Below are 459,555 nucleotides of genomic sequence, written 5' to 3' on the forward strand. Positions count from 1 at the left end.
CCATATTTCTTCCGTCTTCTGGCCAGCTCATGGAGCAGAGCTAACGTGATTCTTCCGCCGGAAGCTGCCATGGGATGCCCTAATGCAACGGCGCCGCCGTTGACATTTCCTATCTCCGGGTTAAAATCAAGCTCTTTCTGGCACGCTAAATATTGCGCGGAAAAAGCTTCGTTAATTTCTATCAAATCCAAATCCTGCAATTTCATACCGGCCTTTTTAAGTGCATTTCGGATTGCGGGTACCGGCCCGATTCCCATGATCGTCGGTTCCACCCCGATGACTTCCCAGGATACGATGCGCGCCATTGGCTCTAATCCTCTTGCTTCGGCATGTTTGGCGGATGTCAAAATAAACGCGGCCGCGCCGTCATTTACTCCGCTGGCATTACCGGCGGTCACTACGCCGTCATCTTTAAACCTCGCTTTTAAGCCGCTCAACTTTTCCATCGTTGTCTCTCTCGGCTGCTCATCCTTATCTACGATCCGGGCCGTCTTCTTTTCATGGACGGTTACCGGAACAATTTCCTGCTGCATGTATCCCTTTTGCATGGCCGCAAGCGCCTTTTCATGGCTTAATAAGGCATGCTTATCAATCTCTTCCCTGGTCAGACCGTATTTGGCGGCTAAATTCTCGGCCGTTATCGCCATATTGCATCCCGCGTACGTATCCGTCAGTCCCTCCCATAAAACATCTTCAACCGGCTTGGAACCATAAGGGACACCCCATCTGGCGCCGCGGATGACGAAAGGAATTTGACTCATATTTTCCGTTCCGCCGGCAAGCGCCATTGTCGATTCGCCCGTTTGTATCAGCCTCGCCGCCGAAATAATCGACTCCAAACCGGAGCCGCACAGCCGGTTTATCGTCAGTGCCGGCGCAGGTATGGGAATGCCTGCTTTAAGACCGACATGACGCGCCAATATGTGAGCATCATTGCTCGATTGATAGGCGTTTCCGATGACTACCTGGTCGACTTCTTCAGGATTTACATCAGCCCGGCATATAGCTTCTTTTGCTGCGACCGCTCCCAGATCAATCGCAGATATTTCCCGGAACGAACCGCAAAATTTCGTAAACGCTGTTCGCGCCCCGTTCACCAGCACCACATCTGTGTCACGCATTCCCGTTCATCTCCCTGCGAAATTCGGTTTTCGTTTTTCCGCAAAAGCGGCCATTCCCTCTTTCCGGTCCTCACTTGTAAAAGCGATGCTGGAACGTGCGCTCTCAATTTCCAGCGCACTCTCTAAATCCACATTGCTCCCGGTATTCATGGCTATTTTTGCACTTTGCATGGCCACCGGCGGCTTCTCCGCCAATTTCATCGCCCATTCCATTGCCGAATTGCCGAGCTCTTCTAATGAAACGACTTTATTCACTAACCCGTAGCCATAAGCTTGCTGCGCATTGATCATTTCTCCGAAAAATATCATCTCTTTAGCGCGGGCCTGACCGATAATCCTCTGCAGCCGCTGTGTACCGCCGGCTCCGGGGATAATACCCAGGTTAAGCTCAGGCAGTGCAAACTTCGCATTCTCCGAGCAGATACGCAGATCGCATGCCAAGGCCAGCTCGCACCCGCCTCCTAAGGCGAGCCCGTTAACCGCACCGATAATCGGTTGAGACAGCTGTTCCATCATCTGGAAAGCTTTGCGCGAGAGCCTTGCCATCCTGGCGATTCCCTTCTGGTCAAGTCCCGTCATTTCATGAATATCCGCTCCGGCGGCGAACGCCTTTTCCCCTTTACCGGTCAAGATAACGGCCCGGACATTGCTGTCCTCATCAAGGGCCTCCAACAAATTGTACAGTTCGATAAAAATGGTGCTATTGAGCGGATTATAGGGCGGCCTGTTCAGAGTAATCACGGCTACTCTGTCTTCAACACGGTACTCCAACGTTTCAAACTCCACGAAAACAGCTCCTTTTTCAGATCATAATCATAGCAGGAGTTATTGGGGTTGATTGTAATCGTACCAACCGGCACCCGTTTTTCTGCCCAACCTTCCGGCTCTAACTAAACGTCTTAGCGTAAGAGGGGCCGCGAAGCGGGCATCCTTAAACTCCTCGTAAAAATAGTCCATTACCCGCAAACCGAGGTCCACTCCACCAAAATCCTGCAGCTTAAATGGCCCCATGGGATAATTTAGCCCGAGCGTCACCGCTTTATCGATATCCTCAACGGTTGCGACGCCTTCTTCTACGAGCCGGATCGCTTCGATGAATTGGGCGGTCATGATTCGATTGACGATAAATCCCGGCGAATCCTTCTTCACTTCAATGGGTTCCTTTCCCAATTCCCGTGCGATATGCATTAAAGCGTCAATGGTTTGATCACTGGTCTTATACCCTCTTATTACTTCGACGAGCTTCATAATGGGTGCGGGATTGAAAAAATGCATGCCTGCTACCTGATGAGGCCGGGTGGTAGCTTCCGCAATTGCGGTGATAGAAATACCGGAAGTGTTCGTGACGATTAGCGCCTCAGGCTTAAGAATCGCATCCAGCTTTCTAAAGATTTCTTGTTTGGCAGTTAAATCTTCGACGATCGCTTCAATGACTAAATCACAGGCTTTGAACTGAACCAAATCCGTTGTAGTTTCTAATCGCTTCACGGCTTCCTCTCTTTGCTCTTCAGTCATCTTGCCCTTCTCTATGCTTTTGCCCATCGCAGCATACATGCGTTCCTTTGCTTGATGGAGCAGGGAATCATTCAGATCCCAAAGCAGTACGTTAAAGCCTTTCGATGATGCCAATTGTGCGATTCCTGCCCCCATAGCTCCAGATCCGGCAACGCCAATCATCATTTTCTCCACCTTGTCTCCCTCTCCTTTTTTATATCCGCTTACAATATTGATTTTATCTTATTGGCTGAGCATGAATATACGTCCACCATCCACAAAAATTTGCACTTTCTTTGTCACTGATAACCAATGACTTACTGTGAGCGCGTAAACATACATACAAAAATAGACGTGACTGAAACTTTCGCCTATTCAGACCAAATTTCATATTCACGTCTTATTTGTTTGAACGGTCAAAAAACGATTACTGCAGCAATCCATGAGGATCAATCACAAATTTCCGCGCCACCCCTTTATCAAAAGCTGCATAAGCTTCGGGCGCTTCATCCAACGAGATTACCGTTGCGTTTACGGCCTTGGCAATCTGCGCTTTCCCCCTCAGAATAGACATCATCAATTCACGATGGTATTTCATGACCGGTGTTTGCCCGGTAACAAAGGTATGAGCTTTTGCCCAACCCAAACCAAACCTGATTTTAAGTGTGCCAATCTTGGCATCTTCGTCAACGGCGCCCGGATCTCCCGTAACGTAAAGACCCGGGATCCCCAATTTCCCCGCTACCCTGGTTACATCCATAATGGAATTAAGTACCGTGGCAGGTGCTTCTCCGTGTTGTCGTCCATGTCCATGAGCTTCAAATCCTACGCAATCAATGGCGCAATCAACCTCCGGGACCCCGAGGATTTGCTCGATTTGTTCACCCAAATTGTCATGTTCTCTCAGATTGACCGTCTCGCATCCAAAGCTTTTGGCCTGCTGCAGCCGATCGGCATTTAAATCCCCCACGATGACAACGGCGGCTCCTAGAAGCTGAGCGGAATGTGCTGCCGCCAATCCTACCGGCCCTGCGCCTGCCACATAAACCGTAGAACCCGGACGAACGCCGGCAGATACCGCTCCGTGAAATCCGGTCGGGAATATATCCGAAAGCATCGTTAAATCTCTAATTTTCTCCATCGCCTGGTCTTTATCCGGAAACTTAAGCAATTGAAAATCGGCATAAGGGACCATCACATATTCCGATTGTCCGCCAACCCAGCCGCCCATGTCCACATATCCGTATGCGGATCCGGGCCGATCGGGATTTACGTTCAGGCAAACGTGGGTATGTTGTTCTTTGCACGAACGGCAGCGTCCGCAGGCGATATTGAATGGAACGGATACCAGATCTCCCTTTTTGAGAAATTCTACATCTCGCCCTATTTCAATAATTTCTCCTGTTATTTCATGTCCGAGCACAAGTCCGGACGGTGCTGTTGTTCTGCCGCGGACCATGTGCTGATCGCTTCCGCAAATGTTAGTTGTCACCACTTTAAGGATAACGCCATGCTCACACTTCCGGCCCACGTTTTTCGGATTAACCCCTGGTCCGTCCCTTAACACCAGATCGGGATAATCGATATCCTCAACAGCTACTGCACCCGGCCCTTTGTACACAACAGCTCTGTTATTTGCCATTATATAATGCCTCCTCTGCCCCCACTTGATCTTCGTCCTCATAATAATGGACATTTTCCCGCTTCAAAACTTCCCGCAGCTGATAAAAATCGAGGCTAAGCTCTCCTCTTGCAATTTTTTCTTTCGTGCCTTCCTCTTTCCGCATTCTCTGTTTAGACGCTTCCAGCGTAGATTGTATGTCATCACGCTTCACAACCACGATACCGTCATCATCCGCCATCATAAGATCCCCCGGATTCACCGCGGCGCCGCCACATACCGCCGGAGCATTTACCCATCCGCCCCGGGTTTTCACCGCGCCCTGTGAGTGAATCGCTTTCGTCCAGATCGGAAACCCGAGCTCCCTGATTTGAGCCGCATCCCGAATTCCGGATTCTGTGATGACGCCTTTTACGCCGCGTTTCATTAACGCCATGACGATCAGCTCACCGATCATTCCGATGGCATTTTCACCAATGGTGCTGATGACAAGAATATCGCCGGGCCTGCACACTTCAATGGCGGCGTGGATCATCAAGTTGTCCCCAGCATAGCAAACAGCCGTTACCGCCGGGCCGCAAATTGCGGCCCCGCTTGATATCGACTTGATCTCCCGGCTCAAAAGACCCATCTTCCCCTGAGCTTCGTGAACGGTAGAAACATCCAGCTTCGAATATTCTGCTATGATTTGCTCATCCGGCCGCTTGATATTTTTGACGACGTACTTGTTCATCACACAAATTCTCCTCCCACATAAGGAAAGAACCGGCTGAAAGCCTCCGCATATTTATACTGGTTGTTTCCCGATACCCGGCGTGCATGGTTGCCTCTCAGCCTGGCTTTTGCATCATAGTAATCATGCAAATGTTTTTGCGCTTTAAAAGCTTCCATCGCAGCTAATTTTTGTTCATAGGTTTCCGTAATATCAAGGATAAGTTCAGGTTTAAAGTCGCTAATTTCCGATTGATGCGGCTCGAAGCCGAATATACGTGATTGTTTAGCCGTTGCCGTTCCGTCGATTCTAACGCCGTTTGAGGTTGACAATACGCTCGCATCAAAAACGAATTTACCCACCGTTTCATGATCCGGATTGAAGGCGTCTTTGAATCCGTGCGTCAGAATGTCGTGCGGCCTCACTTCCCTAATCTTGCGTACGAGCCGCTCCATCCGCTCTTCGCCCAATTGCATATGGTAATCCTGATAGTCCCAGTACTCCATATCGGTTATTCCCAAAGCCTGTGCGGCTTCCTCAATCTCGCTTCTGCGTATTTTCTTCACATTGTCATAGGTTTGCCCTTCGATGTTCCAAAGATCGTTGGATTCCCCCCGGATCCCATAACTCAAAATGACGAGGGATACATGGGCGCCATGCTTGACGTACTTCGCAATGGTGCCGCCTCCCCGCCATACGAAGTCGGCGGCGTGAGCGCTTACAACTAATAAATTCGTATTGCTGTCAATCATAGTCTATCCCTCCTTGGCTGATTACATGGTTGGGTCCGTACTATTTGTCCACTACCGGTGTGCCGTATGTATGGAATGTGGAGATCGTAGGCGTCAGCCAAGCCTGCCCTCTGGCGCGTTCTGCCTGGCTCCAGGTGATGGTCTCCGCATCCGGCGCATAAATGAAATAGCCTCCGGTACAGACCTCAATTCGGTTTCCGCCCGGCTCATAGCAGTACAGGAAGAAGGTTTGCTGAATCGCATGCTTTGCGGGTCCGCCTTCGATATAGATGTCATTGTCGATATAAATGTCTGCGGCCCGTAAGATTTCTTCCCGCGTATCGACGAGAAAGGCAAGATGGTGGAGTCTTCCCCGGCTGTTCGTGGAATCAACCGTGTAAACCAGCTCATAAGATTTCTGCCCCGAATACAGCCATGAACCGGCATGCTCCCCGCTGTCGAGCACAATCTGCTCGCTTACTTTCATACCCAAATGATCCTGCAGGAACTTGCTCGTCGGCTCGACTTTCTGTGCCAGATAATTGATGTGATCCAGCTGGCGGACGCCTACCCCGTTGCCGGTATATTTTTGCGGCTGGTTTTTCAGGATCGGACGTAAATGTTCAGGCGCTTTATACTTTTCCGTTTCAAAGTAGAGCTCCATAGCATGCCCGTCGGGATCGCGAAATTGGTAGGACTTCCCATGACCGAAGTCGCCCTCACTCCAACCGATGCCATAACCGCTTTTGTCGATGGCCGCCGCACGCCGTTCCAGCGCTTGCGGCGATGTCGTGCGTATCGCGGTATGTCCGATCCCCGGTTCCTTGGACTCGGTTAATTTCATACAATAAGACTCATAATTCCCGAATCCGCGAAGAAATACAGATTGCCCCTCACGTGCCACTTCCTGCATACCCAGAATATTCGTGAAAAAGGCAACGCTTTCATTTGGCTTCGGCGTCAGCAGTTCAACATGCCCCAGATGCGCAATATCTCTGACCTGTTCGTTAAAAGTATCCATTAGATTTCTCCTCCCAAAAATGAATGCAAGATTGTTTTACAATTATGTATACAAGTTTAGTTTGTTTTTCATCCTGTGTCAACATGAATGTTTAAAGTAACCGGTCAATAACAGGAAAAAAAGACGAGTATTGACATCATACCCGCCTTTTCATCTACTTCCTTAACCATTTAAGGCTTTGTGCACGTATAGCTTTCCGCTGCATTTACGTCTCCGGATCCGTTGTATTTCGGCCATTCAGGATAACGGCATGCGGGCCTTGTGCGTCCTACCGTGTTCTTATTGGCATCTGTCGCAACCAATTGATCGGGAGCTTCATTTGTTACGACCCACTTATCCAAAGCACCTAGCGTATCCATTGTTGCAGTGAACGGACCGGTGCCGTGACCGTAACCGGGAATTGCGTAGAAACGAACAAATGGATCCAGGCTGGTTTTTCCGAATTCCTTCTCAAGCCCTTCGTAATAGTTGATCGTATTGAAAGGACTGACACCTCCATCGGCAAGGGCCCCTACAAGAATAATCTTACCGCCCTGCTCTTTGAAGCTTTCGATCTTCGGGCTGTTAGAGTTTAGAAGCTCGGATAACTCCATAATCCGCTCTTTATATGTATTCGGATCAAATGTCAACGAATCAAAAGACGGATCTTGTGTGACAAGGTATCTGACATTCGTATCACCGGAAGCTGCGTGAAAAGCATCCCCTCCGACAGGAGTCCACATAGGCGGCTTTGCCGGTACCGGTCTTGTACCCAAATGGAATGCAGATTTATCACCGCCCAGCAGAATTGTGGATTGAGGGAATGAATCAACACCGTTATTAAAGGTGAAATCATAAGGCATTGGCGAACTCATTACCCTTACGGTATGAATCTGGGCATCCGACAGACAGTCATTCCCGGTATCGGCGCCGTCCGGACAACGCAGGGTATTTTCCACCGTTTTTATGGTAAACGTTTCGCTGCATGTTTTCACATCACCGATGATACCGTCCACCACACCGTCCAGACCGTCGCAGGCCTGATATACAGCATCGTTCAGAAGCTTATACTTTTCCGGATTCAACCATCCGGCGCCATCATTTGCATAAAGGGCTTGTGCATATTGGTTGTCCGTGAGATGCAACAGCATCAAATGAACAACTGGATAGAAGGCAATGACACCATCATAATCACCCGGCCACCTCTGGACAACCGTCAATGCTTCCCGGCCGCCTTCCGAACTTCCCGCAAAGTATTTTTGCTCCGGAGCTTTTCCGTAGTGGTTTTTGACTAAAGTTATAGCCACATCATAAGTCTTTTTCAGCTGATCGCCGGCGAAATTATTCAAAGCTTCCTTATTAAGGCCGAAGGAAGCATCGAAAGCAACCGTGCTCTGATGTCCGGAATCACTTCCGAATGTGACATAACCCTGCTTTAGAGGCATCGGAACGCTCGACATTTGACCGGGAGTACCGCCCAAACCTGTAATCAGCGTGCCGTTGAAACCGCCTCCGCCCAGCTGCAAGGTTTTGTGGTTCCATTGGGTCGGCAGGTTGATTTCAAAAAGGATATCCGGCGCGTTCTGATCCACCGGGTGAATGGCGCCGAGCACCTTGCAAAACTCGCCGTTCACATTGCTCTCTTCATTTTCCAGCACCAGAGAGGCCGATTGAATCGTGGCCCCGCTTGTCGGCAAACGAATGTCGGATGCCGGGAGTATCCTTCCATCCAGTTTTGAACAGGCGTTCCGCGCAACCGTGAAACCGTATATACGCTCAGCCAGATCATTTGCCTCTTGAAGATTCAGCTTCTCATAAGGATTAACTTTTTCCGATGAATCCGCCTTCAAAACTCCCAGTGTATGTAGATAGCGGACCGGAAGCTCCGCCCAGCCGGCAATTTCTTCTTTATCCGCGAATATTCCTTGATTCGCTTGGTCACCATTGAATCCATCAATCGCGTTCTCCATAACGCGATACAGCATCGTTGAAAGTTCCTGCTTGCTGATGACTGCGTCGGGCCAGAATTTTCCGTCTTCGATCCCCATAACAATCCCCGCAGAGTGAGCCTTATTAATTTCAACGTCATCCGTATCGGTAAAAGGGTTGTGATCCGGATGGATTGTTTTTCCGCTTATGCGTTCATATAACCGTACCGCCAACTTGGCCGCTTCTCCCCTTTGGACAGGAGCGCCATCACTCTCAAGCTTAACCGTCGATGCTGGGTCGTCTCCTGCAGGTGCCTCGGCAAAACCGACAGAGGAAAACATAGGAGATACGGACGAGACCAGGAGTGCCATGGTTAAAAGCAAGGTACATCGTTTCTTTGTTTTCAAGCTAAAAGCTCCTCTCCATACTATATAAATCATCCATCTTCAGCACAGTTACTGCAACTGCTTTCATGTCTGGTGAAAGGTTAAGGCCGTTGAATACTTAACAAGGAAAGCCGGAACCTCTTAGCGTGCAGGAATCCGGCTTTCTTGTTAACGAATCAGAGATACAGCTGCTTGTTGATCGGGATGTTGTGCTCCCGGCAGTAGCTTTCATAGTGGTTGATGTACCACCAGACATCGAGTGTCTCGAGGAAATTGGCATTCTCGTCGTAAAACTCGATCGGTCCTTGAAGCCAGCCGAACAGCTTGACACCATCCGGGTGGTCAGTCACGAGCGTATGCGTCTCTCCCGGTGTTTCGTAGATGAAGTCTCCGGGACCCGCTACCCAGTCATATTCGAGATAGCGGACGCTGCCTTCCAGGCAGAGCATGACCACCGTCCCCCTGTGCCTGTGCGTGCCGATCACGCCCGGTGACTTGATCCAAAGAATGTTGCTGTAGATGTTGTTGCGGACATCGAAGGCTAGATGGCGAATTGCAGCGTTATCGCCGAACGGCACCCATGGGCTCTCCTCCCCCTCTACGAACTTACCCTCGACGCCATGGCGCTTGATCACATCGGCATAGGGCTCGGGGATATCGACAATCTTGTAAGCGGACGGGGGCGCCGTCATCTTCTTATCGGCCGTTTCAGACATATTTATTTTCCTCCTTGGTTTTCGTTATAATCCTATTGTGAATCAGCAGCAGCATGATGTAATCCAGGCACCTCTGAAAAAATAGGCTGCTTCATTTGACAGCTGTCCCTTCATGATATACCCAGTAATTTTCGCCCTTTTCTTTCTCTAATTGGTCAAGGATCTCTAAATGAATTTCTTTTACTTGTTGTGGAGTAATTAATTCCTCTGGATCCACTTTTTCTATTTGTACGCTGGTTTTGTCTTCATATAGATGCTCACCCTTCAGCCTTCCTTGCTCATCATAGGGCCATAAGAACACTTGTCGGCTGCTTAAATGGTAATAAGCTTCCAAATCATCGACCTGAAAGCCCATATTGGCCAGGTCTTTTCCCTTGGTTATCTGATGAAAGGTCAGCTCATCTGCAATCCCCCAGTCAGCAACAGCAATTCGATCGTCTGAATTCCAGAGTACGGCTTCTTTTACGCTGTTGTAAAAGTCAATCACCCCTTCCTTCTCTTCGATAACAACAGGATTATCACCCCATGTCACTCGATAAACAGGATGGTCTGCCATCATATCGTCCGCGACAATCTTTTCAAATTGACCGGATGCCTCAAGATGTACGTGTCTTCGGTAATTATTAAGAATGGCTCTATGCAGTGGATTTTCCGTCTTTGTCAACAGCTCCTCCACCGCATCCATACAGTGACGTATTTGATATTCAAATCTGTTCATTCAAGATTCCTCCCATTATTTTTGTTTTACAGCCGTATGTTCTGGTTGAAATGTATGATGAATATCGTACAAGCTGCCGAATCCAATAAATTTCTATTGGGCACAATACCCGCCATCAATCACTAATTGACTGCCTGTTGTAAACTTGGATTCATCCGATGCCAAGTATAGAATTCCATTTGCGACATCGATTGGCTCACCAAAATGACCCATTGGAAGTAACGACTTGACGTAGTCCACATCTTCAATATTGGACATCATCGGTGTTTGAATATATGCCGGATGAACCGTATTTACTCTGATTCCTGTGCCTGACTTCGCGCAATACAGAGCTGCAGATTTAGATAATAGATCTACGCCTCCCTTGCTTGCGCTGTAAGCCACTAGTCCAGGGTCACCAACGATTGAAACGATGGATGAAACGTTAATGATGGATCCTCCGCCCGTCCGTTTCATCGCTTCTATACCATATTTGGTACCTAAAAAAGGGCCGTCGAGATTGACGCTCAGAATTTGATGCCATAGTTCAAATGTTGTATCTTCGATCGCAGCAAATTTTCCAATCCCGGCGGAGTTTACGACGACATCAAGCCGTTCATAGGTTTGCAGGACCGTTTGGATGACAGACTTCCACTCATCCTCCATGGAAACATCATGCTTTATAAAAGTAGCGTGACCGCCGGCTGAATGGATCCATTCAACCGCTTTTAAGCCATTCTCTTGATGAATATCCGTTAATACAACCTTTGCCCCTTCTTTAGCAAATAATAGGGCTGTCTCCTTCCCGATACCCGATGCTGCACCTGTAATCAAGGCAACCTTTTCCAGCAATCTCATTCTTTATTCCCTCATTTCAGTGTAAGCTCCATTTAATTAAAGATTTATCTTTTTAGGCGTAACCAGAATCTTTGAATGAGATTTATCGGTCAAAAGGGTCGTAAAACCTTCTTCTACGATTTGATCTAATGAAATTTTTTTGGAAATCAATCCCTTTGCATTTATTTTTCCGTTAGCTATTAACGAAATCACCTCCGGGAAAACATGCCGATAAGCACAGGAAGATCGGATCCTCCGTTCGTTTAACACAAGTAGATTAGGATTAAATGTTACCGCCTTTTCCCATAAACTTACGATCACCATTTCCCCATCCGGCTTAACGCTGTCAAGCGCTTCCAAAAAAGAGGTTTCTACGCCTGCAGCTTCATAACTAACGTCCACACCCTTGGTGCCGGTGATTGTATGAATAGCCTCCACCGTTTTCTCTTTTAGAGGGTTAATGAAATCGGTGGCACCCAATTCTTGAGCTTTAGCCAAACGGCTCTCGGATACTTCCACGGCAATAATTTTACTGGCACCCGCGGCTTTGGCAGCTTGGATCAGAAGCAGCCCAATGGGGCCGGCTCCAAATACGGCACATGCATCCCCCACCTTTAATCCGCTTGAACGAACGGCATAAACAGCCACCGCTGCCGGTTCAATGACCGCACCTTCTTCAAATGAGATGGTATCGGGCAGTTTATGTACCAAGTGAGCCTGAACCGTTGTATATTCCGAAAATCCTCCCCCATTTGACGTAAGTCCATGAAATCCGCGTTTGGGACACAGGTTATAACGACCGCTTTGGCAATGAATACAAGTACCACAAGTTAAAATCGGTTCCACCGTTACACGGTCACCCATCGTCACATTTGTCACGCGATCTCCTATTTCAACCACTCTGCCGGCAAACTCATGACCCAGAATCACCGGAGCTACCTGCCCTGTCAATGGATGAGGCTCCGAAACGGGGATTGTCATAGGTCCCGATACGTATTCATGAAGATCGCTGCCACAAATACCGCACCACTCGACCTCTATTTTAACCATTCCTTCCCCGGTGACGGGTTCTTCCACCTCAACGACCCGGACATCTTCTAATCCGTACCAGATTGCAGCTTTCAACCTTATCCCCTCCTCCGCAGGCAGAACATCAATGTATAGATGAGCCGGGTCAAATGTTTGATACCGTAGAAGATCGCAGCTCTGCTTCTCTTTTCGCCTTAACCTTAATCGGTGACGTTTCGATTAAAAACAACGAGACCAAAGCACTGATAAGGGCAAATGCCGCTGACATCAACAGCGGAACCATGATCCCGTAATGGTCGGCAGCGACACCGCTTAATGTTACGATTCCAACGCCGCCTATCAATTCACCGACGCCCATTGTCAAGCCTACGGCGGCTCCAATATATTTGCGGGGAATGGTTTCAGCCGGAATGATCGACATGAAGAGAGCCATGGGTCCCGGCCCTGCGCATCCGATAATAACAAGTATCATTAACATCCAGAATGGTCCGTTGAAAAACAGGATCGATAAGGGACCTAACATGGAAATGAAGGAGAATGTAATCATTGCCGGCTTTCTTCCCCAGCGATCAGACAGCGCCGGTACAACAAATCCCCATACGGCCGCGCTTATACCGACTGCTGACATGACATAACTCATGATATCGGGCGAAACTCCTTTAGCTTGAACCAGATAAAGAGGAGCAAAAGTAAAAACCAGCGTATACCAAGGGATGAAGAAAATACCGATAATGATGCATAATACGATATTTCTGTATTTAAACAGATCCCGCACACGGACGTTTTCGTCTTTTTTATTACCATCAGCTGAAATCGATTCGGATTCATTAGAAGTTTTCGGTTCCCGGACATATCTCCATATCAAGAAGGCTACAATCAGACCGGGAATTAATGTGAGTAAGAACGTGTTTCTCCAACCGATGGCTATGGCAACCGCTACAAGAACGATCGGTCCTAAAACTCCACCCAGGAAATTAGATGAAAAGTTTTGTAGAAATCCCAGATTGAAGCCACGCCGTGATTCTGATGATTCCACAGCTAGAATGGATGCACCTGTAGGAAAGAACGGCCCTTCAACCAATCCCATGAGCATGCGTATAAAGAGCAAGAAGAGGAAACCTGTTACCACGCCTGTCATAAACGAACAAAGAGAAAAAAACAAAACCGAAATGGCTAAAAAAACTTTTCTCTTTCCTAAACGATCCGCGAAATAGCCTCCAAAATAGCCTCCGAGTGCCCAAGTTAAAGAAAATCCTGCAACGATCAAACTGATTTGGGTATTGCTCATTGGAACATCCTTAATAATAAACGGCATCAAAAAATTAACTGCCAGTCGATCGAAAAATAAAAATCCCCAGCCCAATGATAGAATAAGTAGTAGCTTATTTTCATAAACCCAAAACTTCCTGTTTGCCATGCGCTTCACCCTCTCAAATAGGTAATAGCAAATCGGATGGAAAAGCTCTCATGATAGCGGGGCTGATTCCTCACCTCCTTATTTTAGTCTAAGCATCAACTTGGTTTTTTTGTTCCCTTGATTAGCGATTGGCTTTGGTTTGTCTTGTTCGTAAATGTAAACGGATACAAAATTACGCAACATGTACACTTCGCTCAATTTCAATTCCATTTATTACCTCATCGTTGTAATTGATTTTATCAGGAACAACAAAAAACTCAATATTCATAAAATTCAAAATCAACAGATGGATTTATCAATTTTGTTTAACATTTTTGTATAAAATGATGCTATATTATTTGTACAATTAGTTTATTGTTACTTAGGAGTGATGATCATTCATGTTCAATAAATCTGACTTACATTCGTATATTACGTTCGATGCGGCTACCGGAAAAATTCACCTTAAAGATCAGCGGATGATTTTGGTTGGAACGGATGCAATCGGCCTACTGCGTCGGGATCTGATCAGGTCGGTAGGCATGGATCAAGCCAAAAAGATTTTGTTGCGGTACGGCAGAAATTACGGTGTAGAGTTCGCCAGAAATTTGAAAGCGCTTTTTTCGCTTGAATCACCGTTTGAATGGTTCCATGCAGGCCCGCAAATGTCTAAAATTACGGGCGCTTTTTTTTCTCAAAATGCTAAGATTATATACAATCACACTACCGGGGAATATTTTGCCGAGGGGTACTGGCATTACTCTTACGAGGCCGAACAGCATTTGAAGCATTTTGGCGTACATAATGAACCTGTTTGTCACACATTAACCGGGTTTATTGGGGGGTATGCGTCTGAACATTATGGCAGGGATATTATCGTTAAAGAGATAAAATGCGTTGGGAAGGGCGACGAACATTGCCTTATGATCGCCAAGCCTGCAAAGGAATGGGATGAGAAGGATTTGCTTGATCAACTGGATCAGGATAGTCAGGAAATGATAGAAATAAACAGCCCCTTTCTTAAAATAGAAAAACAACGGGATGCTTATAAAAAATTGCTGAAATTTAATGAAAAATTATCCGAAATTTTAATTCAAGGGCAGGAGCTGTCCTCCATCATAAAATTTTTAGGCGAAACCCTTAATCTTGGCGTCACCCTGGAAGATAAAGATTTCAGACTCATAGAATCATTTGGCTTATTTAAATACAGCATGCTGGATATTATTAAATTTAAAAATCATATTCTTTTTTCCAATCTATTAAAAGATATCAAGCAGCCGGTCCATTATACGTTCGCAGAAGGAAGCGGTTGGACGCATGAACGTCTAATATGCCCCATTCATACCAAAAATGGCCTGTTTGGTTATATTTCCTTAATTAAAGATTCCGGAGAGTTTGATGAAACGGAGTTTTCTGCTTTGGAAGCAGCTTCGAAATTTTGTTCCATCCAATTGCTGCATACCATCACTAGAATTGAAGTGGAGCATCGTTTAAAAAACGAGTTGTTCATTGAGCTTTTAAAGAAGAATTGCAATGCAGATGAATTAACCTACAGATCAAAATTAATGGGATATAATTTAGAGCTGCCGCATTATCTCTTTATCGTTCATTTCGCTTCCCTTGATCCGAACGCGGACCCGGCTAAAGATTTACAAGTTCAGATCATCGACACTCTTCATACTCAAATAAAAAGCTTAGGCTCACATACGCAATGCCTGTTGACAAGTAAATCCGATCATATTATCGCTATAATCCCGCTGGAGTTACTTGAGAAGACAGGCATCGGAGTAAAACCGTTGGCTCAATTGCTATTGAAAACGCTCGAAAGTAAATATAAAGATATGATAATAACGTTTGGAATCAGTTCGATTTGTAAAAAAATAGAAGATTACCGCAGGGGATACGAAGAAGCGCAAAAAGCCGTCCAATTGCTGACGGTTCGGAAGAAACATTCAAGCATTGTTTCTTCTGAGGATCTCAGCACCTTTTCCAAAATTATTAACCCCGAAAATATGGATCAATTAAAAAAATTTGCCGAACTTTTACTTCAAGGCATTAGGCTATATGACGAAAAAAATAACAACGAATTGTTAAAAACGTTGTTTTATTATTTAGAGAACCAGGGCAACATCCAAAACACATCGCAGGATCTGCATATTTCTATTGGCGCAACAAGGTATAGACTAAAAAGGATTCAAGAAATAAGTCATCTGGACCTGACGAGTTCCAAAGATTTCTATGAAGCGCATCTCGCCTTGCAAATTCTTATCTTTTTGGATGACATCGATATTTACTGACGGTAGTTCCGTCAAGGGAAAGACCATCCCTCCGAAAGAAGGATGGCCTGTTTCTTTATGACCGCTAATTGCGGAATAAAGTCACTCTTTTTTAGTGCTGCTCACTAATATTCATTTTAATACACATCACGTTGGTAACGCCCTTGCTCTTGCATATCATTTAAATACGCTTCGGCTGCTTCACGGGTCATCGAACCTTCTTTTTCAATAACGCTAATTAGAGTATTGTGGACGTCTTTCGCCATATATTGCTTATCTCCACAAACGTAGAAGTATGCTCCATTATTTAGCCACTCAAACAATTCCTTACTGTTTTCAAGCATTTTATGCTGTACATATACTTTTTCCGCCGAATCACGGGAGAACGCAACCTCTAATCTTGTCAATACCCCATCTTTTTGATATTTTTCCAGCTCGTTTTGATACAGGAAATCCGATGCTGAATGCTGATCTCCAAAAAATAGCCATGATCTACCTGATGCTGCATTCACTGCACGTTCCTGGATAAACGAACGGAATGGTGCAATACCTGTCCCAGGACCAACCATAATAATATCTTTATCCGGGGACTCTGGTAGATTAAAGTGTTTGTTTTGTTGAATAAATACTGGAAGCGTATCCCCCTCTTGAAGACGTTCAGCACATAAAACAGAACAAACTCCTTTGCGCTTCCGTCCGTGAGCTGTGTAGCGCACAGCACCGATGGTTAGATGCACTTCCTCGGGATTAGCGGTAATGCTGCTAGCAATTGAATATAGCCGTGGCGGCATTTTTCTTAATAAAGAGACAATCTCTTGGGCAGAAGCTTTCCATGGACCAAAATCTCGTAACAAATCGAGCAAATCACGTCCGTCGATATATTCTTTCAGTTGATTTAGATTTTCATCGGATACCAGCTTTTGTAGCTCTTCATTTTCTGATAATTCCGCTGCCTGCTGGATAATTTTTTTCGTCAATAACGTAATTTCAAAGTGTCTTGCTAACGCTTCTTTTAAGGGAAGTGTATCCCCTTGCTTATTAACTGAAACAGACAGTTCTGCATCCCATTTCATTTCCTCAAGAAGGGAAGCCACTAGTTCCGGATCATTCTCAGGGATAATACCAAGGCAATCACCTGGGACATAGGAGAGGTCAGATCCTTTTAACGATAGCTCGAGATGCCTCGTTTCTTTATTAGAACCTGCTCCATTTAAATTTACATTTTTGAGAACTTTCGCTTGAAATGGATTTGTTCTTGAATATGTTGTTGGCACTACAGTAGAAGATTGCATAAATTCACCTCAAAAAGTTGTTTATTATGTAGGATAGCACAAGAAGAGAAAATCAGAAATGTTTTTCTAGTACATTTTTTATTATTGACATTTATTAAGTTAATCGACCAATGTACCCAAAACTATTTTAGTATTTCTTTTAAATGATATCTTATCTCTGTTCATTTTACCATATTCGAATTTCATTAAGCTCTTCCAATTTTTTATTCCCTCAGCTCTCCGTTAGTGTATTTACATACTCAAGTCGATCATTGTTAAGGAACCAGCAGCTACGAAACGCCTTCCTTCGTCATTTCCTAAACAAAGATTCCCCCCTATCGCTTCCATAATAGACGAGCTGAAATTCATGTCGAGCTCACAGAAGGGAAACGACATTACCTGTCGAATGACATGGGTATACGGTACTATATGAAAAACCATGAAACAGGAGGGTTCCCGTGATCAAGACTATTTACAAAATTTTTACTGCGATGCTGTGCATCGCAATGCTGCCGCTTACCGTATATCCGGGCAGTTCTGCGTCGGCAGCCGCCGCCGACAACTGCCAGACCGAGATTTCAAAAGCAAGGAAGCCGCGCCCCAGCGGTGCTCTGAATCAAGACGGCACGTATACGAAATTCGACTACTCCAATATGCCTGACCCAAAAGAGACGATCTTCGCTTGTGTGAACAATCAATTTCTCGCAACCGATGTTCCAGTACAGACGGAGAACGGCTTCTCCCTCATTCCGATGAGAGCGCTGCTGGAAGCGCTAGGTGCGGACATTGCGTGGGACGGTGACAGCCGTACTGTGACGGTAAAGCTGCAAGGGAAGACGATTGTGCTGCAGGTTGACCGTCCCGATGCATCGGTGAACGGGCGAACCGTGGAGCTAGATGTACCCGCTCGTATGAAGGACGGACGGGTTCTCATTCCGACACGCTTCGTTTCCGAGCAGCTGGGAAGTGCGGTGGTGTGGCAACCGAAGAACAAAGCCATTATGATTTACAAGCCTCTTCAAGCTGAGGTCACCGCACAAGCGGTCCAGACGAAGACACTCGGAACTGACGACTATAAATACGGAAATTATTTTTCTACGGCCAAGAGGTTCTTACTCCATAAGAAGAATCGCGTGGTGCTGGTCGAGGACATGGGGGACAAAGGACTTCGCGTGCAGGAATTTACACCGGCCTTCGATAAGATTGAAGAGAAGATGATTTCCAAAGAGCTGCCCCTATTAGGCGGCATTCATCTTGGGGAAGACGGCTGCTACTATGTCGTGTACGGACAGCCAAATATGGAAGAATCGCCAACGAAGACCGTCTATTTCATTGTAAAATACGACGATTCTTGGACGAAAGCCGGCCAAATAGACATCAGCGATGTGTATGTCACCGATCCGTTCCATGCAGGCAATGTGACGATGGATAGTCATAACGGGAAGCTGGCTGTTTACTCCACACGGCAGCGTTACCTGACACCGAAGGACGGGCTCCGCCACCAATCGAACATTACGTTCTTGGCTGATATGAAGAGCATGACTCTGCTGTACAAAGGTGCTGAATGGCCGCGGAATCACGTAAGCCACTCGTTTGCGGCTTATGTTCGCTTCGATGGCGACAAGATCATATATGCCGACCATGGGGACGCCTATCCGCGCTCGGTCGTGCTCCAAGTCGAGCAGCGGGATCGCATTGTCTCTGAACTTGACATCCTCAAGTTCCCCGGAAAGATCGGCGATAACTACACAGGTGCGCATGTGGGCGGTCTTGAGGTAGCCAAAGACAACTATCTGGTAGCAGGCTCCAGCGTCTCCCTTACGGAGCAGTACGGCGCCTCCAAGACGAAGAATGTGTATCTTGGCGTTGTCCCGAAGGGGGCCAAGGATGCCAAGGAAGTCAACGTCGTCTGGCTGACCGATCATGCCGTCGATTCCGGGGTCGACATCGAGGAGACGCATCTGGTCAAGCTTAACGACGATAAATTCGTCCTGCTGTGGAAGGAATCCGGGAACAACGAAGGTCTCTTCTATGCCGTAGTCGATGGGTCTGGCAAGCAGCTTTACCGGCCGTCAGCCCTGCAAGGCGTACCGTCACCGGGCCATATCGATCCGTTGGTTAGCGGAGACAGCATCATTTGGTATCAATCCGATAGCCGCAGCTCCAATGAGCAGGATACGACCATGCTCTACAAGCTTCAGATCGACTAACGGAAAGTAAGGCAGCTCCCCTGGTCCGTAAAAGTGAACCATCGAAGCTGCCTATTTTATTTTAGCTTCATCCCTCATTCCGGATACTGCCATCAATCCTAAAAGTTCATAATTGCTGAAAAAAAACTTTTCTAAATTATTAATGATTTTGTTTATTATCCGATTACATTTGTTTTAGGTTTACTGTCATCAGTTCATTCAGATACGCTCGAATATCGAACTGCCAAAGGACCCCGAACTGTTCTGATTTCAGAACCTTTTCCAACGTGGTACCGCATCATGAACGTTAAGTTTCGTTTCCACCGTATAGTGAACCATCGAAAGCCTCCAGTAAGGAATTTTACTTAGCTTTCCTCTCCTTTAGCAGAAACCATTACTTTACTTTTTCGTTGGACCATCCCAGGCCATGATGCCGCCCGTTAGATGGGCGATTTGACCGTGGCCGTTATTGCTGAGTATTTTGCCGGCCTGTTTACTCCGCATACCGCTTTGGCAATACAAATAGACTGGTTTATCTTTGGGAATCTCCCCGAGCCTTTGTTTCAGCTGACTCAGAGGTATATTTACGGCTCCTGGGATATACCCTCTAGTGTATTCACGGCTCTCTCTTACATCGATCAATTTATTACCCTTGTACTCCTCCTTAAATTCCCGGAGCTGTAAATTCCGCAAACCTTGTACAGGGGTGAATTGCTTGTAAAACATCCATACAACGAATACGGCTAACAGTACATAGAGAGCGTAATCCATACGTCATCACCTACCTGCTTTTAATTAGTTGCTCCTGAAAAAGTCCAATTTTAAAAATGGTCTCGGGGAGCCGAGTGGTTTTGTGGATGTCGGTTCCCCCGGATTTCTATTTCTACCTTAGTTTTGAAGCATTTTTGCTGCTCTTTGCAGATTGTGGGTCAGGATTCCGAAGCCGACCCAGCATTTTGAGCCAGCAAAGCCCCGGTACCTGCTGCGGTTCAAACCGTACTTGCGCTTGAGAAGACTAATCTTCGCTTCTCCGGCTGCACGGTAACGCTGCAAGTCCTTAAACCATTTTTCGTTTTCGTACTCCGTGCGGGCAATGCCTTTCTTGCCCTTTCGCGGCAAGCTGGCTCGCTTTACACCAAGTTCAGTAATGGCTGCTTCATTCTTCTTGCTTGAGAAGCCGCGGTCGGTGGCTACGGCCTGCGGTGCTTTGCCGAACTGCTTGATATGTGCTTCTATGGCGGGAACAAGCAATTCGTCATCAGAGGGATTTCCCTCATAGACGGCGTAACCGGTGACGAAGCCGCTTTCCGTCTCGTCGATTCGCACCTTGTATCCGAACTCCGTGCCTTTGGCTAGCTTGCCCTTCTTGATCGGCCTGGCTTCGGGGTCAAAGAAGCTGACGATACGATCGGCGATGATACGATTGCCGGAGACGACCTGTCTGGCTTGTTCCAGCAGTTTCCCGGTAAGCTCGACCGCCGCCGACAGTTTTGCTTTGCTTTGCTGAACGGCCGTTTTGCCCTTGTCTTGCAGTTTTTCTACGACGCTTTGTGCACCCTTTACGACGCTGTCGGTTACTTCGATTACGCTTTGCGTAATCTTGTCAACTTCTTCCCACGATTCCCGTGTGCGACGCCGCAGTACTTTGGCGATGGACAGAATCTTTTCTTTAACTTCAGCCGTACGATCTTCAAAGCCTTGAACGGCGTGGGAAGCGACCTTGCGGATTTTCTGAATCATTCGCGTGATGACCTTCACACCATCCTGCAATAGCGTAGCATCTGTCGGGTGATGAATGTCGGATTCCACGACAGTCGTGTCTGTACGGAATTTACGGGTTTTCAGAATCGCTTTTTCTTCACACTGTTTGATAAGCGCAGCGTTGATGTCCTGGGCGATTTTATCGCCGTAGCGTTTGCGGGCATAGATGAGCGTGGACGGATCCGGCATCTTCTCATCGATGGCAATACGGCAGAACATTCGCCAGGTGATGCTGTCGCCAACTTCCTTCACGAGCGACTCGTAGCCCAAATTATATTTGTGTTTCAAGACCATAAGACGGATGTACTTCTCGATCGCCAGCGTAGGGCGACCGCTCTTCTTGCCTTTCGGATGCAGCTTCGCGAATGGTTGAAGAAATTTTTCGTCGTCCAGCAAGCGATCGATGATGGCAAGTTCGGCCGGCAGCGTTCTAACAGCTTCCGGAAGAATCGCATCCCACATCGTTATTTGCTCGTCACGAAGTTTCAACATTTTCATCACCTCAAGGAAGGATTCCCGAGGCTCTGCGTTGAACTCCTTAAACAAAGGAATTCTTCCCTCGGGGATGGATGGATTGTTATCTGGACAATAACAATTTCCATTTTGAGGTGCCGAATTCCTTTTTATTTTGTCAAAATAGCCCGACTTTTTCAGGGGTAACTAATTAGTAACTCGACAGCCTCATGAACAACTTTCTTTGTATCGTTTCCTGCTTCATTTTCTTCCCGGATACATTGTTCAAGATTAACGGCGACAATAATCGCCATCGCTTTATCTACCGCACTGCGTACAGCTGAAAGTTGACTGACGACTTCTTTACATTCCTTTCCTGCTTCTATCATGTTCAGAACACCGCGAATTTGTCCCTCGACCCTGCGTAAACGCCGTTTTATATCATCATCATAAACCATTGTTATTCCCCCTTTACGTGTACAGGTAGATGATACCCAGACCTGGGGGCTGCTATTAAATAAATAAATTCACTTTAGCTTCGGCTGCATCCCCCAGATAAGCTGCAACACCTGCATACTCGATATCGTCGATTAACTCTTCCTTCTGTAAACCTAGCAAGTCCATTGTCATTGTACATGCAACAAGCTTAACTCCTTGCTCCTGTGCCAACTCAATAAGCTGCGGTAAAGTCAAGGCGTTATGCTTCTTCATGACATGCTTGATCATCTTAGGACCCATTCCTGCAAAGTTCATCTTGGATAGACCTAGCTTATTTGCGCCGCGCGGCATCATACCGCCGAACATCTTCTCCAAAAACCCTTTCTTGACCGGTACCAGTTCTTCTTTACGAAGCGTATTTAAACCCCAAAATGTAAAGAAAATCGTCACATCATGATCATATGCCGCGGCTCCATTCGCAATAATAAACGCCGCTATCGCTTTGTCCAACTCCCCGCTAAATAATACAATCGTTGATTTTTCTCTCTCTGCCATGAAAGCTCAACCTTTCTTTTAACTGCATATTATTCTTTTGTTAATTTTCGGATCATTTATATTCTGATAGAAAGCAGCATAAATGCTCTTAATACCCGCTTTCTTATTCAAAATTCTAGCGGATTTATTAATTGATCTATGGTCCGTGCCGAGCAGGACGATCGTATCTCCATCACGAATATGATTGCTCCAGACGAACGGCAATCTCCCGACATAAATGTTAATCGCATCCGTGCAATGATCTTCATAAAAATCGGAAGCGTCACGCACGTCAATGATTTTTAACGTAGTTGAATTTTTCATTTTACGTAGTTCTATTGCGCTTATATACTGAAGACCTTTCACAGGCCACTGATTTCGAAGTTGAGATAGAAATATAGCAGCAAGAATGATCATCCAGATAAACATAACGGGTCTCTCCTTTTTCCTGAAAAGGTTAAGCGGCGGCCGGCGCCACCGCCCCTACTCCAGCGTAACCTTTAACCCTTTTTCACCAAGAACGTAAATACTCCATTTTCTTCTCTTGCTTCAATTAATTCATGTTTCGTTTGGTTTACCCAAGCTTGAAAATCATTCATAGAACCTTTATCTGTTGTTTGAAGTTCCATCACTTGTCCGGATTGAATCGAGTCAATCCCTTTTTTTGCCTTCACAATCGGCATTGGGCAAGCAAGCCCTTTCGCATCAATAACAATATCCGCCATCATATAACCTCTCCCCTGATATTTAAATTTTTTTAGAAATTCAATGTAACTTGTGCGTCGAAGGCGAAATCAAGATATGCTGCCGCCGTTGCGATGTTCAACACCTTATATGCGGTTTCGAGTCCTGCAGATGATGCGATAATCGCCACTCTCTTGTTTGCCATGTTATTTTCCTCCTAAAGGTTCATGTTTTTCATATCGTTAATCTTGCTCGGTGCGACCATCCCAGCCCGACATGCCGGGAACTACATTCTTCACCTTTGAGAAGCCTCGTTCGGCCAGCGTTTGACACGCCATGTCGCTCCGGGTTCCCGTTCTGCATACGACATAGTATTCTTCGTCCGGATTCAGGCCGGCAATTTTTTGTTCAAGTTCGCCGAGCGGTACGGAAATGGCCCCTGGGATTCGCTGAAACACATATTCCGCAGGTTCACGCACATCCAGCACCTTTATTTTTTCCCCTGATTCTAATTTTTTGCTGAGTTCTTCATTGCTTACGGTGTGGGGATACTTCACTTCTGGTTTCGTCTCATTCTCCGACGATTTTCGAATAAAATGGCGGAACACGCCAGACTCTTCCCGTAAACCTAAATACTGGTGCCCCGTCCGCTTTGCCCAGCTTTGAAGGTCGGCAACAGATCCTTTATCTGTGGCGCGCACTTCAACGACTTCGCCGGAATTCATGTCCTCAATCGTTTTTTTGGTTTTTACTACAGGCAATGGGCACGCTAATCCTTCACACTCTAACACTTGATTCGTTTGAATTACTGCCGCCATATCCGTTACCTCCTAAATTTCTTATTTCCCGTACTTCATTTCTCCGTCCCATTGATTCATTCCGCCCGGCATATTCACCACTTTGTAGCCTAAGGCTTCAAGATGCTCGCATGCGAGCCCGCTTCGGTTTCCGCTTCGACATACGACAATCGTCTCTTGCTTCGGATCGAGTTCCTTATGCCGCTCGCTTAAAGATCCCAAAGGAATGTGCTTTGCTCCCGGAATATGACCGGATTCCCATTCATCCAGCTCACGTACGTCCAGGATGCTCAGCGTTTCTCCCTTGGCGAGCCGCTCCTTCACCTCGCCTGGAAGCATGTCTTTCGAGTATTTTCCTGCCATGAACGAGTCCTCCTCTTTATGCCAAAATGTCGTACCAAATTTTAATCACCGTTGCTGTAACAAGAGTGGCAAGTATCCATTGCAGCACTTTCACGTTCATTCTCTTGCCAACTTTGGCTCCAACCGGCGATCCCAGGATGCTTGCCACAACCATCACAATGGATGGGACGAGAAGCATATGTCCACCCATCATTTTTCCGACTGTAGAACCGATTGAAGAAATAAAGGTAATCGCAAGTGATGATGCAATGGCAACCCGCGTCGGAATTTTTAAAATGACGAGCATAATCGGGACGGTAATAAAAGCGCCTGCGGCTCCTACGATACCTGATGATACCCCGACAATCGCCGCTGTCACGGATGCGATGACTTTATTAAAGGTAATGCCGGAATAATCTTCACGCTCGACGCCTCTTTTCGGGAGGAACATCATGACCGCTGCGATCAAGGCCATCACCGCGTACGTCAGATTAATTGCGGAATCCGGGAGAAATTTAGAACCGAACCCCCCGATAAAGCTGCCAATTACGATGGGTACTCCCATGTAAAGAACCAGTTTTTTATTGATCAAACTGCCTTTGCGATATGCGAACATACCCGCGAGTGTAGCAAAAAACACTTGAATCGCGCTTACCGCGGACACTTCCTGAGCGGTAAAAGCTACAAATCCCATCATCGGAGGTATATACAGCAGCATCGGATATTTGATGATGGAGCCTCCGATGCCGACCATCCCAGATATGAAGGAACCTGTAAAACCGACGCCAAATAGGATAAGAAGCCATCCAATATCTAATTCCATAGCTTCCCCCTTACACCCGTATTAGTTGTATTGAGTACCGCCGTTATATACTATAGGGGGTATATTTTTGCTCAAAAAAAATTTGTTCTCCTCTCAACAATCGATGGTCGAAATAAACCAATACCCGTATAGGTATATACAGATGATAATAAAATAATAGTGGGTTGTCAATGGTGCATATTCAGAGTGCGATTACTGAACACTATGAAGGGGTTATCCACCCGTAGATCATAGTCTTATTTATCATGAATAGCACAGCGATTTGGTCCCATCTCCATTTCGCGCTGCTCCTCTTCCGTAGGCTTCACTCTACCCATATTCGTTTGCCGGATTTCCTGATAAGAATTGGGATGCGGCGGTAAGTTAACCGTCACCGCAGAACGAAACACTTCTTCGCTTTCAATATTCAGTCCCGGATTGGAGGCATACAGATCACCTAAACGCGCAGCAACTTTACCGCCTTCTCCAAGCTCTGTATGCTGGCCGAAATGTGCCGGCAATACAATTAAGTCCTCAGACAGGCTCTTGTATGTTTTATACAAGCTCGTTCGCAAATCTCCGACCCAATCTTCCGCTTTGCCTGCAAGGTCAGGGCGTCCGATGGATTGTACAAACAAGATGTCTCCACTTAACAAATACTGATCATCAACGATTAGCGACGTACTGCCGATCGTGTGGCCTGGAGAATAAATCGGTTGAATTTTGATTTGCGTATTGCCGACGATAATCGCGTTATCGCCTTCCAATGGCGTGTACTCGAATACAACTTCTGTTGCATCCTTAGGCGGCAACCAATATTTCGCATTCGTCTTGTCCGCCAGCAATTTACCGCCGGAGATGTGGTCGGCATGCAAGTGAGTATCGATCGTGTGCTTAATGACCGCGCCTTTATCTTTAGCGAACTGCTCAAATACGTTTGTCATGCGCAGTGTATCTACAGTCGCCGCTTCTCCGCCGGAGATGACCATATAAGACAAGCAGCCTTTGCCGATCCGCACAAATTGATACAGCTCCCCCCCGTCTTTCAGATCCCCGACTTTAATCGGCTCAAGATACTCACTCCACGACTTCATTCCGCCTTCTAGGTAATAAACATTATTTCTGCCTGCTTCAACGATTTGCTCTCCTACAAATTTGGAAGAACCCTCTTTTGCGCAAACGACCAAAATCTTCTTTCCATCAGGAATTTTATCCAGCGCAGGATCAACCCCGTCAAGTAAATCGAAATAAGGAACATTCACGATTTCGATTTTTCCACCTTCAATTTTCCAGTTATCAAAATCATCCGTGTTACGCACATCTAAAATAAAAAGCTCCTCATTGTTCAGCAACATTTGAGTTACTTCTTTTGCCGTCATGGCCTGCAGTGTTCGTGCTCCCATGGTTCGTTTCCTCCTAATGTACTGTTTTTGTTTTTCCCTTTAACCCGACTTTAAAATCCCCTTATCATACCCCGGTGGGTATAATAATAGTTAAAAAATATATACCCATAGGGGTATATATGCATGATAATCTTTTGTTTTTATAATGTCAATATGTTCCCAAATAAAAATCTATAAGCAATTAAAGATTTCATCCTGAAATAAGCCACTATACCAAATACCAAAAAAGCAGTATAATTAAAACAAAGTAAACTAGTTGGAAAAAGGTGATTTAATATGCTGCTATGGATAAAAAAGATGTTTTCAAATAAGTGTCCTGAATGTCAGTATAATTTTACAACTTATAGCGACGCGCAAGGTTATATATAATCCTGTCCTCGATGTGGCTATAAAGAAGAGACTTACTCCTCCCTTGGACTTAAATTCATCTTTAATTCATCAAAATAATATGAGCACATTCATATTGTCGAATTTTGGTTTGGTCGAAGAAATACTTTCCAAATCCAATGGATAATCTCATATTCCTCAATCATTTACGAGAGCATCTATTTGCTTTTCGAGGGTCGTATCCCCGCAATACGATTTCTTCATTACGCGATACTCATCGCCTTCAATCTCCTTTCATCGACCGTAATTATTTTTTGAAGCTAAGATAACCATCGTCTACAGGAATCGTCTGACCATTAATGGCAGTGGCGCCTTCGCTGAATAGGAACGCAACGACGCTGGCAACTTTCTTCGGTTGGATGAGCTTACCGCGCATATGCTGTGCAGCTAGCCTGTTTTTTCGTTCTTCATTGCCGCCGAGTATCGGCGTATCGATGAATCCCGGTGCAACTCCTGCAACCCGGATGCCGTGTTCCGCCAATTCCAATGCCCCGGATTTCGTCATCATCACCACTGCCGCTTTAGCCGCATTATAGTTAAAGCTTCCTACAGCAGCCATGGTACCGTAGATCGATGCCGTATTTACGATAGTGCCTTCCACTTGCAATTCGACCATTTTTTTAGCGGCATAATACATTCCGTAATAAACACCGTGTTGGTTAACGTTAATTACTCGGTGATACGATTCCGGATCCATTTCCAAGAATGGTTTGACAAGACCTATTCCAGCATTGTTAAAAATTCCGTTCAAAGTACCGAATCTTTCTACTGTCCAATCAATAAGACCTTTCACTTCATCACCCTTCGATACATCCGCTTTATAGAAATCCGCTGTTCCGGAAGCAGCTTCAATCAGGGACACTGCTTCCTTCGCAGCAATTTCATTAAAATCTGCGGCTACTATGAATGCACCTTGAACTGCTAAAAGCAACGCCGTCTCTCTTCCTATACCGCTGCCGGCACCTGTCACGATAATTACTTTTCCGTGCAATTCGGACATGGGTCATAGTCTCCTTTAGCCTTTTAGCGATAATATCAATTGTTGAAAATAGGAAGCCGCATCGATCATTCGCACCCCATACCAGCTAAAATACTCCCCGTCAACCAGTACGGTTCGAGCTTCCAGCTGTTGTCGGGCAAGCTCATCCCTGTGCTTCTCTTGAAAGGGATAAGGTTCGGAAGATAGTAAAATCAAATCAGGTTCGGAGTTTCGCAGATCCTCGACCGTAATGACCGGGTATCTTTCCGGCCTTTGCTTAAATACGTTATGGAATCCGCAAAGTTCAAGATTGGAATTGATAAAGGTAGTACGGCCGGCAGCCATATAGGGGTTATTCCATATGACATAAGCCACCTTGATCGGTTTGTCGGCTGATGGAATGATTTGAAAACTCTCCGAAATATGTTTCACCATGATTTCGGCTTCAGCTCCCCTTGCGCATAAGATCCCCAAGTCAGCGATCATCTTCAAAGCATCCTCGAAATTCTCCACATTGGTCACATATACCGGGTAACGGGAGGCTAACTGTTCGATCATCTCTTTCGGATTTTCTTCCTTCTCGGCTATGATCAAGTCGGGCTTAAGCAGATCAACCGCATCCATGTTGATCTGCTTGGTTCCGCCTACAACGGCGGCCCGGCTGACTTCTTCCGCCGGATGGATACAATACCTGGTACGGCCGACGATTCGATCCAAAAGCTGCAAGGCATACAAGGTTTCGGTAATGGAGGGACATAACGAAATGATTCTTGTTGGAGGATCATGGATCGTTACGGTCCGCTGCAGATGATCCTGCAACATCTTTTCCGACATCAATATCACCTCGAATGAAGCGTAAGCTCGGGGCGGCCTGTGTCAAGATTGACATACCGCGCAGCTACAAAAAGAAAGTCCGACAGGCGGTTCACATAAGAAATCACGACCGGATTGACCTCTTCCTCCGCTTGAATTCTCACTGCATATCTTTCGGCGCGGCGAACGACGGTTCTGGCTACATGAAGCGCGGCTCCAGCGGAGTTTCCTCCGGGCAGGACAAAATTGGCAAGCGCCGGCAAGACGGATTCCATCTTGTCGATCTGCTCTTCCAAGTCATGCACATCCTCCTCGGCAATTGGCCATTCCACCTTTTTCCCCGGCGGAGTCGATAATTCCGCCCCGACATGAAAAAGCTTCGTCTGGACGATATGAAAAACCTCTAACAGCTCAGACCACCGCTCCTCGTTCGGGAGAAATGACAATGCCATCCCGATCATGGTATTTGCCTCGTCGCAGGTTCCATAGGCCTCAACTCGAACGGAACTTTTGGAAACCCTTTGTCCGTATACGAGACTGGTTTCTCCTTTATCTCCTGTTTTCGAATAGATTTTCACACCGTCGCCCCCAATTTTTAGAGTGCCTCGATTATCATGGCAGAAGCCGGTCCGCCTCCTGCACACAGGGAAGCGCAGCCATATCGGACGCCGCGGCGCTTCATTTCGCCAAGCAGTGTCACCAAAATCCGCGCCCCTGTACAACCGACAGGATGACCTAGTGAAATTCCCGAACCGTTGGCGTTGACTTTATCCATATCCAATTGCAGCTCCCGGTTGACAGCCAGCAATTGAGCTGCAAACGCTTCGTTAATTTCCCAATAACCGATATCATCCGCTTCCAGCCGGGCGAATTGCAATGCGCGCTTTACCGCCGGAACAACGCCGATCCCCATAATCTTCGGGTCAACGGCGGCGGAGGCTGACGATACAATGCGTGCCAGAGGTTTATTTCCAAGCTCGCTCGCTTTATCCGCGCTCATCAGGATCGCGGCGGCTCCGCCATCGTTGATGCTGGAAGCGTTGCCGGCTGTAACCGTGCCGTCCGTTTTGAAAGCGGGGCGAAGCTTTGTAAGCGCATGCAGATCTGTATTCGGATTTGGATGCTCGTCTTGATTCACAATGAGGGTACCTTTCTTTGTCTTGATTTCAATAGGTACGATCTCTTCCAGAAACTTTCCTTCCTGGATCGCCTTACAAGCCCTTTGGTGGCTGAGCAGCGCATATTCATCCTGTTCCCCGCGAGTAATGCCGTACTTCTCGGCCAAGTTCTCTGCGGTTATTCCCATATGACAGTCGTTGAAGGCGTCGACCAAAGCGTCATGCAATAAGGTATCCACAAGTTCCGCATGCCCCAATTTATAACCGCTGCGCGCTTTAGGCAGCAAATAAGGAGTATTGGTCATGCTTTCATATCCTACGGCCGCTCCGATGTCGATCTTGCCCAGCATAATCTCCTGAGACACGATTTCTGCAGCCCGTAACGAAGAGGGACATTGCTGGTTAACCGTCACAGCTGCAGTCTCTATCGAACAGCCGGCCGCTAGTGCAACCTGCCTGGCGGTATTGCCCTTGCACCCGGCTTGATAAATGTGACCGCCGACTACTTCTTCAATCAGGCTGCGGTCAATACCGGCCTTATCAATAGCCGCTTTTAACGCATGGACACCTAATTCCACTGCCGTTACATCTTTTAATGCACCCATAAAATCTCCAATCGGTGTCCTCATGCCGCTGACTATGACTACATCGCGCATCATGTTCTCTCCTTCGCAACAACATTATCGGAATGCATTTGCTATCTGTTCTTCATCAACCTCGTCAAGAGCAGACGGATTAAGGGCAAGATAGCGTCCGGCGTGTCCCGGTATGGCATTCATGAAATAATTTGCCCCGACATCGGGGCAAATTGAATATTCACGCCACAACCCTCTTCCATTCATTCACAGCGATCTCTCCAAAATTTCAGCAATATCCAGCGTACTGACCCGCTCTTCCTCTTCCTTCGATTTCACTCCATCGCTGAGCATGGTCAGACAGTATGGACAGTTGCTTCCTATTAAGGTAGGATTCAGCCGCAATGCCTGTTCCGTACGTTCTATGTTTACACGCTTGCCCTGTGTTTTCTTCCATCCACATCATGCCGCCCCCGGCTCTGCAGCACATGGAATCTTGACGGTTTCGCTCCATCTCCAGCACTTGCACGCCGGGAATCGACGTAAGAATCTTTCTGGGAATATCAAAAATATTGTTATATCGTCCAAGGTAGCAGGAATCATGATAGGCAATCGATTCATGGACTTCCTTGCTCGGTTTAATTCGACCTTCTTCTAATAGCTTCCAGATCAATTCGGTATGATGATACACTTCCGCCTTCAGCCCGAATTCCGGATATTCGTTTTTGAACGTATTGTAGGTATGCGGACAGATCGTGACGATTTTCTTGACTTGATACGATTCAAAAACAGCGATATTTTCCGTGCATAGCTGCTGGAATAAATACTCGTTGCCCATTCGCCGTGCCGTTTCACCGGAACTTCTTTCTTCATTGCCCAAAACGGCAAACTTCACACCGGCAGCATTCATAATTTTGGCAAACGCTTGAGCCACTTTTTGGCTTCGATTATCGAAGGAACCCATGGAACCTACAAAAAATAAATATTCAAAATCGTCGATTTCGTCTACGGTCGGAACCTCGATGTCCTCCCGAGCTTCCCGCCACTTGACCCTTTCATTGCGGTTAATGCCCCAAGGATTGCTTTGTCTCTCGAGGTTTTGGAAGTAACGTCCGGCCTCATGGGGCATATTCCCTTCCGTCAATACGAGGTATCTGCGCATATCCACGATTTTCTCGACATGTTCGTTGGCAACAGGGCATTGATCCTCGCAATTCCGGCACGTCGTACACGCCCAGAGTTCCTCTTCGGTAATCACATCCCCGATTAACTGAGGAGACTGCACGGCTGCGGCTGTCTCCGAATCTGCCCGGGAAGGAAAAGCAAAGGTTGGGACCCAAGGCGTTCTCGAGGTGATCGCCGCCCCTTTTTCCGTCAAGTGATCCCTCATTTTTACGATCAAGTCCATCGGGGACAATGTCTTTCCGGTGCCTGAAGCCGGACACATATTGGTGCAGCGGCCGCATTCCACACAGGCAGCTGCTGTCGGCCAGCACTTCGGCAGCCACGACCCCAAACCCGAGACCATGTTCTCCTGCTCTTGCCGCTTCGATAGCTGCATTGAGCGACAGCAGTTTTGTCTGTGCAGCGATTTCTTGCAGCAAACCGGTTATTTTCAATATGTCTTTTGAAAAATCGGCAAGCGTATCCATCCGTTCCATTATTGCTTGTGCCCGGGTGTTAATTTCTGCCATTTGTTTGCATACACCCGAAATACGGTCTTCCCCATCATCCGTAAGTTGGATGGCACGCCCCGAAAACTATTCCTCCATGAGTGTGTCCCCCTCCTAGTTTTACTATAGGACATCACCGAAGGCTGCTCTGTAATGTGGATTACAAACCCAACTGAAGCAAAAAAAACAACGTTCGGGTTTGTACCGAACGCTGTCGCGGTTACGTTATCACGATCATCATCACGATCAAACTCATCAGTTCGAACATCTGATTCCGGAAAATCCAACTCCCGGATGAGCTCCATCCCATCCATGAGCGAACTCCACGGGCACTTCGCAGGCTGATCGGGGTAGAGACTGACAACCAACATTTGTTTAGCCCTCGTCGCCGCGACATAAAGAAGCCGATCCGGCTCCGCATGCATGAATGCAAGCTCCTGCACGCTCCTGCTCGCTCATTACTTCCCAGCCGACCGACTGTCCAATCGTTTCTTTCTGAAATCCTTTAGATTGCTGCGTAAGTGCATATACACCATGGCTCGTCTTCTTGCTTGCTTTGGGATTCGGTATATTTGTTTCCATCCGGACACACCTTGTACATCGGTTTCCCGGGCGGGAAGCTTGCCGACAAATTGCCCGTTCACAAAAGCGCCGATCACATCGACGGATCGGAAATTGCTAGTCAAGTGCAGCACATCCCCACAAGTCTGAATCCGCGACTTCACCTCGTTATAGATGGATTGCTTCGGGTCGCCCACGACGAACAAGGAGCCAGGCTTTGGCTTAAGCTTCCGCCAATTCCGTTCATTCGGATCATGGCCAGCACCAGTTAAGAGAAACATCATTTCCGCTTGGACCGGGTCGGTGTCCTGAAACTCATCGACCATGAGTCGTTGATAGCGCCCAGCGAAATAACAGCGAGCTTCCGGGTAATCACGCAGCAGGCAGCACGCGTACATTCCCGCCATGATTGAAGAAAGGGGGGACAGGCTCCGTTTTTAAAGTTTTACTTATTTGTGCAGGAGCCGTTTCTTAATCGCAGGCCAAAATAGTGAAACGATGATCAACAGCAATCCGATCGTTCCCACGCTATAGGCAGGAAAGCCGTGCAGTTGAAGGCTTGGCCCCTCCGGCCAAAAGCGCCGTTCGGCGAATGCCAATCCGATAAAAATCATGAATGTGAAAAAGGAGAGGCTAAGAATCATCCAATAGAAACCTTTATAAGGTTTAAACGAAGCTTTTCGCAGCACCAATAAAAATATGAATATGATGATCAGAGATACGATGATAAATCCGCCTGTATCAAACAGCGAAAGACGAAGAGTGCCGTCAACTCCTTCAACCAGCTTCCATTGCAGCAAGAGGACAGGGGTTAGAATCAGCAGTTTAGAACGCTCCAACAGCGATGGCTTAGGAATCTCTTTCATCAGCTCATCGCAAAACGCTTTCGGATCTTTGCCAAACACATCCTCGAACGTTTTTCCGTCCTGCTGGGCTAAAAGCAAATGATCTTCCAGTTCTTCTAATACCCTTCTAGCCTTAGATTCCGAGGTTGGGCCGGTCAACAAATAAAACTTCATTTCATCCAAAAGCTCTTTATTATTGGCGCTTAATTCCGCCGTTCTGTTCTTATGCTTCATAAGCGATCCCTGCCTTCCAAGAGATGGTTTACCGCCGCGCTCAATTCCTTCCAATTTTGCTGAAATTGAACCAATGCTTGCATCCCGTCGGGAGTTAAACGGTAATATTTCCGGCTTGGTCCCGACGCGGACGGACGAATCGTACTTTCCAATAGATGATCCTTTTCAAGCCGAAGCAGCAGTGGATAAATACTTCCTTCTTTCACAAAGGTAAATCCCTTTGCGATGAGTTTTTCCATAATCTCATACCCATAGGTTTCTTCCTCATGGATCACCGCTAAAATACAACCTTCAAGAACCCCTTTTACCATTTGGCTGAACACAAGTTGAAGACCTCCATTCCCGACCGTCCACTACCTTACTTTACAAGTTAGTAATCGATATGAAAAGCTAGCTTGCAACACAAGTTAGCTTGATGACAATAACGCCAATAGTAAAAATACAAAAATGATTTTGGCGGTCATTTTCATGCAAACATTTTCCAGTGCCAGATCTACGAAATAGACGGCGAAGAGTGCGAACGAAAACTCCAGCAGGAAAATGGAGAGCGGCTGTTCCATTTTCCTGCCTTTGATAAAGCCCTTGATGACGTTTAAAACGATGAATAAGATAACATCTACTGCGGATAAAAAGTATAAAAAACGTAACCACGTCCATCCACGATCCATAATGAACGCGCAGCAATTCAAAAATGCCAATCGCTCCAAAAAATAATAAAAAAACATACGGCTGTCATCGCAAATAAAATAATGGCGATCAAACCTGTCGAAATGAGAATGTTCCTCCTCATATCAAAAGAAAATCGCTTTAATTGCTTGGTATGCCGCAATACCAAATGCAATACCCAAAACTGAAATTAACCCTTTTTTCAATTGGATCGGCTCCTTCTGTTGTGGTTCATTCGTGATTTCTTCCTCGTTTTCTTCAAATCTTGTCATTCGAGCAAATCAGCTCGCCCGTGATGGCGTCGATACAACGAATTTCCCGTTCCTTATCCCGGTGGACCGGTGTATAAATGAGCTGATAAGGCAACTTCACATCCCTGCGGTTTCTTTTCCAGCTTAGCTTGAGGTCCAGCTTCTCTAAGTAAATTTGCTTCGCCCGATTTTCGTCAATCATAGGGGTTACAGGGACGCCGGCGAGAAGAGCGGGGTTAAAGTCAAGGCCGGAATACTGCACGACTCTTCCCGTCGTACGGTTCACATCAAGAGTTAGCAATTGAAGGTAAACCGGAATATCCTTAATCCGTATACGGAATTGGAATCGTTCAGTGGAACTTGTTTCCGGAGAGCGGCCCTCTGTAACTTTTAATTGCAAATATTTCGTATAATCGGGAAGCGCCTGCTTTAAAAAACGTAACGCGACAGTGAGGCATTGCTGCCGACCCAACCAATGCGGGCCTTGCTGCTTTAAAAATGACATGAACGATAAAACCCGGCCGTCGCTTTTGTTGACAATCGCTTTGATGGTTTGTGCGGATCTTTTATAAAAAAAGCCGTCTAGCGAGGTATCATGTGAGCCTCCATCCCTATCTCGGCTGCCCCATACGACGCCGACGATTTCGCCCAAACCTTTTTCCCGCAGCTTGATGAAATCGTTGCCGGCAACGCCAACGATCTCCTCTGTCGTCCGTGACGATTCAATTTCACCATGTATTTCGGGCACAGAAATATAGGCGGTTTCCGCTGCGTCATCACCGTCGCTTATCATCAGTTCTCCTGTTTCCGCATTGATGCTGTGTACTTGCTGCACCGGAACGTATACGAGCCTCAGCTCCTCTTTCTCAAGGTCGAGGATTTGCGGATTTAGCGCGACTACGGCGAGACGGATATGAAGAGCGTCCGTGACACCGGGCAAAAGCGTATCTTTCGGAATAGGCGAAGAGATCTCCGGAAAAAATGATGATCGTCCGTAGTATCGGAATTGAATGACTTGGCCCGAGAGGCTTATCTCGGCAAACCAACCGGTCACCGGCAACGGCATGCCTGAACACATCTCGGCATATGCAAAGCGAATCGACCTTTGTCCATGAATCGCTTTCGTTAAGGAAAAAACCGCTGACTCATTCGGATAATGCAGTTCCAAAAAATGTTCGGCACGTTGTTGAAGCGACCACACAAGCAGTTCGCTCTCCGGTGATTCAAGCTCTTCCCGAGAATAGCTTATAAGGTTTCCGTTTCCTTGAAGAGTAAGATGGATGCTTGCTCCCGTTTCTATATCGGACCATACAAACAACGCTCGCTCGCTTCCGCTTTCTGAATCCCCAGAGAAATCTTCTATTTCCAGCCGGTGACATTCTGAGATATGGGCTATTCTTATTGCTTGCTGACGCAAAGCATGTGTGTCCATCGGCGTATTCCCCCTGTTTGAGTCACATGAGTAACACTGCCCCAAGCATAATGCTTCAATATGAACATTGTGTAAACAATTGATGAATGGGACTGAAACATACAACATAAAATACAGGACGGTTTATTTATCATTTGTTCATACTCATCCTGTACGCTTTATCGCGGCGATCCTCATGCTGGCGATCGTGCCATGCGGCACAGCGGCGGAAACGTCCTGCTTTAAACCGCTGGACTAAGACGAGAAAGCCAATTATTTTACAACGAGTAAGCATTCAATATGCTGTAAAAGCAACGGAGACGATAGATGTGTCAGTTACCATACTTCTTGCTGACTTGGCGAAGCTCCACCGCAGGATTGTGACCAGGGCCGGGTGCTATTGCTGGGGTTGATCCACTTTTTGCGTTAACATCCATTGCCCTTTCTCCTCCATTCTCGTTCCCATAACGCCGCTTCCGAAGCCGTAAATTCGTCCCTCGCCTTCCCCCTTCGTCGGGAAGCGCTTGGCAAGAGCAAGTACATCGTCCCAAGTCATTGCATTCGTAGGATAGGGAACCCCATACCGATCGAATAAATCTTTATTATAAAAGAGCGCTCTGGTGCTGATGCTGGGGGCCAATCCGACCAACCGCCCGTTTCGAAGTAATTTGGTTTCTTAACTTTTGGAAGAGATTGTCCATAAACAATTCACTATTAGAATATGCTGCTTTTTGAAAAATTGGATCTTTAGTCTTTAAAAAAGCCCGGATTGATTCAAGGTAATTAGCAAAGGTTTCTTCACTCGACAACTTATCAATATAACGGTCCAATACAGCGATAAGAAAGCGACTTTTTCGGAATCATTTAGCAAAGTCATTTTTTTCACCCGCTTCTTTCGTTTCTTGCATCATAACCAATTATAACAAAACAAGCGATCAATCGAGATAAGGTTTAAACCGCCTTCTCGATAATCGCTTGTTTATGTGACCACGCTTAGTCACATTGCCAGTTTTGCCATCATTTGTAGCCACTTTCGCAGCTTCAATGATTCATCACAAAATCTGAAGAGGCCTCACGGCCTCTTTCCTTACGAACATCTGCTGTATCCGCAGTTGGAGCAGTTTTTGCAGCCTTCGCTGTTGATCAGCGAGGCGGAGCCGCAGGACGGGCACAGGTCAAGGGATGTGGCCGCGTTGCGGGTAACCGCGTATTGGGCGGTAGTTTCCATCACGACTTCTTGCGTGGCCGTGATGTAGTCTTCGGCGGTATCGGTGAAATCGCCATGCATTTCAAGCGCTTTGGCCACTGCGTCAGCGATCGATTCAACGCGGTTGGCGCCGAATCCGATGGCGCCGGAACCGCCGATGCCCTTCAGGTGCTTCACGAGCAGCTGTACTTTGTTGCCGTGATCGCCGTAGCGGAGGAACAAGGAGCAGACGCGGCCGAGTGCTTCGGACATCGCGAACACGTCGGAGCCGGCCTTGCCTACGTTCAAGAAAATTTCGCTCGGCGTGCCGTTCATATCATTGATCGTAATGTACGCCATGCCGAAAGGCGTATTGAATTTATAAGTCGCACCGCGCAGCGCTTGCGGACGGCGCTTATACTGCTTGTCGAACACTTCCTCCGTCTTCGCGTCGATGTTCACGGACAGCGATTGCGACAAGCTGGACAACGAGGAATGGTCGTTGGCATTCTCTGCAGACGCGGCCGGAGCCTGCTCGACCTTCTTCTCTTCCTTCTTCTCCGTGCTGAGCACCTGTACGTCGCGGCTGCCGTCACGGTAAATCGTTACGCCTTTGCAGCCGAGATCGAAAGCAAGCTCGTACAAGCGTTTCGTTTCTTCGACCGTGAAATCGGACGGGCAGTTCGCTGTTTTCGAAATGGAACTGTCCACCCACTTCTGGATGGCCGCCTGCACACGGATATGATCCTCCGCAGACAAATCCATCGATGTAACGAAATAATCCGGGAGCTCTTCGTTCGGATGCTGATCCTTCCACTGCTGAGCGATCGGAACGTACTGCTTGTCGAATCCGAGTCGGCTTTGGCGGTAATATTCGAAGGCAAAGTACGGTTCGATTCCCGTCGATGTGCCGACCATCGTCCCCGTGCTGCCCGTAGGCGCTTGAGTAATGACCGTCACATTGCGCATGCCCTTCTTCTTCACGGCGGCGCCGACTTCCGGATATACGGAGGTCATCGATTTCATAAAGCCGCTTTGCAGGAATTTATCGGCCTCGAATTGGGTAAACGAGCCCTTCTCCTCGGCGATATCCGCAGAAGCGAGGTAAGCCTCCCGCGCCATAAAGCCATAAATTTTATCCAAAAACTGCAGCGATTCCGGACTGCCGTAACGAATGCCGAGCTTTATCATCAATTCCGCCAGCCCCATCGATCCTAGGCCGATACGGCGTTCATTCTGCTGGTTAAGACGGTTTTCTTCGAAATGGTAAGGCGTCTTGTCGATGACGTTGTCCAAGAACCGTGTCGAGTAACGAACGACTTTGGCCAGTTCATCCCAGTCGACGTCGTGATTCGCCTCATCGTAAAACTTCGACAGATTTACGGCCGACAAGTTGCAGACGCCCCAAGCGGGAAGCCCTTGTTCGCCGCACGGATTCGTGCAAATGATCGGGTTGAAGTACCAGCTGTTGGACATCTGGTTGTAATATTCCATAAAAACGACGCCGGGCTCCGCCGATCTCCAAGCGGACTCGATGATCGTATGCCAAACGTCGCGCGCTTTGACCGTACGGTAGGTAATAACGGCTTTGCCGGTCTTCCGCCACTTCTCCAGATCGCCGTCCCAAATGTCGTTGTACTCGGGGTCGGTCGTATCCGGGTATACGAGCTCCCAGTCCAAATCTTCCTTAACGGCTTTCATGAAGCTGTTGCTCACGCAAACCGACAGGTTGGCGTTCGTAATTTGCCCCATCGTCTGTTTGACGGTGATGAAATCGACCACGTCCGGATGCCAGTCGTTGATCATCAGCATCAGCGCGCCGCGGCGGCTTCCGCCCTGTTCGATCAAGCCGGTCGTATAGCTGAACAGCCCTCCCCATGAAACGGCGCCGCTGGAGGAACCGTTCACGCCTCTGACAACGGAACGCCGCGGACGGAGCGAGGACAGATTGATCCCTACACCTCCGCCGCGCGCCATAATTTCCGTCATCTCCGACAGCGTCGCCATAATGCCGCCGCGGCTGTCATGCGGAGACGGAATGACGTAACAGTTAAACAGCGTAAGCTCGTCGCTGGCGTCCGCTCCTGCGGCGATGCGCCCGCCGGGAACCAGCTTCCAGTCGTCCAATATATAACGGAACTTGTCCGTCCATTCTTCGCGCTTCTCCGGTGTTCCCTCTACTGATGCCATGGCAGCGGCCAAGCGATCCCACATTTGCTGCGGTGTTTTCTCAAGCGTTAAGGTCAGCTTCTCGACCGACGACTCTACGACGTCGCCGCTGCGCAGCTTCACTTTAACTTGTCTGCCCTGACGTTCAATCACTTCACCGACTTCCTTCGCGGGAAATTTCGGATCATCTTTGGTCAATACCAGAACCGTATCGCCCACCTTCGTATGGCTCGTATCGGCGTCCTTCATAGCGTAACGGTCCAGAAATATTTTCTCGCTTAAACCTTCCAATTTGGTCTGCTGCGTAGTTTTCAAAACAACAACCTCCCGGAATAAATGATCAGCCAATTCGTCAAATCACAATATCTGGTATGCGAAATTCATTATACAATACAATATATAGTGTATCGAATGAGATATCCTTGAAATTGCCGAGTTAGTCCGAGCCTCTCCCGAATTCTCTTCAATTTTCTTCGTTTTGCTCTCTGTTTCGTTCACCATAACTATAGTTTATTCGACAAAATCCGTTTCTTCTAACGCGTGGGAAGAGGACTTTCGACACGTTGACGAGCCCTTCACTTCGTCTCGAACCGTCCCTCACTGCGATCTGGACGGGCCTTTTGTACCTGAGCCTATAATCGGCCTTTCAAACTTTTGACAACTCCGTACAACGTTGTTAGTCTAAAATTATCATAACACAAGCATCCGCAGAAACGCAAACACACGTTCCCGTTTCCGCGCAACCTGTATAACTTAAGGAGGATCATGCGATGCCGCAGCAAATATGGTTCCAGCAAGGGCTGCTTTCCAAAGAAGAGGTTCGAATTTCACCCGATGACCGCGGGTATTATTTTGGGGACGGCATTTATGAAGTGTTTCGCGTGTATCACGGCCGTCTCTTCGAAGCAGACGCCCATTTCGACCGGTTGGAGCGGACGGCTGCCGCCCTGCGGATCCCGCTTCCGCTCCCCCGCGAAGCGATGGCTGCGAAGCTCCGGGAACTGATTGCGGCGAACGAGCTGCAAACGGGCACCGTTTACATGCAAATCACACGCGGAGAAGCCCCGCGCTCCCACCCGTTCCCGGCCGACGCCGCACCGGTGCTGTTCGCTTCCGCGTCGGAATACGGACGGCCCCTTGCCTCCATGCAGCAAGGGATTAGCGCCGTAACGGCGGAAGATATCCGCTGGCTGCGCTGCGACTTGAAGACGCTCAACTTATTGCCGAACGTGCTTGCGAAGCAGGAGGCGCTTGATCGCGGCGCGGACGAGGTGATCCTGCACCGCAGCGGCACGGTAACCGAGTGCAGCGCGTCCAACGTCATGATCGTCCGGGACGGGGCCGTCTGCACGCACCCGGCCAACCATCTCATTTTGCACGGGATCACAAGGCTGGTGGTACTTCGGCTCGCCCGGGAGCTCGGCATTCCCGTCATCGAAGAGCCGTTCACGATCGACATGCTCCGGGAAGCCGACGAAGCGTTCATTACCGGTACAACGGTGGAGGTGACGCCGATCGTCCGCATCGATGACGCCCCTGTGGCTCAAGGCATCCCCGGTCCGGTCACACGAAGGCTGCAGGCAGCCTTTGAGCTATTAATCGGCCTTTAAATCCGCTTTGCGCTCTGCGCGGTCCCCACAACAAAAACTGTACCGCCGTCCAACGTATCGCGCATGCGCCGTCAGGGGCGGTACAGGGTTTTCCCATTCAAGATCCGTTATCTCCGCAAATTCCATTCGCGGTTATCGTACTTCTCCTTCACCAGCTGCTGCGCCAGCTCGCGCTCGTACAAGGTCAGCTCGCCTTCCACGAGCCGGATGCCAAGCCCTTCGGCGATGCCGGCGGCGAACGCCTCGTCCACAGCCTCAAGCCCGACGGCGTCTCGTCCGGCATCCCGCATCAAATCATTGATGGCCACCGCTTTGCGGAGGAATTGCTGTTTCATCCGATCCTTCACCTTATCGCTGGAGAACAGCAGCAAATCGAACAGCGCATCCGCGTCCAGATCGAGCAGGATCGAGCCGTGCTGCAGCACGACGCCTTTCGCCCGCGTTTGCGCGCTGCCCGCCACTTTCCGGCCCTCCACGACCAGCTCGTACCACGAAGGAGAATCGAAACAAGCCGCCGAGCCCATGGACGCGTACTTCTGCTGGTCGTCCTCGCTTGCCAGCTGCACCATATCGGCTTCCAGCCCCAAACGGCGGAACCCGAGCAGCAGCCCGTGGCTGAGCACCCTGTACGCCTCCGTCACGCTGCCCGGAATGCCCGGATAGTCCTCGGAGACGATGATACTGTAGGTCAGCTCCTGATCATGAAGTACCGCCCGTCCCCCGGTCGCCCGCCGGACGAAGCCGAGCCCCGCACGTTCCACCGCTGCGAAATCGACTTCATCCTTCGCCTTCTGAAAGTATCCGATCGACAGCGTCGCCGGCGACCAGCCGTAGAACCGCACCGTCGGCGGCACCTTCCCTTCGCTGTGCGCCGTCAAAATCGCCTCGTCGACCGCCATATTGTAGGCCGGAGCCCCATGCCCCGACCGAATGAACCGCCACTCTTCAACCATTCCCCATCACCAGCTTATATATAGGATCTGCGCCCCGAAAGTGCGCTTCCCTTCATCATAATGCATTCGAACGCCGTTTGAAAGCCCGCCCTTTCGTGCATACTAAAAATTAACTCTGGCTTGCCTGGTTAAAAAGCTCGGCTACCAGAACCGATGCAGCTTTTTAACCGATCTCTAGCATCGTGCCGATGAAAAAGGAGCGAAAAACCCTCATGCAACCTACCGAACGAAAAGAACACGTGCGGCCGTTGAACGAGCATGTCGAGCTGCATTTTGAACGGGATTGGTTCGAGGAGCTGCATGCCCGGGCGCAGCGTAACGGCCCATGGGACGATTGGACGATGTTCCGGCTGGCAATCGAAGCCGAGCGCTCCGGCTTAATCCGGTCGTTCGACGAGCTTCTGTGCCTGACGCATCTGCCCAATCTCGTGCCGATGGAGCATCAGATCGATACGGCCAGGAAGGTGCTCACCGAAATGCGCGGTCGCGCCATTCTCGCCGACGAGGTCGGTCTCGGGAAGACGATCGAGGCCGGTCTTATTTTGAAGGAATACTTGATTCGGGGTTTGATCAAAAAGGTGCTCATTCTCGTCCCCGCTTCCCTCGTGCTGCAGTGGGTCCGCGAGCTGAATCAGAAGTTCGGCATCCCCGCCGTCGCGCAGAAGAAGGAATATATGTGGGCGCAGAACGACATTATCGTCGCCTCGATGGATACCGCGAAACGCGACCCGCACCGCAGTATCGTGATGGAGCAAGAATACGACATGCTGATCATCGACGAGGCGCATAAGCTGAAAAACAAAAAAACGACCAATTACCAGTTCGTCATCGAGCTGCGCAAAAAATATTGCCTGCTGCTGACCGCCACCCCGGTGCAGAACGATCTCAAGGAGCTGTACAACCTGATCACGCTGCTGAAGCCGGGGCAGCTCGGCGGACAATCGAGCTTTCAAGCGAACTTTGTCGTCGACAAGCGGGTGCCGAAGAACGAAGGTCAGCTGCAGCAGGAGCTTAGTAAAGTGATGATCCGCAACCGGCGCAGCGACGGCAACGTCTCGTTCACGAAGCGCGTGGTGCGCAACATCCCGCTTCAGCTCTCCGCGGAGGAACAGGCGCTGTACGACGGCGTCACCGACTTCGTCAAAGGACGTTATGAGGAGTCCGGCGGCGATCTCAGCAGCATCCTCTCGCTCGTTACGCTGCAGCGCGAAGTGTGTTCGAGCCGCGACGCCGTGTTTATTACACTGGTCAATATGTTTAAGAAGACGGAAGAAGACTCGCCGATCCGCCCACGAATCTGGGCGCTGGTCGAGCTCATTCGCAGCATCAAAGCAAACACGAAGGCGGAGAAAGTGCTCGAGCTGATCGAGTCGATTCAGGACAAGGTCATTATTTTCACCGAATACCGCGCTTCGCAGGAGTATCTGCTGCAATATTTGAAGGACCGCAAAATTACCGCCGTCCCGTATCGCGGTGGAATGAACCGGGGCAAGAAGGATTGGATGATGGATCTGTTCCGCAACCGCGCGCAAGTGCTGATTGCGACCGAAGCCGGGGGCGAAGGCATCAACCTGCAGTTTTGCCACCATATGATCAACTTCGATTTGCCGTGGAACCCGATGCGCGTCGAGCAGCGGATCGGCCGGGTACACCGGTTAGGACAGGAGCAGGACGTGAAAATATATAACCTGTCGACAACAGGTACGATCGAGGAGCACATCCTTTCGCTGCTGCACGAGAAGATCAACATGTTCGAGCTCGTCATCGGCGGGCTGGATACGATTCTGGAGCGACTGGAGAAGACCACTTCCCTGGAATCGCATCTGGCGAAAATGATCCTGTCTTCACGCAGCCAAGACGACATCCGCCGGCAAATCGACGACCTCGGCCAATCGTTCACACAGCTGCGCAGCGAAGTGCAGGCCGAGGCGCAGGACGGCGAACGGCTGTCGTCGCTGCTGAACGCAGTCGGCCAAACCATTTCTCCGCATTCCGCCGCAGGCGGCGAGGAGGTGCAGGGATGACGATGAACGCGCAGCAAATTCAATCGTTCGTCCTCCGCTACCTCGAAGCCGAGCAGTGCGAAATTATGGAGAAGCATCCCGCTTACGTCACGGTGAAGCTGTCGCCGTCGGCCGATCGGGATTTAAGCCACCGGCCGTATTATTGGAGCTTCGTCGAACGCACCGGGGTCACGCCGGAGACGATGACATGCACCTTTATTTTCGACCCTGACGCATACCGCGAGCTCCATCCTCAGGTGCAGCAGCCCGGCATCAGCACCGCCGCGCCGCCGGGGATGGCCGGGGCGGGCGCGCCTGCGGGCGGCACAACCGGCGCAGCCGCAGGCAGCCCAAGCTCTGCCGCCGCGAACGGCCAGGCTGCGCCGCCGCTTCCGCAGCCGCAGGGCGACAGCATTCTCGGCCGTTACTTCGGCTTCGTGCCAACGGCGTTCACCGCACGAGTGCCGCGCGACGAGGTGACGTACGGCAGCCGCCGGCTGGAGCAAATTTTCGCCGCGGTGCGCGCCAAAGGGAAGTTCGTACGGCTGTTCGAGGCCTACGTGCCTCCGGAGCCGCGGCATACGCAAACGATCCCGTACGAAACGTGGCTCGCCGTCAACTACAAGGTCGAGCTGACGAGCGACATGAAGCGCAGCGAAATTCATTCGATCGGCATCCAGCTGCAAACGGGCGAAATCCGCGAGCAGTTCCAGGAATGGATCGCCGCCCGCAAGCTGACGCCGCGTCTCCCCGCTCATGTGTACGTGACGCCGGACAAGATTACGCTGCCGCGCGCCGTCCTGTTCCTGGAGCAGTACATGGAAGCGAAGCTGGCCGCCTACGATCACCGCTGGGCCGAGGAGGCCCGCCTCCGTCTCGCCGAAGAACACGCGCGCGTTCGCGATTACTACGAGCCGATGCTGCGGACGGCGGAGCCCGAAGCGCGCCCGGAGATCGAGGCGCAGTATGCGAATCGCACGCAAGAAGTGGAATGGCAGTATCGGCCGCGCGTCCAAATATCCGCCATCAATTGCGGATTGTTCCACGTCCCCGCTGCGAACGGGAGACTCTCCTGACGAACGCGCGCGAAAGCTAGCGTTTTTGCAGGAAAAGTATTTTCTAAGTATCTACAGGTTCTAACAAACTTTTCCCGGCATAACTTGTACAATAAGAGCATATTCGCTCTTGCGGCGCACAGGAACGATGCACCGACTCCACGCGAAGCAGGTGAATGATATGAAGAAGCTAACGATTCTGCTCTCGGCCTTGCTGATCGGGACAAGCCTGCTGGCCTTCGGGCCGGCGCCCGAAACCGTTTCCGTTCATGCCCGGCAGGACGAATTGCCCGCTGCCGCACTCAAGCAGGCTGTCGGCGCGCGGACCTTGCCGACCGGCGTCCCCGCTCCCGAACTGCGGGAAGCGGTCAACCGCTTTATCTCGCAGCTTGCCGAACAGCCCGGCTTCGATACCTGGCCGCAGGCCGAGTGGACAAGCCAGCCGCTCGGGCCCGGAACGCACGGATGGATCATCCTGGTCCGTTCCGGAGGACAAGAAATCGGCTATCTGGTCGTGCATGCCGACGAATCCGGCCAATACCTTCTGACCGAGTACGGTAAAGGCAGCTTCCCGCTTTTCAGCGCAAACACGCTGTACCAAAGTCTGGTACGGCTTGAACTTATCGAATATCCTTATCATGCCGAGCGTTTATATTGGAATCCGCTGCAGGCCGTTTGGAAGGTGTCCGTCGAGAACGCGGACCGGATTTGGTACCTCGACGCCAAGACGGGCGAGGAGCTGCCAATAGCCGAATCGGATCTGCCCTCCCCCGGAGAAAACATGTCTTCTTCCACCATGAAAACGTTCACGAAACTTGATTCGTCGCATACAATAATAGAAGCCGGAGAAACAACGCCTCACGATCCTTACGGCACCTTGCCTTGGGTGCGCGGCGAACAGGCTGCAGACGGCAGTTTCCCCCGGGTCCGCGAGCGGGTCGAGGCCGGGCAGCCGCCGGTTTTTGCGGCCGAGCTGTATAACGGCTCCGTCACTGTGCCGCTCGCCGTAGCCGGCTACCAGCTTTGGTCCGGCGGCGATTCGTTCGTACAGGTCGCGCAGGACGGCGACCGGTTCATTCCACTGGATGCGTTAGCGCGTCTGGGCCGTTTTTACCCTTAACCTACGGTTTTTCTCCTCTCTTCCCTATATATCGAAAAGCTTCCTGCGTTGCCGTCGGCAGCAGCCGTTCTTCCAGAACGCGCCCATGCTTTCGGGAACAAGAAGCTTTTCCTTTTTTTTTGCGGATCAAAGCGGCTCACCGTTCCTTTTCTTTACGCCGCCCCCAACGCCCCGACCACATCCGCAGCGCGAGCGGCAGCATGCCGAACCATCGAACCTCCCAATGCTCTTTTAATTCTTTCCGCCCGGCGCGCGCCTGCTTACGCACTTCCTTCGGCGTTTCCATGTACCTCACGACCCGTTCGATCACATATTTCGCGAGCTCGTCGCCCTTGACCATGCGCACCTCTCTCCTTTCCTCATCAGTATGCGCACCGGGGGGGTGCCGCAAACCCGAAAACCGACTTATAATAACGCCAGAAGCGTAAAAACACGGTCCGGTCGGTAGTCCGGATGCACGGAACCCCCGCCCGTCCCGGCCCCGGGAAGCGGCTGTTTCCGTGTCGTAGCCTTCCCCCTCGGGATGTCCCTCGCTCCTGTATTCCAAAGGAGGGGAACGTCATGCAGCTTACGGTTTATCGGGATGGCGAATTTTGGGTAGGTGTAGCGGAGGAAGAAGCGGACGGTCGATACAAAGCGTGCCGACACGTCTTCGGCGCGGAACCGCACGAAGCGGAGGTGCTTGAGTTTATTAACGCCACGCTGCCGCGGCTCTTCCGCAGAACCGCCTCCAGTGTGGAGGCGCCAATATTTACGGAGCGCGGACGCATCAATCCGAAACGGCTCGCGCGCGAGGCGGCGAAAGAGATGGAGCGTCAAGGCATTCGCGATTTGGCCAAAGCAGCGTTAATGGCTGAGCTGGAGCACCGCAAGAAGACACGCAAAGTCGCCTCCCGCGAGCAGAAGGAAGCCGACAAGGCACGCAAGCGCGAGATCGCCGTTCAGAAAGCCAAGGCGAAACACCGCGGCCGCTAAATCTTTGACGTCCTGCATGAAACGATGCATGCGGGCAAACACCCGTTCCCGTTCGCCGCACCTTATCGTGAAGGCACCCGGTGGACGGGTGTTTGCCGTTTCGTTGACACGGAAGCGCTCCAACAAAAAAAAGCGGAGCTGCGATGCGCCTCCACTCACGCGCACTAGCCCCGCTTTTCCACTCTCACGACGGTCTTTACATTTTCACAATCCTTACATTTTCTCCGGCGCGTCCAAGCCGATCAAAGCGAGCCCGTTCGTCAGAGCCACGGTCGTCGCTTTCGTCAGCGCCAGACGCGCCGCCTGCACGTCCGCGTTCACATCCGCTTTCAGAATCGGACACTCCTTATAGAAACGGTTGAAAACCTGCGCCAGATCGATTAAATACCGGCTGATGATCGAAGGCTCCAGCTTGTCCATCGCCTGAACGACCCGTTCCTTGAACAGGTGCAGCTCGCGAACGAGACCCTGCTCCGCCGGTTCCGTCAACAGCTCCAGCTTCGCCGACGCCGTATCGACCGCACCCGCTCTGCGCAGGATGCTGCAGGCACGGGCATGGGCGTACTGCACGTAGGGCCCGGTTTCGCCTTCAAAGTTAAGCGCCTCGTCCCACGAGAAGACGATGTCCTTGATCCGGTTGTTCGACAAATCGTTGAACACAACCGCGCCGACCCCGACTTGACGCGCAACTTCTTCCTTGTTCTCGAGCTCCGGATTTTTCTCTTCGATGATTTCGCGCGTTTTCTCGATCGCCTTGGTCAACAGCTCTTCCAGGTTGATGACATTGCCCTTGCGCGTCGACAGCTTCGCGCCTTCCAGGCTGACTTTGCCGAACGGCACGTGGACGAGCTGCTTCGCCCAGTCATAACCCATCAGCTCGATCACCTTGAACCATTGCTGGAAGTGCAGGCTTTGCCCGGCATCCGTCACGTATACGGCCTTCTCGAAATCGTACGTGTGCTTGCGATAAATCGCCGCCGTAACGTCGCGCGTATGGTACAGTGTTCCGCCGTCCTTCTTCACCATCAACGCCGGAGGCATATTGTAATCTTCCAGCTTCACGAGCAGCGCGCCATCGTCTTCCTCGAGCAGCTGTTTCGTCTTGAGCTCCTCGAGCACAGCCGCCATCTTGTCGTTATAGAAGCTCTCGCCCGCGTACGAATCGAACTTGACGCCGAGCAGATCGTACATCTTGTGGAATTCCTTCAAGCTGATTTCCACGAACCAGCGCCACAGCTTGTGCGCTTCTTCGTCGCCCTGCTCCAGCTTCACGAACCAGGCGCGCGCTTCGTCCTCCAGCTCCGGCTTCACGTCCGCTTCGTCGTGGAACTTGACGTAGAGGCGCTGCAGCTCGTCGATGCCGCCGGCTTCCACCGCTGCCTCGTCTCCCCACAGCTTGTAAGCCACGATCAGCTTGCCGAACTGCGTCCCCCAGTCGCCCAAGTGGTTGACGCCGACGCTGTTGTAGCCGAGAAATTTGAAAATATTGTACAACGCCCGCCCGATCACCGTCGAACGCAGGTGTCCGATATGAAACGACTTGGCGATATTCGGAGACGAGAAGTCGATGACGACGCTTCGCCCTTCCCCGATATTTTGCGAGCCAAAGCGTTCGCCCTGCGCCAACACCTCGCTCACCACATCCGCTGCGAACGACGCTTTATTCAAGAACACGTTCAAATAACCGGCAACGGCTTCCACCCGTTCTACTGCCGGATGCTCGCCCCAGCCTTGCTGCAGCTCCTCGGCGATCGCCTGCGGCGCTTTGCGCAGCTGCTTGCTCAGCTTGAAGCACGGCAGCGACAAATCCCCCATCTGCGGATTCGGCGGATATTCGATCCATTCCGCCAGCGCCTCCACGCTCACGCCTTCCAGCTTGGAAGCCGTCTGCTCGGCCAGCCATAGTTTGTAATTCATCCGTATAAGCCCCTTTCCCGATTGCGGCACGCTGCCGACAAACGCCCGCATACGACAAAGCACCCCGAGCGGGGTGCCTCCGTACGGGGCGCTGCTTTGTTGCTGTCGTCAAACTTCACATACTTTCCATTATATCGACCCGTGAAAATCGAGTCAAGCCGCTTTCACCGCTACTTTCCCAACCGTTCCAAGGCTCTGGCCGAACAAACATTCACAGCATCTTCTGCATCAGCACGACATTCAGCAGCCGTCCGAATTTCACACCGACCTCGCGCATCGTCCCCACCGTGTCGAAGCCGAACAACCGGTGGAGATGCAGGCTCGACGCGTTGCCTTCCTCGATGCGGGAGAGCACGGTATGCAGTCCCGCCTGCTTGCCTTGGGCGAGAACCGCTTCCAGCAGCGCTTTGCCGATCCCTTGCCCGCGGTACCCGTCCCGGATGTATAAAGACAGCTCGCTCGTTCGCGCATAAGCCAGCCGGTCCGAATACCGGTTCAGCGAGCTCCAGCCCGCCACGATACCGTCCAGCTCCGCCACCAGCACCGGGAATGCGTCCCCGTGCTGCTCGAACCATTGCTCCTGCTGCTCCAGCGTGCGCGGCACCGTATCGAACGTGGCCACGGTGTTCGCGATCGCTTCATTATAGATATCAAGGATTTGCGGTACATCCCTTAGATGGGCTTGCCGTATGCGCATGAATTTCCCAACCTCGCTCTGCCGTAGAATCTCTTCCTTCAACTTCTATCGTAACAAAAATAGCAGGCAAGCGCACACTGATGCAAGATTAGTATTGCTTTGATCAATTTAAGGATCTATATAAAGAACTACATGCGATCGCGTATGTGCTTTTTTATTGAACGAACGGGCAGAATTAGCTCAAAATAGAATGTGATATAATGTGTACCAGTTCGTGAAGGGAGATGATGATGTGAAGCAATCCATCCAAATCTGGCCCGGAACAAAAAAAGATGGTGATAACTCATTTGGTTGATCGCTTTCGAAAATGCTCCGATGAGAAGAATTATACATTGATTCGGTACGATATCATTGTAGGCTTAAAGAAAATGTACGACGAATTAAAAGATGAAGAAATTAAGCAAACAGCTTTGCAATGGATAGAATCTGAAGAAGATATCAAATATCGTAAGAAGTATGCTGCTATATGATCAAATAAATAAACACTAATCGCACGGAGGTTGCACTAAACATTCCTGTAAGGACTAAGAAATGACCTTTGTCAAAAAAGGAGCGCCTCGGTATGATGGGTTTGTCGACGGGTTCGAAACCCAACACCATCAAGGAGGCGCTCTTACTATGAAGTTTAAGCAATCAGACGGACAAAATCAACGAATTGAACGAATCACCACATCTCATCTTGTTGTCGGTATCGACATGGCAAAGGAGACGCATGTGGCACAAGCTACGAATTATCGAGGGATTGTGCTGGCAAGCCGTCATCTATCGTTTAGTAACACCATAGAAGGGTTTGAAAAGCTAGAGCGATGGATGAAGGGATTACAACAAAAGCACCGATTAAACAGCATGATCATAGGCATGGAGAACGATAGTTCAACGAGCAACATTTATTACTTTAGAGAAAGTGCGAATATATATTCGTATCAGTTAACCCCTGAGTCTAATGTGGATCATAAGATTGATGCTAGGATCATGGCCTATATGGGATAGCCCAAGCCTTATACTCATGCCTTAAAAACAATGAAGCGTACGATCCGTTTAAGCATGCGCAGCGGCGGACTAGGACGCGAAAACAAAGTCCCAGACTGCCGCTGTTTTTATTGCGCCATCGTGTCCCGTTAGAATTCCTGTGAAACGAAAAATTTGGACTTTGAATAAAAAAGAGTGCCTCTGTAAGATAGGATTGCGCACGGGGTCATTGCCCCAAAAACCTATCATCATGGAGGTCACTCTACAATGAAGTCTGGAGTGCTACTATAAAAATGCAGTCGAAAAACACCCTCGTATGAAATAAAATGAAAGCTGACGAGGGGACGAGATACAATGAATCGGTACGACAAAGCATTCAAAGAAGAAGCAGTACGATTGAGCGATGAGATTGGACCAAAGAAGGCTGCCGAGCAGTTAGGCGTATCCTACTATACCTTGCAGGAATGGAGAAAGCGAAGAACCCTGCACGGCGACGGAGCGCATATCGGGAGCGGACGCGCTTATGCATCTGCCGATAAGACTGCGCGTGAAATCGAATTAGAAAGAGAAATTGGCGAGTTGCGCCGCGCGAATGAAATTCTCAAGGACGCACTCGGTTTTTTCGCAAAAGACCGGAAGCGGTAAAGGCATGCCAGCTCTATGTTTACATCCGTAAACGACGGGATCGATGGACCGTCAAGGAGATGTGCGAAGTACTTGCTGTCAGCGAATCGGGCTATTACCGTAGCTTGAAGCCCACACCGAAACAGGAGCGGCAGCAACGCCTTCTGGTCAAAATCAAAGAAATCATCGGTGAACATGAAGACAATAGTAATTACGGTGTCCAGCGTATTCTACTGGCGCTGTCACAAATAGAGATCACGACCAGCTACAGCACCGTCTATCGAATTATGAAAAGGCACGGCCTGCTGAAGAAAGCCAAGCGTCATCCAAACGGCGTTACACGCGAGGATGCCGAAGCTCAAAAGAGCGAGAACCTGATCCAGAGAGACTTCAGATCCTCAGCACCCAACCAAAAGTGGCTATCGGATATCACCGAAGTTCCTTGTTCAGACGGCAAGCTATATCTGTCCGCTGTACTGGATTGTTACAACGGAGAGATCGTGGGCCTCGCCATGGACGACAACATGCGCAAGGAGCTTTGCATCCAAGCCTTTGAGAACGCCTGTAAAGCGAGAAACGCTCGCGGAATGATTTACCATAGCGATAGAGGCAGCCAGTTCACGAGCCATGCTTTCCGGGAGAGCCTGGCTAAACGTGACGCCATTCAAAGCATGAGTGGCACAGGGCGTTGCTATGATAACGCAAGGATGGAAAGCTTTTTTGCTACGCTTAAGAAAGAGAAGCTATACAAGATCAACACGGAGCGCTATCCGATGGCCTATATTAAATCGATCATCTTCAGATACATCATGGTCTACTACAACAGACGGCGGATCTACACCTCTAATCCAGGGGGCTGGCCGCCAGTTATTTATCGCGAAAGAATGCTGTCACAAGCAGCTGCGTAACTGGATTTCTACATGAGTGTGTTTTCAAACTGCACTTTTATTGACAACTCCAGTTTAAGGCACAAGATAAACAAAATCAACTCATTGAAAACATTACCGCTACCCATATGGTTGTGGGTGTGGATATTGCCCAAGAGACTCATGTTGCCCGAGCAGTCAGCTATCGCGGCATCGCATTGGGATCACCAATCGACTTTGGGAATCATCACGAAGGTTTCCGTCTATTCGGCCGCTGGATTCAAGACTTGCTCAAGTCATACAAGTTAGACAAAGTCATCGTTGGCATGGAGCCTACGGGTCATTACTGGCTGTGTCTAGCCCAGTGGCTTCAAGGACAAGGGATTGAAGCCGTACTCGTCAATCCCCACCTGGTCAAAAAGAACAAGGAAAACCGCGACAACACTCCATCTAAAAGCGACCGCAAGGATGCCCTTGTCATTGCAGACATGATTAAGAATGGGTATTATTCTCCTGTTCGTTTCTCTAAAGCCCCATATTTACCTTTGAGTCTTTTCTCCTTATCCACTACAATATGAATTAACAAAAGTGGAGGGATCAAAGATGCAGCGCAAGAGTTACAGCATTGAATTTAAACAACAGCTCATCCAAGAAGCCTTAGAAGCAGGCAATGCAAGTCAAGTTGCAAGACGACATGGAATAGACGGGAAAATGCTCGCTCGTTGGATTCGTCAATCGAAGCATGCAAACTGGAAAAACGCATCACCAGAATCCAAAAAAGTTGCAGCCTACACTCCATCATCCAAAGAGTTTCAAGCGTTAGAGCAGGAAAACGACAAATTGAAAAAGCTGTTGGGCGAGAAGGATTTGGAGATTGCGATTCTTCGTGATCTCGTAAAAAAGGTGAACCCCGCCTATCGGACAAAATAGAGATCGCCGACAAATGGATTGCGCGGGGGTATAAAGCTGCAGTGGTGCTGCGAATCGTCGGCGTCAGTGAAGCGACGTACTATTACCGGAAGAAACACTTCAAGCAAGAGCGAGTGTATAACGGCGGACGGCCGATTCCCGGCTTTTCCTTGGATCATAAGCGGCGTCCCGTCAGCGATGAGCAGATCAAGGAATGGCTGATGGAGCTTATTGCCGGGGAAGAAGCGACTTACGGTTACCGTAAATTAACCGTATGCCTGAAACGACAGTATGGGCTGATCATTAACAAGAAAAAAGTATACCGGCTGTGTCAGGAACTGGGCATCCTGCAGCCACAACGCCGGAAGCGAATCCAATATCCCCGAAAGCTGGCGAACAACCGTGAGATTTGCGCTTCGAATCAGCTTTGGGAGATGGACGTGAAATACGGCTATATTGCAGCAGAGCAGCGTTTCTTTTTCTTGCTCAGCCTGATTGACGTCTACGACCGATCGATTATCGACTACCACATGGGCCTCTCTTGTGAAGGGAAGCATGCTGCGCAAATCCTGCAGAGAGCGTTATGGAAACGGCGGCTCTTTGAGAAAGATCAGTTGCCCGTGGTTCGTACCGATAACGGCCCGCAATTTATCAGCCATGCTTTTGAAGAAGCATGCCTGGAGTATTGTGTAGAACATGAACGTATTCCTCCGAAAACGCCGAATAAAAATGCGCATATCGAAGCATTTCATGCCATTTTAGAACAAGAGTGTCTCTCCAGGCATGAATTTGAGAGTTATCAGGATGCATACCGTATCGTATCTGACTATCTCTTGTTTTATAATCAGCGGCGGATCCATGGAAGTTTGTATGATCTATCCCCGCAGGAATTTCATCAAGCTATGCATCAGCAAGCCGTAAAACCGCTTGTGATTAAGGTATGATGGATAAAGCCCTTTACATGGAGGGGCGGGCATGATAGGCTTGTTAGCCTCGCGATGCATGTGTTATCCGCATCGCCCTATCGCGAAAAATCATGCCCGCTGGAGGCTCCATGTCAAGGGCGACAACGAGCGACAACGACGTAAATCAATGAGAAATTACGCAATCGTGTGAATAAGGGTGTAAGACTCTAAAGTTACGGGTTTAAACCGGTTTTCAAAAAAAAACAAATAAAAATTGGAACGAGGGCACAATAAAGATGTGCCCGTCGAGTTCCGCTGTCCATACTTACATCAATTAAACCACAGTAGTCCTAAGTTTGACAAATCTCATCATGGAGATTTTCTATGAAGGAGTAGTAATTCTTATATGTACCTCCAACCTTCGAATTGTGCAATAAAACCTTGGACGTTCATAATAAACTCCATTTTAATTGTGCCCAGGGGAAAAGACCTTTATTGCCGTTAGATACGATGCAGGTAACAAGTTTGACGATCATTAATTTCAGACCTACTTTCAATGTGGAGATTAAGCAAGAATATCTTCAAGTGCAAGGGTCGGAACAAGAACTGTTCTTCTGTAGAGAGTAGTCTATAATTTGTCCACTATGATCGAATTTAAAGTCGCAACAAGCAAGCATAAGTTGCCTTAATTTTTCTCTACCACGTTGGACTCTTGATTTAGCGCCGGAGAGCGAAATGCCTAATCGATCGCTAAGTTCTTTTTGCGTAAAACCCTCGAGATCTGAAAACTCAATCGCTTCCCTGTATTTATGTGGCAAACGTTGAACCATGGGTCTCATGCATTGGGACAATTCCTCCACTACACGGTCTTCTTCTTCTCTTAACTCTTCCCGCAATTGATCCGACAGTTCGTCCTGTGGTCTGCGAGCACGGTAATAATCAATGATCTCATTACGCGAAATTTGGTAGATCCAGGAATTAATTTTTTGCCCGTCCATAAGGGTATCCAAACGTGTGTATATTTTAAGAAAAACATTCTGTAAAATATCCTCCGCAGCGGCATGGTCTGTTACTTTCATTGAAATGAATCTTTTTAATGGTTTATGGAATTCCTTCCAAAGTTCTTCAGTTGTCAAAGATTACTCCTCCTTTCGTCCTTTTCGATTCGTTGTCGGTTATATTAAGAGCTTAGCAAATATATATGCAATTTAACAGTAGAAAGGGCGAGAGGAAGATGAGTTATGACAATGAGCTGACCAAGGATCACGTGGGGTTCCTTACCGGGGGCGGCAGGAAAAAAGGAAATACCTGAACCAACTAGCTGACGCAAAATATAATCTAAGGGACCCATTCCTCAAAAAAAAACTTTTGAAAATTTTCAATAAAAAATGCGTCCTTTTGCGAGATCCTCCGTCTACCGTGTTGAAAGGACAATAACAAAGGAAGGGTGACCTAATATGCATGAGCCATTTCTTTAACGTGAAAACATTGGAATCTGATATCCAGGTAGTGGTCGTAGCAGCCGTAACCGCTGTCTGTTTATTGGGGGACTCATTGCTCTACGTTGTTTTACCGTTAAGTATGAATGAGTTCGGGTTGGACAATTGGTGGGAGGTTGGAGTGCTCCTTTCAATTAATCGACTTATCAGAATTCCTTTACACCCGGTAATTGGTTGGTTTTACAAGACGAATTCGATCTTCACCGGTCTCCTAATAGCGCTTGTTTTAACTGGATTTTCAACTTTTTCTTATGGAGCATTTGAGGGCTTCTGGGTATTAGCCCTAATGAGATCAATGTGGGGGGCTGCATTCGCATTATTAAAACAAGGCGGACAACTTATCGTCATTAAGAGCTTAGACCATAATGGTTTTCAGGCGGGGAAGATGGCTGGCTTATATAATGGAATATCTAGGATCGGGAGTTTAGCCGGCATTGTCGCCGGTGTCATACTTACTCCGTTAATCGGTTTGATAACTGTGTTTTACGTTTTTTCTTTATGCATCCTCGTAGCTGTGCCGTTATTGGTAATCCTTTTTGAACGACCAGTTGAATCGAAAGCAGAGTTTAGTGTATTCGGAGATAATCGCCTGTTCAATTCGATGCCGGTGATAGTAAAAAGAGCTCTTTTCACTGGGGGCCTTTCAGCCCTGTCTTATCAAGGAATCATGAATTCCTCACTGAGCCTGTGGCTTAAAAATCAAGACTTTGAACCCAATATGGTGTTTCATGGTATGGGGGCAATTACAGGAGCAGTTTTATTACAGGCAGCTAGATGGTCATGGGAACCATTCGTGGCTCCGTGGTTAGGGGTCTGGACAGATCGCAACCAACATCGGGTTCCTACGTTAAAGTATACCTTGTTATTGGCTATGATTCTTTTTATCCTTATTCCGTTGCCGATACCCACCCCATTCTGGTTCTTGATTGCGGTCGGGTTGTTACTAAGTGCGACGGTGGTCACCACTTTACTAGATGCTGAAATATCGGCTGTCGCTTCCATGATCAACCAGAGACAGGCTATAGTTGCAGCATATACAACAACAGTAGACATAGGTGCAGGTTTTGGTCCGTTAATTGGTTACTTTACTTTGCAATGGTTCGATAGTTCGATAGTTTGCTGGATAGCAGCTCTTTTCTTGGCTATATCTGTCGTTGTTTGGTCGCAGAAGAATCAATTTCATGACAATAACCTTAGGGAAAAGGGTATCTCGCTATGAGGCGTTAAGTCAGAAGTAGGTAATTTATTCATAAGCGTGGCAATGAATTTATCAATCGGAGGTATGTACTATGAACTCGTGTTGCACGTCAAAAAAACAACCATCTTCGTGTGGGTGCAGTCCTAGTATTTCAGGAAAAAAAGAAAATCAACAACTGCCTGTGGCGATCATAGGCGGCGGACCAGTAGGTCTTGCTGCAGCGGCCCACTTAATGAAGAAAGGCGAACGTTTCGTCTTGTTCGAGTCGGGCCAACAGGTCGGAGCGAACATCAAGAAGTGGGGACATGTCAGACTGTTTTCCCCTTGGCGCTACAATATTGATAAGGTGGCAAAGGAGTTACTGACCTCTCAAGGATGGGAAGTGCCGGATGAAGAAGGCTTGCCGACGGGAAACGAGTTGGTCGAAAAATACCTTTATCCACTGTCCAAACTTCCGGCAATTCGGGATCACATACATGTTGGGGCGAAAGTGGTCTCCGTCACTCGTAAAGGATTGAGTAAAATAAAAACGAAAGGCCGTGAATCGCTCCCTTTTGTCCTTCAAGTGGAAATCGGGGGGGAAACCAATCGGTTTGAGGCCAAAGCTGTCATCGATGCTTCTGGGACGTGGTCCAACCCGAATCCTTCTGTCTCGGATGGAGTCTGGGGTAAAGGGGAGTTGGATGCAAAGAGTCGTATTTTCTACGGCATTCCCAATATTCTAGGTGCCGAGAAAAATCGCTATATTGGAAAAAATGTAGTTGTCGTCGGCGGAGGACATTCCGCAATAAATGTGCTTCTTGAGTTACGGTCCTTAAAACAAGAGAATCCGGAAACGAACATCTTTTGGGTGTTGCGGAAAAACCATGTGAGGGAGGTGTACGGTGGGCAGGAAAACGATAATCTTCCTGCTCGCGGTGAATTGGGGATACAAATTCAAGGCATGGTGGATGCCCAGGAGGTCAGTGTGTTGACCCCGTTTTTCATAGAGGATTTTAGGATGGAAAACGGTAGACTTACCGTAACTGGGGAACTTAACGGAGAATCTATGGAAATAAGTAATATCGATCAGGTCATCAGTAATACAGGGACACGCCCTGAGCTTTCCTTCCTGCACGAGGTACGGATAAATATGGATTCAGTGATCGAAAGCGTCGCTGAGATTGCACCGCTGATCGATCCGAACATTCACAGTTGCGGAACCGTTCGACCGCATGGGGAGAAGGAGTTAAGGCAACCCGAAAAAAACTTCTATATTGTTGGAATGAAGAGTTATGGCCGTGCCCCTACATTCCTTTTAGCAACTGGTTATGAACAAGTTCGTTCAATAGTTGCCGGTCTAACAGGGGACTGGGATGCGGCTGCTAAGGTCGAACTGGAGTTGCCAGAGACAGGGGTTTGCAGTATTGGACTAACGAACTGTTGTGAAGGCGACGATCAAACAAGCCAGGAGAAGAGTTCATGCTCCACAGGAAGTTGCAGTACTTCAGACTCTACAGAGGAAGTCATTGCGTGTTGCGGGTAAAGGTAGAAAAGCTACGCTGCCCCACACAATGCGTTCTAATGTGTAAGATGGAAAGACGTAACACACGACAAGAGGAGGAATCATAATTGCACGAATAGGGGTATGAACTCTAAAGCCCCATATTTACCTTTGAGTCTTTTCTCCTTATCCACTACAATATGAATTAACAAAAGTGGAGGGATCAAAGATGCAGCGCAAGAGTTACAGCATTGAATTTAAACAACAGCTCATCCAAGAAGCCTTAGAAGCAGGCAATGCAAGTCAAGTTGCAAGACGACATGGAATAGACGGGAAAATGCTCGCTCGTTGGATTCGTCAATCGAAGCATGCAAACTGGAAAAACGCATCACCAGAATCCAAAAAAGTTGCAGCCTACACTCCATCATCCAAAGAGTTTCAAGCGTTAGAGCAGGAAAACGACAAATTGAAAAAGCTGTTGGGCGAGAAGGATTTGGAGATTGCGATTCTTCGTGATCTCGTAAAAAAGGTGAACCCCGCCTATCGGACAAAATAGAGATCGCCGACAAATGGATTGCGCGGGGGTATAAAGCTGCAGTGGTGCTGCGAATCGTCGGCGTCAGTGAAGCGACGTACTATTACCGGAAGAAACACTTCAAGCAAGAGCGAGTGTATAACGGCGGACGGCCGATTCCCGGCTTTTCCTTGGATCATAAGCGGCGTCCCGTCAGCGATGAGCAGATCAAGGAATGGCTGATGGAGCTTATTGCCGGGGAAGAGGCGACTTACGGTTACCGTAAATTAACCGTATGCCTGAAACGACAGTATGGGCTGATCATTAACAAGAAAAAAGTATACCGGCTGTGTCAGGAACTGGGCATCCTGCAGCCACAACGCCGGAAGCGAATCCAATATCCCCGAAAGCTGGCGAACAACCGTGAGATTTGCGCTTCGAATCAGCTTTGGGAGATGGACGTGAAATACGGCTATATTGCAGCAGAGCAGCGTTTCTTTTTCTTGCTCAGCCTGATTGACGTCTACGACCGATCGATTATCGACTACCACATGGGCCTCTCTTGTGAAGGGAAGCATGCTGCGCAAATCCTGCAGAGAGCGTTATGGAAACGGCGGCTCTTTGAGAAAGATCAGCTGCCCGTGGTTCGTACCGATAACGGCCCGCAATTTATCAGCCATGCTTTTGAAGAAGCATGCCTGGAGTATTGTGTAGAACATGAACGTATTCCTCCGAAAACGCCGAATAAAAATGCGCATATCGAAGCATTTCATGCCATTTTAGAACAAGAGTGTCTCTCCAGGCATGAATTTGAGAGTTATCAGGATGCATACCGTATCGTATCTGACTATCTCTTGTTTTATAATCAGCGGCGGATCCATGGAAGTTTGTATGATCTATCCCCGCAGGAATTTCATCAAGCTATGCATCAGCAAGCCGTAAAACCGCTTGTGATTAAGGTATGATGGATAAAGCCCTTTACATGGAGGGGCGGGCATGATAGGCTTGTTAGCCTCGCGATGCATGTGTTATCCGCATCGCCCTATCGCGAAAAATCATGCCCGCTGGAGGCTCCATGTCAAGGGCGACAACGAGCGACAACGACGTAAATCAATGAGAAATTACGCAATCGTGTGAATAAGGGTGTAAGACTCTAAAGTTACGGGTTTAAACCGTGAACGTGGATGGACAAAGTTAATGGAAGTAGATGGGGAGGGCGGCCAAAGGGTAATAAATTCATTGAAAGATATCGCCCCGGACTGGATATGAAGCAACGTCAGTTGGTGACAATTGCTTCGCTAACCACTAAAGGTGGCTGTGAGCCACAACTGAATGTGCATATCAATGCAGCTCCGAATGTCGGGTTAGAACTGCATTAGATCATCGAAGCAATTATGCATTGCGTGCCGTATACCGGGTTTCACGTGTAATAAATTTCAATATTTGTAGCCAATGTTTTCGATGAGCGAAATATTCTGTTGAAATAAAGAGTATATACCTCAAATGTACTAAATGGAGCTTACGCCTAAGATCTAATAGGATTTATTACAAGTGCCAACATTGATCGCATGGTTTTTAATTGAGCCTCCATACCCATACGATTAGCTCCATTTATCAAGCTTTCAAAAAATACTATCCAGGAAAGACATAATGGTAAGTGTCGCGGATTCAAGCGGTTCGGTCGGTTGAAACTCATCGCTTTCAATGCCTTTCATTAGAAATGAGAAAATGCTGTCCGACACCGCTTGATGCCTTTGTTTTATGAAAATTTTTACGTTTGGGGTCATGGCGTCCAATAACAAAAACACTCAAACATAAAGGCACTTTTCTGCGTTGTATGCCAATTGCAACTGGTTATCTAAAAAATTTCTCTAACGCCATCCACGCTGTTTTGGTTTCGTTTGCATAATAGTGTGCGCCCCAGTGCCGAGTGTCGCCTCATACCCTTTCTGTTTGAAAACCTGCACCGCGGCAAGCAAAATCTCATTTCGTCTCTCCTATCTTTATGCTTTAATGACACTTTTGGCATCTTCTCACTCCTGTTGTGCATTTTGAAACCGATATTGTAATTGTTATTTTTTCATTTTACTCATTATCGTCTTGTTATATTAATTCTAATGAAAGGAGAATTTGCTATGCTAGTAATCATGTCGGAAGCAACCTACTCGAGCTTGAATGATGACGTAGTTCTAACACAAGCCTGCGTTCTTCCCCTAATCAATATGTACAAGGAGGTAAACAGCAAAGATGGCGATTTGCGACTTTTTTATAGGCAATTGACAGCCAGACAGCAGATACTGTTCATGTTCCATACTTATTATTCACACGTGCATAAATCCGTTGAAGAACTTTATTGGTGGAGCGCATTTTGTATGGCTCAGGAAACAAGGTGGCGGGCATTGAAGGAAAAGATCAATGAGCTAGAGGATAGGCAATTTACGGAACTTTTAAAGGACATAGAGCAAATTTTGCATGCCCATAATCATCCAGTACATATAGAGGATTTATTGAAGATATCGCGTGAGGACCTAGAAAAAGATACGAATCTGGGCAGCGAGTTTAAATTTGCATATGAGCGGTTTCTAACCATATCACAACAAACCATCGCCAATATAGCTGCATTGATTCGAAATTCACCGGATCAATTTATTCAATTTAGCACTAGCCATTAGGGAGGGTGTATGGATCAATTACCTTGTCAAGGATGCAAAGGTTTATGCTGCGGGCCAGTACCCGTAACAGATGAAGAATTAAAACGGCTTAAGAAGAGGATCCGCTTGATGTCACCGACCAGTCGATCTAAATTGCAGAATCAAAAAAGGCATTGGGGCACCTGTATATTTTATGATCTTGATCGAGATTCCTGTGGGGTCCATTCGATACGCCCATCTACATGTAAAGCCTTCGGATACCACTCCAATTTGGTATGTTTTCGAAAACCCAAGGCAGCTACAAAATCTGAATGGACAGTAAAGGAAAATGTCGTAGGATTATTGAGTGCCGACATCACATGGAAAGATTTTGATTAGCACCAATGCTTCAAGATAGTACCCGCTATAACAAGTGTGTAATTCAATCAGGATTAGGAGGAATTTGCTTGAGTACAAGCGCTGTACTATCAATCTTCAAAACCGAGATGGGGAAGAGGGAATTCCAGGCGGCATATGCGGATTGCCTTGATCTCTGGGATATTCCCTATGAAATTAAGGTAATCAATACATCGTTTGGCGATACCCATATTATCGTTTCAGGAGGAGAGGATGCACTGCCACTTGTGATGCTGCATGGCATGACCTTCAATTCTACGATGTGGTATAAGAATGTTCCTTCATTTATCGGAACGCATCGGGTCTTTTGTGTGGATTCAATTGGAGACTACGGTAAAAGCGTAGTCTCCCGGCCCTTAAAATCCAGACAGGATTGTGCGCAGTGGCTAGAAGAGGTGTTAAATGCTCTCTCTAAAGCCCCATATTTACCTTTGAGTCTTTTCTCCTTATCCACTACAATATGAATTAACAAAAGTGGAGGGATCAAAGATGCAGCGCAAGAGTTACAGCATTGAATTTAAACAACAGCTCATCCAAGAAGCCTTAGAAGCAGGCAATGCAAGTCAAGTTGCAAGACGACATGGAATAGACGGGAAAATGCTCGCTCGTTGGATTCGTCAATCGAAGCATGCAAACTGGAAAAACGCATCACCAGAATCCAAAAAAAGTTGCAGCCTACACTCCATCATCCAAAGAGTTTCAAGCGTTAGAGCAGGAAAACGACAAATTGAAAAAGCTGTTGGGCGAGAAGGATTTGGAGATTGCGATTCTTCGTGATCTCGTAAAAAAGGTGAACCCCGCCTATCGGACAAAATAGAGATCGCCGACAAATGGATTGCGCGGGGGTATAAAGCTGCAGTGGTGCTGCGAATCGTCGGCGTCAGTGAAGCGACGTACTATTACCGGAAGAAACACTTCAAGCAAGAGCGAGTGTATAACGGCGGACGGCCGATTCCCGGCTTTTCCTTGGATCATAAGCGGCGTCCCGTCAGCGATGAGCAGATCAAGGAATGGCTGATGGAGCTTATTGCCGGGGAAGAAGCGACTTACGGTTACCGTAAATTAACCGTATGCCTGAAACGACAGTATGGGCTGATCATTAACAAGAAAAAAGTATACCGGCTGTGTCAGGAACTGGGCATCCTGCAGCCACAACGCCGGAAGCGAATCCAATATCCCCGAAAGCTGGCGAACAACCGTGAGATTTGCGCTTCGAATCAGCTTTGGGAGATGGACGTGAAATACGGCTATATTGCAGCAGAGCAGCGTTTCTTTTTCTTGCTCAGCCTGATTGACGTCTACGACCGATCGATTATCGACTACCACATGGGCCTCTCTTGTGAAGGGAAGCATGCTGCGCAAATCCTGCAGAGAGCGTTATGGAAACGGCGGCTCTTTGAGAAAGATCAGCTGCCCGTGGTTCGTACCGATAACGGCCCGCAATTTATCAGCCATGCTTTTGAAGAAGCATGCCTGGAGTATTGTGTAGAACATGAACGTATTCCTCCGAAAACGCCGAATAAAAATGCGCATATCGAAGCATTTCATGCCATTTTAGAACAAGAGTGTCTCTCCAGGCATGAATTTGAGAGTTATCAGGATGCATACCGTATCGTATCTGACTATCTCTTGTTTTATAATCAGCGGCGGATCCATGGAAGTTTGTATGATCTATCCCCGCAGGAATTTCATCAAGCTATGCATCAGCAAGCCGTAAAACCGCTTGTGATTAAGGTATGATGGATAAAGCCCTTTACATGGAGGGACGGGCATGATAGGCTTGTTAGCCTCGCGATGCATGTGTTATCCGCATCGCCCTATCGCGAAAAATCATGCCCGCTGGAGGCTCCATGTCAAGGGCGACAACGAGCGACAACGACGTAAATCAATGAGAAATTACGCAATCGTGTGAATAAGGGTGTAAGACTCTAAAGTTACGGGTTTAAACCGGTTTTCATTCGGAAGCCTACGAGGAACTGCGAATTCTCATGGCTAATCGGGACACCGTTACCAAACGGCTCAACAGCGCTGTTAACCAGATTCATCGCTGGGTAGATATCGTGTTTCCGGAGCTGCGACAGGTCTTTAAGATCCTTACTTGTACCAGTGCCATTGCTACGCTCAGGCTCTTCCCGTTGCCTAAGGAAATAAGTCAGTTAACAACTGAACAGGTCCTTGCCGGTTGGAAGCAGTATGTGAAGCGTCATTCCGGAGTGAAGCGGGCAGAGCAGCTCATTGCACTAGCAAAGTGCAGTGTTGGCGCCACACAGGCACTACACGCATACAAACTTCATTTAGGTCATCTGCTTGAGGAATATGACTTGGCGCAGCGCCAGCTTGAACAGATCGAGCATGAACTCAATCTCATCCTAAAGCGTATTCCCTATGCCCAGAAGCTACTTGAAATTCAGGGGCTGAATGCAACCAGCTTGGCTGGTGTACTTGGAGAAACCGGTGACCTATGTGGGTATGTACATGGAAATGCCTTGTTACGACATGCCGGGCTTAATTTGACTGAGGCGAGTTCCGGTAAGTGGCGTGGTAAAATGGCGCTTAGTAAGCGAGGCCGCCCACGTCTCCGGCGGTTTCTCTATCTAATGACGATGTGTATGGTCATGACCAATCCAGATGTTCGTGCCCTACACCATTTTAATGTTGAAGTAAAGAAGCTAAAAAAGATGAAATCGATCATGAAATTGTGTGGTAAAGTAGCCCGCATGCTTGTTGGGCTAGCTAAGAGCAGTGAATCTTACGACTCGACCAAAGTATTCCCGCAAGCAGCCTAAGTTTAATCCACCTCACCGACTCATGCATTCGCAGGATATCAAGAAGCACGGAGTATCGGAAGACATTAAGCAAAAGGGCTCTGACCCGTTCCGTTAGAAAGACCGACCTCCACCCCTTAGTAAGATGTGACGAAGGAATGAAAGGGCTTAGACCCGTTGAGACATGGGAGTGAAAATCGCTAGGGATACGTGGAGACGTGCACATATTGGAACGATATGGTGTTGGTTCCGACACCTTTGTTCCCGCATGTCTTTCTACTGTCCCCGGCTACCGGCTCCTCTGTATATTCTTTGACCTCACACTTAATACAGGGTGAAATCCTGCGAATTCATGAGTCTGAGTGAGGAAACTGAATCATTTCGAGGGAGCTTAGCTTTGTTCACCATCTTTGACTTGTAACAATCGTAAACTATTGAGTGTAACAATTAAGGTTGCCCCCATATCGGCGAAAATCGCCATCCATAGCGTAAGCCATCCCGGAACGATTAATAGCAGTGCCACCACTTTAATTAACAGTGAGAACGCTATGTTCTGCTTGATGATCGCGAGCGTTTTTCTGCTTAGACTCATGGTGTACGGCAGCTTGCTTAAATCATCGCCCATTAAGGCAATATCCGCTGTTTCAAGGGCTGTATCGGTTCCGGCTCCACCCATCGCAATACCGACAGTAGACGCAGCAAGAGCAGGAGCATCGTTTACCCCATCGCCAACCATAGCGACATTAACGTACTGCGAACGAAGCGTTTTAATATACTCTAATTTATCTTGCGGCAAGAGTTCCGCTTTGACTTCGGCAATGCCCAAACGCTTGCCGACAGCATCAGCGGTTGCTTTGTTATCGCCGGTGAGCATGATGGTTTTCTTGATGCCAAGCTCATGCAGCTTTTGAATGACGTTTTTGCTTGATTCCCGTACTTCATCGGCAACCGCGATAAGTGCCAGGATTTTTGCTTCTGTTCCAAGGACCATGACCGTTTTCCCTTGGTTTTGCAGCTCTTCGATTTGGCGTTTTGCTTCTGTTTCCATTGATGTGTGCAGTTCAGCGAAAAGCTTTGGACTGCCCATGTAATAACGCTGTCCATTGATCCTTCCTTTTACCCCTTTACCGGTAATGGAGCTGAATTCTTCCGCATCGGCTTTAAAGTCAACTTGTGCCGCTTCTGCTTTTCTTAAAATCGCGGAAGCTAGAGGATGCTGCGAGCCTTTTTCAAGGATGGCTGAAATTTTTAACATTTCATGTTCATGTTCGCCAAAGGTGATAAATTCCGTTACTTGCGGCACGCCTATTGTCAGCGTTCCTGTTTTATCAAAGGCAACAGCGGAGATCCGTCCTGCTTCCTCCAGGTGAATACCACCTTTGATAAGCACGCCGCGTTTTGCCGCATTACCGATTGCCGTTACAATCGATACTGGAGTGGAGATAACAAGAGCACACGGGCAGCCAACAACAAGAAGTGCTAACGCTCTATAAATCCATTCGCCCCAGCTGCCGCCAAGCAGCGGCGGAACAACTGCGATCACAAGCGCCACCATCATTATTGCTGGCGTGTAGTATTTCGCGAACCGGTCCACGAACGCTTGTGAAGGAGCTCGCTCGGCTTGTGCCTCTTCCACCAGGTGAATGATTTTCGAAATCGTAGTATCTTCAACGGTTTTGGTTACTTTTACTTCCAGTAATCCTTCTTCATTAAGCGTCCCTGCAAACACTTCATCATCGATGGTCTTGGTAACCGGAATCGATTCGCCGGTGATGGCTGCTTGATTGACGCTAGACGAGCCCTTAATGACAATCCCGTCCATGGCAAGCTTTTGCCCAGGTTTTACAATCAGGATATCTCCAACCTGGATATCATCCACGTTTACCATCAGCTCGGTGCCGCCGCGACGAATGAATGCTTCCTTTGGTGCAATGTCCATCAAAGAGCGAATCGATTGACGAGCTTTCTCCATCGAATACCGCTCTAATACTTCGCTGATGGCGAAAAGAATGACTACAGTCGCCCCTTCGCTCCACTGTCCAATGGCTGCAGCACCTAAAATCGCAATGGTCATTAACACGTTCATATCAAACTGAAACCGGAAGAGATTTTGGACACCCTTAATAAATAATTCATAGCCACCAATGACAATCGACGTCGTATAGAAAATAAACGAAAGCGAATGATCTTCTCCCAGAATGTAACCGGCAGCAAGCAGCAGAGCAGAGACAATCACGTTCCAGTTTTCTTTCCAAAACGGCCCTTTCTTTTCGACGACATGCTCTTTTTCAGGTGTCACTTTCAGGCTTTCAAATGCCCCTGCCTTCTCTAATTCCGCTACTGTCGTGTTACCAACAACGGTTATTTTGGATGCTCCGAAATTGACTTGTGCATCCTGAACTCCAGGGAGATTTTTTACGTTCTTTTCAAAAATACCGGCACAGTTTGTGCATGTAAACCCTTGAACGCGATACACGTTTTTAGCTTCTGCATGATTTTGCGTATTATTGTCCAACTGGCATCAACTCCTGATTATGCGTCGAGGCAAGCTTGATGAGCTGCCGCACATGTTCATCTTCCAGAGAGTAAAACGCGAGCTTTCCTTCTTTCCGGTATTTGACCAGGTTCAATTTTTTTAACGTTCGCAGATGATGCGATGCCGTTGCAAGCGAGGATCCGATGATATTTGCAACATCACAAACGCACAGCTCATCTTCCTGGCACAGAGCAAATGCTACTTTCATTCTCGTTTCATCGGCGAGCACCTTAAACATGTTCGCCATGCCCGAAATATCTTGCTTCTGCAGTGAGTTTTGTACCCTTTGCACCGTTGCTTCATCAAAACAATACCGTTCACATGTATCATTTTCAGTCATGTAAGCACCTCCATCAATCAAACAATAGTTTGAGTATAGTGTTATGATAATCCCGATTTTATATTCCGTCAAACGTTGATTTGAATGAAATTAAAAACAGCGTGCGAATTAGATGAGACTAAATCACACGCTGTTATTCGCACTTCCACTTTAGTGAACGCAAAAAAAAGCAAGACCCCCAACCATCGGTTAAGGGCCTTGCTTTGCTTAATGCGCTCGAGAGGACTCGAACCTCCACGGCTGTTACCCCACTAGAACCTGAATCTAGCGCGTCTGCCAATTCCGCCACGAACGCTCAATCATTACTGTCCCCTTGGGGACAAGAAGTATAATAACATCTTCAGACATAGAAGTCAACAGGTTTATCTATATTTTTTGTGATGCCGTCCACACCCATTCAAGAAACCCAAAGTTTTCGAACCAGCCAGAAAATGAACGCCCATATCGGAAGTGTAAACAAGATGCCGAATACGATTCCGCGGATTGCCGAGCCTTGTTTCATCGTACAGCCCCTCCCTACCGTTCGTTTCCTTAGATCCTGTAGGTACTAGATGTATTCGCTTTATTCGGAAATCATGACTCGTCCGCCGATAGAAGGCATCTTTTTCGTGTACGTCCATATAATGGCTTCAAAGGAGGGATCTCCATGCTCATACTGCTGCAACTGGCGGGCGGGGTCTTGCTGGCGGTTCTGCTGTGGACCGTCTTGAAGTGGACGCTGCAAGCGTTGCTCTGGGGTCTCGGTACAGTCCTGGCGATTACGCTTATTTTCCCGGGCGTGTTGATCATGATCGGCAGTCTGCTGTTTGTCGCTATAGGTCTTCTGGCGGCGTTAGGGCTGCTGCTGCTGGCTTCCGCTTTCCGTTCCTGACGCTCGCTTCAGGGAGAATTATCCTTCCCGGTAAGCCTGCAGCGCCTTGTGCGACCAAGCCACCAGCTCCTGCACGTCCCCTTGCTCCGGAGTATTGAATACATGCGTTCCCCGATGCGGGTTCGAACGGTCCACCAGCACCACTTCCCCCTGTACCCCTTGCTCCTTCTTCTGCACGCGCAGTACATAGTTGTTATCCAATTGAATGAGAGACGCATTCCGTTCCATGCTATCGCCGCCCCCTTTCCGCATGAGCTTTGCTCATTTCCCCTAAGTTACCCGGAAAAGAAGACGCTCATACGAACGAATCGCGCAACCGCTGCGATCCGGGTTTAGGCTGCGTCCTCCCATGAGGACGGTTCGTGCGATACGCATAACGTGCCCGCCTCGCAGCTTCTGCGAACCAGGTCATCGCGTCTCTTCTTCCTCGTCTCCGAACAGCTTCGTTCTCGGTTCGCTGTAAGGCTCGTAATGATACGCCCGATCCAGCTTGACGACGCGCCGGGTGCGCTTTCGAATCATGACGGTCGAATCGTCCCAGGCTACGACGAAGCCTCTCACATCGTTGGCTGGGTCGGCATCTCTAACGATCCTCAGCAACGTTCCTTCGATGCGGTAGCGGTCCAACTGCTCATCGGAAATCAAAGCAACCCCTCCTTCCGTATCTGCATAGTCCGTATAATTGAATGGTTCGAAACATAATAAATATACACCAATCGGGGGATACAATAAAAGTAAGAATCGATTGCCCTTGTAAAAAGAAAGAACCTGTCTGCGCTCCAAGAAGCGGCATACAGGTTCTATATTAGCGAATGTCCTACTTTAGCCGACATGCTCCCGAGAATCGTTCGTTTCGAACCAATAATCAAGCACTTTACTCGACATCACACGCTTGTTAATATAATCGACTTGCTGCTCGGTGAATTGCTCTTCCCAAGCCATATTGAGCTCCTTGCAAAGCTTAACGACCGTCAACAGTTCAGACCAAGCTACGTAACGTTTGTACCAAAAAAATTGAGGATGCTCTATCATATAGGGATACAGATCATCAAAATCCGTATGTTTACAATCAAGGGCACGTTCGAAATGCACCTTCGCCTCATTCAATTTGGTCTCGAAAAAATCATTCGGAATTTCTTTCCCCATGCAAGTAGCACCTCCCCAAGTAGTCAGTCAGATACAACTGCCATTCGCGTTACTCATGGTCGCTTACCCTCATTATAAAGGAAAAACTACCGGGATGGAAGGCTTTTAGTTCGAAACAGGCGATGCAAATGTTACTATTCGAACTCGATCTTCCCGTCTGCGAGCGAGGCAATGCGGACGAGCGAATCGACCCGGACGCCGGATTCGCGAATCGTCCGGCCCCCCGCCTGGAACGATTTCTCAACCGCGATACCGACGCCGACAAGCGTCGCACCCGACCGGCGAATGATGCGAATGAGTCCGCGCGCCGCATCGCCGTTAGCGATGAAGTCGTCGATCAGCAGCACACGGTCGTTCTCGTTCAAAAATTCTTTGGAAACCATAATGTCCGTGACAAAGCCTTTCGTGAAAGAAGGCACCCGTTCGCAGTACGTTTCCGTATCGGTGTTCAATGTCTTCTTGCGGCGTGCGAAGACCAAGGGCACGTTCAGCTCCTGCGCAGCCGCGAAGGCGATCGGAATACCCGAGGACTCGATCGTCAGCACTTTCGAAACTTGCTCTTCCCGGAACAATCGGGCGAATTCCTTGCCCATCGCCGTTGTCAGCACCGGATCCACCGCATGATTCAAGATCGCGTCCAGCTTAATGACTTCATCGGAGAGGACGATGCCGACCTCCCGAATTTTTTGCTTCAATAACTCCATGCGCTCCACGCCCTTCGAATATACAATCTTTTTTCGTAAACTTATCATAACGGCAAAGCAGGTTTCAAGTGCCACTTGATGAGCAAATGAAAATTTCTTGCAACTTTCTGCTTCTTAATTCGTCTAAATGAGTAATAAGAGGAAGAAATAACGTTCCTTAGCACGAGAATATCCATATGAAAATGATAATTGTTCGTTTTCAAAATTTTTAGCGTTTATTTGAACGAATTTCGTCTTTGTTAACGGAGGCGCGAAAGAGTATGATTAGTAAGGTTATTAACCGATACGTTACACGGAAAGGGAGTTCATGATGAAACGAAAGAAAGCCTTCATCGGGTTCTTGTCCGTTGTTATATGTTTGGCCGCCTTGGCAGCCGGATGTCAGTCCAAACCGGTCGCGGTCGAACCCCAGAAGCAGCCGTCCGTGCAGGAACAGCCGCCGGTTTCCCCTGCGCCCGCGCCGGAAGCCGAGTCAGGCACACCGGATAACGCCGTCCCCGCCCCGGCAACGCCGCTGCCATCCAATGAGAAAGTATCTTTGGCCAGCGCGGAAGACAAGACGGAACAACCTTCGGCAAACCCCGGCAGCGGGAATAACGGCGCCGCCGGCACGAAGCCGAAAATTGAAATTGAACGCCCCTATACGCAAGCGAAACCGACGCTGCTCGGTTTGACGCTCAAAACGAACGCTTCGGCCATTGTGAACAAATTCGGCAAGCCGAAAAACGAATTCGTGATGGATGAAGACTCGGACCCGATGACGGTGTACGATTACGGCGATTTCCTGATCGGCTTTAACGCCAAGCAGGAATTGCATTTCATCGACGTCCGCAGCAGCGATGTTGATCCAGGCTTGAACGGGCTGAAGCTTGGCGATCCGGCGGCCGACATCAGCAAAGCGCTCGGCAAACCGACGGCCAGCTCCAACTATGTCATGACGTATAAAGCGAGCGGCGCGACCTTGAAGCTCGATATCGATCCGAAGACGCAAAAGATCAATTCTATCAAACTGTTTGCCGAATAAAGCAGCGGCAAGGCCCAAAAAAGCCTTCGAGACCGGGATTACCGGGTCGAAGGCTTTTTCATTTAGCTTTGGAGCTGACCGGCGAACGCTTGCGGTATCTCCGGTAAACGAAATAACCGGAGAGCGCGATGACGACAACAACAGCCGCCGTAACCCCCATATAATGGTGCGTCGCATGCAGCAACCGGGGCGCGTTCCTTCCAATCACATGCCCCAGCGTAAGAAACGATGTGCACCAGACGAGCGCTCCGGAACCGGCGAACAGCAAATACCGCCAAATGTTCACGTTGCTGACCCCGGATAAATAACAAGTGAAATGCCGAATGCCCGGTATGTAATAACCGAAGGCGACCGCCCACAGCCCATACCTGGAAAACCAACGCTCGGCGACCGCCAATCGTTCCGGCGTAAGCTTCACCCATTTGCCGTAGCGGTACAGAAACGGCTTGCCGACTTTCTTGCCGAGCGCATAACTGACAAGCATGCCCGTCATGGCTCCGCCGAAGCTTACGATAAGCGACGGTCCGAACGATAGCAGCGGGTCACTGCCAATTGTAAGCGTCCCCACAGTCGTCATGAGGATTTCGTCCGGAACCGGAATTCCAACAATCCCCAACGCCAATAACCCGTACAGAGCGATATACCCGTATTGTTCAATTAATTGCAGCAGATGCTCCAAGATGACACGCTCCAGCGTCGAATTTCGGCGGCGATCCTTTTTCAAAGGAGTCAAGCCATTAAATATTGTATCAGAAACTTGTCCAATTCCCAATAGATAATTCAGTCATCAGGACCCATCTGTTTTCATAAGTTATAGTAAACAAGCCTTACCTAAGGAGGTTATGCGTACCCTATGAAAAAATGGGGAAGCATCTTGCAGGTCAGCTTCACCTATATCGGCACCGTCGTCGGTGCCGGATTCGCCTCCGGCCAAGAAATCTTACAGTTTTTCACCCGATACGGTTGGATGGCAACGATCACGATCGGGATTGCCACCCTGCTGTTCACATGGCTCGGCATCAAGCTGATGCTGATGGCCGGCGCGATGAACGCCAAATCGTACGAAGATTTGAATCGCGTGCTCTTCGGCAAACGGATCGGCAACGCCGTCAGCTTGTTGACGATGGTGTCGTTATTGGGAGTCAGTACGGTCATGCTGGCCGGCGCGGGCTCCGTATTCTCGGAGCAGCTCGACCTGCCTTATCAGTTCGGACTCATCTTCACGCTGACCGCCGCCTACGTGCTGCTGGTCCGGGGAATGGACGCCATTATGGCGGTCAATTCCGTTGTCGTGCCCCTGATGGCCGTATTCAGCATCCTGGTCGTATGGAATGCCCTGGATACCCCCGGTGCCGCCAACTGGCTGCGGCTCGAATCGGATTATTCGACGCTGCGCATCTGGATGGCGCCGTTTCTGTACGCGGCCTTTAACTTGACCATGTCTCAGGCGGTGCTCGTTCCGCTCGGGGTGAAAGTAAAGGATCGTCAGGCGCTCATTTGGGGCGGCGTGCTCGGAGGCGTGACGATCGGGTTCATGCTGATGGCGGCGCATTTCGCATTGTCTTCGCAAATGCCGGGCATTCTGCAGTTCGACATTCCGATGGGACAACTTATTCAACGTGTAGGAGGACTCCTTCAGTGGCTGTTTTTGTTCGTCATTTACGGAGAAATATTCACGACCTTATTAGCCGATGTATACGGCCTTTGTCTGCAGATCGAGCAGCGCTTCCGCTGGTCCTACCAAATTGTGCTGCCCGGCGTGCTTGTCTTCAGCTATGCCATTAGCCAAATCGGCTTCAAAACGCTGATCTCGTCGCTTTATCCGTTATTTGGCATGCTCAGCATGGTTTGGCTCGTGCTGATGATGATCCGCCCCAGCGAGCCGCTGCGCCCCCCGAGCTAGCGCCAGGACGAGCGCCAGCCGAAGCAGCAGCATCAAGGCGGCGGCGAACGTAAAGACGAAGCCGCACAGCAAATAGCCGTAATGATACGGCGGGTATGATGCCGAATCGCGCAGCACGGCAACCAAATCCGTGAATAGAAACAAGCTGCCGATCAGGAACAGCGCAAGCAGCACATAATCGAAAAACGTCCATTGCAGCAGCTGCGGCGCCGCCTGTCTGAACAGCGAAGCAGCGGTACGAGGCTTCGCGTCTCCAACCGCCTCCGGGGATAGCGCCCCTTCGGCTTGAACAGCAGCCTCGGGCTGAGGGTCAAGGCCGGCCCCCGACTTGTCGGCCGGCTTGCTGTAAATCATCCAAATGAAAAGAAACGCCGAACCGGTCGCGGCAAGCCCTAGCACGCCGCCGATTACGGCAAGTAACGTCATCATGCGTTCCACCCCCTATGCGGATCATTTATGAATATCGGGCAAGCTCATAAACCGCCCATACAAATAAAGCAAACAAAGCGGCCGGCAGCGCGAACAAACCGCCAAGCAGCAGCCCGCTGCCGCCCGGTACACGGGCTTTGCGCCATAAGACGGCCTGGTTCCAGCGCTGAAGGGGGGGACCGGGGACGAGCGGCGCGTCCGACGTTCCGCATTCCGGCGAATGCTTGATTTTTCCGCGCTTCCAGCCGACCTGATAGGTCATTTCACGCGGGGTTCGGTTCTCCGTCTCCATATGAGGAAGCACCTCCGGTTCATTTGTGCTATTGTAATAGTAGTCGATATGTTGGGAAAAATGCAATGGTATGCGAACTGGAGGGAATGATCATGTCGAAAAAAGCCGCAATAACCGGGGGTGCGCAAGGTATCGGGAAAGCGATCGCGCTGGCGTTCGCAGACAAGGGTTATGAAGTGTGCATCGCCGATGTCGACCCGGAGGCCGGCGCGGAAGCGATTCAGGAGCTGCGCGAGCGAGGACATGAAGGCTACTTCATGCAGGTCGACGTGGGTAAAGAAAGCGATGTCGAGCGATGGTTTTTATGGATAGAGTCGGAGCTGGGCCATATCGACGTACTGATCAACAATGCGGGCATTGCACGGAACGCGCCTATGCTGGAGCTGCCGCTCGCCTCGTTCGACGAGGTGCTCGGCGTTAATTTGCGCGGCGCTTTCGCCTGCTCGCAGCTTGCCGCAAAGCTGATGAAACGCCAGGGCTCGGGCGCGATCATCCATATGGCTTCGACGCGCGGCTTGATGTCCGAGCCGAACACCGAGGCTTACGCCGCTTCCAAGGGCGGCTTGCTCGCGCTCACTCACGCGATGGCGGTCAGCTTGGGCCCTTACGGCATTCGCGTCAACGCGATCAGCCCCGGCTGGATCGAAACGGCCGACTGGCAGAAGACGTCCGAGCGCCGTACGCCGGTTCATTCCGAGCGGGACCGCTTGCAGCACCCGGTCGGGCGTGTCGGCAAGCCCGAGGACGTCGCCGCTGCATGCTTGTATTTGGCGGGCGACAGCGCAGGCTTCATTACCGGGCAAAACCTCGTGATCGACGGCGGCATGACCGTAAAGATGATCTACGAGGAAGAGTAGGGACTCAAGGTTCCCGAGCAGAGACAATTTCGGAGGAGATTGGAGCATCATGTGGTTTGTACTAGCGGCGGCTGCGGCCGCCTGCTTCGGTTTAAGAGGCATTTTATATCAATGGACGTCCAAGCGTCCGCTCGACCGCAACCTGATGTTGTTCGGAGTGTATTTATCGGGCACATGGATTACGCTCGCAGCGGCGCTTGCGCTGCGGGCGCCCTGGACCCCGGCCGTAGGGCTGGGAGCGTTAATGGGGCTGTTCTCGTTCATCTCGAACGCGGCCATGTATAAAGGGTTTGCCGTCGGCAAAATGTCGCTCATGGCCATGTTTACCGGCCTTCCGCCGGTTGTCGTCGCGCTGTTGGCGTTCGCCGTCTGGGGAGAACGCCTGAGTGTATGGCAGCTCCTGGCCTTTGTCGTTATTATGTCGGGCCTCCTGATGGTCCGTTACTCGAATGACCTGTCGCTGCGCAACCTGCAGGGCGCGCAATGGGGTGTGCTGACGATGCTCTTCTTCGGCTTGACGGATTTTTTCACCAAGCAGGCGACGCTGCTGGGCGCTGCGACCTTCCCGACCCTGGTCGTCATGTATGCCACCGGCGGCATTCTGTTCTGCTTCATCTGGCTGCGGCAGCGGGGCCAAGCGTTACATGCAGCGGATATGGTCCGGCAGGCGCGGAACGAGACAGCGGCAGCAAGCGCTGGCGCGAGCGGACGCGGAGCGGCGGATGCGCAGGGGAATGCGTCTACGGACGCGAAGGACGGCGGCGAGCCGGTCAACCGGACCGATGGGTCCGCCGCTTCAAGCGGATCCGGCCCGGCTGCGGCCAAGCCGTGGACTTGGCGCCGGACGCTGCTCTGGGGCATGACTGTCGGCATCACGAACGCCAGCGGCATGATGCTCGCCATGCCTGCCTTCAAGCTCGGGACGACCGGGCTCGTGTCGGCCGTGATGGCCGCCAATGTCGTGCTGGTCATGCTGTACGCGCGCTTTGTGCTGAAGGAAAAATTCACCCGGCTCGAATCGGCCGGTTTGATGATCGGGTTAACGGGGATTGTGCTCCTTAAACTTCTTTCCTAGCTTCAAACCGAACTCATTCAGAGCTTCAAACCGAATCCATTCAGAAGCTTCTAACCGAGCCAACGAACCGTAGCGGAACTTTGATCTTCCTTGCCGCCTCCCCGTCACGGACGGCTAGCCGCAATCGTTCATCATCGTTCCGCTATTTCTATAGGATCGCCTTACAGCTTGCGTTATCGGTTTAGTCGGACGACCGAATCGGCCGTAAAGCGCGCGGTATAAGCGTCAACCACATGCCGATGGCACGTGAACAGCAGAAGCTGCCCCCGTTCCGAGACGCGCTGCAGCAGGTCCAAGCTTCGCGCGAGCCGGTCGTCGTCGAAATTGACGAACAAATCGTCCATAACGAGCGGCATGCGTACGCCATTCGCCGCATATTCGTCGGCGAGCGCGAAGCGAATGCACACGTACATTTGCTCGGCCGTCCCCCGGCTGAGGCGCGACGTCTCGACGAGCTGTCCGTCCTGCCGCTGGGCTATGACACGCTGCTCGCCGATCGGAGCAAGCATGCGTTCAAACCGGCCTTCGGTTATAAAAGCAAAATCCTGCGAAGCCCTTTGCATCACGAAGGGCTGTTTGTCGTGCTCGAACAAACGTTTCGTCTGCACGATCAATTGGCTGCACAGCGCATGGACCGCCCAGCGCTTGGTCAGCTGCGCCAGTTCGGCGCGGCGCTCCTCCGCAAGCTGAAGCATGTCCGCATGCGCGCGGCCGTCGGCCAGCCGCTCCTGCTCGAAGCGTGCGCGGCTCCGCGCTTCGCGCGTTTCCTCCAGGCGACGGCGGAGGTCGCCGATCGCTTCCCCGAGCGCGGCCGCCTCCGCCTCGAGCTCGTGCTCGCTGCGGTTCCGCAGCGGCTCCAGCGCCGGCTCCCACGCCTCGCCGAGCAGCGTGCGCAGCGCGGTCGCCTCCTGCCGCCGCTCGCCCAGCAGCTCACGGCGGCGCAGCGCCTGACGCACCAGCCGGCGCAGCGCTTCGCCGCTATCGGCGCCGGCGGCGCGGTACAGCTCGCGGCGGCGCTCCCTGACGCGCGCCTGCTGCTGCTCGAGCAGCGTGCGCGCGCGCCGCAGCTCCTCGAGCTGCCGGCGGCCCGCCTCCGCCTCCCGCTCGCGCTCCAGGGCGCGGCCCGCTTCAGCCTGCCGCGCCTTCAACGCTGCGCCCGGCTCGCGCGCGGCGTCCGGGCTCCCGAGCAGCGCGGCCGCCTCCGCGGCGAAGCTGTCCGCCGCGCGGCCCAGCGCGTCGCGCCGGGCGCATACGCGCCGCAGCCGCTGCAGCTCGCCGAGCGCCGTCTCGGCCAGCTGCAGCAGCTCCAGCGCGGCCTCGGCGCTCGCGGCCTCCGGCAGCGCCTGCTCGCGCAGCCAGGCGCGCCAGCGCGCAGCGAGCGGCTCGCCCGCACGGGCGTGGCGCTCGCGCTGCGCGCGCAGGGCCGCGAGCCGCTCGCCGGCGGCCTGGCGGCCGGCCAGCCGCGCTTCGCGGGCGCGGAGCTGCCTCTCGAGGGCATCGAGCCAAGGCTCGATGTCCTCCGGCGGCAGCGGCAGCCCGCCCGCTGCGCCGGCGCCGCTTGCGCCCGCACCGGCCGCGGCCGTTTCCGCCTCGCCCAGCGCGAGGCCCAGCCGCGCGAGGCGGCCGAGCTCCGCGGCCAGCTTCGCCGCAAGCGCAGCGGCATGCGCCTCAAGCGGCGCGAGGCCCGTCTCCGCGGCGTACTCCGCCGGGGCATACGGGCGGCCCCGCCGGCCGGAAAGCCGCTCCGGCTTACGCGATCCGCGGCGCCCGAGCGTCAACCAGACGCTTGCGCCGAGCAGCAGGACGAAAGCGACGCCCGCTGCCGTCGTCTCGCGGAACAGCAGCAGCGCGGCAGGCAGCGCCAGCGTCAGCGCGTAAACGCCGATCACGGGGACCCCGGACGCGCCCGAGCCGGCAGCCTCGCCGTCAGGAGCCGCCCCTTGTCCGAGCCGCTCCAAATCGCGCAACCGCTGCTCCGCGTAACGAATCTCCCGCTGGGCGTCTTTCCACTCGCCGAACAAGCGTCGTGCCGTTTTCACCCGCTCCAGCGCTGATGCTGCCGTCTCCCCGCCCGCGAACGGGTTCGGCGGCTCAACGCCATCCCGGGCCGAAGCCTCATTCGAAACCGCCGTCTCTCCTTCCAAGCGCCGAATCTCCGCCGCAAGCAGCGCGTCTTCGTGCTGCCACGCGCGCCACTCGTCGCGAAAGCCCGCTGCCTGCTCGCGAAGCATCACCGTCGAAGGCAGACGATCCAGCGTTTCGATCGACCAACCCGGCCCGATCCGCCGCAATAACCGCTCCAGGCCGAGGCCCAGCTGTTCTTCCTCCGCCTCCGCTTCGGCCAGCTGGCGCTTGCCTTCCTCGTAGGCGGCGAGCCGATCGAGCAGCGACTCCAGCTCCGCTTGCCGGGCGAGTATCGCTTCACGCCGCTCCCGCCCGCTCTCCAGCGAGGCCAGCTTCGCTTCCGCTTCGTTCGCAGCCAAAGTCACCGCATCCAGCTCGGTCGTCAACCGCTCGAGCTCCGCTTCGAACGCTTCCTCCCGCAGAACGGCGTCCTCCGGCACCTCGTCGAGCGACCCCGGCAGCGCCGCAAGCTCACGCTCCACTTCCTCCAGACGGCGCGCGAATTGCAGCGCCTGGCGGCTGCGGTCGAGTTCCCCCGCTTCCCGCTGCAGGCGCTCCAGCTCCGCCTCCAAGACGCCGCACCGTTCCGTTAACCGTGCCCCTTCTTCCACCAGCAGCCGGTATGATTCGGCTTCCGACCGGCTCGCCCGCAGCCGCTCTTCCACCGCCGCAAGCTCCCGCAGCGCTTGATTCACGAGCGGCGTCCGGCCGCGCGGCCGGTAAAGCTGCTCCAGCTCCTGCGTCAGCTTCTTCTGCGCGGCTTGAATCGCCGTGCCGCTGAGGCCGAGACCCGCGCTGTACAGAAAGCCGCTCACTTCATCGGACTGCAAAGTGCCCAGCTCCTGCAGCTCCGATAACCCGAAGGCGAATAACTGGCGGAACAGCTCCGGAGTCAGGCCTCCGACCAACGCCGCCAATTCCGTTTCCCCGCCGGTCGTCCCGTCCGGGAAAACGACCTTGACTGCGCCGGCGGCCGGCGTTTTGCCGCGCCCGTCCGCCGAACGGTCCCAGCGTTCCACCCGAATGCGGCGCCCGGCGGCGTCCCGCACCGTCAACGCCCCGCCCTGGATGACGGCCGGATCCGGCGCATAGCGGGTCGTGCCGCCGCGGGTCGTAAATCCGAACAGCACCGTGCGAATAAATTCCAGCACCGTGCTTTTGCCCGCTTCGTTCGGACCGTAGACGAGCGTCACCGGCCGGTCGGTGTGAAGCGTTACTTCACGCAAGGAGCCGTATGCCTGAATGTCTATCCGTTCGAGGATCATCCGTTCCACCCCGTTTCCGCCCCGGATGCCAGCAGATCGATCGCCAGCTCTTCCGCTTCTTTCATCATCGCCTGGCGTTCTTCTTCCGTACAATCGGTCCACATCGACGCAAGCGCCGGATGTGCGGCGAGCGGACCAAGCGCTTCCTTCGCGAAGACGTCGAAACGTTCGCGGTCGCCGGCCGTCTCGCGCGAAAGCCGAAGCAGCTCGCCCAGAAAGCCGGACTGCGCCGCAAGCTTCTCGGGATCTACCGGAGCTCCCGTTCGATCCGTCAAGCTTTCGAGCCAGCTGTCTCCCGCCTGCTCGCGCAGCATCGAGGCGAGCTCCGCCAAGGCGCCTGCTCTTCTCAGCACCGCGTGCATCGGACCCCGGCCGGTCAGCGTCAACCGAACGATCGCCGAACGTCCCTCGCTCCGTTCGCGCGCAGCAAACAAAGCGTCCTCCAACGCTTCCTTCAGCTGTTGTTCCGAATCCAAGCCCTCGATCGGCACCTCGCCTTCCTCCCATCGCCATACGTCAAGCGCATGGAACGTCGGCTCCGCCTCCCCCTGCTCGGACACGCGCACGACATAACAGCCGCGCGCCCCGGTTTCCCGGATATGACGGCCCTGCACGTTGCCCGGGTAAACGACCCAAGGCCGCTCGTGAAGAATACGCCGCGTATGGATATGGCCAAGCGCCCAATAATCGACGCCCCGCCCAAGCAGATCGGCCAAACGGCAGGGCGCGTAATTGCCGTGCTCCCCGTCGCCGTCCACATTCGTATGTAACAGTCCGATATGAAACAGTCCGTCCCCCCAGTTGGCATAGCCGGGGGTCAAATTATCGGTCACCGCCGCCCGGTCGAACGAAATGCCGGAGATTCGCGCCAGCGGCTGCCCGTCCTCCGCATAAACCAAAGCGCTTTCCACCGCTTCGCAGCCGAATACGCGGACGCCACCCGGCAGCCTCAGCTTAGCCGTATACCCTTCCAGCAGCGGATCGTGGTTGCCGTGAATAATGAAGGCCGGTATGCCTGCGGCCGCCAAAGCTTCCAGCGCCTGTTGAAAGCGAAGCTGGGCGCGCAGCGAACGATCTTTGGCCTCATAGATATCGCCGGCAAACAAAACAAAGTGGACCCGCTCTCGAAGCGCAAGCTCGACCAGCCGGTCCAAGGCGGCGAATGTCGAGTCCCGAATATCGCTGCGCAGCCGCTCCGGTAAACCGGTCAACCCTTTAAAAGGACAATCCAAATGCAAATCCGCGGCATGTATAAATCGGAAGGACCGCATGTCCATCCCTTCCTTTCTTTTATCCCTGCTTGTAAAAGCCAAAAAAGCGGAAGCCGCTTCTCCCAAAGCACGGGCTCCCGCTTCCTTTTCACTTATTCATTCTTATAAGACCGGTACACAGCTCGCAGCTGCTGCACGACACGCGTCATGGAATACGCTTTAAGCGCCTTCTCCAGCGCGATCCGCGAAAGCTGGTATCGATACATCGGATCGCCGATGACCTTCTCCAGCGCGGCCGCCAGCGCCGGTACGTCATCAACGGGCACAAGCAGTCCGTTGGTGCCGTGTTCGATCTGTTCGCCGATCCCTCCGACATCCGTGCCGACGACGGCCAATCCGCACAGCGCGGCTTCCGCAAATACGGAACCGAACGATTCGGCGCGTGACGGAAGCACAAACACGTCAAAGAACGGCATGAAATCTTCCGGATGTAAAATATACCCGTAAAAAATCGTTTCCTCGTATATATCCAGCTTAACCGCCAATTCCTCCAGCTCTTGACGAATCGGCCCGTCACCGATCAGATGAAGCACGAACTTGTGACCCTTTTGCTTCAGCTCGGCACAAGCGTACAGCAGCGTATCGAGCCCTTTGGCAGGCACGAGACGGCAGACCGAGATCAGCTGCGGCACCTTGTTCTCGTGCTGTACGGGACGAAACCGCTTCTCGTCGAAACCGTTCGGAATGACCCCGACACGCTCCGGTTCCTGGAGGTAATCGGCCATATAATGTTTAAACGAATTGGACACCGTGATCAATTGGTCCGCACGTTCCTCGAGCTCCCGGTAAATCGAAGTCAGGAAGGCGTGCTCCGGTCCATTTTCCGCAATTTTCCCGTTCAGGATCAGCTCTTTCTCGTAACTGGAATGCACCGTCATGATGAGCGGCGTTTCCGGGAACACTTGTTTCATGACGAGGCCGGCGATCGGATGATGCGCGTGAATCAAGTCGAACGACTTCTGAATCCGCAGCTTCGTCCACCAGACGTAATCTTTATAGGTTTGAATATACTTGTCAACAATGGGATTACCCGCGTAAACCGTCCAATCGAAGGTCGAGAAACGAACTTCCTCCGTGCCTTTACCGCGGATGCGCTTAGGCAGCGAGAACAGTTCCATCTCCCATCCCCGCTTATTGAACCGGTCCAGCATGAACGGAACCATGGAAGAAACCCCGCCCGGCTGCTCCGGCGGAAAAAACAAAGCTTGAAGCACTCGCATGAAAAATAAACCCCCGGTCTCCCCAAAGTTGTAGGCTTGTTCCCTACCTACCATCCTAACAGGTATGAAAACATACGACAAGACTTCCCTAATCGAATGTACGTTTGGTATAATGGGAGTCACCTTAAGGTTGAGACGGAGGCATATACACGAATTTATGGACAGTATTACGTTATCCGACGTATTATTCGGACCGACCGGCACGGTCTGGCTTTACTCTATGCTGACGGTCATCATCGCAATGACCCTGCTCGTCTCGATCCGCCTGCTGCTCTCCCGCCGGAAGATCGGCTACTTCTCGATGATTGTCGCGCTCGGCATTGTGCTGATTCAATACGGACAATTGATCGCCAAAGCCTTCAGTCCGCAAATGAGCGACGTGGAAGCCTTCGCGGCGCTTCTTCTGAAGGTGCTCGCCTTCGTGATGATCAATATCGGAATCTACCAATTATACAATCCGACGCGCAAGAGGGACATCGTCACGTTTATGTTTTTTGTGCTGGCGACCGCGGCCGTTTCCCTTACGTATTGGCTTGCGCCCAATTGGCTCCAGAGCGGCGACGATAACTCCCGGCTGCTGCGTCCGCTCGGTTTGGAGCTGTACTTGTTTGTGCTGTTGTTCTTAAGCTTCCTGCTCGTGAATCCGCGCATCGGACAGAACGGCAAATACCAGGCGATACTGACCGTTTATTTCGTCACGCATACAGTGCATATGGCAAACCTGTACCTTTTCGACGCCAATCAGCCCGCCCTGCGGTTGCTGGAGCAAACGCTTCCGTTCGTGCTGCATTCGATCTTGTTCTTGTTTATATTCGAGCGGGTTATCGAGCTGATGCAGGCGATTTATATGTCTTCGATTACAGACGGGCTAACCCGGCTGTATAATCGCAAATATTTCCAAAACCGGGTCCACCAAGCGGTTCAACAGCGGATGCCTGTATCGGTCATTTTCAGCGATATCGATAATTTCAAGAAGCTGAACGATACGAAGGGGCACCATATGGGCGATCAAGTGCTGAAGCAAGTTGCGCAGATCGTTCGGGAGGAAACCGACGAAGCCGGGATTTGCGGCCGGTACGGCGGCGAGGAGATGGTTGTGCTGATCACCGATCCCGACGCCAGCGCCGGCGCATTAGCCGAACAAATCCGCTCGCGCGTCGAGGCGGAAACGATCGTGACGGTCAGCATGGGCTACAGCCGGTTGAAAAAGGGTGTCGGCCCGGACGAGCTCGTCAAGCAGGCCGACGAAGCCATGTACAAAGCAAAAACAAGCGGCAAAAACAAAGTGGTCGGGTGGGAGTAACCGAACCGTAGGAGGAACTTAGATATGGCTCACAATCGTCGTTTAACGACCGATCAGGATTTCAAAGAGGCGCAGGAACGCCAGGTGCCCATACGCGTGTTTCAAGACGACCATATCGTCGATTCGGGCGGGATTGTCGTTCGTTTCACCGAGGAGACCGTCGTTCTGCAATCCGGAGTCAGCGACGTCGCTTATCACCAGCGAGCGCTATGCGAGTTTTTTGAAATGAGAAAACGATAGCCGGACGAGTCCGGCAGCGAATACATGAGCGGCGGCAGCGAGAATACGATCCGATCGCACCCGGCGACGGGCGCGCCAGCCCGATCCCGGCATCGCTCAGCTTGCCGCCGTATCGACATGACGCTCATTCGATCTGAAACAGCTCCTCCATCGGCCGCTCCAGCACCTCGCTCAACTTCTTCGCCGTACCGGGACCTACCGTCTTCATCGATCGCTCCAACAAACTGACATAGGCATAGCTTAATCCGGAACGCTCCGCCAGCTGGCGCTGAGTCAAGCCTTTCACGATCCGCGCTTTCACAACCGCATTCGTTCTCGCAATGATCCGCATTTCCATCTCCCCCAAGATCTTCCTGTTTATTTTCCATTATACCACCATTATTCACTTGTGCAACAAAATATTTTTACATTTGTTAACATGCGGGCGAGCGGGGAGCACCGAGTATTTTTTGAATAAAAGCTGCCGCTGCATCGGTCAGAGGATTGACAACCTCGTTTCTTGTGATTAAAATCACAAAGATAGGACATATCGCTGCAACCGCCTATACCATACGAAATGAAGGGATTAAAATGCCGTATTTACGCTTCAAAGGTTTCCCTGCCCCGTTCGTCGAACAAATAGCCCCTGCAGTTGTCGATCAATTTGCCTCGATCGTAGACATTCCGAAAGAAAAGGTAAAACTCGAGCTGCTTCAAGTGCTGCAAATTACGAATACGCCATTGTCCGTTGAAATTATGATGTTTCCCCGGGCGCAGCGCCTTCACGACGAGCTTGCGGCCGCCATCCACGATTTGCTGTTCGCCCATGACTATCGCAACGTGCATATTTTTTTCATTCTATTATCGCCGGAGCTTTATTATAAAGAAGGCAAGCCGCTGCAAGTCTTCCCCGGTCCGCGGTGACAGAGCGCTTGCAGCGCTCTTTTTTTTAGCCGCCTGCTCCTCCTCTCCGTTCCCCTGTTGTCCCGCCCCTTAACGATACCTGCCATTGTGCTGCCGAAAGTTTACTGTTAATATGAGAATGTTAACCAACATTTACCTTCCGTTTCATCCTATTTATTCTACCCGTACTGTAGGTGTCCTTCATGCCTTTTTATGAACAATTGAAAGATATGCGCAAATTAAAAGGGTTTACAATCCGCGAGTTGGCCGATCGCTCAGGGGTGTCCGCCGCCTATATTTCGCAGATGGAGAACGGCAATCGGGGCGTCCCTTCCCCCGACGTGCTGATGAAGCTGTCCGAAGGGTTAAATACGCCCTACACCGAGCTCATGAAAATCGCCGGTTACTTGGATAAGCCCGAGCCGACGGCACCGGATGGACAACCCGCTGCCATCGGCCGACCGCGCGTTAATCTGCGGCGCTTTTTGCAGGAGAACGATCTGATCTTTGACGGCATTGAATTAACCGAGCTCGATAAAGATTGGATTGAGCGAATGCTGACCGTCATGTTCTGGCGGGACAAGCGGCTTCAAGAGCCGGAGACGGACTCGAACGGCTGACCGTCCCGAAACGGGCGGCTGGCACGGCAACCAAACAAGTCCGACGGACGACCGGGATTTCCGGCGCCGTCGGACTTGTCGCATTTAGAAGGAAAAGGCTCCCTTTCTTCTGAAAAATAGAAAATTGCCTCATTATAAGATAATGCCGTTCCGCTATGCATAGCGGCGCATGGCTTACGCTCCTGTCGCCTCCGGCTCCTCGCCCGGCTTCGCGCGGGTCAGGAAGGCGCCGCCGATCAGAAACGCGCCGCTCACATAAAAAACCGACAGCAGGCCGACCGAATTGCCGACAAGCCCGAAGAACATCGGCGCCAGCAGCTGCGACAACCGGTTGGAGGCCAGACGCAGTCCGAGCACTTCGCCGGTTCTCGTCTTCGGCGAAGCATTGTAAGTCGTCGTCATCGACAGCGGCTGTCCGCAGCCAAGGCCGAGGCCCATCATCGCGCTGAGCACGCCGAATAAGTATACATGACCGGCGAACGGAACAAGTATAAACGACAGCCCCGCCACAAAAATAGACGACAGCAGCACGCGGTCGCGGCCGAATTTGCCCGTCATTCTTCCCAGCAGCATGCGTACGAATACCATGGCCAATCCTTGTACGGCAATGATCCAGCCGATGCTCGATTCGGAAACGCCTGCCCCCGCCGCAAATAACGGAAAATAGGCGATGAAGATGTCTTTCGAATACAAGACGAGCGCGCTGGAAGCCAGCGCCTTGCGCAGTACCGGAATTTTCAGCAGCTGAAGCGAGCTTGCGCTTTCGGCGGGCTCCGCCTCTGTAGCCGGCGCTTTCCTGCCAACGATGACCGGGATCAGGAATGACAGGCTGAGCGGCAGCAAACCGACGAAGCCTGCGGTCATAAAGGCGACCCCGTAAGAGAAGTGCTCGGCCAAGTAACCGCCGATAACCGGCCCGACGAAAGATCCCATCGCCACGAACATGCTGAAAATGCCGAAGACCTGGTCGCGCGTTTCCTTGGTCGCCGCATTGCCGAGCACGTTCTGCAGCGACACCGTAATGAAGACGTGCGAAATGCCGACCAAGGCTTGCGACGCATACAACGCCGCCATCGAAGGAAACAAATACGGCAGCGCCACGCCGATCGTCGCTCCGAGCGACCCGAGCACAATCGGCAGCCTGTCGCCGACGAGATCCGCCACCTTGCCCGCGCGAATCGCGAACGCCAGCGGCAAAATCGCATAAGCGGCGGTCAGCAGGCCGATATCCATCGTCCCGGCGCCCAATTCGGACGCATAGAGCGTAATAAGCGGCCTCGTCAAGTAGATCATCGTGTGAAAGCAAAGCGCAATCAGCAATATCACTCGTAACGTCATGTCCAATCATCCGTTCTTCTAGGAGTATGCCCCTATTGTAATCTACCAATGGGTCCAGTGAAAATACGGATTGCGTATCGTCAGCCATAGCCAAAACGAATAGCTGCCGCCTCGGGGTCAGGCTCAGGCTAAAGCCCTTCCTTCAGATCCAGCGCTTTCACGAACTCGACGAACGTGCGGACCAGGTTCAGCTCCAACGTCTCTTCGTGATAATACATCCATGTGCGCCGCACGATCGGCTGCCCTTCGGCGTCAAGCAGGTCCTGCTTGAACAAGCCTTCCGCATCGCCGAGGACGGAGTGCGGCAGGATTGCGTAGCCGAGTCCGTTCAGCAGCATTTCGCGGCATGTTTCGGATTTGTCGACCTCCATGCCTATATAGGGCGGCTGTGTATAATGCTCGGTCCACCACTTGTCGATCAGCGACTTGAACAGCGGGTCCGTCTGGTAATCGATGCGCGACAAATACGGAAGACGCTCGAGCTGCAGCTCCTCCTTGGAGGCGATGCAGATCGCCTCTTCCGACAGCAAATACTTCTGACCGGGCCATGCGTATTCGCCGCGTACGAAGCCCACGTGCACCTCCTGGTTGTATATGAGGTGAAACACGTCTTTGCTCCAGCCGGTCATTACCTTGAACTCTACGCTCGGATACCGGTCCTTAAAAAGCTTCAGCAGCCTCGGCAGCGTCTTGCGCGTGATCAGATTCGTGACCGCCAGCCGCAGCGTGCCGACGACCTGATTCTCCATGTTCAGCACATGATCTTTGATCTTGCGTAGACGGGTGATCATCTCGTCGGCACACTTGGCCAAATATTCGCCTTCCGGAGTAAAATGCACCCCGCGCCGGCCCCGGTGCACAATCAGCACGCCGAATTCCTTCTCGATTTGCCGCAGGCGATTCGTCAGCGACGGCTGGGATATGAATAAGCTTTCGGCCGTTTTCGTAATGTTTTTTTGCCTGTACAGTTCCTTCAGAATGATCCAGTTCAAATCTTCCATCCGTAGGCCTCCATGGACGATCTTAAGCGGCAAACCGGTTAAGCTCCTGAATCCGCAACGGCTCCCGGCGGGTGAAGCGGCAGATGAATGCGGAATGACGTCCCCTCGCCTTCGACGCTCTCGACCTCAATGGTTCCCCCGTGCAGGTCGACGATCGACTTCGTGATCGACAAGCCGAGTCCGGCTCCGCCCTGCGCGCGGGAACGCGCCGAATCGACCCGGTAAAACCGGTCGAACACATGAGGCAGCTGTTCCTCCGGTATGCCCGCGCCGTTATCGCTGACGTGCAGCACGCAGCCGCTGCGCTCAAGCGTCAGCTCGACTGCAATCCGCCCCTGCTCGGGATCCGTATGCTGCACCGCATTGTGAAACAAATTAAGCAGCACCTGTTTGATTTTATCGCGATCGAACACGGCCTTCACTTCCGGTGTAATCGACAAGCGAAGCGTCCGTTCGCCGGCTAACAGCCGAAGCTGCGGCTCCATTTCCAAAACGGTCCGGTCCAGCAGCCCCTCGGTCCATTCTACCTCGGGCGTCCGGTCAAGTCTAGCAAGCAGCAGCAAGTCGGCGACCAGCTTGTTGATGCGCTCCGACTCGCTGAGCATGCTGCGCAGCGCCCGGTCAAGCTGCTGCGGATGCTGCGCAGCGCCGCGGATCAAGACTTCGAGGAAGCCGTGAATCGACGTCAGCGGCGTACGCAGCTCATGAGACGCGTCCGCGACGAAACGGCGCATCTTCTCCTTCGCCTCCTGCTCGGCAAGGAAAGACGTCTCCAGCCGCTGCAGCATCCCGTTGAACGAATAGGACAGCCGGTCGATCTCGGCCTGCCCTTGTCCGGTCGGCAGCCGCTGGGCCAGCTGGCCGGCGTCGATTTGCTCCACCGTACGCATGATATTGTTCAGCGGCACAAGCGTTCGTTTCAGTACGGGCAAGTAGGTCACGAGCCCGAACAATAAGGCGATCGCGGCGAGCCCGAGGAAAGTCAGCAGCTGGCTGAACAGCACTTCGTCCAGGAACCGCGTCCCGATGCTTGCCTGCACGACGCCCTGCAGGCGGCCGCGGGCGTTCACCGGCTGCAGGACGACCATCTGCTTCTCCCCGTTCGCACCGCGAACGATCCGGTAGTCGACTTCACTCTTATTGTCTAACGCATCGCTATAGTCCTGGGGGGCCAGGCGCGGGATGCTCTCGGCGGCGGTTTCTCGCCTGCCGGTCGTGCCGTCGTCTCCCTCCGTGTCCGATGCAGACGTTTCGTCTCCTTTAATCACCGTAAAGCCGCCGTTTGCGTCGATGAAAGCAAGCTTCACCCCGGCAATCGTCCCGTTCGACATCGGTCGGCCGGGCAGCGCAACCTCGTCCTTCCGCGGCATCCGTCCGCCACCGCCGGGCATCCACATATCGTGAGGCATCGTCAGGATTTGGCTTTGAATGGTCATCGCTTGATTGCGGTACAGAAACTGCTGCATCAGCAAGTATTGCAGACCGCCGATCAGCAGCAAAATCGCGGCGAGAATCATAAGCGACCGCGAAAGCAGCTGGAAGCGCAGCGAATGGGGATGCAGCGCTCCCTTCAGGCTTCGCGCGGCGCTCATGACAAGTCAACCCGGTAGCCCGCACCGCGCAGCGTTCGAATTAAACGATGCTCCTTGTCGTTCAACTTATCCCGCAGCGAACGGATATACACTTCCACGATGTTCTCTTCCCCGCCGAAATCGTAGCCCCATACTTTGTCCAGGATGACGGCTTTACTCAGCACGATCCCTTTGTTGATGACCAGAAAGTGAAGCAGATCGTATTCCGTCGGCGAGAGCTCGAGCACCCGCTCCCGATAGCTGATTTCCTTGCGGCGGTCATCGATTTTGAAGGGTCCGATCCGGACCTCTCCCAACAGATGCGGAAACTGGTTGCGGACGCGGGCTTGAATGCGGGCCAGCAGCTCGTCAAAGCTGAACGGCTTGCTCATGTAGTCATCCGCGCCGAGCGTCAGCCCTTTGACCCGATCGTTCACTTCTTCTTTTGCGGTCAGCATGATGACGGCTATCTGTTCCTCCTGCTTCAGCAGACGGCATACCTCGAACCCATCCATGCCCGGCATCATCACATCGAGAACGGCGACATGCGGCCGAACCTTTTCGGCGAGCGTCAAGGCCGTCAAACCGTCCTGCGCCGTAAACACCTCGAACCCTTCATTAACGAGCCCCAGCTCGAGAAACTGTAAAATATTCGGTTCATCGTCCACCAGTAAAATCTTGATTCCTTTCAGAGCGCGCATCGCAGTCGCTTTCCCTTCCTCAACCGCCGCCTTGGACGGCTTTTGTCTTATTGTACGCCTTGGACGCCTTGTACGCCGGGTCCCGGCTCGTAACGCTATCGTACGCCCCTCATCTGAATGCAGCCTGAAGACTGCCTGAAATTCCGCTGAATGCGGTAAGGCGCGCCGCTGCAAGCCAAATACGACAAAAAGTCCGAAGAACCGCAAGCCGGGGGCATCGCCGGAGCCTTGCATTTCTTCGGACTGGATCGGTTTCTCGCCGATTTCGTTAGGGTTTACAAGCTCCGGTAAGCGATCGGATCGGACGATTGCGCGTCGGCAAAGCCTTTCAACCGCAGACGGCAGCTGTCGCATTCCCCGCACGCTTCTTCTTGTCCGTTGTAACAAGAAGTCGTCAAGTGATAAGGCACGCCGAGCCGCTCGCCCTGGCGAATAATTTCCGCCTTCGTCCAATCGATCAACGGCGTTTCGATCTTGATCGGCACCCCTTCCACGCCGACGCGCGTCGCCAGCGCCATAACTTCCTCCACCTTGCGGATAAATTCGGGACGGCAGTCGGGATACCCGCTGTAATCCAATGCATTGACCCCGATGTAGATCGCCTCCGCCCCCGTTACCTCCGCATACGAAGTGGCAATGGACAAGAACAGCAGGTTGCGTCCCGGCACGTACGTGACGGGGATGTCCGATTCGACCGGACCGCTCTCCCCGGCAGGCGGCACATCGATCGAATCGTCCGTCAAAGCGCTGCCGCCGAACTCCTTCAGAAATCCGAGCGAGATCACCTTATGCCGATCCGCCACTCCGTAAAATTCCGCAACGAGCCTTGCGTTCTCGATTTCGCGGCGCTGCCGCTGGCCGTAATCGAACGTAATCGGATATACGTCATACCCGGCTTCGCGCGCGATTCCCATGCACGTCGTGCTGTCGAGACCTCCGCTTAAAATAACTACCGCCTTTTTCATCAAGCCGTACCTTCTTCCTTCAGAAATCATGCCTGTTCCCTTACACGCCCCGGGCCGCCGGGTCCCAAATGATCTTATGCAGCTGCATATTCAGCTTGACATGCGACAGGCCGTGCTCCAGCATAAGCCCGACGAGCTTGGCCGGCGGCATCGTTTCCCAAACCGGGCTGAACAACGGCAGCGCAGCGGTTGGATAACGCTCCAGCACCGCCTTGGCCGCTTCGAAATCGCGGTCGCTGCCGATGACGAATTTCAGCTCGTCCTGCTTGCGAAGCAGTGCGAAATTCGCCGTCGCCATCTTATCCTCTTCGCCCGAATCGGGCAGCTTGTAGTCCATAATATACCGCACGTTCGGCGAGGTGATGCGACGAATGAACGGCTCCAGCTCAATCGCCCCGTTCGTCTCAATATGAATGTCCTCGTAACGTCCCGTCCCGGCCAGCGCCTCAATCAACGCGGCGGACTTGTCGCCGTAGAGCAGCGGCTCGCCGCCGGTCAAGCATAGATGCTTCGCGCCGAAGCACGTCGCTTTGCTCACGATCTCGTCGACCGACATGACGAACTCCGCTTCTGCCGGCGGATAGCTGTACTTCGTATCACACCACGTGCAGCGCAAATTACAGCCGAACAGACGCACAAAAACGGTCGGGAATCCGGCACGCGTGCCCTCTCCCTCAACCGTTTCGAAAATTTCCACCATCGGCAGCTTGATTACGGGTGAAGACATCAAGACTCCTCCCCCATCAGCCTGGCCGTCACCGCAGCGAAACTGGTCGGCGTCTCCCATAAGCGAACTTCTTCGAGACGTACCGCCGGATACAAGCCTTCCGCCTTCAAGGCGCCGGACAGCTCCTCGTACATCCAGACGACCATGTTCTCGGCCGTCGTGTTCATCGGCGGCAGCACGTCGTTCAAATACCGGTGATCCAATTTATCAATAACGCGTTCTTTCGCGATCCGCTTTATATCGGCAAAATCGATGGTAATGCCGCGCTCGTCCACTTTGCCCCGCATGATGACCTGCAGCTTGTACGTGTGGCCGTGCAAGCTCTTGCATTTCCCTTCGTAGCAATGCAAATGGTGGGCGCTGTCGAACGTGAACTCCTTGGAAACGAGCACCTCTCGGTCGTGATACTTGAGCTCGCTCTTCTGGATGTCCTCGCCTAAGATTTGCACTTTTCTAGGAAAATCGTATTCCATCGGCGCATTCCCCCCTTTTCCGAAAAACATCAAACTATTATACCATGCACGCCTCGCTTCTCACAATATAGGGAAAGCTGTATAATGAAGGCTAATGTGTTCGCGACGAATGGAAAGGAGTTAAGGAAACGAATATGGTCGATTTACCCCGAGCTTACATCGAACAAATGCGGCGGCTGCTGTCCGGCGAAGCGGAGGCGTTCTTGCAATCTTACGGCGAACCAAGGACGCAGGGCCTGCGTTTGAACACCTATAAAATCGGAGCCGCGCGTGAAGAAACGGTACGCAGCCTGACGGAGGCCTTCGGCCTGGAACCCGTACCGTGGTGCGAAAGCGGCTACTATTATCCGGAGGACCGCCGTCCGGGCAAGCATCCGCTGCATGCGGCCGGCTTGTATTACATTCAGGAGCCGTCGGCCATGTCCGCCGTCGAGCTGCTCGCCCCCGCACCCGGCGATGTCGTCCTGGACCTTGCGGCCGCGCCCGGCGGCAAATCGACGCACATCGCGGACAAGCTGCAGGGCAAAGGGCTGCTCGTGTCTAACGAGATCCACCCGGTCCGGGCGAAGAGCCTTTCTGAAAATGTGGAGCGTATGGGCATCGCCAACGCCGTCGTCGTCAGCGCGACGCCGCAGCAGCTCGCGGCGAAATTCCCGCGCTTTTTCGATAAAATGATGGTGGACGCTCCCTGTTCGGGCGAAGGCATGTTCCGGAAAGATCCGGATGCGATCGGCGAGTGGTCGCCCCAGCATGTGGACATGTGCGCCGCCAGACAGCTCGATATTTTGCAAGCGGCGGTCACAATGCTGAAGCCGGGCGGGCGGCTCGCTTACTCCACGTGCACGTTTAACAAGCAGGAGAACGAGCAAACCGTCGCAGCGCTGCTGACCCGGTTCCCCGCGCTGCGGCTTCTTCGCATGGAGCGCATCTGGCCGCACCGGCAGCGTGGGGAAGGACACTTCGTCGCGCTGCTGGAACTTGCGGAGCCGAGCGCCGAGGCCGCAGCGTCAACGTACAGCGCTGCCCAGGGGATCACCCGGCGCAAGGAGCGTTCGGCCCGAGGCAAGCGCGCAACCGGGCGACCGGAAGAAGACGCGCTTCGCTCGTTCCGCCGGCTCGCCGAAAGCATCGGGGGCGCAGCGTGGGCCGACGAGCTGCAAGCCTGGCTCGGCCCCGGCGAGCCGCTGCTGTTTGGCAACCAGCTTTATTGGTTTCCCGCCGCAGAGGGCAGCCCGCTCTCCGGCGACGGGCTGCACGGCCTGAAGACACTGCGGCCCGGGCTTCACCTTGCCGAGCTGAAGAAGGACCGCGCCGAGCCTTCGCACGCGCTCGCCTTGGCGCTGCCTTCCAGGCTGGCGTCGGGAATCCCGGCCGTCAGCCTGGAAGCGGACGGCGGCTCCGCAGCCGAGCGCTATTTGCGGGGGGAAACGCTGGATGCGGCTGCCCCGGGCAGCGGCTGGACGCTTGTCACCTTCGAAGGCTTCGCGCTCGGTTGGGGCAAGCAATCCGGCACGCAGATCAAGAATCATTACCCGAAAGGGCTGCGCAGGCCCTAGTCCTGCGGACGTACCCGGGTATACGAAAAATGACGTGCAAAATGGTCCCCCATTTGCACGTCATTTTTACGGTCTGCGGTCTTTTCACATTAAAAAGACGGACCCGTTCGTTGGAGAGCCCCGCAAAGCCTCTCTTTAGTGAATGGTCTCGGTTTCGAACAGCACTTCTTCGATCAACCGGTTTCTATGCATCATGGACAAGTTGAGGGCTTCATAATCCTTTTCCTTATCAAGCTCCTCCATCAGCAGCGTGGCGATCAGCTCCCGGTCCCCTTCGCTGCCCGGCTCGCGAAAGTCGATAAAACCGGTAAGCTGGCGCTGGCTGATATCGATCGTAGCGGTTCCGATGGGCAGCCCGCCCCGCGACTGCTGATAAATTTCGTAGCTCAGCACGTCGCCGTCGTCCCGGGCCAGGACAATCGAGTAGTCGCTTTTCTTCCCGTATTCGGTAAGCTCGTTCGACTCCTGCTCGCTTTCCTCCAATAGATCCTCATGCGTCAGCTCGATCGTCTCGATCACTTCATTATCGTAAAGCATATGGATGACGAACGTATCGATTTCATCCTCATCAAAATCCAGCACCAGCAAATCGGCCACGACGTCAAGCTCTTTCTCTTCGGGCTCGATCATCCAATTTACCGTGCCGGTAATATCGGCCCCATCGGTGTGCATAAACGCTTCGGCGATCCAATTCTCGTCTTTATCGTAAACGTGGTATTCGATTGTGTCTTCATCCTCGCCGACGACAACCAGCTCGTAATCGGCCAGCGTATAAACCTCGCGGTCGAACGTATCCTCATCCTCCAGCCGCGAGTCGCTGTCCGCCCAATCCGTATCGTAATCGAAGTCTTCTTCCGCTTCGTCCCACCCGTTATTGTGCGCAGCCGCCGCGCGTTCCGTCGCGATGACATGATCGTAGCTGCTGTACGTCACCATGATTTCGCACGCGGTCGCTTCGATCGCATCCATAAACGCCTGCACATACTCGTGAACGCGCTCGAACACCTCTTCTTTATCGGGTTCCGACAAAACTTCCTTCTCCAACTGCAGAGAGCCGGCTATACGGGCAGACTCCCGATAAACGACCGTCAGCGTGCCAACAAACCGATTTTTAAACACAATGTCACATACTTCTCCGCCTGCCGTCCTCAAGTCCGGCCTCAGCATCACGCTGCTCATTCGGGTTCCCTCCCTGAGATGAATTAGGTTAAGCGACTAGCACGTTGCGTTCTTAGCATGTCCTTCCTGCTGCGAAAAGTATGCGCCGGCCCAAGCCGTCAACCAATGCAGACGGGACATGCCAAGGAACCCGTTGCGTGATTCCACTGGAAAACAGCCGCCCAACAAAAATAGCGGAACCCGATGCATGATTCGAGCTGCAAATCGGCTTCCGCCGAATAAGCTGCGAATAAGACATCTGAGTTCCGCTACAGGCAGCGAATGCCCGGGCGATTCTTCCATTCACAAGTCACTTCAACCGCCGAGCCCGATTCCTAGCGGCTCAAGCACATGCTTCATCAGTGCCGCATGCACCCCGTCTTCGTTGTTGGATAACGTCACCTCATCGGCCGCTTCCTTGACGCCGTCCGGGGAATTGTCCATCGCGATGCCGAGTCCGGCAAAGCGCAGCATGTCGACGTCGTTGAAATAGTTGCCGATCGCGATAATCTCCTCACGCCGGATGCCCCACGAGTCGGCCAAATGCTTCAACGCATTGCCCTTGGAGGCGGAAACCGCCATCACGTCGACGAACTCGACGCCGCTGCGGATGGCGTGGAATGTCTCCGGCAGCTGAAACTCCCGGCCGAAGGCGGCCTCCACGCGATCCATCTGGTCTCCGTCGCCGAACATCGTGAATTTGACGATGCCTTCTTCCATGGCGAGTACGTCGTCCACTTGTTTCGTGACGATCAGAAACTGCTCGTACATCGCGGCCGCGGCGGCCTCCGCTTTCTCCAAGTACAGATCAAGCGGCGTATTTACGTCAAAGTGAACGCCGTTCTCGCGGCAATAAGCGACCAGCGGCGCAAGCTCCTGCATTTGAAAGCTGAACTGATGAAGCACCTGCGCCCCCGGCGTTTGCACGGTAGAAGCGCCGTTGTGGGTAATCAGCACCCCTTCCAGGCCAAGCTCCTCGAACACCGGGATCGCATTCGCGGGTCCCCGTCCGGTGCACAGCACGATGCGAAGTCCGGCTTCATGCGCCAGCCGCAGCGTGCGAATCGTCCTTTCGGTCAGTTCGTGGTTATCGTTTAACAACGTACCGTCCACATCAAGCGCAATCAAGCGGTAATTCATCGGTTCTCCACTCCTCATCGGGCAACCCTTTATTGGTCCGCCTCCGGCTGTGCCGCATGCGCCTGCAGCGACTCCAGTTCGGCGGTCGTCAGCTCGCGGTACGTTCCCGTGTTCAGGTCCGGATCGAGTGCGAGGGGGCCCATGGTCATTCTTTTCAAAAAAACAACCCGTTTGTTCACGGCGAGAAACATGCGTTTCACTTGATGAAACTTCCCTTCCCTGATCGTCAGCTCGATCTCGGACAGCTGTCCTGCGTCCGGCTCGCCCTTGCTCAGTATGCGAAGCTCGGCCGGCATCGTCACGTAGCCGTCGTCCAGCGTCACGCCCCGGCGAAAAGCTTCCCGGTCGCTTTCGTCGACCGCGCCCTCGACCCGGGCGTAATACGTTTTGGGGACGTGTTTGCGCGGCGACAGCAAATTGTGCGCGAGCTTGCCGTCGTTGGTCAACAGCAGCAAGCCCTCCGTATCTTTATCGAGCCGGCCGACCGGGAACAGCTCGAAGTGCGCATAGCCGTCGTCCAGCAAATCGAGCACCGTCCGGTCGCGCGTATCTTCCGTCGCCGACACGACGCCCTGCGGTTTATTGAGCATGATGTACACAAACTCCCGGTAACGGACCGGCTCGCCGTCAACCGCAATGGCGTCCCGTTCGGCATTGACCTGCAGGCCGCTGTCTTTGACGGTTTTGCCGTTCACCTGAACGGCGCCGCGCTTGACGAGTATTTTGATTTCGCTGCGTGTGCCGAAGCCCGAGTGGGCCAGCAGCTTGTCCAGGCGTATTGTCGTTTTCATCGATCTTAGGTCCACCTCCAACCGGGCGGATATTCGTTCTTGAGCATGCCGTCCTGCCATTTGCCCCACCCGACGGGAAAGCCGTCGATGCAGACGAGGCAGAAGCCTTTGGGCTGCACGCCGTCCCCTTCGGCGTGCAGCTCATCCGGGGCGAGCTCCAGCGTCTCGCCCTTCAAATACCGCACGGCCCGGCTGTCGCCGGCCGTCAGCATCACGCGGCGCCGCGCCTCCGCCGCGCGCAGACCCAAAGCCAGCGCTTGCGAGGGCGCAAAGCGCTGCTTGGCCGCGCCGCCGAGGTACCATCCGGGTCGAATGACCCGGATGCCGTCGAGCGGCGGCAGCCCTTGCGGCGCCGCGTATGCGTGCTCGCTGCGCCACACGAGCTCGGCGCCGGCCCACGGCGGCGCCGTCAGCTGCTCCGCCGCGAAGCGGGCGAGCGCTTCGCGCGGGTCGGGCTGGGCGCCCTTCGGCGGCTTGCCGCCGGAGGGCGCGCCCGCTCCCGCGCGGCGCGGCGGCCGCCCGTGCCGCGGCGCAGGGGCCGGCGCCGCCTGCTGCGGCGGCGCGTCGGTGTCCCGCCGCCGCAGCACGGCGGCGTAGTGGCCTTCGCCGCCCACGAGGTGCGGCCACAGCCTGACCGTGCCGGCGACTGCCGCGGCAGCGGGCTCCCCTGCGCCGCGGACCCAGTCCGGCCGGCCTGCCGACCACGCGGCGCGGCCGTCCGCCCGTTCCACCGGCTCCACCTCGAACGCCGGGTGCTCCGCGAGGAACGCGGCGATGATGTCTTCGTTCTCCTCCGGCGAGAACGTGCAGGTCGAATACACAAGCCGTCCGCCGGGGCGAAGCATACGCGCCGCTTGAGCGATGAGCGTATGCTGCATGGCGGCGTACTTGGCCGTCCAGGCCGGCTCCCACGCCTTGGCCATCTCCTCTTCCTTACGGAACATCCCCTCGCCGGAACAAGGCGCATCGACCAAGATTTTATCGAAATAGCCGGCAAACGCATCAACCAGCTTCGCCGGATCGTCATTCAGCACGACTGCATTGCGGACCCCGTTTAACTCGATATTTTTCACCAGCGCCTTTACCCGGTCCGGATGGATGTCGTTGGTCACGACAACCCCTTCACCCTGCAGCTTGGCGGCGATTTGCGTCGTCTTGCCGCCGGGAGCGGCGCATAAGTCGAGCACCCGGTCGCCCGGCTTCGGATCGAGCAGCTCGACCGGCGCCATCGCGCTCGGCTCCTGAATGTAGTACAGCCCTGCGTGATAATGCGGGTGCTTCCCCGGCCGGACTTCATCCGCAGATCCTTCCGTCTCCGAGCCGCCGCGAGGAGCAGCGCCTTGATAATAAAACCCCGTTTCCGCCCAAGGAATCGGACGCAGCCCGATCGGCGACAGCCTCTCGAACGCCGCGGGGGACAGCTTCAAGGTGTTCACGCGTAAGCCGTATAACCGCGCTTCGTCGTATGAAGCCAAAAAAGCCGGAAAATCCGCTTCCAGCAACCGTTCCATATGCTGCAAAAATACCGCAGGCAGATCGCGCCCTGTCATGTTTCGTTCAACCCGTTTCCGTCAATGTGGACATCCAGACCGGCCGTCGGGAGCCGCCTATCGGCTCTGGTCCCGACCCGGATGCCGGATGATTCCCATTGTACTTCGAATCCGATAGTCCCCGCAACCCGGGATGGTTCCGATTGGGGGCAGGGGTCTGGTCAAGAAATTCGAAATTACACCCCATTTCAGGTATGATAGAAAGAGGTAGCTATTTGAACACATCGACAAGAAAGAGGGGGAACCATGAAAAAGCTTGCCATTTATTTATCCATCATCGTCGTTTTGTTCGGCGCGTTATTCGTGTTGAACCAGCAGTCCAATAAAGCCAAATTCGGCAAACACGCCGACAACGTGTACAAGATCGCGCCGGACAAGCTGCATCCGGAAACGGTGAAGCTGCTTGACGATCCAAACTATCAAAATATCATTCTGCCGGAGGACCTGGATAAAAAAATTGCGAATAAAGAAAGCTTCTATATTTATTACTTCGCTTCCACCTGCCCGCATTGCAAGGTGACGACGCCGATCCTGATGCCCGTGGCCAAAGAGCTGGGCGCCGACATCAAACAATTCAACCTCGAGGAGTTCAAAGACGGCTGGAAGCGATACGGCATCGAGTTCACACCGACCTTGATTTATTATAAAGAAGGCACAGAAGTCGAGCGGCTCGTCGGCGAGCAAACGAAGGAAGCGCTGCAATCGTTCATCAGCAAGCACAAATCTTAAACCGGCCGGGAGCACGATGAAGCCCGGGTAGACGAATTATTCATACTAACGCTCTGCCGGGCGCACCCGAATAAGGCTGCACCGACGTCAAACGTCGGGTGCAGCCTTTCGTATGAGCAGGTCTAGCTGCTCGCGCTCGTATAATGCGCGACCGCATACCGCCAAAACATTCGCGAAAGCGCCAGGGCGATCAGCGCGACCAGCCCGCTGGCGATCACCTCCGTCCAGCCGATGCGTCCGACGATGGCGGCGGCGGGGAACGTCGTAATGAACGCCACCGGGAACACGTAGGTTAGGATGAACCGCAGCGCGCCCGGGTACACCGAAACGGGAAAACGCGCCGTCTCGAACGACGTCGTGAACAGGAACGATAAATTGTCGACCTTCACCGCCCAGAACGATACCGTCATCATCGCAATCCACAGCGAATACACGACCGCCAGCGCCGCAACGAATACCGCCGCGAACATCAGCAGCTCCCGCCAGCCGGGGGTATAGCCGATGCGCAGGAGCGCGAAGGCCACCATCCCGAAACCGAGCAAGACGTCGGCCAGACGCCAAAATACAAGATGCCGAAAGCTTACGTAAAATTGGCTGTCGATCGGCTTCGTCAAGACGTAATCCAGCGTGCCTTTGCGAATATGGTCCACGAGCCGGCTCATGTTCGGCTGCAGGAAGAAATCGATAAAGCCGTGTACGGCGGTGAATACGCCGAGCAGCGCCAGCACCTCGTCGAACGACCAGCCGCCGATCTGCTGCGTCCGGTAAAAATAGAGCTGCACCGTCAGCACCGCCATCGCCAGACCGAACAGCGTATGCAGCACGTTGGCGGCGAAATTGGCCCGATACTCGAATTCTTCGACCAGACACGCCCGGAAAAACGATTGCAGCGTACGCCCGTATTTGCGCATCTCTCCTAACCTCCCGCCGCGGAGTATTTGGCCAGCCCCCGCTTCCACTGGATGCGGAAAATCACGATCAGCACCGCGATCCAGACCAGCTGCTGGACGAAGCCCTGCCCGATTAAATCCGGTCGTCCCGCCAGCTTGCCCGTCAGCAAATCGACGGGAAATCCGACCGTCGAATAGAACGGGAACCAGGAGGCGACCCAAACCAGCCCCTCCGGAAACATGGACAAGGGCGCGATGCGTCCCGCCAAGAACAAATGCAAGCCTTCATACAGCGCAAAGATCGACGTAGCCTTGTTCGTCCAGAACGCCAGCAAACCGAATTCGTAGCCGATCAAATAACGCAGCACGTTGGACCCGAGCAGCGCCAGTACGGCGAGCCCGATCATCCCCCCGTCCGCCGCAGGCCGCAGCACCGGCCATATCCACGCAAGCACGAGCCAGGACGGAACGAGCAGCGCCGCGAAAAACAGCTTGTAGACGATGTTTTGCGCAATGCTCCAATGCATCGGATGAAACGGGCGAAGCAGCTTGGCCGAGAACGTGCCCTGCCGGATTTCGCTGTCCAGCTCCCACACGTCCCACGACCGCGACAGCCTCTCGACAACGAGCACGCCGATAAAGTACACGATATAATCGTTCGCGCCATAACCGCGGACGGTGCCGCCGCCGGCAATCGACAGCCATACCGAGAGGCTGACGATCGGCTGGACGAACGACCCGATCATCCAGATCAGGCTTTCGCTGCGATACGCCAGCATGACGGCCCATTCAACGCTCAGCAGCGCCGCATACTTCTGCCGGAACCGCAGCCAGGCTTCCCCGGCTGTGCGGGCGTCCGCCGCTTGCCCGAGACCCTTCTCCCGGCCGCTCATTCGCGCCCCACCTCCGACGTCTCGCGTTCCTCCTGCCGGTTTTCCTTGCGTAACGCGCCTGCCGAACCGCCTGCCCCATCCGTCTGCGCGAACGCTTGCCCGATCACCGTCTCCATCGACGGATCCTCGATCGTCAGATCGAGTACCGGAAAATCGGCCAGCAGCTTCGCGGACACGGCGGATACTTGCTCGCGCGGCACCTCGAACAGGGCGACCGGATAGTCGTCCAGCATCACGTTCGTCACCGCCGGCTCCCGGGCCAGCCTTGCCCGAATCGCTTCCGCCGAGCCGCCTTCGGCCAGCTGCAGCTTGATTCGCTTGCGGGGCGAATGCCGGTCGACCAGCTCGGCGATGCCGCCGTCGTACAAGAGCCGCCCGCCTCCGATGACCATGACGCGCTCGCACAGCGCCGTCACATCGCCCATATAGTGGCTCGTAAGCAGTACCGTCGCGCCGACGCTCCGGTTGTATTCCAAAATAAACCGGCGCACAACCTCCTGCATTTGTACATCGAGGCCAATCGTCGGTTCGTCCAAAAATAAAATGTCCGGCCGGTGCAGCAGCGACGCCGCGAGCTCGCACTTCATCCGTTCGCCGAGCGACAGCTGCCGCACCGGTTTATGCAGGACGCGCTCGAGCTCCAGCAGCTCGGCCAGCTCGCCGAGGCTTTTCCGGTACGTCTCGTCATCGATCTCGTAGATCGCTTTATTGACCAGGAAGCTGTCCGATGCCGGCACGTCCCAAATCAGCTGGCTTTTTTGCCCCATCACCAGGCTGATTCGGCGTTTGAACGCGTTCCGGTGCTCCTGCGGCTTGAACCCCGCCACCTCGACGCGTCCGGCCGTCGGATGCAGCAGCCCGGTCAGCACCTTCATCGTCGTCGTTTTCCCGGCGCCGTTCGGACCGAGAAAGCCCACAATTTGGCCCGCGGGAATATGGAAGCTGATGTCGTCGACCGCTTTCACCACCCGGTAGCTGCGGCTCACTAAACTGCGCAAAGACGCCAGTAGTCCAGGCTCCCTCTCGTGCACGCGATAATGCTTGGACAGGTGCTCCACATGAATCAACCGTCTCGTCCTCCTTCGAGCTTCGCTCTATACGCGCGCTGATTAGTCTTCCTCGTGTTCTTGCGGCGGATGCAGGCGGTATTCCTCTACGAGCGCATTCAGCTCCGGATCGATAACGCGGATGTCCAGGTCATAGAAGGCGAATGGCTCCTCCGCGATCCGATGAAGCTTGCCCAGGTAGGCCCGGCTGTCCTGCCGCAGCGCCTCCAGATCGATGCCAAGCACCTCTTCCGGCTGCTGCTCAAGCTTCTCCAACGCCGCGGCGAACAGCTTCACCGCGCCCCCGTTATTGCCGTTCCGGTAATGATAAAGGCCTACCGCTACCTGCAGCAGGCCCTGATACAACGTGTCGCGTCCTTCCTCGAGCCAGAGCTCCTCCATCACCTCATGGCATTCGAAGTAATCCCTTGCGATGTTGAAATAGTACACGAACAGCACATACAACCGATCGTACTTCGCGGTCAAGATGAACCCTCCCCGGTTTCGAGCCGATGCTAAGACAACGAGCTCTTTTTCGCCCGGCTGATCGCCTCTTCGATTTGATCGGACAATTCTTTCAATAACCACGTGTCGTTCGTATCCCACAGTTCATTGAAACGCAGCTGGAATTGAGCGGCCTCCCGCACCCGATGGTAAAAATACAACACCTGAATGTTGTTCAGCACCCGGTTGACGATATTGGAGTTGTCCTCGAACAGCTGCTGCGACTCCATGATCTCGTCGCGGATGCTGCTCATTTCCTGATCGAGCTTGTACGCCGCTTCCGCCGCTTTGCTGAGCCGGCTGACGACTTCCTCCGGCAAGCTTTCGCGGTATTTGTAGTTGAGCGAATGCTCAATCGTCGCCCAGAAGTTCATCGCCAGCGTACGCAGCTGAATTTCCGCCAGCACCCGCTTCATGCCGAGCGACGTCTGCACCGGATACTCCACAATCATGTGATAGCTGCGGTAGCCGCTTGGCTTTTTGTTCGTGATATAGTCTTTTTCATACACTAACGTCATATCCTGACGGGCGCGGATCAGCTCCGCCAATTGCCCGATATCTTCGACGAATTGACACATGATGCGGATCCCGGCAATATCCTCGATGCCGGTCTCGATTTGTTCCATCGGCACGTTAAGCCGCTTCGCTTTTTCCAATATGCTGGAAACCCGCTTCACGCGGCCGGTCACAAATTCAATCGGGGAATACTCTTCGCGGCTTTTCAATTCGCTTCGCAGCGTCTTGAATTTGACCTTCAATTCTTCGACCGTCTGCTCGTATGGCAGAAGGAATTTTTTCCAATCGCGACCATCCATCCGTAATCCTCCCTATCTTCCCGTATGCGCCGAGCCGACCGCCTCCGAAATATGCTTGAAGCCGTCCTGCCGCAGCAGCTGCCGCAAGCCGCGGTTGATTCGTTTCACCAATGCAGGCCCTTCATAAATGAGCGCCGTATACACTTCGACCAGGCTGGCTCCCGCGCGAATTTTCGCATAGGCGTCTTCCGCTGTAAATATGCCCCCCGACCCGATAATCGGCAGCTTGCCTTCCGTTAAGCGGTACACGGTCCCGATCAGCTCCGTCGACTTGCCCGTCAACGGCCTGCCGCTCAGTCCGCCGGTTTCGCCGCGGTTCGCATTCGCCAGGCCGTCGCGCGAGATCGTCGTGTTGGACACGATGATGCCCGATACGTTGCTGCGCAAAATCGTCGCCGCCGTATACTCGACTTCCTCCGGCGTCAAGTCCGGCGCAATCTTGACGAGCACCGGCTTCTCCCGGCCGCCGAACTTCGCATGCATGGCGTCCATCTCGTCCTTGACGGCGGCGAGCAGACGCGACAAGTCGTCGCCGTGCTGCAGATTGCGCAGATCCGGCGTGTTCGGCGAGCTGATATTCACCACGAAAAAATCGCCGTAGCCATACAGGGCCTGAATGCATGCGCGGTAATCCTCGTGGGCTTGTTCGTTCGGCGTCGCTTTGTTCTTGCCTATATTAATCGCCAGCGGAATCGTCCGCTTTCCTTGATTCCGCAAATTGCGCTTCATGCCCTCGATGCCGACGTTGTTGAAGCCCATCCGGTTGATCAGCGCCCCGTCCTCGGGCAGCCGGAACAGCCGCGGCAGCGGATTGCCCTCCTGGGGCTTCGGGGTCACTGTCCCGACCTCCATGAAGCCGAAGCCGATGCTGGAAAAGCCCGGAACCGCCTTGCCGTTCTTGTCCAAGCCTGCGGCAAGGCCCACCGGGTTCGTAAACTTGATGTTCCAAAGCTCCGTCTCCAGCTCCGGGTAAACGCCGACGCCCCATACAGCCTGCAGCAGCCGCCGTCCTCCCGGTATTTTACCGAACGTATGCAGCCCGTCGATCGTGAGATGGTGCGCCTTCTCCGGGTCCATTCGGAACAGCACCGGTTTGGCTATCGATTTGTACAACATGCTTCTCGCCCTCTTCCCGTCCGTCTCTTGCTGACGATAACTCTCTCTAGATGACAGTTTATCGTTTTACGGCGGAAAAATAAAGAGGACAACCCAACAAAACCCTGACGCTGCAGCGGTTACAATATGGTAGAATATGCTTAAACCTATCGGAAGGCAGGGCTGATGTCGATGTCCAAAAAGAAAATTACTCCGTACGCAAAGCGCAAAGCGAAAGAAGAGCCGAACAAAAAGCTGATCATCTGGGTCGCCTCCGTCCTTGGCCTCATTATTGTCGGCATGTCGGTCCTTCTCATTGTAAACAGTTGAAGCGCTCGATAGTAATCATTTTTCCATGAGCGCCGAATAAAGTCAGCCCGAAGGAGAAAGCATCCTTCGGGCCTTTTCGGGCTATTTATTTTTGGTCTCCTGCAGGATCGCAACCAGCCTCCTCACCTATTTCTCAATCCTGCCGCCGACTCTCATAGCCGCGGCGGGAAAAATTAAGTTTGCGTTCTCCCGGCTTACCGCCATCATATGACACCTAAGAAAAAAGGCCAACCAAATTTGGCTGACCTAATAATACGAAATAAAGTATTTTCTTAGCGCTTAGAATAATTTAGTGGTTTGTCTGAAGAACTACATGCTACACGCGTATGTGCTTTAATTTATAATCGGGAATAAAATTGGAGGACGTAGCCCAAGCGAAGGCGCGGGAGATGTTTTCCTTTTTTGAGCTCTAACGGGAGTCATACCTGAGTTGTTCTCAGGGTTATTTATAATACACTCTTATGTTCTATCTCGCAGGAGTTTTTGTCAAACTACTTTCTAACATATCTATAATGAGAAGGAATCGCTCCGCTTCCCGAAATACATGGTCTGCCAGCAGGGGATGAATAATACTCTTTATACGACAAGACTCGATTAATTCTTTAGCCGTCTTTTTAAAATCGCGAAGAGATTTTACGGAAATTCGATTCTGGTCAAGGAATTGGTCTAGTAAAGGAACTGTCTGGGATTGAGGTCGCATGGATTCTAAATCTCTTGCTTGAAAGAGCAATTGGTCGAAATCTTGACTAAAGTTACGTGATTGTTCAACTAACTGCCGTTCAGAGGGGTCCAGTAAATGTCCAATAAATTTTGCATGGTCAGCCATTATCCTTAAGAAAAATACATTTTCATTAATGATTGCATCGGGTAAAGGATCTAATCTTCCAGTATTAAGTTCTTCCAATCTGTTTCTAAAGTAAAATGCTTCTCTACTCGTGTGGTCGACCAACAATGGAAAGTTATTGGCTCCTGGAAGTTGGCAACTTAAAATTAATCCTAACACTTTTCTTTTAAAAGCCCATATATGGGAAGCCGCATTGTGCACTTCTACATTGAATCTTTTGATTACTTCAGGGTCTGTTTCAGGTGTAAATGTGTTTGACCTTCTTTCAATTTCCTCAAACACCGCGTAAAAGTGATTCGCCTCATTTATTAACTGGGTGTCATCGCAACGAAACCCTAATTTCAGAAAAAGTGAATGTTCCTTCATTATACGTGACCAAAACCGAACTTCGTCTAAAGAACGCATAACGAATCCATTGGACATAGCTGCACCTCCATTTCACTCCATGATTAAATATTATGGACTTTGAAAGGAAGTATGCTCAAATAATGGATGCATGCGGTCTGTTTCAGCATTGACTTCCTTGACAGATGCATTCGTGAAAAAATGCGCCGCTTCCTGAATATGAATTCCGTTACGATGAGTGTTACATCGCTTGAGTAAAGGGGTGATGATGTACCGCTTTAATCTGCGCTGCTTGCGCAGGTACGGCGTCAGGCTCCCGCATCAGTTCGTGAATATAGGCATGAATGGATCTGAAAGCTTCAGTGGCATCCTCGCCTTCTACGTTCACGCTCAAGGTTTGGTCGCATTTCATCGTTAAGAATAAGGAGACGACCTGGGAAGACACCTTCCCGTTAATATACATCTGCTTTTTACCAAACAAGATGCTGCTTTTATAACCGTTCGCTATGTCCGCAAGCCTGATTAAAGATTCTATGGCAACCGGAATGGCTGCATCCCACTTCCATTCAATGTTCATCGTCAAATCCCTTCCTTTCTTCGTGAGAAAAATAAAGAGACATGCCCCCTCATCAGGTGAACATGTCTCCAGTTGACCGGAAGAATCGTTCCTTTTTGCTGCCTAAGCCTAAGGCTTATAGATCCAATCGTTAAGATTAAAGTCTTTCTTGATGATGCCGTTATCGAACAAATATTTTTTGGTTCCTTCCAGAAGTTTCAGACTGTCCGCTGAAAAATCCTCGACTTGCCACTGGCTAATATCGAAGGATGCTTTAACTACATCCAGCGGGAATTCGGAGGACTCGGCATACAGCTTATAGAATTCATCGGCATTGGACTGAATTTCTTTTGCTGCCTTTTGCCGCACTCCGTTCCATACTTGCACGAAGCCAGGGTTCCTGGAAAGGTAGTCTTCACTCGCCACCGTCACGCTCGAGCCCCGAAGATCCGGATGACTCTTTGCTTCATCTATCGCTTTATAGCCTTTGCTGATAATCAAAGGGCCGAACCCTGTCGGGTAAGCATAAGCTTCAATATCCCCTCGCGCCAAAGCCGCTTCGCCGTCAGCAGGGAGCAGGTGAACGACCTTTATGTCTTTATCCAAGCCTTTTTCCTGCAGCAATCCTTTCAGGTAACGGCTCATGTAGGAGCCATCGGCTGTAGCGATTTTTTTGCCTTTCAAATCCTCCACCTTTTGAGGTCCATCCGCTTTAGCCACAAGCCAGGCATTCATACCGGACTGGGTAATGTTAATCAGTTTCGTCTTCAAGCCGACCGCTCTGGCATTAATTGCCGGCGTATCGCCGTAAATTCCGACATCCAGAGCACCCGAGGCGAGAGCTTCATTCAAGTTCGGTCCGTTAGGAAAAGATTTCACCGAAACATCGGTGACGCCGTATTTTTTGAGTTCGGATTCCAGGTAGCCTTTTTTCTGCGCCCAGCCTTCTACCCCCGTGATGGTACCTTTGTTGTTAGGGGAAATATACCCGATACGAAGCTTCGGTTCAAGCGTCGTCTTCGCTTCGGATGTCTGGCCTGCTCCCTGCGCCGGGGCGGCTGCATCGCCTGCTGCCGGTTGCTTGGAGCCTGAAGTCCCGCATCCGGAGAGAGCCCAGGCAAATACAGATGTAAGGAGTAATGCAGTTAAAGTCCAATGCTTGCGGGATGAATTCATAGTAATGCCCCCTGTCTGTCTAGTTTAATAAGGTTGTGCCTGGTTTAGTGCCTGTGCATGCGTCGAAATATAAGATAAGAACCGTCATCCGCCGCCGTTGATTTGGCGCCCCGGGTCCAGCCCAAGTTGGTACGGTAGCTGCCCAGCTGTCCGCTTTCGATCAGTGCGGACTCGTTGAACTCCGCTTCCTGCTCGGCAAATGGCGATACGAACAAAGCATCCGTAGGGCAGTACAATTCGCACATAAAGCAGCTTTGGCAGTCGGATTTTCTGGCGATAGCAGGAACGCCGCCGTCTTCGGTTGCCGGATCGAATACATTCGTCGGGCAGACGGACACGCACTGGTTGCAGTTGACGCAGCGGTCTTGGCTTAAGATTTCAATCATTAGATGACAGCCTCCTTCTTGGTGAATGTGGAATGGATACCGGAGTGGGCGGCACCGGCATCCTGATCGGATAACGGTCGAACCCAGAGCTGATCCAAACCGCCGCTTAGCAGGCGATAATGCTGCTTGGTATCGGACCCGGGAAAATCTTCGCGACGGTGCATCCCTCTCGTCTCCTGACGCGCTGATGCGCTTGTAAACATCCAACGGGCCGTCGCAGTCATTGCCGCCGCTTCCCGGACCCGAACGGTATTGCCGTCCCCGGCCTGAAGTCCGCTTTTCACTTCATTCCAGACGCGCTCGAGCCGCTGAAGCCCTCCTTCAAGCCCTGCTCCTGTGCGGAACCAGTTCCGGTCGTAAGGGAACACCTCGTCCTGTACGGCCTTCACGATCTCACTCGTATCCGGTCCTCCCTTGCGCTCCGCCGGTTGTGTCGGGATGCCGGTTCGTTCCGAGAGCCCTTGCGCACTGCGGCTGGCGGCATGCGCTCCCAATTTCAAGGCATAGCGTGCCGCTCCCTCACCGGACCAATAGCCGGAGGACATCGCCCAAGCCGCATTATGGCTGCCTCCGCCGGTAAACCCGCCGCAGATGAGCTCACGTGTCGCCGCATCCCCGGCAGCATACAATCCAGGTACCTTGGTCGCGCAGCTTTCATCGATAATATGGATGCCGCCCGTTCCGCGAACCGTTCCTTCAAAGCGAAGCGTAACCGGAAATTTTTGCGTGAACGGATCGATTCCGAGTCGGTCGAAAGAAAGGAAAAAGTTCGGCTGTGCCTTGCGCATCGCCTCTTTCAGCTCATCGTCGGCCTTATCCAATCGGGCGTACACGGGCTGGGTGAGCAGCGTCCGCGCGATCACCGAGCGGCCTCGCTGCGACCCTGCGCCTTCGATCACCCGGCCGTCTTCGTAATAGAAGGTAGCCCAGGTGTAGAAGGCCGACTTCGTCACCGGAGAGAATGCAGGACACAGAGAGTACGCGGTAGAGAATTCCATGCCCGAGAAATCGGCCCCCGCTTCAGCGGCCAACAAATAGCCGTCCCCGGTTAATACATTCGTCCCTAAGGCTTTGCTTAAAAATGCGCAGCCGCCGGTCGCGATCACGACGGCTGAAGCATCGACCCGCCACGTTTCCTTCGTTTGAATGTTCGTTCCCGTCGCTCCGGCCACACCATGCTCATCCGCGAGGAGCTCCAAAGCCGGACTGTGATCGAGGATCTTCACTCCCGCCTTCTGCACCTGTCTGCGCATCAGCTTCATATATTCCGGCCCTTGCAGACTCTGGCGCTGAGACAACCCCGCTTCGTCGACAGGAAATGGGTAGCCCCAATCCGCAATCTGGTTCGTATTGGCAAAGGTACGGTCAAGCACCCGCTGCATCCAGCCGCGATCGGCCAAATAGCCCCCCAGCGCTTCACGGCTTTTCATTGCGCTTTCCCGCTCCTCAGGATTCGGATTCACATACCAAACACCTGTGCCGGATGGAGCCGTAGCGCCGCTCGTTCCGCAATAGCCTTTATCGACTAATACAACCTTCGCACCTTCTCTAGCTGCTGTTACCGCCGCCCAGGTCCCCGATGGACCTCCGCCGATTACCAACACATCTGCGTTCAGATTCACATCATATCGACTCATTGTTTTCCCCGCCTTTATAGAGTATGGATTTATCAAATCGAAAACGAAAGCTCCCGTTGGGCTTCTATTGCGCCTGGCTCCTTCAAGAGCAAGCGATCCAAAATCACCTTCTCAAAATAGGCAAATCCACTGTCGCGTTCTCTCGGACGCGGGAGTGTAATTTTCACATCCATCGCGATCTTCCCGCTCTCAATGAGCACTACGCGGTCCGCCAATGCTACCGCTTCGCTCACATCATGCGTGACGAGCAAAACGGTAAATCTTTGCTCGCTCCACAACCGTTCAATCAACTGCTGCATTTCGATTCGCGTCAACGCATCCAGGGCGCCTAGCGGCTCATCGAGCAGGAGCAATCTCGGGCTTCCGGCCAAAGCACGTGCCAACGCTACGCGCTGCCGCTGACCGCCTGACAGGACCGCTGGCCATGCACCGGCTCTTTCCTCCAAGCCCACTTGCTTCAGCGCTTCATGCGCCAGCTTCTTGTCGCCGGACTTCACGCCGATGCGGACGTTATCGACCGCCTTCCTCCAGGGAAGAAGCCGGGAATCCTGAAACAGTACCCGGATATCGGGATGGATGCCCTTCGTTGCGTTGCCTTCGATCATAATCAGACCGTCCGACGGCTTCTCCAAGCCGGCTACCAAGCGAAGCAGCGTGCTTTTGCCGCATCCGCTCCTGCCAACGATCGCGACGAATTCACCGGGTTCCGCCTGAAAGTTAATATCTGTAAGCACCTCTGTTGTACCAAATGTTATGCCCAAATTACGAGTATGCAGCTTAACGCCGCCTTCTTTGACCGTCATGTCCATGACCTCCCCTTCACGCTTTTTTCACGTAGTTATGATGCCATTGAAGCCACCGCCGCTCGAGGAATTTCGCCGCAAGATCGGATAACTTGCCGAGCAGCGCGTACAAGATCACGCACAGCACGACGACGTCCATTCGCATATACTCCCTGGCGTGGGAAGCCATATAGCCGATCCCGGAATCGGCAGCAATCGTCTCCGCGACAATCAGCGTGATCCACATGATGCCTAGCGAGAACCGGACACCGAGCAAAATATTGGATAGCGCACCGGGCAATATCACTTGGGTGAATAAGGAAACTCCGTTTAACCCGTAAACCCGTCCCATCTCGATGAGTCCCGGATCTACCGAGCGTATGCCATGAAATGTATTCAGATAAATCGGAAATGCCACCCCGAGAGCTACCAGAAACAATTTGGACGTTTCGCCAATACCGAACCACATAATAACCAAGGGAATAAGCGCCAGATGAGGAATCGTGCGCAGCATCTGGACCGAAGTATCAATAAACCGTTCGGCTACAGGGAAAATGCCGTTTAATAATCCAATGAAGAAAGCAACGCTTCCTCCGATCAGAAAGCCTAAGAACGCCCTCTGCGTGCTGGCACCTACATATTCCAGCAGCGTGCCGTCCTTGACCACCTCGACAAGCGCTTGCACGACTTCCAGAGTCGTTGGCAGTATGCGTTGAGATAAAACGCCTGCAGCGCCGAACGCCTGCCAAGCTGCCAGCATCGGTACAGGCAAAACCCAAGGCTGCCAGAATGTTGCGAATTTTCGTTTGGACATGGGGAATCCCTCTCTTTTTGTGAAGTGGAGTTGGTTGACGGATGATTCGAATGATGAAACAAAAACAAAAGAGACCCCCTACCTTCTTCAAAAATGAAAAAGGTGGAAGTCTCCTCTTTGCCGGGTAGACTGGCCATACCATCCTATTTGTAAACAATTCATATATATTTACTCGGATTAATGTTGTTGATTTACTATAGCACCTCATTCCAAGGATCGTCAATACGCTGCTTTCATTTTATCAAAATGATAACAACCGGCTCCAACTGGATTTCAATACATGAAGCCCGCAGGAAGAAATGTTTCCGTCGGGCTTCTGCATGGTTTATATTTGTTGCTCATCCGGTCTTCCCGCGCTATACATGTTTGTTACAAGACTGTCGGCGTATCGTCCAATCCTCACACTTATTTCAGCACGCATGTAGTCTCTGGTGATTGTAAAACTATCTTCATGCTCACGGCAGATATATCGGTAGCGAATCATCCGATCATCTTTTTCCTCTTCAAACACACGGATGTTTTTTTCCAACAAGTATTTTTTTACTTTCGACAAGTCTACATGAATGTTTTTCGCCAGAACCTGAGCCGCTTTAGAATAGAGCAATCTCAAGGTTTCGGAGGAGCGTTCCACTTCCCGAGCCTTTCTTATAATAATCGAATGCATGATGGGCAATAACACATAATCTCTCATCATGTTGATTTCTTCCGTTGTCGGACGACTATGTTGAACTGATTTATCGTTGAGTCTGTTCTGAAATGCCTCTTTATGTTGCGGAAGCATCATCCGGCTGGATTCCCACAGCCCGTTCTTTTCAAGCTTTTTGCTCATTTATAATGCCCTCCGATTTTCATCGACCTATCCGCCGCTTGCCCGGCAGCGGTAAGCGATGAAGCTCTTACGATTGCGGCGCTGCCATATCGATTTTTTATACTATCCGTAGCTTTCTCCAAGGCTCTGGACTTTACCTGATCCTCAAAGAGGGTAAGCTGGTAATCCTGATCGTCCATTAACTGGCTTAATGTCACACCGACACGACGCACGGGCATTTTATTCCAGAATTTATAAAAAAGCATTTTTACGGTTTCAAATACGGTATTGGTGTGGTTAGTAGGGTCCTGCATCTTCATTTGGCGCGAGAATCCGGTCGGTGCTTCGTAGGGACTGCACATGCAGCTGACCGTGACTACAGAGCCCATATATCCTTTACGACGGCAGTCGCGGCATACCTCCTCTGTGAGCTCCAGTAAAATGGTGTTCACTTCCCACGTCTCCACATAGTCTCGAGGTAAAGTCATCATATGGCCGACTGATTTTGGCGGCGTGTTGAATGTTCCGGGTGTAACCGGGCTATCATCCAGACCGTTCGCCGTCCGCCACATCACCTCTGCATGAATATCCGATTGCTTGCCAAAGCGAGCACGAAATTTATCTTTAAGACGCGGCAGCGGCGTTCTGGCAATATCGCCGATGGTGTGCATTCCAAGACGAGCAAAATGTGCCGTCATACGTGAACCGACACCGAACATCTTATTTACGGGTTGTGGCCATAGCAAAGTCTCGACTTCTGCTTTTGACAAGGTAAAGATGCCACTTTCATTCTTCTTTGCCCATATATCCGTCGCGATTTTAGCAAGTATTTTATTAGAACTGATGCCTACTCTAACCCATACTCCGGTTTGACTAAGAACCTTTTGCTGAATAGATTTAGCGATCGTTTCAGGATCTCCAAAGATAGGCAAGCTTGCAGAAACATCCAAAAACTGCTCATCAATACTGAATATCTCAACAAGATCCGTAAACTCCTCATAAATCTTCGTAATCATCAGTGAGACATCAATGTAATGCTGCATCCGGGGACGCATGACAACGAGCTCCGGACACTTGATAAGGGCTTCGCCCAACCGTTCCGCCGTAGTCACCCCGAAGCTTTTCGCGATGGGACAGGCAGCCAGAATAATACCTGAGCGGCGTGCCGGATCACCGGCAACAGCAACGGGTTTATTTTTACATTCAGGATGATCCGCCTTCTCTACGCTGGCGTAAAAGCTCTGGCAATCCGCTAGAAAAATAGTCCTTTCGCTGTTCCCGCTCATCTTATCTGCCTCCGTAAGTTCATAAGCATGGTCATGAGCTCAGCCTTTATCAAACTCCTCAGCATGTTGAAATGATGAACGTAGCCGCGGACTTTGTATTCTACCTGAATACCCTGCGCATTCATTTCTGTACTCAAAACTTTAATATTTTGTTGGATCATCTTACTTTTAATGCTCTGCAATTTTGAATAAATGGAATCTTCAACTTCCCTAAGATAAAAAATGACATGACGGAAAACAATTTTGTCCTGATACATTTTTAACGTATCCATATCTCTGGCTAACATATCCAGCAAAATGGGCAGCAAGGTGTAGTCCTTGATGATTTGAATATCTTCTTCGGTTTCAATACTTGGATTAACACTCATACATCCACCACCATCATGCGAACATATATTCTCGTTTCACATTATACACCGAACACTTGTTCTTTATGCAAGTGAATTTTTTGGAAATCGATTCTTCCCTCAGCCATGCAAAAAAAACAGGTTACCGGCAGGCACCTGTCCTTTGCAATATTTTCGTACTCCATCTCTGCGGCTCAAATTTACGATCACGCCATCATCGTTGAACGGAACGCCAAAAGCGAGGGGAACGTCGTCTAATCGAGCCATTTATACACCTTGTTCGGGTTCGTATCGTCGGCTTGAGCGGGCAGCTTCAACGGGGTCGCGCTGACGGACGTGGCGGCAGGCAGCAAGCCGCGGCCGATCGTCACCTTCGTACCGAGCGGCGCCATGTCGAACAGCTCCTCCACGTCTGTCTGGCGCATCCGGACGCAGCCGAGCGACTGATCCTTGCCGATGCTCTTCGGCTTGTTCGTCCCGTGAATCGCGTATAACGTATCGGACAGCGTCATCCCTCGGCTGCCGAAATCGCCGTCTGATTGGCCGTTCGGATTGCGCACCTTCTCCGAAATAACGAAGCTCCCTTCCGGCGTCCGCGAACCGCCGAGACCGACCGGGTATTCGCGCACGACAATGCTGCCGCTCACGACCGCCAGCCGGTGAGCCGTTTTGTCTATCTTAATTTCAAGCGGCTCGGCGAGCGGTTGAATCAATCCCTCGGGAAGCTCACCGGGTGGCGTCTGACCTTGCGAAGATCCGCCCGCCTGCGCGGCTGAGCGCTCGTTCCAGCCCTGCATCTCTTGCGCTATAGCCGCCGAGTCGCGTGCGAACAGCTCCGACATATAAGGCGTCAACCCGGGCAGCACGTTGTCCGGATACGACGCCGTCAATTGCGAAGCTTCCGTAGGCGCTTGTCCGGTGCGCCGGATGTAGGCTGCCACCGCCGAGCGAAGCACGGCCTGCTGCTCCTGATGAGACATCCATGCCGCTACGACGCCGTCCGCCCGCTGAGCGTCGCTCGGCTCGCATTGACAGCTTTCCGCGTCGTGGTACAAAATTTGCTGCCGCGAAGCGTCAGACTCCGCCTCCACCGACAAGAGCGTCTCCGGCTTTCGCAGCCATTCGATCCAGGTCGAATCGCTGAGCGGGATGCCGCGCACCAGGATGCCGAAGCTTCTCACCCGTTCGAGCAGCAGCATGTGCTGCAGCGCTTGGCCGATCGTCTCCGGCGTTTTGGTCCCGGCCAAATAGTACACCCGGGTCGCCTGAATTTGCGCCGGCGTGACGTCCGCAGGGACGACGGCCGCAGGCTGCGCCAGCTCCTCCACCGTTCGCGTCTGCAGGCCGGGCGCCGAGAGCAGCGCAGCTCCGAGCGCAAGCATCGCTACGGCGAGACGCATGAACCGAATCCCCCAGCGGCGAGACGCCCGAGGCGGCTTCGACGGCCCGGGCGAAGCCGCCTCCTCCGCGGGCAGCACGACCTTCTGCTCTTCATAGGCCTCGTACACCTCGCCGGCTTGCGCATAGCAGTACAGCGCCTTGCCCTGCTTGCCTTGCTCCTCATACTCCCGGCCGAGCAAGTACCAGGCCATTTTATTATCGGGATGCTCCCGGACGTATTTTTTCAAATATTGCGGATCCTGTTTAAAAAACTGCTGCAGTTGTTCGTCGGAATCTTTCGTTCTCACGAACTCCCCCTCGCTTTCCACCCTTCTCCCCTATAATATCGGCCGGCGGCTTTTAATTGTGAAGGTGAAGGGGAGCCGCGGAAGCAGCGCCAAAAACCGCTCTGCAGCGGTTTCAGCTTCTTCTTGCCTTATTCATGAAGCGCTCCCTCTTACCTCTCCTCGAGGCTTGACGATGAACGCAGTACCGTTCCCGTGCGAAGCTTCTCTCGCATGACCGCCTCAAAGGCATCGACGATCTCGGGGTCGAAATGGGTCCCCTTGCAGCGTATAATTTCCGACATGCCTTCCTCGTAGCTGCGCCCTCGCGCGTAAGGACGGTCCGTCGTCATCGCGTCGAAAGCGTCGGCCACGGCGACGATTCGCGCGAAGAACGGAATTTGATCCCCGCGCAAGCCGTCGGGGTACCCCGAGCCGTTCATCTTCTCATGATGATATTTGGCAACCTGAGTCGCCTGAAGCATACGTTCTTCCGGCTCCATCTTGGACAAGATGCGGGCGCCGATCGTCGTATGCGCGATCATCTCCTGAAACTCCTCGTCGTTCAAGCTTTCCGCTTTCAGCAGAATACGATCGGGTACGCCGATCTTGCCGATGTCGTGCATCAACGCGGCGCGGTGGAAATGCTTGCATTCTTCCTCGGATATTCCAAGCTTCCGTGCGATCCACAACGAGTACAACGCAACGCGGGACGAATGCCCGGCCGTATAAGGATCGCGTGAATCCAGCGCCAATACGAGCGAATGAATCAAATTCATCGAGAACGGATGGTCCGGTTCCGCACCGCCGCGATTTAATTCGGATGCCGATTCCAGCAGCAGCTCCAAGTCACGGTTTCTTTTTTCCAATTGTTCGATACGCTTCAGCAACCGCTCTCGTTCGTCCGGCAAGCCGTTCACCTCTGTTCTTTGACGTCTGAATGTACATGTAATCTTAATCGAAAAGACCTATTCTGTGAAGAAAGTAAAGTCGCTCTCTCTACAGAATAAGCCTTGTTCCGTTCAGCGGCAATTATTTGCCAGTTGTCCGCAAGATGGCGGTGCGTGTCTTAGAATCCCATTCAACATCCAAGCCAATTTCTTCGGCGAAGAAACGAACCGGCACATAAGTGCGGTCTTGTTTGATATAAGGGGCGGCATCCGTGCTTTTCTCGACGCCCGCTTGGCCCTGCTCGATTCGTTTCACGCCGGTGCGGTCGATGTAAAGCTCAATCGTTACGCCGTCTTTACTCAGCTGGACGGCTCTCGCCGCATCGTCGAACGTTACGTTGTAACCGAGCGCTTCCGTGATCGCCCGAACAGGAACCATCGTCCGTCCGTTCCCGATTTCGGGCAGCGCATCAAACTCGATCCACTTGTCATCGAGAACGACCTTCACGTTCGTATCGTCCGGCAGGTTGGCGGGAAGCCGGAAAGGACGGATTTGACGAATTTTATTGTTGTAAGCGTCCGAAACAAGCAGACTGCCGTCTTCCAGCACGGCGACGTCCGTCGGACGATGCAGCTGCGCATAGCCTTCGATGCCGTCGGCCTCGCCCGTCGTTTGATCCGGCGCGCCGGCAAGCGTCGATACTTGACCGTCGAGCAAATAACGGATCGAATGGTTTTGGCTGTCGGCGATGACCACGCCGCCTTCTTCCGTAACCGACAAGCCCAGCGGGAAGTTAAACGCCGCGTTCAACGCCTCCCCGTCGGCAAAGCCGCCCGGGACATACAGATCCTTGAGCGCTTCCGCTTTGCCGCTGCCGGCTGCCGTTGTGACGGTGCCTTGCTGCAGATCGATATAACGGATACGCTGATTGCCCGCGTCGCTGACGTACAGGTTGCCCTTGCCATCCAAAGCCAGCCCGCTCGGCTCGTTAAACTTGGCCTGAGCCAAAGCTCCGTCGGCGAAATCTCCCGCCGGCGCCGCTTGCCCTGGAGAAACCTCGACCGCCCGTCCGGATGCCGCATTTAACGTCGTCACTTGACCGCTTGGCGAAATGCTGCGAATCGCATGATTCAGCGTATCGGCTACATAAACGGTACCGTCAGCCGCGACGGCGACATCCAGCGGACTGTTGAAACGCGCCTTGGATCCCGGCCCGTCTTCCTTGCCCAGAACGCCGTCCCCGGCAATCGTGCTGACGTTGCCGGACGGATCGATTTTGCGGATCGAGTGATTGCCGGTATCCGCGACGTATACATTGCCTTGCGCGTCGGTCGCGATTCCCTGCGGGCCGGAGAACAGCGACAAGTCGCTTGCGCCGTCCAATCGCCCGCCGATCGGGAACCCTTTAGCGTCCATTTCGTAATAAATGCCGGCGTACGGGGTAACCAGCCCGCTGTAGATTTTGCGAATTTGATGATTGCGCGAATCGCTGAAAAGAACCGCTCCGTCCGGCTTGACGGCAATACCTGCCGGAAGCCGGAATTGCGCCGCATTCGTCCTGCCGTTGACGTTGCCCATATCCCCCGTTCCGGCGTATGTCGTCACTTGGAGCAATAGTTGATGATCCGCTCCCCGGAGACCGTCCGCGTACAAGCCCGCTGCAGACGCTCCGGTACCTCCGGCGATAACGGATGCGAGGATGGACAAGGCGATGATTTTCATGGCTTTATTCATGAGGTGCTCCTTTCTGGCCGCTGAAGCTTTAATTTAACGTCACAGCGGCCGATGCTGCCGCGCTGACCGGCAATTCGTATACGGTGCGGCCGTCTTTGTCAAGGACCTTTACATACATCAGCTTGACTTGTGTCGAAGCAGCCGACGTCGTTACGGTTAACGGCGCGAAGAGCAGCGTTGCCGTTTCGCCCTTCAAGTTGATTGGCGGCACCGGGCTGGAGCCGGGCGTCTCATAACGGGTGCCGGCGAAAATCAGCTGCTTCTCCGTCGTTCCGACCTCTTGCATTAACGTTTCCGCCGAGTTTGCCCCGTCGAATATCGTTCCGTCATCACTAGGCAAGCCTGCGCCCGGAGCCTCGTAGTTCAAATCGGCCTTGTTGTAAGCGACATGCGCCTGAACCGCATAGAACGGAAGAGCTTCCAGGAAGTTCTCCATCTCCAGCTTCAGCATGATTTGATTGTTTTCCTTGACGCCGACCTGGCTCAGGGTCACTTTCGGTTCAACCACTTCGATCGCAATCTCTTTGTCTGCGCTTGTTCCGGCAGAATTGATCGTAACCGCATGCAGCCGGTAAACCCCAAGGGTGCTTGGTACGGTAACCGTAAACGCAGCTTCTCCGTTCACAACGTCTTTCGTTTCGTTGTTCAGCTTAATTTTCGAACCGGCCTCTGCGGTAAGCACGACGGTTACGCTTTGGTTTTTCAACGCCTTCCGGGGGGCGCTCTTCACGACGGGAGCGCCCGGAGGCGTATTCCCGGAATCCCCGCTAGAATTAGATGGAGCTGGCGCGGGGGTTGGCGCCGGATTCGGATTGTTCTGTTGCGTTTGTTCGAAATTTTTTCTGGCCTCATCCGTCATACGGCTTAACAGCGCATCCTCGGCTTGTTTATTAGCCGCCGCCTTCGCTGCATCGTTCGCTTCCTTGATCCGCTTCTTGTCTTCTTCCAGCCGATTCAGCAGAGAGCTCAGCTTATCCTTGTTGGCCTGAAGCAGATTGTCTTCACCGGTTTTCGGCGGCGCAGGGGGCTGCTCCCGCTTCGCCTTCTCGACCTCCGGGTCGATCCCCGCGTTCTTGTCCAGCAACGGGATCTTGTTCAAATCAATCTTTTTGAGCGGGTCTTCGATGTTTTGATTCGCCTGATCCACCATCTTCTGATCAATTTTCTTCTCATCGATGGCAGCTTTCACCAGGTTCGGGATAGCGGCATCGAAGTTGTTCATCACTTTCGCCAAATCGTCCTCCGACAGAAATTTGAGGATCGCAAACTCATCCGGCTTCTGCAAGCCTTGCTCGAACTGCTGCTGCAATTTTTGTTTCATCTCATCGAGCTCCCGCTGGATGTCGGGAATGTTTTTCACGAAAGCTTCCATTACCTTGGGCGAAGCCTGGTTTACGATTTGATTCATATCCGCATATTCAACCCTCGTACGCAAATCAGGCGCTTGCGTTCGCGTGTCCAGATTGATCTGCTGGGCCGGATACACCGCTGCGGTATTTGTAAGCTGTAAACTGGATTCGCCGGGCCCTGAAGTACCGGAAGTTACGGTCGTCGCCCTGACGACCCCCGCGGCAACCAGCATGGTCGTTCTACCCGTTAACGGATTGGTATATATGAAGAACTGCGTTCCGCGTACACCCATGACCGCCGTCGGCGTCTCCACCTCGAACTCGTCTTCCGAGCTGACGAGCGATTTCACTTTCGACCACATGGAGCCGGCCCAGGCTTTCACCTTCGATTTCTTCGCGCCCCCGTCTTCCATCAGCTCGGAGATGTACACCTCGGCGTTCTCCCCGATCGTCAGCTCATCGTTCCGGTCGACGATCCGCAGCACGGCCGACGCTCCGGGACCGGTGGAGATCGTATCCCCCTGATTCAGCGTCAAGTCTTGATAAACCGTATTGGAACGGGATCCGCCCGATTTCGTGTAGGTGACGTCGCCGCTCACTTCAACAACGACGGCGGAACGAACGGACTTGGCGGAAGCCGGTTCGGCGAATGCCGAAGACAGCAGCGACAAAACCATCGTCCCCGTTACGGCCCAAGACACCGTCCTCCGGCCTTTCCGTTGATGTGCTTCAGTTTCGTGTCTCACTGCAAAACTCCTCTCTTTACGATGTATAAGAACCATCGAAATCGAAATCGAACCCATTCTCGTCTAGGATACGCCGGTTTTCCTTTCCGCAGCTGACGCCGGAGCTCCCCGTATACCTAACACCTCGTACAGCTTCAGCGGCACGCTCTTCCCTTTCATCAGCTTCTCGCCGGCAAAGTTGTATTCGAAGTACGCCTTCGTCAGCTCATACGTCGCTTCGGAAACAAGCACTTGATTCGGCTGCGTGTTCGATTCGATCCGCGCCGCCGTATTGACGTTATCGCCGATCGCCGTGTAGTCGACCCGCAGGTAGGAGCCGATGTTGCCGACGACCATTTTCCCCGTGTTGATGCCGATCCCTACCGCAATCGTTACGCCATACTTCTCCAGCACGTCGGCGCGAACCTTCTCCATGCCCTTCTGGATCTCGAATGCCGTCTTCACCGCGTAGTACGGATGGTCCGGAACGTCAAGCGGAGCGTTGTACAGAATCATCGCTGCGTCGCCGATAAATTTGTCGATCGTGCCGTGGTTGGCCAGCGCCCGTTCGGTAATCAGGTTGAACATCATGTTGAGGAAATCGACGACCTCCTCCGGCTCGAGCCTCTCGGATAGCGGAGTGAATCCCCGGACGTCCAGGAACAGCACGGTTAGCTCTTTACTGATGCCGCCGAGCTTGATTTCTTGCTCGCTCGTAGCTATTTCTTTAACCAGATCGGGGGAGATATAACGGCCGAATTGTTTCGTTATGTAGTTTTTCTGCTTCGTCTCGAAGTACGTCTTCATGGAGATATTCCCGAGGTAGGCAAGCAATCCGCACGCCAGCGCGCCTACGACATCCATATATTGCAGCGAGGAGGAGAACAGGAAATATTGGCCCGCAAGGAGCGCAATCATGAGGCCGAGCAGGAGAAGCGCTCCCGAAGTCGCCCGGAGCCGCCAGGTCGCGATGACGGCGAATAGCGCCACGACGACGGCAAGCGCCAGCTCCAGCAGCCCGTTCACCCGCGCAATGACTTGATCTTTCAAAATTTGGTTCAAGATGTTCGCATGCGCGTAAACCATGTGCATATGGTTCTCGATCGGGGTAATGCCTTCATCCGAGCCCGGCGCCACATAACCGACCAGAATAAGCCGGTCCTTGAATGTCGCCGGAGGCACTTTGCCTTGCAGCACGTTATTGAAAGGAATCGTTTCAAAGTCAAACTCCTTGGCGTCCCATCGAATCAGCATCTCCGATTTCGGACGGTCTTTCAGCACCGGCAAATTCAAGTAGCGATCCACATTGGCGCCCGCCAGTTGGGCCATCGCCAAGCCCATCGACGGAAATAGGCCTTCGGGCGTATGGATTTGCAGCCAGTTCGAGCGGACGACGCCGTCAGTGTCGAACGTTGCGTTGATGTGCGCCCGGTGCACGGAGTCTTTAAATATCGGAATCGGCTGCTGCACCCCGCGGGCCTCCATCCATTCGCCGGCCCTGACCGTCGTGCTGCGGTTGAATTCGCCTTCCACCAGCGCGTGCGAAGGAAGAATAATGTTCTTATGCTTGGCCAGCTCCTCGGCAAGCGCCTGGTCGCTCTCCGGCTTGTCGCTTTCGGTGTACAGCTCGATATCGAAGGCAATGACTTTAGCCCCGCCCTGTTCCAACTTTTGAATCAGCTGCGCGTAAACCTTCCGGTCCCACGGATAAGGTCCCACTTCCTTAATCGACTGCTCGTCGATGCCGATGACGACGATATCCTCATGCGGCTGCTGGGACATCGTACCTTTCAAATTCCACATATATATCTCATTCGACAGCACCTTCAACCAACCGGACGCCAGTATGACGATACCTAACAATATGATGATAGCATTGCCAATAAAAAGGACGGTTGACTTGCTCATTTCCTTCTTCTTCATGAATAGCCCCCAGCGATCAGTATACGCCACTATATTTTAACATACAAAAACATTTAAAGAATCAAGGAATTGTAAAAACATATGAAAAAAAGCCTACCCCCGATGGCCGGGAATAGGCTTTAAGTTGCAGGTCGAATCGATTAGTTAAAAGGCGTATCCGCCACTTTAATAGAGTCAGTCGGGCAACCGTCTTGCGCGTCTTGCAGATCATCGTACAGGTCTTCCGGAATTTCCGTAACGCCTTTGTTGCCGTCGCCTTCGAAAATAACTTCGGCAAGGCCCTCATCATCGTAATCGTAAATATCAGGTGCCGTGGCGCCGCATGCGCCGCACGCGATACAGGTGTCTTTTTCAACCCAAGTATATTTTGCCATGTCTAAGTTCCTCCCTTGATTGTGTAACCTTATCCTAAAATATAATATTATAAAAAACAAGAAAGTTCAAATAGAAAGTATGAAACAAATCGTTCACGGAACGAGAACGGTAGCCTCTCTATACGTTATATTAACCCGAACGGCCCAACCTTAAAACAAAACGAACGCAAATGGTTCAGGAATCGTCTTCCACCTCGAGCCCCTTGAGCCGCAAGTGATCCATCTGCAGCGACGTGCCGCGCACTTTGGCGTTACGGATCAGCGTCGACGGATCGTCGCCCAGCATCCCGGCCGTCAACACCGCGCTTTCCCCGTACTTGTCGCGCAGCTTGTCGAGCGTCCGGTTGAGCTTTTCTTTCACCGGCTGCTTCTGATAGCTGAATAAATCGAGCTGCACGGCGGATTCCTGCCGCGAGGTCAAATTTTGCAGCGTAAGGCCGACCAGGCGCACCGGGTCCCCTTCCTTCCAATAAGCATCGAACAGCTTGCACGCCATCCGGTAAAAGTCGTCGGCGCTCTCCGACGGCTCCGTAAGCTTAGCCGCTCTCGTAATCGTCTTCATATCCGGATCGCGAATCGTCACCTGCACGGTGTGCGCGAGCAGCTCCTGCTTGCGCAGTCTGCGCCCCACTTGATCCGCCAAATTCAGAAAAACGCGGTGAAGATCAGCACGCTGCGTATAGTTCACGGGCAGCGTCGTCGTATGGCCGATCGATTTGCTCTGTTCGCGCTCCGGGTTGACGGGGGCGTCGTCCTCGCCGTTCGCCGCCCGTTTCAGCCAGGCGCCCATCACCCCGAAGTGGTTCGTCAGCAGCCTCTCATCGGCATGCGCCAGCTGACCCAGCGTATGAATTTGCAGCCGTTTCAGCTTATCCGCGGTCTTCTTCCCGATCCCGAACAGCAAGGCGCACGGATGCGGCCATAGCACCCCGGGGACGTCCCGCTTCCGCAGCACGGAGATGCCATTTGGCTTCTTCATATCGGAAGCCATTTTGGCCAGCAGCTTATTCGGGGCGACGCCGATGGAGCAAGGCAAGCCAAGCTCCTCGCGAATGCGGCTCTGTATCGTTTGCGCAATGTGCAGGGGCGTGCCGAACGACTTCGAGCCGGTAATATCAACGTAACATTCATCAATCGACATCGTTTCCACGAGCGGCGAATAGTCATAAGCGATTTTCATAAAGCGGCGGGAGAACTGGCGGTATAAATCGAAATCGGGTCGGATCAAAATCAAATTCGGGCATAACTTCAACGCCTCGCGAACGAGCATTCCGGTCTTCACGCCGCGGGCCCGGGCGACGTACGAACACGTCACGATGATGCCTTTGCGCAGCTCCACGCTTCCCGCCACAGCCAGCGCCTTGCCGCCGTACTTCTCCGGCTCGACGGCTTCATGCACGGAGCAATAAAACGCGTTCATATCGATATGCAGAATCACTCTGCCGTTCAGCGGATAACCGTTCGCCGGCATCCGCGTCTCCTGGGTTCCGTCCGACATCGCCCGGGTCACCTCCTCACTTCGCTATCTCTAGCATAAATCGGCTCGCGGCGTCGGTCAACTGCCGCCCTGACGGCATGATTTTATATTCTATAATATCCCTAACAAGAAACAATGTGCTATAATTATGAATTATACTTTGCCATCGATAGGCTTTCACGAAACAGGAGGATTCCCATGACAGGCACCGTTAAAATTTTCGATACTACGCTCCGCGACGGAACGCAAGGAGAAGGCGTCAGCCTTTCCGTGGAAGACAAGCTGAAAATCGCCCAGAGGCTCGACGCATTGGGAGTTACTTATATTGAAGGCGGCTGGCCGGGAAGCAACAACAAAGACATCGAGTTTTTCATTCGCGTCAAAGATTTGAAGCTCAAGCACGCCAAGGTGACCGCCTTCGGCAGCACGCGCCGCAAAGAAACGCTCGCGGATCAAGATCCGAACCTGAACCGAATTATCGAAGTCGGGGTTTCGGTTGCCACCATCTTCGGGAAGTCGTGGGATTTCCAGGTTCATACGGCGATCCAAACGACCTTGGAAGAAAACCTGGCGATGATTTTCGATTCCGTCCGTTACTTGAAGCAGAACGGGCTCGAGGTTATCTACGACGCCGAGCACTTCTTCGACGGTTACAAAAGCAACCCCGACTACGCCTTGGCTACCATCCGCAAAGCGGAGGAAGCAGGCGCGGATTGGATCGTGCTGTGCGATACGAACGGCGGCACGCTGCCGCACGAAATTACGGAAATCGTGAAGGTCGTCCGTCAATCGGTCGCGACGCCGGTCGGTATCCACGCCCATAACGACTGTGAGCTCGGCGTCGCCAACAGCCTCGCGGCTGTCATGGCCGGCGCTACGCAAGTGCAGGGCACCATTAACGGGTACGGCGAACGCTGCGGCAACGCCAACCTCGTGTCCATTATTCCGAATCTTCAATTAAAGCTGAACTACAGCGTCATCAGCGAAGAACAGCTGGCCAGCTTAACCGGCGTCGCCAGATACGTCAGCGAAATCGCAAATATGCATATGCCGGTGAACCAGCCGTATGTAGGAGCGGCCGCTTTCGCTCACAAGGGCGGCATTCACGTCTCGGCCATCCTGCGCAACTCCAGCACATACGAGCATATCAAGCCCGAGCTTGTCGGCAACAAACAGCGTGTCCTCGTCTCCGAGCTGGCCGGTCAAAGCAATCTCGTATTCAAAGCGCAGGAAATGGGTCTTGATTTCGATACGAACAACCAGCAAACCAAGCAGTTGATCGAGCAGATCAAAGAAATGGAGCATCAAGGCTACCAATTCGAAGGTGCAGACGCTACGCTGGAGCTGCTCATTCGCAACGCATACGGCAAGCTGGAGGAAGTATTCTCGCTCGAATCGTTCAAAATTATGGTCGCCAAAACGATGAACCAGCCGGTATTAACCGAAGCGATCGTGAAAGTGAGAGTCCACGGCGAAACCTGTTATAACGCGGCCGAAGGCAACGGCCCGGTTAATGCGCTCGACAACGCCCTGCGCAAATGCTTGCTGCAGTACTACCCCGGCCTCCAGAACATGCATTTGTCCGACTATAAGGTGCGTGTGCTTGACGAGAAAGACGCAACGGCCGCGAAGGTTCGCGTACTGATCGAATCGTCCGACTTCCAGAATACGTGGAGCACGGTCGGCGTCTCCGAGAACATTATCGAAGCCAGCTGGCAAGCGCTTGTCGACAGCATCCGTTATGCCTTGCTGAACCAAACAAGAGCCGCGAGCAAGCAAGCAGAGTCTAAAGAACGCTTAGGCCTTGTCAACCACTAGAACGAGTGAAGCTGCAGTCCGCGCTCCGATGCGCAGGCTGCAGCTTTTTTACGTTCAGGAAGCCGGCGAAGCGTCAATAAGCTTCTTAATTTTAGCCTCCAGCTCATCGGGAGCAAGCACATGGACGATTTCCACCAAGCGTCCATGCTTGTCAACGAGAAAGCTTGTCGGGACGAACAAAATACGGAAATCGTTCGCCGCCTCGCCGCTCGTGTCGAGCAGGACCGGAAAAGGCAGATCGTGTCCTTGAACGAACGCGTTGACATCTTTTATCGAATCACCCTTCGTAACGTTCACCGCATACAGATCGAAATGATCCTTGTAACGCTTGTACACATGTTTCAGCGCCGGCACCTCCTCATGACAAGGCCCGCACCAAGACGCCCAAAAATTAATCAGCAGCGGCTTGTCGCGCGTGCCTCCGATCACGTATTCTTTACCGTCCAAGCCTTTTATTACATGGTGAGGAACCGGCAAATCGACCGCAACCGACGGTTTAGCCGCCGCCGCTGCCGCGACCTTCGTCTGGCGATCCATGCGCTGCCATTGCCAGCCGGCGGTAACCGCCAAAACCAAAGCCGCAACCGCCAATGCTATTGTTTTTTTCATCGTATGTTCTCCTCCATCTTGCGATCCTGCTTTTCCTCCGGCGCGCCAACAAGGGATGCCTACTATTATTTCCAGCTGCAGCGAAATGAATCCCATGGAAAACGTTCCAGCCTGCTTCCAAGGATGGCTTCCAGAGCGCAGGATACATTAATCTTATTATCGGCGCATATGGAGGTCCCGTCAGCAATGGAAAAAACGAAAAAGAAGAAACTGTCCATCCTCTTCGAAAGCGATATAACAGCGGATAACTACACAATGAATCGCCAATCCGAAGCCGGCGACCAAACCGAATCCAAGCCGACCGCGAAGCAGCAAGCGAACGCCGGCTCCAAAGGTTTGATCTGGGAGTTCATCGCCATTGCAACGGTACCGCTCGTCCTGGTGCTCGGCAATTCGATGCTCGTACCGATCTTGCCGGAACTTCAAGAGAAGCTCGGGATCAGCCAATTTCAGAGCAGCCTTGTGATTACGCTGTTTTCCGTCACAGCCGGCCTTGTGATCCCGATATCCGGTTATTTGTCGGACCGGTTCTCACGCAAAGCGATTATTATCCCTTCGCTCATCATTTACGGAGCAGCCGGCATTTTGGCTGGTCTGGGGGCCGTTTGGAACTCCTACACCGTGCTTATCGTCGCCAGAGCGATTCAAGGCCTGGGCGCCGCCGGCACGGCGCCGATCGCGATGGCACTGGCGGGCGACTTGTATAACGATGGAACGGAAAGCAAAGCGCTAGGCTTGACGGAAGCGTCCAACGGCACCGGGAAAGTGGTCAGCCCGATACTCGGCTCGCTGCTGGCGTTAATTGTTTGGTATGCCGCCTTTTTCGCATTTCCGGTGTTTTGCCTGCTTTCCCTGCTCGCCGTTGTTTTTTTGCTGAAGGAACCGGAGCGCAAGAACGAACCCCCGAAGCTGTCCGAATATATCCGGCAGATCTGCACGGTCATGAAGAAAAAAGGCCGCTGGCTGGTCACTTCGTTTGTCGCCGGTTCGGTAGCGCTGTTCGTCCTGTTCGGCGTTCTCTTCTATTTATCGGACATTCTAGAAGCGGCGCCGTACCATATCGACGGCGTCATGAAAGGTCTTGTGCTGGCAATCCCCTTGCTGGGACTCGTGATCACGTCGTATACGACAGGCTCCATGATTAAGAAGAACGGCAGCTTGATGCGAGTGCTGATGACGATCGGATTAGCTGTCATGACGGTCTCGCTCGGCTTATGCATCCTCTTTTATAACAAAAACATCTATCTGTTCATCAGTCTTCTAACGCTCAGCAGCATTGGAACCGGGCTCCTTCTGCCGTGCCTCAACACCATGATTACGGGCTCGGTCGAACGCGACCAGCGGGGAATGATTACGTCGCTTTACAGCAGCCTGCGCTTCCTGGGTGTGGCGTTCGGTCCGCCCTTGTTCGGCTGGATGATGGACAAGTCGCATCAAATCGTATTTATTACCGTTACATCGCTTACCGCGATCACGCTCGTTCTCGTCTTTTTCTTCATCAAACCGCCTGCCAAGCTTGGAGGCAGCTAGCCATCCGGAGCGGTTGCTCTTATAATGGAAGGTAAAAATGAGATGAGGCGAACAGCGCCCGATGCCACCCGAATCGATTACACTGACGTCCGCCGTTTGGCAAAAGATGATAGACTATTGCCGGGAAGCCTACCCGCTGGAAGCCTGCGGCTTGCTATTCGGCGGCGATTCAACGCAAAGCGAATCCCTGGTTTCGCCCATCATCGACGAATTTCTGCCGATCGCTAACGTTGCCTCCGACCCCGGGCACCGGTTTCGGATGCATCCGCAGCAGCTGATTCGGGCGTTGACGCGGGGCTCGGGAGAACACCCGGCGGGAACACGTCGAGCATTGCTGGGCATCGTTCATTCGCACCCGAAAGCGCCGCCGGTTCCATCTTCGCTCGATCTCGACCCGTTGTGGAACGGTATTGCGAGTTATTGGATCGTATCGTTATCCGACCTGGAGTCGCCGGCTGTGCGAGCTTACACCATCACCTGCGGCGGGGACAAGAAACCGGTCAGCCTTCCTCTGGTTTTCCGCGTTGGCGACAACGGTCCATAAGCGCAAAAAAACCTTCGGATTCGACTTCGTTCCGAAGGTTTTTTAATGTCTGCTGAGCTGCATGTACAAATCGCCAAGCGTCTGAACGTCTCGTTCGCGCGCTTGCTCGAGCAGCCTCGACCACAAGCGGGCTGTCATTCTCGCATCCTCCAGCGCATGATGCCGCTGCGTCACTTTAACGCCGTAATGATCCAGCAGCGTATCCAGATCATACGCTTTCAATTTCGGATTCAACCATTTGGCGACCATCATCGTATCGAGCAGCCGGTGCGTCAAATTCACCTTGGAGGTGCGCCATAAAGCGGCGTTCAAGAAGTGCTTGTCATGCCCGGTGCCGTGCGCAACGAGCACCTTCTGCTGAACGAACTCCAAGAAACCGCGCAAAGCATGCAGCAGCTCGGGCGCGGCGGACGCTTCCTTGTTCGTGATGCCCGTCAGCTCTTCGATTTCCTCCGGAATATTGCGTTTCGGATTGACCAAGCTGTAGTACGTTTGTTGATCTTCCACTTCCGAGCCGTTGACGGCTACCGCGCCGACCGAAATGATTTCGTCTCCGTTATACGGCGAAAAACCGGTCGTTTCCAAATCGAATACGACCAGTTCCAGCGTATGGAGCGGAATTTCATATAACGAATTTTTTCGCTGTTCCTTCATGATGGACCGAATAAAAGCCATCTGCTGTGCACTTTGCATATCAAACATCGATGTGATCGCCGGCGTAAGCCCGCCCATTTTGTACAAACTCCACATTCTTCCCGGCGGCCTCCTATCCATCACCAGCATTCACCCGCTTTCTTCCGATTTTCTATCTCCGAATGTACGACCTTTTTGACGTATTTCTGCAGCTCGTTTCCGATCCGCAAACACAATTTCAATTCGGTCGTTCTCTCTCTGGTCAATAAATCCGCCGTCAGCTTGCCTCTTGACGTATAATGGCCTTCCTCCAGCTGGAACGGGGTCATCGAGCGCAGCTTTAGCGCAGCCGCCAACGCATCGAGCCAGTCGTGACCGATTTCGTCGGGCACATGCCCTCGGGCAAGAAGCAGCCTGATCCGCCCTTCCGTTGAAGTAACCCGAATGCCTGCTTCCAGCGCGAGCAGCCGGACTCCGTTGACGATCGGGATATAGGCGCCGTATTTGACATCCACACCGCCGGCATCCTCACCATACCGCTCCTTGATGAGCTGGCCGAATATGCCGATCGACACTTTGTGGTGCAGCGTATTCTGCAGCATATACCCGTACATCACCGGATGCGCTTGATTGTAGGAAACGAAGGAGTCGATGAGCGACTCTCCCAGGCTGCGGTCGCCGTAAATCGTGCGCAAATCGGCAGCGATGAGCAAATACCGGACGTTCTCCCAATTCGGCTCCGCCAACCATTCGTTCGTCATCGCCAAATAACCGGATAGCGGCTGCCGCCACTTGTCGTTCGTGCACAACACCCCGCCGCTGCATGGCGGATAGCCCGCCGTCTCCAGATTGGCCGATATACGTTCGGACAGCACGCTGAAAAACGCCTTCGCTTGTTCCGCTTCCTTCTCATCCCCCGGATCGGCGTAAATCAGACCGTTGTCCTGGTCGCTCCACAATGTTTGTTCTACTCGTCCGCCGCTGCCGAATAGCAAAAAAGCATAGGGAAGAGGAACCTGTTCGTTCCTCTCCTCACAGAGGATTCGCTCCGTCATCTCGATCGTCCGGTAAATAATCGTATCGTGAAGCCGATTCACCCCTCCGTTCCATTCGAACGGTTCTTCCGAAGGAAGATGCAGGAGAAATACATCGTGAGCGCGATCGCGTAAAGCTCTAAGCTGGCTGAAGTCCCGGGCCTCTTTGACCTCTTGGATGATGCTGTCCCACGCATGACGCTCCATGCCTGCATCTCCTTCCCGTGAGAGAATTATAGCTGATTTTTCTTGTACAGATTCCGAGGCTTTTCTTACAGGCTGTGCGTTTGGCCGCCGGCTGCCGCTTTTTTCATTTGCTCGGGATAGCCGTACGTGCCGTGTTCGGAAAGGTCCAAACCGATGATTTCTTCTTCTTCGGTTACGCGCAGACCGATCGTCACTTTAATCAAGTACAAGATAATGAAGGAAAGCACGAGCACGAAGAGGAACGCCCCGACAACGCCGAGCGCTTGAACGCCCAATTGCTCGAACCCGCCGCCGTACAGTAAACCGGCTTTACCGATCCCTACCGTTTCAACCAATTGCGGCGTTGCGAAAATACCTGTAGACAACGTACCCCAAACCCCTGCGATCCCGTGTACGGAGAAAGCGTAAACCGGATCGTCAATACCCGCTTTTTCAAACCATTGCGCGGTGAAGAAGGTAACAATACCGGCAATCGCGCCGATGATGATGGCATCGCGGGGCGTTACGAAAGCGCACGCGGCTGTAATGGCGACGAGCGCGGCAAGTACGCCGTTCAGCATGCTGGGAATGTCGGCTTTGCCGAAGTAAATCCAGGAGACGATCAGTGCCGCTACCGCACCTGCTGCAGCAGCCAGGTTCGTGGTCAGCGCAACGTGACCGAAGAAGCCGTCGCCGGTTGCGCTAAGCGTGGAACCCGCGTTAAATCCGAACCAACCGATCCACAAAATAATGACGCCAAGAACGGAAAGCACTTGGTTATGACCTGGAATCAGGTTAGGCGTTTTGTCTTTATTATATTTACCGATACGAGGTTTCAGCAAGATGGTCGCCACGAGAGCGGCCGTCGCGCCCTGCAGGTGAACGACTGTCGAGCCTGCGAAATCCTGCATGCCGATAGCGCCGAGCCAACCGCCGCCCCATACCCAGTGGGCAACGATAGGATAGATGATGATCGTATATAAAATACCGAAGATGAAGTAAACCGGAAGCTTGCCGCGCTCTGCGAAACCGCCCCATGCGATCGCGAGCGATACGCCGGCAAAGGCGAGCTGAAACAAGAACAGAATGCCGATCGGAATCGGAGATTCCGCAAACAAGCTGATGCTCGCTTTCACCTGATCAGCCGTACCGTCCAGGAAAAAACCGCCGGTACCGATAAAACTGTTGCCGTCGCCGAACGCCAAACCGAAACCTACAGCCCAGAAAGCGATGGCGCACAGCCCGAACGTCAAGATGGTTTTACCGGCAACGTGACCTGCATTTTTCATCCGCGTCGAGCCCGCTTCCAATAAGGCAAAGCCGGCTTGCATGAAGATGACGAGAATGGCTGCAAGCATAACCCAAACCGAATCGATAGCCGCAGCCAATTGAGCCGGCGTTTTGTCGTCAGCCGCAAGTGCCATTCCGGCAGGAGCGAACAGGGACAACAGACCTAAAGAAACCATCATTTTCTTTAACACATCGACCACTTCCTTAGTTTGTGTTATTTTATATAACATAATATGAAATTAATAATGTCATTATATGCAGATATTCATTTTTTTGCAATAGATCTTTCATTAATTTTATGGTTTTCCGAAAAATAACCTGACATCGAGAGATGATCATTCGTTTTTTATATGAATAATTTGTACTACTCCTAATATGCGTGTCATATATTATTACAATTCATTTGGATGTCTACCGATTTCCGGCAGCCATATCGGTTCTATGCCCATTTACGCAACGCAAAGCATAACGTTTGACTGTATGGTTTGGAATGAGTATCATTATAGGTGAAAAGAGGTGACGAATCATGGGGATATGAAGCTTTATAAAATTGGCGAGCTAGCTCGCTTATCGGAAGTAAGCCCCAGAACGATCGATTATTATACGAAGCTCGGCTTAATCGATCCGGAAACGAGGTCGAATACAAATTATCGATTGTACAGTGATGAAACCTTGACTCGGCTTAAACGTATTGAATCGATGAAGAGGGAGAAATATACCTTAGAAGAGATCAAGGACAGCCTTCGTCAATGGAACAAAGTAAGCCAAGACGAGATTGTGACAGATAAACTTACATCCTTGCAGGTTCTATTGAAGCAGCTGGAACGGGAAGCGAAGGAGGTCGGCCCGCTTGTCGAGAAGCTGAAGCCGACGCAGCTGAAGAATCTGCACCAGAAGCTGACGCCATCCGCTGCTGCTTGTATCGAAGCACTCTTGCTGCTGCTGGGTAAAGGCCCTCTTTCCTGATATAACCTCAAACAAACAAAGAATGGAGTGTAGTCGAATATGTTATTCACGCCATGGACCATCCTCATTCTGGCCGCATTCGGACTGAGCGTTTGGGCAAGCTTCCGGGTTAAAGGAACCTTCAACAAATTCTCAGACGTACCGGTCGAGTCGGGATTGACCGGTTACGATGTAGCGCGGCGCATCCTGGACGACAACGGACTGTATGACGTACCGGTCGAAGCGGTTCGCGGTGCATTGACCGACCATTACGACCCGGTGGCGAGAGTCGTCAGATTGTCTGAACCCGTATACTACGAGCGTTCGATCTCCGCCGTATCGGTGGCGGCGCACGAAGTCGGTCATGCGATCCAGCATAAGGTTCATTATCCGATGCTGGTAGCCAGACATAAGATTTTCCCGATTGTAAACTTTTCTTCTGGCATCGCACCGTTCCTTCTGTTAGGAGGATTTTTCTTCAAAATTTCCGGGCTCATCCTGATCGGGATTCTCTTATTCAGCGCCGCTGTCGCTTTTCAGTTGATTACGCTGCCGGTGGAGTTTAACGCTTCCTCCCGCGCCCGCGACCTGATGATCTCCTCGGGATTCATTCGTAATCATGAGGAGAAGGGCGTCTCCAAAGTATTAGGCGCCGCCGCACTAACTTATGTCGCCGCCGCCCTCATCTCGGTGCTGCAGCTGTTAGAATACATTTGGATCTTCAACCGCAGCGACGATTAATTCAACTCAACCAAGAAGCCCCGGCCATCGGCCGGGGCTTCTTGGTTGCTATGTGATGCAGCCGTTGATGGGCTGGCTATGATCAAGAACGATGAATGAAAAACTCGAGTAAAAATTTACGAAACCCTTCGGCAACAAGCGGCAGCTTGTCCCCCGAGCGTTGAATCAACCCGACGCTGCGCGTTACGCGCGGTTCGATGACCCGCACCTTGGACGGCTGCAGCTGGCTAATCTCCGTTAATGCCATCTCCGGCAGCATACTTACCCCCATACCGGCCGCCACCAATCCGCGGATCGTATCCGTCTCCTCGCCTTCAAAGCCGATTTTCGGGGTAAATCCGGCCTTAGTGCAAGCTTCAAGCACGATGCTCCGCAGCGAATACTCCTCGCTGAACATAACGAACGAATCGTTCTTTAACTGTTCCAATCGAATTTGTTCATTGCGGGCCAGCGGGTGCTCCTGCGGGACGATGGCGTACAGCTCTTCCAGCAGCAGCAAATCGCCCGTGACTTGGTTATGTTTCTCGGGAAAAGGTGAAATGAAGGACAGATCGATTTCACCTTTCACCACATCGCGGATGAGACTATTGTAGGTGCCTTGACGAAGGCGGAATTTGACTCGCGGATGTGTTTCCCGAAAACGCGCCACGACGGTGGGCAGCAAATAAATGCCGAGGCTGTGCGGGAAGCCGATGCGAATTTCTCCCTGCTCCGGATCCATGAACTCATGAACTTCGTTTATCGCCCGCTCCAAATCCGTCATTATGGCTTCTACGCGACACAAAAACAACTTTCCGACCGAGGTAAGCTGGAGATTGCGCCCCTTCTGCACGAATAATTGGACACCCAGTTCTTCCTCCAGCTGGTGGATTTGCCGGCTGACCGCCGATTGCGCCACATGCAGCTCTTCCGCCGCTTGAGTCACGTGCTGCTTGCGGGCCACTTTCACAAAATACTGCAACTGTCTGAATTCCACGGGATTCCTTCCCCCTGTTTCTTGGTTGAGGCACACTCTATTGGACAAGTTCTCATATAAAAGTTTATAATAATAATTGGTGAAATACCAATCATTCTCAAAGAGAATTAAAGGAGGCCCATGTACACATGGCACAAGCGACACTGAAAGGCAATCCGATCACGCTTGTCGGACCGGAGCTTAAAGCCGGAGACAAAGCACCTGACTTCACAGTTAACAAAAATCTGCTCGAAACCGCATCGCTTTCCGATTACGCGGGCAAAGTGAAGCTCATCAGCGTGGTGCCTTCCTTGGATACCGGCGTGTGCGACGCACAAACCCGCCGTTTCAACGAAGAAGCGGCTAAATTGGGCGACAACGTGGTCATCCTTACCATCAGTAACGACTTGCCGTTCGCGCAATCCCGCTGGTGCGGCGCAGCAGGTATCGACAAAGTCATCACCTTGTCCGACTACAAACATCATTCCTTCGGTAAAGCTTACGGTGTGTTGATCCAAGAACTGCACTTGTTGATGCGCTCTATCTTTGTTATCGACGCGAACGACACCATCCAATACGTGGAGTACCTCGGTGAAATGACCGATCACCCGAACTATGAAGCAGCTGTCGACGCTGTGAAAAAACTCGTGTAATCCATATGAAGTCATAAAAAAAACAGCGAAGCTACCCTCGCTGTTTTTTTATTCCCCCCTGGAAAAACACCGGATTCAATCATGTATTTTATAAGCGGCGAGCCGCTTGTCGATATGTTTGAAGATGTCCAGTATGGTGCGGTAATTGGAGCCCAAGTCCCCCAGCGAACCGCGCGAGGCGGAATATACATCGATGGCCGTTTTGACCGGGTTGATCCCGAATAACGTCACCGTAATATCCTGCGTCCTGCCGGTAATCGTCCGCCGTTCCAATACGATCTCGCCGACGCTGCGCACCTCATGGAGCAGCTTGTAACCGTTCAATTTTTTGAACATGTTGACCACTTCATCCATGGCCTGGTCTTTGGAGAGTTTATAATTGCGGGTCTTCAGCAGCGGATCCCTGGCTTTCTCTCCGGTCGTTTCATGGCTGCGAATCAGACCGATTAAGGTTCGCTTTAGCAAAGCATTCCCTCCTATGCGAAGTGCGTATCTATTCCAGTTAACACTAATGTTTATCATATCATTGTTTACAAGGAAGAGAAAGAGGAAATGCGCGTTTTCGCAAGAAAAAGAGCCGAATCAGAAGTGAAGCGGCTCTTTCTCTTGAATTAAACTTCTTCTAGAAAACCGATTGATTGGCGCCTTCCCAATCCTTCAAGAAACGTTCGATGCCTGCATCCGTCAACGGGTGCTTGGCCATCTGTTGAATAACTTTATAAGGGACCGTTGCGATATCTGCGCCCAGCAGCGCCGCATCGATGACATGCGTCGTCGTCCGTACGCTGGCGGTAATGATTTCAGAGGAAATGTTATGAATTTTAAACATTTCGCTGATTTCTTTAATCAGGTTCATCCCGATTTGGTTAATATCATCGAGACGGCCGACGAACGGAGAGACGTATGTAGCGCCGGCGCGTGCAGCCAACAGCGCCTGCGTGGAGCTGAAGATAAGCGTTACATTCGTCTTAATGCCAAGCTCGGTGAAACGTTTCGTTGCCTTTAACCCATCCTCGGTCATCGGCACTTTCACCACGATCCCGTCGCCCAGAGAAGCGAGCTTCTTGCCCTGCTCCACCATTTCATCGGCTTGCAAGCTGATAACTTCCGCACTGATCGGAAGGTTGCCGACAATGGCGGATATTTCGCGTACCGTTTCAAAAAAATCTCTGCCTTCCTTCGCGATCAGCGAAGGATTCGTCGTGACGCCGGCAATGACGCCAAGCTCATGCGCTTTTCGGATTTCTTCCACATTGGCGGTATCGATAAACAGCTTCATCTCCAACATCCCTTCATCATATGTATCCGGTATTTTGGGCACAAAAAAACCCGCATATGCCGTCCGGTTTAGTGTCTCAAACCCGCTCTCGCAGGTGGGTGTCCGCAGAACCGGTTTTGAGATCCCTTTTCGAGGGCATGTCAGCCGCGATTCAATGTTGGTCTCCCTAGAAACAGTCATTGGTTCAAAACAACTTTAAAACCGAAACGAACATCGCAGGATTTTGTTGTAGTCTTATTATAATCTACCGCTGAGCGAAAGTAAACTCGGCCGCGGATGAAGTTCATGGAACGTTGGGAACTTATTGCTTGTCCGCTTGGTTGGCGTTATCTTTAGCCGCATCCGCCGCAAGAAGGTCGCCAGACTTCGATGCTTCATCCGGGTCCGACGGCGCATCGCCTTCGTCCGCCTCTTCCTTCCCGCTCAAAGCCTGCTGCTTTTCCTGCAGCTTGCCGAAGATGAGATTAAAGTGCCAGAACGAAATGACGGCGATTAGACTGCCGGTGAAGAACGGAATCAGGAACGTGAATATGCGAGTGCTCACGAACAGCACAACACCGACCAGCACAATCATGGACAAGGAGCGAATCGGGCTTCCGATCGTAATCAGCACCGCATTCTTGACAATCTGCAGCATCTTCATATGCAAATGCGTCAATATAGAAAAGAAATGGAACAAAGAAATGATCAGCAGCACCGAAATCGACATTACCAAAAAACGTAAAATGCCGAACAGCCCGGATTGATTCCCGTAAAATTGAAAATTGGCGTACAAGATAGCGCCAAACAGCAAGTAAATAAATCCGCCGATCATCGCTTGAACGAAGTTTGACTTGTAGCCGCGGAAAAATGTCTTGAACAGCGGCACATCCTCATCCCCCGTCACCCATTTACGCGCGACACTAAACATGGCCGCCGTCGAAGGAAAGAGGGTGAACGGCGAAACGACAGCCATTAAGAACAAGGTTTGGTAGACCATCTGCTCTGTTGTCGAATTCAACAGTAAAATACCTAGGAAAAAGAACGGTATCGCGCAAAAGATCCATAATAAATTGATGACGGACAACCGCATAATCCATTCGGAAATCCGGTAAAATCCGCCCATTACTCCTCGAAACTCCACTACAACGCCTCCTTCTGTCTCCAAACTTATTATAGCTTATTTCCGGAAATCCAGGTAGCCGTCCATGCCCGTCCGGGAAATTCAAATACGGCTATAAAATCAGGAAGGCCCATGCTTTAGGCATGAGCCTTCCCGATTTGGTAACTAGGGCGATTCGTGTATTATACGAGCGTTTCTTCGTTCGAGCGATTGGACGAACGCGTATGACCGCCGCGGTCGCTGCGTCCTTCTTGACGGTTATCCGAACGGCCGCGATAATCGCGGTTCTCACGGTAGCCGCCTTCGCGACGTCCGCCATCACGGCTGCCGTCACGACGGGAGCCGCCGCGGTCGCCACCACCGTAAGGACGGTCATTGCGGCGTGCGCCGCCTGCCGTACCGTAAGGGCCGGAAGGTCTGCGTCCGTTCGAACGAATGTCCGGACGACGCTTCTTAGCGCGAATCGGATCCTCTGGCGTCAGTTCGATTTCAACTTCCTTCTTATCGCCGCCGGTCAGCAATTTCAAAGCGGAAGCCAGCAGGTGAACCGAGTCGTGCTGCTCCAACAGCGAGATCGCAAGACCTTTATATTCGTTATGTTCTTCTTTTTGAAGCACTTCAAGCACGCGCTCGGCTGTCAGCTTTTGCTTGCCTTCAATCGCTTCAGCCAAGCTTGGCATCGGCTTACGGGCAATGCGATGACGGGTAATTTTCTCGATAAAGTACAGGTGGTCGATCTCGCGCGGCGTTACGAACGAGTAGGCCACGCCTTCTTTACCGGCACGGCCGGTACGGCCGATCCGGTGCACATAACTTTCCGGATCTTGCGGCAAGTCGAAGTTGATGACATGCGTTACGCCGGAAACGTCCAATCCGCGTGCGGCTACGTCGGTAGCGACCAGTACATCGATGCTTCCGTCACGGAATTTGCGCATCACGTTATCGCGTTGGTTCTGGGACAAGTCCCCGTGCAAACCTTCCGCCGTATAACCGCGTTTTTGCAGCGCTTCGGACAGCTCGTCGACACGGCGCTTCGTGCGGCCGAAGATAATCGCGAGATCCGGGGATTCCATATCGATCAAACGGCACAGCGCTTCGAACTTCTGGCGCTCATGCAGCTCGATGTAAGCTTGCTCGATGTTAGGTGCGCTGATTTGCTTCGGAATAACCGAAACGTGCTCCGGATTTCTCAGGAACTGTTGCGCCAGCTTCTGGATATTAGTCGGCATCGTCGCCGAGAAGAGCATCGTTTGACGCTCGTCCGGAACAAGCCGAAGGATGGATTGGATATCTTCCATGAAGCCCATGTCGAGCATTTCGTCCGCTTCATCCAGGATAACCGTCTGCACGTCGTCCAGCTTGATCGTTTTGCGGTTAATGTGGTCGAGCAAACGGCCCGGCGTACCGATAATAATTTGCGGCTTCTTGCGCAGGCCGCGGATTTGCTTCACGATATCTTGACCGCCGTAGATCGGCAGCGAGCGGATGCCTTTGAAACGACCGAGCTTTTCGATTTCTTCCGCCACTTGAATGGCAAGTTCGCGGGTCGGACACATGATGAGCGCTACGATGCGTTCTTCCTTGATGTCGATTTTATTGATCAACGGAATCCCGAATGCTGCCGTTTTCCCGGTTCCCGTCTGTGCTTGACCAATGAGGTCGCGGCCCTCCATGGCTACAGGAATGGCCTTATCTTGAATCGGAGTCGATTCTTCAAAGCCCATCTCCGTAATGGCACGCAACACTTTCGGCTCCAAGCCGAATTCACTAAACGTTTTCAAATGATTTCATTCTCCTTTGTTCTATGGGTTCTCATATTGTCTGTACCCTTAAGTGCGACTCCTATCTTCTTTTTATTACTCTCTTCATGAAACACTTTCTAGCTGTGTCAAAATGAACAGTCAAGGCCGTACTTAAGAATATCTTTAGTATTATACCACATGCGGAAGTCATATTCCAGAAATGTTCAAATTGAAACCCGTTTTCCCCGAACATCGTATATAATACATATATAGAATGCCCTGACGAAAAGGAGCGACAGCCCATGTCCGTATGGAAAAGAGTGGGAGGAATTTTGAAAAGCAACAAGTCGGTGCCGGAGACTAAACCCTCCAATCCGTTTGAAGATACGAAGGTTGGAGACATCGTGAGCGTCGATCTGGAAGAATACGTCGTGTCCGGCAAGCTGACGTACTTCGATCAAGGTTTCGCACCGCATCGCTTTGCGTATTATTTGCAAAACGGCAAGCATCTCTCCTGTTTGCTTGTGGAAAAAGGACGTACGTACGAATGCTTTATTTGTGAATTCGTGGAGGGAGCTTTGGACGATCCTAACGATGTGCCTACCCGGCTTGACACAGGCGGCGAGGTGACGTACGAGCTTGAGCACAATCGGACCGACACGGTGCGGACCGAAGGCAATACGGATTTCCGGGCCGCGGACCAAGTGATGTTTTGGCGTTATTTCGGGACGGAGGATCGTTATTTTTTCCTGCAATGGCAAGACGGTAAATATGTGGCGATGGAAGGCGAACGGACGCCTGCCGGTTTAATCAAATTTTTGAAAGCTTCGAGCGAACCGAAGTCTCATTGATTCGTTTCGCCTGATCATACGATGGTTCTGCGAGGAGGTGACCCTGTTCAATGAAGCGTGCAGCCCGTTGGCTCGCCCTTGTGCTCGTATTCGCGCTATTAGCCGGATGCGGCGATTCAGGCAATTTTATTAAGGAAAACTATTCGTTGATCGACGTTCAGGGCCAAGGCAAGAGCACTGCCAAAATTTATTCGGTAACCGGCAAAGATGTGCCTACTGTAGCTCATGAACTGGAACAGCAAGAGAAACCGCAGGAAATAAGCAAAGAATCGACCGAGCGGATGTTTCTCGTATACGACAACAAGATCATTCATGTCCAGAAAGACCCGGATAACGAAAATACGACGCTTGTTGAATTAGACACGATCCAATATGCAAAAGATAATTACGACTCTTCGTTCTTGCAAGGATATTTAACCGCTACGCTGATTCAATCTGTTTTTGGCGGAGGCTGGTTTAACAGCCACCGGGGATATGACTACCGGGGCTACACGTCCAGCAAGCGTTACGACGATTACGGCAAATACCAGACGGCGCCTTATCCGAGCGCCTCCGCTCCCGCGAAGACGCCGGCGCAGACCGCGCCTTCGACGTCCGATCGCAAAGGGAGCTTCACAACGACGCCAACCAAGCCCAGTACGGGCGCCGGAAGCAGCAGCGGCTCGGTTCGCCGGAACGACGGCTCCACCCCAAGCTACGGCAAAGCGCCGTCAAGCGGATCGTCCAAGCCGAGTACAAGCAAGCGATCCGGTTCTTTTAAACGAAAATAACGATCGAAACGTGAAGCTTTCCGCGACAATCGTGAGAGAGCTTCACGTTTCGCATTCACGGAGGATTCCTATGATAAAGCTGCAGCGCTCGTGGATCGGTTCCATTCTCGTGACCGTCTTGAGCTCGGCTTTCATTGCGGCCAGCTTCAATTTGTTCCTCATCCCCCACCAGCTGCTCAGCGGCGGCTTGTCCGGGATTGCGATGATGATCGGGTATTTGACCGGGTTCGACATCTCTCTGCTATACCTCGTATTGAACTTGCCTGTCCTGATTTGGGGACTGGTTTCGATCGGACGCAAATTCATTGTGCTCAGCACGTTTTCCGTTATCTTAACGACATGGTTCATGCGGATCGTACCCGTCGATACCGTTGCGAACGATTCGATCATGTCCGCCGTTACCGGCGGCGTGCTGCTCGGTATCGGTTCGGGCATCACCATGAGGGCTGGCGGCTCGACAGGCGGCCTCGATATCATCGGATCGATATTGACCCGTAAACGGGATTTTCCGCTCGGCACCGTCCTGTTCGCTTTGAACGGCGTCGTTATTTTAATGCTCGGCTATTATAAGAACAACTGGGACCTCGCCCTCTATTCGATGGTAACTATTTTTATTACGGGCAAGGTCGTGGACACGATACATATCCGGCATTTGAAGGTCACCGTCTATATCGTCACGCAAAAGAAGGAGCTGCTGCTGCAAAAAATGAAAAAGCTGCACCGCGGCGTTACCGTTATTCAAACGGAAGGGGCATATACGAAGCAGCCGCAGCATATGCTGATGACCGTAACGACCCGTTATGAGCTCGCCGACCTCCGGCAGCTCGTCCGCAAATGGGATCCGCAAGCGTTCGTGAATATCACCGAAACCGTCGGCGTTATGGGCTTATTTCGCAGAAATTAGCTTATTTTTAGCAGTCCGCTGGCACAAAAGTACCGCTGTCAACTTAAACAATCTATGTTATAATCTAATTGTAACTTCATAGCCGTTGATTTCCCCGGCTTTACCTGTATGGCTCGTAAGTGGCTCCTGATCTCTCAACACCAGATGACGGGAAGGGTGATGCTTGTGGAAACAGTAAAGCTTTCGACGATTGTTATGAAATTAACGCCGGAATTATATCCTTTTCTCAAGCAGCGTGAACTCGAGTCGGAGATCGTGCTGCGAAACGGGCTCGCTGCCCTGGAGGCCGAGGACGCCATGGAAATTATTCAATACAGCATATCCGAGCACCAGAAAGACGCCCACCTTCATTAAGAAGGGGGCGTTTTATTTATGAGTTTCAACATTTCGCAATAATTCCATGTTATGCTTTCCGCCTAAATGTGATATGATATGACATAGAATACGGTAATCGGAGGGATCATGAATGGGCGCCTTATCCCCATGGCATATTATTTTAATTGCTGTCGTGCTGCTGCTGCTGTTCGGACCGAACAAGCTGCCCGAGCTCGGCCGCAGCTTCGGCAAGATGTTCCGCGAGTTCAAGGATGCGACGAACAACAACAGTGGAAACACGAATGACAACCGTGAGCTGGAAGCTCCGAAAAAAGAGCTGGCAATTGCTTCCGATACGGCACAACAGCCAAACGCGCAAAAATAGAAAAGCTCCTGACCGGAGCCTTTCCAAGCCATCCGCCTACACGGCAGGATGGTTTTTTTTACGCATATAGGCCTGCGTACCGAATGTGAGCACAGCGGCGAGGCCGGCTATCACCGCACCGAAGAGATACATATCATTTCCGCCGAATACGTCTTTGACGAAGCCGCCGGCGTAGCCGCCCGCGATCCCGGCCAATCCGAGAAATACCATGGACAGCATCGATTGTCCCGTCGATTGCAGATGGTCAGGTACAAGACGTACGACGTAATGCACCGAGGTAATCCAAAACACGGCGAAGGTGATGCTCTGCGTCGTTTGCAAAAACATGAGAATAACCGGGTCTTGAATAAATCCGTACAACAACCAGCGGATCGTATACAGCACCGCCACGATGCCGAGCAGAGCCAGTTCGTGAAACCTGTTCAAATACCGCCCCAGCAGCGCAAAGGTAGGGATTTCACTGCCTGCGGCAAGCGCCCATGCCCAGCCGACCATCACATCGGAGCCGCCCAAATCTTTTAAATACAAAGCAAACAACGAATCGTTCATCCGGTGCGGAACCATGATCAGGAAAATGAGAAATAAAAACCATATAAACTGTTTGTTGCGCAGCATGCTGCCGAAAGCGCGCAACGATACGACAGCGTCGCCTTTCCCCTTCTCGTCGCGCAGCAGCAGTAGAAGAAGCATCGGCAGAACCCATATCGTCCAGTACAGGAAAGAAAGATTATGCATGCCTCCGAGCGCCGTGAGCAGGAAACCCGACGACAAGGACAGCAGCATGAAGCCGACCGAGCCCCACATTCGCACGGAGCCGTACGTCGCATGCGCCCGCTCCGCCACACGTATCGACAAGGTATCGAGCAGCGGCGTCGAAGACAGCATGAAGAAATACAGCATGAGCATGAAGATGAACGCACTCATATACCCGCTCGTTCCGAAGATGCCGATACTGGACAATATCGTCATGCCCCACAAGCAAAAAATAATGAGCTTCAACGTTTGATAACGATCGCTGATATATCCCCACATCGGTTGGGCGAATATCGTGATGAACGGTCCGATCATCATCAACAGCCCGATTTGCGAAGACGAATAGCCGCGCTCCCCCAAATATAACGGCAAAAAAGGATTAAGTACGCCGGTCGTTGCATAATATGAAAAATTAAGGCCCCGCAATTTCCAAAGCTGCTTGTTCATCATTACCTTCCTTTAATCAAACTAAGATCGCATGTCCCATCGGCCATCATTCTTTGCATTGTAGCACGGTTCGTCAAATTGTATCAAAGCTGTCTATCGATTTTCGGTTTCTTTGGTATAATGATAGATATTATACTAGCAGGGAGAGACGAACATGGAACTCTTAGTGGCCGCGTTATTCATGGCTTGGAGCGGCGTTAGCGCCGACCATCCCGACGCCACGTTCGAACAAATGGTGCAGGCGTCCTTAGATTCCAAGAACGCCATCGTGCAGCAAACGCAGCCAGCCGCAACCCCGAACGGCAATCCCGAAGACCCGCTTAAGCCGGCCGTCAAGCTGGACCCGCAGAAGGACGCCCCCGCCGTAAAAGGCATCTATGCGACGGCGCACAGTGCCGGCGGCTCGCGGATGAACACGCTGCTCAAGCTGATGGATGACACCGAGCTGAACGCAATGGTCATCGATGTGAAGGACGATTGGGGGTATATTACATACGATACCGGGAATCCGGCCTTGCTTGCCATGGAGACAACGCAAAAAATTATTCCCGACGTGGGCAAGCTTATGTCGACGCTGAGTGAGCACGACGTATACCCGATTGCCCGCATCGTCGTATTCAAAGATACCTTGTTGGCCAAAAAACGTCCTGATCTTTCTTTCTTAAACGCAGACGGTTCCGTCTGGGGCAATAGTAAAAATCCACCCGACAGCTTCGTGAATCCTTATAAAAAAGAAGTATGGGACTACAATATCGAAGTGGCGAAAGAAGCCGTAAAAGCCGGATTTAAAGAAATACAATTCGACTACGTCCGGTTTCCGGAAGGCTTCGAGAAAAGGGCCGACTCCCTGAAATACGACAAAGACGACCGGACGCGCATCGATGCCGTCGCCGAGTTCGTCAAATACGCGCACGAGCAGCTCGCTCCGCTCGGCGCAAGGGTGTCCGTAGACATTTTCGGTTATGCCGCTTCCGTACCGGCTGCCGAAGGGATCGGGCAAGATTTTCAAAAAATTTCGCAGAACGTCGACGTCATCTGTCCGATGATTTATCCGAGCCATTATTCGACCGGCTGGTTCGGCTCTAAAGTGCCGGACGCCGCTCCCTACGCCACCATTGACGGCGCGACTAAAGATACGCACAAAAAACTGGAACCGCTTCAGGAGCTCAAGCCCGTCGTCCGCCCCTGGATTCAAGACTTTACCGCCACTTGGGTGCCGGGGCATATCCGGTACGGCAAGCAGCAGATCGAAGAGCAGATCCGCGCCTTGAAGGATAACGGTGTGGAAGAGTTTCTGCTGTGGAACGCCGTGAATACGTATACGCCGGACGTCGATTACTAAAAGAGAGCGGATCGCACCGCAAGTATGGGGCGATCCGCTCTCTTTGGCATGGCGGATAGTTTATGCGCTGCTGCCTCGGCGAACGCCGAGATCGGGCAGCTGCCAATCGATCGCTTCGCTGCCGATGCTTTGCAGGAAAGCATTCGCTTGCGAATACGGCTTGCTGCCGAAAAATCCCCGATGCGCAGATAGCGGACTGGGATGCACGCTTCGCAGGATGAGATGGCGCCGGTTCGTGATCAGCTGCATCTTCTGCTGGGCATGACTGCCCCAGAGAATGAATACGATCGGCTTCTCCCGTTCGTTCAACAGCGAGATGACGCGGTCGGTGAACCGCTCCCAGCCTTTTCCTTTATGCGAATTCGCTTCTCCTTCCCGAACTGTCAGCACGGTGTTCAGCAAGAGAACGCCCTGCTGCGCCCAAGGCACCAAATACCCGTTATCGGGCAAAGGGCAGCCCAGATCGTCCCGCAACTCCTTCAACATGTTCTGCAGCGAAGGCGGCGCAGGAATGCCCGGCTTGACGGAGAAGCTGAGACCGTGAGCCTGACCCGCCCCATGGTACGGATCCTGCCCCAGGATGACGGCCCTCACATCGGCATATGCCGTAAAGTGTAAAGCGTTAAACAGATCGTGCATGTCCGGATATACGGTGCGCGAAGCGTATTCCCGCTTCAAAAACTCCCGCAGCTCCAAATAATACGGTTGTTTAAATTCGTCGGCCAATAAATCGGCCCAATCGTTCGTCAGGATCGCTGCCACGATTCCCTCTCCCTTATCTGTGTTTCGTGAGCCGCACGAGCCAATGAACGAAATAGCCGACAGGCCGCTCTACCCTTGCTCGGGTTTTGGCGTCCTCCGGCTGAACTAACGGATAACCCAGGCTTGCCGTCGAAATGGTCGAAGCCGACAAAGTCAAGCGCATTCTTCCACGCGCCGGACAAGCTGCCCCAATATTCCTGCCGTCGCCAATACGATGCCGTCGGCGGCGGGCAATCCTTGCCTTAGCTCGTTCACATGAGCGCCGTTAGACTCGGGTATCTTTACTGTAAAACGGAAGCGGCTTTACCACAACATCGGTTTAGGCTTGCAAGTCCATTACGAAGCCTGCGCCTCTGGTCGCTCGTTTCTTCTCGACGATAGCGGCCTCTAGCACCTCCGGCGTTTTCACGTAAAACCGGGCCAGCAGCCCTTCAATCTGGTCGAAAGCTTCTTCGTCCCGTTCGGCCAACACCACCAAGCGGATTTGCCGGTCCTGCAATTCAATTTCCATATTGTATAAGTACATCGATGATCCCTCCGTTCTCCGGGCATAGCTTGCTCTCCCATCCTACCGGATTCGCCAGGCTTTGGCAAGACCAAGGAGGGTTGCTCCGGCGGCGGCGCAGCCACCCGAATTGCGGCCGGTTAGCTTCATCCGTTACAATGAGGGATGAGACAAGATTTCCATTCTAGTTTCGCAGGAAATGGAGGAACAACACATGCTGGCAGTCGGCACACCGGCTCCCGCATTTACTGCGGAAAGCACGCAAGGCACGATCCGTCTCGACGAAGATTTAGGCCGTCGGCCGATCGTTCTCATCTTTTACCCGAAGGACGAAACGCCCATTTGTACGAAGCAGCTTTGTGCCGTACGCGATTCGAAAGCGCAGTACGCCGAATTTGATGCGCTCGTGCTCGGCATCAACCCGGGCACCCTGGAGGAGCACCGCCGATTCGCGAATAAGTTCAACTACGATTTCCCGCTGGTCACGGACGAAGGCGAATCGATTCGGCAAGCGTACGATGTCGAGCAAACGTTGTTCGGATTGCTCGGTCAGCAGCGAATCGTATTTGTCATCGGCACCGATGGCAAAGTGTTCTATGCAGCGAAAGGCAACCGGCCGACGCACGAAATTTTAAATGCGCTTCGGTCGGAGCGAGCAAGAAGGGGCGGCTAGCCCCCTCTTCTTCCTCCATCGAACAAGCGGGTCCGCATACGGCAGTTGCGTAAGCTTGCCTCCGCTTCAAATAACGGGGAAACCATGAGGCAAATCTTCGGCAGGCGGCGAGGCTCCACCTGAACAAACAAGGGCTTCTTTCCGGGAAAGAAGCCCTTGTAAGGCAAGCCGCTATTATTGCGATAAACGTTTCGTCAGCTCATACAAATCCATATCAAATTCTTTCTTCGTGTGCACCACTTTATCGATATCGGTCAGCGTCAGCTGGCCCTTAATCACGCCGCATGCTTTGCCGGATTCGCCCTGGATTAAGCTCCGCACGGCGAAATCGCCGAGGCTGCTTGCCAGAATCCGGTCGTTATGCGTAGGCGCGCCGCCGCGTTGAATGTGCCCGAGCACCGTAACGCGTGGTTCTATGCCGTTGCGCTTCGTAATTTCCTGGGCAATGACCTCGCCCTTACAGACACCCTCTGCGACGATAACGATACTATGACGTTTGCCTTGTGCGAAATTTTCGGCCATCCGGTTCGAAATTTCGTCCAGGTCAAACGGCACTTCCGGTACGAGAATCGTCTCCGCCCCGCTGGCCAGTCCCGCGTACAGCGCGATATCGCCGCAGTGGCGGCCCATGACTTCCACGACCGACGAACGCTCGTGAGAGCTCATCGTATCGCGCAGCTTGTTGATGGCGTCAACGACGATGCTGACCGCTGTGTCAAAGCCGATCGTGAAATCGGTGAACGGAATATCGTTGTCGATCGTACCCGGAAGACCCATCGTTTTGATTCCAAGCTTGCTCAGCTTGTTCGCCCCTTGGTACGATCCGTCTCCGCCGATCACGACGAGACCGTCAATCCCCCGCTTACGCAAGTTGTCTGCACCGAGCTGCTGCCCTTCCGGCGTCATAAACTCCTTACAGCGGGCGGTTTGCAGAATCGTTCCGCCCCGTTGAATGATATCGCCGACGCTCCGCAAATCCATTTCCCGGATATCGTCATTAATAAGTCCGGCATATCCCCGCTGTACGGCAAACACTTCCAGGCCGTGAAACAGCCCGCTACGTACGACGGCGCGAACCGCCGCGTTCATTCCCTGCGAGTCGCCGCCGCTCGTGAGAACGGCAATTTTTTTTACTGTCATGATGGTTTCCTCCTTGTCGCTGCCCTTATTATCTCTATAAATATAAAACATTGGCATCTTAGGTTGGTCTTACATCGCTGTGGCGCTGTCCGCTCCCGCTACGTGGTCCTGCGAATCCAGACGCTGTTCACGAGGAAGAACAGCCGCATCCACGTGCTGCCTTTCATCAAACGGCGGGAGATACGCTTAACCTCCTGCTGCTTGCTGACCTTCGGATCGGACAAATATAACGCCAGCAGCCCCTCGATAATCATCCGGTGGAAAGCCGGATGCTCCAGCAGCTGCGAATGGCGCTTCGCCTCCTCGACGATCACGGCGATTCGTTCGACCGTGGCATCCATGTTCGCATAGTAGCTGCAAAAATTTAAATCACCGCCGGACAAATCTTCTTCTTGATCGATCAAATAATCGAGTAAAATGTGAAGCCCGCAGACGTACGGAAAGTACGCCTCATGAATGCGCTGTACCGTGTCCGCCTGCAAGCGCGATTCCGAAGCCGCCAGAAACAGCATAAACACCCCGAGCGTCGAACCCGTCGCCGCGGCAAATTCGTTCCATTGAATGGCCGGGAAGCGGCTCTTGTGACGTTCCCACCAGGTGAGCAGCGCCTCCTCGCGCAGCTCTCTGCGGATGTGCTTGTACACCTGCAAATCGCAATACAGCCCGACCAGTTCGCGAACCGAGGCAGCCACGAGCGGATAAGCCGGCAGTAAGCGGAGTGAGGCTTGACACGTTTTGACCAAATCGTTCAAATAATCCCCGTCTTCGCGCTCCGTCCGGAATTCGTAATATTCGTGGAGCGGCTCGGACGGATCGACGGCGTCCAGCATCGATTGATGCAGCCGGCGGAAATCGTCCGGGTCAAGCGAAGTGCTGCGGTCGCACAAATTATCCAAGTAGTCGCTGATCGTTTGGAACGCGACGATGAGCGGAATCAGCACATGACGCATCGCGGGATGAGCCGCCGCATAGACTGCGCCTCCGATACAGTGAAATTCCTTCGCCGTCATGCTGTCGATGGCCTGCTTCCGCAGCTCGGGATCGGGTATCGTTTCGGCTCGATCGCGCCAATAACCCAGCTGTTCACGTACGCCCGGCAGGACGTAGCGGTACACCCTCGAGACTAAACGAAAAGGCCCGTTCGGAACGGCCGCTTTGGAGCTACCGGGGTTCAAACAAATCCCCTCCTCCGCCGCTTAACGCGTAGCAGTGCTGCAGCAGCGCCCGCATCTCTTCCCATTGAAGCTCGATCAGCAATTGTTCCACGCGTTCATTTCTCGTGCGCGTCACCTGCATTTCGATAAGCCGGTTGAAGCCTGCAGGCTCGAAGCGCCCGTCCGCCGACCATTGTTCGAAAGCGGCCCGAAAGGAGGGATTTCCGATATCTTCCCACACGAACGCAGCAAGCCGCTCCCGGATCCGATCGGACCACTCCTGATGAGCGGGATGACCGCCGGCCATCCGAAACCAGTAGTCTGCATTCGGGTAATCCCCCTCCATCCGATGCATGATGGCGTGCCAGTAGCTGCCTTCAGGCGTATGGATGTCTTGCGAAAGGTTGTGCGAATGATCCAGGCTTTCATTAAATAGATGCAGCCCAGCCTTCACGGCAAGCGCGAAGCTGCGGCGTTCGCCTTCGAATCCGTCCGTGGACAGCTTGGAGATTTTCAAATCCGCCAAGTCGTCCAGTTCCTCCGTCGGGTACAAGGAAGGCCGATGGCTCGTCAGCTGCGCTGCGATCCGGCCGAGGCTTTCTGTCCAACTCACGTTACGCGAACCTCCCGGGGTTAATGGCGTCTATCGTCTTGAATTCGTCTCTACATTTTACATTTAATGATGCGCCGCACGGGCATCCATATCTTGATTGACACGGAACCATAAATGAAGCTCATTGATCGTGCTCGCAAGTTCTGCGATTTCGCTGTTCAGCCTGCAGGAGGTTGCAAAGTCGTCTTCCACATTCAACTGGTCCTGCTTCACGATAATGATCCGTTCGATTTGTTTGACCCGGTCGGGAATCGTTCCGCGGATCTCTTCCCAGCGCAGCAGCAGCTCGGCTTGCTCCCGTTTCGAGTAATCCTCGAAGTCTTTCTTCAGCTGAGGCAGCGGAATGCCGAGCCGTTCGTCCCATACAAAAACATCGGTCATGCGAGGTGCACCACCTTGTAAGCTTTTAAACCCGGACCTGCAAGAGGCACTCACAGTTTATTCTATTAATGTATCAGAAACAAGACCTTCGTTCCAGTAGGGAACGAAATTTTTCTCCTCCATTTTCAGGGTTCGTGGTATAATGTGGGGACTGTGTGAAAAGAGGGGCTGCTATGAATGAATCCGAGCACCAACGCGTAACGTTCAGCCAGCTGTTAGCCTTCTTCCTGCCGCTCGGCATATCGGCGAGCCTGGTTACCATCTCCCATGTCATTATTAACAGCACGCTGGCGCGATCGGCCAATCCGGAAATCATCATCGCCAGCTACGCCCTGCCGATGAGCATTCTCGGCATCACCGAGAAACCGGCCGTACTGCTCCGGCAAACATGCTCTACCCTGGTTCGCGACCGCATCTCCTTCCGGGCGATGTCCGTTGTGAGCCTCTATGTGCTCGGCACTATTCTCGCGCTCGGCGCCATCTTAAGCTATACCCCGGCAGGTCCGTGGGTGTTCGCCCGCCTGTTCGGAGCGGACCCGACGTTGATTGAACCGATGATGGATGTATTTCGCATCCTTATGTTCGTCAGCATTTTCTCAGGGCTGCGCTGCTTGTTTCACGGCGTCATCATTTTCAATATGCGTACCAAGTGGCTGACAATCGGCATGCTGATCCGGCTTATCGGCATGTACCTCGTCTCGCTTTATTTCATCCGCACCGGCGTAACAAGCGGCAAAGTCGGCGCCATCATCTTCCTTGTCGGCATGGTGATCGAGGCTGCCGTCAGCATATGGGAGGGCCGGTCGCTGCTAAAGCGCCACATTCCGGAAAAGAAGCCCGACCATCCGATTGAAAAGCCGTCGCAAATATTCAGATTTTTCAAGCCGCTGCTCTATTCGTCCGTCATTGCAGTCGTGTCGGTGCCAGCCATTAATGCATTTCTGGGCAAAACAAGCGATATTCAGTTAGCGATCGCCGCATTTGCCATCGCCGCCAGCGTGACGAACCTGGTGACCAGTTTCTTCTCCTACACGCATCAGATCGTCTTGAACTTTTACCGCAAAGATGCGCGGAAAGTGCTGCGCTTCGCCTTGATGCTGTCGTTAATTCCGACGCTGCTGCTCTCCCTGCTTTCCTACACGGACATCGGACCCTGGTTCATGGAGCAGGTGATGGGCGTGAACGAGCGGCTGATGCACGCTTCTCTGTCAACGCTTCGCGTATTTACGCTGTTGACGCTGGTTTTTCCATGGCTCGATTACGGCAACGGGCTGTTAATGCTGAGCGGCCAAACGAAAACGATGGTATGGTCACAAGCTGCAAACGTGTGCATAACCCTGTTAACCTTAGTCGTTTGCGTGTTCATGACGCCAGGCTGGAACGGGATGATCGGAGCGCTGGCGCAATCGCTGGGACTCGCGGCCGAAGCGGCCGTCGTCTGGCAGGTCCTGCGTGCAGCGGCCCGCGATCGGACGGTTCCGGGAAGCATCGGACCGAACACACGGACAGCGGACAAAATTAACACAGAATCGAGTGGACGCTCATGACTGCGGAATCGCCCATGAGGCGCAATGATCTGGTCTTACGAAGCTTTACGTTTTCCTTTTTTATGATGATCGCCATCATCACTTCGTATTTCCCGCTTTACTTTCAATACAGAGGATACACCACCATACAAATCGGTCTGCTGTACTCCGTCGGGCCGCTGGTCGGCATCGTCGCCAACCTGTTCTGGAGCATGATGAGCGACAAGTACCGGACGATCCGCAAGGTGCTCATCCTGATCGTCATCGGCCAGCTCGCGATCTCCCTGCTCGTGTTCCGGACGGATGCCTTCGCGTTAACGATTGCCCTGATGGCTGTCTTCTTTTTCTTCCAGCAGCCGATGATGTCGCTGAACGACAGCCTGATTCTGTTAACGGTCAGCGGAACCCGCAAAAGCTATGCCTCCTACCGGGTATGGGGCTCGATCGGGTTCGCCGCTGCGGCGCTCGGCTTCGGACAGCTGTTGAAATATTACGGTGCAACCTTAACGCCGGTGCTGACGGTCGGGGTGCTGATCATTTCGCTGCTGCTGGCCTTCCTGTTGAAGGACGCACGCGACCCGCAAATCAAGAAGCCCGACTTCTCGGGCTTCGTCCCGATAGTCGCTTCGCGGCCGTTCCTGGCCTTCCTGGTGACGCTGCTCATCGTAGCTACCGCGCACAGGCTCAATGACGGCTTCCTGGTCTTATACATGCAGGAGCTCGGAGCGAGCCCTTCCCTCATCGGCTGGTCGTGGGTGGCTTCCGCCCTCAGCGAAGTACCCGCTTTTTTCTTGCTTAGCAAATACGGTCACAAATATAAGGAGCTGCCGCTGCTGGCGGTTTGCAGCCTCGTGTACGGCATCCGCTTTCTGATGATGAGCTGGATCGACAACCCTCTCTGGGTCATCGTAACGCAATTGATGCATTCGGTGTCATTCGGCATCTTCCTGTTCACGGCGATCCGGTACATCCAAATGGTCATTCCCGATCAATACCGGGCAAGCGGACAAGCCGTGTTCGCCGTCATCTGGTCGGGGGTCGCCGGGCTGCTTAGCGGTACGATCGGCGGCTGGATCTTTAACGACTTCAGCCCGCAGACGATGTATGCCTTCGGATCGGGACTCGCGTTCGTAGCGATGATTTGCTTTCTCGTCCTTCACGCCCGGAGCACCGGTGCGAACGGCGCCCGCGATTTTCAAGCCTGACTATGCAGGATTCGCCGCCCCTTCGTTCGTCTAATAAGTCGAGCGAAACCGGGCGGCTTTTTGGTGCGGCGAAACTCACTTCTTAAAGATTTCTTAAGAACCGGTACAACGTGCAACGTTCTGGAAAGATCATCCGTCATACTCAGAGGTAGAACTATAAGTAACGGAGGGGTTATGTGCTTGCGGTCAATCAGTTGTCTCACAGCTTCAAGAACGGCGTAGAAGCTACGCCGGTGCTCCATGAAATCGATTTCCACATCGCCAAAGGCGAAATGGTCGCGCTGCTCGGCAGTTCGGGCTCGGGCAAGTCGACGCTGCTCAATCTCATGGCGGGCCTGATGAAACCGACAACCGGCAGCATCCTCATCGACGGCAGCCCGATCGAGAAAATGAGCGAAAATCAGCTCGCCGAATTTCGGCGTTCGCATATCGGTTTTATTTTTCAATCGTACGAACTGATTCCTCATTTGACGGTACGGGAAAATGTCGAGCTGCCGCTCGTATTTCAAGCTGTGAAACCAAAGGAGCGCCGGGACAAAGCGGTGTCGCTGCTGACGAAGGTCGGACTCGGCGAGAAAACGGAAATGTTCCCGTCCCAGCTGTCCGGCGGCCAGCAGCAGCGGGTCAGCATCGCGCGTTCCCTGGTGACCGAGCCGGCCATCGTGTTTGCCGACGAGCCCACCGGGAACCTGGATACGAAAACCGAGAAGGAGATCATCGACCTGCTGATCGAGCTGAACGGAACACTGGGCATTACGTTCGTCATTGTCACGCACGAGCTCGAGGTGGCCCGCCGCGCCCAGCGGGTCATTCAACTGCGGGACGGACGCCTCGTCGAAGACGGTGCATGGGCGGGTGAAACCGGATGAAGCTGACCGACTACATCAAGCTCGGCTGGGATCAGCTCAAGCGCCGGATCGTTGTCACCGCTTTATGCGCGATGGGAATCGCCATCGGCTCGGCTTCGATCATTGTCGCCCTCTCGTTCGGCGAATCGATCAACCAGTTCAGCAAGGCGCGGATGTACGATTTTCTGAAATCGGACGAAATTTCCGTCCGCTCTGGCAGCGGTCCGGAAACCGGGGCGCCGGACGGCGATCCGAACGCGTCCAAGCCCTACGAGCTGACCCAGAGCAAAATCGATCTGATTCGCAGCTTCCCGCATATGAAGGCGCTGTCGACCTATCGGACGTTACACGGGTTTCAATTGGAGCTCGATAACAAGAAGGGGTACTTGAACGAAATTTACGCAAGCGAGCTGGACACGCTTGACGATTTCGGCATCGAGCTCCAGCAAGGCGGCCCGTCCGACCTCGAGAATACGATCATCCTCAGCTACGGGGCGACGATGGGACTGCAGGACGAACAAGTGTCGAGAACACGAAACTACGAGAACGAACGCGAAGCGATGCAAGCCTGGCGCGAACAGCGGACGCTCGCCTATCCCATGTACCAGAAGCTGATTACGCTTGTGCCGCAAGGCTTCGGAGCGAGCAGCGGGGAGAGCGTCTCCATTCCTGTACGTGTCGCAGGCATTCTGAAGAAGCCCGAGGGCATGTCGGACGACATCGTCTCGAATCAGAAGATCGCCTATGTCTCACCCGCGCTCGGCAAACGATTGTCCGAGGCGCAGGCGTTAATGAACGGTGGTCAAGAAAGGCCGAACAGCGGCGGACAACCCGCGACAACAGCCGATTACGACGAAGTGAAAGTAAAAGTGACCGACAGCTCCCACGTCAAAGAAGTGGAGGAGCTGTTGAAGAAGCTCAAGCTTGATGTGCAGACGAACCTGTACCGGGAAGAGCGGATACAGTCCGAGCTTATGATCGTACGAATCGTGTTTGGCGGGGCCGGCTTGTTTATCCTGTTCGTCGCCTCGATTTCGATCGTCGTCGCAATGACGATGTCAACCTACCAGCGGCGCAGACAAATCGGCATCATGAAAGTGCTCGGGGCGAATCTGAGGCAAATCCGCAACATGTTCATGGTCGAATCCGCGTTGCTCGGACTGCTTGGCGGGCTAGTCGGCATTCTGCTCTCGTATTGGGTCGTCTGGGCGATCAATATCGTCATCATGCGTTTTTCGGGCGGATCCGGCAGCGAAGAGATTTTGTTCATCAGTCTGTGGATTTTGCCGCTCGGCTTGTTCTTCGCCATTATGACCGGTGTGCTGTCCGGCATTTATCCGGCTGTCAAGGCATCCCGCACCGATGCGTTAACTGCGATCAAACGGGATTAATCACGTTATAGGAGTCATGCTGCCATGAAAAAGAAAAAATGGATCATCGCCATCGCCACCGTGCTTGTCCTCGGGGTGACAGGTTTATTGTTCTGGCAAAGCCGACCGGCCGACAAATCGAAGCAGGCGGCGATGCAAACGACGAATGCGCTTAAATTCAAAGTGACCCGCGAAGATTTGGCCAGCAGCGTCGAGGTCAAAGGCAAATCATCGTATCAGCAGGAAACGTACATCAATGCCCCCTTCGCCGCCGATGTCAAATCGTGGAATGTGAAGGAAGGCCAACAGGTGAAAAAGGGCGACCTGCTCTTCCAGCTCGTCGATACGGACCTGCGCAATGAAATCGCCGAGCTTCAGGCGTCCGCCCGCAAGCAGGAGCTCGATATCCGTTTGGGTGAATTTCAAGCGACGATAGGAAGCGGCGACGCTTCGACGGGCATTTCCGAAGCCGACGCCAAGCAGCGCTTCGCGCAGAACGAAAGCCGCAAAATCCAAGAGGAAATCAACCGGTTAAATCTGGAGCATGGACGAACGCAGTTAACCGAGAAGATCGAGAAGCTTAAGTCTTCGCAGTTTACCGCGCCGGAAGACGGCATTTTCTTATTCGATAGCACGAAGGAACCGAAGTCCGTGAAAGAAAGCGAGCGGATCGGCAAAATCGTCGATCTGTCGAAGCTCCAGCTCATCTGTATGGTCGGCGAGTTCGATCTGTTCCGGCTTAGCGAAGGATTGCCCGTAGAGGTGCGCGTCGACGCCTTGAAGGGGCTGAAGCTGCAGGGCAAAGTCGAACGGCTGTCCAAATTCGCCAAAAGCGCCTCGGACGCGTCCGGGAGTGCCGCTCAGTTCGAGGTCGTCATTTCGCTCGAACCGAACGAGCGGCTTATCGCGGGTCTGAGCTTGACCGCCTCCATTCAAACCGATAAGAAAACCGGCGTATTGGTCATCCCGACCTTGTCCGTACAGCGGGAGAAAGACGAATATTATGTGATGATGGAAACGGCACAAGGCGAACTCGAGCGCAGAACCGTCAAAATCGGCGTGGAAACGCCGGAGAAAACGGAAATTGTCAGCGGCCTTCAGGAAGGCGACACCGTCGTCATTCCGTAAAAAGGCTGAACGGCGGTTGTTATTTCTTTAGTCTCCCGGTATAATGAGTGTAGCTTTTAGCACCAAGTACTAAATTTGTGGTGCTTGTCTGTTAAACACGAAAGAGGATGATGAAAGATGACTGAAGCGACCCGTGTGCTTGCCTATGAAGATTTCAAGGAAATTTTGTTAGACCGTCGAAGCGTCCGCAAATACTCGGACGAACCGGTTTCCGTTGAAGATATTAAGGAGCTGATCGATTGCGCGCGGTATGCTCCAAGCGATACGAACTCGCAAACGTGGGAATTCATTGCCGTCACGAACCGCAACAAAATCAAGGAGATCGAAGCTATCACATGGGAAGAGCTGCACAAGCGCGCCTCCGAGGCGGAGCAGCGCGGCCTGTCTAAGGAAGCCCGGCTGCTGACCAAGTCGTTCGGACCTTACGCCACGGCCTTCTCCGACGCTCCCGTGCTCATCGTGTGTCTCGCGACTCCTTACCAATCCAAATTCCGCGAGCGCATCTTCGATCCGGTTCACTTAGTCCCGGACCATGTATGGGACGAAGAAGGCATCAAGAGCAGCTGCCTCGCTTCGCAAAACCTGATGCTTGCGGCTCACGCCCGCGGGCTGGCCACTTGTCCGATGACCGGTCCAGTGCTGCTCGCGCAAGACAGGCTCCGCACGTACCTGGACATCCGGCCCGAATGTCAAATCAATATGGTTATCGCGCTCGGCCATCCGCTGGAGCGTCCGGCCCGGCTGCCCCGCAAGCCGGTGGACGATATTCTCCGTATCGTCGATTAAACGATACGCGCTATTAACGCTGGTGCGCCTCGTTGCGCAGGATCTCCAGAAGTTCAAGGCCCGTCAGACCATGACAAAAACTCCCCCGCTCATCCTTGGATGTTCGGGGGAGTTTCTATAACGCGATAACGCGAACCTTTAGCCGATCTTGGCCATTTCTTCCTCGTCCATTTCGTAATTCGAATAAACGTCCTGCACATCGTCCAGATCGTCGAACGAGTCCATCATTTTGAGCAGCTTTTCGGCATTTTCGCCTTCTACCTTGATCGTGTTCTGCGGAATCCAGCTGACCGAGGCTTCGGCAAACTGCAGTCCCTGCGCCTCCAGCGCGGTCTTCACCTTCTCGAATTCATGCGGGTGCGTAAACTTAGGCATATCCTAACGCTCCCTATCGCTCAAAATATCACATTTATGTTTACACCAGCTGCCGCGGGTGGGTCAAAGATTTGTCCAGGTATCTATATACAAAAAAACGGTTCCCGGAACCGAAGTTCCAAGAACCGCCTGCAGGCTCTGATTTGTCTCATGATGCATACGGCAGAAGACAACTACCCAACGATATATGTTATAAACCCGACTGTCGCAACAGCCCGGGCATCGTAGTTAGTTTAAATCTTACAGCTTGATAACGTTAGCTGCTTGAGGACCGCGGTTGCCGGAAACGATTTCGAACTCAACCGATTGGCCTTCTTCCAACGTTTTGAAGCCATCGCCTTGAATAGCCGAGAAGTGAACGAATACATCGTCTCCGCCCTCAACTTGGATAAAACCATAGCCTTTTTCTGCGTTAAACCATTTTACTGTACCTTTCAATGAAAACAACCTCCTAGATGTATCGCCATCAAGGGCGAATAATTCAATTATACCACCAGTATGAGGATAAATCAACTTGCTTCCTCTTATTCATACGCCAATCTCAGCAGCTCTTTGGAGCCCGGAATGAACGGCAGCGACGACTCCGGCAGCGAGGCTTGAATCCCTTGCCGGCCCAGCGCTTCCGACAGCCGCTCAAGCAGCGGATAACGATCCCACCCCAGCGTAATCACCGGGTAAATCCGTACTTCGCCGCCTCGCCGGCAAACGCGCATCAGCTCTTGAAGCGCCGCGAGATGGAAGTCATAGTCGAATTGCTCGTGATACAGAAATAAAAAATGGCTGACCAGCACCAGCGAAAACTCGCCGCTTTCGAATGGCAGGCGCGGCAGCTTAGCCGGCACGTAACGGCCGTTCGACCGCTCCGCTTCGTAGTGCGCGGCAAATCGTTCGAGCGACGCCTCGCGATTGGAACGATGGCGATCCACATCGCCGTAATAGCTCCAGTCGAACTGCTCCCGAATTGCCGCCAGCTTCGCTGTGGAAGCTTCAATTTCCCGGACGCCGTTCGCGCGGATCGCTTCCGGCTCCAGCGCATACAGCGGGTCTGCCGCCCGGGCATCGTAACCTCGGCCGCATGCTTCGGCCACGAACGATGAGGCCCCCGCCGCCACGTCCAACACCGCTCCGCTTTGCAGCAGCTCGGGTCTCAAGGCAAACATCCGTACATACTCGTCATAGGATCGGCACGTCATGGCTACGCCGATTTGTTCATACGCTTTCCGTTCTTTGCTCATCTCCAAAGCACTCTCCTCGTCTCGACTCATCTTGATAGCTCTGGGCCTCCACCCGCCCTCCGGCCGATGCTGAAGCTTAGCAGGATATTACCACGGTTTGGAGTGGGACGCAATGCCGATTGTCCCGTATCCCGTACCGCCTTGATTTTCCGCGGCAGTTAAGGTATGATTCGCGAGTAGAGAGACTGGTTGTGTCCTTCATTATTATGTTGAAAAGAGGTTCCCCGCACGTGATTAAAAAACATACGATTTACAAAACCGATAAATGGAATATGCTGACCGTGGAAGTGAACGGCAAACAATTGATTTTACGTGAAATTTCCGACCAATGGGGCGAAGAATGCCATACGTTCCTCAGCCGTCCGGAGATGATGCACTGGGTCGGAGAGCGCTTTTCCAAAGAACGCTTTCAAGGCACGGAAGAAGAGCTTGAGCAAATTTGGGAAGCGTTTCGCCAAGTATAAAAGCCGATTTTGCATTTTCAGGCTTGACTTCTTGCTTGTTTGGCTTCTATAATTAAGATAATTACATAAGGATGTCCTCCAAAGGGGAGTAGCTGTCACAGTAAAGTCGTCAATTCGGGTTCTTGCGAGCCCCGGCTTTATTGGCAACGTCACGTTGTTAGCAAGACCTTTGCCTATTATGGGTAGAGGTCTTTTTTGTTTGAAAAAAGTACCTGAACCAAACCAGGCACAGGATCATTTTTATGTACACAATAATTATAAAAGAAAGAAGGAGTGAGGGACATGGAGTGGTTAACGCCATCATTTTTACTAGCGTTGTTGAACATTATACTCATTGACCTCGTACTGGCAGGCGATAACGCGATCGTCATCGCGCTCGCAGCGCGCAACTTGCCGAAAGACAAGCAGAAGGGCGCCATCCTGTGGGGAACCGTCGGTGCGGTTGTCATTCGAATCGTCGCCACACTCGCCGTCGTCTGGCTGCTGGAGCTGCCTTATTTGCTGCTCATCGGGGGACTCGTCCTAATCTGGATCGCTTACAAATTGCTCGTCGACCAGAAGGACCACGCCATTGAGGCTAAGCCAAGACTCGCGGACGCGATTCGCACGATCATCATCGCCGATGCGGCTATGGGCTTCGACAACGTCATCGCAGTTGCCGGCGCCGCACACGGCAGCTTCTCGCTGGTCATCCTCGGACTCATCATAAGCGTACCGATCATGGTATGGGGCAGCACGCTGTTCATTAAGCTCGTCGACCGCTTCCCGATCATCATCTGGCTCGGTTCCGCCGTCCTTGCCTATACGGCAGCCAAGATGCTGACGGAGGATCGCTCCGTAGCCGGATACTTCCATGAAAATCCGGTTGTGAAATGGGCGATTGTCTTCCTGATCATCGTGGGCGTACTAGCCCTTGGCTACTTGAAGAAAAAATCCGGATCGGTCGTCTCGGTCAATGAGCATGGCGCGTTAACGATTCCGGTCGGTTTAGAGAAAGAAGCCGGCATCCGGCCGGACGACAATTTCACGGCAAGCCGGGATAAAGACGGCCGTCTCGTATTGGTGAAATCGCGAAGCTAGAACGGCTCGCTGAACGGAACTCTTGAAAGCCGATCCCTCCAGGGGGTCGGTTTTTTGCCGTCCGTACAAAAAAAGGAAAATAACGCTAGGCGGCGAACATACATTACATAGATAAGAGGTGATTTTTGTGAACAATGCCACGTCGATCGTTACCTTCATCATCCTTTCCTTTTGCTTGGCCTTGATATTAATTATGAAGAAGGATACGCTGCCGTCCGGCGTCAAACGGCCCCTCGCCCTTCTGGCGCTCGTGATGGTCGCGTTCTCGTTCGGGCTGCTGATCTATTCATTCCTTGCGAATCCGGTCTAAGCACCAAGCGATTAGACTTCGGCGTCCGGAATCCCTATACTAATATTTAAGCCTCGCTCCGGTCATACTATCCCGTAAGTTTTCTGACCGACCTCTTCTTCCTATGGAGCGTGAACGAGCGATGCGATGGATTCCATTAGGGCTGTGCGGCGCGCTAAGCGCTTGTTTGCTGATGCCATCGGCGTCAGCGGTCCAGGCGGATCAAACCGCCACACCTAATCATATGACAAGGAGGGCACCCATGAATCAAGTACTGAAACGTAACGAGGTCCCGGACGAGCACCGCTGGAACTTAGAGGATTTAATCAAGGGCCAGGAGGCATGGGATCAAGAGTATCGTCAAGTGAAAGAGCAAGTGAAAGATATTGCGCGTTTTCAGGGCAAATTGAGTGACCCGGCCTCTATTAAGAAGTGCTTCGAGCTGGAAGACAAGATTTCCTTACATATGGAACGGCTGTACGTCTATGCGAACCTGAAGCATCACGAGGACATGACGGACCCTGCGTATCAGGCCTTATCGGATAAATCCAAAAAGCTGAGTGTTGAAGTGAACGAAGCGATGTCGTTCATCTCGCCGGAGATTTTGAGCTTATCCGACGAACAGCTTCAGAAGCTCGTAGCAAGCCCGGAGCTTTCTTTCTATAAGCGCACGCTGGAAGAATTGATTCGCCAGAAGCCGCATGTACTCGGCAAGGACGCAGAGTCGCTGCTGGCGCAAGTCGGCAACCTGGCGCAGGCACCCGGCACGATCTTCGGCATGCTGAACAATGCGGACCTGAAGTTTCCTAAGGTCAAAAATGAGCAAGGCGAAGAAGTCGAGCTGACGCACGGCCGCTACATCCAATTCCTGGAGAGCCCCAACCGTACGGTGCGCAAAGAGGCGTTCGAGGCGATGTATGCGACCTACGCGAAGCAAAAAAATACGATAGCGGCGACGTTGTCGGCCAACGTGACGAAGAACATTTTTTACTCCAGAGCCCGGAAGTATCCTTCTGCGCTCGAGATGTCGCTCTTCGGCGATAAAATCGACAAAAGCGTCTATACCAACCTGATTGACGCCATTCACGAAGCGCTGCCGCTGATGCACCGATACATGGAGCTCCGCCGCAAGCTGATGAAGCTCGATGAGCTGCACATGTACGATTTGTTCGCTCCGCTCGTCGAGGAATATAAGCTGGACATCACGTACGAGGAAGCGAAAGCGACCGTAAAAGAAAGCTTGAAGCCGCTCGGTCAAGACTACTTGAACATTCTTCAAGAGGGCTTCGACAACCGCTGGATCGACATCTACGAGAACGAAGGCAAGCGGAACGGCGCCTACAGCTGGGGAGCCTTCGGCACTCATCCTTACGTGCTGCTGAATCATAAGGACAACCTGAACAGCATGTTTACACTGACGCACGAGATGGGCCATGCGCTTCACTCGTACTTGTCCGATACGAACCAGCCGTATCGCTACGCACAGTATACCATCTTCTTGGCGGAGGTCGCTTCAACGCTGAACGAGGCGCTGCTGATGGATTACTTGCTCAAGAAGTCGACGGATCCGAAGGAAAAGATGTATCTGCTCACCTACTATATGGATCAATTCCGGACGACGGTGTTCCGCCAGACGATGTTCGCCGAATTTGAGAAAATCATTCACGAGAAGGCCGAGCAAGGCGAGTCATTGACGCCGCAGCTGCTGAGCCAGGTGTACTACGATTTGAACGTCTTGTATTACGGCAAAGACATGGTCGTGGATAAAGACATTGAAATGGAATGGGCGCGCATCCCCCATTTCTATAACAGCTTTTACGTTTATAAATATGCAACCGGCTTCTCGGCGGCGACGAGCTTCGCGAAGCAAATTTTGGATGAAGGCGAGCCGGCCGTCGAGCGTTACCTTGGCTTCCTGAAGAGCGGAGGCAGCGACTATTCGATCAATATCCTGAAGCGGGCCGGCGTCGATATGTCCTCGACGGAACCGATTAAACAGGGAATGAGCGTATTTAAAGATTTATTGGAACAAATGGAATCGCTAGCGAAGTAAGTGCTGGCGAGTCAGGCTGAGTTCGGTTCCCCCGGCTCAGCCTTTTTCCGTCAGCCCCTCCCGTTCTCGCCCATTCCGACAAATTTTAATTTCCCGCAGGAGTGTGATCGCATGATGAAAGCCCAGTGGATGCTCATTTTGACGCTTATTTTTGCACTGATTACCGCTATCTTTGCCGTGATCAACGTTGATCCGGTGCGTGTCAATTTCCTCGTCACCCAGGCGGATATTCCGTTAATACTCGTCGTGCTCGGCTCCACCTTGCTCGGCGGACTCATCGCATCGCTGCTCGGCATGCTCCGGCAGTTCAAGCTGAAGCGCACCATTCGCCAGTTGGAGAAGCGGGTCAGCGAGCTGGAGCGCGAACAGGCGGAGTCGGCAGCCGCGCCCGTTCCGGCTTCTCCCGATTCCCATGGTACAGCCGCTCGCGGTACGGAGAACGTTTAAAAAAAATTAAATTTACATCAAATCTTCCTTAAGTCGTACATAAAGAAGGATTATTCATTGAAGTAAACTGGCTCTTTCCATTAAAATGTATGTAGGAATGGCATGAACGACTACTTCGTGCAGGAAGGGTGCCTACAGCATGAGCGACCCCGGGGTGGAAAGCCAAGAACAACATCTGAATACGCTTGCGTTTCAGCGATCCTTAACAGGCATGGCCTTTCTGTCGGCCGAAGGAACGTTCGTTTCCCTCAACCCTGCCTTCTGCAGCATCATGGGCTATGAACGGGAACAGCTGCTCGGCAAGCACGTCGATAGCATTAGGCACCCTGCAGATATCGAGAGCTTGTATGAGGCGAAGCCGAAGGTCTTGGACGCAATTGGGCTTGAGACGTCCGCCCCATCCGCCGATCCGAAGGAACGGAGATTCGTCGATCGTAACGGGAATACCATTTGGGCCAACGTTGCCGTCTCGGTCCTCCGGACATCCCCCGGGCGGCAGCTGTATTTCATTCAGGTGCAGGCTATCACCGAGCATAAGCCCTTGCAAACGGGAGCCGAACGCTCGCTCGCCCAAATGATCGATATGCTGGAGCATAGCACCGACGGTTTCTTTGCGGTTGATTCCCAAAGCCGCTTTACCTATGTGAACCGTTCCGCAGAAATGTTCTTCGGACGGTCGCGTGCCCACTTGATCGGGTTAAGCTTCACCGATGTGTTTCCGGAAGCAGCGGCACAGGCGATTGCTGAACATTGCAGCCGCATACTGACCGATCATCGGCCAAACCTTCTTGAACTGTATGACGAACCAGGCAACCGATGGATCGAAATCAACGCCTCCCCGCTGGCCGACTCGTTCTCGGTCCTTTTCCGCGATGTCACCGATCGCCGTCAAGCCGAAGCCGCCTTGCGGGAAAGCGAGGAATTGCACCGGATCCTGACGGAGCATTGCAGCGATATCATTTCCAAGCATACGGGCGAAGGGGATATTCTGTACGCCTCGCCTTCGAGCAAGACGCTGCTCGGCTACGAGGCGGAAGAGCTTATCGGCACAAACATCTTTGATTACTTCCATCCGGAGGACCTGCGGCTTATACAGGATGCCGGCGATTACTCGATCATGGCGACCGAGATGAGCTTGCCTCCCTACCGAATGCGTACGAAACAAGGCGAATACCTGTGGTTGGAAACGAATATTCGCAGGGTCAGTACGCCGGAGCCCGGTTCGAAACCGTTCGTCTGGGTGTCTCGCGACATTTCCGCACGCAAAAAAAACGAACAACAGCTCTTGAAAACGAACGAGCTGCTGCAAAAAATATCGTCGATCGACGCGCTCACCGGCCTCGCCAACCGGCGCAGCTTCGATGAAAATTACGCGCGGGAATGGAGACACGGCTTGCGGTTCGCCACCCCGCTTTCCGTTATTTTACTCGACATCGATTATTTTAAACGGTATAACGATAATTACGGCCATCATGAAGGAGACTTATGCCTTCAGCAGGTAGCGGAAGCGCTGCTCCGTGCGGCCAAACGTCCGGGCGATTTCATTGCCCGTTTCGGCGGCGAAGAATTTATTATCGTGCTGCCGATGACCGACGAGTCCGGAGCCGCCTTCGTAGCCGAACAGCTTCGATACGAAATCGAGCGCTTGGGCATTCCGCATACATGCTCGGACGTATCGACGATAGTAACCGCCAGTCTGGGGTTTGCGACGCTTGTGCCGAGCCGGGAGCTGTCGCCGCGGGAGCTGCTCATCAGAGCGGACCGGGCTTTATATCAAGCGAAACAAGAAGGGCGAAACCAGGTAAAGGGGTTTTTGACCGCATAGTTCAAACGCTCCTTCCTTAATGGAAAAACGGGCGTTTTTTTATTGAAACAATTGGCGGGCGCGCTTCGTTAGAAGAGTAATCGGATCGATTTCTTTCTGATCGTAAACCCGTATAAGGAGGGATATTTAGGTGAGCAAGAACCAATCATGGATGGCGAGGCTGTTGGTCATCTCCCTGCTGGCGGGCGCAATTCCCGCAGCAGCGCAGGCGCAAACGGAACAAGGCATCTCTTTAAGTCTGAACGGTGGACCTGTCCGTTTCTCCGTCGAACCGCAGCTTGTCAACAGCACATTAATGGTGCCGCTGCGCGACGTATCGACGGCACTTGGGGTAACGGTCGAGTGGGAGCAGGCCGCCAAGACGGCGACAGCGGTTAAAGGCGAGCGATCCATTCAGCTGACCGTCGGCAGCACGACCGCCTACCGCGGCGATACCGCCGTCACGTTGGCCGAAGCCCCGGTAACGGTGCAGGACAAGCTGCTCGTGCCGCTGCGTTTCTTCAGCGAGTCGTTCGATTTTAACGTCTACTGGGACGGAGCGAATCGAGCGGTGAGTATCGTGGACGCGGATAAGAGCCTGCCGACCGTCGGATCCGTCGCCAGGCTCCATGAGCTGCTGAAGGAGTCCGGCTTCGGCACGGATTCGGGCAGCGGGTTCGCCGCCACGGGTGCGGTCGCCGAGAAGGCGATGTCCTCCGCGGCAGCTGCCGCTCCGGCTGCAGCAGCACAAGCCAAGTCTGCGGACGCCGCCGGCGGTGCCGGGTATTCGGGCACGAACGTGCAGGTCGAAGGCGTCGACGAAGCCGACATCATCAAGACGGACGGCCAATACATTTACCAAGTGAACCGCGACCGGGTGATCGTAACGTCGGCGGTTCCCGCCGACAACATGAGCGTCGTCGGTACGGTGTATGTGGACGACCGCAACTTTTATCCGCGCGAGCTGTATGTGGACGACCGGCATTTGGTCGTGATCGGTACGACATTCCATCCGCAGTCTGGCGAACCGGTTCAGCCGGAACCGATGCCGCTGCTCGGGGATAAGCCCGCTGTATCGGCGAACCCTTCCGCAGCGGTCGATTCCGGCTCATCCGCGAGCGTCGAACGGATGCCGGTCGTTGCACCGGCTGGGGGCGAATTGAAGAAGATCGCGGTGCGCCCGAACCCGGGCCGTTCTACGACCAAGACGATCGTATACGATCTCGCCGACCGCAGCAGCTTGAGGCCGGTGCGTGAAACCGAGCTGGAGGGCAACTACATATCTTCGCGTAAAATCGGAGACGCATTGTATGTGATTACCAACAAGTACATGAATTCGTTCCAGCTGATGCGCCCGAACGGGGCTGAAGCAGGCGCCGGTACGGACGCCTCCCTGCCCGCTTACCGGGATTCGAACGCCGGCACAAACTTCCAAACGATCGGGCTGGAAGACGTTCGCTACTTTCCGAAAGCTGTAAAACCGAATTACTTGCTTATTGGCGGTCTCAACCTCGGGGAACCCGGGAAAAACATGCAGGTGACCAGTTACTTGGGCTCCGGGCAGCACGTCTATGCATCCGCTTCGAACCTGTACATCGGAGTGAACGAATATGAAGCGGCGCCGGAGGGCCCGGTTGCTTTAGCTGCACCTGCGGCGGAGCAGGCCGACCGGTCAATGCCGCCAAGCTGGACGCCGCCGGAGACGCAAACCGTCATTTATAAATTCGGTCTGAATCAAGGCACGGTTCATTACGAAGGACGCGGCAAAGTGCCGGGACATCCGTTAAACCAATTCTCGATGGATGAACATAACGGCTTCTTCCGGATCGCCACGACGTCCGGCGCCATGTGGCGCAACGACGAGTTCACCTCCAAGAACAACGTGTACATCTTGGACGCCTCGATGCAGACGGTCGGCAAGCTGGAAGATTTGGCGCCGGGCGAGCGCATTTACTCGGTTCGTTATGCCGGAGACCGCGCCTACATGGTCACGTTCCGCAACGTAGATCCGCTGTTCGTCATCGACTTGAAGGAGCCGGCAGCGCCTGCCGTATTGGGTAAGCTGAAAATTCCCGGTTACAGCGATTATTTGCATCCTTACGACGAGAACCACTTGATCGGCTTCGGCAAAGAAACGGTCGAGGTGGCCAATAAAGGCGCCGGAGGGCCCGGTGAGGAAACGATGGCCTACTACCAAGGCATGAAGATTGCGATGTTCGATGTGTCTGATGTGAATAACCCGAAAGAGCTCTTTAAAGAAACGATCGGCGACCGCGGCACCCATTCGGATCTGCTGCACAACCACAAGGCGCTGCTGTTCTCCAGGGAGAAACAACTGATGGCCTTCCCGGTTACCGTCATGGAGGTTCCCAATAACAAGGCGGCCGACCCGACCGCTTATGGCGAATTTGCTTTTCAAGGCGCCTACGTGTACGGAATCGACCTGCAGCAGGGCTTCCAGCTTCGGGGCAAAATCACGCATTTGACCGACGACGATCTGAAAAAGTCCGGAAGCGGCTGGTATGACGGCAGCCGAAACGTTGAACGCCTCTTGTACATCGGCGACATCTTGTACTCGGCTTCGCCGGATGCCGTGAAAGCAAACCGGTTATCCGATTTGCAGGAAGTCGGTTCCGTCACACTTCCGCCATGGACGCCGAAACAACCGTAGATTCGAGCAAGTTTCGCTTGGCATCCCCATGAGGCTAGGGTACAATACTTGAAGAGCTGAAATTAGGGCATGGAGGACTTGAACCCATGGTAACTTTTATTATCGTCATCTCTATCATCATAGCGATTGCCATATCGGCTTCCGCCATCTACGTGACGAACAAAGCGTACGCGCGCAAATATTACGACGAGTAGATTACAGCAGAAGGCTTACGGCTGCGGCGACCGCACCTCCGATCAACGAGCTGAGCCCGTTCACCGCATCATTCGTCATCCAAGCCAAACCGCGATATCGAACCGCCGCTGCCTTGCAGTGGCGGTTTTTTTCGATTTCTTTGCCGCATACGGTGCAGCGGTACATGACTTGTACGACGGCCCCGAGCCACGAATCCAGCAGCGAGCCGGTCAACCCGCCGAGCACGCCGATGAGGAGCAGCGGCAGAAGCCCGAACGCAGGTTCGGCCGTACCGATGACGGCTCCGGCGCCGGGTTGAAGCGCGGCGAGCGTCCAGGCGGTCCCGCCGATGAGGAGTCCGCCGGCCGCGGAAGCGCCTAGGCCTAGCGGCGTAATGCCGCCGGACGTGCCGGGAGCGACCCGTCGACCGCTCACGATGGAGCGCGGCTGCGTGCGGCTGAGGCCGCCGATTTCTGTTGCCCACGTATCGGCAGTGACAGTCGCCATAACGCCGACGTAAGCCGCCCACCAGACGGGGTGCGGCCAAAGGGCGTAAGCGAGGCATAACAGCAGCCCCACTCCGCCGTTGGCGAGCACTTGTCCGGCATCGCGACGACCGGATTTGGCATAACCGCTCTCGGCTGCGGCCTTCTTCCGGCTCTTCCACTTGGATAAGACGGACGATGTAATAAAGAACACGATCAGCGTGCCGAACCACGCCAGGCTTCCTGCGGCATACATGAGGGTGCCAAGCAAGACGGCAGCCGCAAAACCGGACCCCGACAGGGATTTTCGCCAATAGGCCGCCCCTGCGACGGCTAAACTTCCGATAAGTCCGATGGTCACGGACTGCAGCATGTGCAGCATGATTCTATCTCTCCTTCTTTATACCTGCAAACCCTGTGCCTGATAGCTTCGATTAACGTTTGCATTCGGCGGCCTTTATGTTTACAGAACTATTGCCATTATAATATGATTTGGTTATATGGAAAAATCGTCCGGGGAGTGAGACGCCGTGCATGAGGATTTCGGAATCGAAAAGGTGCGAGTCAAGCGGGATTTGGATTCGCAAGAGATGCTGCGCGTCATCTTCGACTATGCGGCCAAAATAGCGAATGAGCGGCGGCTCGACAATCTGCTCATGCTGATGGCCGATATGGGCCGGCAAATGGTCGTATCCGACCGTTGTACGGTTTGGATGCTGGACCGCCATAGCAACGAGCTGTATTCCACCGTCGCCCACGGAGTACCGCCTCTGCGCATCCCGAGCACGGCCGGTCTCGTCGGGTATGCGGTGCAATCCGGGAACCCGATCTTCATCGACGACGCCTACACGAATGCGGAATTTAAAGACGTGCTGCAGCACGGCGCTATCGCCACCGATCAGAGAACGGGCTATCGCACGAAGGCTCTCATGGTCATTCCGTTCCGTAATAACGAAGGCGAGATTATGGGCGCCTATCAGGCGGTCAATAAGCTGACGAGAAGCGAGCAGTTCTCACAGCGCGACTTGGAATACTTAACGCTAGCTGCATCGTATGCCGGCAAATCGCTGGAATCCGCACTGCTGACGGCCGAAATCGAAGAAACGCAAAAAGAGATCATCTTCACGATGGGGGAAATCGGCGAAAGCCGTTCGAAGGAAACCGGCAACCATGTCAAGCGGGTCGCCGAGTACTCGTACTTGCTCGCCATCGGCTTAGGCATCAGCCAACAGGAAGCGGAGCTGCTCAAGATCGCCTCCCCGATGCATGACATCGGCAAGGTGGCGATTCCGGACGCCGTGTTGAAAAAACCCGGCAAGCTGACCGATGAAGAATTCGAGATCATGAAGTCGCATACGACGATCGGCTACAACCTGCTGAAAAATTCGAATCGCCATCTGTTACAAACAGCCGCCGTCGTCGCTTACCAGCATCACGAAAAATGGAATGGACGCGGTTATCCATGCGGCTTGCAGGGCGAAGAGATCCACATCTTCGGCCGTATAACCGCCATCGCCGACGTCTTCGACGCGCTGGGCAGCGAACGGGTATATAAGAAGGCTTGGGAACTGGACCGCATTCTGAATTTGTTTAAAGAAGAACGAGGACAGCATTTCGACCCGAAGGTCGTGGACGTGTTCATGGAGCAGCTGCCCCAAATTTTGAAGGTACGCGACGAGCATTCCGACCTTGCGTCTGAGGAAGCAGCGGCTAACGGAAAATTAGCCCGAAACGAGCCAGCCGCCAAGTGACCCGCCAAAATGAAGACCGCCCCTATTCGAATGAACGGGGCGGTCTTATTGTCGTTGAATTACAAAGCCGGAATGCGCGCGTGGAACGAACCGAGCGTCTTCTCGCCCCAAAGAAGCTCGAAGAGATCGCCATCCTGAACGGCTGCAACGCCGGCCGGCGTTCCCGTATAAATCAAATCGCCTTGGCCGAGACCGTAATGCTGCGCGATATAATCAATGATCACCTGCAAGTTGAAAATCATATCGTTCAGGTTGCCGCGCTGCGCTTCTTTCCCGTTGCGAATAAGGCTGAACTCTACCCGCTTTGCCTCCTCGAAACCAGGGAACGCAACGAACGGCGTCACCACCGCAGATCGTAAAAACCCTTTGGCCGGCAGCCATGGGTATCCCTTCTGCTTGACGACATTCTGTACATCGCGCAGTGTAAAATCAATCCCGAGCGCCATCCGGTCGACCAGTTCGTCTACGGTATTACCCGGGGAATAATCGCGCCCGATATGGAGCACGAGCTCCGCTTCATAATGCACCTCGCCCCTGCCTGCAGGCAGCTCGATGGCGCTGCCGTCCATCTGAGTTATGGCATGCGTCGGTTTTGTGAAGATCATCGGCTCGTCGGGAACGCTGTTCCCAAGCTCGGCAGCATGCAGTCCGTAATTGCGTCCTACGCAATAAATGTTGCGAATCGATTGTTTCATCGTTAATTGTTCGCCCTTTCGTTGTCAGAGTCTGGTTTCCATTATTATTCTGTTTTTTCGGTTTTGCTCGGCTGTTTGGCCGTATTCGCCGGGTTTGTCGTGCTGGACGATGGTTTCGCCGGCTCCTCCGTTTTGGAGGTATCCGCCGATTTCGGCGGTTTCTCCGGCTTCGCCGTATCGACCTGCTTCGGGCTCTCGCCCGTCTTTGAACTGTCTTTGGCCGGCGGCTTGGGCGAAGTCGCAGCAGGCTTGCTGCCGTCATTCGATTTCGTCAAACCGTTCGTCACGCTCTTGTTGATGGAAGGCTTCGGCGTTTCCGTCACGAACTTGTTCACCGGCCCTACCGTGATGACGCCTTTCGTATCGATTCGCGCGTTAACCGAATTTTTCGTCAGCTTCTCGAACAGCTTCTGCGCTTGATCGTCGATCATCCGGATCGGCTGTGCCCACTTGGTCAAGATAGGCACCAAATTTAAATCGCAGCTGCGATCCTTCGCACAGGACGCTTCCAGAATCAAGCTTTCCCACGTATCCGGATTTTCATTGGTCGTGAAGATGAAGTTACCCAGGCTATAAGCGATCCATTTGCCTTTGTACTGCTCAAATCCTTGCAGCACATGCGGGTGGCTGGCCACGATCAGATCGGCGCCGTGATCGATATACTCATGAGCCAAGTCCGTCTGCACCTTGACCGGACGCGGGTTGCGTTCCTCGCCCCAATGGGCGATGACGACGACCAGATCGGCCTCGCTTCGCGCTTTCGTGATCGCATCCAGCGCCAGCTTGCTCGAATAAGTGGCGGCAAGTCCCGGCTTTTGCGCAGTCGCCATCCAGCTGGTATCCGGCAATACGCGGCTGAAGCCGAGAAATGCGACTTTGATTCCTTTATGCTCGATAATCTCGTGCTTATACGCCTCTTGCGCATTGCGTCCTGCTCCGACGCGGCGTAATTGCTGATCGTCCAAATGCCCGAGCGTATCAAGCAGACCGTCTTGCCCATAATCCATCGAGTGATTGTTCGCCAAATTGACCAAATCGACGCCGGCCCGCTTGAGCTCCGGCAGAGCAAGCGGAGATGAGCGGTAGACGTATTCTTTCGTTTGAGCCGTGCCTCTCGTCGTGATCGGCGTCTCCAGGTTGACGATGGTCAAGTCCGCTTTGTCCAGATAAGACTTTACATACTTATACGGGTAATCGTACCCGTTCTTGACGAGCAAATCCTCCACCTTGCTTGCGAACATAACGTCCCCGACGAAGGCTAATTTGACGCGTGCCTTGTCTTCCGAAGCCGGCTGTGCCGTGCTTCCCTGTTCTCCGCCAGGAGCAGCGACGGGTGCGGCTGCCGGCGGTTCCTCGATGCGATTCACCGCCGTCGGCAGAGGCGCCGCTTCGGTCTTAGGACTTGTTTCCGCAGTCGGTGTCTGCATGTCCGGCCGGGCCTCCAACCACTGGATCAAATAAACGAATGCGCCAAAGACGAAGACGGCCAGCACAACGATTTTCAGCCGGAGCGACTTCCATACTTTCTTCTCTTTCTCCCTCTTATGCTTCTGCGTCCGCGATTGAATGATAACCTACCCCTTTAAAACGAACTGGCTGCCAAATAAGCCCATACGTTCTCGTGCACCCTATTATACCAAAACTCCCTCTCACGGTCATGGGCAATTGTCCCAATATTTTGCTATAATGAAGTTCGAATTTATGTGCTGACGATGGAAAGGACACAAGATGGACAAAATCGCTATCATTTCCGATATTCATAGCAATCTAACCGCATTGGATACCGTCCTCGCCGATATTCGCGGACGCGGGATCGAACGAATCGTATGCCTCGGCGACTTGGTGGGCAAAGGCCCGCAGCCGGCGGAATCGGTAGACCGCATACGCGAAGTATGCGAAACGACGGTGCAAGGCAATTGGGACCACGGCATTGGCGGCCCCCAGGACAAAGAAGCCGGACGCTGGCAGCAAAGCCGGCTTTCTGCCGAGCAGCTGCGCTACTTGAGCAAGCTCCCCTTCGCCTGCGACCTGCGAATAAGCGGGCGCAGGGTTCGCTTGGTCCATGCATCCGCGAGCAGCGTCTATCATCGCGTCTACCGCAAAGCGAGCAAACGGGAGAAGCTGCGCATGTTCGAGAACACCGAAGCGACGGGCGGGTTCGCCGGCACCGATGAGACGCCTGACGTGCTGGGGTACGGAGACCTTCACCTTCCCTTTATGCACACCTTATTGTCTGGAGCGAAGCAAGGGCTGCTGTTGTTCAACACCGGCAGCGTAGGGGCTCCCTATGACGGCTTGCCGCTGGCCAGCTATACGATTCTGGAAGGCGTATTCGGCGGCGATCGGGAAGCGCCTTTTGGCATCCAGTGGGTTCGCGTTCCTTACGATGTCGAGCGGGCGATTGCGATTGCCGAAGAGGTTGCGCTGCCGCAGCTTGAGCGTTTCCGTTACGAGCAGCGAAGCGGACGCGAGCAGTAAGAGGTTGTGTAAGTGTCGTATTATTATGGTAAGATAAGCAGAAGTTGTCCGGGTCACAGGATCCGAGGACGAAAGTAGGCGAGCAACTTGACGAATTGGAAAGTAAATTTAATCGTTCTTTGGGTGGGACAATTTTTGGTCATGGCGGGCATGACGATGATTGTTCCATTCTTACCTTTATATTTGCAAGAGCTGGGCCTGCATGAGGAGCATGAGGTGGCGACTTGGGCCGGTCTCATCTTCGCCGGCAACTTTGTCACTTCGTTCCTGTTTCAGCCCTTATGGGGCGGATTGGCCGACCGATACGGACGCAAAGTGATGCTGCTGCGGTCCGGGTTCGGCATGGCCGTCGTCATGGCTTTGATGGGCTTCGCAGGCACGGCCTGGCACTTGCTGCTCCTGCGGATGCTGAACGGCACCATAGCCGGCTTCATGCCGGCCGCCGTTGCGCTCATGTCGGCGAATACGCCGCGTGAGAGAATGGGCTTCGCCATGGGCACGCTTCAATCCGGCGCTGTCGCCGGCTCTATTCTGGGCCCGTTCTTTGGCGGTCTGATGGCCGAGTGGATCGGATTTCGGCCCATCTTCTTCGTGACGGGCGCGCTGCTGTTCGCCGCTTCCCTGCTTGCGACTTTCCTCGTGAAGGAAACGTTCGATGCCAAGCGAGCGTCCCAGAAACCGAAGCAGTCGATGATGGCGGCCTTCGCCGAGCTGCGCAAAAGCCCGCAGCTGCCATCGATTTACGCGGTCACCTTCCTGATTCAATTCTCGCTGCTCAGCGTACAGCCGCTCCTGCCGTTATTCGTGCAAAAGCTGCACGGACAGGACGCGATGGTTGCCTTTTATGCGGGACTCGTCGGCTCCATCACCGGATTTTCCAACATGATTGCGTCTCCCCTGCTCGGTCGCCTTTCTGACCGGATCGGGCCTGAACGTATTCTCATCGTGTGCCTGGTCGGCTCCGCGATCGCCTCCGTGCCGCAAGCGATGGTGCACAACGTCTGGCAGTTGTTCGCTTCAAGGTTCTTCCTCGGCATCTTCCTCGGCGGACTGCTGCCTACGGTGAACGCCTTGATCCGTAAGCATACGCCCACCGGTATGGAAAGCCGCTCCTACAGCTTTAACTCCAGTGCGCTAAGCCTGGGCAACATGCTCGGTCCGGTCGTTGGAGGCGCCGTCTCCGGGTTGATCACGATCCAGCAAATCTTTCTCATCTCCGGCGCGCTGCTGCTCGTCAACGCCTTCTGGGCGCACAAGTCATTGATAAGCACACCAAACCTCCCCCGTTCGGGCAGCTCCGAATAGGGGAGGTTCGCTTTCATGCCCACAGGCGGCTGGCTTGCCTGAATGGACCGGGCATCCCGGAGAGACACTGTTCCGGGGAAAGCTTCGCCTATCCCTTAACCCGTGCGATGGCAAGGCCGTCATAGGCCGGCAGCATGACGCCATCCAGACGGGGATCCCGTGCAATCCGCTGGTTGAACTCTCGCATGCGCGTCACTGCGTTTCCTTTCTCATTCGGATTGATCGTCTTGCCGCGCATGAACGTATTGTCGCCGACGATGAGCGCCCCCGGACGCGCCAGCTTGATCGCCCATTCCAAATAATTCAAATAGTTGCCTTTGTCCGCATCGATGAAAAAGAAATCGAACCGGCGCCCCTCCTCGGCAAGCCGCTGCAAGCTGTCGAGCGCCTCCCCTACATAATACTCGACTTGTTCGCCGAAGCCGGCGAGCTTCAGGTTCTCGTAAGCCAGATCGGCGTACGGCTGCTTCAGCTCCAGGGACGTCAGCTTCCCTCGCTCCGTCAGCCCCCGTGCCAAACAAATGCCGCTGTACCCCCCGAGTGCCCCGATTTCAAGCACCTGCTCGGCACGGTTCATGCGCACCAGCAGCGTCAGCAGTCTTCCGTAACCCGGAGCAACGGAAATTTCGGGCATCCCTTGCTTACGAATCGATTCCAATACCCGCTCCAACGTTTCGTCTTTGTCAAATAACGAATCCGCGTACGATTCCTGCGTCCAATTCGATTCCATCCTTGCCGGCCTCCCCTCGTTCTCATCGCGATCCGCGTTGTATAATGATTGCGAATCGCCTATACTAGGTAATTGTATGGCTTTTGCCAACGCAGTTCAACTTGTTTGATTCGGAGTGAAACTCACCTATGTCTTTCCCATCCTTTAGTTCCATTGAATTGATCGCCACTGCTCCCATGGGGCTTGAAGCCGTCGTGGCCCGCGAGGTTCGCGATTTGGGTTACGAGCAAGTCACCGTGGAGAACGGCCGCGTTACTTTTACAGGCGACCTGCTCGCTGTTTGCCGCGCAAACTTATGGCTGCGCACGGCGGATCGCGTCTTGATCAAGATGGCGCAATTCGAAGCACGCACGTTCGACGACTTGTTTGAAGGCGTCAAAGCGCTGCCTTGGCCGGACTGGATTCCGGAAGACGGAGAGTTCCCCGTCGAAGGACGTTCGCACAAATCGCAATTGTCCAGCGTCCCCGCTTGCCAAGGCATCGTGAAGAAAGCGGTCGTGGAAAGCATGAAGCAGCGGTACGGCACGGAATGGTTCCGCGAAACCGAAGGCCGTTACGTGATTGAGGTGTCGCTGCTCAATGACATCGCCACGATCACGCTGGATACGACCGGTCCCGGACTGCATAAGAGAGGCTACCGCAAATTGGTGACGGAAGCGCCGCTGAAGGAAACGATGGCGGCCGCCATGGTGCTGCTCAGCCGTTGGCAGCCTGAACGGCCGCTCTACGACCCGTTCTGCGGCTCCGGCACGATCCCGATCGAAGCGGCGATGATCGGCTGGAATATAGCCCCCGGCCTGCGGCGCAGCTTCAACGCGGAGAGCTGGCCTGTGATTTCGGAAGCGTTATGGAGCGAAGCACGGGAGGAAGCCTTTGATCTGGTCAAGGACGATATCCCGCTGCAAATCGGCGGCTCGGACATCGACCCCGCCGCCATCGAAGTGGCGTTAGCTGCAGCCAAATCCGCAGGCCTCGCCAAGGAGCTTCGCTTCCATACGCTTCCGGTCAGCAAAGCGCTGCCGGCCGGCGATTACGGCTGCCTGATCACGAACCCGCCATACGGCGAAAGGCTCGGCGACCGCGAAGAAGTCGAACGCGCGCTGCGCCAATTCGGGCAGATGCATAAGCAGCTGCCGAACTGGTCGGCCTTCATCCTCAGCCCGAGCAAGCAAATGGAGCATTATCTCGGGCGAAAAGCCGATAAGAAGCGCAAGCTGTTTAACGGACGCATCGAATGCGCGTTATACCAATTTTTCGCCCCGGGCGGCTTGTTCGGCTGGCGGAAGGATTCGAGTACGAGCGGGAATTAATGCAGATTGCGCCTATACGCTGTGAGGAGCAGCCAAAAAAAGCTTAGGGCAGACGCTCCTAAGCTTTTTTTGGCATGCGCCCTTCCAGCGCGTAAACCATGCAAAAAAACGCATCCGTCTTCGGGGTACGTTCCCCGGTAAACGGATGCGCTGCCGGCGTCGGCCGATAGGGTTTCGTTACACTTCCGTCCTCGGCTTCGTCGGATCGCAGCTCATCGCTTTGATTTCCGACACCTGAGACAGCTTAAGCAAGTAATAACACTCCTCCCGAGCCATGTGATCCGCCATCAAGGGCGAAAGCACACCGAGCGCCTGCCCGCTTAAACGGAGCTCTTCCAGCTCGCTCAGAAACTGCTTGAACAGCGTCATTTCAAGCTCAACCTCTTTATTAAACCGGGCTAAAGCCGGGAATTTCTTGATGTTCGTGCGCAGAAAGCCCGCCAGTTCCACCGCTTTCAGGTAATACTCGCGGAATTGCCGGTCGAACGATCTGGCCAGTTCCACCAAACGGGATTCCGTCATATCCAAGCCGGCTGCAATGGAGCCCGCATGGCCGTAGGCGTCCTGGAGCCATACGATGTGGTGGTGCACCGCATCGAATACCGGCGCCGGGCGCCCGGATAACAAGTACCCCAGTACGCGTAAATACTCCTCTGCTTCGTTCACCATATGGCTCAAGAACGCGGGCGGCAGCTGGATTGCGATCTTGCCGATCAAATGCCGCTCCAGCAAGCGCAGCTTGAACGCGCGAAGGTCTTGTGTCAGCCCGTACGCGTCCTGCGTCAAAGCTCCCGCCTCTGCCGGGAACTTATCCGAACGCGCCTTCTTCAGCAAGTCGTCGAATGCTTGAACGAAGCCGAGCGCCCGCTGCGCCTCTTCCCGTTCATCGACCGGCAAGCTTACCCGGATGAACCTGGCATGATCACCGAGCACCTGAAGCCAAAACCGATGTTCAAATAACGCCGACTCGATAACCTCCGAGTTTTTCACAAACATGCCTCCAATGATCCGATTGTTCCGTGCCGGATGGGAATGATCCGGCCACCCCACATCGTATGCTCAGAGGCCCAATCGGGTTCAAAGAAAGCCGCAGTCGTTCGCTGCCTAAGCTATACTAAGCGTGCTTCAGCTGAGGACGGCACATCAAGTAATCGAACAACGGTAGAAATACGTCGTGGTTCGATTCGCAGCAGATCGAGAGCTTCACTTCGCCCATCCAGTAAAACGTGATGATTTGCCGGCTGCGCCCGCGAATCATCTCGACATCCCAATGCGGGGACGTCAGCTCGTACACGTCACGATTTATGAACAATTTCGGTCCTTCAGCAGATAGGAAGACTCCGATGAAATCATCGCCGATTTTCGTGTAAAACCCCTTCTTATTTAAGATGCTGCGTTCCTGGTCCATCGCCGGGTTCTCCTCCTTCATCTATTCACACCAAAAAAAGCTCCCCTGGTCGGGAGCCGCTGTTGAAAGGATCGCGATCACTCCGTGCCTTCGACAACTGGCTGGCATAGCGCTGCTCTCCTGCGCCTAAGCCCCTATAGCTTTGCGTCCGCAGACTTTCGTCCGGGTTGCCCTTATCGAGTGCGCTCGAATTGTGTCTGTTCATGGAGATGTTCTTTATTAAGAATATAAGATAGAAGGTCACGAATACATAGTTCTTTCATCCCATTTTCATAAAAAAAATTGGGAATTTTGTATGATTTTGAATAACCGGTACCCTTTCCAGTAAAAAATGATACCCGTCAACGCGATCATGGCAACCGTTACAAAAAGCGGGCCTCCGCCCCATTGACCGAGCACATAGCCCCGATTACCGGTCCCGGAAATTGGCCGCCCCCGGATCATGTCTGGACGCCGAAATTCGTGCCGCGCATCCCTTCCGGCGTCAAATCAAAAATCCCCGGTGCCCTGAGGCCCGAGGATCTGATCTTCTTGCATGATTTATTTCACGTATTTGCTCGCCTTCTCGATCGCTTCGTCTTCCGTCTTGCCGGTTACATACCGGCCGTTAATGAAGATGAAGGCAAACCGCGAGCACGGGCCGCAATAAGACTTGCAGCCGACTTTGATCTCGGCGTCGGGCACAAGCTTCTGCAGCTTCGGAACGGCGGTTTTCATTCTCATATGTTTGCATTTGTCGCAAACGCGAATATCGTTGACCATGCGGTAATTCCTTTCTTCAAGCGGCTGACACCGGGGAACTCCCTGTGAACGATGTGCTAGTGGTCCCCGTTATTGCCCTTGCTTGGATTCGTTACCGCGAATCCTTCTTCCGGCACATAGAAATAATCGATCCGAACGCCGTCGAGCAGCGGCTCGTCCTTTTGCAGAATAACGTCGATTCCTTTATCTGTCGAAACGACGACATCGTTCTCGGTCGGCGTATCCATGCTGAGTCCGTAGTGGGCATGGTCGCCATGCGCATGAGTCACATACACGCGAAGCTTTAATTCTTTATTCTCTTCTTGCTCCATCTCGGCCAACAACACTTTGGCCGCATTGCGCGAAATCTTGCATTTCATGTCCAGTCACTTCTCCTACTGTGCGTTTTTTCTTATTGTATAGAATCGGGCCGCCGAAAGCAACCGTTCTTCGCTGTTTCCGTATGTATGTACAAGCCGGCCTCACTTGCGAATCAAGTCGGTGTCTTTTAATATGGAAGATAATGAATGGAGGTTAACGAATGATTCCCTTTTATCGCAAATATTACAAAACGATTATCGATATTGCGCTGCTCGTGCTTACCGTATATTTGTTCATGTTCGCCTTCAGCCATCTGTATCGGATCGCGACCCCGATTTTCCTCGCGTTCGTCATTTACTTGATCATCGAGCCGTTCGCCAAGTTCCTGAACCGGCGCGGGTTGAAGAAATCGATCGCTTCCGCCATCTCCACCCTCGTCTTCGTGATGGTCATTCTAGGTGCCATGACCGGACTCGGCGCGATCTTCACGACCCAGATCATCAATCTCGCCGACAAGCTGCCCGATTACGCCGTCGTTCTGGAGCAAGAGCTCATCAACCGCTCCGACCAGGTACAGTCACTGATCGGGACGCTTCCGGTCGATTTGAATTTAGTGGAGAAGGCCAAGGAGTACTCCGCGGAGATCATTCAGAAGACGACCGAAATCGCCCGTACGTTCTTAACGAGCTTGTTCGCCATGCTGACCTCGTTCTCCACGTTCGTCGTGAACTTCGTGATCGGTATTATTTTGGCCTATTTCCTGAGCATCGAGATCGAATCCTGGAAGCGGATCGCTTCGGACAAAACGCCGAAAACGTTTAAAAAAGCGTTCCACTTCCTCCGCGAGAACGTGCTGCTGGGCATCGTCACCTACCTTAAAGCGCAGGCGAAGCTGATCAGCCTGACCTTTATCGTCATCTTCATCGCGCTGCTTATATTGAACGTCAACAACGCCTTCTCGATCGCGCTCTTGGCGGCCATCTTCGACGTGCTCCCGCTGCTCGGCGTTTCGACGCTGTTCATTCCATGGATCATCTACTTGCTGGTCGTCGGACAAACGACGCTCGCGATTTGGCTGGCTGTGCTGCTCGTCGTTGTGATTGGAACGAGACAAATTCTGGAACCGAAAATTACGGGCGATTCCCTCGGCGTGTCTGCCTTCACGATGCTTTCGTTCATGATCGTCTCGCTGTCGCTCTTCGGCGTGGCCGGCTTGATCTTATCGCCCGTGCTGATCATCCTGGTTAAAGCGCTGTACGAGCAAGGGTATTTAAAACGATGGATCCGGATGCCGGCCGAAGAGTACGAGCCCGATCCGTCGTCTATCAAATAATGCAGCACATCTCAACCGGATTCGGACGCTCACAAGCCGGTTGATGGCATCTGAAGTCCATGGAAAGCGGTGAAACGATATGTCGCAGCCCGCATAGCGTTTCTTACAAAGAACAAAAAAAGAACCCCGATACCTCGAGGTTCCCTTTAAACCTATTCAGTTGTTGAGCGGATGGCCGCTTCTTGTGGTTTGACCTTCCGAGGACGCAGCCTTAAGCGCCGTATTTCCGTTCGGCTCTATCGGTAAACCAGTTCATCAAGAGCAGCGTAACGGTTACATCGTCAATCGGGATGAAATTCAGCAGATCCGGCATGATCCAATAAATAAGCGCAGGCACCACGAACAACAGCTTCTCTCCGAGCGGAACCCGCGGGGAACGCAGCAGCGGCCAAATGCGCCGAAATACATGACCCCAATGCCGGAGTGACAACAATCGCTTCCACATCGCCTCGGGTCTCCCTTCCTGTCCAAGTCGTCTTACCCCGATTATACCTCATGGCAACCCGTTTGCCCAAACTCCGCTCCCCGCACAAAGAAGCCGCCGAGACGGACGGACTCGGCGGCTTCGAAATGCTAAACCATCAGCCCTTCCGTCAATAGCGGAAGCAGCTCATCATAAATAATCGGGAATTGCGACAACGGGAGCGGATTCACTCCATAACCGGCTTCAATCGTAAATCCCGGGCGCCCGTAGGTTTGAATAAACCAATCCTTATATCCGGCATCGCTGCCGGTTAACTTCACGGCTGCATATCCGCTAATTTGCTGGAAACGCTGTGCGATACGTTCCGACTCCGCCGGTTCGTAATCGCGGTAATTCCAATAAATTTCCCGGCCCTGGGTATGAAACGCCATCACCAGCCGGAAATCGCGCTCCCGCGTAAATCGTTCCATCGCCGAAGCTTCCGGCTCTGACAAGGGGCTCGGCCCTGTATAATCTCTCGGTCCGGGTCCCGGTACGTCGCGGCGGTCGCGTTCCGTCTCCCAATAAGCGGGAAATTGATCGTTCAGGTCGACGCCGCGAACGTTCGCTTTCCATCCCGAGAAGTCGTCCGAGCCGCCGTTCCATTCGAGCAGCTGCCCGGCATGCGGATGATCCGGGTCCGCTCCGTGCAGCACCAGCTCAACGCCATCGGGATTGACCATCGGCACGATCCAGAGAGAAGTCTCTTCGAGCAGCCTGCCCGCATCAGAGCCGCAGAAGGACTGTGCCTGCACGCAGGCGTTCGCGTAATCCTCCGTAAATTTCATCAGCAGCAGGCTGGTCACCCACTCATTCGCATGAAACGAACCGTTATAATGAAGGTGCCGCATCCCGCATCCGATGCGGACGTAAGGAATGTCCTTGCCCATGACGCTTTGACCGATCGAGCCTATTTCCAGGAACGGGTAGCGATACCCGAGAAGCTCGAGGCTCCGCATCATCTCCTGATAACCGAATGGAACCGTCGTATCGACGATAGGACCGGCCTTGCACACGGGCAAGCGAACGGTCTGTCCGATCCGCAAATACCGGGGGTTGACGTCCGGATTCGCTTCCATGAGATCGCTCAGCCCGATCTGAAAGCGCCCCGCTAATTCAGCTAACGTATCCCCGGCTTGGACGATATAACGGCAATCCGGAGCGTTCGGAATCCGAACGCTGCATCCCGGCTGCAATCCGCCGCCCTTCTGCAGCTCCGTATTGGCCCTTATCAAGGCTTGAACCTGAAGCCCATGCCGCTGTGCGATCCTCTCCCACGTGTCTCCCCGCCTGACGACATAAGGAAATGTCATACGTTCCGTCCTCCTTCACGCATCCTCCCCGTTCTTCCGGTCGGAGGCCGGGGTATCTAAAAATATGCGTGAGGACTAAATAATATGCGATACTTGCCAGACGACCGGCGTCACGCGGATTTGCTCGTTTAACCAGCTTTGAGCGATCTTCTTGAACATGAGCGGATCCCCGCTGCAAAAAAACTGATGAACCGGCATCACCGGACTCGTAGCCAGCATTCCTTTATGATATAAAATCGTGCTGACCTCCCGCGCGGTTTCATCCGCCGAGCTGATCAGCGACACTTGAGGCCCCATCACGCTGCCGATCACATCGGACAAGAACGGATAATGCGTGCAGCCCAGAATCAAGCAATCCATCGGCGCTCCTTGCAGATCGGCAAGCGAATCCGCGACGACTTGGCTCGTCTGATCGGCACGGAACATGCCCCGTTCGACCAGCGGCACGAACAGCGGACAAGCTTTGGTCACCACTTGGATCGTTGGCGAGATTTGGCGCAGCGCGAACTCGTATGCGCGGCTTTTGATCGTGCCTTCGGTACCGATGACGCCGACGATTTGCTTTCTGGTGGTCTTGATCGCGGCGCGCGCGCCCGGGTGAATGACACCGACAACCGGGATCGGCACGCGGGCGCGAATTTCTTCCATGGCGACGGCGGTTGCCGTGTTGCAAGCGATCACGATCATTTTCGGATGGTATTGGAGCAAATAATCGACGATCTGATGAGTAAAATGTATAACTTCCTCGGCCGGTCTGGGACCGTACGGCGTACGTGCCGTGTCGCCGAAGTAAATGATTTTTTCTTGCGGAAGTTGGCGCATAATTTCTTTCGCTACCGTCAATCCGCCGACACCTGAATCCAGTATGGCAATCGCTTGCTGCACGTGTGTTCGCTTCCTTTTTCATGAAGTGGCAAAACGAATGTGCTCCTACAACATATGTGAGCTCCGTTGGAAATGTACCCCGGACATCCGGTGTCCGCAAGGTCATTCTATCTTAACAAACGATGGCGGAAAATTAAACCGCTCCGCGATCAACCTTCACTTTGGCGGCTCGATGTCGTTCAGAAGCGCAAAGGTGTAGCCGGCTTTCTTGATATCCTTGACAATTCGGTCGAGCGCTTCGATATTCTCCGGCGAGCCTTGGTGCATAAGAATGATATTGCCGTCATGAAGGTTGTTCATGATGTCGTTATACGGATCTTCCGCCCCGTTCTTCCGCGGCTCCCAGTCGCGCATCGCCGTCGACCAGAAGACGGAGGTATAGCCCATATCGGATACAAGCTTTAATAAGTGCATGTTATATCGGCCGTAGGGGAAGCGGAAAAACGGCTGAATCTCTTCGCCGGTCACTTCCTGATATAACTTCTCGTAATCCTCGATTTCTTTCCGTACCTGCTCGTCTGTCTGCACGTTCATATCGGTATGCGTCATCGTATGATTGGCCACCAAATGGCCGTCCTTGACCAGCCGCCGAACGTAATCGGGATTTTTCCTCACATTGTAACCGGCTATGAAAAAATTCGCTTTCGCGTCGTTGTCCTTCAACGACTTGATCAACGTCTCGATATCGCCCAAATTACCGCCGGTATCGATCGTCAAGTACACCTTCTTGCCCGTGCCGACCCATAACGCCTTCATAGAATCCGTATAGGCTTTCGTATCGCCCGGGAAGCCGGGCACTTGTCCTTTCGGCTTCTTCATGTAATACCACGACAGTGCCTTACGGTCTCCGGTTCCCGCTTCTTTCGGCGGCTTGGCGGATGACCCCACGACGGCGCTTGCGGGATTGCGCGGCCCGTTATAAACCGAACCCGTTGCCGTTGCGTCCGCGCCGGAGGCCGTGGAAGGCCCGGTGGATGCGTGTTCGGCCGGAGGCCCCGGCTCCTTCTCCTTCGGCGGCCCGGACGTCACCTCGTTCACCGGCGGAGCCGGAACGACGTTCGCCTCTGGGGCCGGGGGCGCAGCCGGTGCCGATTCCCGTTCCGGCGGATCCGCGGCGGCGCCTCCGCTGCACGCCGTTAGAACACAGGCCAAAGCGGCTAAACCTATCCAAGCTTTCATACGCGCCAACAGCACCGCTCTCCTTACGCTCCAGAAGTACAGGAAAAACCTGCTTGCTTCATTATACTCAACTTCGATGCGAACCGGCGAGTGCTAATAGGCTTATCCCTAAGCCGGCGTTTATCCGCATCCATCCGCAGCCAGCCGTTCTATTTACGCTCGGCAGCCCACATCAGCAGTTGCAGGATCGTAATAAGCACGAAGGCTGTGAGCGCTAAGAACGGAATCGTTACGAAATGAAACCAGTCGATATAATCGACGTCACACGGCACCGGACCGCAAGCGGCCGCGCCACTCTTGAACCAATCCGTCTTCTGCATCAAGTAGTGATATAACGAGATTCCCGCTCCCCACACGGACATTGGCAGCGCATACAGGTAAAATTTCTTCTCTTTGCGAACCGCTGCGATGCCGAGCATAATAACGAGCGGATACATCAAGATCCGCTGATACCAGCACAGCTTGCAGGGCGCATAATGCAGCACCTCCGAGAAATAAAGACTGCCCAACGTGGCCGTTAACGCCACTACCCATGACAAGTGCAAGCCGTTCTCGCGGATAAATGATTTCCAGTTCATACGTCTCTCCCTTTGATTTCGAATCTCGTTTCATCATTATACCATTAAGCTTCTCTCCTTTTCATCACTACCGCCCACGGCGAACATAGAGCGGGCGGTTCGTCCGCGACGAACCGCCCGCTTCCCCTTATACCGAAAAACTGTTCGCGATCCCGGCACCCTGCTCCTGCACGAGTCCGCTCCACTGCTCCCGCGGGATCACATCGACGACCGCTTTGATCGCAATCTTGCCGAAATCGAGCTCCGGCACGCATTCAAGCGTCAACCGGTCGGTCATAAGCCGATCCAGCACGCCCGGGAACCGTTCTTCGATTTGCTGAAGCCGGTACAATCCGGTCTCGAAGTCTTGACGGGATGCGTTAACCGACCCGAACACGCATTTGTTCTCAAGCACCAGCTCTTGATTAATGGCATCCGAAGCGACCCGGATATGGCGGCTGCCGGGGGTAACGCCGAGCAGCGCCAATACGCCGTTCGGGCCGAGAGCGGTCATCGCGTCGAAAGCGAGCGGGCTAAAGCCCGTGCATTCGACAATCAAATCGGCGCGTTTCCCCTTCGCTTGCAGCAGCTCGCTTAACGGCGACGACGCTGCTCGCGCTCCATCTCCTGCGCCCGTACCTTCTCCGGCGCCCGCCACTGTTCCCGTTGCTGCCGCTGCGTCCGTGCTTCTCGCCGTCCCTGCAGCCGCCCCGGCTCCGGCCGCTTCCGCACGCCGTTCGACGGCCTGCTGGAACTCGGCCCCGCACGCACGCACGATATCCGCTCCCGGCGTGTCCGGAGCCGACTTGGACCAGACGAGCGTGTCCAAGCCGAGGCAGCGGCACGTCAGCGCGGCCAGCAGACCCAGCGGTCCCGAGCCAAGCACCACGGCCGTTGTCGGCTGCCATACGAGACGCTGCTGGATGCGCTGCACTTCATCCCACACCTTCTCGACGATGCTCTGCGGCTCCGTCAGCATCCCGTACCGCAGCAGCCCTGCCGGCACGCGAACCAAGTACCGGGCGTCCTCCACATAATATTCGGACAAGTACCCGTGCGCGCCTTTAATGCCGCGCTCCACGTACTCGCCCGTCTCGCAGAAATCCTGCTTGCCGTTGCGGCAGTTCACGCACCCGGGATCCGTGCACGGGCGCCGCACCAATGCACACACGAGCTCTCCGGCCGTAAATCCGGAGTCCTCGCCCGCTTCCTCGACAACGCCGAGCGACTCGTGCCCGATGATCAGCGAATGCTCCCCTTCCGGAGGCACGCCGTACTTCTCGCTCACCAATTCCCGGTCCGTACCGTCAAGCCCTACGCACAGCACCCGCACGAGCACGTCGGCAGCCGTCTTCCGGGACGGCCGCTCCACCTCGCACAACTCCAGCTTCGGCGTTTCCGTCTGCGCACCAGCCGCGGCGGACAAGCCGGACAACCTTACGGCTTTCATCGCTTCACGCTCCCCTGCTTCAGAAGCTTCGCATCGCTCTCGTCCTCGCGGTCGCGTTGTTGGTGCCGGAACCATTTAAGCTTGGACACATACTCCTGAACGACTTTGACGAATGAAGCGTGGGACCAGGTCAAGGGCGACACCGACAAGGGATCGCCGGTGAACGGATGCACCTGCTCCGCCAGCACGCCGGACGGAAGCGCATGTTCAACCGTCCAGCGCAGCAATCCTTCGGCCTCTTCGAGGTCCTGCTCGCTTTTGGCAACGGCGATCACATATTCCGCGTACCACAAGGTGCAAATAAACCACGGATTGCCCGGCACCTTCTCGATGTCCTTCGTCATCTGATGGTAGTAGTCGTTCGTATACCGCGAAATGCCGCCGACCTCCGTCTTCACCCACAAGCGCTCGCGAATGGCCTTCATCGTCGCTTCTACGCGAGGGTCGTCCACAGGGAACAAGCCGAAGTCGAACACCGCGTACATGCTGGCATCCAGCGTCAAATCCTGCTCGTATATTCGCTTCTCTTCATTCCAATATAATGATCGGACAAAACGGCCTTCGGCGGTCATCTGCCCTTCCACCGCCGCCTTCATCCGCTCCGCCTTATCCCGGTAATGCATGCCGCGCAGCTTGTCTTGGAAATACTCCGCAAATGCCGCGGCTGCCAACAATCCCCCGTACACGCTCGCCACCGTAAACAAATGCACCCCGTAACGCTCTTCCCACAAATCGTGGGAGGGCAGCGGCAGTCCCGACGCATCCGTATAGCGAGTCATGAAATCCGCGGCCGGGATGACAAACTTCTCGTAATCGTCTTGAGCTTCCTTCAAAGTGCCCGCCAGCCGGTGATGGTGCCAAAGGGCATATAGCACCAGAGCCGTTTCGTCTTCCTGAATGGGAAGCTGCTTTTCGCCGCGCGCGTTGATCCAAGGATGCCAGCTTGAGCCGACCGAGCCGTCCGGATTGTATTTATGCAGCAAATACCCTTCCGCCGCTAACCCGCGTTTGCAAAAGTTGAAAAACTTGCGCGTCAACGCATAGTACCCCGATCGGTCCAACGCGTGCGAGATCAATGCGCCGTCCCGCGGCCACATGTAAGAATACGTATCCCGCGCAAATTTCATAATATCCGAATCGTTGGCCGCCATAATCGCGCCGCGGTTATCGGTATTCGTGCGTATGATCAACAAGCTTCTTCTATAAAAGGATGCAAGCTCCTCATCAAGAATCGAAAGCTCATGGCGGTCCTGCTCCAGCCACTGGTGCCAGTAATTGTAGGTCCGCTGCAGCAGCAGATGCGGAGAGGAAGCGCGAACCGATCGCTCCAGCTTTTGAATCTCCTTCATATCGCGGGCGAAGCAAACCCAGAACCAAGCCTCCTTCTTCGAGTTGGCCGGAACGTTCAGCTCCAGCTCGATCGTTCCGTCCACCGAGCCCTGCGCGATCGGATTACGCCCGAGCTGTCCGTCCTCGGCGTCCCGCCAAGTGCCTTCAAGCCGGTTCAATTCTTTTTGCCCGATCGCGAAAGAGGTGGGCGCCGACTCGACGCCTTCCCCGGATTTGCAGGACAGCGACATATAGCGATGACCTTTATAGAAGACGAGCGATTTCAGTTCGGGATCATAATAGACCGTATCGCCGACCCCGTTCCCGTACAGATGCAGATCCAGATGAAAGTACAGCTTCACTTTCCGATCCCGCTCCCATCTGTTTTCTACAACCACCTTGCGGACCAACACGTTCTCTTGAACGTCGACGCCGTCACGGATCAGAAGCGCCAGTCCGAGACGATTATACGTACACTCCACATTCGTCACCATGGAATCGTTCAAGTAACTCGCCTTCTTGCTTAGCTCCGGATGATCGATCCAGAAAAAATCTTCAGCCGTCCATACACCAAAATGCGACAAATGATCAAGCGCCTGGTTCTCTTGGCCTACATATGGAAAATAAATATCGCGCAAATTATAGTGCGCATCGAAATTGACCAATACATTGCCGTTGCCGATGGGCAGATCGCGGGCCATCGTTAGTTCATCTCCTTCCTGCTCTACCTAATTTCCCCTGACATTGAAACGAATTATGCATATCGCCGAAAAACCGAAAAAGCCGGCCCTTGGGGCCGGCTGAAAGAACCGAACGTCTATTTTCTTTTTCTGCCGTGTTTCACGAGCGTCATCCTCCGGGAATGGCGCAGCCACGAGTAATACGCTTTCAAGTCGCGCAGTTGAATATCCTGCGATACGCGGCCCAGGAACGTCACCACGATCATTTTGTGAAGCGGGTTGCCAGAGAGATCGACTTTTTCTTTCAATTCAACAAATTCCGCCACCATCACCAAGTCTCCGTCAATCAGATGCACATCTTTTTCGTTCGAATAATAAGGCTGCACCTGATTGTTCTTCAGCTTATCCCATAAGTAAGCGCAAATATGCGCAATGCCGCCCTCTTCCGGCTCCACACGCTCCGTCCAGCGGCTGAGCGCATGACTGGTTATCACAATATCGGCCACTTTGTATCCGTTAAAATGGATAAAGAAGGGTTCGTAGGCACTCCAACGACTCATCATTTTATCTTTCAAGTCAATTCTCCCCCTTCAGGCCTAAAAAGGATATTATTTAAATCGTAGTATCGATACTACATGGAGTCAAGAACGAATTGATTCATAAAGTTTTTTTTAGAATTGCTATTTATTTTCGCTGACGCCTCCTATACAATAGTTGAGAAAGGGGTGAACAGGGTGGGGCAACCAATTCCTGACTTCGGAAAATTTCTAGAACACTTACGCGGCTCCATGTCTCTGCGCGAAGCAGCCAGAAAAAGCGGACTTTCCCATGCGTACATTCGTGATTTGGAATTGGAGCGAAACCGTTCGACCAATGACAAAATTACACCGTCCCCGGATACACTGCAAAAATTATCGGTCGCCTACGGGTATCCGTACACCGATCTTATGGTTAAAGCGGGCCACTTAAGCCGCGGAGACGTACCTAGTACGCCATCCAATTCCCCGTCGGATCTCAACTTGACGGCTGTCCAATATATCGAGATCGGCATGAAAGAAGTCGCTTATTATGGGAAAGATGCGAGAATAGCCCGGAATATCGATTCCCTGCTTGATTTCAGTTCGTTCCTGGACAAACTGGAAGAGCACGGTTTTCGCAAAATGGACACGGATCTCTATGTAAATTTCAACCATATCCGTAAATACGATGAAAAACGCGGCAGGTTGCACTTTGACGAGACGGGCAAAGGCAAATCCGTCATCATCTCCGCTATCCGGCAAAAGAAATATCATGACTTGATCATTCGATATGTGGCGAACAATACGAATAAAAGCCTCGAATTCTCGTTCGGTAAAAGCGGAGCTCCGGCAAGCCTGAACACGGTCGAAGAGAACAGCTAAACACTACAACATCAGAGAGGGGCATCTCTTTGAACGTGATTCACTACATCGTCGTGTACCCGTTGCTTTTCGCTTCGTTGTTTGCTCTGGGACTGGCTGTTTGCAGGCTCAAGGTTACTGAATTTATGTATCCTACGCTGGTTTGCGTCGTGCCGCTTTCGTTGATTTCCGTACTCGTTCAATATTACGGGAAAGCGTATCTCATGGGCTTCATCCAGCCCTTATGCATCATGCTGGGCTACTGGCTCATATTCAAGTTCCGGTTCAATCATTCCTTACTCATCGGCATCATCATCTACACGACGAGCGCGCTGTCCGAATTTTTATTTGCAACCGTGTTTAACCGATTCCAGCTCCATCTCCTGGCGCTGCATCTCCAAAAGGATCTGCCGATCGTGGGTTTTTGTATGATCGTTACAAACGTTCTGCTTTACTTGCTGCTGCATCGCCTCCGCTGGGGAATATCGTTTATTTTCTCCGCAGTTTCGAAGAATAGGCCGCAGCCAAAGCTGCAGGGTGCTTGGAATGTGTTGTTAACAGGCCTTTTTTTCATATCAGGACTCATCACCATATCGGTTTACTTCTCTACAAAGCATTTGCTTCCTTTAGTTGCTGTTGTTTTTATTGTGTGGGCGCTGCTGATCTTTCTTTCTTACAGGAAAGAATTGGGCGAGTAGCCCGCCATCTGAAATTCCAATAAAAGCAAGCATAAAAAACCGATTCCTCCGGAATCGGTTTTTTATGCTTGCACTCATTGACACAGACCCTCTGTTCCTCTAATTATTAAATTAGTCTAGTTGATCCCAGTTTGTTATGATTAGGCTAGTCGGTGTTATCGGATAATGGATCCTTATTGAAAAGGAAGGTCATTAACATTTCTACTTTACGTTTATTGGACGACAAAGCCGTGAAATATCGGGAAGCGCTGCTCCTTGTTTTGTTTTTTCTCACAACCGGTCCCGGACCTGCTCTATTCATGCTGAATAAATTTACCGTTACCTTTTTCCCCTTATTCATGCTGGTCGTTACGCTGTTTTTGTATAGGAAAGAGTTAGCCGGCCTGGATTTTAATCAAATCCTGCGCAATAACGGACAATATCGTCTCATCCTAAAAGCGGTACAATGGGGCATTTACGCGCACGCCCTAAGCGCCATCCTGTTTAGACATACGGGCAGCAGCATAACGGATCACCTTCTGAAAAACTATCCGATAATGTCGATTAATGTCGTATTCATCGGGCCTGTCATTGAAGAAATCATCTACAGACACCTTGTATTCGGATATTTATCCAGGAAAACAAACAACTTTTGGATGGCTGCGATCTTGTCTTCGTGTTTGTTCTCGCTGGCTCACTTTAGTGTGGACAGGTTTATTGCCTATCTCGGGGTCGGGCTCATTCAATGCTATGTGTACAAAAAATCCGGCAATCTTTTTCCCTGCATGGTCACTCATACCGCATTGAACTTCATCAGCGTAATGGTCACAACCATGAATGCCTAACGGATCAATATATGGGAATTGTCAAAAACCGCATAATTCGACATATTTCCGCTTGTGCACAAGGACTTACTATATTAAACTTAAATAATAGTAAACGGCTAACTTTCGATACATACAAAATAATTGTCGATTTCAGCTCGGAAACTTGTGACTTAATATCTATTTCAATTTGTTACTAATGGTTTATATTTTATTTATAGATGAGGGTTGTCCAATGTTGGTTTACTCGGCAGTAAAGTTTTTCTTTTCTTTTGTAGAGCTAGGCGTAGCAACGATTCTCACCATGTCTTTATTCCGCTTTCCTCTGAAATACAACTATTATAAATGGCTCTACACAAAACATAGTGCTTGAAAGTAACTGATTTCTTATGCTGAGTGGCCCAGAATAGAAAAACATCTGTACATTCCGTAAAATGGTTGTGCTACCAATCCACTTCGAGGAATGACAGATGCACAACCAGTATACCGATCTTTTGCTTGATTTACCAGAGGTTAAAGCGATACAAGTTTTGGAAATCGATGAACGAACGATTCATATCGAAGTCTCTCCTTGTTCGAATACCCAGGCATGCCCGATCTGTCGATCGAAAGAGTCCGTGATCCGTAGAGGTAAAAACCGGATGCGTAAAATTCGTCATCGCGATGCATTTGACAAAACCATTTATGTGCTAACCCCTGCCATCCGGATGTTCTGTAATGATTGCCAATGTGGTTTCGTCTGGCAGTATGCCTTTGTCGGCGCTGGCAAACGGTACTCTCACGCTTTTGAAAAGCAAGCCATTCGCACGGCAACGGCGGCTACCGTCAAACAAAGCGCTGAAATTCATGAAATGCCCGCGAGCACACTCCAAACCAAGCATCAACAATGGTTGGCGGCGGAAAGCGCGCGTCTTCAGGAACGTGTGTGGCAAGATGCCGCTCATACCTCGAACCTGGTACTGGGGATAGACGATTTCGCGATCCGAAAAGGTCATACCTACAATACAGGCATCCATAATTTAAGAGGCGAAACGCTGCTTGACATTTTACCCGGCCGTACATTGGAAGAACTTCGAGCGTATGCGAGGCAGCATCCGGAGTTTTTGGCGCTGCGTCCGAGAGCCGTGGTAATGGATTTAGCACCCTATTACCATACCTGGATTCAGGAATGTTTTCCGGAAGCGATTCGGATTGCGGACCGATTTCATGTCCATCGGTATGTCACGGAAGCTGTTCAGGCCGTCCGAAAAACGGTGCAAAGCACACTGTCTCCCAGAGCGAAAGCCAATCTGAAAGCCAAGCATCGGTTGCTCAACCCGCCACAGGCATCGCTGCCTGCCCAACAGCAACAACAGTTAAAGGAAATTCTGAGTTATTCGCCTCTGTTGCAGCAGGCGCATGCTTGGAAAGAAGCGTTCAGCGAATGGTACGACTGCTCGCCGGATGCGAAAGTAGCGAACATCCGATTAGATGACTGGCTCAAACAAGGGGAACGGCTCGAACATCCGGCTGTCTCCGCTTGTTTGAAAACCATTCGGAACTGGCGTCAAGAGATCGTCAACTACCATCGTTGCCGCTGGACCAACGCTGCCGTTGAAGGCAAAAATAACCGAATGAAAGCTTTCCAGCGCAGACATTACTTCACTCGCAACCGAGTTAGGTACGTGCAGGGTCTTCTCGTTGAATGCAATCGTGCACGTTATTGCCGATAACACAAACGTTCCGAAATCTCAAGCACTAACTTTGGAATTGAGCCTTATAAATTCATCATTATTTCTCTTGTTATGACATCCATTTCTTTTTACCTGAGAGATGTTCTGTTATTAAGCAATTATGCGATTCCAAGTATGTTAATTTCCGAAATGATTCTCATTACCGTTCTGTTTAACCTTCCCGTTTATTATTCGTTATTTATTTCCGTTATCGGCTTCATGGCGGGTGCACTTATGGAGTACGCCGTTATGATCGCAGGCGATTTGCTTGGATTAACGAATCCAGAATTGATTGCCACCAATGTTGTGCACTCGAGCTTGATTTACATGATTACATCCATCATTACAATCATTATTACCATTTATATCCGCTATCGAAAGTTCGGGTTTATGTTTTTGCTCAACAAGATGACGATGCGCGAAGGCATAAAAAGATATAATTTTGCGATTTCTGCCATTTTAGTGATGGCCATGTGTCTTCTGCAAGTCACTTCTTTGTCCTACAACAAACTGAATATTCACTCTTATGTACTGATTGGACTGGCTATTTCATTTTTTGTAGCCCTTTACATTTCATACAAGCATAACAAAAAATTAATTAATGAAAAGTATGAGAGGATGAAGAACAGATGAATTTTATTGATCGTTCTGCCCACTCTCTAGCCGGCAAAATTCGATCAAACTATCCAAGCGCAGCATCCCAGACGTTGTTGACCTATTCTCTTAGTCTCATAATCAACTCTTCTTTATCGGTTCTAATCGTGTTGCTTGTCTCGGCCTTCACCGGGAAAGTCACCGAATCCCTTATCGTCATTTGCGGTTACACCTTGCTTCGGATCGCCAGCGGAGGGATTCATTTTCAATCCTCTTTAGTATGCTGCTTATTTTCGGCGATGGTGTTTTTAATATCATCCCATTCCCAATATGATTATGTCTACCTGGGCATGCTGCTGGATGCGGCAGCCATCTTGCTTGTCGTCAACTACGCCCCTTCCGGCATTCGGGACGTTAGCACGATTAGCCCGAAGTACTATCCTTTACTTAAATTAATTTCAGCCATGATCATTAGTACTAACTTTTATTTCCACCTCCCTATGTTATCAACTGCTTTTTTTATACAAGCGTTTCTGACTTCAAATCTGGCAAAAAGAGCAGTTGACTCTATAGAAGGGAGGTTACGTCGATGAAAAAAATGATCGCATTTTTGGCAAACGGAGTGCTTGTATTTATTGCAGCTACTCTGATGGGCACAAATTCTTTCTGGTCTCATCGCCCAGCTACTCCTACAGAACTACTTAAAAAGTAATGGCTGTCTTTTCAGGGCTGACAAGTATAAGACTTGTCAGCCTCATCCTTCCCCTACGGAGCTGAACTTGTATGCAGAAGATTCCCGTTACTCGCGACGGTAAGAGAGGGTCCGAGGTTTTCGTGGTCGATGCCGGCGATGTCATCAAAATTGACCGTGTGCGCGACCGTGAGATCATCATCCACACCAAAGACGAACAATATTACCTTGATTTCTCTTTTGACAACTTAGAAGAATGGCTATTCGAGGACGGATTTCGGCAGCTGGACAGCGCCAATATCGTAAATATGAACCACGTCCACGCCTATGATTACAAGCGCGGACAGGTTTATTTCAGCTCAGACCAAAGCAAGAACGCCAAGACTGCATCCGCGGCCAGGATCCATAAAGAGCATGTTGAGAATGCTATGAGACTTATCCAAACGGCAGAGAGCTCGAAAGCTGGGCAAAATCAACAACTCTACGAAGAGCTGTTCACGAAAATTGTCAGTGAAACGAACGATTACCAGCTGCTTCGCTCTTATGCAACGATTCGCTCCGTGAACGAGCGCAAACGTGCGGAAGAGAAAATCCTGCATATGGCTTACCACGACGCCTTAACCAATTTGCCTAACCGCCTTATGTTTGACGAAAAACTGAAAGCTTGCTTTGCGGAAGCGGAACGAACAGGCAGTATGATGGCCGTCATCTTTTTCGATCTTGACCGGTTTAAAGTCATTAACGATACGCTCGGTCATCATGTAGGAGACCAGCTCCTCCAAAGCTTGGCGCACAAGCTTCAGGTTTATGTTAAAGATAAAGATGTCGTCGCCCGTTTCGGTGGAGATGAATTCATCATACTGCTAACCAATGTCGTTCATATCGACGAAGCCGCCCAGTTTGCCAAAGGCATTCCCGATTTGTTGAAAGAACCGTTCGTTATTGAGGATCAAGAATTATTCGTAACGGCCAGCATCGGGATCAGCTTGTATCCGCACGATGGCACGGAAGTGGAAACCCTGCTCAAAAATGCGGACATCGCCATGTATCGCTCCAAAGAGAAAGGTGGGAATTCATACAACTATTACCATCCCGATATGAACAAGCGTTCGCTGCACAGGTTGAATATGGAAATCAATCTGCGCAAAGCGCTGGAGCGCGGAGAATTTCGCGTGTTCTATCAGCCTATCGTTAATCTTAAGAACGGTACGGTGTTCGGGATGGAGTCGCTCGTTCGTTGGATTCATCCGGAATGGGGCATGATTTCACCCGGCGAGTTCATTCCGCTGGCCGAGGAAACCGGTTTGATCGTGCCGATCGGCAATTGGGTGCTCAAACAAGCATGCATGCAGAACAAAGAATGGCAGCGTCAAGGCTATGCGCCGCTGGTCGTCTCTGTGAATATCTCCGCGATTCAGTTTCATCAGCTGAACTTCGTCCAAATCGTCATGGATGCCTTGGACGAATCGGGCCTCTCTCCTGACCTGCTCTGCCTTGAGATTACCGAGAATATCGCGATGAACAACGTCCCTTATATTCTTGACACGATGCAGAAGCTCAAATTGCTCGGCGTCCGTATTTCCATTGACGATTTCGGTACCGGCTATTCATCGCTTAGCTACTTGAAGCGATTCCGCGTCCATACGTTGAAGATCGACCAATCCTTTATCCGGGACGTCACTTCGGACGAAGACAATGCCGCTATCGTTACCGCCTTGATCGCCATGAGTCATCGGCTCAAGATCAAGTCGCTCGCCGAAGGCGTCGAGACGCAGGATCAGCTGGAGTTCCTCATCTCGCAGGGCTGCGATGAAATTCAAGGCTATGTCTTCAGCAAGCCGATGCCGGCAAGCGAATTTGAATATATGATTAAAGAAAATAAACAATTATATATAAACTGAGAAAAAAGTAGCAATTTATTGCAACTTTTTTCTTTTTTTTTCGTCGTAATGTAAAGGAAATCGTTTACAAGCTACAGAACGGTCCAAGATTGGAAGGAAAGGATTGGAGCCATGTCCGCGCGTATACCGAGCAGTCCCCGTGCACAGGCCGCGCCTGCCCCCGCCCTGAAAAAATCCCGAAAGCGCGCATCTTCTTTTCCGCTGACGTTGTTTTTTTACACGGTGTTTGTGCTGCTATTGTTTGGCATGCTGTTCAGCTGCTGGTTTTTCTTGACGAAGTCCGGCTCGAATCTTCGGTTTATGATGGCTGATACGTTAATTACGACCCAGCATCGCCACTGGGCGAAATATTTGATCGGCAGCGAGGAGCTGGATAGACGGGTAAACCGTTATTGGGCGCAGTTTGACATTTATTCCGGCGTCAAGGATGAAGGCTTGGTCAACGTCGGACCCAAAGCGTCAGATGACGTACTAACTCCCGAGAAACCGATCATAGAAGTTGAAGATATTCAAGGCACGAACTTTAAAGGCAAGCTGCTGATCGTCAACGATCCGAAAGCGCTGCGAATCGCAGTCCCCGGAACGTCCGGCAAAGGGGAGAAAGTTTCCAGTATGGTGAAACGCCTCGGAGCTAAAGCCGGTGTGAATGCCGGCGGTTTTGTTGATCCCGAGTGGAAGGGCAACGGCTTTCAACCGACAGGTCTTGTCATGTCCGGGGGGAAAATTTACTACAACGACGGCAATATGAACACGCCGAACCACATCGTCGGCATCGATAAGGAAGGACGTATGGTGGCGGGCAAATATTCGCCGAACGAGCTCATCAAGATGGGGGTTCAGGAAGCGGTCACCTTCGCTCCGAAGTTTATCGTGAACGGCGTCGGCTTGATCAAGAATCAAGCGGACGGCTGGGGGATCGCCCCGCGAACGGCGATGGCCCAGAAAGCGGACGGCACCATCATGTTCGCCATCATTGACGGTAGACAGCCTGCCCACAGCATAGGTGCCACGTTATACGACATTCAGAACATATTTTTGGATCATGGCGCAGTCACGGCGGCTAACTTGGACGGCGGCTCCTCCACTGTGCTCGTCGTTGATAATAAAATCGTGAACAAGCCGTCAAGCGAGTATGGCGAACGGTACTTGCCTACAGCCTGGCTTGTATTTGACGGCGAGGCGGAGAATGTCAACATCAAGAACATATGGCAAGGTCTCGATCCTAGCAAGATCGATCCTTCCAAATGGTAGATCTTCATGTCCCCGTTACAAGTACACATTCTTTACACTGTCCAATCCGATGTAGCGAGCTATTCATACATTAGTTTTATCAGTCCGTATTCCGGACGTACGCTGCGGACAGCGGATGGCGACTGCGTAAGGTATACATCTTGGGGGAGGTGATGGGGATTCGTCTCTCGTCCCTTAGTCACTTCATTAGGTTTTATGACCATCTTCTGATGAAAGGAATAGGCGGGATCGTCCGCTATAGGTGATCTGATGGCAAGCATGGGTACAATCTTGCTTTTCTTCATTCTATTTATTCTATTAGTTATTGGACTCTGTACAATATGGGCCTACTAATCTTCCAGAAGAACCATGAGAAGGACTCGTGCCTAAAGCACGAGTCCTTTGTCGCGTTCCAATAGCGGTTACACCGTCATTTTGTCCGATACAGCTTCTTCCAGACTATCGGCTTCGGCTTCCAGCTCCGTTGTCGTAGCCGCGACCGGAGCATGAACCGCCTCGCTGGCGTCGCTGTCCTTCCTCCACGATTTGACTTCGTTACCGGCCACAACCGCGAGATTTTTCGCCCGGCCGGCCCATTCAGACGTTTGGCGTCCGATCGTTTTCGCCGTAGCGCTCGTTTTGTCAGATACGGTAATCGCCAGCTGCTTCGTTCTCTCCCCTACTTCTCCGGCCACCTGCTGTGATTTTTCACTTACTTGCTGATACCCTTCCGCCAAGTCGGTACGCAGCTCCCGCCCCGATTTCGGTGCAAACATTAATGCCGTAACCGCGCCTAACACACTGCCGACAACCGCGCCTACCAAGAAATTTTTGCCTTTGTTTTCGCTTGCCATGAGAAGTCACTCCTTCGATTTGGATTGTCTGGAAGCCTGGAAACGCGACGCGATAGCGAGACCTGCCATCGTCCACTCGATCAGTTCGTTTACGGTGTCTTGCCGGCTATGTACCGCCCGCTTAGCTTCCAATACCGTGTCCTCCACCGTTTGTGAAATGACTCCAATGGACCGTGTTACCCGCCGCACGGCTTCACCGGTTTCGTTCGCCGCCTGAAACCAGGCATCGACCGTATCCAGCTTATGCTGGAGATCGTCAATGAGCGTCACAGAAGCTTCGATGACCCTTTCCGACTCTTGCACCGTATGCAGCGCTTGCTTCTGCAGACGATCGATCGACGATTCCCCCAGCCGCAGCAGCGCATGGGTATAGAGCAAGAAGCGAATGAACGTTACCGAAACCGCCAAGAACGCGACCATACAAAACGCTAACCCCCATTGCCACCACATGGGCCCCACCTCCGCCGTTCGTTTCCGCTCCTAGACGAATGCCTATGAGATACTACAGTATAAGTAGGCGACTTTCGTTTTGACACTCTTTCCGCGAAAAAAGTCCAGGTCCGGGTGCTCCTCATGCATGGAAAGTTTGTTCGATCTCCCCATGATCAGGTATAATAAAAAAGGACTTTGGGGCAAAAAAAAACGGCCTTTCGGCCGCATTCTCCAATCGTTTATTGCTTAAGCTTTAAGCACGTCATGGTCGACATAACGTTCGCCGTTCAGCTCGCTGATGACATTGATCGCTACTTTTGCGCCGTCCCCGGCCGTTACGATCGTATGCACGCTGACGCCCGCAACCGTGCCTGCCGCCCAGATGCCCGCCACGTTTGTTCGACCGTCGGCCTGTGTATCGATGACCGTCTTGATGCGCGGCTCGGTACCCGGCTTCGTCCGGACGCCCACGCTCTCCGCTAATTCAACGGACAGGCCGGTTGCCAGAATAACGTGTTTGGCCTCGAAGCTGCCGCTTTCCGTCTCGACACGGAAACCGTCGCCGGCTTGCTCGAGCCGTACGGCTTTGGCTTGGACGAGCTCTGCGCCGAACTTGGCAGCTTGCTTTTTGCCGGTGTCCACCAAATCCGGTCCCGCAATTTCCGCTACACCATAATGATTCTCGATCCAAGCGCGTTTGGTGATGCTCTGATCGTTATCCACCAGTACCGTCTTCTTCCCAGCTTTCGCGGTAAATAACGCTGCGCTTGCTCCTGCCGGTCCTGCTCCGATAATCGCTACTTCATAAGACATCATCCATCTACTCCTCTTTCATGGGATCTACCCGCAGTCGCAGGCTGCACACTATTCATTCTTACCAAACTCAATATACTTTAGTTTAGTAAGATAGGCATATTTCCATTATCCCCCTACATTTACCACTTGTCAACTTGTGTGAATGTGAATGAGAACGGGTAACAAATGTAGAAAATTATACTTTTTTAAAACTTTTTCAGCCGCACGCGCGTCTAATCTTTGACTGTATTCGACAACTTGTCCGGGAGGAAATGGAATGCTGCCCCGCCAAAAAATAAAAAAAACAACTAAACGCAAAACGGTCCGCAATACGCTAATCTCCTTGGCTATCATCGGAGCCGGAGCTTTGACATACGCCGGTTACCTCCTATATAAAGCCGACACAGCCCTTGAGAACATGTCTCTGCCGAGCGGAAATTCAACAGCGCAAGCCGCCGCCCCGATAGTCGACGCTCAACTCATGAAGCCCATGAGCTTCCTGCTTGCGGGTGTGGACAGCCGCGACGGCAGCGGCGGGTCGATGAACACCGACGTGCTGATGTTAGTCAGTCTAAACCCTGAGCGACGTGCCGCCACTATCGTGTCCATACCGCGCGATCTGCAGATGAACCCGAAGGCGTATGGCTTGCCGAGTCATAAAGCCAATTATTATTACGCGTACTATAACAATCAGGACAAAGACACCGCACTGTCGAAGACCAAACAGCTGTACAGCAACATGTTCAACGTTCCAATCGATTACATGGCGGTCATCGATTTTGACGGGTTTCGCGAAGTCGTTGACGAATTGAACGGCATTGAAGTTAACGTCGATATGGATATGCGATACGTAGATACGGAAGACGGAACCGACATTAACCTGAAGAAGGGCTTGCAAACGCTGAGCGGCAAAGAAACGCTGGACTTCCTTCGTTACCGCAAATCGAATCGCGGCACCGATGAATCGTCTGATACGGCCCGCAACGAAAGACAGCAGCTCGTGCTCGACAAGCTGCTCTCCCAGATGACTTCGCTAGGCGGCATCACCCAATGGGGCGGTATTCTTGAGATTGCCGGCCGCAACGTCAAGACCGATATCCCCGTGGACACGCTGCGAAAATTCATCTTATCGTTCCAGAAGCTGAAGCCGGAGCAGCTTGAATTTATTCATTTAGACGGGCGTTGGGACAGTCCGTATATTGTGCCGAAGGAAGAAGATCTTACCGCAGCCGTCGCCGCGCTCCGTACGCAGCTGGGGCTGCCGGCTCAAGATCCGTCATTCGCCACCGTTACCGGTTCCACTTACAATGCATGGCGTACGAAATTCGGCATCGATCCCGCTGTCACCAAATCGGCTGCGACGACGCAACGCACGGGCGGATCGAACACCCGGGAAGTGAATAAAGCTCGGTAACTGCATCCGGTGCTTACGCTCTTTTCCCAAGACACAAATATCGTGTATACTGGGCTTACCAACAATGGAAACAAGGTGAAGTCATGGCAGAGAAAATGATCCGCAATATCGGAGACCCGGTCTTGCGGGAGAAATGCAAGCCGATCGTCCAAGTCAATTCCAACGCTATTAAGCTGCTCGACGATCTGCGTGAAACCTTATACGCCGTACCCGGCCGCGCAGGCTTGGCAGCCCCGCAAATAGGTATACCGAAGCGCGCAGCCGTGCTGGACTGCGGAACCGGATTGATCGAGCTGATCAATCCCGAGATCATCGAACGCAAAGGCAGCCAGGAAGGCGCCGAGGGCTGCTTATCCATCCCGAACGTATATGGGTTTGTCACACGGGCCGCTTCCATCAAAGTAAAGACGTTGACCCGCAGCGGCGAGGAGGCTATCCTCGAAGCCGAAGGACATCTCGCGGTGTGTATGCAGCACGAAATCGATCATTTGGACGGGGTATTGTATATCGACCATGTGAAGCAGGGCGATTTGTACGACGAGTCGACGGATAAGCCGATGAACGTGTACGATTTGATTCGCCTGTCCAAGCAGGGCCAGTAGCAATCGATGAAGGGAAGCGGGGTCGGGTTTCGACCTCGCTTCCCTTCGTATTTTCCCCCAACGCCGATGAATGCCGCGGTCCATTTGCAGCGGCGGTCACGCGGCTGCCTTCTTTTTTTCCCAAGCCGCGAATGATTTGATGTATATGGCAAAAAAAACCGTCCCATCCTGCGCGAACAGGATAGGGCGGTTTGGGTTTCATGATGATTAGTTCGGTTTAATGATATACGTGCACTTGCTGCCGCTCTTGGCCAAGCACTCGGTTCGTTCCACGTGCGCTTCTCCGCCCAGCAAATTGCGAAACATCGCCAATTCGCAGCTGCAAGCATGATTGTAATGATTAGCTACCTGGGCAATCGGACAGTTGTATTCCTGGAGCAAATAAGTACCGTCCTCTTGCTCCTCCAGCTCAACCATATACCCGTTCGCATTCTGAATATCCGCCAGCTCCAGCACCCGCTCGGTCAAAGGCTTGCCCGCCATCCGCTCCTCGTAACGACCGATCAGCCGATCCTTGCGGCGCTCGAATAGCAAGTTCACCTGCTCCTGACCGGAAACGGCCTCCAGCTCCTCCAACAAATCCAGGGTGAGAAACTGATATTTCTTAGGAAATAATTCGTCGGCCGCTGCCGATAACGAATATAAATGGGTCGGTCTGCCCATCGCTTGCCGAACCAGCCTCGATTCGATCAAGCTGTCCCGCTCCAACGTGTTCAGATGACGACGGACCGCCATCTCCGTTATTCCGAGCCGTTTCGACAAATCGCCGACACTCATAGAACCCTTGGTTTTCAATAAGGTGATGATGACTTTTCTAGTGGAAACATCAGGTTCTTGGTTCATCCGGTCTCACCATCCTTCGTACGCAGGTCGCCATTATTCGACAATTCGACAAATAAAATTCCACACGCCAATGAATACCCTCATTGTATACGAAATTACACGATAAGTAAATTAATATACTACTATGTATATAAAATCCTAATGGAGGAAAGCGTTCCCGCTTTACACAAAGAAGCGAAGCCGACGCGTCGGCTTCGCACTTATTCACCACGGATAATCGCTTACCTTCTCCTGCGGATTACAGCACTTCTTTGCGAATGAAAGCCGGTACGGCTTCTGCGAACGTTTCCAGCGCCTCAGGCAGCGCTTCGACTAGCGGATGTAAGCCATCCCGCACGATGTCCGCATAGTCTTGAGCCAGCAGCCGGCGAAGTTGTACGAGCGCCTTCAATGTCCCGGCCGTTGGAGCTTCAACAACGCCTTCTCCTTCCAAAATGTCCACGATGTCTTCATAACTGCTCGCATCGCGCATCATAAAAGCATCGATCAGCAAGCTGCCGATGTCCGTCACCGTTTCGATCGCCAAGTGAAGCGTGCGCTCCTGCGCCAAATGAAACAAGAGCGTTGCAGAAGCCGGGCCTGCAGTCGAATGAGCCTCCTGCAGTTCGCGGCAAGCTTGAATTAACGTCGGGATGAACGACAACCGAAGGTCGATTTGTTCTTGATTGACATAGTACATGGCTTATCCCCGCTTTTTCTTTTTCCATTTCGACCATAACAAGATGGCCGGGAACGAGACGATCAAAAGAACGATTAACAATACTGCCTGCATCAAGTATTCGTAGCTCATATCGGTCTCCTTCTGTGCTAGGCCCGGCCGGAGGCGTTCTCGCGGGAATAGGCCCAATGATTGGTCGGCCCGTGTCCACCGCCGATCCCCAACTCATCGCGAATGGCCAGCGTAATGAACCGTTTGGCCGTATGCGCCGCTTCCAGCAAGCTGCGTCCCTTCGCCAGTTCCGCACAGATCGCCGCCGAGAACGTACAGCCCGTTCCATGCGTATGACGCGTCTCATACCGCTGCGCAACGAGCAGATGAAACGTCTCGCCGTCGAACAGCACATCGGTCGGCTCGCCGCTTCGGTGCCCGCCCTTCACGATCGCCGCGCCGGCCCCGTGCTGCCGGACCAGCTGCCGCGCCGCTTCCTTCATATCGTCCAGTGAACCGATCGTCAATCCGGTCAGCACTTCGGCTTCCGGAATGTTCGGGGTGACGACGGCCGCGAGCGGCAGCAGCTTGTCCCGCAGCGCGTTCTGCGCGTTCGAAGCGAGCAGGCTGGCTCCGCCTTTGGCCACCATGACCGGGTCGACTACCAGCTTCGTTAAACCGGCTTTGCGGATGCACGAAGCGACCACCTCGATCACTTCCGGCTGCGACAGCATGCCGGTCTTGGCCGCATCCGCTCCGATATCGGATAAGACGGCGTCGATCTGCTTCTCGATCCCTTCTAGCGGAACATCGTATATGCCGTGAACCCCGAGCGTGTTTTGCGCGGTGATCGCCGTGACCGCAGACATGCCGAACACGTCGAGCATTTGGAACGTCTTCAAGTCCGCTTGAATCCCTGCGCCGCCGCCGCTGTCCGAACCGGCTATCGTTAACGCTTTATGTACCTTCATGACTCTTCAATCCTCTCCGCCCAATCCTTCCTATTAGTTTAGACCTCCGGGCCTTCCCTCGTCAAGGCTGTCATCCGAGCCGAAAAGCAAAGTTTTCGTGATCATTTTTTGACAAGTGGAACAAACGCTTTGACGCCGTAAAGCCCCAGCGTTATGATGAAACTACGATGAAAATTCGGAAAGGTTCGATTGCCCTATGCCGACGTACCCCTGCACGCACGAACTTCATTTGGTCACCACCGGCCGCCAAGAGCTGGAAGACGTTGCCGCGATCCTGCGGGACTGTCCGGTTGCGATGATCGACGTGCTGCACATCCGTGAGAAACACCGCTCCGCGCGCGAGCTCATTCGCTGGTACCGGACCCTCAAGCCGCTGCTGCCGCATACGGCCGTCCTGCTGAACGACCGCTTGGACGCAGCGCTGGCTGTGCAAGCCGACGGCGTCCAGCTCGGCGGAGGCAGCTTGTCGCCGGACGAAGCGAGAGCGCTTGCGCCGCAGGGCATGCGGATCGGCCGCTCGGTCCACACACCGGAAGAGGCGGTCGAAGCCGCCCGGGGAGGGGCGGACTTCGTCCTCTACGGCCATGTCTACGAGAGCGGCTCGAAGCCGGGATTGGCGGGACGCGGCCTTGAAGCGCTGACGCGCGCCGTACAAGCGTCGCCGATCCCTGTGATCGCCATCGGCGGCATCCGGCCGGAGCGCGCCGAAGAGGTGCTGGCGACGGGCGCAGCCGGAGTTGCGGTTTTGTCGGGCGTGTTCCTGCATGAGAAGCCCGGCGCGCAAATCGAGCTGTTCCGGCAAGCGATCGATCGGACGAAGCCATTGCAATTGCCAAGGAGAGGATTCCTATGACCACCGTCTCAAATTGTACCCCTGTTAGCCCGGACGCCCCTTCGGCGATTATCGTCGGAGGCGGCGTCATCGGAGCCGCCATCGCCTACGAGCTGGGCAAAGCGGGCTTCGCCTGCACGCTGCTTGATAAAGGAGGCTGGAGCCAGGAAGCTTCTACCGCCGCGGCCGGCATGCTGGGCGCGCAGGTGGAAATCCATCAGCCGGGACCATTCTACGAGCTGTGCCGCGCCAGCCAGCAGCTGTACCGCCCCTGGGCCGAAGAACTGGAAGCGTTGACGGGCATCACCCCGCAATATATACCGGAAGGCATCGTCAGAGCCGCATTAACCGAAGAGGATGAAACGGAACTGCGCAGCCGGCTGACGTGGATGTCCGATGCACGATGGATGAGCCCGGAGGAGATGCTGCAGCTCGAATCCGAGCTGACGCCTGCCGTCCGCGGCGGGTTGCTTCTGCATGCCGACCATCAAGTCCATCCGGTCTGGCTGGCCCGGACGCTGCGCGCCGCGCTCGTACGCCAAGGCTGCCGCATCCGCGAGTGGACCCCGGTCACCCGTCTGCTGACCGACTCCGGCAGCGGACGCGTGAACGGCGTCCATACGCCGGAAGGCGGGCTGACGGCCGACTTCGTCGTCCTGGCCGCCGGCGCCTGGAGCTCGTCGTTGACCGAACCGCTCGGCTTAACGCTGCCGATGTTCCCGGTCAAAGGCCAATGCCTGTCCGTGCGCACCGAAGCGCCGCTTATCCGCTCGACCGTCTTTACCAAAGGCTGTTATATCGTGCCGAAGAACGACGGCAGCTACATCATCGGCGCCACGCAAGAACAGGTCGGCTTCGATAAACGTGCCACAACCCGCGTCATTGCCGATCTGTACGACAAAGCGGCGGCGCTGCTGCCGCGGATAGCCGAAGCCGAATTCGTGAGCACCTGGGCCGGACTGCGTCCGGGCACGGAAGATGAGCTGCCGTTCCTCGGCGCCTGGGACGGCGCCCCGGGTCTGCTGCTCGCGACCGGCCATTACCGGAACGGCATTCTGCTCGCTCCGGTCACCGGCAAGCTGATCGCCCAGCTCGTGCAAGACCGTCCGACCGAAGTCGATCTCACGCCTTACTCGCCGGCAAGAGTCGCCGCGCCTCGGGCCGCTGCGGGCGCCATTACGATTTGAACCTGGCGAGCAGCGCCCAGCGCCGCTCGAAGCGACGTTTGTATTTGGGAAGCCCCCGGTACAGTTCCACCGTCTCCCGGAACGCACGGCGGGCTTCTTCTTCGCGCCCGAGCTCCTTATACAGCAGCCCGAGCCTGTAGTAGGCTTCGCAAGAAGAGGAATTCACTTCGCGGAATTTCTCCAGGTACCCGACCGCTTTCTCGGGATCGGTTGCGGCGTAAGCCTCGCCAAGCCGCAAATACGGCTCGCCGTACTTCACGCGTGGATTGATGTCCAGCGCCCGCCGGATTAAAGCTTCGCCGTCTTCCCGGTGGCCGCGCTTTAATTGGCAGATGCCCGATTCGCTGAGCACATCCGCCGAATCGTCCATGATGCGCCGTACATCTTCCAGCAGCTCGAAGGCAGCGTCGTACTTCTTCTGCTCCATATAAATACGGGCGATTTCCAGCTTCGTCGACGTGTGATGGGGACTCATGCGCAGCTCGTCGCGCAATCGGCTGAGCCGGCGGATTCGCTGCAGCGGCTTGAACAAGCTGGGCGTCAGCCCGATAAAGCGCCGCTCCAAGACGTATAGAACGATCAGGAGCACAAGGAGCGCTACGAACGGATTTCCTGTTAACCACCATAGTAAGGAAAAAATCAGAACTTTGCTCAAGAGGCATGCCTTCCTTTCGTCTATCGTGACCGCGCCGCATTCCGGAAAAAAGGATGGCGGCCGAGTCGCTTATAGCCGATTGTACCATAAGTTGTCAACGATTGTTACCATACGAACGAAGCAGGGGGACGACGCGACATGAATGAAAGCGCCGCAGTCAAATGGAGTAAAACAAGAAAAATGGGCAAGGCCAAATATGTGATGTTTCGAGGCGTCTTGTTGTGGGGCGTTTCCCTGACCGTGCTGTTCACGGCGATAGAATGGATGACGCAGCATACGATGCTTACGTCTTGGCTGACCGCTCGCCTGATCGTATTCGGGATTATCGGATTTCTCATCGCCAATGTCCGCTGGGACGGTCAGGAACGAGCTTACTTGGCCCGGACGAACCACCATCAAGGCAAGCCCGGGACCAAGTCGCCGAACAAACGGAAGCGCAAATAAACGCCATATAAAGCCCGGCAAAAAAAGGAGCACCCGTCGCCAAGACCGGTGCTCCTTCCTGTTCGTTCACGCTTCGACTTTGAGCTTCTTCGCTTCTTCCAGCATGCGGCGTACATCTGCCCGTACGGTGCCGAAGCTGAGCACCTGCTCCTTGAACGTTTCCCGGGCGCCCCAGTGCGTTTCGCCGTGCTTATCCTGAAACAGCGATTCGGTCACATCTACGTAAGCCGCATGCAGATCGTTATCATACCAATCGATATCGCTGTCAGCGTCCTTCTTCAACAGCATCACCATATCAAAATCGTTATCCTTCGAGTCTGAGAAAAGCGCCACATAGGTTGACTTTTCGCCTTCTACGGATACCTCCACATCGGCGCAAAGCCGATCGCTTCGCTCCAGCACGCGTTTGCATTCGGCATTCTTCACGTCGTGCAACGGCCATACCTCCCTTATGAGAGCCTTCGTCCTCAACAGTGTCCCACTGCCGGCCGCCCCTTATGCATAGCAAACAAAAAACCCGCAATCCGAGGATGGCGGGCGTCAAAGGAATATATATTTTAAAAAGGGGGTCTTCCTTAGTATAGCCGGGTTACATTAACGACCTGTTATAAACAGATTACAGTTTCGTTACAAGGTATCATTACAAGGGCCGGAGCCGGGCCTGTTCTTAATCCTCATCGTCGAAATCGACATATTCCTCCCGGGGCGGATCGCCGCCTATTTTCTTCTTCATCGCCAGCTGTGCAAAAAACAAGAGCACTTCGTTGTTGACAAAGGATACCCCTAAGCCGAAAATGCCGAACATGCGGGCGAAGTGCTGCTCCGTTCCCGGGAATACCGACGCCCACCACCAGACGGCTGAAGCGGTAATCGCTATATTGACGGCCGAGCCTGCCAGGAAGGACAGCAGGAGAAGGCCTGTTTTCCACATCAATAAAATGCCGACAAGCCCCGTCAACACGAAGCCGGCTCCTATCACTACCCAAAATATCGTATCGTACGTCAAGGGTCGTTCACGCTCCCAAATCCGACTCATTCCAAACATCTCGCCTTCCCAAGGTTAACATGAAAGCGAAAGCGGGACAACCGTTTGCCGAATCTGTCTAAAAGTTGTCAAATGCTTGCGGCAAGGCGGGGACGCCGCCAGTCGCTTCTCCCATCTACGTACATGCGCACGTCGTTGTTGACGAATACCGGCAGCCCGCCGAGCACCCGGCTCAAACGCGCCGCCAGCGGAAAGCCGCACCAGCCGAGGTTGGCGGCAAAGACGCTCGTCCCCGTCACATGGTCAACGAAGCCCGGTACGCCGATGCCGATGCCGACGCCTTCAGGCGCCAAGCCCGTCTCCTGCTGCAGGCGGACGATCGCTTCCGCCTGCACAGCACGACCCCATCCGCGCCCCCACGCTGCGCGTCCGTTGCGATTTTTACCAGGCTGACCGTGGCCCCCGTCTCGTTCGCAACGCCGATGACCATGTTCGTTCCACCAATACCGACACCTATGTAATGCTTCACCGGCTTCTCCCTCTGCTCTGATCTTGAAGTCTTCTTCTTCCGACCGGCGCTCCCTTCGCTCGGTTTTATCAAATTTCAGTTCATTTTATTGATGTTTTCAATCCAATACTTCAATCTCTTTCTCAATTGCGTATAACCGCTTTATCTTGATCCTTCAGACCCTGCTGACCGGATACGACCACCTGCTCGCCTTCCTTCAAGCCGCTCAACACCTCGCGGCCGTTATCCGAACTGCGCCCGAGCGTAACGCTCCGCTTCTCGACATGATCGCCGACCAACACGAACACGTAGTTGTCGACGCCTTCCTTCACTATGCCTGCGGACGGGACCGTGAGCGCTTGCCGGTTCCCGTCGTCGCCAAGCTGCAGCTTCACGCGCATCCCCGGCTTCAGCTTGCGGTCGGGATTCGGAGCGCTCAGCTCCAGCACGTACGTCTTGCTAGACGGACTCATGACATCGGCCAAGTAGGTTACGGTGCCGGTGAAGCTGTCGGCCGAGCCTTGAAGCGTGAACGTCACTTCCTTCCGGCCGGCTAATTGCTTGACCGCTTGATCGGTCACGTCGGCATGGATCTTGATCGGGTCCAGCTGCTGCACCACACCGGCGGCAAACCCTTGCGGCACCGTCATTCCCGGCTCGGGCGTCAATTCGGTCAATATGCCGCCGATCGGCGCCTTCACTTCCACATCGGCTAACGTATCCTCGATATCTTTCATCGACAGCTCAGCGCTCTGGAGTTGAATCCGCAGCGGCGCAAGCGGGTCGGTCGATTCGAGCCCCGCAAGCTGCTTCTGCGCCGTATCGAGGTCAAGTCGGGCCGCCTTCCATTGCGTCTCGATTTTGTCGACCTGCGCCTTCGTCGCCGTTCCCGCGTCGTAATCGTTCCTCACACTGTTGTACGACTTCTCGATATCGGCAATTTGCAGGCTCAGCTTCTCGACCGTATTGCGCAGCACCTGCTTGTTCGTCGATAACTCGGCTGCGTTCTTATCGAGCTGCGCTTGTAAATTTTCGCCGGATAGCCTCGTCTTCTCCAGATTGCGCTCCATATCGGAGGCATCGAGTCTGAACAACACGTCTCCGCGGTTGACGTTATCGCCTTTCTTCTTCAATACCTCGACGACGTCCCCGCCTAGCTTGGAGATGATGTTGAGCTGCGAGGATGCGACGATGTCGGCCTCCTGCTCCAGCTTGCCGTCGATCTCAGCCGTCGCCGCCCGCGCTACCGTGACGATCTTCGCTCCGTCCGATCCGGCGGAAGCGTTCGAGCAGCCCGCTGCGGCAGCTCCGGTCAGCAAGACCATGAGTACCGCCAGCATAGCTCGCGACGCGGCTTGTTTATGATTCGTTGATTGTGCCATCTCCAGATTCGCTCCTTTGCTTCGCCTGTTCCGTTCCTGTCGGCCTTCCCGTTATTCGCCCATCATCGGCATGCCGGGTTCGCCTTTGCGCTTCTTTTCCTTGATCAACAGCGACAGCGCCAGCGCCACCAGCGATAGAGCCGCCGTTAAAATAAACACGTCGTCCAGCGCCGTGATCGTCGCTTCGATTTGCACCTGCCCGGCCACGTAGCTGAGCGCGCTGGCCCTGGCCTGCGACGCCGATTGCCCGAGCGCCACGAACGAGTTCTGCAGCCGGTTGATTTGATCCGTCACCGAAGTAGAGAACATATTAAGCTGCTCCGCATAGCTCGCGCTGTGGAAATTCCGGCGGTCCGTGAACAGCATCGACAACCAGGCGATGCCGAACGCACCGCTGACCTGACGGATCGTATTGGACAGCGCGGTTCCTTGCCCGACTTTGTCCATCGGCACCGTGCTCATCCCCGCCGTTTGCATCGGCATCATCATCAAGCCCATTCCGGCGGCCCGCAGGCACATCCAGAAGACGATCGTGCCGTGCGACGTTTCCATGCTGAGCTGCGAGGTCAAATACAACGCATAAGCCGTGATCAGCATGCCGATAACCGCAATCGCTTTGGCCCCGATTTTATCGTATAACGCTCCCGCTATCGGCATCATGAACCCCGACATGAGCGCCTGCGGCAGCAGCAGCAAGCCGGTTTGGACGGCAGATAGGCCGGAGACGCTTTGCAGGAAAATCGGCAGCAAAAATAACACGCCCATCATGATGACGGTGACGAGGCTCGAGATCGACACGGTGAGCGTGAATGTCCAGTTTTTCATCAAGCTCAAGTCAAGCAGCGGGTCCTTCACATGGAGTTCAATCGTGATGAATGCGATCAAGGAGACAAGGCCTGTCAAGACGAAGGCGAGCACCTCGTGATCCGTCCAGCCTTTCTCTGACACGAGCCCGACCCCGTAGAGCAGCGAAGCGAGTCCGAGGCTGGAGGTCAGAAAGCCGGCAAGGTCGAAACGCCGTTTCACTTCCGATTTGAACTCCCTTAAGAAAGCTGCCGATAAAAATAAGTCCAAAATGCCAATCGGCACATTGATCGTAAAAATGAGCCGCCAATCCAAATATTCGACGATGTAACCGGACAACGTCGGACCGGTAGCCGGAGCGAACATAATCGCGATCCCGAACATGCCCATCGCGATACCGCGGCGCTCCACCGGAATCATACGTAAAATCATCGCCATGCTGATCGGCATCATCGCGCCGCCGCCAACGGCTTGCACGATCCGGAATACGATCATCGCGTTGTTGCTCCAGGCGATGCCGCAAAGCCCCGAACCGATGGTAAAAATAGCGAGCGAAATCACGTACATTTTCTTATAGCCGAAACGATCGCCCAAAAACCCGGTTGCCGGTACCAAAGCCCCGCTCACCAACGCATAGGCGGTAACCACCCACTCGATTTGCGACTGGTTCACGCCGAAGACGGACATCATCTTCGGAATGGCGACGTTGACGATACTTGTATCGAGGATGGCCATAAACACCCCGAGAATTAGCGCCACCATCGCGAATCCAGGTAATTTGGCGGCGGCTTGGGGAGCCTTATCCCCTTTATTCTCCTGTTCATTCTGAGCGCTCATCGTCTGCTTCCCCCTTACCGCTCACGTGTCTGTTGCTATTTCTCGATTTTCACCGTCGCGTTCAAACCGGGAATAAGCCGCTTGCCTTGATAATCGTCGATGCTGATTTTAACCGGAATGCGTTGAATGACTTTCGTATAATTGCCTGATGTATTCGAGGACGGCAGCAGCGAGAAGGAGGAGTTCGTCCCCAGCCCGATTTTCTCTACGCGCCCGGTGAAGGTTACATCCTTGAACGCATCGATCGTAAAGGTTACCCGATTGCCGACCTGCACTTCCGTAATCTCGGTTTCCTGCAGATTGGCCGTGATGTACAAGCGGTTCAAATCCGCACTCATCGCCAGCGTTGCGCCAGGGGCCACCGTTTGGTTCTGGACGGCGTTCGATTGAATGAGCGTCCCTTGCTCGGAAGCGACGATTTCCGTTGTAGTGGCCGGTGAATTTCCGCGCGACGGGGACGTTTCCACGATCCCGAGCACGTCGCCCTTAGCGAACGCCTCGCCCTCCTGATAACGCCACTCCAGCAATTTGCCCGCAGACAGTGAACCGATCGCCCGCAGATCGCCCTGTACCTTCGCATCTTCCGTGCTTATGTATTTGCTCGATTCCCGGTAATAGTAATAACCGCCAGCACCGCCGCCGATGAGCAGCACGGCCAACACGGTAAGAAGCACCGCTTTTTTCTTCATCTTGTCGAGCTCCCTTCAACCCTTATCGCATATCTTGTCGCGTATCTTGTAATGAAGATGTCATTTTATGAAGAAGATACATGAACTGCTCTTGTTCCTCCTCCGGCAAGCTGCTGAGCAACTGTGTCAGCAATTGCCGTTTACATTGCCAAACTTTCTCGACCTGCCGTTCCGCCATCTCCGTCAGTTCCAGCCAGACGACCCTGCGGTCGGCTTCGTCACGGGTTCGACCGATATGACCGGTCTGCTCGAGCCGATTCACAGCCAGCGTCGTCGCGCTCGCCGAAATCTGCAAATCGTCTGCCAGCTCGTTCACCGCGGCACGCCGCTTACGGTACAAAGTTTGCAGCAGAACGACCTGCTGTCTGGACAGTTCGGGCGGGACCGCCCACTTCCGGGTTTGCCGGAGTACGACATGCAGAAGCTCCTCGAATTGTTTGATGCGATGATCCGCTTCAGCCAAACAGTCCCCTCCTCTAAAATATTTAGGATAAAATAGTTTATTAATGAAATCATTTAGCTGTAAAATATCATAGGAAATTTGTACCGTCAATTAAAATATTCATGATCGGCAGCAACTTTTTTGAAACCTGCCGCCAGTTCTTGCGTATTATCCTGCAGCGGGCTTTTTTACCCGTTGATTTCTTATGTTTATACAGGGGGTTCCCATGCCAAACCGTCAAGATTTGTACGAACTGGAAGTAACGTTTCGCCAATTAATGCGCAGAATTCGAGGAAGCTGGAACCGCTTTGAAATTCAAGGGGTCTCCGCTTCACAAGGCATCATACTAGAAAAATTGGAGAACGAAGGACCGTTGAAGGTTTCGCAAATCGCTGACGCGCTTTGGATTACGGCAGGCGCCGTCACCTCGTTGTCGGACAAGCTCATCTCCGGCGGTTTCGCCAAACGGACCCGTTCGGAGGAAGACCGCCGCGTCGTCTATCTGGAAATAACGGAGCAAGGGCGGACGATTACCGAATCGCTGAAGAAGCACCGCAAGCAAGTGGTGGAAGGTTACTTCGGCAAGCTATCGGATGAGGACGTGAAGTATTTGACGCGAATTTTCAAGAACATACTAAGCGACACGGAAACGTTATAGAGCGTCTCGAAGCCGGGGTGAAACCGCTCGATAAAGCGCTTGAATTTAGCGTCCTTCCTTATCATCTTTTGTGTGATGCGTTCATAGAATGATAGCATCCGGGAAAGGGAAGGAGCTGCTTGCAATGGCCCAGCTTATCGAATTTTTGATGTGGCTCATGTTGTTCGCCTCCATTACGCTCGCGTTTGCGATGATGCTGCTTGAATTCATTCTGCGCGATACGACGGAATACGATATGGAATTTCTTTGGAACCATCAATATACGCTGCAAGATTTACATCTCGACCGCAAGGATTCATAGGATAGCGGAACGTTGGCGCCCGATTTCGTTCGGCCGTTCTTGTTCTGCGCTCGCCGGTCGGCAAAACCGCACAATAAAAAGCCCGGAGTACGCGCAGATGCGCGAATCCGGGCTTTCCTGGTTATTGGGGTAACGCTGCGCCGCGCGAGCCGGACGGTGCGTGCTCCGCGGACGGAAGCTTCCCGGTGCGGACAAGCACGTTCTGCAGCGCTTCGGAGACCTGGGCGTCGAACTGCGTGCCGCTGTGTCTGCGAAGTTCTTCGCCGCCGTCTCGACGGACAGCTTCGGCCGCAGCTTACACCCGCTTCCCTTATGGTGTCAACAACAAGAAACCCTTTCAACCTGCGGCTCCGGTTGAAAGGGTATTTCGCTGTGTCCATTCCGTTACACGGGTAAAATTCAAGTCCCGGCCGCTTACACGCGGGGACTCGAAACGTTCGCCGCCTTCGCACGGAACCGCATCCGGGATGCGCCGTACACCAGGGCCAGCAGCAGCACATAGAGCGTCACGAGCACCCATAACGCAACCGATACGGACAGTTGGTCCATACACCACCCGGTCAGCAGCGGGATGAGCGCCCCGCCCACGCCGCCGGAGGCGATCAGTATGCTGGTTATCCGTTCTTCCATGCCCGGGAAAAATCCATTCGCGTACACGAGCGCAACCGCAAACATGCCCGACATCAATAGCCCCAGCAGCAGCACCAGCGCATAGCTCGAGAACACCGTATCGGCCATGGCGAATAAGCTTAAGACGGCGGCCCCGCTGGCGCAGCTGACCAGCAGGTAACGGGCTTTTCCCCAGCGGCCGGCCAATTGGGCGGCGAACAGCCGTCCGACCGCCATCGCTCCCCAGAAGCAGGTGACGGAAAGCGCGCCGATCTCCGGCTTCACACCGACATTTTCAATCATAATGGACGGCAGGAAATTCGCGACGCTCATCTCCGCGCCGACATATAAAGCAAAGATGACGATAAACAAAGTCAACAGCCCGATCAAACCGCCGGGAAGACCTTTGAACGAAGGCACGGCGCCCGCCTGCACGGCGTTCGACGCCGATTTCGCCATCACAGCAGACATTCGCCCGAGCGGCAGCACGGCCCATAACACGAAGACGAGCAGCGACAGCAGGCTTAAGGCGAGAAATGACCCCCGCCACCAGCCTGCGGCGATGAACAACGACACCAGCAGAGGCATGACCAGGGCGCCGACGCCGAAGAACACTTCGATGCGGGCCATGGCGACCGTCTTGCGCGATTCTTCGAAGTGCCCGATCACGACGGCGCCGATGATCGTCTCCACCATGCCGAATCCGAAGCCGGCGAGCGGAGCGATGGCGAGTACGATTCCCCATGGGGGCAGCGTAAAGAAGACCATTTCGCCCAAGGCCATGCAGAACAGGCTAACCAGCAGAGCGCCCCGCTTGCCCAGCTTCTGACTAAACCACGGACCGGCTAATACGCCGATTAAAAATCCGAAAAATTGCAGGGCGACGAGTTGTCCCCCCGCGCTGTAATCTTTCCCGTAATGGGCAAGCAGCTCGGGCATTAAAGCGCCGATAATGACATGCGCCAAGCCGATGAGCAAATACGATAAGCATCCTGTCCAAAAAAACGTTCTCACTTTCCAGCCTCCGTCCCCGTTGCTCCTTCTACCCCCTGAATCTTCACTTTAACGGATCAAAGCATAGATTACAACAACGTTTGCGGAGTTTATGAAGAATAAAGGACCGGCCCTCCCGCCATCCTAAAAAGGCAGCACCTTGCTTCTATATCCGAGAAGGGACGTGAAAGAAGATGAGCCATTCCAAACGCCGCCAGGAAAACGAGTGGAAAATCCGCAAGCAGTCCCCGCATCCCCACGGTAAGATCAAGTCGCTTGCCGAATATTCGGACGAATACGATGCCCGGCATTCGCAGCAGTAAGCGGTCGTAAATGCAAGCTGCTCGTGCCCTGCGTAATTGTAACGAACAGGTGTTTCGCACCAAAGCACACCTTCCCGCCCGGGAGGTGTGCTTCTTGATCATCGCGGCGCTAAACCGTTTATTTTCCTGCCAGCCGCTCCTGCGCCATCCGGATCATCTCGCGCACCATCGCGCCCCCGATTTGCCCGCCGATTTGCCCGGCCTGCTCCGTAGACAAATGGCCGTTGCCGTTCGGTTGGAGCGGGATGCCGAGAGATCGGGCCACCTCGTACTTGACGTTGTCCGGTTGCGCGGAATTCGTGCTGAATCCCTCCCTGCGCATCACTTCGGCCTTGAATTGGTCCAGGGCGTAACCGGCCCCGGGCACAACGGTTCTTCTGCTTCTTCTTCTGGCCATTCTGCCATCCTCCTTACCGTTTTGCAGTTCTTGTTGCAAAGGAAGTAAAGCTGCGATATGATAAAAATAAGAACATGTGTTCTTGTCAATCCTTCCTTTCGAGGTGTACGATATGAGAGCGAACTATGAGCCGATAAACGCGAAGCAGGTTTTGAATCCCGTCAAAAGTCCCTCGATGCCGTTCGACTGGTCGATTAACCCGTACCGCGGATGCCAGCACGGTTGTAGTTTCTGTTATGCCAGGTCAACTCATACATTCCTGGGATTGGATACGGACGATACCTTCCAACGCCATATCTTGTTCAAGCAAAATGCGGCCGCGGCGCTGGAATCGCAGCTGGAACGCATGCTTCGCCAGAAGAACGGACGAAGCCGCATCGGCAAAGTGGCGATCGGGACCGCCACCGATCCTTATCAGCCGCTCGAGAAGAACGAGCAGCTTACGCGCCAATGCCTTGAAGTGTTGGCCGCCTATCATATTCCGGCCAGCATTACAACCCGTTCCCCCCTTGTTTTACGGGATGTGGACCTGCTGCGGAAAATTCCCGGCTGCACCGTGAACGTAAGCGTGAACACGCTGGACAAATCGGTATGGCGCAGCTTCGAGCCGATGTCGCCCGCGCCCGAACCGCGACTGGACACGGTGCGCCGCTTGCGGGAGCATGGCGTGGACGCCGGCGTGTTTCTGGCGCCGATGCTGCCTTGGATCACGGACGGGGCCGAGCAATTGGAGCCGCTCGTCGGGCGCATCGCGCAAAGCGGCGCCACCTTCGTAATGGGCTCCGTCCTCCGCTTGAACACCGCCGCGGTGAAATCATGGTTTTTTCATTCGCTTCGCCTGCATTACGCTCCGCTAGTAAGCCGGTATGCGCAGCTGTATGCAGGCTCGCCGTCGGCGCCGAAGCCATACCGCGAGCAGGTTATGGAACGGCTGGACCGCCTGCTGCAATCGAACGGGCTAACGGCCTATAAACCGCTGTCGGGTCAGCATACTAGTCCGAGCCCTGACAACGCAAAAAACACCGAACAACGTCCGGTGCAGCTGGCTTTCGATATTTAACGATTCGCATCCTCCGTGACCCTAAGCCGGGAGTCGGCGGTAAACCATAACTTATAGCTGATCAGGCTGAGCAGCATCGCTGTCAATGCGGCCGAAGAAGCCAGAATGAACATGATCAGCACCTGGTAGCGCACCGCTTCGATCGGGTCCGCCCCGGCTACGATCATGCCGGTCATCATCCCTGGGAGCTGTACCAGTCCGACGGTTTTCATCCCGTCCACCGTCGGAATCATGCTGGCGCGAACCGCACGCTTCAGCGAGCCTTGAACCGCCTGCCGGGCCGTAGCTCCCAAGGCGAGCAGCGTCTCCATCTCACCGCGCGACGTCTCCATCTCGCGCTTCATTTGACTCAAGAACAAGCCCGATACGATCATCGCGGTGCCGATCGTGATGCCGCTGATCGGGATTATGTATTGGGCAGTCGGTTCAATCATGCGCAGCACGAGCAGCAATCCGATCGTAACCGCTTCAGTGCAGCCGATCGCCGCCGCGATCCGAAGGCGTAAGCCCTTCAGCCGTTTGGCTCGTCCGCCGGCATTCCATGAGGCTACGCCGATCATCATCAGCACGAGCAGCACGATGAGCGCGGGATGCCGCGAATCGAATACGAAGTGCAGCACATAACCGATGGCAAGCAGTTGAACGGCGGAACGAATCGTGCCGATCGCAATTTCTTTCTCCAATCCAAGCTTCTGGCGAATGGATAGAACCATTGTCACCGCCACGAAGATCAAGGTGCAGGCAAGCGCGGCGTTAGACATTCGCTTCATCCTTTCCGGCCGCAGGCCACTCGATGAAGCGACGAGCCGGTTCCGTTTCCGGTTGCCGGAAGAACGACGCCGTATCGCCCTGTTCCAGCAGTGTCCATCGGCCATAAACCAGACGCGATCGCTGACTTGCTTCGCTTGCTCCAAATCGTGCGTGATCCAGACGCAGGCGGTGCCCTCCCGCTCCGACCACGCGTTCAGCCACTGTTCGACGGCGCGTTTGCTGCCGGGATCCAGGGATGCCGTCACTTCGTCCAGCAGCAGCACGTCGGGACGGGCAAGCAGCGTACGAACCAGGGCAGTGCGCTGCTTCTCTCCGCCGGACAGCTCGGACGCCGGCTTGCTCCAGGCGAGAGCTCCGAGGCCTAATGCCTCCATGCACGTGCGGGCAAGCTCCCGGTCAAACGGGGTGCCGTGCAAGCGGCTGACCGTCCGCAGGTTGTCCTCGACGCTTCCGGTCAACATCACGGCCTGCTGCGCAACGTAGCTCACCTTAGCTCTCCATTCCTGCGGCTTCCAATTGTCGGCTGGCTGACCGTGCAGCGATAGACCGCCTTCGTCCATGGCGTCCAGCCGGGCGATGATACGCAGCAGCGTCGTTTTGCCTTGCCCGGACACGCCGAGCAAGGCTACCCGCTGACCGCGATGGACCTCTGCGGTAATCCCTTGAAACAAATAACGGTCGGGAGCTTCGTGCCGGCGTTTGGATAATTGATCGATCGATAAGAAAACAGTCAAAGAAAAGGACCTCCCGATTAAAAGATCCGTCACGATAACATCGATTCGTGATACATACAGATCATTATAGGCGCTTATCTGCGGGAATGCACCAGTTTAGAATAAATCCGCCAAGAGAGAAATCCGGGAACTTTCCTCTTGCCCCTTCACTGTTACGAGCCCCGGTGGTATTGTTCCACCAGCTTGTCGAGCCTGCCGATCTGGTAGCCGTAATCGAAGAGCGACGCAGCCACGATTGCCAAGCGCAAATCCTCGTCCGGGCGCTCCCGGTTCTCCGCCATCATTTCGCGCATAAACCGGTTGCTGTCGGCTTCCACGCGCTCGATTTCCGGCGGCTCGGTTTCCTTCAGCTTTTCATCAAATTTCAGCAGCACATGCTCGTGAAACTTAATGAGCTTCTCCAGATGCCGGTCGAAGGCCTTATCAATCTCCTCGCTCCGGTCGGCCTGAAAATAATGCTGCTCCACTGCCTCGAGCACATCAAGCCCCTTGCGCAGCGTCGCATGCATCTGCTGGTACACGACGAGATCGCGGATTTTGCTGAATTTGGCGCCCTTCAGCTTCTTGTACTCCTCTTCGAGCAGCTTGAATTTGGCCTCGATTCCGCCGAGCGCGTCCTCCAGCTTCCGCTTCTCGTCGCGAAACACGCTCTCCTTCAGCTCGTCGGACACGGCCGTCCGGAGCAGCAGCGAAAGCTTCGCGAACACGCTTTCGATCTGCGCCACGAACTGTTCCCGAGGATTCGGGGGAATGAAGAAAATGTTGATCAGCGATGCCGTTCCGATCCCGATCAATATTTGCAAAAAGCGGTTCAACGCAAACTGCCATTGGCCGGATGCTTCCATGACCGCAATGACCGTGACAAGCGTCAGCCCGACGGTCTCCTCCATTTTCAGCTTTAAGCAAATCATGATGACCAGCACGCACATAAGCCCGATTGCGAACGGGTCTTTCGATAAATACATACCTGCCCCAAGCGCGAGCACCGCGCCCAGCGTATTCGTCTGCAGCTGCTCAAGAAAGTGGCGCCAGGAACGATAAATCGTCGGCTGCATCGCAAAAATGGCTGCCACCGCGGCAATAACCGGCGAAGAGATGTGCAAAAACGAACTGATGTATAAGGAAACGGTTACTGCAATCCCGGTTTTCAGCATACGCGCGCCGAACGTCACGATGATCCCTCCTTGTGAGCTAATGAACCGTCAGTCGAATCCGGAAGCGATCGTCGCCTCATCTGCGGCGTACCGGACCAGCTCTTCCCCAAGTGACGAGGCTATTATCCCGGCTTCAAGCGCGCAATCGCAGGCGCTGCAGCGGAACGTTCCGCCGCCAGACACGACGATGTATGAGGTCGTAGTCGAGAGCAGCTGCGGCCTGACTTGATGGCCGGCCGACGGCTCCAGCGTGCCCGCGGGAGAACGCGGACTGTTCCCCTTTGGCCGGACCCGGTCAGCAGCGAATCGTATTCGATACGTGCGGCAAGCGGGGCGGCTCTCGGTTGCGGCTGCGCTCGAAACTACATCTGTCTCTAGCGATTATACCGGGCTTAAGCCGCTCTAGCAACCGTCAAATCGGCGGCAGCGGCCTGTATCCGCCCTATCCGGATCCTATCCCAATCTATATCGAAAAGGAGGTTCTCCAGATGCGCTTCGGGCACATGCCGACGCCGCGCTGAAGCCATTAAAGGCTTGCCCGGCGGGCCGCCATTAACGTCGGCTGAAACCCGGCCTGCCCGCCGCGTACAGCATCGCAAAGCTGATCGCGATCATGGCGAAACACCAGAGCCAGGCCAAGCCCAGGTTGCCGGCATCGACCGCGAAGTAAATGGCGGTCGGTACGGTTTGCGTGCGGCCCGGGATATTGCCCGCCAGCATGAGCGTCGCGCCGAACTCCCCGAGCCCGCGCGCAAAGCCGAGCACATAACCGGACACGAGCGAACGCCACGCTAAAGGAAGCGTAATAAACCGCAGCACCTGCCGCTCGCTCGCCCCCATCGAACGGGCGGCATCCTGCAGATCGGCGTCGGCCGACTGAAAACCGACCTTCAACGTCTGGTACACGAGCGGGAAGGCGACGACGACGGCGGCGATGACGGCCGCTCCCCAGCTGAACACGATGGACTGTCCGAAGACGTTCTCGAACAGCCGACCGACCGGACTCTGCCGACCGAACACGACGAGCAGTACGAACCCTACGACGGTCGGGGGGAGCACCAGCGGCAGCATGATGAACGTCTCCACGATCGTCCTGCCCCGGAATTTCGCCAGACTCATGCGCCATGCGACCCAAGCGGCCGCGACGAAAACGACGGCGCTGGCGATTAGCGAAACCTTCAGCGACAAGGCCACCGGCTCAAGGAAGGCAGCCCCATTCATCCTGCTCATCGTTATCGTCCCGGCAGGCGGAAGCCGTATTTGACGAAGACAGCCGAAGCCGCTTCAGACTGCAAATACGTGTACAGCCGCTTCGCTTCCTCCGGATGCTTCGACGCTTTCACCAAACCGATCGGATATTCGATCGCGCTATAGCTTTTCGGGTCGATCGTGAACGCCACCTTCGCCTTCGTGGACGCCAGCGCATCGGTTTTATAAACGATTCCGGCCTCCGTGTTGCCCGTCTCCACGTAACTCAGCACTTGCCGGACATCTTTGGCATATACGATCTTCGCCTGAACCGCATCCCACAGCTTCTGATATGTAAGTGCTTCCTTTGCGTAGGCGCCGGCCGGTACCGATTCCGGTTGACCGACCGCAAGCTTTTTCACTGCAGGCTCGGCCAGCTGTTCGAGCGAGGCGAGCGATACGCCGCCGTCCGCCGGAACGACGACGACGAGCTCATTGGTCAGCAGATTCGATTGCCACTTGCCATCGATAAGCCCCTTCTCGAGAAGAGCTGCCATTTGCTTATTCCCGGCGGAAATAAACACGTCGCTCGGCGCCCCCTGCTCGATTTGCTGCTGCAGCGTGCCCGACGCTCCCAAATTAAAAGTCAGCTTGATGTCGGGATTATGGAGCTCAAAGTCGGCTTGAACCTCCTTCAAGCTGTCCGTTAAGCTCGCAGCCGCCGATACGACCAGCTCTACCTGAGGAGCAGGCTTCCCGGCCGTACACCCCGTCATCGTCGCAACCCCAAACAGAATCAAACAAATGAATATCCTTCGCATTAACCCGGTCATCCCCTTCGCGCCCCCATTCTTTTTACTTTCATGTCTCGAATTGTAGCACAACCTAAGTTCTATTTAAATATATTTAGTTATAATTAGTTATGTTTAATTATAATCAACGCGAACATCCCTTCGGCCATCGCTGGAGGGATGTTCTTATTTTCGGTATAATAGCCTTAAGGCGGTGAAGCTGTTGTCCCACGAACTTTCGTATACAACCGAAGACATTGCAAAAATTTTAAAAATATCCAAGCTCACGGTGTACGATCTGATCAAAAAAGGCGAATTGCCCGCGTACCGGGTAGGCCGCCAAATGCGCGTCGACGCCGACGACTTGGAACGATATAAGGCCAGAGCGAAGGGCGGGAACCTGCGTCCGGCCGTCCCTCAGCCCGAGACCGTGCGTCTGGACACGATCCGCGAGACGGCGGGCGTCAGGCCGCTTGTCATTACCGGACAAGACGTGAGCCTCGACATCTTGACGAAGCATATCGAGAAGCGGACGAAATCGTACCGGCCGCTGCGTTCCCATGTCGGAAGCCTGGACAGTCTCATCGCGATGTATCAAGGCCAAGCCGACATCGTCAGCACCCACCTGCTGGATGGAGATACGGGCACGTACAACGTCCCTTATGTCCGCAAGCTGCTGACCGGCCATGCCTACGTCGTCCTCAACCTTGTCGTGCGGGGGGCAGGTTTATATGTGCGCCGCGGTAATCCGAAGCGGATCTTGGGTTGGGCCGATCTCGCAAGAGACGACATCCGGATCGTGAACCGGGAAAAGGGTGCGGGAGCGCGCGTGCTGCTCGACGAGCAGCTGCGGCTGCATGCCCTCTCTTCCCGTGATGTGAACGGTTACGACGACGAGGAGTCGAACCATCTGGGCGTGGCCGGCAAAGTGGCGAGCGGGGAAGCTGACGCCGGTGTCGGCATCGAGCGGGCAGCGTCGATGGTGGGCGTCGATTTCATTCCGCTTATTCAGGAGCGGTATGATCTGGTCATGCTGAAACATCCGCACAATGAGGAATGGATCGGACTGATCACGGAAATTGTCCGTTCGGATGCTTTCAAGAAAGAGCTTCGTTCGATCCAGGGGTACGATCTTACGCATACGGGGACGGTCATGTATGAGTGTTGACCGCTGCAATATGTCGAAACGAACATCAAGTCGAGGTGAACACGTGGATCAAGAGCTGAACCAAGAGCCAACGGAACCGTATACAGATGCGGAGCTCCCGTCTCATAAACGATGCGCGCACTGTCAGGAAATGAAGCCGCTTACCGACTTTTTGCGGCGAACCGGCAGACGTTCCGGCAAATCGTCCCGCCGCGGCGCATGCCGCGCTTGCCGGATGGAACGCAAGCCGCAAAGCGGCGAAACGCCGGGCCAAGAAGCGAGGGCCCGAAAGCGGCCCCGCTCACGCAAGCGGGCCGCCGCCCGGCCAGCGGCTGAGGAGGCGCTTGTTCTTACGCCGAAGCGGCGGATCAGCCGGCCGCTGCCTATCCCGCCGCCAAGGCCCAAAGGACCGGACGTGTCTGTGCTGCGGGTCAACCGCGAAGGCTTCGTCTGGATGCGGGGCCGCACGGATAAAGGCCGCCGCTGGCAGCAGGAAACGGATCTTGAAACGGCGGTAACGCTTGTGCGGGAGTTTGCAGCCGTCGTCGTCAACCGGCATACGATTCGTCGCGTGTATACCAATAGAATGTTCCGCCTTTACATTTTGACGCGCGACCACTACACCTGCCACTTCTGCGGCGAATACGGCGATACGATCGATCATCTGCTCCCCCGTGCCAAAGGCGGTCACACGACGCCCGTCAACTGCGTCTGCGCCTGTCACATCTGCAATCAGGAGAAGGCGGATCGCAGCCTGGATGAGTTTATCGTATCCGAAGATTAGCCATGCCAAAGACCGCCCGGATTCCTTCCATCCCGGACGGTCTTTTCTGCTTGCTAGCGGCGCCGCTCGCCGGTTGCCGACCAGCTTACGCCCCGCTCTTTCTCTTCATCAGGGTCCAAGCCCCCGCGACGATCAACACGATGCCAACGATCGGTCCATTGACCATCCATTGACCGAAGAGAGAACCGACGGCGAATACGGCAAAAAACAGGACCGACAGCACCATCAAAATGTTGATCGGAATCAGCAGCCACTTGTTTCGGCCTCCGAGCCAATAAAACTCGAACAGCCCGATCGCAACCGCTAAAATAAACCCGGGCCACATCGTCCCCCAGCTATCGAACAGCATGGAGATTTGGCACACGATCCCCGCCGTAAACAAAATGCCCCCGGGAATCAAGAGGCCCGCTCCCCGCGGCGCCGTCATCGAGAAATACAGCCAGTGGAAAAACAATCCTAGCGGAATGACGAATAAGCTCGGCCAGAAATAACCGAAAATGTCGCCTGCTCCGAACGTTGCCCCGCGGTTTAGAAACAAGCTGGCTCCCAGCAGAATGAAAACGGCTCCGATGATCGTCCGTTTGTTCATGAGTAGACACTCCTTTATCGCTCCAAGTTCATTACAACCAACTTACCATATCCCGGAACTTGGCGTCCCCCTGCTTGGGTAAGGAAGCCGACTGGACTTTAGTCCAGTATTTGCCGTCTTCTTTGTCGTGCGTATATTACTGCAAATAGATCAAATAAACCGCTACGATACCGCCGTCCGCCAAAGCGTGACTGATGAAGCCTCCGAGCAGCGACCGCTGCTTTCGATACATCCAGCCCCATAATAGACCGGCCATGAACACCAGAAGAACGGCCAGCACATCGCAAGGCCATTCGAACATCGGGACTAACCACAGCAAATGGTACAGGCTGTAGAAAATCGAGGTGAGACCGATCGCCAATCCGGCATGCAGCTTTTTTTCCAGCTTCCGGTACATGTAGCATCTCCAGTAGATTTCTTCCAGGAGCGGATTGACGACGACCAGAATGACGATGTACCAGACCGCGTGCCTGGAGAAGCCCCATGCCTGCAGCAGCGGTTTCAGTTCCGTCACATCAAAGAGAAGAGGCCGCAGCAAGGCCACCGTCATCGGGATGACAACCAGTAAGACGATGCCCAAGATAAGCCCGTATTTCAGATTCTTCTTATGGACCCGGAATCCGAGCTGCTTCAAGTTTTCGGATAACGTACTCTTTTTCTGAAGCAGGCCGTCCGCCAGCGGAATCAGCAGCAGCCACCCGTAAAATAAGGCAAATGTGTAAAGCATGCTGTTCAGTCCTTGCAGCCCTAACAAAATCATCGCCGTCGGCCCGATCATCAGCACAAAGAGACGCATCATCCTTCAACTCCATCCCGTCGTCCTTTTGCGCTTATTGTAACCAATTCCAGCCAGCTCCAACAGGACGAACTTCGGCCGGCATCTCCCCGACCCATTTAGAGCCGCGGATAAAACAACCACTTGAGAAGCAAATACATGCACAGCACGTTGAGAATAAAAATGAAGGGAATGCCTACGGTAAACGATTCATGCTTCGTTTTGTGGCGCCACACCTGCATGGCGATCCACACGCCCGCCGCCCCGCCAAGGAAGGCCCATAGAAACAGCCGTTTTTCCGGCACCCTCCGGCTCTTCCTCTTCGCTTTCATTTTATCGGCTCCCATGACGATAAACCCGATCACATTCACGATCAGCCCATAGATCAGGACCACGTACATTAGCTCCACCGCCTGTTTCCGCTGCCGCCTGCTCTGGCAGCGCTTATCTGTTCCGCCCGGCCGGATCGGTTAATCCCGGCTGCGTTCCGAATCCAACATTCGACATTTTTCCGCCAAATTCCTGCTTTCGCATTTCATTTGCAAAGCCTAAGCGGTACGCCGCAAGCGAGCATACGATAGAGCAAGTCCATGCAGAAAGAAGAAATCCGCCATGTGACCGTCTTGTTGGATCGGCCGGATCGGGCCTTAATTTTAGTAAGCGGGGGTGAGGGATCATGATCAAGCTGGAGCACATCCTGAAAGTGCTTGCCGACGATAAAGACATGAAGAAGATGTTCAACGATATGAGCAAGCTGGAAAAGGACATCGATAAGCTCTTCAAAAGCATGGAAAACTTACAGAAGTCGAATAAGCTATGAACCAGCCGCAACTCGCGCAAGGCCATTCCCAGAGCGGAATCCTCCGCCCTGAGAATGGCCTTGCGCCGGTTTACCCGGCGCCTTCGCCGTTACAGCTTCCGGGAAGTCAGTTTCGCTTGCGTATATAACAAGAGGTAATCGTGCCCTCCCGCCTTCGAATCGGTGCCGGACATATTAAAGCCTCCGAACGGGTGAACGCCGACCAACGCTCCGGTACACTTCCGGTTCACATACATATTGCCGCAATGCATCTCTTCGAGCGCATACGCGATTCGAGCTTCATCCTGCGAGAAATACGACCCGGTCAAGCCGAATTCCGTATCGTTGTACAGCGCAATCGCTTCTTTGTAATCTTTAGCTTTGGCGATGGCCAGCACCGGCCCGAAAATTTCCTCCTGCATAATGCGCGCTCTACCGTCCACATCGGTAAAAACGGTAGGCTCAATGTAATACCCGTTGCCTTGCGCTTTCCCTCCGCCAACGAGCAGCCGTCCTTCCGTCTTTCCAATTTCAATGTACGCCAAAATTTTATCGTAAGCCTGTTGATCGGATACCGGTCCCAACGGATAGTTCAGCTCCGGCAAGCCGACCGTCAGTTTCTCCGTTTGCTCCTTGACCAGCTGCACGATACGGTCGTACACCGACGCCACGGCAATAACCCGTGAGCCGGCCGAACACTTCTGCCCTTGGAATCCGAAGGCCGAAGCTACGATGGCCTTGGCGGCTTCTTCCAGATCCGCCGTTTCATCGACGACGATGCCGTCTTTACCGCCCATTTCCGCGATCACGCGCTTCATCCAAATTTGTCCTTCGTTCGTCTGGGCGGCCAATCGGTTGATCCGAAGTCCGATTTCCTTGGAGCCCGTGAAGCTGATAAACCGCGTCTTCGGATGCGACGTCAAGTAATCGCCGACTTCCGCCCCGCTTCCGGGAATAAAGTTGATGACGCCGTCCGGCAGCCCGACCTCTTCCATCAGCTCCACAAACTTGTGGGCGATGACCGGCGTGACGGATGCCGGCTTCAACAGCACCGTATTGCCGCTGACAACCGCGGCGGCGGTAATGCCTACGCAGATCGCCAGCGGGAAGTTCCAAGGCGGAATGACGATCCCGACGCCAAGCGGGATGTAGGTCAAGCGGTTTTCTTCCCCTGGGAGCTTCGTTAAAGGCCGGTGTGTATGCGTCTCGCTGAGACGGATCATCTCCCTGCCGTAATATTCCATAAAATCGATCGCCTCGGCCGTATCCGCATCGGCTTCGGCCCAGTTTTTCCCGGCTTCGTACACCATCAGCGCGGAAAACTCATGCTTGCGCTCGCGCATCAGCTTCGCCGCCCGGAATAAATAACAGGCCCGGTCGACCGCCGTTGTTTTTTTCCACGTTTCGAACGTGTTCAAGGCCGCGTTCATCGCTTTCTCCGCCAAGTCTTGAGTCGCCTTGCTCACGTGTCCGATCACTTGATCCACATTCCCGGGATTAACGGAAACGATCTTCTGCTCCGTCATTACCTTCTCCGATCCGATCCGGAGCGGATAATCCCGCCCAAGCTCCGCTTTCACTTTAAGAAGCGCCGCTTCCATCGCCTGTTTGTTTTCAGGCCGCGAGAAATCGGTAAACGGTTCGTTTTGAAAGGGGGTTACGGTATATTCGGTCATCGGGCAGTCTCCTTTATGGTTCAGGTTTGGCCGCTAGGTCCAGACGCAGAATTTCGAAGCTTCGACCGCCACGATCGACGAATCGGGCTCCATGATACAGCTATATTCAACAAACCCCCACTCCATGAATGGGAGACCATGCTGCATACGATAAACCGGATCGGGCGGCAGTTCCTGCTCTTCAAGCTCCGTATGAAGCAGCGGCGAAACGCCGGATTCGAACGTACGGTCATTTGATGATATAATCGATCATTATACGAAGCTGAGGTGATCTTAAGTGACTTACGATTTTGACCGCCGTATCGATCGGCGGCATACGCGCTCTTACAAATGGGATCAAAACGATAAACTCTTCGGGGATTCCGACGTTCTTTCCCTATGGGTTGCCGATATGGATTTCTTAAGCCCTCCCGCCGTTCAGGCGGTCTTGGAGAAACGGGCCGCCCTGGGCGTATACGGCTATGCCATTCGGAGCAACAGCTACTTCGATGCCATCGTAAATTGGTTCGAGCGGCGTCACGGCTGGTCGATCGATCCGAAATGGATCTCGGATTCCCCCAGCATCGTCACGACGCTAAGCTTAGCGGTCGAGCTGTTCAGCGAGCCGGGCAGCCAGGTCGTCCTGCAGTCGCCGGTCTATTATCCGTTCTATGACGTTATCCAAGGCAACGGCCGCATCGTAGCCAAAAACCCGCTCGTGCTCCGCAACGGCCGTTACGAGATGGATTACGATCATTTGGAATCGTTGTTCCAGGGGGGCGCGAAGCTGCTGCTCTTATGCAGCCCGCATAATCCGGGAGGCCGCGTATGGGAGCGCGAGGAGCTGCTCCGGCTCGGCGACTTATGCCTGAAGCATGGAGTCACCGTCATTTCCGACGAGATTCACTGCGATTTGGCATTGTCCGGTCACAAGCACATCCCGTTCGCTTCCCTGTCACCCGAGCTCGCGGACATCACGCTTACCGGCTTGGCCGCGACCAAAACGTTTAATTTGCCGGGGCTTCAAACGTCCTATATCGTGGCTTCCAACCCGTCCATGAAGCGAAAGTTCGATCATCGGATCAAAACGCTCAGTCTGCATATGGCCCATCATTTTGCCCAGGACGCGGTGGAAGCTGCTTATAACGAAGGGGAAGCTTGGCTGGATGAAATGCTTGCTTATGTAGAGGGGAATTTATCCTATACGCTCGCCTATTTCAAGGAGCATTTGCCGGAAGCGAAGCCGCTGCGGCCGGACGGCACCTACTTGCTGTGGATCGACTGCCGCGATTTGGGCTTAACCGTCAGCGAGCTGAAAGCCCTAATGTTTAAACAAGCCAAAGTAGCCTTTAGCGAAGGTTCGGTGTTCGGAACGGAAGGCGAAGGCTGGCTTCGCATCAACCTGGCTTGTCCCCGTTCCATCGTGGAGCAGGCGCTGCGTCAGTTCGTCCAAGCGGCTCGAAACCGTTAAGGAAATAGAAAAAAGACCGTCGCCGCACGGTCTTTTTTCTGTTTAGGCTGCAGTAGTCGTATCCCGGCAAGCTCCTGCTGCTTTTAGGGTTCGAGCGGAACCGTGATTTCCAGCTCCTTCAAGTATCCTGGCGGGGTCAGTTCACGGGTGACGAAGGTCAGCTGTTCTTTTTCAGTGAATGCCGGGAATTCCTTGACAAACCTATAATGTACCGGATCCACGGTGATGGAAGGCTTTTGCAGCTGAAGGTACTTGTTCCCGCCGCTGTCTTCGATCCATAATGGATTTGCCTGCTCCTGAGGAATAAGCCCTTCCGTTCTATAGTGAACAAGCGTTTTATCGGGTAAACGTTCCACCTGGGTGATCAATAGATGACCGGCTTCTCCCTGCGATAACGATATCGGCTTTTCTTCTGTGGGCATCTGGTCTAAAGGCACCTTCGATTCTGTTAAAGGTCCTTGGAATGGAAGATCAACGAAAGGGCGGATCGTAATGGTTTTGGGCAATGGGCTGACGGGCCCGTAACGCTGTGAGAAGGTTGATATGGATATTTTTGCCGTCCGTTTGTCCCCTGCCGCTTCCACTGCGCCTTTGCAATTGCGTGCCTTTATCGTCGAACAGATCGTACTGGATAAACCGGTCGGCATCAGCAGGTTGCTTCACCTCTATGTCAAGCTCTGTTGAGCCAGGTGCGAAGAGAACCTTCTTTACCGTTAGTGTGATATCCCCATACGATTTAGTGATCATTGGCAGGACCACTTTATTGGTCGAGGCCATCTTTGTTACAGGAATCGAAAAGCTCCACCGCCCTTTCGTGCTTCCTATTTGGCTGATATCCATCTGCAGTTTAAAGTGATTGGGCAAATCCTCTGCCGGCATCAAGTCGATGACCCCTGCATAAGTATGCTCATCGACCGGACTTCCGGTACCGCTAAGGGCGGGCTCCAACAACTCCGAGATGACGCCGACCGACATATCCTCCAAATAATGCAGCTTCACGACGAGCCGCAGTGTATCCTCCAGACGGTTTACCGCCTCCCACAAATCCACCTTGCCATATTCCGCAGATTCGGCATGCTCTTCAGGCAGAACGGCAACCGGTATCGTCCTTTTGCGCTGGCGCAGGAATTGGTTGCACTCGTTAATCAAGATTCTCATAAACCAGGTTTTGAAAAAATGCGGTCGGGCGACTCGATACATAGGAAGCTCCAAAGCCTTCACCAACCGGGAGAATGCTTCCTTGTTCCCTTTTTGGGCCAGCAGGACGTCTATTTCTGTTATCACATGGAGCTGCCTCCTTTTGTTGTCTAAGCATTAGATGCCCCAGCTCTTCGAACGGTTCACGCAGCCCATTTTTTTAATTACGCCCCACATTCATTTTACCTGCACCGGTGCGGCGCTTTCCGCAAAAAATCGCCCATCGGCTTGCCTTGAAGGCAAGCCGATGGGCGATCTCCTTAAGATCCGAACGGTTGAAACGCATTCAAATCCCGATAAAATTCAGCAAATTGCTTAAGGTCTAATTGCTGCTGACCGTCTGAAAGGCTAATGGACGGATCGGGATGCACTTCGACCAAGAGGCCATCCGCACCGGCAGCAAGCGCGGCTTTGGCGCACGGCAATACAATATCTTTACGGCCGGTCGAATGACTTAAATCAACCAGGACCGGCAAGTGGCTTTCCTTCTTGAGTATAGGTACCGCCGAAATGTCCAGCGTGTTCCGGGTCCATTTCTCATACGTTCGTATGCCCCGCTCCATAAGTATGACCTGAGCGTTGCCGCGGGAGACGATATATTCCGCGGACAGAAGAAGCTCCTCCAGCGTTGCCGAATTACCTCTTTTCAGCAGCACCGGGATGCCCGAGTCGCCAACGGCCTTTAATAAAGAAAAGTTCTGCATATTTTTCGCGCCGATTTCAACCATATCGATATATTGTCCAGCCAGCTCCAGCTCTGACGAATCCATGATTTCGCTGACTGTAATCATCCCGAATTGCCCGCCGACTTTATGTAAAATCTCGAGACCTTCCTTGCCGAGCCCTTGAAAATCGTAAGGAGAAGTTCTCGACTTGTAAGCCCCGCCCCGCAATATCGTAACGCCTTGCGCTTTAAGTGAGGCCGCCACTTCGTACATTTGACCATAGCTTTCCACCGTGCAGGGGCCGGCTACAAGGACTTTGTCGGGTCCGCCAATTCCAACCCCTTTAATGTGAATGACCGTATCCTCGTGTTTTCGCTTTCGGGTCACGAGCAGATGCTTCTTGTGCTCCTCCTCCAACAGCTCCAGAGATGCTTTGAAAATTTGTTTAAATAAATGCCTGACCGTTGCATCGTCGAAGGGGCCTTTATTTTTCTGGACTAAATTTTCCAGCATCCTGCTTTCGCGAACCGGATCGAATCGGGGGATGCCTTGCTTTTGCTTTTCAATGCCTATTTTCTCGACAATTTCAGCCCGGTTGGATATCAATTCGAGAATTTGAACGTTGATTTCGTCCAACTTATTTCTAAGGGCTTCCAAATCTGAAGTACTCATGCTATACAGCTCCTTTTTTGACTGAAACTCCCAAGTATCTGGTTCATATATCGATTGATCCTATTATAAAACACCTTTATAATGGAAAGTAACCCGTGCTTCCGCACTTTAAAACTTAAAAGCAGAAGAGAGTGTTGAGCGTGTACAACAACCCCGATATCCCTTTACGGGAAAAAAATATAATCTTAATCGGTTTTATGGGTGTGGGCAAGACGACCATAGGTCATCTTCTCGCCAAAAAACTGTATAGAGATTTTATCGATGTCGATTATGAAATTGAGCAGCAGTACAAGATGCCTATCACGCAAATTTTCAAATCTTTCGGCGAAACGAAATTCCGCCAAATGGAAAAGGAATATATTACCAATTTATGCACAAATTCCCGGTTGAAAATTATTTCTCTTGGGGGAGGCGCATTTATGCAGGAAGAAATCAGAAACATCTGCTTGTCCACGTCCATCGTCTTTTTCCTTGATCTTACCTGGGAGACCTGGAAAGACAGGCTGCAGCTCATTGTAGACAGCCGACCTGTCTTACAGAACAAATCTTTGGAAGAGATTGAAAATTTATTTTACACCCGGCAAAACCTATACGCATTAAATCATTCAAGCGTTAACACCGACCACCTGGACCCGGAAGAGGCCGCCGATTACATTATTAACACGCTGAAGCTGGGTTGGGAGATTTACTCGTAGTTACGTCGTAAAGCTGCCTCGCCATGCACCATGCGGCCTGTCCGGGGCAGACCGCATCGTATTCTTTCGTCACTCTGATGATGAAAACAATTGATAGCAAACGGTTACATAAACAAATTAAATCGATAAAAATAGGCTCTACACAAAACATAGTGCTTGAAAGTAACTGATTTCTTATGCTGAGTGGCCCAGAATAGAAAAACATCTGTACATTCCGTAAAATGGTTGTGCTACCAATCCACTTCGAGGAATGACAGATGCACAACCAGTATACCGATCTTTTGCTTGATTTACCAGAGGTTAAAGCGATACAAGTTTTGGAAATCGATGAACGAACGATTCATATCGAAGTCTCTCCTTGTTCGAATACCCAGGCATGCCCGATCTGTCGATCGAAAGAGTCCGTGATCCGTAGAGGTAAAAACCGGATGCGTAAAATTCGTCATCGCGATGCATTTGACAAAACCATTTATGTGCTAACCCCTGCCATCCGGATGTTCTGTAATGATTGCCAATGTGGTTTCGTCTGGCAGTATGCCTTTGTCGGCGCTGGCAAACGGTACTCTCACGCTTTTGAAAAGCAAGCCATTCGCACGGCAACGGCGGCTACCGTCAAACAAAGCGCTGAAATTCATGAAATGCCCGCGAGCACACTCCAAACCAAGCATCAACAATGGTTGGCGGCGGAAAGCGCGCGTCTTCAGGAACGTGTGTGGCAAGATGCCGCTCATACCTCGAACCTGGTACTGGGGATAGACGATTTCGCGATCCGAAAAGGTCATACCTACAATACAGGCATCCATAATTTAAGAGGCGAAACGCTGCTTGACATTTTACCCGGCCGTACATTGGAAGAACTTCGAGCGTATGCGAGGCAGCATCCGGAGTTTTTGGCGCTGCGTCCGAGAGCCGTGGTAATGGATTTAGCACCCTATTACCATACCTGGATTCAGGAATGTTTTCCGGAAGCGATTCGGATTGCGGACCGATTTCATGTCCATCGGTATGTCACGGAAGCTGTTCAGGCCGTCCGAAAAACGGTGCAAAGCACACTGTCTCCCAGAGCGAAAGCCAATCTGAAAGCCAAGCATCGGTTGCTCAACCCGCCACAGGCATCGCTGCCTGCCCAACAGCAACAACAGTTAAAGGAAATTCTGAGTTATTCGCCTCTGTTGCAGCAGGCGCATGCTTGGAAAGAAGCGTTCAGCGAATGGTACGACTGCTCGCCGGATGCGAAAGTAGCGAACATCCGATTAGATGACTGGCTCAAACAAGGGGAACGGCTCGAACATCCGGCTGTCTCCGCTTGTTTGAAAACCATTCGGAACTGGCGTCAAGAGATCGTCAACTACCATCGTTGCCGCTGGACCAACGCTGCCGTTGAAGGCAAAAATAACCGAATGAAAGCTTTCCAGCGCAGACATTACTTCACTCGCAACCGAGTTAGGTACGTGCAGGGTCTTCTCGTTGAATGCAATCGTGCACGTTATTGCCGATAACACAAACGTTCCGAAATCTCAAGCACTAACTTTGGAATTGAGCCTAAAAATAACTAGAAAAATTATATCCTTTGCAAGCAAGCGGCGTCAATACGAAATAAAACAAGCCTCCAAATTCCACGATTTAAGCGGGCTCGGAGGCTTGTTTTTCGCTTCCTCAAAGACAAGAATTATTTCGATACTTTAATCCGTTCTTCCAAAGGCTTGAATTCCTTCTCTCCGGCCGGGGCCGTCGGTTTCCCAAATGGCATCTGGGCGATGAGCTTCCAGGATTGCGGAATGATCCAGGACGTCTTCACTTTTTCATCGATCAGAGGATTGTAGTGCTGTACACTAGCACCCAGTCCTTCGTTCTCAAGCGCAGTCCATATGACAAATTGAAGCATGCCATTCGATTGCTGCGACCAACTGGGGAAATGTTCCGAATAGCTTGGAAAGCTCGCCTGCAGCCCTTCAATCACAGTCATATCTTCGAAGTAGAGTACGGTGCCGTGCCCGCTTCTAAAGCCGTTTATGCGTTGTTCGGTCGATGCGAATTGATCCGCTTGCACAATACCGCGCAAAATTTCCTTCGTCAAATCCCATAACTTATGATGCTGTTCTCCCAGCAATACAAGCACTCTCGCGCTTTGCGAGTTAAAGGCGGACGGCGTATATTTTACCGCTTCCCGAATGATTTCAACAATGCGCTCATCCGAAATCGGCGATTCCTGGCTAATCCCATAAATCGTGCGTCTTTCCCGTACTGCTGTTAAAAAATCTTTTCCTGTTCCTACCGCTTCTGCCATGTATCTGTCCTCCGGATGTGATGTCGTACTCCGTTATTTTGATCTTAGTCGTCGCCTGCTATACAAACGCCTCAAAAAAAGGCGTATTTATGGTAAATACATCTAAATTGTTCGAAAGTTATAATTTATTGTTGTATTGCTGGATGATTCTTGAATTCACTCTTGATTCTACTATAATTGTGATAGTTAAAAGGTAAACCTAGGGGGATAAAACCTAATGATAGGAGTTCCCGAAATTCTAGAAGACCCGAAATTTATTGCAGCGTATGAGATCAAGGGGGAGCCTTCATGGAGTAAAACGTTGAATGAAAAAAAACAGAGTACCGATATTTTTTTCGTACAAGACGGCAGTGGGCAGTGTGTGATAGGCGAAATGATTTTCACTGTTGCGAGAGGAGATATCGTTATTTTTCCAACTTTAAGTTCCTATGAAATTATTTCATCCGTCCAGACACCGATCTCAGGAATCGTAATTTCCATCTCGAATGTGCAAATATCAGGAATGCCCAAAGGTTATTTAACCTCCCCGGACCAGTGCCCTGTCATTCCAACGGATAAAGACTACAGCTCAACCAGTCGATATTTTTCCGAAATTTATAGCGAATATCAGCATCCCACGTACGGCTCAAACGAAATGATCGAATCTTTAACGAGAACCATCCTTATTGTAACGATTCGAAAGCTTTATCTGGTTAAACCGAAGATTTCCCCTTCTATCACTCATGAAGTCAAGAAATACATCGAAGAATACTATTATCAAGACCTGACCTTGAGTGATCTGGCCGCAATCGTTTATGTAAGCCCTTACCATTTGGCGCATATTTATAAAGAAGAAATGGGCACCCCTCCTATCCAATATTTAATTCAATGCAGAATCGACGAAGCGAAACGACTCCTGAAGTACACCAATTTAACCATTCGTGAAATCGCTCTCAAAGTAGGATACCCTAATGGAATATACTTTAATTTGCTGTTTAAAAAATTGACCGGTATACCTCCGGGCAAATTCAGAAAAATATTTAGCGAATAAGGAATGGCCTTAATGAATGCCTTCCAGATTCGCAGGCCCGTGACCTGCAGCTCTCATCCAGAACGAAGCAGGTCACTGACCGAAGTTTAGGATGAAAGACAGGTTCCGGCTCCGCTGCCCAGTAAAACGGTGACATCGGGGGCTCCCGCCTTGTCTAATTCCTGATTGGATTTGAACGTGTAAATATTCATCGGAAACCTGCCCCTTCTTCCCTCATGGGTTCGTTGAAAGCATATAACCGCTCCCTATGAGGAAGCGGTTATACGGTGGATCCTTATCGATTAGGCAAGTTTCTCCAAGCGGCAAGACGATCCTTCGTTCCCTCAATGACCGGCCGCATATACTCGATAGCTTGCCGGGTGATGCCGTCAGGATTGCGATCCCGCCGGGGGAAGCCGATCTCCATGGACAACCATCCGTCATAACCAATCAATGCAAGTTCATCGACGGCGCCTCTGAAGTCGGTATGTGTGCCGGGCGCGTCACGGTTCACATCGGAAATATGAACATAGATCAGACGGTCGCCCGCTTCGTTAAATTGTTCCCTTACATCATCCCCTCTATAGAAGACGTGAATCGTATCCAGCATAACACCGGCAACATCGGCGCCAGCTCCCGCCTCTTCCATTAATTTCAGGGAATCGCCCGCATGCTCGATGACATCCGACACTTCCGAAGTAGGTTCAATCGCCAGCTTAACGCCTAGCGGACGCGCAACCTCCGCACATTTGTGAAGAGCTTCAACCGCATAATTCCAAGCTTCCTGACGAGGTTGTTTGTAGCGCTTCCAACCCGGCAGCCAAATCACCCGCTCACATTCAAGATCATGCGCCAGCTGAAGACACTCGGAAATATATTGGAAGTTGGCATCGCGCTCCTCTTGATCGGGCGAAGCCGGATTATAACCGGGACCGCCGCCCAATGCCGGGCATAATGCCGATACTTCCATCCCGCGACTCTTTACATGCTTCAGCATTTCTTTTCTGCGGGCGGAATTCGTATGCGCCGGGAAACCGTGCGGGGCTGCGGCGCCGATTTCAATGCCGTCATATCCCATTTCTGCAAGCGTATCGACCGTATCCTCGAGCGAACGGCATGGCAGCCAACCGAAAGCAGATCCGTACAACCAACTGTTAAAAGATAATTTCATTGTAAAACTCCTCCTTTAAGAATATGGGTATTGTAAAATTGGTTAAAATCGATTTTTTCTCCACCGCGTTTTGTCGATTCGACGGCGGCTAATACGAGTCCCAAGCTGCGTAGATTGTCTTTTCCGTGGGTTTCCGGAAGCTTATTCGCCTTGACGGCTGTAACAAATTCCTTGACCGTGCCTAGTCGCTCCTCTTCTTCAACAGGGTCGAGCGTCACTTCCAGAATATCGTCGGACATTTCAAGCGTTCTCGCCTTGAAGACGGTTTCTCCAATGATATTGCCATGCGGGTAAAGCAGCACACGATTTTCATCCCATAGAATAGAAGCGTGTGTGCCGTGAATTTCCCAGGCTCCGTCCCAAGTCGTGTGCGGACGGCGCGAAACCCAAGATCCCGTATACGAAATCATCGTGCCGTCGTTTGTTTCAAACTCGACGAAAGCGGAGGCGTTGCCTTTGTACCAGGTCCAGCTCGGGTTATAGCTTCGCGCACGCACCCAATCGGGTTCTACTCCAAAAATACCGCGAATGTAATCAAAATGGTGAATGGCCATATCCACAATCAACGGTTCCTCCATTTCAGTGCGGAAGCCTGTAAATGGGGGGGCTTTTCGGAAACGCCCGTAAATGGTCTCAATTTTCCCTACCGCACCCTCTTCGATAAGGCGCTTTACCGTCCGGGGGCCTCTTCTGAAACGAAAGCTTTGCGTCACCATGATATAACGGCCTGCTTGCTCCGCTTTTTCCACGATCCTGTTCGAGGACGACAGCGTTGGCGCAAACGGCTTTTCAATCATACAATGCAGACCTGCTTCAAGAGCTTCAAGGGCGACAGCTTCATGGGCTTCGGGCGGGACAACGATAAGCGCGGCATCAGCCTCGACATTGCTCAGAGCTTCCGCTAACGAGGTGAATCTTCGATCATGCGGGAGACCCACCGAGTCGCCTACCGTGTTCAATGTCTGTTCATTCAGATCAACCAGCGCGACAAGCTCCGTCCATGGGGAATTGGCAATGACGCCTGACCATCCGTTACCCCAAAAGCCTAAACCAATTTGAATGACACGCATTCCATTCTTGCTCCTTTCTGTTGGTTGAATATTATTTCTTGTTGGATGTTATTTCTTCGACTTCTGAGCCATGATGTTGCCCCACAGATTAGGATCATCGACATTGTTCTTATCTATAATGGAAGGAGGAATCATCGTATCGCGTTCGAACTTGGTTTCACCGCTGAAATACTTGGCTACCCTTTCCATGCCTTCCGACCCCATGGCCTTCGCGTCTTGATTCAAAGAAGCGTCTTGAACGCCTTCCCGAATGCGCTGTAGTCCCGTAGGCGTACCGTCGACTCCGATCATGACAATATGTCCGTTTTCTCCGACCTTCTTATCCCTGCCTAATTTCTTAAGAGCGGAAACGACACCCCGCAGCATCTCGTCGTTGGCTGAGAAAGTAGCGACAATGTCCTTATGGGCGGTGAAGGCATCAAGCGTATTGGAGAATGCTTTATCGGCAACCCATTCGTTATTTAAAGTGACCACTTTCAAATTCGGATATTTCTCCATTTGGTCATTAAAGCCGGAGCTTCTGAGGTCCGCCCCCGTCGCACCTACCAGACCGCGTTGTTCGAGCACGGTTCCTCTCGCGTCCCCTACCGCTTTGGCGATATAATCGGCTGCCATGACGCCGGCTTTGTAATTGTCATACCCCACCCAAGTCAAGTAGTCTCCGCCAAGAATTTTGGATTCCACGCCGAAAACCGGTATGTTTTTCTTCCTCGCCGCATCGATCGAAGGTACGATCAATTCGCCGTCCACGGAACTCAACAAAATGGCGTCCGGCTGGGTCGCGATAATGCTTTGCATTTGCTCCGCTTGTTTGTTGGCGTCAACATTCGCGTCGAATACTTTAACATCCATCCCGTATTTGTCTGCAACCTCTTTCGCCGAGTCGTTCAGCATGACCATGAATTCAAACCCTAGGCCCATTAACGGAAAGGCAACCTTCTTCCCCTTCGGGGATTTTTCTCCGGCAGCGCCGGATTCTCCTTTCGAAGAATCCACGGCCGATGTCGCAGCCGCAGACTGCTGCTTCTGATCGCTGCCCGAACCGCATCCGGAAAGAACCGTTGTCGCCATTAGAATCATGGCCGCCAGACTCCCTACTGTTTTTTTCATGAGTACGTCCTTCCTTTCAAAAGAGTTTTATCTTAATAATGATGCTATAAGCCGGTGACCATCGCTTAAGCACCATTTCATTAAGCGCCTTGCTCCTTGGTTGCTTGCTTTTTATCGGGCAGAACGGAACGATTGGAAGCGTGTTTATGCAATCGGGTCATATTTCTCGTGCTTTTACGCTGCCGGTATATATCAAGCGCTGCCGCCAGGGCAATCACGACGCCGGTGAAAACCTTGTCATAATTCGGAGGGATAGCCAGCAGGACAATGGCGTTTGATGCAAGCGTCAACAAAATGACTCCCAATAAGGTGCCGATCACATTGCCTTGGCCGCCAAACAAACTCGTACCGCCGATGACGGCTGCTGCGATTACCGTAAGCTCCATGCCCACACCGATAATCGGACTGCCGGATTGCAGACGAGCCGTCATCATGAGGCCGCCGATAACGGCGGAAAGGCCGGAAATCACAAAGGCAATGATAATAATTCGGTCAGCGGGGATTCCGGCGAGACGGGAAGCCGTTTTGTTTCCGCCTACCGCATAAATCATTCTTCCGAAGCTCGTCTTCGAGAGCACAAAATAACTGATGAGCGCGACCGTGAGTGCAAAAGGAATAAATACCGGAATCTTGTCGCCGAATAGTTGGGCATTGCCGACCGTCTCGAATATATCCGGCACCGGGATAATATTTTTACCTCCGGAGAACACATACGCTAAACCGCTTGCGAGGCTTAAGCTTGCCAGGGTTACAATGAGCGGAGGCATCTTCAGCTTCGTTACAGCCAAACCGTGGAATATCCCGAAAGCGACTCCGACGAGTAAGGCAATAAGAATACTAAGCCAAACCGGCAGCCCCAATTTGACTGCTAAACCAACTGAAAGCACGGAAGACAGCGCAATCAGAGACCCTACCGACAGGTCAATCCCGCCAACCAGAATAACGAAGGTTTGGCCAATCGCGACAACGGCTAAAATGGTGGATTGGTATAAAATGTTAATGATGTTGGTCCCCGTAAGAAAGGAGCTGGATGCGAAGCTTAATATAATGCCCAGCAGGAGAATGGCGAACAATAGCCCCTGCACCTGCATCCGCCGGAGAGCATCTCCTAATGACCGAATAATGTTCATCTTAAATCGTAACCTCCTCTGTCGTCGCATATTTGATGATTCGTTCCGGCGAAAGCTCCGACCGTTTCAAGTGTCCTGTCAATTTCCCTTCCCGCATCACCAATACCCGATCGCTTAGCAGCAGCACCTCAGGCATTTCGGAAGTCACCAGCAGGACGGCCACCCCGGATTCCGCCAATTCACCGATCAAGCGGTGAATTTCCGCCTTGGCCCCGACATCGACCCCCTTGGTCGGTTCATCTAAAATTAAGATGCTCGGTTTGCGCGCAAGCCAGCGTCCAATAATCACTTTTTGTTGATTGCCTCCGGATAGCGTCATAATATTCGATTCGATCGAAGCGGCTTTCACTTTCAAGGCGGCGCTTTGTTCGTTGGATATATCGATTTCATGATTCTTATGAATCATACCGGCAGGCGCGACCAAATCCAGAAGACTTAGCGTAAAATTCTCGCGTACCGTAAGCAATCCGACAAGACCCTGCCCTTTGCGGTCTTCCGGTACAAAACCGACACCGGCCTTGACAGCAGCAGCGGGCGAGTTTCGTTTAATTCGCTTGCGGTTAATCATGACCTCGCCCGAGTCATAAGGATCAATGCCGAATATACACCGGACGAGCTCTGTACGCCCTGCGCCCACAAGTCCGGCAAGCGTTAAAATTTCGCCTTCACGCAAGCTGAATGAAACGTTCTGCAGAACCCCTTGCTTTGACAAATTGTTAACCGTCAATATTTCTTTGCCCGGCATTCGTTTGACGGGCGGCACTTCAGGAACGTCTGTATTGACCATCATTCGGACCAGGATGTTTTCGTTAATCTCTTTGATTTGTTCCGTTCCGACATAACGGCCGTCTCTAAATACCGTGACCCGATCGCAAATTTCAAAAATTTCTTCCAGCCAGTGCGAGACAAAGATGATGCCGATCCCCTGATTCTTGAGCTCGCGCATGACCTGAAACAGGCGGTCCACTTCCCTTGGCGACAAGGAGGTCGTCGGTTCATCCATAATTAAGACGCGCGCATCTTCCGAGAGAGCCCTGGCAATTTCGATTAATTGCCCTTCGGCGGGTGTGAGCTGATGTCCTAACAAATCCAGATCGAGACCGGGCACAACGCGCGAAACCGCTTCCTCCACTTTCTTCCTGCATGCTTCGTCAGAAACGACTCCATAACGCCCGGGCCACCGTCCTAACATGACGTTATCAATCACGCTCATATGCGGCACCAGATTATGCTCTTGGTGGATGGTGGCAATGCCGGCAGCGTGAGAGGCAGCCGGATCATTCGTGCGGATGCCGGTTCCATTGATCAGGATCTCTCCGCTGTCAGGAGCATGATATCCGGAAATGATTTTGATTAAGGTAGACTTTCCAGCGCCGTTGGCGCCAAGAAGCGCGTGAACTTCGCCTGCCTTTAGCTCAAAATGGACACCATCCAGAGCGACTGCTCCATGAAATCTTTTATGTACGTTATTCGCTTGCAATAAAGTCATGCTGTCACCTCCCGATACCTTTCTTTGTGCTCATTACGCTCCTTATCATTAGACGCTTGCCGCTTGCTGTGAACGCTTTCAGTTTTCTTTGACTTTGGCAGGTTATCGCAATACGCTCTTCAAGAATGTAATCCCTTCCGCTGCTATTGCATCCTGCGAGCTTGCCAGCGGTCTCCATTGGGAAACCGCTCTGGCAATTTCTTTGATGTCCGTCGTGAATGCCTCAATGACGACATAGCCGTCATATTGAATATCTTGCAAGGCCTTCGAAACTTCTTCCCAGGGAATATGGCCTGTTCCCGGAATCCCCCTGTCATTTTCGCAAGAATGGAAATTCAAGATGTGCTTTCCCGCTGCACGGATCGCATCGCCAATGCTCTTCTCTTCAAGATTCATGTGGAACGTATCCAGCAGAAAGCCGACGTTGCTATGATTCACCCTTTCAAGCAAATTCACACCCTGCTCCACGGTATTGATCAGATCGGTCTCGAAACGGTTTAAAGGTTCGATCGCAAGCTTGACGCCCTTCTCTCCGGCATAATCAGCCGCCGCCTTTAAGTTCTCAACCGTCCACTCCAGCTGCTGCTTTTTTTCCGCCGGTGTGAGCAGCCTTGTTTTTCCGGTAGCGGCGTACATCGGGCCTGAAACTAAGGGCGAGCCCAGCTGTACGGCGAAGTCCACACATGTTCGGATGTAGGCCAGCCCTTCTTCCCGGACACGGCTATCCTCGGAGCTGATGTCCCGATTCGGGCCGAAAGCCCCGCATACGAGTGCTTGGATGCCCCGCGCCTCCATGTACGCACGGGTTTCCGCTGCCGGTATCGTCCGTGGGTCCTCGATGCAAATTTCTAAAATGTCGAAGCCAAACGCCTTCACTTTATCAACCAAATGGAACGTTTCAGGTGAAAAGGGTGATGCCCAAATGAACGTGCTGGCACCGAATTTCATGAGAACCTCCCCAAACCGTAAATTTGTTGTCGATATCTTTAAATCCATCATAACATCTACACAAATGAAAACAATTCACTAAAATTGAGAACAAATTATAATATATTGTGGAATAAATAATAATAAATAGAAATTCAACACGCAGCAGGGTTAGTTATTCCACTTCGGATTATCTACAATTGCGGCTTCCCCTGCTTGCTCGATCACGATCTTCCTGAACCCTTTGCTTTCAATCGTTCCATAATCATGCCCGGCATCCGCCCGAAACACATAAAACGTGATCAGGGGTTCGGTCCCGGTATTGATGCTTCGATGCGCGTACCTTCCAGGTACGTACACCGCTTTCCCCGGCGTGAATGGCTCGGCAGCCCAATCGCCTTCCGGGCTCTCCATCAGCATATAACCTTTACCGCCCAGGCAGTAATACACCTCGGCCGTATCCAAAATCGTATGAAAATGTCCCTTGGTCATATAATATTCATCGCCCACTTTACCCGGATAGACGATACTCGTTCCAAAGGCAAGATTGCCCGGTTTCTCCGGCACACCCAACTCATGAAACTCGTAAATGAGAGGGTCGCCGTTTACCGTCATCGCTTCATAAGCGTGCTCGTTCGCGTACATCCCCTTCATTTTGGACAAATTTCTTTTTATCGAAGCTTTGGTATCGGATAACCCGTTGTTTAAGCTGAAATAAACGGAAAATGGTTGTAAGTATTGCTCGAGATTCTCCATGTACCTGCTCACCCTCCCGATTTATTTTACCGTTCTCAAGTCCATCGCAATGCTTTCCAGCTTGTCGAACGTATCGCCCTTGATATCGATATGAAACACTTCCGCAATGACTTGCGTCCATCCATGAATAAAATAAATCCAGCCGTCTTCGACATGAAGCTGCTTCTGTTCCTTTTGCTTCAGCGCCTGATGCATGAAATCCAATTCTCCGCGGTAATTCAATTCCCAAACCAGACTGTGCTCCGGAAACTCGCATGGGTCGGTTAACGGCGATCCGGGCCGGTCTTTGCCCAATCCCGTCGCATTAATGACGAGGGACCGGGGCTTCAGAGCCTTCAGCAGCCTGTCGTTATCCGCCGGATTTGGACATAACACATATTCAAACTTTACTTTCGTATCGATGTTGCTTAACAACTTCTCAGCCGATAACAGCCTCGCTTCGCTCCGGTTGCTGATGATGATCCTGGAAGGAACATCGTCGCCGTGATCCGCTCTGGTTAAATAAGAGCTGATGGCCAGTGCGCTTCCGCCGGCTCCCATAATCAGCGCTTCGCCGCCGTGACGCTTCCAGTAGTTAACCGGAATGAAGGCTTCCATAGACAGTCCGCTGGAGATCGGGTCTTTGGCATACCCCTCCAACCTGCCGTCTTGTTTGGAAATCGATGAAATTTCATCGAACATCGTCGCGTAAGGATCCAGGTAATCAAACAAATCCCGGGCGGCGTGATATAAATCGATCTTATGTGTAGTGACCAGCGCGCCTAACGACAGGGGGTCCTCTTTAATGAATCGGACACACTTGCGGTACTGCTCTGGGTCGGCATGAATGTCGATATCAATCCCTTTAATGACCGCATCCTTCAGTCCAAGCTCTCTCGCCCATAAGGGGAACAGCTTCATAATTGAAGATTGCGTCGTGGTCACGCCGATAAAATACATTGTAGGCTGGGTCGCTTTTGCAGGCAGGATCATCTTGTTAATCTCCTTTTCATGGGAAGATAAATGGAATTACGCTTTTACCGCTAATACGGAAGATAACAGGATTTCTTTTCTTTCCTTAATGGACTGATTGCCCGCATTGACGACCATGACTGCCTTTTTCCCGTCATTCCCGGATACTTTAGGTTCCTTATCTTCGAGTATGCATTCGATAAAATGCACATCCTCCGCCAAATACGCATCGCTGAACAACGTTCTCCAGCTGTTCATCACAGGACGGGTCAACCCGTTCCGATTGGCCGTTACGATGGTCTTCTCATGCACTTGACCAATGAATATGACGCCTTCCGTTCCAAGAATCTCCACACGGGAATCATAGCCATATTTGACGGATACCGCTCCATCGATCATCCCCTGCTTCTGATTCGCAAATCTGGCGGTTAGCACCACGTTATCATAGAAATCGGGAAATTCCGCCTGTGCTTGCGGGCATCTGAAATTGCCGGCAAGGGCAAATACGCTTTCTATATCGGCGTCGACAAACCAGTTCAGCGTATCGATATCATGGCTGTTAACCTCGGCCAGCGGGCCGTTGCTTTTTGAAAGATCGTACATCCACGGCTGCGGAATGCTGGGTCCCCGGGTCAAGGAACGAACCAGCACGACGTCTCCGATTGCCCCGCTGTCTATTTCCTCCTTGGCTTGAATAAAGCTATCGTTAAATCTGCGCATAAACCCGATCTGAAGTTTCACCTTATTCCTCTTCGCTGCGGCTATCATATCCTCGCATTCGTTAGCGTTCATGGCCATCGGCTTTTCGCAAAAAACATGTTTACCCGCTTCGGCTGCCGCTACGACGATATCTCTATGAAAAATAGTTGGCGTTACGACGATAACCGCATCGATATTATCGCTTTTTAGCGCTTCTTTATAATCGGTATAATAAGTATCAATGCCCAGACTTTCGGCAGCCTGCTTCGCCACGGCTTCATTCGGATCAACCACGGCGACTAAAGATGCGTGAGGTACATTTCTTCTAAAGTTGGCGGCGTGTATCATCCCGGCTCTGCCGGAACCGATCACGCATACTCCAATTTCTGTATTTCTCAAGCTCTCCACTCCTTTTTATTTCTATCTTTTGTTCTCGTATATTATTATATTTTATTGTTATGTATCATGTCAACGATTTTTTGTTTTCATTTTGTTTCTCGTTTCCCTTACTTTTTCAACAAACTTTTTCCCGATCTCGGTTACCGAAGCGTAATCCCCGCGCAGCGCTCCGCGCGTCAAATGACTCCCGATTCCAACCGCGATCGCCCCGGCCTCCAGCCATTCGCCGACGTTATCCAGATCCACTCCGCCGGTAGGCATCAGTTGAGCCTGGGGAAGAGGCCCCTTAATCGACTTAATCATGCTTGGACCGAACAGTTCGCCGGGGAACAGCTTCATGATCTCCACCCCGGATTCCATAGCCTCGACTACTTCTTTGATGGTCATGACCCCAGGCATGCAAGGAATGGCATACCGGTTGCACATGCGGACAACGTCTTGGTTGAAGTAAGGCATGACGATATATTGGGCTCCCGACAGAATGGCAATTCTTGCGGTTTCCGCATCTAATACGGTGCCTGCTCCCAGTATCATTTCATCGTGCGAATACTTACCCGCCAAATCTTCAACGATGTGATGTGCATTCGGAACCGTAAACGTGACTTCGATGGCCGAGATGCCGCCTGCCAGGCATGCCTCAATCGTTCGGTAAGCTTGTTCTTTAGTTTCGGACCTGACGACGCTAACAATACCGGTTTGATGAATTTTATTAATCACGTTCTGCTTAGGATTCATAGGATTTTTCTCCTTATCTATTCTATAAATGGAATACGCTGTGCCGAGAGTGTTTATACTAAATAAGAGAATAGAAATGAAAATAATTAAAAGATTCTTTTTTATTGGCTGTTATAATGGTAAAATAAATGTACATATCAACAATAAAGGATGATGAATGTGAAAGAACTCGATAACGATTCCAACAGTCTTTTTTCAGAAGAAAGAAAAAATGAAATTGTTAAGCTCATCAATACAAAGGGAAAAGTCCTCGTTCCCGAGCTGGTTCAGCATTTTAAAGTTTCTCCTGCCACGATACGTAATGATCTTCGCGATTTGGAGACGCTGAAGCTCATTAAAAGAACGCACGGCGGGGCCATTTCCATCGAGACGCCTAAAGTAGGCTTTGAACCGTTTTATCAACAAAAAATGGTAGAACATATCGAACAAAAAAGATTAATAGCCAAGGCGGCTTTAGACTTTATTGAAGAAGGCGATATCATCATCCTGGATACGGGGACAACGACGTTGGAATTGGCCAAAATGTTAACAAACATGAATATAACCGTCATCGTCAACGACATCGATATTGCCAGATGCCTGGAAGACTATCCGAATATCCAGGTCGTTCTCATTGGCGGAAATTTACGGAAAAAATTCAGGTCAACCGTCGGTCCTTTCGCTTTAAAAATGTTGTCTGAAATCAATGTGGATAAAGTCTTTCTGGCTGCCAACGGATTCAGCTTCAATCGCGGATGCACCACACCGGATATTAACCAGGCCGAAATCAAAAAGAAATTCGTGGAAATTGCCAATGAAGCCATCTTATTATGCGACAGCAGCAAAATAGGCAAAACCTCATTTGTCCATTTTGCTTCTGCGTCCGAAATTACAACGCTCGTCACCGATCAAGGGATCGCGCAAAGCGACTTGGAGCAAGCAACAAGCCTGGGGATTAAGGTTATTGTCACTTAGCACGGAACCGCTGCACCTAACTTCCCTTTGCCACGATAATCTCAATTCCGGATTCTTCGAGTTTCTGCAAAATGTGTTCCTCGATGTGGTGGTCGGTGATCAGCACATCGATCTCCGTGATCGGAACAAACTGCACAAAGGAATTGGCGCCGATTTTACTGCTGTCGCAAAGCACGATCACTTTCGAGGCGATTTTCGCCATCGTATGTTTAATTTCCGCTTGGCTGACATCCGGTGTCGTACACCCTTTCTCGAGGCTGAAGCTATTCGTGGACAGGAATACTTTGTCGACAATTAACTCGTTCAATATTTTTGTGGCGAAGGGGCCGACCGTGCAATGAAATTTTTTCCTTACGATGCCGCCGATGACCAGAACTTGAATGCCGTCAACCCCTTCGAAACATTCCGCAATATCCAGATCGTTGACGACTACCGTAATATTGCTTCGTTTATGAATCAGCCTGGCCAGTTCTATGGACGTCGTCCCTGCATCTAACACAATGACATCCCCGTCTTCAATAAACTCCATTGCTTTTTTGGCAATGGAGTGCTTTTGATTCAGAAATTTCTGGTTCTTCATTTCATTTCCTTTTTCAAAACCGACCGGAGGCACATCCATCGAAAGAGCTCCGCCGTGTATTCTTCTTAATAAGCCTAACTGCTCCAATTCCCTTAAATCATTTCGAATCGTGGCCGGAGATACGTTAAATTGCCGCACCAATTCCGGTACGGATATTTTGTCCCGGGTTTCAATCAGCTGCAGAATCCGATCTTTTCTTTCGTCGGCAAACAAATGTCCGTTATTATCGCTTAGCACAATTGCCATCACCTCTAGTTTTTTCTACAGATAATGGATGAGGTTGGCTGTAGCCATCATTCCCATTTCATGGATCGCCTCATAAGTAGATGCGGCACAATGTGAGCCGATGATGATATTGTCCAGTTCGAAGAACGATTTATGGCTTGGAGGCTCTTGTTCGAATACGTCAATGCCCGCGCCCCAAATTTTATTTTCTTGCAAGGCGTGAACCAACGCTTCTTCATCGATTAAACCGCCACGCGCCGTGTTTACAAGCACCGCCGTTTTTTTCATCATTTCAAACTGTGGATAGCTGATGATATGGCGGGTGTTCTCGTTTAACGGCAAATGCATGCTGATAAAATCCGACTCCCTGATCAGCGTTTCCAGGGATACATATTGAATCTGATGCTGCTTCGCATAGGCTTCATCTTTAATAGCATCATAGGCCAGCACCTTCATATGAAAGCCGTTCGCTCTGATCGCAACTCCTTTACCGATATGGCCAAGGCCGATTAAACCCAGTGTCTTTCCCCACATGTCAATTGTCGTCGTTTTGCCCCAATTCGATTTCTTGCATGCCTTGTCAATCATCGGCACTCTTCTGGCGACGCCCAGCATTAAAGCCATGGCATAGTCGGCAACCGCTTCCTTATTGGCTCCGGCAGTAACCGTAACCGGAATTCCCCGCTCCCTGGCATAGTCCAAATCAATATTGTCCGTTCCTACCCCATACTTCGAAATCACTTTAAGGTTGGGGGCGTGCTGCAGCACCTCTTTGTCCAAAGGATCGACCCCAAGGATGATGCCGTCAATATCATGCATAAGCGGGATCATTTCCGATTTGCTCATGATTCTTCCATATGGGTTCATCACAATTTCATAGCCTTGATCCTTCAACCTGTCCAACGGCTCGGAGCTGCTCTTCCCGAAGGAACGGGGGGTGATCAGAACCTTCCGGTTCATGTCCATTCACATCCTCATTTGATATCAAACGCTTGAGCCGGATTATGTACCATCATTTTACGAACGGCCGCTTCCGGTACTCCATATTGCTGTAATAACGGCAAAAACCGGCGCGAAAGATGATCTAACCCGATCGTCCCGCCGTAACTTCGCAACCGATGACGGGTCGTATCCAGTCCTAATAAAATAAGATCCTCATATCCGCTTTCCACCATATGCCTGATTAAATCCGCTTCTTCTTCGTCGCTATGATACTTGTATCTGCCGATCGTATCGTATTCCAGATATACGCCAAGATCAGCCAGCTGTTTATGAATTTCAAGCTGGCCCAGATTGCGGTCTAAATGACAGACGATGATTTGATTCGCCGGCACGCCCTCCGTCCGGTACAAGTCGACCAACTGAACGGCTTGGACACAGGATTCGGTATGGCATAACAGAGGGGCGCCTGTTTCAACCGCGGCCCTGGCGGCGGCACGAAACCATTTCTTCTCGGGATCTTGTATCCGTTCCTCATCGATCGCCGTCTTAATGACCCCGGCTTGCGCATCAATGAAATCATTCGGCTCTCCGCGATCGGTTCCCGTGTACATGCCGACGGTTAATTCGTGCACAAACACCTCGTATAGCGCAGCTTCATCATAGGTGTGAATCCAATGCTCCAACGGGTAAAATATCATCTTGTGAAATCCCGTGGAGGCCACGATATGGGTGTCCGTCTCCTGGGCTGCCAAGACCAGGGACTTCTCCATCCTGCCGCATCCCAGAGGCTGAGCATCTACAAGGCTGCGTCCCCCAACCTCCTTAAACAGCAGCAGCTCTTGAATCGTTAAGGCGATATCGTCAATTCGCAGAGCCGCATTGACACGGGCCGGCTGCCCGTCCGCAATAAATAAATGTTCATGGCTATGGCAAAAACCTAATTGCTCGTTATGAACCGGACCTAACACGGTGTGAATGGCCAAACGTACCACGTCCTTCATCCATGGCCTTATAAATGGGCGTTAATTTTTCAACAAGCATGTGATAACACTCTGCATAGCTTTGGTAATTCGTTATATGGTGAGGGTTAGGCGCCACCGTGCTATGGGGATAAACCATGCGGTTCATCGTATCCGCGATATCCGGATAGAACCCGACGCCATACCCCGCAATGACGGCAGTCGCAACTGTAGCCGTGTCGCTGTTGTTTAGCGTCGTATAGGGCACGTTCATTACATCGGCTTTGATCGAGTTGAACAGCTCGCTCTTGGCCCCGCCTCCGACGACATTGACATGGGTGAAGTGAAGACCTGGAATCAACTGTTTCAGCGTAGCCAAATAACCTTGATATTCGTAAGCAATCGATTCGAGAATCGACCGGTACATGTGGCCGTTACGATGCGACCAATTGAGTCCAAGCCAGCTGCCTCTCAAGAAGGGATTGTTGGGACAAGCTCTTCCGGCAAAATGAGGAATAAAAAAAATCCCGTCGCTTCCCACCCTTACATGAGCCGCCTGCGCATTTAATTCATCGAACGGGAGGCTCCCTTCCTGCGCTGCAAGGAGGTCTCTAAACCACGCCAAACATTGCCCTCCCCCATTGATATAAGCTAGCGGATTCCATAGCCCGGGAATGACGGAGCGCGCGTAAATTAATGTTTTCGTATTCACATCCGGCTTATATTCATCTACGCAGCAGCTTAACACGGACGCGGTTCCCGCCACATCCAGAATGGCGCCTTTGGTCGTAATGCCGGCTCCGAGAATGGTAGCAGCGGTATCCCCGCAACCGGCCACGATCGGAGTGCCCTCCAGTAAACCGCACTTGTCGGCATAACATTTGGATAAATATCCAATGACGTCCCACGGATTGACAATGCGGGGCATCTTGTCTTTGCTGACCTGGAAAGCATCGAGCAAATCGTCCGACCACGAATGATTCGAGACGTCACTGAAGCCGGAAAAATGCAGATGGGTATAGTCTATAAAAGCGTTATCCGCTTTAAGCCCCGCCAAACGCCCCGCAACATAAGCTGTCGGAAGGACAAATTTTTCAATTTTACGATAAGTTTCCGGCCTTTCGTGCTTCCACCATAACACCTTGGGGCCGTGAGCATACGTAACCGGGCAGCCCGTAATCCGGATAAACGGCTCTTCCCCCCATTCTTTAATCAGGGGCATATATTTCTCGCATCGGGTATCCAGCCATGAATCATACGGTGTTACCGCATTCCAATCGCGATCGATCCCCATAATGCCGGCCATCTGTCCATCCAGGCCGATGGCAGCGACTTGGCCGGGCTCGACACCCGAGCGTTTCATCACTTCGGTCATCCCGTCTACGACAGATGCGAACATTTCTTCAGGCATTTGTTCGACAATCCCGTGGTCCAGGCGTATCAGATTCGAGGGCACAAATGAATTCGTTACGATGCTGCCTCCATCATTAACTAAAGAGACCTTGGTTCCCTGAGTACCGATATCGATCCCGATAAAAAATTGGGTTTGGGTCATGTAGACAAGCAGTCCCTTCCAATATGGTTTAGCGTACACGGGCTGCCCCCGATATCAAACGATGAGCCGGGTCCTATCAAATTCACGACTTCCGGGGGCAGCGCATGCGTCTTCAAGGAAAATGCCTTTCCTTTCCGGGCAGGTCAATCCCAGACAAAGACGGCTTTATCCGTGACTCGTTCATCAAACAGGCGGAAGGCTTCGGCAGCCTGTTCAATATTAAATCTATGGGTAATATACCGGTCCACCGGAATGTTATGGTCGATAACAAAGTTGGCGATTTCCTCGAACATCCAAATCGGGTGAATCCAAATACCGTACACTTTCAATAATTTCCGGATCATTTGTTCGCTTGGATTTATCGTAGTCGCACTCGTCTCGCCGATCAAAGCAACGGACCCCATCTTACGCACGCTATCCAGAGCGGCGTTCTGGGCGGCAGGGTTCCCCGAGCTGTCAATCGCCTTATCTACCCCTTCGCCATGCGTCAATTCGCGCAAAACTTCTACCGCATCTTCTTTCGTACTGTTAATGACGACATCCGCTCCCAATTCTTTGGCCATTTCAAGCCTGGAATCGAGTACGTCGACGGCGATGACTCGGGCTCCACGCGCTTTTGCAATCAATACCCCGGCGCTGCCCATCGGTCCCAGACCGAAAATCGCTAACGTATCGTTGCCGGATACGCCCAACGTTTTTTGCGCGTGATATTGAGTCCCCATATTGTCCAGCAGAAGAGCGCCCGTTTCATAAGACATCGGATCGGGAAGCTTCAGACAATTTTGCGCCGGGACGACCATATAATCGGCATCTCCGCCGTCCACGTCAAAACCGACACATTTCCACTGCGAACACAAGGATAAATAACCGCTCAGGCAGTACGTGCAATGCCCGCAGCCAATGGCCAGATAGACGGCGACGCGGTCTCCGGGCTGCAGCCCTCTAACCCCCGGACCGATCTCGACGACATCGCCCGCAGGCTCATGGCCGGGAATGATGGTGCCTGTCTTGGCCGCTTCCCCGCCTACGAGCGGCTTCCCGCCGTAGTACAGACTCATATCACTTCGGCAAATCGCCGATGCACGCATGCGGACCAAGACTTGGCCGTCCCCCGGCACAGGTTTCGGACGGTCCACGACTTGAACTTCTTTTTTCCCAGGTAAAATTACGGCTCTCATTTTCAACGTCTCCTTCAGCATGAGCATTATTTTAGCAAGCAAGCCGCAATAACGGCGTTGCTTGGTGCTAACCTTTGACAGCCCCCATCGTAAGTCCCCGCACCATTTTGCGCTGCAGGATGATCGTGATGATCGCGACCGGCAAGACGATCATCGTTCCTGCCGCTCCGATTTGTCCCCACAGCACGCTGACGGGCGTCGCATATTCATTAAGTCCGACAGGCGCAGTCCTTACCGTGGAACCGGACAACAAATTGGCGAACAAAAATTCATTCCAGGAAAAAATAAACGATAACAAGCCCGTAGACACGAGACCAGGCCCGATAACCGGGAAAATAACGCGAACAAACGCCGTAAAGCGGTTGCATCCATCCACCAGCGCGGACTCCTCGATTTCCCCGGGCACATCTTTATAAAAGCCGTATAACAGCCAAACGGCCAGCGGCAGATTCATGAAGGTATACACTAAAATAAGCGAAGTATAGGTGTCGAGCAGCCCTAATTTAGAGAACACGAGATAGATCGGCAGGATAGCTACGATGGGTGGAACGATACGCAGCGTCAAAATCCAGGACAGGACATTTTTCGCGCCTTTTAAACGATATCTGGCGTACGGATACGCGATACCGCTTCCGAACAAGAGAGCCAGCACCGTGGAGAGGAAAGAGATATACAAGCTGTTCAGCAAGTATTTCATAAAGTCCCGCTCAAACAGCACCGTTTGATAGTTGGAAAAGGTAGCCTTAAACAACCATTTGGGCACCGAGGCGTAGGCGTCGACCTGCTGCTTCAGCGAAGTAAGAACCATCCATACTATAGGGAAAATAAAAACGAGCATCGCGATTATAATGACCGCATAATTCAGGACGGTGACCGGCTTGCTCGGAGATGACCTCATGATCTGCCCTCCACTTCGAATAAATCAAACTTTTTCAAAACCAGCGTCAGCAGGGTGACGACAATCACGAGGAGGACGATACATATGGCGGCGCCATAACCGAAATCGAGAAATTTGAACCCCCGGTCATACACGATCCAGCTCATCGTCGAAGTAACGTTAATGGGGCCTCCCTTGGTCATCATATAAATCGAGTCGTAAATTCGAATCGCATCAATCGTCCTTAACAATAAAGCGATATAAATAATTCTGGACAACTGCGGAATTGTGATATAGCGGAACGATTGCCAGGAGGACGCGCCGTCGATCATGGCCGCCTCATAAGGCTCATCCGGAAGTCCTTTAAGTCCTGCCAATAAAATAATCATCATAAACGGCGTCCACTGCCAAATGTCGGTAACAATTAAAGCAGGCAGCGCCAGATGCGGTTCGGATAGCCAAGCGGTTCTGGACATGCCCAGCAGCTCTATCAAATAATTGAAAATTCCATATTGATCATTCATCATAAACCGAAACATCAGCCCGACGACCGTAGGCGCCATGGCAATCGGAAGCAGCACGACGGACTGATAAAATCGTTCTCCCGAAGTAAGTCTATTCAATATAACGGCCAATACCAGTCCGATGGCAAATTCCAGGATGACCGTGCTGACTACGAAAATAAATGTCACCTTGAGCGCATTCCAAAAATTGTGATCCTGGAATACATCGATATAGTTATCCAATCCAATGAACGGATTCACCGCACTGATGGGGCTGTATTGCTGAAAACTGATTTTGAATAGAAAAACAGTCGGGTAGACGGAAAAGAGAAGAAGCAGCAGCATGCCCGGGACCATGGCCAAATACGGCCCGCTGTATCGCAATCCAAATTTTTTCATGATTTATTCTCCCGATTCCTAATGGAGGGGGAGGGGAGTCCCCCTCCAATCGATTTCCAACATGGACTTATCATTTCATCATTTTATTAACCGCTTCATCCGCTTTTTTCAACGCCTCTTCGACTGACATGCGTTTGTGCTGAGCGGCGCTCAAGTATTCGGATACCGTCGTCTCCCACTTCTCATCCTGAGGGAACCAAGGACGGGCTTTTGTTGTTTTCATCGTCTCTTTAAGCGCATCGTAACGGCGGAATTGCTTGACATTCGTTCCGTCGATTAGCTTGTTGGTTAAAGCGGGATCGGAGTACGATTCTTCACGCACCGGGTCCCCTGCGCCCAGCAGGGCCTGGTTCACGTCGTTTTCTTTCGACTCCAGCCAAGCCATAAATTTAAAGGCTTCATCGGAGTTCTTCGACGATTTCGGAATGACCATAGGCCAGGACGAATAATCGGCGACGGATTTCTTCATAGCGGGCGTTTGCGCGAAATCCCATTTCCCAAGCGTTTTGGACTTGGTGGGATCATCGACTTCAAATGCTGACCAGGACCAGTGAATCGCCATAGCCAATCTGCCTTGAGCGGCGTCGGAAGCCACTTCGACGAACGTATAATCATTAATGCCCGGAGGCGAAAACTGCAGCAGATCGACCCAGGTTTTCGTCGCTTCGATGGACTCCGGTGTGGACAAGGACGATTTCATCGTATTCCAGTCAAATACATCGCCCTCATTCGAATAAAGGAAGGTCAGCCACGTATGTACATTCCCGAACCCTTTGCTGGCCTGGGCCGCCCAACCGTATATTTTTTGCCCGTCCACGACTTTGCCGTTGAAAAATTCGGACGCATCACGGAATTCCTTCATCGTTTTCGGAGGAGCCAAATCATATCCGTACTTGGCTTTAAATTCTTGCTTAAAGGTCTCATTATTGAATAAATCCGAACGGTACCAGAGCAAATGAGGATGTACCGTTTGCGGTAAACCGTAAATCGTGCCGCCTTCGCCGAAAGAACCGTTTTTTCCGTTCCATTGTCCTGCGGCCAAAGCTTTCGGCAATAATTTGGAAGTATCAAAATGATACGTTTTGATCATATCGTCCAAGGGCACGAGGCTGTTTTGCGACGCGAACTCGGGGATCCAGTTGTAATCGACGCTGAAAAGGTCATAGTTTGCTTTACCGGCAATTGACGTGGCGATTTTCTGATAAATGACATCGCGTCCGACCAGCTCGACGTTCACTTTGACTCCCGTTTCTTTCTCATATTGCTTGGCTAATTCTTGTACGCTGGTCCCCCAAGTGGAAGCAAGGAAAACGCTGTTTAAGGTTACGGGTTCGCCGGTTTTCGGAGTCCCGCCGGATTCCGAAGCCGAGGCGCCGGCATGATTCGCGGGACTGCTCCCGGGTTCAGAGGAGCATGCGCTAAGCAGAAGCAGACTGCTTAATAAAATCATGAATGAAAAATTTTTTTTCACTCTCAAAGTCGTACCCTCCAGAAATTTCTATTGAAATGAAATCGCTTACAATCAATCTTTGAACAGCCCGCCCTTAAACATTTTCCCATGTTAGAGATTGAATCGATTTCGTAACCGCATCGAGCACTTTATTGTTCATCACACCATCGTAAAAGTTTGGATACACCTGCTGCTTATCCTTGATCGCTTTGAAGAAGTCTGCAAATTCATTCACAAATGTGTTTTGGTAGCCGATGATATGTCCCGGCGGCCACCAGGCATTGATATACGGATGAACATCTTCCGTCACCATAATGCGTCTAAAGCCTTGCACTTCCAGATCATCTTCGTTAGACCAGAATTCCAATTCGTTCATGCGTTCAAAGTCGAAGACGAGCGATCCCTTGCTTCCGTTAATTTCAATGCGTTCATGATTTTTTCGTCCGCCGGCAAATCTCGTTGCTTCGAAAGTTCCGACCGCCCCGTTTTTAAATTTAGCCAGGAAGGCTGTCGTATCGTCAACCGTAACCGCTTCATATTCCGTCATTTCGCCTTTTGCCGTTAGCTTGGAGCTTAATTGATCATCGACTTTCACCTTGGGGCGTTTGTCCACAAACGTTTTCTCCATGCCGACCACTTTATCGATCTCTCCGACCAAATATCTCGCCAAATCGACGATGTGCGCATTTAAATCCCCGTGCGGCCCAGACCCTGCAACCTTCTTATTCAGCTTCCAGCTCGCAGGGAAGTTAGGATCAAGCAGCCAATCCTGCAAATATACGCCTCTGAAGTGGTGAATGTCCCCCAGCCGTCCATCCTGAATAAGCTTTTTGGCAAGCCCGATCGCCGGTACTCTCCGGTAATTGTGGCCCAGCATATGGACAATTCCGGCTTGTTCCGCAGCTTCAAACATACGGTGCGCTTCAAGAGCGTCCATCGCTAACGGTTTCTCGCAAAAAATATGCTTCCCTGCTTTCGCCGCTTCAAGAGCGATTTCGATATGGGAAGACGTCGGCGTTGCAATATCGATCACGTGGATGTCTTCCCGATGAATTACATCTCTCCAGTCGGTAGCAAATTCTTCCCAGCCGAACCTTTCCGCCGCCTGCTTGACCAAATGCTCCGTTCTGCCGACAATTACTTTTTTGACGGGCTTCACGCCATGATCGAAGAAGAATGGCACATTCTCAAATGCATGGCTATGGGCCTTCCCCATAAAGTTATAACCAATTAACGCAACATTGATCTCTTGCACAAATGGACACCTCCTGTGAAATTTCAATCCATCGCATGCGTTATGAAAGAAAGGGCGTTAAGCCCTTTCTTCATCAATCGGTATTAATGCTGTTTGCTCTTCTTATCTTTCTTGTCAAATACCGCTTCAATAACAATAATTCTTAAATCGGAGTCGCCAATGTTCCGGAAGGTATGCTTGCTTCCGCTTTTGGTCAGACACGCGGTGCCGGGATCCATAACAAACGTGTCTCCGTCAACCGTCATTTCCCCTTTGCCTTCCACAACGTAGTAAATCTCTTCATTACCCACATGAGGGTGCAAACCGATTGTTGTGCCTACAGGCAGCGTCGTTTCATGCATAAAATTGATGAGCGAGTCAAAATCTTCCGGATTTCCGGGAACAGGGAGCAGCGGTTCATAGCCCAGCAGTTGTCTGACGAGAATCGTCCCTTGACCATCATGGCACTCATCCACCGGAAAATTCACTACATCGTTTCTTCCTCTCACTACATAAGCCATTTCGAATCAACTCCTCAGTATAATTTATATAAATGAAAGTACTGCCGATAGGGGTAACACGCCCATCAACCGATGGAAATGACATTTTTCAAGCCAATACCTCTTGTTGCGTGATCGAAGGCGTTATTGATTTGATCCAGGCTGAAATTAGCCGAAATCAGCGATTTTACATCAACCAAACCGTGTTTAACAAAATCAAGCGCTTGAACATATTGCAAAATGCTCGACCTTGTACTTCCTGTTACAATGACTTGTTTGTAGTGAATCAGGTTGGTGTTCAACGGAACAATTTCCTTTTCTTTGGGAAGACCGCCGAAGAAATTGATTCTTCCGTTCATGGCCACCAATTCAAGCGAGCTTGCTTGAACTTGAGGTACCGGGCAGGCCGTAATTACGACTTCTACGCCTTCGCCATTCGTGATGTCAGCTACGTAATTCCTCAAGTCGTCAGAAGACACGGTTATAATAAAATCGTCAATCTGACGGCACATTGCCATCCGCTCTTCGGAAATATCATTCATAATGACTTTAGAAGCTCCGGCCATCTTGGCCAGCTTGGCATGCATTAATCCGATGGGACCGGCACCGATGATCAGCACGTGATCCCCGGGTTTAATATCCACCTTCAGGAACCCGTTGTACACACATGCCAAAGGCTCAACGAGAGCCGCTTCTTCGAAAGATACATGATCCGCCAACGCGCAAATGTTCCCCTGCCTTACCGCTGATTCGGGAATTTTCACGTATTGGGTAAAGCCTCCATGAATATTGATGCCAAGGGCTTGATATTCCTTGCATAAATGAGTATTGCCGCTTACACACTGCCTGCACATCCCGCAGCCCATATTAGGAGCCACGGTCACTCTCATGCCAGGCTCATACTTCTTTACGTTTTTTCCAACCTGTTTAATAACACCTGCCATCTCATGTCCTAAAATTCTTGGCGTAGCACTGCTGATGCCGGCGTAGCCGTTATTAAACATTCGGACATCCGTACCGCAAATGGCAGCCTTCTTTACCTCCAGTAACACTTCATTCTCGGTTATTACCGGATCTGCAATTTCCTCCAGCCGCAAATCTTTGGGGCCATACAACATAGCTGCTAGCATCTTCTCATTCATCCTTTCCGAATGCGTTCGTCTCTGTTCTCTTTTATCGTTATATCTTATTTTTACTTATTGTTTTCTTGTTTTTATTATATTTTATTGTCATTTGTTAGTCAATCACTATTTTTTATAAAAATTAGATTTCTTCGATCTGCATATCCAACACGCGAAGCACCATATCCATCTCTACCTTTTTATGTCCCGGAATCAATATGCCGTGGTGCGAATAAAGCGCATTCATCAGTTTGTGACCGTCGTTAATTTGAATCAATGCGCCATTCCTGCAGTCCGAACCGGGATATCCGACGTATTCCTTCAGGGCGCCTTCGACGACCAGCATTTTTCCAAGTGTTGGATGCAGTTCCGCAATCGTAATTTCACCGATCGGGTAACGCGCGTCGATGGCCGTTGCCTGATCATCCACGATACCCAGCACCTTCGGCCTTAATGTCCACTCTGACGCAAACGATCTGGGCATACAAGCAAAATAGCCGCAATGGCCGACCAGAATATGATTTTCAGGCTCTTCGACATTAGGAAATTGGTCTATCTTTTCATGCTTGATAGCTGCCATTCCAGCCAGGAAAGGGTATAGATTACTCATCACGACAGGCGCCTTCAAGGACTTATGTAGAATAAATTTGTTAAGCAGCGACATGATATCGCCTTCACAAGCCCACATGACTCCTTTTTCTTCATACAGCATGCTCCATGTCATGCAAGGCGTCGTATCCGAATAGAACGATTCGTTCAGACAGTTCATGCCTACACCCCGGATCGTTTCATCGAGTTCAATTTCCTGCTTGACAGCGATATACATTTTCACAGCGTTTTTTAGCGCCCTGGGTGCAACGCCTTCCGTATGATGATTCCATGCCTTAAGAACCTGTTCCGCTTCCGTGTCCGGAATATCTTTGGCATCCTGGGCAAGCTTCTTAAAGCTTTTTTTCACGACGGTAATCCCGAATTTATCTTTGATTCGCCGGATACACTCTTCTTCCCACCAAAAGAAACGCTTGAAAATACTAGCCTGCATCCCGTCGCCCGGATTGTCTTGAAAAATAAGAAACTTCGTCTCTCTCATCTGGCTTTTGACAGCCAAAGTCCGGCAAATGGTTTTCGTTAGATCAAGACTATATGGAGCAAATGTCTCGATACCTTCCGCTTTAAAAAATGTTATAATTTCCCAGTCCCACATCGCAACCGTTCCAAATTCCGACGTTACAATCAGAAATGGCTTATTGATTTTTTTCAGCTGTTCGATTTCTCGATAAGCTTCTCCCACCAATTGCGGAAAAATAACGGCATCCGCTTCGGGAATTGGTGAGCCGAGCGCGACTGGCTCTAAAATTTCGGCTTCCTCGGCCAGCATCTCTCTTAACCTGTTTACCTGGTCATCAAATTCTTTATTTCTTTCGGACTTGAAGTACATGGGAACTAATTGCGCTTTCATATCATATCACCTATAACCTTTCATTTATTATTGTTTTGTATCTAATATTATTTTATTTTATTACATTTTATTCTGTCAATGTTTAAATGAATAACGTTTATTTCCGCCAAACCCATACAGCGCTTTCATTCTTCAATCCAACACCTGTAGCCTAATCATAGGTTCTTTCCCATTATTAAACAATTCATCGAAATTGAGTTTAAATTATACTATATTGTGTTGATTTGCCTGCGAAATAAAAAGAAGGCTACAAAGTCCTTAGACCTTGCAACCTCCAGATCCGCTAACTCCATTGCGCGGCACCGTATCCAGGAGCATGGGGATTAAGCAAAGATACCGAAGAACGGCCGGAAGCGCCCTCCAATGGGAGCTGTGACGGGCGCCTTGATTGATAGATAAAGACGTGCCGACATTAAAATGCAGACGGACTACGGGGCGAGCTTTTCTATCGCAATGGTTTGCTTGGGAGCGGCTCAGGCTGGGCTTCCATACGGAGCATACTGAAAGGATCAGGGAGCGGACTTCGAGAGGCGAAGACTTGCGTCAAATAAAGATCAGATTTTTTTTAGATTTGTACAGCCATTCTTCGACAGCTTTTTCCCGTTATTCCATTATAATAGTACTATATAAACAGGTTTACAGGAGGTCATGATCATCGTGCCGCATAGCTCAAACTTCCAATTAGTAGCCGCTGAATTAGACATCATTAAAGTCGGGATTGAACTCGGGCTTGATATCGAACAGCTGCTTGCAGCCGTTATGACAGACAAAGACTCTGAAGAAATAAAGGATCATTTCAAATAACAAGGCGACCGTTTCCGGTCACCTTTGCGGGTCGTTCTTTTTTTCCAGTTCCTCTCTCAGATACATAATAAAGCGAATAGACTCTGCTTCCGTTAATCGGTTGCCTTCGAAGGTAAAATGAAATTGACGAAGTATTTCCTCTACATCGAGATGCAGCATATCAACCAGCTGCTGAACTTCCATGTCTACTTTTCCCAACATCGATTTCCTCCTCCGTTAATCCACAATGGTCAACGGGCGTCATTTCGGCAGCTGGCAAGCGTTCTGGACTTCGTCCAAATTAGCCCCTATAGCTTTGCGTCATCATCTTTCGATGATTTTGCCGTTTGTCGTTGACTTCATCTGTACTTCTACTATACCTAATATTTCCATACCCTACAATATAACGAATCATATTTTATCCAGCGCTTAATCAATTATTTATACTTTTTCACAGCAATCATGAGGGTCCTGTCAAATTTTTTGTCCGACTGCCGTTTATAACCGGTATTTGTTGTTTAAAATGTTATTGACCAGCTTATATCACATGGGGTTGGATGGCTGCCTTAACCATTTACACCGATCTCTCATTCGGTTTCATTTTGGATCTGTATAATTTTGTTGAGCCTACGTTGAATTTTGCCGATCTCCCCCTTCAAGCGTTACTGCCTCCTTCTATAGGCCTTATTTTCCTCAATTTTATGCCCAAAAAAGTGCAGCACTTCTTTTTTTATCTGATAGGAGTCGTACTCATTTCCATTCCTTTTGAATATTTGTCGATTTTAACCGGTTACCTGATATATAAAGGGTGGAAGCTATGGTACTCCGTCCCCTTCTACCTATTCGGTATGATTTATTTAAGATGGCACTTGTTTTACTTGAGAAAACGACATCCTTAAATCATAATGGCCTGATCATAACTTGCAGGCATAGCATACCTCCCCTTCATTCTATATAACCCGCAGGTCCGGTCCTTGAAACAGGATATCAGGAAATAATCTTGCTCAGCAGCAACGAAGTTTGCAACGGAACAAGCCCTGCCCCGTAATGCCTCGAATGCGTCCGCATAGCTGCTGGCCAACCCGATCAACGTGCTCCCATCGGTTGCGGCGGGCGTAACCGATCCGCGAGCCGGGAACAGCGGCGAATGATTTTATACGTTACGGATGTGGACAGCATTTGGAATATTGGTATTGAATTGGAATATACTCCCATGGTAACATAGTCCTATCAAGTTGTTTCATTAACACCATGTCGAATAGTTTGAAACGGGAGTCAAATACCAAAATTTCAATAAGGAGGATGAGACGAGGATAAGTGGATCAAAGAACCGTTTACCCGATCATATGCAAATCAGTTTGTAAGCGATTACATATTTGAGTATTATCCTGCCTTCTTCTGCCATTCCCCTTGTCAGGCGTCTTCAACGAATGAACTTATCGCTGGCAATAAATGAATGTCGATTCATAAAAGACATATCGCTGCATACATATTGAACGAATAACTGGAACGAAAAACGCTCAAACCTTATGAAGGAGGACAGGTCTATGAGTCTGGCTATTTCGAAATCATACGGCAAACAGTTTATCGCGGGGGTTTGGAAGGACGGGTCGAGCGGTAAAACGTATCAGGATCTGAATCCATACAACAATGAAGTCGTCGCCACCTTCATTCTTGGAAATGAAACGGATGTGGACGAAGCTTACTCCGCGGCCAAAGAAGCGCAGAAGGCATGGAAAGAAACCTCTGTTGTGCTGCGGAACTGCTTGAACAAAGAAAAGATGAAGTAGCGGCCATCATGATCAAGGAAACAGGAAGTTCTATGGCCAAAGCCCAAATTGAAATTAAAAATAGCGCAGGCATCATTCGGGCCGCAGCGCAGTATCCCGAACTGATGACGAATCCGCGAGTCAATCCGTCCGTCATTCCGGGTAAGGAAAATTTGATCTACCACGTTCCGGTTGGCGTCATTGGCGTCATTTCACCGTTTAATTTTCCACTCGTGCTGTCCATGCGCAGCGTAGCTCCGGCTATCGCGACGGGAAATGCCGTCGTATTGAAGCCCGATATTCAAACTGCCGTTTCCGGCGGTCTCGTCATTGCCGAAATTTTTGAAGAAGCCGGTCTCCCTAAAGGCGTGCTGAATGTCCTCACCGTGGATATTGCCGATATTGGCGATTACTTTATCGCGCACCCTGTTCCGAAAGTCATATCCTTCACCGGTTCGACTGCAGTCGGCCGCCACGTCGGAGAAGTGGCAAGCCGAAACTTAAAACGCGTGTCACTCGAGCTTGGCGGCAACAGCCCCTTCGTGGTGCTGGAAGACGCCGACTTGGAGAAAGCGTTAAGCGCAGCGCTCTTCGGCAAGTTTTTTCACCAAGGACAAATTTGTATGATTACGAATCGGATCTTCGTGCATCGCTCCCTTTACGATCAATTCGTCAGCAGTTTTGTAGAAAGGGCGCAAAAAATTCCGTACGGCGATCCTAGCGTCGATCCCAACGTCTTTATCGGGCCGATTATTAATGAAAAACAGATGCAAAAGGTGCTGAACGTCATTGAAGCAGGGAAAACAGAAGCGCGTTTGGTGCTGGAAGGACAACGAATTGGGAATGTGCTGACGCCGTTTGTATTCGCTGATGCGAAAAATGACAGTACCCTGGCTCAAACCGAAATTTTCGGCCCCGTAGCCACGATTATTCCGTTTGATACCGAAGAAGAAGCGCTCGCCCTAGCGAATGATACGCCGTACGGACTATCGGCCTCCGTTTTCACCAGCGATTTGGAACGAGGCATCGAGTTTGCCCGTCACATTGAAAGCGGCATGGCCCACGTGAATGATCAGACCATCAATGACGATCCTAACGCTCCTTTCGGCGGTGAAAAAGCGTCCGGTCTCGGCCGATTTAACGGAGAATGGATCTTTGAGGAATTTACAACCCGGAAGTGGGTATCGGTCCAGCGGGAATATCGGGATTTCCCGTTCTAGAACGAAAGCCGAATCGAGAAACCTGTGCCTTGTTAAGGCATGGGTTTCTCTCATTTCAACAAACATCGTAAAAACCGAACGTATTAGTCTAATTGTTGTGAAGTGTTCGGAAATTTACGAAAAAATATGAGAAAAACATTGACACCGGGTATATCCGTCATTTAATCTATGGAAGGATCAATTGAATGAAATGACAGACAAGTTCGTATATCCTCAATAATATGGTTTGAGGGTTTCTACAAGGAGCCAAAGAATCCTGACTACGAATATGGGATACGTGTATCTGCTATCCTATATTCGCAGTCAGGATTTTATTTTTTCCACATTACTAAGCGATCCCAAGTAAGGAGAGAATGGATAAGGCAATGCTCGATTGTCTGTGATGAGGCTGGAGCAACCCTGTCCTATTTAAATTGGAGGCGAGATGAATGAAGAGCTTGTTTAAGTTGGAAGAACGAGGCACATCGATTTCGACCGAGCTGATGGCCGGTGTCACTACATTTTTAACGATGGTATACATCGTTATTGTGAATCCCGGCATTCTGAGCAAGGCGGGGATGGATTTCCATGGTGTGTTCATTGCGACAGTGCTCGCGAGCATTGTCGCAACGCTGATTATCGGGGTATTTGCCAACTACCCGATCGTGATAGCGCCAGGCATGGGGTTGAACGCTTACTTTGCCTTTAGTGTTGTGGGGGGCGGCGGCGTTTCATGGCAAGTTGCGCTTGGCGCCGTATTTGTGGCGGGGATCTTGTTTGTGCTGTTATCGCTGACCTCGTTCCGCTATATGCTGCTGGATGCGATTCCTTCAAGCCTGAAACATGCCATTACGGCGGGCATCGGCTTATTTATCACGTTTATCGGGCTGCAAAACGCTAAAATTATTGTCGATTCTCCGGCCACCTTAATCACCCTTGGGAATTTGAAGGAACCCATGACGATGTTAACGATTATCGGACTGGCTGTTTCCCTTATCCTCATGGCTTATCAGGTTAAAGGATTTCTTTTTGTGGGCATGCTGATCACCGCAATTCTGGCTTGGTTCCTGGGGCTGCTTCATTTTCCGGATGCTTGGGTATCTTGGCCGACCGGACTTGCGGCAACGGCCTTCCAGTTAGATATCGCCGGGGTGTTTACAAACGGTCTATATGCGGTTGTGTTTACCTTTTTGCTGATTACGCTGTTCGATACGACGGGAACGATGCTGGGGGTTGCGGAGCAAGCCGGACTGCTGAAGGATAATAAATTCCCGCGTTCACGGGGGGCGCTCGTTGCAGACGCCATAGGCACAACCGCCGGCGCTCTCCTCGGAACAAGTCCGACATCCGCTTATATTGAGTCCAGCTCCGGAGTTGCCGTAGGCGGGCGAACGGGTCTCACCGCTGTAACCGTCAGCGTGCTGCTTGCGCTTACGCTATTCTTCTCGCCGACGGTTGCCGTGCTTGCCAATATTCCTGCGATAACAGCTCCGGCATTAATTATTGTCGGTTTTCTCATGATGAATGTCTTGCGGAAAATTGATTGGCACGATCTGGAGGAAGCCTTCCCTGCTTTTCTTATTGTTGTACTGATGCCGCTAACCTACAGCATTGCTACGGGAATCGGCATCGGGTTCATCGTCTATCCGATCTTAAAGCTTGTTCGTGGTAAAAGGAAAGACGTTCATCCGATTTTTTATGCGTTCGCCGTGTTGTTTTTTATTCAAATTGTGTTTTTCAGTCATTGAGACAGGAAGTCATTCGTGGGGTTCCCGGTATCCGAAACGCAGGAATGCAAAAAGGCTGCCCAGCGGCAGCCACTCAAGGATCGTACATTTAAAATAACAGAGTCGCCTCTACCGGTCAGCGTACGATCGCCTGCCCGCCAACCCGCAGGCCGGTCTCTTTCGTTGCGTACTGCATCCTGGCCGTAAAATGCTTGTCCAGCTTTTCAATGACAACGCCGATCAAGTAGGAAGCGCCGGTATAATGGATGAACGAAACCGTGCCGGACAACGAATTGTAACCATCCGAGCCCCCGCAGGCCGGGCTTCCACTCCCCCGGGCAGCACTTCGACGGCTTCCGGACGAACCATTGCGTAGGTCGGCGTCTGCTGTCCGGCAGTCCTCTCCGCCGCAATGGTCTGGTCCCCCGCCAATTTCATCCGCCATCGCCCGTGCTCCTCCTCCGCCCCGGATACTTGCACCGGATTGGATTCGCCCACGAAATTAGCCACAAACGGATCGGCCGGCTTGATCGTGCGTTACGAAAATGCCGGTAAATCCGTACTCCTTCTGTAACGAGCGGATTTCTATGCCTAGAGCTTGCCGCAGCTTGGCGTCCAGATTGCTAAGCGGCTCATCGAACAGCACGAGCGGCGGCTTCAGGACGAGCGTTCTGACCAAAGCGACGCGCTGCTGCTGCCCTCCGGATAATTGGGCGGGAAATCAGTCCATATAGCCGCTCAGCTGAACCGATTCCGAGGCGGCACAAACGTCAAATCCCGATTGTCCAACAAGATCGATCCGGATGAAGGAACTTGCAGGCCGGCGATCATACGAAGAGTCGTCGTTTGGTTGGCTAAATCCCTTCCTGTGGATGGAGTTATGATTCAACATGATTATTTAGAGCTTGGACTTGTAGAATAAGCGTTTTATGAGTCGGCACTCTATTCTACAGATGGTTCTGGTCCATCGACAAAAGTCTCCGGTTCAAGACGGATTGGACGGCCTCCCGAATTTCCTCATAACCTGTGCAACGGCAAATGTTAGATTGCAGCCAATCTTTGATCGTTTCCTCGTCGGCTTCGGGATAAGTTTGGGTCAGCGCATAAATATTCATGATAAATCCTGGGGTGCAGTATCCACACTGAAAAGCAAATTTTTCGACAAAGGCTCTTTGGACGGCAGTGTCTTTTAGACCTTCAACAGTCGTAACCTTTTTTCCCGCCGTTTCCACCGCAAGCATCAGACACGATTTCATCGGCGAACCGTCTAGGAGCACCGTACAAGTACCGCAATCCCCATTCCGGCAGCCAGGCTTTGCACCGGTCAGACCGAACGATTCCCGCAGAACGTCCAAAAGAAGATCCGCCGGTCGGACGGTTGCGGTCCGCAGCTCCCCGTTCACATTCAGGTTAAGCATTACCGCATAAAAGTCATTACTTGACATGTCATCCCCCTCCCAATGTCCTTATTGTATCGTGCAGCGTATTTTTCAAAACTAGCTTGCGGTAAGCCGCCGAGCCTTTTATATCACTGAGGATCGGCGCGGGCAATTGATCCGCCGCCTGATTGATTCGGTCCTCCAAAGGAATCTCGCGCCGGTTTAATATTTCTTCGACGGCAGCGGACCGGAATGGGAAGGAACAGACGCCACTAAAAGCAACACGAATCCCCGAATCTGACCGGAGAGCGGTGACAGTCACCAGCGGATAATCAATAGAAGCCACTTTGCGCTTTTTCACCGTCACATAAGGCATACCTATATAGCTGACTTCGGTGAGCGCTTGAACGAGAAACTCTCCCCTACTCAGCTTCAGGGTACGGTCAAACACTTGACCGATTGGTACTTGCCTAAATCCGGTGGGACCAGCGATCCTCACTTCACTGTCCGTCAACAGCAGAGGCAGCACCGCTTCCTTGTAAATGAATCGTCCGCAAATATTCCCGCCAAATGTAATTTTGTTTCTTGAGGTTCGGTCGGCAACGCCGGCCCCCGTTTCCCCAAGTAGAGGAAACACTCGGGAATCGTGAAGCTCGGATAGAGTCAAAGCAGATCCGAGAACCATCTTTTGCTCAAGGACCGCAAGCATGCGGCATTCCGGGATTTGCTTCAGATCAATAACTGCCCCTGTGTAAACCTGGTTGATTCTTCCCAGTGTGATGATTTCAGTTCCGCCGGAATAATATAGGGGGCTCTTATCATGAGCATCCAACTGCTGAAAAAGACTGACGGCTTCGTGGAGAGTGGCAGGCCGATAATATTCGAAATTATAAGGTATCATGCGGCTCCCCCATTTTTGTTCTCCAAATCCGTTCCGGGAAAAGGGGCAACCGATTTAGCTGGACCCCGGCGGCCCGGGAAAGCGCACTAGCGAGCGCGGCTGGCATCCCGATGAGTCCGTGCTCACCGAGCCCTCGGGCACCGAACGGTCCATCCAGACACGGATTCTCGATGAACTCCACGATATATTCGGGGTTTTCGCCGTAACGGATCAGATTGTAATCACGGAGCGTAGGATTATCGACGGTTCCCTGATCACTGAATACAAACGTTTCACGGTTCGCAAAGCTGAGCCCCATGGAAATCGCACCCATGATCTGGCCTAAAGCCGCTTTTGGATTCAACACTTTGCCGGCGTCATTAACGGAAATCGCCTTCAGCAGCTTGTATGAATAATCCCTCGTGTCGAGCTCGATCTCCACCGCTTGGGCCCCAACGTTCCATTCTGGTCCGGGCGTTCCCTCCCCGGTTTGTGGGTCAAGGTTATTCATCCGCCGTTGGATGTAGTGACCTCGCCCTATAATTTGGCCGCCAATGGAATTTCCATTCGGATACGTGTAACCGTAACAGATGTCTTTGACCTCGATTTGGATGGAGGGATCAGCCTTGGCCATCACTTTACCCCATCCGAGCTCAAGGTCATCCGGATCGGCCCGCAGCACACAAGCCGCGATCTCGAGCAGTTGACGGATCGCGTCGTCCGCCGCCTTAAGAACCGCACGGCCGGCCAGGAAAGTTCCGCGGCTCGCAACCGTCTTCCAATGCTCCGGTGTTATTTCCGTATTCACCTCGAACTTGACGTGAATCCTCTCCGGATTCATTTTCATCCGCTCCGCGAGCATCTGGGCCAGCACCGTTTTCGTGCCAGTTCCGATCTCCACGACCCCGGTCTCCAGATTCAAGCTGCCGTCGGAATTGAAAGAGATAATAGCGCCCGAGCTTGCATTGGGATCCATCGATGAGTTTTTCCAAAAGCAACTGATGCCCTTGGCCCGGATTGTATTCGCGTTCACCTGCATCACCTTCCAATCATCCCAGCCTGCTAGCGTGCGAAGCCGGTGCATACAAGTCGTAAGATCCCCCAGATTGCTGGACGTAAGTACATCCCGCGTCGGAGCAGAATCGCCCGGCACGGCTATATTCCGCATGCGAAGCTCCCACGGATCCATTTGGAGTTTGTCGGCCAGCGCGTCCAGCGCTCTTTCCATCGCGAAAGTAAGCTCAGCATGTCCGTAACCTCGAAAGGCCGAAGCATATGGATGATTGGTATAGATAGTCAGACAGTCACAATAGAGATGTTCGATCGCATAAGGCCCCGAGCAGTCCTGCGCAGCCGCTCTTGCAACGTCACTGGATTTGTCGTCGTAGGCGCCACCATCGAACCGGTAGACAATTTCCGCCGCGGTAATTTTCCCTGCCAGATTGCTGCCCAGCCGGACGGTGGCATCAAGCCCTATATGAACCGGGGAGGTAACCATGTCTTCCTCTCGGGTATTGATAATTTTGACTTTTCGGCCTCCGACCGCCCGGGAAGCCAAATAGGCAACAAGCTCCAACTGAATCGCCGCTTTACCGCCGTAAGCGCCTCCGACCAGCGGTGTTTTGACCACGATCCAGCCGGGATCGAAGCCGAAATATAGGCCCATAAATTTTTTGACGGCAAAAGGGGCCTGCGTTGACGACTCGATGTGAATGTAGCCGTCCGGCCTGATCTCAGCAATGGCACTTCGTGTTTCCATCGCTGCATGATCCGAGGGCATAAACGAAATGGTGTTCTCGAGGATGACTTCGCTTTCCCTCCACCCCTTGTTCATGTCTCCTTTGCGGATTTTAATGAGGCTGGCGATATTGGTGCCGGGAATGGAGACCACCCCCTCTGCCTTTGTATACTCACCCAGCCTTTCGTGAACGAGCGGAGCGTCCTTCCGCAGAGCTTCCATGGGAGAGTTGACAACCGGCAGCGGCTCGTACCGTACCCGGATTAAATCCGCGGCACGCTTCGCCTGCACTTCGGTATCGGCTACTACGACAGCAACGGTTTCTCCGAAAAAACGAACCCGATCTTTCGCTATTATCGGACGGTCTCGAATCTCTTCTCCGGTCAGTACTTCGCTGCATTCCCCGGTCAAAATAGCACGAATCCCTTGAACCTGCCAAGCCGCGCTCGTGTCTATGCCCAAAATTAGGGCATGTGCAAAGGGACTTATCGCCATGCGCGCGTACAGCATTCGGTTATCGAGATGATCCCCGGTATATAGAGCCGTACCCATCACCTTGTCGAACGACTCTTTTTTTGGAATGCTTCTGCCTATCGTTCCCAAAGATTTCCGCTCCCTTCTCGCCTGTCAAATTTTAGTACTAACCGTTTACCTCCAATTGTTTAATTATACGAATCCCGAAGGATGCTTATGACAGTCCGAATAAAGGAAAAGCACCTCTGAAAGAGAGGTGCCGGTCACGGTGATTCATGCGTTTCATCAACCTGTTTATCCGGAATAACTATCCCGCCACTTCAACAATTTTTTCTCCAAAAAGCGAACGAACGAGTCGGATAGTTTACCGACAATCGCAAATATGAGGATGCCTACGATGACGACGGCCGTTTGGGAGAATTGTCTGGCGTCATTAATCATGTAGCCTACGCCTTCACTGGATCCCATTAATTCCGCCACGACCAAGCCTAGCCAGGAAACACCGATCGATAGCCGTAAACCCAATAAAATATTAGGCAAGGCCGCAGGGACAATCAGTTTTGAAACGAGCTTCCATTTACTGAATTCCAGCACTTTGGTGACTTCGAACAACTTTGAATCCACCCCGCGTATCCCGGTAAAGGTATTGATGTATAGCGGAAAATAAGCTCCCAGCGCAATAAGCAGTACCTTCGATGTTTCTCCGATTCCAAACCAAAGAATAAAAAGCGGGGTTATGGCGAGATGCGGAATCGTTCTTAACATTTGCACGGACGGATCAATCGTTTCTTCGAACTTCCGAAACAATCCCGCTAATATGCCGGATAGGAGTCCGAGCGAGCCGCCAAGCAGAAAACCCAAGAAAGCGCGATATAAACTGACATTCAAATGGCTGATCAATTCTCCGGAAACAATCAATTCCCAAAACGCTTTAGCAATCTGAATGGGAGAAGGTAGAATCGTACTGGAGACGACTTCGAAATAAGCGGCTAATTGCCAAATGATAATTACTAAAACCGGCAACGAGAGCCCTCTGATTATACTTGCGCTTAGAGATTTATTTCTGACTGTCCCGCTGGAACCCGATTCAGGATTGATCTTTTCGGGTCTGGATTTTGTTCCTGCCATCAAGACTGAAAGAAATGGCTTCATTTTCCCACCCACTAATTTGTTTTAGTTTCCTGCTTTGCCCTCGTAATAAACGTATTGTCAATAACTTTTGCGACCTCGACCTTGTTTTTGACTCCACCAAGATCGTAAAGAGTGTCCGCCGTTTTTTGATGTTCTTTGATATAATCATCCGACACCGGATCATTTCGGAAATCCGTATTTTTCACGATATTGGCCACAATGGCTTTATCCAATTTGAGCACTTGGGCATACAGATCTACGGCCTCGTTTTGGTTTTGGGTCTGCCAGGCAACGGCTTCGTCCAGCGCTTTTAAATACAGCTCTACGAATTCCGGATGGTCTTTCGCAAATTTGGTGCTGGCTACGGTAAAGTTCGGACTCGGCATCTTGAGATCTTCGCCCGATACCAATATTTTCGCTCCGACGGTAGCTTGCTCCGTACTGATGAACGGCTCCCAAATTCCCCATGCATCTACCGTACCGTTCTCGAAGGCAGGCTTCGCTTCGGAAGGGGCCAATTGAATTAATTTCACATCGGACGGCTGCAGCCCGGCTTGATCCAGGGCCCGGTAAATCAGATTGTAAGAGGTGCTGCCTTTGGCAACCGCTATTTTTTTGTCTTTTAATTCCTGAATGCTTGTGATGGGGCTATCTTTAGGCAGAAGCAGCACATTGTTTTTCAAACCGCTACTATATAAGGAAATGATTTTAAAGTCTATCCCTGCTGCTTGAGCCACAATGACCGGCGTATTGCCGCATGCCAGAAAATCAATGTGATTGGCGGACAGAGCTTCGAATTCTTCGGGCCCTGTCTGAAACTCAACCCAGTTGACTTTTGCCCCCTTTGCAGCAAACTGCTTCTCGACGAACCCCTTTTCTTTTGCCAAATAGGAAGGAGCTACATTTTTAATATAGCCAATATTAACCGTTAAGTTTTGTCCGTCTGTGTTACTCGTTTTGGTTCCGCAACCTGCGAGAGAAGCCATGACAAGTAAAGATAGCAAGAGTACAATCCATTTGTTTGGTTTCATTTCTCTTTCCCCCGTTATTTAAATTCCTGCTCCTTCGACCAAAGCAAAGCTTTCCCATCTCTCGAATTCCTTCAATACCTTCAGGCGGAAATTTTGAAAAGCTTCGCTTGCTTTTTTCCGAGGATAAGGAAGATGGTTTGGGATGACGTCACGGATGACACCCGGTTTGGCTCCCATAATGACAATTTTATTGGCCACAAATACCGCCTCATCGATATCATGAGTCACTAAAACCATCGTTGTCTTTTTGTTTTCCCAAATTTCCAGAATGGCCTCCTGCATATGGGTTCTTGTAAAAGCGTCCAACGCGCCGAAAGGCTCATCCAGCAGCAGCACCTGAGGCTCTCTCAGTAGAGCGCGAGCAATGGAAACACGCTGGGACATCCCTCCGGAAAGTGCTCTAGGATACGACTTTTCAAATCCTTTGAGATGTGTCAATTCCAGCAGTTCGTCAACTTTTCTGCGGATATCGGCCGATTTTAAGGAATAATTCGCAGCAATATTTTGCTCCACCGTCAGCCACGGAAAAAGCCGATGCTCTTGAAAAATGAACCCCTTCTCGATACTGGCGCTGTTCACTTTTTCTTCTCCCAAATATACGGCGCCCTCATAATCGTTATCCAGACCGGCTATAATTTTAAGAAGTGTGCTCTTTCCGCAGCCGCTCGGTCCGATAATCGCTATAAATTGCTCCTGACCGATTTCCAGGTTAATATCTTTCAATACGGACAGTGGACCTTTTTCGGTTTGGAAAGTTTTACTGACCTTTTCAACTCGGAGGGATTTTTCTGACAAAGCAAGCATTCCTTTCCGCTTCTTATAGGACTGCACTTTTACTAAATTTATTTTGCGGTTTAGCAAGTCCCAGGTGATCCCTTAACATCCGTCCTGCGTATTCCGTTCTGAACAATCCTCTTTGTTGAAGGACGGGAATGACCGTATTTACAAACTCATCCAAGCCCCCCGGTAAATACGGAGGCATGATATTGAAACCGTCGGCTGCTCCGTTTACGAACCATTCTTCCAGTTGATCCGCTATCATTTCGGGCGTACCCACAAGGGTCCGATGACCGCGGGCTCCGGCTATGCGCAAGCTCAGTTCCCTTATCGTTAAGTTTTCTTTTTTGGCCAAATTGACTAAAAGATCGAACCTGCTTTTACCGCCGTTTGTTTCGGCAAATTCAGGCAGCGGGCCGTCCAGCGGATATACCGACAAATCGTGATCCATAAGGTCTGATAAAAGACCCACGCCGGCCATCGGATGAACGAGTTCCTGAAGATTGGCTTCCTTCTCCTTGGCCTCTTTAAGCGTGGAGCCGATAATAGGGAAGACACCCGGCATAATTTTCACTTCATCTGCGGATCTGCCGTATTGAATTAATTGTTTTTTCACGCTGGAATAAAACGCCTCTGCTTCTTCGCGTGTTTGCTGCGCAGTAAAAATAACTTCCGCCGTTTGTGCGGCGAGTTCTTTTCCCGCTCCGGAGGAGCCTGCCTGAATGATAACGGGTCTCCCTTGCGGCGTACGGGAAACATTAAGGGGACCGCGCACCGAAAAGAATTCACCTTCGTAATCAATCGCGTGAATTTTGCTGGAGTCCGCAAAAATTCCAGATTCTTTATCGATGACCAAGGCATCGTCTTCCCAGCTGTCCCATAAGCTCTTGACGACATCAATGTATTCCTTGGCCCGCTGGTACCGCAATCCGTGATCCGGGTGTTTCTCCTTGCTAAAATTGTAGGCCTCTGTAGAATAAGCCGATGTGACCACATTCCAAGCTGCGCGTCCGCCACTCAGATGATCTAAAGACGCGAACATCCGGGCTATATGATAAGGTTCTGTATAGGTTGTTGTTACCGTTGCCGCTAAACCGATATACTCCGTCACCGCCGAGAGTGCGGATAATAAAGTAATCGGCTCCGGCTTCACGGAAGCGGTATAAGATACGGCCGTATCGTTGGGGACTACGACATTATCGGCGAGAAAAATCATATCGAACTTTCCCCGTTCCGCCGTTTGGGCCAATTCCTTATAAAATTTCGGGTCCATGATTCCATTAGATTTCGCACCCGGGTGTCTCCAGGCAGCGAGGTGATGCCCGACATAATATAAGAAGGCTCCTAGATGCATCTGTCTGGCTTCTGAATGCATAGCTTTCTCCTCTTTCCATACCGTATTCTTGATGACATGCAGCTCACATTTTTTTCACAAAAAAAGACAGCAGGAAACACAACATCAAAACGTGTTGGTCTCCAGCTGTCTGGTCGAACCTTCAATTCCTATTGGAATTATGGTGTATAAAACTTAACATCTTTCTATTTTGCTGTCAAGGCGCTTTTTGCTTTCTTATAGGATAATTCCCTTCTAAAAGCAACGGAAAAAGGCGATCGCTCCACCCGCTCGGACGGGGAACGTTCGCCTTTTTTTCCTCATGGCCTGGTCGACTTCAGCCTCATTTATAAAGCTGGCCGATGCTACAGGTTTAAATGTCGATAGTAACGTAAGACTTTGATACTTCCTCATACGCCCGCTTGGAATGCAGCCATTCCTTCTTATCGCCCAGACAATTGCAAATGAACTGCGTGGAGCCGATGGATATCTTTTTTCGGTAATGAACATGTCCGCAAACGGCATATTTGACAGAGCGGCTATAACTCCGGATCAATGCTTGATAGCGCTCGCTTCCCAAAAATGCGTTGAAATAGTCCCAGTCCTTGTGCGGCATCGGTACTGTAAATTGATCGTGATTCACCACGTGCGTCACGAGAATGACCTTTTTGCCGCCGCAGGCTTCAAGCTGCTTTTGGAGCTTGTCATAGAAATGGTCGGTTATCTGCTCGGGTGTACTGCCCCAATTCACGTATAATTTGTCCTTCCATGTTCGATTCCCGTACGTCATCGCACGAAACTGCTCCGGCTCGAAACGCTCGCTGCCGTAAGAAAAGTCATACCAGCCGGTGTCCCCGAGCACGATCCATTCATCGTTGATCGCATACGCTCCTTTGGACAAATTCCGCTCATGGCGTTGAAGCTCTTCATAAATATAGGCGGTGCTTAACTCCGGGTGTTCCAGATTCCAAATGTCATGATTTCCCGGCACAAACAAACATGGAATGCCCGCCCGTTCCTCGATTTCCTCTAACACGTTTAATGTTTGCACGTAATTGTTTGAAATATCTCCAGCCACAATGAGCAGGTCCGTATTCGTTGCCGATGCGGCACTACACAACGCTTCTTGAACAGTTCCGAATTCGTCGTCATTGTTTTTGTCCACATGAAGGTCGGACAATATGCCTATCCTCATTTTTGTTCTCCTCTATGTCAGGTGTATAGGTGGCAGCTGACGAAGTGGCCTTCGCGAATACCGGTGAGCACCGGAGCTTCCGTACTGCATCGTTCATGCGCATGGACGCAGCGGGTTTGAAACGCGCATCCTTTCGGGATATCGAGCGGGCTTGGTATATCCCCTTTCAGGATGATCCGTTCCCTTTTTTCTCTGCGATTTTCGGACGGTATGGCCGATACTAACGCTTTGGTATAAGGATGAAGCGGATTGGCGTACAAGTCTTCGACCTCCGCGATTTCCACAATTTTGCCCAGATACATGACGGCTACCCTGTCGCTCATATAATGTACGACATTCAGATCATGCGATATGAACAAATACGTCAAGTTCAGCTCCCGCTGCAAATCTTTCAGCAGGTTCAGGATTTGCGACTGTACGGATACGTCCAATGCGGAAACCGGCTCATCCAATACGAGAAACTCCGGCTTCAGCATCAGCGACCTGGCTATGCCGATCCGCTGTCTCTGTCCGCCGCTCAATTGATGTGTATAATGACGGGCGTAGGAGGGGTCCAGTCCGATTCGCAACAGCATGTCATCGACCTGCCGTTTCCGTTCCCGGCTATCTCCAAGCCGGTTTATTTTCAATGGCTCCTCGAGCAGTTCTCCAATCCGGAGTCTCGGATTCAAAGAGGTATAAGGATCTTGAAACACATATTGCATGTGTCTGCGCATGGACCGGGCCCTCGGGCCGCTCAGGCCGGTGATGTCTTTTCCGTTATACACCAGCGTGCCGTCTGTAGCCTGAAGCAGCAGCGATGCCAATTGCCCGACCGTGGACTTGCCGCAGCCGCTTTCACCTACCAGACCTAACGTTTCACCTGCCCGAATGGATAAGGACACGCCGTCAACGGCCCGCAGCGTTTGCCGCTGTCCTCCCCAGAAACCGCCGGCATAATGTTTCTTGATGTTTTGTAACTGTACAATGTCTTCAGCCGGCGCCATAAACCGCAACTCCTTCCTCCTGCACCAAAAAGCACCGTACGGATTGCTGACCGTTCATGCTGTACAAAGCCGGCGTTTCCGCAAAACACCGATCCGTCGCATGTGCGCACCGCGAGTTAAATGTGCAGCCCGGGCCTCTTTCCCGCAGACCGGGAACCGTACCTTGAATGGAAAACAGCCTTTCATATTTCTTTTGCGGCGTCGGTACGGATTGCTTCAATCCGATCGTATAGGGATGCTTTGGATTTTCCAACACCGCTTCCGCTGTGCCTTCCTCTACGATTTGTCCCGCATACATGACTGCAATCCGGTCGCACATATCCGCGATAACACCCAAATCGTGAGAAATGAGCAAAATCGACATGCCCTTCTCTTCGCGAATTTGCCGCATCAAGTCCAAAATTTGCGCTTGAATCGTGACGTCCAGCGCCGTCGTAGGTTCATCGGCAATGAGCAGATGCGGTTCGCCGGAAATCGCTATGGCGATCATGACCCGCTGACGCATGCCGCCGGACAGCTGGTGCGGGTATTCATTCAGAAGCGATTCCGGACGAGGCAGTCCGACAACCCGGAGCAGCTCGTGAGCGCGCTCCCTCGCTTCTTTACGCGAGCATCCGAAATGAAGCCGCAATGACTCCGCAATTTGACTGCCTATAGTAAAGGCCGTATTGAGCGAGCTCATCGGGTCTTGAAACACCATGGAAATTTCTTTCCCCCGTATGCGGCGAAGCTCCTCTTGGCCGAGACGGTGCAGCGGATGCTTCGACTGAAACCATATTTCGCCGCCGCTGATCTGCATCGCTTTCGGCTGCAGTCCGAGAATGGAGAGCGAAAGAACGCTTTTTCCCCTGCCGGATTCCCCGACGATACCTACAGTCTCCCCTTTAGCCACCGAAAGCGAAACTCCGCCAAGGACGGACAGCGTTTCGCGGGAGGACGTTGTTAATTGCAGCTCTAGATCGCGTATGTCGAGAAGAAACTCTGCCCGATGCATGGAGTTTGCAGAAACCATCTCATCACCTTCTATTGTCGTTTGTCACGCAGGTCTCGGATGCCGTCGCCGAGCAGGTTAAAGCCGAGTACGGTGACGGTAATGAATAGACCTGGGGCGAGCGCATACCAGGGCGCTTTGCCGATATAGCTTTGCGATTCGTTCAACATCCGGCCCCAGCTTGGGTCCGGCGGTTGGACTCCAAGCCCCAGGTAGCTGAGCGCGGCTTCTACCAATATCGCGGTGGAGAAGCTTAATGCCGCCGTCGTAACAACCGGAGACAGGATGTTAGGTAATATTTGTTTGAAAATAATGTTGGCATGGCCTGCTCCGATACCTCTTGCCGCCTTCACGAACTCGGCTTCCTTCATGTGCAGAAATCCGCTGCGCACGACCCTTGAAAAAGCCGGAACGGACAAAATCCCGATCGCGATCATCGTCTGGAACAGGCTCGGCTTAAAGAGGGACACGAGCAGCAGCGCAAGCAGCACACCCGGAAAGGCCAGAAGCGCGTCGATGAACCGCATCAACAGTTCGTCGGCCCATTTGCCCACATAACCGGCGATCGTGCCGATGAGCAGGCCGCCCGTAAGCCCGATCGCGACGGATACCGTACCCACCTTAAAAGCCGTTTGCGTTCCTTCCATAACGCGGCTTAGAATATCCCGGCCGAAATTGTCGGTTCCAAGCAGGTGAGCGGCGCCGGGCGCTTGCAGCCGGTCTGCGATGCTCATGTCATTGACCCCGTACGGCACGTAAATCAGACTGACCAGCATAAGGAGAAAGAGAACCGCTATACAGACGGCTCCCACAACGAGACTGAAGCTTAATTTTGTCGTCCTCATATGCAAACCTCTACTTTAAGCGGATTTTCGGATCCAGCCAGCGATAGGACAAGTCAACGATAAAATTGGTCGTGATGACGATAAATGCGATCATAAGGACCATGCCCTGCACTAGCGGATAATCGCGGTTGCCAATACCGGTGATAAGCAGGCCGCCAAGACCCGGCAATGTGAAAACTTGTTCGACCACAAGGCTTCCCGCCAGTAATTCTCCGAAATTGATGCCGACAATCGTCACGACGGGCAACAGTGCGTTCTTCAGCACGTGCTTGTAATACACCGTGGATTCCTTCAATCCCTTGCTTCTGGCCGTGCGAACGTAATCCAGATGAAGCTGCTCCAGCATCGTCGTACGCAAGTAGCGTACGACGATCGCAATTTGCGGAAGCGCCAGGGCAACGGAAGGTAGCAGCAATGATTTAAATGTCAGCAGCGGGTTTTCCGACCAGGGCACATAGGCGCTGACCGAAAACCATTTGAGCGTGAGCGCGAACAGGAGAATGAGGATGATGCCCATCCAGAAGGACGGGATAGCGAGCCCGATCTGCGAACCGATTGAAATGATGATATCCACGGCTTTACCCTTTGACCTTGCGGCTGCGATCCCGAGTGGGATAGCCGTCACCGTCGTAAGGAGCAGCGCAAGCAGCGCTAACGACAAGGTGACTGGAAAGCGGCTGCCGATCAGATGCAGCACCGGCTCCGAGAAGCGAAGCGAATCGCCGAAATCGAGCCCGGCCACACCTCTCATCCAGCTTGCAAACTGTTCGGGCAGCGGTCGGTCCGTCCCCAGCTTGGCTTCCAGCAAAGCAATTTGCTCGTCGGAAGCTTCAGGACCCAAAATCGTCAGCGCCGGATTGCCTGGAATGATCCGAAATACGGAAAAAGTAAGAAGTACGACGAATAACACGGTCAAAAGGAGGGTCAGGATTCTGCGTACTAGATAGGGCAAGGCAAGTTCTCCTCCTTGATTCGTAGGTCCTTACTCCTTCAAGTAAACCGTCGACAAATCCTGGACGTAAAGCGGATATTGCTTGTATCCGTCCAGCTTTTTGTTCAATGCCACATTGAGGTTCGGATCCATGATATAAACAGCGGCAGCGTCATTCGACAAAATCGTTTGGACTTGTTTATACAGCGCCACTCGTTTGGCGTCGTCGACTTCCGTCACCGCCGCTTTCAGCGTTTTATCGAACTCGTCGCTCTTGTAGTTAAAGAAGTTATTCGCGGAATCGGACAAATATTTATTCAAGATTTGGTAAGGATCCAGCTTCCCGTCCAGTCCGATGATGGTCAAATCGTAATTGCGGTTTTTGTAAATCCGGTCCAGCCATACCGCCCATTCCACCGGTTCAATCTTCACTTTAATGCCGACTTTCGCCAGCTGCTGCACGATCACTTGGGCCGTATCGACATGAAATGGATAGTTGGACGGAACCGAGAGCGTCGTTTCAAAGCCGTCTTTGTAGCCGGCTTCAGCAAGCAGACTCTTGGCTTTGTTGATATTCGTCTTATAGGTGTCTTCCAGACCGGCCTGATAGTACTTGGACAAGACGGGGCTGAGATTGGAGCCGAGCTTCGTTCCGTTGCCGAGCGCCACCCCTTTGATGATCTCATCCTTGTCGATGGCGTAATTGATTGCCTGACGGACTTTAATATCGTTGAACGGTTTCCGCGAAATGTTGAAGGTCATCAGCTGGACCAGGTTTTGCGGTGCGCTAAGCTTGGTGTAGCTATCCCCCAGGGTTGAAATCGGGTCGTTTCCGATCCGCGGATAAATGTCGGCTTCGCCTGATTTAAGAGCCGCCAGAGAAGCGTTGGCATCCGTGATGATCCGGAATTCGACTTTGTCCAATGAGGGAACGCCTTTCACGTAGTAATCGGCAAACTTCTCCACGACAAGACGCTGTCCCGGGACGTATTCTTTGAATTTAAAGGGCCCGGTGCCGATTGGAAGCTTGTTGCTGTCTTGATAATCTTTAGGAATGACGGTTGCCGTAAGTGCCGTCAAGAATGAAGAATTGTTCTTTTTCAATGTAATGACGACGGTGCCTGCATCAGACGCCTCGATCGCTTGCACATCCTGGAATGCCGGATTTAGCGGCTTGCCGGTAGCGGTGCCGGCCAAACGATCGTAGGAAAATTTAACATCCTGCGAAGTAACGGGATTGCCGTTATGGAATTTGACGCCGCTGCGAAGCTTGAACGTATAAGTCAGACCGTCCGGCGATACTTGATAAGACTCGGCGACGGCCGGGAGAAGCTCCCCTTTCTCGTTAGGCTTCAGCAGTCCTTCAAAAACATTGAACAGTACTTCGGACGTGCCCGCAGCAACCGCAAGATGAGGGTCCAGGTAGTCGAGATCTTGAGGGATAAGGACTACAACGTTGCCTCCCTCTTTCTTCCCTCCGCTTGTATTTTGTGCACCTGCCTTGGACGCATCCTGCGAATCGGACGACTCCGGCTTCACCGCATTGGACGAGCCTTCACCGTTAGTCCCTCCGGCGCTGCTGCAGGCCGCTAAGGCCAAGATCAACAAGATGAAGGGTACTGTAAATAAAGATCGAGCATTCCGCTTTGCTTTCATAGGCTTCCCATTCCTTTTTTTTGAGATTAGTAGTTGGGTTACGAAATGATTTTGTTGTCCTGCCTGAACAGCAGCTCCGGCAGCTCTTCGACAGACAATAACGTGCGTTCGAATGTGATCTCCTCGATGCCGAGAGTGCCGAACCGATTAATCAAGATCGGCTTCATCCCTGCTTTCGCGCTGCCCACTACGTCGTCGTAATAATTATCTCCCACATATAAACATTGCTTGGGGTCGACTCCGGCGAGTTCCGCCGCCTTGAGAAAAATCCTGACATCCGGCTTCTCCACTTGAACTTCGGACGATACGATAATGTGGTCCAAATAAGGCAGCAGTCCTGTTTCCTCCAAGACGGTTCTAGCGCTGGCATCCCAATTCGAAATCAAGCCGATGCCGACCGAAGCTTTCTTTAGAAGGGCCAGCACAGGGTGGGAGAACGGAAACGGCTTCCACCTGGGAGACTGAGCTATCTGGATATCCCGCAGCCGACGGCATTGATCGTGCAGGTCGAACCGGACGCCCAGCGTATAATTGAGCACGCCCACATACCAGGGCATATACGTATGGATTTGTTTGCCTAACGCCCCCGGGTATTCCCGCATAAAAAGCTTGTCGGTCAAATGATAAGCTTCTTCAATGTCTTCCAAGCTGAGTTCGATGCCCTGCTCCAGCCAGAATTGCTGATACTCCTTCTCTCTCTCTTGATACACTAACGTATAGCCAAGATCGAACCATATATACGATGTCTGCATGTGTGCCTCCGCTGACGTATCATTGAACAAATTACTGCTTGCTGTTGACGACCGGCAGCGTCAGCTTCGACGCAAAGCGGCGGTCGTGATAAATTGTTTGCGTAGCCGTTACAAAATCCGCAGCGGTCACCTGACCGGGATTCATCATCCGGTTGGGATTACGGTCGAAGGTCGGGAACAGTGAGCTCGTGATGTCCAGCCTGACGGAGTGGCCTTTCTTGAACACATTGGCGGTCGGCCCGAGTGAAACGACGTATTGGATCACCTCGCCCGGCGGAACCGGCTCTGGTTTCTCAAGACCTCCTCTATAGCTGGCCCGCACGATCCCTTCGGCAATGTTGATCGCTCTTCCGTCCGGATAGACATCCACTAGTTTGGCTACGAAATCGGTATCCTCCGCTGTCGTGGATGCATACAGCTCGACGGACACTTCCCCGATTACCGTCAAATCCTCCTTCAGAACGTCGGACGTATAGACCAGCACATCGTTTCTGATTTCAACCGGAAGCTGGTTTTTCGGTCCCATCGGAGTGAGATCGGGAACCGCGCCCGACCTGCCGCCCAATGCGGGAACGGGAATCGAAGGATGATAGACATATACATCTGGCGGTTCATCCAGCGGTTCGGTCAGGCTCAGCTTTCCGTCGCCGTTCACGGAATTAGCTTTGTACAAGCTGTGCAAGTAATAGGCTGCTGCTTGGCTCCCCTGCACAGGCCAGCTTTCCGCTTCCAACCATTTGTCTGCCCCCATGACGAACAGACGAACGGGGGACGGCTGGGGAGCAGCCGGCTCCACACTTTTCAACCATCGGTCAAACCACTGAAGCTGAACGGAATCGATTTCATTCGCGGCCTCCGGTCCGAAATCCACTTCGCCGACGTATCTCGACCACGGCATGTGGTACCAAGGCTCGATAAACAAGTATTGATTTTTCCGCGCCCTTTCGGTTGCGCCGTGCTGGCTTACGCCCAAGTAGTTCTCGATAGTCCCGTCAATAAAAATGTCATACCACCCGCCGATGTGCAGGGCGGGCACCTCAATGGCTTTATAATTCTCCCTCAAGGAAATCTGGCGCCAGTAGTCGTCGCGGGCCGGGTGCTCCAGCCACTCCAGATAATAAGGTGCGGTTTCCTTGACCGCCTCCGGAGGGCTGTTCAGCGGAAGCGCTTTGTAATAACCGTGGATACCGGCATATAGAGAAGACAGCTCTTCCGCCCGCTCCGGCCGGTTATTCCTTAATGCCGTATCTTGGGCCACGAACAATATCCAGGATAGCGTACAAGCCAGCGCAAAGGCGCCGTTCCGGTAAGCTTTCCCTTGATACGAATCGGAACCGATCATGCCGGGTGCGATACAGACCAAATGCGGCGGGCGGCTTACCGCAGCAAGCCATTGCGCGGCTCCCACATAGGAGAAACCGTACATCCCGACATTCGGGATGACACCCGGGAGAGATGCAGCCCATTCAACTGTGTCGTAACCGTCTTCGGCTTCCTTCACGTAAGGATGAAAATCCCCTTCCGATGTCCATCGTCCCCGCACATCCTGGACGACGACAACATAACCGTGGCGGGCATACCAAGCAGGATGGGCATAGTTCATCGTTTGCGCGTCTTCTTTGTTGTAAGGCGTTCTCATCAGCAGTACCGGGTACTTCTCGCTCTTGTCTCCTGCCGCAGGACGATAAATATCGGCATACAGCGTCACGCCGTCACGCATCGGAACCGGTACGTTCTTCTCCACCGTTACCGATCCGATGGACGTTATCGTGCTATCAGTCATCAGGCGTCACCTTCCAACCGGCGCTTCCGCAAGTCGCGGTAGGCCGGAAGTCCGCCCGCTCCATCCGCTGTCATGACGGCTCTTACGATTGCCGTTGCCAGCACTTCGGCCGACACCGCTCCGACCAAATCCACCGAGGCCTCGACCTCCCCCGTAGCGGCGGCAAATACGGTATCTCCGTCGAACATCGTATGTACGGGGTAAATGGTACGGGCTAATCCGTCATGCGCCATTTCGGCCACTTTCTTCGCCTGGGCTTTGGTCAGTTTTGCGTTGCTCGCCACAACGGCAAGCGTCGTATTCGTCCCTTGCGGAATGTTAGTAAACGCAAACGGCTTATCGTACAACCAGCTGCGGCTGTCCACCGGATGGCCTTCGCGGTCTAGCGAACCGGCCAGCAATTCGCCCGTTCGGGGATCGCGAACTTCTCCCATCGCATTCAAGGCCACAATGGCGCCGATCACGAGCCCATTCGGATAACGGACGGATGCCGTGCTGATTCCCGCTTTCATCGCGCCCTCGAATCCGCCCAATTTCCCGACGGAAGCGCCGCAGCCTGCACCAACGTTACCTTCCCTGTCTTCCGTAGGGGAGGCCAGCGCTGCCGCCCGGTATCCCATATCTCGGTCAGGCCTTACTTTCGGATCTCCGATGGACAGATCGAACAATACGGCTGACGGAACGATAGGAACGACGCCAACTCCGACATCGACCCCGATCCCTTTTTCTTCCAGCCATGCGACAACCCCGCCGGCTGCATCCAATCCGAAGCTGGAGCCGCCGCTTAAACAAACCGCATGGACTCGATCCACCAACCCGGTCGGGTCGAGCAAATCGGTTTCCCTGGTACCGGGGGCGGAACCCCGAACGTCAACGCTGCACACCGCACCTTCCTCCCAAGTGATAACGGTGCAGCCTGTAAATGCTTTGGTGTTTTCCGCGTGTCCCACTTTTGTGCCGGGAACATCTGTAATCGATCCAGCGGACCCCATGTCTCCCCCTCCGGTTGCTCAGTATCTTCGGAATCATTTCTTTGTGGAAATAAAAAAAATGCCGCTCTAATCATTCGATTAGTAGCTGACATTTCCAGTAATCTGGTCAATGCTGAAATTCCGACTCGTTCGGTTGGAATAATACTATCACACCTATTTTTGAGAAGTCAATACATCTTTTTCCAAAAAATGTAGTTGACAACCCCCATATTTGTCATTACCATAGCAATCATCTGAAATACAAATCAGCTCTGCAAACATAACCTAATACTCCGTTCGACCAGTCCAACTGGAGACATTTTCTTCTTAGCGAAGAGAATGTCTTTTTTTATTCCAACCACATTGGAGGATCTCCTATGACGAAACCGCTTCAAGACGCCCGCCTCTCGATTGACTCCGAGCGCTTGCAGGAACTGCTTCAATTTCCGCTCGTCGAAGCGCTGTTCGGCCGGCGATCCCGCCGTTTCTTCCGCGGAGCGGAAATCCCGGACGGACCGCTCGCCTACAAATCGAAGTATGAACCTGAGCCACTGGACGACCTTGAGAAAATTTTGATTCTGCTCGCGGTCGGCGGTGTCACCGGTTGGCATCATTCCATCACCAGGCATGACCGGTACAAGCCGCACCTGTCCAACTATTCCGGCTCGGCTACAGGCAGAACCTTCCCTTCGGCCGCAGGCTTCCATACGTCGGAAATTTTCTTCACCGATGATACCGGCACCTACATTTTCAAAACCAGAGATGCCGTTCCCGAAGTCAAGAAAGGGGAAGACGGCAAGCACGACGTCGAGCAATTGATTCTAACTTACAAAAAACATATTCATCGCATTTCGGAACAAAGACTGCACATCCCGAACTACGAGCCCTACATGGAAGGCCATAACTCATGGGTTGCCAACAAACCGGGAACTTTTCTGGCTTTCCCTGTAGGGGATCTGGCACAACATACGATAGCCAATCTATGTTTCTATGTGCAGAACGGGCTCAGCATCTATGACGATATCAATGGACGGAACATTCCAGGTATCGAACAATTCCAGGACATCATCGATACCGAGAATCCTCTGCCGTTAACGTTTCTCGATCAATATTCGCTTGCGGAACTATCCGCCGAGCTCGCCACTTCCACTTATGCCGGCGTGCTTATGCAGCAGGCTCTGGGACTCGGCGGCTGGATGTTCGACGGCATAGACCGCCTGACCGTTCTCGGCGCCAGCGCAGACCCTGCGGTTCCTGGTTTAGGCTTCCGTTATGATGCGGATGAGCGCTGGGCTCTTCCGAATCCTACCGGGCTGGAAGGCGTGTTCGTTTCTTACACTCCGCCGCACTTTAAGGATATGCGTGCTGCCGTCGACGCTTTCTGCGACAGGAAATTCGGTGTCAACGGCCCGTTCCATCCGGATACGCCCGGACCTTGGAAGGACAGCCAAAAGGTGCGCGGCAGCGCCCAAGTCCATGACGAGCAGTTTCGCAGCGCGGTCGCCCACCAAGCGCAATATATTTACGACACGTTCGGCAAATTCCCGGCGACCGTTCCGTCAGTCTATTCCTTGATGTACTTGCAGACCCATCATCTGGATTTGGATTTCTATGATCAATTTTTCGGTCCGCATTCGTATCTTCACACCCATGCGAAACACTTGGAACGTTGGCATAGCATAACCAAATAACAAAGAAATAACGAATACACTTCTACCAAAAAGCATGCTGCCGAGTGGTGGTCATAGCCCCTTCAAGCAGACCATGTAACAGAGACTGTACTTGATTAAGCGGCGACCGCTTTCCGGAATTCAACCGGTGAGCGGTCGCCTAGTTTTTATCTGAAAGCGTCCCGTGTAGTAAAATTCAATCAGCAATCATCCGAATGTGAGAACGGTTTGAACGTCCCTTATTGAATCAGCGGCAAAACAACCTCCACTTGAGTACCTTGATTTAACTTACTGTAGAAACAGATTTGTCCACCGTGGGATTCGATAATTTTATAGCACATCATGAGTCCCAGACCTGTTCCCTTGACTTTCGTCGAGTAGAACGGTTCACCTAAGGAAGGAATCCGCTCCGCGGGAATGCCGCACCCCTGATCCTCGACGGTCGTTACGATCCGATTCCCCTCTACGAGATCGGCACGAATCGTAATTTCACCGCCGTCAGGCATGGACTCGATCGCATTTTTAACTAGGTTAATGAAGACCTGCTTGATTTGGACGGGAGAGCATACAATCGGCGGAAGCCCCTCCGCAATCCGGGTGACTATGGTTACGTTGTTCATTAACGCCTGTGACTCAAGCAGTGTGGCGACACCTTGAAGAATGACGTTCACTTGTGCCTGCTTCGGATTATGCTTCTCCGGCTTCGCAATGAGCAGCAGCTCGCTCACGATAAAATTGATCCGATCGAGCTCTTCCATCATGATGCCGTAATATTCGCTTTTACCTCCTTGCCCGCTTCTCATCACCTGCAGAAACCCTCGTAAAGCGGTGAGCGGGTTGCGTATTTCGTGGGCGAGTCCCGCAGCAAGCTGGCCGACGACGCCGAGTTTATCGGACTTTCTTAACAGCTCTTCCGTCTTCTTCCGCTCCGTAATATCCCGGGAAATAGCGGAATAAGCAATAATTTCCCCGTCGTTATCCCTTAATGGAGAAACAGTAAGATCGATATCGATCAAGCGTCCGTCCTTCCGTTTCCGTACGGTCCCGAGCCCTGTCGCAGATTGCCCGAATAAAGTAATCTTCTTCAGAGAATTCTCCTCTTCGCTGGCCGTATTCTCCGGAAAGACGGGTAATTTCCGATCCCGAAGCTCTTCAAGTGTCCAACCATATACGGTTTCGAACGCCGGGTTCACCCAGAGGACCTTCCCGTCCAAATCAACCAGATCAATAGCATCCGACGTGTGCTGAACAAATGATTCCAGCAGCTCCTTCGTCCTGCGAAGCTCTTCTTCCGCCTTCTTCTTCTCCGATATGTCGACGCATGAAGCGATCACCTCGACTACTTGGCCGTTCCGTTTGATCGGCTTCAGGGAAGCCAGATAAGTGACTCCGTTTCCTGCATAGCCTTCATATAGCACATGTTCTTCCCCTTGCCAGGCTCGCCGGTAATACTGTTCTTTACGAAGAGCCGTTTCGGCAGGTAAGAAATCTCGCAGCTCATGACCGATAATTTGCTCCGGCGTATGCCCCGCACGATACACCAATTCCCCCGCGCACATCGTGTGGATAAACCGGCCGTCGATTTCCTTGCATTTAAACGTCATTCCCTGCTGCTTCGTAACAATCTCCTGAAGCTCCTGTTCCTTCGAGCGTAACGATTCCTCTACCTGTTCCAAACTCGTCAGTTCTCTGCCTATAACATGATAGCCGGTGGTCCGCTCATCCGTCATAATGGGTACGACTTTGACCTCCAGGTTCACCGCGTGGCCGCCTTTGTGCTGGATCGTGACGATAGTTTCATTCTTGGCAAGCACGAAATCGTCCAAGCTGCGTCCTAACGCTTCTCCTAAGGTGTACCCGCTTACTTGTTCGGCAGCCGGATTGGCATCCTCGATCTCACAGGATGTGTTGATCCTGATCATCGCCGCCGGATTATAGTAAAGCAGCGAATGATAGCGCTGCTCCATGCTTTTGTACAACGAAATGTCCTGCATATGAATAAGGAGAAACTCGGGTTGGTTGGATGCATCGTACATGAACTCCATCTGCAGCCCATACCAGTGTTCATGTCCTTGCGGATCGGTTAAGCGTTGTTCCGAAGCGCAAGTAGTGATGCTTCCTTCTAATAACCGCCCTACATCCATCTGGAGGACGGAAACATCCGGCGACCACGCAAGCTGATGCCAGCCCATAGTCAACAGTTCTTCTTCGTGATGGCCGGTCATCCGACAAAAGGCAGGGTTAACGCTAACAAAGCGGCCATCGAGATGGCATACGCCGATACCAGTAGGACTAGCGTAGCAAATTTGCTTCCATCTCTCATTTATAGCGCCTGGTCTATCAAAAGAACTTGAATGTCTCATGTAGCCGCCCCCGCAATAACGATGTGATTAGATGTAACAGATTTCGATTCATTATCAAGAAATTCCTGCTAATCCTCGAAATGACTATTTGTCTATCACCTTCAATATCTAGGCACCACTGCTATTGCAACGTTCACTGAACTCAAATACCACCTCTTCGGCTACATCCTGCCCTCTATGTAATCACTGCTGAAACTTCAACCTGTTCGGCCTCATTCGGCAAGTGAGGAACTTGGGACAGAAGCAACAGGCGGCTCTTAGCGATGGCTATTTTGCAAAACCCTGCTCAGGAAACGATTCATCAAAATCGGTAGAGATATCAGGATGGGAGGGTCGTCCAGCCGGGGAACGTGGAGTGTCACTTGCTGATGCGGGACGGATGAAAAAGGATTGACCAGGAGCGGCTCTTTCGATCTGGTGCGTAAGGTGGTGTGCGGAAGCAGAATATCCATGGCGCACATTCCCCAAGAGACTGATGTAGCCATCAAATAATAAGTGCCCGGTGTGACGTTCATAAAGCAAAAATCTCCTAAAGAAGAAAGCAGCGTTCCGTATAAAGGCAGCCCTTCAGGAATCGGTTTGGCAAACAAACCAATAAGAATAACTCCCTCAAAAGGAATTTCCGCTTGAACCGTCCCTCTAATTTGGTTGTGTGCAGTTACAGCAGGGCTCGACATACGCCAATCGCTAAGCATCTGCAATGAACACAAGTGGTTGCCCGCTTGCAGCGTCGAGTTCCGAAATTCGGATGGCGTCACCCCCACCCGTTCGGTAAATCGGGTGGTGAAGGTTCCCAGACTCTGCTGCCCGATCTCCAATGCGATATCGCGAACAGTCAGATTCGTGCGCAACAACAAATCTTTTGCCTTTTGCAATCGGAGGGATGAAACATAATATAGGGGGGAAAGGCCGATTCTTTCTTTAAAAATGCGCGTGAAATGATATGGACTATAGCCTGCGTATTGGGCCAATCGGGAAAGCGGAAGCGGATCATAGATATGTTGATGAATATAGGCGATCACTTCATCTATTTCTGAATACCGGTCCGTCACCTTCGTGCTCAACCTTCTTTCCGTCCATATACTTTGTGCTTGCGCACGCTGGTTCGAACAATTATTCCGTTCGATTCTCCAAATTCCAGAGAACAAACGTTCGCAATAATGATACCATATATTTGAAGTATTTGAAACAACTACACCATCAAAAAAATAAAAGATGCCCTTTTTCCGGGCATCTCCTACTTATGGATAATCATCCATGACAAGCTGTGATTTTTCAATCTTAAGCTTTATCTGCTGCGCTTGCTTCCATATTAAACAATTCCCATAGATGACCGTCTATATCCTGAAAGCTCCATACATACATAAAGCCATGGTCAATCGGATCATTAGGCTTACCGCCCGCTGCCAGAGCCTTATTTACAATCTCATCAACTTTCCCCCTGCTTTCAACAGACAATGCCACAATCACTTCTGTATGTTTTGCTGCATCCGGAATTTCTTTTTTGGTAAACGTCTTAAAAAAATCTTCAACCAGCAACATGACAAATGTATTTTCATTGATAACCATACACGTTGCATTTTCATCGGTATATTGGGCGTTAAATTCAAAACCTATTTTAGTAAAAAAGTCGATGGATGTATTCAGATCTTTGACCGGTAAATTAACAAAAACTTGATCTGCTTGAACTCCCATAATCTATCACCTCTAAGTTAAATTTCATGCACGAAGCTTCAGATTCATCGCTTGAGGCATTGCCAGGCTTGCTTCAGGAGGGAAATCTCCTCCGCAATATCGCCGCTTACCACCCGCGACTACTTTTCTCTATGATCCCCTCCTTAACATTAATTTTTGCGTGTCCAGCACATCTGCCATCTAGTGACATCGACATATAAACAAAAACCTGTTCCAAATAATACTAGCATGAAACAAATGAAACGATTTCTTATCGATTGCTAATTTATATAAATCTGTCGTATGCAAAAAACAAAAAAACGCCCTAACTCCCCGGCGCTTTCCGTTTAAGATGGAGCCCAGGGGGATCGAACCCCTGACCTATCGCTGCCAGCGATGCGCTCTCCCGCTATAGTCACTTACACTACTCCAAATGATCCCACCACCATTGTTTAATCCGGATGGCCGGATTAAGGCCTACTTGAACGTACGATTAAACTTTCTTAACAATTGTCCAAACCTTTGACATTCTTCATCCGACCAGTCCTGCAGCTTATCCGTTACCCTAGCCAACCGTTCCTGTTTGTTTTCGACTAATTCCTTTTTTCCCAAATCCGTAATCTGAAAGGAGAAAGCCCTGCCATCCAGCGGATCGGGAATTCTGCACACATATCCTTTCTGCTCCAAAGCTGCAGCCTGCCTGCTGACCGTTGAAATATCCAAACGGAATTCATCAGCCAGAGCTTTAACTCCAGCGGAACCATGGGCGAAAATTTGGTGCAGTAAAAGATACGCAGACCGGTCGAGAGTCCAGTTTTTTTTATTGGATGCTATTGATGTGATATGACGAACCAAGACCGCCAATTCAAATTCAATCGTTTCCAGCGACTGTTCCTTCATTTCTGTACCCCCTCACTGCGAACATCATTTCAATTGAAACCATAGTAACATAACACCAATTATTTTTGAAATGACGACACCCGACTTAAAGGTCGTATTGACATCCTATATAGTTGCATAATACAATTATAAAGTTTCATCATACAACTTGTTAACGGATCGAAATTCTAGAATTAGATAGCTGCATTTAGGAGAAAACCATTTCCTTTAGGAAAAATAAATGAGGTTAGGAGTGACCATAAATGTCGACCATATCCCAAGAAGCAACCATTGCAGAGACAAGTCTTCTTAAACAGCCTCGTTCGGTGTGGGCCGTATTTTTCGCTTGTATCATCGCTTTCATGGGGCTTGGGCTTGTTGATCCGATTTTACCCGCAATCGCCAAACAATTGCACGCCTCGCAGAGCGAAGTCACCTTGCTATTCACCAGCTACAATGCCGTCATGGCGGTTGCGATGTTAATTACCGGTGCTATTTCGTCAAGGCTCGGGATCAAGTGGACGCTGATTACCGGCATTGTTATTATTGCCTTATTTTCAGCGCTCGGAGGGTTATCCAACGGGATTTGGAATCTTATCGGGCTTCGAGGGGGCTGGGGACTTGGTAATGCGCTTTTTGTCGCAACTGCTTTAACGGCTATTGTGTCCCTTTCAAATTCCGGTACTGCAAAAGCTATCATACTGTATGAAGCGGCGATAGGACTTGGAATTTCGGTTGGACCCCTGCTGGGCGGAGAACTGGGCGCCATTTCATGGCGAGGACCGTTCTTGGGAGTCGCCACGCTGATGTTGGTTGCCTTTTTCAGTCTTCTTATTATGATGCCGAAATCCAAAATGACTAATACTACCAAACACAAAACTTCTTTGCTCGATCCTTTCCGAGCGTTGAAGCACCGTTCCCTTGTCGTATTCGGCATAGCGGCTTGCCTGTACAACTTCGGGTTCTTCACCTTATTAGCTTACGCGCCTTTTGTCATGGGCTTGGATGAGCATGGTCTTGGCTACGTATTTTTAGGATGGGGCTTATTGCTGGCTATCACCTCTGTTTTCATGGCACCAAAGCTGCAGCAAAGGTTCGGAACCGTTACATCCATGTGCGCGATGCTGTTCTTGTTTGGTCTGGTCCTGTTGACGATGGGCATTTGGACATCGACGCAATGGGTCATCATTGCCTCTGTTATTTTTGCCGGTGCGTTATTAGGTAATAACAATACTTTGATTACGACAGCCGTGATGAATGCGGCCCCTGTCGAACGCTCCACGGCGTCGGCTGCTTACAGCTTTCTGCGCTTCCTTGGAGGAGCTGCGGCCCCGTATTTGGCGGGTAAACTGGCTGAGGTCTTCAATCCGCATGTACCGTTCATTGTTGGTGCAGGATTTGTCATGATTTCCGTACTGTTCATTACGCTTAATCGGAAGCATCTGAAGCATGTCGACCATGCTGGAGCCGCTCATTGATGCAGCTATAGGGTAGCGGGCATACGGACGATTACAGCAGCGTATTTTCAATGCCGTGATCGATCCTGGTTTAGCCCCACAAAGTGATGACCACGCTTCGGTGTATACGCCAACTACTTTGCGGGGACCTCAGGTTCATTGCTCCGCGCTCGCGGACGCCCCAGGGGTTCGTCCCTTGGGTTCGAACCCCTGACCTCATCGCTGCCAGTGGAGAGATGGGGTTCTGTACGTTAAGGATAGAGGGGAGGAAAGCCTTGTGGGACAAGGCTTTTTTGACTCTGATGGTTCTACGTTCGAGTGCGCCGCGGCGCTCGGAAATTAAAAAGTGTGACCAAAAATGTGACCAAAACGTCATTAACTATTGTTAAATCATATTTTGTTATCATCCTACAAACTCAATTGTTCTTAGAAAAACTCAATAAATTGCCCCTTATTGGCCTTTTGTTTCCACTCTTTAAATATCTTTATTGCATATTCGTAGTTCCAAACTTCGTTTTTATCCTCATCAATTGATACAGCGGCATTTAAAATTAAAACAACACAGTATCTAAGCCATTCAACATAAATACTAATGTCGTTTTTCCCAGTAAGTGCGCTATGTACTAATCCATTTCTAATTCGATACAATCTGCTGGCGAGTGACTTGTATTTCTCCTCCAGTTGCTTAATTATGGTTTTTTGATGTTTGATATCAGAGTTTAATTTATTTAAAAAATCAATTCTATACTTAATAAAAACATCATCAGTATAGTTTTTAAATGCTAATAAATTTTCAATAAACAGACTAGGATCTACTTTGGAATGGAACTCATTAAAACCGCTAATATTAGCTAATTCAGTTGGAAATTTCATGACACTACCAATACCAAAAAACCTGTTTCTGAAATATGAATAAAGCCCCCTTAATTCATTTCTGAATGTTACCTGAGATAGAACACATGCCAAGTCATTAAGCATTTTTGTTTTGATATTGCTAGAATTTTGTCCCACCAAATATTCTAGAGCTACCCAATAGTTCACAAATTTGACGTGGTTATCCGACTCATCTTGCCCCCTGTTATACCAATGAATTACTTTTAATAAATTCTCTTTATATTCAGAATTATTAACCAGTAAAATATTATTTAATTGGCTATTTCTATTAGTTATATCGTTTAATATTCTATCTGTTAATCCTCTAGGGTAATAGTCTACTTCCGTTAACTTTGATTTTCTTCTTTTTCCTTCAGTTGTAACAGAGTCTATATATTGATTGCCATTGCTATGGTCATAAACCAAGTACAAATCACTAATCCTCACATTACTAATTGAGTAATTAAACTTAAGGATTTGTAATACGTTATCGAGTTTATTTTTTGCTCGTAATAATCCTTGACTGATACCTGAAGCATTGATTTTGAGCCGAGCATGACAATCAGTATATTCAATCTCATAATGATCTTGATCACTCTTCCTCATTTCAGCACGATAACCCTTTAAAAGTTCTTGATCTTCAGGATTCATAATGTATACTTCATCTGAAAAGATTTCTTCTTTCTCTCTCCAACGCAATAAATCTTCTCTAATTGGATTGTAAAATAGTACATCATCAATTCTAATTGATTTAACATATATCTTTAAACCTATAATTTTAAAAACAAATGTGTAACTTTTACCTTCATTATCAATTGGCAACCAAATAAACTCTCTAAATAACTCCTCAATTTTATCGATGATTCCACCTGATTCATAACTGAATGTTGATTTTGTAAGTTCCTCTTTTATTTTTTCATAATCAAGCCCACGAAGCAATATCTCACAAATATAGTCACTTGCAAGTGATTTAATTTTGTTGTAGCAGTCATCCAACTTCTCGCAATTGTATATGACATGACCAATCTCGCAAATTATGTCATTTAAAATATGTGAAGTACTCACCTTTTCTATCATTAACTCAACTATCACCGACAAATTAGTTTTTGTAGATAGATATTCTCGTTCATTGTTAGACTGTTCAAACTCTGCAAAACTGCTTGTTAATTGCATAATTTCTTTGGATACTTTTTTTCTATAAAAATAGTTAGTATCCAAATAGCTTTTGATTTCTTTTAAAAAAAATGTCAATCCCCCGAGACGACGTTGCTTATGATATTCATGATTTACTAATTCACTTTTTAATTCAAACATCAAATTTCTAAGGTTTACAAGATAATAATTCGAATATATATCAACTCCATTAGATAAAAGGTGATGACAATACAATTTGAAAAATTTAATCTTGTCATAAATATGTTCTCTGCTATCTTTCATAGGTTATCTCCAAATTTCATTATTTAATGTCAAGAATTCAATTAAATTCATCCATTTTATTCATATAAAAGAAGCGAACCTACGCTCACAAATGGCTCTGACTCAATGTTAAATTTAGCAATTTTCTTTTGTAGTAAGTCAATTAAAGGGATATCCTAAGTTAATACCATTCTTAAATCAAAACCATCCATAAGAAAAATTGATTTATCAGGTTGTTATTTCATTAAAAGGGACTACAGTGGAAACCATCCACCGATTGAAAGAAACAGCCCCATAGTTTGTTTGCCTGAAGCCTTTTAATACCAGTACTTGCATGCATAAGCTTTACTCCTATTCGGAACTAACTCAATAATTTTATCTCGACTAAACCATATTTAAATCTACTACAAAAAAAACGTACCACAATCAATATTGGGCATTAGTCAGAAATCAAGGGTAACTTCTTGAGCTTTTTTGATAACATCATTCCATCTGCTGCTTACATTTTTGGCATTACACCGTTTATAAGCATCATTCCCCAATAATAACCTTGTCTTTTCAAGATTCTTGCGAGTGACTTTGTTATCGTTGGTTGTGTTATCTAGCCACCCCATAAAATATATTTTATCAGCTTCTTCCACATCTTTTCGATAACCCGCTATTTCATGGGGTTTGGGAATATTCTTCCTATCAGCTTTCTGTGGTATGTTCTTATTAAACTCGGAGAAGAAATACATGGGCTTAAATTTATTTGTCGGATCATATTGCAAACCAAGAATTCGACATAATTCAGAATACTTCTCGTGGGACATGGTTGAATCAATTAGAAATCCTTTTTTAACATTTACTTCAAAATAGAAGTTTTCAGCTTTCACACCAAACATTAATTTGTAAGGACTTTCATCAATAAAGAAAAATACATCGAAGGCAACGTTATTTTATCTGAAACCAAATCTATACCTCTTAAGGCTTAGTTGCCGCATATCATTGTATAAAGAAATGATTCCGTCTAGTTTCATGTTCGATCCATCTTCTCCTTGCATTTTTCAAATGGCAGGAAATGTACGCCGCGGCGCTCAGAAAAATGTGACCACAGAACAGAGATTAAGTATAGTCCTATAGAGTTCTCTCCCTCAACATGTAGCCAACTACAGAGCCTTTTTCCACTAAAAAATTTAAAATCACTAAAACCTCCTGCTTTTGTTTTTTTCCTCTTCTTATGTCTTCTCGTTGTTTATAAATATACTTTTTAATAATGGACTCTAAATAATACACAGTATTTGTATCTAATTTCGAATCCCATAATACTGCATTTCTATTTAACATTTCTGAAATCCAGACCACTCCTGAGAGTAAGTAACTGCTGCCAATACTATTTAAAAGCTTAGATAATGCGTATAAAGTAGAAGGACAGTGGCCTATTTCTTTGGAAATTTCTTTGAAAAATCTTTTGTTTTCTTCATGAAAAGTACGCCACTCCACTGCTGTTTCTTTCCATGGGATATTTGCAAATAGATAGCTTTCTATTATATCACCTACATACCAATACTGTTCTCCCTTTTTAGCGAGTACAATTACTTTTTCAAAAAAGGTATCCCATACTTTCCAAAACTTATCGTTAGTATTACGGGTATCCTCGGCAATAATAAATTGATCAAACAATTCTGCGAAAACCTTTGAGCTATTAAAATTTTCAATAAACGGCTTCAAATACAATGGTATATAAGTTTCAGCAGAACCTAAAACCAAGTTTGAGAATTTGACTAAGAAATCATGCTTTACAGAGTAATCAATTCTATCTTCTCTTTTATCCGATGTTAATTCAGTTGCAAATTTTGATATTATATCTTGTGCAATTTGTATATGCTCAGGATTTTCAGTTCCCAAAGGAATCAGTTGAAAGGCAGTTATCAAGGAACTTAAATCTAATTCGCAAATCGCCCCCAGATCATTTAGTGTAATTTCGTTCGCTATAATTTTCTCTATATCATTTTCAAAATCGCGAGCTAAAGTCTCGATTACTTCATTTTCACCCATGCGGCGGTATCTATTTTGTTGGTGACTTTCTTTATGAAGTTTTTCACGAACTAAATTATATTTGGGTACTAAAAACAAATACCCCACTAAAATAGAGTGAGCATCTTCAAAACTCAAATCCCACAAATCTTTTAGAATTGCATTAACAGAGAAGTCTGAAAAGCCAGCATAGCTACCAATACTATGTGGATCAAACAGTATCATTAGCAATATAAACTTGATGACGTCTTTTTCATTGGGAAATTCTCGCATTAAGATAGGCAATACTGAAATCGCAGATTCCACTCCATCTGAAATCTGGTACTGGTAGTTCTCTCTAAAAGACGCAGTGGCTGCATCCAGTATAATCTCTTTGCAAAAATCTTTATCTTCATCAGTGAGTATACTGCAAAAATCCCTAATTAATACAGCAGAAACCTCTGAAGGGGTTGAATGATTCATTAAAAAAAATTCTTCAAATTCATTTTCCGTTTCAGCGAGTCGTTCAAACTCTCCAATAATCTCCCGTAATTCCTTAAGTGCAAGCTTAGGATCATCCTCATAATCGATGTACTGCTTATACTGATCTTCATTTTTAATCCTATAATGTGCCCAAAGTTTTAATGAAGTATATTTCATCTTTTCAGAATTCTGTCTTAATGAAGTTTCACTATACTCACGAACCTCTGGTTCCAACTCAGGATTAAAGTTTATGAGAATATTACCATCCTTTTCTTCCAAAGTAGGGCTCATTCTTCTTCTATCCATTCTTGCCAGATAAAGCTTCCATGTTTTTGTACACTCATCTTCTACTGACACTTCAGACAATTCCTTGTAGTATGAGTCCAAAACATCCCAAATAGCTTTTTGTCTTTGTTCTGCCTCCTCTTCACTTGTCACATTTGTTCTAAAAAACTGATATTCAAGCGCAATATGTTCGAGGCTCTTTGATCTATGTTTGTCATTACAGGTTTCAATACGCTCGTCCTGATAAAGCTTAGAACTATAGTTTAATCCATATCCAATGGAATAATTAAACTTTGCTGATTGATCCAGTACCATTCTACTTGTGTCATAAAAGAATAAATCTTTAGTTTTAAATAAATTGATCGCAACATTAATTGTTTTTTCTGGATATGCCAAAACAATACTTACTACAATTGCAGTTATAGAAGCTGATCTTGAGTTATTTAGTAAATACAAAAGCCAACTTTCCAATACTTCAGCATCTATATTCTTTGCCGCCTCAAGAAGTACCTTCTCCAAAGCCATATGCATTGATTCTAAGACATTAGGTGCAACCTGAGTCCCTCTGTAGACATTCCATAACCTATTGCAAATAAACTGTTCATTACTTTTATCTCCTAGATGAAGTTCGATCATTGTAACTTCATTTCGTCCCAAATCAGATTTCGCAAAACACTCTACTGTCCTATTAGTAAAATTTAAAATAAAGCTAATTGTATGTGCGAATTTAATTTTCAAAAGCCAATAAATTGGAGTTTGATATGCACTAGCAGGAAAGTATCTATCTAGTCGTTCATCAATGCAGAAATCTTCTTCAACACCTAATCTCGAATGAAATCTATCAACTCTTTCACTCGAACGAAGCCAAAATAAGTCTCCTAGTTTTAACACATACTCTGGTAATGCTTTGATAGCCTCCATATTCACAAATGTTTTAGTCAGTAACATTTCATTCAAATCATAATAAGGCGCATTATAATCTTTTAACCTGTTAGCTAATACTTCATCAAAAATAGTTGCTAACTCTTCTTTGAGCTCTCCAGCACCATACAAAATTGTTTCCAGTATTTTATCCTTAAAATCTTCGTTGCGAGAAATATATACTTTTTCTTGAAGTATCCATTGATAATATTTAATAGCGATTAGACCTGAGAATCTCGTAGTTTCTCCTTGCTTGAATTTTGAATTCCAATCATGAACAATAGGTAATATAAAACCGATATTCTTTAATCCTATTTCGTCTAAGTTATTATATACAAATTGTATGAGGCTTTTCCATCCACTCCCTTTCGGCTTAGTAAAGATATATTTGATCGATAACAAATCGATATTCTTAGAACCCAACTGTCGAAAAATATCGTCCACTTCTTTACAAGAAATTCTTAACAAGAAAGAAACCCTTCGCAACAATTCTCTATTTTTATCCAGAAAAGTTCTTTTGAACGAACCAAAAAAATATTGGGAATAGTCACAAAGTAATACCGAGATCATTACTTCGTCCTTCCAAAACCCGACCACTTGCTCGTCATCAATTATTTCTTCAATGAATTCTTTGACTGACTCAATCTCAAGATAAAGCTTCTCTGACATCCAGTTTCTAAAGCTTCTACGAATCGCAAAGGAATCTCCTATTTTTTTAAAGAAGTCAATGTTACTTTCTTTTTTGGAAAACTCAGATTCTATTATTTTTTCTAAAGCCCATTCTTCATAAATGTCATGAGTAATAAAATATCCTGCCACTTCATAACCAAGTACACCTTCATGAACAAGGGCTTCCATATTGATATCATTAGAATCCAATGTTAGAAAGAATTGATTTTCATTTGCTCTCTTGAACGCAATTTGCAAGAAACATTGTTCCCTAGATGGCTTTGCTTTTTTAATTATTTTATTCCATAACAGTTCTTTGAATTTCAAATATCCAATGTTGCTGCCTTCAGTATAGAATTTCAAATACTCATTTAAATAAAAAGGATTTGTAATCAACTCCAGCAATTTATAGTCATTTGGAAGACCAAAGTTATAATTTTCCGCTAAGTATCCGAGTTCCTCGTGATTTAATTTACTAACATACATTCTGGAAGGTCTTAACTGGAAATGATCAATGAAATGAATATCAAGATCAACTAGATATCGGCTTCTTGCAGTAAAAACAACCCTCCATCCAGCTTGAAGTATTTCTGAGAGGAATTCTTTAAATGGATTATGATTATTTAAATCCATTAGCTTTTCGGCAGAGTCTATTACAAATATTTTCTTGCTATCATTGTGATGAATATCAATAAAATCCTTTAAACTGGCATACCTAAATAAAAGATCAACATTGGCAACTTCAAACTCATTTGCTTTCATTAAATAGAAAGGGACACTATTACCAAAATCATTGTATAATTTTTTAACAACTGCTGTTTTCCCAACCCCGCCTTCTCCACTTAAGACTATTATTGAATTTTGCTCCAAATCAGCATTCAGATTTTGCAGAAGCTTGCTTCTATCCAACTCTATAATGTGCTCATTGAAAGTAATTGACGTTTGAATCTCCAACAGTAAAGATTCTGTATGCCTCCTCATATCTGTGATTGTATCCATTATGTTCTTCTGTAAACTGAAGAAGTAACGAGTCATTAAATTATTTTCTATTGTCACAAAAGGGGATTCAAAATAACTTGCTGTTCTCCACTCCACTTGAATATTCTGTTTTTCAGCTTCTTCCTCTACCGCAAGTTTTACCTCAGAATCACTTTGAAGTTTCCCTTGTCCCCATTCTTGGTTAGTAAAAAAGATAATCTTCGTTAAGTCGGGGTAGGTACCTTTGCTTTTTTTCAACATCTCTATTAGATCAACTTTGTGCGCCGATAATGTGGTCTCATAAAATTTTGCCTGCCATCCAATCACTTCGTTTTCATGGATTACAGGATTAGTTTCAATACCGGACTGATTCTTGTAACGAAAAATACCTAGAGGCAACTTAAATTCAACACAAAAGAGTAAGTAACAAAGCCATTCAAAATTACTTTGAGGATTCTCACTAAACTTTGCTTTAAATATATTCCAATCTGGCTTAGTTATCACAATATCGCCTCCAAAAACTGCGGTAGTGTCAATTACATAAGGAAGACTGACCCTTATTCAAAACGAACCAAACATTTATATCACTAAATATAAATTCGACTTTTTCCTCTATTTCCCTTCTTCTTAATTGGTGAATCAGGACTATTGATCTACAAAAAACACGCAATATCAAGAGAAAGAAATCTATATTATACCCCTGATACCTATACAGATAGGTAGTCCTCGCGAGAGGCGACAAAAAGGCTGGACACATTCATAAGTGTCTAGCCTTTTTGTAACCATCAATATAATCAGGAGGTAAATTTAAATGAACAATCGCAAAGAGGATCTGAAAAAATTGGTTTCAGAAGTTTTACGTGAACGTCCTGACAGCTATCCCATCCAACAACTACTCAACCAGTTCCCAACTACGGCAGAGCTAATGGACGTAACCGAGCAGCAACTCATGAGCATAAAAGGAATCGGCATGGGTAAAGCTCGTCAGTTAACAGCCCTGTTAAAGTTTGCGAAGAACCTAACCATTCCAACTTATGAGCAAACAACAATACGCAGTCCTAAAGACGCATTTGATTTACTTGAACCTGAACTCAGGTATGCAACGAAAGAACATTTCATTTGCTTATTTTTGAATACAAAGAACAGAGTGATCTTTAAAGAAATCATCTCGATTGGCTCTCTCAACGCTGCAATCGTTCATCCAAGGGAAGTATTCCGCGCGGCGATTAAACGTTGTAGCGCCTCTCTCATCTGTGCTCATAACCATCCAAGTGGTGACCCTAATCCCTCTCCAGAAGACGTTGAATTAACCAAACGGTTGGCGAGAGCAGGAGAAATTGTGGGCATAAAAGTGCTAGATCACCTCATAGTTGGAGGAAACACCTTCGTCAGCCTAAAAGAAAAAGGCTTAATGTGAAAAACAAAATAACCCTTGAAACTTTTGGTAAGTATATGTATATTATTCTCATAAACGGTTTTTCCACTTTTGATATGGAACTCGCGATTTCAGCAAAGGGTTCCACAGCCGCAAAGTATAATGACTTTGCACTAGCTGCCAATAATAACAAACATTTTGACGCAGACACAGGATAACTTCAAAGATTCATGAGATGAAGACTACTTCTCGTGCAATCTTTAAAGTTGCCTTCGTTGTATGCGTCTTTTTTGTTGCCCAAAGGCGGGAATTCATATATGTAGCCATAAAATCTGGATGATTATTCACGATATCGTATCTCCAGATACTTTTTTAGTGGCTGTATCATATTGAAGCAAAAACAGGAAAAATCTATCATTTTTATGGGGGTGTGCATTATGAATCCAAGACAACATATCGGTGAGCGAATACGACTCTTGCGACTACAGAAAGGAATGAGCCAGGAACAACTGGCGCTTCACTCATCTATAAACATAAGTTACCTTGGACAGATTGAGCGGGGAGAAAAAAACAATTGCACGATTAATACACTCGAAAAGATAGCGACTGGTCTGGAGTGTTCTTTGGAAAACTTGTTTGGTAGTGAATCACCGCTAGACAACCGAACAAATGATAAAAATGCCGTTCTGACTGTACTTACTACTGAGGATTTAAAGAAGCTTATCGTTGATACCATAAACAGTAGTGTGTCAGGTCAACGAACGGAATGCAAGAGCAATGAATCTGCTAAAAATGGAATGAGCCTACCATGACAATTATCCTCGATGAAATGATGCATTCATAGATTAAAATTTGAGTGCCTCTTTGTGTAGCAAGGTCAAGTAGTCGATCATATTCAAACAAAAGGAGCATCGCTATGTCAATCGAAGCCGGTAAAAACGTTGTTATTCCCAAAGTGGATGTAGAGCCAATCCAGCAGGAAAATCCGATTTTCCCGTACAGACGTGCAGTTTCCGCTCTCGTCTCCATGCCTTGAAATGGATAGCCTTTTTCTAGGTTCGCCTTTTCCACTCCATCCAGGCCCCACATAAAATCAAGATGCCACCAGGAGCGTCTGAATTCGCCATCCGTCACCGCTTGAAGCCCTACCGATTTTTGCTTCTTCACCAGCTTGATGATTTCCTGATCTTCAATCTTTTTCAACACGTCAGCGGAAATCTCGTTGTTCTGAAATTGGATTCTGGCCTCCTTGAGCGCATGCGGACGCAGGAAGCTGCCGACCATATCATGTCTAAAAGGGGTTGCGGTTCTTTGTTTGGCACTTTCAATCACTATGCTCATTCGGTCTATCTCCTTTAGCTGTATAATTCTATTTGCTATAAGAAAGATAGCACATATGGTTAGTTATACCGTAAGTCCAATTAACTATAACTGGTTATAGCTTAAAGCTATAGCCAACCCATTACTCGATAATGGCCTGATGTAGCGCTTCAATATAAGCCAAGGCGAGCTTGGAGAGCGCAGCATCTTTATGGCTGATCCATCCGACATTGATCGTTTCCTCACACGCCAGGGGGACAGGAATAATCTCATTGCCGTTCAAGTCGGCACTGAGCACTCCTGTAGAAATCGTATATCCGTTCAAACCAATCAACAAATTGAAGAGCGTTGCCCTGTCATTGACGCGAATGCTCTTACTATGCGATAGCGTGCTTAGAATTTCCTCGGAAAAATGAAACGAATTATACTCCCCCTGTTCGAAGGACAGGTAAGGATAGTCCTGAAGCTGATCGACGGTTACGATAGACTGCTTAGCCAGGGGATTATGAACGCTGATAAAAATATGCGGCTTTGCCGTAAACAAGCTGGTAAATTTCAGGTTAGCGTCTTTCAGCAATCTGTTAATGACCTTGCCATTGAACTCATTGAGATACAGTATCCCCATTTCACTGCGCTGGGTTTTGACATCCTGGATAATTTCATGCGTTTTGGTCTCCCGCAATGCTAGTTCATATTCATCCTGACCATATTCACGAACCAAATGTACAAAAGCATTCACCGCAAAAGCATAATGCTGCGTAGATACCGAAAAATGCTGAGGCGAAGGCTTGGCGTTCAAATACCGGCTTTCCAGCAGCTCCGCCTGCTCAATCACTTGTCGGGCGTAGCCGAGAAATTCGGCCCCCTCCTTGGAAAGGGAGATGCCTTTATTGGTGCGTTCGAAAATCGTAATATGAATTTCTTCCTCCAGATCCTTTATGGCGTTGGAAAGACTCGGCTGGGATATAAACAACCGCTTTGCTGCCTCATTCATTGATCCGCGATTGGCAACCTCGATCACATATTTCAACTGTTGTAGCGTCAATGGACTTAATCCTCTCTTGGCTTCGGTCAATTCAATGTGAAGCGTGAATGATATGTATTTTCCTCATTATATACTAAATTCAAAGGACAGCTGGCGTCATTTAGCTGCACGGCCTAAACATGGCGAATACCTTCAAATATAATAAACGGTGCACTTTCATCCGGGAAGATACATAAGATAACCCATAAGTCAAAAGCCTAATGATTAAATGAAGGGCGGGGAATAAAGTGGCGGTTTCTTATATGGACTTTTCTTCACCATCCGTACAGTTTTCGTATGATTTAAACAACAACCCATTTTTCAAAAAGGATAGCCGGAATTATATTAATTTTCTTTCCATCAACCAGCTAAACACATTAGGAAATGTGTCCCTGCTGGACATTTATCTTAGCAAGGATAACGTAATCGAGCCCCACATCCATCAAAATGCTTCAGAATTGGTATACTGTATTTCAGGCGCGGCTGTTGTCTCCTTGATTAATCCGTTTACGAAAGAGCTTCTTAATTTTCCAATCCAGCCGGGCCAAGTGGCTAATGTGCCTCAGGGATGGTGGCATTATGAAATTGCTTCGGTCGACAACACGCATTTATTGGCCATATTCGATGCGCCAGTTCCGGAATTCATTGGCGGATCCGACCTGTTGCGATTAACGCCAGCGAGTGTGTTTGCCCATACGTATTGCCTCAATGAAGCAAAAGTGAAGGATACGCTGGCACCCATTACAAAAACAGTTGTCATCGGACCGCCTAGCGATTGCAAGCCAAATCAGGTCCAAGGAAAAGCGGCTCATCCAGCCTATTCGAACCGGGACTACAACCAGGCACAGGGTCACCCGCATCGTCCAAACTTGGATGACCGGCAGCAACAGCCCGTCATCGGTAATGGCTGGAAATATGACGGGCGAAATTGAGTTTGCAGTTTCTGGACACGACGCACAACAAAAACCACTTCGGATGAAGTGGTTTGATTTATCCATCTCTATCAACTGCTTATTACGGGAGCTTTGCCAATGAACATCGAATCGCGAAACTGTTTGTACATAAACGCTGCCAGATCGCTTCTGCCAAGTTTCGTACCAACAGCTCCACGACCATAATAACCTGACTTCACTTTGAGAAAGACGCCTGATTTAAGCCAAAGCGCCTCACTCGATTTCTTACCGATAAGAAGCCAAAGGTCCTTCAAAATATACGATTTGTGAAATTCGAATATGAAGAGAGCGGTCTTCTAAGTTTATTTGGATGTGATCCACCGCCACACCTGCATTTATACCTTCGATTCTCCCCACAGTCGTCATTAACGCCATTCTTTGGCCTTGATGGCGACTTAAGTGTTGCACAAACACAGGGTCTAAATGTGTGATATATTCGTTTGGCTGGGGAACTCCCGCAATAGGATATATTTGAGAATGTACGGCCGGCATCTGATTCACATAGCCCGGCTGATCAATAGGATTTTGAGCTGTATGAACCTTGTGGCTAACCCCGTTTGAATTCAATGTACATCACCCCTTTATGGCATCTGAATCCGTAATATTTATGCTGAAGAGGCAAAATCTATTCATGACCCATTCATTGTCATTGAATAGGTAGGGAGTTCGACCGCGGGACAAAGCTGTCATTGTCTGCGCGAGCAAACCTCGGGCTCTCTCCACAATGCTACAGAAATAAAGCACATGACCCATTGGACATGTGCTTTATTTATTTCTCAATCCACTCCTCATTATGCAGGTCTTGTTTCGAACATTCCAGTTCTTTAGGTAAGAAAAGCAGGATTCGATACATATGTTATCCATACTTTTTTTTCTACATAACTACCTGGTATCCATCCCCTATCCGAATCCAGAATACTTTTCGAAAGATCAAAGAAATAGCGTGTTTTCTTCCAAATGATCAAGCAAGCATCCCCAGTTAAGCCTAGACCGAATCCTCAGCATGGAATTGCTTTTGTGTAATTGGAGGGCCCCATACAAGGCGTAACTTTCGGGTTATGCCTTGTATGGGGCCCTTCATTTATGTACCAGAGAGGAGGTGATGCTAATGGCTAAGAGCAGTCTTGTCTACAACATTGAACTCAGCAAGATGTACATCCAACAACGACTGACCGAATCAATTGCAGAAAATCTTCGCAGACAATTCAACTATGATGTAGCCACCTATGTTCAACTCTGCAAAGACGTTCTGCTCGAAGCCGGCCTAGATGCTGTGTTCATTCGCGATCTGATGTGGAATGTGGTCAACGATGCATATGTACTTCATTTAGAGTATTTACACACCGGTATTTACACATACCACAATGGTTCAGGTCAGCATCCGTATTTGCTCGTGTTCAAAGAAGCACAGGATTTAAGTGCGATGATTCGACTCTTGAAACAGTAAGCTTGTAATGTGTCCCATGAAAAGGAGGGATTCAAGCTTTGCGCAGAGCTTAACATTAAGCCCACAGACTTTTTCAAACCGGTTGAAGCAAAGTATACGAATCTCAAATATTGTAAGAAAAAGGCGAAACGGTAAGGGCTTGACCTTATCGTTTCTCTCTATTATAAGAAAACCAACGAAACATGAACTGGTCAAGTTTTTGTAGACAGAGATATTAAAGCCGCTAAGCGCATTCATTCCTGTAGGGAATGGGTGCGTTGTTTTTTAATCTAGATTGAGGCCTTTCGTTATTGTGAAAGAGCGCATGAACATACACAGCCTCCCGTAGTTCCTCAGGACTCCTAGGGCGGTAGTCTACGTACAGCTCATTCTTAAACCAACCAACGGGAACTAGACATCCCCCCCTTAGATAATTTTGGAGCTTTTTTAATTGTGCGATCTCCAATTTTAGTTTCGCGTTCTCGTACTGTAATCGTTCCATCTCGGAAGTGAAGGCCGTCTTAGGTCTGCCAATAGCAGGCTCCCTTAGGTCTGCCCTTCGCTTTAGGCTGCAAGCCGCTCGCACCATGCTCGATATAGATTGTCCTCCAACTACGGATAAGCCTTGGTTCTAATTGGTGCCGGACAGCCAGTATTTCTATGGATATGCCTTCTTTAAGATGCTGCTCCACAAGCCTTACTTTAAACTTTAGTCTCAGCCTGAGCAGTTTCATTAAAGGTAAATGTGGCTCAAGATTACTCCCTCATCAATAACTCCACATGTACGGTATAATTAGCCATATGAGGGCCGAAAACAAATCGGAGATCGCTGACGAATTTTTTGATTCGCACGATCCGTGCCAGAACGCCTCGGCTTTATACGTACAAGAAGGCAAAACGTTTGATTTAAGGTAAATAATTGATTATGGTTTGGCTTGCTTAGGTTTGCATACACGACCTAATCATTTAATCCCTTTCCACTCAGAATTTGCTGCATACATTTTTCAACCCTTGACTCTCGAGTTTTGGATTGTTTGGGTTCAGAAAAATAAAGAATGTATGCTCTTTGCCGTCCGGGCGTCAATGCTTCAAAAGCAGTTTTCAAGGCAGGGATTTCATCGAATTTATTTTGAAATTCTTCAGGAATTATGAATTCTGTATTCTTTTTAAAATTCACTTCCAAACCAGCTTTTTCAACTTCAATGGCTTCATAAATATAGGCTTTCAAGATGGTTTCCATTGCAACTATTTCTCGAACATTGGTGAACCGAATCTGGCGCGCCGCCTGTACATTCTCCGTTTGTTGGATTAGGATACCATGGGCATCTTTTAACAAGGCACCTTTGTGAAACAGAAGCGCACAGTATTCTTTAAATCCATGTATTAAAACTATGTTTTTATTCTGAAACGTGTAACAAGGATGCATCCACTTAAATTCTTCGGTCAGCTCACAGTCAAGAACGATATTTCTCAACTTCTCATATTCTTCCTTCCACTTTTTAGCCTTACTTAAAAATTCATCAACCTTAGGATTCATTCTACTCTTTGTCATCAAGGAACACTCCTCTTCATCATAATAATATTGTGTTTTCAAAATAAGCAGTTCATTTTCAAAATCTACTTGATTGCTTGCTTAGCTTGCCCCCTTTTGCGCCCAATCCATGCTGGTGGACACGGACTACGGTCGTGTCGATCATGACCTGACTCCAATCGGGTTCTATCGAAACATGATCCAAAATGATGTCCCATATCCCCGCCTTTTGTAAGCGCCAGAAAAAACTGTAGGCGGAAGACCAGGAACCATAATAGGCAGGCAAATCTCGCCATGGAGCTCCTGTACGAGCAATCCAAAGTACGGCATTCAGCATCTGACGACGATCTTTGGGCGGACGACCTCCTTGCGGTTTTCGGGTAGGGGGCAAAAACGGCTCAATGACATTCCACTCTTCATCGCTTATTTCGTATCTGCGTCTCATAGGTTCAATTGTACTGCTTTTTTATGGATTGTACAGTTTGCGTACAGACTCTAGTAAATCAGGTATGCTGTTCGCCGCCGGATTATTTGTCGGCAAAAGCGCAACAATTTGCCATTCGGGATGGCGGCGGCTACCCCATTGTTTTACCGCCAATAGCCTAATTCCTTCTGTACAATGACGGAGGATTAGGCTATTTTAGTTAAAAAAAAGAAAAAGTGCTCCCGAACCTTTGGCGAGGATCCCCGGGAACACTTCTCTCAAAACTCATGTATAAAATACTCCATTTTGGACGTTCTTGCAAGGCCTATTTACGTTTGTACGAGGATCGAGCCCCTGAGATCGAGCTTTGTTGTGAAGCATGCGGGCGATCCCTTCATAAGCACGGACGTTACTACCGGTCGGTGACGACGAAGCATAACCTTTACCGGATTCCCATTTACCGGCTTTACTGCCCTGACTGCGGGAAAACCATATCTCTTCTTCCAGATTTCTTGGTACCGTGGGCCCGTTTTGCGACATGGGTGCGGGAGGCGGCGATCACCCGGAAATTCCAAGGGCTTTCGTATCGACAGGCGAGGAAAACCACAACCACGCCTGCTCTTCGTTATTCCCATAGTACGATGAAGCGATGGTGGAAGCGGCACATCCGGATAGCTTCTTCTGTCGCCTTATGGGTCGCAGGGCAGCTTATCTCTGCGGGGGTCGAAGGAGATCTTCTCCGTATGTATCCTCCAGGCGCAGCTAAAAAACCCGCAGATACCCTCATTTGGCTAAGGCAACTCCTGTCCTGTTACTTCCCTGTCTATTCTTGGAGACAAGGGGTCTTTGCGCTGCTCAATTCAAGGCTGCCCGGTGCTGAATTTCTCTAACCCCCCTTTTCGTCTCCGCCAAAATCCAGAAAAACATCAAACGCCGCATGGACGCCTGTCGAAAAAGGGAACATTCTGGCGGTTTGGCCCGAATCCCACAAAATATGCCTCCTGCACAAGACCATCGTGCCCATGGGATACTGTCTGAGACCTGGATAGAGAGGAGACAATGTTATGAATGAACAAGAACGACAGGCGATCGCCAACTTTCGTTATGGCTTGATCGCACCGCTCGTCAGCCGGAAACTGGAGACGGGCGAACAAATGGCTTTAATGCGGGACATTGTAAGCCACGTGTACAACACGCCAGACGGACGGGAGAAGCGGATCAGTTTACGAACGCTGGAACGATATGTCCACGATTACCGGGAAGGTGGCTGGGAGGCTCTGCTTCCCTCGGTACGGGCAGATAAGTTGCAAGCAAGAGAGACTTCGGACGATGTGCTTGAGAAGGCGAAAGCCCTCAAGCAAGAGCATCCCGGCCGCAGCGTCAGACAGATCATCGCGATTTTGGAGCTCGCCCGGTTCGTAGAGCCGGGAGTTCTGAAAGAAAGTACGCTTAGCAAACAGCTCAGACGCCACGGCATGACGCGAAAGCAGCTTATGAGCAGTGGCTGGAGCGAGTTTCGCCGATTTGAAGCAACACACCGCAACGCCATGTGGCAAGGTGATGTACAGCATACGCTCCATTTGCCGCATCCGGATAAACCGGGCAAAAAAGCAATGGCTTATCTGGTCATCTTCATCGACGATTATTCCCGGTTTGTCGTACACGGGCAATTCTACTTCGAGGAGCGTGTGGCCCGGCTCGAGGACTGCTTAAAGAAGGCCATTCTGAAGCACGGCGTTCCCGAATCGATTTATGTAGACAATGGTGCAATTTATTCCTCGCATCACTTTGAGCGGATCTGCGGGCGTCTAAGGACGGAGCTCAAGCACACAAAGCCCGGCCGCCCCCAAGGACGCGGAAAACAAGAAAAGTTCTTCCGGTTCGTTGACCAAAGCTTTGTCCCGGAAGCTTACGCTTTGATCGAGCAAGACAAGATTCGAACGCTGTCCGACTTGAATCGGTTTTTCTCTGCATGGCTCGAGATCGCTTACCACCAGAAAATTCACAACAGCTTCAAACAGCGCCCGATCGACCGCTACCAGAAAGATGATCACCCGATTCGTACAATCCCGCCGCATGAGCTCGTGGAGGTCTTTCTACTCGAGGAAACCCGCAAAGCGGATAAAACCGGCTGTATTTCGTTACTAGGGCAAACGTTCGAGGTGGAAACGAAGCTGGCCGGCAGCCAGGTGCAGGTCCGATTTGATCCGCACGATCTGAGCTTGATCCAAGTATGGAAAGATGAAGTTCGTTATGAGGATGCCAAACCGCTGAAGCTCCGGGATCCGAAGCAAAAACCAAAGAAGTCTGAGATGGAAACAGCCAACCCGGTGCCTCCCAAGACGGGACTGAACTATGTCGAGCTCCTGGTTGAAGAACAAAAGAGACAGCATCGCGAAACACAAGGGGCGGCTCTTTCGCTCGCTATGAAGGAGGTAAAACAGCCATGATTCGAAGCTTCTTTGGATGGGAGCGAAACCCGTTTACAAGGGAGATTGAGATCCGGCACCTTCATCGCTCCCAGCGCTTTGAGGAGTGCGTTGCGCGGATGCAGTACATGGTCATGACAAGGTCGATTGGCTGTGTCACAGGCGAGATCGGCTGCGGAAAATCTACAGCCGTCCGTTGTCTAAAAGACCAGCTCGATGCAAACAAATACCGGTTCCTCTACTTGTCTGACGCGAATCTGAAGCCCCGGGACTTCTACCGGGAACTGCTTCACCACTTTGGGCTGACACCGAAATTTTTACGCAGCGAAGCAAAGCGGCAGTTTCAGCACCTGGTATGGGATCTCTATGAAAACCAGCAGAAAGTGACCGTTATTGTAATTGATGAAGCACACCTTCTGTCCGGCGATATGCTGCAGGAGGTCAGATTCCTAACGAACTTTAATATGGATTCGGTGTCGCCGCTTGCGCTGCTTTTGATCGGGCAGCCGGAACTGCAGGCGACACTACAGCTTCGCATATTTCGGCCGATTACCCAGCGGATGAACATCCGCTTTCACCTGGAAGGACTATCTTTACAAGAAACGAGGGATTACATTGGGCACCAGCTTGAAGTAGCTGGCAGCACGCATCCGGTGTTTACGACCGAAGCGATGGACGCGATCTATGCGCATACGAGGGGAATTAGCCGTGAGGTGAACAACGTATGTACAGCCGCCCTTCTCGAAGCTGTTCTGCGGAAGGATAAATTGATTGATGCCGTTCACATAAGCCGCGTCTTGACGGAATTTAAGGAGCAGTGAAGCGATGATGGAAGCATACGAAATGCGGTTCCATAAAGGAACCCGTCGATGGAGGGTGTACAGTGGCACAGAGTTGCTTTACCCTCTACACTGCGGAGATGCGATGATGTTTCAGGTAGGAAAGTTCTTCATCCCGTCTAATCTGGAAGTTGATAGTGAATGGTACGTGAAATTTGGCGATACGAAGTTCTGGTTACACCGGAAGGCTACATACCGCGTACAGCCGATCTTTTGAAACCTGTTCCTCAGAGCAGGTTTTTTTAATGCCGCTAGGCAATAGACAAATACCGATCGCTAAGAAAGTGACGGTGGCATTAACAAAAAGCCACCGTCATTGGCGGTTCCGAATTCACCGTCAAAGAAAGTGGCTGATGACAGTATGCGGCGAAAATATAGCTCGGCTTTAATAAGACAACGTTCTTTGTTGGATTATTGAAGCCGATTATACTTATTCTTTAACTTTGCTTCGCTTCGTTGTCTTCACTTCGTTCGACTTCGCTTTTTTTAACTTCATTTCTTATCGCTTACTAATCACGTATGATTAACGTTTTTTATTTATCTTTTATGCTGTGACGACAAATTTGAAGCACGGCAAGACCTAGCCGAACAATTACACGTATTCAAAAAAGAAATAGAACGTTTCTCGACCCTCGACATTGGCGATGTACAGGTCATGAAACACGTTCTACAGAGGTTAATACAAAAAATTGAAGTTTTCGAAGGTGGAAAAATTAAAATTCACTATAATCTTTCCAACCCTCTTCCACAGAACTAAGATACAGTCTCCTTGGCTGTATCTTTTCTTTCAAGTCTTACTGTACACTCCACATGTGTGGTGACGACTTGGTCAAGATGGCTGCCCAAAATAAGATCATACGGCAAAGTTATAGGTGATTGTTACAATGCCGCTGCCATGGACATCGATGCGCTTTACCAGCGCTTGCAGCGTTTCCCGGTCCAGCCTGTCTAACGGCAGGAGCCTGACAATATCCTTCAAGCTCATGGATTCGCGGCTTCCGCGCTCTTTGATGAGCTGATTGCAGGATTAGTTTCACCGTGCTGAGATGCCAGTCGGAAGAGCCGTTTTTGCGGTTTTGCCGTTGGGCCGGAGTCTGCACTGTCTCGTCCGTCAACTGGTTGGCGATCGCCCTCGAACCGCCGTTCCACCTGCCATTCGCCATAGAGGATATTACTTTTCATAGCGTTTTCCCTCCATTTCCTTATCCGAAAAATGGCATGAAAAAGACCGTCCAGATGGAACGGTCGAATCAATCCGTATGAATTAATATCAAGCCTATTTTGTCACACGTTTCCGTTTCGTTCTTGAAGGCAAGATGTTGATGACATCCACAACGCGATCACGTTCGTGAACGGCGTAATAAAGATTCGATCCAGGCACAAATCAAACTCGTCCTTAAAAATAATACGGAAGGGACGGTTAATTCCTTCTGCCACGGCGCTTCTCCTTCAGTTCGCTTGGCCGTGTACCCTTTCATGTCGGGATTATCCAAATATTTTTGCAGAGAAGCTTTCAGTTCGGGATAGTCCTCAATTTCTTGGGCCAAGTCCAGTTCGGGATCATCTTCCGCGACCGGCTCAAAGTTCTCCACTTCCACGGAAACCAGTTTGCCCTCAATAACGAAAGGTCGGATTGCTTGCCTTCCAACGCATGTAAAAGCTCTTCCTTAGCTTGATCGCTCAACTGGTTCATGCCGCTCACCTCGATTTCATAATAACAAAATCGTGGAAAATTCGCTAAAGCTATATTATGCAAGATGCCCGCCTCGTTGGAGCCGTCTTGTTTCCGCAGCGGATTTATTTGTCCTTGGAGTCGCCCTCAGGAATGGTGTGACTGGCATTCCAGCAAGGAACATACCAGTTGTGCACCTTCCTTTAACCTATGTAGGTACATTCTTTCCTTTTTCCAGATTCACAATGAAATTATGCTTTTCCTCCCAATCCCATAATCCCGCCTTATTCTGTTCGTCCATCCGGTATTGGAACTGCTCGATTGCTATTAGTTCCCCGGATCGCAAGATTGAGGGAGGTTTGGCTTAAACACGATAGATTTATCATTCAACATCTATATATTGCAACGCATCATACATGGTTTCACCCGAATATAGCTTCGGTAATTTCAGGATAACAAATCTGTTCAAGAAGCGATTCACTTGATCAATTTTCGGATCACCATACTCATCGATGTTGCCTTCCATCTCGTATTGTGCGACCATTATCATTTCGTTGATTTGACCAATTATGCTTCTGTCGCTTGTCGGGGTATAACTAACATCTCCACAATTTAGTAAATATTTATCAACCAATACTTGTTCCATTCCATCGGCAAGCAAATTGTCGGAGATTTGCTTTACGATCAAGTCATCGAATCGTTTAAAATCAACCTTCACCAAACCAAACATCACAAAATTGTATCTTGTTTCGTTATTCATAACCAATACACACTTTCGGCGACTAAATGAAAATAAATGAGCATGCCAGCAATACAGTGGATTAGAATGTTTCGGCTTCTCAATTAATAAGGGAACACCCAGTTCGCTTGCCAGCTTTTTTGTACATTGTATTGTGATCATTGACAGTTACCTCATATCATGAACTTTTGAGTTCCAGTATTCAACGAATGCGGTATAACTTGTAACTGAAGTAAAGAACGGAATATGCTGATTAACAAGCAGCTTGTAGGAATTGACATACGGGACATGATTCTTTCGAGCCTTGGCAAGGCGGTGATGACCATCGATAACGATAAACGAACCCGGACTGATCTCCGCCTGAATTATTGGTATGGATAATTCAACAGTATCCACATGGTTTTGGTTGATTGAAGATGAAAGGAACTCTTTCTCAACATCAATTACGGAATGATGGATTCCCACTCGTTTCTTTCGATATACTTAATTATCCTCGAGATGTTCCATTCAAAAATTCCATGACGATAAAGCTCTTCATTTTCAAGAGATTCAATAGGTGAGTAGCTTTGATCGACAACCAACAAACGACTTTTCTCTTGCATTTCAACTCTCCATTCCTTTAACTTTCCGCAGCATTTCTTATGCTTCAGACCGCTTCCGCAAGGACAAGGATCGTTTTTGCCGAACTTAACACTTGTAACGGGCACTGCTTTAATTATGCCATCCCATTTTCAAAGGGTGTAGTCGCATTATACCTCATGATCGGCCACCTTTGAAACGCCTTTTCAGTAATTGGCTCTGATCGCCCTCGAACCGCCGTTCTACTATCCAATCCGCATGTTTTCGATTCATCATCTCCATTCTGACACCTTCCTATCCGAAAATGAGTGCAAAAAAGAAGACCAGAGCAGAAGCTCCGATCTCCCAAATAAATCCCAGTAAGATCTTTATGCCGTACTAAGTCCTCTTTCTTTTCCAATACACATTCTCTCTTTTATGTTTAATGCCATTTACCCAAACGACTGCTTCGTCTTCGTTAACCTCAAACACGAGAATGACTTGATACAGCCCCAGCCTTGTTCCTTTCAATTTGCCTGTCAGGATTGGTTTGGCGGTAAGAGTTGGTGTAAATAGCAGTCGGTTAAACGATTCCAGATAAATTCTTTCCTTCACGTCCGGCGGATAGGCGAGAATTCTGCTGAGTTCATCCAAAGCCGTTTGCGTCCAATAAACGCTATACGTTTTGTTCATGCTCAAATTCCTTGACCTTGCTGCGCAAATAGTCAAGTCCCGCTTCTTTACTGTATATGCGCCCATGTTCACGATCTTCGCGGCTCTGCTCGACTTGTCGAATGAGATCAGCATCCTCCGCGAGCGATGCGACATCCAATTGTTCCAGAACGGCTCTTTCCCGTTTCATATTCAAATACCCGATAAAATCATAAACTTCGATTGCGTCTTGTTCGGGGATTTGATCGATCATTCTTTTCAGTTCTTCCCGGTCTACACTCAACCCGTTCACCGCCTTTCCATACACCAACAACAGATTATTCCCATTATACCACAAATGGAGCGGAACTTAGACAGAAAGATGCCATCAGGTCGCCAGACCATGGCATCTTCTAAAGCTTCGATGAGGATAGATAATAACGGTTGCCTTTGTCGCCGCGCACGTGCCCTCGTGTCGGCGAGAAAAAAGTCAGGCCAGGCAATCTACCTGCCTGACTCTTCTTTACCGCACGTTGCCGCTAATACGGACAAGTCGTTTCCTTTGTGTTGGCAACAGAGCAAATCGAACAAAATCGATTTACGCGGGATGAATCTAAAAAATTATGTGAAGGGCCTCATTGAAAAAGCTGGGGTCTCATTGAATCCAACCCTACCTAAGGGAACTTTCAACCTAACTCCCCGTGAACGTGAAATTGCCTTATCGTCTATGACCTGTTCCTCGATCGCTGAGATGGCCGAACAACTTCATGTGACGGAAATCACCGTCAAAAAGCATTTGGGCAGGATTTATGAGAAAGCTGGAGTAAAAGGAAAAACTGAACTGATAAAGAAACTGATGAGTCTTTAAAAATCAGGGTAACCATACAACAGAGGTTTTCGACCTCTGTTTGTCGAAGTAATGGGGTATCATTTCTCAATGAACAGGGGCCTCTTTATGCGTCCTAAAAATCGAATCGTTCCTGAAAAAACCATATACTTTCGTCCCGAAATGTCGAACTGCCCGCACTGTGAATCAAAACTTGTGCGAGCACATGCTGTATGGAAAAAGAAAATTTCGACGTTACAAGGAGTTATTTTCGCATGGAGTATGGCGTACCGCTGTCCTAGCCAGAAGTGCCCTCATCCCGGTGCGCTTTACAGGTCTGCTGAAGCAGAAAAACTCTGTATGAAATTTACGACCTACGGATTCGACGTGCTCTGTCTTGTAGGTGAGCTGCGCTTTAAGCATCACATGACTCGTCAAGAGATTGCTGATGAACTGAATGGCCGCGGCGTAAAGACAACCGACCGCAACGCTCAAATGCTTTACGAGCGGTACCTCGCTCTTCTTGGCGCAAGTATTGATCAGCATGTCAGCGAAGTTCTGAAAGTCGTAGCTGAGCAAAACGGCGGTCTGATGCTTTCCATGGACGGCGTTCAACCAGAGAAAGGAAACGAAACACTGTATGTCATTCGTGAAGTGTTCAGCGGCACGGTACTTGTCGCGAAAAACTTGAACAGCGGATCATCAGAAGAGCTTCAAAATCTCATTCGCCCCATCGCCCAGCTTGGCTATCCTATCATTGGAATCGTCAGCGATGGCCAACAGTCGATTCGTCTAGCCTTTGAAAAGTTATTGCCGAATGTACCTTACCAATACTGCCAGTATCACTATTTGAAAGACATCGCCAAGCCGGTTGTGGACCTGGATCGAAAACTCAAAACTGAGATCAAGAAAAGTCTCCGCGGCATCCGGGAGATCGAGCGTAGGGTAGAAGCCCAATCTTCAGAAGAGAGCGAAGTAGCTCGGGGTTACATCGCAGCTGCGAGATCCCTGCTATTAGAAGACGGCAATCCGCCACTGGATCTGCCCGGCATGCGAATTTACCAAAATGCGAAAGCGATTCAGGCGTCACTTGAACAATGCCTGAGTAAAAAAGGGGCCTTCGATTCTTCAATCCATCGTCAGAATATTTAGCAAATTAGATTCATTTGAATCTCATTACTACGATACATGCCGGTGGATGGAACCTATTCGCCGCATCGTTAAAGCACTAGAACCGTCTGAACACAAAACTGGTCACACCGTCCGTGAGGAAATGACTCAAATCCTTATCTGGATGCGAAGCATTTATGATCGGGATACCGACTTGCCCATGTTGAAGAACGTAGAGAGCTACACAAAAGGCTTTTGGAAAGGCTTATTCTCTTGCTACGATCATTCGCATTTACCACGAACAAACAATGACCATGAACGTTTTTTCCGGCAGACGAAGACGCGTCATCGTTGGATGACAGGTCGTCGTAGCTGGAATGAATACATACTTCGAAATGGCGAATATATTGTGCTTGTCGACGATGCACTGCGACAGAAAGACTTGTCTGACAGACTAAGTCTTGTTTCTTATGAGAATTACAAACAACAAAAACAGCATTGGAATAACCGACTAAAAGAAAGCGTCCTTCGCCGAAGGTTCAGAAAAAATCCACTGGCTTACCTACAAGAACTTGAAAATAAACACAGTGTGTTGGTTATTCCGCTGTAAAAAAAAAGAAGACCGACTCTTCAGGAGTTACCGCCATACCAAAAAACGCAGCCGCTCTGGCTGCGTTAATTTAATAGATATTGGTGGAGCCAAGGGGGATCGAACCCCTGACCTCATCGCTGCCAGCGATGCGCTCTCCCAGCTGAGCTATGGCCCCAAATTTTCCAATTATACAATTTCTTGCAACATTCAATCACTTACTTTAAGGTAGTGCATTTGCCAAGTTTGGAACCCCAGCTGAGCTAATGATCCGTGTGGCGACAAAAAAGATAATAACACAGAGGAACTAAGCTTGTCAACGCTTTTGCGTTAATTAATTTTTCCCGCCTTCGCCGCCGACATGATGCTTGCCGAGCAGCTCGTTAAGCTCCTTCATGAACATGTTGATGTCCTTGAATTGTCGGTACACGGAAGCAAAGCGAATGTAGGCCACTTCGTCCACGGGGTACAGCTCGCTCATGACGATTTCACCGATATCGCGGCTGTCTACTTCGGCGTGGGCGGTGTTGCGCACCTGCTTCTCGACTTCGGAGACGATCATCTCGAGACGCTCGACCGAAACCGGACGCTTCTCGCAAGCGCGGATAAGGCCGCGGAGCATTTTCTCCCGGCTGAATTCTTCCCGGCTGCCGTCCTTCTTTATGACGATCAACGGAGTCTCTTCCACCATCTCGAACGTCGTGAAGCGCTTCGTACATTTCTCGCATTCGCGGCGGCGGCGTATCGATTTATTTTCATTAGCGGGGCGGGAGTCAAGCACTTTCGTCCCGGGATAGTCGCAATAAGGGCATTTCATCGAATTTCATCCTTTCAAGTTTCCAGCGACTTCCTCACATGAAGATCGCCATTACGCACATAATAGGATTACCAACGACAAGGAGGTGAACAGACATGGGTGCAGGTCAATCCCGCAGCAGCAACGTTTTGGTAGTCCCTCAAGCAAATGCAGCGTTGGATCAACTGAAATACGAAGTAGCACAGGAACTGGGTATCGCCATTCCTCAGGATGGTTACTACGGTAACATGGCTACTCGTGATACTGGTGCAATCGGTGGTCACATCACACGACGCCTGGTACAAATCGCTGAGCAGCAACTAGCCGGTCAATTCAAATAATAACACGTTTTGAGGAATACGCAAGAAGTGTCGGACAAGGCTCCCGCAAGGGCTGCCTGTCCGATGCTTCTTTGCATTGAAAGGTCGGGACTACCCCCGGCTCCATTCGTCCCCGTACAGTTTATGATATTTGTTATAGTAGTACATCACGCGTTGAATGTAATGTCTCGTTTCACCGTAAGGAATTTGATTGGCGTTCTGTAACGTACCGTCCCACGCCTTCTCCTGCAGCCATCGGCTGACTTTGCCATGCCCCGCATTGTAACCCGCGATCATCGCATGCATATTTCCGCCGAATTGTTTGTCCATCCAGTGCAAATACCACGAGCCGAGCTCGATGCTGACCGCCGGGGTGCCTAATTTTTTCTTATACTCGGTGTCAAACGGCGCTTTCTCGATAATCCAATTCGAAGTGTCGGGCATCAGCTGCATCAAGCCGTAGGCCCCCTTATTCGATTCGGTATCCGGCTTATAATTGGATTCAACACGGATGATTGCCGCAATCAAGAACGGATCAAGCTCATACTGAAACGCGTTCCGGCGAATGTCGTCTTCATAATGAATAGGGTACAATAGACGTCCGATGAACGAGCTGCTCAAAAATAAAAAAATGAGAAAGGTCAGCAGCAATATGGCGAATACCCGCTTCTTGCGCCAAAACTTCATGTAAGCCCCCTTTCCTTCCAGAACGCCTCGATTTGCTTTTCCGTTTCTTCCAGCGAGCCTGTATTATCGATGACAATGTCCGCCAGTCGCCGTTTCTCTTCAATCGGCATTTGCGATTGAAGCCGCTGCTCCGCTTGCTCCGGCGATAACCCGTCGCGAGCCATCAGCCGCATCAATTGTACTTCGCGCGGAACGTACACGACCATGACCCGCTCCACCATCGACTGTAAGCCGGATTCGTACAGCAGCGGAATATCCACGACTACCAGCCTGTCCGGAAATTCATTCTCATAAGCCCGCATCCGCTCGCGCATCGTTGCGCGAATGGACGGATGCAGCAGACCCTCCAAGTCACGGCGCGCCTCGGGGTCGCCGAAGATACGCTCGCCAAGCTTCTTGCGGTTGAGCGAGCCGTCCTCCTGCAGCAAATCAGCCCCGAAACGTTCAATGACCTTCGCCAGCACGGGCGTGCCCGGCTCAACCACTTCACGGGCGATGCGGTCCGCATCGACAAGCAGTGCGCCGCGGCGGACGAGCATGGCGGCCACCGTGCTTTTCCCGCACGCGATGCCGCCGGTTAATCCGATATTCATCGTAAGATCCCTGCCTATTCCACCATATCAAGAACGTAGTTATAACAATTTCATGATGCCCATCACGATCAAAACAAATCCGGGCAGCACCGACAACCGGCGAACCCATTTCATCTCTGCGTACCGAAACCCGATTCTCAAGCCGAATCCGAGAAAAATGCCGCTCGACAGCGTAATGACTGCCGCTGTGAGCCAGGGCGTAAAGCCGATCAACGCGGCCCCGATCCCTGCGCCAAACGCATCCAGAGACAGTGCCAGACCAAGCAGCGTCGCCTCGTACGCCGAGATATTGCCGGAACGGTCCATATCGGCGATCGACGGCTTCCGCAAGATTTGGATAACCAGGCCGAATCGCTTCAGCTCGATGTACACAATCTCTTTCGCCGTGACCGCAACTGGCGGCGCCTCGCTTGCTTCAGACCTCCCGGCTGCCGATACGGATTCCTCTCCATCGTTAGAATCCAGACCTGGATCCTCATCCTTTTTTTGCATAAACAGCTGATACAGCGCCCACACACCGATGCCCATCAAGATGAAAGCGCCGATATCCTTGGCGACATTCGGATGAACGAAACCGCTCATCCATACGCCGATTTGCATCGAGAGCAAAATAATCAAGCCCGAGACGCAGCAAATGATCGCCACCGACAAGAACGGTATCCGAATTTTGCGCAGCCCGTACGTGACGCCGACGCCGAAGCCGTCCAAACTGACGGCAAGCGCCAGCAGCATTAATGAAAAGACCGGCAGCATGCTCTTTCCTCCCAGCTAGAAACCGTCGAATTAGCGGCGGTTCAATCGTTGTGCAACGACGCAGTCAGCCCTAAAGCTTATACCTCGCGAACGTCTCACTGGTTACTATATGGGAGTTCTGGGCGGGTGGTGCATCATTCGTTCATAATCGGCCGCCGTTACGCTTTGGTCTTGCCGCCCGAGCTGCGTTTGCGTTTCAACGGCTGGCACTTCGGGCAGTAGTGCGTGCCGCGTCCGGCCACGACCTTCTTCTCGATGTGCTGCCCGCAAGTAGGGCAAGGCTCTCCTTGACGGCCGTACATGTTGAACTGGTGCTGAAACATCCCAATCTCGCCTTGTCCGTTCACGAACGATTTGATCGAGGAGCCGCCGGCCGCTACCGCATCGCGCAGCGTCGACACAATCGCCTCATGCAGCTTGGCCCATTCGGACGCGGACAACGAGTTCGCTTCCCGCTCCGGATGGATGCCGGCCCTAAACAACGATTCATCCACATAAATATTCCCGATGCCGACAATGTATTCCTGATTGAGCAGGAGCGGCTTAATTTTGGTCGTCCGCTTCGCGAGCCGGTCGGTCATCGCCTTCAGCGTGAACGCCTCGTCGAGCGGCTCAAGACCGAGCTTGCGCAGCGGCGCCTCCTGCAAATCCTGATCTTTGGCAAAAATATGCATCGTGCCGAACTGTCTCACATCTTTATACCGCAGCTCGCTCCCATCCGTGAAATGAAACACGACATGCGTATGCGGCTCAAGGGGTTCGTCTGAACGGTAAACCCCGTATCGGCCTTCCATCCGCAGATGGGAGACGAGCGTATAATGATCGAAGATGAAGCGTAAAAATTTCCCGCGCCGCTCCACCGAACGGATCGTTTCACCAACAAGCAGCGCGGCGAAAATTTCGATGTCGTCCGGATGCTGAACGATCCGCGGCAAGCGGACGGTCACCCGTTCGACGGTTTTGCCTACAACAAGCTGCTGCAGCGTGCGGCGGACCGTCTCGACCTCAGGCAATTCCGGCATGATGTTGTGTCCCTCCCGATTATTTCGCTTCGTACCAATTCGTGCCGCTGTCGACGTCGACCTTAAGCGGCACGTCCAGCTGGAGCGCCGATTCCATGACTTCCGCCACCATGCGCTTCATCGACTCCAGTTCCTCTTCCGGCACTTCAAGCACCAACTCATCGTGTACCTGCAGCAGCAAGCGGCTTCGCACGCCTTCTTCCAGCATGCGCCGATCCAGCTGCACCATAGCCAGCTTGATGATGTCCGCGGCAGATCCCTGGATCGGCGAATTCATCGCGGTTCGTTCCGCGAACGAACGGATGTTATAGTTGGACGCCGTAATCTCCGGCAAATAGCGGCGGCGGTGGAGCAGCGTCGTGACGTAGCCGTCGGTCCGCGCCTTCTTCACAATATCTTCCATATATTGGCGAACCCCCTGGAACACGGCAAAATATTGCTCGATAAACTGAGCCGCGTCTTTACGGGTAATGTTCAGGTTCTGCGACAAGCCGTAATCGCTGATGCCGTACACGATGCCGAAGTTAACGGCTTTCGCTTGGCGGCGCATATTCGAGTCGACCTGCTCCTCCGCCACGCCGAACACGTCCATCGCCGTCTTCGTATGAATGTCCATATTGTTGCGGAACGCTTCAATGAGCCGCGCATCCTGTGAAATGTGCGCGAGCACGCGCAGCTCGATCTGCGAGTAGTCGGCCGTCAAGATACGCCACCCCGGTTCGGATGGCACGAATACCTTGCGGATTTTGCGTCCTTCTTCGAGACGGACCGGGATGTTCTGCAGGTTCGGGTATTGGCTGCTCAGCCTGCCCGTAGCCGCGATCGTCTGCCTGTAGTACGTGTGCACCTTGCCGGTATCGGGCCGAACCTCTTTCAGCAGCCCTTCCACATACGTGGATTGCAGCTTCGCCAGCGTGCGGTAATGCAAAATTTGAGCAACGACCGGGTGGCGGTCCTGCAGCTTCTCGAGCACCTCGGCGTCGGTGGAATAGCCGGTCTTCGTCTTCTTCACAACGGGCAGCTGCAGCTTCTCGAACAAAATTTCGCCGAGCTGCTTCGGCGAATTGATGTTGAATTCCGTGCCGACCGATTCATAGATGCTCTGTATAATCTGTTCGACCCGTCCGCTCAATTCGGCGCCGTACCCCTTCAGCTCCTCGGTATCGACCTTGATGCCCTTCTTCTCCATCGAAGCCAATACAAGCGCAAGCGGGAGCTCAAGCTCGTAGAACAACCCGTGCATTTCGCTGGCCTCAAGGGCCGCCATCAGCTTCGGCGTCAGCCGCTGCACGGCTGCCGCCTTGCGTCCCATGAAGCCGGCCAGTACGTCCTGCTCCGGCACCTGGAACTTCGCCCCCTTGCCGAACACGTCTTCGTCGGCAGGCAGCGCCGGCAAGCCGTAACGCGACGTCAGACCGGACAGCGTCAGCGTAGACTCGGTCGGATCGAGCAAATAACCGGCCAGCAGCACGTCGAAGGCCACGCCCTGCAGCTCGATGCCTCTCCACCAAAGAGCGACGACTGCCTTATGCAAGTCGTACACGGTGATCGACTTGCCTTCGTCGGCCAGCCAGGCGCGAACTTCGCCGGCGCCATCCCCCGTCAGCACGTCGAACGGAACGTAGTGCACGCGGCCTGACTCGGCGCCGGAATCCTCCTGCGCTTCGGAGGAGCCTCCCGCATCGTCCGCCTCATAGAACGCGATGCCGAGCACCTCGGCCGTATGCGGATTGTCTCCGATCACTTCGATGTGGAGCGCTTTTACGCGCGGCAGCGCAGCGATAAGCTTGTCCAGCTGCGACTGATCGGATACCCGCACCGTCTCCACGGAAGCGGCCGGAGCCGCTTCCGTCCCGTTCTCAGACGATTCGTCTCCGCCGACACCGACGCTATGCAAATCGAGCCGTTCCAGCAGCGATTTGAATTCCAGCTTGCGGAACATCTCCCCGAGCGCCTGCTTGTCGTAACCCGCATAAGAGAGCGAATCGAGCGGCATATCGACCGGCACCTCGCGGTATATGGTCGCAAGCTCCTTGCTCATCCGCGCATCGTCGGCATGTGCGGCGACCTTCTCGCCCATCTTCCCTTTGATCTGCGATGCATGCTCCAATACGTTTTCTACGGTCCCGTATTCATGCAGCAGCTTGAGCGCCGTCTTCTCGCCGACCCCGGGAATGCCCGGAATATTATCGGACGTATCGCCCATAAGTCCCTTCAAATCGATGATTTGCTGCGGTTTCAGCCCATACTTCTCGTCGATATGAGCAGGGTCGAACAGCTCGATCTCGCTGATCCCCTTCCTCGTTAACGCGATATGAACCTTGTCGGAGGCGAGCTGCAGCATATCTTTATCCCCTGTCACGACGACGACTTCCTTCAGCTCGTCCTGACCCTCGGCCAGCCGGGTGACCGTACCGATGATATCGTCAGCCTCGTATCCTTCCAGTTCGAACTGTTTGATCCCGAACGAAGCAAGCAGCTCCCGCAGCAGCGGGAATTGCTCGGTCAATTCCGACGGGGTCTTCTCCCTCCCGCCTTTATATTCCGCATAACCTTTATGCCGAAACGTCGTCTTCCCCGCATCGAACGCCACAAGGAAGTGCGACGGCTGATGTTCCTCTAACAATCTCAATAACATGGTCGTAAATCCGTAAACCGCGTTCGTGTGCAGCCCTTTCGAGTTGCTGAGCAGAGGAAGCGCAAAAAACGCACGATACGCGATACTATTTCCATCGATCAAAATAAGCTTGGACAACGATTACACCCCATTCGCAGGCAGACTACCTTCTACCTACATGATAGCATACGACTCCAGAAGAAAAAAACATAAACGAAAGCGGACGGAACAGGGGTGACCCGGGCTAAGCTCGCATAAAATGAACTAACTCGCTCCTAGCCGCGCTTTGCGTTCGCATCGCGCCAGGAAACCGGAGGGATGAAAGTGACTGAAGACAAACCGCTTAGCGGAAAGCAAGCCGTATTCTTCGATGTCAATCAGACGTTGGTCGTGCGGGGGCTCAGCTTTGAAGCCAGTTTTCGCGAGGTGTGGAGCCGCTACACGGCCCGTTGGAGTACTGACGACACGCCGGATGCCGGGCAATTATGGCAGGCCTATATCGGCAAATGGCATCATCGCAAGAAGGCTCGCGCCACCTTCAAGCAGCTTGACGAACTGCAGCAGCAATGCTTGCGCGAAGCGTTCGAGGAACAGCAGATTCCGTTCTCCTCCGCGATGACCCGTGATTTTATGAAGGAAGTGCTGCAGCTGCAGGTCTCTGCCAAGACCATGCCCCCGCACACGCTCGAAACGCTTGCCGCGCTCGCTCCGCGCTGCAAGCTCGCGATCATCAGCAACAGCCCGCGCGCCGAAGTGATGCTGCTGCTCCAGAGGTTCGGCCTGCATCCGTTCTTTCCGCAGGAACGCATCTACACCGCCCTCAAGCCGGCGGACAAAAAGCCCGCCCCGCTCTTGTTCAAGACAGCGCTGCAGGCGCTGCAGCTCCCTCCGCGACATGCCGTCATGGTCGGCAATTCGTGGAAGCACGACGTATGCGGAGCGGTTAAAGCCGGGCTCGACGCCGTATGGCTGCACGAGGACAGAGACTCCGCGGCGGAGGGCAAAAAAATTTCCCAGCACCGGCTGGGAAAAAGAAAAGTGTATTTAATCCGGCGCCTGGATCAGATGCTCGATTTGTTCCCGTGATGCGCAGGCTGCGGATCAGCGGCGGGAGCCGTCGCCTCCGAGCCGATGCAGTCGCAGTAATACACGCTGCCGCGATACGCCTTGGACAGCTTTTTCAGCCGGGCCGAGACCTGTGAAATTTGCTCGGGCGTCACGCCGAGCCCGGACTTGCAGACGACCAGCGCTAACGACAATGTCACACCACCGCTCTCCATCCGATTGCCGTGCCGGTCTTCGACGTAAGACCAGTTGTCTACTTCATAAAACGCCCGAACGCCCCGGTCAAAACGCTGAAGGATGTCCGTACATAACAATTCCGGGTTGGAGGTGCCGCTCATGGCAATGAAATCGTCACCGCCGATATGTCCGACAAAGTCATCCGGGATGCCGGCAAGGTGGATCGCCTGTTGAATGCAATCGGCCGTAAACTGAATCAACTGGTCGCCCTGATGAAAGCCGTAACGGTCGTTAAACCATTTGAAGTAATCGAGGTCGGCATAAATGACCGAGAAGTGACGGCCCTCGGTCAGCCTCCGATTCAGCTCGCGGTTAATCTGTAAATTACCGGGCAATCCGGTAAGCGGACTGGCGACTTTGGCATTCTCCATCTTCACATTCGTCATGCATTCCAGAATGGTGCGGATGGAGGCGGTGCCAAGCATGCAGCCTTTCGACGTGACGATGACCAGATCGTATAAATTACGAATATCCCTGGATGTGGCAAGCCGCGAAACCCATTCTACCGGCGTATGCTCCTCAACGATTAAGGGCCGAACGTCCATGATTGAATCGATCGGCCGATTCCAAAAGAGCGAATAGCCGTATTGCCCGGCCAATTGCTGAAATAACCGATCGCGCATAATAAGGCCGACGGGCTCGCTCCCAGTCGTCACCACCACACCTTGGGCGTTTACATGTTCTTTGAAGTAATTGGCTACGGTCGAAATCGGTGTCTGGGCGTCGAACGTCGGGGAGGGGGAACTCAGCTCGCCGATGCTTAGCACATGCCCTGACATCTCGAGTTTTTTGCGGTGTGAGACAATATGCTGCCGAAGCTCGGGAGTTAGATCCGCCGGTTCCTTATCAGGACGTCCCAGCAAGAAACCTTGTCCGTAATGGACCCCCATCAGCGTAAGCTTCGTCAGCTCCTCCTCGGTTTCTATCCCTTCGGCGATCAAATAGACGCCGAGCTTCTCGGCGAACGTCACCATCGTTTCAAGGATATATTCCTTTGTTTTGTTCCGATGCACGCCGGAGACGAGAGAACGGTCCACCTTGATATAATCCGGGTGCAATTCGGCAATGGCCTGCAGCGACGAGTAACCTGCCCCCGCATCGTCGATGGCGATCCGGTAGCCCTGCTTCCGGTAGTGATCCAGGATATGCTTGGTCTTCTCAAAATCTTCAATCGAGCTGCGCTCCGTAATTTCGAACACGACGTTAGCCGGTGTGAGACCGCGAAGGCGCAGCAGCTCTAGCGTTTGCCCCGGGGCAAACAAAGGGTCGTTCAAGATGTCCGCCGACAAATTCAAAAAGAGCTGCTGCTTCCCGCTGCGCAGCGTGACGCTTCCGATCGCATTCGACCGCGCCAGCCTATCGAGCGGGTACAACAAGCCTTCTTGTTCGGCCAACTCAAACAACGGCAGCGGGGAATGAAGCGCACTCCGTTCCGGTCCGCGCGTTAAAGCCTCGTAACCGAGGACCTCCCCGTCGCTCAAGGAGACGATGGGCTGATACACGGAGCGGATGTTCTTCGAGTGCAACAGGTCGAGAAGCTCTTCCCGCAGCGCTCGCCTCACTTCCGCTGACGACTCGATCAAGTTTCGGTCTGCTGCCATATCCATCCCTACTTATCGAATTGTAGTCTTATTCTACATTCACTATAACATAGGACCTTCAACCTAGTATTAAATGGAAACGACAGCGCATGTTAAAATATTGTAAAATATTGCTTCTTGTATCCGTCACCGGTTAAACGGAAATTTAAAAAAAGCACAGCTTCGGCAGTTGGCCAAAACTGTACTCTTCTCCTCAAACATTCAGATCTTTACGCTTACCCGTAACCATATAAATAACGCCTTCGCCGATATTGGTCGTATGATCGGCGACGCGCTCAAGGAAATGCGCGGCCAGCATCAGCTGCGACAACTCGCGGTTGCGCGCCAAGTCACTGTTCATGAGGCCGTTGATCTCCTCCACGACCGAGCTGTACAGCTTATCGACCTCGTCGTCGCGTTCGGCGAGCCTCGCTGCGCGATGCACGTCCCGCTGCGTGTACGATTGCAAGCTTTCGCTCAGCATTTCCCGAACGATCAACGCCATATTCGGGATGATTTCCAGCGGTTTCACCGGGTCTTTGCCTGCCAGACGCCGGGCGATCTTCGCGATATCGACCGCGTGATCGGCGATTCGCTCCAAGTCGACGGCGATTTTGAGCGCCGTCCCGATGATCCGCAGATCGCTGGCCATCGGCTGCTGCAGCGCAATGAGGCGCAAGCAATTTTCTTCAATTTGCAGCAGCTTATCGTCAATCTGATCGTCTTGATCGATCGTTTGCTTAGCCAGCGCTTCGTCCCGCTTCGCCAACGCTTCAACCGCTCCTTCGATGCTGTTCTCTACCAGAGTGCCCATATTGAGCAGTTCTTGCTGCAAATCTTCCACCGCTTGATGAAAATTCGACCTCGTGTCCATCCGCTACTCCTCCTAATTATCGTTGTCGTAATTAACCGAAACGTCCTGTAATATAATCTTCCGTCCGTTGGTCGGTCGGCGTCGTGAAAATTTTCTCCGTTTGATCGGATTCGATCACTTCGCCATTCAGGAAGAAGGACGTGAAGTCGGAAATCCGTGCAGCTTGCTGCATATTGTGCGTGACGATAACGATCGTATATTTCTCGCGAAGCTCGCGGATCAGCTCTTCGATCTTCAGCGTCGAGATCGGATCGAGTGCGGACGTCGGTTCGTCCATCAGCAGAATGCGCGGGTTCACGGCGAGCGCTCTTGCGATGCACAGCCGCTGCTGCTGGCCGCCGGATAAACCGTAGGCCGACTTTTTCAAGTTGCCGCTGACCTCGGTCCACAACGCAGCCGCCTTCAAGCTCGTCTCGACGATGTGATCGAGCTGTTCTTTATCTTTTATGCCGTGAATGCGCGGACCATACGCAATGTTATCGTAAATGGATTTCGGGAAAGGATTCGGCTGCTGGAATACCATGCCGATGTTTTTGCGCAGCAGCTCGACATTCACATCGGGGTCGTAAATATTTTGACCGTCGATGGCTACTTTCCCTTCAATCCTGATGCCCTTGATCATATCGTTCATCCGGTTTAACGTCCGCAGCAGCGTCGACTTCCCGCAGCCGGAAGGTCCGATGAAGGCGGTGACAGAGCTTTCGGAAATTTCCATGTCCACTTTCTTTAACGCATGAAATTCGGAATAATATAAATCCAGCTGCTTTATATCTACAATCGTTGTCATCTCTAGGCTCCTCCTGAACGGTCTTCTACAGCTTCCTCTGATACTTGTTGCGCAAATAGATGGCGAACGCATTCATGCTGAGCAGCATGATGAGCAATAAAATAATCCCTGCCGCGGCCACGTTCTGAAATTCCGCCTGCGGCTGGCTCGCCCAGTTGAAAATCTGGATCGGCATTGCCGTGAATGTATCCATCGGCGATTGCGGCAAGAAAGCCACGTAAGCGACCGCGCCGACGACGATAAGCGGAGCCGTCTCTCCGATTGCCCGGGACAACGACAGAATCGATCCGGTTAGAATGCCCGGCAAGGCCGTCGGCAGCACCACGCGGGTGATCGTCTGCCAGCGGTTCGCGCCGAGCGCGAATGAAGCGTTCCGCAGCGACTGCGGCACCGTCTTGATCGCTTCCTGCGAGGAGACGATAATAATCGGCAGCACGAGCAGCGTCATCGTCAACGCGCCGGACAAGATACTGCGTTCCAAATGCAGCAGCCGGACGAAAACCGTCAATCCGAGCAGTCCGTACACGATGGAGGGAACGCCGGCGAGGTTCGCGATGTTCGTTTGGATAATACGGCTGAATAAAGTGTCTTTGGCATATTCCTCCAGGTAAATCGCGGTTGCGACACCGATGATGAACGTGAGAGGGGCCGTAATCGCCATCAGCCACAACGTACCGACGAAGGCGGCCAGAATGCCGGCCCGATCCGGTAAACGCGATGAATAGTTGCTCAGGAAGTCCCAATCCAACCAGCCGAGACCTTGATATAAGATTTGTATAAGCAATAAAGCAAGCGCAACAATTCCGAAGCAGGTGGATGCAAAAAACAACTGATGGAAACGTTTATTTTTGCTTTTGCGTTTGTTGATGTGCTGAAGTTCATTATGGCTTTCCATCAGTATTCCTCCCTGAACTTTCTGGAAATGTAGCTTGCCAGAATATTCATAGCCAATGTCATGACGAACAACGTCATCCCTACTGCATAAATCGTTAAATATTCGATTGATCCATACCGTGTATCGCCAGAGCTGACCGATACGATATAAGCCGTCAACGTTTGCAAGCTTTGCAGCGGATTATAGGCCATTACAGCCATATTGCCCGCCGCCAGTGTCACGATCATCGTTTCGCCGATCGCACGGGACAACCCGAGCACGAAGGATGCGACGATACCGGAGAAAGCGGCCGGAACGACGATTTTCAAAGCTACCTCCAACCTGGTCGACCCAAGCGCGTAAGCGCCGTTGCGAAGCGCTGTTGGCACAGCAACCATAGCGTCTTCGCTTAAAGAGGAAATAATCGGAATAATCATGATTCCTACAACGATGCCCGCACTAAGGGCATTGAATATTTCCGTTTGCGGAATGATGAACCGGAGTACAGGCGTAACGAACGTCAGGGCGAAGAAGCCGTATACGATCGTCGGAATGCCCGCCAATATTTCCAGAATCGGTTTGACGATATTCCGCACTTTTGCAGGTGCATATTCGCTTAAATAAATGGCGCTGCCGAGCCCGATCGGGATGGCGACGGCGCTGGCGATCAGCGTAATGAGCAGTGTACCCGAGATCAGGGGTAAAATGCCGTACTGCGGCGGCTCGAACAGCGGTGTCCACTGGATGCCGCTGATGAATTCCCAGAACGGGACTTCCCGGAAAAAGCCGAACGATTCGACGATGAGGATCAGCACGATGCCGACGGTCGTCATAATCGAAATAACAGCAAAAAAGGCCAATATCTTGGGTATCAGCACATCGGAGGATAATACGTTTTTTTTCTTTTTATAATTTACTTTTGTCAATTGAGGCGAAACTTTTTTGTCCATAAACATCCCCCCGTGTAAAGCAAGTAATAGTCGGAAAACCGCGGCACTCCACAGCGAACCTCCGGAGTGCCACGGCTTCCAAACTTTTTTACAGATTCAGGTTCATTATTTCAATAATTCCAGGTTTTTGTTCAAAATATCTTGAGGAAGCTTGATATACTTAACGGCTTCAACCAATTTCATGCCTTCCGCACTGTTGTAATATTTCAAAAATTCTTTAATGTGCGGTTGATCGATCGCTTTCTTCGTCGGATACACGAAGATGTAACGGGAAAGCGGCGCATAGGTCATTTTTTCGATCGTTTCGTGAGTCGGAGCTACTGCCGGAGCGTTCGCATCCTTCTTGATCGCAACGGCATTCAACTTATCTTCATTTTCTTTGTAGTAAGAGAAACCGAAGTAGCCGAGAGCAAACTCATCGCCGGCTACGCCCTTCACAAGTACGTTATCGTCCTCGGAAGCCGTGTAGTCCGCGCGGGATTCTTTTGCTTTGCCGTTGATCGCTTCCGTAAAGAATTCGAACGTACCGGAAGCCGTACCTGGGCCGTACAACTTGATTTCTTTATCCGGCCATTCCGGACGAACTTCGTTCCATTTTTTCAATTTGCTGTCTTTATTCCAAATCTTTTTCAATTCCTCTGCCGTCATATCCTTCGCGAACGTGTTCTTTTTGTTTACGACAACGGTAATGCCATCCAAGGCCACGGGCATTTCAAATGCTTCGGTGCTTTGTTTCGTTTTCAATTCGTCCAATTCTTCTTTTTTGAACTTACGGGACATGTCCGCGATATCGATTTCGCCAGCGATCAATTTCTTCGCGCCGTTACCGGAACCGGACTCGCCGACTGTAATTTTTACATCTTTATTTTTCTTCATGAACTCCTCGGCCACAGCCTGGGAGATCGGGAACACGGTGGAAGAACCGTCAATTTTGATCTCGCCCTTCAGACCTGCTGGAGCCGGAGTCGCTGCGGAAGGAGCCGGCGTTGCGCCACCTTGCGTATTCTCGTTTGCTTTAGTACCACATGCCGCCAAAGACAATGCCATTACTGCCGCAGTTACCGCCAACGTGCTTTTCTTAAACAACTTGACCACTCCTTAAAATTTGTGTTTGTCGCTCACAATGACAATCTTATCTCCTTATTGTTTTCGCTAATTCAATCATTTGTTAACGCAATGTAAAAAATCTCGAAATCTCTGCAACGAAACGTCAAAGTGCCGCAAGAACGCTGCCTCATTCGACAAACATTTACATGAAATTAACATTTCTCGTACAATCGCTTAATTTTCGAATAGTACGATAGTCATAGAAAATTACACCTTACAGGGAGGGAAACGAATGGTTTCATCTATTCGAACATGGCTTAGCCTCGAATTTACGCTGAAAGCCAAACTGATTCTTAGCTTTACAGCCCTGCTGCTCATTTTTGTCGCCGTGTCTGCCTTTAATAGAAGCCAAATGAACGGCATTCATCAACAAGTGCTTCATCAGAATGCGGAAATGAACAAGCAGCGGCTCGCTCTGGAGCTGAAAATCAAAACGAACGAGATCGACGCCGTTAAATCTGGATATATTATTTCCAAAGATGAGAAATTAATCGGCCAGTTCGAACAAAAGAGCGCAGACTTTTACACGCTGGTCGAACAAATCGCATCCAGCGCCTCCAACAGCGACCAGCGTAAATGGAGCGCTAAGCTGACCAACACGTCTACCGAATATACGGCTACGTTCAACACCGCCCTGCAGATTGTCCGCAACCCCAATTTGTCTCCCGTGGAGATGAACGAGCAGTTAGCCAAGGTGCACGAGCTGTCGCAAGTACATAAGGAATACATCTTCGAGCTGGTCGATCAGTTTAACCAGGCTTACGAATCCGATGTACAAGCGGCAATCTCCAGCTCGAACGAATATGTGAAGCAGTCGCAGAACACCTCTTTAATAGCCGTATTGCTTGTTCTCGTCGTTAGTGCAGGTGTGGCCTTCTTGTTGATTCGCTCCTTCATGAGACCGATCAGCCGTTTGCAAAAAGCCGTAAGGCAAATTGCCCAAGGCGATTTAACGAGCCGGATCAACAACACGTCGCGCGACGAGCTCGGCAACCTGAGCCGCGACTTCGATCATATGATCGGGCAAGTTCGCGGGATGCTGCAAAACTCGCAGCGCATCGCCTCGTCGCTGTCCACGCACTCCAGCATGTTCCGCGAATTCTCGGGCTCGACAGCCTTGGCCAACAAGGAAATTGTGCGCGCCATTCATGAAATTTCGGCAGGCGCCGAGCAGCAGGCGCAATATACGGAGCTCAGCTCGACGACGATCAACGAGCTGGACGAGCAGGTGCGCGATATCGCGAAGTTCACCGACACGATGCAGCGCAAGAGCCGCGAAGCGGCTATCAATACGCATACCGGTTCGGAATCGATGGAAGAGCTGCAGAGCGCGGCGCGGCGCTCGGAAGAAGTGCTTCATCACGTGTATCAGGCTATGGAGACGTTATCGCGCAGCTCCGCGCAAATCGCCAGGATCGTGGGCACCATTTCGGATATTTCCACGCAGACGAATGTGCTTGCGTTGAACGCCGCGATCGAAGCGGCCAGAGCCGGCGTACACGGCAAAGGCTTCTCGGTCATCGCCGAGGAAGTGCGGCTGCTGTCGGGGCAGACGAATGATTCGTCCAAGACGATTGCCGTCATCGTCAAATCGTTGATGACACAAATTAAAGAACTTGAAGCAACTCTGGGGGAAGCGAAGCAATCGTTCGAACAGCAGAAAGGCAAGATGAGCGACAGCCTCGCGGCTTTCCAGGAAATTCGCCAATCGATGGACGAGCTCTCCAGCCATATCGGACAAATTCATTCGCGTATCGCCGCGGCGGAGGACAAAAACAACCAGCTCGTTCAGTCGATCCAGCATGTCGCTGCCATCGCGCAGGAAACGGCTGCCGGTGTCGAAGAAGTCAACTCCTCCTCGCTTCAGCAGGATGCGGCTATACACCAGATCGCCCGCGAAGCCGACGACATCTTGGAGCTGGCCCAGTGGCTGTTCACGGAAATCAACAAATTCAAGATCGGCGAGGCTGAACCGTCAACGGACGGCGATCCGGCAGCGCCGGAGGCGCAAGCCATGGCCCTGGAGGAGCGAAACGGCGGGAGCGAAAACCGCCCGAACGCCGAGACAGCAAGCGGATTTAACCCGGGGATGGATCGAAACGATGCCCTCAGGGAACCTCAGCGGACAACAGTGAACACCCAAGAAGCGGAGAAAGCCGAAGGGCAAGAGAAGAGCGAAGAGGAGAAGAAGAAGCTGGTGACGGTATAGGTCCGAGGCTGCCCCCCGCCAGGGGCTTGAACCTCGGGCGAGGTGGCGGATGGCAAAGAGACATAAAGCGAACTTCCTGGCGCCGATAATAAACAAAAACGTACCGAAGCATGGTCTGCTTCCGGTACGTTTTTTGCGTTATTTTTCTTCGAAATAAACGGCCTTGCCCGTTTTGGAGGATTCGTAAATCGCTTCTAGAATTTCCGAAACGACGCAAGCTTGCTCCGGCGTGACCACCGGATCGGTATCGTTCTCGATCGCTTCCAGCCACATGCGGGCTTCCAGATCGGCCGGACTTTCTTTGGCTCCATCGTAGAAGTCTACGCCTTTTGCATCAAGCTGGATTTCATTTGTAAACAACCGGCTGTGCTTCTCCCCGTTGATGCGCAGGCCGTCCCACATATCGGCGCCGCCTTCCGTACCGCAAAGCGTCGTCTTGGCTTCCCCGGTTTGCAGCATATTAATGGCCCAGCTCGACTCCAGTACGATCGTCGCGCCGTTCTGCATCGTAATCATCCCGAATGCCGAATCCTCAACCGTAAACTTTTGCGGGTCCCAGGATCCCCAGGCATTCGCCGCATTTTCCTTCTGCGACAGCTTATGGAACGCCGTACCCAGTACCGCTTTCGGCTTGTAGTTGTCCATCATCCAGAGCGTCAGGTCAAGCGCGTGCGTCCCGATATCGATGAGCGGCCCCCCGCCCTGTTTCTCTTCGTCGAGGAACACGCCCCAAGTCGGCACCGCGCGGCGGCGAATCGCATGCGCTTTGGCGTAATAGATGTCGCCGAGCTCTCCATCCTCGCATACTTGCTTTAAGAATTGGCTATCCGGACGGAACCGGTTTTGGTAGCCGATCGTCAGCTTTTTGCCGGTTCGTTTGGCCGCTTCGACCATACGTCTTGCGTCGGCCGCCGTCTTGGCCATCGGCTTTTCACACATGACGTGCTTGCCCGATTCCAGCGAAGCGATCGTAATATCGGCATGGGAATCGTTAGGCGTACATATATGGACGATATCCAGGCTCGAATCCGACAGAAGCTCCCGGTAATCGGTGTACACCTTCGCTTCAGCGGTGCCGAATTTTTGTGCCGCGTCCCGGGCCCGATCCTCATGAATGTCGCAGAAAGCGACCATTTGAGCGTTCGGCTGGTTTTGAAGCGCAGGCATATGTTTGCCGAATGCGATGCCGCCGCAGCCGATAATACCGATTCTATACACTTTAGACATAATTCATATTCCTCCCTGGACATAGCTTGTATAATGCCGATAAAGGCGCTTTACATTTAGTATAGACAAGTCCAAGGAAAAAGATATGGCGTATTTGGCTTTCTTTGCATCCGATTTTGGCATGCGCCGCTGCGCGGCGTTTCCCGGGAAATATTTTGTTACCGCAAAAAAACGGCCCTAGTGAAGAGAGCCCTGCAAAATCCTCAATTTTGAGAAAACAAGTTCTCTGAATTGGTAAAAGTGATTGGAAAACTAAAAAAGCAGCTCGTTCCTCGTCAGAGGGCGGGCTGCTTTTGCTCTATTAACCTAACCATTCGTTTCACATTTACAACGAACGCAGTGAGATAGGCCTGTATTCGCATACGAAAAAGACCTCGATATTTGGCCCTTTCCATACCGTGGAACCTCTTCATCTCTGCGTTTTTATGTTCAATGATCGGCCTACGTTTAATCCGCTCTTTAAACGTATCACTTAGTTCGAACTCCATTTGTTCTTTGAAGTGCTCAGCAATGATTCGAATGGAGTATGTCTTGCTTTTGGACTCCGGTTTGTAGCAGCCCTCGCGCAACGGACATTCTTTGCACTTCTCTACGTCAAAGTAGAATACGAGCGAACGGCTGTCTCCAGTATTTTTACTGCCTTGAATCGCTTTGCGAATGCTATGTTCGCCTGCGGGGCAGACTACAAAGTTAGCGTCCTTGTTGTATTCGAACCCTTCTTGGCGTTCGCCTCCCGAGTGAACAACGGGATTCAGTGGAACGATAGGCTGAATGGCTTCTTTTTTCATTTCTGCCAGATTGTCTTTTCCGGAGTATGCCGTGTCTACAATGATTTCTTCAACTACAATCCCGTTTACTTTCGTTTGCGCCAGCAGAGTAGTTAACTGCTTACCGTCATCACTGGTTCCCGGTGTCACTTCAACAGCTGTAATGAATTCTTCTTCTGTCATAGCCAGGTGCTCTTTATAGCCAAAAAAAGACTTAGTCCTGCTTTTCCAGCCGAACCTTGCATCTGGGTCTACTGCTGATCGAATGCCTTTGTTTGCTAGCAGGCGCTCGTCTTCTACGATTTCCTTCGCGATATGCAATTTGTCGCTTATTGCCCCTTCATGGTCCGGCAACAACTCTTCTACCGTTTGACCAAGCTCGGCGAGATAGCGCAACATGACCTTCTCTGCATCTTCTTGCTCACTCTTGACTTTCGGCAAGGGAGGAAGCTTCTTCTCTAGCTTTGGATGCCGTTTTACCACAACACGAAATAGTCGTTTGGCTGCTTCCCGAAGCACGTTCAGCGGCTGTTGACGCTGGGTTGCTGCATGCGTATGCGTGGCATCCATAATGATGGTTTTCGACTTGATGAGCCCTTTGTCGATGCACTGGCCTACTACTTGTTTAAGCACATCAGCCACTTGACTTACGCCAAGACGGTGGTTACGGAAACGTGAGAGTTGCGAAGCATCCGGCAATGCATCTTCCGGATTTACCCCGATAAACCATTTGTAAGCCAGGTTAACCTGCGCTTCTTGTATCATTCGCTCATCCGAAAGATTGTATAGGATCTGTAAAAATAGCAAGCGAAAAAGCAGCTCCGGCTCGTTTGCCGGTCTGCCATAATGCTCACAATATGAATTTTTCACTAGCTCATGGATGAAACTGAAGTCCACAATACCGTGAATCTTCTTAAGTAGATGATCTTCCGGGATAAATTTATATAACTCCGCATGGAACGATGTGGTCATTTGCTTAGCCGAGTGTAGCAATCTTATTCAACTCTCTTTACTTTTCTTCCAGTATACAACAAACCCAATGCCTGCGCGGCATTGGGTTGTTTTTTACAGAATCTGTATTCGTTTTGCAGGGCTCTCTTCACTAGGGCCGTTTCTCTAACTCTTATCCTTCTTCACCGGGGTGGTCACGAGCTTATATCCCACGCCGCGTATCGATTCGATCTGCACCGATTGTTGGTTCATCTCCAGCTTCTTGCGCAAGGAGCTGACATGGACGTCGACGGTACGCTGGCCGCCGATATAATCGAAGCCCCAGACGATGTTCATCAGATCGTCCCGCGTCACGACGACCCCGGGCCGCTGCACCAAATACAGCAATACCTCAAACTCCTTGGGCCGCAGCGGAATCGATTCTCCGACCAGAACAACCTCGTACTTCTCGGGGTAAATCATCAAATCGCCGGCCATGATAACCTTCTCGCCGTTCCCCGTCTTCTCGTGAGCCGCTTCCTCCGACATCGTACGGCGAAGCACCGCGGACACCCGGGCGAGCAGCTCGGCCACACCGAACGGCTTCGTGATGTAATCGTCTGCGCCGTACTTCAGCCCCTGCACGACTTCCTCTTCCGCATTACGTGCGGTTAGAATGATAACCGGCGTCTTATTGCCCTTCTGCCGGAGCTTCGATAAAATATCAAAACCGTTCATCCCGGGAAGCATGATATCGAGCACAATCAGATCGAACTGCTGCTGCAGCGCTGCCTGCAAACCGTCGCTTCCGTGATCGATGACCTTGGTTTCATAGCCTTCTTGGGTTAAATTATAGGACAGCAATCTTGCTAACGTAGGCTCGTCTTCGATAACAAGTATTTTTTGCGGCATGGGAATCCCCCGACTTCATATCTATATATACTTTAAGCTTAACATAGCCTGTCCGTGCTGACAAACCCGAAAAACTTTTAAAAACGTAACACGCTATGAAATAGATCAATGTATCAGCGGCATCTCAATGATAAACTTCGACCCGACGCCGACCTCGCTTTCGACGCGAATGGTGCCCTTGTGCAGCTCTACCAAGTGTTTCACAATTGACAAACCGAGTCCCGTCCCGCCTGAGCTTCGCGACCTCGCTTTATCCACCCGATAAAACCGTTCAAAGATACGCGGAATGTCCTTCTTTGGAATTCCGATTCCCGTATCGGTGATGGTAAAACGAACCTTGTCGCTCTCCACCGCATCGGAACCGCCCGTCATATGTTCGACGCGAATGCTCACTTTGCCGCCTTCCGGCGTATAGTTAATGCCGTTGGACAGCAGATTGATCAATATTTGCCGCAGCCGGTCTTCATCCGCCTCCATATAGATGTCTTCAGGAACCGACATTTGCAGTTCAATCTCTTTGCTCATGGCCTGTGAACGCAGCACATTCAGGCAGTTCCCGATGAACGGCTGCAGATGCACCGGTGAAAAATGGAGCGGAATCCGCTTCGATTCGATTTTCGAAAGCTCCAAAATATCGCCGATCAAGCGGTTCAAACGTTCGCTCTCGTCGAAGATGATCTGCAGAAACGATCGCGCCGTTTCCTTATCGTCGAGGGCCCCCGCCAGCAGCGTCTCGGCAAAGCCCTTCACGGCCGCGATCGGCGTCTTCAACTCATGCGACACATTGGCGACGAACTCGCTGCGCATCCGTTCCAGGCGGCGAACCGCCGTAATGTCGTGCAGGACGATCAGCAGACCCGACCACTTGGCGCTCACTTCGGAGATGGGGTTCAAGTTGATTTCGAGGATACGCTCGGTCGGGAAATAAAATACCATCTCGTCGCGGATATGCGCCTTCGAATCGATGCACTCTTGAATGAGCTGCGTAAATTCGAACTGCTGCTTCGCTTGATCAAAACGCTTGCCTAGCAGCTCCGGCGCGGAGAATCCGAGAATCTCCTCGGCAGAACGGTTTAACAGCACGATGTTACCGTCCCGATCGATCATGACGACGCCGCTGATCATGTTCTCCAGCACGCTTTTCAACCGGCTTTCGTCCTCGAGAATCCGGTTCATCTGCAGCTGCAAGCTGTCAGCCATCCGGTTAATGGCTATGCCGAGCTGCCCGATTTCATCTTTCTTGCTCACCTTGACCCTATACTTGTAGTTCATGTCCGTAATTTGCTGGGCTACGCTCGTGATCAGCTCGATAGGCCGGGTGACCCCATAAGCGATCCGGTAGCTGATCAGCCCGGCCAGCACGAACACGACCAGCAGACCGGAGAGCAGACCGAGCCAGACTTTACGGATCGATTGCTCCACTTCAGTTAAACTCATCGCGAGACGCAAATAACCGAGCTTCTCATCGCCTGCCTTCACCGGCAAAGCCGCATACAGCATGTTGCGTCCGAGCGTACTGCTGAACCGGGTCGCATACCCGATGCCGTCCCGGGACGCCGCAATAATCTCCTCGCGGTCCGAGTGATTCTCCATTCCTTTCGGATCGCTGTCCGAATCGCCCAGCACCGTACCGTCCGCTTGAATGAACGTCACACGCGCATCGGCCGATTGCTTCAGCATCAATGCCTTCCCGGTGAAATATTGAATCCTTTCTTCCATGGAAGCAAAGCCGGAGGCCTTCCACTCGACCGTCGTCATAATGATGCGCAGCTCGCGTTCCATATTTACTTTTAACGAATCGATATTCGACTGCTGCAGCATTCGCGCCATGAAAATACCGGCCAACAGCACGCTCGAGCCAATCAAGGCGATAAAAATGAAGGTCAGTCGCGCACGGAACTTATTCATCCTGTAAAGCTTCCCTCCAAGCTCGGGCATGCGGATGTCCGCTTGTCCGTCCCAAACATTTTACTCCTTATCCTAACGGCTTTGGTCAGGAAACGCCAGTTAATTTATTGTAAAGGCGCGACGCCATGAATTTTTTCATAAACAAACTGTTGATGGTCGCAAACGGCTGTTGAAAAAGGATCGACAGCACGACCGGCACCGCCGTCAGTGGACTGAAATACGCGAGCGCCAGCACGAGGCCGAGCGAAATATTCCGCATGCCGGACACGTACGTCAGTGTGACCAACATCTCCGGCTTCCGCAGCCAGAGCGATCCGGCAAGCCCGATGCCGTAGCAAAGGGCCACCAGGATGACGACCAGCGGCAGGACTGCCAGCAAATCGCCTTTCAGTTCCACCACATGCGGGGTAATGGCCGCCGCATTAATCAGAATGACCACGCACAGGGCGAGCTTGGAGGTCGGGCCGCAGAAAGGCGCCGACCACGCCTTGAACCGGTAGCGGGACAACTCATTCACCAGGATGCCGAGCAGCGTCGGAGCAACGACGATCATGACCAGGTCGAGCAGCATGCCGGCGTGGTCGAGCTCGATCGATGCGCCGAACAGAAACTCCAGTGCGCCGGGAATGACAAGCGGGCTCAGCGCCGTGTCGATCACGATCATGGCCAGCGTAAACGGCACGTGACCTCGGGACAGCGATACCCAGAGGACCGAGGACACGCCGAGCGGAATGATCGCGAACAGCACGAAGCCTACGACGTAAGGCGAATCCGCCCCGAAAACAGCGGCGCTCAGCGCATAAGCGACCAGGGGCGCCGCAATATGCGTCATCACGAATGTCAGCAGTATCGTACCGGGCATGCGCAGCGCTTCACAGATTTGCTTGATGCTGCAGCCCGACGCCATCACGAACGTCAAATAAGCGAACAGCAGCGGAATGGCGCCGACCCCGGATTTGAACTGCTCAGATAAAAGAAACCCGAGTATCAGCGATACCGGGGTTAAGAGAAATAAATAGGTTTCAATGAACGTATTGAGACGATTCCCTATCTGGTTCATGTCGGTCCGTCTTCCTGATTATACGAAAACGGGCTCTTTGAATTGAGCGAGTTTCGCGCGCGAGTCGTTCTCGACATCGGCATGCAGGCTGTTGCCGTGTGAATCCATCGTGACGATCGCGGCAAACCCTTCGGTTTGCAAATGCCACATCGCTTCCGGGATACCGAACTCAAGGAAGTCCACGCCTTCCACCTTCTTGAAACATTCGGCATAATATTGAGCCGCTCCGCCTATGGCGTTCAAATAGACGCCACCATGCTCCTGCAGCGCCTTCAACGTCTTCGCGCCCATACCGCCCTTGCCGATGACCGCACGGATGCCGAATTTCTTAATGATGTCGCCTTGATACGGCTCCTCGCGGATACTGGTTGTCGGTCCTGCTGCTTTCACGACCCAGTTCCCTTCGCCGTCCTTTGCCATGACCGGACCGCAATGATAAATAACCGCACCGTTCAGATCGATCGGCGAGTCGTGATCCATCAAATATTTGTGCAGCGCGTCGCGTCCGGTGTGCATCGGTCCGTTGATAATGACGACGTCGCCTACGCGAAGCGAACGAATTTGTTCTTCCGAGATCGGCGTTTGCAGCACGATTTCACGGCGTTCGCCGCTGTCAGCCGAAGCCGCGGCGTCCTTGACCGGCTCGTCCTTCTCCATCGGCAGCTCATTGCCTCTGCGGTATACCCATTCGGTGATGTCGCCCGTGCTCGGATCGATAAGCACGCCTTGACGGCGGAACGCCCAGCAGTTATAGGCCACCGACACGTAGAAGCTGGCCGGAAGCCGGTTCATGACGCCCACTTTACAGCCGAGCAGCGATACTTGACCGCCGAAGCCCATCGTCCCGATTCCGAGCTTATTGGCGTTCTCCATCACGTAATCTTCAAGCTTGCGCAGCTCTTCGTTCGGGTTCACATCGTCTACGGCACGGAACAATTGATGCTTCGCCAGCTCATAACCGGTCGTCCGGTCGCCGCCGATGCCTACGCCGATGAAACCCGCGCTACAGCCCTGTCCCTGCGCTTGGTAGACGGCGTGCATGATGCATTTACGGATACCGTCCAGGTCACGACCCGCTTTACCGAGTCCTTCGAGCTCGGTCGGCAGGCTGTACTGAATGTTTTTGTTCTCGCAGCCGCCGCCCTTCAGAATCAGCTTCGCTTCGATTTCCGGACGTTCCCATTGCTCAAAATGAATGACCGGCGTGCCGGGTCCGATGTTATCACCACTGTTCGCGCCTGTCAACGAATCCACGGAGTTCGTACGCAGCTTGCTGTCCTTCGTCGCTTTGGCTACCGCTTCAATGATCGCTTTCTTCATCTCGATCTGATTCGCCCCCACAGGGGTATGTACGATGAACGTCGGCATCCCCGTATCTTGGCAAATCGGCGACACGTTGCACTCCGCCATCCGGATGTTGTCAGCGATCGTCGACAACGACAACGCGGACCGCGTGCCCGCATCTTCCTTCAATCGCGCTTCCTGGATAGCTTCACGGACGTCGGCCGGAAGGTTTGTAGACGTTTCGACGATCAGTTTATAAATGCTCTCTTGAAATTGCTGCATGATGGGATAAAACTCCTTTCGGTGGCTGAAAACCTTATGTTTGGACATCTAGCATATAACTCTATCATACCATACACGTACGCCTGCTAGCACCTTGTTTTCATAGGTTTCATGCAGCGGTCCGGGGCTTTCGGCAACAGGTCACCAGCTTTTAATAATTTGGCTAGGGCATTCCGGCTCCGTATCGTGTATAATTCGTTGTGCGGCAAGTTTGACGCCATTAAACAGACTGGGATGATGATTGCATGGAAAGCCATTTTTTTGCGTATATGTACCGTCTCCGCTATATTGAGCGTTGGAGCCTGATGCGTAACGTGATGAAGGAAAACGTTGCGGAGCATTCGTTTCATGTCGCCATCCTGACGCACGTGCTGTGCACGATTGCCAACGACGTATACGACCGGAAGGTGCCGACGGACCGTATCGTCAGCATGGCGCTGTTTCACGATGCGACCGAAGTGTTTACCGGCGACATTCCGACCCCGGTGAAGCATCACAATCCGAAAATTTTATCCAATTTCCGCGAGATCGAACAGCTGGCCGCCGATCGGCTGCTGGATATGATTCCCGATTCGCTGCGCGCCGTCTACGATCCGCTGATTGATCCGAAGAAAAATACGGAGCTTTCGGAATATAAAAAGTACGTGAAAGCCGCCGACCTGCTCGACGCTTATTTGAAATGCGTCACCGAGCTATCCGCCGGAAACCGTGAATTTACGACGGCGAAGAAGCAGATCGAAGATACGATGGCGTCCATCAGCATGCCGGAGCTGAATTACTTTCTGGAGCATATGGCTCCGAGCTTCGAGAAGACGATCGACGAGCTGTAGACCACTCACCCCGAGGCGGACGATACCGACGACGAAGAAAGACCAGACTGCACGAGTCTGGTCTTTCTTTGATGGCGCTATTAAGCGAACCAATTCGGGAAATTCATCAAAGTGACGGTCAAGAAAAACAATACGCCGTTAATCAGCGCCAACGTTTTGATCGAGCCGAGCTGAGGTTTAATCGCGCTGCCGGATGACTCTTTCAGCGCAAGGCGCATACGCTTGCCCATGATGCCCGACAACGCGGCGATGCCGAGGAACAAGACAACCGCGAGCACCATCCAGACGATCGAATAATCGGCTTTGCTGACCAAATATCCCCCGGTTAGAAACGATAAAATCAGAGCGAATTGCCCGACGCGGTTCGTCGTAAACAGGACGCTAAGAAAACCGAATTGCGACGCCCCCGACTGCAGCTTATCCACACGATTGAGGAGAAACGGCAGCACCAAATAAATTCCCATCAAAATTGCGCTTACAACATGAATGTACAGCAGCACTTGCAGCATACGACGGCTTGCCTCCCTATACCTATTCTTAATACCTAGTATAACGGATGACCTAGCGCGTAGCAAACGGCCCCCGTCCCGCTTCAGCGGACATTCGTTATCCGGTAACGTTTGTCCCCAAAAAAAAATCGCAATCTCCGTTGGAACGGTAGATTGCGATCGGTTGGTGATGCGTAACGACGATTAGATCGTGACAACTTTGATGACGTTGCGTACGGAATCGGCCGATTTGTCGAGAGCCGCTTTTTCTTCCGGAAGCAGCTCGAGCTCAAATACTTTCTCGATGCCGTTGCCGCCAAGCAAGGTCGGCACGCCCATGAACAGGTTGTCGTAGCCGTACTCGCCTTGAAGCAAAGCGATCGAAGGAATGATGCGTTTTTTGTCTTTCAGTATCGCTTCCGTCATTTGCACGAGCGAAGCAGCCGGCGCGTAGTACGCGGAGCCGTTGCCGAGCAGGTTGACGATTTCGCCGCCGCCTGTGCGCGTGCGCTTCACGATCGCCTCGATGCGCTCAGCCGGGATCAATTTCTCAATCGGAATTCCGCCGACGTTGGAGTAACGAACGAGCGGAACCATGTCGTCGCCGTGGCCGCCGAGAACGAAGCCGCGAACGTCTTCAACGGATACGTTCAGTTCTTGTGCGATGAATGTGCAGTAACGCGCAGTGTCGAGTACGCCGGATTGGCCAATGACACGATTTTTCGGGAAGCCGAGCGTTTCATAAGCAACGTAAGTCATGGCATCAACCGGGTTGCTGAGGATGATAACGATCGATTCTGGGCTAGTTCTTTTCACGTTCTCACAAACGGACTTCACGATACCTGCGTTCGTGTTCACGAGGTCGTCGCGGCTCATGCCCGGCTTCCGAGCGATACCGGCCGTGATGATGACGATGTCGGAGTTCGCGGAATCGTCGTAGTTGGACGTGCCGACGATGTTCGCGTCGAAGCCTTGTACCGGAGAAGCTTCGAGCATGTCGAGCGCTTTCCCTTTGGTTGGGTTCTCAAGCTGCGGGATGTCGAGCAATACGACGTCGCCAAGCTCTTTCTGTGCCAGCATCAGCGCAGTTGTCGCGCCTGTGAAGCCTGCGCCGACGACCGTAATTTTTTTACGTTGAATAGCCATGATGAATCCCTCCCGAAATTATTAGTTTTATGGCGGGGACTGATCCCCTGCCGAAGCGCGCTCCCACACCCGAACGTAACGCTGGAACACCCACGCACGCATGAAAAGCGTGTCGTCGCAGCGCGCGAGCCCCTGTTCACGCCTACGACGACTAGAAGCGCTCCTGACTCCAAAACCTCATGGGTGACTCTTAGAAATTTTTAATAATCTCATCCGCAAACTGCGAGCATTTTACTTCCGTAGCGCCTTCCATCAAACGTGCAAAGTCATAAGTAACCGTTTTGTTGTTGATGGCCGTTTCCATTCCTTTGTAGATCAGCTCAGCCGCTTCCAGCCAGCCGAGGTGCTCAAGCAGCATAACGCCGGAGAGGATAACCGAACCCGGGTTTACAACGTCCAAACCTGCGTATTTCGGAGCCGTACCGTGCGTAGCTTCGAAAATGGCGTGGCCTGTTACATAGTTGATGTTCGCGCCTGGCGCGATACCGATACCGCCGACTTGAGCAGCCAGCGCGTCGGACAAGTAGTCGCCGTTCAAGTTCAACGTCGCGATGACGTCGAAGTCGGTCGGACGCGTCAATACTTGCTGCAGCGCGATATCCGCGATTGCGTCTTTCACGATGATTTTGCCAGCGGCTTCCGCTTCTTTTTGAGCTTTGTTCGCAGCATCTACGCCTTGAGCCTCTTTGATTTTATCGTATTGCGCCCAAGTGAAGGTTTTATCGCCGAACTCTTCCTCAGCCAGCTCATAACCCCAGTTTTTGAACGCGCCTTCGGTGAACTTCATGATGTTGCCTTTGTGTACGAGCGTAACGCTTTTGCGTTTGTGCTGGATCGCATATTCGATCGCTGCGCGGACCAAACGCTTGGAGCCTTCGGAGGAAACCGGCTTGACGCCGATACCGGAAGTTTCCGGGAAGCGGATCTTTTTGACGCCCATTTCATTTTGCAAGAAGGCAAGCACTTTCTTCACTTCTTCGGAACCTGCCGCCCACTCGATGCCGGCATAGATGTCTTCCGTATTTTCACGGAAAATAACCATGTCTACGAGCTCAGGACGTTTAACCGGAGAAGGCACGCCATTGAAGTAGCGAACCGGACGGGAGCATACATACAGGTCAAGCTCCTGGCGAAGCGCAACGTTCAAGGAGCGGATCCCGCCGCCGATTGGCGTAGTCAACGGTCCTTTGATGGCAACGATGTATTCGCGGATCGCAGTCAGCGTATCAGCCGGCAGCCAGTTGTTGAATTTATTAAAAGCTTTCTCGCCTGCAAACACTTCGTACCAAGCGATTTTCTTCTCGCCTTTATAAGCTTTCTCAACAGCCGCATCCAATACGCGCTTGGAAGCCGCCCAGATGTCAGGACCTGTGCCGTCACCTTCGATGAATGGGATGATCGGTTGGTTCGGAACGTTCAACTTGCCGTCGGTAATCGTGATGCGTTCGCCTTCTGTCGGCAAAGAATATTGCTCGAATTGTACCATGATTATGTAATCCTCCTCGTTAAATGAGAGCCGGCCTGCGCCGACTCGCGTAGTTAGGGTATACCTCAAAAAGATACGGGAGCTGCGGCATCCCGGTTTCCCTGAGTGAGCGCCGCAACAGCCCGTGTAGGTAACAGCATTATCGTGGCAAGAACCACTTTCGTTCGCTTGAAGCTCCGATTAGCGTTTCTCGATCGGAACGTAAGCTTGGTGAGAAGGTCCGGTGTACTCGGCACGCGGACGAATCAGACGGTTGTTCTCGTATTGCTCAAGGATATGCGCCGTCCATCCCGATGTACGGCTGATGGCGAAGATCGGCGTGAACAGGTCGCGCGGAATTTCCAGAGACGTGTATACGGAAGCGGAGTAGAAGTCGACGTTCGGCTTCAATCCTTTTTGACCGGTGACCAATTCTTCGATTTGGATGGACATGTCGTACCAGTTCATGTTCCCGGTCAGCTTGCCGAGCTCTTGGGACATTTTTTGGAGGTGCTTCGCGCGAGGATCGCCGTTTTTGTAAACGCGGTGACCGAAGCCCATAATTTTCTGTTTATTATCCAGCTTCTCGGTAATGTAGCTCTTCACATTGGCAGCCGTGCCGATTTCTTCGAGCATCGCCATAACCGCTTCGTTCGCGCCGCCGTGCAGAGGTCCTTTCAACGCGCCGATGGCGGAAGTGACGCCGGAATAAATGTCCGACAGCGTAGCTACGGTAACGCGAGCGGCGAACGTCGAAGCGTTCAGCTCATGATCGGCGTGGAGCACAAGCGCTTTGTCCAACGCTTCGATCGCAATTTTCTCCGGATTTTTGCCGGTCAGCATATACAAGAAGTTTTCCGAGATGCTGCCTGCATCCGCTTTCGGAGCGATCGGCTCGAGGCCTTTGCGGATGCGGTCGAACGCCGCAACGATCGTCGGCAGCTGAGCTTGCAATTTAATAGCCTTACGAAGGTTCGATTCCGGCGTCATATCGCCGGCTTCGGGATCGTAAAGCGCAAGACTGGAAACAGCGGTACGCAGAGCCGCCATCGTATTCACGTCTTTAGGGTACAGCTTGATTTGATTCAACACTTCGGCAGGCACCGCCGCGTTGCTGTTCAATTCCTGGATCAACCCGCTCAGCTCGGAGCGATTAGGCAGCTTGCCGTACCATAACAAATAGACAACCTCTTCGAACGTAGCGTTCTCGGCGAGGTCGTCGATATTGATGCCGCGATACGTGAGCACGCCGTCGATGATGGAGCTGATGGAGGAAGTTGTGGCTACGATTCCTTCCAAACCTTTGGTAGCAGTCAAGATAATCTCTCCTTTGTCGTTCGATTCACATAAGTCTACTATAAAGGATTTACCTATCAATGTGAACAAATTTAGACATAAAAGTTCATTATCAGCACCATAAAGAATGTTTCTTATTGCCTCGAAATCTATAATTTCCAGCAAAGCTGAACCATTTCGACGCTGCATGGAAACTTCGTTCAAGACGCGAAAGGATATTCCCCCCTGAGAAACTGCGATCAACCAAACTCCGCTTTATCGCCCTTCGCCTAAATTTGCATCCCACCTAGAAGCATGTCATAACCGATGTAAAATTATTCCCCAAAGTTTTGCAGCATCCAAAATCGATGTTAAAATAAGAGCATGACGACTTGCAAACAGGAGGTTTCCACATGAGCAGCAGCCGAAGAATCGGCATCATCGACATCGGTTCCAACTCCATTCGCCTCGCCATTTACGAACTGCTGGCCGCCGGCGGCTACCGCGTCGTCAGCGAGTTCAAGGAATCGGCCCGCTTAAGCGGCCGAATCGGAGCCGACGGTTCGTTACCTCCTGCCGAAATTCAAGCGACCGCACAAATTCTGAAGCATTTCAAACGCATTTGCGAGAAGCACGAAGTGTCCGAATTCCGCGCCGCGGCCACGGCGGCCATCCGCAATGCATCCAATTCGGAGAAGATCGTGGAGACGCTTCGCCAAGAAAGCGGCTTTCCCATCGAGATCATGTCCGGCGAGGACGAAGCGAGGATCGGCTTTCTCGGCATGATTCGAACGATGGACGTGGAAGACGGGTTTCTTGTCGATATCGGGGGCGGCAGCACGGAGGTCAGCTTATTCCGTAACCGCCAGCTCCAGCATAGCGTCTCCTTTCCTTTCGGGGCCGTTAACACGACGCGTAAATTCGCAACGGACGGCGAATTCCAAGAGGAGCAGCTGCTCGGGATTCGCCAAATGGTCGAGCAGGCGCTCGCCGGCGAGCCTTGGATCAAGGAAGCGCCGGGGCTCCCCTTGATCGGCCTCGGCGGCGGCGTGAGGACCTTAAGCAAAATCAGTCAGCGCAGGCGTAAATATTCGTTTCTGCAAACGCACAATTACACGGTGACGGCCGCCGAAATGGACGAGCTCGCCTCCTGGCTGCCGAGCCTGCCCGCCGAAAAGCGCAAGAAAGTCGACGGGCTAGCCAAAGACCGACACGACATCATCGTGCCCGGATTGCTCATCCTGCAGACGGTGTTCCGGGCGGTGAACGCTTCGCATTACGTGGTCAGCGGCGCCGGGTTGCGCGACGGCCTGTTCTTCGAATCGTTCGCGCCGGGTGACGGGACAGACCGGCAGGTCGCGGAGATCAGCTCGGACAACCTGCTCGCCCTCCATCCGACCGCGCCGGAAGCCCACATTCGGCAGGTGTGCGCGAACGCGCTTCGGCTGTACGATGCCTTGGCGGATGCGGGATCGCATGGTTATTGCCCGCGGATCAGGCTTGTCCTGAAAATCGCAGCCAAGCTGTACCGGATCGGCGCTTCGCTGCAGTATTATCAATACCAGAAGCACTCGTTTCATATGATCGCCCATACGCGGATCGACGGCTTGAGCCACCGCGAGATGCTCTTATGCGCCCTGATCGCTTCATTCAAGGCCAAGAGCCGCACACAGCAAGCCATGGCGCCTTACAAGGACATTCTGCTGGAGACAGACCTGGAGCTCATCTGCAAGCTTGGCGTCCTCCTGCAGCTTGCCATTGCGCTCGACGTCAGCGAAACGCAGGCGATCGAGGTCATGACCGCGTTCACCGAAGGAACCACGCTCCACCTTAAGGTGCGGACAAAGCACGACCCCTCTGCGGAATACAGAGAGGTCGAAGGCCAACAAAAAGATTTTAAAAAGGCTTGGGGCATTCAGCTTAACCTTCATGAGCTGTCGTTTTCCAAGAACTGATGCGCATCGCTTCGAATTGACTCCGCAGCGGTTCATCGTCGCCTGCGGTTACACGCTCGTAAAGCCCGTTCGGCTGCAGCTGGCGGGCTTTGACGTTATCCCGTAAGTTGAGCTGCAAAATATTGATCAGCGACTGCTGGATGTCCTTATCAAACACCGGGCACATCAGCTCGACGCGGCGCGTCAGGTTGCGGGTCATCCAGTCCGCACTGGCGATATAAACTTCAGGCTCCCCTTCGTTCTCGAAGTAGAAGATCCGGGAATGCTCGAGAAACCGGTCCACGATGCTGCGCACCGTGATGTGCTCGCTCAGGCTCGGCACGCCCGGACGCAAGCAGCAGACGCCCCGTACGATCAAATCGATCTTCACGCCTGCTTGCGACGCTTGGTATAACTCGTCAACCATCTGCTGATTCGACAGCGAGTTAAATTTCGCGATGATGCGGGCCGGTTTCCCTTCCGCGGCGTGTTTCGCTTCCCGGCGAATTTTCTCGAACAGCTTATCCATCATATCCGTCGGAGCGACGCCGAACGCTTTCCAGTTATGCGGCGCCGAGTAACCGGTCACCTCGTTGAACAGCGCCGACGCGTCCTCGCCGATCACCTTGTGCGAGGTGAACAAGCCGACGTCGGTGTACAGCTTCGCCGTATTATCGTTGTAGTTGCCCGTTCCGACGTGCACGTACCGGTGCAGTCCATCCTGCTCCTGACGGACGACGAGCGTAATTTTGGCGTGCGTCTTTAAGCCGATCAGACCGTACACGACATGGCAGCCCGATTGCTCCAGCATCCGCGCCCAGGCGATGTTGCGCTCCTCGTCAAAACGCGCCTTCAGCTCGACGACAACCGTCACCTGCTTGCCGGATTCGGCCGCCCGGGCCAGCGCTTGAATGAGCGGCGAGTTGCCGCTGACGCGATATAATGTCATCTTGATTGCGAGCACCTGCGGATCGTAGGCCGCTTGGCAAATGAAATCGGTCACCGCATCGAACGATTCGTACGGGTGATATACGAGCACGTCGCGCTGCCGCAGCTTGGCGAACAGATCTTCGATATCATCCAGCTCGGCCGGGTACACCGACTCAATCGGTTTATACCGCAAATGATCGTAGCCCTTCAGCGAGCCTGTCAGTTTCATCAAATACGTCAAATCAATCGGTCCGTCGATCTCGAAGACGTTGTCCGTAATCTCGAACTCCTCCGTTAACTGCTTCAGCGCATAGGGATGCATCCCTTTCTGCACCTCGAGGCGTACCGGGTCCCCCCAGCGGCGGCGGCGCAGCTGGTTCTCGATTTCCTCCAGCAAATCCTCGGCGCCTTCCTCATTCAAGGTCAAATCGGCGTTGCGCGTTAACCGGAACGCTTGTACCGATACCGCGGTATACCCGCTGAAGAGCGTATGGATGTGCTGCTCGATCAGCTCTTCGATCAAAATAAACTCGTGCTTCTTGCTGTTGGCGCGAGCCGGCACCTCAATAAACCGCATCAGGTTCGAAGGCACCTGCAAAATGGCGAAATAAGGCTCGTCCTCCGGGTCGTCCCCTTCCTTCATCAGCACGACGGCCAAATAAACGGCTTGCGTACGGACGAGCGGAAACGGCCGGGCTTGGTCGACCGCCATCGGGGTTAATACCGGAAATACGATCTCATGATAATACGCATCCATCGCCCTGCGCTGTGTGACCGTCAAGTCTTCGTAATCAGCGATATAAATGCCTTCTTTACCGAGCAGACGCAAGATTTCGCGGTATGTGCGGTATTGCTCGGACACCATTTTCGACGAGCGTTTCATAATACGCTTGAACAATCCCGCCGGCGTATACCCGGTGAAATCTTTTTTCGTATACCCCGCTTTAATCTGGTCCTTGATACCCGCCACGCGAACGCTCATAAACTCGTCCAAGTTGGAGGAAACGATCGATAAGAACTTCACACGCTCCAGGAGAGGCGTCGTCGGGTCCTGAGCTTCCTCCATGACCCGCCAGTTAAACTCCGCCCAGCTCAGATCTCGGTTCAAGTAATGATTCGCCGCTTCTCGGGAAGTCGTCTCCTTCATCGGATACCCATCCTCCATGCCCTTACTTTGTCATCTACCGTCCTACTTCATTCATCGTAATTCGACATTGTTAAAAGAAAATAGGTCTTTTGTAAATTTTATGTTAACGTTACTGAAAAATACGCTGTTTTTACATATGGCTGCCGATTAAAGCATACAAGTCCGGCGCTTCGCGGTCAATTCGCGTCGGCTTCCAATCCCGGTTCACCCATACATGACGCGTGCTTCCGGTGACGAGCAGCTCTTCGCCGCGCTTCACCTCATAAGCAAAATCGAGACGCAGATGGGTAAACGCCGTCACCCGCGTATAAATCGTCACCGTATCATCGTATTTGGCCGGCTGCTTGAATTTAAGGTCCGCTTCGATCAACGGCAGCAGCAAGCCGCGCGCCTCGAGGGTTTGGTATGGCATGCCCAGAGAGCGAATCATCTCCGTGCGGCCGACTTCAAACCACGTCAAATAGTTGGCATGATACACGACGCCCATTTGATCCGTCTCCTGATAGCGTACGCGGAATTCACAACTAAACCCATTCATGCCCTCACCCTCCATCCGTCTCATTCACATTGAGGTGCTGCCACAATGAAAAGAGCGAAACCGATATTCGATTTCGCTCGCTCCATGTTCATATAATTACAAAACCCGCGCGCGGCCGGAGTAGATAACCCCGACTTCCGGGTAAATCGAAACTTCCGTACCGTCTTTCAAAATTTGCAGCGCATTCTCGACGCCGACGATCACCGGCTTGCCCAGGCTGATGCCGACAACCGCCGCGTGCGACGTAATACCGCCCGTTTCGGTAATAACCGCGGCTGCCTTCCCGAAGGCCGGCATGTAGTCCCGGTCCGTCGTCGGCGTAATCAAAATGCAGCCCTCTGTCGCTTTCGCATTCGCCTCATCCGCGCTGCTCGCGGTGATGACTTTGCCGGTTGCGATTTGCGTCCCGATGCCTTGACCCTTGGCGATCATCTCGCCGATCTGGTGCACTTTAATCAAGTTCGTCGTTCCGGAGCGGCCAACCGGAACGCCCGCTGTGATGACGACGATATCGCCCAGGCTCACGTATCCCGCTCTCACGCTCGTATCGACGGCCAGTTCGAACAATTGGTCGGTCGACGTGCACGACTCGCCCTTCAACGGCACGACGCCCCATACGAGCGACAGGCGGCGCAGTACACGCTCGTCCGGCGTAACCGCGATGACCGGCGCTTTCGGCCGGTACTTGGACACCATACGCGCCGTATAACCGCTCTCGGTCGCCGTAAGGATCGCGCGCGCATCCAGATCGAGCGCGGAGTTAGCAACCGCTTGGCTGATCGCTTCGGTTACGGTCGTTTGCTGCGCATTGCTTTGGCGGATGAAAATTTCGCGGTGCTCCAGCGCCGCCTCCGCACGCTCGGCGATGCGCGCCATCGTCAGCACGGACTCGACCGGATATTTCCCGGCCGCCGTCTCGCCGGACAGCATCACCGCGTCGGTGCCGTCGAAAATCGCGTTCGCGACGTCGCTCGCTTCCGCACGCGTCGGACGCGGGTTGCGCTGCATCGAGTCGAGCATCATCGTCGCAGTGATGACCGGCTTGCCCGCTTGGTTACACTTCTTGATCATCGCCTTCTGTACGATCGGCACGTCTTCGGCCGGAATTTCCACGCCGAGGTCGCCGCGCGCAACCATCAGGCCGTCGGACACCTCCAGAATTTCGTCGAGGTTCTCGACGCCTTCCTGGTTTTCGATTTTCGAAATGATTTGAATATGGGTCGCGTTGTGGCGCTCCAAAATTTCACGGATTTCGATCACGTCGCTCGCCTTCCGCACGAAAGAAGCTGCGATGAAATCGACGCCCTGCTGAATGCCGAACACGATATCGTTCGCGTCTTTCTCTGTAATCCCCGGCAGGTTGATTTTCACGCCCGGCACGTTAACGCCTTTCTTGCCGCCCAGCAATCCGCCGTTCTTGATGCGGCATACGATATCGGTGCCTCGGATGTCTTCAACCGTCAACCCGATCAAGCCGTCGTCAATCAGGATGGTGGAGCCGATCTTCACGTCTTTGTACAAATCCCGATACGTGATGTACACGCGCTGTGCGTCGCCTACGATTTCTTCGGTCGTGAGCGTGATCAGCTGGTCCTGCACAAGCTCAACCTTCTGGTCGTCTTTCAGCTTGCCTGTACGGATTTCCGGCCCTTTGGTATCGAGCAGAATGGCAATGTCGCTTCTACCCAGCTCTTGGCACGCCTGACGCACGTTCTTGATCCGGTTGCCGTGCTCCTCGAAGTCGCCGTGAGAGAAGTTGAGACGGGCGACGTTCATTCCCGCTCCGATTAATTTCTTAAACATATCCAGCGATTCGCTCACCGGGCCGATCGTACATACAATTTTCGTTCTACGCATGGTTTCCCTCCTGGATGGTCGTAAAGCGTCCTATCTGTCTAAACTTTCGATAACGGTCTTCCACAAGCTCTTCCTCGTTCAGCTTGAGCAATTCCTGCAAATGCCTCCACAACGTTTGCTTGATCGCCTCGGCCTGCATGACAACGTCCCGATGGGCGCCGCCTTTCGGTTCCGGGATGATCTCATCAATCACGTCCAGCTTCAGAATTTCGTCGGCCGTAATTTTCATCGCTTCGGCCGCCTCCATTGATTTCGAAGCGTCTTTATACAAAATCGAGGCCGCCCCTTCCGGACTGATGACCGAATAGATGGCGTTCTCGAGCATAAACACACGGTTGCCGACCCCGAGCGCAAGCGCTCCGCCGCTGCCGCCTTCACCGATGACGACACACAGGATCGGCACGCGCATCGAAGCCATTTCAAGCAAATTGCGCGCGATCGCTTCCCCTTGGCCGCGCTCTTCGGCGGCGTTGCCCGGGTAAGCTCCCTTCGTATCGATAAAGGTAATGATCGGCCGCTTGAACTTATCGGCTTGTCTCATCATACGCAGCGCTTTACGGAAGCCCTCCGGATGCGGACTGCCAAAGTGACGGGCGATGTTGTCCTTGGTGTCTTTCCCTTTCTGATGACCGACCACCGTTACGGGAATGCCGTTGAAACGGGCAATGCCGCCTACTATGGCAAGGTCGTCGCCATAGAGACGGTCACCGTGAAGTTCGATGAAGTCGGTAAACAAATGCTGGATGTAATCCAGCGTCGTCGGCCGCTGCGCGTGGCGGGCGACCTGCATTTTTTGCCGGGTCGACATGCTGGCGTACAGCTCGGCCTCGAGCTCCGCAAGACGATGCTCCAAGCGGGCAATTTCTTCAGAGAAATCGATCTGCTTATCCCGGCTGAATTTGCGCAGCTCCTCGATTTTGGCGCGAAGCTCCACAAGCGGCTGCTCAAAGGGCATTTCACTTGCCATTCGCGACTTCCTCCTTTACGGTATGCATGCTAAGAAGCTTGGCCAGCATGCTGCGCAAATCTTTGCGGTGCGCCACCAAGTCCACTTGTCCATGTTTCAGGTTGAATTCCGACGTCTGGAAATTGTCCGGAAGCTTCTGACGAATCGTCTGCTCGATGACACGCCGTCCCGTAAAACCGAAAGCCGCTCCAGGCTCGGCGATGATATAATCGCCGAGCATCGCGAAGCTCGCCGATACGCCGCCGAAGGTCGGATCGGTAATGACCGATATGTAAAGTCCGCCCCGCTCGTTCAGCTTGGACAATGCCGCGCTCGTCTTGGCCATCTGCATCAAGCTTAGAATGCTCTCCTGCATCCGCGCGCCGCCCGATGTCGAGAAGATGATGACCGGCCGCTGATGCTCCATCGCGTACTCAATCGCTCTCGTTACTTTCTCCCCGACGACCGAGCCGAGCGAACCGCCCATAAAGTCGAAGCTCATCGCCGCCACGACTACCGGATGTCCGCCGATCCGGCCCTCGCCCGTGATCACCGCATCCTGCATACCGGTGGATTCCATCGCCTTGCTGTATTTACTCGCATAATCCGGAAACTGGAGCGGATCGACCGACACGATCTCACTGTCGAACTCGGTAAACTCGCCGTCGTCCATCGTCATCTGAATGCGCTCCACCGCATTCAGCCTGTAATGGTAATCGCACGACGAACACACCTTCAAGTTTTTATCCAGCTCTTTGTTGTATTGAATCGTACCACACTGCGGGCACTTATTCATCAATCCTTCGGGAATTTCGCGTCTCGGCCGTTCTTCGGGCACGTCGATGCCCCCGTCGAGCGGGAGCTTGACACTAGGCCTGTCCGCCGAAGGAACCGTGGCATACTTCCTTTTCTTCTGAAACAAGTCTTTGAATTGCACGACTACACCTCGCCTTACCGTTGTTGGACTTGTCCGTGCTTGCCGCCAGCTGCCTTGGACGTGCTGGTTAAGATCTATGCAAAATGGTATTCAGCACCTCTTGTACTTCTTCCAATTCGCCTTCGGGAACTAAAATTTCAAATTGATTTTTGGTCATATTAATAGCCCGAACTTGTACCAGAAAGCCTTCTTCCGTTAGCTTTTGCTTGATTCTATCAGCAATTTTCGCGGTTGGAGCGATATAGATCACGGTCCACATGAAACAAGACCTCCCGAACATAATGGAATAATGATATCATAACTCCACTTTTTCCCGCAACCGAGGTTGTGACGCTGCAAGTGGGGCTTGTCCCTGCGAAAATGCCGGAAAACGGGCAAAAAACGATTCGCCCGTTACGTTTGTCCATCCAATTCGTCTTGATGCTTATGCGCGATACGGGCCGAAGCGGCGGCCGCAAGACCTGCCACCAAGTCGTCCAGGAAGACGTGAATGCTCGTCGAATGATCGTTCAAATCCCGGATAATGCCGTTTTTTTTCTTATCCAAGTACCCGAAGCTCGTCAAACCGATCATGCCGTACACATGCACGATGCCAAGCGCCAGCGTTTCGTCGACGCCGTAGAGCGACTCGTCCTGTTCCATCAGCTGCTGCAGCGGATCGGGCAGCAGCTTCTGCTCGGCCAGCTCGTCGAGCGCGATACCGGTGTACAGCACATACTGCACCTCGCGCTTGGCCAGCACGGCCAGCACGCTTTCGATGCAAGCCTCCTTGGACAATGCCGGGTTATACGGAACCTGCAGCTCGTGCACGATATCGGCGATCCGATCGACGGTCACCCCGCGCTTTTCCAACCATTCCACGATAGGTAGATGCGACATAACAACAACGCCTCCTTCGATACATTCGTAACACACGGGCAGCCTGCAAGCGGCGCAGCAGCGCAGGTTGCAGCTTGGGTTACTAAATGTATGCGAAGAAGGCGATCATTATTTCACCTTTACACTTTGTTCACCTAACAACTCTTCGATTCGTGAGAAAAGGGCCGGAGACGGCTTCACGTTATATTCGCCGGAGAGACCGAGCGTTTTTTGCGTCTTCTCGTAATAGAGGACGACCGGCACCGGGCCGTGATGCTCGGCGATCAGCCGCTTCAGCGCCGCCAGCACGGCCGGCTGCTCGCGGTCGGCGGCGATGCGCACGTACACGCGCTGTCCGGCCGGCTGCGGGCGCCGGGCCGCTGCCTGGCCACCCTGCGGCGGGTGGTGCGCCGGCTCGGGCACGGACGCCTGCGGTCGGCGCTGCGCCGGAGCGGCGGGGGCGCTTGCGCGGATGCTCGGGCGGACAGCGCCTGCGGACGGCGGGCCGCCGCCGGGGGCCGGGCCGGCGTCGCCGACGCCCGCCGTGCCGCTGCGTCGCTCGCGCTCGGTCCGGACGCCGCCCTCGCCGCCAGGGCGGTTGCCCGCTGCGCCCGGTACGGCGGCCCGCGGCGTACCGCCGCCCCGGGAGCTATGAGCCGCGCCCGCCGGGGGCAGCCCGCTCTTGACCGCCTTCAGCTCGAGGTGCGGGTCGTTCAGCGCGACGAGGCGGTCGGCGAGCAGCTTCACTTGCTCGTCGTCGCCCAGCTGCAGCTTGGCGACGACGAGCACGGGCTTGCCCTTCTGCACGAGCGGCGCGAACGTCTTCCACGCTTCGGGGAACAGGACGACTTCGACTTTGCCGACGCGGTCCTCCAGCTCCATGAACGCCATCGGCTGCCCTTTCTTCGTGACGATCGTTTTGTTCCCGACAACCAGCCCTGCGACCATGACCTCGCTGTGATCCGGATATTCGGGCAGCAGCGCGATCGTATCCGTCTCCAGCTTGCGCAGGATTTGCTCAAAATCGTCGAGAGGGCTGCCGGAAATATACAGGCCCAGCAGCTCCCGCTCCAGCTCGAGCTGCTGCATAAGCGTGAACGGGGGCATGTCGGGATACTCGACTTCCCAGCTCACTTCTTCGTCGAAGCCGTCAAGCACGAGCTGCAGCGCTTCGCGATCCTTGCGCCACTTCACAGCGGCTTCAACGGCTTCTTCGAGCATCGCGAGCTGCTGGGCGCGATGCCCCGGCAGCGAATCGGTCGCGCCGCTCTGGATGAGCGATTCCATGACACGCTTGTTGCACACCCGCAGATCGACGCGCCGGCAAAAATCGCTCAGGCTCTCGTACCGCCCGTCCTTCCGCTCCTCGATGATCGACTCGATCGCATGCGTCCCGACGTTCTTGATCGCCGCCAGTCCGAAGCGGATCGCCGGATCCTCTCCCGAGCGAACGGACGTAAACAGAAAGCCGCTCTCGTTCACATCCGGCGGCAGCACGGCAATGCCCATTCGACGGCACTCGTCAACATATTCCGCCACTTTGTTATGGCTGCCCATCACCGCCGTCAGCATGGACGCCATAAATTGCACCGGGTAGTGCGCCTTCAAGTACGCCGTCCGGAACGCGAGCACCCCGTACGCGGTCGCATGGGCGCGCGGGAAGCCGTAGTCGGCGAAGCGCACGATCATGTCGTAGACGCGGTTGGCGTCCTCCTCGGCGTAGCCCTGCTGCAGACTGCCCTGCACGAAATGGGCGCGCTGCTCGTCCAGCACCTCGCGCTTCTTCTTGCTGACCGCGCGCCGCAGCAAGTCGGCTTCGCCGAGATTAAATCCGGCCATCCGGGAGGCAATCTGCATGATCTGCTCTTGATAGACGATGATGCCGTACGTATCGCGCAATATGGGCTCCAGATCCGGATGCGGGTAGTCTACCTCGACTTGCCCGTGCTTGCCGGCGATATATTTCGGGATAAACTCCATCGGGCCCGGCCGATACAGCGCAAGCACCGAAATGATATCTTCAAAATGCGACGGCCGCAGCTCCTTCAGCACCCGCCGCACGCCCGGCGACTCCAGCTGAAACACGCCGGTCGTATCGCCCTTGCCGAGCAGCTCGTACGTCTTCGGGTCGTCCGTCGAAATTTGTGTCCAATCGATCGTCACCCCCAGCTGCTCGCGCACCCATTCGAGCGTCCGCTCGATGATGGACAGCGTGCGCAGGCCGAGGAAGTCCATTTTCAGCAAGCCGATGGACTCCAGATGCTCCATCGTGTACTGTGTCAGCGGCGTCTGTTCATTGCCCTCCTGAAGGGGCACGTACTGCGTTAACGGCTCTCGCGAGATGATGACGCCCGCGGCATGGGTGGAGGCATGACGCGGCATCCCTTCCACCTTCCTCGCCATCTCCAGCAGCTCGGCCGTCTTCGGCTGTTTGGCGGCGAGCGCCTTCAAGTCGGGACTGATCCGCAGCGCCTCCTCCAGCGTAACGCCGAGCTGGTTCGGGATCAGCTTCGCCGCCCGGTCGACTTCGTTGTACGGCAGGTTCAGCGCCCGGCCTACATCGCGAACGGCGGCCTTCGCCGCCATGGTGCCGAACGTGATGATCTGCGCCACGCGGTCGCGCCCGTACTTGCGCACCACGTAATCGATCACCTCGTCGCGCCGCAGGTCGCTGAAGTCGATATCGATATCCGGCATCGACACCCGCTCCGGGTTCAGAAAGCGCTCGAAGAGGAGACGATATTGAATCGGGTCGACGTCGGTAATGCGCAGCACGTAAGCGACGAGACTGCCCGCCGACGAACCCCGGCCCGGTCCGGTGACGATCCCGTGCTCGTGCGCGAAACGGATGAAATCCCACACGATGAGAAAATAATCGGAGTAGCCCATTCGCTCGATGACGCCGAGCTCGTAGCGCAGCCGCTCTTCCACTTCGCGCCGCCATTCCGGCTCCAGCCATTCGCTTGACCGGCCGTAACGGCTTTCCATCCCTTGAAGGCAAAGCTCGGCCAAATATTCGCCCGCTGTCATCCCTTCGGGAATCGGGTCGAATTGCGGGAGAATGGACCGCCCGAATTCGAGCTCGAGCTGACAAGCTTCGGCAATGGCGACCGTATTCGCCAAAGCGTCAGGGACGTGTCCGAACAACCCGGCCATCTCGTCCGCATGTTTCAAATACAGCTGGGTAGTCCCCATCCGAAGACGCGCTTCGTCGTCCACCGTCTTCCCGGTACCGATGCAAATGAGAATATCCTGCATCGTATGATCCGGCTCTCTCACATAGTGGACGTCATTCGTCGCCACCATGCGAATGCCGGTGTCTTCGCTGAGGCGAATCATGTCGCGCAGCACCTTTTTTTGCTCCGTTAAGCCATGATCCTGAATTTCCAGGAAGAAATCGTCGCCGAAGATGCCGCGGTAGCGCAGCGCCGCCTCCTTCGCTTCCTCGTACCGGTCGTGCAGCAGATGCTGCGACACCTCGCTGCCGAGACAGGCGCTGGTGCAAATGAGTCCTTCCGAATGCCGGTCCAAGTGCTCCAGATCGATCCGCGGCTTATAATGAAACCCTTCCAGGTGGGCGATCGAGCAAAGCTTCATTAAATTCTGGTATCCGGTCATATTTTTGGCAAGCAGCAGCAGGTGGTAAATGGGCTGCTCCTGCCGCGAGCCCTTGTTCCGGAGGGAACCGGAGGTGAAATACATCTCGCAGCCGATGATCGGCTTGATCCCCTTCGCCTTGCATGCTTTATAAAAAGGGATTGCCCCATACATGACGCCATGATCCGTCAGCGCCAGCGCCTTCATGCCCAGCTGCGCGGCTTGGCTTACCAAATCGTCGATGCGCGCAGCGCCGTCGAGCAAGCTGTATTCGCTATGTACGTGCAAATGAACGAAATCGGTCATACCGCAGCCTCCCCGCTCCATATTCATTACAAAATATTTTAGCATAATGCGAACAAGTGTGCCATATAGATGATAGTATAAGCATCGGTCAAGCCCGGCTTGGACGACGCAGCACGTGTCCGCGAGCGGTCCGGCCGGGGTAGAGGCTGCCGGTCCGGCGAAGGAACGTAAGCCGAATGTAGGCGAACAGCCGGAGGAGGCGCATGCGATTCGTTTGCAGACAGCCGGCGATAGCTTGAATTTTCGCTCATGCGTTCGTCGATCTGAAGATTCGCAGGAAAAAAGGAGGGCCTGGAAGTGGCATCATTTTGGGCAAAATGCTTGTTGGATTTCTTTGTAGCGTTCGGGGTAGTGCTGGGAGGCACCATGCTCGCCGGCATCTGTTCGGTTATTACGCTGGAGCCCCCGGTTCACAAAATGCTGAACATTGCCGAGCAAATCAAAATTTGGGCGATGGTCGCCGCCATCGGCGGGACGATCGATCCGATCCGGGCGATCGAAACGCATTTTCAGGATGGGCAAATCTCTCCGGCGATTCAGCAAATGATGTACATCGTCTGCGCCTTCGTCGGCGCGCATATGGGGACGACCTTGATCCAATGGATCTGCCGGGGAGGGAACACCGGGTGAGAGTCCCTCCCTTCGAAACCGGATTCGGCTATTTGCGCGCTGTCGGACTCGTGATCGCCGGCATGGTGATCGGAGCGGCGCTGTTCCTGAGCATTTACAATCAGCGGCTGAACATGATGATCGTGGAAAACCGCGAGCTGCTCGCAGAAAAAAGCCGGCTGGAAGGCGAGGTCGCCGATTTGCGCAAAACGAAAAATCAGCAAACGACGATCAATTTGCTAAACATTTATATCGAACCGGGCGAGCACACAACCCTGGACAAATTGACCGAAAGCGAGCTTAAACGACGCATTCATTCCCAGTTGAAGCCCGTCGTTGTGGGGCGTAAAATTTCCGAATTCGCCGCCATGCCCGAGGTATACGAGCAAATTTTGTATGAAAAGCCGATGCTCGGCGTGATGGATAACGACTATATGGTGCAGTCTGTGAAGTGGATCGTCCTGACCCAGTCGGAATTGAAGGTGTGGGTGACCGTAAAAGAGTGGAAACGCATCCCGGTACCGTGACCAGTTGATTTCCAAGTCTGAAATCGATAAAGTGATTACAGACACTTGGCCATAAGGATGTGCTTGCAAGAAATGACGCTGCCAACAATACAATGGATGCTTAGCGTGCTGATTATTATTTTCGTCGTGTTCTCGGTGTATTACAGCTTTCGGTTTCGGCGAGCGACCGATCCGAAACAGCGCGGACTTTACGGGGCGAGGATGAACATTTTCATGGGCCTGATGCTGATTGTCATCGCCGTCTCCCAGCTGTTTTTCTTTACGGATTCCGTCACGCGCCGCATTTTCGGGACGGTGTGCTTATTGCTCGGTTTGTTCAATTTGTTCGCCGGTCTCCGCAACCACAGCCACTACAGTCGGAAGGCTTAAGCGGTTGGCGGCCGGTTGGACGGCATGCTTCGGTGGAAGCTGCGTGTAAGGGCGGAAAGCGCGTACGACGTGCTTCCGCCCTTATGACGTTGGGGCAGCGGCACGCCCTGAAATAAAAAGGGCTCGCCTCCGCCCTCTCCGTCGCCCCACCGCTTACCCCGGCTCGATGACCTGCGCGGTCAGCATCGCCTTCGCTACAAGCGCGCCCCCGTGGAACATCTCTACATCGAGCTTGCCGAATTTGCGGCTGACCTCGATCAATTTCGGGCGAATTTCGACCAGGCTGTCGATTTGCACCGGTTTGACGAAGTAGGAAGACATGTTGTCGACGACGATGTCGCCCTTCTTCACATCCTGCATCGCATGGTAGGCCGCCTGCGTCATAAGTACGGTCAACACGCCCTCGGATACGGTGCCGAGGCGGTTAATCATTTGCGGCGTGATCGTACCCCGGAATACAAGCTGGCCGCCGGCGTCCTTCTCCTCGCTGAAGCCTGCCCAGATCAAATCCTCGAACGTCTCTCCGTGCTGCGGCTGGCGCTGCACGTGCTGCATCGCCTTCAGCACGTCCTGGCGGCTGATGACGCTGACGATTTTACGCCCCGCGTCGACGATCGGCAGCAGTTCAATCCCCTCCCACACCATCAGGTGGGCGGCCGAAGCGACCGACGTATTCGCCATCGCGGTAACCGGATTGCGGGTCATCAACTTATCGAGCGTTTGCGTCGGCCCGGCACCGATCAAGTCGCGCGAGGTGATGATGCCGATCACCCGGTTCCACTCGTCAACGATCGGAAAACGGCTGTGGCCCGTCTCTTCGTGCAGCCGCTGCCAATCCTCTATCGTATGATTCGCCTTCAGCACAAACACCCGCATCGGATGCGTCAGAATGTCTTCAATCAGCAAAATCTTTTTCTTGATCAGCCGGTCATAGATGGCCCGGTTAATCATCGAAGCAACGGTGAACGTGTCGTAGCTGCTGGAGATGATCGGCAGCTGCAGCGTGTCAGCCAGCTGCTTCACCTCGTCGCTCGTCCCGAAGCCCCCGGTAATAAGCACGCCCGCCCCCTGCTCCAAGGCACAAAGATGCGCCTTGGCCCGGTTGCCGACGATCAATAGGCTGCCCGGATCGATATAACGCATCATCGCATCCTGCTGCATCGCTCCGATGACGAATTTGTGCAGCGTCTTCTCCAGCCCGTCAAGGCCGCCGAGCACTTCCCCGTCGACCATGTTCACCACTTCGGCGAACGTCAGCTTGTCCATCTGATCGCGCAGCTTCTTCTCCACGCGTACCGTGCCTACGCGCTCTTTCGTTGCGACCAGCCCGATCGCATCGGCTTCCTTGATGGCCCGATAGGCCGTTCCTTCGCTGACGCCCAGCTTCTCGGCGACTTTGCGCACTGAAATTTTGCTGCCGATAGGCAGCCCTTCGATATATTTTAAAATTTGCTCGTGCTTGGTTGACGTGTCGTGATTCATGGGACCGAATTCGTCCATCTGTTCCACCTTCCTTCGGCTCGCTGTATCATCCTGTATTACCCATTATCATACCACGAAACGAAGCCGGGCAGTACTGTAATCGGAAGGCTCGGCTCCGCATAGGATAGAAGTAGATGTATATTTTTCAGGAGGTGGCTGATGATGAATGCGCCTTATCCCGCTCAACCCCAGACCGTGTTCGAGTTGGACGTTAAGGAAGTCGACACGCTGACGAAGTGCAAAGCAAAAATTCATGCGGCATGCGTGCAGCACATGCACAGGCACGTACGGGTGCAAATGGTGCATGGCGGAACGCATGAAGGCATCATCGTACATATCGACCATTATTACGTGTACCTGCAGGTGCTGCAAGGTCACAGCCGCGCTTTCCTGCCTTATCCGTATTTCCCCTACGACCCTTACTACAGCAACGTCATTCTGCCGCTTGCGCTGTTCGATTTGCTTGCCATCGCGCTGATCGTGTGAAGGGTCCGACCGGAGAAAGCCGAAAAAAAGTCCGCACCTTTCCTCACGATCAGAGGGAGTACGGACTTTTCTTATTTACCTGCGGACCTGCAGCACCTTCCGCTTGCCGGTCACCGCTTGCTGAAGCTGCCAGCGCTTCATCCGCTTGATCTTCAACAGCGTGCGCTTCTGCTCTTCCTCCACGCCCAGCAACTCATGCAGATGCGCGGCCACGACCAACAGCGCGAACCCGATCCACACCAACCCGAAAATCGTGCCGGGCGACGTCCATGCTCTGAGATCGAGGCTCGGCACCGCGAAAGCGATCATGCCGAGCGTCAATCCCATAAACACGATGTTCTTCGTGCCTTTCCCCATCGTACGCCCTCCTCTCCTACAACTTGTACAGTTCATTGTATGAGCGTACGCGTGAAAATATCACTCTTTCTCAGGCGCCGGCCTTCGTCCGGACAGGTTACTTGCGCAGCAGCTTCATGATCCGTCCGTACGCGTATACGAGCACCCACGGGACGATCAGGCTTGCAAGAAAAGCGCCGAACGTATAAGCGTGGTACATGGCGATCGACCCGCCGGGAAGCGTAACATGCGTCTTGTAATACGTCAGCACAGCCGGATGCATCAAATAGACGCCGAACGATACGGCTCCTAAACTCGTCAACAGACGCGATATCAACTTCCACCGCGCAAGCGCGATTTGGCAGAGACGGATGAGCGTCATGGAGACGAAGGCGGCATATCCGAAGAACAGCAGCTGGTAGCCGTACCCGGGAAGCTGGAGATGGAACCGGCCTTCGGCCACAAACAGGCCGACGAACGCGCAGCCGATCAACAGCGTCAGGGTTGACACCCAGGCGAAATTGGCCCGCAGCCACCCCGAGAACCGCTCGTAGTACAGCCCCATCCAACCGCCCAGCGCGAACATGCTGAAATAATTGATGCATAGCGAAGCCATGTGATCGAACGGCCTCACCCAATAATGGTACGCGTACAGCCCTGCATGGACGGCCAGTCCGATCCATACCAGATAGCGCCGAAATGACGGCCAAGCCTTGCACATCCACATCAGCAGCGGGAATATCAAATAAAATTGCACGATAATGATCATGAAATACAAGTGGTACGAGGCGTCCGCCCACGGCAGCAGCTCCCCGAATTCCGCCGCATCGAAATGGAGCCGGGCACGGTCATAGATCCACTGATTGTACAAGTAGTAAAACAACGACCAGATCAAATAAGGGAACAATACTTGCCGCACCCGGCGCACATAAAACAAGAGCGCCTGCTTTCCCCCGAAATCGTCCTGATACCGGTAAAACAATACGAGACCGCTGAGTAAAATAAACACCGGTACGGCGAAATTGCTCAGTTTATTCAACGTCAGGTACATCGCTTGCGAACCGCTGCCGAACGCCAGTTCAACTGTAGCGTCCGCCGTCGCATGAATGATGAGAACCGCCAAAATCGCTGCAGCCCGAACGAGATCCAGCTCCAACAGCTTCGGCTTCGAAATTTTTTTTACATTTGTCAAATCGTTCGGTCCTTCCCGTTTCTCATATAGATCAATGATGCGCTTCCAAAAATTTATCACAATTCCCGAATTCCCGCCACTAATCGGTCGATATAACGGGCAATTTACCGGGAGCCGCAGCCGTCTTGGCCGGAACGGAACAGAACGAGACTGCCGGGCGGACGCTGGCGAATAAATCCAGACCGGAGGACGAATAATACACGCGAACAGCTACTGTCAAGGAGGAAATCGCCATGCAAAACGTATCGTATCAACAATTTTTGGAACAGCAGCAGCTGCAGCACATGCAGCAAGCCCAGGAAGCGCAGCAGGCGTTAAACAAAACCGGCCTGAACAATTTCTCGCAAAGGCTGCGGCAGCTGCAGCAGCAATTCGTCCAGGTGCAAATGGATCTGCAGCAGGCGCAATCGCAGGTGGAAACGCAAATGAACGCCCAGCAGCGCCGGATCGTTGAAATTCAGGGGCGTTTGCAGCAGTGTATCCAGCAAATGGACATGCTGATCCAAACTTCGCAAAATCAACCGTCCCCGTCCTCCCCCCTGAACGTTATGTAACAGGGCTGCTCAAACTCCGGTCCTCTCTTCCAGCGAGCGAAAATTGCGGGATCAGCCCGGCATCGTCCTGGATCGTTTGTTCTGCTGCGGATAAGCCTCCACCGGAACGGTGAAACTACCTATTACCGCCAATGGACAAGGGAGGCTTTGCCAGAAATGCCAAACGAGGAACGATTCGCGCCGGAAACCGACGGCGATCCGCAGACGAAGTACGAGGATACGGGCGTGCATCCCCGCTACGACTTAGGCGTAGAAGCGACGGAACAGGATGCGCCGGCATCGTCCGGTCAACCGATCCGGACGAACGATCAATAACGTGCGCCGCAGCCTGAGCGGCAGGGGCAACCAGCTCTGGCCCAGGCCCCATTCGGGACTTGCATCCCGGAGATGACGCCCGTACAGGGCGCATGCACAGCAAACCGTCCGGACTTGTCCGGACGGTATTTTTGCGAACCCCTAGGCCGGAGGCTCTTGGAGCGGGCGGCGTTCCGCCCGCTTTCCCTAGTCTCCCCCGCGAGGAGAGCACTGCGCCGGCGACGCTGCGCACCTTAGACGATTTGCAAGTCCATCAGCTTTTCTTTCACGGCGGCCACAAGCGCAGCCGCATCTTCCGGGCGGTGGACGACATCCATCTGATCCATGTCCACGATCAACACCTCGGAAGCGTTATAATGGTTCATGACCCAGTGGTCGTAGCCGGACCATAAGAGACGGTAGTATTCCACCAGCGACGCATCCTGCTCGAAGCTGCGTCCCCGAAGACTGATGCGGTGCATCACCGTGTCGAAGGAGCCTTTCAAATAGACCATAAGATCGGGAGCTTTCTTCGGAAGCTCGGCGAGCTCGGACATCATATTATCGGCTAACCCTTCGTACACCTCAAACTCCAGCGGACTGATGCGGCCCAGCTCCAAATTGACCTTGGCGAAATACCAATCCTCATAAATGCTTCGATCGAGCACGTTGCGGTTATGTACAAGCGCCTGTTTGATCGCTTTGAATCTCGAATTTAAAAAGTGCAGCTGAAGTAAAAACGGATACCTTTTTTTCTCGATTTCTTCCGGTGAAGCCGTATAAAATAAAGGCAAAATCGGATTATCGTCCACACTTTCGAAGAACACTTCGGAATGCAATGCTTGTCCGAGCAGCGTGGCCACCGATGTTTTGCCAAGCCCGATCATTCCCCCAACTACAATCACAGCCATTGGTCCCCTTTCTCCTTTAACCCAAGTAAGTTGCCTGGTTTGCCAGCTGTCCATAATGAAGCTTTCTCATTATAGCAGGGAAACCGGCGCGGGGGAACCGCCAGTGATTACCTGCAGGAAGCTCCGACTTTCCCGACCGCGTAACCGAATCCGCCGAACGACGCGACCGGCTGCTTGTCCGCAAAAAGGCCTTCTTTTCTGGGCGTCATGGCGATATCGACAAGCCACTCTGTGAAAGTAGCCACTGGCATCATTCGCATTTCCTCCAGACTAAAAAATCCCGCCGCATCGGCCTCCACTCCGTCAGGCACCGGCTCCCCTTCCACATAATCCATGCGAAAGGCGATGTACACATTATGGACGTTTGTCGGCAGATCGCGTACGGCAATAATTTCCTGGACCTTCGCCCGGATGCCGCTTTCCTCGTACACTTCACGGACAATCGTGTCCTCGATCGGCTCCAACTGCTCGATGTAGCCGCCCGGATTCGTCCATTTGCCCTTCCCCGGCTCGATAGCACGGCGAACGAGCAGCACTTTATCGTCACGCACGACCAGTGCCCCGACCCCGATGCTGTAGTTGCCCCAATGGACAAAAGAGCACGCCGTGCACGCAAGCCGTTCCGTCCCATCGATGTCCTTCTTGGCCAAGGCGCTTCCGCATTCCATACAATACTTCATATCCACTAGACTCCTTCTCTCTGTTAGCACATGTCTTCACAGGTCGGCGCTGCGCCTTAACCTGCAGAAGCCCCATATTCAACGTATTCTCCAAATCTATCGTTCCATACTTCCATATATTTTACCTTCTTTACTATAAAAAAAGAAGTGTTCTTTCTGCGGCCGATGTCAAAAAGGCGGCAGCCTCTCGATCTGATCGAGAAGCGCCGCCCGGGCAAGCTCATAAGCCTTATCGTACATATTCATGGGCATCTGCACCTTCTTTTCAAATGATTCGATTGTCGAATTCGGTTGCATTTCTTTTCACCAAGGGATAAACGCCCTCATATGATGAAGCAGCTGGTTTCTAAATGTTCCAAGCGCGACCGGCCTGCATGCGGGATTCGCCTGCGCTAGGAAGGGGTACCACATGAAAAGAACAAAGGTAAGGATCCAAATAAAATCGTCCGACATGACCGCTGACAGCTCCCTGCTGATGATCAGCTATCCGATCGTGCGCAAGTGGAAAATTCCGCTGCATCAGCCGCTGCAGCTCCGGTACGGCGGAAGCCGGGAGGACGTCAAGGTCATACCGGTCTCCAAGGCGGGAATGCTGCTCATAGGCGCCGCGCTGGCGGCCAGGCTTGGGCTGGCGTCCGACAACCAGCTCTGCTTGCAGTATAAAGCCTCCAGCCGGACGCTCCAGCTCGGCCCGTTGATCGGCGTCATGATGAGCCGCGTCAATGCCGGCGTCCCGGATAAACCATTCGGCGCCAACACGGCCTTCTGCCGGGAGCTGACCGATGCGTGCAAGCAGTACGGCGCTTCCGTCTTCTTCATCACGCCGGACGACATGCAGGGCGCGATCGATACGGTGCGCGGCTGGCATTACACGAACCGCTGGGAGACCGCGACGTTCCCTCTGCCGCATGTGCTCTACAACCGGCTGACCAGCCGCAAGCTGGAAAACCGCGCGACGGTACAGCAGTTCGTCGAGCATGCCCGATCACAGCAGAGCACGGTCTTTTTCAACACGACATACTTGAATAAAACGGAGGTATTCGATGCGCTCGGCAAAGAATCCGGTTTACAGATGTACTTGCCCGAGTCGTATTTGCTGAAGACGTTTCTACAGCTCAAGTCGATGTGCGCCAAGCACGCCACGGTGTTCCTCAAGCCGATCACCGGCAGTCTCGGCAAAGGCATCATCCGGATCCGCAAACAACCGGACGGTGCGTATATCTGTCATTTTACCAATCTCAGCGGAACCCGTAAACAATCGTTCACCTCGCTCTCCTCACTGTATGCGGCGATTTCCGGGAAAATGAAAACACAGCGCTACCAGATTCAGCAGGGGTTACAGCTGCTCACGGTGGGAGGGCGTCCTGTCGATTTCCGGGCGCTCGTGCAGCGGGGCAAAACCGGCCAATGGCGCATTACGTCCATCGTAGCCCGAATTGCCGGCAATCATCACTTCGTATCCAACCTTGCCCGCGGCGGAACGCTCAGCTCGGTCAAAGAAGCGTTAGCCCGATCCGATTCGGCGGCAGCCGTTGACGGTTATGCGAAGCTGCGGCGGGCGGCGCTGCATATCGCTAAAGGGATAGAAACCCAGGTCGAAGGCCATTTCGCGGAACTGGGGGTCGATTTGGCACTCGATACGAATGGGCGGGTTTGGCTGATCGAAGTCAATTCCAAGCCGTCGAAGGAAGATAATACGCCGCTGTCGAGCGACCCTAAAATTCGCCCTTCGGTCAAACTGCTGGTGCAGTACGCCCGCTCTGCGGCGAAGTTTTGATTCCCCATGGAGCGAAGGATGAGGAATCCCCTGTGAACGAAACAAATTTACGGTTGTGAGGTGCAGCGCATGATGATCTTCGGCAAAAACGCTGGCGGCGAACGCACGGTAGGCATCATGACCACGCCGGCCGAATACACGCCGCCTTTTGAAAACCGCGGCTTCTACCGCCGCTTATGTTTGCTTGGCCCGCGTCTCCACCTGTCCGTGTATGTGTTTACGCCGAACAGTGTCGACTGGGAGCAAGAACGGGTAACGGGTTACACCTATGAGGCGTCCGCCGGGCAGTGGGTCCCCGGCACGTTCGCCCTGCCGGCCATCGTCTACGACCGCTGCTTCTTCACGACGCGGCGCCAGTATGCGGACTACCGCGAGACGATGGGGCGGCTGCAGCGGCATCCGAACGTCCGGCTGCTCGGCAGCGGCCTGAAAGGCAAGCTGGACGTCCAGCGGCTGCTCGCGCGCGACCGCGACGGCCGCTTTAACCGCTACCTGCCGCAGACCGAGCTGCTGCGCAGCATGCGCACGCTCGCCGACTGGCTGCGCGAGCACGGCGAGGCCGTGCTCAAGCCGCTCGGCGGCTCGCAAGGCCGCGGCGTGCTGCACGTGCGGCGCAACGCCGAGCCCGGCGGCCAGACGCCCGCGTTCACGCTGCGCGGCCGCGATGCGCGCAACCGGGAGATCGCGCGCGGCTTCGAAAGCGGCGCCGCGCTCGCAGCCTTCCTGCGGCGCCTGATCGGCCGCCGCAGCTATCTCCTGCAGCGCTACTTGGCGCTGCACACCCGCGAGGGCGACGCGTACGACGTGCGCGCCCTCGTGCAAAAAAACGGCGCAGGCCGCTGGCAGCTGACCGGCCTGGCCGTACGCCGCGGTCAAAGCGGCAGCTTGACCGCGAACCTGCACGGCGGCGGCATGGCCTGCGCCGCCGAACCGATGCTCGCCCGCGAATTCGGGCGGGCCCGCGCCGAAGCGATCCTCGCGGAGCTGCGACAGCTCGCAGATACGCTGCCGGAGGCGCTTGAATCTCGTCACGGGCGGCTCGCCGAGCTCGGCATCGATTTCGGTGTCGACACGGGCGGACATATTTGGATGCTCGAAGTGAACTCCAAACCCGGCCGCTCCATCTTTACTTATTTACGCGACGACAAGGCGCGATTGGCCGCTGTCGCCAATCCGCTGCGGTATGCCGATTACTTGCTCCGGCAAACCGCAGCGGCACCGGCTCGCAGCTTTTCGCTGAAGAAGTAAACTTTTGCCCAACACGGCATCGTTCTGTAGGAGGTTCATCATGAGCTTGACAACCTGCACGATTCATGTCACCCCGCGACAGGAACGCGTCGTTTATGTCAGCGGTGACTTGGCCAAAGCGCTCAAGCTGGCCAAAGCTCAAAACGTGACCCTTAAGCTCGGCAGCAAAAGCGTCTCCTTAAGACTCAAGCTGCTGAAAAAAAGCGGTAACCACCTGTATATGACACCGTCGGTTTATACCCAATTGCGATTGCCCCGCGACGGTACCACCATGATTACGAGCGCCAACGGCAAGGAACTTCGGCTGGGACCGATGATCGGGATTCTGACGAACATTGTGCGAGGGAGCTCCGCGCCGTTCGGGTCCCGCACCGAGTTCATCCGTCAATTCATGCGCGTCGGCGCGGATCGCGCGTTTTATTTCGGGTTCTCCCCGAACGACGTGAACTGGTCGCAAGGCACCGTCTCGGCCACGATCCCGCTGAAAGAGGGAGGCTGGGCGCGCAAGACCGTCCCGCTGCCGGACGTCGTGTACAACCGGCTGCCGAGCCGCAAGGCCGAGAAGCTGGCGTCGATGAACGCCTTCAAGCAGCGCTTCGTGCGACAAGGCATCCCGCTGTTTAACTGGAGCTTTTTCGATAAATGGGACGTTTACAACTTGCTGGAGGGTACCGATGTGTTCAACCATGTGCCGGAGTCGCACATCAACCCGAACGCCATGCAAATTAAAGAAATGCTGGAGAAGCACAAATTCATATATTTGAAACCGACGGCCGGCAGCCTCGGAATCGGCATTTACCGGTTGACCTATAATCCGAAACGCGGCTATTACGCCCGCTTCCGGCGCAACGGCCGCAACGTGCTGCTCCGTTTCAGCAAGTTCGAAGGGCTGATGGCGCTGCTGAACCGGCATAACGGCAGCTTGCACGGCTACGTGTCGCAGCAAGGCATCCGGTTGATCGAGCTGGACAGCTGTCCGATCGACTTCCGCTTCCACATGACCAAGAACAGCGAAAACCAATGGGTCGTGGCCGCCATCGGCGCCAAGAAAGCCGGCAGGGGCAGTGTCACGACACATGTGCGCACCGGCGGTCAGCTGATGACGCCCGAGCAGGTGCTGCAGCAAGTTTTCGGCGCGCGCGCCGACGCTGTATTATCGAGCACCAAGGAGGCCGCCATCAAACTGGCCGAGGATATTGAGCGCAATTACAGGCATACGCTGGGCGAGCTCGGCTTCGATATCGGGATCGACAAGAGCGAACGCATCTGGATGTTCGAGGCCAATTCCAAGCCGGGCCGCTCGATCTTCAAGCATCCCGCCCTTAAGGAAGAAGGGCGCGCTTCGCTGCAGTACATGTACGACTATTGCCTCTACCTGAGCCGATTTCGGTCAAGGAGGGATACTTGAATGGGATCGCAACGACAGTCCGATAGCAACCGTCAGCGTCCGACGCTGGCCATCCTCACTTATGCGGATGAAAAGAGGCCTTTTCGCGGGAATCAAGAAAATTTTATCGATTTGATCCGAATGGGGGAAGAGCGCGGCGTGCTCGTATACGTCATGACGACCGCCGACTTTAAGCTCAGCCAGGAAAATGCAGTCGGTTACCGGTATCATACGGAGACCCAATCATGGATCAGAGAACTGCTCCCGATGCCGCACGTCATCTATAACCGCATTCCCTACCGCAAATTCGAGCTTCTCCCGGAGGTGCAGCAGGTGATTCAAGCCTGCTTGCGCCACGGGAAGGTACGATTCTTCAACCCTTCGTTCTTCAACAAATGGACCTTATTCGAATGGCTCAACAAATCAAAGCGTACGCAGCCGTTCATTCCGACGACCCAAAGGTTGTCTTCCCGTGAGGACCTCGACAAACTTCTCCAGAGCTACCCGTTTCTTTACCTCAAGCCAATTCGCGGCAAAGCCGGCAAAGGCATCATGCGAATCAGCAGAATGGACGGCCAAGCGGCGAAAGCGAACCAGTATGAGCTCAGCATTCAGGATAGGACCAGAAGCCAAATTTCCCGCTTTTCGAGCGTATCCCAGCTTTGGTCGCGGGTGAGCCATCTGGTCGGCTCCAAGGATTACATCATTCAACAGGGCATTGCCCTATCCCACTATAAGCAGCGTCCGTTCGATCTGCGGCTGCTCGCGCAGAAGAACCACAAGGGCGTATGGAGCATCGCCGGCGTCGGCGCCCGGTTGGCCGGGAAGAACAGCATTACGACACACGTGCCCCGGGGCGGGTCGATCGACGATCCGGGCAAACTGCTCTCCCACTCGTTCGGCCCCGCCGGCAGCAAACAAATCATGCAGCGGGCGAAACAAGCGGCGCTCACGATCGCCAAACAGATCGAATCGTCCAGCGGCTATAAGCTGGGCGAAATGTCAATGGATCTCGGTGTGGACAGCGACGGCCACATTTGGTTCTTCGAAGCGAATTCCAAGCCGATGAAATTCGACGAGCCGCCGATCCGGCAAAAATCGCTTGAAAACCTCATCCGCTACTCGATCTTCTTGTCCAAAAAGAACATCCGTTTCGGCAGCAAACGGTAAGCAGGTGACTCGCGACCATGAAAACAGTTGGCGTATTGGCCATGTATTTAAGCGGACGACGGCTGGAAGAGCTGTCGTTTTTCCGCAAGCTGTGCATATGCGGTGCGAAGCTGGGGCTCGAGGTGCTCGTGTTCACCCCGGACGACGTTCAGGGGAACGCCCGCGTCAACGCTTTAACCTACAAACCGGAGCAAGGCAAATGGGTGCGTAAATCGACCGCCTTCCCTCCGCTGATTTACGACCGGTGCCGGTATCACGGCACGGAAAATTACCTGAAGCTGTCCGGCTTCCGTAAAAAGTACGCCGAGCTTCGTTATTTGAGCCGCCCGCTGGGCAATAAGTGGAAGATGCATCAGTTGCTCGCCGAGCAAGCGGATATCGCCCCCCATCTGCCGGCGACGATCCCGTTCAAGGAAGGCAAGGAATTCGGTCATTTCCTGACCCGCTATCCGGTCGTTTATATGAAACCGAAGAGCGGCACCGGCGGCCGCGGCATTATCCGGCTCCAGCGGCTGCCGGGCGGTCGTTCCTACTTGATGCAGGGACGAGATCCGTCCCGCCGCATCCTGCCGGTGCAAAAGGTCACCACCGGGCAAATCGCCGCGAAAGTGGCCGAATGGAAGCTCGCGGACCAATATATCGTGCAGCAGGGCATCCCTCTGGAGCTGAAGGACGGACGCGTGCACGACTTTCGGATGCTGGTACAGAAGGACGGAAACGGAGAATGGCAGGTGACCGGCTGCGTAGGCCGGATCGGTCCCAAGCGATCGGTTACGTCCAACCTGCATGGCGGGGGCACCGCCGCGCCGATGGAAACGCTGCTGTACAACCGGTTCAAGGACAGCGCCAAAGTGAATGCCGTCCGGGAAGAGGCCTATGAGCTGGGCCTTAACGTCGTCAAGCACCTGGAGAACAAATTCGACGTCTTCTGCGAGGTCGGCATCGATCTGGCGATCGACCCGAAGGGACACGTGTGGCTGCTCGAGGTCAATCCGAAGCCTTCACGCGAGGTGTTTCGCCGGATCGGCCAGAACGGAACGTATGTGAAGGCGATCAGCCGCCCGCTCGAATTCGCCTTGTGGCTGAGCGAGCAGAGCAACGACAAGCCGATAGAATAAGAAAAAGACTCGCGGTCGAGCCCGAAGCTTCACGGGTTCAAGCGAGTCTTTCTTGTTATTCGGCGCCATCCAGCAGGGCGATGATCTCGCTGAACGACCCGATGCACACATCCGCCTCGTCCAGTTCCTTCGGCTTGCGATAGCCGGCGTAATCGCAGCCGACCACGTACAGCCCGTTGCCATGTCCCGCTTCGACGTCGGAAGAACGGTCGCCGACCATCCATGCGCGCCGGATGCCGTGGCGTTCGAGCAGCAGCCGCACCAGATCGACTTTGGAGCGCGTGTGGAATTCGCCGGCGCTGTACATGCCGGTCGGCTCGAACAACGGCTCCAGTCCTTGGTGCTTCACAACGCCCTTCACGTAAGCCTCCAGTCCGTTGCTCGCCGTAAACAACCGGATACCGCGTTCCCGCAGCTGCTGCAGCGTATCCGCGACCCCTGCGTACAGCTCGCCTTCGCCCCGTCTCAGCCCATCAAGCTGCAGCTTAAGCAGCAGCTCATCGGCGCGGCGGTGCACATGGCGATCGGCCTCCGGCATCACTTGCTCCCAGATGTGCTCCAGCAGCATGCCCAAACCGCCCAAAATATAACGCTCGGGCGGCGTTTCGCCATGAAATAAGCCTTCCGCCCGCAATTGGTCGAATGTGGCGTGGTAGGCCGGCAAGATCAGCGTCTCCGTGCGGAACAAAGTGCCGTCCACATCGAAAATCATCGCTTCCGGCAACGATTTATGAACCATGCTTGATTCCTCCCCCCGGTACCATTTTATACAACCATGTTTGTCCGAGGTTGTCAAATGACGGGCGGGCGGGCTTACAGGCCGATACCAAAATAAATTCGCAGATACTTCTTCCAGTGGAACGCGGAAAAACAGGAGCAGCCCGATTGTAATCGGTACGGATAACGCGTTGAGCCCGAGAACCGTATTTTAGACGGACGCCAATCTAAAATTTTCTTTACACCACGAAGGAAGCTCCCCGACAACTGTCGGAGAGCGAGGTTCGCTTAAAATATTTTTTTCGCCCCCTGCTCTGCCTTCAGAATTTCAACCGCTTCACGGAACCGCATCGAATGAACCACTTCCCGCTGTCGCAAAAATTTCAGGCCGTCCTGCAAATCCACATCGTCCGTCATATCGATCAACCACTGGTACGTCGCTCTGGCCTTCTCTTCCGCGGCAATGTCTTCGTACAAGTCGGCGATGGGATCGCCCTTGGCCTGAATGTAGGCCGCCGTCCAGGGCACTCCGTCGGCATTGCTGTAAAAAAGCGCCCTATCGTGGCTCACATAGTGCCCGTCCAGCCCGGCCGCCTTCAATTGATCCACGCTCGCATCCTTGGTCAGCTTATAAACCATCGTGGCAATCATTTCCAAATGAGCAAATTCTTCCGTTCCGATGTCCGTCAGCAGCCCGATCACTTTATCCGGGATGCTGTATCGTTGGTTCAGGTAACGGAGCGCCGCTGCCAGCTCCCCGTCCGCGCCGCCATATTGTTCCAGGAGCAGCTTTGCCATATGCGGGTCGCACTTGCTTACTTTTACCGGGTACTGCAGCTTCTTCTCATACAACCACATCCGAATTCTCCCCTTCCTTCGTCCGCTCGGTTGCGCCGTTCACACTTGCCATGGCCAAGGGCAATCGATCCACTGCCAAGGCTGCTTGGAGAAGCTTTGGCCGAACGACTTCAACGGACCGAACTCCTGCTCGAATTGATACGCAAGCTGCATCCGTTGCTGCGCGTATTGGTTGTATTGCTGGAGCGCTTGGATGTCCTGCGGGTGGGTATCCAAATACAGCGTCAATTCGACCAGCACAAAATCGACGGCCTGCAGCTCTTCCAGCTGCCGATAGAAATGCTCGGGTAGTGCGTGCGACATTCCGGTTCCTCCTGTCGGTCAATATTTTCGAGGATGGTACGGGCTGTAAAGCGCCGGCCATAATGTGCCTAGCCGAAGCGCTTCGTGGGGGGGAAATTGCGGCAAATTGGGCGGTTGAAAGCCGATGTATAAGTTCGGGGGGGTCGAGTACGTCTTCTCGAGTACGGGCGGACAAGGGTCCATCGGACTTACGTACGGAAACCATACTTTGGTTTGATGCATGAGGCGAATTCCTCCTTCTGTGAGCGTCTACCATTATTTATACATTGTGGGCAAGTCCGGTATACGTATAAAATGTCAGCAAGTGCTGCCAATTTCGGAAATTAATAAAAGGAGCTGTTCTCACACATGAAGAAATCGCTTGCAAAAACGATGGTGATCACGTTGTTAGGAGCCGGCCTCATCCTTTCTCTGCCTCAATCCGCGATTCCCGTTTGGGCCGCGAACACGCAAGTCTCCTCGACGTTGAGCCTCGGTATGTCCGGTGACTCGATTTCCGCGCTGCAGCGCGACCTCAAGACGCTAGGGTATTTTACTTACCCGACGATCACCGGTTATTACGGCACGGTAACGCAGCAAGCAGTCCGTTCGTTCCAAAGCGCCTACAGCCTGGCGGTTGACGGTAAAGCAGGCCCGATCACGCGCACGGCGCTCAACCGGGCGCTCGTCAAAAAAGCGATGCTCGCCGACGCGAATAACTACATGCGCGTTCCCTACGTATGGGGTGGCACAACACCTGCAGGCTTCGACTGCTCGGGCTTTGTGTATTTTATGTTCAACAAGCACGGCGTTGCGATGGCTCGTACCAACACCACGACGATGATCACCATGGGCACGCCCGTCAACCGCAGCCGGCTCATGCCCGGCGATCTCGTATTCTTCGGCCTGAACGAGCCCGGCGTTGCGTCCCATGTAGGCTTTTATATCGGCAACGGCGAGTTTATATCGGCCACCCGTTCGGCCGGCATCTATATCCAGAAGCTCGACAGCAGCTATTGGGGACCGAAATATTTAGGCGCCCGCCGGGTTTATTAAGAGAACCGCAATTTATCAATCCAACTCACAAACCGACGGCAGTCCGGACCAATGCGTAATGATTCCTAGCGGCTCATGCACGGAGGCCGGCTGCCGTAGCCGCCTCGCTCATATTCGCCGTACAGGCGATCGTTAACGCCCAGGAACCTTCGGGTCACTTCCTCCGGATTCAATCCCGCCGTCGGCCCGTATACGGAGAACGTTCGCACGAGCGCTGCATGCCAAGTGCTCGCATAATCAAATAACGTGTCGTCCAAGTCAAACAAGATCAATTGCCCTCGAAAACGCGGACGGTTTTCTTCCATGGAAGCTCGCTCCTTTATCGCGCGCCGATCGGCGCCTGCATCTGTAGATCGATTGTATAGGAATCCGCGTGTAAAAGGACAGACCCCGCCGGAATAACCGACGGGGTCGTGGTAGGATGGAACACTATTCATCCTTACTTAGTGGATGTCCTTCTTGTTGAACCTGCCGCCCTTCACATCGTGAATGTTGCCGACGGCCAGGAACGCGGAGTTATCGAGCTCTTCGACAATCGATTTAAGCTTCGCTTCCTCCAGCCGGTTAATCACGCAGAAAATGACGAGCTTGTTGCCGCCCGTGAACGCGCCCTCGCCCTGCAGGTAGGTGACGCCGCGGCCGAGCCGCTGTATGATCGCATCGCCGATCTCGCGGCTGTTGTCGCTGATGATCCAGACCGATTTGGACTCGTCGAACCCTTCGATCGTAATGTCGATAACTTTAAAAGCGATGTAGTAAGCGATCAGCGAGTACATCGCATGATCCCAGCCGAACACGAAGCCGGCGCTGCTGAGAATAAACAGATTGAAGAACATGACGACTTCGCCGACGGAGAAAGGCAGCTTCTTGCTGAACAAGATCGCCATAATCTCGGTTCCGTCGAGCGAACCGCCCGAACGGATGACCAAGCCGACGCCTACCCCCAGAATGATGCCTCCGAAGACGGCAGCGAGCAGTGGATCGAAGGTCAGGGCTTTAACCGGATGCAGCAGCGTTGTCCCGAGCGACATCACCGCGACGGCATATAAGGTGGAAATCGCAAACGTTTTACCGATTTGCTTATACCCTATGTACAAGAAAGGTAAATTGAACAGTACCAGAAAGATTCCGATCGGCACCCCTGTTAAATGGGACGTGATGATCGAAATGCCGACAACGCCGCCGTCGATGATTTTGTTCGGAACGAGAAAAATTTCCAGCCCGACGGAAAAGATCGCGGAGCCCAGAAAGATTAAGAACGCGCGACGGATTAATTTAGCGATTGAAATTTTGGAATGTTGTTTGACCTTAGCTACATCTCCTTGCAATGCTTGTCCTCCCTTTTATTTGATGGCTAGCCTTCGAGCTTGATATTGATTTTCAAAATGCCGACGCGGCGAAGCGCTTGATACACGATGATTAGAACCGGACCGAGGAACAAGCCCACGACGCCTATAGCTTGAAAGCCGACATACATACTGACCAGTGCGGCAAGCGCGTTGATGCCGACGGCGTCTCCGATAATTTTCGGCTCGATCAAACGGCGGAACACGACAATGACCAAATACAAGACGATCAGTCCGATCGCCAGCTGCATATTGCCGACGAGCAGACTGTAGACGGCCCAGGGCAGCAGCACAGCGCTTACGCCGAGCACCGGCAGCACGTCGACGACAATGATCAGAAGCGCTATCGCGAGCGGATAGTCGACCCGAAGCACGAGCAGCCCGATCAACGATACAATGTAGGTTAACAGGCTGATCAGCATTTGGGCAAACAGGAAGCCGACGATCGCCCGGCGCAAATCCGTCAGCACCGTGACGACCTTTGACCGCGAACCGCTTTCGAACAAGTTCAAAAACGATTGATGCAGCTTCGGCAAACTTAGCGACACCAAGTAAAGCGCAATGACAAACACAACGAAGAAAATGAACAGGTTCGGGATCGTTCTGGCGATTCCGATCAAATAACCGCTAACGGCCGAAACGATGCTGTTCAAATTTTCCGTTAATGCGACCAAGCCGTTCTCGATCCAATGCTGCACGTCGGCAGCCATCGCAGGCGGCAGCGTCTCAAAGAAAAATTGCGTTTTGACGGATGTGTTTTCCATGAATAATTTCGCCTCGTTCAAGTAACTCGGGGCGTTTTTCAAATACTGGACGAGCTCGGACACCATTTTGAAGCCGACCAGGTAGATGAAGCCGAGCAGCAATCCGGTAAATAAAGTACAGGCCGTAACGGCCGCCGCTATGCGGTTGAACCTCGCATATTTGATCAGCGCCTGCACGACCGGCTCCAGCAATATTGCGAGCAGCAGCGCGAGCAGAAACGGAAAGCCGACGGTGAACAATCCATAGAGAACCAAAGCGCCTAACGCGCAAAAAAGAATCGTTCGTAGCGACATTCCAGTGAGGGCCCCCTTCGAAATTAATGTGCCGGCTTCTGCTGTTCTTCGCCTTCCGGCCCGAGCTTCAAGATTGGTCGAATCGTTAATCGCACCACGCGCAGACGATCCACTTCGGTAACCTCGAATTGAAAGCGATCCAGGGTATGCTTCTTCCCTATCTCAAGGTTGCCTTCCAGCTCCTTGAACAGCCAGCCGCCGATCGAGTCTACGGCTTCGTCCTCGATTCCGAGGCCCAGCATATCGTCAAGCTCCTCCAGCAAAACCCGCCCGTCCACCGAGTAGGCATCGCCGATCTTCTCGATTTCCGGCCGTTCGGTCTCGTCGAACTCGTCGTGGATTTCGCCGACGATTTCCTCCAGAATATCTTCTGCGGTAATCAAGCCGGCTGTTCCGCCGTACTCATCGATCACAATCGCCAGCTGGGAGCGCTTCTTCTGCATCATTTTCAATACATGGCTGATTTCCATCGATTCCGGCACCATCAGCACCGGCCTGACGAAATTGCGCAGCTGATGCGATTTCTTCGGCTCGCAGGTCAGCATATCCGCGATGTGCACGAACCCGATAATCTCATCCTTGTCGCTCGTTGCCACCGGATAACGGGTATGCTTCGTTTCATACACGATATTTAAATTTTCCTCAAAAGGCAGTTCCGTAAACAAACAATCCATATCGGTGCGCGGCAGCATAATTTCACGCGCCACCCTTTCGGAGAATTCGAAGATGTTGTCAAACAACGTCATCTCGTCTTTATCGATATGGCCGCTCTTTGCGCTTTGGTCCATCAATATGCGAATCTCTTCCTCTGTATGAGCGGCTTCAAGCTCCGTGGCGGGCCGGACGCCGATCAGACGCAGAAGCCGGTTCGCCGCGCCGTTCAACAAATAGATGATCGGGTAAAAAAGCTTGTAGAAGAGCATCAACGGCGCCGAGAGCCAAAGCGATGTGACTTCCGACTTTTGGATCGCGAGCGATTTGGGCGCCAATTCCCCCAGGACGATGTGCATGAACGTAATGACCGCGAAGCCGATGAAGATCGCGAGCGCGTCCGCGTACCAGGCTTGGGCCAGTCCGATCATTTCGAACAGAGGCTCGACGATCAGATGAGAAATCGCAGGCTCGCCCACCCAGCCTAAACCAAGCGAGGCCAGCGTAATGCCCAACTGGGTCGAAGACAGATAGGCGTCCAGCTTTTTCGTAACGGCAAGCGCATATTTCGCCTTTCCGTTCCCTTCGCTTTCCAACTGCTGCAGGCGGGTTTGTCTGACTTTCACCAGCGCAAACTCCGCGGCGACGAAGAAACCGTTAAGGAAAACTAAAAAAACAACGAGGACCAGATTTAACGCAATCGAACCGAAATCAAACCCCGTACTATGGCTCTCCACTACTGTTCAAACTCCTTCTCATGCGTGATAGGCAGCTTGTAATTAAACGATGGCGCGTCGGGTTGAAAAATCGACATCTTTATAATACGTATCCGCGACCAACAGATTCGGCCCGCAGCAATTCGCTCCCGGGCAGTAACACCCGACCGAGCTGTAAAGCGGATGTTCCTTCCAGCGGGCAAACACTTCGTCCAGACGGTCAGTCAGCGCATTCCCCAGCGGAGGCACATCGGAGAAATCGGTCACGTAGACGTCACCCGTGAACAAATTCACATTCAACCGGTTGCGTCCGTCCGGATCATTCCTTACGGTTACGTTCGGTTCTCCGCGCAAACGCGTTATGATCTGCTGATCCTCCTCTAAGAAGCTGCAGGCATAGAACGGAAGCGTGCCGAACAGCATCCAGAGCTCGGGGTTCCTCCCGTCCAGCAACCGGTGAACGGCCTGCCGCGTCTGGTCGAGCGACAATACCGGCAGGTTGGACGCGAATGCGCTCGGGTACATCGGGTGCACCTCGTGGCGGCGGCAGCCCATCTCGTCGATCAGGCGGTGAATACCGACCAGCTTGTCGTGAGTGCGGTAATTGATCATCGATTCGGCCGATACGAACATCCCGGCACGCGACAGCTCGCGCGTATTGTCTATCATCCGTTCATAGAGCTTGACGGCCGACGCTCTGGGCGTGCGCCGTTCGGAGCGAACGAAGCCAACCTCGTAGAAATCGTCTACGTTCAAGTAATTGAACGAAATATGCATCACGTCCAGATAAGGAGCCAACGCCTCGTATCTCGATATATCAAGCGTCAGATTGGAGTTAATTTGCGAACGGACGCCTCGCTCCCTGGCATATTTCAACAACGGTACGATATAGTCCCGCACCGTTTGCTCATGAAAGCTTGGCTCGCCGCCGGTTATGCTGATCGTCTCCAAGTGCTCCACTTCATCCAACCGCCGGAGCACGTCGGCTAACGGAATACGGATTCCTTCCGACAACGTTAACGACTCTCCCACCGCACAGTGCTCGCAGCGCATGTTGCACAGATTGGTTACGGTCAGTTCGACGCTCGTCAACCGGTGCTGGCCGTACCGCCGAAAGGCCGGCAACGGGTCCCACGGATCGTATTGCGGCGAAATTTCGAGAAAGGGAGGCTGTATGGCAAATAATTCAGACATGTTGTTATGTACACCTGACTCTTCATTAGAATTCTTGTTATCACTTACTGATCAATTCTTATTGTAACGTAATATGTATGAAAAGAAAACCGATTGAAAAAAGCCCGAAACCGGTGCTGGCCGAATTTCGGGCTTAACTCATGGTGCTGTTAAAGTGATCTTTTCGTCGTTCACACCAGTAATCAAGACGGTATGCACCTTGGACAAATCAATTTCCTTACTGCCGTCAAGCATCTGACCGGCCTCGTCTTCCAGCAATCTGACGATCGGCCGATGCGGCACTTTCGCGTTGAGATCAACGACAACGCCTTTCTCGCCCGTATTCAGCGTCACGGTGACGCCGATCGGATAAATGGCGATTTTATCGCGGAACAGCTCGATCTTCGGCTTATCGAACAGCGAACCCGTACCCGTGAACAAGATCTCCATAGCCTGATGCGGGAGCATCGCTTTGCGGTACACACGGTGTGTCGTCATCGCGTCGTACGAATCGACGAGTCCGATCCAACGCGCGTATTCGTGAATTTCGTCGCCCTTTAAACCGCGAGGATAACCGCTGCCGTTCAGCCGCTCGTGATGCTGGAACGCGCAGTGTGCGGCGAGCAGCGGAATGTTGGGCTCGTCCTTCAGAAATTGGAAGCCGAAATTCGTGTGCCGCTTAATATGCGAGAACTCCTCATCGGTCAGCGGTTCTTTCTTGCGCAGCAACTCGGACGGAATTTGCGTCTTGCCGATGTCGTGAAGCAGCGCCCCGAGACCGAGCGTTGTCAATTCTTCTTGACCGTAGCCATCGGCCATTCCGAGCATCGTCGAGTAGATGCATACGTTAAGGGAATGCTGGTACAAATATTCGTCCATCACGCTGATGTTCGTCAGCATAATCATCGCATCTTTATTACAGCTTAAATCCTGCAGAATCAGGTCCAATAAGCTGCGAAATGTCTTGCCGAGTTGAAGGTGTCCGACGCCCTTACGTTTGACCTGATTTTCGCCGATTCTCCGGAACGACTCGCGTATTTCCGCTATCGCCCGTACCCGGGTTTCATCCGAAATGACGTCCCGAATGACCAGATCATGGGTCCGCGGGTCATCAATATAAACGTAATCAATACCATGGGATTCCAAGCGGCGAATCAAGTTTTGCGTCAGTTCGACCTGCTCCGCGAGCAGCGTTAACCCGTCCGAATTGTAAATCTTTTTGCCGAGCCTCATGCCAGGCTCCACCATGCTGATCGGAAGCAAGCGCATAGTCGTACTCACGTCTTCTTTCTAAACAAATATTTAGAAAATCCACTTACTTAGGTTTAGCCTATCGGATTCCCGGCAAAAGAGCAATATATTTTTTCAATTTCCGACATGCTTTTGTCGTTTTATCCACCGCCCGCGGCTGCTGTCCTGCAAAGCTTTCGCATTGCGCAGTTCATGAAGCAGCACGTCGCGCAAAAATTCAGGCAGGAAAAACTCAGGTTCAATACCTTGGCCGATGGATAAATATCCGATGCCGAATGTAAACATGTCGATCGTCCCGACGGTGTATAACCGATCGTCGATCATCGGCGATTCGCCTACCCGGACGCTGACGATTTTCGAGTAAGGAGCACCCTCCGGATCAAACTCGACGCTCAGTCCGTCCAGGCACAACGTGCCGAGCACTTTGCCCCGAAAGCCGAAGCCGAACAGCGGCTTATCCATAAACTCCGGCAGCAGCGATTCTTCCAGCGCTTGCCTAAGCTGCGCCCCGGTCAGCTTCAACCGGCACGGGTTGATCGGCGACGGGCAAAGCTTGAGCAGCGTACCGGCCGACACGGGCCCTTGCTGCGGGCCTCCGAGCAGTTGGCCGGCGTTCACCAAGCCGATCTCGGCGTCCACCCACCGCCGAATACCGGCGGCCAGCAGGTTGCCAAGCGGCGATTCGCCGTACCAATCGATCGGCATATCGCGGTCGAGACGAACGACTTCCCGGGACAACGTTTCATTTGCTTGGTTCGCATACAAATCGATGACGGCCTGCAGTTCGGGATCTCCGTTCATTTCAGCCGTCGCATGTACGCCCGCACCAACCAGCTCAAGCCGTTTCGTCTGCCGCTCGTACGCCAGATCCACCGCCCCGACGTATTGTCCATGTTTGCCTGCGGCACAAATCCAGGTCGATCCGACAGAGAGGGGCTCCGTCAACAAATGGTGCGTATGTCCGCCAAGAATGACGTCGATGCCGGGGATGTCTTCCGCTATCTTCTCGTCATGGCGAAGGCCCAGATGCGACAGCAGCACGATGATGTCCGTTTGCGGACGCAGCTCTTCTACAGCTTGACGGATCGTATCGTACGGATCGCTGATTTCCCAGCCCAGCAGCCTGTAAAAAAGCGAGAATGCGGCCGTCGCACCGATGAGACCGATGCGCAGCCCCGCTTTCTCCACGATATGCCAAGGCTTCATCCAAGCCGGAGCGGTTCCGGTTCGGGCTGCAACCATGTTGCCAAGCACAACGGGAAACCGTGCGGCTTCGCCGTACAGCCGGTCCAACACATCCGGCGTATACGTCAACCCCTCGTTATTGCCAAGCGTGACGGCATCGTATCCGGTCGCGTTAATCACCGCGATATTCGCCAATCCCTCGGTGCCTTCCGTTTCGGAACGCATCCGGTCCAAGTGATCGCCGATATCGAGCGTCAGCGTGTGCGCCTCCCCCGTATTTTCCTTCAACCGCTTGATCCATTCAGCGATCCGGGGCATCTGATCGAAATGACTGTGTATATCGTTCGTATGTAGGATACGAAGCCTGACTCGTTCTTTCGTGATACAAGCCACCTGCCTTGAATCGCAAAGCGGCGGACGCTTTGCGATAGTTTCGTTCTTAATCATTCTAAAGCTATGCCTTTAGCAGATCGGGGTTATTTGCTTTGCCGGTTCGCCAACATCTGCTCCGGTGTCACCGTATTGGAAAATCCGAAGGTCGCTTTATCGCCTAATGCCGGATCGTACAGTAAACAAAGGCGGACGACGCTCTTGACGTTCAAACATTCGCTGCTCCCGTTCGGCACATACAGGCGAATCGGAAAGCCCTTCTGTAAAGGCTGCCCCTCCTCTTGTGCATAGAGGATAAAGGCATCCCGCAATTCGTGCCACGGAATCGTAGCTTGAAACTCATCAACCGCCGCAACCTGCAGGTGCGTCGGCTGCAGGGAAACGTCAGCCCCCTGCGCAGCGCTCCACGCCTCATACCAAGCTTGCCAATCCACCGCTTGGCCCTTTAAGCCGTTTATTCGAAGCTCCGGATCGATCGTCTCGGAGCAAACCGCAGCGAGTTCCCCGGGCGACGAATACCTTACGCTTCCTTTGGAATCGTCTACTACTTCAATCATGTCTACCTACCTCCGTTTCTTTAGAGCTTACCTGCCATTATATCACTTTTGCCCCCGGTTATGGTATGCTGATAGGTAAACGTAACGCATTAAACCGGATCGAAAACTACGAAAAACGGAGTGATCGAGTTGAAGCTGAATGTACTTTTGTTTGCCGGTCTGGCAGACCTGTTGGGCGCAAGGACAATTGAGCTTGAGACGGATTCGTCAAGCTGGACGGTAGCCGATCTGAAGGAGCAGCTGGTACTTCGTTACCCGCATGCATCTCAGGCAATATCGAACGCATATGCTGCGGTAAATCAAGAATATGCCGAAGCCTCCGCAGCTATACGCGAAGGCGACGAAATTGCCCTGATCCCGCCGGTATCCGGAGGCGAACCGGATTGGGTGGAGCTGACTCGCGAGCCGATATCCCCGGATGCCGTCACCGCCAAGGTGCTCCATCCGAATCATGGGGCGTCGCTCGCTTTTGTAGGCACGACACGGGAATGGACGCACGGGAAACGGACGGTACTGCTCGAATACGAAGCGTACGAGCCCATGGCGATCCGGACGATGAACCAGATCGCGGGTGAAATCGCCGAACGCTGGCCCGGCGCGCTATGCGCGATCACTCATCGGCTTGGCCCGGTCGCTGTCGGCGAGATCAGCGTCGTCATCGCAGTTTCCGCCCCTCACCGCGACGCCGTGTATGAAGCGAACCGTTATGCGATCGAACGGTTGAAGCAAATCGTTCCCATCTGGAAGAAGGAGCGCTGGGAAGACGGCTCCGAATGGAAAGGACATCAGCTCGGACCGTGGAACCCGTTAGCCGGGGTTTCCGCTGCAGGCGAAGGAGGATCGGCATCATGAGCGAACGTCCGGATATCTGGCCTGAGCATATCGAGATCGACCGCGAGCGGTATTCGCGGCAAATGCTGTTCGCTCCGATCGGCGAAGCCGGTCAGGCGAAGCTGCTGCGGTCGCGGATTGCGATCGTCGGCATGGGCGCGCTCGGCACCGTGCTCGCCAATCATATGGTGCGCGCCGGCGTCGGCTTCGTCCGCCTGATCGACCGCGACTTCGTCGAACGCAGCAACCTGCAGCGCCAAATGCTGTACGACGAGGCCGATGCGGCCGCCTCGTCCCCGAAGGCGGAGGCCGGGGCAGCGCGCCTGCGGGCGACCAATTCCGGCGTAAGCATCGAACCGGTCGTCGCCGATTTGAACGTCACCAATGCCGAAGAGCTGCTGACCGACGTGCAGTTGATCCTGGACGGCTCGGATAACTTCGCCGTCCGCTTCCTGATCAACGACGTCAGCGTGAAGCACGGCATTCCGTGGATCTATGGCGGCGCGGTCAGCTCGCGCGGCGTATCGCTTACGATCGTGCCGGGCGAAACGCCCTGTCTGCGCTGCCTGTTCGGACAGCCGCCGGCCCAAGGCACGACCGAGACATGCGATACGGCCGGCGTTATCGGCCCGCTCATCCATGCCGTCGCTTCGCATCAAGCAACAGAAGCGCTTAAGCTGCTCGTTGGCGCGGAGGCCGAGCGCAACCGGAAGATGGTTCACTGGGATGTATGGTTCAACCAATTCGCCGGCGTGGACGTCAGTAAAGCGAGGAGAGCGGATTGCCCGTGCTGCAGCGAGCGCCGCTTTGAATATTTGGAGGCGGACGTGCAGGAGGATACGATCCAATCGTTGTGCGGCCGCAACTCGGTGCAAATTCAGCCGAGCCGCCCTTTGAAGCTCGCGCTTGCGGATTGGGAACGCCGGCTTGCGCCGGTCGGCCGGGTAGAGCGTAATCCGTTTCTGCTTAAGCTCCATCTCGAAACCGGCATGACGCTCGTTCTGTTTCCGGACGGCAGGCTGATCGTGCAGGGGACGGACGATCCCGTCGCGGCCAAAAGCCTCTACAGCCGTTATATCGGGATGTAAAGCCCTTATTTGTTTCATACAAAGGAAAGTGCCGACGTCCCAGACGACGCGGCACTTTTTTCAATTTGCAGCTATAGGGCCACGCGCTTTGCCTTCAAAAACGTTTTTTTCCAGTAAGCTTTGTTGATATTCGTAATTTGCACGCCGTTATTCTGACTGGGCGACGCATGAATCATCTGCTGGTCGCCCATATAGATCGACACATGCCCGATCGTTTTATTGCTTTTGAACCGGCCCGGCACATAAAAAAACATCAAGTCGCCCTTGCGCAAGTTTTTACGGCTGACGGGTTCACCTTGATTGCCTTGATCACGAGCGGTCCGCTTCAATTGGATACCGGATTTACCGAATACATATTGCGTGAACGAGGAGCAGTCGAACTTCCCGGATTTCGGGTAAGGTTCAGCGCCGAACTCGTATTTTACGCCAAGATAACGTTTCGCCTGAGCGATCAGCGTATCCATGTTGATGTTCTTCAACACGGCAACCGCTTCGGGTTCCATACGTTCCGCCGAGAGAGTGTCCCCATCTTCCACCTGACCCAGCGTCGCTTTCGCCCCCGTCCCCTTGTACGGATCATTCGGATCGTCGGCAAAATCTAGCTCAGCACCCGTATTCGCCTCGTCAGGCCCATCCATACTTTCCGGCACGGTCTCTCCCGTAGCCCGTACGATCATCGATTGGCCCTGAACCTCAAAGCGAACGTCGTCCGCCAACAGGTTGCCGAGCGCGGAAACCGGAATATGGAATTGTGAATTACGCAAAATGGGCGGTTGCGGCAGCTGGACCTTGGAATCCCCGCGCTGAGCGGTCGTACTGCCCGCCTGCAGCTCATAAGCGGCGTCGTTGTCGCCGATCATGAAGGTGTTGCTGCTTTCGTTCCACTTGTGATGGAACCCGATAGCACTCGCAAGCTCCGAGCCGATCACATAGCTCACACCGTCAACGGTCTTCAACGGAATCGTCAGTATTTCTTCCGAGCCCGTCATGTGAATCGTGCTGCCGTCTCCGACATTCATCGTCTTTCCGTTATATTGCTCGCTGATCGAGCGGTCCGCATTCTGCTGTTCCCGATTCGCCAAGCTCTGCTGCCGGGTTTGCTGCTGCTCCTTGGACAGTTGGCCGCACCCGGCCGTAACGCTTAGGAGCGCTACTATCAATACCTTCATTATCATGGAACGAGTGCCGCCATTCTTCATCCTACCTGCCCCTTGTCTGTCATGGAATCCAATCTGTTCATAGCATGAGGCAGGAGCGGCGGAGCTATGCACGGCAAGACGTTGGAAATAAAAAAGACACGCAGCGCTGCATATTCGCAGCTTGCGTGTCTTGAAGAACGAATCGGTTCGCTCCTTGCCTTAACCGATCGAGCCTTCCATTTCGAATTTAATAAGCCGGTTCATCTCGACCGCGTATTCCATCGGCAGTTCCTTCGTGAACGGTTCGATGAAGCCCATAACGATCATTTGAGTCGCTTCGGCTTCGGTTAAGCCGCGGCTCATCAAGTAGAACAATTGATCCTCGGACACTTTGGATACCGTCGCTTCGTGCTCGAGCGTAATGTTGTCGTTCATAATTTCGTTGTACGGAATGGTGTCGGACGTCGATTGATTATCCATGATCAGCGTATCGCATTTGATATTCGCCTTGGACCCTTGCGAGTTGCGGCCGAACGATGCCAAACCGCGGTAGGTTACTTTACCGCCGTGTTTACTGATCGACTTGGAAACGATTGTGGACGTCGTATCTGGCGCCAGATGCGTCATTTTCGCGCCTGCATCCTGGTGCTGGCCTTTACCGGCAACAGCGATGGAAAGCACCATGCCTTTAGCTCCGCGGCCTTTAAGAACGACAGCCGGGTATTTCATCGTCAGCTTGGAGCCGATGTTGCCGTCGACCCATTCCATCGTCGCATTTTCTTCCGCAACGGCGCGCTTCGTCACGAGGTTGTAGATGTTCGGCGCCCAGTTTTGGATCGTTGTGTAACGAACGCGGGAATCTTTCAGGCAGATGATCTCCACCACGGCGCTGTGCAGCGAGTTCGTGCTGTATACCGGAGCCGTACAGCCTTCTACATAGTGCACGAAGCTGCCTTCATCGGCAATGATGAGCGTCCGCTCGAATTGGCCCATGTTCTCGGAGTTGATGCGGAAATACGCTTGAAGCGGAATTTCCACCTTCACGCCCTTCGGTACATAGATGAAGCTGCCCCCGGACCAAACGGCGCTGTTCAGCGCTGCGAATTTATTGTCGCTCGGCGGGATGATGGTGCCGAAGAACTTTCTGAAAATTTCCGGATGCTCTCTCAAAGCCGTGTCGGTATCCATAAACAGTACGCCTTGATCTTCCAGGTCTTTCTGCATGCTGTGATAAACGACCTCGGATTCGTATTGGGCGGATACGCCGGCAAGGAATTTTTGCTCCGCTTCCGGGATACCAAGCTTGTCGAACGTTTCCTTGATCTCGGTCGGCACTTCTTCCCATGTTTTCCCTTGCTTCTCGGAAGGTTTTACATAGTATTGAATGTCGTTGAAATCGAGGTCTTCCATATTGCCGCCCCATTTCGGCATCGGCATTTTCAGGAACTGATCGAGCGATTTCAGACGAAATTCGAGCATCCATTCCGGCTCGTTCTTCATGCGGGAAATCTCGGTGACGATTTCGCGCGTCAGCCCTTTACCGCTCTGGAAGACCGCTTTGTGCTCGTCGCGAAACCCATATTTGTACTCTTCCATTTCAGGCATTTTTTTTGCCATGGCTTTCGAGCCTCCTTTAATGATCTTAGTTTGCGATATACGCTTCCGATCAATGCTTCGCTTGTTCAATTCCTTTGCGCAGCGCGTTCCACGCGAGCGTGGCGCACTTGATCCGTGCGGGGAATTTGTTAACGCCTGACAAAGCCTCAAGATCCTCGTACTCGAATTCGACAGGCTCGCCCTTCATCATACCGGAAAAATTGTCAGCCATCTGCAGCGCTTCTTCCAGTGTCTTGCCCTTCACGGCATCCGTCATCATCGAGGCGGAAGACAAGCTGATCGAGCAGCCGTCGCCTAGAAATTTTGCGGCTTTGACCTTACCTTCTTCGATTTGCATTTGCAGCTGAATTTTGTCGCCGCACGTCGGGTTGTTCAGATCGATGCTGACCGACTCGCCTTCGAAGCTGCCGCGGTTACGCGGGTTTTTATAATGATCCATGATGACGCGGCGGTATAAATCATCCAATTGCATGACCGAAGTACTCCTTTGTTTTGATGAGGGAAGCGATCAAACGGTCAATATCCGCTTCGTTGTTGTATAAGTAAAAGCTGGCGCGAGCCGTTGCCGTCACGTTCAACCAGCGCATCAGAGGCTGGCAGCAGTGGTGGCCGGCGCGAACGGCAATGCCGTCGGCGTCAAGCACCGTAGCCACATCGTGCGGATGCACGTCGTCGAGATTGAACGTAATGAGACCGACACGGTTCGTTTGCGGACCGTAGACGGTCAATCCGTCTACTTCCAGCATACGCTCCATTGCATAAGCGGTCAAATGTTTCTCGTGCCGTTCAATTTCATCGAGACCGATGCTTTCGAGGAAATCGATCGCGGCCGCGAGTCCGACGGCGCCGGCAATAATCGGCGTACCGCCTTCGAACTTCCACGGCAGCTCCTTCCACGTCGAGTCGAACAACCCGACATGATCGATCATTTCGCCGCCGAATTCGACCGGCTCCATCTCCTGGAGCAGTTCCTTCTTGCCGTACATGGCTCCGAAGCCTGTCGGTCCGCACATCTTATGCGAGGAGAAGGCGTAGAAATCGCAATCCAGATCCTGCACGTCGACCTTCTTGTGCGGCGTACTTTGGGCACCGTCGACGAGAATTTTGGCGCCATGACGGTGGGCGATCGCGGCAACTTCCTTCACCGGATTCACTACACCGAGCACGTTGGAGACGTACGTAATCGAGACGAACTTCGTTTTCTCGGTAATCGTCTTCTCCACATCCGCCAAATGAATGGTGCCGTCCTGCTGCAGCGGCATATATTTCAGCGAGGCGCCGGTCGCTTTCGCGACCTGCTGCCACGGGATGAGATTGCTGTGATGCTCCATCGGGGTAATGACAATTTCGTCTCCCGGTCCGCATACCGCTTTCGCATAGCTCGATGCCGCCAGATTGATCGCCGTCGTTGTACCCCGCGTGAAGATGATTTCTTCCGCAGAACGGGCGTTCAAGAAACGCCGGACCTTCTCGCGAGCGCCCTCATAGGCGTCCGTTGCTCTTGAACCGAGGGTGTGTACGCCGCGATGCACGTTGGCGTTGTCCCACTCGTAATATTTTTTCACGGCTTCGATGACGGATACCGGCTTCTGCGACGTCGCCGCAGAATCCAGATACACGAGCGGATGGCCGTTAATTTCTTGGTTCAAGATGGGAAACTGACTCCGGATCTCCGTGTTCATTGTCCCAACTTCCTTTCGACGAGTTGTTGCAGCTGCGAGCGGATTTGCTCCAGCGGAATTTCGGTAACGACCGGATCCAAAAATCCGTAGATGATAAGGCGCTGCGCTTCTTCGCGTGAAATACCGCGGGACATCAGGTAGTACACTTGCTCCGGATTTACTTGTCCGACGGATGCCGCATGGCCTGCCGTTACATCATCTTCGTCGATCAGCAGGATCGGATTCGCGTCGCCGCGGGATTTAGGGCTGAGCATCAGCACTTTCTCCGTTTGCTCGCCGTTCGCTTTGGTCGCGCCGTGTTCGATCTTCGTGATGCCGTTGATGATCGCCGTCGCTTCGTCGCGCATGACCGCACGGGTAATCATGTTACTGTCGGAGCTTTTGCCGAAATGAACGGCGCGTGTCGTCACGTTCAGCTTCTGATCGTTCGTGCCGACACAGATTACTTTGGCGTCCGAGTTCGAGCCGTTTCCTTTCAGAATCGACGTCGTATCGGATATTGCATTGCCGTAATGCATCTCCCCGACGATCCATTCGATTTGCGCATCGTTCTCCAGCAGCGCGCGGCGGTAAGTCAGATCCGTGACGGACTCGTTCAAGTTATGAACCGAAGCAAAGGTTACTTTCGCGCCCGGCTTCGCGACAATTTCCACAACGCCGTTCTGCACAAGACCGTTCAGGCTGCCTTCGGATACGAAGTTGTCCACGTAAGTAACGGAAGCATGCTGCTCGGCAACGATCAGCACGTGCGGCGAGAAGCTCGCTTCGCCGTCGTCTGTCAGGAACAAAGCCTGCACCGGAACGTCGACTGCAACGTTCTTCGGCACGTACAGGAATACGCCGCCGCTCCAAAGCGCCGCATGCAGCGCCGTCAAACGGTTCTCCTCCTTGCCGACTACGCTCATAAAATGCGATTTCACCAGATCGCCGTGCGTCTCCAGCGCTTCCTCCAGACTGGAGAAAATAACGCCCTGCTGCTTAAGCGTGTCCGACAGACGGCTGTAAACGACGCCGGAATTGCGCTGTATAATCAGGTTGTCCTGCGTGCCTTCGCCGCCGACGGACAGCAGAGACTTGGCGGATTCCGGAAGCGCCTCAAGCGTTGCCAACGCATCCGGCTTTTTATAAGTGCCGAAGGAAGTCAAATTCCAACGGTCGATTCTTGTTTTTTCCAATACGGGCCAATCGAGCGTTCCTGCGAGTTCAAGCGCCTGTTCACGCAAAGACGTCATCCATTCGGGTTCTTTCCGTGCTTTGGACTGCTCCACCAAGCTTACGCGGTCGATCGGAAGAGTTTGTGTGCTCATCAGTTAATTTCCTCCTGTCCCTCCCGGGTCGCTTATTGGTATTTCGGAGCCGTCGTATTCATCGGGATTTTGAACTCTTCTTCAGTACCCCCGACGGTTTCGTCGACGATTCCGAGCTCTTCCTTCACCCAGTCATAGCCTTCGTTCTCAAGACGTTCTGCGAGCTCAGGACCCCCGGATTTCACGATGCGGCCTTGCATCATCACGTGGACAAAGTCCGGTTTAATGTAGTTCAAGAGACGTTGGTAGTGCGTGATGATCAAGAAGCCGCGATCTTCGGAACGCATAGCGTTTACACCGTTTGCTACGATGCGCAGGGCGTCGATGTCAAGGCCGGAGTCGATCTCGTCAAGAATGACGATTCTCGGGTCGAGCATCAGCATTTGCAAAATTTCATTGCGCTTTTTCTCCCCGCCGGAGAAGCCTTCGTTCAGGTAGCGGTGCATGAACTCAGGGTTCATTTCCAGTTCCTTCATCTTGCCTTCCATCAGACGGATAAATTTAATCAGCGAAATTTCGCTGCCTTCCTCACGGCGTGCATTGATCGCGCTGCGCAGGAAGTCGGCGTTCGTGACACCGGTAATTTCGCTCGGATACTGCATCGCCAGGAACAAGCCCGCGCGCGCTCTTTCGTCGGTCGCCATTTCCAGCACGTCTTCGCCGTCAAGCACGACCGAGCCTGCGGTCACCTCGTATTTCGGATGACCCATCAGCGTGGATGCCAGCGTACTTTTACCCGTACCGTTCGGACCCATAATGGCGTGAACTTCGCCGCCTTTAATTTCAAGGCTGAGGCCCTTCAAAATTTCTTTGCCTTCAATTGCCGCTTTCAAGCCCTCTATTTGAAAATGAGGAGAATTTGCCATGTGTAGTTGCCTCCGTGCTTCCCTGTATTTTTTGGAATTGTTTTCTCTTTAGAATCATTCTAAACTGATTCTCAATGATTCTCAATCATAATATACTATTAAATCTTACCATTTGGAATCAATAAATACCTAGACGCGCGATTTTTGGCGTAAATTCTTTGTTTTTAGCCGTTTAACGCCGTTTTCACTTCGTCGACCCGTTTGGCGAACGCCTCATCGCTTAATACGGGCGTACGCGCCGCCGCATGCAGCCGCTCGGCAGGCAGCCCGATCCACGACTTGCATCCGTTATATTCGGGTAAAATCGGCACCCGAACCGGCTCGTCCAACGTATGTACCCGCAGCAGCATGACATGCAGCGGCTTCGTCCGCTTCCACTTCAGCCGTTCTTCCGCGAACCTGTCTGTCCAAATATGAAACGATCTCAGCTTGTCCAGCTGTTCTTGCGAGTCGATAAGGATGTCCTCGGCCAGTTCGGCATAACAACGGACCGTCAGCTCGGACTGTTCCCGGTTCCAGGCCGAAGCTAACGCTTCGACGCGCGGCGCGTACGGCGGCTTCACCAGCTCCTGCCGCTGGTGCTCGTAGGTCGGATAAAGATAGAAACTGTCGCTCTCTACTTCGAAGTCCCTCGTCTCTTCACGAATGCCTCCCTTGCGCATGATCAGGATTTGCTTTCCTTGTTCCAACGCTTCTACGGCTACAGCCCATTCCTTCAATCCGATGACTTCGCTCAAGGTCGCTTCCCCCCCCTCACCTGTCAGTTAACCATTCTGATATTATAGTTTTTTAACCAAAACAATGCAATTCCGAACCGGCATAAAATCGATCTCATTAATTGATGCTAATAGGGCTACATCATTACGAGATGCAAGGAGGGTGAAGGACCATGCGCGAAGGTCTTATTCCAGCAGTATTAGGCACGGCTGTCACGGCGTCCGGCGCCGCTCTTCGCAACAAGTATCCGATGGCTGCCGCTGCAGTCTTCGGCTTCGGTCTCGCTCACGTTGTGCTTGGCGCGATCGATTTGGTGGAGCATCGCAACAGATCGTCCTTCTAGGACGATGCGCGGCCCGAACGCCGCCAAGCGGAAAAGGGAAGGCGTTCGCCCTCCCTTTCCTGCCTGTTTATTACGGGTTTGATTCCATACATACATCCGCTACTTATTCGTTATACGCTCCAGCTGCTGCAGGTTCGCTTTCATAGGATTGGCGCCGGAATCCATCGACGGATCGTCGCGCAAAGCCGCGGCAAACCCCAGCGCCGTCAGGACCGCGAGCGAAGCTAACGCAAGCAGCGCTCTTTGCAGCATCTTAATCACATCCATCGACCTCCGGAATAAGAGCCAGAAATGAACTTTTGTAAGTATCAGTTTGATAAACAAGCGTTACGGGAGGATTACCGCGGTGTGAATTTTTTGTTAAAACGCCGGACCTGCTTGGCCTCGCCCCGTTTTCCGCTATTCCAACCGACATCAAATTGCTTTATACTGATACAATGAAAAGTTTTTCTAGTGTAAAAGGAGGAATTCATCTCATGCCCGGTTATCATGCACTTTCCGAAGCCCAAGCCATTGAATACGCCCGCTCCATACCTGACTTGTTCTCCAAGAACAGCGAGTTGGTCTGCCGGGAAATCGGCGACGGCAACTTAAATTTAGTGTTTCATATTTCTGAACCAGCTTCCGGTAAAAGCATTATTCTCAAGCAGGCGCTACCTTATGCAAAGGTCGTAGGCGAATCTTGGCCGCTGACCCTCGACCGCGCCCGGATCGAGAGCGAAGCGCTTATCATTCAGGGCAAGCTGTGCCCGGACCTGGTTCCGCACGTATATGCGTATGAGCCGGATTTGGCGCTGACCGTCATGCAGGATTTGAGCGACCACGTCATTATGCGCAAAGGCTTGATGGACGGCAATCGGTATCCGCTTTTCGCCGGACATATCGCGACTTTCCTGGCGCATACGCTTTTTTACACGTCCGATCTCGGGATGAACCAGCAGCAGAAGAAAGAACAGGTGAAGCGGTTCATCAACCCGGAGCTTTGCAAAATTACGGAAGATTTGATCTTCGACGATCCGTATACCGATTCGCCGAATAATAACGTGCCCCCGGCGATCCGCGACGCGGTCGAAGCCGTTTGGAAGGATCAGGCCTTACACTTGGAGGTTGCTATATTGCGCGGGAAATTTTTAACCCATGCGCAATCGCTGCTGCACGGCGATTTACATACCGGCAGCATCTTCATTAAAGCGGACTCGACGAAAGTGATCGACCCGGAATTCGCCTATTATGGACCTATGGGCTTCGATATCGGCGCCGTTCTCGCCAACCTGCTGCTCAACTTCGCCTCTCAGGAAGGCTGGAGCGCAGACGCCGACTCCCGTAAATCGTACCGCGCTTACTTGACGCAAACCATTCGCGACATCTGGACCAAGTTCGAAGCGGAATTCCGTTCGCTTTGGAACGAGCATGGCGTCGACCGCGTGTCGAAGACGGCCGGCTATCAGGATTGGTACATGAAGGAAGTGCTCCGCGATACGTTCGGGTTTACCGGCAGCAAGATGGTGCGCCGCGTGCACGGTCTGGCCCAGGTGGCCGACATCAATAAGCTGGAGGACGAAGCTGCGAAAGAACGCGCCCAGCGCATCGCGCTGGCGATCGGAACTTCGCTGATCAAGTTTAACCGGCAGGCGGATTCGATCGAGCAGTTGATCGAAATCGCGGATAAGGCCGTCCATTAATAAAATCGGAGTTATAAGGGCCTGCCGGGCCATGAGCCCAAGCGGTTCGGTACGTCACAAAGCGCAAGATCCGTTTGCGGATGCTTGGGCATAAGTAAAAAGCAGCGACGGATCGCCCAAGTGTTGCGGGGATAGGTGCAGCACTTGGGCGTCCGTCTAAGCGGGAAGTTTGCATACCCGTTTGCATACCAAAGTACGCGCGTAAGGTGAGCGATCACCCGGTAAGGAGAGAATGGACGATGACGACACAACAAACACCTGCGGCCGATTGGCTGCAATCGGTTCGCTGGAACTCGCTGGAGGACCGGCTCGATCTGCTCGATCAAAGGCTGCTGCCCGATGAGATCGTATATTTGGAGCTGACGACGGCGAAGCAAGTATGGGATGCGATTAAGCAGCTCGCCGTACGGGGCGCGCCTGCCATCGGCATCGCGGCCGCATTCGGGGTATACCTGGGCGTCCGGTCGTTCGACGGCAGCCGCGAAGCGTTACTGGCGGAAGTCGGCCGCCAATGCGATTATTTGGCGACGAGCCGTCCGACGGCAGTCAATTTGTTCTGGGCGCTGGACCGGATGCGGGCGCGGGCGGAAGCGCTGTTAGGCGCATCCGGCGAGGGCGTGGAGACGGAGGCGGCCAAGCGCGCGCTTCTGGACGAGGCCGCTGCGATCCAGGCCGAGGATGAGGAAACGTGCCGCCTGATCGGCGAGCACGCGCTTGAGTTGTTCGAGGACGGCATGGGCGTCCTCACGCACTGCAACGCAGGAGGCCTCGCCACGGCGCGGTACGGCACGGCGCTGGCGCCGATGTACCTTGCCAAGGAGAAAGGCATCGCGCTGAAGGTGTTCGCCGACGAAACGCGTCCGGTACTGCAGGGCGCACGTTTAACGGCGTTCGAGCTGCAGCAGGCCGGCGTCGACGTGACGCTGATCTGCGACAACATGGCCGGCGCCGTGATGGCTAAAGGCTGGGTGCAGGCCGTTATCGTAGGCACAGACCGCGTCGCCGCGAACGGCGATGTGGCCAACAAGATCGGCACATACAGCGTTGCGGTGCTCGCCAAAGCGCACGGTATCCCGTTCTATGTCGCCTGCCCGATGTCGACCATTGATCTGAACACGCCGAGCGGCGCAGACATTCCGATCGAGGAACGGCACGAAGACGAAATTACGCAAGGCTTCGGCAAACGAACCGCTCCGGTCGGCGTCAAAGTGTACAACCCCGCGTTCGACGTGACGCCGAACGAGTACGTGACCGCGATTATTACGGAAAAAGGCGTCGTTCGCGCACCGTATGGCGAGAACCTGAAAAAGCTGTTTACCTGACTGAAAGTGTCGAGCTTACGGACCTGGCAGACCTAGTAAAGCTTGGGCTCGCGACCGGCGGGCCTCTCGCTCCCTGCGAAAACAGCGGAACTCTAGCAGCCGATTCTTGTGATTAGCCATCCGCTATTGTATCCTTTGTAACCATGCATAAGGTCGCTGCTTTCCTCGCGGAATGGCAGCGGCCTTTTTAATTATCTCTCCTCCAAAGGCGGCCCCGCCTTCATAGGAGAGGATGCCGCGGAAATCGGTAAAGTCAATGGAAGAAGCTGTTGTAAAGCGATCCTGTTTGGGATATGATAAGTATGAATATGAAAAATATTTTCTTAAATATATGACGTTTTAAGTAAAATTTTTTAATATATGAATACAGGGTGATCCTATGTCCGGCATTTTACAAGCGATACGCGAAAGTCAGGGGCAGATGAACCGCAAGGAGCAGGAGCTTGCGCAATATGTGCTGGAGCACCCGCATGAGGCGGTCCAATCCAGCATAACCGAGCTTGCCGACCGTTCGGGAACGAGCACGGCAACGGTTTCGCGCTTTTGCCGCAATCTGATGTTCAAAGGGCTCAGCGACTTTCGCATGAAGCTGGGCGCAGAACTCGCGGTAACGCCCACCCATTCGACGTACCAAGATATCGTGGCGGGCAATTCGCTGCACAGCATCGTTCAGGCGATCGAGATGAACCATATCCGCTCCATCTCGGATACGACGCGCCAGCTCGATCTTCAGGCGGTGCAGCAAGCGGTCGACGCGCTCCGGGCGGCGAAACGAATCGATCTGTACGGTGTGGCCACCTCCGGCATCGTCGCGCTCGATTTTCAGCAGAAGCTTGTCCGCATAGGGATCATGGCGCACTACTGGCCGGACTCCCACATGCAAATAACGTCCGCCTCCAGCTTGGAGGAAGGCGACGTAGCGGTCGCCATCTCGTATTCCGGCGATACCGTGGAGACGTACGATGCGCTGTTATGCGCCAAAGAACGCGGCGCCGTCACCCTCTCGCTGACGAAGTTCGGCTCCAACCGGATTTCGCAAGCCGCCGATATCCGGCTATTCGCCTCCTCCTTAGAGGAGGGCATGCGCCGCGGCGATATGGCGTCGCGCATCGCGCAGCTGCATGTGGTCGATATTTTATTCACGGCGCTCGTCAGCGAAGACTTCGACGACTATGTGCCCCAGCTTGAACAATCGTTCCAGCAAGTGAAAAAATACCGGAAAGAAAAAGGGAGATGAGCTTATGAATATCATAAAGTTCGAAACCCAGGAAGCGTTAAACGAAGCCGGCTCCGGTATCATCGTCAGCCTGCTGCAAACGAATCCGCGCGCCAAGCTGGGACTTGCGACAGGCGGTACACCCGTGGGCATCTATAAGAAGCTTGTGAGTGCCTGCAAGCAAGGCACCGTCAGCTTCGGCAAGGCGTCTTCGTTCAACCTCGACGAATATGTCGGTCTCGACCGGAACCATGCGGCAAGCTACTACGCATTCATGCAGGAGCAGCTGCTCGCGCACGTGGATATCGCCCCCGAACGGTGCCATATCCCGAACGGAATGGCCGCCGACCTCGAGGCCGAATGCCTCCGGTACGAAACGCTTCTGGAGCAGGTCGGACAGATCGACCTGCAATTGCTCGGGCTCGGGCACAACGGGCACATCGGCTTCAACGAGCCGGACGGCGCACTTATTCGCGGCACGCATGTGGTCGAGCTGCGCGAGCAGACGCGTGCGGCCAACGCCCGCTTCTTCGATACCCCGGAGCAAGTGCCGACGAAGGCGATTACGATGGGGGTCGGCACCATTTTGAAAGCGAAAATGATTCTGCTCGTTGTTCGCGGCAAAGATAAGGCGGAAATCGTCAAACAAGCCCTGCAAGGTCCGATTACGACGGAATGTCCGGCTTCGCTGCTGCAAACTCATCCGAATGTGGTCGTTCTGTTGGATGCGGAAGCGGGGAGCTTATTATCATGAAAAGCGCAAATTGGAGTACGCTTATCGTTAACGCCCAGGTCGTCAAGGAGAACGAGACGATCCGCGACGGATACGTGGCGATTAACGGCGAAGGACGGATCGCCGCCGCCGGGTCGATGGACGGCTTGGATGAACGGCAGGCGAACACAGCCCTGCAGCGCGTCGATGCGGCAGGCAGCTGGCTGCTGCCCGGCTTTATCGACGTTCATGTGCATGGCGGGTACGGGTACGATTTCATGGAGGCGACGAAAGAAGCGATCGACGGCATTACGAAGTTTCATAACAGCCAAGGCACAACGACGCTTCTCGCCACGACCGTTACCCAATCGCGCGAAGCGATCGAAGCCGTGCTGCGAGCCGCAGACGCCTACAGGAAGGCCGGTTCCCCTTATGCGCGATTGGGCGGCGTTCATCTGGAAGGACCGTTCATCAGCCCCAAATGGCCCGGCGCGCAAAACCCGAGCTTCATCGTCGATCCGCAAGCCGACTGGCTCGATGCCTGGACGGAGGAATTCCCGGGTCTGATCCGGATGATGACGCTGGCCCCGGAGCGCGAGAACGCGCTTCCGCTTATTCGGCGCTTGACGGATCAAGGCATCGTGGCCTCCGCAGGACACACCGATGCAACCTATGATCAAATGGTGGAAGCGACGCGTTACGGTCTGCGCCACGCCGTTCATACGTTTAACGCCATGACCGGACTCCACCATCGCAATCCCGGCGTTGTCGGCGCCGTACTGACCGAAGAGGTCATCAACGCCGAAGTGATCGCAGACGGGCATCATGTCCACCCGGCCGCCATTAAACTGTTGACGCTGGCGAAACGGAAGGACAACCTGCTGCTCATTACGGATGCGATGTCGGCCGCAGGTCTCGGCAGCGGCGAATACGACCTCGGCGGCCTTCCGGTCATCGTGGATGACGGCGTCGCCCGGTTGAAAGCAGGCAACACCCTGGCCGGCAGCACGCTGACCATGATCCAGGCGCTGCGCTTCATGGTCGAGCGGGTCGGCCTGAGCGTCGAGGAAGCGAGCAGGCTGGCCAGCCACAATCCGGCCAAAGCGATCGGCTGTCTGGAGCAAACCGGGACGATCTCCGAAGGCAAGCTGGCCGATTTGCTGCTGGTATCGCCGCAGCTGCAAATCGGGCGCGTCTGGGTCGAAGGCCATGCGACAACGAGCGAATAATTAGTGCGGCCGGCTTTGGGGCCATGCTGCGGTTACAGCCATAAAACGTGCGGATTTTTGATTTTTCCCGGACGTTTTTTTGGGGCTGTCATGAAAGCAATGCGCACCGCTTGATGCGGCAACAAAAAAACCGGCCGTCTCGCTGCAAGCGAAACGCCGGATCGCACTCGGTCATCACAGGACCCCCTTAATTTTCACGAAACTGCTGGGTGATGATATAGTATCTCAGCTTATTCAAGTCGGACGGCGAAATCGCGTGAATCTCCGCGCCGTAACGAATCGTACGCTCTTGAATATGTGCGTATCGAACGATGATTTTCGGGTGAATCGCCTCGTCGTCGCAGATGATCATAGTGTCGTACACATGGTTCATTTTAACCGAAAAATCGTTGACCTCGAAACCGAATCCCAAGCGGCTTAGCGAGCAGTAACGAACCGCCGTCGTTTTGAAATCGTCGTTGATCGTGCCGTAGGTGTTCAGTTTATAGCTGGAGAAGGATACATCTTCATCCCGGTACATATCGTAGTTGGTATCGCGCTGGGCTTGGATCTTGAACACTTCCGAATCGGCCGGAACCAGGACCAGCTTGCTCCGGGATACCTGCAGCACACGCATCTGCACGCGCTCTTGAAAATTGAAACAGATCACCGAATCTCCGCCGCTAATCGTCGAAGGCTCCTCGAAGGAGACTTCCATCAAATCCGATCCTGCGTAAGAAACGCATCCGTTGTAAACTTTACCTTTGTGGAGAAGCTGCATAACTTTCATTCCTGTCACCCTCCTTGCTTGATACTTATACTATAACCGGGATTCTTTCAGAAAGTTTCAGTCAAATATTAGGAGTTTATTAGATTAGGAGAAATTGAAGAAAAGTGTCTGTCGAATGCCGTCGAATAATCTTCAATCCTCCTGTCTCCTCTCCTTTATTTGTCTTCACTACGGCTCCGTCTCCTAAGTGTGCAACAAAAAAAGACCGTTATCTACGGTCTTTGGAAGCTATGACAGGTGTGAGAGTGCGATAGGTCCCGGGCCTTTGGCCGCGCATGACGATCGGCCTATACGAGCGGATGAAAGAGGCGCAGCCCGAACCGCGTATGCACGCACGTACGCCGAAACGCGTTCGCCTGCACGCAGCATCTGACGGAAACCGGGGTTATTTGATGATGACCGCATAGACGTTGCCGGGCCCGTGAATGCCAATCGTCAGATCGTTCTCGATATCGGCGCTGCGGCTCGGACCGGTAATCAGGTTGATCGAGGAGGCGTACTGTTCCGGCGTCTCGGTTCCTCTGCTCAGGTGCGCGAACGCTTCGCCCATCCGCGTGACGAGCTGGTCGGCGCGGAACACCGCGAACAGAGTGCTCGTCAGCAGGCTGACCGAACGGCCGCGGTGCGGCGAGCATTGCAGCACAAGCGTAGCCGTGCCCGCGACGGCGTAATCCGGCCAGACGACGCCGAGCTCGCAGCGCTCCGTACGGCGAAGCAGCGCGCTTCGCCGCGCCCAGCCCGGGCCAACGGCGCTCGCCGCTGCAGCCGGGTCCGGCGCCAGCGGCGAGCCCTCCCCGATCGGCCGCCACGGCACGACCGGGATGCCGTCCGCCGCCAGCGTTTCGTCGAGCCCGAGCGCCTTCAGCCCTTCGTGCTCCCAGCGGGATACGCCGGTGACGCCGAGCTCGGCCGCGATCTCGCGCAGCCATTCGCCGATCTTCGCGCGGGCCTCCGCTTCCTCGACGACGAGCACTTTGCCCGTCAACGCGGTCCAATTGCGGCTGAACGCTTCAATCTTTTCCTCCGTCGTCCAAGCGATCTCTTTATAAAAATCCGGCACGCCGCGATTCGGGTGCGCCGGCGGCTGCGTCGGGACGGCTTGCCGCCCGAGTCCCGATGAGAGCTTCGCCATGAACGCTTCCCGGCCTCGTATCGTTCCTTTAGTCATGCTGCCGCCCTCCTTGCGGTGGCTGCTCTTGATTGGCAAGCGCATCCGCCTCATTCGCTGCGGTCGCGGCCTTCGCCGGCTGCCGCTTCAGCTCCCGCTGCAGCTCGCTCCAGCGATCCCGGAACGGGCGTTCCGCCAGCATCGGGAAGTGGCGCGACTGCGTCCATCCCGCCGCCGGTCCCGGCGCCTTCTTGAGGTAGCCCCGCTTCGCGAAAGGCTTCAGCGCGTAATACGCGGACCGGGCCGCCAGCTTATACAGCTTCACATGGCCGAACGCCGTTTGGAACGTCTTGAACGCAATCCGCTCGGCCAGAGGCGTGAAGCCCTGCTTCACTTTGCGGGCACGCAGCTGGACGAGCATGTCGTGCAGCGGTATTTTCACCGGACAAGCCTCGTAACAGGCGCCGCACAAGCTGGACGCATACGCCAACTGCCCGGCCTCCTTCATATCCTGCTGCAGCAGCGGCGTCAGCACGGCGCCGATCGGGCCGCTGTATACGCTGCCGTAGGTATGGCCGCCCACATGGCGGTAGACCGGGCAGGCATTCAAGCAGGCGGCGCAGCGGATGCAGTGCAGCACTTCTTGAAATACCGGATCGCCAAGCTGTGCGGAGCGTCCGTTGTCGAGAATGATCAGATGCAGCTCCTCCGGTCCGTCGAGCTCCCCTTCGCGGCGCGGCCCCGTAATCATCGACGTGTAGGTCGTCAGCTTCTGACCGGTGGCGCTGCGCGCCAGCAGGTTCAGCATGACCTCCAAATCGTCGTACGTCGGCACGAGCCGTTCCATCCCCATGATCACGACGTGGCATGGGGGCACCGTTGAGACCATACGCCCGTTGCCTTCGTTCGAAACAAGCGTAATCGCCCCGGATTCCGCCACGCCGAAATTACAGCCGGTCAACCCGATGTCCGCTTCAAGGAAATAGTTGCGCAAGCGTCCGCGTGCGTACCCCGCCAGCACTTTCGTATCGGGCGCGAACTTCTCGCCCGCTTCATTCGAGAACAAGTCCGCGATTTGCTGCTTGTTCTTATGTATAGCCGGTATGATCAGATGCGACGGCGTTTCTTGGGCCAGCTGAAGGATGTATTCGCCGAGGTCGGTTTCGATCGCTTCAATGCCCTGCTCCTCCAGCCGATGGTTCAGGCGGATTTCCTCGGACACCATCGACTTGCCCTTCGCCACCAGCTTGGCGTCCCGCTTCTTGGCGATCTCGAGGAAGGTTTGCACCGCTTCCTCGCCGGTTGAGCAGAAATAGACGTTGCCGCCGGCCTTAGCCACGTTATCGGAGAATTGCGTCAAGTAATAGTCCAGGTTCTCGACGACATGCTTGCGGATCTCTCTGCCGCGTTCGCGCCATGCCTCCCAGCTGCCGAACTCGTCCGTCGCCTGCAGCTTCCCGGTCTTCAACTTGTCCGTCGTGAACGAGACGGCTTTGCGCAGAAACTCGTTGGCAAGCGCTTCTTCGGTTCTCCGCTTCAGCCCCGTGCCGATCAATTGTTTGTCAGTTTCGGCTTTTAGACTCACTGCGCTTCACTCCTTCTTCGAGCACCTGGGCCAAATGCATGACGCGCACCGGCTTGTTCTCTTTATTCAACCGGCCGTCGATATTCATCAGACAACCCATATCCGAGCCGATCAGCACATTCGCGCCCGTCGAGCATACATGGCCGGCCTTCTCGCACACCATCGCTTCCGAGATATCGGCCATCTTCACGGAGAACGTACCGCCGAAGCCGCAGCAGTCTTCCTTCTTCGGCAGGTCGATCAGCTCAAGTCCCTTCACGTTGCGCAGCAGCTCGCCCGGCTCCTCGCGAACGCCAAGCAAGCGGGTCGCATGACAGGACGGATGGTAGGTCGCTTTCACCGGCAGTTCCGCGCCTAAATCCTTCACGCCCAGCACATTCACGAGAAATTGCGAAAATTCGTACGTTTTCCCGATGAGCGCTTCCGCCTTCGCCTGCCAAACCGGCTCCTTCTCGAACAATTGCGGATAATAATGGTGAACCATGCCGGTGCAGGAGCCCGAAGGGGAGACCACATAGTCGCTGTGCTCGAAGGCGCGAATGAATTGGCGGGCGACCTCTCGGGCTTCGTCCTGATAGCCGCTGTTATAGGCGGGCTGTCCGCAGCATGTCTGCGCTTCCGGAAAATCTACCTCACAGCCGTAACGGTGCAGCAGACGAACGACGCTCTCGCCCACCTCGGGGTAGAGCTGATCCGCCAAACACGTAATAAATAGCGAAACGCGCATCGCATAGTCCCATCCTTTTCGAGTGAACTCGCCGTACACTTATCAGGTTATCAGATAAGTTGGTTTTTGAGAAGGCCGCGTTCCTCCATTTCGCAACTTTTGTCCATCAATTACCGTCCATGTAAGAGTAATCCAGCAAACGCCGAAGGAGTCCTGTCCATGGGTAACGACTTTTACAAAAGCTGGGCGTTGTTTTTGATCGTCTCCGGCGCCTTTTACACAGCCGAACGGATCGCCGCGAAAGTCGCGGCCTACTTGCCGACGATCGGCCGGAGCGGAGGCTATGATGTCTCGCCGGTCTACCCCCAACTAACCGACAACCTGTTCGTCTGGTTGTTTGGCCTGATCGGCTTTGTTTTGCTCGTCTTCGGCTTTCCGAAACGGAACTCCTAAGAAGGATCGGTCGAACGTACCGATCTTCGCCGGTTTACTTGTTCAAATACGGCACGAGCCCCCGCTCGACATGAAACAAATGGCGGCGCATGGCTTCGCGGGCCTCCTCGGCATCCTGCCTCTTCACCGCTTCATACACAGTTTGATGGTCCCGCCAAAGCTGCTCGGAGACGGCGCGGCTTCCGTACATTTGAAGCCGGCGCGTCTCCCGAATCGCCAGCTGCATCTGCGAAGAGATGGAATCGATCATCCGCACCAGGATCGCATTATGCGTCGCTTCCGCAAGCGCCAGATGAAATTCGATGTCGGACCGTTCCCCCTCCTCTTCATCGCCCAGATGCCGCTCCATGCGCTGCAAAATCGATTCGAACCTGCGCAGGTCGTCCTCCGTCCGCTTCTCCGCCGCCAGCGCCGCATTGGACGTTTCGAGCGCCTTGCGCGCTTCGATCAGATCAAGAACCGTCTCCCGGTTCATGAGCAGCGCATTCCATTCCGGCAGGCCGACATCCTCGGAAGCGATGCTCCGCACGTAACTGCCTTCGCCCTGATGGACTTCGACCAGTCCCATCGCTTTTAAAGCGCTGAGCGCTTCCCGGACCGTCGAACGGCCTACTTGAAAGAGCTCCGACAATTCTTTCGTCGAAGGCAGCTTCTCTCCCGGCTTTAACTGTCCGCCCGTAATTTGCGCTTTAATTTGATCGGCTATGACCTCGTATATTTTTCGCGTCGATATTTTCTGAACGTCCAGTTCCCGCACTCCCCTTCCTTACGGCCTTGCGCTTACCGCGTTCACGCGGGCTTCGAGCCACTGCAGCAAGTCCTCCATGACTTCTTCCCGATTCGTTTCGTTCAGCATCTCATGCCTTCCGTCCGGATACAGCTTATAGCTCACGTCGTGAAGCCCTTGGCTCTGGAGCTCGCGCACCAGCCATAAGAACGATTTCCCCATACCGCCGACAGGATCCCGCTCTCCGGCAAACAAATACACCGGAAGCGATTTCGGAATGCACCGCAGTTGTTCGGGACGATGGGCGTCGAGCAGCCCTTTAATCATATACCGGATACACTCGTTCGTAGCCGCTGCGTTGCAGAGCGGATCTCCGGCATAGGCATCGACCTCCGCCTCGTCCCGGCTTAACCAATCATGCCTGGTGCGGTTCGGGCGAAACGGCAGGTTGTGCTGCCCCGTCGTCAGCCAGTTCAGCAGGCGATTGCGGTGCGTCCCCCCTTGAAGGGCCGAGAACAGTCCGCCAAGTGCGAAACCAAGGCCATGCAGGATGGTTTGCTTCCCTTTCGTCCCCGACAAGACGAAGCCGTCCGCCTTCCCGGGATAACGTTCCATGTACAGCAGCGTCAAAAAAGAACCCATACTGTGCCCGAGCACGTAGACCGGAAGCCCCGGATAATCCAGACGGATACGGTCCGTCAGCTGCACCATCGCCTCGGCCATCCGGTCAAAGCCGTTCGGGCCGATATGCGTAACCCGGTCAGGGGTCCCGGCCGTCAGGCCGTGCCCCCGATGATCGTTCGCATAAACGGCATAGCCCGAGCGGGTCAGCTTATCCGCCAGACGAGCGTATCGCTGTGCCCTTTCCGCCAAACCGTGGGCAATCTGCACAACGGCCTTAACCGGCGCTCCCTCTTCAGGGAGCCAACGATGCACCGTAATCAGCACGCCCTCCGTATCGTTGAATGTAAAGTCGTCACTGATCATCAAGAACCCTCCGCTCTCTACTTCCGTGACTTGCTGACCCCATTATAGAACGCTTCCTTCCCCACGGCAAATCGGAAAACAGAAAAAGGGACAGCTCAACTGCCCCAAGTATCCGGAACTTACGCAATCGTTGATCGGCCATCCGTCGAATGGCGAGCCCCGCTTCGTTCAGAACATCAGTGCAACGGCATCGCTGCCCTTCATCCCCGGCGTAATCCCCAGCTCCTCAGCCTTATACGTGACCGATTCGAGCGGCGATTCGAGCAGTTCCTCAATCGTGCGAACGCCCGTCGCCCGCCCTGCAATGATGCCCCGCTCCTTCAGCTTCCGGTTCAGCAAGTCGACGTCGAGCGCACCGCACATGATATATCCCTTGTCGGTCGTGACGGCCAACAGGGTCGTTAACGGCAGCTTTACCTCGATCGCGAGTGCGGTGCGGCCGCCTACCTCAACCGGTTCCATTCGCATCATGATCAAGCACCCCTCCTCAAGATCAATATGCTATCACTATATGATGCAGACGCCCCCTCGGTGCATGATTCTCACACGCGGTGTGAGCCTTGTCCATAGATCTACAGCCTTACGTCAAAACATGGTATAGTAGTACAGATGAAAGCAATTGGGAGGTACGGCCAATATGGATGACCCACAAAAGCCGAGACGGAAATTTTTATTCAAAGTGGATATCCTCATTGAGGAAGAAACCAACGGGCTGGCCTTGGAGACGCTGCTGCATCTGTTGAATTCCGATAAAGTCGAAGACTATCAAGTGAAAGAGGGCGTAGAGTTAGGAAAAAAGATCGAGTACGCCCTGAAGGAAGCGATCTCGAAGCGGCATGTGAAGCCGTTCCCGGCGGCTTCACATCTAAAGGTGCCGCCGGAGAATACGGAAGCGCCGCAAACGCCGGGCGCAAAGGGGGCGCGCCGGGCGGAATCGGATCCCCACCGTTCCATCTGGGAGGAGATGAAGAAGTGTCAGGAGAACAATTCGCTCCTGCGCTTGTCCATTGTCAAAGAGAAAGGCGTAAAGCTCAGCATGCCTTGCCGCATTATCAACATCGACCCGCCTAGCGGCAACTTATCCGTTTACCACGTCGACGAGAAAAAGGTGTACTTGCTCCAAATCAATGAGATCGACGACTTCGAAATCAGCTAACTGATACGGAAGAACAAAGACGGCAGCCGGTTTCGGCTGCCGTCTTCGCTTACATGCGTTCTTTCATCAACAATTCCGCGGCCTCGACGCTGAGCGGCGGACTGAAGTAGTAGCCTTGGATTTCATCGCACCGGTTATGATACAGAAATTGAAGCTGTTCTTCGGTTTCGACGCCTTCGGCGATTACTTTCAGCTTCATATGTCTCGTCATCGCAATGATGGAAGCGACGATCGCCGCATCGTTCGGATCGGTCATAATATCGCGAACGAACGATTGATCGATCTTCAGCTTATCGATTGGAAATTTCTTCAGATAGGAAAGCGAGCTGTATCCCGTCCCAAAATCGTCGATGCTGATGGTCACGCCTAGGTTCTTCAGCTCGTGCAGCTGATCGATCGAATATTCCACGTCCATCGTGCTGCTCTCCGTAATTTCCAGCTCCAGCTGAGCCGCATCGAGGCCTGTCAGTTCCAGTACCTCCGCCACTTTGCCGGTCAGGTTGTGCTGCAAAAATTGCCGCGTGGACAAATTGACGGACACCGGCGGCGGGCTGTAGCCTTGCTCCTGCCAATGTTTATTTTGCCGGCACGCTTCTTTCAATACCCACTCGCCGATCGGCACAATCAAACCGCTTTCTTCCGCGAACGGAATGAAGTGGCCCGGGGAAACGATTCCGCGTTCCGGATGCGCCCACCTGACGAGCGCTTCGAAGCCGACGATGCGTTGCGAGGCGATGTCCATTTGCGGCTGGTAATACAGCACCAGCTCGTCTTTAGCGATGGCGCGCCGAAGTTCCTGCTCCATGGTCAGCTTCTCCAGCGATGCGGATTTCATCTGACTGTTAAACAGCTGATAGTTATTGCGGCCTTTCTCCTTGGCCCGGGTGAGCGCCATATCGGCGCATTTCATCACCTCTTCGACGCTTCGCTCGTCCTCGGAGACGAGCGTGATCCCGATGCTGGCCGTGATGTTGACCTGATACTGCTCCAGCATGAACGGCTCCTCCAATACGCCGGTCAACGAATCCGCGATGACACTCACCTGCTCAATTTCGTTACCCGGCGCCAGCCCGTTAAAGAACAAAGCGAACTCGTCGCCTTCCGTCCGGGCCATAAAATCGTTCTCCGACAAGCAGCGGGTAAACCGCTCCGCCACCTGAAGGAGCAGCATGTCTCCGTAATCGTGGCCGAAGCCGTCATTAACCATTTTGAACCGGTCGATATCGGTGAAAAAAACAGCGAGCCGGTTATGGCTTATTGTAATGGCAGCCATCGCCGATTCCAGCTGCTGCACGAACAGGCGCCGGTTCGGCAGCCCGGTCATATCATCGTAGTAAGCCATATGGCGAATTTGTTCTTCCGAGCGTCTGGCAGCCGTCATGTCGGTGCTGATGACGAGGATGCCTTTCACACCCGCTCCGCTTTTAATCGGCACGGCCGTCGTATCGAGATCGACGCGGTACCCTTCTTTATGAATGACAGCCGACTTGAACGACCTCGGCGTGCCTTTCAGCACTTCCGCGAAAAGCGTTGCCGCTGTTTTGATCCGGTCGGACGCCAGGAATTCGGCAATCGATCGACCCTTCAATTCGTCTTCGCGGTAGCCCAGCATTTGCTCGGCCGACGGGTTTAAACGAACGACGCAGCCCTGTCCGTCCAGAATGGCGATGCCGCTGGGGTTATGGGCGTATAACGCCCCCAAAACTTCAAGCTGCTCTTGGGCCTCCTGGACGGCCTGTAACGGCCCGGGCGTTTGACCTGCGCTCAAATGCCCCGCAGCGGGGGCAGCCGACATGCGCCAGAAACCGAGCGCAGAGAAGAGGGTTACGCCGCTGAACAACCATACGATGGGGGGAGGAAGGAACACGGAGGCAAGGAAACTCATCCCGGCAAAGCCCAAAACCACTATGAAGTAACGACCGTACTGATGCCGATAAATTGCATTCCCCGCTTCGTTTGTCCTACTCATGGACGTCCCCCTTTATACGCATGCGTCGTTATACCCATGACGACCTGCGCCGATATAGGTCTTTAGAGAACATTTCTACGACAATCACCGGTTTTCCTGCCCATCAGACAAAAAATAACAAGTTTTGTGGCGTTATACATAAAAAAATCGGCGAATTCGCCGAAAAAATAGGTTAAATGTTCGATTTTTTTCGATAGACCGCCGCGGCCAGCATTCCCCAGCCCAGCAAAAAAGCTACGCCCCCGATCGGCGTAATCGCCCCTAGCGTTCTAATTCCCGTTAAGCTCAATACGTATAAGCTCCCCGAAAATATAACAATGCCCGCAAACATGAACCAGCCTGCCCACCGAAGCTGACGGCTGTCAGGAATCGCAGCAAACGCCAAGCCGACCGCGATAAGACCGAGCGCGTGCATCATTTGATACTGCACTCCGGTTTGGTAGTTTGCCAGCATGTCCGCCGTCAGCACTTTCTTCAACGCATGGGCGCCGAACGCTCCAAAGGCCACAGACAAGAAGGCGCAGATCGCCCCAAGCCCTACAAACGTTCTGTTCATCGTTGTTCACCTCCGCTTCTTCCTTATCATAGAACATATTGCCCGAAGTGCCAAATGAACCTTTTATGAAAAAATCCCGCCCGGCGCCTTATGGAGAGCGGCGGCGGGCGGGAGCGCATGTGCGGAGTGAAAGCAAGGTTACATGAGGCCGATGTCGTGTTGACCGATGATTAAGGTGACGGGCTCAAGAAACGCACGCGTAGATGCCGGCTGTTGGATCAAGTCGATCTCAATGTCGACCACCTTGAACCGTTGACGCTTGCCTTCCCTTTTGTCATACACCACTTCAAACTGCTTCAATCCCAATTGGTAAGAAACGACCGAGGAACCGATGGCGAGCGCAGGGATCTCAAATTCCCCGTGTTCAAACAATACTTCGGCCATTATTTCCTCGTTCATATCCACGATAGTAACCGTCTGGCAAATGGTAAACTTCATAAGTCGTCCTCCTCCGGCCGGGCCTTCGCAATCGGATCTTTCAAGCCCTACTGGAAATAGTACGACATCATGCGCCAAAACTCCTGCTGGCGCTGTCGAAAAAGAAGAGCCGTTGGACATTGGGACCACGTACAATCTGTGTAAATTTTTTATTCCCCAAACCCGCACCCCCGTGGCAAAAGCCTTATCCGCTTCATACAATGCTACAACCAAGCCTTGGGAGATGAATGTCATGAGCAAAAACAACAAATCGAAAAAAAAGACGCCCGTATCGTCCGTCGACAAAAATCAATTTAATATGAAGGTCGTGCTGTCCGACGTTTGCGCCCGCTGCCGCAAATGCGAACGAGGTCTTCGTTATTTGGAGAAAATGTCGCAGCCCGGCGCCGTCGGCAAAGGCGTTCCCTGCATACTGACCAAGGGCAAATCGTACGTGTGAGCCAAGCCGGAACCCCAATAGCCGGGCAGCCTGCCGGTGTTTCTTATCCCTCCGCCCGGCCTCCTGCCGCAGACGGTTTCGCGAGCGGCATCCACATGTAAAACAACGCGATAACAGCCAGCAAACAGGCGCTGGTGACGACCGTCACCGTCTCGTTATACAAGCTGGCCAACCAGCCGCCGATGAGCGGCCCGATCATGACGCCAAGACCCTCGATGCTCGACAGCACGCCCCAGCCCATTCCCTTCTGATCGGGTGGGACGAAATAGGACATGAGCGCATTCCAGGCAGGCAGTACGGCGGCGTAGGAGCCGCCCAGAAGCGCAGCCAGCAGCATGGCGGCATAGAGATTCGAGGCAAACAACAGTCCGGCCATCCCTACCGCCAACGCGCTGAAGCCCAGCACGAGAAAACGCTTCTGACCGTAGCGGTCAGACCATCGGCCCATCGGTATCAGGCACAACGTCGTCACAACGCCCCCGGTTATGAGCACAAGCGAGTAGTGGGAGTAGCTGAGACCCAGGTGCTGATGGGCGAAGGTCGGCAGGATCGGCACGAGCAGGCCGGCCGCAGCCGTCTGCAGCACCATGCCGGGTACGAGCGGCTTCATGGCAACGAGCTTGAGATGAAGCTGCGCCATTTGCTCCTTGAACGTAAAGCTCGGTATCGGCTTGATTTGAATGTTCCAGCCGATCGCGACCGCCCAACCGGCAGCGAAGATCGCGGCGAGCAGCCAGAAGGTCAACCCGTAACCGTTGTCGATGACGAAGTTGACCGCGACCGGGCCAAGCCCGAGGCTTGCCAGCCATACCGTATAAATCGTACCCATCTGCGAGCCACGGTTGTCTTCTTCAATCGAGCTTAGGCAGATGAGCCAGATCGGGGACACGCCCAGCCCCATCAGCGCCGAGCCCAGGATCAGCATCCACGGCTGATCGCTGACGAACGAGAGCCACAGCCCGGTGAATGCGAGGCACAACGACACGTGCAGGACCACCCGCGGCGAAAGCCGATCGAGCAAATAACCGGCGACGCATTTGACCGCCGTATCGGCCACGTAATGAACCGAGACGGCGAGCCCGACCGTCGCGACGGAAAGGCCGAGACGGTCGGCCGCGTAAGCAGGCAGGAAAGAAATAATGAAAGCGCTCCGTACCACTTCGATAAAAAACAACACCAGGGCCAAGCGAATAAAGGAAGCGGACTGCAAAACCGCTTGTAATGATCTCATGACGTCCCCCATCTAGCGAAACTTACGCGCTTGAGCCTTGTCTCGTTCTCTCTATCACCATCAACCTATGGAACACGTCTTCGACGATCCGGTTGGCGGCATAGCCGGCCTGCAGCGAGCGTGCGCGGTTTTTCATCGCATTCGCCATCTTTTCGTCGGTCAAGATCGCCTTCGCCTGACGGGTTAACTCCGATATTTCGTTCGCGATCAAAGCCACGCCCTGATCGGAAAGGTAACTCGCGTTTTCTTTTTCTTGCCCCGGAAACGGTTTAAAGATGATGATCGGGACGTTGATATGAATCGCTTCCGACAATGTGATGCCGCCGGCCTTCGTCACGATGCAGGAAGAGCGGCTCATCAGCTTGTGAATATCGTCCACGAAGCCGTATAAGCGCACCCGCGGGTCCGCCGCGAAGCTGGCCTGCAATTCGTTCTTCAGCTTATCGTTCTTGCCGCAAACGACGTGAATGCGCACCCCGGCCGCGCTTAACAGCTGCCCGGTTATTTTCTTCAGATCGCGCAGTACGCCATAGGCTCCCGCCATGATCAGCACGGAGGGCTCCGACTCGCCATCTTCCCGCGGCCGGGACGTCTCATAGAACGGCTCGCGAATCGGAATGCCGCTGACGGTAATGATGTCGCCCGGAATGCCGCGCTCGATCATCTCCCGGCGCAGATCCTCCGTCGCTACGTAAAACCGGTCCGGAATCGAGTACAACCAGCGGTTGTGCAAGACGAAATCGGTTAAAATCGTGAACGTCAGAATCGACATGCCGCGGCGCTTCAACTGGTCGGATATGCCGCCGAACGGAAATGTGCTGACGATGACGTCCGGTTTTTCCTGTAAGATCACCTTCATCAGCTTCTGAATGCCAAGAACGTTCAAGCATTTGGCCAGCATGCTGTCCTGCTTCAGATTCTTCGTCAAATAGTAGCTCCATCCGTAATAATCGAGGCCGATGGCGGATAAAGCGCCGCTGTTGATATACAGAAACTTCGTGATCGTGTTCATGAGCGGGTGCGCTGCCTCGAACAAGTCGATCAGTTTGACGCTCTGGAAGCCGTTCTGCTCGAACTTATGCTTGAGCACGTTGGACACTTGGATGTGTCCGTCGCCGTAGCTGGCTGTCAGAATCAAAAGCTTGCGATATTTATGCATCTCAGGATACACCTTTCTGCCCTAGAGCGATGTAGCGGTTCATGAGTTCTTTGCTGGAAATCGCAACAATCTTCGGTACGAGCAAGTCCGATTTCGTCTTTAATCGGTCTTTGCCCTGAGGGTGTACAATGTATAACAGGAGGCGCAAATATACTCGGGTCAAGGAAGAAAAAATGCCTTTCGGCAAGTCGAGAACCGTAAAACCGAGCTTTCGGGTTCCCCGGTGGATGATGCTGATCCCGTATAGCCCTTTAACGTCCTTATAGTCGGGGTCGGTCTGCAGCAGCCGAATGATTTGCGGCATTAACAACTCCGTTCGCCGCACGAGTTGGATGGCAAGATGAACGGTGCTGGTGGCGCTCGATCCGAGCTGATACAACAAATGATTATCCAAGTGCAGCTCCGCAATGCGGTCGCCCTGCTCGATCCGTTCGCCATCGGGCAAATGGATCGTTTGCTTGCCCCGGTACTCGGTGACGCGCAGCTGCAGCAGCGTATTATCGTGATCGACGGGCTTCACCCGCATAAGCTTCACAAAACCGCGTTCCCAGCACATCCATAGCGCGACGACGATTCGCTTCGCGAAGCCGGCGACCGCTCCGCTTTGCGCCATCTGATCGACGTTGACATAACGGTAGTGGCGCGAGGTAAGCTCAACGATCACTTCTTCCAGCGCCTCCAGCATATAGAGCGGCGCATCCCGATCGGCGCCGAACGTCTCTCCGCTGTCATGCAGCAGCACGACGGAGCCGCCCTTGATCCGCTCGAGCAGTACAGATTTCATTCGTGTTGAGCCGATACGACTTCGCCAGTCTTGGACCATCACCGACCAGAGCACGATTTTAAATTTCCGGAGCAGCCAATAGTCGAACAAGTTCATAATGCCCCAAGGCGGGCGGTAATGCGTCGGTCTTACTCCTGTAATCGATTCCAAGATATCCGCAGAACGCTTCACCTGACGACGCTGCACTGTCCATGGCGGGAGCAGCCAATTGGATAGATGCTCGTAATTGTGAATGCCAATCAAATGTCCTTCCTGGTGCATTCTACGGATCAGCTCCGGATGCTTCCGGGCTTTGGATCCCAGGACGAAGAAGGTCGCCTGCACCTGATGCTTACGGAGCAGATCCAGCAGCTGCGGGGTATACGTTGGATCCGGACCGTCGTCGAATGTAAAGGCCACTTCCTTCTCGCCGGTCCCTTTGCGAAACACACCGATGCCCATCACCCGGGTCATGATCCAGGGCAGAATCATGTACAAGGCGGTAAAAACCATCAAGCCCACTATCAGCTTTTTCTCCATGCAGTAACCCTCCTGTGAACAGCCCAGCCGTTGCACAGGAATAACGCATCTCCTCAAGCATTCGCATAGACTGCTTGCCGGCTTTCCTGCCAAACGGGAACGTGGTAATTCTGGGTTGCGAGAATCGAATGGAGCGCATTGATCGCACCTTCCTTCATGGTACATAGCTTTGCCATTTTTTTCAACGCCAATAAGGAGGATTTATCCATAATTAGATGAGAAAGGAAAGCTGACAATTGTTCGGCATCCTTGGCCTGCACCGCCGCCCCCATCTTGACGAGATACGAGGCGTTATCCTGCTCTTGTCCCGGGATCGGCTTATAGAGCAGCATCGGCAGCTCCATGGCCAGCGCTTCGGACACCGTAAGGCCGCCCGGCTTCGTTACAATCAGATCGGACACGGCCATCAGCTCGTGCACATGATCGACGAATCCGGTGACCAGGACCTGACCGCCGGCGCCGCGAAGGTCCTCCTCCAACTGCTGACGCAGCTTCTCGTTGCGGCCGCATACGATGATGAAACGTGCGGAAGGCCGCTGACCTTGGGGCCTGGCCGCCAGCATGGAGACGAGTTCTTTGCCGATAAAGCCGTGGCCTCCCCCCATGACGAGCACGGTCGGGATCGAATCGTCGAATCCGTAACGTTCCATTAACCGCGTACGGTTCCATGATTGGCAGAACGACAATCGAACCGGAATGCCGGTTACCGCAATGCGGGATTCCGGGATTCCATGCCGCAGCAGCGATGCCCGCACCTGTTCGGAGCCAACCAAGTACCGGTCGGTGCCGGGATGTATCCAGTAGCTGTGATCGGTAAAATCGGTCAGTACCGTCACGGTCGGCACGCCGGTCAAGCCGTGCATCTTCACCATGGACATCGCCGCCACAGCGGAAGGGAACGTACAAACCACCACCGTCGGCTGAACGTCCCGCAGCAGCTTCAGCATCCGCCGGACACTGAACGATTTCAGGCGCTTGAACCAGTTGGAAAGCGTATTTTCGTTGCGCGTTTTGCGATATAAGTAACCGTATACGGACGGCAAGCTTTTGACCCCTTGCAAATAACAAAATTTACCGACGCCGTGCAAGTACGGATGCGTCCATTCCAGGAAATCGACCGTTACGACCTCTACATCGGGACGTACCGCCCTTGCAGCTTCGAGGATCGCCCTGGCCGCCTGATTATGCCCGTCCCCCAAGGCGCCGGTTAGCATCAGTATTTTTTCCTTGCCTTCGCCTTTCATGAGCCATGCCCCTCTCCTATTCGATACGTAGCCATCTCCGGAGCTGTAAAATACTTCATTACTAAAATTACATGTTTATGACTTCGTGAAGTACGGACCCGCGAACAGTTTTTGACCTAGACCAAAGTCGGGTTTGACCGAGGACACGGTTCCCCTTGGGCTTCATGGAAAATCGTGCAGCGATCGCACAACCCGGTTGTTTTTAGGGTTATTGTCTTTTTAAGGTGGCAATTGGACCTGCGGCTGCATACAGTTAGGTAACGATATTAATTGGTGGGCGGGTGTTAGAAATGCCAGCTGTAGTCGGAACGAACTCTTGGTGCGAAAAGGAGCCTGCCGATGAAGCGAACTTCCTGCGTTCGACACATCACGGCGGAAACAATCATGGATAGCGCTGTATTTCAATGCGGGGATACCGGTCTTATTCGTGCGGATGTCCATCTGCTGTTAGCAAGCCGTCCAGCCGCTCCTCTTCCACATCGCGAAGACTTCATGGAAAATCCGGCATGGACAAGAAGCGCCCCACGGATCATGGCAGACGAGAGCGTCGCGCTGAATGTCCGTAACGGCGCTTCGGTTATTGCGGTGAACCGGGCTCGCGTGTTGAATCTGGCTGAGTCCTCTGTATTCCAGGTCGGATCGAACGTCCGCATCGAACTGGAAGCCTTCATGCGCAAGGTCCGGTTGACGCCCCAGCCGGACAAACAGTAATCGTGCCCCCCCTGATGCTTGCTCTTTCGGGGAGCGGGCTTTGATGACTTGAATTTGGATAAAATTTCCACTTCATACTATTTTACCATATCGTTTAGCGTTACAAGAACACATTCTTTGAACTGTCCAATCTGGAGCCGGATAACTTTCATAGAATGCAGTAGCTGGAGCGGAAGGAAGCATTGCAGACAGGACATCCAGCAGGAAGCCGTGCAGGTTATACGACGGGTAGTCGTAACGACAGACACAATTCCTTGTCCTGTTTATTTTGTGGTTTTGTTAACCGGAGGAAATCAGATCCAGTTCGAGTAAAGTGAGGTGAAAAGTATGAGTAACATAGGTTTTGGTGGTTTCACGTCGACTGGCGTCATCCTTGTTCTCTTTATCCTTTTGGTCATCGTTTCCGTTGCCATCGTCATCTAATCATCCATTCTTCATGTGAAAAGTCTTCTTTCCGGACAATCCGAAGGCGAAATGTTGAGGGAGCTCGTTCGAGCTCCTTTTCATCTGACCAAAAAGTGTACAAGTTGGCTGGTCAGGTGCAATAAGCAGAAGGAGGTATCTTATTCCCGTTATTATTTTATCTCCGACGTCAAAGATAACACGACAGCTAGAAATAATTGAAGGTGAAGGGGCTGGCGGATTGCACAGCTCCTTCTCGATTTTATTTGCAGCGGCATACAGCCTGCATACATGAACGATCTGCGGCTTGCAGCATGAGAATAGGGCTCAAAATTAGACGGATCCCCACTCACATATCCCCGTCCTGCTTGAATATATTTAGTAATAAGCACTTTTTTTAGTTTCACCAATCACGCTTGGACGAAGTAACGCCCACGCTTTCGATGCCGGTTTCCTAAGCTTACGAAATCGTTTTGCTACGCAAAACTTTGAGGAGGTGTCCCGCATGTCAGAACCTATGTTTACCGTATCCCGCGAGGATTGGTCGCTGCATCGTAAAGGCTACCAAGATCAGACGCGGCACCAGCAAAAAGTCCGCGATGCCATCAAGCAAAATTTGCCCGATCTCGTTACCGATGAAAGCATCGTCATGTCCGACGGCAAGCAAATCGTCAAGGTGCCCATCCGCAGTCTGGACGAATATCGTTTTCGTTACAATTACAACAAGAGTAAACATGTCGGCCAAGGGACAGGTGACAGCCAGGTCGGAGACGTTCTCGGCGTAGACCCGCAAGCCGCTCAAGGACCCGGCAAAGGAGAAGGCGCAGGCGACCAGCCCGGAGAAGACTACTACGATGCCGAAGTTCAGATGGAAGAACTGCAGACGATGCTGTTCGACGAGCTGGAGCTTCCGAACCTGGAGCAAAAAGAAAAGGAAAACGTCGTCAGCAAGGAAATTATTTTTAACGATGTACGCAAGAAAGGCATCATGTCCAATATCGATAAAAAGCGCACCATCCTGGAGAACTTGCGGCGAAATTCCCGCGATGGCTCCCCCGGGATTCATCGCATCAGTCCGGACGACCTGCGGTTTCGCACGTGGGAGGAAATTGTTACCCCGCAATCGAACGCTTTGATTCTTGCGATGATGGATACTTCCGGCAGTATGGGGTCCTTCGAAAAATATATCGCCCGCAGCTTTTTCTTCTGGATGACCCGCTTCCTGCGGACGAAATATGAGCATGTCGAAATCGTCTTTATCGCGCATCATACGGAGGCTAAGATCGTAACGGAGGAAGAATTTTTCACCAAAGGAGAAAGCGGCGGCACGATCTGCTCCTCAGCTTATCAGCTGGCAGTCGATTTGATTGATCGCGGCTTCCCGCCGGCCCGTTACAACATCTATCCGTTCCATTTCTCCGACGGCGATAATTTGACTTCCGATAACGAACGCTGCGTAAAGCTGATCACCGAGCTCGTCAAGCGATGCAATTTGTTCGGCTACGGCGAGGTCAACCAGTATAACCGCAGCAGTACGCTGATGTCGGCTTACCGGAACCTGCATGACCCGAAATTTGTTCATTATGTCATTCGCGAGAAGGGCGAAGTGTATAAAGCGCTGCGCACCTTCTTCCCGAAACGATTGGAGGGGAGCCTGGCGCAATGACTAGCGACGATATGAAGCAGCTGGAGTATGCCATTGCCGAAATTACCGAAATCGCCGACGGTTTCGGGCTTGACTATTACCCGATGCGGTATGAAATTTGTCCGGCGGACATCATCTACACGTTCGGCGCTTATGGAATGCCTACCCGCTTTAGTCACTGGAGCTTCGGCAAAACGTTTCATAAAATGAAGATGCAGTACGATTTCGGGCTCAGCAAAATTTACGAGCTCGTCATCAATTCCGATCCGTGTTACGCCTTCCTGCTTGACGGCAACTCGCTCATTCAGAACAAACTGATCGTTTCCCACGTACTCGCGCACTGCGACTTCTTCAAGAACAATTTCCGCTTCTCCAAAACGAACCGCAACATGGTCGAGAGCATGGCCGCAACGGCGGAGCGCATCCGGCAGTACGAGATCGAGGTCGGCAACGAGGAGGTCGAGCAGTTCATCGACGCCGTTCTGGCGATTCAGGAGCACGTCGATCCGTCGCTTACCAAGCCGTACCGCGGTATCGGCGCTGCCGAAGCGGATCGCGCTCCCGCCAAGGAGCGGAAAGAACGAACGTTCGGCTACGAGGATCTGTGGGATCTGGATAAACCGAAGAAGCCCCAGTCCAAGGCCGAGGAGGCTCCCTCGAAGTTCCCGGCCAAACCGGAGAAAGACTTGCTGCTGTTCATCGAGGAGTACTCCCCTTACCTCAAAGAATGGCAGCGCGATATTCTGACCATGCTGCGCGACGAGATGCTGTACTTCTGGCCGCAGCTGGAGACCAAGATCATGAATGAAGGCTGGGCATCTTACTGGCATCAACGCATTATGCGGGCGCTGGACTTAACGGACGCGGAAACGATCGAGTATTCCAAGCTGAACTCGTCGGTTGTCATCCCCTCGCGGCACAGCCTGAACCCGTACTACCTGGGCCTGAAAATATTCGAGGACATCGAGCGGCGGTGGGATCATCCGACCCAGGAAGAACGGGAACGGTTAGGCCGGGAGCCCGGTCGGGGACGGGATAAAATTTTCGAGGTGCGGGAATTCGATTCCGATCTTTCGTTCATTCGCAACTACATGACAAAGCAGCTTTGCGACGATCTGGACCTGTATGTGTTCGAGAAGAAGGGGCCGGAATGGAAAATTACCGATAAGTCGTGGGAAAACATCCGCGATCAGCTCGTCTACTCCCGGGTCAACGGCGGCTTCCCGTACATTGTCGTGCAGGACGGCGACTTCAACCGGACGGGCGAGCTGTACTTGCAGCACAACTATGAGGGCATAGAGCTCGATTTGAAATATGTCGAACGGACGCTCCCGTACATTCATCGGCTCTGGGGCAAACCGGTGCATCTCGAGACGACGATCGAGGAAAAGCCCGTGTTGTTCAGCTACGACGGGAAGAAGCATAACAGAAAATTTTTGTAAACCTGGAGCCGAAGGCGTCACTAGTCAAGACCCGAACATTATAAAAGCCCTGGGCAGCTTCAAGCCGGCTTCGGTATTCGGATGTTCCCCCCGTCAAGCAGACCGTTTTATAACTGAAAAATGCTCGAAGCAGCCTTGGTCCGGTATTCCACTGAACCAAGGCTGTTTCATGTTGCCTGAAACCTTTTCGTAACTTGAAAATACTACGGAGCTGCAGGCTGACCGCATTAATGATATTAATGGGTTTCATAGAAACAATCAATTTGTAAAATGACTTCATATTACATAATCTTAAAATAAATAACCAATAGCTAATAATGTTGTAGCTGTTCGAAAATATGGAATGATTCGTATGTTGAGAGAAGGTGATTCTGCTTGTAAGCGCTGTTTTGTAAGCGTTATCTAAATAAAGGTCTCATACACTAGCACGCATCTCATGGATCAAACGAGCCGCCCTGGAAATTAGTTCTACCTAAAATAGGAGGTTTGAAAAAATGAACAAAGAAGTGATATCTGCTATAAAGGTTTTATTTATTGCGTTTTTGGCTTATTTATTTTCTTATATGGACAGAATGGCATGGGCTCCAATTATACCACTAGCATCCAAAGACCTTGGTATAAATGCAGCTCAAGCCGGAAGCTTAATGACAGCTTTTTATCTCGGATATGTCATTACTCAGGTTCCAGGCGGGTATTTAACAGACAAATATGGATATCGTAAAATGTTACTCACTTCCTTTTTCATAACCGGTTTTTTCACCATTTTAACGTCGTTTGTTCATAGTTACGGCCTTGCCTTTATAGTTAGATTCATTGCGGGAATGGGTTCCGGAGCTATCTTTTCAGCTGGTATCGTGGCTATTACAGATTGGTTTACTGAAAAAAGACGCGGGGCTGCAATGGGCTTTTTCATGACTTCCACCTCCTTTGGTATTTCATTGGTCAATTTGTTTGTGCCCTCAGTCGCCCATGGATTTGGCTGGCGTACAGCCTTTTTAATAACCGGTTCGCTGCCTTTCATTGGCTTAATATTGGGATATTTTTTACTCAAGGAACGTACCCCCGTCCATCAAATTTCCAAAAAACAAAGTACAAGTTGGCATGATATTGTTTCCCTATTAAAAAATAAAAATATTATTTTAATGGGTATAGCAGGTTTAGGCGGACAGTGGGCTACTGTGGGAACAGCCACATGGGCAAATACGTATCTTATTAAATCATTGCATCTGTCTCTTGTAGAAGCCGGTGCCATTATGTCCCTCTTTGGAACCGCTGCTCTATTGTGTAAGCCCCTCACCGGATTCTTGTCAGACTATTTAGATCGTAAATCTTTAGCTGTTGGTATCCTTCTGTTGGCAGTTCCCGTATTATCGTGGTTTGGAGCTAATCAAAATATATCGATTTTATACTTCATAGCTCCAATGATGGGAATCTGTGTCTATGCCTTTTACCCTGTCTTACAAACCATCATTTATAATTTGGTAGACAGGAGACTTGTAGGGACGACATCAGGATTAGTGAATGGAATGTGGCAAATTGGTTCCTTAACAGCCCCATTAGCTGTAGGCGCTGTCATTGATGCTACACAAAATTATTTTTATTGTTTTTTGACGTTGGCTGCAGGCCCATTATTAGGTGCAATAGCTACAATCCTCATAAAAGTGGAGAAAAAAACAGTGGCGGATAAGGTCGATACCAAGGAAACGGCCCTTCTTGTAGAGGCTCAAAAAATTTCTTAATTCGTCTTAACATAAGAAAAGTTAAGCGAGTCACCTGCCGGTGACTCTTTTTGTCTTCCATCTTCCTGAAGTAAATAAAGGGGGGGCACTATGGCCCCCCCTATCCTGCAACAATTGACTGATTTGCACTCTTTTTTATATGTATTCTCTTGAATATTACCAGACTTGAGCTACTTGAGCTTGTTCCGCCGCCTCCCAAACGGGCAACACCGTAAAACCGTCTCTTTCGGCTTGTTCCCAGTATTCATCGCCGAGTCGAAGGCCAATAACGACATCGATTCCATGTTTTTTTAAAAAGCCTGCCCGCTGCCGTCCTTCATGTTCTTGATAACCGAGTATCGCAACGGTTCTCCCTCTATAACATTTCAAAATCAGTTCTTCGAATTCCTTATCATTCATCATGTGCTAACCCTCTTTCATTAAAATCATACGATTACTTCAGTCACGTCATTGTTCACACTTTGATTATATATATAACATTCCTAGCCTTTCAAATTAATGATTTTAATGTAAGCTATATAAAACATAAATAGTACAAAATGATATTATTAACGTTTTGTATGGGTAGGATAGAAACAATCAATTTGAAAACGCTCTCCTGTTGCGTGACAATGTGATTATCAAACATCAAACCCAGGAGGGAATTGAACATGTTATCTTTTCAAGACAACCAAACCTTAACAAAAACGAGTTCCGGAACACCTATGGGAGAGACGCTGAGAAGATACTGGATTCCTGCGCTTATGATCGAGGAGCTTCCTTATCCGGATTGTCCGCCTGTACGGGTCAAGCTGTTAGGCGAGGAATTAATCGCTTTCCGTGACACTACCGGGAAAATAGGTCTAGTTGACGAGTATTGTCCACATAGAAAAGTATCCCTGTTTTATGGCCGGAATGAAGAATGCGGCCTTCGATGCGCCTATCACGGATGGAAATTCGATACGGCCGGAAACTGTGTCGATTTGCCGTCCGAACCGCCGGAAAGCAATTTTAAACAGAATATCAAAATTAAATCGTACCCTTGTGAGGAACGCGGTGGTGTGATTTGGACATATATGGGGAAACCGGAGGATAAACCCGAGCTGCCTGAGCAGGAGTGGATGTTGGTTTCCGATAGTCAGCGGTATATTTCGAAAAAAATTCAACAATGCAATTACTTTCAGGCGTTGGAAGGTGGTATTGATTCCAGTCATGTATCCATCCTTCATTCGGGGTCGGTTGGCGGCTTGGGGGTTTCCAGCAAGAGTAAGAGTACGTCCTTATTATCTCAAGACGCTGCCCCGCGTTTTGAAGTCGTGGATACCGATTACGGGCTATTAATCGGGGCAAGGAGAACGGCGGACGATGATCATTTTTATTGGAGGATTACACAGTTTATTATGCCTTGGTACACGATGATTCCTCCTTTCGGCGGTGCTCCGCGCGGCGGGCATGCCTGGGTGCCCATTGATGATGAAAATTGTTGGGTGTGGAGCTGGAGTTGGACGCCGGGGCGTGATCTGACCGAACAGGAAATTGAACAGATGAAATCCGGTGCAGGCATTCACCCCCTGTTAATTCCAGGCACTTTCCTGACACAAGCCAATCCGGATAATCATTTCCTCATCGATCGGGATATGCAAAAGCGAGGCGAATCGTTTGCCGGCATTTTCGGTGTCGGCATGGAGGATCATGCCGTCCAAGTGAGTGCAGGACCTGTTGTGGATCGTTCACAAGAAAAATTGGGAACGAGCGACACTGCCATTATTAAAGCCCGCCGTTGCCTGCTAAACGCTGTGAAAAGTTTAGAAAACGGGGAACCGTTACCAGGATTGGATCCCGAAAGCCATAAGGTTCGTGCTGCGTCTGTACTGCTTCCCAAGGGGATTCCTTTTCATGAAGGGGCGAAGGACGCCTTACAGTTAGCTGAAAAAGATTTTGAGGCTGTTTAATCTAGAAATGCAGCACCGCCAAATCATAGTAAATATATGCGTTGTGAATTTATGGGAGGTGGAATGAATGAGCGAAAAAACATGGGCCGCAGTGGCGACCGATGTCAAACATACAGAAATTCAAGAATTAGACTTACCTCATGTGGAATCCGACAGCGGGATTCTAAAGGTAGAAATCGTCGGCGTTTGCGGAACGGATGTATCCTACTACAAGAGCCTAAAAGAGCCGATGATTTTAGGACATCATGTCATCGGCCATATCGATAAAATTGGCGATAAGGCTTCCAAACGGTGGGGAGTGAAAGCAGGAGACCGTGTGGCGATGGAGGAATACATTCCATGCGGGCAATGCGAATCGTGCCGTTCCGGTTATTACCGGTTATGTCCCGAGACCAACCCGGCATTAGGCGGTATTCGATATGGTGCTGCTCCGTTGAGCGCCAAACCAGCTCTCTATGGCGGATTCAGTCAATATATGTATCTGCATCCGCAGGCCGTCATCCACAAAATCCCTGACCATGTTGCGAGCGTTGAAGCAGCCCTGACCTTACCTTTATCTAACGGATTTGAGTGGATGAGAATCATCGGCGGTGTTGGACCTGGAGACGTGGTTGTTATACAAGGGCCTGGTCAACAGGGACTTGCTTGCGCTCTGGCAGCCAAGGCAGCCGGAGCCGAAATCGTCATTGTCACTGGAAGAAACAGCAGTCAAAAACGATTGGAACTCGCTCGTGAATTAGGTGCGGATTATACGATCAATGTCTCCACAGAGGATTTGGTCCAAAGAGTAAAAGAAATAACCGCTGGAAAAATGGCCGATTTGGTCATCGACGTAACCAGCGGAGGACAGGAACCGGCGGTTTCCTCTCTAAAGGTTGCCAAGACACGGGGGACTGTTTTATTGGGAGCGTTGAAACATCAGCTTTTCAATGAATTCGATCTGGATATCATTTACAATAAAACGTTGACCGTAAAAGGAGTTCGTGGACATAGTCATAAATCCGTCCAAATGGCAGTGGAGTTTATCTCTTCTGGAAAATTTCCTCTTCGTATCATGAATTCCCATAATTATAAATTATCCGATACGGATTTAGCTTTAAGAACGGCCGGAGGAGAAGGAGAACCATCTCCGTTGTTAGTTACTGTTTCTCCGTGGTTGTAAGCTATGGAATAAGACCAGGGTATGGTTACGTTTCGGATCATAAAGATTAGCTTCTTTGCTTTCTGCCAAAGAAGCTTTTCTATTTCCGCTATGATAAACTCAGGAGTGCAGGGGTTGGTTGATACAAACTGCAAGAAAGGGAAGCGTATGAAAACAGAGCACTTATCCTTTTACATGAAATCTATTGTTTTTACACTGGCCGTCATGCTATTTATCGCGGATCAGTTGATCGCGTGGAAGGATTTACGGATTATACTGGCTCTTGTGTCGATGTTGTCGATCGTTATTTCACTTTCCTCTTGCAAACTTTCGAGCAAACTCATCTCAATAACGTTCTTGGCCGCAGGGACCTCGATGGTTTGGAATAAAGGAATTGATGTTCTTTCTTATGTGAAGCTTCACGGCGATATGCTCTATTTGCTTTCTCTGTTTGCGATTGTTCCTTTATTGTCTATACCTATCCAGGTCGCAGGATACGGAGAGGCTTTTAAACGGTTATTTGATGGAAAAATTAAATCCGTTTCTCAATTGTATCGGGCAATCACAACGTTATCCTATTTTCTTGGATCTTTCTTGAACATGGCTACTATTCCAATCGTCCACTCCAGCGTGAAATCGGTTGTGGATGCTTGGCCAATTGAAAATCGCAAACGTTTTTTAGCCTGTTGCATTATTCAAGGCTATTCTTTGCCTATTATATGGACTCCTTTTTCCGGAATTGTGGGAGTTGTTCTTCATGTGACCCAAGTTCGTTGGGCACATATTTTCCCTTTGCTTTTTGTGATCAGTTTAGTTGCGTTGGTTTTAAATTGGATCATTTTCAGTGTGATCGAAGGCAACAGACAACTGCAGGTTACCCATGATACCCATGAGGAAACGGCCGCTGCTCTATCACCTGCAGCCGTTGAGGAACACTCTTCCGTTCGTCGTATGTTACTTGAAATCACGGCTGCGATTGTCATTCTCCTATTTTTGGTGGTATACATCGATAGCATTTCGTCATTAGGCTTAGTGGTCGTCGTTACCTTGTTGACCTTTCCCTTTGCCGGGATTTGGTGCCTGCTCCGCCAAAAGGGCCCTGAGTTCTGGTATAAAGCCAAACATCACTTTAAGCATAAAATGCCTGATATGAGCGAGTCGTTCGCTGTTTTTTTAAGCGCCGGGTTCTTTGCGGAGGCACTTCGCTTTTCAGGAAACGACCGTTTGGTTAATCAACTATTTATCGAATTGCATGATTTAATTGGTATTCATTTTTTTGTATTTCTTCTCCCGCTTTTTATTTTATTTTTATCTTTTGTTGGTATGCATCCGATTGTCGTTATCAACTTATTAGCTCAGTCGATGACAGCAGACGTTCTGGGAATTTCAACCGACCAGATAGCGGTTGCCTTACTTGGCGGTGCCGTTATGACATTTTTTATGGGGCCTTTTAGCGGTACGCTCGGTTTAATGTCCTCCATGATTCAGTTAAGCCCGCTGCGTATCGCTAGTTGGAGTATAGTCTATGTTCTCGCATTTTCTCTCATTTTAACAAGTGCCATTATATGGCTTTAGAATCCCCTTTTGTTTAATACTTAGAAAATAAATTTTTTGACGTTTCAATGATGGTATCTTTCATTTTCTGGTCTACCGATGAATGGAAGAGTAAGTAAATGGGTGTGGGGGGAAGCGATTTGCGAAGATTAAGTTTTACAATAGTACCGTTATTCAGCTCTTCCCGAACGATAACTTCCTGTAAAAATGCAATTCCCATACCTTTTCGAACCATCATCTTTAACCATCCGATGTTACTGATCTCGACTTCCTTATAATCTTTTAGTTGGTTTTTTTCCAGAAACTGCTCTACCATTTGCGTTGCATAAAATTCACGATTGTATACGATAATACGTTGATTGCTTAAATCGGACGGAACAACCTTTTCCAATTGTGTCAAAGGGTGATCAGGTGCGCAAACGAGAATATTTTGTTCGTTGGCAATTTTGATCATACAGATGTCAGAATAGTTTTCTTCTACCTGAATGTAACCAAATCCAACATCGGCTTCATCACAACGAATATCTTTGACGACAAGATCTGTTGGATTGATTTTAACGGGAAATTCAAAGTTTGGATAACATTCATATAAAACTTTTAGTACTTCCGGCATGATTTCTACCCCCATATGATTGGGGCAGGATATTCGCAGTTTCTTCCTCTGCACAGGTATTTCTTGCAGTTCTTCATACGCTTTTTCGATCAGCTTGAAACTTTCGTTTAAATAGGGGAAAATTTTTTCCCCGGCTTGCGTCAACTCCACCCTTCTCCCGTTGATCCGTTGAAACAACGGGGTATTCAGTTGTTGTTCGAGCTGTTGGATCCGAACACTGATGGTGGGTTGGCTAATATATAAAGCATCTGCGGCTGCAGAAAAACTCCCTTTTTCAACAATTTTTAAAAACGCCTCAATGTTCTTTAGCTGCATAGTTGTTCTTCCTTCCGTATATCTTTTAAGCGCTTACCCGTTTCTACAGCTGTCCGCTTTCTATACAACCCGCAGTATCGGTCACTGCCGCAATTGGGTGCTGCATACTTCTCGTACTCGGTATAAAACTATCGTACCTATAGCTGTGACCCTCTGTCAATCGTTAAGGTCGTTACCGGGGAAAAGGTTCTTACAAAATGATATCATTAACTAACCGGAGGATAAACCCGAGCTGCCCGGGCAGGAGTGCCCCGCGTTTTGAAGTCGTGGATACCGATTACGGGCTATTAATCGGGGCAAGGAGAACGGCGGACGATGATCATTTTTATTTCCTGATCGATCGGGATATGCAAAAGCGAGGCGAATTGGGGGCCTTCCCAGTCCGTCGAATGGAGGCACGAGCGTTCAACCCAAAAAAGGATCCGCCGGCGGATCCTTTTTGGAATTATTCGCTTTATGGATCGCATCAACCGATTTGATAGATGCGGGCCTCGTGCGGACGAAGCGTCACCACGGAAAGCGGCTCTTCTTCCTTAACGTCGTCGCCATAGTTGGCAAGTATCAATTGCCGGCTCCGCATTTCATAGCCCGCAGGCCAGGCAAAGGAATGCGGACGATCGGAATGATTGAGCATCACGAGCCATGTGATGTCCTCTAAGCGGCGAGTATAGACATAAAGGTGTTCATCATGCGGCGTAAGATCCTCATATTCGCCGTAAACCATCACTTCATGATGTTTTCTTAACGAGATTAATTTCTGGTAGTAGGCATAGATCGAATGAGGATCATTAACATCGCGTCGGGCATTGATTTCTTTATAATTCGGATTCACTTTAATCCAAGGCGTGCCTTTCGTAAACCCTGCGTGCTCACTGTCATCCCATTGCATCGGAGTCCGTGAATTATCCCGGCTTAACGCTTTCAAGCTTTGAAGCACCTCTGCGGGATCCCTGCCCTTGCCTACTTCCTCCGCATACTTATTTTTCATCGCAATATCGTCGTAATCCTCGATCGAAGGGAACTCTACGCCGGTCATGCCTATCTCTTCCCCTTGATAAATGTAAGGGATGCCGGGCAGCGTATGGAGCATCGTGGCGAGCAGCTTCGCCGATTCCACGCGGTACTGGCCATCATTTCCGTAGCGCGTCACTTGGCGGGTATGATCGTGATTGTTCAGAAATTGGGAATTCCAGCCTCTTCCCCAGAGACCTTCGTACCAGCGACGTTGAATGCTCTTAAAGCGCAGCATGTCCCAATCCGGCATTTCGTCGCAAACCTCGAAGTGAAACAAGGTATGCAGTTCGTGCCGGTCTTCGGCTACATACTTCAATCCTTCCTCAGGTCCTACGAAAGCGGCTTCTCCCACCGTTAAAATATCGTAGTCCTTAAACACCCGGGCATTCATTTCTTGCAGAAACGTATGCAAGCCCGGATTATTGGTCAAATACCGGATATCTTGCGGATTCTCCGCATCGGGGAAGTCTTTGGGTTTCGCCAACAGCGCAATGGCGTCCAACCGGAAGCCATCTATACCCTTGTCCAGCCAATATCTCATCATCTTATAGATTTCTTCGCGCAGCTCGGCGTTCTCCCAATTCAGATCCGGCTGCTCCACCGCAAACGAATGAAAGTAGTACTGGCCGGTTAATTCATCCCATTCCCAGGTCGACGGAGAAAAGTAAGACCGCCAGTTGTTAGGCGCCTTCCCGTTCTTGCCGTCCCTCCATATATACCAATCCCTCTTCGGGTTATGCGTCGAGGACCTGGATTCCAGGAACCACGGATGCTGATCGGAAGTATGGTTAACGACTAAGTCCATGATGAGCTTCATGCCTCTTCGGTGAACTTCTTCGAGAAGTTTCTCCCAAGCTTCCATGGTGCCGGCTTTTTCCATAATGATATTGTAGTCGGAGATATCGTATCCGTTATCTTTATCCGGCGATCCATAAACAGGATTTAACCAGATGACATCGACGCCCAGCTGTTGGATGTAGTCCAATTTATGAATGACGCCTTCCAGATCTCCATACCCGTCCCCATCCGAATCATAGAAGCTTCGCCAGTAAACTTGATAGACGACGGACTCTTTCCACCATGCTTTTTTCATCATTTTTCTCCTTTTGCAGGCATTCATTTGGCAGGAACTGCATGTTTATATTGTCCATTATAAAGAACTGTCCATTCATTTTAGAGAACTAAAATTATACTCTTTGGTGTAATTTATTGACGTTAGTGCGGCTTTTCGCTTCCCCCTACGGAAAGGCGTTATGGCAGGAGTGCCATTGTCTCCATTCGGATGTATCGCGATCCGGGCCGGTAAGGGATTTTAACCCGTGCAAGTCGATAATGATGAAATGCTTATTTTGCATACGGATCAAGCCGCCGTCCTGAAATTCATGCAGCGCCCGCGTAGCACTTTCACGACCGATGCCGATCATATCGGCAAAGTGTTGTTGGGTGATCTTCCAATTAATCATGTATCCTTCTTCCGTTTCAACGCCAAAATTCGTATATAAATCAAGAAGAAGATTCGCCACTCGAACACGGGCGTCCAGAAAGGCAAGGTACTCGATTTTTCTGTTCGCTTGGCGAAGGCGCTCACTGATCACATAGAACAATCTGCGCATGATTTGCGGAAAAGCATAGATGATCTCCTCGAGCTGAGGCTTTTTTATCATCCATAACGTCGTTTTTTCTATGGTTGCGGCTGAAGCAAGCCGGCGATTGTCGTGATGAAGCACCTCAAGTTCGCCAAGGGTTTCGCCTGGAAATTGGTGTGCGAGAATAATCTGCTTGTATTCATGCTCCTGGTAAATTTTTAACGCGCCTGATTTGATGATATACATCTCGTGACCTTCATCGCCTTGAAAAAAAACAACCTGCTCGCTCGCATAATTTCGTTCCGTAAACCTGGACAGCACAAAAGACTCGTCCCGGATATCGATATCTTTAAATATAGGCAAATCAAGAACAGATGAGAACAAGATGCGCCCCCCTTGCTGCAACGATCCGTAACATTTATGTAATAGGCCGAGAGAAGGGCTCGGTTACCCGTCATTATAGCATTAATCCTATGTTGTTTGTGAATGTTTAATGGCGTGAAGCATATTTTATAAAAATGAGCATGATTTAAAATCTAGGAACCATCATGATGCAAGCATTCATTAGGAGAGCTGTTTATGACAAGCGACTTATATTTCTATTGCTTTCTCTGCCATAAAATCGAGCCGGTTCAAAACGCTAAAAAAATTTTTAAAACGGGCTTTAACCAAATAGACGATCATCGATATCCTGTAGGCTACTGCCAAAAGCATATGTCCTCTTCAAACATAAACAGCGGAACTGCGAGATGTTAGTCGTGCCGATCCGGATTTGCAGCCGGACTAGCAGCGCATCATCATCTCATAGTTCCGCTATTGTGCATCCAGCATCTGAAATCAAGCCAAGCCCTGCCTGCGGTTCGCCGCCGTTCGTCCGCTGCAGCACCTTTTTCGCCCCGGGAATTGCTCTAAGCAAGGAGCTGAAGCCGCCGCAAACCGGCAGCACGAGAACATCGCAAAATCGATGCAGCCCTTCTCCTTGGGAAACACCGCGAACATCCCGAGGAACATCACGCCCGCCCAAGCAAAAAGAAGTACACCCCCCGCTTCGTCGAGCCGATACCGCAATTGGCGGATGAGCGGCGAGTCGCCGCGACGGCGAGCACCAACAAATCCCGGATGTATTTCATGCGGGCAATATCCACTTCTCCACCGCATACGCGATGCCATCTTCGTGCAGCGGCTTCGTGACGAAGCGAGCCCGCTCCTTCAGTTCCTCGCAGGCGTTGCCCATCGCGATGCCCATGCCGACGGATGCGATCATTTCCAAATCGTTCAGGCCGTCGCCGAAGGCGGCCGTTTCTTCGGGGGCGATCGCCAGATGATCCATCAGCATCCGCAGGCCGATCGCTTTGTTCATGCCGCTCGGATTCAGATCGACCGCCCACGTCCGCCAGCGATGAACGTAAAAGCCGTCACGCTCCGCTCCCGTATAGAAAGACTCCTCTTCTTCCCCGCAGAAGATAATGCTCTGGTAAATTTCCGGCAGCTCGCCGCTCGCCGAATCGATTAACGTCGGCTCCATGAAGCCGATCTCCTGCTGCGCGCGCCGGAACAACGGGGCGTTCTCCCGGTTCGTATACAAACCGTTTGCCCCGTACAACAACAGCGTATGGTTTAACCGCTCCGCCTCCGTCAGCCACCCTTCCACCGTCGTCCGCGCGAACGGGGTACCGGACAACGTCTTCCCCCGATGCCCGACATGACTGCCGTTACAGGTGATCGCCCAATCGATGCCGAGCTCCTCGCGGAGCGATGCCATCTCATATTCGCTCCTTCCCGTGCATAAAGCGAGGGCGATCCCTCTTTCCTTCAACTGCTTCAGCGCCGTCCGCGTCGATTCGGGCAATTGGTCCCGATCCCGCAGCGTGCCGTCTACATCGAATGCAACTAATCGGATCATCGCTTGCGTCCACTCCACTCTCTTTATCTGGTTCGCTATTTATTATACCAGAGAGGGCCGATGCCATCTCCATAAAAACATCAACGACCGGATGATGGGCATCTACATATCGGACGAGGAACGACGTCTACTCCTTCATCCTCATCAAGCGATCGTCGCCCGCCTTCGGCACGCCTCTCCCGTCCGTATTGTTCGTCAATACATACACATACCCGCCATGAACCTTCACGTCCCGGAGACGCCCTGCATGCTGCAGGACGGCATTTATCGACTTCGTCTCCGGTTCGTAGCGGAACAGCGCTTCTCCGCGCAAAGCAGCCACATAGACGGGACCGTTCCCGCCTATTGCAATTCCGGACGGGGCTATGGCTTCGCGACCTGTATGATACAAGGGCGGGAGCATCCCTTCACGCCTCTCGTCACCGATGACAAGCGGCCAACCGTAATTGGCGCCCGCCTGAATCCGATTCATTTCGTCGTGCCCTGCCGGCGAGCCCGAAGGCCCGTGCTCCGAAGCGTACATCGCCCCGTCTGACGTCCACGCAATCCCCTGCGAATTGCGATGTCCGTACGAGTACACATACGATTCGGGAAAAGGGTTATCTTTTGGAATTTGACCGTCCGGCGTCATCCGTAATATTTTTCCGGCCAAGCTGCTGAGGTCCTGCGCCAAATCAGGCACATTCGAATCTCCCGTCGTCACGTACAGCTGCTTGTCCGGACCGAGAGCCAATCTTCCCCCGTTATGGTTGAGCGAGCCCGGGATACGCTCCAGCAGCGCTTGCTGCTCCGTCCAACCGTCCGCGTTCTCCTTCAGAACGACGACCCGGTTCCAAACCGTCCCGTTATCCTTGTAAGTATGATAGGCGAAGGCCAGTTTACTCACGGTGAAGTCTGGGGCGAGCACGAAGCCGAGAAAACCGCCCTCTCCTTCCGAAAGAAGCGGCTTCCGGAGACGCACCTCTTGCCGCTTGACCGACGTTCCCTCGATCTTCGCGATCGTTCCTTCCCGCTCGCTGACATACATCGTACTCCCCTGAAAATCGAGCGCCCAAGGCGTCCGCAGCCCTTCAGCCAACACCTCGACCGAAGCGTTCTTCCCGCTCTCCCGCTCGGCCGATTCCGGCGTTTCCTTGTTTGCCGGTGTATCCGGAGGCTTGATCTTCCCTTGTGAACAAGCCGTCAACGATAACATAAATGTCAGCGAGAGCACCAGCAAGACGATCTCAAATTTGGACTTCACGCAATCCCCTCCTTCACGCAATTCCTTTTAATGGGTAAAATCGCAAAAAAGATCGCGCGCGTATCGCCCCATAGAGCGAACGCTGCTGCGATCTTTCTTCTCCTGTCTTGGCCGCAGCCTATTTCCGCGATAACAGGCATTCGTTCTTCTACGATTGCAAATTTTGCATCGCGGCATCAACCAGGGCGTCGAACAGCTCATCGTCTTCTTCCAGCCGCGATTCCACGACATAGATGTCTTCTTCCTTGCCCGAGCTTGCGGTAAAGCTTAAGCTGTAGGACCAATCGCGAGCGTTCTTGCTCTGGAGCGTCAGCTCGTAAGCGGATTGCTGTCCGGTCACCCCGAACACGACGCGTCCCAAATAACCGTCTTCCTTGGAATGCGTCATTGACGCTTCCGTAATATTCACTTCCATATCCATTCCCCTTTCTTCGTCGCGGCAAGCTCGCGCTCAGCTGTATGTTAGTGGTAAGTTCCGCCGGGATGCGCGAATTTATACCCGACCCCGTGCACATTGATAATATATCGAGGATTCGAAGGGTCCGGTTCGATCTTCTTGCGCAGGTTGCTGACATGTACGATAATCGTACGGGTGTCGTTGAAGCATTCCTGCCCCCAAATCTCGCGGAAGAGGTGCTCATGCGTGAACGTCTGCTCCGGCCGCGAAGCAAGATAATGCAGCAAGTCGAATTCCTTGCGGGAAAGCTGCACGTCTTGACCGTTTACCTTCACCACCCGGCTGGCCCGGTCGATGCGGATAGACCCGAACGCCAGTTTGGCCGAAGCCGATTCAGCCGTTTCGCCGCCCGTCATGAACGGTCTGCGCAGATGCGCGCGCACCCTGGCAATCAGCTCGTTAGGGGAGAAGGGCTTCGTTATATAATCGTCGCCGCCCAAGTTAAGCGCATGGATTTTGTCGGACTCTTCTTTCTTGCAGCTCAGAAACAGGATCGGAACCGACGATACCGCCCGCAGCTCCCGGCATATCTCGAAGCCGTCTTTTCCCGGCAGCAGCACGTCTAGAATGGCCAGATCCGGCTGCTCGGCTTCAGCCAACAGGACCGCATCCGTTCCATTACCCGCCCAAACGACGTCGTAGTCGTTCTTCTCCAAATAAAGACGGATTACATCCCGAATTTCGGGGTCATCTTCGACAATCATAATTTTTTGAGCCGACATGCCATCACCGTCCGAAACATAATCCCAAAGTCCCGCTGTTACTGTTTAGAATAGGCAAATAATGGCTGGCGGTCAAGCCTTTTCTGCCGGAAGCGAGAAGCAGATGATCGTACCTTGCCCCTTGGCTGTGTGCTCGATCCAAATACGCCCTCCGTGAACCTCGACGATCTCCCTGGCGATAGACAACCCGAGACCCTTGCCCCCCGTAACGGAATTGCGCGACTTGTTGCTCGTATAGAACCGGTCGAACACATACGGCAGATCGTCTTCGCCAATTCCTTCGCCCGTATCGAGGACGCGAACCTTCATTTCTGCACCGTTATCGATCATATCGACTTGGATCATGCCGCCGGACGGCGTAAATTTAATTGCGTTCGCCACCAGATTGCCGAACACCTGATGCAAGCGCTCCACGTCGACGTTTACAGTGGAAAATGTCCCCGCTTGCGCCGCCTCTCCGCGTATCGACAGCGTATAATGAATATCCGCGTTCCTCGCGTCCAGCTCATAGCGCTGGTACAGCCTCTCGATCAGACGTTCGGTCGTGAGCGGCTGCTTCTTGAATTCGACCTGCCTCGCCTCCAGCTGCGATAGCTGGAATAAATCTTCGATTAACCGGTCCATCCCGATCACTTTGCTGTGAATGATGCGCAAGTACCGCTCCCGCTGCTCCTCCGTATCGACCAGCCCGTCCAGGATCGCCTCCAGGTATCCTTGAATCGTCGTCAGCGGCGTGCCCAAATCGTGGGAAATGTTACTGATCAGATGACTGCGTGACGTCACCATCCGCGACAGCTCGCCATTCGTCAGAACCAACGCCTCGTAAGCCTGCTCTAAATCGCCGGTACGCTCCTTAATTTTCTCATAAAGCCCGCTGTTCATCTCCGTTAGCGCTGCGGACAGCTTCTCTTCGTTGACGTAAGCGCGTGAGAGCTTCATGGACAACAGCAACGACTGGGAGAAAATGAACACCAGCAGGCCAAACGCAGACATGCGTTCCGTCGTCTTCACCCACTCATGCGCGTACATCATATCGTTAATAATTGCAGCCGCCAGAATGAAGCAGGAGAACAGCAGGAGGCTGCCGCCTTCCCGGCGTCTTATGAACGCCAGCGTGACGGTTGACAGAATGTAGCAAATGCCGAGCACAACGAGCAATTGAAGCACCCACAACGCGCTTGTGAACAAGAACGGCGGCAGGGCGAGCAGCACGCCAGAATAAGCCAGCAGCGCGACGCAGAAGACCATGTTGACGGTCCGCGAGCTTTCCGAAGGATACAGGTTGGCGAAGAAGAGGATGAAGACCGGCAAGGACAGCGCCGCTGTCATATATTCGAGCACCAGCTCGAGCTCCCAGCTGAAGCCGGGGAACAGCTTGGTCATCACAATTTCGCCGAGCAGCATCATCCGCAGACTGAACAATAAACAGAAGATGCCGAAATATAGCGTGGACAGCTCTTTCGTCCGAACGGCGAACAGCCCCAGATGATACAGCCCCATGATGAGCAGGCTGCCGATCAGCAGCGTGTCGAAGCCGGCGGACAACTCCTTTTCCCGGCTCACCGACTGGAAGAGACCTAACTTGATGGGCTGGCGGATACCGCCTTTCTGGTGATCGTAGTTGGAGATTTGCACCACGATATCGAGCTCCGAGGCGAACCGGTCCGCAATCGTCAACTGCGGCACAAATTCCGGCCGGGACGTCTCTGCGTTCGTGCCGACTTGCCCGGCAGCCGCCGTCATGCGGCCGTTAATCCACAACCGGTAGGCTGTGTTGATCGTCGGTATGTCCAGCGCCAGCTCCTGCGCCTGCTCGGGTTCGGGCAGCAGGACGCGGAGGCGGTACGTGGCGTAACCTTCACCTTCGATCGAGCGGCCGCCCACAACCGTCCCGTTCCACGAACCGGGTACAGCGACATGAGTCAAGCTTGACCGCTCGCCGTCTTCAGAAGGGCTTGAGTCGTTGCTTGAGCCGGCGTGTGAGTCAGCGCTTGAGCCGGCCCGTGAGTCGGCGCTTGAATCCAGTCCTGCGCCGGGACTCGTACCCGGGCTTGTACCGGACTTCACGGCGAATTGATCCGGGTCGCGCAGCTCCTTCCAATAAAATTCCCACATCCCGTCTAAACGTACGGCTTGCCCGTCCTCCCAACGCCATTCACGAAGATCCAGCACGCCGTCCTTCGCAACCGGCGCCGAGCCGGAGAGGTTGAACAGAAGAGGGCTGAGCAAGCCCAGGCTAAGCATCAGCAGCGCGAATAGAACGAACGGCATGACACGCATATTCAAGTATCGGTTCACGGTTTTGCACCCTACTCCCGGGGATATTGAAATAGTTACGGATGCCGTCAAGGACGCCGGTCGCGAGCTTCTTCCGCGCAGCCGGATCGGATACCCGCTCGTCCTTGCTCCGCCTTACACATGGCTCGGCTGCTTCACCGTGACTGTATCCCAGTCGGTACGGTAGAAACGAATGCATAACGCCAACGCGATCAGCGTTAAGAATATATAGAGCGACAGCCACGCTCCGGTACTTCCAAGCTCCAGCGTGAAGGTCAGCACATAGGCAAGCGGGATGAACACAAGCCAATTGAGCACGAGCGACGCCCGCAGCAGGAACGTCGTATCGCCGAGTCCACGCAGCGCCCCGGCATAATAGTTCAACACCCCGTCGAACAGCTGCAAATACGCGGAGATCATCAGGAGGCGACCCGCCAACTCATAGACGGCCGGGTCGGACGCATACAGCCGGGCGATCGGCACCGCGAAGAAAAACTCGACCGTCCCCAGCACGAGCAGGAACAAACTGCCGAGCACGGCGACATCCGTACCCAACCGGCGCGCCAAGCGCGGCTGGCCACGGCCGATCTCTTGACCGACCAGGATCGTCGCCGTCGCCCCGAAAGCGAATGCCGGCATAAAGCCAAGCCCCATCACGTTCAGCGCGATCTCATTGGCCGCAAGCGCTTCGGTGCCCAGACGCGTAACGAACATGGTGAAGACGAACATCGCGAGCGACATCGCCATCTCCTGCATGCCCAGCTTTCCGCTTTCCACCAGCAGCAGCTTCGACTCGGCCCGCTCCAGCCGAATACGTCTGCGGGTCACAAACCTGCGATGCATCGGCACCAAGAACACATATGCGCTGCCGATCAGACTGAGCGCCTCTCCGATCAGAACGGCCAGCCCCGCTCCCCGAAGCCCAAGCTCCGGGAATCCCCAGTGCCCGTACGTCAACGTATAGGTAAAAAAGATCATCGAGCCGTTCGCCACAAGCGACATCACCATCGGTGTCCGCGTGTCGCCCACCCCGCGAAAAAATCCGTGCAGGACGAAGCTGACCGTAAAACACGCCACCGCAAACAACCTGAAACGCAAATAATCGGCGCCAGCCCCGACCAGCTCGGGCGAACCGCCCATCAAGCGGAGAATCGAGCCCGGCAGCAGCAGCCCGACGATAGCCGCCAGCAGAGCGACCGCCGAACCGACATATAAGGCCGTGTACGTGCGCCGTACCGCTTGATCCATTTGCCCGGCGCCGTAATTTTGCGCCACTAAATAATTGACCGAATGCCCGAAGCCCGAACATAGCGCCCAGGCGTTGTAGGCCACAATATTGGACACGCCGACCACCGCAATGACGAGCGCCCCCATGGGCCCCACCATTAATAAATTGATCGTACCGGTCACGGTACCCGACGCGAACGAAATAATGGAAGGGAGCGCCAGCCCCAGAATCACTTTCCAATGCTGCGTAAACTGCTGAAGCCAACTTTTCATATAGAAGTCCATTTCCTTTCCGTCTTCGCGTACATCTCCATTTTGCCTGAAAAACCGGAAAGGAACAAGGTCAAGTCTTACTGACGGATAAAAGACAGCGCAACGTCCAAGTCGCCGCTCTTGCCGTCTTGAAGCGCCAGATCGCTTTTTCCGTTGCCGTCGGCGTCGGCAATCCACAGCTTCGGCTCCGCGCCGGGCACTCCCCAAGGGCCGAACCCGGACAACAGCTTCCACCCTGCCTCATTCGTGCGCAAATACACCGTCCCCGTCATCGTCCGGCTATTCCAGCGGAACACATCCTCGAGCCCGTCCCCGTTATAATCGCCGAACCGCAGCTTCCCTTCCTCGTTCGGCAAGTCAAGACCGGCCCGGGCTGCCGTCCACTCGAGCTTTTGCGTATCCGGCTTAAACTCGATCCCTGCGGAAGCGCCGTCCTTAGCCGCGAACAACGTCCCGCCGCTCTCGCGTCTTGCCTGAAGCTCCGAACGCAGCTCGCTTCGCAGCTTGTAAGGCTTCAACGGCCTCATCTCGTCCTTATGGAGAAGCCAACCATACAGCTCCCGGCGCTCCTGAGTCAAACCGGCTACCAGCAGGTCGCCTCCGGCAAGCGGCAGCGTGTATAAGCTATCCCAAGCGCGTGCATCGATCGTCCAACTGCCGGACGGCTCGAACCGCCCGCCGCTGGCTGCATACCGCTCCAGCTTCCCGTTCGGATCGGCTTTCCAGACGCTGCACGGGCCCTTCTCGTCTCTGCCGCTGACCGCCGCCGCTGCCCCCTTCTTATAAGCCATACGTCCCCACTTCGCGGCCTGGCCCGGCTGCTCGTTCCGTACTCCCTGATACCTTCCCAACGTCACGGAGACGTCCCCATTGCGCTCATTCCAATCGATCCGGTCCACCTGCCCGTCGCCGTCCGCATCACCGAGCAGCAAGCGGGAGAGCGAACCATCAGCAGCCGTTACATGCTGAGCCGGGGTGAAAGGCACGTAATCTTGTATGGAATAAAAAGCATACCCTTTCGCCTTCAAGCCGGCTACGAGCTTCTGCAGCACGCTGACATTTTTATCGGGGTAGCGATATACCGGAAGCCCGTCCCGATACAGTTGATCGCCCTCTTCGTCGGTTACCGGTATCAGCGACTTGAACTCCAGGAACGGATGATAGAAGAACGAGCCAATGTTGTCCGATTTGCCAAGACGGTCCAGGATCACCCGCTCATCCTTGTTAGAAGGGATGTAATCAAAAGGCGTCGGCACGTAGGCCGCCCCCAAAGTCGATCCTTCATTTCTTCCATTCATATAAATAGCCGCAGGCGCGTTACGATGCGCTTGAACCTCGGACTGATACTGCAAGCCGAAGTACGAGCGAAACACTTCATCCTGCGCCGCTGTCGTATGATAGTGGGGCGCCTCCCAAAACTGCGGTGTAATGCCGGCATTGCGAAAAATAGCCAGCCCCTCCCGCATCCGCTCCTCGGCAAAAGCTTTCGTCTGCGTCTCCGCCACATCCGCCACGTCGAACTCGTTGCCGATACCGGATTCATGGTGCCCGTCATCCCTGCGGCTTTGTCCGACTTGATGCGTATAGCCATGCATGCCGACGATGGCTCCCGACGAAAGCGCATCCTTGACGACCTTTTGGAATGCCGCTACATACGGATGATCTGCTTGATCCAGTCTCACATCGTAAGCGGGGCCGTCCTTCGGGTAGTCGATCCATCTGGGAATTAGGGCGATATGATAGGCCACGTGCTGTTCCTGCAAATACTCAAGCACGGCCCGCAGCTTCCCGAGCTGGTCTATGGACCCGTACTGTCCTCCCGGTCCGACGTCCTCCAGACGGATCAGAACAAAGGGCGGAATGCGCGCCTCCCCTTGCACACCCGCCATATGGTAAGCGGTAAATACAGAACCTAGTAACAATATGGATACAAATAAGCGTAACCATGGCATCGTACGGAAAGTAAACACTCGGATGATAACCCCTCTCTGACTGCACCCATGCACGTAGTCGACAAGTTGCTCATATATAAACCGCTTCCACTGTTAACAATTCCTCTTTGAAACTAGTAACGCCCCAAATCTATTTCATAGATTAGATTGGTATATAGAAGCAGCCCGCAGGCATTCACCTGCGGGCATGGAATTATTTGTAAACGACCGACTAAAATCTAAAGAACTAGTCGAATCTATTATAATATAACTTTCATTCGGATGTAATCCGTCAGGAGGATAAAAAGATGGAAAACAATCTCCAATCTATAACTCAAGAATTATTGGATATTCGCCATAAATACGCCGGTATCGACGAAGGCTTTGCCGAACTCGAGCAGATGCTCGCCGCGATGGAAGAACGGATGTCGTCGCTGGAAAACCGCGTCTCCTTCTTAAGCCTGCGAGACTAAACTTCATTACAAACTTCTACCTGAGCTTCATCACCGCCACGGCCTCATGGCATGCACCCGGATCCTCCGGTAATCGGCCATCCACTGCCCGCCCTCATAGAGGACGGGTTTTACCAATTGCACACAGCGATCGGCCGCTTCCTCTTTCTCTTTTTCCGTCAAGCCTTCAAAGAACACACCGGCAAAAGCTTTCAACCAATGCCGCATCCCCTGCTCCCCATCGCTTAAGCGTGTGGGCCGATCATACAATTCCGCATACCCTACTTGAAAGCCCTGATTCTCCAATATCGAAGCATATTCGCCAATCGTCGGAAAATACCATGGGTCCCGCTCACCGGCGTCGATGCCATATGTCTTTACCGTATCACGGACCGCACAGAAAATAGTTTCCACATTCCCGGCTCCGCCGAATTCAGCCACAAACCGCCCCCCAGGCCGCAGAGCCAACCATACCGACTCCGCTACCTGCTCCGGACGCTTCATCCAATGCAGCGCCGCATTCGAGAATACCGCATCATAGGGCTGCTCGCCATCCTTCAACCGAAACGCTTGGCCATCCGCTTGCTCAAACCGTACACCGGGGTATTTACTCCGTGCCTTATCGATCATCTCTTGTGAATAATCGATCCCTACGCAATGCGCCCCCATCTGCGCAATCTCATAGGCCAAATCCCCCGTCCCGCAGCCCAGGTCCAGAATCCGCTCCCCCGCCTGCGCCTTCAACAACGCAATCAAACCTTTCCCCAGCTCCGACACAAACCCGATTTGCTTGTCATAGTGCTCGGCATTCCATTGCTGCCCGGCCGCCGGCTTCCCCGTTTTCTTGGTCATGGCTTTCAGCCCCTTCCTTTTTCTATATTATGAGGGATGGCAGGCTTATTGGGGAAATATATAAAAGCGATAGTCATTATTGCAATATCTTATTAATAAAATAAAAGCACCGTCCTCCCGCTAGAGAGAACGATGCGAAGTCAAGCTGATTAGATACCGTAAGACTGTTTAGCCAAAGACTTTGCCTGTTCATAGCTTGCCCGATATTCATCGGCCTTGGCGGTGCCATATTGGTACTCGCCCAATTTGGCTTCCATCGCAGAGATGATCGTATTAAAGCGGCTATCAAACTCGGCAAGCTTGGCTTCGGCTTGGGTTCTCAATTCCGCTTTCTTGGCAGCCTTCTCCTGCTCGTCTTCAATGTTACTGTACTGCGCAAGCAAGCCTAAGAAATACACCATCGCTTCCGATTGAAGGGCTTCGATCCGTGGTTTAAACTCATCGGCGATCGATTGTTCCGTCCTTGTCGTCGTAGCGCCGCCACCGCCGCCTCCGCCGCCCATCACCGGTGCTGCTGGTGCCGCCGGCTTCGGAGCTTCTGACGGCTTCGGAGCTTCTGCCGGCTTATCCTGTTCAGCCTTCGGCTTGTCCGCCGCCGGAACCTCGGCCTTAATCGTATAGCTCACCGCATCCCACTCGATCTTCCTGCCAACGGACTCCGAGAAGAAGCGAAGCGGCACATAGAGGCTGTTATCTACGAACAAGCCCGGCAGCTCTTCGCCGATTTCTTTCGTTTGGCCGTCGAAAATGTATTGGACTTTCTCTTGGTATACTGAAATGCTCGACGGCTTCAACTGGGAAGCGTCAAAGGAATCCCGCAATTTCCCGCCGCGCACCTTCGTATTGAGATTATACTCATCGATCTGCACTTTATCCGCAGCTTTCGGCTCTTCTACTGTGACCTTATATGTATCCCCGTCCCACTGGACGGCTTTGTTCAGAGAGTAAGAGATAAAGCGCAGCGGCACATATGTACTTCCTTCATAAATAAAGCCCTGCTGATCTTCCGGCGGAGCATATTGCTCCCCATCGAAGACGAATTGCAGCGGAACGTAGTAAACATCAACGTTTTGCGGGGTTTGCGCGGCGGAAGCGGTGTTTACTGCGCTTGCGAATAACATCGCGGCTAAGGAAAATAGTTTAATTTTATTCTTCACTGTGGTCACCTTTCTGTTACCTAGACTTAGGGTTGTTTGGGCTGATCTTGTTTGGTTGTATCTTGTTTGGTTGTATCTTGTTTGTTTGAAAGATCTTGTTTCTTCGAATCCGCGTAGTTTTTGCCTTGGCTTAAACCATACTTAGCGGCAATACCGATGAGCTGGTTGTATTCATCCTCGGATAGCTTATTGAGGATGATTTTTTTGGCTTCTTTTTTTTCTTCCAATGATAGGCCATTTGATGCCATTTGGGCAAATAGTTTTAGTTCGCTAGGACTAAGCTTGGATAAAAGCATGGAGGTTATCTTGGCTTTTTCGGCTATGGTGATTTCATCCTTCACTTTTTCCGCTTTCTCTTCTGATATAGTGGCTGAGTATTGGGTTGTATTGCCGTTCGGCTTCTCCTGGCTTTCAGCAGAACTTTTAGCAGCATCTGATGTTGCTTTGTTAGATCCTTTATCTTCCGTGATAGGACTGACTTCTGTTTTTTCATTTTGCGCAGAAGTCGATAAGGCACCATGATTTTCAGTAGAATTAGAGCTCTGAGTTGAAACGGAATTAGATTCCGGTACGACCTGATTGTCGCTATTCGTAGACTTATCGAGGTTGGGCTGCTTTTGTACTGTAGAGTCAGCCGATAGTGTATGTAAGGAACTTCCTCCGCTTATGCTATTCATAATAATCGAGAACGATTTATTCGCAATAAAGAACGCCGCTATAATAAGAACACCCAAACTAGCCAGAACGACCAAGAGTTTTTTCCTCATCCAATCACCCTATGTATAGTTAGTAGATCAGCTTTCCTCTATATAGTAACACGTATTGATGCTAGGTAATAGTATTGGAAGTGAGCATCCACTACTAACGTACTGGGTCTGTAAAATAAATCGTGTAACCTCTTAAACCGGGGAAAAATGGGCATACTTTTATCATAGAAAACCCGGTGGAGGTACGAAGACATGATCGAGAAGTTTTGGACCAAAAAGGATTTGCGTGAGTTTGTAAAAGAACACAACTTTCAATCGGTTGAACACATTCAAACAACCTTGAAGGAATTGTTTAAGGACGTACTTGAAGAGGCGCTCCAAGCTGAGTTGGATACGCAGCTAGCGTATGATCGTTACGATGCCAAAAGCAAAAAAACAAAGAACAGCCGCAATGGTTACAGCAAGAAAACCGTATCTTCGGAGTATGGGGACATTGAAATCCAAGTGCCTCGTGACCGCTTGGGCGAGTTTGATCCGGTTGTGGTGAAGAAGCATCAAACCAATGTCACAGGGATTGAAGACCAAATTGTGGCTCTCTATGCTAAGGGAGTAAGCACGCGAGATATTCAAGATCACCTGCTGAATCTGTATGGCGTTGAGGTTTCACCTACACTCATTTCAAACGTTACAAATAAAATTGTTCCCATCATTAAGGAATGGCAAAACCGGCCGCTACAAAACATCTACACGGTTGTCTTCTTGGACGCGATCCACTTTAAAGTAAAGCAGGACGGGCATATTGTAAACAAAGCGGCCTATATGGTCATTGGGATTGATCTGGAAGGCAATAAAGACGTACTCGGCATTTGGATTGGCGAGAATGAATCCGCCAAGTTCTGGCTCAGCGTACTGAATGATCTCAAGAATCGTGGAGTGCAGGACATTCTCATTGCCTGTGTAGACAACCTAACGGGCTTCACCCAGGCCATCTCTGCATGCTACCCGCAAACGGAGATTCAAAAATGTATCATTCATCAGATTCGAAACAGCACGCGATACGTATCCTACAAAGATCTCAAGAAGGTGACGGCTGACCTTAAACCCATTTACAAGGCGGCTACGGAAGAAGCTGCTCTGCTGGAGCTGGATCGTTTTGAAGAGACCTGGGGAAGTAAATATCCCCTGTTAGTGAAATCATGGAGGCAGAACTGGGATGAATTGTCGACTTTCTTCAAGTATCCTCCGGAACTTCGGAAGCTCATCTACACGACGAACATGATCGAAAGCTACCATCGGCAGCTTCGCAAAGTCACGAAAGGCAAGAGCATTTTTCCAACGGATGAATCGCTTTTAAAAATGTTATATCTTTCCACGATGGACGTACTAAAAAGGTGGACGGGCCGCGTGCAAAACTGGGGACAGATTTTGCTGCAACTCACGGTATACTATCCAGAACGCGTTCAAGTACGTTAAAAGCGGCTTTACTTGGAGGGGCAGGCATGATAGGCTGGATGCCGGTGCGAATTAGTCTTCAGCTATTCGCCCTTTCGCAAGGACATCATGCCTGCCGGAGGTTCCAAGTCAAGCCGCGGCTCACTGTTACTAGACTCGGGAAAGAGAGATTACACAAAATTATTGACAGACTCAACGTACTACTTGGAAACGGCTTTTCTTACAGCTTCTATTTCTTCCTTGGTGAATTTGGAATAGGCTATTCTTTTTAATTCAGCCTTTTTCTCAGCCGTTAACTCTCCGCTAGCCAGTTGTTTGATGTGCTTGATTTCAGAAACCGAAAATTTACTTATGGCAAATTTAACCGCTTGTTGCTTGTTTTCAAAACTTAGAACTTCCCGGCTCTCGCTATCATTTTTTGCGTTCGAATTCTTAATTTCTTCTTGCTTTGTGGAATTCTGTTCTTGAGGAATATTTTCTGTTTTGGACTCGGCAGCATCCAGCTTCAACTCCTTTGCCTTCTCACTAGCTGACTGTGTTGCAACTAACTGATCATTATTGTTAGTTAACCCCTCGACGTCAATGGAAATGTCTGAGTTCGTTAAATCACTGGGAAGCTCTTGCAGCAGTTTATTAGCTGCCAAGTCTACTAGATAATGATAACTGGCATAGCCACCAATGCTTAATAAGCTTATCGCAATTAACGATCCTATTAGCCACTTTTTCAAAATGTGTTCTCCTCTCAGCAAGCACATCGAAAGGTGATTTCTATTTAATTCTAGGGATTAAGCATTTCAATAACTACTTTTCAAAATGAAACCGAGTGAATAAAGAGCATTGATAGCATATTGATACAAACCATAGGTATAGATATTTTTATACCTTCCTCATAGTAGTTGTGAATGAACATCATCCACCAAATCCGCCGCTGTTACATCTATTTCATAGAATATAATTTCTTTATTTGTTATTATCTAAGCTTTCAGCTTTACCGCCGGTAACTAGTATGTTCATTAGATGGGACACCTCGCTTTAATTTTCATCAACGTGGATTACAAATATTTGCAGACTATTAAAAAACTTTACTTTTTGAAAATTTACAATATAACTCTTCATGTAGCTTAACTGTATTATTAATTGTAAATTTTTTCTCTACAAGGTCTCTTCCTTTTTGGGCCATATTTTTGGCATTCTGCAAATCATTTAGCATAAAATTAATTGCCTCTGCAATTTCATCTCCACTTTTAGGTGGAATTATTAATCCATTAACTTTATTAATAAGGACCTCTCTTATACTTCCAACATCAGTAGCTACAATTGGTATTCCAGCAGCTAATGCTTCAAGTGTGACCAACGCGAAACCCTCTTGGATAGACGGGAATACAAACAAGTCTGAAGCAGATAATATTTCTTTAACATCATTTCGTACCCCAGTAAATGTTACATACCTCTCTAAATCATTCTCCTTGACTTTATCTTTTAAAGTTTTGGAAAAATTTTCATTTAAGTTGCAATCACCAACTATTAAGAACTGAACATTAGGATTTTTTTTTAATACCTTAGGAATAGCATCTATAAGAAATTCTTGCCCCTTCTCTTTAACAATTCTTCCAACATTAGTTATTATCAAGCTGTTGCTATCAATTTTAAACTCTTCTAATATTGATGCCCTGTAAGACTTATTAGCTTTAAAACCATTAATATCTACTCCATTGTAGATGAGTTCAACTTTATTATTAGGTAATTTTAAATGTTCGCTGCCATACTTACTTACAGTTTGAGAAATAGCTATATATTTAGTTGTGATGATATTTAAAAACCTTTCGCGTAAAGGTGAATATCCACCCGTACTGTGTATTGTTGAAAAAACTACAGGCACTTTATTTATAGATGCTATTTTCCCATAAATGTCAGGGCTAGAACAGTGGGTATGAAGAATTTCAATACTATAATTAGTAAGAATTCCCCTTAATCTTATTATTGCTTTTAACCTTTCTGATCCACTTTTTTTATTTAATGAAAATGTTTTTATTCCGTATTCTTCTAATTCATTCCTAATTTCTGTTTCTTTATTATCTTTTGAATAACTTATACTACAAACAAAAATATTAAATCTATTTTTATTCAAATTTTTAGAGATATCATAGACTAGTTTTTCAGCACCAGCTATTGAGAAGCTATTAATTAAAAACATTATATTTATTTTTTTCATACATCCACCTTCTAACGATACATATTTAATTTTGATTTTTCGTATGGGTATTCAATTTCTATTTACATAATTATTCCTTCTTTTTGTAGTAAAAAGACTAATTATAAAGAAAATAATAGGAACAATTAGATACGCTCTAAACAACTTTGATACCCAACTACTTGCATGTATTCTTAACCCATCCAATAAAAATAATGGAAGCATAGCTGCATAAACTAGGATTAAAAGTAAAGAATTTTTAGATTTCATTAAGTTGTGAACATATGATATCAAATATCCATAAACTAGCATATGAAAAAAAACACCGGCTCCCCTAAAGTTAATATAGCCTTCTGCAATCGGAGAATACCCTTGCCCTCCACCCTCTGCTAATACCTCTGGATAAAACATCTCAAGTCTCCACATACTTGGATTGAAACTAAATTCGTTAAATAAATTACCGATAAAAGGGAAAATAGAACCAATAACCCCAACATATGTTTGACCGTATAAAAGAGGAGGAGTCCCGTATTGAATCATTTCAAGCATTGACATCGCAGGGTACTTAAATTCATTAGTGGCCCAAGGATATAAAAGATAGGGATTTTGCAATACTACATCCCATGTTCGAATAAAAGAATACACTAACCCTTGAGGGATGAAATATCTCGCTAATGCATAATATTGAGAGATTACAATGCCTATAATCAAAATAATTGCAAGCCTCTTCCCCGATAATCTTTTTACACTATAATTAAACAATACTCCCGCAAAGATTAAAGTGTAGACTATTGTGCTTCGTCCACCAATATATAAAAGTAATACACTATCAGAAATATATACACAAATCCCAAAGAGAATATACTTTAACGACTTCTCCCTTACTCCATGATATAAAAATAAAATAGCAGACAGTAGCAGCCACTCATGACCTCTTCCTATTATAAACGCACTATTAATAATCTGAAATCTGTCTCCACCATGTCCTATTTTAATAAGATTTATTAAACCTCCAAAAGCATGAATTTCTAAAGCAATAGAGGGTAAGGCAATTATGAATAAAACACACGCAGTTTTGTATAGTAAGTGCCTATCCCTTAAATAATCTAGATATAGTCCTTTTTCCATCTTTAAGTTAGATTTATGTTTGAGAAAAAAGCTTCCAAAGTATAACCCTAACTTTAACGCTATTAACCCTAACAATTGATAAAATAAATACAATGAATAAACATGCTCATCAAATTCATTGGCTAATATCGGACCCAAGGCATAGAACATATATAGAAATGGTATTAATATTGAAGGTGAAAAACCATCCTCCCTTAAACCTAATAATAAGCTTACAAAACCTTCTATGCCTAAAATTATAATAATAATAAACAATAAATGACCAGGATCAACAATACCATATATAGTTAATATAGAAACAAACAAGAAAGTGAAGCAAATTAACAAATATATTATTATAAGAATTAATGATTTTCTAGAATTTTTTAAATTCATGCTTTTCTCTCCAATTGCTTTATTCTAAAAAACAAATACATTTCACCTAAAACAGCAACTATAGCAAAAGCAAGACTAACTGAGACGGCAGTCTTAGGAATTAAAATTAGTAATACAGTTAATAAAAATAACCTCATAGAGTTATTTATTGCATCTATTTTTGGAATACCATAAGAGTGAATTAGAATATTAAAAAGACCAATATAAATCATTAAAATATGAGCTATACCAATAATCCAAAATAGGGGAATACTTTCCTTATAGACATCATCCAAGAAGTAGAAAATTATAATTGATACAATAGCCATTATAATAACCCCTAAGATTAAAACAATTGGGAAAAATTTCACTAACTTGACTTTGTATTTTTTACGCAGTTCATTAGTTTTTATAGATGATATGTCAGGCATTATTACAATTCTAATTGCATCATTAAGTAATGAAAAAACCACAACGAAAGTCATTGCACTGCTATATAATGCTACCTCTTTTTCTGAAGTATAAGCACCAAGAGTAAATTGAGGGAGTCTTAAAAGTAATATAAAACAAAAAGTTGAAAGAGCAACCCATATACTATAAGAAGATCCTACCGAGAAAAACTCTTTCCAATTTACTTTATAAAATTCTCTAAAAAAACTAAATAAGATACTACTTTTAATACCACCTAATAATAAGAGTACACTTAAAGGCAAAGCGAATAATGACAAAAAAGCCAAACTTACTTCAAACTTACCTAATATTAAGAATGATAGTATAAACATTAATCTTAAAAATCCATATATAAAAGTAAATTTTTTGAAATTGGTATAACTTTTTTGGGCTTGCTCTATAGACCGAACAGTTTGCCAAAGACTTAGTAAACCACCTGATAAAAAAGCTATATAAACTAGGTTTTCATATCCATTTAATACAGGTAGAAAAAAAATAGCTAAACTGGTTAAGGGGAAACTAACTAGTATGTTTACTAAACAGAGTATTATTTTCCAATAATAAGATACTTGCAAAAATTCAAATCTGTTATTATACTCTACAGTGTTAAAATATTTAACTATTGTAATACTTAACCCAAAGTCTAAAAACATCCCCCATAGCATAGTTATAGAAATAGCAATCCCAAAACTTGCGAAGTCACTTACACTAAGTAATTTGGCAGCTATAAAAATTATAAAAAAGCTTGTAGCTTGATTAAAAACATTTGCTAATAACACACCTGAAACAGCCCTTATTCCATTTGTATTAAATTGCTTTAATAATTTTCGGGAACTAGTTAATAGATTAATCAACATATTGACACCCTTCCAAATCTTATAACAAAATAAGGAACTTAGCTGTAATATACATAGCAACTTAAAAAAATTCTAAAACACCTGTTATATTTCGTCCCCATGACCTAATATAACAACCTGTATAAATTCAATCAAACCTACTTTATTAAGTATCATGATCATTCCATAAAACTATATACAAGGAAAATAGTTTTTCACATTTTATCGATCCTTATTTAAAGCAATAACATAAATACACTTGTTAAAATCCAAGTTACTATTTTAAAATTATTTTCACAATGTATCTTACCCAACTAGAGATACTCTTTATTGATTTACTTATAGATTAAGTAATATTTTTTTACTAAGTCCTCTTGGGCATAAGCCAAGTTTTGGGCTTTACTTTTTTCATCATTAATATTTTCGATTACACCAAGAACTTTTTCGAATAAATCTGATACAACCCTATTCTTAAAAGTAATCGTACCGAAAGGTCTCTCCACGATATCACTGGCAATAGTAGGAATTCCCGAATAAATTGCTTCTCTTATAGATAACGAATCACCATCAGTGTTCGTTGGCCTCAAGAAAATATCAATATATTCAAACAACGGCACTAAATCTACTTCTTTATTAATGAAAACAAAGTCTTTTTCTATTCCGTATTCAATGACACGTTTTTTCATCATATTAAAATACTCTAAATCACCAATTTGAGGTAACATAAAAATGAAACCAACCTTGTGTCCTTTTGAGCTTTTAATTTTTTTCATTAATTCGATACAAAGATCAATTCCATATAGGTCTTCATTATTATGAAATACAATTTTAAATGCATTCGCACATAGTAGAATTTCATGTGAAGTCATGAACTCCTCTATTTGTAAGGATTTTAAATAATCTCCATTTATCTTAGTACTTTCTTTTTCATAAGGAATAAAGGCAGGAAGTACCAAAATTTTTTGCAAAGCACTTTGATTATACTGCATTAAATCATCTCTAATCTTTTTATTCACTACAATTATATTATCTGAATTCTTAATAATAAATTTAATTAAACTTAATTTTCTTATACCTAGTTCTTTTTTGTCTAACCTTAAACTATGAATCGTTTGAATATATCTAACACGAAGAATTTTGCATACGATTATAATTATTACATTAAATTCTAATTTAAAAATATGATTATGGACAATAAAATGAGATGGTTTAAATAACGATAGAAAAAATAATTTAAAAAGTCTTAGTAATAATACCAACTTATTTTTTGATGTATCAATTATATATATATCATGTATATTCTCAAGCATAGAAATTAGTCTTGATATGTGAATTGAAACACCTCCAATTGGAGGTGGAATCGGCCCAATCATTATAATAGATTTTTTTGTATTCATACGTATAGCTCCAATCAATGCTCTAATTTCATCAGATTATTATTTTTATTTAACAGCTTAACCTTTTTAGTATTCAACAAGTCAAAAGTATCCATCATATTTTTAAGCAAAATCATTACGAATCCCCTCAAACAACATTCTATGATTTACAAAAGCATCCTTAATTACAGTATTCTTAATTTCACCTTTCAGTACCTTATTTATATACTCATACTCATTCTTTATACCTTTATCCTGTCTTAGCTTCATTTTCGTTTTCTTTATACTTCCGTATTGATTAATTTTAATATAATTATCCATCTCACAAACTTTACCATTTGAAAAAACACGCAACTGCTCTTTGGGATATTTTTTAGAACCCATTGAGGTATAAAGGATATTTCCAACTGCACCTGATTTAAATTTTAATGAAATTATGGCATTATCTTTCTTTGGATAAGCCTCGTTCTGTGCAAAACTTAAAGTCAAAGATAATAATTCACTCCCATCAAGATACTGAATGACATCAACAAAATGACATGCTTCCCCAACAATTCTTCCTCCTCCAACTTTTTCATCTTGGGTCCAGTGGTCTTCCGGAATATATCCTGCATTACAAATATAATCATAAACTGCAGGTATTGTATCCGTAGAAAGGTTCTTCTTTATCTGTTGGATAAGAGGTGCATGTCTACGATTCATACCACAGAATAGTTCGCCTTTTGAGGTTTTGTACACAGCTTCTATTTTATCGAGTTCATCAATCGTCAGACAAAGCGGTTTCTCACAATAGACATGCTTTCCTGCTTCAAGAGCTTCTATAATAAACTTAGCATGGCTGTTATGCTGGGTGGAAATTACTATCAAATCAATTTCATTGTCAGTTAGTAATTTGGTATAATCATTGGTAACATAGTCAAAAGGGAATACATGCTTAGCCTGTGCTGAGCCGATTCCACCTGTAGTAGCTAAAGCTTTTAAGTAATATAGTCCAGTTTCTTTCATTATGGGTAATAATGTATTCTTGGAAAAGTTTCCCGCACCTATTAAACCAACAGAAATTAACTTTTTATCTATTACATTCTTGGCACTATAGATAGTATTTTCCCACTTTGATTCACTTTGAGAGTACTTTAATAAAATGCCGATATAACTCTCGTTCTTTTTATTAGTGGTTATCATTTCATAAGCTTCATCAGCTTTTTCAAACTCTATCACATGCGTAATCAGATCTGAAAAATCTGCTCTTTTCTCTATAATTAATCGCATAAACTCTTCAATATTACGCCCTTCTGTAAAACGAACGTGACCAATTGGATAGTCTATTCCCTTTTCTTCGTAATTAGAATCATACCTTCCTGGACCGTAAGAACGAGCAATCGTAAATGTTAACTCTTTTTCGTAATATGGACGTCTGTCAATATTCATTTGAGTTACACCAATCATACAAATAGTACCTCTATCACGAGCAATTGCTGCCGCTAAATCCATTGGTGCATTACTATTAGCTGCAGCAGTAATGATAATTTTATCTACGCCTCTACCTTTTGTAAGAGATTTTGTTATATCTTCAGCATTTTCGTTAGTAGAGTTAACAAAGGCCTTAAGATTTGTTGCTGGTAGTGATTTATCAACAACATCATATCCAATGACATTACAGCCATAAGCATCCAATATACGAGATGTGATATGACCTAAAAGTCCAAGTCCAATCACAGCCACCGTCTCGCCTGGAACAACTTGGGCTTGATGAATACCTTGCAACGCTATACCACCTAATGCACACAAAGCTCCCTGGCGATAATCTGAAAACTCTTTTGGAATTTTTGCTATAAGGTTCTTATTTACACGATTAACTTCACTATGATAGGCTTGTCCTGCCATAGCTACTATATCTCCCATTTCAACTTCTGTTACACCACGCCCACAAGCTATAACTTTACCTACAGCTGAGTATCCCATCGGCATTGGTTCATTAAGACGTGTAAATGCAGCATCAAGTGTAGTCAAAAAACCATCTGTTGACATTTTCTCTGTGACCTTTTTTACTTGATCTGGTCTTTCCAAAGCTTTTTGAATCAGATTTTTACCACCAAAGGAAGTAAGTCCTCTCTCTGTGCCAGCACTAATAACTGAATAGTAAGTTTCAACTATTACATGATTATCCTTAACTGTAGGGTGTGGTGTATCTATCAATTTAACAGTACCGTCATTTACCATTAAAAATAATTGTTTCAATTCCATAACCTCTTTTCTTCAGCATATTTCAAGTTGTTATTTATCTTCTAAAGTTTTGTAGTACCACACTCCAGTATATCAGCTATCTTCTTACTAGCTAACCATATGGATTGCTTGCCTGACTCATTTTTCCATACTCTGCTTTATCTTCAAGTAACAATTTAAGAGTCTGGTAAATAACTTCCTCATCAATTCCAACAAATTCCAAGGTACCAGCTGATACGCCTTCTGGCTGTTCTGTTGTATCACGCATAACAAGAGCAGGCTTACCAAGGCTTGGGTGTTTCTCCTGTATGCCACCGCTATCAGTCATTATTAGATATGATCTTGAAAGAAAGTGACCATCAGGAATTTATAAGTAGAAACATGCTAAAGCTCTTACAAATGGAAGTATCGCCATGAACTAAAACTAAATCCGGCTTTACTTCTTCTAAGACTTTTTTCATTTTTTCAAGAATATTAACAGTTACATAAAATAGTGTTTATTTCGCCTTCATAATAGATAAATTATAATCTGGTACAAATTAAATGCATTCAAGACTTGATCTAACATTTCTCTAGTTGACCTGTAACACAACAGTATCCAATTTATCTCTAGTTTTTAGTTCTTTCACTAAAGGACACAGCTTAATAGCTTCTGGCATCCTTCCAAATGTCACCATTACTTTATCAACCAACTTCACATTATAATTTATATGAACCTTCAAAGTCACAGATGTTTTTGGTATCAAGAACAAGTTTGTTCTTAACAAGATCCATATAGTTTTTAATATGATCATGTCCCACCATAATAACAAGGATCTCTATCTCATTTAAAAAGTCTTCAAAGTTCATAAATTGATGGTCTACAATTCTTCTCTTTACAAATGGATCAAATACTTTTACTCCAAAGGCTAAGTGTTCGTCCATTCTTTCTAACAATTGGAGTGTAGGGCTTTCTCTTGTATCATCGACATTTTCTTTATACGTTAATCCATAAAGACCAACTTTTGATATATCTTTTATACCGTGTTCTCTCATAATATCTCTGATTCGTCCTAGTACATGTCTAGGCATAGAATCATTGATTTTTCGGGCCGTTAGAATAAGATTGGTTAGATCTGGATAGTCTCCAACCAAGAACCATGGGTCAACTGAAATACAATGACCTCCAACACCTGGACCGGGTTGTAATATATTGACTCGTGGATGTTTATTTGCAATTTTAATAATCTCATATACATCCATATTATCGGTACGACAAATTTTAGCTAATTCATTAGCAAAAGCAATATTGATATCTCGATAAGTATTCTCTACAACCTTAGACATTTCCGCTGTTCTAATATCCGTCACCACGATTTCTGCCTTACAGAAATTCGTATATAACCCTTTAACTTTCTCACCAATTTCCGGATTATCTGCACCTATCGTTCTTGAATTGTGTTCAAGTTCATAGATCATATTCCCTGGAATAATTCTTTCTGGAGCATGTAACAAGTGTACATCTTCCCCAATAACATAACCTCTTCTTTCTATTTCAGGGCGAATATATTTATCAATTGTACCCGGTGAAATTGTTGATTCAATAATTAATGCTGCTCCTTTTTCACAGACATCAAGAACGCTATTTACTGCTGAAATAACATATTTCGGGTCAAGTTTCTTACTCTCTTGGATATAAGGTGTTGGAACTGCAAGGATATAAGTATGTGTTTTCTGATATTCCGTTGTAAATTCAATTCCGTATGAAAGAGCTTCTTGGAAAAGTTCCTCTAACCCCTCTTCTTCAAAAGTAAGCCTGCCTTCTGTTAATGAGGTTACTAGATTAGCATTGTTATCGGTTCCTACTACCTTAATCCCACTTTTTGCAAACATAAGAGCTGTGGGTAAGCCTATATAACCAAGTCCAACAATATTGATCATTTAAATACCTTCCTTTCAGCTTTTCCATCCAGCACTCTTCATCTTAGTTTTATATTAAATTTCATACTGCACTTTTTCTCAGTCATAGATCTTCTAACCGATACACAGTTTATTTCGTCTTTTTTTAAGTAGTATAAACTCCGATAGACTTTATTTACTTCTACATCCCCATCCGTTGTTATGTTACATATAAGCTGACCTTCATCGTACAGTTCAAATCCTGTTGCAATTATTTTGACATCACACGGGGTGTGAAAATAAAACTCGCAATACTCTCCATCACCAATAACATCATCAGTAATCAAATAACCCTGATCAGTTTTTTCAATGTTTCTGCTATGTTCATAGCCGTTCTTTGAAATCATAGTCCCTCTAAAATTAGTATTTCCACAACCTACACCTTCACGCTTTGTCCAATCTGTCACCAAAAATGCACCTTTTTTATTCATTTGCTCAATACCAGAAACTTTTACAGTATTATGACCTATAGTAGAAGAAAGTGCTTTACCAAGGTCACTAGCATAAGAATAAGTGCCATTGTCACAGAGAACATTAATTCCTTTATGCCATAAATCTATATGCTGTTGATCCATGTGGGCAGGTCTTGACTTAAAATTTTGCAGACAAATCATCAAAAAACCACTGTCATGACGAAGGGTATAAAATCCAGAAATATCGAAAATCGATGTTTTCCGCTCTATGTCTTCGAGTGGTAGTTCTGTGTTTCTCCCAAACCATAATAGTTCTTCATCATAATCATCAACTTCATAAAGTCTTTTTCCCTCAATTAATGCATACACCGTGTTCAAGACTGGACGAAAATCACGGTAACCACATGATGTTACCGGAAATATAAGTGCTCCATCATTTGAACCATAGTTTGGCACATCTCCGTTATCATTCTGAACTTGGTACAATAAACGAACACTATTTTTTATTCTATCTTTTTCAGTAATGTACAACTGAGTTTTTTCGCTGATTTTATAAACACACTCAATAATCTGAAGGGTGAATCTATGATAATTAAATGAGTATTGTGCAAAACCACCATCCGGTAAAAACTGATTTATGATCTCTTTATCGAGTAATTCATAGGCCTTTTTGACAGCGAGATCATTATCACAACACCAAGCACCAACAATTAATCCACAAATCTCTGAAAATGTATGATTGTTTTTGATACATTTATGGGCATAAAAAAAGTTTGATAAAACCTTCCTATAGCTTACTTCAACTAGTTTTGTTACGTTCTCTTGATCATCCTTTGATATAATTCCGCAATCCTTAAATACCGTATAAGCCATAAGTGCATTTACCATTCGAAGGGTACATTCTTGCCCACATTTAAAGTTAGCACCATATGGATAAGGGTTACTTTCTAACCAATCCTCTAGTTGGATTGAAAATGCATCATAGTATTTCTTATCATCGGTTAACAAATATGCTCTAACAAAATAAAAGAAGTGTGTAAATCGAGATGCCTCCCAAACAACTTTTATATCCCCTAATTCTGCATCAAAATCTGGTATCTGATACCATTTATCATCTTTTCTACTTTCAACTCCTGTTAACGGATTCAAATGCCAGTTAATTGGGCTTCCATAATCTAGTTCAATTGAAGAAAAACCAGTAACAACCCCATTAATGGCTTTATCAGCTCTAGAAATTATTTCTGTTTTTTTCTCTTCAGATAATTCCCTTAAGAAGGCTCTAATCGAAGAAACATCAAATTCGAATATGTCAATTCTTTTAACATTCACATTTTTTTCATAAAATTTTTCCGTAGCAGGAATTGCGGACATCATTTTTAGTTTGGCTGAATACAGTGCACGATTGATTGTCCACTTTAAACCATATTCAGTTAATAGCGATTCAATTATTTTTATCATGAAATTAAATTCTCCATTACTGCAATCAATTTTTTCGTTAATACTTTATAGTCAAAATCTTTCGCACCATTCTTAGCGTTTTCACTCATCTTATTGTATGTTTCTTTTGGCATTTCATAAATGCGCATAACAGCTTTTGCCAAATCTTCAGGAGTATCTTTTTCTAATGACAACCCACATTTATGTTTTTCTAGTGGACAATAACCCATTTTAACAGTCGATATAATTGGTTTTCCTGATGCCATATATTCAAACAGCTTGTTTGAACTATTCCCTCTTGACCAATTATATCTTGTTTGGGAATAGTTCAATATATTAACTGAGGACTTGCTTAGTACATAAGGTATATATTTTTTATCTATATATCCCTTCATTTTGACATTACTTAACCCTTCGTCAATAACACGCTTCTTTAGAGCTTCTAATTGATTACCATCTCCATAAATCAAGAATTGGATGTTTTCATGTTCTTTTAACAACTTAGCGGCATCAAGGATATTTCCTACATTGTTAATCGGACGTATCGCCCCCGTATAAACAACATTAAACTTACCTTCCAGTAAGTTTTGATCTTGTAAGACATTATTTTCAATCTGCAGATTAAACGCATCGATATCTACACCATTATTTATGTAATGGCACTTATTTAAGTCAATATCTCCACCTTGTTCTGTGGTCCACTTTCTATCCTTTAGATAGTCCGTATCTCCCTCTTTCAGAAATATTAATGCGTCTGCTTTCTTATAAATCCAATGTTCCCCAACAATGAACAACTTTCCTAGGATACTACTTTCTTTCGTTTTTCCAAATGCAAATATCGCCTCGGGCCATAAATCTCGAATCTCACTAACGCAAGGAACGTTGAATTTTTTTGAAACTTTGATTCCAGCAATCATTGCTAAAGGATGAGGGGACGACGCAATAATTAAATCAGGCTTGCCAAATTTATCAGAATATTTTTTTGCTACACTAAATAAGTGTTTATAATAAGCCGCCATGTTTTTTACTCTTGCCAAGGTGTTTTTGGCTGAGGAAGGCGTTTTTACAAATACAAAAGTAACATCTGAGTGATCTTCTACGACATATGGAGTACTATCATTAATTAAATTAATGTCTGAAAAATGAAGGTATGATGCTGCAAAGACAGTGGTCTTATAATTTTCATCGTTCATGTTTATCGCAAAGTTGTACGGTCTTGTAAAGCCATTCATTGTTGGTGGGGTTGCATAATGATGAAAAACCCAAATATTCTTATAATCTTTATTGTCCACCATAATTCTAATCACCTATATTCTTTTCTGTTACTATTATCGATTCCTCAAATGATACTGTCTCATAATCTATACTTTTTCCATTCATCAAAGTCCCTGGTCCACCTGGCATTCCTTTATCATAAACAAAAGAGCAAAAAACCTTTCTAAATGTCTCAGACAGTTTAAGTCCTATTGCAATAGCCCAGTTAAACACGGTTGTGACCTGCATTTCCTTACCATGAGTTTTTGCAATAAGTCTTACTAATTTAGTAGTTTTTACATACTCCTTATTCTGCGGGAAATACATTCCGCCAACATTATGATCAATTAATAATCGAATGAATTCCGATAAATTATCAATATATATCATGCTACGTTGATTATTTATATTAGGGAAAATTGGTAATTTAAGCGCCATATTTGCCAACCTTGGATAGTTCCCTACGCAATCCTTACCATATACAATCGGAGGCCTTAAAATTACTATGTTAAAGTCCCTAGCATTCATCTCTAATAAGAGTTGCTCTGCTTCATATTTTGACTTAGCATAAGGAGTCTTTGGTGTTGGCACAGTATCCTTGGTGATATATCCTGTTTCAGTACCATAAACTCCCATAGTACTTAAAAATATGAACTGCTTCACACCTGCTTGATTTGCTTTTTTTGCGATATCAACAGCTAAATCTTTATTTACTTTAAAGTACTTAGATGTATCATGTTCTTTGACATGAACAATTGCAGCCAAATGAAGCAACACATCATATCCCCCAAATGACTTTTCTCTCCATTGATCATCTCTCAAACTAATTTTATCTACAGAATACTTATTAGGATATTGTGAAACCCATTTTTCAAAAGATATACCTATATAACTATTAGCTCCTGTTATAAGGATCTTTTTCATTTCGAATTAGTCTCCTCTTGAGTAGCACCTGCTTCAGTAGCTCCTTGATGAATATCTACTATATATTTATCGACGTATCGATCTTCACCGAGTAATACAACACCCACAGTTCTAATGATTATCTGAAAATCAAGCCACATGCTGTAATGCTCAACATAATAAACATCAAACTCATATCTATCCTCCAATGGAATGTAGATATTACCACTGACTTGTGCCAATCCAGTTAACCCCGGCTTCATATTTAGTCTCTTGGCTATTTCATCTGTGTAATCGACAAGGGATGCGATCCGCTCTGGTCTTGGGCCTACCAGACTCATTTCTCCCTTCAGTACATTTAGCACTTGGGGAATTTCATCAATTTT

General features: G+C 51.5%; 452 protein-coding genes, 2 tRNA genes, 1 other RNA gene, 12 pseudogenes and 3 riboswitches (2 of these 470 cut by a window edge). Of the genes and pseudogenes, 148 read left to right on the plus strand and 319 right to left on the minus strand.

Going from position 1 to position 459,555, the window contains the following annotated elements:
* The 13 genes from ACZ439_RS04720 to ACZ439_RS04780 form a co-directional block, all read right to left on the minus strand.
* Positions 1-1,121 carry the 5' portion of an acetyl-CoA C-acetyltransferase gene (locus tag ACZ439_RS04720; RefSeq protein WP_464620698.1) on the minus strand. Its footprint begins 61 nt before the window's first position, so the window shows 1,121 of its 1,182 coding nt (coding positions 1-1,121); the start codon lies at positions 1,119-1,121; the stop codon falls past the left edge of the window.
* Positions 1,122-1,127: 6 nt separating this feature from the next.
* Positions 1,128-1,907 (minus strand): enoyl-CoA hydratase/isomerase family protein, encoded by a 780-nt coding sequence (locus ACZ439_RS04725; RefSeq protein ID WP_464620699.1) that lies wholly within the window; start codon positions 1,905-1,907, stop codon positions 1,128-1,130.
* A gap of 39 nt (positions 1,908-1,946) precedes the next feature.
* A complete protein-coding gene (locus tag ACZ439_RS04730) occupies positions 1,947-2,801 on the minus strand; it encodes a 3-hydroxyacyl-CoA dehydrogenase family protein (protein ID WP_464621109.1) in 855 nt (284 codons plus the stop codon).
* A 241-nt stretch (positions 2,802-3,042) separates the two neighbouring features.
* A complete protein-coding gene (gene fdhA / locus ACZ439_RS04735; RefSeq protein WP_054797756.1) occupies positions 3,043-4,257 on the minus strand; it encodes a formaldehyde dehydrogenase, glutathione-independent in 1,215 nt (404 codons plus the stop codon).
* On the minus strand, positions 4,247-4,969 hold the full coding sequence (locus ACZ439_RS04740; protein WP_464621110.1) for a 4-carboxy-4-hydroxy-2-oxoadipate aldolase/oxaloacetate decarboxylase: 723 nt from the start codon (positions 4,967-4,969) through the stop codon (positions 4,247-4,249). Before ACZ439_RS04740 ends, fdhA begins: the two co-directional genes overlap by 11 nt.
* A complete protein-coding gene (locus ACZ439_RS04745) occupies positions 4,969-5,700 on the minus strand; it encodes a PIG-L deacetylase family protein (RefSeq protein ID WP_174817587.1) in 732 nt (243 codons plus the stop codon). Before ACZ439_RS04745 ends, ACZ439_RS04740 begins: the two co-directional genes overlap by 1 nt.
* A 40-nt stretch (positions 5,701-5,740) precedes the next feature.
* On the minus strand, positions 5,741-6,700 hold the full coding sequence (locus ACZ439_RS04750) for a catechol 2,3-dioxygenase (RefSeq protein ID WP_127610835.1): 960 nt from the start codon (positions 6,698-6,700) through the stop codon (positions 5,741-5,743).
* A 170-nt stretch (positions 6,701-6,870) separates the two neighbouring features.
* Positions 6,871-9,015 carry a tannase/feruloyl esterase family alpha/beta hydrolase gene (locus ACZ439_RS04755; RefSeq protein ID WP_464620700.1) on the minus strand — a complete coding sequence of 715 codons (2,145 nt, stop codon included), beginning with the start codon at positions 9,013-9,015 and terminating at the stop codon, positions 6,871-6,873.
* A 155-nt stretch (positions 9,016-9,170) separates the two neighbouring features.
* Positions 9,171-9,710 (minus strand): 2,4'-dihydroxyacetophenone dioxygenase family protein, encoded by a 540-nt coding sequence (locus ACZ439_RS04760; protein ID WP_218029667.1) that lies wholly within the window; start codon positions 9,708-9,710, stop codon positions 9,171-9,173.
* 91 nt (positions 9,711-9,801) lie between these two features.
* On the minus strand, positions 9,802-10,428 hold the full coding sequence (locus tag ACZ439_RS04765) for a hypothetical protein (RefSeq protein ID WP_054798434.1): 627 nt from the start codon (positions 10,426-10,428) through the stop codon (positions 9,802-9,804).
* Positions 10,429-10,521: 93 nt separating this feature from the next.
* Complete coding sequence (locus tag ACZ439_RS04770) at positions 10,522-11,265, minus strand: glucose 1-dehydrogenase (protein WP_127610637.1); 744 nt, start codon at positions 11,263-11,265, stop codon at positions 10,522-10,524.
* 36 nt (positions 11,266-11,301) lie between these two features.
* Positions 11,302-12,369 carry a 2,3-butanediol dehydrogenase gene (locus tag ACZ439_RS04775; RefSeq protein WP_372813620.1) on the minus strand — a complete coding sequence of 356 codons (1,068 nt, stop codon included), beginning with the start codon at positions 12,367-12,369 and terminating at the stop codon, positions 11,302-11,304.
* A 49-nt stretch (positions 12,370-12,418) separates the two neighbouring features.
* Complete coding sequence (locus tag ACZ439_RS04780; protein WP_201318956.1) at positions 12,419-13,690, minus strand: MFS transporter; 1,272 nt, start codon at positions 13,688-13,690, stop codon at positions 12,419-12,421.
* Positions 13,691-14,070: 380 nt separating this feature from the next.
* On the opposite strand from ACZ439_RS04780, the gene ACZ439_RS04785 reads away from it, so the two are divergent.
* Positions 14,071-15,966 carry a XylR N-terminal domain-containing protein gene (locus tag ACZ439_RS04785; RefSeq protein ID WP_464620701.1) on the plus strand — a complete coding sequence of 632 codons (1,896 nt, stop codon included), beginning with the start codon at positions 14,071-14,073 and terminating at the stop codon, positions 15,964-15,966.
* 116 nt (positions 15,967-16,082) lie between these two features.
* Here the strand turns inward: ACZ439_RS04785 and ACZ439_RS04790 are convergent, their stop codons facing one another.
* On the minus strand, positions 16,083-17,237 hold the full coding sequence (locus ACZ439_RS04790) for a sulfite reductase subunit alpha (RefSeq protein ID WP_127610832.1): 1,155 nt from the start codon (positions 17,235-17,237) through the stop codon (positions 16,083-16,085).
* A gap of 437 nt (positions 17,238-17,674) precedes the next feature.
* Between ACZ439_RS04790 and ACZ439_RS04795 the strand changes: the two genes are divergently transcribed.
* Entirely contained in the window at positions 17,675-19,426 is a 1,752-nt protein-coding gene (locus ACZ439_RS04795) for a copper amine oxidase N-terminal domain-containing protein (RefSeq protein ID WP_141335595.1), read from the plus strand.
* Between the two features lie 378 nt (positions 19,427-19,804).
* Here the strand turns inward: ACZ439_RS04795 and ACZ439_RS04800 are convergent, their stop codons facing one another.
* From ACZ439_RS04800 to ACZ439_RS04920, 25 genes and pseudogenes are all read right to left on the minus strand, one after another.
* A complete protein-coding gene (locus tag ACZ439_RS04800; RefSeq protein ID WP_464620702.1) occupies positions 19,805-20,176 on the minus strand; it encodes a rhodanese-like domain-containing protein in 372 nt (123 codons plus the stop codon).
* A gap of 117 nt (positions 20,177-20,293) precedes the next feature.
* Positions 20,294-21,658 carry an ISNCY family transposase gene (locus ACZ439_RS04805; protein WP_074730150.1) on the minus strand — a complete coding sequence of 455 codons (1,365 nt, stop codon included), beginning with the start codon at positions 21,656-21,658 and terminating at the stop codon, positions 20,294-20,296.
* Between the two features lie 158 nt (positions 21,659-21,816).
* The gene (locus tag ACZ439_RS04810) at positions 21,817-22,077 is read right to left on the minus strand and encodes a metal-sensitive transcriptional regulator (protein WP_464620703.1); all 261 of its coding nucleotides are present in this window, start codon (positions 22,075-22,077) and stop codon (positions 21,817-21,819) included.
* Positions 22,078-22,132: 55 nt separating this feature from the next.
* Positions 22,133-22,612 (minus strand): DsrE/DsrF/DrsH-like family protein, encoded by a 480-nt coding sequence (locus tag ACZ439_RS04815; RefSeq protein WP_054798143.1) that lies wholly within the window; start codon positions 22,610-22,612, stop codon positions 22,133-22,135.
* Positions 22,613-22,630: 18 nt separating this feature from the next.
* Entirely contained in the window at positions 22,631-23,020 is a 390-nt protein-coding gene (locus ACZ439_RS04820) for a rhodanese-like domain-containing protein (protein ID WP_054800283.1), read from the minus strand.
* Between the two features lie 71 nt (positions 23,021-23,091).
* The gene (locus ACZ439_RS04825; RefSeq protein WP_054798162.1) at positions 23,092-23,316 is read right to left on the minus strand and encodes a sulfurtransferase TusA family protein; all 225 of its coding nucleotides are present in this window, start codon (positions 23,314-23,316) and stop codon (positions 23,092-23,094) included.
* 32 nt (positions 23,317-23,348) lie between these two features.
* Positions 23,349-23,480 (minus strand): hypothetical protein, encoded by a 132-nt coding sequence (locus tag ACZ439_RS04830; protein ID WP_464620704.1) that lies wholly within the window; start codon positions 23,478-23,480, stop codon positions 23,349-23,351.
* A 37-nt stretch (positions 23,481-23,517) separates the two neighbouring features.
* Positions 23,518-24,093 (minus strand): sulfurtransferase TusA family protein, encoded by a 576-nt coding sequence (locus tag ACZ439_RS04835; RefSeq protein ID WP_464620705.1) that lies wholly within the window; start codon positions 24,091-24,093, stop codon positions 23,518-23,520.
* Positions 24,094-24,114: 21 nt separating this feature from the next.
* Positions 24,115-24,435 carry a rhodanese-like domain-containing protein gene (locus ACZ439_RS04840; RefSeq protein WP_054798145.1) on the minus strand — a complete coding sequence of 107 codons (321 nt, stop codon included), beginning with the start codon at positions 24,433-24,435 and terminating at the stop codon, positions 24,115-24,117.
* Between the two features lie 16 nt (positions 24,436-24,451).
* Positions 24,452-25,237: a sulfite exporter TauE/SafE family protein gene (locus tag ACZ439_RS04845; protein WP_464620706.1), complete on the minus strand. Its 786-nt coding sequence runs from the start codon at positions 25,235-25,237 to the stop codon at positions 24,452-24,454.
* Between the two features lie 236 nt (positions 25,238-25,473).
* The gene (locus tag ACZ439_RS04850) at positions 25,474-26,619 is read right to left on the minus strand and encodes an MBL fold metallo-hydrolase (RefSeq protein ID WP_464620707.1); all 1,146 of its coding nucleotides are present in this window, start codon (positions 26,617-26,619) and stop codon (positions 25,474-25,476) included.
* Between the two features lie 634 nt (positions 26,620-27,253).
* Positions 27,254-28,006 (minus strand): SDR family NAD(P)-dependent oxidoreductase, encoded by a 753-nt coding sequence (locus ACZ439_RS04855; RefSeq protein WP_464620708.1) that lies wholly within the window; start codon positions 28,004-28,006, stop codon positions 27,254-27,256.
* A 15-nt stretch (positions 28,007-28,021) separates the two neighbouring features.
* On the minus strand, positions 28,022-28,819 hold the full coding sequence (locus tag ACZ439_RS04860; protein ID WP_464620709.1) for a helical backbone metal receptor: 798 nt from the start codon (positions 28,817-28,819) through the stop codon (positions 28,022-28,024).
* 5 nt (positions 28,820-28,824) lie between these two features.
* Complete coding sequence (locus tag ACZ439_RS04865) at positions 28,825-29,376, minus strand: cob(I)yrinic acid a,c-diamide adenosyltransferase (protein ID WP_464620710.1); 552 nt, start codon at positions 29,374-29,376, stop codon at positions 28,825-28,827.
* Positions 29,377-29,393: 17 nt separating this feature from the next.
* Complete coding sequence (locus ACZ439_RS04870) at positions 29,394-30,572, minus strand: thiolase family protein (RefSeq protein ID WP_464620711.1); 1,179 nt, start codon at positions 30,570-30,572, stop codon at positions 29,394-29,396.
* A gap of 186 nt (positions 30,573-30,758) precedes the next feature.
* A pseudogene (locus tag ACZ439_RS04875) lies at positions 30,759-31,968 on the minus strand ((Fe-S)-binding protein); the annotation flags it as partial.
* Between the two features lies 1 nt (position 31,969).
* A pseudogene (locus ACZ439_RS04880) lies at positions 31,970-32,185 on the minus strand (methyl-accepting chemotaxis protein); the annotation flags it as partial.
* On the minus strand, positions 32,152-32,589 hold the full coding sequence (locus ACZ439_RS04885; protein ID WP_054798148.1) for a hypothetical protein: 438 nt from the start codon (positions 32,587-32,589) through the stop codon (positions 32,152-32,154). The gene ACZ439_RS04885 and the pseudogene ACZ439_RS04880, both read right to left, overlap by 34 nt.
* A 33-nt stretch (positions 32,590-32,622) precedes the next feature.
* The gene (locus tag ACZ439_RS04890) at positions 32,623-33,132 is read right to left on the minus strand and encodes a UvrD-helicase domain-containing protein (protein WP_464620712.1); all 510 of its coding nucleotides are present in this window, start codon (positions 33,130-33,132) and stop codon (positions 32,623-32,625) included.
* Positions 33,133-33,174: 42 nt separating this feature from the next.
* On the minus strand, positions 33,175-33,804 hold the full coding sequence (locus ACZ439_RS04895) for an HAAS domain-containing protein (protein ID WP_464620713.1): 630 nt from the start codon (positions 33,802-33,804) through the stop codon (positions 33,175-33,177).
* Entirely contained in the window at positions 33,801-34,127 is a 327-nt protein-coding gene (locus ACZ439_RS04900; RefSeq protein ID WP_054798152.1) for a PadR family transcriptional regulator, read from the minus strand. Before ACZ439_RS04900 ends, ACZ439_RS04895 begins: the two co-directional genes overlap by 4 nt.
* 468 nt (positions 34,128-34,595) lie before the next feature.
* The gene (locus ACZ439_RS04905) at positions 34,596-34,742 is read right to left on the minus strand and encodes a hypothetical protein (protein ID WP_464620714.1); all 147 of its coding nucleotides are present in this window, start codon (positions 34,740-34,742) and stop codon (positions 34,596-34,598) included.
* Positions 34,729-36,261 carry a YcdB/YcdC domain-containing protein gene (locus ACZ439_RS04910; protein ID WP_430105600.1) on the minus strand — a complete coding sequence of 511 codons (1,533 nt, stop codon included), beginning with the start codon at positions 36,259-36,261 and terminating at the stop codon, positions 34,729-34,731. Before ACZ439_RS04910 ends, ACZ439_RS04905 begins: the two co-directional genes overlap by 14 nt.
* Before the next feature lie 268 nt (positions 36,262-36,529).
* The gene (locus tag ACZ439_RS04915) at positions 36,530-36,772 is read right to left on the minus strand and encodes an extracellular solute-binding protein (protein ID WP_054800292.1); all 243 of its coding nucleotides are present in this window, start codon (positions 36,770-36,772) and stop codon (positions 36,530-36,532) included.
* A 447-nt stretch (positions 36,773-37,219) separates the two neighbouring features.
* Positions 37,220-39,802: an adenosylcobalamin-dependent ribonucleoside-diphosphate reductase gene (locus ACZ439_RS04920; RefSeq protein WP_054798158.1), complete on the minus strand. Its 2,583-nt coding sequence runs from the start codon at positions 39,800-39,802 to the stop codon at positions 37,220-37,222.
* Between the two features lie 455 nt (positions 39,803-40,257).
* On the opposite strand from ACZ439_RS04920, the gene dat reads away from it, so the two are divergent.
* Positions 40,258-41,097: a D-amino-acid transaminase gene (dat, locus tag ACZ439_RS04925; protein ID WP_054798159.1), complete on the plus strand. Its 840-nt coding sequence runs from the start codon at positions 40,258-40,260 to the stop codon at positions 41,095-41,097.
* Positions 41,098-41,204: 107 nt separating this feature from the next.
* On the opposite strand, the gene ACZ439_RS04930 is transcribed toward dat, so the two are convergent.
* The gene (locus ACZ439_RS04930; protein WP_054798160.1) at positions 41,205-42,050 is read right to left on the minus strand and encodes a lipoate--protein ligase family protein; all 846 of its coding nucleotides are present in this window, start codon (positions 42,048-42,050) and stop codon (positions 41,205-41,207) included.
* A gap of 212 nt (positions 42,051-42,262) precedes the next feature.
* On the opposite strand from ACZ439_RS04930, the gene ACZ439_RS04935 reads away from it, so the two are divergent.
* The 3 genes from ACZ439_RS04935 (at position 42,263) to ACZ439_RS04945 (ending at position 46,228) form a co-directional block, all read left to right on the plus strand.
* On the plus strand, positions 42,263-44,074 hold the full coding sequence (locus ACZ439_RS04935) for a DEAD/DEAH box helicase (protein WP_464620715.1): 1,812 nt from the start codon (positions 42,263-42,265) through the stop codon (positions 44,072-44,074).
* A complete protein-coding gene (locus ACZ439_RS04940; protein ID WP_464620716.1) occupies positions 44,071-45,129 on the plus strand; it encodes a YqhG family protein in 1,059 nt (352 codons plus the stop codon). The genes ACZ439_RS04935 and ACZ439_RS04940 overlap by 4 nt, the downstream gene beginning before the upstream one ends.
* Before the next feature lie 160 nt (positions 45,130-45,289).
* On the plus strand, positions 45,290-46,228 hold the full coding sequence (locus ACZ439_RS04945) for a hypothetical protein (protein ID WP_464620717.1): 939 nt from the start codon (positions 45,290-45,292) through the stop codon (positions 46,226-46,228).
* A gap of 136 nt (positions 46,229-46,364) precedes the next feature.
* Here the strand turns inward: ACZ439_RS04945 and ACZ439_RS04950 are convergent, their stop codons facing one another.
* The gene (locus ACZ439_RS04950; protein ID WP_054800490.1) at positions 46,365-46,568 is read right to left on the minus strand and encodes a YqzE family protein; all 204 of its coding nucleotides are present in this window, start codon (positions 46,566-46,568) and stop codon (positions 46,365-46,367) included.
* 221 nt (positions 46,569-46,789) lie between these two features.
* Between ACZ439_RS04950 and ACZ439_RS04955 the strand changes: the two genes are divergently transcribed.
* The gene (locus tag ACZ439_RS04955; protein WP_054798602.1) at positions 46,790-47,203 is read left to right on the plus strand and encodes a YjdF family protein; all 414 of its coding nucleotides are present in this window, start codon (positions 46,790-46,792) and stop codon (positions 47,201-47,203) included.
* Positions 47,204-47,416: 213 nt separating this feature from the next.
* Here ACZ439_RS04955 and argS read toward each other — a convergent pair whose 3' ends face one another.
* Together argS and ACZ439_RS04965 are read right to left on the minus strand one after the other, a co-directional pair.
* The gene (gene argS / locus ACZ439_RS04960) at positions 47,417-49,120 is read right to left on the minus strand and encodes an arginine--tRNA ligase (protein ID WP_054800492.1); all 1,704 of its coding nucleotides are present in this window, start codon (positions 49,118-49,120) and stop codon (positions 47,417-47,419) included.
* Positions 49,121-49,331: 211 nt separating this feature from the next.
* Positions 49,332-49,817 carry a GNAT family N-acetyltransferase gene (locus ACZ439_RS04965; RefSeq protein ID WP_054798603.1) on the minus strand — a complete coding sequence of 162 codons (486 nt, stop codon included), beginning with the start codon at positions 49,815-49,817 and terminating at the stop codon, positions 49,332-49,334.
* A 332-nt stretch (positions 49,818-50,149) separates the two neighbouring features.
* Between ACZ439_RS04965 and ACZ439_RS04970 the strand changes: the two genes are divergently transcribed.
* From ACZ439_RS04970 to ACZ439_RS05000, 7 genes and pseudogenes are all read left to right on the plus strand, one after another.
* Positions 50,150-50,287, plus strand: coding sequence for a hypothetical protein (locus tag ACZ439_RS04970; RefSeq protein ID WP_464620718.1), 138 nt, complete (start codon positions 50,150-50,152; stop codon positions 50,285-50,287).
* 148 nt (positions 50,288-50,435) lie between these two features.
* A complete protein-coding gene (locus ACZ439_RS04975; protein WP_054798604.1) occupies positions 50,436-50,807 on the plus strand; it encodes an IS110 family transposase in 372 nt (123 codons plus the stop codon).
* A 333-nt stretch (positions 50,808-51,140) separates the two neighbouring features.
* Positions 51,141-51,431, plus strand: coding sequence for a transposase (locus ACZ439_RS04980; protein WP_464619971.1), 291 nt, complete (start codon positions 51,141-51,143; stop codon positions 51,429-51,431).
* A gap of 23 nt (positions 51,432-51,454) precedes the next feature.
* The gene (locus ACZ439_RS04985) at positions 51,455-52,318 is read left to right on the plus strand and encodes an IS3 family transposase (RefSeq protein WP_464621111.1); all 864 of its coding nucleotides are present in this window, start codon (positions 51,455-51,457) and stop codon (positions 52,316-52,318) included.
* Between the two features lie 107 nt (positions 52,319-52,425).
* Positions 52,426-52,830 (plus strand): annotated as a pseudogene (locus tag ACZ439_RS04990) (IS110 family transposase); the annotation flags it as partial.
* Between the two features lie 49 nt (positions 52,831-52,879).
* Complete coding sequence (locus ACZ439_RS04995) at positions 52,880-53,206, plus strand: transposase (protein ID WP_141336823.1); 327 nt, start codon at positions 52,880-52,882, stop codon at positions 53,204-53,206.
* 41 nt (positions 53,207-53,247) lie between these two features.
* Complete coding sequence (locus ACZ439_RS05000) at positions 53,248-54,129, plus strand: IS3 family transposase (RefSeq protein ID WP_174349642.1); 882 nt, start codon at positions 53,248-53,250, stop codon at positions 54,127-54,129.
* Between the two features lie 542 nt (positions 54,130-54,671).
* Here the strand turns inward: ACZ439_RS05000 and sigZ are convergent.
* Positions 54,672-55,226 carry an RNA polymerase sigma factor SigZ gene (sigZ, locus tag ACZ439_RS05005; RefSeq protein ID WP_464620719.1) on the minus strand — a complete coding sequence of 185 codons (555 nt, stop codon included), beginning with the start codon at positions 55,224-55,226 and terminating at the stop codon, positions 54,672-54,674.
* A gap of 325 nt (positions 55,227-55,551) precedes the next feature.
* On the opposite strand from sigZ, the gene ACZ439_RS05010 reads away from it, so the two are divergent.
* From ACZ439_RS05010 to ACZ439_RS05030, 5 genes and pseudogenes are all read left to right on the plus strand, one after another.
* The gene (locus ACZ439_RS05010; protein WP_464620720.1) at positions 55,552-56,808 is read left to right on the plus strand and encodes an MFS transporter; all 1,257 of its coding nucleotides are present in this window, start codon (positions 55,552-55,554) and stop codon (positions 56,806-56,808) included.
* A 70-nt stretch (positions 56,809-56,878) separates the two neighbouring features.
* On the plus strand, positions 56,879-58,312 hold the full coding sequence (locus ACZ439_RS05015; protein WP_464620721.1) for an NAD(P)-binding domain-containing protein: 1,434 nt from the start codon (positions 56,879-56,881) through the stop codon (positions 58,310-58,312).
* Between the two features lie 187 nt (positions 58,313-58,499).
* A complete protein-coding gene (locus ACZ439_RS05020) occupies positions 58,500-58,826 on the plus strand; it encodes a transposase (RefSeq protein WP_141336823.1) in 327 nt (108 codons plus the stop codon).
* A 41-nt stretch (positions 58,827-58,867) separates the two neighbouring features.
* Entirely contained in the window at positions 58,868-59,749 is an 882-nt protein-coding gene (locus ACZ439_RS05025; RefSeq protein WP_174349642.1) for an IS3 family transposase, read from the plus strand.
* A gap of 232 nt (positions 59,750-59,981) precedes the next feature.
* Positions 59,982-60,271 (plus strand): annotated as a pseudogene (locus ACZ439_RS05030) (carboxymuconolactone decarboxylase family protein).
* Between the two features lie 135 nt (positions 60,272-60,406).
* Here the strand turns inward: ACZ439_RS05030 and ACZ439_RS05035 are convergent.
* Complete coding sequence (locus ACZ439_RS05035; RefSeq protein ID WP_464621112.1) at positions 60,407-60,571, minus strand: hypothetical protein; 165 nt, start codon at positions 60,569-60,571, stop codon at positions 60,407-60,409.
* Positions 60,572-60,919: 348 nt separating this feature from the next.
* On the opposite strand from ACZ439_RS05035, the gene ACZ439_RS05040 reads away from it, so the two are divergent.
* The 5 genes and pseudogenes from ACZ439_RS05040 to ACZ439_RS05060 all read left to right on the plus strand — a co-directional run.
* Complete coding sequence (locus ACZ439_RS05040; RefSeq protein ID WP_464620722.1) at positions 60,920-61,456, plus strand: hypothetical protein; 537 nt, start codon at positions 60,920-60,922, stop codon at positions 61,454-61,456.
* A gap of 9 nt (positions 61,457-61,465) precedes the next feature.
* Complete coding sequence (locus ACZ439_RS05045) at positions 61,466-61,813, plus strand: YkgJ family cysteine cluster protein (protein WP_464620723.1); 348 nt, start codon at positions 61,466-61,468, stop codon at positions 61,811-61,813.
* 68 nt (positions 61,814-61,881) lie between these two features.
* On the plus strand, positions 61,882-62,295 hold the full coding sequence (locus ACZ439_RS05050) for an alpha/beta fold hydrolase (protein ID WP_464620724.1): 414 nt from the start codon (positions 61,882-61,884) through the stop codon (positions 62,293-62,295).
* 25 nt (positions 62,296-62,320) lie between these two features.
* Positions 62,321-63,571, plus strand: a pseudogene (locus tag ACZ439_RS05055) (IS3 family transposase).
* A 218-nt stretch (positions 63,572-63,789) separates the two neighbouring features.
* A pseudogene (locus ACZ439_RS05060) lies at positions 63,790-64,617 on the plus strand (transposase); the annotation flags it as partial.
* A gap of 370 nt (positions 64,618-64,987) precedes the next feature.
* On the opposite strand, the gene ACZ439_RS05065 reads toward ACZ439_RS05060, so the two are convergent.
* The 3 genes from ACZ439_RS05065 to ACZ439_RS05075 form a co-directional block, all read right to left on the minus strand.
* Positions 64,988-67,111 (minus strand): heavy metal translocating P-type ATPase, encoded by a 2,124-nt coding sequence (locus ACZ439_RS05065; RefSeq protein WP_464620725.1) that lies wholly within the window; start codon positions 67,109-67,111, stop codon positions 64,988-64,990.
* Positions 67,101-67,472 carry an ArsR/SmtB family transcription factor gene (locus ACZ439_RS05070; RefSeq protein WP_127609592.1) on the minus strand — a complete coding sequence of 124 codons (372 nt, stop codon included), beginning with the start codon at positions 67,470-67,472 and terminating at the stop codon, positions 67,101-67,103. Before ACZ439_RS05070 ends, ACZ439_RS05065 begins: the two co-directional genes overlap by 11 nt.
* Before the next feature lie 211 nt (positions 67,473-67,683).
* Positions 67,684-67,767: transfer RNA gene (locus tag ACZ439_RS05075), tRNA-Leu, on the minus strand.
* 351 nt (positions 67,768-68,118) lie between these two features.
* Between ACZ439_RS05075 and ACZ439_RS05080 the strand changes: the two genes are divergently transcribed.
* On the plus strand, positions 68,119-68,343 hold the full coding sequence (locus ACZ439_RS05080) for a hypothetical protein (protein WP_054798497.1): 225 nt from the start codon (positions 68,119-68,121) through the stop codon (positions 68,341-68,343).
* Between the two features lie 18 nt (positions 68,344-68,361).
* Here the strand turns inward: ACZ439_RS05080 and ACZ439_RS05085 are convergent, their stop codons facing one another.
* The 4 genes from ACZ439_RS05085 to ACZ439_RS05100 form a co-directional block, all read right to left on the minus strand.
* Positions 68,362-68,571, minus strand: a complete 210-nt coding sequence (locus tag ACZ439_RS05085) for a hypothetical protein (RefSeq protein WP_127609596.1) — start codon at positions 68,569-68,571, stop codon at positions 68,362-68,364.
* 180 nt (positions 68,572-68,751) lie between these two features.
* Positions 68,752-68,988: a hypothetical protein gene (locus tag ACZ439_RS05090; protein ID WP_054798495.1), complete on the minus strand. Its 237-nt coding sequence runs from the start codon at positions 68,986-68,988 to the stop codon at positions 68,752-68,754.
* 177 nt (positions 68,989-69,165) lie between these two features.
* Positions 69,166-69,489: a hypothetical protein gene (locus ACZ439_RS05095; RefSeq protein ID WP_127609598.1), complete on the minus strand. Its 324-nt coding sequence runs from the start codon at positions 69,487-69,489 to the stop codon at positions 69,166-69,168.
* A 134-nt stretch (positions 69,490-69,623) separates the two neighbouring features.
* Positions 69,624-70,193, minus strand: a complete 570-nt coding sequence (locus tag ACZ439_RS05100) for a xanthine phosphoribosyltransferase (protein WP_201318976.1) — start codon at positions 70,191-70,193, stop codon at positions 69,624-69,626.
* A 310-nt stretch (positions 70,194-70,503) separates the two neighbouring features.
* Here ACZ439_RS05100 and ACZ439_RS05105 point away from each other — a divergent pair, with 310 nt between their 5' ends.
* Positions 70,504-71,217 (plus strand): hypothetical protein, encoded by a 714-nt coding sequence (locus ACZ439_RS05105; protein WP_054798499.1) that lies wholly within the window; start codon positions 70,504-70,506, stop codon positions 71,215-71,217.
* Positions 71,218-71,275: 58 nt separating this feature from the next.
* Here ACZ439_RS05105 and ACZ439_RS05110 read toward each other — a convergent pair whose 3' ends face one another.
* The gene (locus ACZ439_RS05110; protein WP_054798493.1) at positions 71,276-71,896 is read right to left on the minus strand and encodes a DedA family protein; all 621 of its coding nucleotides are present in this window, start codon (positions 71,894-71,896) and stop codon (positions 71,276-71,278) included.
* A 174-nt stretch (positions 71,897-72,070) separates the two neighbouring features.
* On the opposite strand from ACZ439_RS05110, the gene ACZ439_RS05115 reads away from it, so the two are divergent.
* Entirely contained in the window at positions 72,071-73,120 is a 1,050-nt protein-coding gene (locus tag ACZ439_RS05115) for a YkvI family membrane protein (RefSeq protein ID WP_127609604.1), read from the plus strand.
* On the opposite strand, the gene ACZ439_RS05120 is transcribed toward ACZ439_RS05115, so the two are convergent.
* Both ACZ439_RS05120 and ACZ439_RS05125 read right to left on the minus strand, forming a co-directional pair.
* Positions 73,043-73,549 (minus strand): hypothetical protein, encoded by a 507-nt coding sequence (locus tag ACZ439_RS05120; RefSeq protein ID WP_464620726.1) that lies wholly within the window; start codon positions 73,547-73,549, stop codon positions 73,043-73,045. The genes ACZ439_RS05115 and ACZ439_RS05120 overlap by 78 nt on opposite strands.
* 25 nt (positions 73,550-73,574) lie before the next feature.
* A complete protein-coding gene (locus ACZ439_RS05125) occupies positions 73,575-73,841 on the minus strand; it encodes a hypothetical protein (protein WP_054798490.1) in 267 nt (88 codons plus the stop codon).
* Between the two features lie 92 nt (positions 73,842-73,933).
* Between ACZ439_RS05125 and ACZ439_RS05130 the strand changes: the two genes are divergently transcribed.
* Positions 73,934-74,698 (plus strand): SDR family NAD(P)-dependent oxidoreductase, encoded by a 765-nt coding sequence (locus ACZ439_RS05130; protein ID WP_054798498.1) that lies wholly within the window; start codon positions 73,934-73,936, stop codon positions 74,696-74,698.
* 49 nt (positions 74,699-74,747) lie between these two features.
* A complete protein-coding gene (locus tag ACZ439_RS05135) occupies positions 74,748-75,773 on the plus strand; it encodes an EamA family transporter (protein WP_155615560.1) in 1,026 nt (341 codons plus the stop codon).
* 173 nt (positions 75,774-75,946) lie between these two features.
* Here ACZ439_RS05135 and ACZ439_RS05140 read toward each other — a convergent pair whose 3' ends face one another.
* The 3 genes from ACZ439_RS05140 to ACZ439_RS05150 form a co-directional block, all read right to left on the minus strand.
* Positions 75,947-79,162 (minus strand): AAA family ATPase, encoded by a 3,216-nt coding sequence (locus ACZ439_RS05140; protein ID WP_464621113.1) that lies wholly within the window; start codon positions 79,160-79,162, stop codon positions 75,947-75,949.
* Positions 79,159-80,433, minus strand: coding sequence for a metallophosphoesterase family protein (locus ACZ439_RS05145; RefSeq protein ID WP_464620727.1), 1,275 nt, complete (start codon positions 80,431-80,433; stop codon positions 79,159-79,161). The genes ACZ439_RS05140 and ACZ439_RS05145 overlap by 4 nt, the downstream gene beginning before the upstream one ends.
* A gap of 92 nt (positions 80,434-80,525) precedes the next feature.
* On the minus strand, positions 80,526-81,653 hold the full coding sequence (locus ACZ439_RS05150) for a glycosyltransferase family 4 protein (RefSeq protein ID WP_464620728.1): 1,128 nt from the start codon (positions 81,651-81,653) through the stop codon (positions 80,526-80,528).
* A gap of 130 nt (positions 81,654-81,783) precedes the next feature.
* On the opposite strand from ACZ439_RS05150, the gene ACZ439_RS05155 reads away from it, so the two are divergent.
* Together ACZ439_RS05155 and ACZ439_RS05160 are read left to right on the plus strand one after the other, a co-directional pair.
* Positions 81,784-82,956: a GGDEF domain-containing protein gene (locus ACZ439_RS05155; RefSeq protein ID WP_236595959.1), complete on the plus strand. Its 1,173-nt coding sequence runs from the start codon at positions 81,784-81,786 to the stop codon at positions 82,954-82,956.
* A gap of 24 nt (positions 82,957-82,980) precedes the next feature.
* A complete protein-coding gene (locus ACZ439_RS05160) occupies positions 82,981-83,196 on the plus strand; it encodes a hypothetical protein (RefSeq protein ID WP_054800421.1) in 216 nt (71 codons plus the stop codon).
* A gap of 124 nt (positions 83,197-83,320) precedes the next feature.
* Here ACZ439_RS05160 and ACZ439_RS05165 read toward each other — a convergent pair whose 3' ends face one another.
* The gene (locus tag ACZ439_RS05165) at positions 83,321-83,533 is read right to left on the minus strand and encodes a helix-turn-helix domain-containing protein (protein WP_258313555.1); all 213 of its coding nucleotides are present in this window, start codon (positions 83,531-83,533) and stop codon (positions 83,321-83,323) included.
* 233 nt (positions 83,534-83,766) lie between these two features.
* Here ACZ439_RS05165 and ACZ439_RS05170 point away from each other — a divergent pair, with 233 nt between their 5' ends.
* The gene (locus ACZ439_RS05170) at positions 83,767-84,099 is read left to right on the plus strand and encodes a DUF1904 family protein (RefSeq protein ID WP_127610266.1); all 333 of its coding nucleotides are present in this window, start codon (positions 83,767-83,769) and stop codon (positions 84,097-84,099) included.
* A 182-nt stretch (positions 84,100-84,281) separates the two neighbouring features.
* Positions 84,282-84,698 carry a helix-turn-helix transcriptional regulator gene (locus ACZ439_RS05175; protein ID WP_127610264.1) on the plus strand — a complete coding sequence of 139 codons (417 nt, stop codon included), beginning with the start codon at positions 84,282-84,284 and terminating at the stop codon, positions 84,696-84,698.
* Positions 84,699-84,872: 174 nt separating this feature from the next.
* Here ACZ439_RS05175 and ACZ439_RS05180 read toward each other — a convergent pair whose 3' ends face one another.
* The 7 genes from ACZ439_RS05180 to queD all read right to left on the minus strand — a co-directional run bounded on the left by ACZ439_RS05180 (position 84,873) and on the right by queD (position 91,474).
* Positions 84,873-86,036 (minus strand): MFS transporter, encoded by a 1,164-nt coding sequence (locus tag ACZ439_RS05180; protein ID WP_054800422.1) that lies wholly within the window; start codon positions 86,034-86,036, stop codon positions 84,873-84,875.
* A 128-nt stretch (positions 86,037-86,164) separates the two neighbouring features.
* On the minus strand, positions 86,165-87,037 hold the full coding sequence (locus ACZ439_RS05185) for a LysR family transcriptional regulator (RefSeq protein ID WP_127610260.1): 873 nt from the start codon (positions 87,035-87,037) through the stop codon (positions 86,165-86,167).
* A gap of 38 nt (positions 87,038-87,075) precedes the next feature.
* Positions 87,076-88,629, minus strand: coding sequence for a sensor histidine kinase (locus ACZ439_RS05190; RefSeq protein WP_464620729.1), 1,554 nt, complete (start codon positions 88,627-88,629; stop codon positions 87,076-87,078).
* Complete coding sequence (locus ACZ439_RS05195; protein WP_054798349.1) at positions 88,626-89,309, minus strand: response regulator transcription factor; 684 nt, start codon at positions 89,307-89,309, stop codon at positions 88,626-88,628. The genes ACZ439_RS05190 and ACZ439_RS05195 overlap by 4 nt, the downstream gene beginning before the upstream one ends.
* A 275-nt stretch (positions 89,310-89,584) precedes the next feature.
* Positions 89,585-90,274, minus strand: coding sequence for a 7-cyano-7-deazaguanine synthase QueC (gene queC / locus ACZ439_RS05200; RefSeq protein WP_054798355.1), 690 nt, complete (start codon positions 90,272-90,274; stop codon positions 89,585-89,587).
* A gap of 40 nt (positions 90,275-90,314) precedes the next feature.
* Positions 90,315-91,001 (minus strand): 7-carboxy-7-deazaguanine synthase QueE, encoded by a 687-nt coding sequence (locus ACZ439_RS05205; RefSeq protein ID WP_054798350.1) that lies wholly within the window; start codon positions 90,999-91,001, stop codon positions 90,315-90,317.
* Positions 91,001-91,474: a 6-carboxytetrahydropterin synthase QueD gene (gene queD, locus ACZ439_RS05210; protein WP_054798356.1), complete on the minus strand. Its 474-nt coding sequence runs from the start codon at positions 91,472-91,474 to the stop codon at positions 91,001-91,003. Before queD ends, ACZ439_RS05205 begins: the two co-directional genes overlap by 1 nt.
* A 134-nt stretch (positions 91,475-91,608) precedes the next feature.
* On the opposite strand from queD, the gene ACZ439_RS05215 reads away from it, so the two are divergent.
* Entirely contained in the window at positions 91,609-93,030 is a 1,422-nt protein-coding gene (locus ACZ439_RS05215) for an RsmB/NOP family class I SAM-dependent RNA methyltransferase (RefSeq protein ID WP_464620730.1), read from the plus strand.
* 135 nt (positions 93,031-93,165) lie between these two features.
* On the opposite strand, the gene ACZ439_RS05220 is transcribed toward ACZ439_RS05215, so the two are convergent.
* From ACZ439_RS05220 to ACZ439_RS05235, 4 genes are all read right to left on the minus strand, one after another.
* Positions 93,166-94,209: a hypothetical protein gene (locus ACZ439_RS05220; protein WP_054798351.1), complete on the minus strand. Its 1,044-nt coding sequence runs from the start codon at positions 94,207-94,209 to the stop codon at positions 93,166-93,168.
* A gap of 294 nt (positions 94,210-94,503) precedes the next feature.
* Positions 94,504-95,328, minus strand: a complete 825-nt coding sequence (locus ACZ439_RS05225) for a Cof-type HAD-IIB family hydrolase (RefSeq protein WP_054798353.1) — start codon at positions 95,326-95,328, stop codon at positions 94,504-94,506.
* Positions 95,329-95,357: 29 nt separating this feature from the next.
* Positions 95,358-96,119: a pseudouridine synthase gene (locus tag ACZ439_RS05230; protein ID WP_464620731.1), complete on the minus strand. Its 762-nt coding sequence runs from the start codon at positions 96,117-96,119 to the stop codon at positions 95,358-95,360.
* Between the two features lie 5 nt (positions 96,120-96,124).
* On the minus strand, positions 96,125-97,669 hold the full coding sequence (locus ACZ439_RS05235; RefSeq protein ID WP_430105641.1) for an RsmB/NOP family class I SAM-dependent RNA methyltransferase: 1,545 nt from the start codon (positions 97,667-97,669) through the stop codon (positions 96,125-96,127).
* Between the two features lie 246 nt (positions 97,670-97,915).
* Between ACZ439_RS05235 and ACZ439_RS05240 the strand changes: the two genes are divergently transcribed.
* Positions 97,916-98,398, plus strand: a complete 483-nt coding sequence (locus ACZ439_RS05240; protein ID WP_464620732.1) for a thioredoxin family protein — start codon at positions 97,916-97,918, stop codon at positions 98,396-98,398.
* Between the two features lie 122 nt (positions 98,399-98,520).
* On the opposite strand, the gene ACZ439_RS05245 is transcribed toward ACZ439_RS05240, so the two are convergent.
* The 6 genes from ACZ439_RS05245 to ACZ439_RS05270 are packed head-to-tail and all read right to left on the minus strand — an operon-like array spanning position 98,521 to position 103,662.
* Positions 98,521-99,309, minus strand: a complete 789-nt coding sequence (locus ACZ439_RS05245; RefSeq protein WP_054796844.1) for an ABC transporter permease — start codon at positions 99,307-99,309, stop codon at positions 98,521-98,523.
* Between the two features lie 5 nt (positions 99,310-99,314).
* Positions 99,315-100,181 carry an ABC transporter permease gene (locus tag ACZ439_RS05250; protein ID WP_155614734.1) on the minus strand — a complete coding sequence of 289 codons (867 nt, stop codon included), beginning with the start codon at positions 100,179-100,181 and terminating at the stop codon, positions 99,315-99,317.
* The gene (locus tag ACZ439_RS05255) at positions 100,178-101,248 is read right to left on the minus strand and encodes an ABC transporter ATP-binding protein (protein ID WP_127606068.1); all 1,071 of its coding nucleotides are present in this window, start codon (positions 101,246-101,248) and stop codon (positions 100,178-100,180) included. Before ACZ439_RS05255 ends, ACZ439_RS05250 begins: the two co-directional genes overlap by 4 nt.
* Before the next feature lie 42 nt (positions 101,249-101,290).
* Positions 101,291-101,713: a DUF309 domain-containing protein gene (locus ACZ439_RS05260; protein WP_054796841.1), complete on the minus strand. Its 423-nt coding sequence runs from the start codon at positions 101,711-101,713 to the stop codon at positions 101,291-101,293.
* A 29-nt stretch (positions 101,714-101,742) separates the two neighbouring features.
* The gene (gene yjbM / locus ACZ439_RS05265) at positions 101,743-102,546 is read right to left on the minus strand and encodes a GTP diphosphokinase (protein WP_127606070.1); all 804 of its coding nucleotides are present in this window, start codon (positions 102,544-102,546) and stop codon (positions 101,743-101,745) included.
* 12 nt (positions 102,547-102,558) lie between these two features.
* Positions 102,559-103,662 carry a quinone-dependent dihydroorotate dehydrogenase gene (locus ACZ439_RS05270; protein WP_127606072.1) on the minus strand — a complete coding sequence of 368 codons (1,104 nt, stop codon included), beginning with the start codon at positions 103,660-103,662 and terminating at the stop codon, positions 102,559-102,561.
* A gap of 165 nt (positions 103,663-103,827) precedes the next feature.
* Between ACZ439_RS05270 and ACZ439_RS05275 the strand changes: the two genes are divergently transcribed.
* On the plus strand, positions 103,828-103,971 hold the full coding sequence (locus tag ACZ439_RS05275; RefSeq protein WP_164751750.1) for a hypothetical protein: 144 nt from the start codon (positions 103,828-103,830) through the stop codon (positions 103,969-103,971).
* Positions 103,972-104,437: 466 nt separating this feature from the next.
* Here ACZ439_RS05275 and ACZ439_RS05280 read toward each other — a convergent pair whose 3' ends face one another.
* The 17 genes from ACZ439_RS05280 to ACZ439_RS05360 all read right to left on the minus strand — a co-directional run bounded on the left by ACZ439_RS05280 (position 104,438) and on the right by ACZ439_RS05360 (position 123,110).
* A complete protein-coding gene (locus ACZ439_RS05280; RefSeq protein ID WP_054799248.1) occupies positions 104,438-105,238 on the minus strand; it encodes a DUF2935 domain-containing protein in 801 nt (266 codons plus the stop codon).
* Between the two features lie 163 nt (positions 105,239-105,401).
* Positions 105,402-105,737: an HPr family phosphocarrier protein gene (locus ACZ439_RS05285; RefSeq protein ID WP_054799247.1), complete on the minus strand. Its 336-nt coding sequence runs from the start codon at positions 105,735-105,737 to the stop codon at positions 105,402-105,404.
* 108 nt (positions 105,738-105,845) lie between these two features.
* Positions 105,846-106,892 (minus strand): ABC transporter substrate-binding protein, encoded by a 1,047-nt coding sequence (locus ACZ439_RS05290; RefSeq protein WP_127606078.1) that lies wholly within the window; start codon positions 106,890-106,892, stop codon positions 105,846-105,848.
* 44 nt (positions 106,893-106,936) lie between these two features.
* Positions 106,937-107,278 (minus strand): 4Fe-4S dicluster domain-containing protein, encoded by a 342-nt coding sequence (locus ACZ439_RS05295; RefSeq protein WP_054796837.1) that lies wholly within the window; start codon positions 107,276-107,278, stop codon positions 106,937-106,939.
* Entirely contained in the window at positions 107,278-108,915 is a 1,638-nt protein-coding gene (locus ACZ439_RS05300; protein ID WP_155614737.1) for an FAD-dependent oxidoreductase, read from the minus strand. Before ACZ439_RS05300 ends, ACZ439_RS05295 begins: the two co-directional genes overlap by 1 nt.
* Before the next feature lie 32 nt (positions 108,916-108,947).
* Positions 108,948-109,718 carry an ATP-binding cassette domain-containing protein gene (locus ACZ439_RS05305; protein ID WP_054796836.1) on the minus strand — a complete coding sequence of 257 codons (771 nt, stop codon included), beginning with the start codon at positions 109,716-109,718 and terminating at the stop codon, positions 108,948-108,950.
* Positions 109,719-109,734: 16 nt separating this feature from the next.
* Positions 109,735-110,511: an ABC transporter permease subunit gene (locus tag ACZ439_RS05310; RefSeq protein WP_054796835.1), complete on the minus strand. Its 777-nt coding sequence runs from the start codon at positions 110,509-110,511 to the stop codon at positions 109,735-109,737.
* 325 nt (positions 110,512-110,836) lie between these two features.
* The gene (locus ACZ439_RS05315) at positions 110,837-111,340 is read right to left on the minus strand and encodes a YhjD family protein (RefSeq protein WP_127606084.1); all 504 of its coding nucleotides are present in this window, start codon (positions 111,338-111,340) and stop codon (positions 110,837-110,839) included.
* The gene (locus tag ACZ439_RS05320; protein WP_464620733.1) at positions 111,337-112,605 is read right to left on the minus strand and encodes a DNA polymerase IV; all 1,269 of its coding nucleotides are present in this window, start codon (positions 112,603-112,605) and stop codon (positions 111,337-111,339) included. The genes ACZ439_RS05315 and ACZ439_RS05320 overlap by 4 nt, the downstream gene beginning before the upstream one ends.
* Entirely contained in the window at positions 112,602-112,973 is a 372-nt protein-coding gene (locus ACZ439_RS05325) for a YhjD family protein (protein WP_127606089.1), read from the minus strand. Before ACZ439_RS05325 ends, ACZ439_RS05320 begins: the two co-directional genes overlap by 4 nt.
* A gap of 233 nt (positions 112,974-113,206) precedes the next feature.
* Positions 113,207-114,640 (minus strand): L,D-transpeptidase family protein, encoded by a 1,434-nt coding sequence (locus ACZ439_RS05330; RefSeq protein WP_164751752.1) that lies wholly within the window; start codon positions 114,638-114,640, stop codon positions 113,207-113,209.
* 149 nt (positions 114,641-114,789) lie between these two features.
* Positions 114,790-115,527 (minus strand): HD-GYP domain-containing protein, encoded by a 738-nt coding sequence (locus ACZ439_RS05335; RefSeq protein WP_127606091.1) that lies wholly within the window; start codon positions 115,525-115,527, stop codon positions 114,790-114,792.
* Positions 115,528-115,648: 121 nt separating this feature from the next.
* Positions 115,649-117,241 carry a stalk domain-containing protein gene (locus ACZ439_RS05340; RefSeq protein ID WP_201318988.1) on the minus strand — a complete coding sequence of 531 codons (1,593 nt, stop codon included), beginning with the start codon at positions 117,239-117,241 and terminating at the stop codon, positions 115,649-115,651.
* A gap of 28 nt (positions 117,242-117,269) precedes the next feature.
* Positions 117,270-119,336, minus strand: coding sequence for a FecR family protein (locus ACZ439_RS05345; protein ID WP_464620734.1), 2,067 nt, complete (start codon positions 119,334-119,336; stop codon positions 117,270-117,272).
* A 63-nt stretch (positions 119,337-119,399) separates the two neighbouring features.
* Positions 119,400-121,238: a CHASE2 domain-containing protein gene (locus tag ACZ439_RS05350; protein ID WP_155614742.1), complete on the minus strand. Its 1,839-nt coding sequence runs from the start codon at positions 121,236-121,238 to the stop codon at positions 119,400-119,402.
* A 140-nt stretch (positions 121,239-121,378) separates the two neighbouring features.
* Positions 121,379-121,612 (minus strand): ferredoxin, encoded by a 234-nt coding sequence (locus ACZ439_RS05355; RefSeq protein ID WP_127606099.1) that lies wholly within the window; start codon positions 121,610-121,612, stop codon positions 121,379-121,381.
* Positions 121,613-121,787: 175 nt separating this feature from the next.
* On the minus strand, positions 121,788-123,110 hold the full coding sequence (locus tag ACZ439_RS05360) for a DNA polymerase IV (RefSeq protein ID WP_230876121.1): 1,323 nt from the start codon (positions 123,108-123,110) through the stop codon (positions 121,788-121,790).
* 177 nt (positions 123,111-123,287) lie between these two features.
* Here ACZ439_RS05360 and cimA point away from each other — a divergent pair, with 177 nt between their 5' ends.
* Complete coding sequence (gene cimA, locus ACZ439_RS05365) at positions 123,288-124,907, plus strand: citramalate synthase (RefSeq protein ID WP_054796824.1); 1,620 nt, start codon at positions 123,288-123,290, stop codon at positions 124,905-124,907.
* Positions 124,908-124,961: 54 nt separating this feature from the next.
* Here the strand turns inward: cimA and ACZ439_RS05370 are convergent, their stop codons facing one another.
* Positions 124,962-125,516, minus strand: a complete 555-nt coding sequence (locus tag ACZ439_RS05370) for a TlpA family protein disulfide reductase (protein WP_127606101.1) — start codon at positions 125,514-125,516, stop codon at positions 124,962-124,964.
* A gap of 186 nt (positions 125,517-125,702) precedes the next feature.
* On the opposite strand from ACZ439_RS05370, the gene ACZ439_RS05375 reads away from it, so the two are divergent.
* Complete coding sequence (locus tag ACZ439_RS05375) at positions 125,703-127,046, plus strand: MFS transporter (protein WP_464620735.1); 1,344 nt, start codon at positions 125,703-125,705, stop codon at positions 127,044-127,046.
* 61 nt (positions 127,047-127,107) lie between these two features.
* Positions 127,108-127,590 (plus strand): M67 family metallopeptidase, encoded by a 483-nt coding sequence (locus tag ACZ439_RS05380; RefSeq protein WP_054796822.1) that lies wholly within the window; start codon positions 127,108-127,110, stop codon positions 127,588-127,590.
* Positions 127,591-127,632: 42 nt separating this feature from the next.
* On the opposite strand, the gene ACZ439_RS05385 is transcribed toward ACZ439_RS05380, so the two are convergent.
* From ACZ439_RS05385 to ACZ439_RS05395, 3 genes are all read right to left on the minus strand, one after another.
* Positions 127,633-128,367: an exonuclease domain-containing protein gene (locus ACZ439_RS05385; protein WP_141333878.1), complete on the minus strand. Its 735-nt coding sequence runs from the start codon at positions 128,365-128,367 to the stop codon at positions 127,633-127,635.
* Positions 128,364-129,464 (minus strand): DUF294 nucleotidyltransferase-like domain-containing protein, encoded by a 1,101-nt coding sequence (locus tag ACZ439_RS05390; protein WP_155614745.1) that lies wholly within the window; start codon positions 129,462-129,464, stop codon positions 128,364-128,366. Before ACZ439_RS05390 ends, ACZ439_RS05385 begins: the two co-directional genes overlap by 4 nt.
* A 65-nt stretch (positions 129,465-129,529) precedes the next feature.
* Positions 129,530-130,909 carry an ammonium transporter gene (locus tag ACZ439_RS05395; RefSeq protein ID WP_372813400.1) on the minus strand — a complete coding sequence of 460 codons (1,380 nt, stop codon included), beginning with the start codon at positions 130,907-130,909 and terminating at the stop codon, positions 129,530-129,532.
* Between the two features lie 358 nt (positions 130,910-131,267).
* Between ACZ439_RS05395 and ACZ439_RS05400 the strand changes: the two genes are divergently transcribed.
* Positions 131,268-131,699 (plus strand): helix-turn-helix domain-containing protein, encoded by a 432-nt coding sequence (locus ACZ439_RS05400; RefSeq protein ID WP_054796821.1) that lies wholly within the window; start codon positions 131,268-131,270, stop codon positions 131,697-131,699.
* Between the two features lie 39 nt (positions 131,700-131,738).
* On the plus strand, positions 131,739-132,419 hold the full coding sequence (locus tag ACZ439_RS05405; RefSeq protein ID WP_054796820.1) for a zinc metallopeptidase: 681 nt from the start codon (positions 131,739-131,741) through the stop codon (positions 132,417-132,419).
* Between the two features lie 82 nt (positions 132,420-132,501).
* On the opposite strand, the gene ACZ439_RS05410 is transcribed toward ACZ439_RS05405, so the two are convergent.
* Positions 132,502-133,395, minus strand: a complete 894-nt coding sequence (locus ACZ439_RS05410; protein WP_054799239.1) for a LysR family transcriptional regulator — start codon at positions 133,393-133,395, stop codon at positions 132,502-132,504.
* 128 nt (positions 133,396-133,523) lie between these two features.
* Between ACZ439_RS05410 and tpx the strand changes: the two genes are divergently transcribed.
* Entirely contained in the window at positions 133,524-134,027 is a 504-nt protein-coding gene (gene tpx / locus ACZ439_RS05415; RefSeq protein ID WP_127606112.1) for a thiol peroxidase, read from the plus strand.
* Positions 134,028-134,102: 75 nt separating this feature from the next.
* On the opposite strand, the gene ACZ439_RS05420 is transcribed toward tpx, so the two are convergent.
* From ACZ439_RS05420 to ACZ439_RS05440, 5 genes are all read right to left on the minus strand, one after another.
* Positions 134,103-134,492: a DUF1499 domain-containing protein gene (locus ACZ439_RS05420; RefSeq protein WP_127606113.1), complete on the minus strand. Its 390-nt coding sequence runs from the start codon at positions 134,490-134,492 to the stop codon at positions 134,103-134,105.
* A gap of 157 nt (positions 134,493-134,649) precedes the next feature.
* Positions 134,650-135,306: a fructose-6-phosphate aldolase gene (gene fsa / locus ACZ439_RS05425; protein ID WP_127606115.1), complete on the minus strand. Its 657-nt coding sequence runs from the start codon at positions 135,304-135,306 to the stop codon at positions 134,650-134,652.
* Positions 135,307-135,349: 43 nt separating this feature from the next.
* Positions 135,350-135,531, minus strand: a non-coding RNA gene (gene ssrS, locus ACZ439_RS05430) — 6S RNA.
* 76 nt (positions 135,532-135,607) lie between these two features.
* The gene (locus ACZ439_RS05435; protein ID WP_127606117.1) at positions 135,608-136,429 is read right to left on the minus strand and encodes a YesL family protein; all 822 of its coding nucleotides are present in this window, start codon (positions 136,427-136,429) and stop codon (positions 135,608-135,610) included.
* A gap of 161 nt (positions 136,430-136,590) precedes the next feature.
* Positions 136,591-138,189 carry a degradosome RNA helicase CshA gene (locus ACZ439_RS05440; protein ID WP_127606119.1) on the minus strand — a complete coding sequence of 533 codons (1,599 nt, stop codon included), beginning with the start codon at positions 138,187-138,189 and terminating at the stop codon, positions 136,591-136,593.
* 263 nt (positions 138,190-138,452) lie between these two features.
* Here ACZ439_RS05440 and ACZ439_RS05445 point away from each other — a divergent pair, with 263 nt between their 5' ends.
* The 5 genes from ACZ439_RS05445 to tatA all read left to right on the plus strand — a co-directional run bounded on the left by ACZ439_RS05445 (position 138,453) and on the right by tatA (position 141,375).
* A complete protein-coding gene (locus ACZ439_RS05445) occupies positions 138,453-139,001 on the plus strand; it encodes a DUF4178 domain-containing protein (protein ID WP_054799237.1) in 549 nt (182 codons plus the stop codon).
* Between the two features lie 50 nt (positions 139,002-139,051).
* Positions 139,052-139,771, plus strand: coding sequence for a DUF4247 domain-containing protein (locus ACZ439_RS05450; protein WP_127606123.1), 720 nt, complete (start codon positions 139,052-139,054; stop codon positions 139,769-139,771).
* Between the two features lie 70 nt (positions 139,772-139,841).
* Positions 139,842-140,675 carry a YitT family protein gene (locus ACZ439_RS05455; protein WP_155614749.1) on the plus strand — a complete coding sequence of 278 codons (834 nt, stop codon included), beginning with the start codon at positions 139,842-139,844 and terminating at the stop codon, positions 140,673-140,675.
* Between the two features lie 159 nt (positions 140,676-140,834).
* Entirely contained in the window at positions 140,835-141,029 is a 195-nt protein-coding gene (locus ACZ439_RS05460; protein WP_054796819.1) for a hypothetical protein, read from the plus strand.
* Positions 141,030-141,141: 112 nt separating this feature from the next.
* Positions 141,142-141,375 carry a twin-arginine translocase TatA/TatE family subunit gene (gene tatA / locus ACZ439_RS05465; RefSeq protein ID WP_127606127.1) on the plus strand — a complete coding sequence of 78 codons (234 nt, stop codon included), beginning with the start codon at positions 141,142-141,144 and terminating at the stop codon, positions 141,373-141,375.
* A 36-nt stretch (positions 141,376-141,411) separates the two neighbouring features.
* Here tatA and ACZ439_RS05470 read toward each other — a convergent pair whose 3' ends face one another.
* Positions 141,412-142,575 (minus strand): MFS transporter, encoded by a 1,164-nt coding sequence (locus tag ACZ439_RS05470; RefSeq protein WP_127606129.1) that lies wholly within the window; start codon positions 142,573-142,575, stop codon positions 141,412-141,414.
* A 154-nt stretch (positions 142,576-142,729) separates the two neighbouring features.
* On the opposite strand from ACZ439_RS05470, the gene ACZ439_RS05475 reads away from it, so the two are divergent.
* Positions 142,730-143,917, plus strand: a complete 1,188-nt coding sequence (locus tag ACZ439_RS05475) for a putative glycoside hydrolase (RefSeq protein ID WP_141333801.1) — start codon at positions 142,730-142,732, stop codon at positions 143,915-143,917.
* 60 nt (positions 143,918-143,977) lie between these two features.
* On the opposite strand, the gene ACZ439_RS05480 is transcribed toward ACZ439_RS05475, so the two are convergent.
* The 3 genes from ACZ439_RS05480 to ACZ439_RS05490 form a co-directional block, all read right to left on the minus strand.
* Positions 143,978-144,679 carry a uracil-DNA glycosylase gene (locus tag ACZ439_RS05480; protein ID WP_464620736.1) on the minus strand — a complete coding sequence of 234 codons (702 nt, stop codon included), beginning with the start codon at positions 144,677-144,679 and terminating at the stop codon, positions 143,978-143,980.
* Positions 144,664-144,861: a hypothetical protein gene (locus ACZ439_RS05485; protein ID WP_328133349.1), complete on the minus strand. Its 198-nt coding sequence runs from the start codon at positions 144,859-144,861 to the stop codon at positions 144,664-144,666. The genes ACZ439_RS05480 and ACZ439_RS05485 overlap by 16 nt, the downstream gene beginning before the upstream one ends.
* Positions 144,862-144,998: 137 nt before the next feature.
* Entirely contained in the window at positions 144,999-145,205 is a 207-nt protein-coding gene (locus tag ACZ439_RS05490) for a DUF3906 family protein (RefSeq protein ID WP_054796818.1), read from the minus strand.
* A 193-nt stretch (positions 145,206-145,398) separates the two neighbouring features.
* On the opposite strand from ACZ439_RS05490, the gene ACZ439_RS05495 reads away from it, so the two are divergent.
* On the plus strand, positions 145,399-145,857 hold the full coding sequence (locus ACZ439_RS05495) for a peroxiredoxin (protein WP_054796817.1): 459 nt from the start codon (positions 145,399-145,401) through the stop codon (positions 145,855-145,857).
* A 174-nt stretch (positions 145,858-146,031) separates the two neighbouring features.
* On the opposite strand, the gene pfkA is transcribed toward ACZ439_RS05495, so the two are convergent.
* The 4 genes from pfkA to ACZ439_RS05515 all read right to left on the minus strand — a co-directional run bounded on the left by pfkA (position 146,032) and on the right by ACZ439_RS05515 (position 149,145).
* The gene (pfkA, locus tag ACZ439_RS05500; RefSeq protein ID WP_127606139.1) at positions 146,032-146,997 is read right to left on the minus strand and encodes a 6-phosphofructokinase; all 966 of its coding nucleotides are present in this window, start codon (positions 146,995-146,997) and stop codon (positions 146,032-146,034) included.
* Positions 146,998-147,095: 98 nt separating this feature from the next.
* Positions 147,096-148,172, minus strand: coding sequence for a tetraprenyl-beta-curcumene synthase family protein (locus ACZ439_RS05505; protein WP_054799236.1), 1,077 nt, complete (start codon positions 148,170-148,172; stop codon positions 147,096-147,098).
* Positions 148,159-148,764, minus strand: coding sequence for a hypothetical protein (locus ACZ439_RS05510; RefSeq protein ID WP_054796815.1), 606 nt, complete (start codon positions 148,762-148,764; stop codon positions 148,159-148,161). The genes ACZ439_RS05505 and ACZ439_RS05510 overlap by 14 nt, the downstream gene beginning before the upstream one ends.
* Before the next feature lie 63 nt (positions 148,765-148,827).
* Complete coding sequence (locus ACZ439_RS05515) at positions 148,828-149,145, minus strand: hypothetical protein (protein ID WP_054796814.1); 318 nt, start codon at positions 149,143-149,145, stop codon at positions 148,828-148,830.
* 173 nt (positions 149,146-149,318) lie between these two features.
* Between ACZ439_RS05515 and ACZ439_RS05520 the strand changes: the two genes are divergently transcribed.
* The 6 genes from ACZ439_RS05520 (at position 149,319) to ACZ439_RS05545 (ending at position 156,008) form a co-directional block, all read left to right on the plus strand.
* Positions 149,319-150,692 (plus strand): hypothetical protein, encoded by a 1,374-nt coding sequence (locus tag ACZ439_RS05520; protein ID WP_054799235.1) that lies wholly within the window; start codon positions 149,319-149,321, stop codon positions 150,690-150,692.
* Entirely contained in the window at positions 150,689-151,876 is a 1,188-nt protein-coding gene (locus ACZ439_RS05525; protein ID WP_230876123.1) for an MFS transporter, read from the plus strand. The genes ACZ439_RS05520 and ACZ439_RS05525 overlap by 4 nt, the downstream gene beginning before the upstream one ends.
* Before the next feature lie 176 nt (positions 151,877-152,052).
* Complete coding sequence (locus ACZ439_RS05530; RefSeq protein WP_054796813.1) at positions 152,053-152,745, plus strand: ABC transporter ATP-binding protein; 693 nt, start codon at positions 152,053-152,055, stop codon at positions 152,743-152,745.
* Positions 152,742-154,115 (plus strand): ABC transporter permease, encoded by a 1,374-nt coding sequence (locus ACZ439_RS05535; protein WP_054799234.1) that lies wholly within the window; start codon positions 152,742-152,744, stop codon positions 154,113-154,115. The genes ACZ439_RS05530 and ACZ439_RS05535 overlap by 4 nt, the downstream gene beginning before the upstream one ends.
* Positions 154,116-154,139: 24 nt before the next feature.
* A complete protein-coding gene (locus ACZ439_RS05540; protein ID WP_141333805.1) occupies positions 154,140-155,222 on the plus strand; it encodes an efflux RND transporter periplasmic adaptor subunit in 1,083 nt (360 codons plus the stop codon).
* A 117-nt stretch (positions 155,223-155,339) separates the two neighbouring features.
* Positions 155,340-156,008, plus strand: a complete 669-nt coding sequence (locus ACZ439_RS05545; RefSeq protein ID WP_054796812.1) for a nitroreductase family protein — start codon at positions 155,340-155,342, stop codon at positions 156,006-156,008.
* A gap of 138 nt (positions 156,009-156,146) precedes the next feature.
* On the opposite strand, the gene ACZ439_RS05550 is transcribed toward ACZ439_RS05545, so the two are convergent.
* The 3 genes from ACZ439_RS05550 to ACZ439_RS05560 form a co-directional block, all read right to left on the minus strand.
* Complete coding sequence (locus ACZ439_RS05550; protein WP_155614752.1) at positions 156,147-156,383, minus strand: YebC/PmpR family DNA-binding transcriptional regulator; 237 nt, start codon at positions 156,381-156,383, stop codon at positions 156,147-156,149.
* Between the two features lie 240 nt (positions 156,384-156,623).
* A complete protein-coding gene (locus ACZ439_RS05555; RefSeq protein ID WP_054796811.1) occupies positions 156,624-156,821 on the minus strand; it encodes a cold shock domain-containing protein in 198 nt (65 codons plus the stop codon).
* A gap of 86 nt (positions 156,822-156,907) precedes the next feature.
* Positions 156,908-157,618 carry a class I SAM-dependent methyltransferase gene (locus ACZ439_RS05560; protein WP_464620737.1) on the minus strand — a complete coding sequence of 237 codons (711 nt, stop codon included), beginning with the start codon at positions 157,616-157,618 and terminating at the stop codon, positions 156,908-156,910.
* A 230-nt stretch (positions 157,619-157,848) separates the two neighbouring features.
* On the opposite strand from ACZ439_RS05560, the gene ACZ439_RS05565 reads away from it, so the two are divergent.
* The 7 genes and pseudogenes from ACZ439_RS05565 (at position 157,849) to ACZ439_RS05595 (ending at position 166,426) form a co-directional block, all read left to right on the plus strand.
* Positions 157,849-158,082, plus strand: a complete 234-nt coding sequence (locus ACZ439_RS05565) for a hypothetical protein (RefSeq protein ID WP_127606155.1) — start codon at positions 157,849-157,851, stop codon at positions 158,080-158,082.
* A 282-nt stretch (positions 158,083-158,364) separates the two neighbouring features.
* Positions 158,365-159,018, plus strand: a pseudogene (locus ACZ439_RS05570) (TerC family protein); the annotation flags it as partial.
* Between the two features lie 271 nt (positions 159,019-159,289).
* Positions 159,290-159,472 (plus strand): hypothetical protein, encoded by a 183-nt coding sequence (locus tag ACZ439_RS05575; protein ID WP_054796846.1) that lies wholly within the window; start codon positions 159,290-159,292, stop codon positions 159,470-159,472.
* 241 nt (positions 159,473-159,713) lie between these two features.
* Entirely contained in the window at positions 159,714-161,504 is a 1,791-nt protein-coding gene (gene pepF / locus ACZ439_RS05580; RefSeq protein ID WP_127606159.1) for an oligoendopeptidase F, read from the plus strand.
* A 111-nt stretch (positions 161,505-161,615) separates the two neighbouring features.
* Positions 161,616-161,951 (plus strand): LapA family protein, encoded by a 336-nt coding sequence (locus tag ACZ439_RS05585; protein ID WP_230876124.1) that lies wholly within the window; start codon positions 161,616-161,618, stop codon positions 161,949-161,951.
* A gap of 139 nt (positions 161,952-162,090) precedes the next feature.
* Positions 162,091-163,776, plus strand: coding sequence for a sensor domain-containing diguanylate cyclase (locus tag ACZ439_RS05590; RefSeq protein WP_464620738.1), 1,686 nt, complete (start codon positions 162,091-162,093; stop codon positions 163,774-163,776).
* 130 nt (positions 163,777-163,906) lie between these two features.
* Positions 163,907-166,426, plus strand: a complete 2,520-nt coding sequence (locus tag ACZ439_RS05595; RefSeq protein WP_464620739.1) for a beta-propeller domain-containing protein — start codon at positions 163,907-163,909, stop codon at positions 166,424-166,426.
* Positions 166,427-166,621: 195 nt separating this feature from the next.
* Here the strand turns inward: ACZ439_RS05595 and ACZ439_RS05600 are convergent, their stop codons facing one another.
* A complete protein-coding gene (locus tag ACZ439_RS05600; RefSeq protein ID WP_127606323.1) occupies positions 166,622-167,458 on the minus strand; it encodes a DUF92 domain-containing protein in 837 nt (278 codons plus the stop codon).
* A 157-nt stretch (positions 167,459-167,615) separates the two neighbouring features.
* Here ACZ439_RS05600 and ACZ439_RS05605 point away from each other — a divergent pair, with 157 nt between their 5' ends.
* Positions 167,616-168,836, plus strand: a complete 1,221-nt coding sequence (locus ACZ439_RS05605; protein WP_244932919.1) for an HD domain-containing phosphohydrolase — start codon at positions 167,616-167,618, stop codon at positions 168,834-168,836.
* A 59-nt stretch (positions 168,837-168,895) separates the two neighbouring features.
* Here ACZ439_RS05605 and ACZ439_RS05610 read toward each other — a convergent pair whose 3' ends face one another.
* Together ACZ439_RS05610 and ACZ439_RS05615 are read right to left on the minus strand one after the other, a co-directional pair.
* On the minus strand, positions 168,896-169,531 hold the full coding sequence (locus tag ACZ439_RS05610) for a fumarylacetoacetate hydrolase family protein (protein ID WP_127606163.1): 636 nt from the start codon (positions 169,529-169,531) through the stop codon (positions 168,896-168,898).
* A gap of 44 nt (positions 169,532-169,575) precedes the next feature.
* Complete coding sequence (locus ACZ439_RS05615; RefSeq protein WP_464620740.1) at positions 169,576-170,958, minus strand: CapA family protein; 1,383 nt, start codon at positions 170,956-170,958, stop codon at positions 169,576-169,578.
* Between the two features lie 301 nt (positions 170,959-171,259).
* Between ACZ439_RS05615 and ACZ439_RS05620 the strand changes: the two genes are divergently transcribed.
* The gene (locus tag ACZ439_RS05620; RefSeq protein WP_054798363.1) at positions 171,260-172,009 is read left to right on the plus strand and encodes a metallophosphoesterase family protein; all 750 of its coding nucleotides are present in this window, start codon (positions 171,260-171,262) and stop codon (positions 172,007-172,009) included.
* An 87-nt stretch (positions 172,010-172,096) separates the two neighbouring features.
* Positions 172,097-173,314 (plus strand): MFS transporter, encoded by a 1,218-nt coding sequence (locus ACZ439_RS05625; RefSeq protein WP_127606167.1) that lies wholly within the window; start codon positions 172,097-172,099, stop codon positions 173,312-173,314.
* An 88-nt stretch (positions 173,315-173,402) separates the two neighbouring features.
* On the opposite strand, the gene ACZ439_RS05630 is transcribed toward ACZ439_RS05625, so the two are convergent.
* A complete protein-coding gene (locus tag ACZ439_RS05630) occupies positions 173,403-174,044 on the minus strand; it encodes an O-methyltransferase (protein WP_054798362.1) in 642 nt (213 codons plus the stop codon).
* Between the two features lie 128 nt (positions 174,045-174,172).
* Between ACZ439_RS05630 and ACZ439_RS05635 the strand changes: the two genes are divergently transcribed.
* Positions 174,173-175,354 (plus strand): THUMP domain-containing class I SAM-dependent RNA methyltransferase, encoded by a 1,182-nt coding sequence (locus ACZ439_RS05635; protein ID WP_127606169.1) that lies wholly within the window; start codon positions 174,173-174,175, stop codon positions 175,352-175,354.
* 177 nt (positions 175,355-175,531) lie between these two features.
* On the opposite strand, the gene ACZ439_RS05640 is transcribed toward ACZ439_RS05635, so the two are convergent.
* The 4 genes from ACZ439_RS05640 to ACZ439_RS05655 form a co-directional block, all read right to left on the minus strand.
* The gene (locus tag ACZ439_RS05640; protein WP_054799249.1) at positions 175,532-176,344 is read right to left on the minus strand and encodes a DUF2935 domain-containing protein; all 813 of its coding nucleotides are present in this window, start codon (positions 176,342-176,344) and stop codon (positions 175,532-175,534) included.
* A 124-nt stretch (positions 176,345-176,468) separates the two neighbouring features.
* Positions 176,469-176,762: a hypothetical protein gene (locus ACZ439_RS05645; RefSeq protein ID WP_054798365.1), complete on the minus strand. Its 294-nt coding sequence runs from the start codon at positions 176,760-176,762 to the stop codon at positions 176,469-176,471.
* A gap of 89 nt (positions 176,763-176,851) precedes the next feature.
* A riboswitch (cyclic di-GMP riboswitch) is annotated at positions 176,852-176,944 on the minus strand.
* 358 nt (positions 176,945-177,302) lie between these two features.
* A complete protein-coding gene (locus ACZ439_RS05650) occupies positions 177,303-177,524 on the minus strand; it encodes a YuzB family protein (protein WP_054798359.1) in 222 nt (73 codons plus the stop codon).
* 56 nt (positions 177,525-177,580) lie between these two features.
* Positions 177,581-177,883: an iron-sulfur cluster assembly accessory protein gene (locus ACZ439_RS05655; RefSeq protein WP_127606173.1), complete on the minus strand. Its 303-nt coding sequence runs from the start codon at positions 177,881-177,883 to the stop codon at positions 177,581-177,583.
* 161 nt (positions 177,884-178,044) lie between these two features.
* Between ACZ439_RS05655 and ytvI (ACZ439_RS05660) the strand changes: the two genes are divergently transcribed.
* Complete coding sequence (ytvI, locus tag ACZ439_RS05660; RefSeq protein WP_127606175.1) at positions 178,045-179,157, plus strand: sporulation integral membrane protein YtvI; 1,113 nt, start codon at positions 178,045-178,047, stop codon at positions 179,155-179,157.
* 211 nt (positions 179,158-179,368) lie between these two features.
* Here the strand turns inward: ytvI (ACZ439_RS05660) and ACZ439_RS05665 are convergent, their stop codons facing one another.
* From ACZ439_RS05665 to ACZ439_RS05700, 8 genes are all read right to left on the minus strand, one after another.
* Positions 179,369-179,602, minus strand: a complete 234-nt coding sequence (locus tag ACZ439_RS05665; RefSeq protein WP_054798358.1) for a hypothetical protein — start codon at positions 179,600-179,602, stop codon at positions 179,369-179,371.
* A gap of 128 nt (positions 179,603-179,730) precedes the next feature.
* Positions 179,731-180,933, minus strand: coding sequence for a M14 family metallopeptidase (locus ACZ439_RS05670; RefSeq protein WP_141333809.1), 1,203 nt, complete (start codon positions 180,931-180,933; stop codon positions 179,731-179,733).
* Positions 180,934-181,008: 75 nt separating this feature from the next.
* On the minus strand, positions 181,009-181,818 hold the full coding sequence (racE, locus tag ACZ439_RS05675) for a glutamate racemase (RefSeq protein WP_127606179.1): 810 nt from the start codon (positions 181,816-181,818) through the stop codon (positions 181,009-181,011).
* A gap of 156 nt (positions 181,819-181,974) precedes the next feature.
* Positions 181,975-182,997: a delta-lactam-biosynthetic de-N-acetylase gene (locus tag ACZ439_RS05680; RefSeq protein ID WP_464621114.1), complete on the minus strand. Its 1,023-nt coding sequence runs from the start codon at positions 182,995-182,997 to the stop codon at positions 181,975-181,977.
* A 149-nt stretch (positions 182,998-183,146) separates the two neighbouring features.
* Positions 183,147-183,575 (minus strand): disulfide oxidoreductase, encoded by a 429-nt coding sequence (locus ACZ439_RS05685; protein ID WP_054798357.1) that lies wholly within the window; start codon positions 183,573-183,575, stop codon positions 183,147-183,149.
* A 127-nt stretch (positions 183,576-183,702) separates the two neighbouring features.
* On the minus strand, positions 183,703-185,004 hold the full coding sequence (locus tag ACZ439_RS05690) for a glucose 1-dehydrogenase (protein WP_464620741.1): 1,302 nt from the start codon (positions 185,002-185,004) through the stop codon (positions 183,703-183,705).
* Complete coding sequence (locus tag ACZ439_RS05695; RefSeq protein ID WP_464620742.1) at positions 185,001-187,034, minus strand: glycoside hydrolase family 15 protein; 2,034 nt, start codon at positions 187,032-187,034, stop codon at positions 185,001-185,003. Before ACZ439_RS05695 ends, ACZ439_RS05690 begins: the two co-directional genes overlap by 4 nt.
* Before the next feature lie 116 nt (positions 187,035-187,150).
* On the minus strand, positions 187,151-187,588 hold the full coding sequence (locus tag ACZ439_RS05700; RefSeq protein WP_127606187.1) for a hypothetical protein: 438 nt from the start codon (positions 187,586-187,588) through the stop codon (positions 187,151-187,153).
* Positions 187,589-187,747: 159 nt separating this feature from the next.
* Here ACZ439_RS05700 and ACZ439_RS05705 point away from each other — a divergent pair, with 159 nt between their 5' ends.
* The 9 genes from ACZ439_RS05705 to ACZ439_RS05745 all read left to right on the plus strand — a co-directional run bounded on the left by ACZ439_RS05705 (position 187,748) and on the right by ACZ439_RS05745 (position 196,042).
* Entirely contained in the window at positions 187,748-188,413 is a 666-nt protein-coding gene (locus ACZ439_RS05705) for a helix-turn-helix domain-containing protein (RefSeq protein ID WP_127606189.1), read from the plus strand.
* A 29-nt stretch (positions 188,414-188,442) separates the two neighbouring features.
* A complete protein-coding gene (locus tag ACZ439_RS05710; protein ID WP_127606190.1) occupies positions 188,443-189,090 on the plus strand; it encodes a hypothetical protein in 648 nt (215 codons plus the stop codon).
* A gap of 230 nt (positions 189,091-189,320) precedes the next feature.
* The gene (locus ACZ439_RS05715; protein WP_464620743.1) at positions 189,321-189,914 is read left to right on the plus strand and encodes a lysostaphin resistance A-like protein; all 594 of its coding nucleotides are present in this window, start codon (positions 189,321-189,323) and stop codon (positions 189,912-189,914) included.
* Between the two features lie 449 nt (positions 189,915-190,363).
* Positions 190,364-191,605, plus strand: coding sequence for an ISL3 family transposase (locus ACZ439_RS05720; RefSeq protein WP_201317670.1), 1,242 nt, complete (start codon positions 190,364-190,366; stop codon positions 191,603-191,605).
* Positions 191,606-191,740: 135 nt separating this feature from the next.
* The gene (locus ACZ439_RS05725) at positions 191,741-192,238 is read left to right on the plus strand and encodes a hypothetical protein (protein WP_464620744.1); all 498 of its coding nucleotides are present in this window, start codon (positions 191,741-191,743) and stop codon (positions 192,236-192,238) included.
* Positions 192,235-192,792, plus strand: a complete 558-nt coding sequence (locus ACZ439_RS05730) for an accessory gene regulator B family protein (RefSeq protein WP_127606196.1) — start codon at positions 192,235-192,237, stop codon at positions 192,790-192,792. Before ACZ439_RS05725 ends, ACZ439_RS05730 begins: the two co-directional genes overlap by 4 nt.
* A complete protein-coding gene (locus ACZ439_RS05735) occupies positions 192,789-192,911 on the plus strand; it encodes a cyclic lactone autoinducer peptide (protein WP_127606198.1) in 123 nt (40 codons plus the stop codon). Before ACZ439_RS05730 ends, ACZ439_RS05735 begins: the two co-directional genes overlap by 4 nt.
* A 71-nt stretch (positions 192,912-192,982) precedes the next feature.
* Positions 192,983-194,791, plus strand: coding sequence for an EAL domain-containing protein (locus tag ACZ439_RS05740; RefSeq protein WP_054800207.1), 1,809 nt, complete (start codon positions 192,983-192,985; stop codon positions 194,789-194,791).
* A gap of 111 nt (positions 194,792-194,902) precedes the next feature.
* Complete coding sequence (locus ACZ439_RS05745) at positions 194,903-196,042, plus strand: phosphodiester glycosidase family protein (protein WP_372813370.1); 1,140 nt, start codon at positions 194,903-194,905, stop codon at positions 196,040-196,042.
* 401 nt (positions 196,043-196,443) lie between these two features.
* Here the strand turns inward: ACZ439_RS05745 and ACZ439_RS05750 are convergent, their stop codons facing one another.
* The 3 genes from ACZ439_RS05750 to ACZ439_RS05760 form a co-directional block, all read right to left on the minus strand.
* Positions 196,444-196,875 carry a YtxH domain-containing protein gene (locus ACZ439_RS05750; protein WP_464620745.1) on the minus strand — a complete coding sequence of 144 codons (432 nt, stop codon included), beginning with the start codon at positions 196,873-196,875 and terminating at the stop codon, positions 196,444-196,446.
* Between the two features lie 6 nt (positions 196,876-196,881).
* Positions 196,882-197,325: a DUF948 domain-containing protein gene (locus ACZ439_RS05755; protein WP_054800206.1), complete on the minus strand. Its 444-nt coding sequence runs from the start codon at positions 197,323-197,325 to the stop codon at positions 196,882-196,884.
* Between the two features lie 228 nt (positions 197,326-197,553).
* Positions 197,554-198,120 (minus strand): FAD-dependent oxidoreductase, encoded by a 567-nt coding sequence (locus ACZ439_RS05760; RefSeq protein WP_054797706.1) that lies wholly within the window; start codon positions 198,118-198,120, stop codon positions 197,554-197,556.
* A 259-nt stretch (positions 198,121-198,379) separates the two neighbouring features.
* On the opposite strand from ACZ439_RS05760, the gene ACZ439_RS05765 reads away from it, so the two are divergent.
* Positions 198,380-199,516, plus strand: coding sequence for an LCP family protein (locus ACZ439_RS05765; RefSeq protein WP_127606204.1), 1,137 nt, complete (start codon positions 198,380-198,382; stop codon positions 199,514-199,516).
* A gap of 83 nt (positions 199,517-199,599) precedes the next feature.
* Positions 199,600-200,118 carry a peptide deformylase gene (gene def / locus ACZ439_RS05770; protein ID WP_054797705.1) on the plus strand — a complete coding sequence of 173 codons (519 nt, stop codon included), beginning with the start codon at positions 199,600-199,602 and terminating at the stop codon, positions 200,116-200,118.
* 207 nt (positions 200,119-200,325) lie between these two features.
* Here def and ACZ439_RS05775 read toward each other — a convergent pair whose 3' ends face one another.
* The 3 genes from ACZ439_RS05775 to thiD form a co-directional block, all read right to left on the minus strand.
* Positions 200,326-200,961 carry a helix-turn-helix transcriptional regulator gene (locus tag ACZ439_RS05775; protein ID WP_054797704.1) on the minus strand — a complete coding sequence of 212 codons (636 nt, stop codon included), beginning with the start codon at positions 200,959-200,961 and terminating at the stop codon, positions 200,326-200,328.
* Positions 200,962-201,199: 238 nt separating this feature from the next.
* Positions 201,200-201,640 carry a DUF86 domain-containing protein gene (locus ACZ439_RS05780; protein WP_054797703.1) on the minus strand — a complete coding sequence of 147 codons (441 nt, stop codon included), beginning with the start codon at positions 201,638-201,640 and terminating at the stop codon, positions 201,200-201,202.
* 128 nt (positions 201,641-201,768) lie between these two features.
* Entirely contained in the window at positions 201,769-202,581 is an 813-nt protein-coding gene (gene thiD / locus ACZ439_RS05785; RefSeq protein ID WP_127606206.1) for a bifunctional hydroxymethylpyrimidine kinase/phosphomethylpyrimidine kinase, read from the minus strand.
* Between the two features lie 196 nt (positions 202,582-202,777).
* Between thiD and ACZ439_RS05790 the strand changes: the two genes are divergently transcribed.
* Both ACZ439_RS05790 and thiO read left to right on the plus strand, forming a co-directional pair.
* On the plus strand, positions 202,778-203,434 hold the full coding sequence (locus tag ACZ439_RS05790; protein ID WP_054797702.1) for a thiamine phosphate synthase: 657 nt from the start codon (positions 202,778-202,780) through the stop codon (positions 203,432-203,434).
* Complete coding sequence (gene thiO, locus ACZ439_RS05795) at positions 203,431-204,600, plus strand: glycine oxidase ThiO (protein ID WP_127606210.1); 1,170 nt, start codon at positions 203,431-203,433, stop codon at positions 204,598-204,600. Before ACZ439_RS05790 ends, thiO begins: the two co-directional genes overlap by 4 nt.
* On the opposite strand, the gene ACZ439_RS05800 is transcribed toward thiO, so the two are convergent.
* Positions 204,590-205,255, minus strand: a complete 666-nt coding sequence (locus ACZ439_RS05800) for a tetratricopeptide repeat protein (protein ID WP_127606212.1) — start codon at positions 205,253-205,255, stop codon at positions 204,590-204,592. The two genes, thiO and ACZ439_RS05800, sit on opposite strands and share 11 nt — an antisense overlap.
* Before the next feature lie 138 nt (positions 205,256-205,393).
* Between ACZ439_RS05800 and ACZ439_RS05805 the strand changes: the two genes are divergently transcribed.
* Positions 205,394-205,699: a hypothetical protein gene (locus ACZ439_RS05805; protein ID WP_372813365.1), complete on the plus strand. Its 306-nt coding sequence runs from the start codon at positions 205,394-205,396 to the stop codon at positions 205,697-205,699.
* Positions 205,700-205,765: 66 nt separating this feature from the next.
* Here the strand turns inward: ACZ439_RS05805 and ACZ439_RS05810 are convergent, their stop codons facing one another.
* The 7 genes from ACZ439_RS05810 to ACZ439_RS05840 all read right to left on the minus strand — a co-directional run bounded on the left by ACZ439_RS05810 (position 205,766) and on the right by ACZ439_RS05840 (position 211,367).
* Positions 205,766-206,125 (minus strand): hypothetical protein, encoded by a 360-nt coding sequence (locus ACZ439_RS05810; RefSeq protein ID WP_236595977.1) that lies wholly within the window; start codon positions 206,123-206,125, stop codon positions 205,766-205,768.
* Between the two features lie 241 nt (positions 206,126-206,366).
* A complete protein-coding gene (locus tag ACZ439_RS05815) occupies positions 206,367-206,735 on the minus strand; it encodes a hypothetical protein (RefSeq protein ID WP_230876126.1) in 369 nt (122 codons plus the stop codon).
* 77 nt (positions 206,736-206,812) lie between these two features.
* Positions 206,813-207,079, minus strand: coding sequence for an ROK family protein (locus ACZ439_RS05820; protein WP_054797700.1), 267 nt, complete (start codon positions 207,077-207,079; stop codon positions 206,813-206,815).
* Positions 207,080-207,335: 256 nt separating this feature from the next.
* A complete protein-coding gene (locus ACZ439_RS05825) occupies positions 207,336-208,574 on the minus strand; it encodes an efflux RND transporter periplasmic adaptor subunit (protein ID WP_054797699.1) in 1,239 nt (412 codons plus the stop codon).
* A 51-nt stretch (positions 208,575-208,625) separates the two neighbouring features.
* Complete coding sequence (locus ACZ439_RS05830) at positions 208,626-210,215, minus strand: DHA2 family efflux MFS transporter permease subunit (RefSeq protein ID WP_127606216.1); 1,590 nt, start codon at positions 210,213-210,215, stop codon at positions 208,626-208,628.
* 35 nt (positions 210,216-210,250) lie between these two features.
* Positions 210,251-210,904, minus strand: coding sequence for an efflux RND transporter periplasmic adaptor subunit (locus tag ACZ439_RS05835; RefSeq protein WP_127606217.1), 654 nt, complete (start codon positions 210,902-210,904; stop codon positions 210,251-210,253).
* 22 nt (positions 210,905-210,926) lie between these two features.
* On the minus strand, positions 210,927-211,367 hold the full coding sequence (locus ACZ439_RS05840) for a MarR family winged helix-turn-helix transcriptional regulator (RefSeq protein ID WP_054797697.1): 441 nt from the start codon (positions 211,365-211,367) through the stop codon (positions 210,927-210,929).
* A 205-nt stretch (positions 211,368-211,572) separates the two neighbouring features.
* On the opposite strand from ACZ439_RS05840, the gene ACZ439_RS05845 reads away from it, so the two are divergent.
* The gene (locus tag ACZ439_RS05845) at positions 211,573-212,004 is read left to right on the plus strand and encodes a MarR family winged helix-turn-helix transcriptional regulator (RefSeq protein WP_054797696.1); all 432 of its coding nucleotides are present in this window, start codon (positions 211,573-211,575) and stop codon (positions 212,002-212,004) included.
* A gap of 124 nt (positions 212,005-212,128) precedes the next feature.
* A complete protein-coding gene (locus ACZ439_RS05850; protein WP_164751755.1) occupies positions 212,129-212,305 on the plus strand; it encodes a hypothetical protein in 177 nt (58 codons plus the stop codon).
* Between the two features lie 414 nt (positions 212,306-212,719).
* On the opposite strand, the gene ACZ439_RS05855 is transcribed toward ACZ439_RS05850, so the two are convergent.
* Complete coding sequence (locus tag ACZ439_RS05855) at positions 212,720-213,928, minus strand: MFS transporter (RefSeq protein WP_127606223.1); 1,209 nt, start codon at positions 213,926-213,928, stop codon at positions 212,720-212,722.
* Between the two features lie 173 nt (positions 213,929-214,101).
* Here ACZ439_RS05855 and ACZ439_RS05860 point away from each other — a divergent pair, with 173 nt between their 5' ends.
* Entirely contained in the window at positions 214,102-214,230 is a 129-nt protein-coding gene (locus ACZ439_RS05860) for a DUF6254 family protein (RefSeq protein ID WP_219996633.1), read from the plus strand.
* Positions 214,231-214,348: 118 nt separating this feature from the next.
* Here the strand turns inward: ACZ439_RS05860 and ACZ439_RS05865 are convergent, their stop codons facing one another.
* Positions 214,349-214,627 (minus strand): small, acid-soluble spore protein, alpha/beta type, encoded by a 279-nt coding sequence (locus ACZ439_RS05865; RefSeq protein ID WP_054797691.1) that lies wholly within the window; start codon positions 214,625-214,627, stop codon positions 214,349-214,351.
* Between the two features lie 112 nt (positions 214,628-214,739).
* Between ACZ439_RS05865 and ACZ439_RS05870 the strand changes: the two genes are divergently transcribed.
* Positions 214,740-215,687: an SPL family radical SAM protein gene (locus ACZ439_RS05870; protein ID WP_141333885.1), complete on the plus strand. Its 948-nt coding sequence runs from the start codon at positions 214,740-214,742 to the stop codon at positions 215,685-215,687.
* Here the strand turns inward: ACZ439_RS05870 and ACZ439_RS05875 are convergent.
* From ACZ439_RS05875 to ACZ439_RS05885, 3 genes and pseudogenes are all read right to left on the minus strand, one after another.
* Positions 215,684-216,448: an ABC transporter permease gene (locus ACZ439_RS05875; protein ID WP_127606229.1), complete on the minus strand. Its 765-nt coding sequence runs from the start codon at positions 216,446-216,448 to the stop codon at positions 215,684-215,686. The genes ACZ439_RS05870 and ACZ439_RS05875 overlap by 4 nt on opposite strands.
* 306 nt (positions 216,449-216,754) lie before the next feature.
* Positions 216,755-217,225: pseudogene (locus ACZ439_RS05880) on the minus strand (ABC transporter ATP-binding protein); the annotation flags it as partial.
* A 119-nt stretch (positions 217,226-217,344) separates the two neighbouring features.
* Positions 217,345-218,364: an FUSC family protein gene (locus ACZ439_RS05885; protein WP_141333823.1), complete on the minus strand. Its 1,020-nt coding sequence runs from the start codon at positions 218,362-218,364 to the stop codon at positions 217,345-217,347.
* A gap of 22 nt (positions 218,365-218,386) precedes the next feature.
* Between ACZ439_RS05885 and ACZ439_RS05890 the strand changes: the two genes are divergently transcribed.
* Positions 218,387-218,575, plus strand: coding sequence for a hypothetical protein (locus ACZ439_RS05890; protein ID WP_127606235.1), 189 nt, complete (start codon positions 218,387-218,389; stop codon positions 218,573-218,575).
* A gap of 323 nt (positions 218,576-218,898) precedes the next feature.
* On the opposite strand, the gene modB is transcribed toward ACZ439_RS05890, so the two are convergent.
* Together modB and modA are read right to left on the minus strand one after the other, a co-directional pair.
* On the minus strand, positions 218,899-219,576 hold the full coding sequence (gene modB, locus ACZ439_RS05895) for a molybdate ABC transporter permease subunit (RefSeq protein WP_372813360.1): 678 nt from the start codon (positions 219,574-219,576) through the stop codon (positions 218,899-218,901).
* Positions 219,577-219,578: 2 nt separating this feature from the next.
* Complete coding sequence (modA, locus tag ACZ439_RS05900; protein ID WP_372813359.1) at positions 219,579-220,367, minus strand: molybdate ABC transporter substrate-binding protein; 789 nt, start codon at positions 220,365-220,367, stop codon at positions 219,579-219,581.
* A 181-nt stretch (positions 220,368-220,548) separates the two neighbouring features.
* Between modA and ACZ439_RS05905 the strand changes: the two genes are divergently transcribed.
* Positions 220,549-221,493, plus strand: coding sequence for a helix-turn-helix transcriptional regulator (locus ACZ439_RS05905; RefSeq protein ID WP_141333824.1), 945 nt, complete (start codon positions 220,549-220,551; stop codon positions 221,491-221,493).
* 43 nt (positions 221,494-221,536) lie between these two features.
* Positions 221,537-222,256, plus strand: coding sequence for an HNH endonuclease (locus ACZ439_RS05910; protein WP_244932920.1), 720 nt, complete (start codon positions 221,537-221,539; stop codon positions 222,254-222,256).
* Between the two features lie 85 nt (positions 222,257-222,341).
* On the opposite strand, the gene ACZ439_RS05915 is transcribed toward ACZ439_RS05910, so the two are convergent.
* From ACZ439_RS05915 to ACZ439_RS05925, 3 genes are all read right to left on the minus strand, one after another.
* Positions 222,342-222,845, minus strand: coding sequence for a hypothetical protein (locus ACZ439_RS05915; RefSeq protein WP_141333825.1), 504 nt, complete (start codon positions 222,843-222,845; stop codon positions 222,342-222,344).
* Between the two features lie 136 nt (positions 222,846-222,981).
* Positions 222,982-223,644 (minus strand): CPBP family intramembrane glutamic endopeptidase, encoded by a 663-nt coding sequence (locus ACZ439_RS05920; RefSeq protein WP_430105729.1) that lies wholly within the window; start codon positions 223,642-223,644, stop codon positions 222,982-222,984.
* A gap of 95 nt (positions 223,645-223,739) precedes the next feature.
* Complete coding sequence (locus ACZ439_RS05925; protein WP_054797686.1) at positions 223,740-224,021, minus strand: DUF1294 domain-containing protein; 282 nt, start codon at positions 224,019-224,021, stop codon at positions 223,740-223,742.
* 275 nt (positions 224,022-224,296) lie between these two features.
* Between ACZ439_RS05925 and ACZ439_RS05930 the strand changes: the two genes are divergently transcribed.
* Entirely contained in the window at positions 224,297-224,440 is a 144-nt protein-coding gene (locus ACZ439_RS05930) for a hypothetical protein (protein ID WP_164751756.1), read from the plus strand.
* A gap of 89 nt (positions 224,441-224,529) precedes the next feature.
* Here ACZ439_RS05930 and pruA read toward each other — a convergent pair whose 3' ends face one another.
* Positions 224,530-226,095 carry an L-glutamate gamma-semialdehyde dehydrogenase gene (gene pruA, locus ACZ439_RS05935; RefSeq protein ID WP_127606243.1) on the minus strand — a complete coding sequence of 522 codons (1,566 nt, stop codon included), beginning with the start codon at positions 226,093-226,095 and terminating at the stop codon, positions 224,530-224,532.
* A gap of 277 nt (positions 226,096-226,372) precedes the next feature.
* On the opposite strand from pruA, the gene ACZ439_RS05940 reads away from it, so the two are divergent.
* On the plus strand, positions 226,373-227,545 hold the full coding sequence (locus tag ACZ439_RS05940) for a MalY/PatB family protein (RefSeq protein ID WP_054797685.1): 1,173 nt from the start codon (positions 226,373-226,375) through the stop codon (positions 227,543-227,545).
* 83 nt (positions 227,546-227,628) lie between these two features.
* Here the strand turns inward: ACZ439_RS05940 and ACZ439_RS05945 are convergent, their stop codons facing one another.
* The 3 genes from ACZ439_RS05945 to ACZ439_RS05955 form a co-directional block, all read right to left on the minus strand.
* Positions 227,629-227,967 carry a hypothetical protein gene (locus tag ACZ439_RS05945; RefSeq protein ID WP_054797684.1) on the minus strand — a complete coding sequence of 113 codons (339 nt, stop codon included), beginning with the start codon at positions 227,965-227,967 and terminating at the stop codon, positions 227,629-227,631.
* A gap of 49 nt (positions 227,968-228,016) precedes the next feature.
* A complete protein-coding gene (locus ACZ439_RS05950) occupies positions 228,017-228,829 on the minus strand; it encodes a DUF5643 domain-containing protein (protein ID WP_464620746.1) in 813 nt (270 codons plus the stop codon).
* Between the two features lie 173 nt (positions 228,830-229,002).
* The gene (locus ACZ439_RS05955; protein WP_054797682.1) at positions 229,003-230,079 is read right to left on the minus strand and encodes a bifunctional 3-deoxy-7-phosphoheptulonate synthase/chorismate mutase; all 1,077 of its coding nucleotides are present in this window, start codon (positions 230,077-230,079) and stop codon (positions 229,003-229,005) included.
* A gap of 197 nt (positions 230,080-230,276) precedes the next feature.
* On the opposite strand from ACZ439_RS05955, the gene ACZ439_RS05960 reads away from it, so the two are divergent.
* Together ACZ439_RS05960 and ACZ439_RS05965 are read left to right on the plus strand one after the other, a co-directional pair.
* Positions 230,277-230,774 carry a shikimate kinase gene (locus tag ACZ439_RS05960; RefSeq protein WP_127606337.1) on the plus strand — a complete coding sequence of 166 codons (498 nt, stop codon included), beginning with the start codon at positions 230,277-230,279 and terminating at the stop codon, positions 230,772-230,774.
* A gap of 257 nt (positions 230,775-231,031) precedes the next feature.
* Positions 231,032-232,273 carry an ISL3 family transposase gene (locus tag ACZ439_RS05965; RefSeq protein WP_201317670.1) on the plus strand — a complete coding sequence of 414 codons (1,242 nt, stop codon included), beginning with the start codon at positions 231,032-231,034 and terminating at the stop codon, positions 232,271-232,273.
* A gap of 170 nt (positions 232,274-232,443) precedes the next feature.
* Here the strand turns inward: ACZ439_RS05965 and ACZ439_RS05970 are convergent, their stop codons facing one another.
* On the minus strand, positions 232,444-233,061 hold the full coding sequence (locus ACZ439_RS05970) for a nitroreductase family protein (protein ID WP_127606247.1): 618 nt from the start codon (positions 233,059-233,061) through the stop codon (positions 232,444-232,446).
* Between the two features lie 217 nt (positions 233,062-233,278).
* Here ACZ439_RS05970 and ACZ439_RS05975 point away from each other — a divergent pair, with 217 nt between their 5' ends.
* Entirely contained in the window at positions 233,279-234,091 is an 813-nt protein-coding gene (locus tag ACZ439_RS05975; protein WP_127606249.1) for an AraC family transcriptional regulator, read from the plus strand.
* A gap of 274 nt (positions 234,092-234,365) precedes the next feature.
* Here the strand turns inward: ACZ439_RS05975 and ACZ439_RS05980 are convergent, their stop codons facing one another.
* The 10 genes from ACZ439_RS05980 to ACZ439_RS06025 all read right to left on the minus strand — a co-directional run bounded on the left by ACZ439_RS05980 (position 234,366) and on the right by ACZ439_RS06025 (position 244,507).
* Positions 234,366-235,241 (minus strand): sugar phosphate isomerase/epimerase family protein, encoded by an 876-nt coding sequence (locus tag ACZ439_RS05980; RefSeq protein WP_054796603.1) that lies wholly within the window; start codon positions 235,239-235,241, stop codon positions 234,366-234,368.
* Positions 235,238-236,311: a Gfo/Idh/MocA family protein gene (locus tag ACZ439_RS05985; RefSeq protein ID WP_127606251.1), complete on the minus strand. Its 1,074-nt coding sequence runs from the start codon at positions 236,309-236,311 to the stop codon at positions 235,238-235,240. Before ACZ439_RS05985 ends, ACZ439_RS05980 begins: the two co-directional genes overlap by 4 nt.
* Positions 236,312-236,359: 48 nt before the next feature.
* Positions 236,360-237,421, minus strand: coding sequence for a sugar ABC transporter substrate-binding protein (locus tag ACZ439_RS05990; protein WP_430105747.1), 1,062 nt, complete (start codon positions 237,419-237,421; stop codon positions 236,360-236,362).
* Positions 237,422-237,501: 80 nt separating this feature from the next.
* Entirely contained in the window at positions 237,502-238,551 is a 1,050-nt protein-coding gene (locus tag ACZ439_RS05995; RefSeq protein ID WP_054796598.1) for an ABC transporter permease, read from the minus strand.
* Position 238,552: 1 nt separating this feature from the next.
* Entirely contained in the window at positions 238,553-240,040 is a 1,488-nt protein-coding gene (locus ACZ439_RS06000; RefSeq protein ID WP_141333832.1) for a sugar ABC transporter ATP-binding protein, read from the minus strand.
* A gap of 102 nt (positions 240,041-240,142) precedes the next feature.
* Positions 240,143-240,988: a sugar phosphate isomerase/epimerase family protein gene (locus tag ACZ439_RS06005; RefSeq protein ID WP_141333833.1), complete on the minus strand. Its 846-nt coding sequence runs from the start codon at positions 240,986-240,988 to the stop codon at positions 240,143-240,145.
* 150 nt (positions 240,989-241,138) lie between these two features.
* Positions 241,139-241,723: a glucose-6-phosphate isomerase gene (locus tag ACZ439_RS06010; protein ID WP_141333834.1), complete on the minus strand. Its 585-nt coding sequence runs from the start codon at positions 241,721-241,723 to the stop codon at positions 241,139-241,141.
* Positions 241,724-241,744: 21 nt separating this feature from the next.
* Positions 241,745-242,695, minus strand: a complete 951-nt coding sequence (locus tag ACZ439_RS06015) for a shikimate dehydrogenase family protein (RefSeq protein WP_054796595.1) — start codon at positions 242,693-242,695, stop codon at positions 241,745-241,747.
* Between the two features lie 36 nt (positions 242,696-242,731).
* Entirely contained in the window at positions 242,732-243,772 is a 1,041-nt protein-coding gene (locus ACZ439_RS06020; protein WP_141333836.1) for a Gfo/Idh/MocA family oxidoreductase, read from the minus strand.
* Between the two features lie 69 nt (positions 243,773-243,841).
* Positions 243,842-244,507, minus strand: a complete 666-nt coding sequence (locus ACZ439_RS06025; RefSeq protein WP_372813355.1) for a bifunctional 2-keto-4-hydroxyglutarate aldolase/2-keto-3-deoxy-6-phosphogluconate aldolase — start codon at positions 244,505-244,507, stop codon at positions 243,842-243,844.
* A gap of 159 nt (positions 244,508-244,666) precedes the next feature.
* Between ACZ439_RS06025 and ACZ439_RS06030 the strand changes: the two genes are divergently transcribed.
* The gene (locus tag ACZ439_RS06030) at positions 244,667-245,461 is read left to right on the plus strand and encodes a DeoR/GlpR family DNA-binding transcription regulator (RefSeq protein ID WP_464620747.1); all 795 of its coding nucleotides are present in this window, start codon (positions 244,667-244,669) and stop codon (positions 245,459-245,461) included.
* A 16-nt stretch (positions 245,462-245,477) separates the two neighbouring features.
* Here ACZ439_RS06030 and ACZ439_RS06035 read toward each other — a convergent pair whose 3' ends face one another.
* The 12 genes from ACZ439_RS06035 to ACZ439_RS06090 form a co-directional block, all read right to left on the minus strand.
* Positions 245,478-246,278 (minus strand): DeoR/GlpR family DNA-binding transcription regulator, encoded by an 801-nt coding sequence (locus ACZ439_RS06035; RefSeq protein ID WP_464620748.1) that lies wholly within the window; start codon positions 246,276-246,278, stop codon positions 245,478-245,480.
* Between the two features lie 24 nt (positions 246,279-246,302).
* Positions 246,303-247,226 carry a phosphoglycerate dehydrogenase gene (locus ACZ439_RS06040; protein WP_127606272.1) on the minus strand — a complete coding sequence of 308 codons (924 nt, stop codon included), beginning with the start codon at positions 247,224-247,226 and terminating at the stop codon, positions 246,303-246,305.
* Positions 247,227-247,240: 14 nt separating this feature from the next.
* The gene (locus tag ACZ439_RS06045; protein ID WP_054796588.1) at positions 247,241-248,209 is read right to left on the minus strand and encodes a phosphotriesterase family protein; all 969 of its coding nucleotides are present in this window, start codon (positions 248,207-248,209) and stop codon (positions 247,241-247,243) included.
* Complete coding sequence (locus ACZ439_RS06050; RefSeq protein ID WP_464620749.1) at positions 248,157-249,761, minus strand: xylulokinase; 1,605 nt, start codon at positions 249,759-249,761, stop codon at positions 248,157-248,159. Before ACZ439_RS06050 ends, ACZ439_RS06045 begins: the two co-directional genes overlap by 53 nt.
* A 104-nt stretch (positions 249,762-249,865) precedes the next feature.
* Entirely contained in the window at positions 249,866-250,900 is a 1,035-nt protein-coding gene (locus tag ACZ439_RS06055; RefSeq protein WP_127606276.1) for a zinc-dependent alcohol dehydrogenase family protein, read from the minus strand.
* 67 nt (positions 250,901-250,967) lie between these two features.
* A complete protein-coding gene (locus tag ACZ439_RS06060; protein ID WP_464620750.1) occupies positions 250,968-251,798 on the minus strand; it encodes a carbohydrate ABC transporter permease in 831 nt (276 codons plus the stop codon).
* Positions 251,795-252,679 carry a carbohydrate ABC transporter permease gene (locus ACZ439_RS06065; RefSeq protein ID WP_054799611.1) on the minus strand — a complete coding sequence of 295 codons (885 nt, stop codon included), beginning with the start codon at positions 252,677-252,679 and terminating at the stop codon, positions 251,795-251,797. Before ACZ439_RS06065 ends, ACZ439_RS06060 begins: the two co-directional genes overlap by 4 nt.
* Positions 252,680-252,749: 70 nt before the next feature.
* Positions 252,750-254,150 (minus strand): ABC transporter substrate-binding protein, encoded by a 1,401-nt coding sequence (locus tag ACZ439_RS06070; protein ID WP_330164531.1) that lies wholly within the window; start codon positions 254,148-254,150, stop codon positions 252,750-252,752.
* A gap of 73 nt (positions 254,151-254,223) precedes the next feature.
* The gene (locus ACZ439_RS06075) at positions 254,224-255,384 is read right to left on the minus strand and encodes a Gfo/Idh/MocA family protein (RefSeq protein WP_330164530.1); all 1,161 of its coding nucleotides are present in this window, start codon (positions 255,382-255,384) and stop codon (positions 254,224-254,226) included.
* An 83-nt stretch (positions 255,385-255,467) separates the two neighbouring features.
* Complete coding sequence (locus ACZ439_RS06080; protein WP_141333841.1) at positions 255,468-255,884, minus strand: cupin domain-containing protein; 417 nt, start codon at positions 255,882-255,884, stop codon at positions 255,468-255,470.
* 65 nt (positions 255,885-255,949) lie between these two features.
* Positions 255,950-257,005 carry a zinc-dependent dehydrogenase gene (locus ACZ439_RS06085; RefSeq protein ID WP_230876127.1) on the minus strand — a complete coding sequence of 352 codons (1,056 nt, stop codon included), beginning with the start codon at positions 257,003-257,005 and terminating at the stop codon, positions 255,950-255,952.
* A 121-nt stretch (positions 257,006-257,126) separates the two neighbouring features.
* The gene (locus ACZ439_RS06090; RefSeq protein WP_464620751.1) at positions 257,127-258,443 is read right to left on the minus strand and encodes a hypothetical protein; all 1,317 of its coding nucleotides are present in this window, start codon (positions 258,441-258,443) and stop codon (positions 257,127-257,129) included.
* 648 nt (positions 258,444-259,091) lie between these two features.
* Between ACZ439_RS06090 and ACZ439_RS06095 the strand changes: the two genes are divergently transcribed.
* Positions 259,092-259,247: a hypothetical protein gene (locus ACZ439_RS06095; RefSeq protein ID WP_464620752.1), complete on the plus strand. Its 156-nt coding sequence runs from the start codon at positions 259,092-259,094 to the stop codon at positions 259,245-259,247.
* Positions 259,248-259,265: 18 nt separating this feature from the next.
* On the opposite strand, the gene ACZ439_RS06100 is transcribed toward ACZ439_RS06095, so the two are convergent.
* A complete protein-coding gene (locus tag ACZ439_RS06100) occupies positions 259,266-259,448 on the minus strand; it encodes a hypothetical protein (protein WP_464620753.1) in 183 nt (60 codons plus the stop codon).
* A gap of 43 nt (positions 259,449-259,491) precedes the next feature.
* Positions 259,492-259,581: riboswitch (cyclic di-GMP riboswitch) on the minus strand.
* Between the two features lie 1,192 nt (positions 259,582-260,773).
* On the opposite strand from ACZ439_RS06100, the pseudogene ACZ439_RS06105 reads away from it, so the two are divergent.
* Positions 260,774-262,215 (plus strand): annotated as a pseudogene (locus tag ACZ439_RS06105) (aldehyde dehydrogenase family protein).
* A 183-nt stretch (positions 262,216-262,398) separates the two neighbouring features.
* Positions 262,399-262,498, plus strand: a riboswitch (purine riboswitch).
* Positions 262,499-262,643: 145 nt separating this feature from the next.
* Positions 262,644-263,942, plus strand: coding sequence for an NCS2 family permease (locus tag ACZ439_RS06110; protein ID WP_127606293.1), 1,299 nt, complete (start codon positions 262,644-262,646; stop codon positions 263,940-263,942).
* Between the two features lie 115 nt (positions 263,943-264,057).
* On the opposite strand, the gene ACZ439_RS06115 is transcribed toward ACZ439_RS06110, so the two are convergent.
* The 18 genes and pseudogenes from ACZ439_RS06115 to ACZ439_RS06200 all read right to left on the minus strand — a co-directional run bounded on the left by ACZ439_RS06115 (position 264,058) and on the right by ACZ439_RS06200 (position 282,795).
* Complete coding sequence (locus ACZ439_RS06115) at positions 264,058-264,366, minus strand: hypothetical protein (protein WP_054799616.1); 309 nt, start codon at positions 264,364-264,366, stop codon at positions 264,058-264,060.
* A gap of 81 nt (positions 264,367-264,447) precedes the next feature.
* A pseudogene (locus ACZ439_RS06120) lies at positions 264,448-264,642 on the minus strand (ATP-binding cassette domain-containing protein); the annotation flags it as partial.
* A 226-nt stretch (positions 264,643-264,868) separates the two neighbouring features.
* Positions 264,869-265,366 (minus strand): (2Fe-2S)-binding protein, encoded by a 498-nt coding sequence (locus ACZ439_RS06125; RefSeq protein WP_230876129.1) that lies wholly within the window; start codon positions 265,364-265,366, stop codon positions 264,869-264,871.
* Between the two features lies 1 nt (position 265,367).
* The gene (locus ACZ439_RS06130; RefSeq protein ID WP_054796572.1) at positions 265,368-266,201 is read right to left on the minus strand and encodes an FAD binding domain-containing protein; all 834 of its coding nucleotides are present in this window, start codon (positions 266,199-266,201) and stop codon (positions 265,368-265,370) included.
* Positions 266,188-268,470 (minus strand): xanthine dehydrogenase family protein molybdopterin-binding subunit, encoded by a 2,283-nt coding sequence (locus ACZ439_RS06135; RefSeq protein ID WP_127606343.1) that lies wholly within the window; start codon positions 268,468-268,470, stop codon positions 266,188-266,190. The genes ACZ439_RS06130 and ACZ439_RS06135 overlap by 14 nt, the downstream gene beginning before the upstream one ends.
* A 216-nt stretch (positions 268,471-268,686) precedes the next feature.
* Positions 268,687-269,520, minus strand: a complete 834-nt coding sequence (locus ACZ439_RS06140) for an ABC transporter permease (RefSeq protein WP_127606345.1) — start codon at positions 269,518-269,520, stop codon at positions 268,687-268,689.
* 35 nt (positions 269,521-269,555) lie between these two features.
* A complete protein-coding gene (locus ACZ439_RS06145) occupies positions 269,556-270,554 on the minus strand; it encodes an aliphatic sulfonate ABC transporter substrate-binding protein (RefSeq protein ID WP_464620754.1) in 999 nt (332 codons plus the stop codon).
* Between the two features lie 18 nt (positions 270,555-270,572).
* Positions 270,573-271,358: an ABC transporter ATP-binding protein gene (locus ACZ439_RS06150; protein WP_127606347.1), complete on the minus strand. Its 786-nt coding sequence runs from the start codon at positions 271,356-271,358 to the stop codon at positions 270,573-270,575.
* Positions 271,359-271,371: 13 nt separating this feature from the next.
* Positions 271,372-272,706 (minus strand): LLM class flavin-dependent oxidoreductase, encoded by a 1,335-nt coding sequence (locus ACZ439_RS06155; protein WP_464620755.1) that lies wholly within the window; start codon positions 272,704-272,706, stop codon positions 271,372-271,374.
* 331 nt (positions 272,707-273,037) lie between these two features.
* On the minus strand, positions 273,038-273,859 hold the full coding sequence (locus ACZ439_RS06160) for a metallophosphoesterase (protein WP_464620756.1): 822 nt from the start codon (positions 273,857-273,859) through the stop codon (positions 273,038-273,040).
* Between the two features lie 17 nt (positions 273,860-273,876).
* Positions 273,877-274,845 (minus strand): ABC transporter ATP-binding protein, encoded by a 969-nt coding sequence (locus ACZ439_RS06165; protein ID WP_464620757.1) that lies wholly within the window; start codon positions 274,843-274,845, stop codon positions 273,877-273,879.
* The gene (locus tag ACZ439_RS06170) at positions 274,832-275,857 is read right to left on the minus strand and encodes an ABC transporter ATP-binding protein (RefSeq protein ID WP_054799619.1); all 1,026 of its coding nucleotides are present in this window, start codon (positions 275,855-275,857) and stop codon (positions 274,832-274,834) included. The genes ACZ439_RS06165 and ACZ439_RS06170 overlap by 14 nt, the downstream gene beginning before the upstream one ends.
* 11 nt (positions 275,858-275,868) lie before the next feature.
* Positions 275,869-276,681, minus strand: a complete 813-nt coding sequence (locus ACZ439_RS06175; protein WP_054796568.1) for an ABC transporter permease — start codon at positions 276,679-276,681, stop codon at positions 275,869-275,871.
* Between the two features lie 10 nt (positions 276,682-276,691).
* Positions 276,692-277,633, minus strand: a complete 942-nt coding sequence (locus tag ACZ439_RS06180) for an ABC transporter permease (protein ID WP_054799620.1) — start codon at positions 277,631-277,633, stop codon at positions 276,692-276,694.
* Between the two features lie 30 nt (positions 277,634-277,663).
* Positions 277,664-279,268 (minus strand): ABC transporter substrate-binding protein, encoded by a 1,605-nt coding sequence (locus ACZ439_RS06185; protein ID WP_464620758.1) that lies wholly within the window; start codon positions 279,266-279,268, stop codon positions 277,664-277,666.
* A 38-nt stretch (positions 279,269-279,306) separates the two neighbouring features.
* The gene (locus ACZ439_RS06190; protein ID WP_054799623.1) at positions 279,307-280,020 is read right to left on the minus strand and encodes an HAD family hydrolase; all 714 of its coding nucleotides are present in this window, start codon (positions 280,018-280,020) and stop codon (positions 279,307-279,309) included.
* 31 nt (positions 280,021-280,051) lie between these two features.
* Positions 280,052-281,803 carry a CocE/NonD family hydrolase gene (locus ACZ439_RS06195; RefSeq protein WP_372813334.1) on the minus strand — a complete coding sequence of 584 codons (1,752 nt, stop codon included), beginning with the start codon at positions 281,801-281,803 and terminating at the stop codon, positions 280,052-280,054.
* Entirely contained in the window at positions 281,803-282,795 is a 993-nt protein-coding gene (locus ACZ439_RS06200; RefSeq protein WP_054796563.1) for a P1 family peptidase, read from the minus strand. Before ACZ439_RS06200 ends, ACZ439_RS06195 begins: the two co-directional genes overlap by 1 nt.
* Before the next feature lie 356 nt (positions 282,796-283,151).
* On the opposite strand from ACZ439_RS06200, the gene ACZ439_RS06205 reads away from it, so the two are divergent.
* Complete coding sequence (locus ACZ439_RS06205) at positions 283,152-284,465, plus strand: hypothetical protein (protein WP_372813332.1); 1,314 nt, start codon at positions 283,152-283,154, stop codon at positions 284,463-284,465.
* A gap of 218 nt (positions 284,466-284,683) precedes the next feature.
* Here ACZ439_RS06205 and ACZ439_RS06210 read toward each other — a convergent pair whose 3' ends face one another.
* The 4 genes from ACZ439_RS06210 to ACZ439_RS06225 form a co-directional block, all read right to left on the minus strand.
* A complete protein-coding gene (locus ACZ439_RS06210) occupies positions 284,684-286,807 on the minus strand; it encodes a PAS domain S-box protein (RefSeq protein WP_464620759.1) in 2,124 nt (707 codons plus the stop codon).
* A gap of 257 nt (positions 286,808-287,064) precedes the next feature.
* On the minus strand, positions 287,065-287,859 hold the full coding sequence (locus tag ACZ439_RS06215; protein WP_054799627.1) for a helix-turn-helix domain-containing protein: 795 nt from the start codon (positions 287,857-287,859) through the stop codon (positions 287,065-287,067).
* A gap of 229 nt (positions 287,860-288,088) precedes the next feature.
* Positions 288,089-288,502 (minus strand): VOC family protein, encoded by a 414-nt coding sequence (locus ACZ439_RS06220; RefSeq protein ID WP_464620760.1) that lies wholly within the window; start codon positions 288,500-288,502, stop codon positions 288,089-288,091.
* Positions 288,503-288,958: 456 nt separating this feature from the next.
* Positions 288,959-289,381, minus strand: a complete 423-nt coding sequence (locus ACZ439_RS06225; RefSeq protein WP_127608719.1) for a MarR family winged helix-turn-helix transcriptional regulator — start codon at positions 289,379-289,381, stop codon at positions 288,959-288,961.
* A 242-nt stretch (positions 289,382-289,623) separates the two neighbouring features.
* On the opposite strand from ACZ439_RS06225, the gene ACZ439_RS06230 reads away from it, so the two are divergent.
* Positions 289,624-290,838, plus strand: a complete 1,215-nt coding sequence (locus tag ACZ439_RS06230; protein WP_054799624.1) for an MFS transporter — start codon at positions 289,624-289,626, stop codon at positions 290,836-290,838.
* A 405-nt stretch (positions 290,839-291,243) separates the two neighbouring features.
* Here the strand turns inward: ACZ439_RS06230 and ACZ439_RS06235 are convergent, their stop codons facing one another.
* The 3 genes from ACZ439_RS06235 to avs4 all read right to left on the minus strand — a co-directional run bounded on the left by ACZ439_RS06235 (position 291,244) and on the right by avs4 (position 298,941).
* A complete protein-coding gene (locus ACZ439_RS06235; protein ID WP_464620761.1) occupies positions 291,244-293,127 on the minus strand; it encodes a hypothetical protein in 1,884 nt (627 codons plus the stop codon).
* A 422-nt stretch (positions 293,128-293,549) separates the two neighbouring features.
* Positions 293,550-293,990 carry a DUF6037 family protein gene (locus tag ACZ439_RS06240; protein ID WP_464620762.1) on the minus strand — a complete coding sequence of 147 codons (441 nt, stop codon included), beginning with the start codon at positions 293,988-293,990 and terminating at the stop codon, positions 293,550-293,552.
* 232 nt (positions 293,991-294,222) lie between these two features.
* A complete protein-coding gene (avs4, locus tag ACZ439_RS06245) occupies positions 294,223-298,941 on the minus strand; it encodes an AVAST type 4 anti-phage nuclease Avs4 (protein ID WP_464620763.1) in 4,719 nt (1,572 codons plus the stop codon).
* 307 nt (positions 298,942-299,248) lie between these two features.
* Here avs4 and radC point away from each other — a divergent pair, with 307 nt between their 5' ends.
* Both radC and ACZ439_RS06255 read left to right on the plus strand, forming a co-directional pair.
* Positions 299,249-299,854: a RadC family protein gene (gene radC / locus ACZ439_RS06250; protein WP_464620764.1), complete on the plus strand. Its 606-nt coding sequence runs from the start codon at positions 299,249-299,251 to the stop codon at positions 299,852-299,854.
* A 395-nt stretch (positions 299,855-300,249) separates the two neighbouring features.
* Complete coding sequence (locus tag ACZ439_RS06255) at positions 300,250-300,624, plus strand: helix-turn-helix domain-containing protein (protein WP_464620765.1); 375 nt, start codon at positions 300,250-300,252, stop codon at positions 300,622-300,624.
* Positions 300,625-300,790: 166 nt separating this feature from the next.
* Here ACZ439_RS06255 and ACZ439_RS06260 read toward each other — a convergent pair.
* Positions 300,791-301,153: pseudogene (locus tag ACZ439_RS06260) on the minus strand (5-methyltetrahydropteroyltriglutamate--homocysteine methyltransferase); the annotation flags it as partial.
* Between the two features lie 121 nt (positions 301,154-301,274).
* Positions 301,275-302,177, minus strand: coding sequence for a LysR family transcriptional regulator (locus tag ACZ439_RS06265; protein WP_054796549.1), 903 nt, complete (start codon positions 302,175-302,177; stop codon positions 301,275-301,277).
* Between the two features lie 227 nt (positions 302,178-302,404).
* Here ACZ439_RS06265 and ACZ439_RS06270 point away from each other — a divergent pair, with 227 nt between their 5' ends.
* Complete coding sequence (locus tag ACZ439_RS06270) at positions 302,405-303,088, plus strand: cupin domain-containing protein (protein WP_054796548.1); 684 nt, start codon at positions 302,405-302,407, stop codon at positions 303,086-303,088.
* 246 nt (positions 303,089-303,334) lie between these two features.
* Here the strand turns inward: ACZ439_RS06270 and ACZ439_RS06275 are convergent, their stop codons facing one another.
* Positions 303,335-303,676 (minus strand): DUF2642 domain-containing protein, encoded by a 342-nt coding sequence (locus tag ACZ439_RS06275; RefSeq protein ID WP_230876340.1) that lies wholly within the window; start codon positions 303,674-303,676, stop codon positions 303,335-303,337.
* A 541-nt stretch (positions 303,677-304,217) separates the two neighbouring features.
* Between ACZ439_RS06275 and ACZ439_RS06280 the strand changes: the two genes are divergently transcribed.
* The gene (locus ACZ439_RS06280; RefSeq protein WP_054796547.1) at positions 304,218-304,556 is read left to right on the plus strand and encodes a hypothetical protein; all 339 of its coding nucleotides are present in this window, start codon (positions 304,218-304,220) and stop codon (positions 304,554-304,556) included.
* Positions 304,557-305,056: 500 nt separating this feature from the next.
* Here ACZ439_RS06280 and ACZ439_RS06285 read toward each other — a convergent pair whose 3' ends face one another.
* The 3 genes from ACZ439_RS06285 to ACZ439_RS06295 form a co-directional block, all read right to left on the minus strand.
* Positions 305,057-305,269, minus strand: a complete 213-nt coding sequence (locus tag ACZ439_RS06285) for a helix-turn-helix domain-containing protein (RefSeq protein WP_054796546.1) — start codon at positions 305,267-305,269, stop codon at positions 305,057-305,059.
* A 224-nt stretch (positions 305,270-305,493) separates the two neighbouring features.
* The gene (locus tag ACZ439_RS06290) at positions 305,494-306,087 is read right to left on the minus strand and encodes a YdeI/OmpD-associated family protein (protein WP_464620766.1); all 594 of its coding nucleotides are present in this window, start codon (positions 306,085-306,087) and stop codon (positions 305,494-305,496) included.
* A 58-nt stretch (positions 306,088-306,145) separates the two neighbouring features.
* Entirely contained in the window at positions 306,146-306,511 is a 366-nt protein-coding gene (locus tag ACZ439_RS06295) for an IS5 family transposase (RefSeq protein WP_464620767.1), read from the minus strand.
* Positions 306,512-306,777: 266 nt separating this feature from the next.
* Here ACZ439_RS06295 and ACZ439_RS06300 point away from each other — a divergent pair, with 266 nt between their 5' ends.
* From ACZ439_RS06300 to ACZ439_RS06315, 4 genes are all read left to right on the plus strand, one after another.
* Complete coding sequence (locus ACZ439_RS06300) at positions 306,778-307,380, plus strand: DUF6431 domain-containing protein (protein WP_464620502.1); 603 nt, start codon at positions 306,778-306,780, stop codon at positions 307,378-307,380.
* 174 nt (positions 307,381-307,554) lie between these two features.
* The gene (locus tag ACZ439_RS06305) at positions 307,555-308,940 is read left to right on the plus strand and encodes a transposase (RefSeq protein ID WP_464620503.1); all 1,386 of its coding nucleotides are present in this window, start codon (positions 307,555-307,557) and stop codon (positions 308,938-308,940) included.
* A complete protein-coding gene (locus ACZ439_RS06310) occupies positions 308,937-309,740 on the plus strand; it encodes an ExeA family protein (protein WP_054798675.1) in 804 nt (267 codons plus the stop codon). The genes ACZ439_RS06305 and ACZ439_RS06310 overlap by 4 nt, the downstream gene beginning before the upstream one ends.
* Before the next feature lie 22 nt (positions 309,741-309,762).
* Positions 309,763-309,975: a DUF5348 domain-containing protein gene (locus tag ACZ439_RS06315; RefSeq protein WP_464621115.1), complete on the plus strand. Its 213-nt coding sequence runs from the start codon at positions 309,763-309,765 to the stop codon at positions 309,973-309,975.
* Between the two features lie 636 nt (positions 309,976-310,611).
* On the opposite strand, the gene ACZ439_RS06320 is transcribed toward ACZ439_RS06315, so the two are convergent.
* The 7 genes from ACZ439_RS06320 to ACZ439_RS06350 form a co-directional block, all read right to left on the minus strand.
* Positions 310,612-310,743: a hypothetical protein gene (locus ACZ439_RS06320; RefSeq protein ID WP_464620768.1), complete on the minus strand. Its 132-nt coding sequence runs from the start codon at positions 310,741-310,743 to the stop codon at positions 310,612-310,614.
* Entirely contained in the window at positions 310,740-310,940 is a 201-nt protein-coding gene (locus ACZ439_RS06325; RefSeq protein WP_054797461.1) for a hypothetical protein, read from the minus strand. The genes ACZ439_RS06320 and ACZ439_RS06325 overlap by 4 nt, the downstream gene beginning before the upstream one ends.
* 158 nt (positions 310,941-311,098) lie before the next feature.
* Positions 311,099-311,356 (minus strand): hypothetical protein, encoded by a 258-nt coding sequence (locus ACZ439_RS06330; protein ID WP_054797460.1) that lies wholly within the window; start codon positions 311,354-311,356, stop codon positions 311,099-311,101.
* 456 nt (positions 311,357-311,812) lie between these two features.
* Positions 311,813-312,331: a DUF6933 domain-containing protein gene (locus tag ACZ439_RS06335; protein WP_464620769.1), complete on the minus strand. Its 519-nt coding sequence runs from the start codon at positions 312,329-312,331 to the stop codon at positions 311,813-311,815.
* A gap of 281 nt (positions 312,332-312,612) precedes the next feature.
* Positions 312,613-312,876, minus strand: a complete 264-nt coding sequence (locus tag ACZ439_RS06340; RefSeq protein WP_244932987.1) for an SEC-C metal-binding domain-containing protein — start codon at positions 312,874-312,876, stop codon at positions 312,613-312,615.
* Positions 312,877-313,126: 250 nt separating this feature from the next.
* Positions 313,127-313,420, minus strand: coding sequence for a type II toxin-antitoxin system RelE family toxin (locus tag ACZ439_RS06345; protein WP_054797458.1), 294 nt, complete (start codon positions 313,418-313,420; stop codon positions 313,127-313,129).
* A complete protein-coding gene (locus ACZ439_RS06350; RefSeq protein WP_054797463.1) occupies positions 313,404-313,682 on the minus strand; it encodes a hypothetical protein in 279 nt (92 codons plus the stop codon). Before ACZ439_RS06350 ends, ACZ439_RS06345 begins: the two co-directional genes overlap by 17 nt.
* A gap of 99 nt (positions 313,683-313,781) precedes the next feature.
* Here ACZ439_RS06350 and ACZ439_RS06355 point away from each other — a divergent pair, with 99 nt between their 5' ends.
* The 3 genes from ACZ439_RS06355 to ACZ439_RS06365 all read left to right on the plus strand — a co-directional run bounded on the left by ACZ439_RS06355 (position 313,782) and on the right by ACZ439_RS06365 (position 315,924).
* The gene (locus ACZ439_RS06355) at positions 313,782-314,246 is read left to right on the plus strand and encodes a helix-turn-helix transcriptional regulator (RefSeq protein ID WP_464620770.1); all 465 of its coding nucleotides are present in this window, start codon (positions 313,782-313,784) and stop codon (positions 314,244-314,246) included.
* Positions 314,247-314,333: 87 nt separating this feature from the next.
* A complete protein-coding gene (locus tag ACZ439_RS06360; protein WP_464620771.1) occupies positions 314,334-315,356 on the plus strand; it encodes a transposase in 1,023 nt (340 codons plus the stop codon).
* Positions 315,357-315,402: 46 nt separating this feature from the next.
* The gene (locus ACZ439_RS06365; protein WP_464620772.1) at positions 315,403-315,924 is read left to right on the plus strand and encodes a hypothetical protein; all 522 of its coding nucleotides are present in this window, start codon (positions 315,403-315,405) and stop codon (positions 315,922-315,924) included.
* 81 nt (positions 315,925-316,005) lie between these two features.
* Here ACZ439_RS06365 and ACZ439_RS06370 read toward each other — a convergent pair.
* Positions 316,006-316,081, minus strand: a tRNA-Ala gene (locus ACZ439_RS06370).
* Between the two features lie 156 nt (positions 316,082-316,237).
* Positions 316,238-316,720 (minus strand): transcriptional regulator NrdR, encoded by a 483-nt coding sequence (gene nrdR, locus ACZ439_RS06375; RefSeq protein ID WP_054797455.1) that lies wholly within the window; start codon positions 316,718-316,720, stop codon positions 316,238-316,240.
* Between the two features lie 95 nt (positions 316,721-316,815).
* Here nrdR and ACZ439_RS06380 point away from each other — a divergent pair, with 95 nt between their 5' ends.
* Entirely contained in the window at positions 316,816-317,040 is a 225-nt protein-coding gene (locus ACZ439_RS06380; protein WP_054797454.1) for an alpha/beta-type small acid-soluble spore protein, read from the plus strand.
* Between the two features lie 90 nt (positions 317,041-317,130).
* Here the strand turns inward: ACZ439_RS06380 and ACZ439_RS06385 are convergent, their stop codons facing one another.
* The 5 genes from ACZ439_RS06385 to polA form a co-directional block, all read right to left on the minus strand.
* Entirely contained in the window at positions 317,131-317,706 is a 576-nt protein-coding gene (locus ACZ439_RS06385; protein ID WP_127608725.1) for a lytic transglycosylase domain-containing protein, read from the minus strand.
* Positions 317,703-318,299 (minus strand): dephospho-CoA kinase, encoded by a 597-nt coding sequence (gene coaE, locus ACZ439_RS06390; RefSeq protein WP_054797453.1) that lies wholly within the window; start codon positions 318,297-318,299, stop codon positions 317,703-317,705. Before coaE ends, ACZ439_RS06385 begins: the two co-directional genes overlap by 4 nt.
* Positions 318,300-318,338: 39 nt before the next feature.
* On the minus strand, positions 318,339-319,052 hold the full coding sequence (gene ytaF, locus ACZ439_RS06395; RefSeq protein WP_464620773.1) for a sporulation membrane protein YtaF: 714 nt from the start codon (positions 319,050-319,052) through the stop codon (positions 318,339-318,341).
* Positions 319,053-319,210: 158 nt separating this feature from the next.
* Complete coding sequence (mutM, locus tag ACZ439_RS06400; RefSeq protein WP_054797452.1) at positions 319,211-320,074, minus strand: DNA-formamidopyrimidine glycosylase; 864 nt, start codon at positions 320,072-320,074, stop codon at positions 319,211-319,213.
* 19 nt (positions 320,075-320,093) lie between these two features.
* Positions 320,094-322,829, minus strand: a complete 2,736-nt coding sequence (polA, locus tag ACZ439_RS06405; RefSeq protein WP_464620774.1) for a DNA polymerase I — start codon at positions 322,827-322,829, stop codon at positions 320,094-320,096.
* A gap of 180 nt (positions 322,830-323,009) precedes the next feature.
* Between polA and ACZ439_RS06410 the strand changes: the two genes are divergently transcribed.
* On the plus strand, positions 323,010-323,777 hold the full coding sequence (locus ACZ439_RS06410; protein ID WP_127608729.1) for an HAD family hydrolase: 768 nt from the start codon (positions 323,010-323,012) through the stop codon (positions 323,775-323,777).
* Here ACZ439_RS06410 and ACZ439_RS06415 read toward each other — a convergent pair.
* The 6 genes from ACZ439_RS06415 to ACZ439_RS06440 form a co-directional block, all read right to left on the minus strand.
* Entirely contained in the window at positions 323,753-325,594 is a 1,842-nt protein-coding gene (locus ACZ439_RS06415) for an EAL domain-containing protein (protein ID WP_464620775.1), read from the minus strand. The genes ACZ439_RS06410 and ACZ439_RS06415 overlap by 25 nt on opposite strands.
* 193 nt (positions 325,595-325,787) lie before the next feature.
* Positions 325,788-326,447: a phosphate signaling complex protein PhoU gene (phoU, locus tag ACZ439_RS06420; protein ID WP_054797449.1), complete on the minus strand. Its 660-nt coding sequence runs from the start codon at positions 326,445-326,447 to the stop codon at positions 325,788-325,790.
* A 31-nt stretch (positions 326,448-326,478) separates the two neighbouring features.
* Complete coding sequence (pstB, locus tag ACZ439_RS06425) at positions 326,479-327,234, minus strand: phosphate ABC transporter ATP-binding protein PstB (protein WP_127608732.1); 756 nt, start codon at positions 327,232-327,234, stop codon at positions 326,479-326,481.
* Between the two features lie 25 nt (positions 327,235-327,259).
* Positions 327,260-328,129 (minus strand): phosphate ABC transporter permease PstA, encoded by an 870-nt coding sequence (pstA, locus tag ACZ439_RS06430; RefSeq protein ID WP_464620776.1) that lies wholly within the window; start codon positions 328,127-328,129, stop codon positions 327,260-327,262.
* Positions 328,129-329,058: a phosphate ABC transporter permease subunit PstC gene (gene pstC, locus ACZ439_RS06435; RefSeq protein WP_127608734.1), complete on the minus strand. Its 930-nt coding sequence runs from the start codon at positions 329,056-329,058 to the stop codon at positions 328,129-328,131. Before pstC ends, pstA begins: the two co-directional genes overlap by 1 nt.
* Before the next feature lie 105 nt (positions 329,059-329,163).
* Positions 329,164-330,144: a PstS family phosphate ABC transporter substrate-binding protein gene (locus ACZ439_RS06440; RefSeq protein ID WP_464620777.1), complete on the minus strand. Its 981-nt coding sequence runs from the start codon at positions 330,142-330,144 to the stop codon at positions 329,164-329,166.
* Positions 330,145-330,397: 253 nt separating this feature from the next.
* Here ACZ439_RS06440 and ACZ439_RS06445 point away from each other — a divergent pair, with 253 nt between their 5' ends.
* The gene (locus tag ACZ439_RS06445; RefSeq protein ID WP_464620778.1) at positions 330,398-332,374 is read left to right on the plus strand and encodes a methyl-accepting chemotaxis protein; all 1,977 of its coding nucleotides are present in this window, start codon (positions 330,398-330,400) and stop codon (positions 332,372-332,374) included.
* A gap of 138 nt (positions 332,375-332,512) precedes the next feature.
* On the opposite strand, the gene ACZ439_RS06450 is transcribed toward ACZ439_RS06445, so the two are convergent.
* From ACZ439_RS06450 to ACZ439_RS06475, 6 genes are all read right to left on the minus strand, one after another.
* Positions 332,513-333,601 carry a Gfo/Idh/MocA family protein gene (locus ACZ439_RS06450; RefSeq protein ID WP_155615670.1) on the minus strand — a complete coding sequence of 363 codons (1,089 nt, stop codon included), beginning with the start codon at positions 333,599-333,601 and terminating at the stop codon, positions 332,513-332,515.
* 275 nt (positions 333,602-333,876) lie between these two features.
* Positions 333,877-335,361: an IS1182 family transposase gene (locus ACZ439_RS06455; protein ID WP_464620779.1), complete on the minus strand. Its 1,485-nt coding sequence runs from the start codon at positions 335,359-335,361 to the stop codon at positions 333,877-333,879.
* Positions 335,362-335,484: 123 nt separating this feature from the next.
* Positions 335,485-336,210: a response regulator transcription factor gene (locus ACZ439_RS06460; RefSeq protein ID WP_054797443.1), complete on the minus strand. Its 726-nt coding sequence runs from the start codon at positions 336,208-336,210 to the stop codon at positions 335,485-335,487.
* Between the two features lie 105 nt (positions 336,211-336,315).
* Complete coding sequence (pnpS, locus tag ACZ439_RS06465) at positions 336,316-338,118, minus strand: two-component system histidine kinase PnpS (RefSeq protein ID WP_054797462.1); 1,803 nt, start codon at positions 338,116-338,118, stop codon at positions 336,316-336,318.
* Between the two features lie 85 nt (positions 338,119-338,203).
* Entirely contained in the window at positions 338,204-339,178 is a 975-nt protein-coding gene (locus ACZ439_RS06470) for a bile acid:sodium symporter family protein (protein ID WP_464620780.1), read from the minus strand.
* A gap of 18 nt (positions 339,179-339,196) precedes the next feature.
* Positions 339,197-340,744, minus strand: a complete 1,548-nt coding sequence (locus tag ACZ439_RS06475; protein WP_127608741.1) for a fumarate hydratase — start codon at positions 340,742-340,744, stop codon at positions 339,197-339,199.
* Positions 340,745-340,989: 245 nt separating this feature from the next.
* On the opposite strand from ACZ439_RS06475, the gene yfbR reads away from it, so the two are divergent.
* Complete coding sequence (yfbR, locus tag ACZ439_RS06480) at positions 340,990-341,574, plus strand: 5'-deoxynucleotidase (protein ID WP_127608742.1); 585 nt, start codon at positions 340,990-340,992, stop codon at positions 341,572-341,574.
* A gap of 80 nt (positions 341,575-341,654) precedes the next feature.
* Here yfbR and ACZ439_RS06485 read toward each other — a convergent pair whose 3' ends face one another.
* The 4 genes from ACZ439_RS06485 to citZ form a co-directional block, all read right to left on the minus strand.
* On the minus strand, positions 341,655-342,083 hold the full coding sequence (locus ACZ439_RS06485) for a hypothetical protein (protein ID WP_054797442.1): 429 nt from the start codon (positions 342,081-342,083) through the stop codon (positions 341,655-341,657).
* Positions 342,084-342,266: 183 nt separating this feature from the next.
* A complete protein-coding gene (mdh, locus tag ACZ439_RS06490) occupies positions 342,267-343,208 on the minus strand; it encodes a malate dehydrogenase (RefSeq protein ID WP_127608743.1) in 942 nt (313 codons plus the stop codon).
* A gap of 190 nt (positions 343,209-343,398) precedes the next feature.
* Positions 343,399-344,694 (minus strand): NADP-dependent isocitrate dehydrogenase, encoded by a 1,296-nt coding sequence (icd, locus tag ACZ439_RS06495; RefSeq protein ID WP_127608744.1) that lies wholly within the window; start codon positions 344,692-344,694, stop codon positions 343,399-343,401.
* A gap of 180 nt (positions 344,695-344,874) precedes the next feature.
* On the minus strand, positions 344,875-345,990 hold the full coding sequence (gene citZ, locus ACZ439_RS06500) for a citrate synthase (RefSeq protein WP_372814488.1): 1,116 nt from the start codon (positions 345,988-345,990) through the stop codon (positions 344,875-344,877).
* A 371-nt stretch (positions 345,991-346,361) separates the two neighbouring features.
* Here citZ and ACZ439_RS06505 point away from each other — a divergent pair, with 371 nt between their 5' ends.
* Positions 346,362-347,903, plus strand: a complete 1,542-nt coding sequence (locus tag ACZ439_RS06505; protein WP_464620781.1) for a Ppx/GppA phosphatase family protein — start codon at positions 346,362-346,364, stop codon at positions 347,901-347,903.
* Here the strand turns inward: ACZ439_RS06505 and ACZ439_RS06510 are convergent.
* The 8 genes from ACZ439_RS06510 to ACZ439_RS06545 all read right to left on the minus strand — a co-directional run bounded on the left by ACZ439_RS06510 (position 347,869) and on the right by ACZ439_RS06545 (position 358,998).
* On the minus strand, positions 347,869-349,959 hold the full coding sequence (locus ACZ439_RS06510) for an RNA degradosome polyphosphate kinase (protein WP_054799952.1): 2,091 nt from the start codon (positions 349,957-349,959) through the stop codon (positions 347,869-347,871). The genes ACZ439_RS06505 and ACZ439_RS06510 overlap by 35 nt on opposite strands.
* Before the next feature lie 130 nt (positions 349,960-350,089).
* Positions 350,090-350,497, minus strand: a complete 408-nt coding sequence (locus ACZ439_RS06515; RefSeq protein ID WP_230876343.1) for an acyl-CoA thioesterase — start codon at positions 350,495-350,497, stop codon at positions 350,090-350,092.
* A 96-nt stretch (positions 350,498-350,593) separates the two neighbouring features.
* A complete protein-coding gene (gene pyk, locus ACZ439_RS06520; RefSeq protein WP_054797440.1) occupies positions 350,594-352,354 on the minus strand; it encodes a pyruvate kinase in 1,761 nt (586 codons plus the stop codon).
* Positions 352,347-353,321, minus strand: a complete 975-nt coding sequence (accA, locus tag ACZ439_RS06525) for an acetyl-CoA carboxylase carboxyl transferase subunit alpha (RefSeq protein WP_127608748.1) — start codon at positions 353,319-353,321, stop codon at positions 352,347-352,349. The genes pyk and accA overlap by 8 nt, the downstream gene beginning before the upstream one ends.
* The gene (accD, locus tag ACZ439_RS06530; RefSeq protein ID WP_054797439.1) at positions 353,311-354,237 is read right to left on the minus strand and encodes an acetyl-CoA carboxylase, carboxyltransferase subunit beta; all 927 of its coding nucleotides are present in this window, start codon (positions 354,235-354,237) and stop codon (positions 353,311-353,313) included. The genes accA and accD overlap by 11 nt, the downstream gene beginning before the upstream one ends.
* Positions 354,238-354,304: 67 nt before the next feature.
* Positions 354,305-354,496, minus strand: a complete 192-nt coding sequence (locus ACZ439_RS06535; protein ID WP_054797438.1) for a hypothetical protein — start codon at positions 354,494-354,496, stop codon at positions 354,305-354,307.
* 134 nt (positions 354,497-354,630) lie between these two features.
* Entirely contained in the window at positions 354,631-355,116 is a 486-nt protein-coding gene (locus tag ACZ439_RS06540) for a phosphatidylglycerophosphatase A family protein (protein ID WP_127608749.1), read from the minus strand.
* A gap of 108 nt (positions 355,117-355,224) precedes the next feature.
* Positions 355,225-358,998 (minus strand): DNA polymerase III subunit alpha, encoded by a 3,774-nt coding sequence (locus tag ACZ439_RS06545; protein ID WP_464620782.1) that lies wholly within the window; start codon positions 358,996-358,998, stop codon positions 355,225-355,227.
* Between the two features lie 297 nt (positions 358,999-359,295).
* Here ACZ439_RS06545 and ACZ439_RS06550 point away from each other — a divergent pair, with 297 nt between their 5' ends.
* From ACZ439_RS06550 to ACZ439_RS06560, 3 genes are all read left to right on the plus strand, one after another.
* Positions 359,296-359,628, plus strand: coding sequence for a YtrH family sporulation protein (locus ACZ439_RS06550; RefSeq protein WP_054798453.1), 333 nt, complete (start codon positions 359,296-359,298; stop codon positions 359,626-359,628).
* Positions 359,625-360,134, plus strand: coding sequence for a hypothetical protein (locus ACZ439_RS06555; protein ID WP_236595980.1), 510 nt, complete (start codon positions 359,625-359,627; stop codon positions 360,132-360,134). The genes ACZ439_RS06550 and ACZ439_RS06555 overlap by 4 nt, the downstream gene beginning before the upstream one ends.
* A 72-nt stretch (positions 360,135-360,206) precedes the next feature.
* On the plus strand, positions 360,207-360,503 hold the full coding sequence (locus ACZ439_RS06560) for a YtpI family protein (protein WP_054798454.1): 297 nt from the start codon (positions 360,207-360,209) through the stop codon (positions 360,501-360,503).
* Between the two features lie 153 nt (positions 360,504-360,656).
* Here ACZ439_RS06560 and ACZ439_RS06565 read toward each other — a convergent pair whose 3' ends face one another.
* A complete protein-coding gene (locus tag ACZ439_RS06565; protein ID WP_054798455.1) occupies positions 360,657-362,003 on the minus strand; it encodes a DRTGG domain-containing protein in 1,347 nt (448 codons plus the stop codon).
* A gap of 141 nt (positions 362,004-362,144) precedes the next feature.
* Between ACZ439_RS06565 and ACZ439_RS06570 the strand changes: the two genes are divergently transcribed.
* Positions 362,145-362,471 carry a hypothetical protein gene (locus ACZ439_RS06570; RefSeq protein ID WP_230876311.1) on the plus strand — a complete coding sequence of 109 codons (327 nt, stop codon included), beginning with the start codon at positions 362,145-362,147 and terminating at the stop codon, positions 362,469-362,471.
* 75 nt (positions 362,472-362,546) lie between these two features.
* On the opposite strand, the gene ACZ439_RS06575 is transcribed toward ACZ439_RS06570, so the two are convergent.
* From ACZ439_RS06575 to ACZ439_RS06585, 3 genes are all read right to left on the minus strand, one after another.
* Positions 362,547-362,828, minus strand: a complete 282-nt coding sequence (locus ACZ439_RS06575) for a hypothetical protein (protein ID WP_127609089.1) — start codon at positions 362,826-362,828, stop codon at positions 362,547-362,549.
* Between the two features lie 97 nt (positions 362,829-362,925).
* Entirely contained in the window at positions 362,926-364,059 is a 1,134-nt protein-coding gene (locus ACZ439_RS06580) for an acyltransferase (protein WP_236595981.1), read from the minus strand.
* Positions 364,060-364,078: 19 nt separating this feature from the next.
* The gene (locus ACZ439_RS06585) at positions 364,079-364,219 is read right to left on the minus strand and encodes a hypothetical protein (protein WP_155615499.1); all 141 of its coding nucleotides are present in this window, start codon (positions 364,217-364,219) and stop codon (positions 364,079-364,081) included.
* 13 nt (positions 364,220-364,232) lie between these two features.
* Between ACZ439_RS06585 and ACZ439_RS06590 the strand changes: the two genes are divergently transcribed.
* A complete protein-coding gene (locus tag ACZ439_RS06590) occupies positions 364,233-364,553 on the plus strand; it encodes a hypothetical protein (protein ID WP_054798457.1) in 321 nt (106 codons plus the stop codon).
* A 156-nt stretch (positions 364,554-364,709) separates the two neighbouring features.
* Positions 364,710-364,868 (plus strand): hypothetical protein, encoded by a 159-nt coding sequence (locus tag ACZ439_RS06595; RefSeq protein WP_155615501.1) that lies wholly within the window; start codon positions 364,710-364,712, stop codon positions 364,866-364,868.
* 233 nt (positions 364,869-365,101) lie between these two features.
* Here ACZ439_RS06595 and ACZ439_RS06600 read toward each other — a convergent pair whose 3' ends face one another.
* The 3 genes from ACZ439_RS06600 to ACZ439_RS06610 form a co-directional block, all read right to left on the minus strand.
* Positions 365,102-365,758, minus strand: coding sequence for a deoxynucleoside kinase (locus tag ACZ439_RS06600; protein ID WP_127609088.1), 657 nt, complete (start codon positions 365,756-365,758; stop codon positions 365,102-365,104).
* 107 nt (positions 365,759-365,865) lie between these two features.
* Entirely contained in the window at positions 365,866-366,438 is a 573-nt protein-coding gene (locus ACZ439_RS06605; RefSeq protein WP_308645037.1) for an NUDIX hydrolase, read from the minus strand.
* Between the two features lie 168 nt (positions 366,439-366,606).
* Complete coding sequence (locus tag ACZ439_RS06610; protein ID WP_372814205.1) at positions 366,607-366,735, minus strand: hypothetical protein; 129 nt, start codon at positions 366,733-366,735, stop codon at positions 366,607-366,609.
* Positions 366,736-366,847: 112 nt separating this feature from the next.
* On the opposite strand from ACZ439_RS06610, the gene ACZ439_RS06615 reads away from it, so the two are divergent.
* From ACZ439_RS06615 to ACZ439_RS06635, 5 genes are all read left to right on the plus strand, one after another.
* Positions 366,848-368,215, plus strand: coding sequence for a YheC/YheD family endospore coat-associated protein (locus ACZ439_RS06615; protein WP_054798459.1), 1,368 nt, complete (start codon positions 366,848-366,850; stop codon positions 368,213-368,215).
* 69 nt (positions 368,216-368,284) lie between these two features.
* A complete protein-coding gene (locus ACZ439_RS06620) occupies positions 368,285-369,463 on the plus strand; it encodes a YheC/YheD family endospore coat-associated protein (protein ID WP_372814207.1) in 1,179 nt (392 codons plus the stop codon).
* A 40-nt stretch (positions 369,464-369,503) separates the two neighbouring features.
* The gene (locus tag ACZ439_RS06625) at positions 369,504-370,871 is read left to right on the plus strand and encodes a YheC/YheD family endospore coat-associated protein (RefSeq protein WP_127609084.1); all 1,368 of its coding nucleotides are present in this window, start codon (positions 369,504-369,506) and stop codon (positions 370,869-370,871) included.
* On the plus strand, positions 370,872-372,020 hold the full coding sequence (locus tag ACZ439_RS06630; protein ID WP_054797860.1) for a YheC/YheD family endospore coat-associated protein: 1,149 nt from the start codon (positions 370,872-370,874) through the stop codon (positions 372,018-372,020).
* A gap of 17 nt (positions 372,021-372,037) precedes the next feature.
* A complete protein-coding gene (locus ACZ439_RS06635) occupies positions 372,038-373,138 on the plus strand; it encodes a YheC/YheD family endospore coat-associated protein (RefSeq protein WP_464620783.1) in 1,101 nt (366 codons plus the stop codon).
* Positions 373,139-373,193: 55 nt separating this feature from the next.
* Here the strand turns inward: ACZ439_RS06635 and ACZ439_RS06640 are convergent, their stop codons facing one another.
* The 4 genes from ACZ439_RS06640 to ACZ439_RS06655 form a co-directional block, all read right to left on the minus strand.
* Positions 373,194-373,877, minus strand: a complete 684-nt coding sequence (locus ACZ439_RS06640; protein WP_054797859.1) for an HAD family hydrolase — start codon at positions 373,875-373,877, stop codon at positions 373,194-373,196.
* Positions 373,878-374,143: 266 nt separating this feature from the next.
* Positions 374,144-374,713, minus strand: coding sequence for a manganese catalase family protein (locus ACZ439_RS06645; RefSeq protein WP_464620784.1), 570 nt, complete (start codon positions 374,711-374,713; stop codon positions 374,144-374,146).
* 39 nt (positions 374,714-374,752) lie between these two features.
* On the minus strand, positions 374,753-375,016 hold the full coding sequence (locus tag ACZ439_RS06650; protein WP_127609080.1) for a spore coat protein CotJB: 264 nt from the start codon (positions 375,014-375,016) through the stop codon (positions 374,753-374,755).
* An 18-nt stretch (positions 375,017-375,034) separates the two neighbouring features.
* Complete coding sequence (locus ACZ439_RS06655) at positions 375,035-375,238, minus strand: spore coat associated protein CotJA (protein ID WP_054797857.1); 204 nt, start codon at positions 375,236-375,238, stop codon at positions 375,035-375,037.
* Positions 375,239-375,364: 126 nt separating this feature from the next.
* Here ACZ439_RS06655 and ACZ439_RS06660 point away from each other — a divergent pair, with 126 nt between their 5' ends.
* Positions 375,365-376,051 (plus strand): C40 family peptidase, encoded by a 687-nt coding sequence (locus ACZ439_RS06660; RefSeq protein ID WP_464620785.1) that lies wholly within the window; start codon positions 375,365-375,367, stop codon positions 376,049-376,051.
* A gap of 65 nt (positions 376,052-376,116) precedes the next feature.
* On the opposite strand, the gene ACZ439_RS06665 is transcribed toward ACZ439_RS06660, so the two are convergent.
* From ACZ439_RS06665 to ACZ439_RS06700, 8 genes are all read right to left on the minus strand, one after another.
* On the minus strand, positions 376,117-376,356 hold the full coding sequence (locus ACZ439_RS06665; RefSeq protein WP_054797856.1) for an HAD family hydrolase: 240 nt from the start codon (positions 376,354-376,356) through the stop codon (positions 376,117-376,119).
* 138 nt (positions 376,357-376,494) lie between these two features.
* Positions 376,495-377,379 (minus strand): YitT family protein, encoded by an 885-nt coding sequence (locus ACZ439_RS06670; RefSeq protein WP_141336373.1) that lies wholly within the window; start codon positions 377,377-377,379, stop codon positions 376,495-376,497.
* 26 nt (positions 377,380-377,405) lie between these two features.
* On the minus strand, positions 377,406-378,455 hold the full coding sequence (ytvI, locus tag ACZ439_RS06675) for a sporulation integral membrane protein YtvI (protein ID WP_127609076.1): 1,050 nt from the start codon (positions 378,453-378,455) through the stop codon (positions 377,406-377,408).
* Between the two features lie 23 nt (positions 378,456-378,478).
* Positions 378,479-379,843, minus strand: a complete 1,365-nt coding sequence (locus ACZ439_RS06680; protein ID WP_464620786.1) for a hemolysin family protein — start codon at positions 379,841-379,843, stop codon at positions 378,479-378,481.
* Between the two features lie 42 nt (positions 379,844-379,885).
* A complete protein-coding gene (yfkAB, locus tag ACZ439_RS06685) occupies positions 379,886-381,016 on the minus strand; it encodes a radical SAM/CxCxxxxC motif protein YfkAB (RefSeq protein ID WP_054797855.1) in 1,131 nt (376 codons plus the stop codon).
* A gap of 138 nt (positions 381,017-381,154) precedes the next feature.
* Positions 381,155-382,264, minus strand: coding sequence for an HD-GYP domain-containing protein (locus tag ACZ439_RS06690; RefSeq protein WP_054797854.1), 1,110 nt, complete (start codon positions 382,262-382,264; stop codon positions 381,155-381,157).
* A gap of 96 nt (positions 382,265-382,360) precedes the next feature.
* Complete coding sequence (locus ACZ439_RS06695) at positions 382,361-383,878, minus strand: bifunctional metallophosphatase/5'-nucleotidase (RefSeq protein ID WP_464620787.1); 1,518 nt, start codon at positions 383,876-383,878, stop codon at positions 382,361-382,363.
* A 29-nt stretch (positions 383,879-383,907) separates the two neighbouring features.
* On the minus strand, positions 383,908-384,378 hold the full coding sequence (locus ACZ439_RS06700; RefSeq protein ID WP_054797853.1) for a molybdopterin-binding protein: 471 nt from the start codon (positions 384,376-384,378) through the stop codon (positions 383,908-383,910).
* A gap of 129 nt (positions 384,379-384,507) precedes the next feature.
* On the opposite strand from ACZ439_RS06700, the gene moaD reads away from it, so the two are divergent.
* Positions 384,508-385,230, plus strand: coding sequence for a molybdopterin converting factor subunit 1 (gene moaD, locus ACZ439_RS06705; protein ID WP_464620788.1), 723 nt, complete (start codon positions 384,508-384,510; stop codon positions 385,228-385,230).
* Positions 385,227-386,297: a ThiF family adenylyltransferase gene (locus tag ACZ439_RS06710; protein WP_054797852.1), complete on the plus strand. Its 1,071-nt coding sequence runs from the start codon at positions 385,227-385,229 to the stop codon at positions 386,295-386,297. Before moaD ends, ACZ439_RS06710 begins: the two co-directional genes overlap by 4 nt.
* A gap of 71 nt (positions 386,298-386,368) precedes the next feature.
* On the opposite strand, the gene ACZ439_RS06715 is transcribed toward ACZ439_RS06710, so the two are convergent.
* The 7 genes from ACZ439_RS06715 to ACZ439_RS06745 form a co-directional block, all read right to left on the minus strand.
* A complete protein-coding gene (locus tag ACZ439_RS06715) occupies positions 386,369-387,472 on the minus strand; it encodes a C40 family peptidase (protein ID WP_141336375.1) in 1,104 nt (367 codons plus the stop codon).
* 183 nt (positions 387,473-387,655) lie between these two features.
* Entirely contained in the window at positions 387,656-389,053 is a 1,398-nt protein-coding gene (gene sufB / locus ACZ439_RS06720; RefSeq protein WP_127609070.1) for a Fe-S cluster assembly protein SufB, read from the minus strand.
* 49 nt (positions 389,054-389,102) lie between these two features.
* Positions 389,103-389,525, minus strand: a complete 423-nt coding sequence (sufU, locus tag ACZ439_RS06725) for a Fe-S cluster assembly sulfur transfer protein SufU (protein WP_054797851.1) — start codon at positions 389,523-389,525, stop codon at positions 389,103-389,105.
* Entirely contained in the window at positions 389,512-390,735 is a 1,224-nt protein-coding gene (locus tag ACZ439_RS06730; RefSeq protein ID WP_464620789.1) for a cysteine desulfurase, read from the minus strand. The genes sufU and ACZ439_RS06730 overlap by 14 nt, the downstream gene beginning before the upstream one ends.
* Positions 390,732-392,042, minus strand: coding sequence for a Fe-S cluster assembly protein SufD (gene sufD / locus ACZ439_RS06735; protein WP_464620790.1), 1,311 nt, complete (start codon positions 392,040-392,042; stop codon positions 390,732-390,734). The genes ACZ439_RS06730 and sufD overlap by 4 nt, the downstream gene beginning before the upstream one ends.
* A 32-nt stretch (positions 392,043-392,074) precedes the next feature.
* Positions 392,075-392,908: a Fe-S cluster assembly ATPase SufC gene (gene sufC / locus ACZ439_RS06740; protein ID WP_054800154.1), complete on the minus strand. Its 834-nt coding sequence runs from the start codon at positions 392,906-392,908 to the stop codon at positions 392,075-392,077.
* Between the two features lie 164 nt (positions 392,909-393,072).
* Positions 393,073-393,645, minus strand: a complete 573-nt coding sequence (locus tag ACZ439_RS06745; RefSeq protein WP_054797850.1) for a DUF1802 family protein — start codon at positions 393,643-393,645, stop codon at positions 393,073-393,075.
* A 152-nt stretch (positions 393,646-393,797) separates the two neighbouring features.
* Here ACZ439_RS06745 and ACZ439_RS06750 point away from each other — a divergent pair, with 152 nt between their 5' ends.
* Positions 393,798-393,968, plus strand: a complete 171-nt coding sequence (locus tag ACZ439_RS06750) for a hypothetical protein (protein WP_054797849.1) — start codon at positions 393,798-393,800, stop codon at positions 393,966-393,968.
* Between the two features lie 99 nt (positions 393,969-394,067).
* On the opposite strand, the gene ACZ439_RS06755 is transcribed toward ACZ439_RS06750, so the two are convergent.
* Positions 394,068-394,229: a hypothetical protein gene (locus ACZ439_RS06755; RefSeq protein ID WP_164751915.1), complete on the minus strand. Its 162-nt coding sequence runs from the start codon at positions 394,227-394,229 to the stop codon at positions 394,068-394,070.
* 215 nt (positions 394,230-394,444) lie between these two features.
* Between ACZ439_RS06755 and mtnK the strand changes: the two genes are divergently transcribed.
* The 5 genes from mtnK (at position 394,445) to nagA (ending at position 400,129) form a co-directional block, all read left to right on the plus strand.
* Positions 394,445-395,650, plus strand: a complete 1,206-nt coding sequence (gene mtnK, locus ACZ439_RS06760; protein ID WP_141336378.1) for an S-methyl-5-thioribose kinase — start codon at positions 394,445-394,447, stop codon at positions 395,648-395,650.
* Positions 395,651-395,889: 239 nt separating this feature from the next.
* Positions 395,890-396,972, plus strand: coding sequence for an S-methyl-5-thioribose-1-phosphate isomerase (mtnA, locus tag ACZ439_RS06765; RefSeq protein WP_127609066.1), 1,083 nt, complete (start codon positions 395,890-395,892; stop codon positions 396,970-396,972).
* Positions 396,973-397,351: 379 nt separating this feature from the next.
* On the plus strand, positions 397,352-398,209 hold the full coding sequence (locus ACZ439_RS06770) for a MurR/RpiR family transcriptional regulator (protein WP_464620791.1): 858 nt from the start codon (positions 397,352-397,354) through the stop codon (positions 398,207-398,209).
* A 4-nt stretch (positions 398,210-398,213) separates the two neighbouring features.
* Entirely contained in the window at positions 398,214-398,942 is a 729-nt protein-coding gene (nagB, locus tag ACZ439_RS06775) for a glucosamine-6-phosphate deaminase (protein WP_054797861.1), read from the plus strand.
* Positions 398,939-400,129: an N-acetylglucosamine-6-phosphate deacetylase gene (gene nagA, locus ACZ439_RS06780; RefSeq protein ID WP_054800152.1), complete on the plus strand. Its 1,191-nt coding sequence runs from the start codon at positions 398,939-398,941 to the stop codon at positions 400,127-400,129. Before nagB ends, nagA begins: the two co-directional genes overlap by 4 nt.
* A 187-nt stretch (positions 400,130-400,316) precedes the next feature.
* Here the strand turns inward: nagA and ACZ439_RS06785 are convergent, their stop codons facing one another.
* The 4 genes from ACZ439_RS06785 to ACZ439_RS06800 form a co-directional block, all read right to left on the minus strand.
* Positions 400,317-400,898 (minus strand): hypothetical protein, encoded by a 582-nt coding sequence (locus ACZ439_RS06785; protein ID WP_054797848.1) that lies wholly within the window; start codon positions 400,896-400,898, stop codon positions 400,317-400,319.
* 385 nt (positions 400,899-401,283) lie between these two features.
* Positions 401,284-402,066 (minus strand): LutC/YkgG family protein, encoded by a 783-nt coding sequence (locus ACZ439_RS06790; RefSeq protein ID WP_155615512.1) that lies wholly within the window; start codon positions 402,064-402,066, stop codon positions 401,284-401,286.
* Positions 402,059-403,591 carry a LutB/LldF family L-lactate oxidation iron-sulfur protein gene (locus tag ACZ439_RS06795; protein ID WP_054797532.1) on the minus strand — a complete coding sequence of 511 codons (1,533 nt, stop codon included), beginning with the start codon at positions 403,589-403,591 and terminating at the stop codon, positions 402,059-402,061. The genes ACZ439_RS06790 and ACZ439_RS06795 overlap by 8 nt, the downstream gene beginning before the upstream one ends.
* Positions 403,569-404,318 carry a (Fe-S)-binding protein gene (locus tag ACZ439_RS06800; RefSeq protein ID WP_054799986.1) on the minus strand — a complete coding sequence of 250 codons (750 nt, stop codon included), beginning with the start codon at positions 404,316-404,318 and terminating at the stop codon, positions 403,569-403,571. Before ACZ439_RS06800 ends, ACZ439_RS06795 begins: the two co-directional genes overlap by 23 nt.
* Before the next feature lie 159 nt (positions 404,319-404,477).
* Here ACZ439_RS06800 and ACZ439_RS06805 point away from each other — a divergent pair, with 159 nt between their 5' ends.
* On the plus strand, positions 404,478-404,711 hold the full coding sequence (locus ACZ439_RS06805; protein ID WP_054797533.1) for a Rossmann-fold NAD(P)-binding domain-containing protein: 234 nt from the start codon (positions 404,478-404,480) through the stop codon (positions 404,709-404,711).
* A 34-nt stretch (positions 404,712-404,745) separates the two neighbouring features.
* Here ACZ439_RS06805 and ACZ439_RS06810 read toward each other — a convergent pair whose 3' ends face one another.
* The 3 genes from ACZ439_RS06810 to ACZ439_RS06820 form a co-directional block, all read right to left on the minus strand.
* On the minus strand, positions 404,746-405,459 hold the full coding sequence (locus ACZ439_RS06810) for a FadR/GntR family transcriptional regulator (RefSeq protein ID WP_054800001.1): 714 nt from the start codon (positions 405,457-405,459) through the stop codon (positions 404,746-404,748).
* Positions 405,460-405,477: 18 nt separating this feature from the next.
* On the minus strand, positions 405,478-406,425 hold the full coding sequence (locus ACZ439_RS06815; protein ID WP_464620792.1) for an alpha/beta hydrolase: 948 nt from the start codon (positions 406,423-406,425) through the stop codon (positions 405,478-405,480).
* Positions 406,426-406,593: 168 nt separating this feature from the next.
* Positions 406,594-406,896, minus strand: a complete 303-nt coding sequence (locus ACZ439_RS06820; RefSeq protein ID WP_054797535.1) for a YunC family protein — start codon at positions 406,894-406,896, stop codon at positions 406,594-406,596.
* A gap of 166 nt (positions 406,897-407,062) precedes the next feature.
* Here ACZ439_RS06820 and ACZ439_RS06825 point away from each other — a divergent pair, with 166 nt between their 5' ends.
* Complete coding sequence (locus ACZ439_RS06825; protein WP_127609938.1) at positions 407,063-407,581, plus strand: hypothetical protein; 519 nt, start codon at positions 407,063-407,065, stop codon at positions 407,579-407,581.
* Between the two features lie 49 nt (positions 407,582-407,630).
* On the opposite strand, the gene ACZ439_RS06830 is transcribed toward ACZ439_RS06825, so the two are convergent.
* The 3 genes from ACZ439_RS06830 to ACZ439_RS06840 form a co-directional block, all read right to left on the minus strand.
* Positions 407,631-409,550 (minus strand): putative bifunctional diguanylate cyclase/phosphodiesterase, encoded by a 1,920-nt coding sequence (locus tag ACZ439_RS06830; RefSeq protein ID WP_127609940.1) that lies wholly within the window; start codon positions 409,548-409,550, stop codon positions 407,631-407,633.
* Between the two features lie 172 nt (positions 409,551-409,722).
* Positions 409,723-410,106: a DUF423 domain-containing protein gene (locus ACZ439_RS06835; protein WP_141335139.1), complete on the minus strand. Its 384-nt coding sequence runs from the start codon at positions 410,104-410,106 to the stop codon at positions 409,723-409,725.
* 138 nt (positions 410,107-410,244) lie between these two features.
* On the minus strand, positions 410,245-410,544 hold the full coding sequence (locus ACZ439_RS06840; protein ID WP_054797538.1) for a hypothetical protein: 300 nt from the start codon (positions 410,542-410,544) through the stop codon (positions 410,245-410,247).
* Positions 410,545-410,776: 232 nt separating this feature from the next.
* Between ACZ439_RS06840 and ACZ439_RS06845 the strand changes: the two genes are divergently transcribed.
* The gene (locus tag ACZ439_RS06845) at positions 410,777-410,983 is read left to right on the plus strand and encodes a hypothetical protein (RefSeq protein ID WP_372814215.1); all 207 of its coding nucleotides are present in this window, start codon (positions 410,777-410,779) and stop codon (positions 410,981-410,983) included.
* Between the two features lie 43 nt (positions 410,984-411,026).
* On the opposite strand, the gene ACZ439_RS06850 is transcribed toward ACZ439_RS06845, so the two are convergent.
* Genes ACZ439_RS06850 through ACZ439_RS06865 form a run of 4 tightly spaced genes read right to left on the minus strand, consistent with a single transcriptional unit; the run spans position 411,027 to position 415,920 of the window.
* Positions 411,027-412,214: an MFS transporter gene (locus tag ACZ439_RS06850; RefSeq protein WP_464620793.1), complete on the minus strand. Its 1,188-nt coding sequence runs from the start codon at positions 412,212-412,214 to the stop codon at positions 411,027-411,029.
* A gap of 22 nt (positions 412,215-412,236) precedes the next feature.
* Positions 412,237-413,373, minus strand: coding sequence for an MGDG synthase family glycosyltransferase (locus ACZ439_RS06855; protein ID WP_054797540.1), 1,137 nt, complete (start codon positions 413,371-413,373; stop codon positions 412,237-412,239).
* A 1-nt stretch (position 413,374) separates the two neighbouring features.
* On the minus strand, positions 413,375-414,676 hold the full coding sequence (locus ACZ439_RS06860) for a polysaccharide deacetylase family protein (RefSeq protein WP_464620794.1): 1,302 nt from the start codon (positions 414,674-414,676) through the stop codon (positions 413,375-413,377).
* Between the two features lie 53 nt (positions 414,677-414,729).
* A complete protein-coding gene (locus ACZ439_RS06865) occupies positions 414,730-415,920 on the minus strand; it encodes an MGDG synthase family glycosyltransferase (protein WP_464620795.1) in 1,191 nt (396 codons plus the stop codon).
* A 384-nt stretch (positions 415,921-416,304) separates the two neighbouring features.
* Between ACZ439_RS06865 and ACZ439_RS06870 the strand changes: the two genes are divergently transcribed.
* The 5 genes from ACZ439_RS06870 to ACZ439_RS06890 all read left to right on the plus strand — a co-directional run bounded on the left by ACZ439_RS06870 (position 416,305) and on the right by ACZ439_RS06890 (position 421,859).
* Positions 416,305-416,631 (plus strand): spore germination protein GerPE, encoded by a 327-nt coding sequence (locus ACZ439_RS06870; RefSeq protein ID WP_054799991.1) that lies wholly within the window; start codon positions 416,305-416,307, stop codon positions 416,629-416,631.
* Positions 416,632-416,958: 327 nt separating this feature from the next.
* The gene (locus ACZ439_RS06875) at positions 416,959-417,054 is read left to right on the plus strand and encodes a dihydroorotate dehydrogenase (RefSeq protein ID WP_127609952.1); all 96 of its coding nucleotides are present in this window, start codon (positions 416,959-416,961) and stop codon (positions 417,052-417,054) included.
* Between the two features lie 484 nt (positions 417,055-417,538).
* Complete coding sequence (yhbH, locus tag ACZ439_RS06880) at positions 417,539-418,699, plus strand: sporulation protein YhbH (protein WP_127609954.1); 1,161 nt, start codon at positions 417,539-417,541, stop codon at positions 418,697-418,699.
* Positions 418,696-420,120 carry a SpoVR family protein gene (locus tag ACZ439_RS06885; RefSeq protein WP_054797542.1) on the plus strand — a complete coding sequence of 475 codons (1,425 nt, stop codon included), beginning with the start codon at positions 418,696-418,698 and terminating at the stop codon, positions 420,118-420,120. The genes yhbH and ACZ439_RS06885 overlap by 4 nt, the downstream gene beginning before the upstream one ends.
* A gap of 494 nt (positions 420,121-420,614) precedes the next feature.
* Positions 420,615-421,859: an MFS transporter gene (locus tag ACZ439_RS06890; RefSeq protein ID WP_464620796.1), complete on the plus strand. Its 1,245-nt coding sequence runs from the start codon at positions 420,615-420,617 to the stop codon at positions 421,857-421,859.
* Between the two features lie 156 nt (positions 421,860-422,015).
* On the opposite strand, the gene ACZ439_RS06895 is transcribed toward ACZ439_RS06890, so the two are convergent.
* Positions 422,016-422,261: a hypothetical protein gene (locus tag ACZ439_RS06895; protein ID WP_127609958.1), complete on the minus strand. Its 246-nt coding sequence runs from the start codon at positions 422,259-422,261 to the stop codon at positions 422,016-422,018.
* A 248-nt stretch (positions 422,262-422,509) separates the two neighbouring features.
* Here ACZ439_RS06895 and ACZ439_RS06900 point away from each other — a divergent pair, with 248 nt between their 5' ends.
* The 3 genes from ACZ439_RS06900 to ACZ439_RS06910 all read left to right on the plus strand — a co-directional run bounded on the left by ACZ439_RS06900 (position 422,510) and on the right by ACZ439_RS06910 (position 426,506).
* Complete coding sequence (locus ACZ439_RS06900) at positions 422,510-423,790, plus strand: Rieske 2Fe-2S domain-containing protein (RefSeq protein WP_127609960.1); 1,281 nt, start codon at positions 422,510-422,512, stop codon at positions 423,788-423,790.
* Between the two features lie 67 nt (positions 423,791-423,857).
* Positions 423,858-424,952, plus strand: a complete 1,095-nt coding sequence (locus ACZ439_RS06905) for a zinc-dependent alcohol dehydrogenase (protein ID WP_127609962.1) — start codon at positions 423,858-423,860, stop codon at positions 424,950-424,952.
* 114 nt (positions 424,953-425,066) lie between these two features.
* Positions 425,067-426,506 carry a hypothetical protein gene (locus ACZ439_RS06910; protein WP_155614489.1) on the plus strand — a complete coding sequence of 480 codons (1,440 nt, stop codon included), beginning with the start codon at positions 425,067-425,069 and terminating at the stop codon, positions 426,504-426,506.
* A gap of 13 nt (positions 426,507-426,519) precedes the next feature.
* Here ACZ439_RS06910 and ACZ439_RS06915 read toward each other — a convergent pair whose 3' ends face one another.
* From ACZ439_RS06915 to ACZ439_RS06965, 11 genes are all read right to left on the minus strand, one after another.
* On the minus strand, positions 426,520-427,413 hold the full coding sequence (locus ACZ439_RS06915; RefSeq protein ID WP_464620797.1) for a LysR family transcriptional regulator: 894 nt from the start codon (positions 427,411-427,413) through the stop codon (positions 426,520-426,522).
* Positions 427,414-427,879: 466 nt separating this feature from the next.
* Positions 427,880-429,520, minus strand: coding sequence for a glycoside hydrolase family 13 protein (locus ACZ439_RS06920; protein WP_054797547.1), 1,641 nt, complete (start codon positions 429,518-429,520; stop codon positions 427,880-427,882).
* Between the two features lie 145 nt (positions 429,521-429,665).
* Positions 429,666-430,397, minus strand: coding sequence for a Crp/Fnr family transcriptional regulator (locus ACZ439_RS06925; RefSeq protein ID WP_464620798.1), 732 nt, complete (start codon positions 430,395-430,397; stop codon positions 429,666-429,668).
* A 453-nt stretch (positions 430,398-430,850) separates the two neighbouring features.
* Positions 430,851-431,171, minus strand: coding sequence for a hypothetical protein (locus ACZ439_RS06930; RefSeq protein WP_141335160.1), 321 nt, complete (start codon positions 431,169-431,171; stop codon positions 430,851-430,853).
* Positions 431,140-431,916: a Cof-type HAD-IIB family hydrolase gene (locus ACZ439_RS06935; protein ID WP_054797551.1), complete on the minus strand. Its 777-nt coding sequence runs from the start codon at positions 431,914-431,916 to the stop codon at positions 431,140-431,142. The genes ACZ439_RS06930 and ACZ439_RS06935 overlap by 32 nt, the downstream gene beginning before the upstream one ends.
* A gap of 127 nt (positions 431,917-432,043) precedes the next feature.
* The gene (locus tag ACZ439_RS06940; protein ID WP_464620799.1) at positions 432,044-433,159 is read right to left on the minus strand and encodes a PQQ-dependent sugar dehydrogenase; all 1,116 of its coding nucleotides are present in this window, start codon (positions 433,157-433,159) and stop codon (positions 432,044-432,046) included.
* 148 nt (positions 433,160-433,307) lie between these two features.
* On the minus strand, positions 433,308-433,574 hold the full coding sequence (locus ACZ439_RS06945) for a hypothetical protein (protein ID WP_054797558.1): 267 nt from the start codon (positions 433,572-433,574) through the stop codon (positions 433,308-433,310).
* A 47-nt stretch (positions 433,575-433,621) separates the two neighbouring features.
* The gene (locus tag ACZ439_RS06950) at positions 433,622-434,338 is read right to left on the minus strand and encodes a response regulator transcription factor (RefSeq protein WP_127610394.1); all 717 of its coding nucleotides are present in this window, start codon (positions 434,336-434,338) and stop codon (positions 433,622-433,624) included.
* A gap of 72 nt (positions 434,339-434,410) precedes the next feature.
* On the minus strand, positions 434,411-436,636 hold the full coding sequence (locus ACZ439_RS06955) for a sensor histidine kinase (protein WP_258313435.1): 2,226 nt from the start codon (positions 436,634-436,636) through the stop codon (positions 434,411-434,413).
* Between the two features lie 114 nt (positions 436,637-436,750).
* A complete protein-coding gene (locus tag ACZ439_RS06960) occupies positions 436,751-438,115 on the minus strand; it encodes an MATE family efflux transporter (RefSeq protein WP_141335164.1) in 1,365 nt (454 codons plus the stop codon).
* 77 nt (positions 438,116-438,192) lie between these two features.
* On the minus strand, positions 438,193-440,085 hold the full coding sequence (locus tag ACZ439_RS06965) for a DUF2334 domain-containing protein (protein ID WP_464620800.1): 1,893 nt from the start codon (positions 440,083-440,085) through the stop codon (positions 438,193-438,195).
* 269 nt (positions 440,086-440,354) lie between these two features.
* On the opposite strand from ACZ439_RS06965, the gene ACZ439_RS06970 reads away from it, so the two are divergent.
* Positions 440,355-440,519, plus strand: a complete 165-nt coding sequence (locus ACZ439_RS06970) for a hypothetical protein (protein ID WP_155614492.1) — start codon at positions 440,355-440,357, stop codon at positions 440,517-440,519.
* Positions 440,520-440,549: 30 nt separating this feature from the next.
* Here ACZ439_RS06970 and ACZ439_RS06975 read toward each other — a convergent pair whose 3' ends face one another.
* From ACZ439_RS06975 to ACZ439_RS06985, 3 genes are all read right to left on the minus strand, one after another.
* Positions 440,550-441,350 carry a class I SAM-dependent methyltransferase gene (locus ACZ439_RS06975; RefSeq protein ID WP_054797555.1) on the minus strand — a complete coding sequence of 267 codons (801 nt, stop codon included), beginning with the start codon at positions 441,348-441,350 and terminating at the stop codon, positions 440,550-440,552.
* A 149-nt stretch (positions 441,351-441,499) separates the two neighbouring features.
* Positions 441,500-442,507, minus strand: a complete 1,008-nt coding sequence (locus tag ACZ439_RS06980; RefSeq protein ID WP_054797556.1) for a copper amine oxidase N-terminal domain-containing protein — start codon at positions 442,505-442,507, stop codon at positions 441,500-441,502.
* A 26-nt stretch (positions 442,508-442,533) separates the two neighbouring features.
* Complete coding sequence (locus ACZ439_RS06985; protein WP_464620801.1) at positions 442,534-443,274, minus strand: hypothetical protein; 741 nt, start codon at positions 443,272-443,274, stop codon at positions 442,534-442,536.
* A gap of 192 nt (positions 443,275-443,466) precedes the next feature.
* Here ACZ439_RS06985 and ACZ439_RS06990 point away from each other — a divergent pair, with 192 nt between their 5' ends.
* Positions 443,467-444,687, plus strand: coding sequence for an IS256 family transposase (locus ACZ439_RS06990; RefSeq protein ID WP_127608444.1), 1,221 nt, complete (start codon positions 443,467-443,469; stop codon positions 444,685-444,687).
* A gap of 179 nt (positions 444,688-444,866) precedes the next feature.
* Here the strand turns inward: ACZ439_RS06990 and ACZ439_RS06995 are convergent, their stop codons facing one another.
* The 12 genes and pseudogenes from ACZ439_RS06995 to ACZ439_RS07050 form a co-directional block, all read right to left on the minus strand.
* A complete protein-coding gene (locus tag ACZ439_RS06995) occupies positions 444,867-445,394 on the minus strand; it encodes a hypothetical protein (RefSeq protein WP_464620802.1) in 528 nt (175 codons plus the stop codon).
* 344 nt (positions 445,395-445,738) lie between these two features.
* Entirely contained in the window at positions 445,739-446,878 is a 1,140-nt protein-coding gene (locus ACZ439_RS07000; RefSeq protein WP_464620803.1) for a glycosyltransferase, read from the minus strand.
* A gap of 51 nt (positions 446,879-446,929) precedes the next feature.
* Positions 446,930-448,360 carry an O-antigen polysaccharide polymerase Wzy gene (gene wzy, locus ACZ439_RS07005; RefSeq protein ID WP_464620804.1) on the minus strand — a complete coding sequence of 477 codons (1,431 nt, stop codon included), beginning with the start codon at positions 448,358-448,360 and terminating at the stop codon, positions 446,930-446,932.
* Positions 448,357-449,646, minus strand: a complete 1,290-nt coding sequence (locus tag ACZ439_RS07010) for an oligosaccharide flippase family protein (RefSeq protein WP_464620805.1) — start codon at positions 449,644-449,646, stop codon at positions 448,357-448,359. Before ACZ439_RS07010 ends, wzy begins: the two co-directional genes overlap by 4 nt.
* A gap of 314 nt (positions 449,647-449,960) precedes the next feature.
* Positions 449,961-451,022 carry a glycosyltransferase gene (locus ACZ439_RS07015; RefSeq protein WP_464620806.1) on the minus strand — a complete coding sequence of 354 codons (1,062 nt, stop codon included), beginning with the start codon at positions 451,020-451,022 and terminating at the stop codon, positions 449,961-449,963.
* Positions 451,023-451,124: 102 nt separating this feature from the next.
* Positions 451,125-453,239 carry a bi-domain-containing oxidoreductase gene (locus ACZ439_RS07020; protein WP_464620807.1) on the minus strand — a complete coding sequence of 705 codons (2,115 nt, stop codon included), beginning with the start codon at positions 453,237-453,239 and terminating at the stop codon, positions 451,125-451,127.
* A 97-nt stretch (positions 453,240-453,336) separates the two neighbouring features.
* Positions 453,337-453,558, minus strand: a pseudogene (locus ACZ439_RS07025) (UDP-N-acetylglucosamine 2-epimerase); the annotation flags it as partial.
* Between the two features lie 365 nt (positions 453,559-453,923).
* Positions 453,924-455,144 (minus strand): nucleotide sugar dehydrogenase, encoded by a 1,221-nt coding sequence (locus tag ACZ439_RS07030; protein WP_464620808.1) that lies wholly within the window; start codon positions 455,142-455,144, stop codon positions 453,924-453,926.
* Between the two features lie 38 nt (positions 455,145-455,182).
* Positions 455,183-457,033, minus strand: a complete 1,851-nt coding sequence (locus tag ACZ439_RS07035; RefSeq protein WP_464620809.1) for a heparinase II/III family protein — start codon at positions 457,031-457,033, stop codon at positions 455,183-455,185.
* A complete protein-coding gene (locus ACZ439_RS07040) occupies positions 457,030-458,307 on the minus strand; it encodes a glycosyltransferase family 4 protein (RefSeq protein ID WP_464620810.1) in 1,278 nt (425 codons plus the stop codon). Before ACZ439_RS07040 ends, ACZ439_RS07035 begins: the two co-directional genes overlap by 4 nt.
* A 4-nt stretch (positions 458,308-458,311) precedes the next feature.
* Positions 458,312-459,190: an NAD-dependent epimerase/dehydratase family protein gene (locus ACZ439_RS07045; protein WP_464620811.1), complete on the minus strand. Its 879-nt coding sequence runs from the start codon at positions 459,188-459,190 to the stop codon at positions 458,312-458,314.
* Positions 459,187-459,555, minus strand: partial view of a sugar transferase gene (locus ACZ439_RS07050; RefSeq protein ID WP_464620812.1) — the 3' portion only. It continues 291 nt past the right edge of the window; only the last 369 of its 660 coding nucleotides appear in the window; the start codon falls outside the window, past its right edge — the gene reads right to left on this strand; the stop codon is at positions 459,187-459,189. The genes ACZ439_RS07045 and ACZ439_RS07050 overlap by 4 nt, the downstream gene beginning before the upstream one ends.

The organism is Paenibacillus sp. JCM 9796, from assembly GCF_055379675.1.

Excerpts from the sequence above, each read along its gene's own strand:
- pfkA (WP_127606139.1), bottom strand. The coding sequence starts at position 146,997 with ATGACAGTAAAAAAAATTGCCGTTCTCACGAGCGGCGGCGACTCGCAG.
- ACZ439_RS05750 (WP_464620745.1), bottom strand. The coding sequence starts at position 196,875 with ATGGCAAGCGAAAACAAAGGCAAAAATTTCTTGGTAGGCGCGGTTGTC.
- ACZ439_RS05835 (WP_127606217.1), bottom strand. The coding sequence starts at position 210,904 with ATGAAGAAAAAAGCGGTGCTTCTTACCGTGTTGGCCGTGCTGCTCATC.
- ACZ439_RS05380 (WP_054796822.1), top strand. The coding sequence starts at position 127,108 with ATGCCACCCGAATCGATTACACTGACGTCCGCCGTTTGGCAAAAGATG.
- nagA (WP_054800152.1), top strand. The coding sequence starts at position 398,939 with ATGAAAAGCGCAAATTGGAGTACGCTTATCGTTAACGCCCAGGTCGTC.
- tpx (WP_127606112.1), top strand. The coding sequence starts at position 133,524 with ATGGCACAAGCGACACTGAAAGGCAATCCGATCACGCTTGTCGGACCG.
- ACZ439_RS06870 (WP_054799991.1), top strand. The coding sequence starts at position 416,305 with ATGGATAGCGCTGTATTTCAATGCGGGGATACCGGTCTTATTCGTGCG.
- ACZ439_RS04870 (WP_464620711.1), bottom strand. The coding sequence starts at position 30,572 with ATGCGCGATGTAGTCATAGTCAGCGGCATGAGGACACCGATTGGAGAT.
- ACZ439_RS05040 (WP_464620722.1), top strand. The coding sequence starts at position 60,920 with ATGCTAGTAATCATGTCGGAAGCAACCTACTCGAGCTTGAATGATGAC.
- ACZ439_RS05175 (WP_127610264.1), top strand. The coding sequence starts at position 84,282 with ATGCCTTTTTATGAACAATTGAAAGATATGCGCAAATTAAAAGGGTTT.
- ACZ439_RS06855 (WP_054797540.1), bottom strand. The coding sequence starts at position 413,373 with ATGCATAAATATCGCAAGCTTTTGATTCTGACAGCCAGCTACGGCGAC.
- pstC (WP_127608734.1), bottom strand. The coding sequence starts at position 329,058 with ATGGACAAAAAAGTTTCGCCTCAATTGACAAAAGTAAATTATAAAAAG.
- ACZ439_RS06055 (WP_127606276.1), bottom strand. The coding sequence starts at position 250,900 with ATGAGAGCCGTAATTTTACCTGGGAAAAAAGAAGTTCAAGTCGTGGAC.
- ACZ439_RS05635 (WP_127606169.1), top strand. The coding sequence starts at position 174,173 with ATGTCTTTCCCATCCTTTAGTTCCATTGAATTGATCGCCACTGCTCCC.
- ACZ439_RS06360 (WP_464620771.1), top strand. The coding sequence starts at position 314,334 with ATGCGTCCTAAAAATCGAATCGTTCCTGAAAAAACCATATACTTTCGT.
- ACZ439_RS05015 (WP_464620721.1), top strand. The coding sequence starts at position 56,879 with ATGAACTCGTGTTGCACGTCAAAAAAACAACCATCTTCGTGTGGGTGC.
- ACZ439_RS06335 (WP_464620769.1), bottom strand. The coding sequence starts at position 312,331 with ATGATCACAATACAATGTACAAAAAAGCTGGCAAGCGAACTGGGTGTT.
- ACZ439_RS06320 (WP_464620768.1), bottom strand. The coding sequence starts at position 310,743 with ATGAGCTTGAAGGATATTGTCAGGCTCCTGCCGTTAGACAGGCTGGAC.
- ACZ439_RS05190 (WP_464620729.1), bottom strand. The coding sequence starts at position 88,629 with ATGAGCGCCGCGCGAAGCCTGAAGGGAGCGCTGCATCCCCATTCGCTG.
- ACZ439_RS05475 (WP_141333801.1), top strand. The coding sequence starts at position 142,730 with ATGGAACTCTTAGTGGCCGCGTTATTCATGGCTTGGAGCGGCGTTAGC.
- ACZ439_RS05930 (WP_164751756.1), top strand. The coding sequence starts at position 224,297 with ATGATCAAGCTGGAGCACATCCTGAAAGTGCTTGCCGACGATAAAGAC.
- sufC (WP_054800154.1), bottom strand. The coding sequence starts at position 392,908 with ATGGCAAATTCTCCTCATTTTCAAATAGAGGGCTTGAAAGCGGCAATT.
- ACZ439_RS05560 (WP_464620737.1), bottom strand. The coding sequence starts at position 157,618 with ATGAGCAAAGAACGGAAAGCGTATGAACAAATCGGCGTAGCCATGACG.
- ACZ439_RS06885 (WP_054797542.1), top strand. The coding sequence starts at position 418,696 with ATGACTAGCGACGATATGAAGCAGCTGGAGTATGCCATTGCCGAAATT.
- ACZ439_RS06310 (WP_054798675.1), top strand. The coding sequence starts at position 308,937 with ATGATTCGAAGCTTCTTTGGATGGGAGCGAAACCCGTTTACAAGGGAG.
- thiO (WP_127606210.1), top strand. The coding sequence starts at position 203,431 with ATGACCACCGTCTCAAATTGTACCCCTGTTAGCCCGGACGCCCCTTCG.
- ACZ439_RS05630 (WP_054798362.1), bottom strand. The coding sequence starts at position 174,044 with ATGGAATCGAATTGGACGCAGGAATCGTACGCGGATTCGTTATTTGAC.
- yfkAB (WP_054797855.1), bottom strand. The coding sequence starts at position 381,016 with ATGTCTGAATTATTTGCCATACAGCCTCCCTTTCTCGAAATTTCGCCG.
- nagB (WP_054797861.1), top strand. The coding sequence starts at position 398,214 with ATGAATATCATAAAGTTCGAAACCCAGGAAGCGTTAAACGAAGCCGGC.
- ACZ439_RS05535 (WP_054799234.1), top strand. The coding sequence starts at position 152,742 with ATGAAGCTGACCGACTACATCAAGCTCGGCTGGGATCAGCTCAAGCGC.
- ACZ439_RS04855 (WP_464620708.1), bottom strand. The coding sequence starts at position 28,006 with ATGTCCGAATTGCACGGAAAAGTAATTATCGTGACAGGTGCCGGCAGC.
- phoU (WP_054797449.1), bottom strand. The coding sequence starts at position 326,447 with ATGGACACGAGGTCGAATTTTCATCAAGCGGTGGAAGATTTGCAGCAA.
- wzy (WP_464620804.1), bottom strand. The coding sequence starts at position 448,360 with ATGAATTTAAAAAATTCTAGAAAATCATTAATTCTTATAATAATATAT.
- ACZ439_RS05405 (WP_054796820.1), top strand. The coding sequence starts at position 131,739 with ATGTTATTCACGCCATGGACCATCCTCATTCTGGCCGCATTCGGACTG.
- ACZ439_RS05870 (WP_141333885.1), top strand. The coding sequence starts at position 214,740 with ATGAGAGCGAACTATGAGCCGATAAACGCGAAGCAGGTTTTGAATCCC.
- ACZ439_RS05225 (WP_054798353.1), bottom strand. The coding sequence starts at position 95,328 with ATGAATTACCGCTTGATTGCGCTTGATGTGGACGGTACGTTGTTAAAC.
- ACZ439_RS04885 (WP_054798148.1), bottom strand. The coding sequence starts at position 32,589 with ATGCATGCGGAGCCGGATCGGCTTCTTTATGTCGCGGCGACGAGGGCT.
- ACZ439_RS04910 (WP_430105600.1), bottom strand. The coding sequence starts at position 36,261 with ATGTTGTATGTTTCAGTCCCATTCATCAATTGTTTACACAATGTTCAT.
- ACZ439_RS06190 (WP_054799623.1), bottom strand. The coding sequence starts at position 280,020 with ATGCAGACATCGTATATATGGTTCGATCTTGGCTATACGTTAGTGTAT.
- ACZ439_RS05490 (WP_054796818.1), bottom strand. The coding sequence starts at position 145,205 with ATGTACTTATACAATATGGAAATTGAATTGCAGGACCGGCAAATCCGC.
- ACZ439_RS05790 (WP_054797702.1), top strand. The coding sequence starts at position 202,778 with ATGCCGACGTACCCCTGCACGCACGAACTTCATTTGGTCACCACCGGC.
- ACZ439_RS06845 (WP_372814215.1), top strand. The coding sequence starts at position 410,777 with ATGAGCAAAAACAACAAATCGAAAAAAAAGACGCCCGTATCGTCCGTC.
- ACZ439_RS05300 (WP_155614737.1), bottom strand. The coding sequence starts at position 108,915 with ATGAGTCGATATGATGTGAATCTGAACGCAGATGTGTTGGTAATCGGC.
- ACZ439_RS06645 (WP_464620784.1), bottom strand. The coding sequence starts at position 374,713 with ATGTGGTTGTATGAGAAGAAGCTGCAGTACCCGGTAAAAGTAAGCAAG.
- ACZ439_RS06605 (WP_308645037.1), bottom strand. The coding sequence starts at position 366,438 with ATGAAGTATTGTATGGAATGCGGAAGCGCCTTGGCCAAGAAGGACATC.
- ACZ439_RS05115 (WP_127609604.1), top strand. The coding sequence starts at position 72,071 with ATGAAAAAATGGGGAAGCATCTTGCAGGTCAGCTTCACCTATATCGGC.
- ACZ439_RS05655 (WP_127606173.1), bottom strand. The coding sequence starts at position 177,883 with ATGAAATGCAAGATTTCGCGCAATGCGGCCAAAGTGTTGTTGGCCGAG.
- mtnK (WP_141336378.1), top strand. The coding sequence starts at position 394,445 with ATGCCCGGTTATCATGCACTTTCCGAAGCCCAAGCCATTGAATACGCC.
- ACZ439_RS05725 (WP_464620744.1), top strand. The coding sequence starts at position 191,741 with ATGTTAATTTCCGAAATGATTCTCATTACCGTTCTGTTTAACCTTCCC.
- ACZ439_RS06325 (WP_054797461.1), bottom strand. The coding sequence starts at position 310,940 with ATGAAAAGTAATATCCTCTATGGCGAATGGCAGGTGGAACGGCGGTTC.
- ACZ439_RS05875 (WP_127606229.1), bottom strand. The coding sequence starts at position 216,448 with ATGTCTAACGCCGCGCTTGCCTGCACCTTGATCTTCGTGGCGGTGACA.
- ACZ439_RS05755 (WP_054800206.1), bottom strand. The coding sequence starts at position 197,325 with ATGTGGTGGCAATGGGGGTTAGCGTTTTGTATGGTCGCGTTCTTGGCG.
- ACZ439_RS05035 (WP_464621112.1), bottom strand. The coding sequence starts at position 60,571 with ATGACCCCAAACGTAAAAATTTTCATAAAACAAAGGCATCAAGCGGTG.
- ACZ439_RS04895 (WP_464620713.1), bottom strand. The coding sequence starts at position 33,804 with ATGAAGCATAAGAACAGAACGGCGGAATTAAGCGCCAATAATAAAGAG.
- ACZ439_RS06930 (WP_141335160.1), bottom strand. The coding sequence starts at position 431,171 with ATGCGGTGGAGAAGTGGATATTGCCCGCATGAAATACATCCGGGATTT.
- ACZ439_RS05955 (WP_054797682.1), bottom strand. The coding sequence starts at position 230,079 with ATGAGTACTTCAGATTTGGAAGCCCTTAGAAATAAGTTGGACGAAATC.
- ACZ439_RS06920 (WP_054797547.1), bottom strand. The coding sequence starts at position 429,520 with ATGAAAAAAGCATGGTGGAAAGAGTCCGTCGTCTATCAAGTTTACTGG.
- ACZ439_RS06640 (WP_054797859.1), bottom strand. The coding sequence starts at position 373,877 with ATGGTTCATAAATCGTTGCCGGAAGCGATGATTTTCGATGTGGACGGC.
- ACZ439_RS06175 (WP_054796568.1), bottom strand. The coding sequence starts at position 276,681 with ATGAGGACGACAAAATTAAGCTTCAGTCTCGTTGTGGGAGCCGTCTGT.
- queD (WP_054798356.1), bottom strand. The coding sequence starts at position 91,474 with ATGGAATACGATTTTCCTAGAAAAGTGCAAATCTTAGGCGAGGACATC.
- ACZ439_RS05775 (WP_054797704.1), bottom strand. The coding sequence starts at position 200,961 with ATGAACCAAGAACCTGATGTTTCCACTAGAAAAGTCATCATCACCTTA.
- ACZ439_RS06850 (WP_464620793.1), bottom strand. The coding sequence starts at position 412,214 with ATGAGATCATTACAAGCGGTTTTGCAGTCCGCTTCCTTTATTCGCTTG.
- ACZ439_RS05645 (WP_054798365.1), bottom strand. The coding sequence starts at position 176,762 with ATGGACCAGGAACGCAGCATCTTAAATAAGAAGGGGTTTTACACGAAA.
- sufU (WP_054797851.1), bottom strand. The coding sequence starts at position 389,525 with ATGCAATTGGATGATTTATACCGCCGCGTCATCATGGATCATTATAAA.
- ACZ439_RS06575 (WP_127609089.1), bottom strand. The coding sequence starts at position 362,828 with ATGGGGAAAGGCACGAAGAACATCGTGTTTATGGGATTGACGCTCGGC.
- ACZ439_RS06835 (WP_141335139.1), bottom strand. The coding sequence starts at position 410,106 with ATGAACAGAACGTTTGTAGGGCTTGGGGCGATCTGCGCCTTCTTGTCT.
- ACZ439_RS06790 (WP_155615512.1), bottom strand. The coding sequence starts at position 402,066 with ATGACTAAAGGAACGATACGAGGCCGGGAAGCGTTCATGGCGAAGCTC.
- ACZ439_RS04850 (WP_464620707.1), bottom strand. The coding sequence starts at position 26,619 with ATGGGAGCACGAACACTGCAGGCCATGACGGCAAAAGAAGTAACTCAA.
- ACZ439_RS06915 (WP_464620797.1), bottom strand. The coding sequence starts at position 427,413 with ATGCAGCTAAAGAACATTGAGGCGTTTTTAAAAATTGTTGAAAAAGGG.
- ACZ439_RS06905 (WP_127609962.1), top strand. The coding sequence starts at position 423,858 with ATGAGCGAAAAAACATGGGCCGCAGTGGCGACCGATGTCAAACATACA.
- ACZ439_RS07045 (WP_464620811.1), bottom strand. The coding sequence starts at position 459,190 with ATGAAAAAGATCCTTATAACAGGAGCTAATAGTTATATAGGTATATCT.
- ACZ439_RS04845 (WP_464620706.1), bottom strand. The coding sequence starts at position 25,237 with ATGGAATTAGATATTGGATGGCTTCTTATCCTATTTGGCGTCGGTTTT.
- ACZ439_RS06830 (WP_127609940.1), bottom strand. The coding sequence starts at position 409,550 with ATGAGTAGGACAAACGAAGCGGGGAATGCAATTTATCGGCATCAGTAC.
- ACZ439_RS06610 (WP_372814205.1), bottom strand. The coding sequence starts at position 366,735 with ATGCAACCGAATTCGACAATCGAATCATTTGAAAAGAAGGTGCAGATG.
- ACZ439_RS06650 (WP_127609080.1), bottom strand. The coding sequence starts at position 375,016 with ATGTCGCACGCACTACCCGAGCATTTCTATCGGCAGCTGGAAGAGCTG.
- ACZ439_RS05965 (WP_201317670.1), top strand. The coding sequence starts at position 231,032 with ATGCACAACCAGTATACCGATCTTTTGCTTGATTTACCAGAGGTTAAA.
- cimA (WP_054796824.1), top strand. The coding sequence starts at position 123,288 with ATGACAGGCACCGTTAAAATTTTCGATACTACGCTCCGCGACGGAACG.
- ACZ439_RS06540 (WP_127608749.1), bottom strand. The coding sequence starts at position 355,116 with ATGTCGCATCTACCTATCGTGGAATGGTTGGAAAAGCGCGGGGTGACC.
- ACZ439_RS06750 (WP_054797849.1), top strand. The coding sequence starts at position 393,798 with ATGCGCGAAGGTCTTATTCCAGCAGTATTAGGCACGGCTGTCACGGCG.
- ACZ439_RS06005 (WP_141333833.1), bottom strand. The coding sequence starts at position 240,988 with ATGAAATTCGGTGCCAGCACGTTCATTTGGGCATCACCCTTTTCACCT.
- ACZ439_RS06145 (WP_464620754.1), bottom strand. The coding sequence starts at position 270,554 with ATGAAACCAAACAAATGGATTGTACTCTTGCTATCTTTACTTGTCATG.
- ACZ439_RS06160 (WP_464620756.1), bottom strand. The coding sequence starts at position 273,859 with ATGAGGATAGGCATATTGTCCGACCTTCATGTGGACAAAAACAATGAC.
- ACZ439_RS05170 (WP_127610266.1), top strand. The coding sequence starts at position 83,767 with ATGCCGTATTTACGCTTCAAAGGTTTCCCTGCCCCGTTCGTCGAACAA.
- ACZ439_RS05540 (WP_141333805.1), top strand. The coding sequence starts at position 154,140 with ATGAAAAAGAAAAAATGGATCATCGCCATCGCCACCGTGCTTGTCCTC.
- ACZ439_RS06100 (WP_464620753.1), bottom strand. The coding sequence starts at position 259,448 with ATGTTGGGAAAAGTAGACATGGAAGTTCAGCAGCTGGTTGATATGCTG.
- accA (WP_127608748.1), bottom strand. The coding sequence starts at position 353,321 with ATGGCAAGTGAAATGCCCTTTGAGCAGCCGCTTGTGGAGCTTCGCGCC.
- ACZ439_RS06715 (WP_141336375.1), bottom strand. The coding sequence starts at position 387,472 with ATGATAATGAAGGTATTGATAGTAGCGCTCCTAAGCGTTACGGCCGGG.
- ACZ439_RS06255 (WP_464620765.1), top strand. The coding sequence starts at position 300,250 with ATGAATCCAAGACAACATATCGGTGAGCGAATACGACTCTTGCGACTA.
- ACZ439_RS06545 (WP_464620782.1), bottom strand. The coding sequence starts at position 358,998 with ATGACCGATTTCGTTCATTTGCACGTACATAGCGAATACAGCTTGCTC.
- ACZ439_RS05615 (WP_464620740.1), bottom strand. The coding sequence starts at position 170,958 with ATGCAGACACCGACTGCGGAAACAAGTCCTAAGACCGAAGCGGCGCCT.
- ACZ439_RS06820 (WP_054797535.1), bottom strand. The coding sequence starts at position 406,896 with ATGATGCGAATGGAACCGGTTGAGGTAGGCGGCCGCACCGCACTCGCG.
- ACZ439_RS05280 (WP_054799248.1), bottom strand. The coding sequence starts at position 105,238 with ATGTCCAATGGATTCGTTATGCGTTCTTTAGACGAAGTTCGGTTTTGG.
- ACZ439_RS05920 (WP_430105729.1), bottom strand. The coding sequence starts at position 223,644 with ATGATGCGTCTCTTTGTGCTGATGATCGGGCCGACGGCGATGATTTTG.
- ACZ439_RS05455 (WP_155614749.1), top strand. The coding sequence starts at position 139,842 with ATGATAAAGCTGCAGCGCTCGTGGATCGGTTCCATTCTCGTGACCGTC.
- ACZ439_RS05205 (WP_054798350.1), bottom strand. The coding sequence starts at position 91,001 with ATGTCTTCACCCGTAATCAAGCTGCCGATGGTGGAAATTTTCGAAACG.
- mutM (WP_054797452.1), bottom strand. The coding sequence starts at position 320,074 with ATGCCGGAATTGCCTGAGGTCGAGACGGTCCGCCGCACGCTGCAGCAG.
- fsa (WP_127606115.1), bottom strand. The coding sequence starts at position 135,306 with ATGAAGCTGTTTATCGATACCGCCAATGTGGAAGAAATCCGAAAAGCG.
- ACZ439_RS05275 (WP_164751750.1), top strand. The coding sequence starts at position 103,828 with ATGTCGATGTCCAAAAAGAAAATTACTCCGTACGCAAAGCGCAAAGCG.
- ACZ439_RS05610 (WP_127606163.1), bottom strand. The coding sequence starts at position 169,531 with ATGAAACAATCGATTCGCAACATTTATTGCGTAGGACGCAATTACGGA.
- ACZ439_RS05390 (WP_155614745.1), bottom strand. The coding sequence starts at position 129,464 with ATGGAGCGTCATGCGTGGGACAGCATCATCCAAGAGGTCAAAGAGGCC.
- ACZ439_RS06800 (WP_054799986.1), bottom strand. The coding sequence starts at position 404,318 with ATGCGCGTTTCGCTATTTATTACGTGTTTGGCGGATCAGCTCTACCCC.
- ACZ439_RS04800 (WP_464620702.1), bottom strand. The coding sequence starts at position 20,176 with ATGGATTACGCTCTCTATGTACTGTTAGCCGTATTCGTTGTATGGATG.
- ACZ439_RS04740 (WP_464621110.1), bottom strand. The coding sequence starts at position 4,969 with ATGAACAAGTACGTCGTCAAAAATATCAAGCGGCCGGATGAGCAAATC.
- ACZ439_RS05355 (WP_127606099.1), bottom strand. The coding sequence starts at position 121,612 with ATGGCAAAATATACTTGGGTTGAAAAAGACACCTGTATCGCGTGCGGC.
- ACZ439_RS06165 (WP_464620757.1), bottom strand. The coding sequence starts at position 274,845 with ATGGCGCCGGCTGAAGACATTGTACAGTTACAAAACATCAAGAAACAT.
- ACZ439_RS06090 (WP_464620751.1), bottom strand. The coding sequence starts at position 258,443 with ATGAAAGCGCAATTAGTTCCCATGTACTTCAAGTCCGAAAGAAATAAA.
- ACZ439_RS04935 (WP_464620715.1), top strand. The coding sequence starts at position 42,263 with ATGCAACCTACCGAACGAAAAGAACACGTGCGGCCGTTGAACGAGCAT.
- ACZ439_RS05720 (WP_201317670.1), top strand. The coding sequence starts at position 190,364 with ATGCACAACCAGTATACCGATCTTTTGCTTGATTTACCAGAGGTTAAA.
- ACZ439_RS06815 (WP_464620792.1), bottom strand. The coding sequence starts at position 406,425 with ATGATCAGTGACGACTTTACATTCAACGATACGGAGGGCGTGCTGATT.
- ACZ439_RS05845 (WP_054797696.1), top strand. The coding sequence starts at position 211,573 with ATGCCAAACCGTCAAGATTTGTACGAACTGGAAGTAACGTTTCGCCAA.
- ACZ439_RS04745 (WP_174817587.1), bottom strand. The coding sequence starts at position 5,700 with ATGATTGACAGCAATACGAATTTATTAGTTGTAAGCGCTCACGCCGCC.
- ACZ439_RS07000 (WP_464620803.1), bottom strand. The coding sequence starts at position 446,878 with ATGAAAAAAATAAATATAATGTTTTTAATTAATAGCTTCTCAATAGCT.
- ACZ439_RS05085 (WP_127609596.1), bottom strand. The coding sequence starts at position 68,571 with ATGGAACGGAATGCGTCTCTCATTCAATTGGATAACAACTATGTACTG.
- ACZ439_RS04765 (WP_054798434.1), bottom strand. The coding sequence starts at position 10,428 with ATGAACAGATTTGAATATCAAATACGTCACTGTATGGATGCGGTGGAG.
- ACZ439_RS05215 (WP_464620730.1), top strand. The coding sequence starts at position 91,609 with ATGGTCGATTTACCCCGAGCTTACATCGAACAAATGCGGCGGCTGCTG.
- ACZ439_RS06625 (WP_127609084.1), top strand. The coding sequence starts at position 369,504 with ATGAGCTTGACAACCTGCACGATTCATGTCACCCCGCGACAGGAACGC.
- ACZ439_RS06900 (WP_127609960.1), top strand. The coding sequence starts at position 422,510 with ATGTTATCTTTTCAAGACAACCAAACCTTAACAAAAACGAGTTCCGGA.
- ACZ439_RS05370 (WP_127606101.1), bottom strand. The coding sequence starts at position 125,516 with ATGAAAAAAACAATAGCATTGGCGGTTGCGGCTTTGGTTTTGGCGGTT.
- ACZ439_RS05120 (WP_464620726.1), bottom strand. The coding sequence starts at position 73,549 with ATGATGACGTTACTTGCCGTAATCGGCGGCGTGCTAGGGCTTGCCGCG.
- ACZ439_RS04785 (WP_464620701.1), top strand. The coding sequence starts at position 14,071 with ATGTTCAATAAATCTGACTTACATTCGTATATTACGTTCGATGCGGCT.
- ACZ439_RS06060 (WP_464620750.1), bottom strand. The coding sequence starts at position 251,798 with ATGAGGTCATCTCCGAGCAAGCCGGTCACCGTCCTGAATTATGCGGTC.
- sufD (WP_464620790.1), bottom strand. The coding sequence starts at position 392,042 with ATGAGCACACAAACTCTTCCGATCGACCGCGTAAGCTTGGTGGAGCAG.
- ACZ439_RS06155 (WP_464620755.1), bottom strand. The coding sequence starts at position 272,706 with ATGCATTCAGAAGCCAGACAGATGCATCTAGGAGCCTTCTTATATTAT.
- ACZ439_RS04810 (WP_464620703.1), bottom strand. The coding sequence starts at position 22,077 with ATGGTTTATGATGATGATATAAAACGGCGTTTACGCAGGGTCGAGGGA.
- ACZ439_RS06125 (WP_230876129.1), bottom strand. The coding sequence starts at position 265,366 with ATGTCAAGTAATGACTTTTATGCGGTAATGCTTAACCTGAATGTGAAC.
- ACZ439_RS05690 (WP_464620741.1), bottom strand. The coding sequence starts at position 185,004 with ATGAAAGCCGTAAGGTTGTCCGGCTTGTCCGCCGCGGCTGGTGCGCAG.
- ACZ439_RS05290 (WP_127606078.1), bottom strand. The coding sequence starts at position 106,892 with ATGAATTCATCCCGCAAGCATTGGACTTTAACTGCATTACTCCTTACA.
- ACZ439_RS04945 (WP_464620717.1), top strand. The coding sequence starts at position 45,290 with ATGAAGAAGCTAACGATTCTGCTCTCGGCCTTGCTGATCGGGACAAGC.
- ACZ439_RS06630 (WP_054797860.1), top strand. The coding sequence starts at position 370,872 with ATGGGATCGCAACGACAGTCCGATAGCAACCGTCAGCGTCCGACGCTG.
- ACZ439_RS04980 (WP_464619971.1), top strand. The coding sequence starts at position 51,141 with ATGAATCGGTACGACAAAGCATTCAAAGAAGAAGCAGTACGATTGAGC.
- ACZ439_RS06730 (WP_464620789.1), bottom strand. The coding sequence starts at position 390,735 with ATGAACACGGAGATCCGGAGTCAGTTTCCCATCTTGAACCAAGAAATT.
- ACZ439_RS05130 (WP_054798498.1), top strand. The coding sequence starts at position 73,934 with ATGTCGAAAAAAGCCGCAATAACCGGGGGTGCGCAAGGTATCGGGAAA.
- yjbM (WP_127606070.1), bottom strand. The coding sequence starts at position 102,546 with ATGGATGGTCGCGATTGGAAAAAATTCCTTCTGCCATACGAGCAGACG.
- ACZ439_RS05160 (WP_054800421.1), top strand. The coding sequence starts at position 82,981 with ATGGCTCACAATCGTCGTTTAACGACCGATCAGGATTTCAAAGAGGCG.
- ACZ439_RS05305 (WP_054796836.1), bottom strand. The coding sequence starts at position 109,718 with ATGACGGTCAAAGAAGGCGGCGTTAAGCTGCATACTCGTAATTTGGGC.
- ACZ439_RS05230 (WP_464620731.1), bottom strand. The coding sequence starts at position 96,119 with ATGAAAACGACAATACGCCTGGACAAGCTGCTGGCCCACTCGGGCTTC.
- ACZ439_RS06230 (WP_054799624.1), top strand. The coding sequence starts at position 289,624 with ATGTCGACCATATCCCAAGAAGCAACCATTGCAGAGACAAGTCTTCTT.
- ACZ439_RS05240 (WP_464620732.1), top strand. The coding sequence starts at position 97,916 with ATGAAAAAGCTTGCCATTTATTTATCCATCATCGTCGTTTTGTTCGGC.
- ytaF (WP_464620773.1), bottom strand. The coding sequence starts at position 319,052 with ATGCTGCCGGTCTTTTCATTAATGCTGCTGGCGCTTGCCGTCAGTTTG.
- ACZ439_RS05590 (WP_464620738.1), top strand. The coding sequence starts at position 162,091 with ATGAGCGACCCCGGGGTGGAAAGCCAAGAACAACATCTGAATACGCTT.
- ACZ439_RS05780 (WP_054797703.1), bottom strand. The coding sequence starts at position 201,640 with ATGTACTATGTCAATCAAGAACAAATCGACCTTCGGTTGTCGTTCATC.
- ACZ439_RS05360 (WP_230876121.1), bottom strand. The coding sequence starts at position 123,110 with ATGTCGGACGGAACCCAGGAGACGCGGATGCCGGCGAACGGTTATCCG.
- ACZ439_RS06115 (WP_054799616.1), bottom strand. The coding sequence starts at position 264,366 with ATGGCGGATGAAATTGGCGGGGGACCAGACCATTGCGGCGGAGAGGAC.
- ACZ439_RS05865 (WP_054797691.1), bottom strand. The coding sequence starts at position 214,627 with ATGGCCAGAAGAAGAAGCAGAAGAACCGTTGTGCCCGGGGCCGGTTAC.
- ACZ439_RS06665 (WP_054797856.1), bottom strand. The coding sequence starts at position 376,356 with ATGGAAGAAAACCGTCCGCGTTTTCGAGGGCAATTGATCTTGTTTGAC.
- ACZ439_RS05695 (WP_464620742.1), bottom strand. The coding sequence starts at position 187,034 with ATGGCCCGCGATCTGCCCATCGGCAACGGCAATGTATTGGTCAATTTC.
- ACZ439_RS05990 (WP_430105747.1), bottom strand. The coding sequence starts at position 237,421 with ATGAAAAAAACAGTAGGGAGTCTGGCGGCCATGATTCTAATGGCGACA.
- ACZ439_RS05375 (WP_464620735.1), top strand. The coding sequence starts at position 125,703 with ATGGAAAAAACGAAAAAGAAGAAACTGTCCATCCTCTTCGAAAGCGAT.
- ACZ439_RS06385 (WP_127608725.1), bottom strand. The coding sequence starts at position 317,706 with ATGAAGTTTTGGCGCAAGAAGCGGGTATTCGCCATATTGCTGCTGACC.
- ACZ439_RS05315 (WP_127606084.1), bottom strand. The coding sequence starts at position 111,340 with ATGAGCAAAAAGCTTGAAAAGAACGGGCTGTGGGAATCCAGCCGGATG.
- ACZ439_RS06865 (WP_464620795.1), bottom strand. The coding sequence starts at position 415,920 with ATGAAAGGCGAAGGCAAGGAAAAAATACTGATGCTAACCGGCGCCTTG.
- ACZ439_RS06150 (WP_127606347.1), bottom strand. The coding sequence starts at position 271,358 with ATGCTTGCTTTGTCAGAAAAATCCCTCCGAGTTGAAAAGGTCAGTAAA.
- ACZ439_RS06170 (WP_054799619.1), bottom strand. The coding sequence starts at position 275,857 with ATGGTTTCTGCAAACTCCATGCATCGGGCAGAGTTTCTTCTCGACATA.
- ACZ439_RS05600 (WP_127606323.1), bottom strand. The coding sequence starts at position 167,458 with ATGCTGCAGTCCGTGACCATCGGACTTATCGGAAGTTTAGCCGTCGCA.
- ACZ439_RS05860 (WP_219996633.1), top strand. The coding sequence starts at position 214,102 with ATGAGCCATTCCAAACGCCGCCAGGAAAACGAGTGGAAAATCCGCAAG.
- ACZ439_RS05100 (WP_201318976.1), bottom strand. The coding sequence starts at position 70,193 with ATGGAGTTATTGAAGCAAAAAATTCGGGAGGTCGGCATCGTCCTCTCC.
- ACZ439_RS04965 (WP_054798603.1), bottom strand. The coding sequence starts at position 49,817 with ATGCGCATACGGCAAGCCCATCTAAGGGATGTACCGCAAATCCTTGAT.
- ACZ439_RS04820 (WP_054800283.1), bottom strand. The coding sequence starts at position 23,020 with ATGTTTATCTGGATGATCATTCTTGCTGCTATATTTCTATCTCAACTT.
- ACZ439_RS05195 (WP_054798349.1), bottom strand. The coding sequence starts at position 89,309 with ATGCGCGCTCTGAAAGGAATCAAGATTTTACTGGTGGACGATGAACCG.
- dat (WP_054798159.1), top strand. The coding sequence starts at position 40,258 with ATGCCGCAGCAAATATGGTTCCAGCAAGGGCTGCTTTCCAAAGAAGAG.
- ACZ439_RS06290 (WP_464620766.1), bottom strand. The coding sequence starts at position 306,087 with ATGACAAAGAGTAGAATGAATCCTAAGGTTGATGAATTTTTAAGTAAG.
- ACZ439_RS05665 (WP_054798358.1), bottom strand. The coding sequence starts at position 179,602 with ATGTGGAAGCGATTGTTGTCACTCCGGCATTGGGGTCATGTATTTCGG.
- ACZ439_RS06615 (WP_054798459.1), top strand. The coding sequence starts at position 366,848 with ATGAAAAGAACAAAGGTAAGGATCCAAATAAAATCGTCCGACATGACC.
- ACZ439_RS04835 (WP_464620705.1), bottom strand. The coding sequence starts at position 24,093 with ATGGCGGCAGTAATTCAAACGAATCAAGTGTTAGAGTGTGAAGGATTA.
- ACZ439_RS05670 (WP_141333809.1), bottom strand. The coding sequence starts at position 180,933 with ATGACATTTCCTTATGTCGTCAGGCGGGGAGACACGTGGGAGAGGATC.
- ACZ439_RS07040 (WP_464620810.1), bottom strand. The coding sequence starts at position 458,307 with ATGGTGGACAATAAAGATTATAAGAATATTTGGGTTTTTCATCATTAT.
- ACZ439_RS06690 (WP_054797854.1), bottom strand. The coding sequence starts at position 382,264 with ATGCGCTTGCTTCCGATCAGCATGGTGGAGCCTGGCATGAGGCTCGGC.
- ACZ439_RS05250 (WP_155614734.1), bottom strand. The coding sequence starts at position 100,181 with ATGAGCGGCCGGGAGAAGGGTCTCGGGCAAGCGGCGGACGCCCGCACA.
- ACZ439_RS06655 (WP_054797857.1), bottom strand. The coding sequence starts at position 375,238 with ATGCATCAAACCAAAGTATGGTTTCCGTACGTAAGTCCGATGGACCCT.
- ACZ439_RS06535 (WP_054797438.1), bottom strand. The coding sequence starts at position 354,496 with ATGTGGACCGTGATCTATATCGCTCCAACCGCGAAAATTGCTGATAGA.
- ACZ439_RS06285 (WP_054796546.1), bottom strand. The coding sequence starts at position 305,269 with ATGAAACTGCTCAGGCTGAGACTAAAGTTTAAAGTAAGGCTTGTGGAG.
- ACZ439_RS06695 (WP_464620787.1), bottom strand. The coding sequence starts at position 383,878 with ATGATTAAGAACGAAACTATCGCAAAGCGTCCGCCGCTTTGCGATTCA.
- ACZ439_RS07015 (WP_464620806.1), bottom strand. The coding sequence starts at position 451,022 with ATGAATACAAAAAAATCTATTATAATGATTGGGCCGATTCCACCTCCA.
- thiD (WP_127606206.1), bottom strand. The coding sequence starts at position 202,581 with ATGAAGGTACATAAAGCGTTAACGATAGCCGGTTCGGACAGCGGCGGC.
- ACZ439_RS06110 (WP_127606293.1), top strand. The coding sequence starts at position 262,644 with ATGAAGAGCTTGTTTAAGTTGGAAGAACGAGGCACATCGATTTCGACC.
- ACZ439_RS06315 (WP_464621115.1), top strand. The coding sequence starts at position 309,763 with ATGCGGTTCCATAAAGGAACCCGTCGATGGAGGGTGTACAGTGGCACA.
- modB (WP_372813360.1), bottom strand. The coding sequence starts at position 219,576 with ATGAGCAGGATGAATGGGGCTGCCTTCCTTGAGCCGGTGGCCTTGTCG.
- ACZ439_RS06785 (WP_054797848.1), bottom strand. The coding sequence starts at position 400,898 with ATGAAAGTTATGCAGCTTCTCCACAAAGGTAAAGTTTACAACGGATGC.
- ACZ439_RS05145 (WP_464620727.1), bottom strand. The coding sequence starts at position 80,433 with ATGCGGTCCTTCCGATTTATACATGCCGCGGATTTGCATTTGGATTGT.
- ACZ439_RS05180 (WP_054800422.1), bottom strand. The coding sequence starts at position 86,036 with ATGACGTTACGAGTGATATTGCTGATTGCGCTTTGCTTTCACACGATG.
- ACZ439_RS06135 (WP_127606343.1), bottom strand. The coding sequence starts at position 268,470 with ATGGGTACGGCTCTATATACCGGGGATCATCTCGATAACCGAATGCTG.
- ACZ439_RS05765 (WP_127606204.1), top strand. The coding sequence starts at position 198,380 with ATGCTGCCCCGCCAAAAAATAAAAAAAACAACTAAACGCAAAACGGTC.
- ACZ439_RS05760 (WP_054797706.1), bottom strand. The coding sequence starts at position 198,120 with ATGTCTTATGAAGTAGCGATTATCGGAGCAGGACCGGCAGGAGCAAGC.
- ACZ439_RS05495 (WP_054796817.1), top strand. The coding sequence starts at position 145,399 with ATGCTGGCAGTCGGCACACCGGCTCCCGCATTTACTGCGGAAAGCACG.
- ACZ439_RS06305 (WP_464620503.1), top strand. The coding sequence starts at position 307,555 with ATGAATGAACAAGAACGACAGGCGATCGCCAACTTTCGTTATGGCTTG.
- ACZ439_RS05105 (WP_054798499.1), top strand. The coding sequence starts at position 70,504 with ATGAAACGAAAGAAAGCCTTCATCGGGTTCTTGTCCGTTGTTATATGT.
- ACZ439_RS05070 (WP_127609592.1), bottom strand. The coding sequence starts at position 67,472 with ATGACTGAAAATGATACATGTGAACGGTATTGTTTTGATGAAGCAACG.
- ACZ439_RS05325 (WP_127606089.1), bottom strand. The coding sequence starts at position 112,973 with ATGAGTGTTAATCCAAGTATTGAAACCGAAGAAGATATTCAAATCATC.
- ACZ439_RS06355 (WP_464620770.1), top strand. The coding sequence starts at position 313,782 with ATGGCATCTTCTAAAGCTTCGATGAGGATAGATAATAACGGTTGCCTT.
- ACZ439_RS05010 (WP_464620720.1), top strand. The coding sequence starts at position 55,552 with ATGAGCCATTTCTTTAACGTGAAAACATTGGAATCTGATATCCAGGTA.
- ACZ439_RS05220 (WP_054798351.1), bottom strand. The coding sequence starts at position 94,209 with ATGAGCAGCGTGATGCTGAGGCCGGACTTGAGGACGGCAGGCGGAGAA.
- ACZ439_RS04840 (WP_054798145.1), bottom strand. The coding sequence starts at position 24,435 with ATGGCAGGAAAATACTCGAAAGACATGCTTCCAGGCGAGGTGAAGGAG.
- ACZ439_RS05470 (WP_127606129.1), bottom strand. The coding sequence starts at position 142,575 with ATGAACAAGCAGCTTTGGAAATTGCGGGGCCTTAATTTTTCATATTAT.
- ACZ439_RS04890 (WP_464620712.1), bottom strand. The coding sequence starts at position 33,132 with ATGGCGGGAATGTACGCGTGCTGCCTGCTGCGTGATTACCCGGAAGCT.
- ACZ439_RS06700 (WP_054797853.1), bottom strand. The coding sequence starts at position 384,378 with ATGATTGAAGTAGTAGACGATTCCAAAGGAAGCGTAAGGTATTCGTCG.
- ACZ439_RS05150 (WP_464620728.1), bottom strand. The coding sequence starts at position 81,653 with ATGCGAGTGCTTCAAGCTTTGTTTTTTCCGCCGGAGCAGCCGGGCGGG.
- ACZ439_RS05245 (WP_054796844.1), bottom strand. The coding sequence starts at position 99,309 with ATGCGCAAATACGGGCGTACGCTGCAATCGTTTTTCCGGGCGTGTCTG.
- ACZ439_RS05445 (WP_054799237.1), top strand. The coding sequence starts at position 138,453 with ATGTCCGTATGGAAAAGAGTGGGAGGAATTTTGAAAAGCAACAAGTCG.
- ACZ439_RS06210 (WP_464620759.1), bottom strand. The coding sequence starts at position 286,807 with ATGAGACATTCAAGTTCTTTTGATAGACCAGGCGCTATAAATGAGAGA.
- ACZ439_RS06140 (WP_127606345.1), bottom strand. The coding sequence starts at position 269,520 with ATGGCAGGAACAAAATCCAGACCCGAAAAGATCAATCCTGAATCGGGT.
- ytvI (WP_127609076.1), bottom strand. The coding sequence starts at position 378,455 with ATGTCGCTACGAACGATTCTTTTTTGCGCGTTAGGCGCTTTGGTTCTC.
- ACZ439_RS06475 (WP_127608741.1), bottom strand. The coding sequence starts at position 340,744 with ATGCAGCAATTTCAAGAGAGCATTTATAAACTGATCGTCGAAACGTCT.
- ACZ439_RS06710 (WP_054797852.1), top strand. The coding sequence starts at position 385,227 with ATGAGCGAACGTCCGGATATCTGGCCTGAGCATATCGAGATCGACCGC.
- ACZ439_RS05830 (WP_127606216.1), bottom strand. The coding sequence starts at position 210,215 with ATGAGCGCTCAGAATGAACAGGAGAATAAAGGGGATAAGGCTCCCCAA.
- ACZ439_RS07035 (WP_464620809.1), bottom strand. The coding sequence starts at position 457,033 with ATGATAAAAATAATTGAATCGCTATTAACTGAATATGGTTTAAAGTGG.
- yhbH (WP_127609954.1), top strand. The coding sequence starts at position 417,539 with ATGTCAGAACCTATGTTTACCGTATCCCGCGAGGATTGGTCGCTGCAT.
- ACZ439_RS06560 (WP_054798454.1), top strand. The coding sequence starts at position 360,207 with ATGACGCTGCCAACAATACAATGGATGCTTAGCGTGCTGATTATTATT.
- ACZ439_RS05045 (WP_464620723.1), top strand. The coding sequence starts at position 61,466 with ATGGATCAATTACCTTGTCAAGGATGCAAAGGTTTATGCTGCGGGCCA.
- ACZ439_RS06345 (WP_054797458.1), bottom strand. The coding sequence starts at position 313,420 with ATGAACAAAACGTATAGCGTTTATTGGACGCAAACGGCTTTGGATGAA.
- ACZ439_RS05995 (WP_054796598.1), bottom strand. The coding sequence starts at position 238,551 with ATGAACATTATTCGGTCATTAGGAGATGCTCTCCGGCGGATGCAGGTG.
- pyk (WP_054797440.1), bottom strand. The coding sequence starts at position 352,354 with ATGCGTAGAACGAAAATTGTATGTACGATCGGCCCGGTGAGCGAATCG.
- ACZ439_RS06825 (WP_127609938.1), top strand. The coding sequence starts at position 407,063 with ATGGATGACCCACAAAAGCCGAGACGGAAATTTTTATTCAAAGTGGAT.
- ytvI (WP_127606175.1), top strand. The coding sequence starts at position 178,045 with ATGATTCCCTTTTATCGCAAATATTACAAAACGATTATCGATATTGCG.
- ACZ439_RS06220 (WP_464620760.1), bottom strand. The coding sequence starts at position 288,502 with ATGGGAGTTCAAGCAGATCAAGTTTTTGTTAATTTACCGGTCAAAGAT.
- ACZ439_RS04780 (WP_201318956.1), bottom strand. The coding sequence starts at position 13,690 with ATGGCAAACAGGAAGTTTTGGGTTTATGAAAATAAGCTACTACTTATT.
- ACZ439_RS05140 (WP_464621113.1), bottom strand. The coding sequence starts at position 79,162 with ATGATCCTCGAACGGATAGACATTCAGGCATACGGCTCCTTGCGTGAA.
- ACZ439_RS07010 (WP_464620805.1), bottom strand. The coding sequence starts at position 449,646 with ATGTTGATTAATCTATTAACTAGTTCCCGAAAATTATTAAAGCAATTT.
- ACZ439_RS05850 (WP_164751755.1), top strand. The coding sequence starts at position 212,129 with ATGGCCCAGCTTATCGAATTTTTGATGTGGCTCATGTTGTTCGCCTCC.
- ACZ439_RS04940 (WP_464620716.1), top strand. The coding sequence starts at position 44,071 with ATGACGATGAACGCGCAGCAAATTCAATCGTTCGTCCTCCGCTACCTC.
- ACZ439_RS05545 (WP_054796812.1), top strand. The coding sequence starts at position 155,340 with ATGACTGAAGCGACCCGTGTGCTTGCCTATGAAGATTTCAAGGAAATT.
- ACZ439_RS05925 (WP_054797686.1), bottom strand. The coding sequence starts at position 224,021 with ATGTACGTGGTCCTGATCTATGGGCTGATCGTGAATGTGATCGGGTTT.
- ACZ439_RS06595 (WP_155615501.1), top strand. The coding sequence starts at position 364,710 with ATGCCAAACGAGGAACGATTCGCGCCGGAAACCGACGGCGATCCGCAG.
- ACZ439_RS05080 (WP_054798497.1), top strand. The coding sequence starts at position 68,119 with ATGCTCATACTGCTGCAACTGGCGGGCGGGGTCTTGCTGGCGGTTCTG.
- ACZ439_RS04955 (WP_054798602.1), top strand. The coding sequence starts at position 46,790 with ATGCAGCTTACGGTTTATCGGGATGGCGAATTTTGGGTAGGTGTAGCG.
- ACZ439_RS05450 (WP_127606123.1), top strand. The coding sequence starts at position 139,052 with ATGAAGCGTGCAGCCCGTTGGCTCGCCCTTGTGCTCGTATTCGCGCTA.
- ACZ439_RS06025 (WP_372813355.1), bottom strand. The coding sequence starts at position 244,507 with ATGAATCCTAAGCAGAACGTGATTAATAAAATTCATCAAACCGGTATT.
- ACZ439_RS05650 (WP_054798359.1), bottom strand. The coding sequence starts at position 177,524 with ATGGTCAACGATATTCGCGTTTGCGACAAATGCAAACATATGAGAATG.
- ACZ439_RS05680 (WP_464621114.1), bottom strand. The coding sequence starts at position 182,997 with ATGAAAGCTTGGATAGGTTTAGCCGCTTTGGCCTGTGTTCTAACGGCG.
- yfbR (WP_127608742.1), top strand. The coding sequence starts at position 340,990 with ATGGAAAGCCATTTTTTTGCGTATATGTACCGTCTCCGCTATATTGAG.
- ACZ439_RS06935 (WP_054797551.1), bottom strand. The coding sequence starts at position 431,916 with ATGATCCGATTAGTTGCATTCGATGTAGACGGCACGCTGCGGGATCGG.
- ACZ439_RS06200 (WP_054796563.1), bottom strand. The coding sequence starts at position 282,795 with ATGGGGTCCGCTGGATCGATTACAGATGTTCCCGGCACAAAAGTGGGA.
- ACZ439_RS05270 (WP_127606072.1), bottom strand. The coding sequence starts at position 103,662 with ATGTTGTACAAATCGATAGCCAAACCGGTGCTGTTCCGAATGGACCCG.
- ACZ439_RS04750 (WP_127610835.1), bottom strand. The coding sequence starts at position 6,700 with ATGGATACTTTTAACGAACAGGTCAGAGATATTGCGCATCTGGGGCAT.
- ACZ439_RS05340 (WP_201318988.1), bottom strand. The coding sequence starts at position 117,241 with ATGAATAAAGCCATGAAAATCATCGCCTTGTCCATCCTCGCATCCGTT.
- ACZ439_RS06960 (WP_141335164.1), bottom strand. The coding sequence starts at position 438,115 with ATGAAAAGTTGGCTTCAGCAGTTTACGCAGCATTGGAAAGTGATTCTG.
- ACZ439_RS06600 (WP_127609088.1), bottom strand. The coding sequence starts at position 365,758 with ATGGCTGTGATTGTAGTTGGGGGAATGATCGGGCTTGGCAAAACATCG.
- ACZ439_RS06860 (WP_464620794.1), bottom strand. The coding sequence starts at position 414,676 with ATGGAGAAAAAGCTGATAGTGGGCTTGATGGTTTTTACCGCCTTGTAC.
- ACZ439_RS04825 (WP_054798162.1), bottom strand. The coding sequence starts at position 23,316 with ATGGCGGATATTGTTATTGATGCGAAAGGGCTTGCTTGCCCAATGCCG.
- ACZ439_RS05550 (WP_155614752.1), bottom strand. The coding sequence starts at position 156,383 with ATGCCTAAGTTTACGCACCCGCATGAATTCGAGAAGGTGAAGACCGCG.
- ACZ439_RS06205 (WP_372813332.1), top strand. The coding sequence starts at position 283,152 with ATGACGAAACCGCTTCAAGACGCCCGCCTCTCGATTGACTCCGAGCGC.
- ACZ439_RS06620 (WP_372814207.1), top strand. The coding sequence starts at position 368,285 with ATGATGATCTTCGGCAAAAACGCTGGCGGCGAACGCACGGTAGGCATC.
- ACZ439_RS05515 (WP_054796814.1), bottom strand. The coding sequence starts at position 149,145 with ATGACCGATGTTTTTGTATGGGACGAACGGCTCGGCATTCCGCTGCCT.
- ACZ439_RS04805 (WP_074730150.1), bottom strand. The coding sequence starts at position 21,658 with ATGTTGAAACTTCGTGACGAGCAAATAACGATGTGGGATGCGATTCTT.
- ACZ439_RS04995 (WP_141336823.1), top strand. The coding sequence starts at position 52,880 with ATGCAGCGCAAGAGTTACAGCATTGAATTTAAACAACAGCTCATCCAA.
- ACZ439_RS04905 (WP_464620714.1), bottom strand. The coding sequence starts at position 34,742 with ATGACAAGATTTGAAGAAAACGAGGAAGAAATCACGAATGAACCACAA.
- ACZ439_RS06410 (WP_127608729.1), top strand. The coding sequence starts at position 323,010 with ATGAAAGTGACTGAAGACAAACCGCTTAGCGGAAAGCAAGCCGTATTC.
- ACZ439_RS05585 (WP_230876124.1), top strand. The coding sequence starts at position 161,616 with ATGATGAAAGCCCAGTGGATGCTCATTTTGACGCTTATTTTTGCACTG.
- ACZ439_RS05825 (WP_054797699.1), bottom strand. The coding sequence starts at position 208,574 with ATGGCACAATCAACGAATCATAAACAAGCCGCGTCGCGAGCTATGCTG.
- ACZ439_RS05805 (WP_372813365.1), top strand. The coding sequence starts at position 205,394 with ATGAATGAAAGCGCCGCAGTCAAATGGAGTAAAACAAGAAAAATGGGC.
- ACZ439_RS05460 (WP_054796819.1), top strand. The coding sequence starts at position 140,835 with ATGCTTGTGGAAACAGTAAAGCTTTCGACGATTGTTATGAAATTAACG.
- ACZ439_RS06130 (WP_054796572.1), bottom strand. The coding sequence starts at position 266,201 with ATGATACCTTATAATTTCGAATATTATCGGCCTGCCACTCTCCACGAA.
- ACZ439_RS05980 (WP_054796603.1), bottom strand. The coding sequence starts at position 235,241 with ATGAAATTATCTTTTAACAGTTGGTTGTACGGATCTGCTTTCGGTTGG.
- ACZ439_RS04975 (WP_054798604.1), top strand. The coding sequence starts at position 50,436 with ATGAAGTTTAAGCAATCAGACGGACAAAATCAACGAATTGAACGAATC.
- tatA (WP_127606127.1), top strand. The coding sequence starts at position 141,142 with ATGGGCGCCTTATCCCCATGGCATATTATTTTAATTGCTGTCGTGCTG.
- ACZ439_RS06505 (WP_464620781.1), top strand. The coding sequence starts at position 346,362 with ATGAGCAGCAGCCGAAGAATCGGCATCATCGACATCGGTTCCAACTCC.
- ACZ439_RS05185 (WP_127610260.1), bottom strand. The coding sequence starts at position 87,037 with ATGGAAGATTTGAACTGGATCATTCTGAAGGAACTGTACAGGCAAAAA.
- ACZ439_RS06300 (WP_464620502.1), top strand. The coding sequence starts at position 306,778 with ATGTATAAAATACTCCATTTTGGACGTTCTTGCAAGGCCTATTTACGT.
- fdhA (WP_054797756.1), bottom strand. The coding sequence starts at position 4,257 with ATGGCAAATAACAGAGCTGTTGTGTACAAAGGGCCGGGTGCAGTAGCT.
- ACZ439_RS05740 (WP_054800207.1), top strand. The coding sequence starts at position 192,983 with ATGCAGAAGATTCCCGTTACTCGCGACGGTAAGAGAGGGTCCGAGGTT.
- ACZ439_RS05730 (WP_127606196.1), top strand. The coding sequence starts at position 192,235 with ATGAATTTTATTGATCGTTCTGCCCACTCTCTAGCCGGCAAAATTCGA.
- ACZ439_RS06380 (WP_054797454.1), top strand. The coding sequence starts at position 316,816 with ATGGGTGCAGGTCAATCCCGCAGCAGCAACGTTTTGGTAGTCCCTCAA.
- ACZ439_RS05945 (WP_054797684.1), bottom strand. The coding sequence starts at position 227,967 with ATGCCCACAGAAGAAAAGCCGATATCGTTATCGCAGGGAGAAGCCGGT.
- pnpS (WP_054797462.1), bottom strand. The coding sequence starts at position 338,118 with ATGAATAAGTTCCGTGCGCGACTGACCTTCATTTTTATCGCCTTGATT.
- ACZ439_RS06470 (WP_464620780.1), bottom strand. The coding sequence starts at position 339,178 with ATGAACCAGATAGGGAATCGTCTCAATACGTTCATTGAAACCTATTTA.
- coaE (WP_054797453.1), bottom strand. The coding sequence starts at position 318,299 with ATGAATATCGGATTAACCGGCGGCATCGCGTGCGGGAAAAGCACGGTG.
- ACZ439_RS05815 (WP_230876126.1), bottom strand. The coding sequence starts at position 206,735 with ATGAGTCGGATTTGGGAGCGTGAACGACCCTTGACGTACGATACGATA.
- ACZ439_RS06040 (WP_127606272.1), bottom strand. The coding sequence starts at position 247,226 with ATGAACCGGAAGGTTCTGATCACCCCCCGTTCCTTCGGGAAGAGCAGC.
- ACZ439_RS05525 (WP_230876123.1), top strand. The coding sequence starts at position 150,689 with ATGACTGCGGAATCGCCCATGAGGCGCAATGATCTGGTCTTACGAAGC.
- ACZ439_RS05020 (WP_141336823.1), top strand. The coding sequence starts at position 58,500 with ATGCAGCGCAAGAGTTACAGCATTGAATTTAAACAACAGCTCATCCAA.
- ACZ439_RS06365 (WP_464620772.1), top strand. The coding sequence starts at position 315,403 with ATGGAACCTATTCGCCGCATCGTTAAAGCACTAGAACCGTCTGAACAC.
- ACZ439_RS06985 (WP_464620801.1), bottom strand. The coding sequence starts at position 443,274 with ATGAGGAAAAAACTCTTGGTCGTTCTGGCTAGTTTGGGTGTTCTTATT.
- ACZ439_RS06045 (WP_054796588.1), bottom strand. The coding sequence starts at position 248,209 with ATGAAGGACGTGGTACGTTTGGCCATTCACACCGTGTTAGGTCCGGTT.
- ACZ439_RS06445 (WP_464620778.1), top strand. The coding sequence starts at position 330,398 with ATGGTTTCATCTATTCGAACATGGCTTAGCCTCGAATTTACGCTGAAA.
- radC (WP_464620764.1), top strand. The coding sequence starts at position 299,249 with ATGAACAATCGCAAAGAGGATCTGAAAAAATTGGTTTCAGAAGTTTTA.
- pruA (WP_127606243.1), bottom strand. The coding sequence starts at position 226,095 with ATGACCGAATATACCGTAACCCCCTTTCAAAACGAACCGTTTACCGAT.
- ACZ439_RS05735 (WP_127606198.1), top strand. The coding sequence starts at position 192,789 with ATGAAAAAAATGATCGCATTTTTGGCAAACGGAGTGCTTGTATTTATT.
- ACZ439_RS05745 (WP_372813370.1), top strand. The coding sequence starts at position 194,903 with ATGTCCGCGCGTATACCGAGCAGTCCCCGTGCACAGGCCGCGCCTGCC.
- ACZ439_RS05915 (WP_141333825.1), bottom strand. The coding sequence starts at position 222,845 with ATGAACAAACGGACGATCATCGGAGCCGTTTTCATTCTGCTGGGAGCC.
- ACZ439_RS06510 (WP_054799952.1), bottom strand. The coding sequence starts at position 349,959 with ATGAAGGAGACGACTTCCCGAGAAGCGGCGAATCATTACTTGAACCGA.
- ACZ439_RS06590 (WP_054798457.1), top strand. The coding sequence starts at position 364,233 with ATGCAAAACGTATCGTATCAACAATTTTTGGAACAGCAGCAGCTGCAG.
- ACZ439_RS06065 (WP_054799611.1), bottom strand. The coding sequence starts at position 252,679 with ATGAAAAAATTTGGATTGCGATACAGCGGGCCGTATTTGGCCATGGTC.
- ACZ439_RS05395 (WP_372813400.1), bottom strand. The coding sequence starts at position 130,909 with ATGGTTTCTTTAGGTCTGTTGTCCCTGTTCGCTCCTGCCGGAATGGCA.
- pepF (WP_127606159.1), top strand. The coding sequence starts at position 159,714 with ATGAATCAAGTACTGAAACGTAACGAGGTCCCGGACGAGCACCGCTGG.
- ACZ439_RS06660 (WP_464620785.1), top strand. The coding sequence starts at position 375,365 with ATGAAGAAATCGCTTGCAAAAACGATGGTGATCACGTTGTTAGGAGCC.
- ACZ439_RS06975 (WP_054797555.1), bottom strand. The coding sequence starts at position 441,350 with ATGACCAAGAAAACGGGGAAGCCGGCGGCCGGGCAGCAATGGAATGCC.
- ACZ439_RS05310 (WP_054796835.1), bottom strand. The coding sequence starts at position 110,511 with ATGTCCAAACGAAAATTCGCAACATTCTGGCAGCCTTGGGTTTTGCCT.
- ACZ439_RS05235 (WP_430105641.1), bottom strand. The coding sequence starts at position 97,669 with ATGACAGGGCGCGATCTGCCTGCGGTATTTTTGCAGCATATGGAACGG.
- ACZ439_RS06195 (WP_372813334.1), bottom strand. The coding sequence starts at position 281,803 with ATGACTGATAGCACGATAACGTCCATCGGATCGGTAACGGTGGAGAAG.
- ACZ439_RS06485 (WP_054797442.1), bottom strand. The coding sequence starts at position 342,083 with ATGCTGCAAGTGCTGCTGTACATTCATGTTGTAAGCGCAATTTTGATG.
- ACZ439_RS05295 (WP_054796837.1), bottom strand. The coding sequence starts at position 107,278 with ATGATTGAAATCTTAAGCCAAGACCGCTGCGTCAACTGCAACCAGTGC.
- ACZ439_RS06010 (WP_141333834.1), bottom strand. The coding sequence starts at position 241,723 with ATGGAGAATCTCGAGCAATACTTACAACCATTTTCCGTTTATTTCAGC.
- ACZ439_RS05320 (WP_464620733.1), bottom strand. The coding sequence starts at position 112,605 with ATGAGCGGGAACAGCGAAAGGACTATTTTTCTAGCGGATTGCCAGAGC.
- ACZ439_RS05985 (WP_127606251.1), bottom strand. The coding sequence starts at position 236,311 with ATGCGTGTCATTCAAATTGGTTTAGGCTTTTGGGGTAACGGATGGTCA.
- ACZ439_RS04830 (WP_464620704.1), bottom strand. The coding sequence starts at position 23,480 with ATGGCAAACAAGAGAGTGGCGATTATCGCATCATCTGCAGGACTCGAA.
- ACZ439_RS06415 (WP_464620775.1), bottom strand. The coding sequence starts at position 325,594 with ATGGCAGCAGACCGAAACTTGATCGAGTCGTCAGCGGAAGTGAGGCGA.
- ACZ439_RS05400 (WP_054796821.1), top strand. The coding sequence starts at position 131,268 with ATGAAGCTTTATAAAATTGGCGAGCTAGCTCGCTTATCGGAAGTAAGC.
- nrdR (WP_054797455.1), bottom strand. The coding sequence starts at position 316,720 with ATGAAATGCCCTTATTGCGACTATCCCGGGACGAAAGTGCTTGACTCC.
- ACZ439_RS06015 (WP_054796595.1), bottom strand. The coding sequence starts at position 242,695 with ATGATCCTGCCTGCAAAAGCGACCCAGCCTACAATGTATTTTATCGGC.
- ACZ439_RS05285 (WP_054799247.1), bottom strand. The coding sequence starts at position 105,737 with ATGAACATTGAATGGAAGTGGGATGCAGCCATTCCGGTTGCCATAGAA.
- ACZ439_RS06895 (WP_127609958.1), bottom strand. The coding sequence starts at position 422,261 with ATGATGAATGATAAGGAATTCGAAGAACTGATTTTGAAATGTTATAGA.
- ACZ439_RS06515 (WP_230876343.1), bottom strand. The coding sequence starts at position 350,497 with ATGAATGGGTTTAGTTGTGAATTCCGCGTACGCTATCAGGAGACGGAT.
- ACZ439_RS06295 (WP_464620767.1), bottom strand. The coding sequence starts at position 306,511 with ATGAGACGCAGATACGAAATAAGCGATGAAGAGTGGAATGTCATTGAG.
- ACZ439_RS06840 (WP_054797538.1), bottom strand. The coding sequence starts at position 410,544 with ATGAAGTTTACCATTTGCCAGACGGTTACTATCGTGGATATGAACGAG.
- ACZ439_RS04930 (WP_054798160.1), bottom strand. The coding sequence starts at position 42,050 with ATGGTTGAAGAGTGGCGGTTCATTCGGTCGGGGCATGGGGCTCCGGCC.
- icd (WP_127608744.1), bottom strand. The coding sequence starts at position 344,694 with ATGGTACAATTCGAGCAATATTCTTTGCCGACAGAAGGCGAACGCATC.
- pstB (WP_127608732.1), bottom strand. The coding sequence starts at position 327,234 with ATGACAACGATTGTAGATATAAAGCAGCTGGATTTATATTATTCCGAA.
- argS (WP_054800492.1), bottom strand. The coding sequence starts at position 49,120 with ATGAATTACAAACTATGGCTGGCCGAGCAGACGGCTTCCAAGCTGGAA.
- ACZ439_RS06460 (WP_054797443.1), bottom strand. The coding sequence starts at position 336,210 with ATGCCGCAAAAAATACTTGTTATCGAAGACGAGCCTACGTTAGCAAGA.
- ACZ439_RS06970 (WP_155614492.1), top strand. The coding sequence starts at position 440,355 with ATGGAAAACAATCTCCAATCTATAACTCAAGAATTATTGGATATTCGC.
- ACZ439_RS05960 (WP_127606337.1), top strand. The coding sequence starts at position 230,277 with ATGGGTGTGGGCAAGACGACCATAGGTCATCTTCTCGCCAAAAAACTG.
- ACZ439_RS04760 (WP_218029667.1), bottom strand. The coding sequence starts at position 9,710 with ATGTCTGAAACGGCCGATAAGAAGATGACGGCGCCCCCGTCCGCTTAC.
- ACZ439_RS06085 (WP_230876127.1), bottom strand. The coding sequence starts at position 257,005 with ATGAATGAGAAGATGCTAGCAGCTATGTTGTATGGCCCCAAAGATTTG.
- ACZ439_RS05890 (WP_127606235.1), top strand. The coding sequence starts at position 218,387 with ATGAACCGTCAGTCGAATCCGGAAGCGATCGTCGCCTCATCTGCGGCG.
- def (WP_054797705.1), top strand. The coding sequence starts at position 199,600 with ATGGCAGAGAAAATGATCCGCAATATCGGAGACCCGGTCTTGCGGGAG.
- ACZ439_RS06805 (WP_054797533.1), top strand. The coding sequence starts at position 404,478 with ATGGGTAACGACTTTTACAAAAGCTGGGCGTTGTTTTTGATCGTCTCC.
- ACZ439_RS05135 (WP_155615560.1), top strand. The coding sequence starts at position 74,748 with ATGTGGTTTGTACTAGCGGCGGCTGCGGCCGCCTGCTTCGGTTTAAGA.
- modA (WP_372813359.1), bottom strand. The coding sequence starts at position 220,367 with ATGACCGGGTTAATGCGAAGGATATTCATTTGTTTGATTCTGTTTGGG.
- ACZ439_RS06990 (WP_127608444.1), top strand. The coding sequence starts at position 443,467 with ATGATCGAGAAGTTTTGGACCAAAAAGGATTTGCGTGAGTTTGTAAAA.
- queC (WP_054798355.1), bottom strand. The coding sequence starts at position 90,274 with ATGAAAAAGGCGGTAGTTATTTTAAGCGGAGGTCTCGACAGCACGACG.
- ACZ439_RS06450 (WP_155615670.1), bottom strand. The coding sequence starts at position 333,601 with ATGTCTAAAGTGTATAGAATCGGTATTATCGGCTGCGGCGGCATCGCA.
- ACZ439_RS04950 (WP_054800490.1), bottom strand. The coding sequence starts at position 46,568 with ATGGTCAAGGGCGACGAGCTCGCGAAATATGTGATCGAACGGGTCGTG.
- ACZ439_RS07030 (WP_464620808.1), bottom strand. The coding sequence starts at position 455,144 with ATGATCAATATTGTTGGACTTGGTTATATAGGCTTACCCACAGCTCTT.
- ACZ439_RS06945 (WP_054797558.1), bottom strand. The coding sequence starts at position 433,574 with ATGGAAGTGAATATTACGGAAGCGTCAATGACGCATTCCAAGGAAGAC.
- ACZ439_RS05125 (WP_054798490.1), bottom strand. The coding sequence starts at position 73,841 with ATGGAGACGGAGAACCGAACCCCGCGTGAAATGACCTATCAGGTCGGC.
- ACZ439_RS06890 (WP_464620796.1), top strand. The coding sequence starts at position 420,615 with ATGAACAAAGAAGTGATATCTGCTATAAAGGTTTTATTTATTGCGTTT.
- ACZ439_RS05095 (WP_127609598.1), bottom strand. The coding sequence starts at position 69,489 with ATGGGGAAAGAAATTCCGAATGATTTTTTCGAGACCAAATTGAATGAG.
- ACZ439_RS06875 (WP_127609952.1), top strand. The coding sequence starts at position 416,959 with ATGAGTAACATAGGTTTTGGTGGTTTCACGTCGACTGGCGTCATCCTT.
- ACZ439_RS04860 (WP_464620709.1), bottom strand. The coding sequence starts at position 28,819 with ATGTCGGAAAAGATGTTGCAGGATCATCTGCAGCGGACCGTAACGATC.
- ACZ439_RS06095 (WP_464620752.1), top strand. The coding sequence starts at position 259,092 with ATGATCATCGTGCCGCATAGCTCAAACTTCCAATTAGTAGCCGCTGAA.
- ACZ439_RS06570 (WP_230876311.1), top strand. The coding sequence starts at position 362,145 with ATGATGAATGCGCCTTATCCCGCTCAACCCCAGACCGTGTTCGAGTTG.
- ACZ439_RS04790 (WP_127610832.1), bottom strand. The coding sequence starts at position 17,237 with ATGCAATCTTCTACTGTAGTGCCAACAACATATTCAAGAACAAATCCA.
- ACZ439_RS06225 (WP_127608719.1), bottom strand. The coding sequence starts at position 289,381 with ATGAAGGAACAGTCGCTGGAAACGATTGAATTTGAATTGGCGGTCTTG.
- ACZ439_RS06235 (WP_464620761.1), bottom strand. The coding sequence starts at position 293,127 with ATGAAAGATAGCAGAGAACATATTTATGACAAGATTAAATTTTTCAAA.
- ACZ439_RS05350 (WP_155614742.1), bottom strand. The coding sequence starts at position 121,238 with ATGAAGAAGAAGGAAATGAGCAAGTCAACCGTCCTTTTTATTGGCAAT.
- sufB (WP_127609070.1), bottom strand. The coding sequence starts at position 389,053 with ATGGCAAAAAAAATGCCTGAAATGGAAGAGTACAAATATGGGTTTCGC.
- ACZ439_RS05685 (WP_054798357.1), bottom strand. The coding sequence starts at position 183,575 with ATGAACTGGAAATCATTTATCCGCGAGAACGGCTTGCACTTGTCATGG.
- ACZ439_RS04730 (WP_464621109.1), bottom strand. The coding sequence starts at position 2,801 with ATGATGATTGGCGTTGCCGGATCTGGAGCTATGGGGGCAGGAATCGCA.
- ACZ439_RS04770 (WP_127610637.1), bottom strand. The coding sequence starts at position 11,265 with ATGAGATTGCTGGAAAAGGTTGCCTTGATTACAGGTGCAGCATCGGGT.
- ACZ439_RS05520 (WP_054799235.1), top strand. The coding sequence starts at position 149,319 with ATGAATGAATCCGAGCACCAACGCGTAACGTTCAGCCAGCTGTTAGCC.
- ACZ439_RS05970 (WP_127606247.1), bottom strand. The coding sequence starts at position 233,061 with ATGGCAGAAGCGGTAGGAACAGGAAAAGATTTTTTAACAGCAGTACGG.
- ACZ439_RS06950 (WP_127610394.1), bottom strand. The coding sequence starts at position 434,338 with ATGTCGGCTCAAAAAATTATGATTGTCGAAGATGACCCCGAAATTCGG.
- ACZ439_RS06565 (WP_054798455.1), bottom strand. The coding sequence starts at position 362,003 with ATGGACGAATTCGGTCCCATGAATCACGACACGTCAACCAAGCACGAG.
- ACZ439_RS06185 (WP_464620758.1), bottom strand. The coding sequence starts at position 279,268 with ATGAAAGCAAAGCGGAATGCTCGATCTTTATTTACAGTACCCTTCATC.
- mtnA (WP_127609066.1), top strand. The coding sequence starts at position 395,890 with ATGACGACACAACAAACACCTGCGGCCGATTGGCTGCAATCGGTTCGC.
- ACZ439_RS06770 (WP_464620791.1), top strand. The coding sequence starts at position 397,352 with ATGTCCGGCATTTTACAAGCGATACGCGAAAGTCAGGGGCAGATGAAC.
- ACZ439_RS05620 (WP_054798363.1), top strand. The coding sequence starts at position 171,260 with ATGGACAAAATCGCTATCATTTCCGATATTCATAGCAATCTAACCGCA.
- ACZ439_RS04815 (WP_054798143.1), bottom strand. The coding sequence starts at position 22,612 with ATGGCAGAGAGAGAAAAATCAACGATTGTATTATTTAGCGGGGAGTTG.
- pstA (WP_464620776.1), bottom strand. The coding sequence starts at position 328,129 with ATGGAAAGCCATAATGAACTTCAGCACATCAACAAACGCAAAAGCAAA.
- mdh (WP_127608743.1), bottom strand. The coding sequence starts at position 343,208 with ATGGCTATTCAACGTAAAAAAATTACGGTCGTCGGCGCAGGCTTCACA.
- ACZ439_RS06280 (WP_054796547.1), top strand. The coding sequence starts at position 304,218 with ATGGCTAAGAGCAGTCTTGTCTACAACATTGAACTCAGCAAGATGTAC.
- ACZ439_RS06000 (WP_141333832.1), bottom strand. The coding sequence starts at position 240,040 with ATGACTTTATTGCAAGCGAATAACGTACATAAAAGATTTCATGGAGCA.
- ACZ439_RS06080 (WP_141333841.1), bottom strand. The coding sequence starts at position 255,884 with ATGGCTTATGTAGTGAGAGGAAGAAACGATGTAGTGAATTTTCCGGTG.
- ACZ439_RS06240 (WP_464620762.1), bottom strand. The coding sequence starts at position 293,990 with ATGTTTGGTGTGAAAGCTGAAAACTTCTATTTTGAAGTAAATGTTAAA.
- ACZ439_RS05975 (WP_127606249.1), top strand. The coding sequence starts at position 233,279 with ATGATAGGAGTTCCCGAAATTCTAGAAGACCCGAAATTTATTGCAGCG.
- ACZ439_RS05165 (WP_258313555.1), bottom strand. The coding sequence starts at position 83,533 with ATGGAAATGCGGATCATTGCGAGAACGAATGCGGTTGTGAAAGCGCGG.
- ACZ439_RS06635 (WP_464620783.1), top strand. The coding sequence starts at position 372,038 with ATGAAAACAGTTGGCGTATTGGCCATGTATTTAAGCGGACGACGGCTG.